Origin of the sequence: Pseudomonas sp. CMR5c (genome assembly GCF_003850545.1) — a bacterium.
GTDB lineage: Bacteria > Pseudomonadota > Gammaproteobacteria > Pseudomonadales > Pseudomonadaceae > Aquipseudomonas > Aquipseudomonas piscis.
Window position 1 is genome coordinate 6,214,935 of record NZ_CP027705.1, and the last position, 449,995, is coordinate 6,664,929.

Sequence of the window (449,995 nt, forward strand, 5' to 3'; positions counted from 1 at the left end):
AACGTTCTGCTCCATGCCCCACTCGGCGATGAAACCGTGGCCACCGTAGATCTGCACGCCGTGGTTGGCGGATTCGAAGCCGACCTCGGTCATGAAGGCCTTGGCGATCGGGGTCATGAACGCCAGCAGTGCGTCGGCCTTCTTCTTCTCTTCTTCATCCACACCGTACTTGACGATGTCCACCTGCTTGGCGGTGAAGTAGACCATGGCGCGGTTGCCTTCGGCGAACGCCTTCATGGTCAGCAGCATGCGACGCACGTCCGGGTGCACGATGATCGGGTCGGCAGCCTTGTCTGGCGCTTTCGGGCCAGTCAGCGAGCGCATTTGCAGGCGGTCGCGAGCGTATTTCAGGCCACCCTGGAAACCGATCTCGGCGTGGGCCAGGCCTTGCAGCGCGGTACCCAGGCGAGCGGTGTTCATGAAGGTGAACATGCAGTTCAGGCCCTTGTTCGCCGGGCCGATCAGGAAACCGGTGGCCGCGTCGAAGTTCATCACGCAGGTGGCATTGCCGTGGATACCCATCTTGTGCTCGAGGGAACCGCAGCTCACCGCGTTGCGCTGGCCGACAGAGCCATCGGCGTTGGGCAGGAACTTGGGCACGATGAACAGCGAGATACCCTTGGTGCCGGCCGGGGCGTCCGGCAGGCGGGCCAGCACGATGTGGACGATGTTGTCGGCCATGTCGTGTTCACCGGCGGAGATGAAGATCTTGGTGCCGGTGACTTTGTAGGAACCGTCGGCCTGAGGCTCGGCCTTGGTGCGCAGCATGCCCAGGTCGGTGCCGCAATGTGGCTCGGTCAGGCACATGGTGCCGGTCCACTCGCCAGTCACCAGCTTGGTCAGGTAGGCATCTTGCTGCTCAGGCGTACCGTGGGCGGAAATGGTGTTCATCGCGCCATGGGACAGGCCTGGGTACATGCCCCACGACCAGTTGGCCTCGCCGACCATTTCGCTGACAGCCAGGCCCAGCGACTCAGGCAGGCCCTGACCGCCGTGCTCGACATCGTGGGCCAGGCTTGGCCAGCCGCCTTCGACGAACTGCTTGTAGGCTTCCTTGAAGCCGGTTGGGGTCTTAACGCCGGATTCACTCCAGGTGCAACCTTCCAGGTCGCCTACACGGTTCAGCGGCGCCAGCACCTGCTCACAAAACTTCGCACCTTCCTCGAGAATGGCGTCAACCATGTCCGGAGTGGCGTCCTGGCAAGCCGGGAGGCTCTGATAGTGCGCCTCATAACCAAGCAGCTCGTCACGAACGAAGCGAATATCACGCAAGGGGGCCTTGTAGTCAGGCATAGCGATAAACCTCTGCTGATGTAACCGGGAATGAACAACCGCGTTGAGTTTTTATAGCGGTCAAACAGTTGTTTGAAACATACGTTTACGCCCAAATCTTGTCAAGCGTCGGACAAATACCTTTCGTCATCGGCATGTAACACCCGCGCAGGCCAAGGCCCACGGCACTGCCATGAAGTGTAGAAGCCGGGTCGCCGGCAATCAGTCAGCGAGGGAAATCAGCCGAGGAAATGGCATAAAGGCAGGCATGAAAAAGCCCGGCCCCCGAAAACGGGGGCCGGGCTTCAACGAAAAGACGATCAGGCGTAGGTGTCGATCAGCGTACCCAGGGCTTCATCCGAGGCCTTGGCGACCTTGACGCCCAGTTCGACCTGGAACTTGCCGGCGGACATTTCCACCACGCTGCTGGCCACGTCCGACTCCTGGCTGCGGTCCACGCCCCGCAGGCGATTGACCTGGAGCTCCGACGACTGGCTGCTGGCGGAACGCTCGACGGCCGTGCTGGCAATCTGGCCAGCGGCTTGATCGACCCGGTTCTGCCCGGTCTGAATCGCGTTCAGCCCGGCGTAGTAAGCGCTGTTCCCGGAAATTTCCATGGGATGACTCGACCTGGAAAATGAATGACGCTGCCAATTGAAGCAGACCCGTCAAGAAAACACCCGTCAAAAACACTAATGGCCATCTGCCCTGTCATAGGCAAAATCTAGTCCAGCAAGTCCAGTTGCAGGTGTTCGGCCACCGCCGCGGCCCCAGCCAGACTGAGCCGGGGCACCCTGCCCAGGCACGGCGCGGGAAGGCGCTCGGCCAGGGTCGCCAGGTTCTCTTCCAGACGAGAGGTCTGCGGATCGACGATGTTGGCCACCCAACCGGCCAGTTGCAGACCGTCCCGGGCAATGGCTTCGGCAGTCAGCAAGGCATGGTTGATGCACCCCAGCCGCACGCCCACCACCAGGATCACCGGCAGCCCCAGGGCCATGGCCAGGTCCGAGAGATTATCCTGGCCCGCCAGGGGCACGCGCCAGCCACCCGCGCCTTCGATCAGGGTGAAATCCGCCCCCTTGGCCAGGACGTGGCGCATGGGCAGCAACAGCGACTGCACCGTCAGTGCCACGCCCGCCTCGCGTGCGGCCAGGTGTGGAGCGATCGCCGGCTCGAAGGCGAGCGGATTGACCTCTTCATAACTCAGTGGCAACGACGCCTGCGCTTGCAACGCCAAGGCATCGGCGTTGCGCAAGCCCTTGGCCGTCAGCTCGCAACCGGACGCCACCGGCTTGCCCGCCGCCGTACTCAGCCCGGCCAGTCGCGCGGCATGCAGCAAGCCGGCAGCGATGGTGGTCTTGCCCACCTCGGTGTCGGTGCCGGTGATGAAATAGGCAGGACTCATAGTGGTTTCTCCAATACGGCATGGACTACCTGGTAAGTCGCCGGCAGCCCCTTGGCCTGGCGAAAGCCCTCGTAGGCGGCGATCAATCCGGCGATGCGCGCCCGTCCGGTCAAACCACCAGGACGGCCAGGGTTGAGGTTGTGCGCCCCCAGGGCCTTGAGTTCGTGGGTCAGGCTGCGCACATCCGGGTAATGCAGGACATGGGGCACCCGCTCCAGGCTACGCACCCGCAAGCCACTGGCATCGCACAACTGGCCATAGCGCTCGAAAGCACGGAAGCGGTTGACGTGCACCTGCCCGTCCACCTGCCCCCAGCTGTCGCGCAGCTCCTGCAGGGTCCCCACGCACAAGCTGGCGAACGCCAGGACGCCGCCAGGCTTGAGCACCCGCCGGGCCTCGCTGAGCACTGCGGCAAAATCGGCGCACCACTGCACCGCCAGGCTGGAGAAGATCAACTCGCAACTGGCCGCCTGCAATGGCAGGCGCTCGGCGTCCCCGGCAATGAAGTACTCGGCCCCACCCAGGGGCCGTGCGTGCTGGAGCATGCCTTCGGCGATATCCACGGCCAGGCCCTGGCTACCCGCGAACCGCTCCCCCAGCGCCCGGCTGAAATGCCCGGTGCCGCAGCCCAGGTCGAGCCAGCGCCCGGGGGTCCAGTCAGCAGGCAGGCGGCTCAGCAACTGCTGGCCAACCGCCCGCTGCAACTCGGCCACGCTGTCATAGCTGGCCGCCGCGCGGGAAAACGAAGCCGCCACCTGGCGCTTGTCAGGCAAGCCGGTGGCCAGCACAGGAATAGACAGATCAGTCATCACCGGACTCATGCAAGAACGCCTGGATCGCACCCGCCACTCCATGGGGGTCCTCCAGAAGAAAACCGTGGCTGGCCTGTTCGATCAGGCCAACTTCCACATCCGGCAACAACGCCAGCAACTCGGCGGCCGTTTCAGCCGGTACCAGGCCATCGAGCCCGGCGAACAGGTGCAACTGCGGCCCACGAAAACCTTGCAAGGCCTCGCGGGTGTCGAGCCGCGCCAACAATTCAAGACCCGCCAGCAACACCTGTGGCCGGGACACCGGCGCGCCCCCCGACAACGCCCGGGACAAGCCGCGATGGTCGAGGGCGCCCTGGGCACAGAGCAACGAGAAACGCTTGAGGGTGCCTTGCGGGTCGGCGGCACAGCCCGCCAGGAAGGCGGCGAAGGTGTCTTGGGCCATGGCGCTCGGCCACTGCGCATGGGCGACGAAGCTGGGATTGCTGGCCAGGGTCAGCAGCCCGCAGCACCGTTCACCACGACGGGCCGCCAGCGCCGAGGCCAGCATCCCGCCCAGGGACCAGCCACCCAGCCAGGCATCGTCCGGCAGCGCGTCGTCCAGTTCATCCAGCCAGTCGCCCGGGTCGCTGGACATCAGTTCCGGCAACGGCTGGACCTGTACCCGCAGGTGCTGGTCCAGCCCCTGCAACGCTGCAGCCAGGGGCTCCAGGGGCGACACGCCCAGCCCCCAGCCGGGCAACAGGATCAGTCGATCACGCATGGCTCGGCTCCACTTGCAGTTCACCGTGACAATCAGCCAATGCGTCTAACAATAGCTGCACCTGGCTCTCGCTGTGGGCGGCAGACAGCGTCACCCGCAAACGGGCACTGCCGGCCGGCACCGTCGGCGGGCGAATGGCGGTGACCAGGATCCCGCGCTCGCGCAGTTTCTGCGACAGTGCCATGGCTCGCGCACTGTCGCCGACCAGGATCGGCTGGATCGGGGTGAAGCTGTCCATCAGCTCCAGGCCGATCTGCTCGGCGCCCCGGCGGAACTGGCGGACCAGGCTCGCCAGGTGCTCGCGCCGCCAGTGCTCGCTGCGCAGCAGCTCCAGGCTTTTCAAGGTGGCACAGGCCAACGCCGGTGGCTGGCTGGTGGTGTAGATATAGGGCCTTGCGAACTGGATCAGGCTCTCGATCAACTCCTCGCTGCCAGCGACGAAGGCGCCAGCCGTACCGAAAGCCTTGCCCAGGGTACCCACCAGCACCGGTACTTCATCCAGGCCCAGGCCGAAATGCTCCACCAACCCTGCGCCATTGGCACCCAAGGGGCCGAAGCCGTGGGCGTCGTCGACCATCAACCAGGCGCCTCGGGCCTTGGTTTCATGGGCCAGGGCCGGCAGGTCGGCCACATCGCCATCCATGCTGAATACGCCGTCGGTGACCACCAGGGTATTGCCGGTAGCCTTCTCCAGGCGCTTGGCCAGGCTGGCCGCATCGTTGTGCAGATAGCGGTTGAAGCGCGCGCCACTGAGCAGGCCGGCATCCAGCAGCGAAGCATGGTTGAGACGGTCTTCCAGCACCGTATCGCCCTGCCCCACCAGAGCCGTGACCGCCCCGAGGTTGGCCATGTAGCCGGTGCTGAACAACAAGGCCCGAGGCCTTCCAGTGAGTTCGGCCAGGGCCTCCTCCAGAGCATGGTGCGGACCGCTATGGCCCACCACCAGGTGCGAGGCGCCACCGCCCACGCCCCAGCGGCTGGCACCGGCCCGCCAGGCTTCGATCACCTGTGGATGATTGGCCAGGCCCAGGTAGTCGTTGTTGCAGAACGCCAGCAGCGGCTGACCGTCGACCACCACTTGCGGCCCCTGGGGGCTGTCGAGCAAGGGGCGCTGGCGATACAGATGCTCGGCACGGCGGGCCGCGAGGCGCGCGGAAAGATCAAAAGACATGCTGGCCTCGATGATCGGGAAGAAATCCAACATCGCAGGCGACCGGGCGCCGAAGTCCCTGCGGGATCCTCAGCGGCCCTGGAGTCGCCCGCGGCGGCGGGGATGACGTCAGCCTGGGGTCAGACGGCGGCGTTGTAGAACTGCTCGCTGCTCTTGTGCTCCACCAGGGCCTGCTCGATGGCCGCCTGGTGCACTTCGTCGGCGTGCTCTTCACGCGCTTCGGGCTGGATCCCCAGGCGGGCGAACAGCTGCATGTCCTTGTCGGCCTGCGGGTTGGCGGTGGTCAGCAGTTTTTCGCCGTAGAAGATCGAGTTGGCGCCGGCGAAGAACGCCAGGGCCTGCATCTGCTCGTTCATCGCCTCACGACCGGCGGACAGCCGCACATGGGACTGGGGCATGAGGATCCGCGCCACGGCCAGCATGCGAATGAAGTCGAACGGATCCACCTCTTCGGCATTCTCCAGCGGCGTACCGGCCACCTTCACCAGCATGTTGATCGGCACCGACTCCGGATGCTCCGGCAGGTTGGCCAGCTGGATCAGCAGGCCGGCACGATCGTCCAGGGACTCGCCCATGCCCAGGATGCCGCCGGAGCAGATCTTCATCCCGGCATCGCGTACATAGGCCAGGGTCTGCAGGCGCTCGCTGTAGGTGCGGGTGGTGATGATGTTGCCGTAGAACTCCGGCGAGGTATCGAGGTTGTGGTTGTAGTAGTCCAGGCCGGCCAGGGCCAGGGCCTCGGTCTGCTCCTGGTCGAGGCGGCCCAGGGTCATGCAGGTCTCCAGGCCCATGGCCTTGACCCCTTTGACCATCTCCAGCACGTAGGGCATGTCCTTGGCGGACGGATGCTTCCAGGCCGCGCCCATGCAGAAACGCGTGGAGCCGATGGCCTTGGCCCGGGCGGCCTCTTCCAGGACCTTCTGCACTTCCAGAAGCTTTTCCTTTTCCAGGCCGGTGTTGTAGTGACCGGACTGCGGACAATATTTGCAATCTTCCGGGCAGGCGCCGGTCTTGATCGACAGCAAGGTGGAAACCTGGACCCGGTTGGCGTCGAAATGCGCGCGGTGCACCGTCTGCGCCTGGAACAGCAGGTCGTTGAACGGCTGGGTGAACAGGGCTTTGACTTCAGCCAAAGTCCAGTCATGACGCAGGGTGGCGGTGGTGCTGGCGCTCATGGGCGGTTCCTTGATTATGCTTGGCAGGCGGTGCGGGACAGGGAAAGTCCACAGCCGCAACACGGATGTTCGGCATATTTAAGGAAGCCGCCATGAGCTGTCAACCAGAAAGAAAACCTCAGGTTTACATCTGGCTAAAAAACAAACAAACCTGTTTGCTCTGTGACGAACCCAGCGATTCGCCCCAGGCGCTCTGCGCACCTTGCCTGGACGAACTGCCCTGGCTCGGCAGCCAATGCCCCATTTGCGCCCTGCCACTGCCGGCTCCCGGCCCGGCTTGCGGTCAATGCCTGCAACGGCCACCGGCATTCGAACGGGTCATAGCGCCCTGGCGCTACGAGTTCCCGGTGGACAGCCTGATCAGCCGCTTCAAGCACCATGAGAAATGGCCTTTTGGCCGACTGATGGCCGAACTTTTCGTGCAGTTCCTGCTTTATCGCTTCGATGAAGACCTGCCCAGCCCGGATGCCCTGGTGCCAGTGCCTTTATCCCGTCGGCGCTTGCGCCAGCGGGGGTTCAACCAGGCCGGGATGCTCGCCCACTGGCTTGGACAACACCTGAAGCTGCCGGTGGAAGCGCGGTTGCTGCTGCGCACCCTGGACACTCCCGCGCAACAAGGACTGGATGCCCGGGCCCGCCAGCGCAACCTGCGCGGCGCCTTCAGCCTGGCCCCCGATGCCCGGATCGCCGGCCGCCACCTGGCGCTGGTGGACGACGTGCTGACCACGGGCGCCACCGCCCAGGCCCTGGCCCGGTTGCTGGTCGCTGCCGGAGCCAGGCGGGTGGACGTCTACTGCCTGGCCCGCACTCCCAGGCCCGAGGCCTGACTTGACTCTCGCGGCTCAAGCCGCAAACTTCCTGTCCATCTTCCGTGCCCGAAGCGCTCTTGCCATGTCCCTGCCCAGTTTGTTGACCCAGCACATCGTCCGCCGCCCGCAACGCATCGCGCTGCTGCAACACATCGCCGAGCAGGGTTCCATCACCCGTGCGGCGAAAAGCGCCGGGCTGAGCTACAAGGCGGCCTGGGACGCCATCGACGAGCTGAACAACCTGGCCCAGAACCCACTGGTGGAACGCAGCGTCGGCGGCAAGGGCGGCGGTGGCGCCAGGCTGTCCGCCGAGGGCGAGCGGATCTTGCGTCTCTACCAGCGCCTGCAGGTGCTGCAGGCCCAGGTACTGGAGGCCGCTGAAGACGCCAGCGATCTCGACTTGCTGGGACGCCTGATGCTGCGCACCAGCGCACGCAACCAGCTGCACGGCAAGGTCCACGGGATCGAACCCCATGGCTGCAACGACCTGGTCAGCCTGGAACTGCCCGAGGGGGTGCGGCTCAAGGCCCGGATCACCCACGACAGCACCCAGCGCCTGGAGCTGGCGCCCGGCACCCAGGTGGTGGCGCTGATCAAGGCCGGCTGGTTGGATGTGCAAGCCGTCGGCGACCCAGTAACAACTGGACACAATTACCTGACCGGTATCATCGAGCGGATCCTCGATGCCGAGGATGGCCCCTGCGAAGTCCGCATCGCCCTGCCCAATGGCCAGGTCCTCTGCGCCCTGGCCGAACCGCTGCTGCTGAAAACCCTGGACCTGGCGCAGGAGCGGCCGGTCCAGGTGCAGTTCTCGCCGTCCCATGTGCTGCTGGGCACCCCGCTCTGACCCTGGCCCCCAGCTCCCGTACGCCCTGATCCTGGGGCTCGGCACTGCAACAAATTCGTCATCGGTGCTCATTAAGGTGGCTGCAAAAACCCGCAGGGAGCCTGATATGAGCCTGTTATTAGAAGAAGACCAACCCACCGACCTGGAACAGATCGTCGGCCTCAGCCGCCGCGGCTTCATCGGTGCCGGCGCCCTGTGCGGCGCGGCCCTGTTCCTGGGCGGCAACCTGCTGAGCCGCAGCGCCCTGGCCGCTGGAGTCAGCGCCGGCAACGGCCAGCTGCTGGGCTTTGCCAGCATCCCCAGCGCCACCAGCGACACCATCACCCTGCCACCGGGCTACAAGTCCTCGGCGCTGATCAGCTGGGGCCAGCCACTGCACAAGAACGGCCCGGCCTTCGACCCCAGCGGCAACGGCACCGCCCTGGCCCAGGAAGTGCAGTTCGGCGACAACAACGACGGCATGAGCCTGTTCGCCTTCCCGGATGACCGGCATCGGGCGCTGATGGCGATCAACAACGAGTACACCAACTACCGCTACCTCTATCCCCATGGCGGCCTGCCGCAGTCGGCCGAAGACGTGCACAAGGCCCAGGCCAGCGAAGGCGTGTCGGTGATCGAGGTGCAACGCAAGAATGGCCAGTGGCAGTTCGTCCAGGGCTCGCGCTACAACCGGCGCATCCACGGCAACACGCCGATCCGCCTCAGCGGCCCGGCCGCCGGCCACCCGTTGCTCAAGACCAGCGCCGACCCCAAGGGCAAGAAAGTCCTGGGCACGTTCCAGAACTGCGCCAACGGCAAGACCCCATGGGGCACCTACCTGACCTGCGAAGAAAACTTCACCGACTGCTTCGGCAGCAGCAACGCCGAGCACAAGTTCGACGCGGCCCAGAAGCGCTACGGCGCCTCGGTGGCCAGCCGCGACATCAACTGGCACCAGCACGACCCGCGCTTCGACCTGGCCAAGAACCCCAACGAACTCAACCGCCACGGCTGGGTGGTGGAGATCGACCCTTTCGATCCGCAATCGACCCCGACCAAGCGCACCGCCCTGGGCCGCTTCAAGCATGAGAACGCCGCCCTGGCGCAAACCCGCGATGGCCGCGCAGTGGTCTACATGGGCGACGATGAACGCGGCGAGTTCATCTACAAGTTCATCAGCCGCGATCGCATCAACCACCGTAACCCCAAGGCCAACCGTGAGCTGCTGGACCACGGCACGCTGTATGTGGCGCGCTTCGACGCCGGCGACGGCAACCCGGACCGGCCCAAGGGCCAGGGCCAGTGGATCGAGCTGACCCACGGCAAGAACGGCATCGACGCCAGCAGCGGCTTCGCCGACCAGGCCCAGGTGCTGATCCAGGCCCGCCTCGCCGCCAGCGTGGTCCAGGCCACGCGCATGGACCGCCCGGAATGGATCGTGGTCAGCCCCAAGGATGGCCAGGTCTATTGCACCCTGACCAACAACTCCAAGCGTGGTGAGGATGGCATGCCGGTGGGCGGCCCCAACCCGCGGGAGAAAAACGTCTATGGGCAGATCCTGCGCTGGCGCACCGGTGGCGACGACCATGGCTCGCTGAACTTTTCCTGGGACCTGTTCGTGGTCGCCGGCAACCCTAGCGTGCACGCCGACAAGCCCAAGGGCGGTTCCGCCAACATCACCCCGCAGAACATGTTCAACAGCCCCGATGGCCTGGGTTTCGACAAGGCCGGGCGCCTGTGGATCCTCACCGACGGCGACTACAGCAACAGCGGCGACTTCGCCGGCATGGGCAACAACCAGATGCTCTGCGCCGATCCCGACAGCGGCGAGATCCGCCGTTTCATGGTCGGGCCGGTGGGCTGCGAAGTCACCGGAATCGCCTTCGCCCCGGACTACAAGACGCTGTTCGTGGGCATCCAGCACCCCGGGGAAAATGGCGGCTCGACCTTCCCCGAGCACTTGCCCAACGGCAAGCCGCGCTCTTCGGTGATGGCCATTACCCGGGAAGACGGCGGCATCATCGGCGCCTGATCCAACCCCGTGCCGAACCCGCGCCTGCCCCTGGCCAAGGCAGGCGCCACAGCGCCCTCCACCGGCCTGCCCGTCTGCGTTACCATGCTGGGCCGGACGCGGCAGCCTGCTGCGCGCAGGAGTAAGCATGTCGCACCCGTTTGATACCCTCACCCCCGACCTGGTCCTGGACGCCGTGGAAAGCATCGGCTTTCTCAGCGACGCCCGGGTCCTGGCCCTCAACAGCTACGAGAACCGCGTCTACCAGGTCGGCATCGACCAGGGCGAGCCGCTGGTGGCCAAGTTCTACCGGCCCCAACGCTGGAGCGACGAGGCGATCCTCGAAGAACACAGCTTCACCTTCGAACTGGCCGAATGCGAAGTGCCGGTGGTGGCGCCGATCGTCCACGAGGGCCGCAGCCTGTTCGAGCATGCGGGGTTTCGTTTCGCCCTGTTCCCGCGGCGTGGCGGCCGCGCCCCGGAGCCGGGCAACCTCGACCAGCTCTACCGCCTCGGGCAACTTCTGGGTCGCCTGCACGCCGTCGGCGCCAACCGGCCGTTCAGCCACCGCGAGGCCCTGGGGGTGCAGAACTTCGGCCACGACTCCCTGGCGGCCTTGCTGCAAGGCGGTTTCATACCCAAGAGCCTGTTGCCGGCCTATGAGTCCGTCGCCCGTGACTTGCTCAAGCGTGTGGAAACCCTCTACCAGGCCACCCCGCACCAGAACATCCGCCTGCATGGCGATTGCCACCCGGGCAACCTGATGTGCCGCGACGAGGTGTTCCATATCGTCGACCTCGACGACTGTCGCATGGGCCCTGCGGTGCAGGACCTGTGGATGATGCTCGCCGGCGATCGCCAGGAGCGCCTCGGCCAGCTGTCCGAACTGATGGACGGCTACAGCGAATTCCACGATTTCAACCCACGGGAACTGGCCCTGGTCGAACCGCTGCGGGCCCTGCGCCTGATGCACTACAGCGCCTGGCTGGCGCGGCGCTGGGACGACCCGGCGTTCCCTCGCAGCTTCCCCTGGTTCGGCAGCGAACGTTACTGGGGCGACCAGGTACTGGCCTTGCGCGAGCAACTGGCGGCGCTCGACGAGGAACCGCTGCGGCTGTTCTGAAGGGCGCGATGGCCACGGCACGGGCGCGGGAAAAGTCAGGACAGGTCTAGACATTTGTCCTTACAATCGCGCCTTTGTTAGTTGCCTAAGCAAGGATTCTCCATGCAAGCCGCCAACCTGCGCCGCGGGTACATACTGGGCCTGACCGCCTACATCATCTGGGGCCTGTTTCCGCTCTATTTCAAAGCCATCGCCAGCGTGCCCGCCGTGGAAATCATCGTCCACCGGGTGCTCTGGTCAGCGCTGTTCGGCGGCCTTTTGCTGATGGTCTGGAAGCATCCCGGCTGGTGGCGCGAACTACGGGACAACCCCCGGCGCCTGGCGATCCTGGCCCTGAGCGGCACCCTGATCGCCGCCAACTGGCTGACCTACGTCTGGTCGGTGAACAACGGGCGCATGGTCGAGGCCAGCCTCGGCTACTACATCAACCCCTTGATCAACGTGCTGCTGGGCATGTTGATCCTCGGTGAGCGCCTACGCCGCCTGCAATGGCTGGCGGTGCTGCTGGCGGCGGTCGGGGTGGCGCAGCAGGTATGGCAACTGGGCAGCCTGCCCTGGGTGTCGCTGGCGCTGGCGCTGAGCTTCGGTTTCTACGGCCTGATCCGCAAGCAGGCGCCGGTCAAGGCCCTGCCCGGGCTGGTGGTGGAGACCTGGATGCTGGTGCCCATCGCGTTGGCCTGGCTGCTGCTGCACCCCGATGCCAGCAGCGCCCATGCCGCGTTCTGGGCCAGTTCCCAGGCCTGGTGGCTGGTGGCAGCCGGCCCGGTGACCCTGATCCCGCTGGTGTGCTTCAACGCCGCGGCCCGGGACCTGCCCTACACCACCCTGGGTTTCCTGCAGTACCTGGCCCCGACCCTGGTGCTGCTGCAGGCGGTACTGCTGTTCGGCGAGCAACTGTCCTCCAGCACCCTGGTGGCCTTCATGTTCATCTGGGCAGGCCTGGCGGTGTACAGCGTCGATGCCTGGCTGAGCCTGCGCGGACGCAGCTGATCAATAAACGATCAATCATCTGCAGGCCACGTCCCCTGTGGCCTGCGGCGGTTCTTCCCAAGCTTATCCACAGCCTGGTCCCCGCCATTTGTGCACAAGCCCTTGAAATTGCCGGTTTTTTGATCAATTCATGCAAAGCCGCGATACCACTGGGCCAGCGCCCGCTCTCTACAGGTTATCCACAGGCGCATGCACGCTTTATCGGGATAACCCAGCCAACCGCCTTCAGCCTTCGCTGCGCAGCACCAGTTCCACCATCAGGTCGTCGGCCAGGCTCTCCAGGCGCGCCTGCAAGACTTCCAGCGACAGGGTCAAGGGTACTGCCAGGATGGCCTCGGCGTGGAACAGCGGCTCGCTGCTCATGGGCGCCGGCCGCACCTCGGTCACCAACCGCTCCAGGTTGACCCCCTGCTCCGCCAGCAGGCGGGTGATATCCCGGACAATCCCCGGGCGGTCGTTGCCCACCAGCTCCATGGCGATGGGTTTCCAGGTGCATGATTGCTCGATGCCGCTTTCGGCGATCAGCACGCGGATGCCTTGGGCCGAGAGCCCCTGCAAGGCATCCACCAGCTCATCGTAGGCTTCGGCCGGCACCGCCACCCGGAGGATTCCGGCGAATTGCCCGGCCATCCGCGACAGGCGGCTTTCCAGCCAGTTGCCACCGTGGGCGGCGATGCACTGGGCAATGCGTTCGACCTGGCCGGCCTTGTCCGCAGCGAATACCGTGAGAACCAGATGGTCCATGGCGCAGCCCTCTTTTTGGGGGTGGAAGAGCAATTATAGGCAGGCTTGCAGGCCGCACCCGGCGCCTCCGGTCGAGGCCCGGAAAAGGGGCCGGTAGACCAGGAATGCAAATCGTGTACAACTTTTTGTATTTATGTGGAACAATCCTTCGGTTTTTTGCGAACACCAAGCTTCCCAGCGTGACCGCATTGCACTGGCGAGTCGCGAAACGACGTATTTAGTCTAATTTTCACAACCGCAATTCATCATGTAGTATGCCGCAGCGCGCACTACATAATGTTGGAACGATGTCTGCCAAGGCTTGATCACAACCCCCGCGATCCCCGTCAGCAAGGCTCCGCCGTTGATTGGAAGCACCCAGCCGCCAGCGATGGCATGTACTGGTGAACAAGGTTGTGTTTTAAATGGCCGCCGGCTTCATTGTTAATTTGAAGAGCTGAAAAGCGAAATAGCTGAGCAGAGTGAGGCAAGCAATGACTGAACACGTTCAAGTCGGTGGCCTGCAGGTCGCCAGAGTCCTGTTCGACTTCGTGAACAACGAAGCCATTCCCGGTACCGGCCTCACCGCCGACGCATTCTGGGCAGGTGCCGACAAGGTCATCCACGACCTGGCGCCCAAGAACAAAGCCCTACTCGCCAAACGCGATGATTTCCAGGCGCGGATCGATGCCTGGCACCAGTCCCGTGCCGGCCAGGCCCATGACGCCGTAGCCTATAAAGCCTTCCTGCAAGACATCGGCTACCTGCTGCCGGAAGCGGCGGACTTCCAGGCCACTACCCAGAACGTCGATGAAGAAATCGCCCGCATGGCCGGCCCGCAGCTGGTGGTGCCGGTGATGAACGCCCGCTTCGCCCTCAACGCCTCCAACGCTCGCTGGGGCTCGCTGTACGACGCGCTGTACGGCACCGACGCCATCAGCGAAGCCGATGGCGCGCAAAAGGGCAAAGGCTACAACAAGGTCCGCGGTGACAAGGTCATCGCCTTCGCCCGCGCCTTCCTCGATGAATCCGCGCCCCTGGCCGCCGGCTCCCACGTCGACTCGGTGAACTACAAGATCGCCGGCGGCAAGCTGGTGGTGACCCTCAAGGGCGGCAGCAGCAGCGGCCTGCGCGACGACGCCCAACTGGTCGGCTACCAGGGCGATGCCGCGGCGCCGACCGCGATCCTGCTCAAGCACAACGGCCTGCACTTCGAGATCCAGATCGACGCCGCAAGCCCCGTCGGCCAGACCGACGCCGCCGGGGTCAAGGACCTGCTGATGGAAGCGGCCCTGACCACCATCATGGACTGCGAAGACTCGGTCGCCGCGGTCGATGCCGACGACAAGGTAGTGATCTACCGCAACTGGCTGGGCCTGATGAAAGGCGACCTGGCCGAGGAAGTGGCCAAGGGCGGCAACACCTTCACCCGCACCATGAACGCCGACCGCGAATACACCGGCGTCGACGGCTCGTCGTTGAAGCTGCATGGTCGCTCGCTGCTGTTCGTGCGTAACGTCGGCCACCTGATGACCATCGACGCGGTCCTCGACCAGCACGGCAACGAAGTGCCGGAAGGCATCCTCGACGGTCTGGTCACCAGCCTGGCGGCGATCCACAACCTCAACGGCAATACCTCGCGCAAGAACAGCCGTACCGGCTCGGTGTACATCGTCAAGCCGAAGATGCACGGCCCCGAAGAAGCCGCGTTCACCAATGAACTGTTCGGCCGCATCGAAGACGTCCTGGCCCTGCCGCGCAATACCCTGAAGGTCGGGATCATGGACGAGGAGCGCCGTACCACGGTCAACCTCAAGGCCTGCATCAAGGCTGCCAGCGAGCGCGTGGTGTTCATCAACACCGGCTTCCTCGACCGTACCGGCGACGAGATCCACACCTCCATGGAAGCCGGCGCCATGGTGCGCAAGGCCGACATGAAGGCCGAGAAATGGATCGGCGCCTACGAGAACTGGAACGTCGACATCGGCCTGTCCACCGGCCTGCAAGGCCGCGCGCAGATCGGCAAGGGCATGTGGGCCATGCCCGACCTGATGGCCGCCATGCTCGAACAGAAGATCGCCCACCCGCTGGCCGGCGCCAACACCGCCTGGGTGCCATCGCCGACCGCCGCCGCGCTGCACGCGCTGCACTACCACAAGGTCGACGTGTTCGCCCGCCAGGCCGAACTGGCCAAGCGCGCCCGCGCTTCGGTGGACGACATCCTGAGCATTCCCCTGGCTCCCGACACCAACTGGACCGCGGAACAGATCAAGAACGAACTGGACAACAACGCCCAGGGCATCCTTGGTTACGTGGTGCGCTGGATCGACCAGGGCGTGGGCTGCTCCAAGGTGCCGGACATCAACGATGTCGGCCTGATGGAAGACCGCGCCACCCTGCGCATCTCCAGCCAGCACATCGCCAACTGGCTGCGCCACGGCGTGGTGACCCGCGAACAGGTGATCGAAAGCCTCAAGCGCATGGCCCCGGTGGTCGACCGGCAGAACGCCGCCGACCCGCTGTACCGTCCACTGGCCCCGAACTTCGACAGCAATATCGCCTTCCAGGCCGCCCTGGAACTGGTGATCGAAGGCACCAAGCAGCCAAACGGCTACACCGAGCCGGTCCTGCATCGTCGCCGTCGTGAGTTCAAGGCCAAGAACGGCCTGTAACAACGCAGCGCCAGCGGTAAAGCAAAGCCCCGGTCCATGACCGGGGCTTTTTCATGCCTGCTCGTCGTGCTGGTGGCGCTACAGCACCACGCCCAGCTCATGCTTGACCAGCGCCAGCAGCTTGCTGGTATCGATGGGCTTGAGCAGGAAGTCCACCACGCTCAGGTGCATGGCGGCGATGGCGTCGCGCACATCGGCGTCGCCGGAAATGATGATGATCGGCAGGGCCGCCCGTTCCGATTCGCGCACCTGGCGAATCAGGTCCAGGCCACTACAGGGCGCCATGCGCAGGTCGGTGATCAGCAAGCCGATGGATTTGTTCGACTCGAGCATCTCCAACGCCGCCTTGCCACTGGCCGCGGTCATGCAGCGAATGCCATCGAGACCGAGTATTTCCGAAAGCAGCTCGCGGGCATCCTTGTCGTCATCGGCAATCAGCACCCGCTGCGGCGGCAGGTCGGGTTCCAGCATGACGGCACTCAGCGCCTCGCGCTCGGCATCGCTCAAGATATCGTGGTCGGACATACAGTTCTCTACAGGATCGAATCACCTAGCACAGTGGTCAGACATCGCCAGGCAGGCCTCCAATGTGCACTTCGTCGGAAAAATTTCCAAGCGTCTTGATCAGAGCTTTTTTGCATCGATCGCCAGCGGCTCAAAGCCAAATGTCCGGCCCCCGTGAACGCTGACCGCCACCACCTGCAACACAGCCCGCGCCAGACGCCCGCGCGGCATGTCGCACCTAGACTTACGTCCAATGGGCGCTGGCGGGCACCTGGGCCGACTATTACCGGGATCCGAACACAACAAATCCAAGAAGATTGCGGTAATCGTCATGAGTAAAACGGACGCCTTCACCCAGGCCGGGAAGACCGCGGTACTACAGAACATCCAGGGCACGGTGCAGTTCCTGCAACGCTTCCCGCCCTTCAACCAGATGGAAAACCTGCACCTGGCCTACCTGGTGGAACAATGCCAGCTGCGCTTCTACGGCCCCGGCGACAGCATCATCAAGCCGGCCGACGGCCCGGTGGAGCACTTCTATATCGTCAAGCAGGGGCGGGTGGTGGGCGAACGTACCCACGCCGCCAAGGGCAGCACTGAGACCACCTTCGAGATCACCACCGGCGAATGCTTTCCCCTGGCCGCGCTGCTGGGCGAGCGAGCCACCCGTACCGAACACCGGGCCGCCGAAGACACCTTCTGCCTGCAACTGAACAAGGGCGCCTTCATCAAGCTGTTCGCCCTGTCGGCGGAGTTCCGCGATTTCGCCCTGCGTGGGGTCAGCAGCCTGCTCGACCAGGTCAACCAGCAGGTCAAGCGCAAGGCGGTGGAAACCCTCGGCACCCAATACTCGCTGAACACCCGCCTCGGCGAATTGGCCATGCGCCATCCCGTGACCTGCTCGCCGGCCACGCCACTGCGCGAAGCCGTGGCGCAGATGCATGAACAGCAGGTGGGCAGCATCGTGGTGGTGGACGAGCACAAGGCGCCCCTGGGGATCTTCACCCTGCGCGATCTGCGCCAGGTGGTGGCCGACGGCAGCCAGGATCTCAACCAGCCCATCGACCGCCACATGACCCAGGCGCCGTTCTTCCTCAGCCCGGACCACAGCGCCTTCGACGCGGCCATCGCCATGACCGAGCGCCACATCGCCCACGTCTGCCTGGTCAAGGAACAGCGCCTGTGCGGCGTGGTGTCCGAGCGCGATCTGTTCTCCCTGCAACGGGTCGATCTGGTGCACCTGGCGCGGACCATCCGCAATGCGCCACGGGTGGAGCACCTGGTGGCCCTGCGCGGCGAGATCGGCCAACTGGTGGAACGCATGCTGGCCCACGGCGCCTCGTCGACCCAGATCACCCACATCATCACCCTGCTCAACGATCACACCGTGTGCCGGGTGATCGAGCTGACCCTGGCCGACAAGGGCGACCCGGGCGTGCCCTTCAGCTGGCTGTGCTTCGGCAGCGAAGGCCGGCGCGAACAGACCCTGCACACCGACCAGGACAACGGCATCCTGTTCGAGGCCCGGGATGCGGCCCACGCGGCCGAGATCCGCGGCAAGCTGCTGCCCATCGCCCAGCAGATCAACCACAGCCTGGCCCAGTGCGGTTTCACCCTGTGCAAGGGCAACATCATGGCCGGCAACCCCGAGCTGTGCCTGTCCCGCGCCGAGTGGGCCCGGCGCTTTGCGGCGTTCATCCGCGAGGCGACCCCGGAGAACCTGCTGGGCTCGAGCATCTATTTCGACCTGCGGGTGGTCTGGGGCGACGAACAAGGCGCCGAACAACTGCGCCGCGGGATCCTCGACCAAGTGGCCGACAATCGCCTGTTCCAGCGCATGCTGGCGGAGAACGCCCTGCGCCAGCGGCCACCGGTGGGGCGCTTTCGCGAATTCGTGCTGGCCAAGAAGAACGGCGAGAAAGCCACCCTCGACCTCAAGGTCCAGGGCCTCACGCCCTTCGTCGACGGCGCCCGGCTGCTGGCCCTGGCCAACGGCATCGGCGCCATCAACACCCTGGAACGCCTGCGCCAGCTGGTGTCCAAGCAAGTCATCGAGCCACTCGATGGCGCCGCCTATGAAGAGGCCTACCACTTCATCCAGCAGACCCGCATGCAGCAGCACCAGCGCCAGACCCGGGACAACCAGCCCTACTCCAACCGGCTCGACCCGGACAGCCTCAACCACCTGGACCGGCGCATCCTCCGTGAGTCCCTGCGCCAGGCCCAGCGCCTGCAAAGCAGCCTGGCCCTGCGGTACCAGCTATGAGCCTGTTCAACTGGTTCCGCCCGGCGGCCAGCGTCTTGAACGGCGAACAGCAGTTGCGCCGCGAGCGCCTGCCAGCCTTCGCCCCACTGGGCGAAGGCAGCCTGCGCGAACAGCGCTGGGTGGTGGTGGACGTGGAGACCAGCGGCCTGAACCTCAATCGCGACCAGGTCCTGTCCATTGGCGCGGTGGCGATCGAGGACGGCGCCATCGACTTCCGCCAGCAATTCGAGCGCACCTTGCAGCGCGAGGGCCACAAGCTCAGCCCCAGCGTGCTGATCCATGGCCTGGGTCCCAGCGCCATCGCGGCCGGCAGCGATCCGATCGAGGCCCTGCTGGATTTCATGGAGTTCGTCGGCGACAGCCCGCTACTGGCGTTCCATGCACCCTTCGACCAGCACATGCTCGCTCGGGCACTGAAGGACAGCCTGGGCTACCGCCTGCAGCACGACTTTCTCGACGTGGCGGACATGGCGCCCCTGCTGTGTCCGGAGTTCCATACCCGCGACGCCGGCCTGGACGATTGGGTCAACGGCTTCAAGCTCCAGGTGGTGGAGCGTCACCACGCCGCGGCCGACGCCCTGGCCACCGCCGAGCTGGCGCTGATCCTGTTTCACCGCGCACGCCAGCAACAGATCCACAGCCCCTTGAACCTGCAACAGCGCCTCAGCCAGTGGAAGCGCCGGCAGCAGGCCCCCTCGTTCTGATCCACCCTACTGTGGCGAGGGAGCGTGCTCGCGCTCGGTCGCGAAGCGGTCGTAGCACCTGAGTCCCGGGGCTAGCTGGCACAACGCCTTGGGCGTGCTTGCGCCCTCGCCACAACAAGAACCTTGCCTAGGGCACCCGCTATCCGCAGCGACAAGACAGCCGACCAGCGTGAATTGCGCCACTGTTTCGCCTCTGCCACAATCGCGAATAATTCTCGTTATTTGAAACTTCTCCCTGGGTGATTCCCGTTGTCGTCAGTCCCAAGCCCCCGCAATGAGTTGGTTGGTGCGCTATACCGCGACCATCGTGGTTGGCTGCTGGCCTGGCTGCGACGCAACGTGGCCTGCGCCCAACGCGCCGAGGACCTGAGCCAGGACACCTTCGTGCGCCTGCTGGGCCGCGAAGAACTCAAGCCCCCCCGCGAGCCCCGGGCCTTCCTGGTAGCGGTGGCCAAGGGCCTGTTGTTCGATCACTTCCGCCGCGCCGCCCTGGAGCAGGCCTATCTCAACGAGCTGTTGCTGATCCCCGAGCCCGAACAGCCCTCGCCGGAAGAACAGCAGATGATCCTCGAAGACCTCAAGACTATCGACCGCCTGCTCGATAAACTGTCGAGCAAGGCCCGCGCGGCCTTTCTCTACAACCGCCTCGATGGCCTGGGCCACGCCGAGATCGCCACCCGTCTCGGGGTCTCGGTGCCCCGGGTCCGCCAGTATCTGGCCCAGGGCATCCGCCAATGCTATATCGCCCTCTACGGGGAGCCGACATGACCCCCATCAGTTCCAAACCGGTGTCCGCCCGAGTGCTGGACGCCGCCATCGCCTGGCAGCTGTCGCTGGACGGCGGCGGCAGTGCCCTGGAGCACGAAGAGTTCGCCAAATGGCACTGCGCCCATGAAGAACACGCCCGCGCCTGGCGCCAACTGGGCATGCTCGATCAACGCTTCAACCTGGCTCCTGGCCCGGCGCGCAATGCCCTGGCGCAATCGCGCGAAGGCCTGCGCCGGCGCGTGCGCAAGCTTGGCCGCGGGATCGCCAGCGTGGTGCTGGTGGGAGGCCTGGCGCTGTTCCTCGAGCAGCACTACCTGCCGCTGGACTACTGGCTGGCCGACCAGCGCACCGGGACCGGCGAGCAGCTCATGCTGCGCCTGTCCGACGGCACCCTGGTCAACCTCAATACCCACAGCGCGCTGGACGTGCGGTTCGATGACAAGCAGCGGCGCATCATCCTGCAGGAAGGCGAGGTCCTGATCGAAACCGGGCACGGCGACAGTCGCCCGTTCATCGTCGAAACCCGCGACGGCCGGCTACGGGCCCTGGGCACCCGGTTCCTGGTCAAGCGCGAAGACCAGGGCACGCGCCTGGGCGTGCTGCAATCGGCGGTGGCCGCACGGCCCCAGGACGGCCAGGACGAAAAAGTCTTCAAGGAAGGCCAGCAGGTACTGATGCAGCGCGATGGCCTGCAAGCACCACAGGCCCTGGCCCTGGGCGCCGATGCCTGGAGCCGGGGCATGCTGGTGGTGGACAACGCCCGCCTGGGCGACCTGATCCAGGAGCTGGGCCGTTATCGCCACGGCTACCTGGGCGTCGCCCCCGAAGTGGCCGACCTGCGCATCACCGGCAGCTTCCCGCTGCACAACACCGACCTGGCGCTCGACGCCCTGCTGCCGACCCTGCCGGTACAGATCGAGCGGCGCACCGACTGGTGGGTCAACGTCGTCGCCAAGGCCGATCTCAAGCCCTGACACCTCCTTTGCCCGCCGACTCCAACCTGCCTTGGAGCCGGTGGGTGACTGCCCTTCTTTCGCAAATCTAAATTATTTTCAATTCGCCCTATCACTTTTCGAATCTCGTCCGGCTCATAGGCAATTGCGAAACATTTCCATCCAGGAGCCGCCGTATGTCCCGCCCCCTAGACACCCTGTTGCGCCCCAGCCTGCTGGCCATTGCCATTGCCCTGAGCGCCCCCCTGGCCAGCCCGTTGCTGATGGCGGCCGAGCAGTCCTCCAGCGTGCGCGCCTACAACCTGCCGGCGGCGCCCCTGGCCAGCACCCTGAACCAGATCGCCAGCCAGGCCGGCCTGGCCCTGAGCCTGAATCCGTCCCTGGCGGCCGGCAAGACCTCGGCCCCGGTCCAGGGCCAGTTCGACGCCGCCGGCGCCCTGCGCGAAGCCTTGCGCGGCACTGGCCTGCAACTGCAGCACAGCAGCGCCGGCACCTACAGCCTGGTGGCCGCACCGGACGGCGTCGTGGCCCTGCCGGAAACCAATATCAGTGGCCAGCAGGCCTATGAAAGTGCGTGGGGGCCGGTGGAAGGCTACGTCGCCACCCGTACCGCTGCTGGCACCAAGACCGATACCTCGCTGGTGGAGGCGCCGCGCTCGATTTCCGTCGCCACCCGCCAGCAGATGGAAGATCGCAACGTCCAGAACCTCGACGACGCGGTGCGCTACATGCCCGGCATCGTCTCCGCCAGCTACGGCAGTGACACCCGTTACGACTGGATGCTGGTGCGCGGCTTCGAGCCCACCCAGTTCCTCGACGGCCTGCCACTGCCACGGGGCGTATATGCCAACCCGAAAGCCGAAACCTGGAACCTCGACCGCCTGGCGTTGCTGCGCGGCCCGGCATCCTCGGTCTATGGCCAGACGCCTCCGGGCGGTTTGCTGGACATGGTCAGTCGGCGCCCCAGTGCCGAAGCCAGCCACTCCATCCAGTTGCAATACGGCAGCGACAACTATCGCCAGCTCAACTTCGCCAGCACCGGCAAGATCGATGACGAAGGCCGGTTCCTATATGGACTCAGCGGTGTAGTCCGCGATGCCGGGACCCAGGTCGACCACATCGATAACAAGCGCTACAACATCGCTCCCAGCCTGACCTGGAACATCGACACCGACACCAAGCTGACCCTGCTGTCACAGTTCACCCGCGACGATACCGGCACCACCAGCCAGTTCATGCCGATCCAGGGCACCAAGATCAAGTCACCGCTGGGCAAGGTCTCCCACCACAAGAACCTGGGCGATCCGGACTACGAGTTCTACGACCGTACCTACTACGCCTTGGGCTACGCCTTCGAGCATCGCATCAACGATGTCTGGCAGTTCCGCCAGAACCTGCGCTACACCAAGTCGGAGCTGTCCTTCCAGCAACTGACCGTGGGCTCCTACGCCTACTCGCCAGCCGACGCGGCGGGCAACATCAGCCGGACCTCGACCAACGTCAACGAGGACATCGGCCAGTTCGCCGTGGATAACAACTTCCAGGCCGACTTCACCACCGGTGATATCAGCCACACCGTCCTGCTCGGGCTGGACCACCAGCGCTCCGACACCTCCTATCTGTCGATCTACGGCGACGGCGGCAAAACCAACATCTTCAACCCGATCTACGGCCAGCCGATCGTGCGCCCGGCGCGCTCCGGCGCCTATTACGACTACAACCAGAAAACCGTCCAGACCGGCCTCTACGTGCAGGACCAGATGGCCCTGGACAACTGGCGCCTGAGCCTCGGGGGGCGTGAAGACTGGGTTCACCAGGGCACCACCTACTTCAACAAGAAAGACGTGACCAACACGGATCGCAGCAAGAACTTCAGCGGCAACGCGGCGCTCAGTTATGTATTCGATTCAGGTTTCGTGCCGTACCTGTCCTATGCCGAATCCTTCCAGCCGGCGAGCAATGCCAGCGCCGACCCGCTCGAGTCGTACAAACCTACCGAAGGCAAGCAGTGGGAGCTGGGCATCAAGTATCAGCCGCCAGGCTCGAACACCCTGCTGAGCGCAGCGGTCTATGACCTGACCCAGAAGAACGTCCAGGTAACCAGCATCGGGGCAGGTGGCGAGTCGATCACCAGCCAGACCGGCGAAGTGAAGGTCAAGGGCCTGGAGCTGGAAGCAGTTTCCGACGTGACCGACAACCTCAAGGTCATTGCCGCCTATAGCCTGGCCAAGTCCGAGATACAAAAAGGCATCTACAAGGGCAACCGCCTGCAACGGATGCCGAACCAGCAAGCCTCGCTGTGGGCCGACTACACCTGGCATGACGGCGTGCTGGATGGCTTCGGCATCGGTGCCGGCGCGCGCTATACCGGCAATACCTACGGCGACCAGGAAAACACCTGGCTGGGCAAGGCCAACGCCTACACCGTGTTCGATGCCGCCGTGCACTATGATCTCGGCCGCCTGGACAAGAGCCTGAAAGGGGCCTCGCTGAAACTCAACGCCACCAACCTGTTCGACAAGGACTACATCTCCACTTGCGATGGGTCGTACTGCTACTTCGGCGATCAGCGCAGCGTGGTCGCTAGCGCCACCTACCAGTGGTAACCCGCTGAGTTAACGACCGGGCCGTCCACCAGGACGGCCTTCGCGTGTCTGAAGGCTAATGAATGAAAAGCACAACCATCCGCCGCTGGTCCTTCATCCACACCTGGACCAGCCTGATCTGTACGGTGTTCCTGCTGATGCTGGCGCTCACCGGGCTGCCGCTGATCTTCCACCACGAGATCGACCACCTGCTGGGCAACGCCCCCGAGTTGCGGGAGATGCCTGCCGATACACCGCGCCTGGACTTGCAGCAACTGGTCAAGGCCGCCGAGGCCCATCGGCCGGGCGAGGTCCTGCAGTACTTCGGCTGGGACGAAGACGAGCCCAACGGCGTGACCACCATCATGGCCAAGACCGCCGGCACCGATCCCAACCTCTCCTATACCTTCATGCTCGACGCCCGTACCGGCGAGGCACTGGAGACGCCCTCGGCCAATGACGGCCTGATGATGTTCATCCTGCGCCTGCACGTGGACATGCTCGCCGAGTTGCCGGGCAAGTTGCTGCTGGCCTTCATGGGCGTGCTGTTCGTGCTGGCGATCATCTCCGGCACCGTGCTCTACCTGCCGTTCATGCGCCGCCTGAAGTTCGCCACCGTGCGCCAGGACAAGTCCCGCCGCCTGCGCTGGCTCGACCTGCACAACCTGATCGGCGTGGTGACCCTGACCTGGGCCCTGGTGGTGGGGGTGACGGGGGTGATCAGCGCCTGCGCCGACCTGATCATCGCCGCCTGGCGCAACGACAGCCTCGCGGCAATGGTCGCGCCCTACCGCGATGCGCCGCCGCTGCAAACGCTGGCGCCGGCCAGTCGCTTGCTGGACATCGCCCGGGAGGCGGCTCCGGGCATGCAACCGGACTTCATCGCCTTCCCCGGCACGCGCTTCTCCAGCGAGCATCACTATGCGGTGTTCCTCAAGGGCGACAGCCACCTCACCTCGCACCTGCTGACTCCGGTGCTGATCGACGCCAGCACCCTGGAAGTCACCGCCGTGGCCGGCCGCCCCTGGTACATGGATGCCATGGGCATGTCGCAACCGCTGCATTTCGGTGACTACGGCGGCATGCCGATGAAGGTGCTGTGGGCCGTGATGGACGTGCTGACCATCATCGTCCTGGGCAGCGGCCTGTACCTGTGGGTCGTCCGCCGTCGAGCCGCCAAGCCGTCAGCGGAGGTGCGCCCATGAAACGCCGTCAAGCGAGCTTCTGGAAGGTCTTCGCCGCGCCCCTGGCCATCGGCCTGCTCAGCGCCGCCGGGCTGTTCGCGGCATTGCTGGGCGACGGCCTGTGGGACAGCCTCAGCTGGATCGGCCTGGGCCTGCCGGCGCTGATCGCCCTGCGCGGCCTGTTCAAGCGCCAGGGCGCGGCTTGACCCCGGCGGGAGGAAAACCGCGCCACAGGTACATGGACAGCACCAGGCCGACCAGCATCACCGGGATGAACCCACGGTTTTCCAGCAGCGCCTCGATGGCCACCAGCACGCTGAACAGCGCCAGCCCCAGCAGCGGTACGTAGCTGGCGGCCAGCGCCCAGCGCCAGGGACGGGTCACCCGGGCCGGACCGCGCAGGCCCAGCAGGGCACAGCCCAGGGCCGGCAGCGCCAGCGCCGGCAGGGCCCAGTACCAGGCCATGTAGGCGAACGCCATGATCAGCTCCGGCTCGCCCTCGCCCTTGCGGCGAAACTCGTACTGCAAGGCCAGGTACACCATCAGGGCCCCCAGCAAGGTCAGGGCCAGGCTGATCAGCCCATGCCGAAGATAAGAACTGCGCATCCACTACTCCTGGTCCATATCCATGCGCAACTGTGGCCTGTGCCACCGGCTGCGCTAAGATTCTCGGGCGAGAGCTGTCGCTCCCCTTATCCGAGGAATATTCATGTCCATCCCCAGCATGACGCTGTTCCACAACCCGGCATCACCTTATGTGCGCAAAGTCATGGTGCTCCTGCACGAAACCGGGCAGCTGGATCGAGTCGCCCTGCATGACTGCCAGCTGACCCCGATCAAGCCCGATGCCGCGCTGAACCAGGACAACCCCCTGGGCAAGATCCCCGCCCTGCGCCTGGCCAACGGCCAAGTGCTGTACGACAGCCGGGTGATCCTCGAGTACCTCGACCAGCAGCACGTCGGCAACCCGCTGATCCCCCGCGAGGGCTCGGCCCGCTGGCGGCGCCTGACCCTCGCGGCCCTGGCCGACGGCATCATGGATGCCTCGGTGCTGGTGCGCTACGAACAGACCCTGCGCACCCCCGAAACCCAATCGCAAGCGTGGCTCGAAGGCCAGCGCGACAAGATCCGCCGTGCCCTGGCGGAACTGGAAGCCGAAGCCATCGCCGAACTGGCCAGCCACTTCGACATCGCCGCCATCAGTGTCGCCTGCGCCCTGGGCTACCTGGATTTTCGCCACCCGGACCTGCAATGGCGCCAGGCCCAGCCCCGGCTCGCCGACTGGTATGCCGAGGCCAGCCAGCGCGCCTCGTTGCTGGCGACCCAGCCGCCGGTCTAGTCGGTCAACCGGTCGGGCCCGGGGCGCCGCGCCGTGTTTGGCCCGAGCGGTTTTCCGGGACCGGCCGGCTGGCGCAGCAACCACCAGGCATCGGCTGGAAACAAGCCGGCAATCCGCAGCGCCAGGTTCTCTCGCTGGCGCTGATCCTCACGCAACCCCAACGACCTACTCACGGATCACCCCCAGGTCGAAGTTAAGCGGTTGCGTCTCCTTGCGCTGGCCAACGCCGTACCAGTCCAGCTTGCGGGTCAGCACCATGAACACGCCCAACAGGCCGAACAGCAGCAACGAGCCCATCAGCAGCGCGTAGTCCTCGGCGCTCAACAGGCCGTAGAGCAGGCCATACAAGGCAGCCAGGGCGCCTGCGAACATCGCGCCGTTGCGCCAACTGCGCAGCACATGGCTGACATAGAAACCGATCAACCCCACACAGGCCGTGGCCGACACGCCATAGGCCAACTCGAAGCCCAGGTGCTCGGACAACGACAGCAGCAACAGGTAGAAGAACGCCAGCGCCACGCCCACCAGGCCGTACTGTATCGGGTGAACCGCCAGGCTCTTGAGCACTTCGAAGAGGAAGAAGCCGGCGAAGGTGAGGCCGATGAACAGCAAGGCGTATTTGATCGCCCGGTCGCTCTTGAGGTACTGGTCCACCGGATCGATGAAACTCACGCCGAAGCTGCGGCTGTTGAAGCCCTGGCATTGGCTGCCGAATGCGCAACGCTCCATGGCATGTTCCAGGTTGGTGGAGAAGAACGAGGTCTGCCAGATGGCCGAGAAGCCTTTCTCGGTGACTTCCCGACGTACCGGCAGGTAGTTGCCGATGAAGCTCGGGTGTGGCCAGTTGGCCGTCAGCAGGACCTTGCTGGTCTTGCCCACCGGCAGCACCGCCAACTGGCCGGTGCCCTGCAGGCGCAGGTCGAAGGCGAAGTCCAGGCGACTGGCCTTTCTCAGGTCCAGGGGTGGCAACGTCACATGCACCCCTTCATCCAGCCAGCTGACGAAAGTGCCCGGGGCAAAATCCAGGACCTGGCCGTTGAGCTGCAGTTGCAGGGCATTCTCGATCCCACGGATATCACTGATACCCACGGCCAGGAATGGCTGGTCGAACTTGTAGTCGGCAAAATCCTCCTTGATCCCGTATTGCTCGGGCACCACGAACTGGCCACTGATGTGGTTGTCGGCGTGGAACAGCCGCGCCTCGTAGATACCCCGGGCGCGCAGCTCGGTCTGCACCTTGCCGTCCAGCTCGAACTGCTCCGGCAGGAAGAACATGCGCCCCTGCTCTTCGCCCACCTCCTGATAGCGCTTCTTGGTCTTTTGGTCGGTTTTCCAGGTGCGCACGGTCTTGCGGTAATCCACCACCAGCACCGGGCCGCGAAGCTGCTGCTGGGTGCTGGAACTGCGGGCGATATCCTCGAGCACGCCATCGCGCAGTTGCTGGCGCTCGCCGATCAGGCCGCTGATCAGCAGCAGCGGGATCATCAACAAGATGATCAACAGGGCAATGGCCCCGAGCTTGAAGGACAGATTTCGGTTCATGGGGCTCTCCCTGTGTGAATGCAGGAGAGTCTGGGGCGCCGCCATGGGGGTTTTATGGAGCCCGTGTGGAGACTCTGTGGAGAATCCCCAAGGCCTTTGTGGCAAGAGAGCTTGCTCCCTCGCCACATCCGCAGGTCAAGGCAGGCGCAACGTCACCTGGACGCCGCCGGGCACGTTGTCGATCCGCAGTTGGCCGCCATGCAACTGCACCACCTCATCGACGAAGTTCAGCCCCAGGCCAGTGCTCTTGCGCCCGCTGTCCGGGCGCGGCAGGGAATAAAAGCGCTCGCACAGGCGTGGCAGGGCGTAATCAGGAATCGGCTCGCCCCGATTGAACAGCTCCAGCTCCACGCCGCCTTCCGTCTGCCGGGCAGAGAATCGCAGCGAGCCCTGGGACGGGCTGAAGTCCAGGGCATTGGCCAGCAGGTTGCCCAGGGCCTGGCGCAGCAGGAAGGGCTCGCCGGACCAGGCCAGGTCCGCCGGCACCTGTTGCTCCACCTGCAACTGCTTGCCTTCGATACGCCCGTGCTGGCTGTCGAGCAAGTCCTGGACCAGGGGCGCCAGCGGCACCTTGACCCGCTCCTCCAGGCCCTGGCGTTGTTCCACCTGGGCCAGGTTCAGCAGGCGCTCGATCAGCTGCTGCATGCGTGCGCTTTCACTGTCGATATTGCCGACGAAGCGCTGGCGCTGGGCCTGGGGCATGTCTTCCTGGAGCAGTTCCGCCGCGCCACGGATCGCCGCCAGCGGGCTTTTCAGCTCATGGGTCAGGGTATGCACGTAGCGCTCGACATAGGCCTTGCCCTCCAGCTGGGTGCGCATACGCTCCACCGCCGTGGCCAGTTGCTCCATCTCGCCGCCGCGATAATGCGGCAACTCGGCCCGCCGCCCTTCGCTCACCGCCAGCGCATAACCGGTCATGCGCCGCAGCGCGGCACTCAACCACCACGACAGCAAAGCGCCGAACAACAAGCCCATGGCGATCAGCCCGGCGCCGTACCACAGCAAGCGCCGCTCGGTGCGGTCGACATAGGGCTGCAACGAACTGTTGGGCTTGGCCACCGTCACCACGCCGATGATCTGGCCGTTGTCGCGAATCGGCGCGCCCACGTGCATCACCGAAGAATTCGGGTCATCGGCCACCGCCCGTGACGAACGCGCGCCGTACTGCCCGCGCAGGGTCAGGTAGACGTCGTTCCAGCGCGAGTAGTCCTGGCCCACCGCCAGCCCGCTGGAGTCCAGGACCACGATGCCCCGGGCGTCGGTCACGTAGATCCGGTGGTTGACCTGGTTCTTCGGCAGGCCCCAGATGGTCGCGGCCGGCTGGCGCTCGCCGTAGGCCCGCAGCAATTGCGGCCAGCGGTTCTCGCTGAGGGTGCCGGCCTTGAAGTCGTCGCGCAGGATCTCCGCCAGCAGGTTGGCGGTGTCCACCAGGGTTTCCTCGGTGGACTGGCGCACCCCGGGGCGGATCTCCTTCATCACCGTGCTCAGCACGAAATAACCGGTGAAGCTGATGAACAGCAGGTAGACCAGGAAGATCCGCAGGCCCAGGGTCATCAGGCGTGACTCGGGCTGTAGCTGTAGCCCAGGCCGCGATGGGTTTGGATCGGTTCGGCCTGGGCCGCCACCAGGCGCAGCTTGGCCCGCAGGCTCTTCACATGGCTGTCGATGTTGCGCTCGTAACCCACGTCCGCCATCACCCCGAGGGCATCGAGCAACTGCTCGCGACTGAACACCCGCTCGGGTTGCTCCAGCAGGCATTGCAACAGGCGGAACTCATGCCGGGTCAGGCTCAGGGCCTGGCCGCGATAGCTGATCTGCACCCGCTCGGGATCGATGGTGAACAACGCCGCCGCTTCCGGCTCCGGTGCCGGGCGCGGGACCATGCGCTTGAGGATGGCCTTGACCCGGGCCGCGACCTCCCGCGGGCTGAAGGGCTTGACCACGTAGTCGTCGGCGCCGATCTCCAGGCCCACCACCCGGTCGATCTCGCCGTCCCGGGCACTGAGGAACATCACCGGCACCTCGCTGAAGCGCCGCAGTTGCTTGCAGGTTTCGAAACCGCTGATATCCGGCAGGCCGATATCGAGGATGACCAGGTCCGCCGGGGTCGCCTGCTGGTACTCCAGGGCCGCGCGTCCCAGGCTCAGCCAGGTGGTGCTGAAGCCTTCGCCCTGCAGGGCAAAAACCAGGGTGTCGGCAATCGCCGCTTCGTCTTCGACAATCAGGATATGGGGCATGGCATCCAGGCACGTAAATTCAATGGGCGAACGGTGCCGGATGCCTTATGGACAGTCAATCGGAGCTTGCACCACCGCCTGCGCCGCGCGGCAGCCCAATCAGCAGTCAGGCTTGTCGGCGGTGTAGCGCCGTGCCGGGTTCACTGCCGCGCCGAATTCGCGCAGGGCCTTGGCGCCGATCAGCAGCGGATAGTTGAAGCTGCTGCGGTCGGTGAGGTTGACCTCCACCGTACGCTTGACGTTGCCCAGGCACATTTCCAACTCCACCACCGGGCGCTTGGCCGCCTGGGGCTCCTCACGCTCGTCGTCTTCGTCGGAGCGGCTCTTGATCTTGCTGATCCGCGCCACCTTGTGTTCGTAGACCTTGTCGCCGGCATCCTTGGTGGCCAGGCGGAAGCGCACCCAGTTCTCGCCATCGCGGGTGAAGGTCTGGATGTCCCTGGCCGACAGCGACGCAGTCAGGGCCCCGGTATCCATCTTGGCCTGCAAGGTTTCGCCGATCTCCGGCAAACGGATGTTTTCGTAGCGACCGTACAGGGTCGGTTCGGCGGCCAGGACCGGCAACGCCACCAGAGACAGCAGAGCAAGGACGGATTTCACGACGATGGATTCCTCGAGGAAAGGGGCTGCGGGATTTTAGACCGCCGCCGGGCGATTGGTTCGGACGCTGTCGCAACCAGTCTGCAGGACACTTGTAAAAAGCTTGTCACAGCGCAGGTGAAACATTCGTCAGCACACTAGAATTTGGCCTGCTCGCCGAAGCTGCTTATCATTGCGCGCCCCGAAAAATCTGAAGAGTGCCCTATGCGCCGACTGCTCACCGGCTGTCTCGTCACCCTGCTGCTTCTGCTCAACACCCTGGTGCTGTTCGGGCCCCTGATGGTGTTCGCCCTGCTCAAGTTGGTCCTGCCGGGCCGCCTGCGGGACTATGCCTCCGGCGCGGTGATGTGGATCGCCGAGACCTGGGCCGAGATCGACAAGCTGATCTTCGCCACCTGCATCCCCACCCGCTGGGACATTCGCGGTGGCGAAGGCCTGCGTGAAGACACCTCGTACCTGGTGGTCAGCAACCACCAGTCCTGGGTCGACATCCCGGCCCTGATCCAGACCCTCAACCGGCGCACGCCGTTCTTCAAGTTCTTCCTCAAGAAGGAACTGATCTGGGTGCCGTTCCTGGGCCTGGCCTGGTGGGCGCTGGACTACCCCTTCATGAAGCGCTACAGCAAGGCCTTCCTGGCCAAGCACCCGGAACTGCAAGGCAAGGACCTGGAGATCACCAAGGCCGCCTGCGAGCTGTTCAAGCGCCAGCCGGTGACCGTGGTCAACTACCTGGAAGGCACCCGCTTCACCCAGGCCAAGCGCGAGCAGCAAGCCTCGCCCTTGCGCCACCTGCTCAAGCCCAAGGCTGGCGGCGTGGCCTTCGTCCTGGCCGCCATGGGCGAACAGCTGGACGCCATGCTGGACGTCACCGTGGTCTACCCCCAGGAGCGCATTCCCGGCTTCTGGGACTTGATCAGCGGCAACGTGCCCAAGGTGATCATCGATATCCGCACCCGCGAGCTGGACCCGGCCCTGTGGCACGGCGACTACGAGAACGACCCGGCGTTCCGCCAGCAGGTCCAGGACTGGGTCAACCAGCTGTGGACCGATAAGGACCAGCGTATCGACGCGCTGCTGGCCGGGGCCGACTGAGCCCCATCCCGCTACCCTGGGGGCGCCGCCCCTAGGGCTTGAGCACCTGCCCGAGGATCAGCAGCCCGGGAATCCAGCCGGTACCGATCGCGCAGGCCAGGGTCAACAACGCCACCTGGCGCTGGATCTTGCGCGACAGCCCCAGCAGCAGGAAGAAGGTGAACCACAGCAGGGTCCAGGCCAGCCAGTTGAGCGCGTTCCACACCCCGAAAGCCCCGCCCAGATCGCCCAGCGCCTGGATCGCCACCGTGGCCGCGGTGAGGCTGACGAACAGGCAGAACCAGCCCAGCCCCCGACCGTCGTTGCCCAGCCACTGGTTGGCCGCCACCCACAGGTAGGTGAACGCGAACAGCAGGGTCAGCGCCCCGCCCCGCACCTCGCCGGCGAGAAAGATCATGTACAGGGCCACCAGCAGGCTCAGGCTGCCGACCAGGGCATTGATCACCGCGACCTCCCTGCCACTGATGCGCTCCATCAGCCAGATGCCGTTGACGAACAGCACGGCGCCCACATACAGCAGAATCAATCCAAGCAGCATGACGATACCCTCGCGTTATTGTTGTTCTTGGCTCATTTGTCCGGGTGCTGGCGCAGCAAGTCCTGGGCGACCTTGAGAATCGGCTCCCGGCTCTTCATCGCCTCCTGGCAGAGGAACCCATGGGCCTGGCCTTCCTCCCAGCCATGCAGTTGCATCAACAGCACCTTGGCCCGGTTGATATCCACCTGGCTGGCCAGGCGTTCCTGCAACTGCGCGTGCTTCTGCTTGAGCTTGAACAGCTCTTCGCTGACCCGGCGCGCGGCGACCAGCGCCGGCAGGATCTTGTGCGCGTCCAACAGCTGGAGGATCACCCCGTGGCACTCCAGCTCGATGATCTGCGACAGCACCGCCGGGCTCTCGTACTCCACCAGGGCCACCACGGTGGTGCGCGGCGAGCCGCTGCCGACCAGCGCACTGATCTGCTCGTGATGATGGTTCTGGAAGATGCCGGTGAAGATCACGTCCACCGGCACATCGAAGTGCTTGGGTGGCGGCCAGATCTGGCGCACCGAACAACCGATACGGATCAGCTGCAACACCAGGGCATCGCTCAAGGCCCCGGGCGGGTTCAGCACCATCACCTGCAGCTCGCGCAGGGAACCGAGGATCGAGTTGGCGCTCATCGGTGCGAGCCCTCGCCCATGCTGGCGGACCAGTCGTCCAGGTTGTGCACCACCACGTAGGGGTCCGGCCGGATGGGCTCGGGGGATTGCCAGCGCACCTGGAACGTGCCACGCGAATCGATCTCGGCGATGCGCGAGGTCAAGTGGCTGTGGTTGTTCTGCTGTTCCACCCAGATCGGTCCCTGGGGGGCGTCCAGGCGCTGGCGGTAAAGCTCGGGCTGCACCTGCTCCACCCGCCAGCCCTGGGCCGCCTGCATGGCCCGGCCGAGCATCAGGGTCTGGCAGTAGGCCGCCTCGGTCCACGCGGTGATGCTGACGTCCTCGGGAAAGAAGGCATTGCAGGCGCGGACGAACTCGCGGCTGGCCGGGGTATCGATGCTGGAGAAATACGGCGCGACCACCACATGCCCCTCGGCCACCTCGCTGCCCATCTTGGCGATCTCCGCCTCGCTGGTGGTCAGGCTGGCGATCCGGGGCCGGGGCGCGTCGCCATAGCGCCGGGCAATGGCCCGGTACAGCTCGGCGGTGCCGGTGCCCACCACGGTGGAGAACACCACATCGGCCTGGGCCTTGACGATCAGGTCCACGGCTCGCGCCAGGTCCTCGTCCGAGGGATACAGCGGGATGTAGATCTCCTCCAGCACCGTGCCGCCGTGCTGGCGGTAGAGGTGGCGCATCACATGGTTGCTCTCCCGGGGGTAGATGTAGTCCGAGCCGATGAACACCACCCGTTCCCCGTAGTGACGGATCAGGTAGGCCGCCAGCGGCGCGCTGTTCTGGTTCGGGGCCGGGCCGCCGTAGATGATGTTCGGCGAATACTCGAAGCCCTCGTAGGGCGTCGGGTAGCAGAGCAGCGCGTCGGTGCGCTCCACCACCGGCATCACCGCCTTGCGCGTGTGGGACATGTAGCAGCCCACCAGCAGGCGTATCCCGTGGTTGCGGATGAACTCATCGGCGTACAGCCGATAGCGATCCGGGTCGCCGCCGGGGTCCCGCGCCAGTGCCTGGATCGGCAGGCCGGCCACGCCGCCCTGGCGGTTCAGTTGCTCGATGGCCAGCAAGGCGCCGTAGCGCTGCGAACGCTCGATGTCGGCGGTGACGCCGGTCTCGGAAAACAGCAGCCCGATCTGGGGCTGGTCCGGATGTGAAACCATGAATGACTGCTCCTTGTTCGACGCGGCCTACTGGCGACTGAACCCGATCCTGCCCTGCGCCACGTGCGCCGCATAGACCACCGGTGGCTCGCCCATGACCGGAGCGTGGTACTCCAGGAGGAATTCGGCCAGGGGCACTTCCAGATGCTGGCGCACGCTGCGGCGCAACGCACGGGCGCCGAACTGCCGGTCGAAACCGGCACGGGCCACATGGGCCAGCACCTGGGGCGTGGCCACCAGGCTGCAGCGATGCTTCTCCAGGCGCCGGTTGAGCCGCTGCACCTCAAGCGCCACCAACTGCTCCACCAGGCCACGCTCGATCCAGTTGAAGGTAATGATGTTGTCGATACGGTTGACGAACTCCGGGGCGAAGGCCTTGAGCAAGCGGGCCCTGACCAGCTTCTCCACCGCCCGATGCCGTGAAGCCGCGGTGGAGGGCAGCAACCAGCCCAGCCAGCCCTTGCGCCGCTGGTCGTAGCCCTGGATCTCCCGGGCCGCGAGGTTGCTGGTCATGAAGATCAGGCTGTTGCGAAAACTGTAGCTGCGCTCGCCCGAGGCCACCGTGAGCATGCCGTTGTCCAGCACGTTGAGCAGCGCCTGGACCACCTGAGGGCTGGCCTTTTCCAGCTCGTCGAAGAGCACGATGCCGGGGCGCCCGAGGCTGCCGTCGAGCTTGTCCTGGTCGAACAGGGTATTACCCTCCTTCGCCCCCACGTAGCCGGGCGGCGCGCCAGTGAGCGCGGCGGCATAGTGCTCCTGGGACAGGGTGTTCATGTCGATGCGGCAAAAAGCATCGGCATCGCCATGCAGGGCCCTGGCCAGGGCCCGCACGATCTCGGTCTTGCCCACCCCGGTGGGCCCCAGGAACAACGCGGTGTAGAGCGGGCGGCGTGGATCGGTGATGTCCGCGCGCACCACCCGGAGCATGTCCTGGACACTGTGCAAGGCCTGGTCCTGGCCGAGGATCTCGGCGCGCAGGCTGGCCATGATGGCCTCGATATCGAAACGGTAACGGCTGTGCAGCGCCGCCTGGCTGGCCAGGTGGGCCTGGACCAGCGGCGCATCGGCGCGGTTCTCGCTGGCCAGGGCCTGGTCCTGGGCCTGGCGACGCTGCGACTGCTCCAGCATGTCGGTCAGGAAGGGCATGGGAATGACTCCATCTTGCGCAGGGAAGAAAAAGGACGCGGGCCGCCTGGCTGCGGCAGCCCGCCGTTCAACCTGCAGTGCAGGTCAGGCCTCTTTCTCCATACCCTCGTAGGGCAGCCGCCCCACCGGGCACTGCGCAACGCCCGAGGTCGAGCGAGTGATCTTCTCGACGTTTTCCCGGGCCTTCTCGGCGTCGGTCACCCAGGTCTTGTAGAACTCGAAGGGGCACTCGGCCAGGCCACGGTCGCCCTCGCCGGAGTTGTTCAAGCCGGTGTAGCCGCGATGGAGAATCTTGTACAGGTGGTTCTGCGACTGGTCGTTGGCCCGGGCATCGCGGATCTGCGAGATCGACAGCTGGGCGTACTGGATGCCCATTTCCTCCTCGCCGCATTCACCGAGGGTACGGCCATCGAAGCCGATGATCGCCGAGTGGCCGAAGTAGGAATAGACGCCATCGAAGCCCGCGGCATTGGCCACCGCCACGTAGGTGTTGTTGGCCCAGGCCATGGCCTTGGCCATCAGCACCTGCTGCTCCTTGGCCGGGTACATGTAGCCCTGGCAGCGCACGATCAGTTCGGCGCCCTTCATCGCGCAATCGCGCCAGATCTCCGGATAGTTGCCGTCATCGCAGATGATCATGCTGATCTGCATGCCCTTGGGCCCTGTGCTGACGAAAGTCTGGCCCCCGGGGTACCAGCCCTCGATCGGGCACCAGGGGATGATCTTGCGGTACTTCTGGACCACCTCGCCCTTGTTGTCGATCAACACCAGGGTGTTGTACGGCGCCTTGTTTGGGTGTTCTTCGTGGCGCTCGCCGGTCAACGAGAACACGCCCCAGACGTTGGCCTTGCGACAAGCGCGGGCCAGCAGTTCAGTCTCGTCGCCAGGAATGGCAACCGCTGTTTCCATCATTTCCGCGGGGTCGTACATGATCCCCTGGAGGCTGTACTCGGGGAAGATCACCAGGTCCATGCCCGGCAGCCCCTGCTTCATGCCGACCACCATGTCGGCGATCTTCTGCGCGTTGGCCAGGACCTCGGCGCGGGTGTGCAGGCGTGGCATCTTGTAGTTCACCACTGCGACGCCAACGGTATCGTTGCTACTGGAAATATCGCCATGACGCATATCTGATACCTCTTTTTTTATTTTTTGCGGACGAAAAAAAGCCCTCCCGGGGATAACCCCGGGAGAGCTCATTTGCTCTTTGGCATGTACGACCTGGGTGGATCGGCGACATCGACGCTGATGCGCTTTTCCTGATGGGGCTTATCTAAGCGCCGCGCCAGAAACCTTGTCAAGCACCGCGCAACCCCCGGCGCGCCAGCAGGATCGGCCCATGCCAAAAAGAACCCTCTAGCCCGGCACTTGCAGCGCCAGGCTCAGCGGGGATTTTTTTGTAAACGACGACACGCCCCCTGCGAGGCGGTATCGGACAGGGTTCAGTCGAGGATCACATGGGGCAGGAAACGGCTGCTGTCCTTGGTGATCGGCGAATTGTCCTCGCGAATGCCGATCCCCGCTGGCCGGTCGCCGATCACCCAGCTACCGATCACAGTGTGGTTGCCGGCGAAGTTCGGCAACGGCTGGAACTGCTGGCGAATGCTCGGGCCAGCGCCGTAGGGCCCCGCCTCGCTCAACCGTTCGCCAGCGTTTGTGCGGATCTGCACATTGGCGCCCTCCCGGGAAAAGAACGGCTTGCGTACCCAGCCCGGTTGCAGGTCGCCGGCCGGCTGCTCGTCGATGAACGCCGGCAGCAGGTTCGGATGCCCCGGATGACGCTCCCAGAGCAGGGCCATGGCGCCCTTGTTGGAGAGGATCGCCTTCCATGGCGGCTCGACGAAGCCGGTGCGGCTAGCGGCGATGGCCCGGCCATAGTCTTCGTTGAACATCTGCTCCCATGGATAGAGCTTGAACAGATTGTCGATGGGCGTGCCCTGCAGGTCGACGAAACGCCCGCCAGCATCGAGGCCGATGTCCTCGATATCGATCATCCGCGTGCGCAGGCCGGCCTGGCGGGCGATGTCGCGCAGGTATTCTACGGTGCCCCGGTCTTCCACCGAGCCACGGACCGAGGAGAAGTACAATGGCGAGCCGAAACCGCCCTGCACGAAGGCTTGCAGCAGCTTGTCCTCGATGCTGTTGAACTGGTCGCACCCCGCCGGCAGCTGGCCACGCTGCATCTGCTGTTCGAGCCAGACGTACTGGAAGAAGCTGGCCTCGTACAACGAGGTCGGGGTGTCGTAGTTGGTCTCCAGCAGCTTGGCCGGGCCGTGGCCGTCGTAGCACAGGTCCATGCGGCCATAGAGGTGTGGGTCGCGGCGCTTCCACGAGCTGCGGACCAGCTCGTGGAACGCCTCGGGAATGGCCAGGCGCTGCAGCAGCTCCTCGCTCTCCACCACCTCGGCCACCAGCTCCATGCACAACTCATGCAGCGCCTGGGTCGGGTCCTCCAGGTGCTCCTCGATCTGCCGCAGGCTGAACTGGTAGTAGGCCGACTCGTCCCAATAGGGCTCGCCATCGAAGGTGTGGAAGGCGAACCCCAGTCGCTGCGCCGTGGCCTGCCAGTCCGGGCGCGGCGTGCTGTGGACCCGCTTCAAGAACCGAACCCCCAGCTGCTGTGGCCCGAGCTGGAGCTGGAGCCGAAACCGCCGCGACTGACCACCTCATGGGCACCGGAGAAGGAACTGCCCGTGCTGGTGAAGTGCTCGGGGCTGGAGATAGCGAAACGGCCGCTGCTGGCGCCGGGGAAGCTCTTGCCGCCCTCGACCTGCTGGCCGAGGGTGCTCAAGCGTTCACCGCCCTGAGCATCACGCTCCTTGTACAGCCCCTCGGTGAAGTAGCGTGGCTCAGGCGTCGAGTCCAGGCCGATCCAGCGCCAGAAACTCGAACCCGAAGAGCTCGAACTGTGACCACCACCACCACCACCACCACCACCACCACCACCACCACCACTGACCGAGCTGCTGCCGCTACTGGAGCCAGTGCCACTGGAACTGCCGCTGCTGGCACTATCGGTCGCCGCCTGCTGCTCGTCCTCTGGAGTAACCGGCACCGTGCGATCAGTGGTCAGGGCGAACCCATAGAACATCGGCACATAGGCCCGGCCATCGCTGGAGATGGTGCAAGCACCCGGCAGGAAATCCGCCTCACAACGCTTCAGGTCCCAATAACGCGGCCCCTCCTCCTGGCCATATGCCCAGGCATCGTGACGGGCGTCCAGGCAGATATCCATGGGAACCTGCGCCTGGGCGCACTCCTCTGGGGTGCTGAAATGCTGGACCTGGCGCACGACCCGGGTCGCCTGGGGCTGGCCATCACAGGCCGCCAGGGCGAACGGCACGCTGCCCAGCAGTACCAGGCGCACGCTTCTACTGCGTTTCATCGCTGCGCCCTCAGGTCGATGGAGTCATGCAGGCCGCATTCAGCAGGCCGACACCGACGGAAACCGCAGCCACCAGGATCGCCGCGGCGTTCTCCTGGTCGACGATGCGCCGGGACAAGCCCTTGAGCGTCAGGCTCACGGCCAACAGCGCCAGCAACTGCACCACGGCGGCAATCGCCGCCCAGAGCAGGAAGTCGATGATCGAGATGGAGTGGGAAATGGCACTGGCCACCGGGATCGCGAAGCCCAGCAAGGCACCGGCCAGGGCGATGGCCGCCGCACTGTTGCCCTGGCGGATCAGGGCGAATTCGTTATGGGGCGTCAGGCGGGTGTAGATGAAAGCGTAGAGGGCGAAAACCAGGGCCGCGCCCAGCATGTAGAGGGTAAAACCAAGCACCGCATTGGCGGGCAGAGACATCTTCAGTGCATCCATGAACATCGCGTTCGGGCTTCCTTGGAAAACGGGGCGCGAGATATATCACAGGCCCGATTCGCCGAACACTGGAGGATTGGCCCCGGCGCCATGGCACCGGGGCCCTCGCCTTACTTGGCCACGCCCCAGATGCTGCTCAGGCTTTGCAGCAGCGAGCCGCCCACCCCTTGCTGGCCCAGGTACTGCAGGATCACCGGGGCGAATTGCCCGACCATGCCGCTGTCCATGCCCAGGGCGCCGAACGCATTGTTCAGGTCACTGGTGTTCTTGACATTACCCAGGGCGTTGTCCAGCCCGGCGTTCTGGCCCGACGACTGGCCGAGCAGGCCGCCCAAGGCACCGAGGCTGCCCAGGGCATTGCTGCCCGACAGCTTGTCCAGGCCCGGCACGCTCTTGCTCAGTTGCGAGTAGTCCGAGCCGCTCAGTTGGTTCTTCGCCAGGCCGAGCATGGCGCCGGTGCCGCCGATGGCTTGTTGGGGGGTGACATTGAGCTGCGAACCCAGGGCGCCGAGCAGGCCGGCGGTCTGCGAGGTCGGTGCCGCAGCGGCAGCCTTGTCGCCACCCTGCATGCCGGAAATGGCATTGGCCGCATCGTTCAGGCTGAAACCGCCGGCCAGGGCCGAACCGGCTGCCAGGGTCATCAGGGTAGCCAGGGCGAAACCGCGTGGAATATTCATCGAAACAACCTCATGGGGCGAGAAACCACCCGGAATCGAGTGGCGGGAAAACAGTCGTTGGACTCATGGCGCAGACGAATGTTCCGAGGGACCGCAAGATCCCCGGTTGCTTGAAATCTAGTCGATAAGCGGCGCCGCCAATGGCTGGGGCGATGAATGACGGCAGGACGCCATGGGGCGGGCCGCCCCAGGTCGACAGCGCTGGCAAAGACCTGCATTCTTCGGCGCAACACATCGATCGAGCCCCCATGAAACCTGTTCTTTACTGCTGCACGGTGCTGGCCCTGGTGGCATGCGTGGCCATCTGGCGCATCGGCACCCCGGTCGATAGCGCCTCCTGCCCGGGGTCGCCCGTGGCCTCCGGCCCCTTGAGCGAATTCATCGACCAGTATGTCAACGACAGCCAGGGCGCCGACTGGCGAGACAACGGCGGGCCCCTGGGTATTCTTCAAGACCCGGCGGCCCAGGCGATCGTCCAACGGCCCGAGGCCCACTACTGCGAAGCGCTGGCGCTGCTGGCCGACCCGCAGCGCAGCGAGACGCAAAAGGTGCATGCCACGGCCTTGATGCTCGCGCTGCCCATCGATCACTACCTGGGCTGGATGGACGCCACCCACGGGCTGTACCAGCGTGGCGCCATCGGCCAGGCCGTCATGCAGCTGGTGGTGTTCCCAAGGAGTACGGCGCTCGACTATTGGTGGCTGCCGCAATGGCGTTCGCGTTTCCAGCGCGATGCACCGGGCTTGTATGACCCGGCTTTCGTCAGCCAGGTGCTCAACGGACAGCACTGGTTCAGCTATCCCGGCCAAGGCTATTGATCCTGTGGCCGGAATGAACTGGCGACAACCTCGCTTCGTGTAGCCGCTGCCGCAGGCCGCGCACGGCACGGGCCGCCAGGCCGGGAGTCCAGGGTGTGACTGATGCAACGCGTGGGCGGTTGGCGGGCGCTGCGCCCCCGTACGCAGCCTCGCTGGTGCTCGACAGCGGCTACAGGGTTCGGCAACGACAAAGAGCGACCGTGGGTCGCCCTTTGTCGCTATCGCAGGGTTCAGGCGGCGCTGAACAGCTTGTGCGGGTCGATGACGAATTTCTTCGGCACGCCGGCATCGAACTCGCCGTAGCCACGTGGCGCGTCGTCGAGGCTGATGACCTGCACGCCCACCACTTCGGCGATGTTGATCCGGTCCCACATGATGGCTTGCATCAACTGGCGGTTGTACTTCATCACCGGGGTCTGGCCGGTATGGAAGCTATGGGACTTGGCCCAGCCCAGGCCGAAGCGAATGCTCAGGCTGCCCAGCTTGGCGGCGGCATCCACCGCGCCCGGATCTTCGGTAACGTACAGCCCGGGAATACCGATCTTGCCCGCCACCCGCACCACGCCCATCAGCGAGTTGAGCACGGTGGCCGGAGCCTCGTGCTGGGCACCGGCATGACCATGGCCACGGGCTTCGAAGCCCACCGCATCCACCGCACAATCCACTTCCGGCTCGCCCAGCAAGGCGGCGATCTGCTCGTGCAGCGGGGTGTCCTTGGACAGGTCGGCGATCTCGAAGCCCTGGGCCTTGGCATGGGCCAGGCGCACCGGGTTGACGTCACCGACGATCACCACCGCCGCCCCCAGCAGGCGCGCGGAAGCCGCCGCCGCCAGGCCAACCGGGCCAGCACCGGCCACATACACAGTGCTACCGGGACCGACACCGGCGGTCACCGCGCCGTGGTAGCCGGTAGGCAGGATGTCGGACAGGCAGGTCAGGTCGCGGATCTTCTCCATGGCCTTGTCGCGATCCGGCAGCTTCAGCAGGTTGAAGTCGGCGTAGGGCACCAGTACGTACTCGGCCTGGCCACCGGTCCAGTCGCCCATGTCGACGTAGCCATAGGCACCGCCGGCGCGGGCCGGGTTGACGGTCAGGCAGACCCCGGTGTGCTGCTCCTTGCAGGAACGGCAGCGCCCGCAAGCCACGTTGAACGGCACCGAGACCAGGTCGCCGATCTTCAGGTTCTCGACGTCGCTGCCCTTCTCGATCACCTCGCCGGTGATCTCATGGCCCAGCACCAGGCCGACCTGGGCGGTGGTACGGCCACGGACCATGTGCTGGTCCGAACCGCAGATGTTGGTGGAAACCACGCGCAGGATGACACCGTGCTCGATCTTCCTGCCGCGTGGGTCCTGCATTTTCGGATAGTCGATCTTCTGTACCTCGACCTTGCCGCTGCCCAGATACACCACACCACGATTACCAGACATGCTTGTCACCTCTGTAGTTGTTGTTGTGACGAAAGTGGAGCCAGCTTCAAGCGGCAAGCTTCGAGCCGCAAGAAGAGTACACACCGCGTTCTTGCGGCTTGGAGCGTGTCGCTTTTTTGCTAATCGCCTCTCGCTTGCAGCTTGAGGCTTGTCGCTTGCTTCAAAGCACTACCGTGCGGTTGCCGTTGAGGAACACCCGGCGCTCGATGTGGTAACCCACCGCCCGGGCGAGGGTCAGGCATTCGATATCGCGGCCCTTGGCGATCAGGTCCTCGGGGTAGTAGCTGTGGTCCACCACTTCCACGCCCTGGGCGATGATCGGGCCCTCGTCCAGGTCGTTGTTGATGTAGTGGGCGGTGGCCCCCACCAGCTTCACGCCCTTGTTGTAGGCCTGGTGATAGGGCTTGGCACCCTTGAACCCCGGCAACAGCGAGTGGTGGATGTTGATCGCCTTGCCGTCGAGCTTGCGACACAGGTCCGGCGACAGCACCTGCATGTAGCGGGCGAGGATCACCAATTCGGCGCCGGACGCCTCGATCACCTGCCACACCTGGCGCTCCTGGCCCGGCTTGTCGTTGGGGTCGAGGGGGAAATGGTGGTAGGGAATCTGGTGCCAGTCGGCCAGGGGCTTGAGGTCCGGGTGGTTGGACACCACCGCCACCACGTCCATGGGCAACTGGCCGATGCGCTGGCGATAGAGCAGGTCGTTGAGGCAGTGATCGGCCTTGGAGACCATGATCACCACCTTTGGCCGGTAATGCGGGGCCGTCAGCTCGAAGTTCATCTCAAAGGCCCTGGCGCGCTCGGCCAGGCCCTCGCGAAAGCCCTGCTCGTCGAGGCCATCGGGCTGGCGGAACTCCACGCGAATGAAGAACCGCCCCGAGAGCCGGTCGTCGAAGGAGTGGTGCTCGGTGACGTAGCAGCCCTGCTCGAACAGGAAGCGGGTCACCGCGTCCACCGTGCCGAGCACGCTGGGGCAGTCGGCGGTCAAGATCCATGTGTCGGGGGCGCGGCTCATGCTGGACAACTCCTGTTCTTGATAGGCAACCGCTACGCGGTCGAATCGCGGGCAGCCTCGCTCCTACAATCCCGCCGCAGGCGCGAGGCGTGCTGGCGACAAGGGTTCAGGCCTGAACGCTGAGGCCGTATTCGGCCGCGGCATCCTGCAACCACAGCCACCAGTAGTCTGAGAAGCTACGGCGCACCAGCAGTTCCCAGGTGTCCTCACCGGTGCGGCGGATCACCAGCTGCGACTTGGCGAACACCGTGCCCACCGCCTTGCCCACCGGGAAGTTGCTGGGGTGCACGTCGTAGCTGGTGGACTTCATCAGCACCCGGCGCACATCTGGGCCGGACAGCTCGAGGATCTGCTGGCCACCGCTGACGTTGACGATCTGGATATGCAACTCGCCCAGGGCCTCGCGCAGCTTCTGCTCGGCGGCGAACTCCTCGCCACCGGGCACGATCAACAGCCACTCGTCCGGTCCCAGCCATTGCAGGCTGGTCTCGCCCTTGCTCACCAGGGTCAAGGCGGCCGGCAGTTCCAGGCCCAGGGCCTTGTGCACCCCCGTGGCGAAGGCCGGGTCATGGCCATCGCCACGCAGGGTCAGGTGGCCGAGGAATTTCTTCTCGCGCAGGATCACCCCGGCGTTCTTGCGGCCCTTGCCCACCAGACCCGGCAGGTCGGCGTGGTGCAATGGCGATTGGGCCTTGGCTTCGTCGTTCGGGCGCTGTTGGTAAACGTTGACTGCGGTCATAGAGCACCTATCTGCAAATTCTTGCATCACACCCGTAGGAGCGGAGCTTGCCGGCGATGAGCACATCGCGCTCTGGCTGAGGCACCGCGCTTACCTTTTCGCGGGCAAGCCTCGCTCCTACGGGATCTGGTTAGACGTTCTGCCGATCGCCCTTGGGATCGAAGAACACCGAAGAAACGATTTCCGCCTCGATCACCCGGCCATCGGCCAGGGGCGCGAAGACCCGCTCGCCCATGCGCTTGAGGCCACCCTTGACCACCGCCAGGGCGAAGGAATACCCCAGGGAGTTGTGGGCGTAGCTGGAAGTCACGTGACCGACCATGCTCATGGGGATCGCCTGCTTGGGGTTGAACACCAGCTGCGCGCCCTCGGGCAGCCACTGGGTCGGGTCCAGCGGCTTGAGGCCCACCAGTTGCTTGCGTTCCTCGCGCACGCAGTCCTCGCGGTTCATCCCGCGCCAGCCGATCCACGAGAACGGTTTGGTACGGCCCACGCACCAGCCCATGTTCAGGTCGTCAGGGGTCATGGAGCCGTCGGTGTCCTGGCCGACGATGATGAAGCCCTTCTCGGCCCGCAGCACGTGCATGGTCTCGGTGCCGTAAGGGGTCAGGTTGTATTTCTTGCCCGCCTCGACGATCTGCTCCAGCACGCCCATGGCGTAGTTGGCCTGGACGTTGACCTCATAGGACAGCTCGCCGGTGAACGAAATCCGGAACACCCGGGCCGGCACGCCGCCCACCAGGCCTTCCTTCCAGGTCATGAACGGGAAGCCGTCCTTGTCCAGGTCGATGTCGGTCACTTCGCTGAGCAGCTTGCGGCTATTGGGGCCCGACAGGGTCAGGGTGGCCCAGTGGTCGGTGACCGAGGTGAAGTACACCTTCAGGTCCGGCCATTCGGTCTGCTGGTAGATCTCCAGCCATTGCAGCACGCGGGCCGCGCCACCGGTGGTGGTGGTCATCAGGAAGTGGTTGTCGGCCAGGCAGGCGGTGACGCCGTCGTCGAAGACCATGCCGTCTTCCTTGCACATCAGGCCGTAGCGGGCCTTGCCCACGTCGAGCTTGGTCCAGGCGTTGGTGTAGATGCGGTTGAGGAATTCACGGGCATCCGGCCCCTGGATATCGATCTTGCCCAGGGTCGAGGCGTCCAGCAGGCCGACGCTGTCGCGCACCGCCTGGCATTCGCGCTTGACCGCGGCATGCAGGTCTTCGCCGTTCTTCGGGAAGTACCAGGGCCGCTTCCACTGGCCGACGTCCTCGAACTTGGCGCCATTCTGCACATGCCAGGCATGCAGCGCGGTAAAGCGCACCGGCTCGAAGATATGCCCGCAATGACGCCCGGCCACGGCGCCGAAGGTGATCGGCGTGTAGTTCGGGCGGAACATGGTGGTGCCCATCTGCGGGATGCTGACGTTCAGCGAACGGGCGGCGATGGCCAGGCCGTTGACGTTGCCCAGCTTGCCCTGGTCGGTGCCGAAGCCCAGGGCGGTGTAGCGCTTGACGTGCTCCACCGACTCGAAGCCCTCGCGGGTCGCCAGTTCGATGGCGGCGGCGGTGACGTCGTTCTGCAGGTCGACGAACTGCTTGGGCGCCCGTGCGGTGCCTTTTTCATGGGGCACCTGGAATAGCGCCAGGGTGGGTTCTTCATGCCGGGCCAGGGCCTTGGGCAACACACCCTCGACTACCTGGAACCCAGCCTCGCTGGCCGCACGCACGCCGCCTTCGAAACCATCGGCCAGGGAGTCGCCCAGGCTGTAGACACCATTGATGCCGCCCACGCACACGCGCTTCTGCGGCGCTTCGCCCGGCACGAAACCGAGGATGTCTTCGCGCCATACCGGCTTGCCGCCCAGGTGCGAAGCCAGGTGCACCACCGGGCTGTAGCCGCCGGAGCTGGCGATCAGGTCGCAGTCGAGCCACTCGCCGGGGCTGGTGACCTTGTGCGCCTTGACGTCGATGGCCGCCACCCGGGCGCCGGTCACGTGCTTGCTGCCGCGCGCCTCGATCACCGCGCTGGACGTCAGGATGCGAATGCCCTTGGCCCGCGCTTCCTCCACCAGGGCGCCACGGGGGTTGTGCCGGGCATCGGCGATGGCCACCACTTGCAGGCTGGCGTCGAGCCAGTCCAGGGCCACGCGATAGGCATGGTCGTTGTTGGTGGACAGCACCAGCTTCTTGCCCGGGGCCACGCCGTAGCGACGCACGTAGGTGGAAACCGCGCCCGCGAGCATGTTGCCCGGCACGTCGTTGTTGCCGTACACCAGCGGCCGCTCGTGGGCGCCGGTGGCCAGCACCACACGCTTGGCCCGCACCCGGTGGATGCGCTGGCGCACCTGGCCGATGGGCGCACGGTCTCCCAGGTGGTCGGTGAGGCGTTCGTGAATGGTCAGGAAGTTGTGGTCGTGATAGCCGTTGACCGTGGCCCGTGGCAGCAGGATCACTTCCGGCAGGGCCTTGAGCTCGGCCAGGGCGCTGGCCACCCACTCGGCGGCAGGCTTGCCGTCCAGGCTCTCGCGGCTGTCCAGCAGGCTGCCGCCGAACTCTTCCTGCTCATCGGCGAGGATCACCCGCGCACCGCTGCGAGCGGCGGCCAGGGCGGCGGCCAGGCCCGCAGGCCCGGCACCGACCACCAGCACGTCGCAGTGGTGGTTCATGTTGTCATAGCTGTCCGGATCGTTCTCGGTGGGCGAGCGGCCCAGGCCTGCGGCCTTGCGGATGTACTTCTCGTAGGTCATCCAGAACGACTGCGGATACATGAAGGTCTTGTAGTAGAAGCCCGGCGGCATCAGCTTGCCGCCGACCTTGCCGAGAATCCCCATCATGTCGTTGTTGACGCTGGGCCAGCCGTTGGTGCTGGTGGCCACCAGGCCCTGGTACAGCGCCTGCTGGGTGGCCCGCACGTTGGGGACCTGGGTCGCTTCGGTGGCGCCGATCTGCAGCACCGCGTTGGGCTCCTCGCAACCGGCGGCGAAGATGCCCCGGGGCCGCGAGTACTTGAAGCTGCGGCCGATGATATCGACCCCGTTGGCCAGCAGCGCCGAGGCCAGGGTGTCGCCCTCGAAGCCCTTGTAGCTCTGGCCGTTGAAGGTGAAGGTCAGGACCTTGTTGCGGTCGATGCGTCCGCCGTTGGACAGGCGATTGGTCTGGCTCATACCTTCTCTCCCGCGGCCTTGGCGGTGAATTGCGGCTTGGTACCGATCTTGTAGGTTTCGAGGATTTCGTAGGTCACGGTGTCGCGGGTGGCGTTGAAGTACTGGCGGCACCCGGCGGCATGGATCCACAGCTCGTGGTGCAGGCCACGGGGGTTGTCACGGAAGAACATGTAGTCGCCCCACTGCTCGTCGGTGCAGGCATTGGGGTCCAGCGGCCGAGGGATATGGGCCTGGCCGGACGAATGGAATTCCTCTTCGGAGCGCAGCTCGCCGCAGTGAGGACAGAAGATGTGCAACATGGGGTTTCTCCTCTAAAGCGCCGTGAAAACGTAGCGAGCGAAGGCAAGGCAAAAACAGGGGAGAAAGCGGAGCTTAGTTTACTAAGTGAGCATTTCGAGCCTGTTTTTAACGCGGTATTGCCGAGCGCAGTAGTTTTCACGGGGCCTTTAGTTAGTGGGCGACGGCCGCAGCGCCATGTTCGTCAATGAGGGCGCCGTTGTGGAAACGGTCGATGGAGAACGGCGCGGCCAGCGGATGCATCTCGCCCTTGGCCAGGCTGGCGGCGAACACGTTGCCCGAGCCCGGGGTGGCCTTGAAGCCGCCGGTACCCCAGCCACAGTTGAAGAACATGTTCGGCACCGGGGTCTTGGAAATGATCGGGCAGGCGTCCGGGCTGGTATCGACGATGCCGCCCCACTGGCGGTTCATGCGCACCCGGGAAAGGATCGGGAACATCTCGACGATGGCCTGGATGGTGTGCTCGATCACCGGATAGGAACCGCGCTGGCCATAACCGACCCAGCCGTCGATGCCGGCGCCGATCACCAGGTCGCCCTTGTCGGACTGACTGATGTAGCCGTGCACCGCGTTGGACATGATCACGCTGTCGATGATCGGCTTGATCGGCTCCGATACCAGCGCTTGCAGCGGGTGCGACTCGATCGGCAGGCGAAAGCCCGCCAGCTTGGCCATGTGCCCGGAGTTACCGGCGGTGACCACGCCCACGCGCTTGGCCCCGATGAAGCCCTTGGTGGTCTCGACGCCGATGCAGGCGCCGTTTTCCTTGCGAAAGCCGATCACTTCGGTCTGCTGGATCAGGTCCACGCCCAGGGCATCGGCGGCCCGGGCGAAACCCCAGGCCACGGCATCGTGCCGGGCCACGCCGCCACGGCGCTGGACGGTAGCGCCGAGGATCGGATAACGGGTGTTCTTCGAGCAGTCCAGGTAGGGAATCTCGTCCGCCACCTGCTGGGTGTTGAGCAGCTCGCCATCGATGCCGTTGAGGCGGTTGGCGCTGACCCGGCGCTCGGAGTCACGGATGTCCTGCAGGGTGTGGCACAGGTTGTAGACCCCGCGCTGGGAGAACATCACGTTGTAGTTCAGGTCCTGGGACAGGCCTTCCCAGAGCTTCATCGCATGCTCGTAGAGCTGCGCCGACTCATCCCACAGGTAGTTGGAACGCACGATGGTGGTATTGCGCGCGGTGTTGCCGCCGCCCAGCCAGCCCTTCTCCACCACCGCGACGTTGGTGATGCCGTGTTCCTTGGCCAGGTAATAGGCCGTGGCCAGACCATGACCGCCACCGCCGACGATGACCACGTCGTAGACCTTCTTCGGGGTCGGCGTGCGCCACATGCGCTGCCAGTTTTCATGGTGGCTGAGAGAGTGCTTGAAGAGGCCGAAGCCCGAGTAGCGTTGCATAGTCATTGCTCCAATGGCGGCTCTCAGCGGTAGACCGGGAAATCGGCGCACAGGGTCGCCACCTGGCGGGCGACATTGGCCTCGACATCGGCATCGCCGAGGTGATCGAGGATGTCGCAGATCCAGCCGGCCAGCTCGGTGCACTGGGCGACCTTGAAGCCACGGGTGGTGACCGCCGGGGTACCGATGCGCAGGCCGGAGGTGACGAACGGCGACTGCGGGTCGTTGGGCACGGCGTTCTTGTTCACAGTGATATGGGCGCGGCCCAGGGCGGCATCGGCATCCTTGCCGGTCAGGCCCTGGCGGATCAGGCTGACCAGGAACAGATGGTTATCGGTGCCGCCGGACACTACATCGTAGCCACGTTTGACGAACACGCCGGCCATGGCCTGGGCATTGTCGATCACCTGCTTCTGGTAGGCCTTGAAGCCAGGCTCCAGGGCCTCCTTGAAGCACACCGCCTTGGCCGCGATCACATGCATCAGCGGGCCGCCCTGGGCGCCGGGGAACACCGCGGCGTTGAGCTTCTTCTCGATCTCCTCGTTGGCCCTGGCCAGGATCAGCCCGCCACGGGGACCGCGCAGGGTCTTGTGGGTGGTGGTGGTGACCACGTCGGCGAACGGGATCGGGTTGGGGTACAAGCCGGCCGCCACCAGCCCGGCAACGTGGGCCATGTCGACGAACAGCAGCGCCCCGACCTTGTCGGCGATCTGCCGGAAGCGCGGGAAATCCAGGGTCTTGGAATAGGCCGAGAAGCCGGCGACGATCATCTTCGGCTGGTGCTCCACGGCCAGGCGCTCGACCTCGTCGTAGTCGATCAGCCCGGTGTTGGTGTCGATCCCGTATTGCACCGCGTTGTACAGCTTGCCCGAGGACGACACCTTGGCCCCGTGGGTCAAGTGCCCGCCGTGGGCCAGGCTCATGCCGAGGATGGTGTCGCCAGCCTGCAGCAAGGCCAGGTACACGGCGCTGTTGGCCGACGAACCGGAATGCGGCTGGACGTTGGCGTAGTCGGCGCCGAACAACTGCTTGGCCCGCTCGATGGCCAGGGCCTCGACCTTGTCCACATGCTCGCAACCGCCGTAGTAGCGCTTGCCCGGGTACCCTTCGGCGTACTTGTTGGTCAAGCCGCTGCCCTGGGCCTGCATCACTCGCTTGCTGGTGTAGTTCTCCGACGCAATCAGCTCGATGTGGTCTTCCTGGCGCTGCTCCTCGGCATTGATCGCCGCCAGCAGTGCATCGTCGTAGCCCTGGATCTGGTCTTGCTTGCTGAACATCACGTCTCTCCCAGCGGCGGCGCTGCGCCTTTCGTCTCGGTGAGGCCAGCCCTGAAGCTGCGCCCTTTGGATGCGATGGTATGACCGCCACGCAGAGCCCAGATGCCTATGGACGCCACGCAAAGATGCGTTTACGACATACCCCGGCGCCCACAGACAAATGCACCGGACAAAGGCTCTAGCCCCAGCCTCCCACCCCCACGCCCCACGGCCGCTACGCGCCCGTACGCAGCCTTTGGCAGCGGCTACACGAAGCGCACCACACCCCGCGATGCGCCGCCCGGTAGGGCGCGCCGTACGCTTGTGATCTTGACCCACCCGCCCCCTGGGGAGGCCGAGTGCAGGTGCTTATCAGGGGAATGGCGCGCAGCGCCCCTCGACGCAGTCGAGGACATCGCAGGAAGCGATGCCCCCTGAGAAGTACCGGAACGAGGGAACCCGAGCGCAGCGAGCGGCCGGACGTGGGGGCAAGCGTTTTTGGTTACTTTTTTGGCGTTTGAAAAAAGTGACCCGCCGTAAGGGCGGAACCATAAGCAAGCCACCCCACCGCCAACGGATATGTACTCCATCCCCAGGGCACCTGGCCGGCTACCAGGCCGCCAAGCCCCAAGGCCGATCCTACAAAACTTGCAGAACCGTCTGGCTTGCCGCCCACACCCCCTCCCCCCATGCTCCCCATTCGCCCAAACGGCGACCGGGTTTGGCGACCTGGAACTCAGCTAAGAGCAGACACGCTTGCACCGCTTACCGTCGAGCCTCTATGGTCGCGGCGATGTGTTATGGCGGCTGTACGCGGGAGATCTCCGGATCTGCCGATCCTACTGCTCGTAGCTGAGTCGGTTCGCCAACCCGCGTACAGCTGCCACCTTTTCGTTTGAAGACGACTGGGCAGCTCCTCTTATCTACGACGGAGCCTTCGCCATGACTCATCAATACATCCCCATCACCGGCATCGACTGCACCATCCCCTGCCTGTTCATCGACAAAACCGCCCCACTGGACGTCCTCCACGCCAACGGCACCACCCGCCTGCTGGCCATCACCCAGCTGTTCGAAAGCCTCTCGCGCACCGAGCTGAAACACGCCGACCACACCGACCTGCAACACATCGCCCACGTCGCCGCTATCCTCCTGCGCGACAGTTGCGACCTGCTAGGCGTGATGGGCTGGCGGCTCCAGGCCTGAACCGAATACGCTCCGCCCCCGACAGGGTGCGGAGCATCCTCATGGCGCAACGCCCTCCAACACCTGCCTCACCCCCAACAACAAAAAAAAATGCCCCGGATACAACAAATAGGCCCACCGCCGCATCGCCGGCACCCACCCTCCACCACGCATCCCCCGCAATAGCCACATCCCCAGCCCCGGCGCCAGCAGGCAAGCGACCAACCCCCAACCCGCCAGCGGATTACCCAGACGCACCGCCGCAAACAGCACCTCCCACTGATTGCCCGCCAGGCACAACACCCCCGGCAGCACTGCGAAATACCAGGGCCGACGCAGCACCAACAGCAAGGCCAATGGCAGCAGCACCCCGAACGCACCGAACATCAGCCACCGCGAAAACCCCACCGCCAGCCCCAGGGCCACCACCCCCAAAACCAGGTCAAGACCGCTACGCCGCTGCCAGCCCCGCGCCACCAGCAACCCCAGGGCCAGGGTCGGCAGCACGTTCAGGGTGTCGGGCTCGGGAACGAACAACCGGTAGGGAATTTCACTGAGCCCGCTGAAGGCCAGCAGCCAACCCAGGTAGCTCCACTGCCCGGGCCGCCGCGCAGCGCCGACGCGCCAAAGATTGGCCGCCATCGCCAGGCAGAACCAGGGAAACGCCAGGCGTCCGGGCACATACAGCCAGTCCAGTTCCAGGCCCACATAGCGCAAGTGGTCCAGGACCATGCTCAACAGCGCCAGCCACTTCAACGCATCCAGTGCACCGTCGCGCTGCAAGGGAGCGGGCGTCAACATCGCGTCACGCATAAATCCTCATGTGCCATGCATTATTACCCGCTAACAGAGCGTGTGCGGGGCCGTTATTCTTGGGTAAAGTGCGCACCATAATCGACCACGGAACCCTCTCATACGGAAGCCGGCCATGACCGACAAGAGCCAACAATTCGCCAGCGACAACTACTCCGGTATCTGCCCCGAGGCCTGGGCCGCCATGGAACAGGCCAACCACGGCCACGACCGCGCCTACGGCGACGACCAGTGGACCGCCCGCGCGGCGGATCATTTCCGCCGCCTGTTCGAAACCGACTGCGAAGTGTTCTTCGCCTTCAACGGCACCGCCGCCAACTCCCTGGCCCTGTCGTCGCTGTGCCAGAGCTATCACAGCGTGATCTGCTCGGAAACCGCCCACGTCGAGACCGACGAATGCGGCGCCCCGGAATTTTTCTCCAACGGCTCCAAGCTGCTGATCGCCGGCACCGAGAACGGCAAGATCACCCCGGCCTCGATCCGCGAAGTGGCCCTCAAGCGCCAGGACATCCACTACCCCAAGCCCCGGGTCGTGACCCTGACCCAGGCCACCGAGGTCGGCAGCGTCTACACCCCGCAAGAAGTGCGCGCCATCAGCGACACCTGCAAGGAACTGGGCCTGAACCTGCACATGGACGGCGCGCGGTTCTCCAACGCCTGCGCCTTCCTCGGCTGCTCGCCGGCGGACCTGACCTGGAAGGCCGGGGTCGACGTGCTGTGCTTCGGCGGCACCAAGAACGGCATGGCGGTGGGTGAGGCGATCCTGTTCTTCAACCACAAGCTGGCCGAAGACTTCGACTACCGCTGCAAGCAGGCTGGCCAGCTGGCCTCGAAGATGCGCTTCCTCTCGGCGCCCTGGGTCGGCCTGCTGGAAAACGATGCCTGGCTCAAGTACGGCCACCACGCCAACCACTGCGCGCAACTGCTGGCCAAGCTGGTGGAAGATATCCCCGGCGTGGAACTGATGTTCCCGGTGCAGGCCAACGGCGTGTTCCTGCAACTTTCGGAACCGGCCATTGCGGCGCTGACCGCCCGGGGCTGGCGCTTCTACACCTTCATCGGCAAGGGCGGCGCGCGCTTCATGTGCTCCTGGGACACCGAGGAAGAGCGCGTGCGCGAGCTGGCGGCGGACATCCGCACCGTGATGAGCGCCTGACCCACGCGCCTCGCTCAAAAGCCGGCCCCTGCGCGGGGCCGGTCATCAGTTCACAAATTCCTGAACTGATTATTTGCCTTCACTGATTCAACATCCGCGTCCTATATCAGAGACTCCGGGGTCGTCCTATAAAAACAAAGGCACCGCCCCATGACGACCACCTCCTGCGCTACCGCGAAAGCCCCGCCTGCGTCCCTCAAGATCGAAACCCGCTCCATCGACTATGTGCCGCGCAACGAGCGCCACGGCAAGGTCTGGCACCAGGGCCCGTTCTGGTTCACCGGCAACTTCGTGCTCACCACCATGGTCACCGGCTTCACCGGCGCGGCCCTGGGCCTGGCCCTGCAATACGCGATCCTGGCCATCGTCATCGGCGTCTGCCTGGGCACCTTCTGCATGGCCTTCCATGCCAACCAGGGGCCACGCATGGGCCTGCCGCAGATGATCCAGTCCCGCGCCCAGTTCGGCCTGCGCGGCGCCATCGTGCCCTTCACCGCCGTGGTGTTCGTCTACATCGGCTTCAACGTGTTCAACGTGATCCTGGCCACCGACGCCATCAACACCGTGATCCCCGGCGCCCGGGCGCCCTGGTACTCGCTGATGATCGCCATCGCGGTGCTGATCGCGGTGGTCGGCCACGACCTGCTGCACAGCGTGCAGCGCTGGCTGACCTACGTGATGATCAGCGTGTTCGCGGTGCTCACCGTCAGCGCCCTGATGACCCTGCAAGCCGACTCGGCGGTGGCCGATGCGCACTTTTCCTGGTCGGCGTTCCTGATCCAGCTGTCGGCCGCCGCCGGCTACCAGATCAGCTATTCGGTGTACGTCTCCGACTACTCGCGCTACCTGCCGCACCAGACGCCGTCGCGCCAGGTGATCTTCTGGACCTACCTGGGCGCCGCCGGCTCGGCCCTGTGGCTGATGTCCCTGGGCGCGTTCCTGGCCTCGGCCCTGCCATCGCCGGACGCCATCGCCAGCGTGCGCGACGTCGGCAACCGGTTGATCCCGGGCTTCGGCACCTTCACCGTGCTGATCGCGGTGCCGGCGCTGGTGGGCATCATGGCGGTCAACTGCTACGGCGCCATGCTCACCGGCATCAGCGCCATCGACGGCTTCAAGTCGATCAAGCCCGACCTCAAGAGCCGGGTCGCCGGGATCCTGCTGGTGGCGGCGGTGATCTTCCTGATCGCCCTGAACATTCCCGAGAGCTACCTGGGCAGCTTCAACACCTTCGTGCTGCTGATGCTGTACTTCCTGGTGCCCTGGACCGCCGTGAACCTGGCGGACTTCTACCTGGTACGCAAAGGCCACTACGCCATCAGCGACATCTTCAACCCCGCCGGCATCTATGGCCGCTGGTCCGCCGCCGGGCTCACCGCGTACTTCCTCGGCCTGCTGGCGATGGTGCCGTTCATGTCCCTGAGCTTCTACCAGGGCCCACTGTCCCTGGCCCTGGGCGGCGCCGACATCGCCTTCGTGATCGGCCTGGCGGTGGCCGGGCTGGTCTACTGGGCCCTGACCCGCAACCTGGACCTGGCCGCTGAAGAACGCGCCATCCAGGCCAGCGAACGAACCCTGGAAGGAGCGGCCCGATGAATACCCCGAGCACCTTGAAAGTAGCCTGCCAGCAACTGGCGCCACGCATCGGCGAGCTGGACTACAACCGCGAGCTCGGCGCCACGGCGATCCGCCAAGCCGCCGCCCGGGGCGCCCAGGTGGTGGTGCTGCCGGAGCTGGTGCAGAGCGGCTACCTGTTCCATGACCGGCAGGAGGCCCTGGCCCTCTCGGAGCCCCTGGACGGCCCCACCCTTAGCCTGTGGAAGGCGTTGGCCGCAGAGCTGCAGGTGGTCATCGTCGGTGGCTTCTGCGAGCGCCTGGAGCAAGGCCAGGTGGCCAACAGCGCGGCCCTGGTCGAGCCGGAAGGAACGCTGACCCTGTACCGCAAGGCCCACCTGTGGGATGGCGAGAACCTGATCTTCACCCCCGGCAACGAGCCACCGCCGGTGGTGGCCACGCGCTTTGGGCCGATCGCCGTGATGATCTGCTACGACCTGGAGTTTCCCGAGTGGGTGCGCCTGCCGGCCCTGGCCGGGGCGGCGCTGCTGTGCGCGCCGGTGAACTGGCCCAATGGGCCGCGACCGGCCGACGAACGCCCGGCGGAGATGGTCCGGGTGCAGGCCAATGCGGCGGTCAACCGGATGTTCATCGCCGCCTGCGACCGCTGCGGCGAGGAACGTGGAGTGGACTGGGTCGGCGGCTCGACCATCGTCGACGCCGATGGCTATCCGCTGGCCGGCCGCGAGCGCCAAGCCGGCGCACAGTTGCTGCTGGCGGAGCTGGACCTGGGCCAGGCCTGGCACAAGTCCATCAGTGAACATAACCATGTGCACCTGGACCGCCGCCCGGCGTTGTATTGAGCCCAAGGCCCGGTTGCGAGAGCGAGCCGCCTGTGGCGAGGCAGTTTGCTCCCTCGCCACAGAAACCGATCAGAACTCCACGCGCACATCGCCCTTGGGCACGCTGCAGCACGACAGGATGTAGCCTTCGGCTTCGTCTTCCTCGGTGATCCCGCCGTTGTGTTCCATCTCCACCTCGCCCCCCAGCTTGAGTACCTTGCAAGTGCCGCAGATGCCCATGCCGCAGGCCTTGGGGATCATCAGGCCAAGCTTGGCAGCCGCCGCATGCACGGTCTCCCCCGGGGCCACGCGAATGCTCTTGCCCGAGGCGGTGAACTCCACCTGGTGCAGGTCGGCGGCATCCACCTCCGGTGCCTCAGCGGCCTGCTCGGCCTGCTCCACCGCATCGGCCCGGGCATCGGCCGGCGTCGCGCCGAACGACTCCTCGTGGTAGCGGGTCATGTCGAAGCCGGCGGCCTCCAGCAGGCGCTTGACCGCATGCATGTAGGGCGTGGGGCCGCAGCAGAACACCTCCCGCTCGAGGAAGTCCGGCGCCATCAGCTCCAGCATCTTGTGGTTGAGATAGCCGCGATAACCGGCCCAGGGCTCGCCCAGGCCATGGCGCTCGCAGATCAGGTGCAGGCTGAAGTTGTCGATCCGCGAGGCCATGTGCTCCAGCTCGCGGTGGTAGATGATGTCCTTGGGCGAGCGGGCGCTGTGGATGAACACCATGTCGACATTGGCGTTGGTGTCGTAGAACCAGCGCGCCATGGACATCACCGGAGTGATGCCGACCCCGCCGCTGAGGTAGAGGATCTTCGGGTTGGGGAAGTCGATGGCGTTGAACAACCCCACCGGCCCGTGTACCGCCAGCTCCTGGCCCTCGTGCAGGGTGTCGTGCAGGTGGTTGGAGACCTTGCCGCCGGGCACGCGCTTGATAGTCACCGAGAAGCTGTAGGGCACCGACGGCGAACTGGAGATGGTGTAGGAGCGCATCACCGGCTGGCCTTCGATCTCCAGCTCCAGGGTGACGAACTGCCCCGGCTTGAAGAAGAACATGATCGGCTGGTCGGCCATGAAGCAGAAGGTCCGTACGTCCCAGGTTTCCTGGATGACTTTGACGCAACGGACGATGTGACGACCATTGGCCCAGGTCTGGGTGGTTACCGGGTTGAGGAAGGTGTTGGACATGCTGTTCTCCACGGCCGACTGTCGGCGTCTTGCCAGCGATTCTGCGTAAGGCGCCCAGGGCCTGTTTACCTATCCGCGACATTCACATGCTTATCGCGACCAGGCCCCGGCTACAGGGCCTACGGCGTCGGGAACAGATTGGGCCATGTCGCCCATGGATAAGGTTCGCGGCGCCTGCGGACCCACACTCGGCCCCACGACAACAGCTGCTTTTTCGTGACTTGCGTAGCACCGACCGTAGCCACTCCCTAATACGCCGGCCGCACCGAACGGCCATGAGGACCTGAACGATGGACGTCACCACCCTGAGCCTGGGCGATCCACTGGAACCCGCACGCAAGGCCACCGCACAGATGCTGCAGGAACGCGAGCGGACCTTCTCCCTGCCGCAACCCTTCTACTGCGACCAAAGGCTGTTCGAAATCGACATGCAGGAGATCTTCCACAAGGAATGGCTGATCGCCGGCATGACCTCGGAGATTCCCACCAAGGGCAACTTCATCACCCTGCAGATCGGCAAGAACCCGATCATCGTCATCCGCGGCGCCGACGGCGTGGTCCACGCCTTCCACAACGTCTGCCGGCACCGTGGCTCGCGCTTGTGCACCAGCGACAAGGGCAAGGTGGCCAAGCTGGTCTGCCCCTACCACCAGTGGACCTACGAAGTGGACGGCCGCCTGCTGTTCGCCGGCACCGAGATGGGCGCCGACTTCGACATGAAGCAGTACAGCCTCAAGCCGGTGCAGGTGAAGACCGCCGGCGGCTACATCTTCATCTCGCTGGCCGAGAATCCGCCGGCCATCGATGACTTCCTGGCGACCCTGGCCCACTACATGGAGCCCTACGACATGGAGAACACCAAGGTGGCGATCACCACCACCTTGATGGAAAAGGCCAACTGGAAACTGGTGCTGGAGAACAACCGCGAGTGCTACCACTGCAATGCCTCGCACCCGGAACTGCTCAAAACCCTGCTGGAATGGGACGACGTCACCGACCCACGGGCCGATCAGGCCTTCAAGGACCACGTAGCCGCCTCCGCCGCTGCCTGGGAAGCCGAGAAGATCCCCTACGCCCACGCCAGCTTCGGTCTGCGCAACCGTATCGTGCGCATGCCGCTGCTCAAGGGCACCGTGTCCATGACCCTGGACGGCAAGCAGGGCTGCAAGAAACTCATGGGCCGGATCAAGAACCCGGACCTGGGTTCGATGCGCATCCTGCACCTGCCCCATTCGTGGAACCACTGCATGGGCGACCACATCATCGTGTTCACGGTGTGGCCGATCAGCGCCCAGGAAACCATGGTCACCACCAAGTGGCTGGTGCACAAGGACGCCGTGGAAGGCGTGGACTACGACGTGGAGCGCATGCGCCAGGTGTGGGACGCCACCAACGACCAGGACCGGCGCCTGGCCGAGGAGAACCAGCGCGGCATCAACTCCACCGCCTACCAGCCCGGGCCCTACTCCAAGACCTACGAGTTCGGCGTGGTCAACTTCATCGACTGGTACAGCGAGCGCCTGCTCAACAACCTCGGCGCCGAACCGGCGCCCTACCTCAAGGGCGTACCGGTCACCGGCTGAACTGCGCCCGCCCGCAGACCCTGACAGCCTGGCAAGCTCGGCAGCGGCTACAGATTCACCTCTGTAGCCGCCACACCCGTGGTATCAGACCAGGGGCCAGCGCACCGTGCCTTTCTCGCTGACGAACTGCTCGGTGATCTGCGCTCCCTGCAGTTTCACCCGGGCATAACCGTTGAGCACCCGCAGCGGGTAGTTGGCATCGCCGGCTTTCTGGGTTTCCGACCACAACACCCCAGGCGCGCCATCCAGCTCGCTGGCATCGCCATAGGGAATCGCCCCGTGGCCGACGCAACGCCCATTCATCACCCCCATGCCCTGGGGATCGGTCCTGGATGCGTAGAAAATGCCGTTGTGCAGGTGCCCCCAGTACCAATAGTCCGGCGCGCGATTGCCCAGGGCCTTGCACACCTGGCCGTACAGCGCGGTCGGGGTCTTGCCGGTGATGTCCAGACCCTGGTGATGGCTGAGCAGGATGATCTTGCGGCCCTGGCCGTGGCTGGCCATCAAATCGCTGAGCCATTGCTCCTGGACGGCATTGAGGTTGCCGTCCATGTACAGCTGCATCTCATCGGAGGCGTAGGCGCTGTCCAGGCCGATGACCAGCCAGTGGGTATTGAACAGGGCGAAGTAGCTGGTGTCCTGCTGGTCCGGGAACAGCGTCTGGATCTCATCGAAGTAACCATGGGCACCGCTGTACATCTCATGGTTGGAGTTGAGGCTGAACGAGGCCTTGCTGCCCATGGGCCAGGACGCCAGGTTGTTCTTTTCATCGCTGTCGGTGCCGGCGTAGTACACATCCCCCAGGTGGATGGTCACCTGCGGCTGGTCCGCTGTGATCAGGTCGGCCACCCGCTGCGCCGCCGACTGGGGCTCGAAGTAGCCGGTGCCCCAATCCCCGGCCAGGTCCAGCAGGACCTCATCGGGGATTTCCAGCAGCGCCGGGGTGGTGCCGAAGGTGGCGTGGTCGCGCAGGTTCTCGATCCAGGCCACCAGGGCTTCGCTCCACTTCAGGTCCAGCAGTTCCCACTTGCGACAGCCCAGCAGGCTGCCGTCCTTGAGCACCTGGGTCGCCAACTGGTCCACCGATTGCGGCAGGGGCTGGGCCGCCCCCAGGTGCAACACCGACATGCCATGGGCCAGCTCCCAGGGCACCGGCGGCTGGCCCGGCGGCAAGTCACCGTGGGCGATGGCGTATTGCGCCTGGTCGTGGGCGCGCTGTACCAGGTCGAGGATGGCTTGCAGCTCCTTGGGCTCGAGCTGGTTGCGCAGTTTTTTCCAGGCCAGGTCGAACCGAGCGACCAGGCCATCGACCTGGGCTTTCACCCGGTCGAATTCATGTTCCAGACTACTTGCCAGTGACATAGCGGTATCCCTCCTGATAGTCCTGCGGCGGCACGGGTTGCTCGCCTCACAGGGTCTTCATGTATTCGATCAACTGCCATTTCTGCTGCTCGGAAAGCTGCGTGCCGTACAGGTGGCCGCCATTGCCGTTGCCTTCCAGGCGGGTGTCGTACTTGAAGTAGGCCGGCCCTTTCGGCGCCGGACCGCTGGTGATGAACCCGACCTTCTGCGGGTCGTAGATATCCGAGCCGGTGTAGAACACCTGGGGCCGTTGCTCCGGCGCCTGCAGCAGGTCCCACAGGCTGGGTACCGAGCCGTTGTGCAGGTAGGGCGCGCGCAGCCAGATGCCATCGGTGGGCGTGTTGCTGTAGCTCTGGGTCTTGCGATAGGCGCCAAAGTCGAAGGGCGGTTTCTTGAAGCCGTGGAAGGCCTGGACCAACCCGGTGGTGAAGGAATCCAGGCGATGCGGGTCGGTACCCAATACCTGGATATCGGTGGTCACCTGGCCGGTGTCGGCCTTGCCGAAATCATGGCAACCGGCGCAATTGGCCTCCCACAGCGGTTTGCCCTGGGCCACCTTGGCCTGGTCGATGGCGAACGGCCAGGCCGGCGGCTTGTGCCCCAGCAGCCAGTTGGTGACCCGATTGAAGCTTGCCGGCAACACCGACTCCGGCGTCGCCCCCACGGCCATCGCCGCGGCGTAGTTGCGCTCGCGGATCTGGTTGTTGTTGCCATCCCAGTGCAGGTACATCGACTCCCGGGGCTTCTGGTTCCAGATCTGCGGCAGATCGACGGTGCCGATGGTGGAGTCGTCGGGGAAACCGAACACCACCATCTTGGTCGGGTTGAAGGTGTCGGTGCGCCCCGGCCCCTGCGCCGGCCGCAGTTTCTGCCAGGCATAGGCCTGTTTCTGCTTGAGCAGCGCGCTCTTGGCCATGGGCATGATCAGGTAGCGGTTGTACAGGCGCTCGACCAGGCCCAGCTGGAACTTGGCGTTGATCGCGTTCATCAGCGCATCGATGGTGAATTTCGGATCGCTGGCGCAATCGTAGGCGAACCACTGGAAGGCCTGGAGCTGCATCAGGTTGGCCGGGGCGGTAGGCACCACCTGGGACACATCGCCGGCACTGGCCCGGTAGGCCCCGGTATGGCACAGGGCGCAGTTGGGCTCCACCGTCGGGTAGCCCAGTTGCCGCTTGGCCATGCCCACCGGCAGGTCGCGGCCATTTTCATAGAGGAAGCCGAAGACCTCGTAGCCACCGGCCCGGGGCATTTTCTCCGGGCACAGCTGCGGCAGCACGGCGAACAAGTAGTAGGGAATCCGCGCCTCGATCCCCAGGCCGATGGCCGCGTACTTGAAGTGATCCTCGTCGGAGGCTTCCGGCGGTTGCGGCACCTCGCGCAGCATGTTGACCCAGGTTGCATAACCCACCAGCCCCAGGACCAGCAGTACCAGCAGGGTCGCCACGCGAAAGCCCTGCCGCCGCCACCGACTCTCCCAGCCCTGGCACCCGGCGCGCAGTCCGGCCTTGAGCAGGGCCCAGGGCCGATTGGCCGGGGCACTGCCCAGGTACAGCAAGATGCCCAGTACCAGGAACATGCCCAGGTCGCCCATGAGCATGGGCACGAACACCTGGGACTGATTGCTGGTGTCGATCAGGTAGATCCAGAACACCACCGCCACCAGCCGCGACAGCACGCAGAGCCAGGAATGCACCACGTAGCGCGGCGCATTGAAGCCCGAGGGCATGTAGAACAGGCTGATGCCCACCAGCAGCATGCCGGCGTTCTCCAGCCAGGGATCGGACAGCACCGGCGGCAGGCCGACCACGGCGGTCAGCAGGGCCGGGGCGAACAACGCCGGCAGGGCGAACACCATGTTCATGGCGATGCCCAGCCAGATGAAGCGTTGGAACCAGCGGATATATGCGTTCATCCCTTTCACCCTCGCCTGGATATCCCTGAAGCCGCGGTTGCCGAGCGTACCGGGACGCTCAACCCAGGGCGGTCTTCTCCAGGTGCGCGAGGATCAGCGGGTACACATCCACCACCGCGTTCTGGCCGAAGATGCAGTCGATATGCCCGTAGCCTGGCACCACATGCCGGCTGAACAACTCGGGGCCATGCAACTGGCACAGGCGCTCGTAGGTCTTCTGGGTGCTCAGCGGCAGGTAGCACTGGTTGTCGGCGCCGCTGATGAAGCAGATCGGCAGCTTCAGCCGATCGAAATGCGGCATGTAGACGTCATGTCCCTTGAAGTCCACCAGGTGGCCCTTGCGGCAGATCAGCGCCAGGTGCTCGAAGGTCTGGATGTTGGACTCGCCGAACAGCTCGTGCAGGTTGTCGTGCAGGTTCTGGTTGAGGGTGTCGTGGCGATACAGCGAGGCGTACATGAAGGTGATGCGATGGCACACCGGGTTGGTGCAATAGCCCTGGGCCTCGATCCGCGCATAACCGTTGAGCGCCTTGTCGTAGAGCTTGTTGAACCAGCTTTCCTTGCTGTCGGCATAGGCCGTCAGCGACTTGATGCCGATGGCGTCGAGCATGCCCGGCAAGTGCAGCCCGGCCTTGATCCCGGTGGCGGTGGCCACCACGGTGTCGGCGGCGATCTGCGAGCAGACCACCGAACGCACATGCTCCAGGCCCGCCAGCAGCGACATGAAGAAGGTGGTGGCGCCATAGCAGTGCACCACGCATTGCACGTCCCGGGCGCCGGTGGCCTCGCGGACCTGGGCGATGGCGGCCTTGAAGTCGTAGGCGGCGATCTGGTCGCCGTTGCATTCCTGCTTGCTGGCCGGCAACAGGATGCTGACCCGGAAATCCAGGAGCCAGACGTCATAGCCGTACTTGCACAGGTACTCCAGCAGGTTGGTCTGGATGGTGTCGGTGGAGAAGATGTTGGAACCCACGCCCAGGCCATGGACCAGCATCACCGGGCCCTTGCCTCCGGCCCGGTAGCGGGTCAGGCGCAGTTGCACGCGGTCTTCGGTCTCGAAGAACTGCACGCTCGGCGCCGGCGCGGCCAACGGCCGCTTGACCCGTGGCGGAGCGTCGGGATTGAAGTAGATATCGCCGGCGAACACCCCGCCGTAGCTTTCCCAGAGGATCCCGGCAAAGAACTTGCCGAAACGCGCCAGGGCCTCGATGCGCTCACGCTCGTTGCGGGCGTTGAGCACCTTCATGGTGGTCATCTGCCGGGCGAAATCCGCAGGCTGGATGTGCATCACTCCCGAGCCCAGTACCGGCCCGCTCTTGTCCTGGCCCCGGTACAGGGTCACGTAGAGGGTGCTGGTATCGGGCCAGATGTTCAGCACGCCGTGGTCCTCGGGCACGGTCTTAAAGGCGCTGAAGTAATAGTCGCTGCCATCCTCGGCACAAAGGCGCATGTCGTAGTTCATGTGCCGCACGCCCACCTGCTGCTGGTATTGCTCGAACAGGTTGAACACCCCATGGCTGGCCACCAGGGGCTGAGGCGACAGCATCGGCGCGTCCAGGGTGCCCACCAGGGTCGCGGCGTGCTCGGGCTCCTTGATCATCCGGTTGAGGTCGGCGGCGGTGATGGTCAGGGTGAACTCGATGGGCGAGTTCTGCTCTTCGCCGCGCTTGGCCGCTGCTTGATAGAGCGCCAGGTCGGTGCCCTGGGGCTGGGTAAAGGCCGTGGAGAAGAAACCCTTCATGGTCTCGGTGAACTGCACGCCCAGGGTCGGCGCCGCAGCCGGCTTGCCAGGGGCCGAGGGCAGGCGGTAGTCGATCTTCCAGCCGCGGTCCTCGGCCAGCAGTTGCATGGTGCGCTCGCTCACCGCCGAGATGGTCAGCAGTGGATTGACCGCCAGGGAGGTAGGGATCACCGCGCCATCGGCCACATAGAGCCCGGGATAGACATCGGTGCCCTGGGTGCCGCTGAACACCTGCCCCTTGTGGTTGACCACGCCCTGGCCCGCGTCCTCGCCCATCACGCAGCCGCCCAGGGGGTGGACCGAGACGATGCTGTGCTTGAGCAGCTTGGTCCAGATCGGGTTCTCCACCCAGACCCCGCCCAGGGCCCGGGTGCTCTGGTGCAGGCGCTCGTTGCCCAGCACCACGTTGGGTTGCTCGCCCACCCCCGGCCAGTCGATGCGCAACTGGTCCTGGGCGTCCAGCAGCATGCGCCCGCGACCGTTGTCGTGGCTCATGATCAGGTAGGTCTGCATGTTGTGCAGGGCGCCATGGTAGGGCCCGCGCAAAAAGCTTTCGGCCTCGCGCTCCTTGTAGCCCAGCTTGCCGCTCAAGCTGTTGTCGGTGGCCTGGCCCAGGGTACTGGCGAACAGCGCCATGCTCGGCACCATGGCCTGGCCGAGGGCGCCAGGGATCGAGCCCTCCTCGATGACCATGCGGCTGGTGCGGTCGCCCTCGGTGCGCATGTCGATCACCGAGGTGATGCATGGGCCCACGGGTTTCAACTCGCTGGCCGGGTGAGTGCCGAAGCCGATGCCGTTGATCGGTTGCTCGCAGTTGTGGCCGAAACCGAGGATGTCGCCGTTGCCGCTCATGTGTTCGCCCAACTGGGCCGAAGTGGCCAGGCCCTTGGCCCGCGAGCGCAGGAGGATCTCGGTGGAGCCCAGGGTGCCGGCGGACAGCACGACGATATCGGCCTTGACGAACAGGGTCGGCGCCGAGAACTTCTCGCGACCGCTGTCCAGGTACTGGAAGTGCACGATCCATCCGTCGCCGTCGCGCTCCAGGTGGCGCACCTGGGCCTGGCAGAAAATCTCGGCGCCATGGTTACAGGCGTCGGGCAGATAGTTCATCAAGGTGGTGTTCTTGGCCTTGTTGTTACAGCCCGAGACGCAGTCGCCGCATTGGTTGCAGGGCAGTTGCTCGACCCCGACATGGTTGAGGTTGTTGGGCAGCTTGTTGAAGGTCACGTTGATCGGCGGCTTGTAGAAATGCGCGCCCTGCTTGAGGTAGTCCGCAGACTTGCGGTGCGCCTTGAGCTTGTCCAGGGCCGGCGCCGAATCGGGATAGGGATTGGGTTTGAGCATCTCCCGGGCCAGGGCGAAGCCTTGCTTGAGCAAGGTATCGCGGTGGTCGCGCACCGCCTGGGGCCAGCGTGGGTCGTCGAATACCCCGGGCTCGGGTTCCAGGGCGACGTTGGCGTTGATCAACGAAGTGCCGCCCAGGCCACAACCCACCACCACGTTCTGCTGGGCGTTGACATGCAGGTCGAACAAGCCGGTGCGCGAACCGATATGCCCATCGGGATCGTGCACCTGCAATTCCTCGGTGGCGCTGACCAGGGTGTTGGGAAACTCCCCGGGGCGAATCTCCCGCCCACGCTCCAGCAGGCACACCCGGCGCCCGGCCCGGGACAATCGCGAAGCGGCGATGCCGCCGCCATAGCCGGAGCCGATGACGACGACGTCGTAGTGTTCCTGGATCTCGCTGATGGGGGTGGCGATCCGAGTCATGGCGGGGTTCCTCTCAGGCAGATGGGGCGACTCTCATGGCCGCTTCCTTCAGGTGAAACCGATCACGCAGGCAGCCGCACGGACCGGCCGCTGCGCCAGAAACGCAAACCGTGGAAAATCAGGGTCGGGATCGAACAGCCGCTGGGGCTATAGACGTGCGCGCTGGTTGGCGGCACGGCGGCGGGTGCGCCGGGGGAAGGTCCCGCTGCAGGAAGCCTGTGATGAACGACAATCCATTGCCTGCGCTCCCTGGACCGGATGTGGATAAGTGACGAACCGGTCCCAGTGGCATCAGTCAAGTCAGGCCGCTTGCCACTGTCAAGGCGGGCATTAGAACTGTATGAAATTTGATCTATTGCCGTACACGCTATGAATTACAAGGCCCGTAGCGGTTGGCGAACAACTTATCCACACCTTGGCCCACAGCAATTGTGGGCAAGTGCACCGGGGATGGGGATATTTCCTTGGGGATTCCCAGGAAAATCCATGGGTTAGGCAAAAACAAGCGTTTGACACGCTATTGATCATTTTTTGAACAAAACCCTGTAAGCCTTGCTGTACATGGCCTACAGCGCGAGGCGAACACCTTATCCACAGATCGGCCAACAGACTTTGGGGGCAACTACAGCCGCTGCCCGCGATTTCTGTGGAAAAGCCCTCCAGGCCAGGAAAATTCCGCCTTGCAAGCGCCAGGACAGGGCCAGGATCACGATTTGGGTGTTTTTTGATCAGTTCGCGCCAAGCCTTGTCCTGCAAGGGCTACAGCCCTGAGCGAACATCTTATCCACAAAAGCGCCAACAGACTTTGGGGGCAACTGCTGTGCACAACTGTCCCCTGATGAGTCCGACACCGCGGAAAAAAGCCAGGAAAAACCACAAGTTAGCCTGATCAAATTTCGTACAGATGGCTGCGGGGCTTGTTCTGCATGGGCTGGAGCAAGGCGCGAACATCTTATCCACAGAGCCGCGCACAGGGATTGTGAGTAACCGTGCAAACTGGACTGCAAGCCAGGCCCCCGCAGGAGCAGCCGGTCGACGCTCGATTGCTCGCAATAGCGCTAGTACAACCGGTGCAGCCCTAGCGGAGCACCCCTTCCTCCAGCAACAACTTGAAGATGGCCTCGGCCCCGGCTTGCGCGCTGACGTCCTTGAGTACCTGGCCGGTACCGCCGCTGGCCTTGGCCGTGGCGGCCTTCATGCGGTCGGCGCCGCTCTTGGCCTTGATCACCTTCAAGCGCTTGGGCCTTGGCCTGGCCGGCTGCAGGCTGGCGCCGGTGAACAACTCGTCCTCCACCACCATGACCTGGTCGGCGCGCAACATCCCGCGCCGTGCCGGGCCATAGGCACTCTGGCGAGGCTTGGGCGCGGCGTTATCCACAGTGGCGAGGAACGGCAGGCGCACCTTGAGCCGGCGCCGCTGGCCCCGGGGCAAGGCTTGCAGTACATGAGCCACGCCATCTTCCAGGGATTCCACCTCGGCCAGCCCCACCACCAGCGGCCAGCCCAGGTTCTCGGCCAGCAGGAACGGCAGCATGCCCGAGCCTTCACCGGTTTCCGCCTGGCTGCCGGTCAACACCACCTGGGCCCCGGCATGGCGCAGGTACTGGGCCAAGGCTGGCAAGGCATCGGCGCCGGCCGGCTGCTCCAATACATGCAATTGCTCCAGGCCCATGCCCAGGTAGGCGCGCAAGGCCGGCTCGGCGGCGTCGCCGGCGTGCAGCACCTGCAGTTGTCCACCGGCCAGTTGCAGGCCCAGTTCCACGGCCCGGGCATCCTGTTCGGCACGCCGTGGCCGACCGGAGGTCGGATGCGCGCCGATGGAGACCAGGCTGATCACGTTGCTGTTCATAAGGGTTCCCTCAAGCCGCATCGCGCTTGGCGGCGCTGCGGTAGGCTTCGACGGCGGCGATCAGCGCCTCGAGGATCGCGGCGCTGTCGCCGATCACCGCCAGGTCGGCGCGCTTGATCATGTCGCAGCCCGGGTCCATGTTGATCGCCACCACCTTGTCGCAAGCGCCGATGCCCTGCAGGTGCTGGATCGCCCCGGAGATCCCCACCGCCACGTAGACCCGCGCGGTCACCCAGGTACCGGTGGCCCCCACCTGGCGGTCGCGGGGCATGAAGCCGTCGTCCACCGCCACCCGCGAGGCGCCCTCGGTGGCCCCCAGGGCCTGGGCCGCGCGATGGAACAGTGCCCAGTCCTTGACCCCGTTGCCCCCGGACAGGATGAATTCGGCCTCGGCCATGGGAATCGCCGCCGGGTCCACCGCCACTGCGCCCAGATCCTCGATTCGTGCCAGGCTGCGGGCCACGCTTGTGGATAACTCCACCGGCAAGGCTTCGTGACGGGTTTCGCTGACCGGCTCGGCACATTCGGCCGCCGCCAGTATCAGCCGTGGTAGAGGTCGTGCCAGATCCTCCAGGCCCGCACCGGCGCGGCCGATGCATTGCCCTTCCTTGACCTGCCAGACCCGGGTCGCCGGGCGTTCGCCCAGGGCCGCGGCAAAACGCCGGCCCAATTCGCCACCGCCACTGCGGCTGTCGGGCAGCAGCCAATGGCGCGGGTTGAACTGGTTATCCACAGCGCGCAGGCCCTGGACCCGTTGCTCCGGTGCATAACCGTCGAACTCGCTACCCGGCAGCACCAGCAGGCGGTCGACCCCGGCCGTGGCGAAATTCGACTCCTTGTGCTCGCCGAACACCACCGCCAGCACCGCGCCGTCCTGGCCAGCCAGTTGCCGGGCCAGGCCCAGCAAGTCGCGGTCGTGGCTGCTCAGGCGGCCGCCGACCATGTCCGGCACCACGTTGATGTAGAACGCTGGCTGCGCCAGCTGGTGCAGCGGCAATTGCACCTCGACCGCCGCCGTGCGCTTGTGGCTGCTGCCACCTTGCTGGGCGCCGCTGCGATCGATGCGCTTGAGCCCGTTGGGGCCGACAAAACCCATGTCGTGGGGGTTCTTGCGCACCAGGCCATTGGGCCCCATCCAGCTGTGCTGCGCCGGTTGCATGGCCGCATGCAGCGGGTGCAGGCGGTTGCGGGCGATCCATTCGGCGCGGGGATCGCGGCGGATAATCTCGCTCATCAGTGCACCTCCGCAGGTTCGGCTTTCACCACTGGCGCCTTGCTCGGGGTCGCGCTTTCCAGCAGGGCCTCGGCCACCAGTTCGGCGATGTCCTTGATCATCGGCCGGGGCTCCACCACCCCTTCGAGCATTGCCGTGCATTGCGGACAACCCACCGCCACCAGCTCGGCGCCGGTCTCGCGGATGTCTTCCATGCGCATGTCGGGAATCCGCTGCTTGCCGGGAATGTCGGTGATCGGCGCGCCACCGCCACCGCCACAGCAGCGGGAGCGGAAACCTGCGCGCTGCATTTCCTTGACCTCGATCCCCAGGGCGCGCAGCACCTGGCGCGGGGCTTCGTACTCACCGTTGTAGCGGCCCAGGTAGCAGGGGTCGTGATAGGTCACGCTGCCACCCTTGTGCCGGCCAAGATCGAGTTGGCCGGCGGCGATCAGCTCGGCGATGTAGGTGCTGTGGTGCTGTACCTGGTAGTCACCGCCCAGGGCGCCGTATTCGTTTTTCAGCACATGGAAGCTGTGGGGATCGCAGGTGACGATGCGCTGGAACTGGTACTTGGCCAGGGTCTGGATATTGCGCCGAGCCAGTTGCTGGAAGGTCGCCTCGTCGCCCAGGCGCCGGGCCACGTCGCCACTGTCGCGTTCTTCCAGGCCCAGCACGGCGAAATCCACGCCCGCGGCCTTCAGCACCTTGACGAAGGCCCGCAGGGTACGCTGGTTGCGCATGTCGAAGGCGCCGTCGCCGACCCAGAACAGCACCTCGGTGCTCTTCACTTCAGGCAGCAGCTTGAGGTTGAGGTCGGCCGCCCAGTTCATCCGCCCCCCGGGGTTGAAACCGCCCGGGTTGTCGGTGGCGATCAGGTTCTCCAGCACCTCGGCGCCCTTGTTCGGCGTGGCGCCTTTTTCCAGGGTCAGGTGGCGGCGCATGTCGACGATGGCATCGACGTGCTCGATCATCATCGGGCATTCCTCGACGCAGGCCCGGCAGGTGGTGCACGACCACAGAGTCTCGGCATCCACCAGGGCCTTGCCCTGCAGCGCGACGATCGGCAGGTGCGGGCCACCGTGGTGTTCGCCCAGCGGCTGGCCGCGACCGTCGAGGGACGGATAGGGGCTGCCGGCGAAGTGGGCATCGCTGCCACCGGCCAGGCCGACGACCATGTCCTGGATCAGCTTCTTGGGGTTCAGCGGCTGGCCGGCGGCGAAGGCCGGGCAAGCCGCCTCGCACTTGCCGCACTGCACGCAGGCATCGAAGCCCAGCAGCTGGTTCCAGGTGAAGTCCACGGGTTTCTCCACGCCCAGGGGCGCGCTGGGGTCTTCCAGGTCCAGCGGCTTGAGGCCGGTGGAGCGACCGCCGCCGAAGCGTTCGGCACGCCGGTGCCAGGCCAGGTGCAGGGCACCGGCGAAGGCGTGTTTCATCGGCCCGCCCCAGGTCATGCCGAGGAACAGCTCCGACACGCCCCAAAGCACGCCCAGCGCGAGGATCGCCGCCAGCAGCCAGCCACCGAACTGCTCCGGGAGGATCCCGGCCACCGGCAGGGTCACCAGGAAGAAGCTCGCGGAAAACGCCAGCAGGCTCTTGGGCAGGCGCATCCACGGGCCCTTGGACAAGCGCGACGGCGGGTTGCGCCGGCGCCGGTAGACGAAGATCGCCCCCACGAACATCAGCGCCGACATCAGCAGCAAGGCATAGGCCAGCACGCGGTTGTGCAGGCCGAAGCCGTGCACCAGCAGCGCCAGGACGATGGAAGCCACCGCGCCACCGGCGGTGGCCACGTGGGTGTTGGCGATGTACTTGTCGCGGGCCACCACATGGTGCAGGTCCACCATGTAGCGCCGGGGCATGGCCAGCAGGCCGCCGACCAGGTCGACCTTGGAGGCTCGCCCCCGGCGCCACATGGCCGCGCGCCGCAACGCGCCGAGGACCGCCAGGCCCAGGGCAGCGAACAGCAGGATGGGAAGAAGGGTATTCAACATCACAGTCACCTTAAGGTCAGCTGCAAGCGGCTAGCTTCAAGCGGCAAGAAAACACAAGGCTGAGCATTCGCTCTGGCTGGCCGCTCAAAACCTGCAACGGCGGCTAAAAGTCCTTACAGAACGCCAGGGGCAAGCGACAAGCAAAAGCACTGCCGAACACCTGCTTCAACTTGCCGCTTGCAGCTTGAAACTTGTCGCTGCCGTCAAAAGTCCTTGCACAGGCGCAGGGCGTCGTAGATCGCGGCATGGGTGTTGCGCTGGGACACGCAATCGCCGATGCGGAACAGCAGGTAGCCGTCGCCCGCTTCGCCCAGGCAAGGCTGCGGCTTGATCGCGAACAGCGCCTCGACGTCGATCTGGCCCTTGTTGCGCGAGCCGTCCTTGAGCCCGTAGTACAGCGCCTCGTCGGGGCGCACGCCGTTCTCCACCACCACCTGGTCCACCACCCGCTCCTCGCGGGCGCCGGTGTATTCGTTCTCCAGTACCGCCACCAGCTTGTCGCCCTCGCGGTAGACCTTCTCCAGGGTCAGGTCCCCGGTCATGATCACTTCCTTGGGGTACAGGCTGCGGTAGTAGGTGGGGAACGAGGTGCCGCCGATGGCGATGCCGGGCTTGATGTCATCGGTGACGATCTCCACCTGCGAGCCCTTGTCGGCCAGGTAGTCGGCGACCGACATCCCGGTGAATTCGCAGATGGTGTCGTACACCAGCACGTTCTTGCCCGGGGCGACCCGGCCATCGAGGATGTCCCAGCTGCTGACCACCAGCCCTGCGGCGGCGCCCCAGTGTTCGTTCTGCTCGATGAACGGATGGCCACCCACCGCCAGCACCACCACGTCGGGGCGCAGGTCGAGGATGGTCGCCGCGTCCGCCGCGGTGCCCAGGCGCAGGTCGACCTTCAGCCGCGCCAGCTCCAGTTGGTACCAGCGGGTGATGCCGGCGATCTGGTCGCGCTGCGGAGCCTTGGAGGCGGTGGTGATCTGTCCGCCGATCGCCTCTTTCTTCTCGAACAGGGTCACGTCGTGGCCACGCTCGGCCGCCACCCGGGCCGCTTCCATGCCCGCAGGGCCGGCGCCGACCACCACCACCTTGCGCTTGGCGCCGGTGGTCTTCTCGATGATGTGCGGCACGCCCATGTATTCACGGGAAGTGGCGGCGTTCTGGATGCACAGCACGTCCAGGCCCTGGTACTGGCGGTCGATGCAGTAGTTGGCACCCACGCACTGCTTGATCTGGTCGATCTGGCCCATCTTGATCTTGGCGATCAGGTGCGGGTCGGCCATGTGTGCGCGGGTCATGCCGACCATGTCGACGTAGCCGCCCTCGAGGATGCGCGTGGCCTGGTTCGGGTCCTTGATGTTCTGCGCGTGCAGCACCGGGACCTTGACCACTTCCTTGATGCCCGCCGCCAGGTGCAGGAACGGCTCCGGCGGGAAGCTCATGTTGGGGATGACGTTGGCCAGGGTGTTGTGGGTGTCGCAACCGGAACCGACCACGCCGAGGAAGTCGAGCATGCCGGTGTCGTCGTAGTACTTGGCGATCTGCTTCATGTCCTCGTGGGACAGGCCGTCGGGGTGGAATTCGTCGCCGCAGATGCGCATGCCGACGCAGAAATCGTCGCCGACCTCGGCGCGCACCGCCTTGAGCACCTCCAGGCCGAAGCGCATGCGCTTCTCGAAGGTGCCGCCCCATTCGTCGGTCCGCTTGTTGACCCGCGGGCTCCAGAACTGGTCGATCATGTGCTGGTGCACCGCCGACAGCTCCACGCCGTCCAGGCCACCTTCCTTGGCGCGACGGGCGGCTTGGGCGTAGTTGCCGATCACCCGCCAGATTTCTTCCACCTCGATGGTCTTGCAGGTGGCGCGGTGCACCGGCTCACGGACCCCGGACGGCGACATCAGGGTCGGCCAGTTGAAGCCGTCCCAGCGCGAGCGCCGGCCCATGTGGGTAATCTGGATCATGATCTTGGCGCCGTGCTTGTGCATGGCGTCGGAGAGGTTCTGGAAGTGCGGGATGATGCGGTCGGTGGACAGGTTCACCGAGCTCCACCATTCCTGGGGGCTGTCGATGGCCACCACCGAGGAGCCACCGCAGATCGCCAGGCCGATGCCGCCCTTGGCCTTTTCCTCGTAGTACTTCACGTAGCGCTCGGTGGTCATGCCGCCGTCGGTGGCGTAGACCTCGGCGTGGGCGGTACTGAGCACGCGGTTGCGGATGGTCAGTTTGCCGATCTGGATCGGCTGGAACATCGCTTCGAAAGCCATTGTCTTGAACTCCGCTTACAACGCTTTGACGACGAACAGGCCGTCGTCGTGCCCTTCTTCGGAACCACCGTAGACTTGCTCTGCCACGGTGCGGATCTTGCTGCCACGGGCCGCCAGGATCTGGTCCATGGCGCCGGCGAACCAGCCGGTGAACATGTAGTCCACCTTGCGCCCGCACTTGCCGTAGACGTAGACGAAGGCCGAGTGCTCGAGCTTGACGCTGGCGGTACCCTGGTCGAGGTCGATGTCCTGGATCTTGAACAGGCCCCAGCCGCGCTGGGAGAGACGCTTCATGTAGTGCTCGAACACCGCCACGCCTTCCAGGCCATGGCATTGGGCTTCTTTCTCGCACCAGTGCCAGGCGGACTTGTAGCCGGCCTTGTAGAGGATCTCGGCATAGGCGTCGGCACCCAGCACTTCCTCGATGCCCATGTGGTTGTTGACGAAGAAATGCCGCGGCACGTACAGCATCGGCAGGGCATCGGACGTCCAGACGCCGGTCTCGCTGTCGACTTCGATGGGCAGTTGCGGGGCGATCTTGGCCATGGAAACTTGACTCCAGAAATTCATTCTTGGCTTGGCAAAGCCTTGGCTTTGCATGGAAAAAATTCGCGTGAATACCGCTGGAGCCGTCGTGAGCACACCGAGAGCAAGGAGTCCCGCAGCGACAGGCGAGGGCAGTACGCATGTACGGCGAGCCTGTCGCGAGGACGCGACGCTGCTATCGGTGGGCGCAGCAAGCTCCGAGGGTGTTCATCACTCGCCCCAGACGTCCTTGAGTACATTCACCCAGTTCTCGCCCATGATCTTGCGCACCACGCGCTCGGAGTGGCCGCGCTTGAGCAGGGTCTGGGTGAGGTTGGGGAATTCGCCCACGGTACGGATGCCCAGCGGGTTGATGATCTTGCCGAAGTTGGTCAGGCGCCGGGCGTAGCCCTTGTCGTGGGTCAGGTACTCGAAGAAGTCCTGGCCGTGGCCCTGGGTGAAGTCGGTGCCGATGCCGATGGCGTCTTCACCGACGATGTTCATGGTGTACTCGATGGCCTCGGCATAGTCGTCGATGGTCGAGTCGATGCCCTTGGCCAGGAATGGCGCGAACATGGTCACGCCGACGAAGCCGCCGTGGTCGGCGATGAACTTCAGTTCGGCATCGGACTTGTTGCGCGGGTGTTCTTTCAGGCCCGAAGGCAGGCAATGGGAGTAGCAGACCGGCTTCTTCGATTCGAGGATGACTTCCTCGCTGGTCTTGGAGCCGACGTGGGACAGGTCGCACATGATGCCGACGCGGTTCATCTCGGCGACGATCTCGCGGCCGAAACCCGACAGCCCGCCGTCGCGCTCGTAGCAGCCGGTGCCCACCAGGTTCTGGGTGTTGTAGCACATCTGCACGATGCCCACGCCCAACTGCTTGAACACGTCCACGTAGGCGATCTGGTCCTCGAAGGCGTGGGCGTTCTGGAAGCCGAAGAGGATGCCGGTCTTGCCCAGTTCCTTGGCCTTGCGGATGTCGGCGGTGGTGCGCACCGGCATCACCAGGTCGCTGTTGTCGCGGATCAGCTTCTGGCTGGCGGCGATCTGGTCGACGGTGGCCTTGAAGCCCTCCCAGACCGACACCGTGCAGTTGGCTGCGGTCAGGCCGCCCTTGCGCATGTCCTCGAACAGTTCGCGGTTCCATTTGGCGATGATCAATCCGTCGATAACGATGCTGTCGGCGTGCAGTTCGGCTGGGCTCATCAGGCTGTCCCCTTTTATCTGGCGATTCCTGCGCCGAATCGTCTGCCGGCGCTTTGGGGCCAGCATATGCCTGAGGACCAGGGCGCCCCGGTGCAAAAACGACAGGGGGTTTGCCGAAAGCGTCAAGCGCCGACGAAGCGCCATGCCAGGCTCCGCGAAAACCGCGCCAGAGCAGACACGAACAGGCGCGAAAGCACAGCCCAGGGGCCTGGATGGGCATTGCCTGCTGGGCCTGGGCGGGAGTTTTCACGCGGCCCGGGGCAGGCTCTGTTCTTTGCTCGAACCTTGGGCCAGAATTCGCCGCTTCAACCAAGGCTTCACCGGATTAGAGGCAGCGCTGCAATGAAGAAACCGATCTTCCTGGCCCTGATACTGCTGGCGAGCGGCGCCCAGGCTGCCGAAGAGGCCGACGGCTCGCCCTGCGACGGCGTGGAAAACGACGTGCAGACCCTGGAGTGCGCGACCTATAACAGGACCACCGCCGAGCAACTGCTCAATGACAACGTGCAGAGCCTGCTGGAACGCCTGGGCACTTTGTATGGCAACGACAAGGCCCAGTTGGGCGACATCACCGCCAAGGTCAAGAACGCCCAGCAGCTGTGGCAGAAGCAGCGCGACGCCGACTGCGCCGTGGAATCCTTCCCGGCCAAGCCCGGCAGCAAGGCCTACAACATCGCCAGCAACGATTGCCTGGCGCGCATGAGCGACGAGCGTTCGGAGTTCATCGAGTCCATCGCCCAGGAGTGATCCCCTGGCGCCGATCCGGGGACGCGCCAGCGTCCCCGCCCCTTCGCGAGCCGCAAGGCTGTGCTTGAATACCCTGTAAAACCTGGACTGCCAGCCTGTTCAACGCAGGGCCAGGGGCTCTTGCCCAGGGATTGGGGGACACCATGGATTTTTCACTGGATCAGCTGCGGATGTTCGTCCAGGCCGCCCGCACCGGCTCGTTCTCGGCCGCCGCGCGCCAGCTGGGCAAGACCCAGTCCACCGTCAGCCTGGCCATCGCCAACCTGGAGGACGACCTGAGGGTGGAGCTGTTCGACCGCAGCACTCGCAGCCCGGCGTTGACCGCCACTGGTCGGAAAATCCTGCTGCAGGCCGAGGCGGTGCTGGAACGCTGCCAGGACCTGCAAGCCAGCGCCGATGGCTTGTCCCAGGAGCCGGAGCCGCAACTGACGCTGGCGATCCAGGCCCCTTGCGGCCCACTGCTGCCGCTGCTGCGCGAGTTCGAGCAGGCTTTCCCCCAGGTTGACCTGCTGCTGCGCCAGCCTCACTCCAGCAGTGCCAGTGAACTGGTAGCCCGGGGTGAGGCAGCACTCGGCCTGGCCCCCTCAGCGCCTGGTTATCCCCAGGCGCTGGAGTTCCAGCAAGTGGGCCGCTTGCACCTGGTGCATGCCTGCCGCCCGGATCATCCCCTGGCGCAGCGCAACCCTCTGAGCGCCGACGACTTGCAGCAGCACCGGCGCCTGTGCGCCTCCAGCCTGCCCAGCCAGCAGCCCCCCAGCAGCGAGTACCTGCGTTGCCTCCAGCTGTGGCAGGTACAAGACCAACACGCACTGCTGGACATGCTGCGTGCCGGGCTCGGCTGGGCCGCCCTGCCCCGGCAACTGGTCCAGCGCGAGCTGGCCAGGGGCGAACTGGTGGAACTGCACCTGGCCGACCCGCTCCATGGCGACTGGCAGGTAGGCGTCGATCTGCTCTGGGCACGCCAAAGCCCCCTGGGCCAGGCCGGTACCTGGCTCAAGGAGCGCCTGCTGCACAGCCGGGTGTACGAAGTGGACCGTCGCGGACCGCCACCCGCCCGCTAGAGAGAGGGGCAACAAAGGGACAAGCTTCTGTCGTGGAGGAAATACAAGTCTCGGCCGCGCCGCGGCATTCGGCATTCGGCATTCGGCATTCGGCATTCGGCATTCGCGCCGACCAGCTGGAGCTGTAAGCTGCGCGCCAGCCAACGACTTTCACAAGGATTCCCCATGAGCATTTGCGGTATCGAGATCAAGGGCAGCGAAGCCATCTTCGCCCTCGCCTCCCTGCAAGGCGGCACGCTTGAACACCAGGCCATCGCCGTGAAGAAGATCGCCCTGGAAGACGACGATGAAGCGGCCAACGTGCGCACCTTCGCCGCCCAGGTGCGGGATTTTGTCCGCGAGCAGGGCATCACCCGGATCGCCATCAAGAAGCGCAGCAAGAAAGGCGAGTTCGCCGGTGGCCCCACCACCTTCAAGATCGAGGGCGTGTTCCAGTTGCTGGAGAATTGCGAGGTGACCCTGCTGTCGCCCCAGACCCTCACCGCCCAGCACAAAAAGCACGGCTACGAGCTGCCGGCGAGCCTCAACAAGTACCAGCACGAGGCCTACAAGGCGGCCTGCGCGGCGCTGCTGAAGAAGTAGTCCGCGTATCTGTAGGAGCGAGCGGGCGGCGATCCGACTGGCCCGCGATGGCGTACGGCCTGACCCTATGGGTTGCCTGCATCACGCGCCCGCTTCGCGCCCACCAATAGGGCAGCTCAGAGCCTGCTCACGGTCTAGCGAGCGACGTTCAGGCCAGGCAAAAATGCCTGAGAAAGCGCAATTCAGGGTCCTGATTGAGCATTTCAAAGCCTTTTTTAACACCCCATGGGCTAAGCGCAGCAGATCGTGGACAGGCTCTCAGGCCTTCTGGCTGTGTTGTCGGTCCTCCCGGGGGCAACGAGTGAACCGCGCGCGGTAGCTGCGGGTGAAGTAGGACGGCGATTCGAAACCGCAGGCGATGCTCACTTCCAGCACGCTCAGGTCGCTCTGGCGCAATAACTGGCGGGCCTTGTCCAGGCGCAGCCCGAGGTAGAAATTGCTCGGCGTGTCGTTGAGGTGCAGGCGGAACAGGCGCTCCAACTGGCGCCGGGTGATTTTCACCGACTCGGCCAGGGCCAGGGTGCTCAGGGGCGGCTCGCTGTGCTGCTCCATCTCGCCGATCACCTGCACCAGTTTCTTGTTGTTGATGCCGTAGCGGCTGGCGACCTCCATGCGCTGGTGGTCCTTGCGCGGACGGATGCGCCCCAGCACGAACTGCTCGCTGACCTGGATCGCCAGCTGCGGGCCGTGGGCCTGGCCGATCAGGTCGAGCATCATGTCGATGGACGCCGTGCCGCCAGCCGAGCTGATGCGCCGGCGGTCGATCTCGAACAGTTCCTGGGTGACGCTCAGCTGTGGATAAGACTCCTTGAAGGCGTCGATCGCTTCCCAGTGCAGGGCCACCCGGTGCCCTTCCAGCAGCCCGGCCTCGGCCAGCACCACGCTACCGGTGTCGATCCCGCCCAGGGTCACCCCTTCCCCATCCAGGCGCCGCAGCCAGTGCTCCAGGGCCGCGCCGAAGGACCGCAGCGGCTCGAACCCGGCCACCACCAGCAAGGTAGCGCCCTTCTTCAACGGCTCCAGCGCGGCATCGGCGTTGACCGACATGCCGTTGCTGGCCAGCACCGCCCCGCCATCCACACTCAACACATGCCAGCGATACAGCCCGCCGCGAAAGCGGTTGGCCACCCGCAAAGGCTCGATGGCCGAGATGAAGCCGATGGCCGAGAACCCCGGCAACAGCAAGAAGTAGAAATCCTGGGACATGGGACGCACTCGGAGGACGGGCGGCGTGGCCATTGTGATACGCCGTTTCCCGGGTGGCTTCAAGACGCGAGGTCGCTGCAGTGCAAGAGCCGGTCGCCGCTGTGCGTTTTCGCAACCCGCCAGCTGCGTAACGTGGCATCACCGGCGCACGAAGACGCCGGGCCCACAATAACGACCTGCCGAGGAAACCCTCATGAAACGACTGATCAGCCGTTGCGTCCTGGCTCTTAGCGGTACCCTCCTGTTCAGCTCCGGAACCATGGCCGCCGATGCCGCCAGTTGCCAGAACGTGCGCCTGGGCGTGGTCAACTGGACCGACGTGATCGCCACCAGCGCCATGGCCCAGGTCCTGCTCGACGGCCTCGGCTACAAGACCAAGCAGACCAGCGCCTCGCAGCAGATCATCTTCGCCGGCATCCGCGACCAGCGCCTGGACCTGTTCCTGGGCTACTGGAACCCGCTGATGACCCAGACCATCACCCCGTTCGTCGAGGCCGGCCAGGTCAAGGTCCTCGACCAGCCCAGCCTGAAAGACGCCCGCGCCACCCTCGCCGTCCCCACTTACCTGGCGGACAAAGGCCTGAAGAGCTTCGCCGACATCGTCCGCTTCGAGAAGGAACTGGGCGGCAAGATCTACGGCATCGAGCCCGGTTCCGGTGCCAATACCCAGATCAAGGCGATGATCGCCAAGAACCAGTTCGGCCTCGGCAAGTTCCAGCTGGTGGAGTCCAGCGAGGCCGGCATGCTCGCCGCGGTGGACCGCGCGGTACGGCGCAAGGAGGCGGTGGTGTTCTTCGGTTGGGCGCCGCACCCGATGAACGTCAACGTGCAGATGACCTACCTCTCCGGCAGCGACAACGCCCTGGGGCCCGATGAAGGCCGGGCCACGGTCTGGACGGTCACGGCCCCCAGCTACGCCCAGCAGTGCCCCAATGTCAGCCGGCTGCTGGCCAACCTGACCTTCAGCGCCGAGGACGAGAGCCGCATGATGCAGCCGCTGCTGGACCACAAGGACGCCCTGGAGTCCGCCAGGCAGTGGCTCAAGGATCACCCGCAAGACCAGCAGCGCTGGCTCGACGGGGTGACCACCTTCGACGGCAAGCCGGCCATCGAGCACCTGCAACTGACCCGCCAATGACCTGAAGACCTGTGCCGTCGCGCCGCCCGCCAGGGCCGCGTACGGCAGCGCCACGCCCCCAGCAAACACGCCTGTAAGGAATTGCACCATGAACCACGACGTCATCATCACTTGCGCACTCACCGGGGCCGGCGATACCACCGCCAAGAGTCCCCATGTACCCATCACCCCCAAGCAGATCGCCGCCGCCGCGGTAGAAGCCGCCAAGGCCGGGGCCACCGTGGTCCACTGCCACGTCCGCGATCCGCAGACCGGCAAGTTCAGCCGCGATGTGGCGCTGTACCGCGAAGTCATGGAGCGCATCCGCGAGGCCGACATCGACATCATCGTCAACCTCACCGCCGGCATGGGCGGCGACCTGGAAATCGGCCCGGGGGAACGCCCCACCGAGTTCGGCCCCAATACCGACCTGGTCGGCCCGTTGGCACGCCTGGCCCACGTCGAGGCGCTGCTGCCGGAGATCTGCACCCTGGACTGCGGCACCCTGAATTTCGGCGACGGCGACACCATCTACGTCTCGACCCCGGCCCAGCTGCGGGCCGGGGCCCGGCGCATCCAGGAACTGGGGGTGAAGGCCGAGCTGGAGATCTTCGATACCGGCCACCTGTGGTTCGCCAAGCAGATGATCAAGGAAGGCCTGCTGGACGACCCGCTGTTCCAGCTGTGCCTGGGCATTCCCTGGGGCGCCCCGGCCGATACCACCACCATGAAGGCCATGGTCGACAACCTGCCGCCGGACGTGGTCTGGGCCGGCTTCGGCATCGGCCGCATGCAGATGCCGATGGCCGCCCAGGCTGTGTTGCTCGGCGGCAACGTGCGAGTCGGCCTGGAAGACAACCTGTGGCTGGACAAGGGCGTGCTGGCGACCAACGGCCAGTTGGTGGAGCGCGCCAGCGAGATCCTCAGCCGTCTGGGAGCACGGGTCCTGACTCCGGCCGAGGGCCGCCGGAAGATGGGCCTGAATAAGCGCGGATAACCACACCGGCCTTGTACAAGGCTGCGCACGGCGGCAACGCAGCCGCCACGACAGCAACCATGGGTTACCTGGCGCACCGCGCCGTCCGCCTTCACGACGGCTACGTCGCCGGACGCAGCCTCGCAGGCTCGGCAGCGGCTACAGATACCTCCATTTTTTGACCATCAGGACATTGCCATGCGTTTTATCACCGACATCAAGACCTTCGCTGCCCTGGGCAGTGGCGTGATCGGCAGCGGCTGGGTAGCCCGCGCCCTGGCCCATGGCCTGGACGTAGTGGCCTGGGACCCGGCTCCAGGCGCCGAGGCAGCGTTGCGCCAGCGGGTGGCCAATGCCTGGGGCGCACTGCAGAAGAACGGCTTGGCGCCCGGTGCCTCCCAGGACCGCCTGCGTTTCGTGGCGAGCATCGAGGAATGCGTGCGTGACGCGGACTTCATCCAGGAAAGCGCCCCGGAACGCCTGGAACTCAAGCTGGAGCTGCACAGCAAGATCAGTGCGGCGGCCAAGCCCGATGCGCTGATCGGTTCCAGCACCTCGGGGCTGCTGCCCAGCGAATTCTACGAAGGCTCGACCCACCCGGAACGCTGCGTGGTGGGCCACCCATTCAACCCGGTGTACCTGCTGCCGCTGGTGGAGGTGGTGGGCGGCAAGCGCACCGCGCCAGAGGCCGTGCAAGCGGCGATCCAGGTCTACCAATCCCTGGGCATGCGCCCGTTGCACGTGCGCAAGGAGGTCCCGGGGTTCATCGCCGACCGCCTGCTCGAGGCCCTGTGGCGCGAAGCCCTGCACCTGGTCAACGACGGGGTGGCAAGCACCGGCGAGATCGACGATGCGATCCGCTTCGGCGCCGGCCTGCGCTGGTCATTCATGGGCACCTTTCTCACCTACACCCTGGCGGGCGGGGATGCCGGCATGCGCCACTTCATGGCCCAGTTCGGCCCGGCGCTGCAACTGCCCTGGACCTACCTGCCGGCCCCGGAGCTGACCGACAAGCTGATCGACGACGTGGTCGAAGGCACTGCCGAGCAGTTGGGCACGCACAGCATCGCCGCCCTGGAGCGCTATCGCGACGACTGCCTGCTGGCGGTGCTGGAGGCGGTGAAGGACACCAAGACCAGGCACGGCATGAGTTTCAGCGAATAACGCCTCCTGCAAGCCACTGCCGGGCGCCTTGGAGCCTTCGGCAGCGGCCCCGGGATTCCACTGCCCCTGCCCGAGCCCCTGCCATGCCTGCACTGACTACCTACAACACCCGCATCAGCGCCGACTGGGTCGACTACAACGGCCACTTGCGCGACGCCTTCTACCTGCTGATTTTCAGCTACGCCACCGATGCCCTGATGGACTGCCTGGGGCTGGACAGCGACAACCGCGAAGCCAGCGGTCACTCGCTGTTCACCCTGGAGCTGCACCTGAATTACCTGCACGAGGTGAAGCTCGACACCGAGGTGCAAGTACGCACCCAGATCATCGGCCACGACCACAAGCGCCTGCACCTGTACCACAGCCTGCACCAGGTCGGTGATGCCCGGGAGCTGGCCGGCAACGAACAGATGCTGCTCCACGTCGACCTCGCCGGGCCGCATTCGGCGCCGTTCACCGACGCCGTGCGGCAACGGCTTGCGGCCCTGCAAGCCGCACAGGCGGACCTGCCACCTCCGGCCTGGATCGGCCGGGTGATCGGCCTGCCCGCGCAGAAGTAACCCCCAACCCGAAAAGGAGATCGCCGTGCACACCGCCGCCTTTGCCGACTACCGCAGCTATCCGTTGATCAGCCCGCTGGCCACCGTCCAGGCCTTGCCGGACCAGGTCCTGGTGCAGTGGGCCGACGGTCGCTGGAGCCCCTTCCACCACCCCTGGCTGCGGGACAACTGCTCCTGCCCCCAATGCGTCTATCCGGTGACCCGCGAGCAGGTGCTGGAGATCCTCGATGTGCCCGAGGACCTGGCGTGCTCCAGCGCGCAAATCGACCACCAGGGTTGCCTGCAAGTGATCTGGCAGGACGGCCACCAGAGCCGTTTCGACCCAGGCTGGTTGCGGGCCCACGCCTATGACCCGCAGTCGCGGGAGGAGCGCCGCGTGGCCAGGGCCCACAGCCGGTTATGGGACAACAGCCTGCAACTGCCGGTCTTCGAATACCAGGCGGTGATGGACGATCCCCAGGCGTTGTTGCAATGGCTGTTGGCGGTGCGCGATATCGGCCTGACCCAGGTCCGGGGAGCACCGACCGAACCCGGGGCGCTGGCAGCGATCGCCCGGCGGATCTCGTTCATCCGTGAAAGCAACTTCGGCGTGCTGTTCAACGTGCAATCCAAGGCCGATGCCGACAGCAATGCCTACACCGCCTTCAACCTGCCGCTGCACAGCGACCTGCCCACTCGTGAGCTGCAACCGGGCTTGCAGTTCCTGCACTGCCTGGTGAACGACGCGGCGGGCGGCGAGAGCATCTTCGTCGACGGTTTCGCCATCGCCGATGCCCTGCGCCGGGAAGACCCCGAGGCGTTTCGCACCCTGTGCGAAATCCCCGTGGAATTTCGCAACAAGGATCGCCACAGCGACTATCGCTGCCTGGCGCCGATCATCGCCCTGGACGCCCTGGGCCAGGTGGCGGAGATCCGCATGGCCAACTTCCTGCGCGGCCCCTTCGATGCAGCGCCAGAACAGATGCCCCGCCTGTACCACGCCTATCGAAGCCTGATCGCCCTGACCCGCCAGGCGCGCTTTCGCCTGGTGCGGCGCCTGGAACCGGGGCAGCTGTGGTGCTTCGACAATCGACGCACCCTGCATGCGCGCAATGCTTTCGACCCGGCCAGTGGCGCTCGGCACTTCCAGGGCTGCTACATCGACCGTGACGAACTGCTGTCCAGGATCCTGGTGCTGCAACGCTGAGCGGCCAACGCTCAGGGACGGTCGATCAGTTCGACCTTGGCGACCTTCTGCAACTTGTCCTGGAGCAACTCGACGTACTTGGGGTTCACCTCCTCATCCACGAGCTGGTAAAGCTCGGCGCCCACGCCGGTGAAGTTGATGAAGGCCAGGGTCGACTTGTTCTTCAACACTTCAACCCGCAGGGACTTCGAGTAGAGGTCGAAATCCAGCACGGTGGCCGCTGGCAGATCGGAAATGCACAGTTCCTTGGCATGGATCAGGCCCAGTGCCTGGAGTGCGAGCCGGTCTGTAAGGGGAATGCCACAGCGGTGCAATTCCAGGTCTTGAAAATCGATGTCTGCCAGGGCATTGAACCAGCGCAGCTTGCGTCGGCCATTGACCAGGACCACCGGGGCACTGCCCTTGCCCAGCTTGCTGGCGATCGCGCACAACTTGCGAAAAGCGTTCGCTTCGGCGGCGGTCATGCTCTTGAGAACGTCCATCGCACGCACGGAAAAACTGCCCGGATTGCCCACTTCCAGGGACAGGATCCTGGCCCACAGCGCCTGCATCTGCTGCGAGGAGATCTTCTGCGCACGCTCGACGAAGTCGGTCAGCCAATCCTGGTCGACACTTTGCTCGTCCGCCGACTCGGGAGGGTTTTCCAGGGCCTGGGCAAAGATCCGCTCGAGGTTTTCCTGCTTCAACAGCTCCTGGTGCAACCTGCGCTTGGCGCTGCGCCGGGCCAGCTCTTCCTCATGCTGGAGCATCACCGAACGGCGCTGGTGGTCCGCCGCCAGCAACGCCTCTTCACGCTGGATTTCCGCTTCGGTCCTGGCCTGGCCCAGCTTCAGCACGCTATAGGCCTGGGCATCGGCATCACGACGCAGGCCGATGGGCCGGTACAGGTGGCCGCAGCCGTTGGAAATCGTCTCGATCAGTTTGTTCAGTACCTTGTCCGACACTGGCGCTTCCTCATCCATGGGCAATCTCGCGAAAGTTGAACCAGGCGCACTATCGCATAACCGCCAAGCGCATAAAAAAGCCCCGATCAAGCCGTGACAGGATCGAGGCAGGGACTACTGCTGAGGAGCTGCGGTGAGAAGGTGACCAAACCGTTCTGCCGTTAGCTGGCTCCAGTCTGCCCACTCTGCCCGGGCGCCGATTAGCCGAATGCGACCTGCCCATAGGTAAAAGGGCCATCGCGGACGCTTCAAGGCCCCTCGGTGTACAGCACTACCCTCACATGGAAGTAACCGATCTTGTCCCAGTCTTCCCGGCGGTTATAGGGCGTTTCTTCGGAACCCATGCCCAGCTCGTAGCGGCGGCCGCTGGCCAGGCTCCGATAGGAGCTGGAGCCCTGGGTCTCCCAGCCACAGCAGACGAACTTCAAGTCGCTCATGTCCCCGGTGAGGCGCTGCAGGTAACGCTCCACTGCGTGGGCATGCCGGCCTTCGACTCGGTAGGCGGCGATCAACGGCGCGCCCTGCTCCTGGGGCACGGACTCACAACCGACAAACTCGAGGACCTTAGGAGGATCGGCGTCGGCCCGCAGAAAGTCGGCACACTCTGGGCCCGCCCAGGCCCCACTGGAAAACCCCCATGCCAGGGCCCCTGCTAGCAGCACTTTCATCGATTCCTGCTCCATGGTTTGCGGATCGGCGGCCACCCGTCGGCCGCTGGTGCAGGATACCTGTGGTCGACGTTTGCAGTGACGGTTTCTGCGACCTGGCGGCGAGGCATTCAGGCAAGTCCACGGGGCCGACTTAGCCGAAAACGACCTGTTCATAGGTAAACGGGCCATCGCGACAATCTACCCTTGCCGCCACCCGGACGCCCTACCAGAATCGGCTGGCGACCCCACTCCCTGAACAAGGACAAGCGCCATGATGCATGCGGATTTGATTGACCAGGACGACCTGCTGGGGCAACTCCGGGCCCTGGGTTTCGAGATGCCCGCAGGCGCCAGTGCCGAGCAGGCCTGCGAATGTGCGGTTCGGGGGCTGAGCGATGCCCGGGCCAAGGCCCTCAAGGGCATGGTCGAGCAGATGCTCACCGGCAACGCGACCATTCTTCCTGCCGTGCGCCAGGCCATCGATCGCCAGTTGCTGCCGGCCCTGGCCGAGTACCAACAGCAAAAACGCGCCTGAATCGCCCCGGGGCCGTGGGCCGGTTGCTAGAGTACGCACCTCTTTGTACTGCACAGGCAACCGCCCATGATCCGTATCCTGCCCGGCCAAGCCGCCGATCCCGGCCATTGGCTGCAATTGCGCCTGGGCCTGTGGCCCCATTGCCCACCCGAGGAACACCGGGAAGAAATCCGCCAGATGCTCGCCGAGCCCGCACGCTACGGCTGCTGGCTGGCCCAGGCCGCCGACGGTGAAACGCTGGGCCTGGCCGAGGCGTCGTTGCGCCACGACTACGTCAATGGCACCGACAGCTCGCCGGTGGTGTTTCTGGAAGGTATCTACGTCGCTCCCGAGCATCGGCGCCAGGGCACGGCCCAGCGCCTGATCGAACAGGTCAGTCAATGGGGACGGCAGCAGGGCTGCGTGGAAATCGCCTCGGACGCCAGCCTGGACAACCTGGTCAGCCACGCCCTGCACCGCGCGCTCGGCTTCGAGGAAACCGAGCGCGTGGTGTATTTCAAGAAGGCGCTGTGACCGGGGCGGCCTGCGACCGCGCCTAGAGACGCACGCTGGCGAAGGTCGACTCGTTGCGCGCCTGGCTCAGGGCCGACAGTGGCCCGGACAGTGGCGCCAGGACCATGGCCTGGGGCAGCGGCATCATCGCCACCTGCTGGGTGGTGTTGGAGCCGATGCGCTCGTCCCGTGGCGGAATGCCGAAATACTCGCGGTAGCACTTGGAGAAGTGCGGGGTGGAGACGAAACCACAGACCGAGGCCACTTCGATGATCGACATCGGCGTCTGCTTGAGCAGTTGCCGGGCGCGGATCAAGCGCAGCTTGAGGTAGTAGCGCGATGGCGAGCAGTGCAGGTACTTCTGGAACAGGCGCTCCAGTTGCCGGCGCGATACCGCGACGTACACCGCCAGTTCGTCGAGGTCGATCGGCTCCTCCAAGTTGGCTTCCATCAGCGCGACGATTTCCTGCAGCTTGGGCTGGTTGGTGCCGAGCATGTGCTTGAGCGGCACGCGCTGGTGGTCCTGCTCGTTGCGGATGCGCTCGTAGACGAACATCTCCGAGATCGCCGCCGACAGCTCGCGGCCGTGGTCGCGGCTGATCAGGTGCAGCATCATGTCCAGCGGCGCGGTGCCGCCGGAGCTGGTGAAGCGGTTGCGATCGAGGGTGAACAGGCGGGTGCTCATGGCCACCCGGGGGAAGGCTTCCTGCATCGCCGCCAGGCATTCCCAGTGCACGCTGCAATCGAAGCCGTCCAGCAGGCCGGCGCAGGCCAGGGCCCAGCTGCCGGTGCACACCGCGCCGAGGCGCCGGGACTGGCGGGCCTGGCTCTGCAGCCAGGACACATGTTCGCGAGTGACGGTGCGCTGGATGCCGATGCCGCCGCAGACGATCACGGTATCCAGGCTGGGAGCCTTGTGCATGGAGGCGTCGGGAGTGATTTGCAGGCCATCACTGGCCCAGACCTGGCCGCCATCGACGCTGAGGGTGGTCCAGCGATACAGCTCGCGACCGGACAGTTGGTTGGCCATGCGCAGTGGTTCGACTGCGGAGGCCAGGGAAATCAGCGTGAAATTATCCAGCAGCAAGAAACCGATGGATTGAGGCGCACGGTTCTGGGGTTGGGCCCCGGAGTTGAACGACGTCATCGCGATATCTCCTCACACAAAGCGGGTGATGGCCTCAGGCGGAGGCTCTTTTTATTGGTGCCCGTCCCTCGATGGAAACCGGCTTGGTCATCACAGAGCAATTGCCATGCCTAAAGTTGAATGGGCATTCAATAACTCCTGAAAACGACGTCGCGACGCGTCTATATAGCCCTTGTCTAAGTGCGGATAAGCAGTGCGCGGGGGAAGGCCGGCGGATGCCGACCGAGGACGGTGAGCAGTTAGGTAGCACTCGTAGAGCCGTCGCGCGTGCAGGCCACAGCCGAGTGTCACTCAAAGCGCAACGGGCCGACGAACGGGAATGTCCGCCGGCGCCATGGGCCACTTGTCTAATCACGACGCGCTAAAAGGTGGCGTCCTCCCGCGCCGATGGGCCGTTTGCGCGCAGCGGCTGGCGGCTCAGCACTCCACGGCGCTGACCGCCAGGCCGCCGCGGGAGGTTTCCTTGTACTTGTCGTGCATGTCGGCGCCGGTATCGCGCATGGTGCGGATCACCCGGTCCAGGGAAATGAAGTGCTGGCCATCGCCCCGCAGGGCCATCTGCGCGGCATTGATCGCCTTCACCGCGGCGATCGCGTTGCGCTCGATGCAGGGCACCTGCACCAGCCCGCCCACCGGGTCGCAGGTCAGGCCGAGGTTGTGCTCCAGGCCGATCTCGGCGGCGTTGCACAACTGCTCGGGGCTGGCGCCGAGAATCTCCGCCAGGCCTGCCGCCGCCATGGCACAGGCTGAGCCGACCTCGCCCTGGCAACCGACCTCGGCACCGGAGATGGAGGCGTTCTTCTTGCACAGGATGCCGATGGCCGCCGCACCGAGGAAGAAGTCCACCACGTTGGCGTCGGTCACCTCCTCGCTGAACTTCATGAAGTAGTGCAGCACCGCCGGGATGATCCCCGCCGCACCATTGGTGGGCGCAGTGACCATGCGTCCGCCGGCGGCGTTCTCTTCGTTGACCGCCAGGGCATAGAGGTTGACCCACTCCATGGCGCTCAGGGTCGAGCCGATCACATTGGGCTTGTTCAACTCCTGCAGGCTGCGGTGCAGCTTGGCCGCCCGGCGCCGTACATTGAGTCCGCCCGGCAACGTGCCTTCGTGCTTGAGGCCTTGTTCCACGCAGTCCTGCATGGCCCGCCAGAGCGCCATCAACCCGCTGCGGATTTCTTCCTCCGAGCGCCAGGTCTTCTCGTTGGCCAGCATCAGCTCGGCCACCCGCAGGTTGTGCCTGCGGCACAGTTCGAGCAGCTCTACCGCGCTGGAGAAATCATAGGGCAGTTCGCTGCGGTCCAGGTCCGCCACACCGCTGTCGGCCTGGGCCTGGTCGACGACGAAACCGCCGCCCACCGAATAATAAGTGTCGCGATGCAGTTCCCCGCCCTCGCCTTCGGCCACCAGGGTCATGGCATTGGGATGGAACGGCAGGTTCTGCTCCAGCAGGAGCATGTCCCGGGACCAGACGAACGGCAGCGGCAGGCGCCCGTCCAGCAGCAAGGTGGACGTTTCCCGCAGCAAGTCGATGCGGGTGCCGATCAGCGACGGGTCGATTGCGTCCGGCCATTCGCCCATCAGGCCCATGATCACCGCGTTATCGCTGCCATGGCCGATGCCGGTGGCCGACAACGACCCGTACAGCCGTACCTCGATCCGCCGCACCTGCTCCAGCTGCTGCCGTTGGCCCAGGGCCTGGACGAACAGCGCGGCGGCGCGCATGGGGCCGACGGTATGGGAACTGGACGGGCCGATACCGATTTTGAACAGGTCGAACACACTGATAGCCATGCCTGGATAACTCCTCGATGAGCACAGTCCGGGCGCCGAAAACGCCCACTGACGGAGCTGCTACGCTCAAGCTGCAATCCGCCGAGAAGGGCGCATCATCGGGCTTTTGCCGGGTTTGCCGACGTCTGACACCGACTCGCTCATGCCCACCAACGCCGCCAGGCGCCAGGGTCGGATTCGGGCGTTTTTGCCGCCCGGACGCAGGAAAAACTGCGCAAAAACGCTGGATGCGACCTCACCGACACTGGATGCGACCCTCCCTGTACTGGATACGACGCACCCGGTAGGCGACAGATTTTCACTGGTACATGATCAGTCTCGACTCGATTGCAAGGCACGGTGGTAGAGCTGTTCCCGACACACCAACCGCCACACTCAATAAGCGCGGTCCGAACGCCGCCAAGAAGAACATCCAGGAGTCCCCCCTCTATGAAAGGTTCCCCCTCGTTGTTGCTGGCCGCCATGCTGAGTCTGCCGTTCCTGGCACAGGCCGCAGAACCGGCGCAATGCAGTACCGTGAACTTCTCCGATGTCGGCTGGACCGATATCACCGTGACCACCGCCACCACCAGCGTCGTGCTCAACGCCCTGGGCTACAAGACCAAGACCACGATGATTTCCGTGCCGGTGACCTACAAGTCCCTGGCCGACGGCAAGAACATGGACGTATTCCTCGGCAACTGGATGCCGACCATGGAAAACGACATCAAGCAGTATCGCGATGCCGGCACCGTGGAGACCGTGCGCGCCAACCTGGAGAACGCCAAGTACACCCTGGCGGTGCCCCAGGCGCTGTATGACAAGGGCCTCAAGGACTTCGCCGACATCGCCAAGTTCAAGACCGAGCTGGACGGCAAGATCTACGGCATCGAGCCGGGTAACGACGGCAACCGCACCATCCAGAGCATGATCGACAAGAACGCCTTCGGCCTGAAGGACGCCGGCTTCAAGGTGGTCGAGTCCAGCGAGGCGGGCATGCTGAGCCAGGTCGAGCGCGCCCAGCGCCGCGATACCGCGGTGGTGTTCCTGGGCTGGGAACCGCACCCGATGAACACCCGCTTCAAGATGAAATACCTGACCGGTGGCGATGAGTTCTTCGGTCCCAACTTCGGCCAGGCGACCATCTACACCAACACCCGCAAGGGCTATGTCCAGGAGTGCAGCAATGTCGGGCAACTGCTGAAGAACCTGTCGTTCACCCTGAACATGGAAAGCACCCTGATGGGCAACGTGCTGGACGACAAGATGAAGCCTGACGCGGCCGCCAAGGCCTGGCTCAAGAAAAACCCCGAGGTACTCGACACCTGGCTCGCCGGCGTGACCACCATCGATGGCAAACCAGGCCTGGAGGCCGTCAAAGCCAAGCTTGCCCAGTAAGTCGCTGACGCCGGGCGGGCTGGCCCGCCCGGGCTGTTTTTCCATTGCATGCGGACGTTCATTACCATGCTCACTGATCAGAAAATCCCCCTGGGCCAGTACATCGCGGCCTTCGTCGAGTGGCTGACGAAACACGGCGCCAGCATCTTCGATGCGATCGCCACCACCCTTGAGGCCATGATTCACGGCGTGACCTTCGCGCTGACCTGGTTCAACCCCCTGGCCCTGATCGGCCTGATTGCCCTGCTGGCGCACATGATCCAGCGCAAATGGGGCCTGACCGTATTCGTCGTGCTGTCCTTCCTGCTGATCCTCAACCTGGGGTACTGGCAAGAAACCATGGAGACCCTGGCCCAGGTGACTTTCGCCACCCTGGTCTGCGTGGTCATCGGCGTGCCGCTGGGCATCCTCGCCGCGCACAAGCCGATGTTCTACACCGCCATGCGCCCGGTGCTGGACCTGATGCAAACCGTGCCGACCTTCGTCTACCTGATCCCGACCCTGACCCTGTTCGGCCTGGGCGTGGTCCCGGGGCTGATTTCCACCGTGGTGTTCGCCATCGCCGCGCCGATCCGCCTCACCTACCTGGGCATCTGCGACGTGCCGCAAGAGCTGCTGGATGCCGGCAAGGCCTTTGGCTGTTCGCGGCGCCAGTTGCTGACCCGGATCGAACTGCCCCACGCGATGCCGAGCATCGCCGCCGGCGTGACCCAGTGCATCATGCTGTCGTTGTCGATGGTGGTGATCGCGGCCCTGGTGGGCGCCGACGGCCTGGGCAAACCCGTGGTCAACGCACTGAACACCGCCGATATCTCCCTGGGCTTCGAAGCGGGCCTGGCGATCGTGTTGCTGGCAATCATGCTCGACCGTATCTGCAAGCAGCCGGAACTGCCGGCAAGGGGTGAGGCATGAGCATCATTCGTTTCGAAGACGTCGACGTCATCTTCTCCAACAAGCCGCGCGAGGCCCTGGCACTACTGGACAAGGGCCAGACCCGCGAGCAGATCCTCAAGCAGACCGGCCTGGTGGTCGGCGTGGAAAAGGCCAACCTGGACATCAACAAGGGCGAGATCTGCGTGCTGATGGGCCTGTCCGGCTCGGGCAAGTCGAGCCTGCTGCGCTGCATCAACGGCCTCAATACCGTGAGCCGCGGCAAATTGTTCGTCGAACACGAAGGCAAGCACATCGATATCGCCCACTGCACTCCGGCGGAATTGAAGATGATGCGCACCAAGCGCATCGCCATGGTGTTCCAGAAGTTCGCCCTGATGCCCTGGCTGACGGTGCGCGAGAACATCAGCTTCGGCCTGGAGATGCAGGGCCGCCCCGAGAAGGAGCGGCGCAAGCTGGTGGACGAGAAGCTGGAGCTGGTGGGCCTGACCCAGTGGCGCAACAAGAAGCCGGACGAGCTGTCCGGTGGCATGCAGCAGCGCGTGGGCCTGGCCCGTGCCCTGGCCATGGACGCCGACATCCTGCTGATGGACGAGCCCTTCTCGGCCCTCGACCCGCTGATTCGCCAGGGCCTGCAGGACGAGTTGCTGGAGCTGCAGCGCAAGCTGAACAAGACCATCGTGTTCGTCAGCCACGACCTGGACGAAGCCCTGAAACTGGGCAGCCGCATCGCCATCATGAAGGACGGGCGGATCATCCAGTACAGCAAGCCCGAAGAGATCGTGCTCAACCCGGCAGATGACTACGTGCGCACCTTCGTCGCCCATACCAACCCGTTGAACGTACTGTGCGGGCGCAGCCTGATGCGCAGCCTGGACAACTGCAAGCGGGTCAACGGCTCGGTGTGCCTGGACCCGGGTGGCGACTCCTGGCTGGACCTGGCCGAGGGCAACACCATCAAGGGCGCCCGGCGCAACGGCTCGCAACTGGACCTGCAGAACTGGGTGCCGGGGCAATCGGTGGAAGAGCTGGGCCGGCGCCCGACCCTGGTGGATTCCAGTATCGGCATGCGCGAGGCCCTGCAGATCCGCTACCAGACCGGCAACAAGCTGGTGCTCCACGATAACCACAAGGTGGTGGGGATCCTCGGCGACAGCGAGCTCTACCACGCGCTGCTCGGCAAGAACCTGGGCTGATGGCCGCAAACGAAAACGCCGCGACTCAGGTCGCGGCGTTGTCGTTTGAGCGGGAATAGAGGGTGTGGCTTGCACCTGTTGCAGGAGCGGATGTAGCGGTGCGCCACACATCGCTTCGCGGGCGACGCGGTACCCGGTGAGCCCGGGCCCGCGTCTACTTCAGGACTTAGCTGTAGACCCGGCCCAGGAGTTGCCGATGGCTTTCGAACTGATCGAGCACGTCACGGGTGATCTGCTCCTGGGTGAAACCCATCAGGTCGTACTCCTGGCTGCCGTTGTGCAGGTAGACCTCGGCACGGTAGTAGCGTGCACGCTCTTCCGGCGCATCGGCCGATTCGCTCGGCGCCGCCAGGTAACCGTCCAGGCTCACCTCATAGACGAAAGGGTTGCCCTCTTCCATCTCGATCCGTACACCCATGCAGCGCTTGGACTTGCCCAGCAGGGTCTGCACATCCAGCCCCTGGTTGCGCAACTGGGTCGCGGCCTCTTCCAGCGCCGGGGTCACGTGCTTGTCCATGAAGCGCTGGACCACTGCCTGGGTCGGCTGCAGGTCCAGTTGGGTCAGGCGCTCGCTGAAACCGCGACGGCCGCGGGCCGCCAGTTCCGCTTGTTCCTGCTCGACCCGGGTGTCCTGGGCCATGGCCTTGTACAGGCCGAACATGAAGCACACCAGCACCACCGAGAACGGCAGGCCAGCCAGCACCACCATGGTCTGCATGGCCTGGAAGTTACCGGCGAACAGCAGGCCGACGGTCACCAGGGTGATCACGACCGACCAGAAGATCCGCAGCCAGTGCGGGGCGTCTTCGTCGACGTTGCCGCCCTTGCAGGACAGGTTGGCCATCATCACCGCGCCGGAGTCGGCCGGGGTCAGGAACAACACGAAGCCCACGAAGATCGACACACCGATGACGATCTTCGACGCCGGGTAATGCTCGAGCAACTGGTAGATGGCCATGGACGGCTGTTCCAGGGCGGTCTTGCCCAGTTCCACCGCGCCCTGGTTGAGCACCAGGTCCAGGGCCGAGTTGCCGAAGATCGACAGCCAGGCCAGGGTGAAGCCCAGCGGGATCAGCAGTACGCCAGCCACCAGCTCGCGCACGGTGCGGCCACGGGAAATACGAGCGATGAACATGCCCACGAAAGGTGCCCAGGAAATCCACCAGGCCCAGTAGAACAGGGTCCACAGGCCCAGCCAGCGATCGGACTTGGCGCTGTCGCCTTCATACACATAGAGGTCGAACGTCTTGAGCACCACGCCGTTGAGGTAGTCGCCGATGTTCTGCACGAAGCCGTTGAGCAGGTGCAGGGTCGGGCCGAACAGCAGGACGAAGATCAGCAAGCCGCTGAACAGCACGATGTTCAGGTTGGACAGGCGGCGAATGCCGTTCTCCACCCCGGACACTGCGGCGATGGTGGCCACCGTGCTCATGACGATGATCACGATCAGCAGGTTGGTGTTGCTGTGCTCCATGCCGAACAGGTTTTCCAGGCCGGACGATACCTGCATCGAGCCGATGCCCAGGTTGGTCACCAGGCCCAGCAGGGTCACGAACATGCCGAAACCGTCCACCGCGTGGCCGGCCGCGCCCTTGACCCAGCGCTCGCCCACCAGCGGGTACAGCGCCGAACGCAGGGCCAGTGGCTGGTTATGCCGGTAGGCGAAGTACGCCACCGCCAGGCCCACCAGGGCATAGATCGCCCAGCCGTGCAGGCCCCAGTGCAGGAACGTCAGTTGCAGCGCCTGGCGCGCGGCCTGGTTGCTGGCTGGCACGCCTTCGGGCGGATTGAAGTAGTGGTCCAGGGGCTCGGACGCACCGAAGTACAGCAGCGAGATGCCGATGCCGGACGAGAACAGCATCCCGGCCCAGGCGCCATAGCTGAAGTCCGGGGTGTCTTGCTTGGTCCCCAGCTTGAGCTTGCCGTAGGAAGAGAACGCCAGGCCCACCACGAACACCAGGTAGGCGGCGATCACCAGCATGTAGTACCAGCCGAAACTGCGGGACAACCATGCCTGGGCAACGTCCAGCATTTTGCCGGCCTCTTGCGGGGCGATGATCAGGATCGCAGTCAACAACAGGATCAGCGCGGTCGAGGTGTAGAACACCCAACCGTTGACCCGCACCTTTTCCGGCGGGGTCTTTATAAGAGAGGCAGAACTCATTGCACAGATGCTCCAGGCAGTGCGAGAGAAGGACACAAGGCAACACGGCACCCGACCAATCGGTTAGTTGGCAGCCGATCGTCGGGTGATATAAAGACACCCCGAAAAAAGCCCGGACCCACGGCGGCTGCGTTGCGAACCAGCGTCCCCGGCCTCGACTCGAACCGCTGGTTCGGCGTCAGGCCTGAAGCGTCTTGCCCATTCAACACGTCCGTCCTTACCGGTTCACGCCATGCCATCCCTGGGGTGCGGTCTTTTTCGGAGGTCGTTTTCCGCCGTCTACATGCGGGAAGAATCCGTAGGCAGCGACGATTTGTCGCAGATCTTATTCTTTGTTGATTGAACGTTCAATCAAAACAAAATAGACTGGCCCGCAAGCCGACAGCCGTCATGCGTCTGCCGGCGGGCCTAAGGAGAGGTAGCAGATGCCCAAGGTCGGTATGCAACCCATACGCCGCCAGCAGTTGATCGAAGCCACGCTACAAGCGGTCGATCAGGTCGGGATGGGGGACGCCAGCATTGCGCTGATCGCCCGTTTGGCCGGAGTGTCGAACGGCATCATCAGTCACTACTTTCGGGACAAGAACGGCCTGATCGCAGCGACGATGGGTTACATCATGAGCATGCTCAACGAAGGCGTCAGAGCACGCCGCCAGGCCCTGACGGACGACAGTCCGCGCGCTCATCTGAAGGTGATCATCGAGGGCAACTTCGATGCCAGCCAGGTGAACGGCCCGGCAATGAAAACCTGGTTGGCCTTCTGGGCTTCCAGCATGCACCAGCCCGATTTGCACAGGTTGCAGCGGATCAACGACCACCGCTTGTATTCCAACCTGTGCTGCCAGTTCCGCCGCGTCCTGCCGCTCTACCATGCGCGCAAGGCAGCCCGCGGCCTGGCGGCCTTGATCGACGGCTTGTGGCTGCGTGGCGCCCTGTCGGGTGATGCATTCGACACCGACCAGGCGATACGGATTGCTTACGAATACATGGATCTACAACTGGCTAAGCAGGAGCGCTAGAGCACAACCAAGACGCTCGGCCTCTGCACGCCACTGATCAGCGCGCCCGAATCCAAGGGCACGCTCGGTGGCCAAGCCCATAACTCAATGCACTTGCGAGGACACTATGGCCCGTTTTGAACTGCAAAAACTCTACATCGACGGCGGCTACACCGATGCCGGCAGCGACGCCACCTTCGATGCCATCAACCCGGCCAACGGTGAAGTTCTCGCACAAGTGCAACGTGCGACCAAGGAAGACGTGGAACGCGCCGTGGTCAGCGCCGAAAAAGGTCAGAAGATCTGGGCCGCCATGACCGCCATGGAGCGTTCGCGCATCCTGCGTCGCGCCGTGGACATCCTGCGTGAGCGCAACGACGAGCTGGCCGCCCTGGAAACCCTGGATACCGGCAAGGCCTACTCCGAAACCAAGTACGTCGACATCGTCACCGGCGCCGACGTGCTGGAATACTACGCAGGCCTGGTACCGGCCATCGAAGGCGAGCAGATCCCGCTGCGCGACACTTCCTTCGTCTACACCCGCCGCGAGCCACTGGGCGTGGTCGCCGGTATCGGCGCCTGGAACTACCCGATCCAGATCGCCCTGTGGAAATCCGCCCCGGCCCTGGCCGCTGGCAACGCGATGATCTTCAAGCCCAGCGAAGTGACTTCGCTGACCACCCTGAAACTGGCCGAGATCTACACCGAGGCTGGCGTACCGGCTGGCGTGTTCAACGTCCTGACCGGCAGCGGCCGTGAAGTCGGCACCTGGCTGACCGAGCACCCGCGCATCGAGAAAGTCTCCTTCACCGGCGGCACCGACACCGGCAAGAAAGTCATGGCCAGCGCTTCGAGCTCCTCGCTCAAGGAAGTGACCATGGAACTGGGCGGCAAGTCGCCGCTGATCATCTGCGACGACGCCGACCTGGATCGCGCCGCCGACACCGCGATGATGGCCAACTTCTACAGCTCGGGCCAGGTTTGCACCAACGGCACTCGCGTGTTCGTACCGAGCCATCTGAAGGCTGCTTTCGAAGCCAAGATCGCCGAACGCGTTGCCCGCATCCGCGTCGGTAACCCAGAGAACGAGAACACCAACTTCGGTCCGCTGGTGAGCTTCGCCCACATGGAGAACGTGCTGGGCTACATCGCCAAGGGCAAGGAAGAAGGTGCCCGCGTACTGTGCGGCGGCGAGCGCCTGACCGATGGCGAATTCGCCAAGGGCGCCTTCGTGGCACCAACCGTGTTCACCGACTGCACCGACGACATGACCATCGTCCGTGAAGAAATCTTCGGCCCAGTGATGAGCATCCTCACCTACGAGACCGAAGAAGAAGTGATCCGTCGTGCCAACGACACCGACTTCGGCCTGGCCGCCGGTATCGTCACCCGCGATCTGAACCGCGCCCACCGCATCATCCACCAGCTCGAAGCCGGTATCTGCTGGATCAACGCCTGGGGCGAGTCCGACGCCAAGATGCCAGTCGGCGGCTACAAGCAGTCGGGTGTGGGCCGTGAGAACGGCATCAGCTCGCTGAACAACTTCACCCGCATCAAGTCGGTGCAGGTCGAGCTGGGCGACTACAGCTCAGTATTCTGAGCAGCGGCAAGTAGCTAGCTATCAGCGGCAAGCCAAGGCATTAGCCCGGCTTGCCGCCTGCCCCTCATTCAATGCCAAGCCCGCTTCGCTGCCTTTTCTCGCAGCTTGAAGCTTGAGGCTTGCAGCTCTCCACGGAGGCTCCAATGGCCCAAGAATACGACTACATCATCGTTGGTGCCGGCTCTGCCGGTAACACCCTGGCGACCCGTCTGACCGAAGACGAAGGCGTCACCGTCCTGCTGCTGGAAGCCGGCGGCCCGGACTATCGTTTCGATTTCCGTACCCAGATGCCTGCGGCACTGGCGTTCCCCCTGCAAGGCCGTCGCTACAACTGGGCCTATGAGACCGATCCAGAGCCGCACATGGACGGCCGCCGCATGGAATGTGGCCGTGGCAAGGGCCTGGGCGGCTCCTCGCTGATCAACGGCATGTGCTACATCCGTGGCAACGCCATGGATTACGACGGCTGGGCCAAGCTGCCAGGCCTGGAAGACTGGTCGTACCTGGACTGCCTGCCGTACTTCCGCAAGGCCGAAACCCGCGACATCGGCCCTAACGACTACCACGGTGGCGAAGGCCCGGTGCGAGTGACCACGCCCAAGGCTGGCAACAACCCGCTGTTCCACGCCATGGTCGAGGCCGGCGTACAGGCCGGTTACCCGCGTACCGAAGACCTCAACGGCTACCAGCAGGAAGGCTTCGGTCCGATGGACCGCACCGTGACCCCTGAAGGCCGTCGCTCCAGCACCGCCCGCGGTTACCTGGACGTGTCCAAGAAGCGCTCCACCCTGACCATCGTCACCCACGCCCTGACCGACAAGGTCCTGTTCGAAGGCAAGCGCGCCGTAGGCGTGAGCTACCTGCAAGGCAGCACCGAAGAGCGCGTGGAAGCCCGTGCGCGCAAGGAAGTCATCGTCAGCTCCGGCGCCATCGCTTCGCCACAGCTGCTGCAACGCTCCGGCGTCGGCCCGCGTGCCCTGCTGGAAAGCCTGGACATCCCGGTGGTCCACGACCTGCCAGGCGTCGGTGAGAACCTGCAGGACCACCTGGAGCTGTACCTGCAATACGCGTGCACCCAGCCGGTATCGCTGTACCCATCGCTGCTGTGGTGGAACCAACCGGCCATCGGCGCGCAGTGGCTGTTCAAGGGCACCGGCATCGGCGCCAGCAACCAGTTCGAAGCCGGTGGTTTCATCCGTACTCGCGAAGAGTTCGAATGGCCGAACATCCAGTACCACTTCCTGCCGGTAGCGATTAACTACAACGGCTCCAACGGCGTGAAGGAACACGGCTTCCAGGCCCACATGGGCTCCATGCGCTCGCCGAGCCGTGGCCGCGTGCAGGCCAAGTCGAAAGACCCGCGCCAGCACCCGAGCATCCTGTTCAACTACATGGCCACCGAGCAGGACTGGCAGGAATTCCGCGACGGCATCCGCCTGACCCGCGAAATCATGCAGCAGCCGGCACTGGACGCCTACCGCGGCCGCGAGATCAGCCCCGGCATCGAAGTGCAGACCGATGAACAGCTGGACACATTCATCCGCGAGCACGCCGAGACCGCGTTCCACCCATCCTGCTCGTGCAAGATGGGTACTGACGACATGGCCGTGGTCGATGGCCAGGGTCGCGTGCACGGCATGCAGGGCCTGCGTGTGGTGGATGCCTCGATCATGCCGATCATCACCACCGGCAACCTCAACGCGCCGACGATCATGATGGCCGAGAAAATCGCCGACAAGATCCGTGGCCGCCAGCCGCTGCCGCGCAGCAAGGCTGCCTACTACGTGGCCGGCGAAGCCCCGGTACGTGGCAAGCCTGTACGCGACGTAGCCGCGAACGCGCAGTAAGCACGATTGGCGCCGGCCGCAATGGCCGGCGCCATTTCCTTGGATTTCCCGCCCTCTCCCCTTCTGTTCATTGCACGGCCTGCGTCCTTGATCGCAGCCACAGGCAACCGCTACAGTCTGCCCATCCGCTGCACCCCCTGCGTTCCACGGACTTTATCCCGAGCCCTGCGCGACCTATACCTGTAGGAGCCGGCCCGCCGTCGATAAGACCCGCAAGCCCCTGCTCTTCACAAGGAGGTCATCCATGTTCGACTTTCACCCCCAGCTCAAGCAGCGCTTCGCTGCCTTGCGCACGGGCGCCGAGTTCTTTTCCCTGCGCTACGTGCGCGAATCAGACCAGTACCTGTCGGTACGCAAGAATGTCGCCGAACCGCCCAGGCTGGGCCGCGACGAAGGCGCGATGCTGACCGTGCGAGTCGCTGGGGTAGAGGCCTATGCCGCCACCAACGACCTGTCGCCAGGCGGCTTGCAGGCGGCCCTGGACCGCGCCGAACGGCAAGCCCGGGTGATCGCCGCCCACGCCCTGCTGGACCTGCGCGAACAACCGGTCTCCAGCCACCGCGCCGATTATTTCTCGCCCAATCTCGAGCAGCCCTTCCCGTCCCTGAGCGATTGCTACCAACTGCTGGGCGACGAATCGGCTTCGGTTCCCAAGGACGAGCGCCTGGTGAACTGGCAGGTAGGGATCGGCGTGACCCAGGTCGAGCAGATCTACCTCAACAGCGCCGGAGCCGAGTTGCGCCAGGCCCAGCGTTTCGTCTACCCGGGCCTGGACGTCACCGCCTACGACGGCAACGACAGCCAGACCCGCAGCCTGGGCCGGGAGAATTTCGGCCAGCAGGGCGCCGGCGACGTGATCAGCCGCTGCGGCCTGCTGGGCGCCGCGCCCCGGGTCGCCGAGCAGGCCCTGCAACTGCTGCTGGCTCCCAACACGCCCCAAGGCCCGCGGGACCTGCTGCTGATGCCGGACCAGATGATGCTGCAGATCCACGAGTCCATCGGCCATCCCCTGGAGCTGGACCGCATCCTTGGCGATGAGCGCAACTACGCCGGCACCAGCTTCGTCAAGCAGGCGGACTTCGGCCACCTGCAATACGGCTCGCGGCTGCTCAACGTGACCTTCGACCCGGACATCCCCGAGGAGCTGGCCAGCTATGGCCATGACGACGAAGGCACCGCCGCCAGCAAGCAGTTCCTGATCCGCGAAGGGTTGCTGGTACGCCCCCTGGGCGGCGCCCTGTCGCAGTACCGCAGCGGCCTGGACGGCGTTGCCAACAGCCGCGCCAGCAGCTGGAACCGCGCGCCCATCGACCGCATGGCCAACCTCAACATCGAGCCTGGCGAGCAGTCCCTGGAACAGCTGATCGGCGGGATCGAGCACGGCATCCTGATGTCCACCAACCGCTCCTGGTCCATCGACGACGCGCGCAACAAGTTCCAGTTCGGCTGCGAATGGGGCCAGTTGATCGAGAATGGCGAACTCAAGGGCGTGGTGAAGAACCCCAACTACCGGGGCATTTCCGCGCAGTTCTGGCGCAACCTCAGCGCCGTCGGCAACCGTGGCACCTTCCAGGTCCTGGGCACGCCCAACTGCGGCAAGGGCGAACCCAACCAGGTGATCCGCGTTGGCCACGCCTCCCCAGCCTGTGTATTCAGCAAGATCGACGTATTCGGAGGAGATGCCTGATGACCAGCGCGACCAATCAGGCCCAGCAGTTCAAGACGCTGGTGCAATGGCTCAAGGACGAGATCCGCGGGTCGGAACAATTCACCCTGAGCTACGCTGCCGAAGCCTCGGAGTTCATCCGCTTCAACCATGCCAAGGTACGCCAGGCCGGGCAGGTGCAGCAGGCCAGCCTGACCTTCAAGCTGATCGACGATGGCCGCCACGCCGACCTCGACATCACCCTGGCCAACGATCCCGAGGTGGACCGCCAGCGCCTGGCCGAGGGCCTGCAACAACTGCGTGAAACCCTCCCGCTGCTGCCGGCCGACCCTTACCTGATGCTCAACCACACCCACTGGCAGTCCCAGCATGAGCAAAGCCGTCCGCTGCCAGGCAGCGAGCAGGTGGTGGAGGAAATCGGTCGCGCCGCCGCGGGCCTGGATCTGGTCGGCATCTATGCCGCCGGCCCCATCAGCCGTGGTTTCGCCAGCTCCAGCGGGGCCTTCGGTTGGCACCAGGCCAACAGCTTCAACTTCGACTTCAGCCTGTTCCACGACAATGGCGAGGCGGTGAAGGCCAGCTACGCCGGACACGCCTGGAACAGCGACGCCTTCGCCCAGCGCTTCGACCAGGCCCGCCAGCAACTGGAGTTCCTCGGCCGGCCGCTGCGGACCCTGGCCCCCGGTCAATACCGCGCCTACCTGGCCCCGGCGGCCCTGGAGGAGATCATGGGCATGCTGGCCTGGGGCAGCTTCTCGGCCCAGTCCATCGCCAGCAAACACAGCGCCCTGCAGAAACTCTATGCCGGTGACGCGAACCTGAGCCCGCTGGTATCGGTACGCGAGCAGGTCAGCGGCTCCCTGAGCCCGGCGTTTTCCGACGAGGGCTACCCGCGCAGCGACCTGGCGCTGATCGCCAGTGGCGCCGCCGAGGCGCGCCTGATCAACTCGCGCAGCGCCGCCGAATATGGCCTGACCGCCAACGGCGCCGGCAGCGGCGAATACCCCAGCGCCCTGGACATGGCCGCCGGCCAGTTGGCCCAGCAGGACATCCTCAGGCAATTGGGCACCGGGCTGTACATCAGCAACCTGTGGTACCTGAACTACTCGGACCTGCCTGCGGCGCGACTGACCGGCATGACCCGCTTCGCCACCTTCTGGGTGGAGAACGGCGAGATCCAGGCGCCAGTGAGCACCATGCGTTTCGACGACAGCGTCTACAGTCTGCTGGGCTCGCAGCTCGAGGCGCTCACCGAGCAACGCGAGCTGCTGCTCTCGGCCAGCACCTATGGCCAGCGCCAGACCGCGTCGATGCATCTGCCCGGGGCACTGGTCAGCCGCCTGACGCTAACCTTGTAAAATCGGCCTAGAGTTGCAAGCCACAAGCTTGCAACTCGAAGCTTGCAACCTACCTCTGTCGTTGTTGAGGTCCCATGCCCGAACGTCCGCCACTCGATGCCACTACTATCCGCTGGCTGCCGTGGGTAGTGGCCATCGCCTTCTTCATGCAGTCCCTGGACGGCACCATCCTCAATACCGCGCTGCCGGCCATGGCCAGGGACCTGGCCGAAGACCCGTTGCGCATGCAGGGCGTGGTCATCGCCTACATGCTCACCGTGGCGCTGCTGATCCCGGCCTCGGGCTGGATCGCCGATCGCTTCGGCACCCGCAACATCTTCTTCGGCGCGATCTTGCTGTTCAGCGTCGGCTCGTTGCTATGCGCCCTTTCCGGTTCCCTGGGCATGCTGGTGGCGGCCCGGGTGATCCAGGGCCTGGGCGGCGCGCTGATGCTGCCGGTGGGGCGGCTGGTGGTGTTGCGCGCCTATCCGCGTTCGGAACTGGTGCGGATCATGGGTTTCATCACCATTCCCGGGCTGCTGGGCCCGCTGATCGGCCCGACCATGGGCGGCTGGATGGTGCAGTACCTGACCTGGCACTGGATCTTCCTGATCAACCTGCCGGTGGGCGCCATCGGCTGCTACGCGGTGTGGCGCTTCATCCCCGACCTGCGCGGCAGCGAGCGCACCCGCTTCGACGGCCTGGGCTTCTTGCTGTTCGGCGCGGCGATGGTACTGATCACCATCGCCATGGAAGGCCTGGGCGAACTGCACCTGCCGCACCTGCGGGTGATGTTGCTGCTGTTCGCCGGCCTGGCTTGCCTGGCGGCCTACTGGTTGCGTGCCGGGCATATCGCCGATCCGCTGTTCGCCCCGTCGCTGTTCAAGGTGCGGACCTTCGCCGTGGGCATCCTCGGCAACCTGTTCGCCCGCCTGGGCAGCGGCGCCCTGCCGTTCCTGGTGCCCTTGCTGCTGCAAGTGGCCCTGGGCTACTCACCGTCCCAGGCCGGCATGAGCATGCTGCCCCTGGCGGCCGCGGCGATGCTGGCCAAGTCCATTGCCCGACCGCTGATCGAGCGCCTGGGCTATCGCCTGGTGCTCACCGGCAACACCCTGGCCCTGGGCCTGATGCTGGCGAGCATGGGCCTGGTCAGCGAGCAGACACCCTACCCGCTGCTGCTGGGCATGCTGGCGGTGCTGGGGGCGATCAACTCGCTGCAGTTCACGGCGATGAACACCGTGACCCTGATCGACCTCGACGATGCCGCCGCCAGCAGTGGCAACAGCCTGCTGTCGGTGGTGGCGCAACTGTCCCTGAGCCTGGGGGTGGCCTGCGCCGGGGCGCTGCTGGGCGGCTTCACCGCATCCATGGACAGCGATGGCGGCGACACGGTGCTCGGCGCCTTCCAGCTGACCTTCCTCACCGTGGGCCTCATGGCCATGCTGGCGGCGGCGATCTTCCTCCAGTTGTCGCCCAACGATGGCCGCAGGACGCGCAAGGTCCAGGAGCATATCGAGCACTGATTGACCATCTCCCCGTAAGAGCCATGGAAAGTCCTGGCTACTTTTCGTCCAGAAATTGCAGGAAGGGGGAGAGGGGCTGATACACTGCGCGACATTTTGTTTTGCAGGCCCGTCCCGTGACCACCATCACCACCGCTTTCAATACCTTGCCCCTGTCTGCCGCCATGCTGGCCAACCTCGACTCCCTCGGGTATGCCCAGATGACGCCGATCCAGGCGCAAAGCTTGCCGGTGATCCTCAAGGGCCTGGACCTGATCGCCCAGGCCAAGACCGGCAGCGGCAAGACCGCGGCCTTCGGCATCGGCCTGCTGAACCCGATCAACTCGCGCTACTTCGGCTGCCAGGCCCTGGTGATGTGCCCGACCCGCGAGCTGGCCGACCAGGTCGCCAAGGAGCTGCGCCGCCTGGCCCGCGCCGAGGACAACATCAAGGTCCTGACCCTCTGCGGCGGCGTGCCCTTCGGCCCGCAGATCGCTTCACTGGAGCATGGCGCCCACATCATCGTCGGCACCCCGGGGCGCATTTCCCAGCACCTGGACAAGGGCACGCTGAAACTCGACGGCCTCAACACCCTGGTGCTCGACGAAGCCGACCGCATGCTGGACATGGGCTTCTACGATGCCATCGAAGCCATCATCGGCCAGACCCCGGCACGCCGGCAGACCCTGCTGTTCTCCGCCACCTACCCGGTGGGCATCAAGCAGCTGGCGTCGAAGTTCATGCGTGATCCGCAACAGGTAAAAGTCGAGACGCTGCACAGCGACAGCCAGATCGAACAGCACTTCTACGAAATCTCCCCGGAAGATCGCATGGATGCGGTGGTCAAGGTGCTCAACCACTTCCGCCCGCAGTCTTGCGTGGCCTTCTGCTTCACCAAGCAGCAAGTGCAGGAAACCGTCGACCACCTGACCGCCAAGGGCATGTCTGCAGTGGGCCTGCACGGTGACCTGGAACAGCGCGACCGCGACCAGGTGCTGGCGATGTTCGCCAACCGCAGTACCTCGGTACTGGTAGCCACCGATGTCGCCGCCCGGGGCCTGGATATCGACGCCCTGGACATGGTGATCAACGTCGAGCTGGCGCGGGATTCGGAAATCCACATCCACCGGGTCGGCCGTACCGGTCGCGCCGGCGAGAAAGGCATCGCCATCAGCCTGGTGTCGCCGTCCGAGGCCCACCGTGCCCAGGCCATCGAACAGTTGCAGAAGGCGCCGCTGAACTGGGAGCAGATCGACGGCCTGAAGAGCCAGGGCGGCGGCCCGCTGCTGCCGGCCATGAGCACCCTGTGCATCGCCGCCGGGCGCAAGGACAAGGTACGCCCGGGCGATATCCTCGGCGCGCTGACCGGCGAGGCCGGCATCCCCGGCGCCCAGGTCGGCAAGATCGCGATCTTCGACTTCCAGGCCTACGTGGCCGTGGAGCGCGGCATCGCCAAGCAGGCCCTGCAACGCCTCAATAGCGGCAAGATCAAGGGCCGTTCGCTGCGCGTACGCATCCTGTAACCCACCCGCTCGACCTGTAGCCGCTGCCGCAGGCTGCGAACGTCTCCGAAGGAGGCGCCGCTGTTGAGGCCGTGGAGCCCCTGCGGGGCTTGTCGCAGCCTTCGGCAGCGGCTACAGGTTCATTTGCCTGCACTCTCGAGGACACCGTTTTGCGCTCTACCGAAGTCGTGATCATCGGCGCCGGCGCCGCCGGTTTGATGTGCGCCCTGACCGCCGCTGGCCGTGGGCGCCAGGTGCTGTTGCTGGACCATGCCAACAAGGCCGGGAAGAAGATCCTGATGTCCGGTGGCGGGCGCTGCAACTTCACCAACATGTACACCGAGCCGGCCAACTTCCTGTCGCAGAACCCGCACTTCTGCAAGTCGGCCCTGGCCCGCTACACCCAGTGGGATTTCATCGGCCTGGTGGCCAAGCATGGCGTGCCCTACCACGAGAAGAAGCTCGGCCAGCTGTTTTGCGACAACAAGTCCAGCGACATCCTCGCCATGCTCCTGGCCGAATGCGACCAGGCCGGGGTCGAGCTGCGCCTGGACACCTCGATCCAGCAGATCGAGAAACTGGAGTCGGGCTACCTGCTGCAGACCACCCTGGGCCAGGTGCGCTGCCAGTCCCTGGTGATCGCCACCGGCGGCCTGTCGATCCCGACCCTGGGGGCCACCGGCTTCGGCTACCAGGTGGCCAGGCAGTTCGGCCATGAGCTGCTGCCGACCCGTGCCGGGCTGGTGCCCTTCACCATCACCGACCAGCTCAAGGAGCTGTGCGGCGAGCTGTCCGGAACCTCGGTGGACTGCCTGGTGAGCTGCAACGGCCAGAGCTTTCGCGAGAACATCCTGTTCACCCACCGTGGCCTCAGCGGCCCGGCGATCCTGCAGATTTCCTCGTACTGGCAGCCTGGCGACAGCATCGAGATCAACCTGCTGCCGGACCACGATGCCCTGGGCTGGCTGCAACAGCAGCAGGCCGAGCGCCCCAACAGCGAACTCAAGACCCTGCTGGGGGAGATCTTCACCAAGAAGATGGCCGGCCTGCTGGCCGATCACTGGTTCGCCTCCAAGCCGATGAAGCAGTACACCCCCGCCGAGCTGGCGGAGGTCGCCGACAAGCTCGGCAACTGGCAGCTGGTACCGGCGGGCACCGAAGGCTACCGCACCGCCGAAGTGACCCTGGGCGGGGTCGACACCCGCGAAGTCTCGTCCAAGACCATGGAATCGCTGAAGAGCCCGGGGCTGTATTTCATTGGCGAAGTGCTGGATGTCAGCGGCCACCTGGGCGGTTTCAACTTCCAGTGGGCCTGGGCCTCGGGCTACGCGGCGGCGCAGTACGCCTGAAGCCGCGCCGGCCCTTGGCGCCGGCAGGGGCCGAGGAGCATCGCCGGGAACAGAATTTGCTGGCGGATGTGACGGCGGCATTGCGCCGTCGTCAATACTGGCTCAATTTAGCGGCATCGCCCGGAAGGCTCCTCCCAATCCATGTCATCGACTTCTTTTCGCCAATCCCTGCGCCGCCTCTGGGCGCTGGATAAATTCAGCTACAGCGTGCGGGTATTCATCGCCCTGACCGGCAGCATGGCGCTGTGCTGGTACCAGGACGAGATGAGCTTGCTGATCCCGCTGTTCCTCGGCGTCATCGCCAGCGCCCTGGCGGAAACCGACGACAGCTGGCAAGGCCGCCTCAATGCCCTGGCGGTGACCCTGGTGTGCTTCAGCATCGCCGCGCTGTCGGTGGAATTGCTGTTCCCCTACCCCTGGATCTTCGCCATCGCCCTGGCCCTGGCCGGCTTCGGCCTGACCATGCTCGGCGCGCTGGGCGAGCGCTATGGCGCCATCGCCTCGGCGACCCTGATCCTCTCGGTCTACACCATGATCGGCGTCGACCAGCGCGGCGGCGCGGTGATCGACTTCTGGCACGAGCCGGTGCTGCTGGTGGCCGGCGCCGCCTGGTACGGCCTGCTCTCGGTGCTGTGGCAGGCGATGTTTTCCAACCAGCCGGTACAGCAGAGCCTGGCCCGGCTGTTTCGCGAGCTGGGCTACTACCTCAAGCTCAAGTCGTCGCTGTTCGAGCCGATTCGCCAGCTGGACGTGGAAGCCCGGCGCCTGGAGCTGGCGCGGCAGAACGGCAAGGTGGTGGCCGCGCTCAACAGTGCCAAGGAAATCATCCTGCACCGGGTCGGCAACGGCCGCCCGGGGTCGAAGGTCAGCCGCTACCTGAAGCTGTACTTCCTGGCCCAGGACATCCATGAACGCGCCAGCTCCTCGCACTACCCCTACAACGCCCTGGCCGACGCCTTCTTCCACAGCGATGTGCTGTTCCGCTGCCAACGCCTGCTGCGCCAGCAGGGCAAGGCCTGCCGGGCCCTGGCGGAATCGATCCAGATGCGCCAGCCGTTCGTCTACGACTCCGGCTTCGCCGAAGCCCTGAGCGACCTGCAAGCCTCGCTGGAACACCTGCGCATCCAGAGCAACCCGGCCTGGCGCGGGCTGCTACGCTCGCTGCGGGCCCTGGCCGCCAACCTCGGCACCCTCGACCGCCTGCTCAGCGATGCCAGCAACCCCGATGCCCTGGCCGATGCCACCGACAGCAGCCTGCTGGATCGCTCGCCGCGCAACCTCAAGGACGTCTGGACCCGCCTGCGCACCCAGCTGACACCCACTTCGCTGCTGTTCCGCCATGCCCTGCGCCTGCCCCTGGCGCTGAGTATCGGCTACGGCATGGTGCACCTGATCCACCCGTCCCAGGGCTACTGGATCATCCTCACCACGCTGTTCGTCTGCCAACCCAACTACGGCGCCACCCGACGCAAGCTGGGCCAGCGGATCATCGGCACGGCCATCGGCCTGACCATCGCCTGGGCGCTGTTCGACCTGTTCCCCAACCCGCTGGTGCAGTCGCTGTTCGCCATTGCCGCCGGCGTGGTGTTCTTCGCCAACCGCACCACCCGCTACACCCTGGCCACCGCCGCCATCACCCTGATGGTGCTGTTCTGCTTCAACCAGGTGGGCGACGGTTATGGGCTGTTCCTGCCACGGCTGTTCGATACCCTGCTGGGCAGCCTGATCGCCGGGCTGGCGGTGTTCCTGTTCCTGCCGGACTGGCAGGGTCGGCGCCTGAACCAGGTACTGGCCAACACCCTGGCGTGCAACAGCATCTACCTGCGCCAGATCATGCAGCAGTACGCCGTCGGCAAGAGCGACGACCTGGCCTACCGCCTGGCCCGACGCAACGCCCACAACGCCGATGCGGCGCTGTCCACCACCCTGGCCAACATGCTCATGGAGCCCGGGCACTTTCGCAAAGAGGCAGACGTGGGCTTCCGCTTCCTGGTGCTGTCCCACACCCTGCTCAGCTACCTCTCGGGCCTGGGCGCGCACCGTGGCACCCAACTGCCGGAGGAAGTCCGCGAGCACCTGATCGGCGGTGCCGGCAGCAGCCTGGCGGCCAGTATCGACGAGATCGCCCAGGGCCTGGCCAGCAGGACCCCAATCGCCATCCAGAGCGACGCCGAGGAAGCCCTGGCCAACGAGCTGGAACAGATGCCGGATGAAATCGATGAAGAGCAGCGCCTGGTACAGACCCAGCTGGGATTGATCTGCCGCCAGCTGGGCCCGCTGCGGACCCTGGCGGCCCACCTGATCAAAGGCACAGAGCAAGCGCCGGCGTGAAACCGCGAGCGCCAAGGGAACGGCTCCGGCGGTCCCGGGAAGCTTGCCGGCGCTTTTAGCAGGCCGTTGAAAAACGTAGGCGAGGCAGTCAGCTCCAGGCAAAAACAGGCGAAAAAGCGCAGTTTACGAGTGGTAAATGAGCATTTTCAGCTTGTTTTCAACGCAGCGATGGCAACCGGCCTGCTACATGCCGTGCTGGCGAAGCAACCGGGCGTAGCTACCGTCGGCCTTCATGGCGGCGATCTCGCGATCGAACTTGGCGACGATCTGCGCATGCTCGGGGTTCTTCAGGCTCACCAGGATATGCAGGCTGTTCTCGCTCAAGGGCTTGGGCAGGAACTCCACCGCATTGCGCACCCGGGGCGATTCCCGGGCCAGGTAGTAACGGGCGACGTATTCATCTTCCAGGGTCAGCTTGACCCGGTCCGCCGCCAGCATGCGCACGGCCATGGCGAAGTTGTGCACCGGCACTTTCTGCAAGTCCGAATCGTTGTCGAATTCAGAGGAGTAGGCGTAGCCGCGCACCACGGCGATCGGGTACTCGTGCAACTGCTTGAGGTTGAGGTACTCCAGGGGAGCGTCCTTGCGCTTGAGGAAGCGGATGCGGTTGACCAGGTACTCTGCGGAGAACTGCCCCAGGCGGGTGCGTTCGTCGTTGTACCAGGCATTGACCAGGACGTCGTAGCGGCCCTCGCCGATCCCCAGCAGCGCCCGGGCCCAGGGCACCTGCTCGAACTCGCTGGCATAACCCGCGCGGGCCAACGCGGTACTGACGATATCGGTGGCCACCCCGCCATTGACCAGGGTCGAGTCGGTAAACGGAGGCCAGGCATCAGCGACCAGCCGCAACTTCTCTGCAGAAGCGCCCTGGCCCAGCAACAGCAATCCGATCAAAGCCAAAGCCCGATGCAATCGCAGCATGCTTGAAGATCCTTAGCGGGCACAGGGCCCAGCGCGTTCCAGCCTACACTCGAGGGCCCATGCAGCGACCACCCAGGTCCTAACATTAGCTCATCACAGCCAATGCACAGGACTTGCAAAACAGATTACACAAAGAAGGGAAAAACCAGTGAACGGAGTAATGGCATTTTGACCCATCTCACAGAAACAAACTCCATACACCTGTCGACAAGACATCCGTTGACGATGTGCTTAGTATTTCGCGCAGCTCTTTTCACAGGATAAGAAAATGACCATCGAATGGGTCTGCAAACACCACACCGATCTGGGCAAGGAACAGCTCTACGCCATCTTGCAACTGCGTACCGAAGTCTTCGTCGTGGAACAGAAATGCCCCTACCAGGAAGTCGACGGCCGTGACCTGGAAGGCGACACCTGCCACCTGATGGCCTGGGACGGTGACCGCCTGGTGGCCTACCTGCGCCTGCTGGACCCGATCTCCCAGGGCGGCGACGTGGTGATCGGCCGCGTGGTGATCGCCGAGCAGGCCCGAGGCCAGGGCCTGGGGCATACGCTGATGGAGCAGGCCCTGAAACAGGCGCAGCGGCACTGGCCCGAGACACCGATCTATCTCTCGGCCCAGGCCCACCTGCAGGCCTACTACGGCCGCTATGGGTTCAGCGTGGTGGGCGAGGAGTATCTGGAAGACGATATCCCGCACATCGGCATGCGCCGTAGCTGAGGCTCAGGGATAATCCAGCACGGCCTTGATCTGGCCCAGGTTGGGTTCGATCCAGGCCTTGTCGATGGCCCCCCAGCTGTGGATCCGGTAATGCCCGGCGTGGTTGCGGGCGCCGTCCTGCTGTTCGAACTGGCAGACGATGTCCAGGTCGGCCAGGGCGGCGATGGTGTCCTGGGCGGTGCGCCGGGGCATGCCCGTGAGTTCGGTCAAGGCCGGCACGCTGCTGGCCAGGCCACTGTCGATCAAGTACGCCACGTACAGCCGGCGGTAGAAACTGCTCTTGGTCTTGCTCACATCCATCGCCCACTCCTTGCTAGTGCGGCGCGCCCGCCTTGGCTTGCAGGTCGCGCCAGGTGAGGTAGACCCGCAGGTCGAACTCCAGCTGGTGATAGCCCGGCAGCATGTGCTCGCAGAGCTTGTAGAACGCCTTGTTGTGGTCCGATTCCTTGAAGTGCGCCAACTCGTGGACCACGATCATGCGCAGGAACTCGGGCGCCGCCTCCTTGAACAGCGAGGCGATGCGAATCTCTTTCTTGGCCTTGAGCTTGCCTCCCTGCACCCGCGACACCGTGGTGTGCAGGCCCAGGGCGCGATGGGTCAGGTCCAGGCGGTTGTCGAACAGCACCTTGTCGATGGCCGGCGCGTTGCGCAGGTATTCCTGCTTCAGCTCCAGGGCATAGCTGTACAGGGCCTTGTCGCTCTGCACACCGTGCTTGTGTGGATAACGCCGCTCCAGGTACTCGCCCAGGCGGTCTTCGTCGATCAGCTGGCGCACCTGTTCTTGCAGGGCGACTGGATAGGCCTGGAGGTATTTCAATACGGTCATGGGCAACAGCGACGCCAGGGGCAAGGGTCGCCAGTTTAGCGAATTCAGGCCTGTAGCGCGCTCCAGTCGAAGGGCTGGACGAACTGGCTGGCGCTGCCGGAGGTCAAGGGTCGCGCCACCAGGAAGCCCTGGACGTATTCGCAACCGTTGTCCTTGAGCCAATGGTATTGCTCGAGAGTCTCCACGCCTTCGGCGATCACCAGCAGCCCGAATTGCTTGCACAGGTCGATCACGCAGCGGGCGATCGCAGCGTCCCGCGGTGAAGTCAGCAACCGGGCGATCAGGTGCCGGTCGAGCTTGAGGGTATCCAGTTGCAGGTCACGCAAGAAGGCCAGGCAGCAACTGCCCGAGCCGAAGTCGTCGAGGGCCACGCGCACGCCCAGCTGGTGCAATTGCTGCAATTGCTTGCGGGTCTCTCCCAGGTTCTGGGTCAGCGCCGCCTCGGTGACCTCGACCTCCAGCTGACGCGGTTGCAGGCCGTTGCGCAGCAGCACCTGGCGCAGTTCGGCCGAAAGGTTGGGCATGCTGAACTGGGTCGCGCTGAGACTGACGCTCAGCACCAGCTCGGGGCTGAACACCTGCTCCCAATCCTTGCGCTGCGCAGCGCCCTGCTGGTAGATCCAGCTACCCAGGAGACTGATCAGCCGCGCCTCTTCCAGCAGCGGCAGGAACAGCCCCGGCGGCACATCGCCGACACTGGGATGGCGCCAGCGCAGCAGGGCTTCGAAACCACGCAGGCGACCATCGGCGATGGCCACCTGGGGCTGGTACACCATGGTGAATTCCTTGCGCTCCACCGCACTGCGCACGCTTTCCTCGAGCATCAACCGGGACCGCGCGCGACCGTTCATCTCGTGGTCGTAATAGCGATACTGCTGGCGGCCGGCACGCTTGGCCTCGTACATGGCAATGTCCGCGGCCCGCAGCAGGCCATCCAGGTTGGAACCGCAGTCGGGATAGATGGCGATACCGATGCTGGCCCCCAGGACCACGTCCATGCCATCGATCTGCTGGGTGATGGACAAGCGCTCGATCAACCGTTCGGCGACTTTCGCCGCCTGCTCGGGAAATCCCAGCTCCAGCAAGGCGGTGAACTCGTCGCCCCCCATGCGCCCGATGATGTCGAACGAGTGCAGGCCCTCCTTCAGCTGTTCCGAGACCCAGCGCAGTATCCGGTCGCCGGCGTCATGGCCGAGGGAGTCGTTGACCCGCTTGAAGCCGTCCAGATCCAGGTACAGCAGGACCAGGGACTTTCCCGAGCGGTCACTGCGCAACAGGATGCTCTCCACTGTCTGGTAGAAACCCCGGCGATTGAGCAGCCCGGTCAAGGGATCGGTGACCGCCTGGTATTCCAGCTGCTGATGCAGGTGCCGCACCTCGGACATGTCCAGCAGGGTCACCACCATGGCCTTCTGCTCGCTGGGCAGCGGGGCGCAGGACAACGCTACGCTGATCTGCTGGCCGGGGACGGTGCGCAGCAGGGCGTCATGCAGGCGGAAGGTCTCGCCCCGGCGATAACTGGCGTACAACTCGGACACGTGCCAGTCCGGGACATGGGGGTTCTGCAGGTAATCGAGGAAGGCCGAGCCCACCAACTCCTTCACCTGGGCATTGAGCAAGCGCGACACCGCGGGGTTGGCGAAGCGTATCCGCCCCTCCTCGTCCACCACCAGGATGCCCTCGGCGGCGTTGTCCAGCACCGAGGCATTGAAGGCCCGGGCCTGCTCCAGGTCATGACTCAGGTGCTGCAGGGCCCGGCGGTTGCGCTGGTGTTCCAGCAACGCCTGGACCTTGGGCTTGAGGATCTGCGGATCGAAGGGCTTGAACAGGTAGTCCACCGCACCGTTGGCATACCCCTTGATCACGGCATCCTGGGATTGCTCGTTGGCGGTGAGGAAGATGATCGGGGTCAGGCGCGTGCGCTGGCTGCCGCGCATCAGGCGGGCCACTTCAAAACCATCCATGCCCGGCATCTGCACGTCGAGCAGGACCAGGTCCACCTCATGCTCCAGCAACAGACTGAGGGCCTCGACACCCGAGGCGGCGGTCATTACCCGCCAATCCTGGCGCTGCAACAGCGCGCGCATGCTCAGGAGGTTCTCGGGGTAGTCATCGACGATCAGAAGAGTGGAGTGGCCCTCGGCTGTCTCCGGTTGCACGCATTCCATGCTGCTTCTCTTGTCTGTAATAAGACTGAACTGGTGAGAAAACCTGACAAAAACTGAGGTTTCACTCTAGCCCCGGATATTCAAAAGCAGAAGCTGTCATGGAGCCATCACTCCGCCAATGGCCCCTGCTCCCGACTAACGGTCACAGTTCTGCCGCATTGCAATCCATGAATATGGCACCTGGACACTTCACTGGCGTCATTTTTCCGCCGTACGGCCCTTGCTGGAACATCCTTGCGAGGGCTAAAAAACACCCGAGAAGCGCGGTCTGGAGCCTTCGCCCAGCTGCGCCCGGTACACTTTTGCGGAACCTTCCCCATGATCGACCTGGCAACCTGGAACCTCAGCGTTCCCGTCGGCAGCCCGCCGGCCACAATCGATACCCCGACCCTGGTCAAAGGCTTCAAGAACCAATACTTCCATGCCGATTCCGGCACCTTGTTCTTCTGGTCGCCAGTCACCGGCTCGAAGACCGAGAACGCCATCTATCCACGCACCGAGCTGCGCGAGACCTATGCCAACGGCACCTTGCGCAACTGGACCTACCCCGAGGCCGACAACCTGCTGCAGGCCACCCTGGCAGTGAACCAGGTGCCCTCCTCGGGCAAGATCGTCATCGGCCAGATCCATGCGTACAACAGCACCCGGCCGCTGGTGAAGCTGGAATACCAGTACAAGGCCAGTCAGGGGCGCGGCAACATCGTGGCCAAGGTGCGCATGCGCCCGGACGACACCCGGTCCCGGGTCATCGGCATCGCCAAGAACGTGCCCATGGACCGGAGGTTTTCCTACCTGATCCATCTGAGCCCGGGCGGTGTTCTGGGCATCAGCGCCGCCGGCTACCGCTGGGACGCCCGGCTGGGCGCGGCCTGGCGTGACAAACCGCTGTACTTCAAGGCCGGGGTCTATGTGCAGGACAACAGCGGCTACACCAGCGAAGGTGGCAAGGTGACCTTCTCCAAGCTGGACATCGACCACAACAAGAGCTGAGCCGGCACGCAGGCACAAAAAAGCCCGCATCGCTGCGGGCTTTTTCGTAGACGACCGAGGCTTAGTTGACCTTGGCGTTCAGCTCACCCTTGAGGTAACGCTGGAACATGCCTTCCAGGGAGATCGGCTTGATCTTCGAGGCATTACCGGCGGTGCCGAAGGCTTCGTAGCGAGCGATGCACACGTCGCGCATGGCAGTCACGGTGGCGCCGAAGAACTTGCGTGGGTCGAACTCGCTCGGGTTGGTGGCCATCAGGCGGCGCATGGCACCGGTGGATGCCAGGCGCAGGTCGGTGTCGATGTTGACCTTGCGCACGCCGTGCTTGATGCCTTCGACGATCTCCTCGACCGGCACGCCGTAGGTTTCCTTGATGTCGCCACCGTACTGGTTGATGATCGCCAGCCACTCTTGCGGTACCGAGGACGAACCGTGCATCACCAGGTGGGTGTTGGGGATGCGCTTGTGGATTTCCTTGATGCGGTCGATGGCCAGCACGTCGCCGGTAGGCGGCTTGGTGAACTTGTAGGCACCGTGGCTGGTACCGATGGCGATGGCCAGGGCGTCGACCTGGGTCTTCTTGACGAAGTCGGCGGCCTCTTCCGGATCGGTCAGCATCTGGCTGTGGTCCAGCACGCCTTCGGCGCCGATACCGTCTTCTTCACCGGCCATGCCGGTTTCCAGGGAACCCAGGCAGCCCAGCTCGCCCTCTACCGACACGCCACAGGCGTGGGCCATGGCCACGGTCTGCTGGGTCACGCGGACGTTGTACTCGTAGTCGGTCGGGGTCTTGCCGTCTTCACCCAGGGAACCGTCCATCATCACCGAGCTGAAGCCCAGCTGGATCGAGCGCTGGCAGACGTCAGGGCTGGTGCCGTGGTCCTGGTGCATGCACACCGGAATGTGCGGGAACTCTTCGATGGCGGCCAGGATCAGGTGGCGCAGGAACGGGGCGCCGGCGTATTTGCGGGCACCGGCGGAAGCCTGGACGATCACCGGGGAGTCAGTCTTGTCAGCGGCTTCCATGATGGCGCGCATCTGCTCAAGGTTGTTGACGTTGAAGGCTGGAACGCCATAGCCGAACTCGGCTGCGTGGTCCAGCATCTGGCGCATGCTGATGAGTGCCATTGTGTGTGTCTCTCCCGGTCGAGGGTCGTTAATCGTGCAAGCCTGCCGTAGCGGCGACTGCTATTCAAGTGATTGCAGATCGGGGGTCAGCCCGGCCTGCGGATTCGTTACTTCATCAATTTCAAGAGCCCTGCGTCCCCGCAGGAACGAGGCTTGCCCGCGATGGCGGTCGGCCTGGCGACATCCATGATCAATGTCCGGGTAGCACCGCGATCAAGCTTCGCTCCTACAGGTTCAGCATCGGTTCCCGGCCTACGGCGCTTTACAGCCGCGACCAATCAGGTCGTTGGTGGCGACCCAGTAGACCAGGCCTTCCTCACCCTTGACGTGAAACGCCAGCATGTCGTCGCTGTACAACGACCCCGAACCGCTAGGCTCGAGTTTCAAGCGGCGTACCTGGTCGTCGCCTCCCAGGCGCACGTCGACGGCCTTGCGGCTGTCGTCGGTGTAGCGCCAGAGCACCTGGGCCTGGCTGTCGCAGACCCAGGTGGTCCAGTTGTCGGTGCTCGGCGACTTGAGCAAGTGCAAGTCGGCGCAACCGCCAAGCAGCCCCAGCATCGCCACGGCGAACAAAGCTTTCATCGATGTTCCTCGGCCGGACCCCGGGGCCCGGCGCGTCGCGTTATCCAATCTGACCCGTCAAGGGCAACCCTGTTCCCGGGTCCTTGTCGGAGTCTCGTATTTCTCCAAGCCTTCAGGCCCCAGGCGCTTGTTGATCACCGGTGCCGTCTCGGCCTGCCAGTCGGCCTGGTAGCAACCTTGCCCTGGCCTCTGGGCCGCATCCGCGGGCTGGCCCGGCGAAGTGCCGGAGCACCCCGCGAGCCAGGCTGCGGCAAGCAGCAATGGCAATGTCTTGACCATCAGAACACTCCTTTGCCCGGCCAATGGCAGTCTCAGGCCTTGGCCCGGGCTTCCAGGACTTCGACCGCCGGCAGCACCTTGCCCTCGACGAATTCGAGGAAGGCGCCACCACCGGTAGAAATGTAGGAGATCTGCTGGGCCACGCCATACTTGTCGATGGCCGCCAGGGTGTCGCCACCGCCAGCGATGGAGAACGCCGTGCTATCGGCGATCGCCTGGGCCAGGACCTTGGTGCCATTGCCGAACTGGTCGAACTCGAACACACCCACCGGACCGTTCCAGAGGATGGTCTTGGACGACTTGAGCAGTTGCGCGAATTGCGCAGCGGTTTGCGGGCCGATGTCCAGGATCATGTCGTCGGCCGCCACGTCGGCGATCGCCTTGACCGTGGCCGCGGCGCTCTCGGCGAACTCCTTGGCCACCACCACGTCCACTGGCAGTGGCACGCTGACCTTGGCGGCGATGGCACGGGCGGTGTCCAGCAGGTCCGGCTCGTACAGCGACTTGCCCACCGGATGGCCGGCAGCGGCCAGGAAGGTATTGGCGATACCGCCACCGACGATCAGCTGGTCGCAGACCTCGCTCAGGCTGTTGAGCACGTCCAGCTTGGTGGACACCTTGGAACCGGCGACGATCGCCGCCATCGGCTTGGCCGGGGTATCCAGGGCCTTGCCCAGGGCATCCAGCTCGGCCGCCAGCAACGGGCCTGCCGCCGCCACCTTGGCGAACTTGGCCACGCCGTGGGTCGAACCCTCGGCCCGGTGGGCGGTACCGAAGGCATCCATCACGAACACGTCGCACAGGGCGGCGTATTGCTGGGCCAGCTCATCGGCGTTCTTTTTCTCGCCCTTGTTGAAACGTACGTTCTCGAACAGCACGACGTCGCCGGCCTTGACCTCGACACCACCCAGGTAGTCGGCCACCAGCGGCACTTCGCGGCCCAGGGCACGGCTCAGGTAGTCGGCCACCGGCTTGAGGCTGTTCTCAGCCGAGAACTCGCCTTCGGTCGGACGGCCCAGGTGCGAGCAAACCATCACCGCCGCGCCTTTCTCCAGGGCCAGCTTGATGGTCGGCAGCGAAGCCAGGATCCGCGCGTCGCTGGTGACTACACCGTCCTTGACTGGGACGTTGAGGTCTTCGCGGATCAGCACGCGCTTACCTTGCAGATCGAGGTCGGTCATCTTCAACACGGTCATGGGTCGCAATTCCTGGGTTACTGAATATTAGAAGCAGAGAGTGGAGCGGCTGTTTGCAGGTAATGGCCCGCAACGTCCAGCATCCGGTTGGCAAAACCCCATTCGTTGTCGAACCAGGCCAGGATGTTCACCAGCCGGGGGCCGGAAACGCGGGTCTGACTGGCATCGACGATCGCCGAATGGGGGTCATGGTTGAAATCGCAGCTGGCGTGCGGCAATTCGGTATAGGCCAGCAGGCCCTTGAGCGGACCGCTGGTGGCGGCCTCGCGCAGGATCCGGTTGACCTCGGCGGCATCGGTGTCGCTGACCGTCTGCATGGTGATATCCAGGCAGGACACGTTGACCGTCGGTACCCGTACCGCTTTGGCCTGGATTCGCCCGGCAAGTTCCGGCAGCAGGCGCTCGATGCCCCGGGCCAGGCCAGTGGACACCGGGATCACCGACTGGAACGCCGAGCGGGTGCGGCGCAGGTCCTCGTGGTGATAGGCATCGATCACCGGCTGATCGTTCATCGCCGAGTGGATAGTGGTGATGGACACGTACTCCAGGCCGACGGCCTGGTCCAGCAGGCGCAGCAAGGGCACGCCGCAGTTGGTGGTGCAAGACGCGTTGGACACCAGCAGCTCATCGCCGCTCAGGCAATCCTGGTTCACTCCGTAGACGATGGTGGCGTCGACATCCGCCTCGCTGGCCATCGGCTGGGAGAACAACACCCGCGGCGCGCCGGCAGCAAGGAAGCGCTGGCCGTCCTCACGGGTGTGGTAGGCACCGGAGCATTCCAGCACCAGGTCGATGTCCAGGGCTGCCCAGTCGATGCCTTCGGGAGTGGCACTGCGTAACACCTTCACGCAGTTGCCATTGATATGCAGACAATCGCCATCGACGGTCACCTCGCCGGGAAACCGGCCATGGGTGGAGTCGAAGCGTGTCAGGTATTCGACGCTGGCCATGTCGGCCAGGTCGTTGATGGCCACGATCTCGAACCCGGCCGCAGCCCCTCGCTCGAACAGAGCACGCAAGACGCAACGACCAATCCGGCCGTAGCCGTTGAGTGCAACTTTATAAGGACGCGGTTGGGACATGGGGTTCTCGATCAGGCACGGCAGACGAACTTGTTATACGCACTCGCAAGCGGGGGCCGGTAAACCAGCCCCCGCTTGCGACTGTGGTGGACAGGCCACCACGTGCTTTTCTCAGTCTTCCAGCAGCTCTTCGGCCTGGCCCAGGATGTTGTCCAGGGTGAAGCCGAACTCTTCGAAAAGTGCAGGCGCAGGCGCCGACTCACCGTAGGTGGTCATGCCGATCACGCGGCCTTCCAGGCCCACGTACTTGTACCAGAAGTCGGCATGGGCGGCTTCGATGGCGATCCGCGCACCGACCTGCAGCGGCAGGACCGACTGCTTGTAGCCTGCATCCTGGGCATCGAACACGCTGGTGCACGGCATGGATACCACACGCACCTTGCGGCCCTGCTCGGTCAGCTTGTCGAAAGCCTGCACCGCAAGGCCCACCTCCGAACCGGTGGCGATCAGGATCAGATCTGGCTCGCCTGCGCAGTCCTTCAACACATAACCACCGCGGCTGATATCGGCGATCTGACCGGCATCACGGGTTTGGTGCTGCAGGTTCTGGCGGGAGAAGATCAAAGCCGAAGGACCGTCCTTGCGCTCCAGCGCGTGCTTCCAGGACACCGCCGACTCCACGGCGTCGGCTGGACGCCAGGTGTCGAGGTTCGGCGTGCTGCGCAGGCTGGTCAGTTGCTCGATAGGCTGGTGGGTCGGGCCGTCTTCGCCCAGGCCGATGGAGTCGTGGGTGTAGACGTGGATCACCCGCTGCTTCATCAGTGCCGACATGCGCACCGCGTTGCGGGCGTACTCCATGAACATCAGGAAGGTCGCGCCGTAAGGCACCAGGCCACCGTGCAGGGCAACGCCGTTCATGATGGCGGTCATGCCGAACTCGCGTACGCCGTAGTACATGTAGTTGCCGCTGGCATCCTCGGCACTGACGCCCTTGCAGCCTTTCCACAGGGTCAGGTTGGAGCCGGCCAGGTCCGCCGAACCGCCGAGGAACTCAGGCAGCAATGGACCGAAGGCGTTCAGGGTGTTCTGGCTGGCCTTGCGGCTGGCGATGGTCTCGCCCTTGGCCGCCACTTCGGCGATGTAGGCGTCGGCCTTGGCGGCGAAGTCCGCCGGCAGGTCACCGGCCAGGCGCCGTACCAGTTCGTTGGCCTCGGTCGGGAAGGCTGCGGAGTAAGCGGCGAAACGCTGGTCCCACTCGGCTTCGACAGCGCGACCGGCTTCCTTGGCATCCCACTCGGCATAGATGTCGGCAGGGATTTCGAACGGACCGTGGTTCCACTTCAGGGCTTCGCGGGTCAGGGCGATTTCCTCGGCGCCCAGTGGCGCGCCGTGGCAGTCTTCCTTGCCCTGCTTGTTCGGCGAACCGAAACCGATGGTGGTCTTGCAGCAGATCAGGGTTGGCAGCGGGCTCTTGCGCGCGGTCTCGATGGCGGTCTTGATCTCTTCCGGATCGTGGCCGTCGACGTTGCGGATCACTTGCCAGTTGTAGGCTTCGAAGCGCTTGGGCGTGTCGTCGGTGAACCAGCCTTCGACCTCGCCGTCGATGGAAATGCCGTTGTCATCGTAGAAGGCGATCAGCTTGCCCAGGCCCAGGGTGCCGGCCAGGGACGCGACTTCGTGGGAAATGCCTTCCATCATGCAGCCATCACCCAGGAACACATAGGTGTGGTGATCCACGATGTTGTGACCGGGACGGTTGAACTGCGCCGCCAGGACTTTTTCCGCCAGGGCAAAGCCCACGGCATTGGCCAGGCCCTGACCCAGGGGGCCAGTGGTGGTCTCCACACCCGGGGTGTAGCCGAATTCCGGGTGGCCCGGGGTACGGCTGTGCAGTTGGCGGAAATTCTTCAGGTCGTCGATCGAAAGATCGTAGCCGGTCAGGTGCAGCAGCGAGTAGATCAGCATCGAGCCATGACCGTTGGACAGCACGAAGCGGTCACGGTCGGCGAAGGACGGATTGCTCGGGTTGTGCTTGAGGTAGTCACGCCAAAGTACTTCGGCGATATCCGCCATACCCATGGGGGCACCCGGATGGCCGCTGTTGGCTTTTTGCACGGCATCCATGCTGAGGGCACGAATGGCGTTGGCACGCTCACGACGGCTTGGCATCGCTGATCTCCTGAAGATTGGACAAAACAAAACGGAAAAAAGGCCTGCATTTTCCCTCAGGCGTCTGGCGGGGGCAATGACAGATAGTTACTCAAGCACGTTTTTCCTACGGCTAACCACTCAATCGACCAGGCAAACCCCGACACCGTTCCCCATCCTGGCTGGCGACAGCCCTGGATCGCCCTCGCACAGCTCAATATCAAAACTTTTTGATATTGGCCTTGCGGGCTGTTTCGGGCGCCACTAGACTGCGCTCCCATGAACCTGCATGTATCCAACATTCGCCATGACGATTGCGACGATCTGGCCGCCCTGTGCAAGGCCGGCGGCGATCCGTTACGGCTGAACGTATTGCGTGCCCTGAGCAACGATTCCTTCGGCGTGCTGGAGTTGGCGCAGATCTTCGCCATCGGCCAGTCGGGCATGAGCCATCACCTGAAGGTCCTGGCCCAGGCCGGGCTGGTGGCCACCCGCCGCGAAGGCAATGCGATCTTCTACCGCCGCGCCTTGCCCCACACCGAACTGCTGGGTGGCAAGTTGCATGCGGCGCTGCTGGATGAAGTCGACCAATTGCCCTTGCCGGTCGAAGTCCAGTCGCGGATCGGCCTGGTTCACGGGCAACGGGCCGCTGCCAGCGAAGACTTCTTTTCCCGGGTGGCGGAGAAATTCCGCGCCCAACAGGACCTGATCGCAGGACTGACGCAGTACCGCGAAAGCGTCTTGGCGCTATTGGACAAATTGAGCTTCAAGCCAGAAGCCACAGCCATCGAGGTCGGTCCCGGCGACGGCGGATTCCTCCCCGAGCTGGCCCGGCGCTTTGCCCAGGTAACCGCCCTGGACAACAGCCCGGCGATGCTGGAGCTGGCACGCCAGTTGTGCGAGCGCGAAGCGCTGGCTAACGTCAGCCTGCAATTGGCCGATGCATTGAAAGGCATGCCACTCAAGGCCGACTGCGTGGTGCTGAACATGGTCCTGCACCATTTCGCGGCGCCAGCCGAAGCACTCAAGCAGATGGCGCAATTGCTGCAAGCAGGCGGTAGCCTGCTGGTGACAGACTTGTGCAGCCATAACCAGAGCTGGGCCAAGGAAGCCTGTGGCGATCTCTGGCTAGGGTTCGAACAAGATGATCTGGCCCGTTGGGCCACCGCTGCGGGACTGACTCCCGGGGAAAGCCTCTATGTAGGCTTACGTAATGGTTTCCAGATCCAGGTCCGCCATTTTCAGCGACCGGCTGGCGACACTCACCATCGGTAAATTTAGGAAACCGTCGAGATGAGCGAATACTCCCTTTTCACCTCCGAGTCCGTGTCCGAAGGGCATCCGGATAAAATCGCTGACCAGATTTCCGATGCGGTGCTGGACGCTATCATCGCCCAAGACAAGCACGCCCGCGTAGCGGTTGAAACCCTGGTCAAGACTGGTGTCGCCATCGTTGCCGGCGAAGTGACCACCAGCGCCTGGGTCGACCTGGAGCAGATCGTCCGCGACGTCATCTGCGAAATCGGCTACACCAGCTCCGACGTCGGCTTCGACGGCGCCACCTGCGGCGTGATGAACATCATCGGCAAGCAGTCCCCTGACATCAACCAGGGCGTCGACCGCGCCAAGCCTGAAGACCAGGGCGCCGGCGACCAGGGCCTGATGTTCGGCTACGCCAGCAACGAAACCTCGGCACTGATGCCGGCCCCGATCGCGTTCTCCCACCAGCTGGTGCAGCGCCAGGCCGAGGCCCGCAAATCGGGCCTGCTGCCATGGCTGCGCCCGGATGCCAAGTCCCAGGTCACCTGCCGCTATGAAAACGGCATCGTGGTCGGCATCGATGCGGTGGTGCTGTCGACCCAGCACAACCCGGAAGTCTCCTACAACGACCTGCGCGAAGGCGTGATGGAACTGATCGTCAAGCACGTGCTGCCAGCCGAGCTGCTGCACAAGGACACCCAGTTCCACATCAACCCGACCGGCCAGTTCATCATCGGCGGCCCAGTGGGCGACTGCGGCCTGACCGGCCGCAAGATCATCGTCGACAGCTACGGCGGCATGGCTCGCCACGGCGGTGGCGCGTTCTCCGGCAAGGACCCATCCAAGGTCGACCGTTCGGCAGCCTACGCCGGTCGCTATGTGGCCAAGAACATCGTCGCCGCCGGCCTGGCCGAGCGTTGCGAGATCCAGGTGTCCTACGCCATCGGCGTCGCCCAGCCGACTTCGATCTCGCTGAACACCTTCGGCACCGGCAAGATCAGCGATGACAAGATCATCAAGCTGGTACGCGAGCACTTTGACCTGCGTCCTTACGCGATCACCACCATGCTCGACCTGCTGCACCCGATGTACCAGGAAACCGCAGCCTACGGCCACTTCGGCCGCGCTCCGGAAACCAAGACTGTGGGCGAAGACACCTTCTCCACCTTCACCTGGGAAAAAACCGACCGCGCCGAGGCCCTGCGCGCCGCCGCCGGCCTGTAAGCCTTCCCGCGTCACCAAGGCCCCGCCCGGCTATGCCGGCGGGGCTTTTTTGTACCCAAGGATTTCTCCCTCCTGCCTCCATATTCTCTGCCTTACAACCAAAGTCGCCGTCCGGACCACCTGCCGGACCGACCGGGACACAACCGGCAAACACCTGCCACGCCCGCCCCGCATCACCGCACCTAACCTTTGAGCATGACCTTTCCGGGCAAGGACGCTCGCCATGCTGCCAAGACTGCTCCTGCTGACGATCTTCATCCCGCTGTCGACCCAGGCCCATTGCCCGGACTGGCCGACAACCCGGGCCGGCGTGGAAATCGCCACCCTGCACCAACAGCTCCAGCGCTGGGATACCAGCTATCACCGGGACGGCCAGGCGCTGGTTGCCGATGAACTCTACGATCAGGCCCGCCAGCGCCTGGATACGCTGCAAGGCTGCTTCCCCCTCGTGCCCCAGGCCAGATCCCGCCCGCTGGCCACTGCCCGCGGCAATATCGCTCACCCGGTGGCCCATACCGGAGTGGAAAAGCTCCCGGGCGCCGACGCCGTGCGACTCTGGTTGCGCAACCGTCGGGAAGTCTGGGTGCAGCCCAAGATCGACGGCGTGGCCGTGAGCCTGATCTACCGCAAGGGCCGCTTGCACCAGGCACTGAGTCGGGGCGATGGTCAGCAGGGCCACGACTGGAGCAGCGTGGCCCGGCAGATCCCGGCCATTCCCCAACAATTACCGCAGCCCGTGGACCTGTTGCTCCAGGGTGAGCTGTACCAGCGCCTGGAGGGCCACGTGCAGGCCCGGGCCGGCAGCCGCAATGCCCGTAGCCGAGTGGCGGGCTGGATGGCCCGCAAACACCTGGAGCCCGATGCCGCGGCACAAATCGGCTTGTTCGTCTGGGATTGGCCACAAGGGCCACAAGCGATGGATGAACGCCTGGAGCAGTTGGCCAAGCTGGGTTTTACCGAAGGCCGCGAATACAGCCGCAGGATCGCCAACTTCGACGCGGCCCAGCATTGGCGCGAACACTGGTACCGCTCGGCGCTGCCGTTCGCCAGCGACGGAATCATCCTGCGCCTGGGCCGACGCCCCGCGGCCGAACGATGGCAGGCCCGGAATCCGCACTGGATCGCCGCCTGGAAGTACCCCTACATCCAGGCCTTGGCCGATGTCCGCGAGGTAGAGTTTCGCGTCGGTCGCACCGGACGCATCACGCCACTTCTGCACATCGAACCGGTCACGTTCGACGATCGGCAGATCCGCCGGGTCAGCGTCGGCTCGCTACGCCGCTGGCGCGAGCTGGACATCCTCCCCGGCGACCAGGTGGCCGTCAGTCTCGCCGGTCTGACCATTCCCCGCCTGGATGGCGTGGTCCTCAGGGCACCACAGCGTCCACCGCTCCAGGCTCCGGCGCAGAGCGACTTCCACGCGCAGAGCTGCTGGCAACCCTCCCCCGGATGCGAGAGCCAGTTCCTGGCACGCCTGGCCTGGCTCAGTGGCAAGCAGGCCCTGGACCTGGAGCATGTCGGCGAGCAGACCTGGGTACGACTGGTCCAAGCGGGGCGAATCAAGAGCCTGCTGGATTGGTTGACCCTCGACCAGGCAGAGCTTGTTAACATGGCCGGCTTCGGCGAACGCAGCAGCGCACGCCTGCTCGAAAGCCTGCACAACGCCAGGCGGCGACCCTTCGCGCTTTGGCTGAAGGCCCTGGGCTTGCCGCCCAGTGGCGCTGCCGACCTGGGCGGCCCATGGCAGGCGCTGGCACTCAAGAGCAGCCTGGACTGGCAGCAAGAAGCCGAGGTTGGGGTGGAGCGCGCGGAGCGACTGGCAGCGTTCTTTCGCGACCCGCAGGTGCTGGCCTTGCGTGCCACCCTGAATGCCGCCGGCGTCGAAGGTTTTTAGTCGCTCACCTGGGTCGGGTATTGAACCACCTGGTCCGAAATGGGCTCCAACAGCCCATTCCGGCACGCCCCAGCATTACTTCATTGGTTATTTTTTGATCTTTTTCACCTGGAGCCGTCAATGAACATCTTTCCTTCGCTCGCAGCCCTGACCCTATGCGGCTTGATGAGCGCGCCACTGTTGGCCAACGAGCAAACACCCGAACTGACCGGCTGCGCCGCCAAGCGCCAGGCCATCACGACCCAGATCGAACAAGCCAAGGCCCACGGCAACAGCGATCAGCAGGCCGGCCTGGAACGCGCCCTGAATGAAGTCACCACCCATTGCACCGACGCCTCGCTGAAGAAAGAGCGGGAAAACAAGGTGCTCGACGCCAAGCACGAAGTCAGCCGCCGCCAGGCCGACCTGGAAAAGGCCATGAAGAAGGGCGACTCGGAGAAGATCAACAAGCGCAAGGACAAGCTCGCCGAATCCCGCAAGGAACTGCAGCAAGCTCTGGACGATCTGGACAAGTAAGCCGGGCACTGCCCCCGACATGACGAGGAGCTCCGGCATCCCTGCCAGGGCTTTGCCCGGCCGGGATCAGTGATTACGAAACTCTTTGTGGCAGGCGCTACAGGCGTCCTCGACCTTCTGCACCGCCGGGCCAAGGTTGCTGGCCTTGTAGGGCTGGACCTGGCTGGCGACCACCAGTTCACCGGTGGCTGCCTCCAGGACCCGGGCCAGCTCCTGGAAGCGTGCCTGCCGGCGCCAGACATCATCGGTGGCGCTGGTGTGGTCTTCTTCCTTGACCGCAGGGAAGTGCTTCCAGGGCTCGCGGGACAGGTTGTCGAGCTTCACTGCGCCCTCGGCGAAACGCGCACCGTCGAACGGGATGCGTCCGCGGAGCATGCCTCCCAGGTCTTCGCCGGTCTTGAGCATCTGTTTGAAGATCGCCTTGCGCTGGCCCAGGGGAGAATTGGGATCGACCCCACCGCAGGCGGAAAGCGTCAGGCAGGCCAGCAATACAACAGAGAGTCTTTTTAACGTCATGGTGGCTTCAGGTCAGGTCACGGAAAACGGCGGCCAGTATCCTCGCCTCCCGGACAAAGACCAATAGCCCTATTAATAATATGGGTTGTCCTCCGCCATGAATGCGGGACGTCCCCCCAAGGAAACACAGCATGAACCCGAGTTTTCCCCGCTGGTGCCGCCACTGGTTCTGGACCGTCCCGGCCCTGGCGCTGCTCGCCGGTTGCAACGGCGGCGACACTGAACAGCCCCCCTCTCAGCCACAGACCCACGCCCTGGCCACCTACAACAGCGCCCCCTGGGAGGCGCTGCCCGCAGTAGCCGACAATGACCTGCTGGCTGGCTTCGGCTCCTGGCGCAGCGCCTGCACCCGGCTCAAGGCCGATCCGGTGTGGGGCGCCACCTGCGCCGCCGCGGCCAACGTGCCCCAGAGCCCCGAGGCGATCCGTGGTTTTCTCAAGGAACGCCTGCAGGTCTACGGCCTGCGCTCGGGCAGCGGCAGCACCACGGGCCTGATCACGGGCTACTACGAGCCGGTGTATCCCGGCAGCCTGGCCCAGACCAAGGCGGCCAACGTACCGGTGTATGGCGTGCCGGACGACATGATCGTGGTCGCCCTGGACAGCCTCTACCCCGAACTCAAGGGCAAGCGCCTGCGGGGACGGCTCGAAGGTCGGGTGCTCAAGCCCTACGACGATGCCGCGACCATCGAGGCCCAGAGCGTCAAGGCGCCGGTGATCGCCTGGCTGACCGACCCCATGGACCTGCAATTCCTGCAGATCCAGGGTTCGGGCAGGATCCAGCTGGACGATGGTCGCCAACTGCGTATCGGTTATGCCGACCAGAACGGCCACCCGTACCGGCCTATCGGTCGCTGGCTGGTGGAGCAAGGCGAACTGAAGAAGGAAGAAGTGACCATGGGCACCATCGCTGCCTGGGCCAAGGCCCACCCGGCGCGGATTCCCGAGCTGCTGGGCAGCAACCCGAGCTATGTGTTCTTCAACCGCAACCCGGACAGCAACGAAGGGCCGCGCGGCTCGCTGAACGTCCCCCTGACCTCGGGCTACAGCGTCGCCGTGGACCGCAAGGTGATTCCCCTGGGCAGCCTGCTGTGGCTATCCACCACCCGCCCCGACGGCAGCAGCCTGGTACGCCCGGTTGCGGCCCAGGACACCGGCGGCGCGATCACCGGGGAAGTGCGCGCCGACCTGTTCTGGGGAACTGGCGATGCAGCCGGGCAACTGGCCGGCGACATGAAGCAACCAGGCCAGATCTGGATGCTCTGGCCCAAGGACATGCCGCTGCCCCAGGTGCCGCAAGTCGCCAATACCCCGTAACGCCTCCAGCCGGAACCGGCTTGTCGACCAGGACGTCGACAAGCCCGGCCAGCCTCAGATCGAGACGAAGAAGAAGCTGGCGATCAGCCCCATGCCCACGAACCACACCAAAGAACGCAGCACCGCCCAATCCGCCAGGTAGCAGATCATGTACAGCAGGCGGCTGGTGATGAACAGCACCGCCAGCACGTTGATGGTCACCAGCTCGGCGTTGCCCGCCACATGGGCAATGATCACTGCGGCGGCGAAGGCCGGAGTCACCTCGAAGCCATTGAGCTGTGCGCAATGCGCACGCTTTGGCAGACCCTCCAGGGTACTCAGGAAGCCCCGTGGATCATGGTTGTGCCGGAGCCCGTAGTTGCCAGCGCCCTTGGCGATGGCGGTGCACAGGTATGGCAGGGCGATTGCGATCAATACACACCAGAACGCGACAGTCATAACGTAAATCCTTTTTTAGAGTTTTAGGGAGTGCTCACAGCTTCATCACCAACATGCCGATCAGCACCAGGCCACAGGCCATCAGCCTTGGCCGGCCGAAGGGTTCCTTCAGGTAGCGCATGCCGAACAGCACCACCAAAATCACACTGATTTCACGCAAGGCCGCCGCTTCGGCGATAGAGCCCAACTGCATGGCCCAAAGCACCAGAGCGTAGCTGAACAGCACGCAGAAGCCGACGCTCAGCCCCAGGCGCCATTGTTCACGCCAGAACAGAGCGAAGGCCGGGCGCTTCCAGACCACCGCCACCAGGGGAAAAGGCCAGGCGCTGAGCAGCGTGCCCCAGGTCAGGTAGTCCAACGGGTGTGCCCAGCGGCGCAGGGCCTGGCCGTCGATGAAGGTGTAGCAACCGATGCACAGGCCGATCAGGGCCACTACCGGCAGCATGCTCCAGGGCAGGCGCGCCCCGCCTCCGCCCTGCCAAAGCAGGCACAGCATGCCGAAGGGGATCAGCAAGATGCCGAGGATCTGCTGGTTGCTCAGGGCTTCGCCACCGAACCCCAGGGTCAATGCCAGCACCACCAGGGGCGAAAGGCCACGCATCAGCGGGTAGACCAATCCCAGGTCCCCCACTCGGTAAGCCTGGATCAACAGGTAGCGATACAAGAGTTCGAAAGCCGCGGAAGCGAAGATCCAGGGCCAGAGTTCCTGGGGCGGCCATTGCAGGAAGAACAGCATGCCGGCCACGAACAGCAAGGCCACGCTGTCCATGCAGGCCACCACCAGCAGCCGCTCGCCACTGAACTTGATCAGCGTGTTCCATGCCGCATGCAACAGCGCCGCCATCAGAACCAGAGTTGTCGCCAGCACCTCGCCTCCCTGCCTGAACATCATCGCGAAGCGGCGATCCTCGCATGCCGCCCGCCTCGGTTGCACGGAGCATCGGCACTTTTGGCCGGGTAGGCGGCGAGTTCGTCCGCATGGACATGGGGCCGAGTTTGTCCCCGGGACTGCAACATCGCCGCTTCGACGTGGTCAATGTGTCGATTACCGCCATGCCTGATGGCAACTTGCCTCGTCGGCCACTGTGCCCCTGGACGGCACCGGGACATCAAACCCTTGGCCTGAACGACTTCAGGCTGTTTTCCACGATCATCCAAAGGAGTCCGGATGCTTGAACTTGTCGCTGCCTTTATCTGCCTGACGACCCTGCTGACCTACGTCAATTTCCGTTTCATCGGCCTGCCACCGACCATTGGCGTGATGGTCACCGCCCTGCTGTTCTCCCTGCTGCTGCAGGGGCTGACCTACCTGGGCTACCCCGGCCTGGAAGAGCATGTCGAAGAACTGATCGGCAAGATCGACTTCGGCGACCTGCTGATGAACTGGATGCTGTCGTTCCTGCTGTTCGCCGGCGCCCTGCACGTCAACCTCAACGACCTGCGCAGCTATCGCTGGCCCATAGGCCTGCTGGCGACGGTCGGAGTGCTGATCGCCACCTTCGTCATCGGCAGCCTGGCCTACTGGATCTTCGGCCTGTTCGGCTGGCACGTGAGCTTCCTCTACTGCCTGCTGTTCGGCGCGCTGATCTCGCCAACCGATCCGATCGCGGTGCTGGGCGTGCTGCGTACCGCCAATGCCTCCAAGCCGTTGAAGACCACCATCGTCGGCGAATCGCTGTTCAACGACGGCACGGCGGTCGTGGTGTTCACCGTACTGCTGGGCATCGCGCAACTGGGCGAAACCCCCACCGTAGGCGCCACTGCCTGGCTGTTCGTGCATGAGGCCATTGGCGGCGTGCTGTTCGGCGGCCTGATCGGCTACCTGGTGTACCTGATGATCAAGAGCATCGAGCAGCACCAGATCGAAGTGATGCTGACCCTGGCCCTGGTGATCGGTGGGTCGGCCATGGCCAGCGAGATCCATGTCTCGGCACCCATCGCGATGGTGGTGGCGGGCCTGATCATCGGCAACCTGGGACGCAACCTGGCGATGAACGACATGACCCGGCGCTACCTGGATGGTTTCTGGGAATTGCTCGACGACATGCTCAACGCGCTGCTGTTCGCCCTGATCGGCCTGGAGCTGTTGCTGTTGCCATTCAACTGGCTGCACCTGGCGGCGGCCAGCCTTTTGGCGTTGGCCATCGTGGCCTCGCGCCTGCTTACCGTGGCCCCGGCGATCCTGCTGTTGCGCCGCTGGCGCAGCGTGCCCCGGGGCACCATCCGCGTGCTGACCTGGGGCGGCCTGCGCGGCGGTGTCTCGGTGGCGCTGGCCCTGGCCCTGCCCCTGGGGCCGGAGCGGGACCTGGTGCTGAGCATCACCTACATCGTGGTGTTGTCGTCGATCCTGCTGCAGGGCCTGACCATCGGCAAGCTGGTGCGCCACGTCACCAACGAGGTGCCGGCAGGCAAGGCCGAAGCCCACTGATCCACGGGCCGTCGCACGCGGCAGGCCAATCTGCCTGCCGCGTACGCCCGAGCCGGCTCAGGCGCCAGGCTCGTCGTCCTTGAACTGATCCTTGACGTACTTGATCTCGGTGCGACCGTGGGGGGCCGGCAAGCCGTCCTCTCCCAGGTTGACGAAGACCATTTTCTCCACCGTGAGGATCGACTTGCGGGTGATCTTGTTGCGCACTTCGCAAGTCAGGGTAATGGAGGTACGCCCGAACTCGGTGGCGGTGATGCCCAGTTCGATGATGTCGCCCTGGCGCGAGGCGCTGACGAAGTTGATTTCCGAAATGTACTTGGTGACCACGCGCTGGTTGCCCAACTGGACGATGGCGTAGATCGCCGCTTCTTCGTCGATCCAGCGCAGCAGGCTGCCGCCGAACAGCGTGCCATTGGGGTTGAGGTCTTCGGGTTTTACCCACTTGCGGGTGTGGAAATTCATGTTCACTCCTGACCGTCCTGCCATTTGATGCCCGGCATGATCGCAGACCAGGCCACCTCGCTCTATATAACCTCGACTATGGTCTCGATTGAGGAACTTCATCCAAGCGACAGAAACACTTTGGGAAGTCTGGCTCAGGTCGCTATAATCGCCACCGTTTCGAAACGGTCATCGACCCTTGATACCGTTTTCCCGCCACCTGTCCGAGGGGCGCTGCAGCAGGCTCGGCCTGTCAGGCTCGGATGGGGCGTTGTCGGTACGGGACTTCCCATACGGACACTAAACGCACAACGGCGCCCATTCGCACATTACGAATGGAGGCTCTTCATGAGCGCTGTCAACACGCCTGCAGATTTTACCGATTACAAAGTCGCCGACATTTCCCTGGCTGCCTGGGGCCGCCGCGAAACCATCATCGCTGAATCGGAAATGCCAGCCCTGATGGGTCTGCGTCGCAAGTACCTGGCCGAACAACCGCTCAAGGGCGCGAAGATCCTCGGCTGCATCCACATGACCATCCAGACCGCCGTGCTGATCGAGACCCTGGTTGCCCTGGGCGCCGAGGTTCGCTGGTCGTCCTGCAACATCTTCTCCACCCAGGACCAGGCCGCTGCATCCATCGCCGCCGCCGGCATCCCGGTCTTCGCCTGGAAAGGCGAGACCGAGCAAGAATACGAGTGGTGCCTGGAGCAAACCATCCTCAAGGACGGCAAGCCTTGGGACGCCAACATGATCCTCGACGACGGCGGCGACCTGACCGAACTGCTGCACAAGAAGTACCCGGCTGTTCTGGAGCGCGTCCACGGCGTGACCGAAGAAACCACCACTGGCGTGCATCGCCTGCTGGACATGCTGGCCAAGGGCGAGCTGAAGGTTCCTGCGATCAACGTCAACGACTCGGTGACCAAGAGCAAGAACGACAACAAGTACGGCTGCCGTCACAGCCTGAACGACGCTATCAAGCGTGGTACCGACCACCTGCTGTCCGGCAAGCAAGCCCTGGTGATCGGCTACGGTGACGTGGGCAAGGGCTCGGCCCAGTCGCTGCGCCAGGAAGGCATGATCGTCAAGGTCACCGAAGTCGACCCGATCTGCGCCATGCAGGCCTGCATGGACGGTTTCGAGCTGGTCTCGCCGTTCATCGATGGTATCAACGACGGTACCGAAGCGAGCATCAACAAGGACCTGCTGGGCAAGATCGACCTGATCGTGACCACCACCGGCAACGTCAATGTTTGCGACGCCAACATGCTCAAGGCCCTGAAAAAGCGCGCCGTGGTCTGCAACATCGGTCACTTCGACAACGAAATCGACACCGCCTTCATGCGTAAGAACTGGGCATGGGAAGAAGTGAAGCCCCAGGTACACAAGATCCACCGTACCGGCCACGGCGATTTCGACCCACAGAACGACGACTACCTGATCCTGCTGGCCGAAGGCCGCCTGGTGAACCTGGGTAACGCCACCGGTCACCCAAGCCGCATCATGGACGGTTCGTTCGCCAACCAGGTCCTGGCCCAGATCTTCCTGTTCGGCCAGAAGTACGCCGACCTGTCGCCAGCCCAGAAAGCCGAGCGCCTGACCGTTGAAGTGCTGCCCAAGAAACTCGACGAAGAAGTGGCCCTGGAAATGGTCCGCGGCTTCGGTGGCGTGGTCACTCAACTGACCAAGCAACAGGCCGACTACATCGGCGTGACCGTCGAAGGCCCGTTCAAGCCGGACGCTTACCGGTACTAAGAGCAACTGCAAGCCTTGAGCTTCAAGCGGCAAGTAAAGGCCAAAAGCCGACCTTGCCGCACGAAGCCCACGGCTTCGCCCCAATTTGCCAAAACAGTGTCAGGCTCCAGGCTCCAGGCACAAGAGACGAGCGCACCTCCGCTTTTCTTGCAGCTTGCAAGCTTGCGGCTTGTAGCTGGAGGTCCCCTCCATGTCCCAAGACCGTCGCTACAGCTTCGAGTTCTTCCCCACCAAGACCGATGCTGGGCATGAAAAACTGCTCGCCACTGCTCGTCAGCTGGCCAGCTGCAATCCCGATTTCTTCTCCTGCACCTACGGCGCCGGCGGCTCGACCCGTGATCGTACGGTCAACACCGTGCTGCAGCTGGAGAGCGAAGTGAAAGTTCCTTCGGCACCGCACCTGTCCTGCGTTGGCGACAGCAAGGACGACCTGCGCGGCCTGCTGCAGCAATACCAGGCAGCCGGCATCAAGCGTATCGTCGCCCTGCGCGGCGACCTGCCTTCGGGCATGGGCATGGCCAGCGGCGAACTGCGTCACGCCAATGACCTGGTGAACTTCATTCGTGAAGAAACCGGCAGTCATTTCCACATCGAAGTCGCCGCCTACCCGGAAATGCACCCGCAAGCGCACAACTTCGAGGACGACCTGCAGAACTTCGTACGCAAGGCCAACGCCGGTGCCGACAGCGCGATCACCCAATACTTCTTCAACGCCGACAGCTACTTCTACTTCGTCGAGCGCGTGCAGAAACTGGGCGTGAACATCCCGATCGTGCCGGGCATCATGCCGATCACCAACTACAGCAAGCTGGCACGCTTCTCCGACGCCTGTGGCGCCGAGATCCCGCGCTGGATCCGCAAGCAACTGGAAGCCTATGGTGACGACAGCGCCAGCATCCAGGCCTTCGGTACACAGGTCATCAGCGAGATGTGCGAACGCCTGCTGCAAGGCGGCGCCCCAGGGTTGCACTTCTACACCCTGAACCAGGCGGAGCCGAGCCTGGCGATCTGGAACAACCTGAAGCTGCCGCGCTGACCGGCAAGGCAACACCGGCCCCGGTGCCAACCGGGGCCTTCCTACCCGCGCCAGGCCTGATCTAGAGCGCCTGGAACTGCCCCTAGCATTTGCATGATCTCTCGGCGTACTCTCCAGCAATGTCCGTCATTGCCCGGTTGCTGACAGCCCTTCTCTGCGCTTGCCTGAGCCTCGCCGCCCATGGCGAGACGCTGCGCATCGTCACCGAACCCTGGGCCCCCTATGTCTACGAGGAAAACGGCAAGTCTCTGGGGCTGGACTACGAGGCCACCGCCATCGTCTTCCAACGCCTGGGCATCGAGGTGCAGTGGCAATTCCTGCCCTGGAAGCGCTGCCTGGCGATGCTGGAAACCGGCCAGGCCGACGGCGCCCTGGATATCTTCCACAGCGACGAGCGCGACAGCACCCTGCTTTACCCCAGCGAGGCGCTATCGGAAGTCGAGTTCGTGATGTTCTACGCCAACCGCCGGCCCCATCCGTTCAAGCACCTGGACGAGCTCAAGGGCCTGACCATCGGCACCTCCCCTGGCTACCTGTACAGCGAAGACTTCAGCAACTCCACGCTGTTCAACCGCGAACCCGCCCCCACCCACGAGGCCAACTTCGGCAAATTGCTGCTGGGCCGGATCGACCTGCTGATCACCGACAAGCGGGTCGGCCAGCATCTGCTGGACACCCTCGGCATCCGCGACCAGATCAGCCAGAACCCCCTGGTCATCAGCCGCCAGCAGCAATACCTGGCAGTACGCCGCCAGGCTGGCATGGACCTGCTGGTGCAGCGCTTCGCCGCCGAACTCAAGCGTTTCAAGCGCGAACCGGCCTATGCCGCGCTGAGCGCCAGGTATGGGGCGGAACCCACCCTGCCGCCTGTCAGGTCGTCTTCGACCCGTGAATCAGAAAAAACCGTTGAGCAGCAGGAAAGCAGCGCACACTGAATGCTCTGTTATACTCCGGCCTCCCGCCAGGCTCACGCCCGGACGCTGGACCCTGTTCAAGGCACCTCCACCCCGCTACGGCGCAGCCGACCGGCCCGCGCGAGCCCTTGGTGGATGTTTTCCCAGGCCAGCAGGACCGGACGGGATTGCGTCCTCTTGAACGCCATTCGCGCCCGGCAAGATCATCCCTTTGGGCCAAGCCCTCACTAAAACAGGATTACTCATGTCCTTTGCTTCCCTCGGTCTCTCCGAGGCTTTAGTCGGCGCCATCGAAGCAGCCGGCTATACCCAGCCTACTCCGGTGCAACAGCGGGCCATTCCCGCCGTGTTGCAAGGTCGCGATCTGATGGTCGCGGCACAGACAGGTACTGGTAAAACCGGCGGTTTCGCCCTCCCGATCCTGGAGCGGCTGTTTCCCAATGGTCATCCGGACAAATCCCAGCGTCACGGCCCGCGCCAGCCTCGCGTCCTGGTCCTGACCCCGACTCGCGAACTGGCCGCGCAGGTGCACGACAGCTTCAAGCTGTACGCCCGCGACCTGAAGTTCGTCAGCGCCTGCATCTTCGGCGGCGTCGGCATGAACCCGCAGGTCCAGGCCATGGCCCGTGGCGTCGACGTGCTGGTGGCCTGCCCCGGCCGCCTGCTGGACCTGGCCGGCCAGGGCAGCATCGACCTGTCCCACGTGGAAATCCTGGTCCTGGACGAAGCCGACCGCATGCTCGACATGGGCTTCGTCCATGACGTCAAGAAGGTCCTCGCCCGCCTCCCGGCCAAGCGCCAGAACCTGCTGTTCTCCGCGACCTTCTCCAAGGACATCACGGACCTGGCCAGCAAGCTGCTGCACGACCCCGAGCGTATCGAGGTCACCCCGCCGAACACCACGGTGGAGCGGATCGAGCAGCGGGTCTTCCGCCTGCCGGCCAGCCACAAGCGCGCGCTGCTGGCGCACCTGATCACCGCTGGCGCCTGGGAACAGGTCCTGGTGTTCACCCGCACCAAGCACGGTGCCAACCGCCTGGCCGAATACCTGGACAAACATGGCCTGAGCGCCATGGCGATCCACGGCAACAAGAGCCAGAACGCCCGTACCAAGGCCCTGGCCGACTTCAAGGCCGGCGAAGTACGGATCCTGGTGGCGACCGACATCGCCGCCCGTGGCCTGGACATCGACCAACTGCCCCATGTGGTCAACTTCGAACTGCCCAACGTCGATGAAGACTACGTGCACCGTATCGGCCGTACTGGCCGGGCCGGTCGTTCGGGCGAGGCCATCTCCCTGGTGGCCCCCGACGAAGAGAAGCTGCTCAAGAGCATCGAGCGCATGACCAAGCAGAAGATCGCCGACGGCGACCTGATGGGCTTCGATGCCAGCGCGGTGGAAGCCGAGAAACCGGAAGTGCGCGAGCGTCCGGACACCCGCAACTCGCGCAACGCCCGCGCGCCCCGTGGCGACAACCCCAACGGCGGCGGTGGCGGCGGTGGTCGCAAGGACAAGGGCAAGGACAAGGGCGGCAAGGACAAGCCGGCCCGTGGCGAACGCCAGGCTCGCGAGCAGAAGCCTCGCGAGAACGCCGCGCCGCGTGAACAGCGTCAACCTGCCCCACGCCCAGAACGGGCGCCGGACGAGTTCCTCGATGACGACGTGGACAACTTCGGCAACCGCGCCGACTACGTCAGCCCATACCAGAACAAGGGCAACCAGCAAGGTCGCGGCCGCCGCCCCGGAACCCCGGGCCAGGGCCAAGGCACTGCTGGCAGTGGGCAGCGCAACGGCGGCCAGGGTCGCAATGGCAACCCGCGCAGTGGTGGCGGAGCCAGCAACAGCAACGGTGGCACGCCGGCCAAACGCAACGGCCAGCGCAGTGGTGCTTCCCGTGATGGCCAGGGTCGTCGCGACGAGTCGCGCAATCGCCGTCCGGGCCGTGACGATCAAGGCCGCCAGGAACCCGCAGTGCAGAATCCACGGAGCAACCAGCCGAAGATCATGCACAAGGAGTCCAAGGTCGATCGTTTCCCGACGCCTGAGCAACTGGAGCAGTTGCCAAGCCGCCCACGGGGCGAAAAACCGGCCCTGCTGACGCGCAACCGCTAAGCGAGCTGTAATGCAAAACGCCCCGGATCCTGAGATCCGGGGCGTTTTTGCTGGTGTCCGGGAAACTGCGGCCAACCATAAGAAAACGCCCCTGGTTCTTGGGCCAGGGGCGTTTTCTTGTGCGTGCCATGGGTGCGGTCGCGCCCATGGCGGCGGCAGCTACAGGCGAAGCATTACTTGGCCTTCACACCTTCGAAGGTGATGTACAGGTCGACGTTGTTGGACGCCGGGCCCAGGTCCATCATCTTGCCGAAGTCCTGGCGATTGATGCTGGTGGTGCCTTCGAAGCCAGCGCGGTAGCCGCCCCATGGATCCTTGCCTTCACCCAGGAAGGTGGCCTTGACTACTACAGGCTTGGTCACGCCGTGCAGGGTCAGGTCGCCGGCCACGTCAGCGGTCAGCTTGCCATCGGCGTTCTTGCCGGTTGGCTTGACGCTGGTGGAGACGAACTTGGCGTCGGCAAACTTGCCAGCGTCCAGGAAGTCCTTGCTGGTAATGTGCTTGTCACGCTCGGCGTGGTTGGTGAACACGCTGGCGGTGCGCACGTTGACTTCGATCTTGGCGTCTTCCGGCTTGGCCGCATCGAAGCTGAACTTGCCGTCCAGATCCTTGAAGGTACCGGTGATGAAGCTGTAGCCCAGGTGGCTGATCTTGAAGTCGACGAAGGCGTGCTGGCCTTCCTTGTCGATCACGTAGTCCGCTGCCATTACCTGACCGGCCGCCAATACAGCAGATCCGATTGCCAGAGCGGCGAGAGTCTTTTTCAACATGCTTTCTATTCCTTTCGAGTCAAGGTTGAACATCAGGCTTTGCGGCCCAGCATACGGGTGAGGGTCGCATCACGATCGATAAAGTGGTGCTTCAATGCAGCCAGTCCATGGATGCCGGCAAAGACTACCAGCACCCAGGCCAGGTACAAATGCACCACACCTGCCACATCTGCCTGGTCCGGCAGTCCGGATACCAGGGCAGGAACTTCGAACAAGCCGAATACCGGGATACCCACGCCATCTGCGGTGGAGATCAGGTAACCGGCGATCATCACCGCGAACAGGCCCAGGTAGAGGAACGCATGCCCCAGCTTGGCGCCCAGTCGGGTCAGGCGGCCATGATTGGCCGGGGCCGGCGGCGGTGGGCTGACGAACCGCCACAGCACCCGCAGCAGCATGATCGCAAACAGCGTCAGGCCAATGCTCTTGTGCAGGTCCGGCGCGTCTTTGCGCCAGGTACTGTAGTAGTCCAGGCCGACCATCCACAGGCCCAGGGCAAACAGTCCGAATACCGCCAGGGCCACGCCCCAGTGCAGAACAATGCTTACCCAGCCGTAGCGCGAAGAAGAATTACGTAACTGCATTGTGTTGCATCCTGTAAGAAACGCTGGCCAAGACTATCGATTTACCTATCGAATTAAAGCGGAAATTTTCGCTTTGAAATATCGAGAAATACGATCGATAGTCTGTACCGAGCGAGTTAAGTAAAGATTAAGTCCCTCGAGTTCCTCTGCGGGCCGGTCCCCCGTTCCAGTGCCTTGACCTCCTTCACCGGCGTCTTTGCCCAGGGTGCGCCACACCTGCGGCGCCACCTCGCACAATAGGTTGTCCCACGGCCATGCATTGCATAGGCTTGCCCGATCGTTTGCCCGCGCCTTTTTGCGAGCACCTCCAGGAGACTTTACATGGGCCTGAATAACCAGTGGATGCAACGCGATCTCGCGGTGTTGTGGCATCCCTGCACCCAGATGAAAGACCACGAACAACTGCCGTTGATCCCGATCCGGCGGGGTGAAGGTGTCTGGCTGGAAGATTTCGAGGGCAAGCGCTACCTGGATGCGGTCAGTTCCTGGTGGGTCAACGTGTTCGGCCACGCCAACCCGCGCATCAACCAGCGCATCAAGGACCAGGTCGACCAGCTGGAGCATGTGATCCTGGCCGGCTTCAGCCACCAGCCGGCGATCGAGCTGTCCGAACGCCTGGTGGCCATGACCCCCGCCGGGCTGGACCGGGTGTTCTACGCCGACAACGGCTCGTCGTGCATCGAAGTGGCGCTGAAGATGAGCTTCCACTACTGGCAGAACACCGGCAAACCGGCGAAGAAGCGCTTCGTCACCCTGACCAACAGCTACCACGGCGAGACCATCGCCGCCATGTCGGTGGGCGACGTGCCGCTGTTCACCGAGACCTACAAGGCGCTGCTGCTGGACACCATCAAGGTGCCCAGCCCCGACTGCTACCACCGCCCTGAAGGCATGGGCTGGGAAGAGCATTCGCGCAACATGTTCGCCGCCATGGAACAGACCCTGGCCGAACACCACGAGACGATCTCGGCGGTGATCGTCGAGCCGCTGATCCAGGGCGCTGGCGGCATGCGCATGTACCACCCGGTGTACCTCAAACTGCTGCGCGAGGCTTGCGATCGCTACGACGTGCACCTGATCCACGACGAGATCGCCGTGGGCTTCGGCCGCACCGGCACCATGTTCGCCTGCGAGCAAGCCGGCATCCGCCCGGACTTCCTGTGCCTGTCCAAGGCCCTGACCGGCGGCTACCTGCCCCTGGCCGCCTGCCTGACCACCGACAAGGTGTACCAGGCGTTCTACGACGACTACCCGACCCTGCGGGCCTTCCTCCACTCCCATAGCTACACCGGCAACCCGCTGGCCTGTGCCGCGGCGCTGGCGACCCTGGATATCTTCGAACAGGACAACGTGATCCAGGCCAACCAGGCCCTGGCCGCGCGCATGGCCAGCGCCACCGCGCACCTGGCCGACCACGCCCACGTCGCCGAGATCCGCCAGACCGGCATGGCGCTGGCCATCGAGATGGTCCAGGACAAGGCCAGCAAGGCCGCCTACCCCTGGCAGGAACGCCGTGGCCTGAAGGTCTTCGAGCACGCCCTGAGCCGTGGCGCCCTGCTGCGTCCGCTGGGCAGTGTGGTGTATTTCCTGCCGCCCTATGTGATCACCCCGGAGCAGATCGACTTCCTCGCCGAAGTGGCCAGCGAAGGCATCGACATCGCCACCCGGGACAGCGTCAGCATGGCGGTGCCCAAGGACTTCCACCCGGATTTTCGCGATCCGGGCTGAGGCCCGCCCGAGCGTGGCCGCACAGGCCACGCACCCGCACACCCCATCGATCCGACTTCAACAGAGACCGCAGATGAGATTGTCCCGCTTCTTTATCGACCCCCCCTGAGCCTTGGCGAGCACGAGCTGCCCGAAGCCCAGGCCCACTACATCGCACGGGTGCTGCGCATGGCCGAGGGCGATGCGTTGCAGGTGTTCGACGGTTCGGGGCAGGAGTTTCGCGGCACCCTGGTGGAGGTGGGCAAGAAGCGCGTGCGGATCAGCCTCGACGAGAGCTTCGCCGGCCAGCCCGAGTCGCCGCTGCGCATCCACCTGGGCCAGGGCCTGTCCCGTGGCGAGCGCATGGATTGGGCGATCCAGAAAGCCACCGAGCTGGGTGTCGACCAGATCACCCCGATCTTCAGCGAGCGCTGCGAGGTGCGCCTCAAGGATGAACGGGCCGACAAGCGCCTGCTGCATTGGCGCCAGGTGGCCATCAGCGCCTGCGAGCAGTGCGGGCGCTCCAAGGTCCCGGTGATCCACCCGCCGCTGTTGCTGGCGGACTGGCTCAAGCGGACCGCTGCCGACCTCAAGCTGGTGCTGCACCCGGTGGCCCAGCCACTGGAAAGCCACGCCCGCCCGGAGACCCTGGCCTTCCTGATCGGCCCCGAGGGCGGCCTGTCCGACGCCGAGGTCGAACAGGCCCAGGGCGCCGGTTTCCTGCCGGCGCGCCTGGGTCCACGGGTACTGCGTACGGAAACCGCGCCGGTGGTGGCCCTGGCCGTGGCCCAGCAGCTCTGGGGCGACTTCTAGCCCGTTCCCGCCGTTGCCTGACACACCGACGCCCATCGCCGGCAAGCCTGGCTCCTACAACAAGCCGACCAGCAGCAACCCCGATCCCGGTGCGGCGTTTACTGCACCGGATCGCTGGTGGGCTTGGCGATGATCGCCTTCAGCTCGCTGGTCATGGGGAATTCCAGGTTCAGCCCCTTGGGCGGGATCGGCTGCTCGAACCAGCGCTGGTAGATCCCGTTGATCTCGCCGGAGCGATACAGGTCCGCCAGGGCAGTGTTGACCAGGGCCAGGAACTGCGGGTCGTCCTTGCGCACCATGCAGCTGTAGATCTCCCGCGACTGCTCCTCGCCCACCACGATCCAGTTGTGCGGATCACGGGCCTTGGCCCGCTCGCCATAAAGTAGCGCATCGTCCATGTAGAACGCCGCCGCGCGCCCCGACTGGAGCATCTGGAAGGCTTCGCCGTGGTCCTTGGCGCTGATCACGAACATGTCGATCTTGTGCTCGACGTTGTAGCTCTTGAGAAAGCGCTCGTTAGTGGTGCCGGCGGTGGTCACCACGTTCTTGCCCCGCAGGTCGGCGAAGCTCTTGATCCCGCTGTCCTTGGCGGTCAGCAACTGGCCCTTGACGTAGATGAAGCCATAGGAGAAGGCCACCTGCTTCTGGCGCTCGGCCGTCACCCCGGTGGAGCCGCACTCCAGGTCCACGGTGCCGTTCTGCACCAGCGGGATGCGGGTCTGGGAGGTCACCAGGTTGTACTTCACCGTCAGCTTGGGCAGCTGCAGCTGCTGCTGGATGCGCTCCACCACCTTGCCCGCCAGCTCCACGGAATAACCCATGGGCTTGCCGCTGTTGTCCCCCACGTAGGAAAACGGCACCGAGGCATCGCGATAACCCAAGGTAATACTGGCGCTGTTGGCGATCTTGGCCAGGGTTCCCTCCAGGGGTGCCTCATTGGCCTGGGCCATGGCGCTGAACAGCAGGCCCAGGGTGCAGCCGAGCAACGTGATCTTGTGCATTGTTATTCTCCGTTGGGGTTGAAGGCGCTTCAGCGACGGGTGGCGATGATACTGATTTCGACGAGGATTTCCGGGCGCGCCAGGGCCGCCTGCAAAGTGGTGCGCGCCGGTGCCTGTCCGGGGGACAGCCAGGCCGACCACACCTCGTTCATGCCGGCGAAATCCGCCTGGATGTCCTTGAGGTAGATGGTGGCGTTGAGCACGTGGTCCTTGTCGCTGCCGACCTCGGCCAGCAGTGCATCGATCTTCTCCAGGACCTCGCGGGTCTGCCCGGCGATGTCCTGGCTGGCCCCCGGCACCTGGCCGGAAAGGAACACCAGTTCGGCGAAGGTCACGGCGCCACTCAGGCGGTTGTTGCTATGCAGACGCTGGATACTCATTGGAAACACTCCTGGTGATGACTCAGGCGGCGCGTGGCGCCAGGCCCTGCATGTCGATACTGGTGGGACGCTGGCCGATCAGTTCGCCCAGCAACTGGCCGCTGCCACAGGCCAGGGTGAAGCCCAGCGCGCCATGGCCGAGGTTGAGCCACAGGTTGCGGTAGGCGGTGCCCCCCACCAGCGGCACGCCGCTGGGGGTCGCCGGGCGCATGCCGGCCCATTCCACGGCGGCCTGGTAATCGCCGGCATGGGCGAAGGTCTGCGCCGCCTGGCGCCGCAGCAGGCCCAGGCGCCCGGGGTCCGGGGCCGGGTCGAAGCCGACGATATCGACCATGGCCGCCACCCGTAGCTGTTGGCCGATCCGCGCGTAGACGATCTTGCGGTTGTAGTCGGTGATGCTGATTTCCGGCGCTCGGTGCTGCGGGCCGATGGGCGCGCTGAGGCTGTAGCCCTTGAGCGGGTACAGCGGCAACTTGAGCCCGGGCAGCTGCAACTCGGGGCTGCGGTGCCCGGCAGCCAGCACCAGGTGGTCCACCGCCAGCTGGCGCTCGCCCAGGTCGATGGCCTGCACCTGGTCGCCCTGGTGCCGGATGCCGCGCACTCGCTGCCCGAGAAGGATCTCGCAGCGTCCGGACGCCTGCAGGCGCGCCGCCAGCTGCTGGCAGAAGGCATGACAGTCGGCCACCTCTTCGTCCGGGGTATAGATGCCACCGATGAAGGGCGCGTCGCCCAGGGCCGGCTCCAGGCTGGCGCATTCGGCCCCCGTCAGCACCTGCTGCTGGCGCGGGTCGGACAGGTTGTGCCGGGCGTGCTCGAAACTGCCGGCGTCACGGAAGGTCACCAGCTTGCCGTTGCGCCGCCAGTCGAAGTCCGTCAGGCCGTCGGCTTCGCGCCAGGTCTTGAGGGTCTCCTGGCTGAGCAGTGCCAGGCGCAGCAAATGGGCGCCATTGCGCTGGTTCACCGAGTGCCGGCAAGCCCCCAGGAACCCCGCCAGCCAGCGCCACTGCGCCGGGTCCAGGCGTGGCCGCAGGCGCAGCGGCGAATCGCCCTTGAGCATCCAGCCCAGGGCCTGCCAGGGCACGCCGGCATCGGCCAGCGGCGCCACGTAGCGATAGGAGAGCTGGCCGCCGTTGGCGAAGCTGGTCTGGCTGCCCAGGCTGTCCTGGGCTTCCACCAGGGTCACCTCCAGGCCCTGGCGGACCAGGGCATAGGCGCTGGCCAGGCCGATGACGCCACCACCGATGATGCAAACCCGCTGACCCATGACTGCCCTCTTAGCTGATGTTCGATGGCCCAAGGTTAGGGGCAGGTGACAGGCGCCGGACAATGAATAAAGATGGACCACCCATAAACAAAGGTTATGGACTTGCCATGCGCCTTCGCCATATCGAGATTTTCCAGGCCATCCGCCAGACCGGCTCCATCAGCGGTGCCGCGCAACTGCTGCACGTCTCGCAGCCGGCGGTGACCAAGGTATTGCAGCACGCCGAGCTGCAGCTGGGTTTCCCGCTGTTCCTGCGGGTACGCGGCAAGCTGCAACCGACCCCGGAAGCCCTGGAGCTGGAACGGGAAGTGGACAAGGTCAGCGAGAGCCTGCAGGGCGTGCGGCGCCTGGCCCAGAACCTGCGCCGGGCGCCGGGCCACAGCCTGCGCATCGGCGCCACCCCGGCCCTGGCCCTGGCCTTGCTGCCGCCGGCCATCAGCGAATGGACCCGGCGCTACCCGGACAGCCTCTGCGAGCTGTCCAGCGCCCACAGCCGCGAACTGGTGCAGAACCTGCTGATGCGCGAAATCGATGTGGCCCTGACCCTGCAACGGCCGGATCACCCCGGCCTGAACGGCCAGGCCCTGGCCCAGGGCGTGCTGGTGGCCCTGGCCCCACGCGGCTATTGGCCCGATGGCAGCCTGGGCCAGCCCCTGGCGCTGCAAGAGCTGGCAGACGCACCGCTGATCGGCCTGAGCAGCGCCGACCCGCTGTCGGCCCGGCTCGATGGTTATCTCAAGGCCGTGGAACCACCGCCACGGGTGAGCATCGCGGTGCAGACCTATTCCCTGGCCCGGGCCATGGTGGAGTCCGGCGCCGGCCTGGCGCTGATCGATCCCTTCACCGCCCTGGGCGCCTCCTCGGCCAGCACCGCGATCCGCCCCCTGAGCCCGTCGCTGCCCATCACCCTGTATGCCGTGAGCCGGGCCGCCGAACCGCCGCCCCATACCTTGAGCAGCTTGCTGGAGATCTTTGGCGGGCAGGCCCAGGAGCAACTGGATCGGTTGATGGCCGCCGATTGAGGCGACCGGTCAGGACCTCATCGCGAGCAAGCTGCGCTCCCACACAGGGATCACCGTACCTGCAGGAACAAGGCTACCCGCGCGGAACGATGAGGCGTGCCGATCACAACACATAGAACAGGATGGCGACGAAGTGCAGCAGGCTGCCGGCGATGACGAACAGGTGCCAGATGCCGTGGGCGTGGCGCAGGCGGTTGTCGAGGGCGAAGAAGATGATCCCCACGGTGTACAGCACCCCGCCCGCCGCCAGCCAGGTGAAACCCGCCGGTCCCAGGGCCGCCAGCAGCGGCTTGACCGCCACCAGCACGATCCAGCCCATCACCGCGTAGATCACGATGGACAGGACCCGCGCTTCGGAGCGCGGCTTGATCTCCTGCAGGATGCCGATCAAGGCCAGGCCCCAGACGATGCCGAACAGGGTCCAGCCCCAGGGCCCGCGCAAGGTCACCAGGCAGAACGGTGTATAGCTGCCGGCGATCAGCAGGTAGATCGAGAAGTGATCGACCTTCTGCATGATGTTCTTCGCCCGTCCACGCACGCTGTGGTAGACCGTGGACACGCTATAGAGCACCAGTAAGGTGAAGGCATAGATCGCCACCCCGACGATCTTCCACGGGCTGCCGTCGAGGCTGGCCAGCACCACCAGCCAGATACCGCCGATAAACGCCGCGACCGCCCCCAAGAGGTGGGTCCAGGCGTTGAGTCTTTCTCCGTGATACATCGATCAGCCACCCTGAAAACATCCACAACCATCCCAGCAGACCCTCTGCGGGCCGCTGCGTTCGACCGCAAGGCCAGCGACGGGCCCGCGCCTGCAGTGTGCAAGCGCAATATGTCCATTGGGGCGCGCCGCTGAAAAAACCAGCGGTCACATGACGACTCATCGGGCATCATCGGACCCTCGCCACCAGAGTCCGGACCATGCTCATCGACGAAGAGTTGACCCTCAAGAAACTCGAAGTGTTTCTGGCCTTCATGCGCACCGGCAACCTGGCTCGCGCCGCCAGCGAACTGCAAACCAGCAATGTCAGCGTGCACCGGGCCATCCACTCCCTGGAAAACGCCCTGCGCTGCCCGCTGTTCAAGCACGAGGGACGCAACCTGACTCCGCTGGAAAGCGCCTATGTGCTGGAAGAGCGAGCGCAGAAGCTGGTGCAGGATGTGGTCGAGAGCGTGCGCCTGACCCGGGAAGCCGCTGGTTTCTCGGCAGAACGTTTCAAGCTCGGCGCACTTTACTCCCTGACCGTGAAAACCGTGCCGCAACTGATCATGGGCCTGAAGCTGCGGCGCAGCGAGCTGAATATCGACCTGATCCTGGGCTCCAACATCGACCTGTTGTACAAGCTCAAGAACATGGAAGTGGATGCGATCCTGGTATCCCTGGACGACAGCGTCAGCGATCCGGACTGCGAACAGCTGCCGTTGTTCTCCGACGATATCTTCCTCGCCACCCCGGCCGACTCGCCCTTCGCCCAAGAGCGCGAAGTGGATCTGGCGGCTGTACGCGACGCTACGTTCATCACCCTCACCCAGGGTTTCGCCACCCACCAGGACGGCGTGCGGGTGTTCAAGCAGGCGGGGTTCGAGCCGAAGGTGGCGATGCAGGTCAACGATATCTTCACCCTGCTGAGCATGGTCAGCTCAGGGGTGGGTTATGCGCTGCTGCCGGGCAGGATCGCCGCGGTCTACGAGAACCGCGTGAAGCTGATACCGCTGCAGGCGCGCTACCGCCTGCAACAACATATCGGCGTGGTGTTCCTCAGGGCCAAGGAGCGCGACCCGAACCTGCTGGCGCTGCTGGCCGAGTGCCGGATGTACTCGCGGGGGTCATAAGACGCAATCGCGGGCACGCGGCGATCCAACTTGCCCGCGATGACCTCAGGTCGGATCAGCCCACCAGCCCGCGCACGATGAAAAACAGCAGCGACGGTCCCAGCAGGCACCCCAACCCGGTGTGGAAGGTCGCCGTCAGCGCCCCATAGGGCACCAGGCGCCGATCGGTGGCCGCAAGCCCGGCGGTGACCCCACTGACGGTCCCGGCCAAGCCACCGAACACCATGGCCGAACGCGGGTTGTCCAGGCCCATCCAGCGGGCCGCCATGGGCGTACCCACCATCACCAGGATCGCCTTGATCAGGCCGGTGGCGATCGACAGCGCCACCACATCGGAGCTGGCGCCGATGGCCGCGCCGGTCACCGGGCCGACGATGTAGGTCACGGCGCCGGCACCGATGGTGGTCATGCTCACCGCATCGCGATAGCCAAAGCTCCAGGCGATGCTCGCCCCGACGATGAACGGCAGCACCGTGCCCAGCAGCAGCGCCACGGCGCCGATCAACCCGGCCTTGCGGGCCTCGGTGGCCTGGACTTCGAAAGCCGTGGCGACGATGGCGAAATCCCGCAGCATGGCGCCGCCCATCAGGCCGATGCCGGAAAACAGCGCCAGGTCCGCCAGGCCTTTCTGGCCGCCGGTCAGGGTGCCGCCGACCCAGGCCAGGGCCAGGCCGATGACGATGGCGATGGCCGATCCATGCACGCGACCGAAGGTCAGGTGCCGGGACAGCAGCACCGAGACCCACATGATCACGCCAACGAAGGCGAAGGCGGTGACCAGGCCGTTGTGCTCCAGGCCTTTCTCGATCAAGTCCCACATTTCAGCGCCCTCCCGCCGGTGCGGCTTCGATGCCCGGCTCCTGCGGTAGCGGATCGCCCTTGTGGGTCCGGCTGATCAGGGCGATGGTGCAGCCGCACACCAGCACCGAGCCGATGGCCGCCAGCACCGCCACCGGTCCGCCATGCAGCGCGGTGACCACGTTCTGCTGGGCGGCCATGGCCACCACCACCGGGATGTACAGGGCGCCCCAGAAGCCGACGCCCATTTCACAGTCCTTGGTCATGCCGCCATGGCGCTGCATCCACAAGCGCGCGCAGATCAGCAGGATCATGGCGATGCCGACCCCGCCGACGTTGGACTTCACCCCCAGCAACACGCCGAGCATGTCGCCGATAATCACTCCCGCCAGCGTGCAGATCGCCAGCAATGCCACACCATAGATAATCATTGTCGTTGTCCTCGCAGTGCATCGTCGAAGTTGTTGTTCTTGTGCTTCGCCAGCCTGGGTCGCGGTTCTATCGGTCGCGGCGGCCCTCCTCGCGCAATAGCGCCTGCAAGGTGTCCGGGCGGGCGCCATCGAAGGCGATCACCGAGCCCTGCTCGAACACCCGGCGCGCCAAGCCGCTGAGCACCGCCCCGGGCGGCAATTCGATCTGCAACCGTACGCCGCGCTCATAGGCGCCCTGCACGGTGCCGCGCCAATCCACCAGCCGGCACATGTTGAAGGCCAGGTCGTCGCGCAATTGCTCCACCGTGCGCAATGGCCGCGCGCGGCTACCGCTCAGGTACCCCAGCCGGGGCGGCTCCATCGGCACCCTGGCGAATGCCTCGGCCAGCCGTTGGGCCGGCTGCTCCAGCAATGGGCAATGGGACGGCACGCTGACCGCCAGGCGCCTGGCCACCCCGGCGCCACATGCCCGGGCCAGTTCGGCCACGGCCTGCATCGCCGCCTCGCTGCCGGCGATCACCACCTGGGTGTCGGCATTGATATTGGCCAGGTACACCGGCCTTTGCGGGCTGTGGACCCGGGCCAGCAACGCCTCCACCGTGCCCAGGTCCAGGCCCATCAGCGCGGTCATGCCGTAGCCCTGTGGATAAGCCTGCTGCATCAGCTCCCCGCGCAAGCTCACCAGGCGCAGGGCATCGGCGAAATCCAGGGCCCCGGCCACCACCGCCGCCGGATAGGCGCCGATGGACAGGCCCGCTACGTAGTCCACCGGGCAATCCGCGTGCAGCAGGGTCCGGGCACAGGCCACCCCGGCAATCAGCAGGCACAGCTGCACCGCCCGGGTCCCGGCCAGGGCCTGGGGTGAGTCCAGGCCCAGCACGTCCTGCCCCAGCACATCGCTGGCCTCGCGCAGGCAGGCCACGACTTCCGGCCGCTCGGGCAGTCGCTGGAGCATCCCCGGCTGCTGCGCCCCCTGGCCCGGGAACACCAGCAAGCTGCTCATGCCGCCAACTCCCCTGGGCACCAGGGATCGCGTACCAGCCGCGCTCCGCTGGCGCTCTTGAGCAGTACCCGCGAGGCGCTCCCGGCCCACTCACGCAAGGCCAGGCCCCCGGCCGGCAGTTGCAATTGCAGGTCGACTCGGCACACGGCGCCATCGAGCAGTGCCAGCAGCTCCCGGGCCCAGACCCGGGACAGCGGCTCAGGCGCCCGGAGGATCAAATCCAGGTCGCTGCCTTGGTGCAATGCACCAACTCCGCTGGCCAGCTCGAAGCCGGCGCTGCCGCCCACGCCCCAGGCCAGCCCCAGGGCGTCCAGCGGGCCACGCAACTGGTCCAGGGCCTGGAGCGCCGGCCAGGCACGGCTCCACGGCACGTGACGCAACGCCTCCGGGCTGGTTCCGCGCTGCACCGCGTCCAGCGCCAGCAACGCCGGGTAGCGCTGCTCCCGGGACGGGCCACGCAGCCCCACGGCGATCGAACCGGCAGCGCTCACTGCCCGGCGCACCACCACCGGCTGCCCCTGCTCCAGCACCTGCCGCGCCCACTCCGGCGCATCGGCCGCCAGTTGCCCGGGCTCCATGCCCCACAGCAGGTCATGGGGCAGCCAGGGGGAGCAAGCGCTCACCATTGCTCCCGCAGCAGTTGGCGGACCCGGCTCGAAGCCTCACGGTTCGCTGCCCCCAGGCGCCCCTCGAGCCCAACGCCAGCGGCCCGTACATCGGCAATGGCTTGTAGCAGGCACCCGCTGACCTGGTCCAGGTCCTGGGGGGTCGGTTGTTCGATGCGCTCCACCGGCAGGGTTTTCCACAAGAGGCCCAGGCCGGCATAGCTGTCGATGTCGTAGGCCATGGGCGGCACGCTGGCAGCCAGGGCTTCCAGTTCCTCGACGCTGCGCAGGGTGACCCGCGCCGCCGAGGCCTTGCCCATGGCGTGCACCATCACGCCCGGGTCGCGCAGGGCGATCAGCCGGTTGGCCTGGTAGCCGTGGGCCAGGAACGCCCCGGACATGGCCTTGCCCACCAGCAAGCCGATCACCGGATGCCCCGCCAGGCGGGCCCGGGCGTAGCTGTCGGCAGCGCCAGCCAGGGCCTGGTGGATGCCCAGGGCTTCTTCGCGCCGGCCATAGGCCTGGCTCGGTACATCGACAATGGCAATCAGTGCTCGCTTGTGGGGCTGATCGCGGTCGGCGTCGATCACTTCATCCACCGCTTTGGCCAGGCCCCAGCCCTCCAGCAGGCCGACCTCGCCCTGGCGGGCGCGGGGAAAACGATTCTCCGGGTCGGCCACCACAGCGATAAAACGAGCCGACTGCCCCGCCAGTTCACCATCGGCCACCCGCAGCGACGGCGGCAGGCCGGCCACCGAAGCGGCGCCGCCAACCAGGGCGTTGAACCAGTTCTGGCCCCGCAAAGAACTTGCACTCATGAGCGGTCTCCTTGATACAGATCGCGAACCGTCGCCGCATCGATTTGCGCCGTCGCGTCCAGGCGGGCCAGGCATTGCAGATAGTGTTCGGCCTGGTGGCTGCGTTGCCGCTCGGGCAGGCCGAGGGCCAGCAATTCGCGAACCTGGGCCTGGATCTGCGCCACGTCATCGGCCACATAGCGATCCACCAGGCCGCTGGCGAAACGCTGCTCGCCACCGGTCAGGCTCCAGATGAAAGGCCGGTCGCGGGCGTCGTACTCCTCGATCCCGGCTTCCTGCTCGATCACCTGCGGCCCGTTCAGGCCCAGCCGCGCTTCTTGGGTCACCAGCAGGTAGCTGCACAGGCCGGCGGCGATCGACATGCCACCGAAGCAGCCAACGCTGCCAGCCACTAAGCCGATCACCGGTTGGTATTGGCGCAGGTCGACGATCGCGGCATGGATATCGGCGATCGCCGCCAACCCCAGGTTGGCCTCCTGCAACCGCACACCGCCGGTTTCCAGCAGCAACACGGCGCGGGTGGCGATGCCCTGGCGGTTGTCCTCGGCCGCCAGCTCAAGGGCGCCGGCGATCTTCGCCCCGCCCACCTCGCCGAGGCTGCCGCCCTGGAATGCGCCTTCGATGGCGGCGATCACCACCGGCAACCCGGCGATGCGGCCCTTGGCGATCACCACCCCATCATCGGCCTGGGGCACCACGCCCTGGCGCGGCAGCCAGGGCGACATGACGCGCTGGAAAGGATCGAGCAGTTCGCGAAAGGTGCCGGCGTCCAGCAACGCCCGCGCCCGCTGCCGGGCTCCCAGTTCGACGAAGCTGTGCAGGTCGAGCAAGCGTGCGCTGTCAGTCATGGGCGATTTCCTCCAGGCCCTGTTCAAGGCGTAGGCGCACCACCCCCGGGGTGGCGCCGAAGTCATGGATGTCGATCAGCAGCGCCGGTGGCGTCTGCCCGGCGAACATGCGTTGGAACAGGTGCTGCCAGCGTGCGGCGCTGCCGTTGACCGAGGTCTGGACCTGGATCTTCAAGGTGCCGGCCGGCGCCGGTTCCAGCAGTACTTCCAGATCACCGGAGCCGACACAGCCCACCAGCGCACGGCCGCAGCCGGAAGGGCCGGCGGGAAATTCAAAGGACAAGGTTTCCATCAGTTCGCTCCCTGGTCGGCGGCGGCCTCGATCCGGTCGAGCAGCAAGCAGGCGGCCAACAGGTCGGCGGCGCCACCGGGCGAGGCATTCAAGGTCAGAAGTTGCAGGTCCAGCTGGTGCAGGCGCCGGCGTCCGGCGAGGCTGGCGCTGCCACCGGCCTCCAGCACCGCCCGGGCGCCGTCCTGCATAGCCTGCAGGCCCGCTTCGCCCGCGCGGTAGAGCACGCAGGTGTCGGCCAGCCGGGTCATGATCGCCAGCAGTGCATCGAGCCGGGCGTTCTGTTCGCCATGGCCCCGGGCACGACTGCGCCGCAGCTGCGGCAGGCCCCATTGCAGCACCGCAGGAAAGCCCTGCTGGGCCTCTTCCCGGGCGCCGCCTACGCCGTAGCGCTGCGCCACCTGGGCGCCATGGCTCAAGGGCCGTGGCGCATGCCGGTCTTCCAGCAGCGCCAGGCGCGCGGCGCGCCAGGCGACGTTGCCGGCCGCCCTGGAGTCGGGTTCCAGGGCAGCGGCGGCCACCAGCAGGCCCAGGGCCCAGATCGCCCCACGATGGGTGTTGACCCCGCCGGTGGTGGCCAGCATCGCCCGCTCGCCTTCGCGACCGCTGCGCCCCAAGGCTTCGCGCAGCGGCAAGTCGATACGGGCGAGTTGTTGCGCGGCCTCGGCCATGTCCTTGAAGGCCGGCCACAGGCTCAAGGCCGAGGCGTGCATCAGGCCCAGGTGCAGGTCACTGTGAGCGCCATTGCCACGGCGGTCCACCAGGGCCGGCTTGGGCGAGAGGTCGGCCTCGTCGATCAGCGCGTCCACCGCCAGGTCCGCCAGGCGCTCGGCCAGCCCCAGGGGCCGGGATTGCAGGTCGAATGCGTGCATTACCAGCTCCTGAACTTGGCAGGTGGGTGATACAGGCCGCCGGACCACTGCACCAGGTCAGCGATGCTCTTGGCCGCCAGCAACTCGCGGCTGGCGTCGGTGCGGCGAATGCCCAGGTCCTCGGGCAAGGCAACCAGGCCCTCGCGGCGCATGCGCTGGGTATCCCTGGGGTCATGCCGCAGGCCGATGGCGGTGACTCCGGCCACAGCGGCGATCATCGCCCGGCGCTCTTCCAGGGTGCGGGCCTTGTACAGGTAGGCGATGCCTTCTTCGGTGAGCAGGTGGGTGACGTCGTCGCCATAGATCATGATCGGCGCCAGGGGCATGCCGCTTTTCTTCGCCACGTCCACCGCGTCCAGGGTGTCGACGAAGGTCGGTTTGCCGCCCTCCTGGAAGGTCTCGACCATCTGCACCACCAGCTTCTTGCCCCGCTCCAGCAGGGCCTGCGGCGCCGCCCCCTGGTCCAGGCGCATGTCCAGCCAGGCCGGGGTGCCATGGCGCCGGCCGCGAGGATCGTGGCCCATGTTCGGCGCCCCACCGAAACCGGCCAGGCGGCCACGGGTCACGGTGGAGGAATGGCCGTCGCCATCCACCTGCAAGGTGGCGCCGATGAACAGGTCCACCGCGTATTGCCCGGCCAGCTGGCAGAACATCCGGTTGGAGCGCAGGGAGCCGTCGCGGCCGGTGAAGAACACATCGGGACGGGCGGCGATGTAGTTTTCCATGCCCAGTTCGGTGCCGAAGCAGTGCACGCTTTCCACCCAGCCGCTTTCGATGGCCGGGATCAGGGTGGGATGGGGATTGAGGGTCCAGTTGCGGCAGATTTTGCCCTTGAGCCCCAGGGATTCGCCGTAGGTGGGCAGGATCAGCTCGATGGCCGCGGTATTGAAGCCGATGCCGTGGTTCAGCGATTGCACGTTGTGCTTCTCGTAGATGCCACGGATCGCCATCATCGCCATCAGCACGTGCACCGGCTTGATGTGCCGGGGATCGCGGGTGAACAGCGGCTCGATATAGAACGGCTGGTCGGCCACCACCACGAAGTCCACCCAGGAGGCCGGGATATCCACCCGGGGCAACTCGCTGACGTCGTCCACCAGCTGGTTGACCTGGACGATGACGATGCCATCGCTGAAGGCCGCTGGTTCCACCAGCGCCGGGGTGTCCTCGGTGCTCGGGCCGGTGTAGATGTTGCCGGCGCGATCGGCCATGAAACCGGCGCACAGCACCACGTTGGGCGTCAGGTCCACCACCAGCCGGGCATAGAGTTCGATGTAGGTATGGATGGCGCCGACCTCCAGCAGCCCGTCTTCGAGCAACTGACTGATGCGCAGGCTCTGGGTGCCGGCGAAGGAAAAGTCGAGCTTGCGGGCGATACCGCGTTCGAACAGGTCCAGGTGCTCGGCGCGGCCGACGCTGGGCATGATCATGTGCAGGTCGTGGAGCCTGGCCGGATCGACCTTGGCCAGGGACCGGGAAAGAAAGTCCGCCTGCTTCTGGTTGTTGCCCTCCAGCACCACCCGGTCGCCGGGCAGGATCAGCGCCTCCAGCGCCGCGACGATCTTGTCGGTCGGCAACACCACGCCATCGGCGATGGCCCGCACCTGCTCGAGGCGGCGCTGCTTCTCGCTGCGCCGCCGCGACCAGCGCGGGTCGGGAGATATTGTCGTTGTCATGCTCGCTCCACAGGTTCGCTGTCGTGGCAGCCACCATAGGAGCGAAGCCCGGCGGGCATCAATCAAGCTCGGAGTGGGAAAGTTACGCCAAGCGTAACGATTCGCCGGCCGGTTCCGGTCCGGCGCATTACTGGCGCGACTTAACAATCTTCATACCACCCGGCGATGGCATCCCTCCCGGCACCCGGTACACAATGCCCGTCGGATTGGCCGCTCAATGGCCGGAACACATGATGAGAGTCAGCATGGACACACCGATTCGCTCCAACCAGGACTTGCTGGAGCAACTACAACGCGGCCTCAAGCCCGACTACCTGATGTTCTGGGGCCACCAGCCGCCCCGGGACGGACGGGTTTCCCAGAGCTGCTTCAGCCAGTGGTTCGACGCCGGCTTCGAGGTCGAAGGCGTCCACTACCCCACCGCCGAACACTTCATGATGGCCGGCAAGGCGCTGCTGTTCGAAGATCACGAAACCCATGCCCGCATCCTCCAGGCCGGCCCTCCCGCCTATGCCAAGCACCTGGGCCGTGAAGTGCGCGATTTCGACGACGCCCGCTGGCAGGCCGCCCGCTTCGACATCGTGGTCCAGGGCAACCTGGCCAAGTTCAGCCAGCACCCCGAGCTGGGGCACTTCCTGCGGTGCACCCGCCACAAGGTGCTGGTGGAAGCCAGCCCGGTGGACCGGGTCTGGGGCATCGGCTTGGCAGCCGACGACGCCAAGGCCGAGCGCCCGGAACAGTGGCGCGGGCTCAACCTGCTGGGTTATGCCCTGATGGAAGTTCGCGACCGCCTGCTGGCGGCCGAGGCCTAAGGCGCCAGCCCGGCCTCCACCAGCAGTTCCTCAAGGGCCGGCAGGTCCGGCACCCTGGCCACCTGCTCGGCGACCTGCACCGCGGCTTTCTCCAGGGAGGCCAGGGGCACGTCGACATAGCTCAGCTGGCTGTCGAGCTTGCAGGAGCGCGGGATGCCCTGCACCAGCAAGGCGATGAACTTCAGCTCCGGGCGCCCGCCCAGGGCATTGAGCACGACGATTCGCGCTCGCTCGCCGATCACCGTGGGGTTGCCACAGGCCGCCTCGAAGCTGACCAGCGCGATCTGCCGGTCGCGCCACAGCACTCGCCCCAGGTACCAGGGTGGCGAATCCAGGTCGAAGCGTCCCTGCTGGTAGTCGATCAGCTCGGCCACCGCCACGTTGGGCAGGATCAGGGTGCGGTCGGCCAGGGGCAGCAACAACCCGGTGAGGGTGCTGGCGCGATGGTCAAGCATGGTTCTTGCTCCACAGGGCGATGCTTTCCAGCAGCACCGACTCTTGATAGGGTTTGCCGAGGTAGTCGTTGACGCCGATGGCCATGGCCCGGTCGCGGTGTTTCTGGCCGGTGCGCGAGGTGATCATGATGATCGGCAAGTGCTGCAGGCGCGGGTCGTTGCGCACCTGGATCGCCACTTCGAAGCCATCCATGCGCGGCATCTCGATATCCAGCAGCATCAGGTCCGGGGTGTGCTCGGCCAGCAAGGCCATGGCGTCGACCCCGTCCTTGGCGGTCAGCACGCTCATGCCATGGCGCTCCAGCAGGCGGCTGGTGACCTTGCGCACGGTCACCGAGTCGTCCACCACCAGCACCAGCATCGGCCGGGGCGGCTGCGCATCGCCGGCACCGTCACCGCCAGACACCCGGGGCTGCGGCGGCTGGTCCTGGCGGGCGCGGATATGGGCCAGCAGGTCGAGGATCAGCACCACCCGGCCATCGCCGAGGATAGTCGCCCCGGACAGCCCCTGGACCGCGGCGAACTGCGGCCCCAGGCTCTTGACCACGATTTCCCGGGTACCGAAGGTGGCATCCACCTGCACCGCGATCAGCTGTTCGTTGCATTGCACCAGCAACACCGGCAGCGCCTGGACCTGGCCCAGCAGCTTGGGCCGCGGCACGGTGTGCAGCAGTTCGCCCAGGTAGCACAGCTGGTAGCACTGGCCGGCGTATTCGTAGCGCGGCGGGTCGAGCTGGTAATAGGCGTCCAGTTCTCCCGGCATGACCCGCACGATGCCGTCCACGGTGTTGAGCGGGATCGCGTATTGCTCCTCGCCGCACTGGACCATCAGCGCCCGGTTGACCGAAACGGTGAACGGCAGGCGGATGCGAAAGTGCACGCCCTTGCCGGCTATCGAGTCGATGCTCATGCTGCCGCCCAGCTGGCGCACCTCCTCGTGGACCACGTCCATGCCCACGCCACGCCCGGAAATCTGGGTGATCTTCTCGGCGGTGGAAAACCCCGGCTGCATGATGAACTGCAGCACCTCGCGGTCGCTGACCTGCGCCTGCGGGTCCAGCAGGCCACGCTTGATGGCCTTCTTGCGCACGGCCTCCAGGGGTACGCCGGCGCCGTCGTCACGCATGTCGAAGACGATATCGCCGCCCTCGCGGGACAGGTCCAGGGTGATCCGCCCCTGTTCCGGCTTGCCCGCCGCGCGCCGCGCCTGGGCGGACTCCAGGCCGTGGTCGACGGCGTTGCGCAGCATGTGCTCGAGGGGCGCGACCATGCGCTCCAGGACATTGCGATCCATTTCGCCTTCGGCGTTGCCGACCACGAACTCCACATCCTTGCCCAGCTCTTCGGCCACCTGGCGCACGATACGCCGCAAGCGCGGCACCATGCGCTCGAACGGCACCATGCGGGTACGCATCAGGCCTTCTTGCAACTCGGTGTTGATGCGTCCCTGTTGTTGCAGCAGGTCGGCAGCATCATGGTTGCGCCGGTCGAGGGTGTCCTTGAGGTCCAGCAGGTCCGAGGCCGACTCGAACAAGGCCCGGGATAGCTGTTGCAGCTGGGAATGGCGGTCCATCTCCAGCGGGTCGAATTCTTCGTAGCCCAGGCGCTCGGCCTCCACCTGCTGGCGGCTGAGGATCCGGCCCTGGGTCTCGGTATCCAGGCGGCGCAACTGATCGCGGATCCGCTCGATGGTGGTTTCCATCTCGGTCAGCGCCACCCGGGCGTCGTTGACCTGTTGTTCGATGCGGCCGCGAAAGATCGAGGTCTCCCCGGCCAGGTTCACCAGGTCATCCAGCAGCTCCGCCGAGACCTTGACCATGTCGGCCCCGGCCGCCACCTCCGGCTGCGGTGCGACCGGCTCGGGTTTGCCGGGCGGCGCGGCCAGCTCCGGGGTCGAGGTCGCCGGCACCCGGGGATGGCTCAGGTCGTGGATGGCATCGATGAGCTTGCGAGCGGCCTCGATCGGTTGCCCGGCCCGGGCGGCGTCGAGCATCTGGGCCAAGCGGTCGTGGCTCTTCTGCAACAGGGTGAAGAGTACCGGGCTGGGTTGCAGCAAACCGGCAGACAAGCCTTCGAAGAGAAACTCCAGCTCGTGGGCCAGGTCGCCGATGGCGCTGATCTCCACCATCCGCGCGCCGCCCTTGAGGGTGTGCAGGTCGCGCAGCAGGGTCTCCACCTCCTGGCGGGACTGGGGGTCGGCCTGCCAGCGGCTCAGGGCGGCGGCGGAACTGTCGATGATGTCGAAGCCTTCCTCGAGGAAGATTTCCAGCAGCTCCGGGTCCTGGGCCGAGTGATCCGCCTCCTCGCTCTCGGCCACGCTCTCGCCAGGGCCACTGGCCTGCTGCCGATAGCTGCGCAGCGCCTCGACCTGGGCCCGGGAGTCGTCCAGCGGTCGCTGGCCCTGCAACTGCTGGAGCAGTACCGCCAGTTGCTCATGGCTGCCACGCAGCAGCAGGCCCAGGGGCTGGCCATGGCTGTAGCGACGATCCACCAAGCCTTCATACAGCGACTCCAGTTCCTGGGCCAGTTCCGCCACCGGCGCCACCTCGGCCATCCGCGCACCGCCCTTGAGGGTGTGCATGTCCCGTTGCAGGGAGGACAGCGGCGCGCCGTTTTCCGGATCGGACAGCCAGCGTTGCAGGGCCTGGTCGGCGCTGTCGAGGATGTCCACCGCTTCCTCGAGGAAGATTTCCACCAGCTCGTCATCGGCTTCCTGCGGCGCCTGTTGCGCAAGGCCCGCGGTAGCAGCGCCCAGCTCGCTGATGCTCAGGGCCCGGCTGCCATCGCTCTTGACCAAGCCGGTGGCGGACGGATCCAGACTTTCGTCCAGCAGCGCACGCAAGGCCCGGAGCCGCTCGGGCTGCGGGCTGATTTCCTGGCCCGCGGCCAGTTCGTCGAGCATGTTGATCAGCGCCTCATGGGCGCCCTGGGCCTCGTGGAAAAAGCGCTCGCTGACCGCCAGGCTGCTTTCTTCCACCGCGCCGTACAGGTCGAGCAAGGCTTCGCACAGCTCATCCACCGGCTGCAGGTCGGCCAAGTGCGCGCCTTCGCCCAGGGTGGTCAGCTCATCCAGCAGGTCATTGAGTTCCTGGCGCTCGCCGGGATGTTGCTGCCAGCGCAACAACAGGGTTTCGGCATCCAGCAGGATGTCCATGCCCTGGGCCAGGAAGTCATTGATCAGTTGCGGGTCGCGCTTGGCCCGCAGCGCGCTGTCCGGAGCATCGAGCAGGGCTTCCAGGCGTTCGCCGAGCAGGGCCAGGGCCCGTCCGGCCAGGGCCCGGGCGCCGTCGATGGGTGCCAGCGGCGTGCTGTCCAGTTGGCGCAGGCCCTTGCGCAGCAAGCCCTCGGCCTCCAGCAGCAGCTCTACCTCGTCCAGGTCCAGGGGTATCAGGTGGGCTCGATACTCCCGCGCCAGCTGGTCGAAAGGGCCGGCCAGCTCGGCGATCGGCCACACGCCGGCCATTGAGGCGCTGCCCTTGAGGGTGTGCAAGGCCCGCTGCAGGGCATCGCTGGCCTGCAACGGCAATTGTTCGGCGGCCTGGTCGAGGAAACGGTTGACGCTGTCCAGGTGGGTCTGGGCCTCGGCACGGAAGATCTCCAGCAACTGCGGGTCCAGGGCATCGTCGCGCGGCGCCGTGGGCGTGGCGCCGCTGGCCAGGGCGTGGGCCCGGGCCGCCAGGCGGTCGACATCGTCACGCTGGCGTTGGGCATGGGCGGCGTACTCGGTAATCAGCTCCGGCAGCAGGCCCAGGGTATCGCCCACCAGCTGGCGCACCTGGACACTGGGTTCCACGCTGTGCTCCAGCACCCGGTTGAGCAGATTCTCCACCGCCCAGGCCAGCTCACCCAGCACCAGGGCCCGGACCATCCGCCCGCTGCCCTTGAGGGTATGGAAGGCCCGGCGCAACTCGCTCAGGGCGGACCGGCCCTGGGGATCGGCCTCCCAGCGCGGCAGGTACTCGCGGAGCATCTCCAGCACTTCCTCGGTTTCCTCGAGGAAGACTTCGCGCAGCTCGTCGTCCACCGGCGCCTCGCCCACCGGCGGCGGCAGCAGGCTGCCCGGGGTGCTCAGGGCCGGCGGATTGAGAAGCGAAACCGGCGCGGCCAGGGCGTCGGCCAGGGACTGCGCGACCTGGGGATCGTCCGCCAGCGTCAGCGCCTGCTCTTCGTGCGCCGGCAGCGGTGCCTGGACCTGCGGCGCATACCCCAGGGCCAAGAGCCCCTGTTGGGCGATGTCGAGGATCTTTTCTCCCGGTGCCTCGGGGTCTTCGTTCAAGCGTTCCAGGTAGTAGTCCAGGCTGGCGATCACGTCCGCCAGGTGATCCAACTGCTGCCAGTCCGGCAGGGCCCTGGCCGTCAGCAGCCGCTCGCCGATAAAAGCATTGCAGGCCTGCAGCAGCCCTGCCGCCCGGGGCAAGGGGATCATCGCCAGGGCTCCGCGCACCTGGGTCAGTAGCTCGGGCAGGGCCAACAACGGCTCATGCTCCCAATCGGCCTCGATGGACTCGAGCAACAGCTCCTTGGCCTGTTGCAGGCAGGCCCGCGACTCCTTGATCACCAGTTGGTGGATCTGGGTCAGGTCGGTGGTGGGCAGGCGGCTTTCCTCGCGGCTCTCCGGCTCCACGGTGCCGGCCATGCCTGCCAGGGTAGCCTCGACGTACAGCAGCGCCCCGGCCACGTCCATCAGCACCGCGTCGTCGGGGGCGCGCTGGCCCTGGGCCAGGCTCTGGATCACCGCCAACTGGTCGATGATCACCTTGCGCGGCTGGCCGAAACCCAGCACTGCCAGGGTGTCGGCGATCTGCCGCAGGGGCGCGAGCAGGCCATCCAGGTCATCGGCATGCTGGCGGTCGCTGCGCACGAACAGGTCCAGGCGTTCCTTGACCCGCACCAGGCCGTCGCACACCGCGGTCAGCACCGAGCGCAGGGCATCGCGGTCGGGGCCGGCCATGCGCGCCCGCTCTTCATCGACCACTGCGCTGTCGGGCAATGCATCGTCCAGTCCGTAACGTTCTTTCATGGTCAGCATCAATGGGGTGGGATGGCGCGCCTTGGCGATATAGAACAGCAGGCTCTTGAGCAGCTCCTCGGGGGCGGCCCGGTTGATCCCGGGCATGCCCTGCTCTTGCAGGCGCTTGAGTTCCTTGTCGGCATCCTTGAGCAGGCTGCGCACCGCCGGGCTGTTGGCAACCACGCCCTGGCGCATGCCTTCCACCAGCGCCGAGGCGATATGCCACAAGGGGGCCAGCGGCGCATCCTGGCACAGGGCTTCCAGGCGTTCGAAGACCTTGGCCATGTGCCCGAGGCTGATTTCGTCATCCTGCTCGCGCAGCAGGTCCACCAGGGCGGTTTGCAGCATATGCCGCAACTTGCGCAACTGGGTCGCCAGTTCCTGGGGCTCCAGCGCCGCCAGGGCCTTGTCGCTCAGCGGCGGCAGGCTGGGCAACTGCGGGCTGAACAGGCTGGTTTCCGAGAGCAAGCTCTCGCCACGGGCACTGCGCAGGTCGTTGAGCAATGGCAGCACCACCAGTGGCAGGTCGCGACGCGCGCTCTGCACCCGGTCCAGGTACTGCGGCAACTGGCCAATGGCCTGGCGCAACAGGCGCAGGGCTTCGTCGCGCTGGGCCACGCGCTCCTGCTGCAGTGCCAGGGCGAGCTTTTCCATCTCTTCGGCCAGCAGCGCCGCGCCGTAGAACTCCGCCATCTGCAAGCTGCCGTGGACCTGATGGATGCCTTCCAGGCATTGCTCGAGAGCATCTGGCGCCCGGGGATCCTCGGCCAGATGCTCCAGCGCCTGATACGCCAGCTTCAGGGTTTCGGCAATTGCGCCCTTGACCCATTCCAGGGCCACGTAGTCGTGCCGATCAACCATAACCACTCCAGTCAAAGCCTTGTTTCAGTCAGCGGTTGTCATTGGAGGCAGGCGCCCGGGTCGCCGGCAGGGTGAAGCCGGAAACCGAGCGGCGCAGCTGGCTGGCCATCTTCGCCAGGTTGCCGATGCTTTCGGCGGTCGCCGTGGAGCCGGACGAGGTCTGCGAGGTGATCTGCTGGATCACGTTCATGGTCAGGGAAATCTGCCCGGCCGAAGAAGTCTGCTGCTGGGCCGCGTTGGAGATGCTCTGGATCAGCGCCGCCAGGGTCTTGGATACGCCTTCGATCTCCTCCAGCGCCACTCCGGCATCCTGCGCCAGGCGTGCCCCGCGCACCACTTCGGTGGTGGTCTGCTCCATGGAGATCACCGCTTCGTTGGTGTCGGTCTGGATCGCCCGGACCAGGGTCTCGATCTGCCGGGTCGCCGCCGAGGAACGTTCCGCCAGCCGCTGTACCTCGTCGGCCACCACGGCAAAACCGCGACCGGCATCACCGGCCATGGACGCCTGGATGGCAGCATTCAAGGCCAGGATGTTGGTCTGATCGGCAATATCGTCGATCAGGCTGACGATATCGCCGATCTCCTGGGAAGACTCGCCAAGACGCTTGATCCGCTTGGCGGTGTCCTGGATCTGCTCGCGGATGTTGTCCATGCCGTGGATGGTGTTGTGCACCACCTCGTTGCCTTTGTTGGCGATCTCCACCGAACGCTCGGCCACCGCCGAGGACTCGGCGGCGTTGGCCGATACCTGGTCGATGGATTGGGCCATTTCGTTGATCGCCGTGGAGGCTTCGGAAATCTGCTGCGCCTGGTGCTCGGAGGCTTCGGCCAACTGCATGGCGGTGGTCTGGGTTTCCTGCACCGCGCCCGCCACCTGGCCGGCGGTGAGGTTGATGGTGGCCACCAGGTCGCGCAGCTGGTCGACGGAATAGTTGATGGAGTCGGCGATGGTCCCGGTGAAGTCCTCGGTCACCGAGGCGGTCACCGTCAGGTCGCCATCGGCCAGGTCCTCGATCTCGTCCAGCAGGCGCATGATCGCGTTCTGGTTGCGCTCGTTCTTCTCTGCGGTCTCGCGCAGCTGGCGGTTGGTCTCGCGAACCATCACCAGGCCGATGAGGATGACCGAGGCCAGGGCCAGCAGGCCCAGGACATAACCGCCGATAGTGTCCAGCTTGCGGCTGCCGGCCAGGTTCTCGAAACCGATGGCCAGGCGCGAGGCTTCGTCCAGCAGGGTCTGGGACAGGCTGAAGATATTGCTCGCCGACTCACGCACCTGGAACAGCTCGGGGGAGGTCTCGAGGATTTCGTCCACGGAGCCGGAGACGAACTCGAACAGCTCGGAAATCTCCGTCAGCCGCGCCCTGGCATCAGGGTCCTCGACCTGGCTGATCTTCAATCCCGGGTTGCCTTGCAGCATGCCGTTGAGCACCTGGCCGAAGCGGGCGGCGTCGCGGCCGAAGGCATCGGCGGCCTGCACGGCATTCTCGTCCCCGGCCAGCACGGTGTTGACCGCACCGAGGATCCGCTCGGCCAGCAACGACTGGCGCTGGGCCATGGCCACCTGGCTGGCCGGGGCGCCGCGCTGGAGGAGGATCTCCACCACCTTCTCGTATTCCACCTGCAACTGCGGCACGGTCTCGGCCAGGGTCGCGGCCACCTGGTGCAGCGACAGCACCGTCTGCTCGCTGGCGAGGATCGCGTCGGCGTTCTTCAGCAGTTTTTCCCAGTCCAACTGCACCGCGTGCATCTCCTGGCGCAGCGCCACCGGAGCGCCCGGCAGGCCGGTGGCCGGGTCACCCTTCTTCAGGTAACCCCAGCGCTGGGCAAAATCATTGCGTGCATCGCCCAGCAGCTTGAACGCGGCCGCCTTGCCGGCCGCGGCCTCGGTGGCGTTCTTGGCGATGCGCTGGGACAGCACCCGCAGCTCGCCGGCATGGCCGATGTACTGCTTGTCGTAGGTGGCCTGGGTATTGAGGTAGGCGAAGTTGGCGAACAGCAACATGATGAACACGATCAGCGCGATGAACAGCACGATGATCTGCGAGCGGCTGCGGGAGCCTTCCTGGGGCTTGCCGGGTTTGGCTTTGGTCATCGGTCAGGCCTGTGGCGAGCGGGTGTTCCCGCATTGGGTCGCCCGGGACAGCCAGGCGGCGTGGATTGATCCAGGAAGGCCTGGGCCTGCCGTGGTACTGCGAACGGGTAATGCAGGCGCCGGGGCGCCGTTCACGCCGCCACCTCCAGGAAGCCCGGCGAGCGAGCCAGGGCGAAGGGGCTGAACACTTGCCAGATCTGTTCGCGGCGAAACTGCCCCTGCAGGTAGGGATTGATCGCGGTGTCGGCAAAATCGCCGACGCCAGGCTCCAGGGTGTCCTGGGCGAAATGCTTGAGACCCGCCACTTCATCCACCAGAAGGCCGACGAACAGTTCCTTGTATTCCACCACCAGCACCCGCCGCTGCAGGCGCAAGGGCGACAGCTCGTGGCCGAGGAATGCGCACAGGTCCATGATCGGCAGCAGCCGCCCGCGCAGGTTGGCCACGCCCCGGACCCAGGGCTTGACCCCCGGCAACAGGGTATGGCGCGGCTCGTGCAGGACTTCGCTGACCTCGCCCATGGCCGCCACGTACCAGCGGCTGCCCAGGCGAAAACCGATGCCGCTCCAGCTGTGCTGGCGGGTTTCCTGGGATGGCAGGTCGGCGGCCAGCAGGCGGCAGCGCTGGTCGATCTCCAGCAGCAGCTCGAAGGCGGTCCGGGATTCGCTCATGGCGCGGGCGATCAGCCGGCCAGGACGTTGTTCAGGGTCTTGATCAGGGTCTCTTCTTCCACCGGCTTGGTCAGGTAGTCCCTGGCGCCCTGGCGGGTGCCCCAGACCTTGTCGGTTTCCTGATCCTTGGTGGTGATGATGATCACCGGGATGTGGCTGGTCTCGGCATCCTTGGTCAACTGGCGGGTGGCCTGGAAGCCGTTGAGGCCAGGCATGACGATGTCCATCAGCACTGCATCGGGCTTCTCTTGCCGGGCCAGGGCCACGCCGTCGGCGCCATTCTCGGCCTTGAGCACTTCGTGGCCGTGCTTCTCCAGCATGCCGGTGAGTTTGTACATTTCGGTCGGCGAGTCATCGACGATCAGGATACGAGCCATGGTCTTCCCCATACGGTATAGGCGCGCGGTCCACTGACCGGGCGCCGCTGTGCGTGTCTACTGTGGCGCAAGCGCGACGAAGTCCGGGACATGGGCCCTGATCGCGCTGAGCAGTTCTTCCTTGCTGAAGGGTTTGGTCAAAAACTGGTCGGAGCCGACGATGCGGCCCTTGGCCTTGTCGAACAGCCCGTCCTTGGAGGACAGCATGATCACGGGAGTGGACTTGAACGCGCTGTTGTTCTTGACCAGCGCACAGGTCTGATAACCGTCGAGGCGCGGCATCATGATGTCGACGAAGATGATCCCGGGGTGGTGGTCGACGATCTTGGCCAGGGCTTCGAAGCCATCCACCGCGGTGATGACCTCGCAGCCGACGTTCTTCAGCAGCATCTCGGCCGTGCGGCGAATCGTCTTCGAGTCGTCGATCACCATCACCTTCAAGGCGTTGGATTGCTGTTCCATGTCTGCTCTACCGTCGCCCCAGCGAATCGATTTGATCGGGTACCGCTGGCCAATGCCCCAAACCCTTGAACTTCAGGGCCCCGGCCCGGCATGCGAGCCTTTTTAGCACACTCTCCCCCCTGCAATCCATGGACTACGCAGGGCTGTGGTTTTTCCTTGACCCAGGTCTCTGTCAGCGCCACTCTGACGCCACTTTCAGGAGCTGTTCCCGTTTGCCCGGCAACGCCGGCCCGTCACCGGACAGCGACCGACCCCAGCCTGCTTCCACCCATTTGATTGAAGGAATCCGCCCCATGAGCGTTCGCGTCGGGATTGTCATGGACCCTATCGCCAGCATCTCCTATAAAAAGGACAGCTCGCTGGCCATGTTGCTGGCCGCCCAGGAACGCGGCTGGAGCCTCTTCTATATGGAGCAGCGCGATCTCTACCAGGGCGCCGGCGTGGCCCGGGCCCGCATGCGCCCACTGCAGGTCTTCGCCGACCCACAGAAATGGTTCGCGCTGGAAGACGAGATCGACAGCCCGCTGAGCGATCTGGACGTGATCCTGATGCGCAAGGATCCGCCCTTCGACATGGAGTTCGTCTACTCCACCTACCTGCTGGAGCAGGCCGAGAGCGCCGGCGTGCTGGTGGTCAACAAGCCCCAGAGCCTGCGCGACTGCAATGAAAAGCTGTTCGCCACGCTGTTCCCGCAGTGCACCCCGCCCACGGTGGTCAGCCGCCGCGCCGACGTCCTACGCGAGTTCGCCGCCCAGCATGGCGACGTGATCCTCAAGCCCCTGGACGGCATGGGCGGCACCTCGATCTTCCGCCACCGCGCGGGCGACCCGAACCTGTCGGTGATCCTGGAGACCCTGACCGTGCTGGGCAGCCAGCAAATCATGGCCCAGGCCTACCTGCCAGCGATCAAGGACGGCGACAAGCGCATCCTGATGATCGACGGCGAGCCGGTACCCTATTGCCTGGCGCGGATTCCGGCTGCCGGCGAAACCCGGGGCAACCTGGCCGCCGGCGGTCGTGGCGAAGCCCGCCCGCTGAGCGACAAGGATCGCTGGATCGCCGCCCAGGTCGGCCCGACCCTGCGGGCCAAGGGCTTGCTGTTCGTCGGCCTCGACGTGATCGGCGAGCACCTGACGGAAATCAACGTCACCAGCCCGACCTGCATCCGCGAAATCGACAACGCCTTCGGCACCAACATCGGCGCGATGCTGATGGATGCCATCGAGCAGAAACTGCAAGCCGCAAGCAACAAGCCACAAGCTTGACGTACGTCACATGCAGCTTGTCGCTTGAAGCTTGAGGCTTACAGCTTGAAACCAACATTGCGTTATCATGCGCCGCCTGTGAAACCGTGATGTTGGTTGTGCAATGCCTGCTGTGATGTCGAACTGCCAATGAGCCTTACGTCCGACCTGCCACCCGAGCTGGCCCATGGTGGCGTCCGCGCGGCCGATCGCCTGGGATTCACCCTGTTCCTCGCGGCGCTCCTGCACCTGGTGCTGATCCTCGGCCTGAGCTTTTCCTTCGCCGAGCCCCAGCAGATCAGCAAGACCCTGGAAATCACCCTGGCCACCTTCAAGAGCGAGACCAAGCCCAAGAAGGCCGACTTCCTGGCCCAGGACCACCAGCAGGGCAGCGGCACCCTGGACAAGAAGGCCATTCCCAAGACCACCGAAGTAGCGCCCTTCCAGGACAACTCGGTGAAAAAGGTCGTGCCGCCACCGTCGGTCAAGCCGCAGGTCAAGGAGGCCGCGACCAAGGCGGCCGTGGCCACCACCGCGCCCAAGCCGAAGAAGACCGCGACCCAACGCGAAGAGGTCAAGCGCGAACCGACGCCCAAGGCCGACGTGCCATCGTTCGACAGCTCGCAGCTGTCCAGCGAGATCTCCAGCCTGGAGGCCGAACTGGCCAACGAACAGCAGCTGTATGCCAAGCGCCCACGGATCCACCGCCTGAGCGCGGCCTCGACCATGCGTGACAAGGGCGCCTGGTACAAGGACGAATGGCGCAAGAAGGTCGAGCGCATCGGCAACCTCAACTACCCCGAGGAAGCCCGGCGCAAACAGATCTACGGCAACCTGCGGTTGATGGTGTCGATCAACCGCGACGGTTCGCTGTATGAAGTGCTGGTACTGGAGTCTTCCGGCCAGCCACTGCTGGACCAGGCCGCCCAGCGCATCGTGCGCCTGGCCGCGCCATTCGCCCCCTTCACCGGCGACCTGTCGGATATCGACCGCCTGGAAATCATCCGCACCTGGCGCTTCGCCCGGGGCGACAAGCTGTCCAGCAACTGACCGTCCGGCCAGCGCCACGCCCCTGCTTGCGGGCGCATCGCCAGCTTGTCAGCCGGGCCCGCCGCCGCCACACTAGCGCTCATGAAAAACGTCAGCCCCAGCTACCTCAAGCATCATTTCCTGATCGCCATGCCGCACATGGCCGACCCGAACTTTGCCCAGACCTTGACCTACATCGTCGAGCACAACGCCAATGGCGCCATGGGGCTGGTGATCAACCGCCCGCAGGACCTGAGCCTGGCCGATATCCTGGAGCAACTGCGCCCTGACGAAGACCCGTCGCTGCTGTGCCAGCACGTGCCGATCTTCAGCGGTGGGCCGGTGCAGACCGATCGCGGCTTCGTCCTGCACCCCAGCGGCCCGATCTACCAGGCCACGGTGGAGCTCGATGGCGTCTCGCTGTCGACCTCCCAGGATGTCTTGTTCGCCATCGCCGACGGCGTGGGTCCGAGCAAGAGCCTGATCGCCCTGGGCTACGCCGGCTGGGAAGCCGGGCAACTGGAAGCCGAGCTGGCCGATAACGCCTGGCTGACCTGCCCGTTCGACGCCGACATCCTGTTCAACACCAGCAGCGAACTGCGTCTGGAAGCGGCCGCCCGTCACCTGGGGGTCAACCTCAGCCTGCTCACCAGCCAGGCGGGCCACGCCTGATGGCCTTGCGACTGATCCTGGGCTTCGACTACGGCACCCGGCAAATCGGCGTTGCCGTGGGCCAGGCCATCACTGGCCAGGCCCGCGAGCTGTGCACCTTGAAGGCCCAGAATGGCGTGCCGGACTGGAACCAGGTCGAGGCCCTGTTCAAGGAATGGCAACCCGATGCGGTGGTGGTGGGCCTGCCCCTGAACATGGACGGCACCCCGAGCGAGATGTGCCAGCGCGCCGAGAAGTTCGCCCGGCGCCTGAACGGCCGCTTCAACGTGCCCTTCTATACCCACGACGAACGCCTGACCACCTTCGAGGCCAAGGGCGAACGCCTGGCCCGGGGCGGCCAGAAAGGCAGCTACCGCGACAACCCGGTGGACGCCATTGCCGCCGCCCTGCTGCTGCAGGGCTGGCTTGACGAGAACGCCACGCTGCTGAATACCTAGCAACCCCGAATCCTGAGGATGCGCGGCCTGCGGCTGCGCGCCTCCTGGCCCGACACCAGCCACAAGAACCTGCCAACGATCCAGCGAGCGATGCTCGGGTGAGTCAGGAATGGCGCAGAAAGCGGAGTTTAGGCACCTAAATGAGCATTTCGAAGCCACTTGCAACGCCCCATGAGCCAAGCGCAGCAGATCCCGGGCAGGTTCCAAGTCACCGCGCCCCGCTATCGGACAACAAGGCGCGAGCCCACGAAGGAGCCACCATGAGCCTGCCCAATCCCGCCGCCCTGATCAGCCAGATGGCCATCGATCTCAAAGCCCACCTGGCCCAGCGCGCCATCAACGAGCCTCGCTTCATCGGTATCCGTACCGGCGGTGTCTGGGTCGCCCAGGCGCTGCTGGAAGCCCTGGGCAGCGACGCGCCCCTGGGCACCCTGGACGTTTCCTTCTACCGCGATGACTTCAGCCAGAACGGCCTGCATCCTCAAGTGCGCCCGTCCGAGCTGCCGTTCGAGATCGAAGGCCAGCACCTGGTGCTGATCGATGACGTACTGATGAGCGGCCGGACCATCCGCGCCGCCCTCAACGAGCTGTTCGACTACGGCCGCCCGGCCAGCGTGACCCTGGTCTGCCTGCTGGACCTGAACGCCGCCGAACTGCCGATCCGGCCGAATGTGGTGGGTGCGACCCTGTCGCTGGCGACCCACGAGCGGGTAAAATTGTCCGGTCCTGCGCCGCTTCAACTCGAGCTCCAAGACCTCGCCCTCTAAACCTGCCCTTTTAAAGAGTCCATTGCGATGACGCCTCTAGACGCCAAGCGCCCGCTGCAGCTCAACGATCAGGGCCAGCTGCGCCACTTCCTCTCCCTCGACGGCCTGAACCGCGAGCTGCTGACGGAAATCCTCGACACCGCCGACTCCTTCCTCGAAGTCGGCGCCCGGGCGGTGAAGAAAGTCCCGCTGCTACGCGGCAAGACCGTGTGCAACGTGTTCTTCGAGAACTCCACCCGCACCCGCACCACCTTCGAACTGGCTGCCCAGCGACTGTCGGCGGACGTGATCACCCTGAACGTGTCCACCTCCTCGGCGAGCAAGGGCGAGACCCTGCTCGACACCCTGCGCAATCTCGAGGCCATGGCCGCCGACATGTTCGTGGTGCGCCACGGCGATTCCGGCGCCGCGCACTTCATCGCCGAACACGTGTGCCCGCAGGTGGCGATCATCAACGGCGGCGACGGCCGCCACGCCCACCCGACCCAAGGCATGCTCGACATGCTGACCATCCGCCGGCACAAGGGCGGCTTCGAGAACCTCTCGGTGGCCATCGTCGGCGACATCCTGCACTCGCGGGTCGCTCGTTCGAACATGCTGGCGCTCAAGACCCTGGGCTGCCCGGATATCCGCGTGATCGCGCCCAAGACCTTGCTGCCCATCGGCATCGAGCAGTACGGGGTGAAGGTCTACACCGACATGGCCGAAGGCCTGAAAGACGTCGATGTGGTGATCATGCTGCGCCTGCAGCGCGAGCGCATGCAGGGCGGCCTGCTGCCCAGCGAGGGCGAGTTCTACCGCCTGTTCGGCCTGACCACCGCGCGCCTGGCCGGCGCCAAGCCCGACGCCATCGTCATGCACCCGGGCCCGATCAACCGTGGCGTGGAGATCGAGTCGGCGGTGGCCGACGGTCCCCACTCGGTGATCCTCAACCAAGTGACCTACGGCATCGCAGTGCGCATGGCCGTACTGTCCATGGCCATGAGCGGGCAGACCGCCCAGCGACAATTCGAGCAGGAGGACGCCCAGTGAAGCTCAGCATTCTCGGCGCCCGCGTCATCGATCCAAGCAGCGGCCTGGATCAAGTTACCGATCTGCATCTGGAAGCCGGCAAGATCGCCGCCATCGGCGCCGCCCCGGAAGGTTTCAACGCCGTCACCGTGATCGACGGCAAGGGCCTGGTGGCCACCCCCGGCCTGGTGGACCTGAACGTCGCCCTGCGCGAGCCGGGCTACAGCCGCAAGGGCAGCATCGCCAGCGAAACCCGCGCCGCCGCTGCCGGTGGCGTCACCAGCCTGTGCTGCCCGCCACGCACCAAGCCGGTGCTGGACACCTCGGCGGTGGCCGAGTTGATCCTCGACCGCGCGCGCGAAGCCGGCAACAGCAAGGTGTTCCCGATCGGCGCCCTGAGCAAGGGCCTGGACGGCGAGCAACTGGCCGAGCTGATCGCCCTGCGCGATGCCGGTTGCGTGGCCTTCGGCAACGGCCTGGAGGGTTTTCGCAGCACCCGCACCCTGTGCCGCGCCCTGGAATACGCCGCCACCTTCGACCTGACGGTGATCTTCCATTCCCAGGACCGCGACCTGGCCGAAGGCGGCCTGGCCCATGAAGGCGCCACCGCCAGCTTCCTCGGCCTGCCGGGGATTCCCGAAAGCGCCGAGACCGTGGCCCTGGCCCGGGATCTGCTGCTGGTGGAACAAAGCGGGGTGCGCGCGCACTTCAGCCAGCTGACCAGCGCCCGCGGCGTGGAACTGATCGCCCAGGCCCAGGCCCGCGGCCTGCCGGTCACCGCCGATGTCGCCCTGTATCAGCTGATCCTGACCGATGAGGCGCTGATCGACTTCTCCAGCCTGTATCACGTCCAGCCGCCCCTGCGTTCGCACGCCGACCGCGAGGCCCTGCGCGCCGCAGTTAAATCCGGTGTGGTGCAGGCCATCGCCAGCCATCACCAGCCCCATGAGCGCGATGCCAAGCTGGCTCCGTTCGGCGCTACCGAGCCAGGTATCAGCAGCGTCGAGCTGCTGCTGCCGCTGGCCCTGACCCTGGTGCAGGACGGCCTGCTGGACCTGCCGACCCTGATGGCCCGCCTGAGCGCCGGCCCGGCCGACGCCCTGCGCCTGCCGGCCGGCAAACTGACGGTGGGTGGCCCGGCCGACCTGGTGCTGTTCGACCCGGCTAGCTCCACCGTGGCCGGCGAGCGCTGGCTGTCCCGAGGCGAGAACTGCCCCTTCCTTGGCCACAGCCTGCCGGGCGCAGTGCGCTACACCCTGGTGGATGGCCATATCAGCCACCAGGGCTGATTGATCCTGTAGCCGCTGGCGCAGGCTGCGAACGGCTCCGAAGGGACCGCCCGCATTGCGCCAGGCGCTACATCAGCCATCACCGCCGGCGCCGATGACGGGATCAACGGCGCTTGGCGTTCTCCAGGGAGACCTGGTCGTTCAGGGTCCAGAAGTCATACAGCACCCCGATGAAGAACAAGCCACCGGTGAACAGGTAGAGCACCCCGCTCAGCCATTTGCCCTGGTACATGCGGTGCACGCCGAACACCCCGAGGAAGGTCAGGAGTATCCAGGCCACGCTGTATTCCAATGGACCGGCGGTAAACCGCAGGTCCGCCTCCCGATCCATGGAAGGAATCAGGAACAGGTCGATCAGCCAGCCAATACCCAGCAGGCCGAAGGTGAAGAACCAGAGGGTCCCGGTCACCGGCTTGCCGTAATAGAAGCGGTGGGCACCGGTAAAACCGAATATCCAGAGCAGGTAGCCGATCACCTTGCTGTGGGTGTCGTGGGTCGCGGAATCCTGACGATAGCTGTTCATCAAATGCCTCTTGGCGGGTGATAGATAAATTTTCTCAAAAACTTTGTGACTTTTTTACAGGCGCTCGACGTGTGGTCGATGCTACCTTCTCTTCCGCCAAAGCCTTGTGTTGCCTGACTTCTGACGGTTTTCTGCGTCAAGTTGCCGCCTCTTTGCCGAAGTTGACCCCAAGGTCTAGTCGACAAACGGCCTCGGAAGTGACCTGAAAGCTGTTATAAAGTTGCGCGCTAATCAATAAGAGCCTTGCCTAATGCGTCCATTTATCAAGACATGGCTGACCATTTGCCTATTAATGCCACTGGCCGCCCACGCCACCAACCGTGAGCAACGACTTCCCAACATCAACGGCTACACCCCGAAATCCCATGTTTCGACGGTCTCGGCCAAGCATAAGACCACGAGCCGGCACTCCACCCAACTGGCCAAGGTCGACAGCAAGCTGGTACCCCAGATGGGCGCCAAGCAAAGCAGCAACGTCCTCAGCCGCGCCGTCAACGCCCTGGGCACGCCTTATCGCTGGGGCGGCAGCAGCCCGAGCAAGGGTTTCGACTGCAGCGGCCTGGTGAAATACGCCTTCAATGACGTCGCCGCCGTGGATCTGCCACGCACTTCCAACGCCATGGCCAGCGGCCATGGGCAGAAGGTCGAGCGCAAGGATCTCAAACCGGGCGACCTGCTGTTCTTCAACATCAAGAGCCGCAAGGTCAACCATGTAGCCATCTACCTGGGCAACGATCGTTTCATCCACGCTCCGCGGCGCGGCAAGTCGGTCACCATCGACACCTTGAAGAAACCCTACTGGGACAATCACTACGTGGTTGCCAAGCGGGTCCTGCCCAAGGAACAGAAGACCCTGCGGGTCGTCCAGCGCTGATCCCGCTTGGCCGCCAGGCCAGCCTGGCGGCGCTTGCCCTCCCCTCACAGGCTCTGGGGCATTCGTGCCTTTTCCCGCGCCTGTTCGCGACTGATCAAGCCCTTTGCCAGCAATGCCTTCAGGCTCATGTCCAGGGTCTGCATGCCCTGGGCCCCGCCAGTCTGGATCGCCGAATACATCTGCGCCACCTTGTCCTCGCGGATCAGGTTACGGATCGCCGCGGTGCCCAGCATGATCTCGTGGGCCGCCACCCTTCCACCCCCGATGCGCTTGAGCAGTACCTGGGCGATCACCGCCTGCAATGACTCGGCCAGCATCGAGCGCACCAGGGCCTTCTCCTCTCCCGGAAACACATCCACCAAGCGATCGATGGTCTTGGCCGCCGACGAGGTGTGCAGGGTGGCGAGCACCAGGTGCCCGGTTTCCGCAGCGGTGAGCGCCAGGCGGATGGTCTCCAGGTCCCGCAGCTCGCCCAGCAGGATCACATCCGGGTCCTCGCGCAGGGCCGCGCGCAAGGCCGTGGCGAAGCTCTGGGTATCGCGGGCCACTTCACGCTGGTGCACCAGGCAGCCTTGCGGCGGGTGGATGAATTCGATGGGGTCCTCGATGGTCAGGATGTGCTGGCGGCGGGTCCGGTTCAGGTGGTCGACCATCGCCGCCAGGGTGGTGGACTTGCCGCTGCCGGTGGGGCCGGTCACCAGCACCAGCCCACGGGGCAACTCGCTGACCTGCCGGAATACCGACCCCAGCCCGAGCTCTTCCAGGCTCTGCACCCGCGCAGGAATCAACCGCAGCACCGCTCCCGCACCACGGGCATGCCGGAACGCATTGACGCGAAACCTGGCCACCCCGGGCAGCTCATGGGCGAAATCCAGGTCCTGCTGGCTGGCGAAGGCCTTGCGCTGCGACTCGCTCATCAGTTCATGGATCAACGCCAGCACCTGGGACGCATCCAGTACCGGCCCATCCAGAGGACAGATATCGCCATCGATGCGTAGCAACGGCGCCAGCCCAGCGGACAGATGCAGGTCGGAAGCCCCGCGCGAGACGCTCGACAGCAGCAATTCGGTGATGTCCATAGTGCCCCCCAATTCCAGTAGAATGCCGCGAGCTTCAGACCCGTGCGCAGCCAGCAGCCCGGCTGCCTGGTGCCGGACAATGCCCGGCGCGGCCCAGGAGCGTGGCTCGGGCCGATCGGCAGGCAGGGACTGGTGGATTCACGCGGCAGGTGGCGGCCCGGTTCGCAGGCGCCCGACCGCAGATACTTTTGAGACGGAATCGAATGTCCACGATAGCAGACAACATCGCCCAGGTAGCCGAGCGCATCCGCAGCGCCTGCCAGGCCGCACAGCGGGCCCCGGACAGCGTCCAGTTGCTGGCCGTGAGCAAGACCAAGCCCGCCGCCGCGTTGCGCGAGGCCCATGCCGCCGGTTTGCGCGATTTCGGCGAGAACTACCTGCAAGAAGCCCTGGGCAAGCAACAGGAACTGGCCGACCTGCCCTTGAGTTGGCACTTCATCGGCCCCATTCAGTCGAACAAGACTCGCGCCATCGCCGAACACTTTGACTGGGTGCATTCCGTGGACCGCCTGAAAATCGCTCAACGCCTCTCCGAGCAACGCCCGGCCGAACTGCCGCCACTGAACATCTGCCTCCAGGTCAATGTCAGTGGCGAAGCCAGCAAGTCCGGCTGCACGCCCGCCGAGTTGCCGGAGCTGGCCCGCGCCATCGCTGCCTTGCCACGCCTGCGCCTGCGCGGGCTGATGGCGATTCCCGAACCCACCGAGGATCCTGCGGCCCAACACGCTGCGTTTGCTGCGGTACAGAACCTGAACAACCACCTGCGGGACAGTCTCGAACTGCCCGTGGACACTCTATCCATGGGCATGAGCCACGATCTCGAAGCGGCCATTGCCCAAGGCGCCACCTGGGTGCGGATCGGTACCGCGCTGTTTGGCGCCCGCGACTACAGCCAGTCCTGAGGGACTGGCACTGACCCCTGATAAGGACCTGTCATGAACACGACTCGTATCGCTTTTATCGGTGCCGGCAACATGGCGGCCAGTCTCATCGGCGGCCTGCGGGCCAAGGGCCTGGACGCCTCGCAGATCCGCGCCAGTGACCCTGGCGCCGAAACCCGGGCCAAGGTGGCCGCCGAACACGGCATCCAGGTTTTTGCCGACAACGCCGAAGCCATTGCCGGGGTCGATGTGATCGTCCTGGCGGTCAAGCCCCAGGCGATGAAGGCGGTGTGCGAGACCCTGCGTCCGAGCCTGCAACCCGGGCAACTGGTGGTCTCCATCGCCGCCGGCATCACCTGCTCGAGCATGGGCGCCTGGCTGGGCGAGCAGCCGATCGTGCGCTGCATGCCCAATACCCCGGCCTTGCTGCGCCAGGGCGTCAGCGGCCTGTATGCCACCGACCGGGTGAGCGCCGAGCAGCGCCGCCAGGCCGAAGAACTGCTGTCCGCCGTGGGCACCGCCCTGTGGCTGGAACAGGAGCAGCAACTGGATGCGGTAACCGCGGTCTCCGGTAGCGGCCCCGCGTACTTCTTCCTGCTGATCGAGGCCATGACCGCCGCCGGCGAGAAACTCGGCCTGCCACGGGAAACCGCCGCCCAACTGACCTTGCAGACCGCCCTGGGCGCTGCCCACATGGCGGTTTCCAGCGACGTCGACGCCGCCGAGCTGCGCCGTCGCGTGACCTCGCCGGCCGGCACCACGGAAGCGGCGATCAAGTCGTTCCAGGCCGACGGGTTCGAGGCCCTGGTGGAAAAAGCATTGGGTGCCGCCGCGCACCGTTCGGCGGAAATGGCCGAACAACTCGGCCGCTAATTCGCCCCTACAAAGGAATCGATATGTTCGGACTCAACGACGCTGCCATCCTGGTGATCCAGACCCTGGGCAGCCTGTACCTGCTGGTCGTCCTGCTGCGCTTCATGCTGCAAGCGGTGCGGGCCAACTTCTACAACCCCATCAGCCAGTTCATCGTGCGGGCCACCCAGCCGCTGCTCAAGCCGCTACGCCGGGTGATCCCCAGCATGTTCGGCCTGGACATGTCCTCGCTGGTGCTGGCCCTGGTGGTGCAGATGGTGCTGTTCGCCATCGTCCTGACCCTCTACGGCATCCCCTTCAACGTGCTGGGGCTGCTGATCTGGGCGCCGATCGGCATCTTCGCGCTGTTCCTCAAGATCTGGTTCTTCGCCATGATCATCAGCGTGATCCTGTCCTGGGTCGCGCCTGGCAGCCAGAGCCCCGGCGCCGAGCTGGCCTACCAATTGAGCGAGCCGCTGCTGGCGCCGTTCCGCCGCATCGTGCCGAACCTGGGTGGCCTGGACATCTCGCCGATCCTGGCGTTCCTGGTGATCCAGCTGCTGCAACAGGGGCTGATCCCGCGCCTGGCGTACTACGCCTTCATGCCCCGCGAGCTGTTCGGGCTGATCTGATGAGCTACTTCCGCTGGGACGGCGACGACCTGTTGCTCGATTGCCACCTGCAGCCCAAGGCCAGCAGCGATGAGTTCGCTGGCCTGCATGGCGATCGGCTGAAGATCCGCCTCACCGCCCCGCCCGTCGAAGGCAAGGCCAACGCGCACCTGATGGCGTTCCTGGCCAAGGCCTTCGGCATCCCCAAGAGCCATGTCAGCCTGGTCAGCGGTGAGTTGAACCGGCAGAAGCGGGTGCGCCTGCTAGCGCCGAAGAAACTCCCCGAGCTACCGGGCCTGGCACGTCCGGCCTGATTCGCAGGCCTTCCTTTCCAGCAGCCAAATCCAGGCCCGGGCTTTGCTTGCCGCTGGACACAGCGGTCTTTAGACTTACGCCTCATTTGAATGAGAGCAGGGTCGATGCCAACTGCCTTTCCCGCCGATTCCGTTGGTCTGGTCACACCTCAGGTTGCGCACTTCAACGAGCCCCTGGCCCTGGCCTGCGGCCGCTCGCTACCGGCCTACGACCTGATCTACGAAACCTACGGCCAGCTCAATGCCAGCGCCAGCAACGCGGTGCTGATCTGCCATGCCTTGTCGGGCCACCACCATGCGGCCGGCTACCACAGCCCAGAAGACCGCAAGCCCGGCTGGTGGGACAGCTGCATCGGCCCGGGCAAGCCGATCGACACCAACAAGTTCTTCGTGGTCAGCCTCAACAACCTCGGTGGTTGCAACGGCTCCACCGGCCCCAGCAGCATCAACCCGGAGACCGGCCGGCCGTTCGGCGCCGATTTCCCGGTACTGACCGTGGAAGACTGGGTGCACAGCCAGGCCCGCCTGGCCGACCGCCTGGGCATCGCCCAGTGGGCCGCGGTGATCGGCGGCAGCCTCGGCGGCATGCAGGCGCTGCAATGGACCATCACCTACCCGGACCGGGTCCGGCATTGCCTGGCCATCGCCTCGGCACCCAAGCTGTCGGCGCAGAACATCGCCTTCAACGAAGTGGCGCGCCAGGCGATCCTCACCGATCCGGAGTTCCACGGCGGCTCCTTCCAGGAACACCAGGTAGTCCCCAAGCGAGGGCTGATGCTGGCGCGGATGGTGGGGCACATCACCTACCTGTCCGACGACTCCATGGGCGAGAAATTCGGCCGCGGGCTCAAGAGCGAGAAGCTCAACTACGACTTCCACAGCGTGGAATTCCAGGTGGAAAGCTACCTGCGCTACCAGGGCGAGGAGTTCTCCGGGCGTTTCGACGCCAACACCTACCTGCTGATGACCAAGGCCCTGGACTACTTCGACCCGGCAGCCAACTGCGACGACGACCTGGCCAGGACCTTCGCCAACGCCACTGCCAAGTTCTGCGTGATGTCCTTCACCACCGACTGGCGCTTCTCCCCGGCCCGCTCGCGGGAACTGGTGGACGCGCTGATGGCCGCGCGCAAGGACGTCTGCTACCTGGAGATCGACGCACCCCAGGGCCACGACGCCTTCCTGATCCCGATCCCGCGCTACCTGCAGGCATTCGGTCACTACATGAACCGCATCACGCTGTGAGGACACGATGAGAGCCGATCTGGAAATCATCCAGGAATGGATCCCCGCCGGCAGCCGCGTCCTCGACCTGGGCTGTGGTAATGGCGAACTGCTGAGCTGGTTGCAGCAACACAAGCAAGTCACCGGCTACGGCCTGGAGAACGATGCCGACAACATCGCCCAGTGCGTGGCCAAGGGCATCAATGTCATCGAGCAGGACCTGGACAAGGGCCTGGGCAATTTCGCCAGCAACAGCTTCGACGTCGTGGTCATGACCCAGGCCCTGCAAGCCGTGCACTACCCCGACCAGTTGCTGGACGAGATGCTGCGGGTCGGCCGCCAGTGCATCATCACCTTCCCCAACTTCGGCCACTGGCGCTGCCGCTGGTACCTGGCCAGCAAGGGCCGGATGCCTGTGTCGGAATTCATGCCGTACACCTGGTACAACACGCCGAACATCCACTTCTGCACCTTCGAGGACTTCGAGGAACTGTGCCGCGAGCGCCAGGCCCGGGTGATCAATCGCCTTGCGGTCGATCAACAACACCGCCATGGGTGGGCCAGTAAGCTATGGCCTAATCTGTTGGGAGAGATCGGCATCTACCGCCTCAGCAGTCCCGGCCTGCAGGATCACAAGGTCGCGGTTTGACCCACATCGCATCGAGGAGAAAGATCATGGGACGTCTGGTCACTTTTCTATTGTCTGCCTGCCTGAGCCTCTCGGCCCTCGCGGCGGACCCGATCAAGGGCGAGCGCCAGGAAGTGTTCGGCGACATCACCGTGCACTACAACACCTTCAACTCCACCTACTTGCAACCTGACATCGCCAGGGCCGCAGAGCTGGTTCGCAGCAAAAACCAGGGGGTGATCAACGTTTCGCTGATCAAGGATGGCAAGCCATTGGTCGGCCAGGTCAGCGGCACGGTCAAGGACCTGACCAGCAAGAGCATTCCCCTGAAGTTCCGCCAGATCACCGAACAGGGCGCGATCTACTACATCGCCCAGTTCCCGGTGGAACAACAGGAAAACCGCACCTTCACCATCAGCGTGCAAGCTGGTGGCGATACCAACAGCTTCAGCTTCAACCAAGAGCTATTCCCGGGCGAATGATGAACCTCACGCAACTCGTACTGGCCAGCCACAACGCCGGCAAACTCAAAGAACTCCAGGCCATGCTCGGCGCCTCGGTGCAACTGCGCTCGATCGGCGAATTCAGCAGCATCGAGCCCGAGGAAACCGGACTCTCGTTCGTCGAGAACGCCATCCTCAAGGCCCGCAACGCCGCGCGCATCTCCGGTCTGCCGGCCCTGGCGGACGATTCCGGCCTGGCGGTGGACTTCCTCGGCGGTGCCCCGGGCATCTATTCGGCGCGCTACGCCGATGGCCAGGGCGACGCGGCCAACAACGCCAAGCTGCTGGAAGCCCTCAAGGACGTACCCGAGGACCAGCGCGGTGCGCAGTTCGTCTGCGTCCTGGCCCTGGTACGCCACGCCGACGACCCGCTGCCGATCCTCTGCGAAGGCCTGTGGCACGGGCGCATCCTCACCGCCGCCAGCGGCGCACACGGCTTCGGCTACGACCCGCTGTTCTGGGTGCCGGAGCGCAATTGCTCCAGCGCCGAACTGGACCCGGTGGAAAAAAACCAGCTCAGCCACCGCGCCCGCGCCATGGCCATCCTGCGGCAACGCCTGGGCCTGCAATGAACCGTGATCCCGCCGCGTCGCCGCTGATCCTTGGCGGCGCGCAAGCGCCCCGGCCGGCCCTGCCCCAATTGCCGCCCCTGGCGCTGTACATCCACATCCCGTGGTGTGTACGCAAATGCCCCTATTGCGACTTCAACTCCCACGCCGCCAGCCCGACGCTGCCGGAAGAGGAGTACGTGGACGCCCTGCTGGCCGACCTCGACCAGGACCTGCCTGCCGCCCATGGCCGGGAACTGAGCTCGATCTTCTTCGGCGGCGGCACCCCGAGCCTGTTCAGCGCCCAGGCCCTGGGCCGGCTGCTTGCCGGGGTACAGCAACGCATCCCGTTCGCCAGCGATATCGAGATCACCCTGGAAGCCAACCCCGGGACCTTCGAGCAGGAGAAGTTCACCGCCTACCGCGCCCTGGGGATCAACCGCCTGTCCATCGGCATCCAGAGCTTCCAGGAGCAGAAGCTCGAAGCCCTGGGTCGTATCCACAGCGGTGCCGAAGCCGTGCGTGCCGCCGACATGGCGCGCCAGGCCGGGTTCGACAACTTCAACCTGGACCTGATGCACGGTCTGCCGGACCAGTCCCTGGAAGATGCCCTGGGCGACCTGCGCCAAGCCATCGCCATGAAGCCGACCCACCTGTCCTGGTACCAGCTGACCCTGGAGCCCAACACGGTGTTCTGGAGCCAGCCGCCGACCCTGCCGGAAGACGACATCCTGTGGGACATCCAGGAAGCCGGCCAGGCACTGCTGGCCGAGCATGGCTACGCCCAGTACGAGGTCTCGGCCTATGCCCAGCCCGGCCGTGCGGCGCGACACAACCTGAACTACTGGAGCTTCGGCGACTTCATCGGCATCGGCGCCGGGGCCCACGGCAAGCTCAGTCACCCGGACGGGCGCATCCTGCGTACCTGGAAAACCCGCCTGCCCAAGGACTACCTGAACCCGGCCAAGCCGTTCAAGGCCGGCGAAAAGAGCCTGGACAACGATGAGCTGCCGTTCGAGTTCCTGATGAACGCCCTGCGCCTCACCGATGGCGTGGATGCGGCGCTGTTCGCCCAGCGCACCGGCCTGGAGCTGGCCAGCCTCGCCGAAGGCCGGCGCCAGGCCGAACAAAGCGGCTTGTTGCAGGTCGAACCGTCACGCCTGGCGGCCACGCCCCGTGGGCAACTGTTCCTCAACGACCTGCTGCAATACTTTCTGATCTAAGGAAATCACATGGATCTGGTACTCGACCTGCTTGCCACCGTGTCCCGCTGGAGCCGCAGCAACCTCTCGGAAATCTCCCTGGCGCTGGTGGGCTGCCTGCTGGTGCTGTTCGGCGCCGACATCAAGGGTTGGGTCGAGGCGCGCCTGGGCGGCCTCGCCGGCGCTCTGCGGGTACCATTGATGGCCCTGCTGTGCATGATCGGCAGCGGCCTGGCGCTGATCTATGCCACGCCGTGGATCGTCCGCGGCCTGAGCCAGTTCAACAACTACAGCCTGGCGCCCGTGCTGCTGGTGGTGCTGGTGCTGATCGGCGTGGTCGCCGATCGCCGCTGATGCGGATCCCCGACTGAACAAGGATGCATATGAGCAAGGGCCTCATGGAGACCACCAGCAAGTTCCTCAGCTATGTGCTGCGCCATGAGCCCCAGGCCATCGGCCTGGAGCTGGACAGTGAAGGCTGGGGCGAGATCGACGCGCTGATCGCCGGCGCGGCCAGCGAGGGCCGGCCACTGACTCGGGAACTGATCGAGCAGGTAGTCCGCGACAACGACAAAAAACGCTTCACCCTGTCGGCCGACGGCCAGCGCATTCGCGCCGCCCAGGGCCACTCCAGCAAGGCCGTGCAGCTGCAACTGGAAGAACGCCAACCGCCCGCGGTGCTCTATCACGGCACTGCCACGCGCTTCATGGATTCAATCAACCGGAAGGGCCTGATTCCGGGCTCGCGCCATCACGTGCACCTGTCCCAGGACCCTGATACTGCCCGTTCGGTGGGCCAGCGCTACGGCCAGGTGGTGCTGCTGCAGATCGATACCCAGGCCATGCAGGCCCGGGGCTGCAAGTTCTACCAGGCGGAGAATGGCGTGTGGCTGACCGACCAGGTGCCGGCCAGCTGCATCACCGAGGTTTAGCGACCGGGCCATTGCAGGGCCCGGCAAGAGCCACTCGGGAAGAGGGGCGGCAGGTCAGTCGAGCTTCTCGAACTTCAGGTCCCAGACGCCATGGCCCAGGCGTTCGCCGCGGCGCTCGAACTTGGTGATCGGACGCTCGGCCGGACGCGGCACGCACTTGCCGTCCTCGGCCAGGTTGCGGTAGCCCGGGGCGACGTTCATCACTTCCAGCATGTACTCGGCATAGGGCTCCCAGTCGGTGGCCATGTGCAGGATACCGCCGACCTTGAGCTTGCTGCGCACCAGCTCGGCGAAGGACGCCTGGACGATACGACGCTTGTGGTGCCGGCTCTTGTGCCAGGGATCGGGGAAGAACAGCATCAGGCGATCGAGGCTGTTATCGGCCACACAGCGGTTGAGCACTTCGATGGCGTCGCAGTCGTAGACCCGCAGGTTGGTCAGCCCCTGGGTCAGCACGCCATTGAGCAGCGCGCCGACGCCCGGACGGTGGACCTCCACGCCGATGAAATCCTGCTCCGGGGCTGCCGCGGCCATCTCCAGCAGCGAGTGGCCCATGCCGAAGCCGATTTCCAGGGAGCGCGGCGCCGAACGGCCGAACACCTGGTCGTAATCCACCGGGGCATCGGCCAGGGGCAGCACATACAGCGGGGCGCCCTGATCCAGGCCGCGTTGCTGGCCTTCGGTCATGCGTCCGGCGCGCATCACGAAGCTCTTGATACGGCGGTGCTGGCGTTCGTCGCCAGTTTCCGGCTGGATTGGCGTGTCGTTTGATTCAGTCATCAATGGCTCTTACTTGATCAGACCATCCAGCGGCGAGGATGCGCTGGCATAGAGTTTCTTCGGCATGCGACCGGCGAGGTACGCCAGGCGGCCCGCAACAATCGCGTGTTTCATGGCTTCGGCCATCAGTACCGGCTGCTGTGCATGGGCAATGGCCGAGTTCATCAGCACCGCCTCGCAACCCAGCTCCATGGCGATGGTGGCATCGGAAGCGGTGCCGACACCGGCATCCACCAGTACCGGAACCTTGGCTTCTTCGAGGATGATCTGCAGGTTGTAGGGGTTGCAGATTCCCAGCCCGGTGCCGATCAGGCCAGCCAGGGGCATGACCGCGATGCAGCCCATTTCCGCCAACTGGCGAGCGATGATCGGGTCGTCGCTGGTGTAGACCATCACGTCGAAACCTTCCTTGACCAGCACTTCGGCGGCCTTGAGGGTTTCCAGTACGTTGGGGAACAGGGTCTTCTGGTCGGCCAGGACTTCCAGCTTCACCAGGTTGTGGCCATCGAGCAGCTCGCGGGCCAGGCGGCAGGTACGCACGGCCTCCACCGCGTCATAGCAACCGGCGGTGTTGGGCAAGATGGTGTAGCGGTCCGGCGGCAGGACATCCAGCAGGTTCGGTTCGCCCGGATTCTGGCCGATGTTGGTCCGGCGCACGGCGACGGTCACGATCTCGGCTCCGGAGGCCTCGATGGCCAGGCGGGTTTCTTCCAGGTCGCGGTACTTGCCGGTACCTACCAGCAAACGCGACTGGTACGTCCGACCGGCCAGGACGAAAGGCTTGTCACTACGAACGTTGCTCATCGGAAATCCTCTGTTGGGGTGAGGTTCTTGCAGAATTCTTTGGTAGACCGAACGCTACGGGCAGGTAGCGCGCAGGAAAGGCAGAACAGGCGCCAATGCAAGGCCAGCCGACTGGCTGGGCATTGTGGGCGGCTTCAGCGCGGCGCCGCCTGGCGCGGCAGTTGCTGGCTAGCCGCCGCCGATGGCGTGGACCACTTCCACCTGGTCACCCTCGTTGAGGGACGTTTCAGCGTGCTGGCTGCGCGGAACGATATCCATGTTGAGCTCTACCGCGATCCGCCGCCCGGTCAGGTCCAGGCGCGTCAGCAGGGCCGCGACGGTCGAGCCATCGGGCAATTCAAAGGATTCACCGTTCAACTGAATGCGCATGCTCGAGGCCGCCATCACTTTTTAGGGGCCAGCATTCTAGCCCGATCATGACCTAAAGGTCAGCTACAAGCGTCAGGCCGCCGCCTGCAGGCGCCAGGCGGCAAGCCCCAGCAGCAACCAGCCGGCAAGGAAGGCTACGCCGCCAAGCGGAGTGATGATGCCCAGCTTGCCGATACCGGTCAGGGTCAGCAGGTACAGGCTGCCGGAAAACAACAGGATGCCCAGGGTGAAGGCCGCTCCCGCCCACGTCACCAGGCGCCCCGGCACCTGGGTGGCCAGCAGCGCCACACCGAACAAGGCCAGGCAGTGCACCAGCTGGTAAGTGACTCCCGTGTGAAAAATGGCCAGGTACTCGGCGCTGAGGCGATTCTTCAGGCCGTGGGCGGCGAAAGCACCCAGGCCCACCCCGGTGAAACCGAAGAAAGCAGCCAGCATCAGGAAGCCACGCAACATGGGGAACTCCAGTCAGATTCCGCGCAAAGGGTCTGTATAATGGCGCGCTCAAACGGTTCGGCCAAGCCATCTCTATGCTGCGTTATCTGTTTCGTCGTCTGGTAAAAGCCTTGAAGTGGTTCGTCGTCGGCAGTATCGCGCTGGTGCTGCTGTTGCGTTTCATACCGCCACCAGGCACGGCCTTGATGGTGGAGCGCAAGATCGAATCCTGGGTCGACGGCGACCCCATTGACCTGCAGCGCAGCTGGAAACCCTGGGACGAGATCTCCGATAACCTCAAAGTCGCGGTGATCGCCAGCGAAGACCAGAAATTCCCCGAGCACTGGGGTTTCGACTTCGACGCCATCCAGGCAGCCCTGGCCTACAACGAACGCGGCGGCAAGATCCGCGGCGCCAGCACCTTGAGCCAGCAAGTGTCGAAGAATCTGTTCTTGTGGTCCGGCCGCAGTTACTTGCGCAAGGGCCTGGAAGCCTGGTTCACCGCCCTGATCGAGGTGCTCTGGCCGAAGCAGCGGATTCTCGAGATCTATCTCAACAGTGCGGAGTGGGATGAAGGCGTGTTCGGCGCCGAAGCCGCCGCACGCCATCACTTCGGCGTCAGCGCCGCCAATCTCAGTCGCCAGCAAGCCAGCCTGCTGGCGGCGGTCCTGCCCAACCCCCGGGTCTGGAGCGCAGCTCGCCCCAGTACCTACGTGCTCCAGCGTGCCGGTTGGATCCGGCGGCAGATGAGCCAACTGGGCGGGGCCGACTACCTCAATCGCCTGGACGAATCACGCCGGGCGCCCTGGGCCGAGTAAAACATCAAGGCACAAACAAAAACGCCCCGATCATCTCGGGGCGTTTGGCTTGTGGCCTGGCTGGCGCTTAGGCGGCAATGGACAGCTTCAGCTTGTTCATTGCGCTCTTTTCCAGCTGGCGGATCCGCTCGGCGGAAACGTTGTACTTCTGCGCCAGGTCATGCAGCGTTGCCTTCTCTTCAGCCAGCCAGCGCTGATAGAGGATGTCGCGGCTACGCTCGTCCAGCACTTGCAACGCTTCATGCAGGTTGCTGGTGGAGTTGTCGCTCCAGTCAGCGTCTTCCAGCTGCAACGCCGGATCGTAGCGGTGATCTTCCAGGTAGTTGGCCGGCGACTGGAAAGCGCTGTCGTCATCGGCTTCGGCAGCCGGATCGAAGGCCATGTCCTGGCCGGTCAGGCGGCTTTCCATCTCCCGCACTTCACGCGGCTCCACGCCAAGGCTTTCCGCCACGCGATGGACTTCCTCGTTGTTCAGCCAGGCCAGGCGTTTCTTCTGGCTGCGCAGGTTGAAGAACAGCTTGCGCTGGGCCTTGGTGGTCGCGACCTTGACGATCCGCCAGTTGCGCAGGATGAACTCGTGGATTTCCGCCTTGATCCAGTGCACGGCAAAGGACACCAGACGCACGCCCATCTCGGGATTGAAGCGCTTCACGGCTTTCATCAGGCCAACGTTGCCTTCCTGGATCAGGTCGGCCTGGGCCAGCCCGTAGCCGGAATAGCTGCGGGCGATATGTACGACAAAACGCAGGTGGGCAAGCACCATCTGCCGAGCTGCCTCAAGATCCTGCTCATAGTAGAGACTCTCGGCCAGTTCACGCTCCTGCTCCGGCGTCAGCAATGGAATGCTGTTCACCGTGTGCACATAGGCCTCCAGGTTTGCGCCTGGAACCAATGCGTAAGCAGGTTGCAAAGAAGTGGTCATACGAAAAAACCTCCGACTCACATAACTCGTGCAGTTCAGCACTGCGAAAATTGACCGGAAACCGCTAAACAAGTTCCCATGAACGCTGAAAGGTCAATACAAGCAAAAAGACACTACTTCGGTGCCAGCTCCCTCAGGTGGCGGGCCACCGCAATCCACGCACCGATATAACCCAACAGCACCGCCCCTAGCAAGAGCGACAGACCGTCGGCGACAGGTACCCCCGCCAGGGCGAAATCGCTGCCGTAGAGGCCTGCCAGGCCCACTACCGCATCGTTCAACCAGTCCAGGCCGAAGGCCAGGACACCCCAGGACAAGATCCCCGCACCGAAGCCATACAGCGCGCCCATGTATAGGAAAGGACGTCGCACATAGCTGTCTGTGCCGCCGACGAGTTTAATCACTTCGATCTCCGTGCGGCGGTTTTCAATATGAAGACGAATGGTATTGCCTATCACCAAAAGTAATGCGGAAACCAGCAGCACCGTCAGGCCGAAGACAAAACGATCGCCAAGCTTGAGGATCGCCGCCAATCGCTCGACCCAGACCAGGTCCAGCTGGGCCAATTGCACCTTGGGCATTTCCGCCAGGCGCTGGCGCAGGGCCTCCAGGGTGGTCTTGTCCACTTCCTGCGGCGTGACCAGGACCACGCCCGGCAGCGGGTTATGCGGCAGCTCGCGCAAGGCTTCGCCCAGCCCGGACTGCTGCTGGAACTCTTCCAGGGCTTTTTCCTTGCTGATGAATTCGGCATCCGCCACGCCCGGCAGGCCCTTGATCTGCTCGCTGAGGCTCTCGCCCTCGCTGGCCGATGCCCCCAGATCCAGGTACAGCGAGATCTGCGCTGCCCGCTGCCAGGAGCCGCCCAGGCGCTCGATGTTGTTGAGCAGCAGCGACAGGCCCATGGGCAGGCTCAAGGCCACGGCCATCACCAGGCAGGTGAAGAAGCTGCCGATCGGCTGCTTGCCCAGGCGCCGCAGGCTGTCCAGCAGGCTGGCGCGATGGCTTTCGATCCAGGCGTGCAGCAAGGTACCGAAGTCGGGACCATCGTCTTCGTCACGTTTTTTCTTCGGCGGCGGTGCCTCGGAGGCCTTGGGCGCCACGCGCTCCGCCACTTTAGGGGTACGGGTGGCACTCATACGCCGGCCTCCCCATCGCCGATCAGGCGGCCACGTTGCAGGGTCAGCATGCGATGGCGCATGCGGGCAATCAGGGCCAGGTCGTGGCTGGCGATCAGCACGCTGGTGCCCAGACGGTTGATATCTTCGAATACGCCCATGATTTCCGCCGCAAGACGCGGGTCGAGGTTACCGGTGGGCTCATCCGCCAGCAGCAAGGCCGGACGGTGGACGATGGCGCGAGCGATGCCGACCCGTTGCTGCTGGCCGGTGGACAGGTCGCCGGGGTAGAGCTCGGCCTTGTCCGACAGGGCCACGCGTTCCAGGGCCGAGTCTACGCGCTTGGCGATCTCGGCCTTGGACAGGCCGAGGATCTGCAGCGGCAGGGCCACGTTGTTGAAGACCGTGCGATCGAACAGCAGCTGGTGGTTCTGGAACACCACGCCGATCTGCCGGCGCAGGAACGGGATCTGCGCATTGCTGATCTGCCCCAGGTCCTGGCCGGCCAGCAGCAGCTTGCCCGAAGTCGGGCGCTCCATGGCCAGCAACAGGCGCAGCAGGGTGCTTTTGCCGGCGCCGGAATGGCCGGTGACGAACAGGAATTCGCCGCGCCGGACGCGAAAGCTCAGCTCATGCAGGCCAACGTGACCATTGGGATAGCGCTTACCGACCTGTTCGAAACGAATCATGAACGCTCCCGCTCGGCAAACAGTGCCTGGACAAAGGGTTCTGCTTCAAAGGTGCGCAAGTCGTCGATGCCTTCGCCGACGCCGATGTAACGGATCGGCAGGCCGAACTGCTTGGCCAGGGCGAAGATCACGCCGCCCTTGGCGGTGCCATCGAGCTTGGTCAGAGCCAGGCCGGTCAGCTCCACGGTCTGGTTGAACTGCTTGGCCTGGTTGATGGCGTTCTGGCCGGTACCGGCGTCCAGCACCAGCAGCACCTCATGGGGCGCGTCGGCATCCAGCTTGCCGATAACCCGACGAACCTTCTTCAGTTCTTCCATCAGGTTGTCCTTGGTGTGCAGGCGCCCCGCCGTGTCGGCGATCAGCACGTCGATGCCGCGGGCCTTGGCGGCCTGCACGGCGTCGAAGATCACCGAGGCCGAGTCGGCCCCGGTGTGCTGGGCGATCACCGGGATCTTGTTGCGCTCGCCCCAGACCTGCAGTTGCTCCACCGCCGCGGCGCGGAAGGTGTCGCCAGCGGCCAGCATGACCTTCTTGCCTTCCAGTTGGAGTTTCTTGGCCAGCTTGCCGATGGTGGTGGTCTTGCCGGCGCCGTTGACGCCGACCACCAGGATCACGAATGGCTTGTTCTGCGCCACGATTTTCAGCGGCTGCTCCACCGGCTTGAGCATGCCGGCCAGCTCGGCTTGCAGCGAGGCGTACAGCGCGTCGGAGTCGGTGAGCTGCTTGCGCGCCACCTTCTGGGTCAAGTTCTGGATGATCACCGAAGTGGCCTCGACCCCGACGTCGGCGGTCAGCAGGCGGGTCTCCAGGTCCTCGAGCAGTTCGTCGTCGATGGCTTTCTTGCCCAGGAACAGGCTGGCCATGCCCTCGCCGATGCTGGCGCTGGTCTTGGACAGGCCTTGCTTGAGGCGGGCGAAGAAACCGACCTTGCTCTCCTCGCCGGAACGAACCGGCTCGACCGCCGGCTCCGGTTCGACGGCCGCTACCGGCTCCGCGACAGGAGCAGGAGCAGGAGCAGGAGCAGGAGCAGGAGCAGGAGCAGGAGCAGGAGCAGGAGCAGGAGCAGGAGCAGGAGCAGGAGCAGGAGCAGGAGCAGGAGCAACAGGCTCGGGGGCGACGAACACCGGGGCAACAGGCGCCTCTTCAGCCACAGCAGCGACTACCGGGGCCTCGGCCACTGGCTCAGGTGCCGGAGCCACGGCCGGAATCGCCGGCGTCACATGCTCGGCCTGGACGTCCTCCACCAGCGCCACGGGCTCCTCGGCCACCGGCAAGGTCAGCCAGGGTTTGTGCTCTGGGTTCGGCGTCAGGGGCAGATCGGGGGCGACCGGCGCGGACGAATGGGGCTGGGCCTGGGGTTGCGCCAGCGGTTCGGCGAGCGGCGCGGCCATAGGCTCGACCGGGGCGACACTCGGCGCCGGCTCGATGACTGGAGCCGCTACCGGCTCGGCCGGCACTGGTGGCACTGGTGGCTGCTGGACGACGGGTTCCTGCGGCTTCTTGCGCAGCCACCCGAACAGGCCTTTCTTCTCGCCAGCCGCGGCTGGAGTCTTTTTGTCGTCGTTGGAACCAAACATGGAGACGGCTATCTCAAGGTAGCGATGCGCCAGCAGGCGCCTCGGTAAATAAATATTCGATGCAGAACAGACTATGTTTCATCCAGCTTGTTCACGCGCAACATGTTGTCGAAATGCCCGGAAGCATCTCAAGGATCGATTTTACTAAAGGACTGGAGCGGCAAAATCGGCGAAACGTCGAATTTTAGCTGATAAATCAAGGATTATTGCCGGTAACTCATACAACCCGATCAAGTTATTGCTGACCCGCGAGAACCTGATAGGCGTGGCCGCCAGTAAAACGGATCAGTATCCTAGGGCGTGTCACCCCTCATTACCAGTACCGCGTGGCCACCCGCAAGGCCCGGCCTGGCAATGAATGGCGACACGCCCCAACCTCTCGCCCGCAGGCCCATACCCAGCGGGCAGCCCAACAGGTTTAAAAACGAATGAATGCCCTAGCCCGCCGCGCCGCAGGCCTGCTGCTCAGCACAGTTTGTCTGCCTCTTGCAGCCCTGGCTGCCGATCCGCAACCCACCCACGAATTCACCCTCGACAACGGCCTGAAGGTCGTGGTCCGCGAAGACCATCGCGCCCCGGTGGTGGTCTCCCAGGTCTGGTACAAGGTCGGCTCCAGCTACGAAACCCCGGGCCAGACCGGCCTGTCCCACGCCCTGGAACACATGATGTTCAAGGGCAGCGAGAAGGTCGGCCCCGGCGAAGCCTCGTTGATCCTGCGGGACCTGGGCGCCGAGGAGAACGCCTTCACCAGCGACGACTTCACCGCCTACTACCAGGTTCTGGCCCGTGACCGCCTGGGCGTGGCCCTGGAGCTGGAGGCCGATCGCATGGCCAGCCTGCGCCTGCCGGCCGACGAGTTCAGCCGCGAGATCGAGGTGATCAAGGAAGAGCGCCGCCTGCGCACCGACGACAAGCCCATGTCCAAGGCCTACGAGCGCTTCAAGGCCATGGCCTACCCTGCCAGCGGCTACCACACACCGACCATCGGCTGGATGGCCGACCTGAACCGGATGAAGGTCGAGGAACTGCGTCACTGGTACCAGTCCTGGTATGTGCCCAACAACGCCACCCTGGTAGTGGTCGGCGACGTCACCCCGGACGAGGTCAAGGCCCTGGCCCAGCGCTACTTCGGCGCGATTCCCAAGCGTGACGTACCGCCAGCGAAGATCCCCATGGAACTGGCCGAGCCAGGCGAGCGCCTGATCACCCTGCACGTGAAGACCCAACTGCCAAGCCTGATGCTGGCCTTCAACGTGCCAAGCATCGCCACCGCCGAAGACAAGCGCGCGGTCAACGCCCTGCGCCTGGCCTCAGCCTTGCTGGACGGCGGCTACAGCGCGCGCATCCCGACTCAGCTGGAGCGCGGCGAAGAGCTGCTGTCCGGCGGTTCCTCCAATTACGACGCCTACACCCGCGGCGACAGTCTGTTCATGCTGTCGGCCACCCCCAACAGCCAGAAGAAGAAAACCATCGCCCAGGCCGAAGCCGGGTTGTGGCGTCTGCTGGACCAGTTGAAGACCACCCCGCCTTCCGCCGAGGAACTGGAGCGCGTGCGCGCCCAAGTGATCGCCGGCCTGGTCTACGAACGCGACTCGATCACCAGCCAGGCCACCGCCATCGGTCAGCTGGAAACCGTCGGTCTGTCGTGGAAGCTGATGGACACCGAGCTTGCCGAGCTGCAAAGCGTGACCCCGGAAGATATCCAGAAGGCTGCACGCACCTATTTCACCCGGGAACGTATGAGCGTGGCCCACGTACTGCCTGAGGAATCCGCTCATGACTAAGCGCAAGAATGCTTCGCCGATCCTGCTGGGCGCCGCGCTGGTGGCGCTGATCACCGCCGGCGGCCTGTACCTGTCGCGCTCCGGCGAAAGCAACGCCAGCCAGGCCCTGGACAACGCCAAGAGCAGCCAGAAGCTGCAGTCCCTGGCCGAACTGGACGGCAAGGCTCCCAGCCATCGCAATCTCAATGTGCAGACCTGGAACACCGCCGAAGGCGCCAAGGTATTGTTCGTCGAAGCCCGTGAATTGCCGATGTTCGACATGCGCCTGATCTTTTCCGCCGGCAGCAGCCAGGACGGCGACGCCCCGGGTCTGGCCCTGCTGACCAACGCCATGCTCAACGAAGGCGTGGCCGGCAAGGACGTCGGCGCCATCGCCCGTGGCTTCGAAGGCCTGGGCGCGGACTTCGGCAACGGTGCCTACAAGGACATGGCCGTGGCTTCGCTGCGCAGCCTGAGCGCCACCGACAAGCGTGAACCGGCCCTCAAGCTGTTCGCCGAGGTGGTGGGCAAGCCGACCTTCCCGGCCGACTCCCTGGCACGGATCAAGAACCAGATGCTCGCCGGCTTCGAGTACCAGAAGCAGAACCCCGGCAAGCTGGCCAGCCTGGAACTGATGAAGCGCCTGTACGGGGCCCACCCCTATGGCCACGCCAGCGACGGCAATGCCCAGAGCATTCCGGCCATCAGCCTGACCCAGCTCAAGGCCTTCCATGCCAAGGCCTACGCCGCCGGCAACGTGGTGATCGCGCTGGTCGGCGACCTCTCGCGCAGCGATGCCGAGGCGATTGCCACCCAGGTCTCCGCCGCCCTGCCCAAGGGCCCGGCCCTGGCCAAGATCGCCCAACCCAGCGAACCCAAGGCCAGCATCGGCCATATCGAGTTCCCTTCGACCCAGACCAACCTGCTGCTGGCGCAACTGGGGATCGACCGTGACGACCCGGACTACGCTGCGGTCTCCCTGGGCAACCAGATCCTTGGCGGCGGTGGTTTCGGTACCCGGCTGATGAGCGAAGTCCGCGAGAAGCGCGGCCTGACCTACGGCGTCTACTCCGGCTTCACCCCGATGCAGGTTCGTGGCCCGTTCATGATCAACCTGCAGACCCGCGCCGAGATGAGCGAAGGCACCCTCAAGCTGGTGCAAGACGTATTCGCCGACTACCTGAAGAACGGCCCGACCCAGAAAGAACTGGACGACGCCAAACGTGAACTGGCCGGCAGCTTCCCGCTATCTACCGCCAGCAACGCCGATATCGTCGGCCAGCTGGGCGCCATGGGCTTCTACAATCTGCCGTTGAGCTACCTGGAAGACTTCATGCGCCAATCCCAGGCGCTGACCGTGGAGCAGGTCAAGGCCGCCATGAACAAACACTTGAGCGTCGACAAGATGGTGATCGTCAGCGCCGGTCCGACCGTCGCCCAGAAGCCGTTGCCGCCCCCTACTGACAAACCCGCCGAGCAGCCGCTCGGGGTTCCGGAGCACTGATGGCCCGTCCAGCCCGTCCCACCAAGAAACCCGCCCACAACCCACACAACGGCGTGGGCCAGCTGCGCATCATTGGCGGCGAGTGGCGCAGCCGCAAGCTGAGCTTCCCCGACCTGCCGGGATTGCGCCCGACCCCGGACCGGGTGCGCGAGACCCTGTTCAACTGGCTCGCGCCCTACGTGCCCGGAGCCAAGGTGATCGACCTGTTCGCCGGCAGCGGCGCGGTATTCCTCGAGGCCCTGTCCCGTGGCGCCGCCAGTGGCCTGGCCCTGGACAACAGCAGCGTCGCGGTATCCAGCCTGCGCGAGCACCTGGGCACCCTGCGCTGCACCGTCGCTCAAGTGCAGACCGCCGACGCCCTGCGCTACCTGGAGACCCAGCCGGCGAACGCCTTCGACCTGGCGTTCCTCGACCCGCCATTCCACCAGGACCTGCTGCCCGCCGCCTGCGCCCTGCTGGAAGAGCGCGGCTGGCTGGCGGACGACGCCTGGATCTACACCGAAAGCGAGGCCGCCCCTTCCTCCCTGAGCCTGCCGATGCGCTGGCGCCTGCACCGTGAACAAAAATCCGGGCAGGTGTATTACTCCTTGTGGCAACGTATGGCAGACAACGCCGGCTAACGCCGGCCGGAACAAGGTGCGCGGCCCGGCCGGGCCGCGCACCGCTGCATCGAGATACTCCCCGTGCCCGACTCGCCAGATCGCTTCATCCCCGCCTTCGGCCTAGGCAATCCGCACCTGCAGACCCTGTGGGGCCCGCTGTGGCGTCCGGCCACCGCGCTACAGCACCAGCGCGAGCGCCTGTGGCTGGACGATGGCGACTTCCTCGACCTGGACTGGCACGGCCCCCATAGCGCCGAGGCACCGCTGGTGCTGGTGTTGCATGGCCTGACCGGCTCCTCCAGCTCGCACTATGTGGCCGGCCTGCAGCAAGCCCTGGCGGCCCAGGGCTGGGCCAGTGCCGCACTGAACTGGCGTGGCTGCTCCGGCGAGCCCAACCTGTTGCCACGCAGCTATCACTCCGGCGCCAGCGAAGACCTGGCCGCAGCCATCGCCCACCTGCGGGCCAAGCGCCCCCAGGCGCCGCTGTATGCGGTGGGTTACTCCCTGGGTGGCAACGTGCTGCTCAAGTACCTGGGGGAAACCGGTAGCGCCAGTTTCCTGCAAGGCGCCACCGCAGTGTCGGTGCCATTTCGCCTGGACCAGTGTGCCGATCGCATCGGCCAGGGGTTTTCGCGGATCTACCAGGCGCACTTCATGCGCGAGATGCTGGCCTACATCAAGGACAAGCAGCGCCAGTTCCAGCACGACGGCCGCCATGAAGGCCTGGCGACCCTGGCGCAGTTGGGCCCGCTGACGCGGATGCGCACCTTCTGGGACTTCGATGGCCGGGTCACCGCGCCGCTGCATGGCTTTGCCGATGCCCAGGACTATTACCGGCGTGCCTCCAGCCGCTATTTCCTCGGGGAAATCCGCACGCCGACCCTGATCATCCAGGCCGCCGACGACCCATTCGTGTTCCCCCACAGCCTGCCCGAAGCCAGCGAACTGTCGGCCAGCACCCGCTTCGAGCTGCAGGCCAAGGGCGGCCACGTGGGTTTCGTCGACGGCACCCTCAAGCAGCCCGGCTACTATCTGGAGCGCCGGATTCCCCAATGGCTGGCAGGCCTGGGTCGCCATGGATAAGTCGTCCCGGGAGTCGATCCGCTTCTGGCAGACCGCGCCCCTGACCGGGGTCGAGTTGCTGTCCGCGCGCTACATCGAGCACCGTTTCGTACCCCATGTGCATGACGGCTTCGTGATCGGCATGATCATGGCCGGCGCCCAGCGCTACCGCTATCGGGGCGCCGAACACCTGGCAGGCAGCGGCACCCTGGTGCTGATCAACCCCGATGAACTGCACACCGGGGCCAAGGGCACCGAGGACGGCTGGTTGTACCGGGCCTTCTACCCGGACAACCGGCAGGTACTGGGGCTGCTGGATGAACTGGAGCTACCCAGCGGCACCTTGCCGGCCTTCGGCGCGACGCTGTACCGCGACCCGGACCTGGTCAAGGGCTTCGTGCACCTGCATCACTTGCTGGAAAGCCCGGCCACCGCCCTGCAGCAACAGACCCTGTGGCGGGAAATGCTGCTCCTGCTGCTGCAACGCCATGCCAGGGTCAAGGCGCCCCGCGAACCGGGGCAGGAACATCGGGCCATAGTGCAAGCCAAGGAACTGCTGCGCACCCAGCTGGCTGAACCGCCATCGCTGGAAGAGCTGGCGGCGGCGGTGAACCTGTCGCCATTTCACTTTGCCCGGGTATTCCGCCGCGCTACCGGGATTCCGCCCCACACCTGGCTGATGCAGCAGCGCATCGCCAAGGCCCGGGCCCTGCTGCGCGACGGCTGCCTGCCGCTGGAGGTGGCGACCCAACTGGGGTTTGCCGACCAGAGCCATCTGAATCGGCAGTTCAAGCAGGTCTATGGCGTCGCCCCGGCGGCCTACCGCAGCGCCTTGCAGGCACCCTGAACCCGGCTTGGGCCCGGTTGAAGTGACGCGCGGCCCGGGGCTGCCAGGCCCGCAACGACGGGCTCAGTCGCCCTTGGCCACAGGCCGCCGGGAGTCGGTGATCCACTCGCTCCAGGAGCCGGCATACAAGCGGGCCAGCGGGTACCCGGCCAGGCACAGGGCGAACAGGTTGTGGCAGGCCGTCACCCCCGAACCGCAATAGGCCACCAGTTGCTCCGGCGAACGCCCGGCGAGTTTTTCGGCAAAGCGCTGCTTGAGCTGCTCCACCGGCAGGAAACGCCCATCACTGCCCAGGTTGTCGGTGAACGCCGCGCACTGCGCGCCGGGAATGTGCCCGGCCACCGGATCGATAGGCTCCACGTCGCCACGAAAACGCGGCAGGGCCCGGGCGTCCAGCAGGGTCAGGTCCGATTGGCCCAGGCGCTGTTGCAAGTGCGCCGCGTCCAGCAGCAGGTGCGAGTCCGGCTGGCCGCTGAAGTGACCTTGGACGGCAGGCGGCGGATCCAGGCTCAGGGGCAGACCCGCGGCGTGCCAGGCCTTGAGGCCGCCATCGAGGATGAACACCCCATCACGCTTGCCCAGCCAGGCCAGCAGCCACCAGGCGCGGGCGGCATAAGCGCCGGGGCCATCGTCATACAGCACGATCTCGCTGTCGTTATCGATCCCCCAGGCTTGCAGGCGCTCCACCAGCCGGGCCGGGTCCGGCAGCGGGTGCCGGCCGGTCGCGCCCTTGACCACAGGTCCGCTCAGGTCCCGGTTCAAGTCGGCGAAATGCGCCCCGGCCAGGTGCCCCTCGGCATAGCTGCGTTGCCCGTAGTCCGGGTCTTCCAGGGCAAAGCGACAATCCAGGATCACCAGGCCGGGCTGCTGTCTCTTCTGGTCCAGGGCTAGCGGGCTGATCAATTGCGCGAGGGGCATAGCGGGCTCCTGTGAATAAGTGTCGAAGGCTTGATCCTACTGCACTTCTTCCAAGGCTTGGGCCAGGGGCACGTAAAACTCTTCGAACAGTTTGTTGACCTCGCCCCGCGCCTGCTCGGTGACGAAACCGGCCTCCAGGACCAGCACCTGGTAGACACCACGCTTGATCGCTTCTTCACTCAGGTGGGTGGAGTTCTCGCGGGTGGTGCACAGGAACCGCACCCAGGAGGTGAGGATGATCCAGGCATTGAGGGTCAGGGATTCGATCTGCACCCTGTCCATGGCGATGATCCCGGCGTCGACGAAACGCCCGTAGATGGCCATGCCCTGGATCAGGCAGCGCTGGGAGAAGCGCCGGTAACGCGCCGCCAGGTCGGGATCGCTGTCCAGCAGGTGCTCCAGGTCGCGGTGCAGGAAGCGGTAGCGCCACATGGCCGCCAGCAGGGCCTGCAGGTAGTAGCGCTTGTCCTCCACGGTGGCGGCACGCCCGGGCGGTGGACGCAGGAAGCTGTCCACCAGGCTTTCGTATTCGGCGAAGAGCACGGCGATGATCGCCTGCTTGTTGGGGAAGTGGTAGTACAGGTTGCCCGGGGAGATCTCCATATGCGCCGCAATATGGTTGGTGCTGACGTTGCGTTCGCCCTGCTGGTTGAAGAGCTCGAGGCTGAACTGGACGATGCGCTCGCGGGTTTTTATACGTGGGGCCATGGATACGGGCTTTATTCGGAAGACTGGGGACATTTTACGACCTATCCCCCTGGGGATAAATCGACACCGGCACGGGAGGAGCAATTGACAATCTAGAGTATAAGCTCTAAAAAACTAGCCACCTCACAAAATTCGGAGCCCGATCATGTCCGCCGAGATCGCCTACCTTCAGGATTCCCTCCAGCAACAGGACGGGCTGCTCGAGCTGTTCGAAGCTCAGCGCCGGGCCTATGCCGCCCATCCGATGCCGCCAGCCGCCCAGCGCGACCAATGGCTCAAGGCCTTGCAGGACTTGCTCAACACCGAACGCCAGGCGCTGATCGACGCCATCAGCCAGGACTTCAGCAACCGCAGCGCCGATGAAACCCTGCTGGCGGAAATCATGCCCAGCCTGCATGGCATCCACTATGCCCGCAAGCACCTCAAGCGCTGGATGAAACCCTCCCGCCGCGCCGTCGGCATGGCCTTCCAGCCAGCCTCGGCCAAGGTGATCTACCAGCCCCTGGGCGTTGTGGGCATCATCGTGCCCTGGAACTACCCGCTGTTCCTGTGCATGGGACCGCTGACCGGCGCCCTGGCCGCCGGCAACCGGGTCATGCTCAAGCTCAGCGAGTCGACCCCCGCCACCGGCCTGCTGCTCAAGCAACTGCTGGCGCGGATCTTCCCCGAAGACCTGGTCTGCGTGGTCCTGGGCGAGGCGGAAGTGGGCATGGCCTTCTCCAAGCTGCGCTTCGATCACCTGTTGTTCACCGGCGCCACCAGCATCGGCAAGCATGTGATGCGCGCCGCGGCGGAGAACCTGACCCCGGTGACCCTGGAGCTGGGCGGCAAGTCCCCGGCCATCGTCTCCCATACCGTGCCACTCAAGGACGCCGCCGAGCGCATTGCCTTCGGCAAGACCATGAACGCCGGCCAGACCTGCGTCGCCCCGGACTACGTGCTGGTACCGGAGGACCGTGTGGAGGCCTTCGTCGACACTTATCGCCAGGTGGTGCGTGGGTTCTTCCCGACCCTGGTGGACAACCCCGACTACACCGCGATCATCAACCAGCGCCAGCTCTCGCGGCTCAACGGCTACCTGAGCGACGCCACCAGCAAAGGCGCGCAGTTGGTGCCGCTGTTCGACCAGGGGCAGGAACGCCGCCTGCCCCATAGCCTGCTGCTCAATGTCAACGACGACATGACGGTGATGCAGGACGAGATCTTCGGTCCGATCCTGCCCATCGTGCCCTACAAGACCCTGGACCAGGCCCTGGCCTATGTCACCGAGCGGCCACGGCCCCTGGCGCTGTACTACTTCGGCTACGACAAGGCCGAACAGCAGCGAGTCCTCACCGAGACCCACTCCGGCGGCGCCTGCATGAACGACACGTTGCTGCACGTGACCCAGGATGACCTGCCTTTCGGTGGCATCGGCCCTTCCGGCATGGGTCACTATCACGGCCACGAGGGCTTCCTGACCTTCAGCAAGGCCAAGGGGGTGTTCATCAAACAGCGCTTCAACGCCGCCCGCCTGATCTACCCACCCTACGGCAAGTCGATCCAGAAACTGATCCAGAAGCTGTTCATCCGCTAGGAGCCTTGAAACCGCAGCGATTGCCAGCGCAGTCGCTGCTCGAGATTTTTCAACCAGTCGATCGCAGGGTAATAACAACAATGACCCCTAGCCTGTCTGAAACACCCGCGCTGTCGCGGCGCGGCCTGCTGAAAATCGGCCTCTGCGCCAGTGCCTTCCTGGCCACCGCCGGCCTTGGCGCCAGCCTTAGCGGTTGCTCCGCCAGCACACCGGCCAACGGCTATGCCATTTTGCGCAGCAATGAATTGCCGTTTCTGAGGGCGTTGATCCCAGTGATGCTCGAAGGTGCCGTGGCAGTGGACAGGATGTCCGCTGCCGTCGACGGCGCCCTGGTAAACCTGGACAACGCCCTCAACCATTTATCTCCGGAGATGCTCAAGCTGACCCAGCAACTGTTCGACGTACTGGGCATGGCCGTGACCCGTGGACCACTGACGGGAATCTGGGGCAGTTGGGAGAACGCCAGCGCCGAGGACATCCGCAACTTCCTCAGTCGCTGGGAAAACAGCTACCTGTCGCTGCTGCGCATGGGCCACGCCTCGCTGCTGCAACTGGTGATGATGGCCTGGTATACCCGCCCAGAGTCCTGGGCCCACTGCGGCTACCCCGGGCCACCCAAGGTCTGACCCAGCCAGCCGTTGGCACTGACCGCGCCCGGGAGAGACGCGGCTACCGTGCCGTTGCGCCACGACATCGATAATAAGAGAGCACCCGATATGCCTGTACCTGATCTGTTTCGCGAAGGCCTGACTCGTGGCTGGAAAACCTACAACGGCTCGCAACTGGAGCAGGACCTGACCCTGGAGGCCGATGTCGCCATCGTCGGCAGTGGTGCCGGGGGCGGTACCACGGCCGAGATCCTCAGTGCCGCGGGCTACAAGGTGCTGCTGATCGAAGAAGGCCCGCTCAAGACCAGCGACGATTTCAAGATGCTCGAGGACCAGGCCTACACCAGCCTGTACCAGGAAGGTATCGGGCGCATGAGCAAGGACGGCGCCATCACCATCCTCCAGGGGCGCGCCGTGGGCGGCACCACCCTGATCAACTGGACCTCGAGCTTCCGCACCCCCGACCCGACCCTCGAGCACTGGGCCCGAGAGCATGGCGTGGTGGGTCACAGCTCGGCCGAAATGGCCCCCTGGTTCGAGAAGATGGAGCAGCGCCTGGGAGTCGCGCCCTGGGTCATGCCACCCAACGCCAACAACGACGTGATCCGCAAGGGCTGCGAAGCCCTGGGCTACAGCTGGCACGTGATCCCGCGCAACGTGCGTGGCTGCTGGAACCTGGGCTACTGCGGCCTGGGCTGCCCGACCAACGCTAAGCAGTCGATGCTGGTGACCACTATCCCGGCGACCCTGGAGAAAGGCGGCGAACTGCTGTACCTGGCCCAGGCCGACCGCCTGCAACTCGATGGCGACCGGGTCACCGGCCTGCAATGCCTGGCCATGGACGCTCGCTGCGTGGCACCCACCGGCCGCAAGATCATGGTCAAGGCCAAGCACTACGTACTGTCCGGCGGCGGCATCAACAGCCCGGCCCTGCTGCTGCGCTCCGATGCCCCGGACCCGCATTCGCGCCTGGGCAAGCGTACGTTCCTGCACCTGGTGAACTTCTCCGCCGGACAGTTCGACGAGGTGATCAACCCTTTCTACGGCGCTCCGCAATCGATCTATTCCGACCATTTCCAATGGCAGGACGGCACCACCGGCAAGATGGCCTACAAACTCGAGGTACCGCCGCTGCAACCCGCCCTGGCCAGCACCCTGCTGGGCGGTTTCGGCCCCCAGAGCGGCCTGACCATGGAGCAACTGCCCCATACCCACGCCATGCTGGCCCTGCTGCGGGACGGCTTTCATCCCGATAGCACCGGCGGCAACGTCGAACTGCGCGGCGACGGCAGCCCGGTGCTCGACTACCAGGTCTCGCCCTATGCCTGGGACGGCCTGCGCCGGGCCTTCCACAGCATGGCCGAGATCCAGTTCGCCGGCGGCGCCAAGGCGGTCAAGCCGCTGCACAGCGATGCACGGTTCGCCAAGACCCTGGCCGAGGTCCGCAGCCAGATCGACGGCCTGGAACTGGCCCTGTACCGTACCCGCCTGGGCAGCGCCCACGTGATGGGCGGCTGCGCCATGGGCCAGGACCCGAAGGTCGCCGTAGCCGACAGCCTTGGCCGCCACCACCAGTTGCGTAACCTGTCGATCCATGACGGCTCGCTGTTCCCCACCAGCATCGGCGCCAACCCGCAGCTGTCGGTGTACGGCTTGACCGCACAGCTGGCCACGGCCCTGGCCGAGCGCTTGAAAACCGCGTGATGAGGCTCGGTATCGATGATGTCCGCAGGGACTTGTACTCCAAAAGGCGACTTGGCCGACCGGAAAGGCTGCGATACCATCCGATTCCCCAACGGATTCCCGCCAGGACGACGCGATGAACCGAGTGCTGTACCCAGGAACCTTCGACCCGATTACCAAGGGCCACGGCGATCTGGTCGAACGCGCCTCGCGGCTGTTCGACCACGTGATCATCGCCGTCGCCGCCAGCCCCAAGAAAAACCCGCTCTTCCCCCTGGAACAGCGCGTGGAGCTGGCGCGAGAGGTGACCAAGCACCTGCCCAACGTTGAAGTCGTGGGCTTTTCGACGCTATTGGCGCATTTCGCCAAGGAGCAGAACGCCAATGTCTTCCTGCGCGGTCTGCGGGCCGTTTCGGATTTCGAATACGAATTCCAACTGGCCAACATGAACCGCCAACTGGCTCCGGACGTGGAAAGCCTGTTCCTCACCCCGTCCGAGCGCTATTCGTTCATTTCCTCGACGCTGGTCCGGGAAATCGCGGCCCTGGGGGGCGATATCACCAAGTTCGTCCATCCGGCGGTCGCCGAGGCCTTGACCCTGCGCTTCAAGAAATAAGCCATCTGGCCCCCGCCAAGGGGGCCAGCGCCCGGTGTCAGCCATCGCGCCCGCGTGCACTGCGGGCGTCAATACGGCACAATTGCGCGCATTCGTTTCTACATGCCCGGGCCCGCCGCCCAGGCCGGAGTACCCCATGTCCCTGATCATCACCGACGATTGCATCAACTGCGACGTCTGCGAACCCGAGTGCCCCAACGCGGCCATTTCCCAAGGCGAAGAGATCTACGTCATCGATCCGAACCTGTGCACCCAGTGCGTCGGCCACTACGACGAGCCGCAGTGCCAGCAGGTGTGCCCGGTGGATTGCATTCCCCTGGACGAGAACCGTCCGGAAACCGAAGAAGAGCTGATGGCCAAGTATCGCAAGATCACCGGCAAGGCCTGATCCGCCAGAAGCCCTGGCGGCCCCGGCGCTTGCCAGGGCGCGACAGGATGGATGCTGGCCGCGCCGCCAGTAACGCCGGGATCAGCTCTGGCAGCGTGGGCAGTAGACGCTGGCGCGTTGGCCCAGCTTGATTTCGCGCAATCCCGTGCCGCAGACCTTGCAGTGCTCCCCGCCTCGCCCGTAGACGAACAGTTCCTGCTGGAAGTAGCCGGGCTGGCCATCGCCGCCGATGAAGTCGCGCAAGGTGGTGCCACCCTGCAAGATGGCCGCCGCCAGAATCCGCTTGATCTCGATCGCCAGCCTCAAATAGCGCGCCCGGGAAATGCCCTTGGCCTCGCGACGTGGGTCGATGCCCGCGGCGAACAAGGCTTCTGTGGCGTAGATGTTGCCCACCCCCACCACCACCGCGTTGTCCATGATGAACGGCTTGACCGCCATGGAACGCCCGCGGGACATCTGGAACAGGCGCTCGCCGTCGAACAAATCGGTCAGTGGCTCAGGACCCAGCCGCGAAAGCAACTCATGGTTCAACGGGTCAAGGCTCCAGAGCATGGCGCCAAAGCGCCGTGGATCGGTGTAGCGCAGGGCCAGCCCCGACTCCAGTTCGATATCCACATGCTCATGCTTGGCCGCCGGCAGGCCGACTTCCACCAACCGCAGGTTGCCCGACATGCCCAAGTGGCTGATCAGGGTGCCGACTTCGGCATTGATCAGCAGGTACTTGGCCCGGCGGTCGACCTGGACGATCCGCTGCCCGGACAGGCGTATGTCCAGGTCCTCGGGGATCGGCCAGCGCAGGCGCCGGTCACGGACGATCACCCGGCTGACCTTCTGGCCTTCCAGGTGCGGCGCTATCCCGCGCCGAGTGGTTTCGACCTCGGGGAGTTCAGGCATCAGTGGGCGCCCAGTTCGCGCACGGTTTCCTTGAGGTTCTCGAAGTCGTAGTCCGACAGGCCGACATAATCGAGGACCAGGTGGCCGATGCTGTTCCATTCATGGTCTACGACCTGGTTGCCCAGTACCCGGTACGAGGAGCAGATGTGCTCGGCCATCTTCAGGATCGCCAGCAGGTTCTTCAGCTGGCTGTTACGCGAGGACTCGTCGCTGAAGATCGCCAGGGCGTTGTGATGGTTGGCGATGGCGATGGTCACGTGCTCCGGCAGGCGCCAGGACTTGGCCGTGTAGTAGCCGACCACCGCATGGTTGGTGTTGAAGACCCGGTTCTCGGTATCCACTACCCGCTGTTCGGGCCCGGCACTGCCATAGGCTTCTTCCAGCACGGTCATGTAGTCAGGAAAGCGCTTGAGCATCAGCGGCACGCCGCAGTCATGGAACAGGCCCAGCGCATAGGCCTCGTCCACGGCCTGGGCGCCGGTGCGCTTGGCCAGGGTCAGGCAGGTCATGGCCACGTCCTGGGCGGTGTCCCAGAAGCGGTTGAGAGTGACGATGGTCTCGTCGCTCATCTCGCCCTTGATCGACTGTGCGTTGATCAGGTTGATGATCGAGCGGCTGCCCAGGAGGTTCACCGCACGTTGGATCGAAGCGATCTTGTTGCTCAGCCCGTAATAGGGCGAGTTGACGATCTTCAGCAGCGCGCCAGACAGGCCAGGATCCTGGGAGATCAGCTTGGCGATCACCTCGAGGTCGGGATCGGGCATGTACTGCTCCATCTGCAGATCCACCATGATCTGCGGCTGGGGCGGAACACTGATGCCTTGCAGGGCCTGTTGAATCTGTTCGGCGGATAGCTCTTGGGACATAAGTACACACTCTGGGTCAGGCGGCGATTCTACCCCCTATCTCGGCAATGTTGGGCAAACCGACAGGAACTTTACCTTGCGCATTTAGCCGCAGGTCCAATGGCCATCACCGAACGCCTACGAAGGGGTATAATCGCGCCCTTTTTTCCGGAGCGACGTCATGTCCCTGCCAAGCCTGCGCCTCAAAGCCAACGCCGACCGCCGCCTGCGCGCCGGCCACCTGTGGGTCTACAGCAACGAGATCGATGTAGCCGCCACACCCCTGCACGGCTTCAAGGCAGGCGACCAGGCGCTGCTGGAAGCTGCCGGCGGCAAGCCCCTGGGCATCGTCGCCATGAGCCCCAACAACCTGATCTGCGCTCGCCTGCTGTCGCGCGATGCCAAGCTGGCCCTGGACAAGTCGCTGCTGGTGCACCGCCTGAACGTGGCCCTATCCCTGCGCGAGCGGCTGTTCGACAAGCCCTTCTACCGCCTGGTGTACGGCGACTCCGACCTGCTGCCAGGCCTGGTGGTGGATCGTTTCGGCGACATCCTGGTGGTGCAGCTGGCCTCGGCCACCATGGAACGCCACAAGGACGACGTGATCGCCGCCCTGGTCCAGGTGCTCAAGCCCAGCGGCATCCTGTTCAAGAACGACTCCGCCGCCCGTGACGCCGAAGGCCTGGAGCGCTACGTCGACACGGTGTTCGGCGTGGTGCCGGAGTGGGTCGCCCTGGAAGAGAACGGCGTGAAGTTCGAAGCCCCGGTGATGGAAGGCCAGAAGACCGGCTGGTTCTACGACCACCGCATGAACCGCGCGCGCCTGGCGCCCTACGTCAAGGGCAAGCGCGTGCTGGACCTGTTCAGCTATATCGGTGGTTGGGGCGTGCAGGCCGGTGCGTTCGGCGCCAGCGAAGTGTTCTGCGTCGACGCTTCGGGCTTCGCCCTCGATGGCGTGGAGCGCAACGCCGCGCTGAACGGCATCGCCGACAAACTCACCTGCATCGAAGGCGATGTATTCGAGGCCCTCAAGGAACTCAAGGCCGCCGAAGAGCGCTTCGACGTGATCGTTGCCGACCCGCCCGCCTTCATCAAGCGCAAGAAGGACCTGAAGAACGGCGAAGGCGCCTACCGCCGCCTCAACGAGCAGGCCATGCGCCTGCTGACCAAGGACGGCATCCTGGTCAGCGCCTCGTGCTCGATGCACCTGCCCGAGGACGACCTGCAGAACATCCTGCTGACCAGCGCCCGCCACCTGGATCGCAACATCCAACTGCTCGAGCGCGGCGGCCAGGGCCCGGATCACCCGGTGCACCCGGCCATCCCGGAAACCCGCTACATCAAGAGCATTACCTGCCGCCTGCTGCCCAACAGCTGAGGCCGGCCGGCTGGCCATTGCCGTCGACGACGGGAATGGCCAGCGCCATCCATTGACTTTGCCGGGCCACGACTCGATCCTCGGGACCACCTCAAGGACCGAGCCCCCCGCATCATGGACCAAGCATCCAACGCCACGCAGAAGACCTCGGCCATCATCCTGTTGATGACCATGACCCTGCTGGGAGTCTTTCCGCTGGATGTCATCCTGCCCTCCTTCCCTGCCCTGGCCGAACGCTTCCAGACGTCGAGCGCCGACATCGCGCTGTCCGTCAGCCTGTTCGCCATCGGCCTGTCCTTTTCCCTGATGCTGGTTGGCCCGCTATCGGACTCCCTGGGCCGCAAGAAGCTGTTGCTGGGGGGCATGAGCGTGGCCCTGGTCGGCGCGGTCGGCTGCGTCGTCGCCAGCCAATACTCGTGGTTCCTGTTCTTCCGCGTGGTCCAGGCCATGGGTTGCGGTTGCTTCGTTCTATCCCAGGCCCTGGTCCAGGACCTGTTCGAAGGCAAGGAACAGGAACGCCTGCGCATCGCCATGGTCACCGCCAGCGGGATCTTCATTTCCCTGTCCCCGCTGTTCGGCACCTGGCTGCAGGAACGACTCGGCTGGCAGGGCAGCTTCGAGGTGTTCGCGGCCATCGGCCTGCTAGTGATCCTCATGGCCTGGCTGCTGCTGGAAAATACCCCGGGCACGGCCAAGGGCCGCCAGCGCAATATCTTCGCCGCCTACCGGCTGGTCTGCGCGGAGCCGCGCTTCGTGGGCTACTGGCTGATCTCGGCGCTGGCCTTTGCCTGCCATTTCTCGTTCATCGTCACCTCGCCGATCATCTTCATGGAGCAGTTGCAGCTCTCGCCCTACCAGTATTCCCTAGTGCTCCTGCTATACGGCGCGGCCTATATCCTGGGCGGGTTCGCCGCCGGAGCGATGAACCGGCACCTGCGGGCCAGCACCCAGATCATCGCCGGCTTGTTGCTGATCGCCCTGTCCGGGCTGCTGATGCTGTTTCTCCAGCGCTTCGAACCGAGCGCCAGCGGCGTACTGCTACCGATGATCGTCTGCACCGCAGGCACGACTATCACTCGGCCGGTCGCCACGTCCCGGGCCATGGGCCTGTTTCCGCAGAACGCAGGGACCTCGGCCTCGGCCGGCAACATGATCATCTTCACCTGTGGCGGCCTGATAAGCGGCTTCATCAACCTGGCCAGCGATAACCTGGCCATGGCCCTGGGCCTGTGCTTCCTGGTGCTCGGCACCAGCGCCCTGGGCCTGAACAGCCTGGTCAACCGGCACAATCAACGGGCTTGCGCCTGAGCCCCCTGGCGCGCCATGACTGGCCGAGAAACAGTGCAACCGAGAACGCCAGGGGCGGGCCGGCAAAGAAGGCCAGCGCCAGCACCTCGCTCTTGAAGGGGTCCAGGTGCCGATAGGCAAGCCAGAGCTTGAACAGCTTCTGCGCCAGCCAGGGCCACGGCAACGCCAGCAGCAGCCACAGGCCGTTTTCCAGCAGGCGTCGCCCCAACCGGGGGCCATCCTGGGCCAAGGTGGCGCCCACTAACGCGATCACCAACAGCGCAGCAGCGATGCCACCCACCACCAGCAGGGTCCCGGGCAGCACCTGGCATGCCAGCGCCAGCGTTGCCGAGAACAGCCCAACGAGCAGCACGGCGACCCAACTGCGCAACCGCCGCCACTGCTCGCCCTGCAATTGCAAGGTGGTGCCGCCCGCCAGCACGGCAGCAGCCAGCACTGCCATGGCACCGGAGTTCCAGCCGCTATGGAGCAGCAACCACATCAGCACGATGCCCTGCACCGCGCCAACCACCAGGTACAACCTCAAGGAGCGAAAAGAAGCGAGCATTCCAGTTCCATTGGCATTTGATCCAAAGGCCGCGAGTCTAAAGCAAGGGCCGGGCTGCGGTCGCGTGCAGAACGATCGAAACCCAGAGCGGCCACGGCATTCCTTCCTGGCGCCAGCGGTGTAGAATCGGGCGTATTCATCGCCAGTCATCCCCGGCGGGTTTATGAGCTCAGGCTGAGTCTCGCGGCGATCCCGCGAGGTCATCGGCAGCTTCGGACACACGGCCATTTCTGAGTGTTCCCGAGGTCAGTAGAAGCTCACTCCCCATTTGTCACCTGATTAGCCGCCTGGAGTGCTTCATGCCTGATTACCGTTCGAAAACGTCCACCCACGGCCGCAACATGGCCGGTGCCCGCGCCCTGTGGCGCGCCACGGGGATGAAAGATGCCGACTTCAAGAAGCCGATCATCGCCGTTGCCAACTCCTTCACCCAGTTCGTCCCGGGCCATGTGCACCTGAAGGACCTGGGCCAGCTGGTCGCCCGCGAAATCGAACGCGCCGGCGGCGTGGCCAAGGAATTCAACACCATCGCCGTGGACGACGGCATCGCCATGGGCCACGACGGCATGCTGTATTCGCTGCCCAGCCGCGAGATCATCGCCGACTCCGTGGAATACATGGTCAACGCCCACTGCGCCGACGCCATCGTCTGCATCTCCAACTGCGACAAGATCACCCCCGGCATGCTGATGGCCGCCCTGCGCCTGAACATCCCGGTGATCTTCGTCTCCGGCGGGCCGATGGAAGCCGGCAAGACCAAGCTCGCCTCCCACGGCCTGGACCTGGTGGACGCCATGGTCATCGCCGCCGACTCCAGCGCTTCTGACGAGAAGGTCGCGGAGTACGAGCGCAGCGCCTGCCCGACCTGCGGTTCGTGCTCCGGCATGTTCACCGCCAACTCCATGAACTGCCTGACCGAAGCCCTGGGCCTCGCCCTGCCGGGCAACGGTTCGACCCTGGCCACCCACGCCGACCGCGAACAGCTGTTCCTGCAGGCCGGCCGCACCATCGTCGAGCTGTGCCAGCGCTACTACGGCGAGAACGACGAGTCCGTGCTGCCGCGCAGCATCGCCAACTTCAAGGCGTTCGAGAACGCGATGATGCTGGACATCGCCATGGGCGGCTCGACCAACACCATCCTGCACCTGCTGGCCGCCGCCCAGGAGGGCGAAGTCGAGTTCGACCTGCGCGACATCGATCGCCTGTCGCGCAAGGTGCCGCAGCTGTGCAAGGTGGCGCCGAACATCCAGAAGTACCACATGGAAGACGTGCACCGCGCCGGCGGCATCTTCAGCATCCTCGGTTCGCTGGCCCGTGGCGGCCTGCTGCACACCGACCTGCCGACCGTGCACAGCGCCAGCATGGAGGAAGCCATCGCCAAGTGGGACATCACCCAGACCGATGACGAGGCCGTGCACACCTTCTTCAAGGCCGGCCCGGCCGGGATCCCGACCCAGACCGCCTTCAGCCAGTCGACCCGCTGGGAAACCCTGGACGACGACCGCGAGAACGGTTGCATCCGCAGCGTCGAGCACGCCTATTCCCAAGAAGGCGGCCTGGCCGTGCTGTACGGCAACATCGCCCTGGACGGCTGCGTGGTGAAGACCGCCGGTGTCGACGAGTCGATCCACGTGTTCGAAGGCAACGCCAAGATCTTCGAAAGCCAGGACAGCGCGGTACGCGGCATCCTCGCCGACGAGGTGAAGGAAGGCGACATCGTGATCATCCGCTACGAAGGCCCCAAGGGCGGCCCGGGCATGCAGGAAATGCTGTACCCGACCTCGTACCTGAAGTCCAAGGGCCTGGGCAAGGCCTGCGCCCTGCTCACCGACGGCCGCTTCTCCGGCGGCACCTCGGGCCTGTCCATCGGACATGCTTCACCGGAAGCCGCCGCCGGCGGTGCCATCGGCCTGGTCAAGGATGGCGACAAGGTGCTGATCGACATCCCCAACCGCTCGATCAACCTGCTGGTCAGCGACGAGGAACTGGCGGCCCGCCGAATCGAGCAGGACAAGAAGGGCTGGAAGCCGGCGGAGGTGCGTCCACGCAAGGTGACCACCGCCCTGAAGGCCTATGCCCTGCTGGCCACCAGCGCCGACAAGGGCGCGGTCCGCAACAAGGCCCTGCTCGACAGCCTGTGATCGCCACCGGCAAATGAAAATGCCCCGCCATGTGCGGGGCATTTTTTTGCCTTGCGCCAGTGCAGGCTCAGGGCATGCGTTCGCCCAACTGCCCACGCAGGAAGCGGTACAAGCCGTCGGCACTCTTGCGATAGCCATCGGCGGTCAGGTGGATCAGGTCGTTGCGCGCCAGGTCGCTGGCCTGCCACTGGCTGATGGAGCAATCGCCGCCCATGAACGCCTGCCAGTCCCAGAACAGCGTGCGGCTGGTCTTGGCCACGTCCTTCTGGATCTGGATGATCTGGCGCAGCGGCTGCGGCTGCGAGGCAGCGCAACTGCCGGCATTGCGCCGCTTGATCGAATCCGGCGGCCCCACCAGCAGGATCACCGTCTTGGGCAGGTTCTTGCGCAGCAGCACGACCTTCTCCTGCAACTGGCTGCGATACAACTGCAGATCGATATCGTCGTCGAAAGCCTCGTTGGTGCCGTAGGCCAGCACCACCATGTCCGGACGCAAGGCCTTGAGGGCCTCCAGCCAGCCGGGCTGCCACTTGTCCAGCACATCCAGGCGCGCGCCGTTGATGCCCAGGGCGGAATAGATCACCCCGGCGCTCTTCTGCCCGAGGATGTTCCAACCGCCCAGGGCCAGGCCCTGGCTGTTGGCCACGCTCAAGTCCAAAGGCAGGGTCAGGTTGTTGAACGGCGGGCTCAGGCGCCATTGCCCGCCAGTGGCGGCCAGCATGCGGCTGCCCTTGTTGAGGTTGTCCCGCGCGGTCAGGGTGCTGTTGCTGGACGCCTGGTACAAGGCCGAGATGCGGTATTGCTGGTTGCTCGGCTGGCGCTCGGCGATGTGCACCCGGGCTCCCGGGGTCTGCGGCAGCGACAGGTAGCCACCCAGGGGAAACTGCGTGCTCTGCTGGTTGCGCGCCGACACCAGCGACCACTGGCGCTTGGCCGAACTGAGGATCACTCGCTCGTAGCGCGTGCCGGGCACCGGGGTCGCCGCCACGAAGCCGATGCCACCATCACCGTACTGCGCCTGCAGCAGGCGGCGCAGTTCGCCGCTGAACAGGTCGGCCGCGGTATGCGAGTCGCCCAGTTGCACGATGTTGATCGGCGTACGGTTGGAAGTACTGAACTTGCGTGCCAGCAGCGCCAGGTTCGGATCGCTGCCGGGGGTGACCAACTTCTTCTGGCCCGCACCAGGCCTGGCCAGTGCCGAGGCAGGAGTGGCCTGGACCTCGGTGGTCGGGCTGCAACTGCTCAGCAAGGTGATGCCCAGCAACAGCGCAATACCTTGCAAACGCCCCATCTCAATGCTCCGTCAATTGTTGGCTGGGGAAGTTGATCATCGAGATCACGCGCTCGGCGATGAGCTTCTGCCCAGTAGTGGTGAAGTGGATACCGTCATCGACCCGGGTCTTGATCTTCTGCCCGTCGCCATTGATGCGGTAGTAGGAAAACTCGTCGTGGCGGTAGCCGAGAATCTCGTTGGCCGACACGAAGTGCTGGTGATACTGCTCGATCTGGCCCTTGTACAGCTCGCTCAGGTAGGCCATGGCCGTAGACAGCTTGGCCTTCTCCATGTTCGGCGGCCCGACCCAGATCACTTGCACATTGTGCGCCTGGGCGGTGTCGAGGATCGAATCGACACGCCGGCGATAGGCCTCCTCCCAGTCCGGGGTCTTGAAGCGCAGGAACGGCTTGCCCTTGACCTCGGGCATGTCCCAAGGGTCGTTGGGGCCGAGGAAGATCACCATCAGGCGGATGTTGGGGTTGCTGGCCAGGGTGCTTTCGACGGTCTTGGGCCAGTTGAAGAAGCTCGGGTAGGCAAGGCCGGTACTCTGCTTGCTCAGGTTCAGGCTCTTGACGTTGTAGCGCTTGCGCAAGGTGTTGGCCATGTGTGGCGCCACGCCCTGCATCAACGAGTCACCGACGAAAAACACCTCGTCGCCAGTGCCCAGGCTGACCATCAGCGGCGCGATGCTTCCCTGCGCGACCTTGGGCGGCTGACTGGCCACAGGCGCCACGGCCACCGCTGGCGGCGCAGCGACCGGCGCCTGATGCGCGACCGGATGGGCGTTGGCTGCCGGAGCCTGGTGCGCCGCTGCCGGCTGCTTGGCCTGCGGCGCTGGTGCGGCAGGTTCCGGCTCAGGCGCCGCCTGGACCTCGGCCACCAGGTTCAGCTCGGCCTGGCCAACGAAGCTGTCGACGAAGGCCACCCGGGCGTTTTCCAGGGCCTGGTTGAGCTGCGCGCCGAAACGCCACTGCGGGTTCTGCGCCAGGCCGGGGATCTCGCAGCTCTCGTGGTACTTCTGCTGGCAATACAGGCGGATCGACTGCTGGTTGAACCACACCAGCAACAGGCTGGTCACCAGCAACGCATAGAACACCTTGGCCGCGCTGCCCAGGCTGATCGACAAGGGTGAAGGCTTAGAAACTGGCATAGATGAACCCCGGCACGCCCGATGGAGAGGCAAAGATGACCACGCAGATGAACAGGCCCAGCGGCACTGGATACAGCAGCCACGGCAAGCCGGTGGCAGCCTCGAACAAGCGGCGCAGCAACGCCACGATCCGTGGGTAGAACGCCACGAACAACAGGCAGCCCAGCAGCGACAGGGCACTGCCGGCCAACCCGGCCAGGGACAGCCCGCCCAGGCCGCCGAGCATGTCCAGGGCATCGGACAGGGTCGCGCAGCGGAAGAAGATCCAGGCCAGCGCCACGTAGTGGAAGGTCAGCAAACGCGCCACCAGGTCGGAGCCGATCCAGCGCGGTCCGCGGGCCAGCAGCGGGCTGCACAGCTTGTACAGCGCCAGGCCGACGCCGTGCAGCGCGCCCCAGATGATGAAGTTGGCACTGGCGCCGTGCCACAGGCCGGAGATCAGCATCGCCAGCAGCATGTTCAGGTTGCCGCGCCAGACCGGCCCCCGGTTGCCTCCCAGGGGGATGTACACGTAGTCGCGGATGAAGGTCGACAGGCTGATGTGCCAACGGCCCCAGAACTCCTTGAGGTTGCGCGCCGCATAGGGGTAGTTGAAGTTCTCCGGCAGGCGGAAACCCAGCAGCAGGGCAATGCCGGTCACCAGGTCGGTGTAGCCGCTGAAGTTGAAATAGATCAGGAACGAATAACCGTAGACCGCCCGCAAGATCTGCTCGGCGGAATAGGCCACCGGGCTGTCGAAGACCGGGTCGACCCACTCGTTGGCCAGCCACGAGCTGAGGAAGAACAGCTTGACCACCGCCACCGCGATCAGCCCCAGCGCCCGTTGCGGCTCCAGCACCTGGCGCAGTTGCGGCGGGTTGATCTGCCCGAGCATCGGCACCGCCCGGTTCACCGGTCCGGCGATCAGGCTGGGGAAGAACGCCAGGTACAGCGCCAGGTCGAACGGCGAGCCGGCCGTCAGCTCGCGCCGGTGGATCGACACCAGGTAGCTGACCGAATGGAACGCATAGAACGACAGCCCCACCGGCAGCAGCACTTCCAGCAGCGGCAGCGACACTTCCACGCCGAACTGGGCAAAGGCGTTCTGTACGCTGCTGGTGAAGAAGTCCTGGTACTTGAACAGGTAGAACGCCCCCAGCACCAGCAACAGCATCAGCCCGTTGACCCAGCCACGTCCGGGATACCGCTGGCTGAGCAGGCCCAGCAAGTACACCAGGGTGGTATAGCCCAGCAGGATATAGAGGAAGTTCAGGCTGAAGCTGGCCAGGATGGCGTAGCTGGCGGCCAGTAGCAGGACGTTCTGCAAGCGCAGGCTGAAGCCCAGGCCCCAATACAGGACGAAGAACAGGATGAAGCAGAAGCCGAATTCGATCGAGAGATAGCTCACAACGTAGTCCATTACGTGCAGACGGGGCATGGCCCGGCACAGGGAGAGCAGGCGGGAGGAGTGGAAACGGGCGCGATTATGGCAGAGGGGCTTTGACTGTCACAAGTTGAAACATTCCCCCGGCCAAGGCCTGCGGGGCCCTGGCAGGCGTCCTTGCCCCCAGTGGCACAAACACCCCGGGCGGGGCCGTGCCACTGGGCGCAGGCTGGCTTACTGGATGTCTTCGGGCTTGACGATCACCCAGTTCTTGTCGGCGGTCACCGCCAGCCCTTCCTTGGCCTGGGCCGCGGCGTGCTTGGCGATCATGCCGTTGAGCTGGTTCATGTACTTGTCCTTGCGGTTGATCCACAGGTGGATGCCGCCCTTGGCCACGTCCACATCGTGGAACAGCATGTAGCCATCGCTGGTGGGAGTGTCGCCACCCACCAGCACCGGCTTCTTCCACTCATCGATATAGGTCAGGATCGCCGCGTGCTTGCCAGCCATCCAGGTGGCCGGAGTCCACAGGTAGGGCGTCAGCTCCAGGCCAAGGTTGGCCTGCTGGTCATACTTGCCTTCGGCGATCTGCTTGCGGGCGGTGGTCAGGGCCCCGGTCTTGCGGTCCTTGAGCAGGGTGGTGACGCCAATGACGTTCTGCGGCTTGACGTTGTAGCCGTACTTGGGGTCCGCGGCGACCATGCGCACCAGCTCCTCGGAGGCGGCGGTCATCACGTAGACCTCGATGCCGTTCTCCATCAGCTTGTTGTACAGCTCGGCCTGGCCGGTGAAGACCTTGGGCGGGTTGACCTCGATGGTCTTCACCGCATCGCCGTCGTAGTAGGTGCTCGATACCGGCTTGCCGGAAGCCATCAGCTCGTCCACATGGCCCTTGAGCTCCTTGAGGGTGAAGCCCGCGAACACCTGGGCGACCCAGGGGTAGCAGACCATGTCGTCGATCTCGCAGAGCCGGTAGTAGTAGCTGAACAGGCTCTCCTTGTGCTCGGCGGTGTCCTTGAACGGGATCAGCTTCAGCGATGGGTCGAGCTTGTCGCGGGTAATCAGGCCCTTGTTCTCCAGGTAAGGCAGCAGGGCTTCTTCCAGGTCGTAGCGGTAGCTGGTGTTGTCCATGTCGAACACCGCGTAGTTACCCTTGTTGGCGTTGGCCGCGATCATCGCCTCCAGCTGCTTGGCCTGTTCTTGCGGCCAGTGCTTCAACTCGGTGGCGAAAACCTGGCTGGCGAGGCCCAGGCAAAGGGCGGCGGCGAGCAGTTTGGGTGCGAATTTCATCGGCGATTTCTCCCTGGGTGAAAGTCATCGACGCTAACAAATCCTTGTGACAGTTCTCGTCTGTACGCGACTTTTCGCGTCCCATCAGCGCCAACCACATGCGCTATAGCGCCACCGGCTTATTCCAAAAACGACGGTCGCCATGCGATATCGTTATTAATTCAATAGATTTCAAGCTGTTAGGCTTACCGGTTCGCAATCGCCCCGAGCCGCGATTGGCACACGTTTACCGGAGCCCCAATGAATCTGCCGCTGATCCTCAACCTGCTGGTGTTCCTGGCCCTGCTGCTGGGCCTGGCACAAACCCGCCACACCACCTGGAGCCTGGCCAAGAAGGTCCTGCTGGCACTGGTGCTGGGCGTGGTGTTCGGTATCGCCCTGCACAGCATCTACGGTGCCGGCAACCCGGTCCTCAAGGCCTCCATCGGCTGGTTCGACCTGGTGGGCAACGGTTATGTGCAACTGCTGCAAATGATCGTGATCCCGCTGGTGTTCGCCTCGATCCTCAGCGCCGTGGCCCGCCTGCACAACGCCTCGTCCCTGGGCAAGATCAGCTTCCTGACCATCGGCACCTTGCTGTTCACCACGGCCATCGCGGCCCTGATCGGCATCGGCCTGACCAATCTGTTCGGCCTGAGTGCCGAAGGGCTGGTGGCCGGTACCCAGGAACTGGCTCGCCTGCAAGTGATCCAGAGCGACTACGCCGGCAAGGTCGCCGACCTCAACGTGCCGCAGTTGCTGCTGTCGTTCATCCCGCAGAACCCCTTCGCCGACCTGGCCCGAGCCAAGCCGACCTCGATCATCAGCGTGGTGATCTTCGCCGCGTTCCTGGGCGTTGCAGCATTGCAACTGTTCAAGGACGACGCCGATAAAGGCCAGAAGGTGCTCAATGCCATCGACACCCTGCAAGCCTGGGTGATGCGCCTGGTGCGCCTGGTGATGAAGCTCACGCCCTACGGCGTGCTGGCCTTGATGACCAAGGTAGTGGCGGGCTCCAACCTGCAGGACATCATCAAGCTGGGCAGCTTCGTGGTGGTGTCCTATATCGGCCTGGGCCTGATGTTCGTGGTCCACGGCCTGCTGGTCGCCCTGGCCGGGATCAACCCGCTGCGCTTCTTCCGCAAGGTCTGGCCAGTGCTGACCTTCGCCTTCACCAGCCGCTCCAGCGCCGCGAGCATTCCCCTGAGCATCGAGGCGCAGACCCGGCGCCTGGGCATCCCGCAGTCCATCGCCAGCTTCGCCGCCTCGTTCGGCGCCACCATCGGCCAGAACGGCTGCGCCGGCCTGTACCCGGCCATGCTGGCGGTGATGGTCGCCCCGACCGTAGGCATCAACCCGCTGGACCCGCTGTGGATCGCCACCCTGGTGGCCATCGTGACCTTGAGTTCGGCCGGTGTCGCCGGCGTCGGCGGCGGCGCTACCTTCGCCGCGCTGATCGTGCTGCCGGCCATGGGCCTGCCGGTGTCCCTGGTGGCCCTGCTGATCTCGGTGGAGCCACTGATCGACATGGGACGCACCGCGCTGAACGTCAGCGGTTCGATGACCGCCGGCGCCATCACCAGCCAGGCGATGGGACAGACCGACAAGGCCCTGCTGGACGCCGACGAGCACGAAGACCTGGCCCACGCCTGAGCCAGGGTTCAGGGTAGCCGCTGCCGCAGGCTGCGCATGGCCCGCATGGCCCGCATGGGCCGCAGGGCCGCAGGGCCGCAGGGCCGCAGGGCATCGGAATCGCCGAAGGTCCTGCGGACCTTTACGCAGCCTCGCAGGCTCGGCAGCGGCTACACCTCAGGCTCTTTCCCAGACTTCGAAGCTGTAGGCCGGCTTGTCGCCTTGCGCCGGGTTGGGCTGGTCGGACACCAGCTTCCAGCGCTGTTCATCGAACTCTGGGAACCACGCATCCCCTTCCGGGCTCAAGGCCACCCGCGTCAAGTACAGCCGATCCGCCTGTTCCAGGCCCTGGGTATAGAGCTGCGCGCCACCAATCAGCATCAGCTCGCTCGCACCCTGCTCCAGGGCCCATTGCTCGGCGCGCACCACTGCGGCTTCCAGCGACGGGTACACCTCGGCACCTTCGAGCGCCAGATCGGTCTGACGACTGACCACGATGTTCAACCGCCCGGGCAACGGCCGGCCAAGAGAGTCCCAGGTCTTGCGCCCCATGATGATCGGCTTGCCCAGGGTCGTGGCCTTGAAGTACTTGAAATCCCCCGGCAGGTGCCAGGGCATGCTGTTGTCGATGCCGATCACGCGGTTTTCAGCGAGTGCCGCGATCAGGCTCAGAGGGAGTGATTTTTTCATGCCGGCGAGCATACCAGAGGCCCGGGGATCTGTTCCCGCCCCACGGCGAATCCCCGCTATCCAACCCGACCAACGCTGCAGCAGTTATGCTCAGCGCACTCTTGAGCGATGGAATGACGCGTGACTGCAATGACTCCCCTGCAACGACTGTGGCTGACCGAAACCGTGCGCCTGCGCGAGGAACACGCCGGCCCCCTGGATGACCAGGAAGCCAACCGCGTGGCCCGGCAACACGGTGGCGACCTGGCCAGCCGGATCCAGGCCCGGGCCCTGTGGCTGGCCCGGCGCGACGGCTTGGACAGCGCGCTGCTGCACTGGTGGCAAGGGGCACGCCTGGCCTTCCTGGTCCTGGCGGTGCTGGCGGTCCTCAGTGGTGCCGGCCTGGCTTTCAGCGCCCTGGGCGACACCCACGAGCCGGTGAATGTGTTCTGGGCCCTGGGCAGCCTGCTGGGGATCAACCTGCTCCTGCTGTTGGGCTGGCTAGCCGGGTTGCTGCTGTTCGGCGGCCACGATTCCGGGCTGGGCCGCCTGTGGCTGTGGCTCAGTGAAAAGTGCTCGCGCGATGCCAAGGCCGCCCAGTTGCCGCCGGCGCTGCTGCTCCTGCTGCAACGCCACAAGCTCAACCGCTGGGCCCTGGGCACCCTGGTCCACGGCCTGTGGCTGCTGGCCCTGCTCAGCGCCATGAGCATGCTGCTGGCGCAACTGATCACCCATCGCTACGACTTCGTCTGGGAGAGCACCCTGCTGGGGGCCGACGCCTTCGTCTCGATCACCAACTTCCTGAGTGCCGGCCCGCGGGCCCTGGGCTTCGGCGTGCCGACCGTGGAAATGATCCAGGCCAGTACCCGGGACGTCTACAACACCGAGCTGGTGCGCCAATCCTGGGCGGTGTGGCTGGTGGCATCGCTGGTGATCTACGGCGTGCTGCCGCGCTTGGTGCTGATGCTGCTTTGCCGCTGGCGCTGGGTCCACGGCCGGGCCCGCCTGCAACTGGACCTCAAGCTGCCCGGCTACGCCCAGCTGCGCGAGCGCCTGATGCCCAGCAGCGAGCGCCTGGGGGTCAACGACCTGGCGCCAGAACACCTGCATCAGATCGCAGGCGGCAGCAGCAGCCTGGACAGCAGCGGCGCCTTGCTGGTGGCCATCGAGCTGGACGACCAACGCACCTGGCCGCCGCAGTTGCCCGAAGCGGTCCAGGACGCCGGGATCCTCGACAACCGCGAATCGCGCCACCGCCTGCTGGAGCAGATGAGCCGCTTCCCCCCGGCCCGCCTGCTGATCGCCTGCGACCCTCGGCGCTCGCCCGACCGCGGTAGCCTGGGGTTGATCGCCGAACTGGCCCGCAATGCCGGCGCCACCCGCATCTGGTTGCTGCAGGCCCCCGCCGGCCAGGCCCTGGACGCCGAGCGCCTGGGCGACTGGCATGCTGCCCTGGAGCGACTGCAACTGCCGTTCGCCGACTGCGCGCCCTTCAACTGGCTGGAGACCGGCCATGACTGATACCCGCACCCGGCCGCTGACGCTGGCGGTGGTCGGCCACACCAACGTCGGCAAGACCTCGCTGCTGCGCACCCTGACCCGGGATGTGGAGTTTGGCGAGGTATCCCATCGCCCCAGCACCACCCGCCACGTGGAAGGCGCGCGGCTGTCGGTGGATGGCCAGCCGCTGCTGGAACTCTATGACACCCCGGGCCTGGAAGACGCCATCGCCCTGCTGGACTACCTGGAACGCCTGGAGCGTCCCGGCGAGCGCCTGGATGGCCCGGCGCGCCTGGCTCGCTTTCTCGATGGCAGCGAGGCGCGCCAGCGCTTCGAGCAGGAAGCCAAGGTCCTGCGCCAGCTGCTGGCCTCGGACGCCGGGCTGTACGTGATCGATGCCCGGGAACCGGTCCTGGCCAAGTACCGCGACGAACTGGAAGTGCTGGCCGGCTGCGGCAAACCGCTGTTGCCGGTGCTGAACTTCGTCAGCAGCGCCACCCAGCGCGAGGGCGACTGGCGCGAAGCCCTGGCCCGCCTGGGGCTGCACGCCTTGGTGCGGTTCGACAGCGTGGCCCCGCCGGAGGACGGCGAACGGCGCCTGTACGAAAGCCTCGGGCTGTTGCTCGAACAGGCCCGCCCGGCGCTGCAGCGCTTGACCGACGACCAGCAGGCCCAGCGCCTGGCACGCCGCCACAGCGCGGCCCGACTGATCGCCGAGTTGCTGGTGGATTGCGCGGCTTGCCGGCGCGGCGTGGCCAGCGACGCCGAGCAGGAGCGCCAGGCCGTCGCCAGCCTGCGCCAGGACGTACGCCAGCGTGAGCAACGCTGCGTCGAGGCCTTGCTCAAGCTGTACGCCTTCCGGCCCCAGGACGCCTGCGCCAGCGACCTGCCATTGCTGGACGGGCGTTGGGGCGATGATCTGTTCAACCCTGAAACCCTCAAGCAGCTCGGAGTCCGGGTCGGGAGTGGGATCGCCGCTGGCGCGGCGGCCGGGGCCGGGGTGGACCTGCTGGTGGGTGGCCTGACCCTGGGCGCGGCGGCCATCGCCGGGGCCATCGCCGGTGGCGCCCTGCAGACCGCCCGCAGCTATGGCAACCGCCTGTTGGGCAAGCTCAAGGGCCAGCGCGAGCTGACCCTGGACGACAGCGTGCTGCGCCTGCTGGCCCTGCGTCAGAAGCAGCTGGTGCAGGCCCTGGACCTGCGCGGGCACGCAGCGCTGGAGAGCATCCAGCTGGCCACCCCCGAGGATAAAAGCTGGCGCGAGGGCAAGCTGCCGCAAGCCCTGGGCAAGGCCCGGGCCCACCCGCAGTGGTCATCCCTCAACCCCGGCAAACGCCAGGAGCAGGCCGAACGCCAGGAGCAGATCGAAATCCTGGCCCAGGACCTGTAATCCTCCGTGTAACCGCTGCCGCAGTCTGCGCATGAGCCGCAGGGCCCCGGTAGCCGCAAGATCGCTGCAGGCCTGGCGGCCTTGTCGCAGCCTCGCACGCTCGGCAGCGGCTACAAGGGCTGGAGCAGGGCTACGGCCTTGTCCTTGAGGATCTGCAGGTCCATCACCGGCACCCACTCCTGCTTGGCCTGCTCGTCCCACTGGCGCAGGCGCAAGCTCAGCGCACACAGCGGGTCCTGCTCGAATGCCGCGGCTTCCTCGGCCGTCATCACCCCGCCCTGGTACTCCAGGGTGCGGCGACTGGCCTCGCTCAGGCGCTGGAAATACCCCGGCTCCTTGAAGGTCAGGTAGCGCTTGGCCTGCACGTGGTACTCCACCAGCTTCGCCATACGCTCGCCGAAACCGGCCCGGCGCAGGTAGTCGGCCCCCAACCGCTCATGGCTGACCACGCCAAAACCACCCATGTTCTCGGCATCCTGCTGGCAGATATGCCCGATATCGTGGAAGAACGCCGCCAGCACCACTTCATCGTCATGCCCTTCGGCCAGAGCCAGCTGCGCGGCCTGGGACATATGCTCGATCTGCGAGATCGGCTCGCCGATGTAGTCATGGTCGCCAAAACGCTCGTACAGGCCGAAAACCTCGGCGATCGCCCGCTCGCGGTCCATCAGGCTTCCTCCAGCAACTGGGCGATGTTGCGCTCGGCCAGCGCCGGGCCGACGCTCATGCCGACGCCGGTGTGCATCAACGCCGCATGCACCCCGGGCATCGCTTGCAGGAATGAAAACGGCCCCGGCCCACGGGCGCCATAGACACCCTGCCAACGCTCCACCACCTGGACCTTGCAGCCCAGGGTCTGCTCGGCCAGCTCCAGCAGCCAGCTGTCCACCTGCTCGCTGTTGAAAGGCGACGGATCGCTGCCGTAATCGTGGGAATCGCCGATGATCAGCTCGCCATAAGGCGTCGGGCTGATCAGCAGGTGGATACCGTGCTCATGCAGATGCGCAGCCTCGCGCAGGATCTGCGCCTGTACCGCCTTCGCCTCGGGCAGGTCGGCGAAGGCGCCGTAGTGCACGCAACTCAGGCCGGTGAGCAGGGCATGCTGCAGGTTCAGGTTGAGCTGGGGCCGGGCGCGCAACATTTGCAGACGGCAGATCTGCGGCTGCAGGGCGGCGATCTGCTCGGCCAGCAGGGTCTGGTAGTCGTGTCCCGAGCACAGCAGGATGCGCGGTGCCTGGAAGGTCCCGGCGGTGCTGCGCAGCAGGCCTGGCTCGATATCGCGCACCAGGGTCGAAAAGTGGAACTGCACGCCCAGGTCCCGGCGCAGGTAGTCGATCAGCATCGGCAGCGCTTCGCGCGAATACAGCTGCTGGTCGTCCAGGCCATGCAGGGCCGCGCGGTGATGACGGAACTGGCCGCCGTACAGGTCGTTGAGCGCCGCCCCCTGCAACAGTTCGACCCGATAGCCATGCTCCCGCGCACGCCCGGCGCAGAAGGCCTCCAGCAGTTGCTCCTCGGCCTCCGTGCGGGCGAACAGGTAAGAACCATTGCGCTTGAGCTGCAGCCCGGCCAGTTGCTGCCAGTCGGCCCAGATCTCCCGGCTGGCCCTGGCCAGCTCGAGCATGGTGCCCGGCGGCTGGCCGGTCACCAGGGCCTGGCCGAAGTTGCGCACCGACGCCCCTTGGGGGGTCGCGCTGCGCTCGAATACTCGCACCCGCAAACCGCGCTTGGCCGCCGCATAGGCGTGGGACAGGCCCAGGATGCCGGCGCCGACGATCAGCAGATCGCTGTGGTTGGTCATGTTCATGTCTCGTTGGTTATGGCGAGGGAGCAGGCTCCCCCGCCATGGCAAGTACCTGGCGTTATTGCGCGGCGACCTTCTCCGACTTGCCGTCGTAGCGCTTGCGCCACTCGGCGAGGATCTCGTCGCGGTTCTTCGAAGCCCAGGCGAAGTCGTTCTTGATCAGGCGTTGCTCGTAGTCCGCTGGCAGCTCGGTCTGTGGCTTGGCGATCCCCGGCTGGGCCAGCACGGCAAAGTTTTCCTTGTACAGTTCCATGGCTGCCGGGCTGGCGGAGAAGTCGGCGAGCTTCTTGGCCGCGTCCTCATGGGCGGTGCCCTTGATCACCGCAGTTGCCTCGATTTCCCAGCCCAGACCTTCCTTGGGCAACACGATGTCCAGCGGCGCGCCCTTGCGCTTGAGCTGCACGGCCGGGTATTCGAAGGAAATGCCGATGGGGAACTCGCCGGCGGCGGCCAGCTTGCACGGCTTGGAGCCGGAATGGACGTACTGACCGATGTTCTGGTGCAAGTCGTCCATGTACTTCCAGCCCTGCTTCTCGCCGAAGGTCTGCAGCCAGGCGCTGACATCGAGGAAACCGGTGCCCGAGGAGGCCGGGTTAGGCATGACGATCTTGCCCTTGTACTCGGGCTTGGTCAGGTCTTGCCAGCTCACCGGCTTGCTCAGCCCCTGCTTCTGGGCTTCCACGGTGTTGAAGCAGATGGTGGCGGCCCACACGTCCATGCCGACCCAGGCCGGCGGGTTGGCGGCGTCGCGGTAGTTGCCGCCGATCTTGCCCAGGTCCTTGGGCGCATAGTTCTGCAGCATGCCTTGCTGGTCGAGGATCGCCAGGCTGGAAGCCGCCAGGCCCCAGACCGCATCGGCCTGCGGGCGATCCTTCTCGGCCAGCAGCTTGGCGGTGATGATCCCGGTGGAATCACGTACCCACTTGATCTCGATATCCGGGTTGGCCTGCTCGAAGGCCTGCTTGTAGGACTTCAGTTGCTCGGCTTCGAGGGCGGTGTAGACCGTCAGCTCGGTCTTCGCAGCAAAGGCGTTCAGGCTGACAGCGCAGAGGACAGAAGCGGCAAGAGCCAGAGGCTTGAACATGGTGCGGTTCCTTGGTGAGTACGGATCGTGGGTGGTTGGGTGAATTCAGTGGCCGGGCGCGGTCTGGCGCCAGGCCTGGGAGCGACGCAGCAGGCCGCGCGAAGCAGCGGCCAGGAGCAGCGACACGCCGATCGAGGTGAACAGGATCAGGGTCGACATCGCCGCGGCGCCGCCGACGTTGCCGGCGTCGTCCATGTTCAGCACGGCCACGGCGGCCAGGATGGTGTCGGGGCTGTAGAGGAAGATCGCCGCCGAAACCGTGGTCATGGCCGAAACGAACAGATAGCGCACGATGTCCAGCAGCGCCGGCAGGCAGATCGGCACCGTGACCCGCAGGTAATGGCGGTACAGCGGCGCCTTGAGCGACAGCGCCGCCGCCTCGAACTCCGCATCCAGCTGGCGCAGGGCGGTGGTGGCGGTCATCTGCGCGGTGGTCAGGTAGTGGGCGATGGTGCACACCACCAGCAGCGCCATGCTGCCGTAGAACACATGCAGCGGGTTGCCGTTGAGATTGAAGAAGAAGACGTAGCCCAGGCCCAGCACCAGCCCGGGCACTGCCATGGGCACGAAGCTGAGCATGCGCAGGGCCAGGTTCAAGCTGCGCTGGCCGCTGGTCTTCTCCATCAGGTAGGCGCCGGTGAAGATCACCACGCTGCCGATCAGTGCCGTGCACAGGGCCATGGTCAGGCTGTTGCGATAGGCCAGCCAGCCGCCGCCGGCGGTTTCGTCGAACTGGTAGTGGTTCAGCGACAGCGACAGGTTATAGGGCCAGAACTTCACCAGCGATGAGTACACCGCCATGCCGAACACCAGCAGCAGCGCCGCGCAGATCAGCAGCACGATGGCCAGGTAGCAGCCATCACGCAGCCGCGAGGGCGCCGGCTTGAACACCTGGGCCCGGCCGCTCATGGAGTCGCCATGGCGCCGGCGCAACCAGGCATCGACGCCGAAACTCAACAGGGCCGGTACCAGCAGCACCATGCCGATCAGGGCACCACGGCCGAACTGTTGCTGCCCCACCACGGCCTTGTAGGCCTCCAGGGCCAGCACCTGGTAGTCGCCGCCCACTACTACCGGCACCCCGAAATCGGTGATGGTCAGGGTGAACACCAGGCAGAACGCGGCGAATACCGCTTGCCGGGTGGCCGGCCAGGTGATGCTGCGAAACGCCTTGGCCGGGCTCGCGCCCATGCTCGAGGCGGCATCGAACAGCCGCGCATCGGCCAGGGACAGCGCCGACAGCAGGATCATCAGGGCATGGGGAAAGGTGTAGATCACCTCGCCCAGGACGATGCCCCAGAAGCCGTAGATGTTGTCGGCGAACAACCCGCGCAGCAGGCCCTGGTTGCCGAACAGGTAGACCAGGGCGATGCCCGGCAGCATCGACGGCGCCATCAAGGGCAGCAGCGACAGGCCGCGCCAGATGCCCTTGCCGGGGATCAAGGTACGTTGCAGGGCGTAGGCGAACAGGTAGGCCAGAGGCACGACGATGGCGGCCACGCTCAGGGAGACTTTCAGGCTGTTGCCCAGCAGCCAGTGGAAGTTGGCGCTGGTGACCAGTTCGCGGGCGGCCAGCCAGCCACCGCCCTGCCCGGCCTCGGCACTGAAACCGCGCCAGAAGATCGCCAGCAGCGGCAGCAGCACCGCTACCCCCAGCAACACCAGCAGCAAAACCTTGCCGCCGATGACGAACACTCGATCGCCGATCTCGGCACGGGAAACCTGGCGCGCCCGTTTGGCGGGTAGCGGCAGGGACATTTCGACGGCCATCTCAGGCAAACACCTGCAGGCTGCGCGGTGGCAGGGCCACCCAGATGTCCTGGGCTCCCAGGCGCGGCATGGCCTCCGGTGCCAGCTCCGCCAGCAACGGATGCCCCGGCAACTGGTTGAGTTCGAAACTCATGCGGCAGCGGTTGCCGAGGAAGGTGATCTCGCGGACCTTGGCCGGGAACAGGTTTTCCTCATGCACCGGCGGGTTCACGCTGATGGCCTCCGGACGGCAGAACAGGCGCCCCGAGGCGGCCTTGGCCGAGTCGTCGGCCAGGCGCAGGTTCATCCCGCCCACCTGGGCATGGCTGTCGCTGCTGCGACTGAAGGGCAGCCAGTTGCCCTGGCCGACGAACTCGGCGACAAACGGCGTGGCCGGACGGTCGTAGATTTCCTGGGGCGTGGCGTACTGCTCGACCTTGCCGTTGTTCATCACGGCGATGCGGTCGGCCATCAACATGGCCTCGTCCTGGTTGTGGGTCACCATCAGGGTGGTGATGCCCAAGCGCCGCTGCAGCTGGCGCAGTTCGGTGCACAGGTGCTCGCGCACGCGGGCGTCGAGGGCCGACATCGGCTCGTCCAGCAACAACAGCGACGGCGAAGGGGCCAGGGCCCGAGCCAGGGCCACGCGCTGCTGCTGGCCGCCGGACAACTGGCCGGGGTATTTCTTCTCGCTGCCGGTCAGGCCCACCAGTTCGAGCATCTGCGCCACGCGCTTGCGGGCTTCGTCACGGCCATTGCCGGCCAGGCCATAGGCGATGTTGGCCTCCACCGTGAGGTTGGGGAACAGCGCATAGGACTGGAACAGGATGCCGTAGTCCCGAGCCTGCGGCGCCAGGTTCGAGACGTCACGCTGGCCCAGGTACAACTCGCCCGCATCCTGGCGCTCCAGGCCGGCGATGCAGCGCAACAAGGTGGTCTTGCCGCAGCCCGACGGCCCCAGCAGGCACACCAGCTCACCAGCGGCCACGTCCAGGGATACGTTGTCCAGGGCAGTGAAGGCACCGAAGCGCTTCTGGATGCCGCGCACCTTCATCGGCGCGCCAGGGTTGCTCAGGGCGGTTGCGGGGGAGTTGTTCATGGACGGACCTCATCTGGCAGATGCAGGCCATCCTAGGGAACGAATGCGTAGGTCTTATGGCAATCAGGTAAAAGTTGCCGATAGAGGTATTGGCAGATTTGGGTTGGTGCTCGGCCCCGACTCAGAACCTCATGTTCGAGGATTGCTCCAGGCGCATGCTCAGGGAGTGCTTGGTGGACCCCACCATGGCTCGTAGCCGCTGCAGCTCGCCCTGGCCCGAGGTACTGCGCAATCGGGCAGCCAGTCCTTGCCAGTGCTGTTCCAGGCACGGCTCCAGCTCGGCCAGCGCCATGCCCCGGTGCTTGATCAGCCAATGCATGACCAGATACAGGTGTCCATGCAGCATCGCGTGGACCAGCCGTCCCTGGCCAATCGGGGTATCCGGCATGTGGGCCCAGGTATCGGGCGCCAGCGGTACACGCAGCTCCTGACAGATGGGGCGCACCCGGGCCGGGTCCATGATCGTGTTGTCCAGGTCACGCAGTAACAGCCGCACCGGCTTGCCATCGCGCAGGACGATGTAGCTGTTCTGCATATGCGGTTCGAGGCAGATGCCCCATTGCACGCAAAGCTGCAACGGGCCGGTCATCAGCACCTCGGCGTAGCGCCAAAAGCTATCGAGGCGGTCGCGGTGGCTGTCCAGCTTCAGCAGGGGCGCGGCCTGTCCGGTCGGGTTCCAGAGGTTCAGGGCCGGCACCACCACCTCGCCAGCTCCTGCCAGGCAAGGCCCCCTGACGATGGCGCTCAGATGTTCGCTGACCAAGGCATCGTCCCAGCACAGGGAGGCGACGTCGTATTGGAAGCCGATGCTGGCGATCTCGCTGCGCCGATGGACCTCACGGACGATGCTGGAAACGAAGGGCGCGTTGTAGCTATTGAGGCGGTACAACAAGCGACGTTCCCCGGTCAGGGTGGCATCCAGCGCCAGCTTGACGTCGTACCCTGTCGCCAGCACCCGGCAAGTGCGCTGGGAAGCCAGGGGCACCACCTGCAGTTGGGTCGGCGCGAGGGAGATCAGGTCCCTGCGCAGCAGCTCGCGGACGACCGGAGACAGTCGCAATTGCCAGGGATGGACAGGCAACAGGCCCTCCTGGCCGGCCATATCCGGTCCGCCCCAATGCTGCGCGCAAGACTGCGGGTCCGCATAGTCGCTGGAGTGGAACCTGAAACCGGCGGCATTCACCAGGAACAGCAAGACCGGCTCTGGCGACAGGTTCGAGGCATCTACCACGTCCTGGATGCAGGGGCCGATCCGCAGCGCCGGAAACGGGTAATAGCCATGGCCCCGGCACACCGGTTCGATGGCACACCCGGGTTGCCCGGCACGCCGACCCAGCGCCAGGTTGAGGATCAGATTGCAGAAGCTGTTGCGGTAGTCGTGCGCCAACGCCGGCAAGTGCTTGCCATAGGGCGTTCCTGCAAGCACCTGGCCCAGGGCACGCAAGAAGGGCCCGGACCAGGCCAGCTCGCGGCACTGGCCTGCGTCGTCCAGCATGGGGTTGGTGAACAACTCGAAATACACCTGTGGAGCATCGCCCACCAACTGCATCCGCAACCTTGGCCCCAGCCCCAGGTACAAGCGCAGGCCGCCCTCGCCTGCCGCGTGGGTTATCCGCTCATCGCATAGATGCTCGAGAAACACGTAGTGCAACAGGCGCGCCATGCAGATGAGGTGGGCTTCCCGGTAGATCGCGCGCAGGCCCTGCCTGTCCAGGCCATTGCACAGGCACCAGTGCCTGACCGTCGCCAGGGATACCGTCGCTGGAGGGCGCATGTCCTTCATCCTGAGGTTGAACCGCTCATTCGAAGACCCGCAGCTCAAGTTCATGGCGGGTAATGGCATCGAAGTCATCCATGCGCTCGAGCATCAGCGCCTTGGCCTGTGCCGCCTCGCCCTGGGTGCAGAATCCTTCGATGAGCCGTGCGGTGTAGGCCACATGTCGGGTTTCATCGAGCAGCAGGCGATCGAGGATCCGCGCCAACCGAGGCCTGCTATCCACCGGGCAGAACTGCAGCAGGATCGGCCGCTGCATCAAGTGATGCACGCGAGTGCGGATCTCGGCGATGTTCATCTGGATCAGGTCGTCCAGGGTAATGGGGTGGGCAAAGGCCGAGCCGGGCACCGCCACCGGCGCTTGTTGCCGGGAATAGCCGGGAGACAGCGTCAGCAACTGGGCGTGGAGCTTGCGGTCCACCGCCCCGGGAAAAGCGATGTCCAGCATCTGTACATAGGCCCGTGCATGGTGGGACTCATCGATGGCGTGCTGGCGTATCTGCGCGGCCAGCCCGGCGTCGGGCGTACTGGCCGCAAGGCTCCACAAACGAGTGGCGCCATCCCCTTCACGCTCGGCATTGGTGATCAGGGAGATCGCCAGCCATTGCGGATCGCACGCGGCCTCATGGTAGATATCGGCATAAGTGGTCTCACCGAACAATGGCGGACTTTTCTGGCAGGCATTACAGAGCAGGTCGTCGTAATGAAACAGCTGCGGCACATTCTGTTGGCGCAATGCCTGAAGGGTTGAATGGGCAATGTCGCTCATGACGCACTCTCCTGCGTGGAAGTGAAGCAAGAGCCAGGAGTTGCACGGCGTTGTTACAGGCAACCCGGACCTGGAAAGATCAACCAGCAGCAACTACCGAAGTCTGTGCGATGAACAACCGAAAGAACTGGGGCAGCGAATATCTCCGACATACCCCAGTCACTCCAGCGTACAGAGTTTCAATAGTCATGCTTCGGACATATCGGCTAGTGCGTTCTGAACGGGGCGTTTACCGCCACGAAAGACAAGTTGGCCTGTGGGTGCGTCCTGTTCAGTTCGGCCAGGGATTCAGGATCGATCTCCAGCTTGCCGTTCTTGATCGAGCCGACGATTTTCACCGTATGCCCGTCGTCCGCCAGCTTCTTGAGCGACTCCGACAACCGCCCTGGTTTTTTTGCCGTACCTGTTTCGTCCTTCTTCATGATTCCATCCTCGTTGCGTTCAGTGACCCCCACGCGCAACGTTAGTGCATGGTTCTTATACATCTGGCCCAAGCGGACGGACGGCCAGATATAAAACGCGATTAGTATTCGAGAATTATGAGAATTCACTATTAGCCGAGCTTTACAGTCCATAACGACTAATTAAAAACATGTAAGCCGATGTTCTGGACAAATAAAACTGCGGACTGCTGATGCAACTAACTGCAATAGGATGAATGAACTTTGGATATACCCTGGAGTTCAGGGCAAAACCGGGGCCATTTCCTGGGCCAGGCCGAGGAAGGCTGCCGGCAGGCGGGCATTCTTGCGCTCCTTGAGGCAGTACAGGTATTCGGCGATCTGCGGCGCATGCTCGATGGTCAGCACCTTGAGCTGCGGGTCGTGGGGCACTTCCTGGCGGGCGATGATGCTGATACCGATATTGCGCAGCACCGCCTCGCGGATCGATTCACGACTGCCGATCTCCAGCAGCGGGCCAAACCCGACGTTGGCGCTCTTGAGCAGCTCTTCAGTGAGGCTGCGGGTGGTGGAACCCGGCTCGCGCATCAGCAGGGTATGGCCGGCCAGGGCGCTGAGCGGCACATGTTCCAGGGCCGCCAGGGGGTGATTGCGATGCACCGCCAGCACCAGCGGGTCGCTGCCCAGCACCCGGCGCACCAGGCGCGAGTCCTCCAGCAATTGGGAAGAGGCCGCCACATCGACCCGGTATTCCTCCAGGGCCTCCAGCACCTGCTGGGAGTTGCCGATTTCCACCGCCACCTCCACTTGGGGCAGGTGCTGGCGGAAGGTCTTCACCAGGTCGAGGATGTAGTACGGCGCCGTGGCGGCAATGCGCAACGTACCCTGGACCTGCCCGCTGTTACGCAGGAAGAACTCGATATCGGCCTCCTTCTGCAACAGCTCCTTGACCATCGGCAGCAGGCGCGCGCCCTCGTCGCTCAGGCTCAGGCGCCGGCCACCACGGTAGAACAGCTCCACCGAGTACTGGCTTTCCAGGTTGCGGATCTGGGTGGTCACCGTGGGCTGGCTGAGGCCGAGCTTCTTCGCCGCCTGGGTGATGCTGCCCAGGCGGGCGACCATGTAGAAGGCCTTCAGCTCGGCACTCAGCATGACGGCTTACCGCAGCTGCAAGCTTTCAGCGGCAAGCCGCAAGCTGAAGCCGGTGCGCGTGAGTTCATCACTCTGATTCCCCCTCAGTTGCTTGCAGCTACGGTGTCCTATTTGCGCAACAGGCGCAAACCGTTGAACACCACCAACAGGCTGACCCCCATGTCGGCGAACACGGCCATCCACATGGTGGCCAACCCGGCAAAGGTTACCCCAAGAAAGATCGCCTTGATGACCAGGGCCAGGGCGATATTTTGCTTGAGCACTGCCGAGGTCTGGCGCGACAGGCGGATGAAAGCCGGGATCTTGCGCAGATCGTCGTCCATCAGCGCGACATCCGCAGTCTCGATGGCGGTATCCGTGCCGGCGGCCGCCATGGCGAAGCCGATCTCCGCCCGGGCCAGGGCCGGGGCATCGTTGATGCCGTCGCCCACCATGCCCACCCGGTGCCCCTGGGCATACAGGTCCTCGATGGCTTGCAGCTTGTCGGTGGGCAACAGGTCGCCCCGGGCCTGGTCGATACCCACCTGCGCGGCGATGGCCTTGGCGGTGTGGGGGTTGTCGCCGGTGAGCATCAGGGTCTTGATGCCCAGCTCGTGCAACTGCTGAATCGCCTCGCGACTGGACTCCTTGACCGTATCGGCCACCGCGAACAGCGCCAGCGGCCCTTTGTTGTCCAGCAGCAGGACCACGGTCTTGCCTTGCTTCTCCAGGGCGAAGAGCTTTTCTTCCAAGGCTGGCGAGCACAGGCCCAGCTCCTCCACCAGGCGGTGGTTGCCCAGGTGGTACAACTGGCCGTCGATTTCACCGCGTACGCCACGGCCGGCCAGGGCCGCGAAGTTATCCACAGGGTGCATGGCCAGCTGTTTATCCACAGCCGCCTGGGCGATGGCCAGGGACACCGGGTGATCGGAACGGCCAGCCAGGCTGGCGGCCAGGGCCGGGGCGCTGTCGTTGGCCAGCGGGTCCAGGGGCAGGAAGTCGGTCTGCACCGGCTTGCCATGGGTAATGGTGCCGGTCTTGTCCAGGGCCAGGTAATCCAGCTTGTAGCCACCTTCCAGATAGACCCCGCCCTTGACCAGGATGCCCTTGCGCGCCGCGGCGGCCAGGCCGCTGACGATGCTCACCGGGGTCGAGATCACCAGGGCGCACGGGCAGGCCACCACCAGCAGCACCAGGGCGCGGTAGATCCAATCGAACCACAGGCCGCCCATGAACAGCGGGGGAATCAGCGCCACCGCCAGGGCGAAGGCGAACACCGCCGGGGTATAGATCTTCGAGAAGCTGTCAACGAAGCGCTGGGTCGGCGCCCGTGCTCCCTGGGCCTGTTCCACGGCGTGGATGATCCGCGCCAGGGTCGAGTTGTTGGCCGCAGCGGTGACCCGGTATTCCAGGGCGCCGGCCTGGTTGATGGTGCCGGCGAACACCTTGTCGCCCACGGTCTTTTCCACCGGCAGGCTTTCACCGGTGATCGGTGCCTGGTCGATAGTGGAGCTGCCACTGGTCACCTCGCCGTCCAGGCCGATGCGCTCACCCGGGCGCACCCGCACCAACGCGCCAAGCTCGACGCTTTTCGCCTCCTGTTCGCTCCAGCTACCGTCGGCTTGTTGCACCGTGACCTGCTCCGGAGTCATCTGCATCAGGCCACTGATGGCATTGCGCGCGCGGTCCAGGGAACGAGCCTCGATCAACTCGGCCACGGTGAACAGGAACATCACCATGGCCGCCTCTGGCCACTGGCCGATCAGCACCGCGCCGGTCACGGCGATGCTCATCAGCGCATTGATATTGAGGTTGCGGTTCTTCAGGGCGATCCAGCCCTTCTTGTAGGTGCCCAACCCGCCGCTGAGGATCGAGACCAGGGCCACCAGCGCCACCAGCCAATCCGGCCCGGTGCTGGTGAAGTGAATGACTTCGGCGGCCAGCGCCCCGACGCCGGACAGCGCCAGGGGCCACCAGGGTTTCTTCACCGGCTGCGCACTGGCAGGCTGGCTATCGCTCCCTGCCTCAAGGGGTTCGGCATGCATGCCGAGGGACTTGATGGCCTCGACGATCGGCGCAGTGTTCGGCAGGTCGTGGGTCACGCCCAGTACCCGGTTGATCAGGTTGAACTCCAAAGCCTGGATCCCGGCCAGCTTGCCCAGCTTGTTCTGGATCAGGGTCTGTTCGGTGGGGCAATCCATGGCCTCGATGCGAAAGCTGCTCGAACGCGCACCGGCGCCCGACGCCTCGCCCAGGACCACCCGGGATGGTGCGACAGCCGCAGAACCACAGCAGGAACCGCCATGGCTGGCATGCTCGTGGGGCTTGAGCGGTTGCAGCTTGCCCACGGCGGCAGGGGCATGGCTGTGATCGTGATCGTGATCGTGATCGTGATCGTGATCGTGATCGTGATCGTGGCCAGCATGGGCTTGCTGGGCTTCGGGCTTGCGTGGGTTATGGAGAGAATCGCTCATCGGGTCGCTTCCATATGAAAAGGTGCTTGTTGCCAAGTGAACACCCTGTAGCCACTATAGGGTCAAGCACCCAATGGGAGACGACGGCGATGAAGATTGGCGAATTGGCGAAACTCACCGACTGCCAGGTCGAGACCATCCGTTACTACGAGCGCGAGGGCCTGCTACCGGAACCGGCCCGCAGTGAGGGCAACTACCGCCTCTACACCCAGGCCCATGGCGAGCGGCTGACCTTCATCCGCAACTGCCGCAGCCTGGACATGACCCTCGAGGAGATCCGCAGCCTGCTGAACCTGCGGGACAGCCCCCAGGACCAGTGCGCCAGCGTCAACGCCCTGATCGATGAGCACATCCACCACGTCAAGGCGCGGATCGATGGCCTGCTGGCCCTGCAGGAACAACTGGTGGACCTGCGCCAGCGCTGCGGCGAGGAGCCGGACCTTGAGCCTTGCGGCATCCTCCAGCGCCTGGAGGTCAGTGGCTCGGTGGTTCCCAGCGAAACCGAGCCATCCCACGTTGGCCGCAGCCACGGTCATTGAGCCTGCCCGCCAGGCGCGCGGCTCTCAGGAGCCGTGGCGCCGCGGCAACAAGCGCAGGTAGATCCCTTCCAGCAGCGCCAGCAGGCGCTGGTCCAAATGCCGCCACACGCTGTACCGGCGCACCAGCCAGGCACTCCCCAGCCCCACCAGGCAACCACCGAGGATATCCAGCGGGAAGTGCACTCCGAGGTAGATCCTCGCCCAGCCCACCAGCACCGCCAGGGCCAGCATCACCAGGCCGGTCTTGCGCAGGGACGCCAGCAGCAGCGCGAAGCCCATGGCGAACATGCCGCTGGCGTGATCGCTGGGGAAGGACGCGCCGGGGGCATGGGCCAGGAAGTTCTGCCCCAGCTCCAGCATGAACGGCCGCGGGTGGAACCACAGGCCGCGGATCACCAGGTTGCTGGCCAAGGCCAGAACAATGCTCAGGGTCGCCAGCAGGACGATCATCCGTTGGCGCCGGTCGCCGAAAACCCAGAACAGCAACAGCAGCAATGGCACGGCCAGGACCAGCCATTGCGCCATGAACAGCGCCAGGTCGCGCATGGGCAGCGATGCTTCGGCACTGGCATTGATGACCAGGAACAGGCTGCGGTTGAGTTCTTCCATTCGGTGGCTCGCGTTCAGAAGGCAAAGAGAGCGCCGGTTCCAGGAGCATAGTCGCCCACCAGGCACGGCGATGCCCGGAGCAAATTCCGGGCAGGCTCGATGAAGACAACAGGGAAAAGCGACAGGGCCGGGCGATATCCAGCCCACGGCCCCAGGTGACGCGGGGGACGATCAGACCGCCATGGGCGCGGTCATCGGCGCATGGTGCTCATAGCCTTCCAGGGAGAAGTCGCTCGGCTCGATCAGTTCCAGCCACTCCGGCTGGTACACGCCAGTCTTGGCGAACTCCGGTACCCGGTCGGAGATCACCAGCTTGGGCATCGGGAACGGCTCGCGCTTGAGCTGTTCGTTGAGCATGTCCAGGTGGTTCTCGTAGACGTGGGCATCACCGATGAAATAGGTGAACCAACGTGGGGTGTAGCCGGTCAGGCGGCCGATCAGGCTCAGCAGCGCCGCGCCCTCGGTGAGGTTGAACGGCGTACCCAGGCCCAGGTCGTTGGAGCGGATGTAGAGGGTCAGGGAAATTTCCCGGGTCTCGACATTCGGATGGAACTGGTACAGCAGGTGGCATGGCGGCAGGGCCATTTCATCCAGTTGCGCGCAGTTCCAGCCATGGAACAAGATCCGCCGGCTGCCCGGGTCGTTGATGATGGTGTCGACGCACTGGCGCACCTGGTCGATGGCCTTGTACAGCACCACGTAGGCCTCGCCCTCTTCCTCTCCCGCGGCGATCTGCCGGTAGCCCTGGCTCAACGCCAACTCGATGGCAGCCTGGTTGGCGACCTTGATCTGCTTGTAGGCCGGCCATTTGCGCCACTGCACGCCGTAGATCTCGCCGAGGTCGTCCTCGCCCTGGCGGAACGGGTTGGCCAGCCACTGGGCGTTTTCGTTGGCGTTCTGGTCCCAGACCTTGCAGCCCAGGGCACGGAACTCGGCGGCGTTGTTCACACCGCGCAGGAAGCCGACCATTTCGCCGATGGCCGACTTGAACGCCATCTTGCGCGTGGTGATGGCCGGGAAGCCTTCCTTGAGGTCGTAACGCAGCATCGCCCCGGGGAAGCTGATGGTGTTCACACCCGTGCGGTTGGCCTGCTTGGTGCCGTTGTTGATGACGTGGGCCACCAGATCAAGATATTGCTTCATGAGTTACCTGCATCCTTGAACCCGGGACCTGCGTCCCGGGATTCGAATTTATTGCGCGGCGCTCTTGGCCGGAGCGCGATGATAAGCCAGCCAGATCAGTCCGAGGCCACCGAGGATCATCGGCACGCACAGAATCTGACCCATGGTCAGCCAGTTCCATGCCAGGTAGCCCAGCTGGGCATCCGGCACCCGCACGAATTCGACGATGAACCGGAAGATCCCATAGAACAGCGCGAACATCCCGGAGACCGCCATGGTCGGGCGCGGCTTGCGCGAGAACAACCAGAGGATCAGGAACAGCGCCACGCCTTCCAGGGCGAACTGGTACAGCTGCGACGGATGGCGCGGCAACTGGGCCGGGTCGCTGAAGGGCGGGAACACCATGGCCCAGGGCAGGTCGGTGGCCTTGCCCCACAGCTCGGCGTTGATGAAGTTGCCGATGCGCCCAGCGCCCAGGCCGATCGGCACCATGGGTGCGACGAAGTCCATCAGTTCGAAGAAGGTCTTGTTGTTGCGCTTGCCGAACCACCAGGCCGCCAGCATCACCCCGATGAAACCGCCGTGGAACGACATGCCGCCCTTCCATACTTCGAAGATCAGGGTCGGGTTGGCCAAGTAGGCACTCAGGTCGTAGAACAGCACGTAGCCCAGGCGCCCGCCGACGATCACGCCCATGGACAGCCAGAACACCAGGTCCGAGAGCTTTTCCTTGGTCCAGGTCGGATCGAAGCGGTTCAGCCGGCGCGATGCCAGCAACCAGGCACCGCCGATGCCGATCAGGTACATCAGGCCGTACCAGTGGATTTTCAGCGGACCGATGGCCACGGCCACCGGATCAATCTGCGGGTAAGGCAGCATTACGACTCCTCGTAAGGGTTGGGACTTCGGTTCCCGGGCGAAACTGTCACGCCAGGATTAAGCCAGGATTGCGTCACGACTCAGAACAGGAAGCTGACCCCGACGCAAAACAGCAGCGCGGCGAACATCCGCTTCAACAGTCGCGGTGACAATTTGTGGGCCAGGCGCGCGCCGATACGGGCGAACACCATGCTGGTCAGGGCGATGCCCAGCAACGCAGGCAGGTAGACGAAACCCAGACTATGAGCCGGCAACAGGGGATCATGCCAGCCCAGAATCATGAAACTTAATGCACTGGCCAGGGCGATGGGCAAACCGCAGGCCGAGGACGTGGCCACCGCCTGCTGCATCGGCACGCTGCGCCAAGTGAGAAACGGCACCGTCAGCGAGCCGCCACCGATGCCGAAGATCGCCGAGGCCCAGCCGATCACGCCACCGGCGGCGGTCAGGCCGAACTTGCCGGGAACCTCGCGACTGGCCTTGGGCTTGAGCTCCAGGGCCATTTGCATGGCGATCACCAGGGCGAACACACCGATGATCTTCTGCAGGTGCGGGCCGGAAATCGCTTCCGCCGTCAGCGCCCCGAAACCGGCGCCCATGAGGATGCCCAGGGTCATCCAGGCGAATATCGGCCAGCGCACAGCGCCCCGGCGATGGTGTTCGCGGACCGAGTTGATGGAGGTGAAGATGATGCTGGCCAGGGAGGTGCCCACCGCCAGGTGGGTCAGCACCGAGGCATCGAAACCTTGCAGGGTGAAGCTGAACACCAGCACCGGAACGATGATGATTCCGCCGCCGACGCCGAACAGCCCGGCCAGCACGCCCGCACAGGCGCCCAAGAGCAGATAGAGCAGAAATTCCATGGGAGCATCCAAAAATGAGTCCGGCATGGTAACGGATGCACGGCCCGGGACTCCACCAGCTGACGATGGATACCCGCCGGTTCTGTGCGTAAAGTGGGCAGAAACACACAGGGGGCCACCTTCATGTGCTTGATTGTCTTTGCCTGGCGGCCGGGTCATGCCCAGCCACTGATCGTCGCGGCCAACCGCGACGAGTTCTATGCCCGGCCCAGCCTGCCCCTGGCGCAATGGCCGGAATTACCGCAGATCCACGCCGGGCGCGATCTTGAAGCCGGCGGCACCTGGCTCGGGGTCGGCGCCGACGGGCGCTTCGCCGCCCTGACCAATATCCGCAACCCGCACCAGCCTCCAGCACGTCGCTCCCGCGGGGAACTGGTGGCGCGCTTCCTGGCCGGCACCATCGACCTGGACGAATACCTGCGCGACGTAGTGGGCCGCTCCCTGGAGTACGCTGGTTTCAACCTGTTGCTGGGCACCGCAGAGCAGCTCTGGCACTACAACGCCCAGGATGCGGAGCCGCGCCAGTTGGAGGCCGGTGTCTATGGCCTGTCCAACGCTGGCCTCGACACCCCCTGGCCCAAGCTGCTCAAGGCCAAGGCGGCGCTCCGGGAAGTCCTGCACGACCCGCAGCCCCAAGCGCTGCTGGCGTTACTGGGCGATCCGCAGACCGCGCCTTTCGCTGACTTGCCGGACACCGGCGTGGGCCTGGCCACCGAGAGCCTGCTGTCGAGCGTCTTCATTGCCAGCCCCAGCTACGGTACCCGCGCCAGCACCGCGCTGATCGTCCACGCCGACGGTTCCCGGCATCTGGTCGAGCGCAGTTTCGGCCCCTATGGCGGGCACCTGGGAGAGATAGAACTGAAGATTTGAGGCGCGGCCGGCGACCGGTCCCGAGGGACCGGCGCGCCCACTAGAGGGTCTTGTTCGACGCGGGGTTGATCATGCGCGCCAGGCCGAGCTTCTTCAGCGCCAGCTGCAGCGAACTGTGGATAACTTGCGGGTTGTCGATGGTCATCATCTCATCCAGCAGTTCCCTGGCCTTGGTCATGCTGATCTGGCGCAGCATCCACTTCACCTTCGGCAGGTTGGTGGCGTTCATCGACAGGCTGTCGAAACCCATGGCCATCAGCAGCACCGCAGCGGCCGGGTCGCCGGCCATTTCGCCACAGATGCTCACCGGCTTGCCTTCGGCGTGGGCATCGCGGACCACGGTCTGCAACGCCTGCAATACCGCCGGGTGCAGGTAGTCGTAGAGGTCGGCCACCCGCGGGTTGTTGCGGTCCACCGCCAGCAGGTACTGGGTCAGGTCGTTGGAGCCCACCGACAGGAAGTCCACCTGGCGCGCCAGCTCCTTGGTCTGGTAGACCGCCGCGGGAATTTCGATCATCACTCCCACCGGCGGCATCGGCACGTCAGTACCTTCGTCGCGCACCTCGCCCCAGGCCCGGTGGATCAGGTGCAAGGCTTCTTCCAGCTCGTGGATGCCGGAGATCATCGGCAGCAGGATGCGCAGGTTGTTCAGGCCCTCGCTGGCCTTGAGCATGGCCCGGGCCTGCACCAGGAAGATCTCCGGATGGTCGAGGGTCACGCGGATGCCGCGCCAACCCAGGAACGGGTTGTCTTCCTTGATCGGGAAATAGGACAGCGATTTATCGCCGCCGATGTCCAGGCTACGCATGGTCACCGGTTGCGGATGGAAGGACGCCAGCTGCTCGCGATAGATCGCCAGCTGTTCCTTTTCGCTGGGGAAGCGCTGGTTGATCATGAACGGCACTTCGGTGCGGTACAGACCCACGCCCTCGGCGCCACGCTTCTGCGCCCGGGCCACGTCGGCCAGCAGGCCGGTGTTGACCCACAACGGCATGCGGTGGCCATCAGGGGTCACGCATGGCTGGTCGCGCAGCGCATCCAGGCCCTGGGCCAGCTGCCGCTCCTCTTCCACCACATCGGCGAACTGCTTGCGCAGCACATCGCTGGGGTTGGTGTAGACCTCGCCATGGTAGCCGTCGACGATCATCTGGATGCCGTCGACCTTGGAATAAGGCAGGTCGACCAGGCCCATCACCGTCGGGATGCCCATGGCCCGGGCCAGGATCGCCACGTGGGAGTTGCCCGACCCCAGCACCGAGACCAGGCCCACCAGCTTGCCCTCGGGTACTTCGCCGAGCATGGCCGGGGTCAGCTCTTCGCTGACCAGGATGGTGTTGTCGGGGTAGACCAGGGTCTGCTGGCGCTCCTCCTGGAGGTAGGCCAGGAGCCGCCGGCCCAGGTCCTTGACGTCCGATGCGCGCTCACGCAGGTAGGCGTCGTCCATCAGTTCGAAGCGGTTGACGTGATCGCTGACCACCTGGCGCAGCGCGCCCTGGGCCCATTGCCCGGTGCGGATCACCGCCTTGACCTCGCTGCCCAGCGAAGCGTCGTCGAGCATCATCAGGTAGACGTCGAACAGCGCCCGCTCTTCGGGGCGCAGCTGGGTAGCGAGTTTTTCCGACAGCGCCCGCATGTCGGCGCGCACCCCTTCCAGGGCGCTCTTGAACAGCGTCAGCTCGGCGTCGATATCGGTGATGTGCTTGTCCGGCACCACGTCCAGGTCGGCCGGCGGCAACATCACCACCGCACTGCCCACCGCGGCCCCGGGGGAACCCGGCACACCGACGAACTTGGCCTCCTGAATGCCCTTGCCCTGGCGTCCCAGGCCACGGATCGAGCCGGTGGCCTCGGCATGGGCGATAACCCCGGCCAGCTGGGCGCTCATGGTCACCAGGAAGGCTTCTTCGCCCTCGTCGAACTGGCGGCGCTCCTTCTGTTGGATGACCAGGACCCCGACCACCCGCCGGTGGTGGATGATCGGCGCCCCGAGGAAGGAAGCGTAGCGCTCCTCGCCAGTCTCGGCGAAGTAGCGATAGCGGGGGTGATCGGCGGCGTTTTCCAGGTTGAGGGGTTCTTCCCGGGTGCCTACCAGGCCCACCAGGCCTTCGTTGGGAGCCATGCTGACCTTGCCGATGGAACGCTTGTTCAGGCCTTCGGTGGCCATCAGCACGAAACGGTTGGTTTCCGGGTCCAGCAGGTAGACCGAGCAGACCTGGCTGCCCATGGCCTCTTTGACGCGCAAGACAATGATCCCCAACGCCGTCTTGAGATCCTTGGCGGAGTTAACTTCCTGGACGATCTTGCGCAGCGTATTGAGCATGGCTCGGGGTCGAACTCCGTCGTCAGTCGCGCACTAGAAGGCGCGGGGCAAGCTCTTTGAGAGCGCGGCGATACACTTCGCGCTTGAATGTCACCACCTGGCCCAACGGGTACCAATAACTGACCCAACGCCAGCCATCGAATTCCGGTTTACCGGTCAAATCCATCCGCACCCGCTGCTCGTTGGAGATCAGGCGCAAGAGAAACCACTTCTGCTTTTGGCCGATGCACAGCGGTTGGCTGTGGGTCCTTACCAGGCGCTGCGGCAAACGATAGCGCAACCAGCCACGGGTGCAGGCGAGAATTTGCACATCTTCGCGCTCCAGGCCCACTTCTTCGTTCAACTCGCGATAAAGAGCGTCTTCCGGCGTCTCGTCGGGGTTGATGCCGCCTTGGGGAAACTGCCAGGCATCTTGATTGATACGGCGAGCCCATAGCACCTGGCCGGCATCATTCGTCAGAATGATCCCGACATTGGGGCGAAAACCATCGGGGTCGATCACGGCTACAACCTCGCAAACGCATGTCGCCGCATTGTTCCATAAAGCTTGGGAATGCAGCAACGAGGCTGCCAAGCTTATGTGCACTCTTGTGAAAAGACCGTATTCTGGGGACCTTTTCCAAGACTTTTCAGTGAGTAACCGCAATGCGTCTGGCTTTATTCGACTTGGACAACACCCTCCTGGGCGGCGACAGCGATCACGCCTGGGGCGACTATCTGTGCGAAAAGGGCCACCTCGATCCGGTGGCCTACAAGACCCGCAACGACGAGTTCTACCAGGACTACCTGGCCGGCAAGCTCGACAACGCCGCCTACCTGAACTTCTGCCTGGAAATCCTCGGCCGCACCGAAATGGACGTGCTCGCCCAATGGCATCGCGACTACATGCGCGACTGCATCGAGCCGATCCTGCTGCCCAAGGCCCTGGCCCTGCTGGCCCGGCACCGCGAGGCCGGCGACAAGCTGGTGATCATCACCGCCACCAACCGCTTCGTCACCGCCCCGATCGCCGAGCGCCTGGGCGTGGAAACCCTGATCGCCACCGAGTGCGAGATGCAGGACGGTCGCTACACCGGCCGCAGCACCGACGTCCCGTGCTTTCGCGAGGGCAAGGTGACCCGCCTGCAGCGCTGGCTGGAGGAAACCGGTCACGACCTGCAAGACAGCTATTTCTACAGCGACTCGATGAACGACCTGCCGCTGCTGGAACAGGTGACCACCCCGGTGGCCGTCGACCCTGACCCCAACCTGCGCGCCGAAGCCCAGCAACGCGGCTGGCAGGTGATCAGCCTGCGCGACTGAAGCGGCGCCCCGGGCCGCACTGCGGTCCGGGGCCTCTCATGGGGTTCAGGCCGGCTTGGCCACCATCAGGTAGAAGATCGCCATGAAGGCCAGGAAAGCCGGCCAGCCCAGGGCGAACCACCAGCGCATATAGAGGGTGGCGCGCATCGGCATCGGCGTCCCATCGCGCAAGGCTTGTTCAGCCATCTTGTGTACCCGGATCTGCAGCCAGACCACCGGCAGCCAGCACACCCCCGCCAGTACATAGAGCCCCAGGCTCCACATCAGCCAGGACTGCTGGATCGACCACCCCGCCAAGTGGATCAAACCCAGCCCGCTCAGCGGCTGGAACACCGCGGTGGTCGCGGTGAAGGCCCAGTCGGCGAACACCAGGTGCTTGAAGGTCACGGCGATCACCTGCACCTGGCCACTGCGCCAGGCCCGCAAGGCGTAGTAGGCCGACCCGGCACCTAGGCCGAAGAGCACGGTGGAAGACAGGATATGCAGGGTTTTCAGCAGCAGGTAAGCGCTCATCGACGAGGTTCGGTCCACAACAGCCAAAGGGTCGCCACCATCAGCACCAGGTTCTTGGCGACGGCGGCATAAGGGTCAAACCAGAAATGCGGCAGGATCAGGCTGATGATCAGCGTGTAGCCGAGCATCAGCAGCAACTGCGCCTGCATGGCCCGTCGGCGCCAGCGGCGCAGCAGCAGGCCGACGCCCAGCACCGCGTCGCAGAGCGAACCGCCGATCACCGCCAGCACCGCCCAGGCGCCCTGCACCCCGGCCTCGGCCATGATCCGCAGGCCCCAGTCGTAGCCGGGGCCGATGCACACCACCGCCGTGCCCAGCCAGATCAACACCATCACCGCCAACAACAACGGCCGCAGCACCCACTGGGTGGTCTGTCCGGCCTGGGGCCAATCCTGCAAGCGCGTCGCCAACGGCGCGGCGTGATAACCACAGACCGATGCCAGCACCTCGGGGTCCGCCAGGTTGTCCTGCCGCGCCATGCTCAAGCTTTGCCGACTCAAGGCCCGCCAACCCAGGCGCTCGCCCAGCAGCGCGGCCACGCTCAGGAGCGCTCCCGGCAGTTGCAGGTAACGGGCTGGCGCCCAGCCCTGGGCTGCCCGCAGGCGATCGAGCAATTGCCCCATGGTCATCCGCTCCGGGCCGACCAGCGGCAAGACCATGGACTCTTGCGGCCAGTGCCGCAGCAGCGCCAGCACCGCGGCGCTCAAGTCATCCACATGCAGGGGTTGCATCCGCGCCTGGGAGGACAGCAGCGGAATCAGCGGCCAGGGCGACAAGCGCGCCAGCCAGCCACTGCTGGCGCCCCCGGCACCGAGCACCAATGACGGGCGCAGCACTACTGCCGGAATATTAAGGCCCAGCAGATAATCGTCCGCCATGGCCTTGCTCGCCAGGAACGGCACCCTGGGCTGGGTGCCGGCGCCCAACGCGGAAATCTGTAGCACCCGGGCGCCGCGGGCCGCAGCCAGGTCGAACAGCGCCCGCGTGCCCAGGTCCTGGGTCAGGCTCAGGGCCTGGGGATCATTGCTCAGCAACCCGGCGGCATTGATCAGCAGGTCGGTATCAGCCGGCAGCTCGAACGAACCGGGCTCACGACCGAGGCGATCCAGATCCAGTTGCAGCCACTGCACCCCGGGCAAACCCCGAGGTTGTGGCTGGCGACTGGTAGCGATCAATTGATGACCGGCGGCGTGCAACGCTGCCAGCAGATGACGGCCGACGAACCCCGTGGCCCCCACCAGAACGACCTTCATGGCGATCCTTAAAGCCGGGTCAGACCGGCTTGGCCCCCATGAGGCCGGCAATGGTGACGAAGCACAAGGCGCTGAAGACCGCCAGGACCAGGGTAAAGGCCAGGCCACTGGCGGCCTTGGCCACGCGCAGGCGATTGAGGCGCACCATCAGCCATAGCCAGGCCAGCGCCCCGAGGGTGTAGAGCACACTGGAGCCCAGGACCCAGGTCTGCCCCAGCGGCCAGCCCACCAGGTGCACCAGCCACCAACCGGTGAACGGCAGGGTCACCAGGCCCAGGGCCAGCAGCAGCCAGCCGAACAGGCCCGGACGGTGCAGCACCCGGCTATAGACGGTCGCGTCACCCTGGCGACGCAGGCGCCAGACCCAGATCGCCAGGCCCAGCGCACTGCCCAGCAGCAGCACCGTGGCCAGTACATGAAGTGTCTTGAGCGTGGTCAGCGTTTCCATATTCTCGCGTCCTTAAGGCCTCGATCCTCAGCGTAGCCGCTCAGCCGAGGAACAGCTGGTAGGCGGGGTTGTCGCTTTCGTCCCAGTACGGATAACCGATCTGCTCCAGGGCCGCCGGCACCAGGTGGCGCTCCTCGGCCGGCACCTGCAGGCCGGCGACCACGCGCCCATCTGCCGCGCCGTGGTTGCGGTAGTGGAACATGGAAATGTTCCAGCGCCCGCCCAGTTTGTTGAGGAAGTTGAACAAGGCACCCGGACGCTCCGGGAACTCGAAGCGCAGCACCAGCTCATCGCTGACCTTCTCCGCCCGGCCGCCGACCATGTAGCGGATATGCAGCTTGGCCAGCTCGTTGTCGGTCAGGTCGATCACCGGGAAGCCCTGCTCGCTCAGGTTGGCGATCAGGGCACTGCGCGGATCGCTTTCCGGGTGGGTCTGCACGCCAACGAAGATATGCGCCTCGCTGCCGGTGTTGTAGCGGTAGTTGAATTCGGTGATCTGGCGCTTGCCCACCGCCTCGCAGAACGCCTTGAAGCTGCCGGGCTGCTCGGGAATGGTCACGGCGATGATGGCTTCGCGCCCCTCACCCAGCTCGGCGCGCTCGGCCACGTGGCGCAGACGGTCGAAGTTGACGTTGGCGCCGGAATCGATGGCCACCAGGGTCTGCCCGGTGATGCCGCGCTGCTCGACGTACTTCTTGATCCCCGCCACGCCGAGTGCACCGGCAGGCTCGGTGATCGAGCGGGTATCGTCGTAGATATCCTTGATTGCCGCACAGATCTCGTCGGTGCTGACGGTGATCACCTCGTCGACGTGATCCTTGCAGATATCGAAGGTGTGCTGGCCGATCTGCGCCACGGCCACGCCATCGGCGAAGATGCCCACGGTCGGCAACACCACCCGCTCGCCGGCGGCCATGGCCATTTGCAGGCAGTTGGAATCGTCCGGCTCGACACCGATGACCCGGATCTCCGGGCGCAGGTACTTCACGTACGCGGCGATGCCGGCGATCAAGCCGCCGCCACCGACCGGTACGAAGATCGCATCCAGCGGGCCGGGATGCTGGCGCAGGATCTCCATCGCCACCGTGCCCTGCCCGGCAATGGTGTGGGGATCGTCATAAGGATGGATGTAGACGTAGCCCTTCTCGTCCACCAGCTTCAGCGAATAGGCCAGCGCCTCGGGGAAGGTATCGCCATGCAGCACTACCTTGCCGCCACGGGAACGCACGCCTTCGACCTTGATCTCGGGAGTGGTCTTGGGCATCACGATGGTGGCCTTGACCCCCAGCACCTTGGCAGCCAGGGCCAGGCCCTGGGCATGGTTGCCCGCCGATGCGGTGACCACGCCACGGGCGCGCTCGGCGTCGGTGAGCTGGGTGAGCTTGTTGTAGGCGCCACGGATCTTGAACGAGAACACCGGCTGCAAGTCTTCGCGCTTGAGCCAGACCTGGTTGCCCAGCCGCTCGGAGAGCTGGCGGGCGGTCTGCAATGGGGTTTCCACGGCAACGTCATAAACGCGCGAGGTGAGGATCTTCTTTACGTACTGTTCGAGCATCGGAAAGCATCACTGAGCGGGTTGGGCAGGGCCAAGGAGTCTAACCCAGCGTTTGCCCGGGCGACCACACGAATCCAGAGGTTTTAGCCTGCCTGCGGGCCCTGTGGGCAACGCCGCCGGGCGAGTGGCCAGACGGGCAATGACCTGGCCGGCGCCGACGCCTATAATGCCGGGCTTTGTGCCCCCCTGCCCGCTTCGGAGACCGCATGACCCAGGATCAACTCAAACAGGCCGTCGCCCAGGCCGCCGTCGACCTCATCCTGCCGAAACTCGACGACAAGAGCATCGTCGGGGTCGGCACCGGCTCCACCGCCAACTGCTTCATCGACGCCCTGGCCCGGCACAAGGGCGCCTTCGATGGCGCCGTGGCCAGTTCCGAAGCCACCGCCGCGCGCCTCAAGGGCCACGGCATCCCGGTGTATGAACTCAACACCGTCAGCGAGCTGGAGTTCTACATCGACGGCGCCGACGAAAGCGATGCGCACCTGAACCTGATCAAGGGCGGCGGCGCGGCCCTGACCCGCGAGAAGATCGTCGCGGCCGTGGCCAAGACCTTCATCTGCATCGCCGATGCCAGCAAGCTGGTCTCGGTGCTGGGCGCCTTCCCGCTGCCGGTGGAAGTGATCCCGATGGCCCGCAGCCACGTGGCTCGCGAACTGGTGAAGCTGGGCGGCGATCCGGTGTACCGCGAAGGCGTGATCACCGACAACGGCAACATCATCCTCGACGTGCACAACATGCAGATCAGCAACCCGGTGGAGCTGGAAAGCCAGATCAACGCCATCGTCGGCGTGGTCACCAACGGCCTGTTCGCCGCCCGGCCCGCCGACGTGCTGCTGCTGGGCACCGCCGAAGGCGTGCAGACCCTCAAGGCCTGATCACGCTCCCCCCTGTCGGATTGGCCGCTGTGGCGAGCCAATCCCGGCAACGCCCGAACTAGCGCGCGGGTTTCTTGAAGACGTAGAACAGGTTCGGTTCGCTGACCAGGTACAACGTGCCTTCATCGTCCATGGCGATACCCTCGGCCTGGGGCACCGCCCGGTCCAGGCCCTGGCGGCCCTTGCCCAGCGCCAGGGTGCTCAGGGGGCGCCCCTGGGCGTCCAGCTCCAGCACCAGGCGCGACTCATCCGACAACGCCAGCAGATGGCCGCTGCGCTCATCGTATTGCAGGCTGGAAAGATCACGCACGAACAGCGCGGCATCCCGCTTGGGATTGTTCATCACGTGCATGCCATAGGGCGTATCCGGCTCGCTGTCGGGAAACCCCTGCACTTCGTAGATCAGCATCGGATCACGCTCCTTGGCGACGAACAGGCGCTTGCCCCGGGAGTCGTAGGCCAAACCCTCGAATCCCTTGTTGCTGCTCAGGTGCACACCGAGGGTCACCTGCTCGGACTGTGCCGCATCCACTACCTGGGTGTCGTCCTGCAGATGGATCTTGATCAACCGCTGCTGGCGCTCGTCGCTGATCACATAGGTACCGGCACTGATGTACTCCACCGCCTCAGGATCGGCGAACCCCACCAGGGCGATGCGTCGCAGCACCTGCCCATCCAGGGACAGCTCGATCAGCTCGGGTTGCTTGTTGGTCACGGTGAACAGGCTGTTGCGCAGCGGGTCGTAGGTCAGCGCCGAAACATCGTCCAGGCCCTCGATGGGCTGGGCCTCGCGCACCACCCGGTAGTCGCCCAGCCCCAGTGAATGCGGATCAGTCACTTGCCAATAGGCCTGCCAGTCGAACCAGGCGCGCTGCCACAGCCGATGGTTGTGGGCGAATGCCGCCAGCAACACGACTACAAGACCAAGGAAAAGATAGAGGGGATGGACACGACTCAGGCGATACATGGCAGGCAAGCTCGAATACAGGACGGCCCCATGAATATCACCGACGCCTGAACTCAAGCTTAATCGGCACGACCCGGACAAGGTCCGGGCCCAGTGTTCAGCGCTTCTCGAAGCGGTAGAACAGGTTGGACTCGCTGACCATGTACAGGTTGCCCGCCTCGTCCATGGCCACGCCTTCGGCGCGGGGGATGGTGTTCTTCAGGCCGTTGAAACCACCAAGCAGGGTCATGAAGCTGACTTGCTCGCCCTGCTCGTCCAGCTCCAGCAGCAAATGCGACTCGGCCGACAGCACCAGGGTGTGACCGGTACGCGGATCGATACCCAGGGCCGACAAGTTGCGCAGGTCGAGCTCGTCGCTAGGCAGCCTTTGCTTGTCGCCCTTGAGCACACGACCGTCGCTGCTCCAGGTGAACAGCGCCGGCGGCCGCTCCTCGCCCAGCAATAGCTGCTGCTTGCGTGGATCCCAGGCCACGGCTTCGAAAGCCTTGTTCTGGTCTTCCGAAGGGCCCAGGTCGTATTTGGGGAAATCGGCGATGTTCAACTGGCTGGTGGAGCCATCGACCTTGACGATCACCAGCGAGTGGTCGCGCTCATCGACGATGGCCATCAAGCCATCCTCCATGACCGTCACCCCTTCCGGATTGCTCCAGCCCACCAGCGGAATCTTGCGCAGCACGTCGCCCTGCAGGCTCAGTTCCACCAGGAACGGGTGCTTGCCCATTACCGAGAACAGCGTCTTGGTCCCGGGGTTGTAGGACAGGTCGGAAGCTTCGTCGCGCTCCAGGCCAGGCATCAATTTGGCGTCGATCACCGCCCGATAGGCCGGTAGCCAGATACTGGCGCTGCGCTCTGCAGGAGTGACGAAGCCTTCCTGCAGCCAGAGCACGCCGCGGTCGTCCCAGTGCATGATGCTGGCCAGGCCATAGCTGATCACCCCGGCCAGCAGCAGCCAGGAATACCAGCGCATGCGCAGTCGCAAACGCCGGGGAGTGTGGATTTTGGTCAGAGGTTGGGCATCCATTTCACAGATTCCAAGAAGCTCGGCCACAGGTGATAGCACGCAAATTTGAGCGCTGCGAACCATGAACCCGAGAATTATCCGGGGCAAATGTGAAAAAACGGTAAAAGCGCGGAGGGCTTTCTGCGAGATGTCCGGTTTTTTGGTGCTCTCGCAGAAAATTTCCGATCAACGGACGGTGCTGGTGAAACGGCTGGCGCCCGGCAGTTCCAGGATCAGTTCGTCACCGACATTCAGCGGGCCGACACCCACCGGAGTACCTGTGAGGATCACGTCGCCGGCCTGCAGGGAAAAGCAGCCGGCCATGTACTGGATCATCGGCACTATGGGGTTGAGCATGATGCTGCTGTTGCCATCCTGGCGTACCTCGCCATTGATGGTCAGGCGAATGCCGATGTCGGTCAGGTCGGCGAATGTGCTGCCCACCACGAAAGGCGCGATCACCGCCGCGCCGTCGAACGACTTGGCGATTTCCCAGGGCAGGCCCTTGGACTTAAGCTCGGCCTGCTTGTCGCGCAGGGTCAGGTCCAGGGCCGGGGCGAAGCCGGAAATGGCATCCAGCACCTCTTCACGGCTGGGCTTGGGGGACAGCGGCTTGCCGATCAATACCGCGATCTCGGCTTCGTAATGCACCGAGCCACGCTCGGTGGGAATGGCGAAACCACCCTCCAGGGGCACGACGCAGCTGCCCGGCTTGATGAACAGCAGCGGCTCGGTGGGAACCGGGTTGTCCAGTTCCTTGGCGTGCTCGGCGTAGTTGCGACCGATGCATACCACCTTGCCCAGGGGAAAATGAATCCGGGTACCGTCGACATACTGGTGCTGATAGCTCATTACCGACTCCTGTTCGTACGCGTGTTCAGGGCTGCCCGGACTCAAGCAGCGAAGATCTTGCCCGGGTTCATGATGCCGTTCGGGTCGAAGACCGCCTTGACGGCCTTCATGTACTCGATTTCCACCGGCGAGCGGCTGTAGGTCAGGTAGTCGCGCTTGGTCATGCCCACGCCGTGCTCGGCGGAAATCGAACCATTGTGCTTCTCGACGGTTTCGAACACCCACTTGTTGACCGTGGCGCACTTGGCGAAGAACTCGTCCTTGCTCAGGTTTTCCGGCTTGAGGATGTTCAGGTGCAGGTTGCCGTCGCCGATGTGGCCGAACCAGACGATCTCGAAGTCCGGATAGTGCTTGCCGACGATGGCGTCGATTTCCTGGAGGAATGCCGGCACCTTGGACACAGTGACCGAGATGTCGTTCTTGTACGGGGTCCAGTGGGAGATGGTCTCGGAGATGTACTCGCGCAGCTTCCACAGGTTCTGCAGCTGGGTTTCGCTCTGGCTCATCACGCCATCCAGGACCCAGCCCTGCTCGACGCAATGCTCGAAGGTCTCCAGGGCCTGGTTGGCCACTTCCTCGGTGGTGGCCTCGAACTCCAGCAGCGCATAGAACGGGCATTGCGATTCGAATGGCGCCGGGACGTCGCCGCGGGCCAGGACCTTGGCCAGCGCCTTGTCGGAGAAGAATTCGAAAGCCGTCAGGTCGACCTTGCCCTGGAATGCATGCAGCACTGGCATGATCGAGTCGAAGTCAGGCGTGCCCAGGACCATGGCAGTGAGGTTCTTCGGCGCCCGGTCCAGGCGCATGGTGGCCTCGACCACGAAACCCAGGGTGCCCTCGGCGCCGATGAACAGCTGGCGCAGGTCATAGCCGGTGGCGTTCTTGATCAGGTCGCGGTTCAGTTCCAGCAGGTCGCCCTTGCCGGTGACCACCTTCATGCCAGCCACCCAGTTACGGGTCATGCCGTAGCGAATGACCTTGATTCCGCCGGCATTGGTGCCGATGTTGCCGCCAATTTGGCTGGATCCTGCCGATGCGAAGTCCACCGGATAGTACAGGCCGTTGTCTTGCGCCAGGTTCTGCAGTTGCTCGGTGACCACGCCTGGCTGGCATACCGCGGTGCGGTCGGTCAGGTTCAGGTCGAGAATCTGGTTCATGTAGTCGAAGGACACCACCACTTCGCCGTTGGCGGCTACCGCTGCCGCCGAAAGCCCGGTACGACCACCCGAAGGCACCAGCGCCACCTTGTGCTGATTGGCCCAGCGGACGATGGCCTGGACCTGTTCGATGGTCTTGGGGAACACGATGGCGGTCGGGGCGGGGGCGAAGTGCTTGGTCCAATCCTTGCCGTAGGCATTCAGCGAGTCAGCGTCGGTCAGCACCTTGCCGGGCTCAACCAGGGTCTTCAGCTCATCAATCAGGGCAGGATTGGTCATCGACAGAACTCTCGAACAATTCATGGTCATCCTGAGAACGCTTCACGTCGCAGGAATGAGTGTTTAGCGGGGCGCGTATGCTAGCATACCGCCCCCGCAGAAGAGTGCCCAAGGGCCTTCTGCGGTGTCGGCCGCGCGCCGCCCAGGTCAGCTCAAGCTGTCCACTTCCCTGCCATTTTTCTCCGGGACACAGGTTTACGCAGATGAGCAAGACTTCTCTCGATAAGAGCAAGATCAAGTTCCTTCTCCTCGAAGGCGTCCACCAATCCGCTGTCGACGTGCTCAAGGCCGCCGGCTACACCAGCATCGAGTACCTCACCAGTTCTCTGCCGGAAGCCCAGCTCAAGGAAAAGATCGCCGATGCGCACTTCATCGGTATTCGCTCCCGCACCCAACTGACCGAAGAGATCTTCGACCACGCGAAGAAACTGGTCGCGGTGGGCTGCTTCTGCATCGGCACCAACCAGGTTGACCTGTCCGCGGCCCGCGAGCGCGGCATCGCGGTGTTCAACGCGCCTTACTCCAACACCCGCTCGGTCGCCGAGCTGGTACTGGCCGAGGCCATCCTGCTGTTGCGCGGTATCCCCGAGAAAAACGCCTCCTGCCACCGCGGCGGCTGGATCAAGAGCGCAGCCAACTCCTTCGAGATCCGCGGCAAGAAGCTGGGCATCGTCGGTTATGGCTCCATTGGTACCCAACTGTCGGTCCTGGCCGAGGGCCTGGGCATGCAGGTGTTCTTCTATGACACCGTGACCAAGCTGCCACTGGGTAACGCGACCCAGGTCGGCAACCTGCACGAGCTGCTGGGCATGTCCGATATCGTCACCCTGCACGTGCCGGAAACCGCGGCGACCCAGTGGATGATCGGCGAGAAGGAAATCCGCGCCATCAAGAAGGGCGGCATCCTGATCAACGCTGCACGCGGCACCGTGGTCGAGCTGGACGCCCTGGCGGACGCGATCAAGGACAAGCACCTGATCGGCGCGGCCATCGACGTATTCCCGGTCGAGCCACGTTCCAACGACGAAGAGTTCGAAAGCCCGCTGCGTGGCCTGGACAACGTGATCCTGACCCCGCACATCGGTGGTTCCACCGCCGAGGCCCAGGCCAACATCGGCCTGGAAGTGGCCGAGAAGCTGGTCAAGTACAGCGACAACGGCACCTCGGTGTCCTCGGTCAACTTCCCGGAAGTGGCCCTGCCTGCCCACCCTGGCAAGCACCGCCTGTTGCACATCCACGAGAACATCCCGGGCGTGATGAGCGAGATCAACAAGGTCTTCGCGGAAAATGGCATCAACATCTCCGGCCAGTTCCTGCAGACCAACGAAAAGGTCGGCTACGTGGTGATCGACGTCGACGCCGAGTACTCGGACCTGGCGCAAGAGAAGCTGCAACACATCAACGGCACCATCCGCTGCCGCGTGCTGTTCTGACAGCAGCTGCAAGCGGCAAGTCTCAAGCGGCAAGCAAGGGCCCGCCCTGGTTTGTAGCTGCAGCCTTGTAGTTAGCCGTACAAAAAAGGGAGCCTTGATGGGCTCCCTTTTTTTGTGCGGCGTTTACGCTTATTTCACGGTCACTGTGATCTTCTTCGAAACGATCACCGGGTCGAACGGCACGTGGTTCTTGTCCCCCAGCTCCAGTTGCAGGGTGTGCTTGCCCGGGGCCAGGGTCACTTCGGTCTCGGTCTGGGCCTTGCCGAAGTGCAGGTGGTTGGCATCCATCGGAATCGGCATGTTCTCGGCCGGCAGCTGGTCGACGTCGATCAGCAGGTGGTGATGGCCTGTGTTGGCGGTCTGATCGCCTGCTGGCGCCAGTGCGATGCCCTCGACCCCGAACTTGACCTTGAAGGTCTTGTCCACGGTTGCTCCGTCAGCCGGGGAAACAATGGACACCTTGGCACCGGCAGGTGCCTGCGTACGAGGAATTTCAGCTGCGCCGGCGAGCATCGAGGCTCCCAGCAACAAACCCGCCAGGGCCGCGCAAGACATATACTTTTTCATTATCTTCTCCAGTTTTTCCGCAATTCTTTTACGGTTATGACAACTTTGTGGCTGTTCGTTGTCGAAGGCACTCAACACCTTAGCAAAGCGAGCCTGAACAGCGCATCGCTCACATGAATTCAAGGAGTGACCATGCGTTTCATGCCTGGCCTGATACTTTTGCTGCCCCTGGCGAGCACCTGCGTCCACGCCGAGTTGATGGATGACATCAATGACCGCGGGGAACTGCGTATTGCCCTTGAAGCCGATACCCCGCCCTTCAATTTCAAGGATGACGGCAAGCTCAGCGGCTTCGAAGTCGAACTGGGGCAGTTGCTGGCCAGCGAACTGGACGTGCGCGCGGACTTCGTGGTGACCGACACCGACGAGTTGCTGCCCGGCGTCGAAAGCGGCAGGTTCGACGTGGCCATCAACCACATAGCAGTGACACCGGAGCTCAAGGATCGTTTCGACTTCAGCGAGCCCTATAGCTACTCCAGCGCCCAACTGATCGTACGCAAGGAGGAGCAACGCCCGCTGTTCTCCCTGCAATCCCTGCGCGGCCGGGCCCTGGGCGTGGCCCAGGGCAGCCAGTTCGTCGACCAGGCACGGACCGTCGAAGGCATCAACCTGCGTAGCTATGCCGATGCCCAACAGCCGATCAAGGATGTGGCGGACAAGCAGATCGACGCCGCCATCAGCGACCGCCTGCTGATCCCCTATGCGATTCGCGACAGTCGCCTGCCGGTGAAGGAGGGCGCCAAGGTGGGACCGACCCTGAGCCTGGCGATTCCTTTCCAGAAAGGCAATCCGGCGTTCCGCGCCAGCCTGGATAGCGCCTTGCAGCGGATCAAGGCGGATGGGCGGCTGATGGCCCTGTCGGAGAAATGGTTCGGCATGGACGCCAGCAAGCCGCCCAAGGGCGACGCCGAGCAATAGACCTCACCTGTAGTCACCGCCATCGCCTCGCTAAAGCTCGACAGCGGCTACGAGGACAATGCAGCGAGGGCGCTGGCGGCCTCGAGCAGTTGCAGTTCGCTGAAGACCTGCACCCCGTGCTGCTTGAGCAAGGCGGCGGTGACCCCCTCACCCGGGACCTTGGCCCCGCTGAACGTGCCGTCATAGGTCCAGAGGTTGCCGCAGGACGGGCTGTTGGCCTTGAGCACGGCAATACGGATACCGTGTTTTTCCACCAGGGCCAAAGCCTGCCGGGCCCCGGAGAGGAACTCGGCGCTGACGTCGTCACCAGCCGTGGTCATCACCGGCGCCCGTCCCTCCAGCACATCGATGCCCTGGCCACCCGGGATCTCCGCCGCGGCCCGTGGTGTCGGCAAGCCGCCAGCCACTTCCGGGCACAGGGCCACCACCCGCCCCTCCTGCTGCCAGGCCGCCAATTGATCGAAAGGGCCACTGGCGCCGCCGTCGTAGCGTACGCGGTGGCCCAAAAGGCAGCGGCTGACCAGGATCTTGTGCATCCTCAGAACGGCTCGTTGCCACGGCGCCGGAACCAGCCGGTCAGGGACAGGCGCTCCCGGGTCGCGGGCAGGACTTCATGGGGCAATTCGCCGGAGAGGAACACCACCAGCCGGCCGCCGAGCGGGTCGACATCGTGCTGCTCATGGTCCTGCAGGTACATGCGCAATTGCCCGCCATGCTCGGGCAGCCATTGCGAGTTGAGGTAGATCACCGCCGACACCATGCGCCGGTCGTCGTCGCGAAAGCGGTCCACATGGCGCTTGTAGAAAGCACCCGGCGGATACATCGCGAAATGGCACTCGAAATCCTCCAGGCCAAGAAACAGGCCACGGTTCAAGGCTTCGCGCAGGCTATCCATGAGCGCCAGGTAGGCGTCGCTGGCCTCGGCCTGGCCGGGCTCGAGCCATTGGATATGGTCGCCGCGGATACCCTCGCGGATTTCCTGGGCAACCCCGCGCCCGACCGCCGCTGGAGCCAGTTCGCCTTCGGCGGCGCGTTTACGGCACTCGGCAGCCAGGTCGAGGGTCAGAGCCTCAGGCAGGAAAATATCCTGCTGCGACCAGCCACGGGCGGCCAGGTCGTCGACGATGCTCAACAACAGCGGATGATCAGAGGGTATGTGCATGGCGCGCATAGTATCCAGCCGCAGATAAATCTGACAGAGCCGCAGGGCGGCGGATTCAGCTTTTTTTCCAAGGTGCCTGGAACCATGACTTCATCTGATACGAATTCTCGACAACTACCGCCTTGGCCCGGAGAATAGTCGCCTGCTGACAGGAGTCCTTATGCGTCGTTTGCTTTTCTCACTGTTGATGTTCTGCACCTTGCCTGCCTGGGCAGACAGCCACGACCAGTTGTACAAGGTCGCCGGTTGGGCAGAGCAGCGCGCGCATTTCAGCGATGCCCTCAACGCCGCCCAGCAGCGCTACCAGAACAGCCTGCCGCCAGCGGTCTACCAGGCCCTGGTGGATAACAGCAACCAGCGCTTCGCGCCCCAGTCGGTGGATCGCCGCGCCGAGGAGCAATTGCGCCAGAACCTGGCCGACCCCGCTCCGGCCCTGGCCTTTTTCCAGTCGCCCCTGGGCCGCAAGATCGTCGCCGCCGAGCTGCTGGCCACCCGTCGCGACCAGTTGGCCAAGAACGCCCAGGGCTTGCCGAAGATGCAGGCCAGCGACAATCGCCAATTGATCATCGGCCACCTGGCCCAGGCCCTGCCCGCCCGCGAAGCCGGTGCGGAAGTCAGCCTGGCCATTGCCGGAGTCGCCGCCGACAGCCTGAGCCAGATGATTCCCGGCTTGCTGGGCAACGGCCAGGCCCAGGGCATGCTCAATGGCCAGCGCCAGCGCCTGATGCAGCAGATCGGCAATGACCTGAACAACACCCTGCTGTACGTCTACCGGGACCTGTCCGATACGGAACTGGAAGAGTTCGCCACTTTTGCCGAATCAGCCGAAGGCAAGGCCTATTACCAGGCGGCCCTGGCCGCGATCCGCGCCGGCCTGGCGGTGGGCCAGAGCACCTCCAGCCTGGCTCCCTGACCCGGCCACCCACCTGTAGCCGCTACCAAGCCTGCCGGGCTGCGCAAAGAGCCGCAGGACCTTGCCAGGCAATCATCCGCCAAACCTCCAGCGATCTTGAGAACCCTGCGGCCCTTCGGGGCGTTCGCAGCCTATGCCCGCGCCTGCGCCACTCCAAGGCAGGTTCACTCCCGGGACTCAAACATGCCGGGTCAGGAAGGCGAAATACTGGTCGCGGTACAGCGGCACCTCGTTGGCCAGGTGGTGCCGCGCTTCCGGCAGCATCAGCACCTCGGGTGCGCTGAACTTGCTGCGGATCACTTGCAGGTTGTGCTGCCAATCCACAGTCATGTCCGCCTGCCCCTGCACGATCACCGGCTGCCGGTCGCTGCGCGGGGCCGCCTCCAGCCGCTTGATCCAGCGCGCCAGCGCACCGACCCAGGCCGTCGGCAGGCGCTGGGGCTGCAAGGGGTCGGCCTGGAGGAAGGCGAGGAAGTCGTGGTCGTTGGAGTTCTCGCTGAAACGCCGGGCAATGCCGCTGACGAAGGGCCGCAACAGGTAGTAGCTGAGCAGCGACCAGCCCCAGGCCCGTGGCCGCACCAGCGGCGAAAGCAAGATCACCTGGCCCTGGGCCGGGCTCTGGGCGCCCTGGTGCAGCAGGTGGTCGATGACGATCGCCCCGCCGGTGCTCTGCCCGAACAGGTGCCAGGGCTGGGGCAATTCCAGGGTCCGCGCCTGCTCGAACAGGCCCTGCAATACCCGCTGGTACACCGCGAAATCGTCGATGCTGGCGCGCTCGCCGCTGGACAGTCCATGCCCCGGCAGGTCGCAGGAAATCACCACGAAGTCGCGCTGCAGTGCCCACTCGATCACATGCCGGTACAAGCCCATGTGATCGTAGAAGCCATGGAACAGGAACAGCGTCGCCCGAGGTCGCTCCGGCCACCAGGCCTGGGCGACCACCTCATAGCCATCCACCTGGAAGCGCCCCAGGCGACTGCGCGGCACCCGGGCGCGGCCGGCGAAATCCAGCCCGTAGAAGCGCTGGTAGGCCTGGCCCTGGGCCGACAGCGGCTGGCCAGCCGCCAGGGGTTGCAGGCTGGCACGCAGGAGGTCGGGGTCGAAGGTCGTAGGCATGGAGGTTTGCAAAACAGGGACACCAGGGCAAAACGGGCTTTATGGGCCTGCGATATTCATCTGTCGCGGCAAGCATGGCAAGCTACGCGACCTTCGAGGACCTATCTCCATGCGCCAGCCCTACCGCACATCCCTGCTCGCCAGCCTGCTCGCCCTGATCTGCGCCGTGGTGCTGTGGAGTGCCTACGACTGGTTCCAGGGTCGCTACCTGCGGGCCTTCAGCGAGCACACGGCGATGTTCTCCGGCGATCCATTGCAACTGCCTGCCGAACTCGCCGGACCGGGGGCGATCCGCCTGGTGCACTTCTGGGACCCGGCCTGCCCTTGCAACGTCGGCAACCAGCAGCACCTGGCCGAACTGATCGAAACCTACGGCCCACGGGGCGTGGAGTTCTATTCGGTGCGCAAGTCCGGCAGCCACGGCCAGTTGCCGGTCACCCTGGAGCGCCTCAAGTCCCTGGAGCACCTGCCCGGCGCCGAGCAGGTCCCCGCCAGCCCCGCCGTGGCGATCTGGGACCGCAACGGCAAACTGGCCTACTTCGGCCCCTACAGCGAAGGCTTGACCTGCAACTCCAGCAACAGCTTCATCGAGCCCATCCTCCAGGCCTTGCAAGAAGAGCGCACGGTCAGCGCCACCCATACCCTGGCGGTCGGCTGCTATTGCCCATGGGCCAACGGCGCCGAGCAAGGCATTCGCGACTAATCGAGGACTGCCTCCTGCGCACCGCAGGCCAGATGTGTTACATGTCTGCTGCCCGACCAGGGCGGCACCGAACATAACAACGCAGCAAGGAGCCCGCATGAAACGCAGCCTCACCGTCGTCGCCGTGTTGATCCTCGCCCTGTTGCTGGGCCTCGGCGGCTACCTGTACAGCAAGCAGCCGGTGCGTCAGGGCCAGGTGGAGCTCAGCGGCCTGCAGGGCTCGGCCACGGTGCGCTACGACGAGCGCGGCGTACCGCATATCCGCGCGGAGAACGAAACCGACCTCTACCGCACCCTGGGCTACGTGCATGCCCAGGACCGGCTGTTCCAGATGGAAGTGCTGCGCCGCCTGTCCCGTGGCGAGCTGGCCGAGGTTCTCGGGCCCAAGCTGCTGGACACCGACAAGCTGTTTCGCAGCCTGCGCATCCGCGAGCGAGCCGACAGCTACGTGGCCGGGCTCGACCGCCAGTCTCCCGCCTGGCAAGCCCTGCAAGCCTACCTGGACGGTATCAACCAGTATCAGGACAGCCACCCAAGGCCCATGGAGTTCGACATCCTGGGCATCCAGAAGCGGCCCTTCACCGCCGAAGACACCGTCAGCGTCGCCGGTTTCATGGCCTACAGCTTCGCCATGGCGTTTCGTACCGAACCGCTGATGACCTATATCCGTGACCAGCTGGGCAACGACTACCTGAAGGTGTTCGACCTGGAGTGGCAGCCCAAGGGCGTCCTGGCCAATGGCAAGACCCCAGCCACGCCGCACCTGGCCGCCATCGACTGGCAGGACCTGGCGAAAATCGGCCACCTGAGCCAGCAGGCCCTGGCCGACGCCGGCCTGCCGCAATTCGAAGGCAGCAACGCCTGGGCCGTGTCCGGCAGCCGGACCAAGAGCGGCCGCCCGCTGCTGGCCGGCGACCCGCATATCCGCTACTCGCTGCCATCGGTGTGGTACGAAGCCCAGCTCTGGGCCCCGGGCTTCGAGCTCTACGGCCACTACCAGGCGCTGGTGCCGTTTGCCTTCCTGGGCCACAACCTGGACTTCGGCTGGAGCCTGACCATGTTCCAGAACGACGATCTCGACCTGATCGCCGAGAAGGTCAACCCGGAGAACCCCAACCAGGTCTGGTTCCATGACCAATGGGTGGACCTGATCAGCAGCGAGCAGCAGATCGCCGTCAAGGGCCAGGCGCCGGTGACCCTGACCCTGCGCCAGTCGCCCCATGGCCCGATCATCAACGACATGCTCGGCAGCACCGTGGGCAAGGCCCCGATCGCCATGTGGTGGGGATTCCTGGAGACGCCCAACCCGATCCTCGACGGCTTCTACCAGCTCAATCGCGCCGACACCCTGCCCAAGGTCCGGGCGGCCGCGGCCAAGGTCCATGCGCCGGGACTGAACATCGTCTGGGCCAATGCCAAGGGCGATATCGGCTGGTGGGCCGCCGCCCTGCTGCCCAAGCGCCCGGCCGGAGCCAAGCCGACCTTCATCCTCGATGGCAGCACCGCCCTGGCGGACAAGGACGGCTTCTACCCCTTCAGCGCCAACCCCCAGGAAGAAAACCCGGCCCGGGGCTACATCGTCTCGGCCAACTTCCAGCCGACCTCCCCCACCGGCATGGAGATTCCCGGCTACTACAACCTGCCCGACCGGGGCCAGCAGCTGGATCGCCAGCTCAGCGACAAGACGCTGAAATGGGATCTGGAGAACACCCAGAAGCTGCAACTGGGCACCACCACCGCCTACGGTCCGCGCTTGTTGGCGCCTTTGCTGCCAGTGCTGCGCGAAGTGGTCGTAGCCCCCGAGGAACTCAAGCTGGTGGAGCAACTGGCGCAATGGCAGGGTGACTATCCGCTGGAATCCACCAGCGCCACCCTGTTCAACCAGTTCCTGTTCGAACTGGCCCGGGCGACTTTCCATGAGAAGCTCGGCGATGCCTATTTCGACGCCCTGATCCAGGCCCGGGTGGTGGACGCCGCCCTGCCGCGCCTGGCGGCAGACCCCGACTCGCCCTGGTGGGACGACCGCACCACAGCGCAGCGGGAAAGCCGTGCCGATACGGTGAAGCAAGCCTGGCGCGCGAGCATCGACCACCTCAAGCGCACCCTCGGGCCAAACCCGGCGCAATGGCGCTGGGGCAGTGCCCACACCCTGACCCATGGCCACCCTCTGGGCATGCAGAAGCCCCTGGACCGCGTGTTCAACGTCGGGCCGCTGGAGGCTCCCGGCAGCCATGAGGTACCGAACAACCTCACCAGCAAGATCGGCCCGGCACCCTGGGCGGTGGTCTACGGTCCTTCGACCCGGCGCATCATCGACTTCGCCGACCCGGCCCATAGCCTGACCATCAATCCGGTCGGCCAGAGCGGTGTGCTGTTCGACAAGCACTATGACGATCAGGCCGAAGCCTATATCGAAGGGGTTTACCAGCAGGCGCACTTCAGCGAAGAGGAAGTCACCGCCAACACCCGCAGCACCCTGAAACTGCTACCGGCCCGCCGCCCCTGAACCAGGCGCCCTGGTAGCCGCCGCTGGCTACCAGGACGGCGGGGCGAAGTTCGCCCGGAACTGCTGCGGGGTCAGCCCCAGGCGGCGCTTGAACACACGGAGCAGGTGCTGGGCATCGCGAAACCCGCAGCGATAGGCCAGGGTCTTGAGCGGCGCCGACGAGCGCTCCAGCAGCGCCCGAGCGGCATCGACCCGCGCCCGCTCGACAAACTCTGCAGGGGTTATTCCAGCTTCACGGACAAAGACCCGGGAAAAGTTGCGTGGGCTCATGTGCGTCGCACGCGCCAGCTCGCCGATGCTCAGGTTGTCCTGCAGGTGATCCAGCACATGTTGCTGGACCTGGGCCACGACGGAAGTGGCTGTAGCCTGGGGCAGCAGGAACGGGCTGAACTGCGACTGGCCTCCGGCGCGCTGGGTGAACACCACCAGGCGCTTGGCCACGTTCAAGGCCACCTCGGCGCCCCGATCCTTGGCCAGCAGATACAACGACAGGTCGATGCCGGCGGTGACCCCCGCCGAGGTGAACAACCTGTCGTCCTCGACATACAGGCGGTCGACCTCGACCCGGGTCGAGGGATACAAGGTCGCGAGCGCCAGCGCATCGCTCCAGTGGGTGGTCACCGTGCGTCCCTCCAGCAGGCCCGCCCGAGCCAGGATGAACGCGCCGTTGCAGATCGAACCGAAGCCCGCGGCCCGGGCACAAGCCCCGCGCAGCCAGGCGTCGAAGACCGGGCCGAAGTCGCTGCCGGGGACTTGCGGCCCACCCGCCACCAGCAACAGGTCGAAGGCTTCCACAGCCTCTTCGAAGGAGCGCCGGGCCTGCAGCACCAGGCCGTTGGAGCAAACCTGCGCGCCGGCCTGGAGCCCGATCACCTCCAGGCGGTAATGGTCTTCGACCGGCAAGAACCGATTGGCCTCGCAAAATACGTCCATGGGGCCCGTCACATCGAGGGCCTGGACACCGGGAAACACCAGGATGGCAACGGATCTGGCCATGGCACGCACCTTCTTCTATGGGCCGGGCAGGCGGGCCCGACGCTGGATTGTCGCAACCAGGCCCCCGAGGCGACAGCCCATGGCCGTAAATGCCCCCAGGTTGGCCCGGATCGCAGCCCCGGATCGATTGTCCCCATGCCTGGCCAGGCACAGACTCTGGGCTCCAGCGCCAGCACGGCGCCCGCCACGAGGACCGCCCCATGAGCTCCACCATCGCCGGGATCAAGATTCCCGACAGCGCCCTGGCCCGGGCCACCACCGACTACATTCGCGATATCGAATCCGATTTGCTCTACCACCACTCGCGCCGGGTATTCCTGTTCGGCGCCCTGAGCGGCGAACGCCGCCAGCTGCAATACGACCCACAGCTGCTGTACGTCGGCGCGATGTTCCACGACCTGGGCCTGGTGCCCGGCCACCGCAGCGACGACCAGCGCTTCGAAGTCGACGGTGCCAATGCCGCCCGGGACTTCCTCAAGCCCTACGGGCTGAGCGACGACGATATCGAGCAAGTCTGGCTGTCCATCGCCCTGCATACCACTCCCGGCATCCCCCAGTACCTGCGCCCCACCGTGGCCCTGGTCACAGCCGGGGTCGAGATGGACGTCCTGGGCATCGACTACACGGCCTTCCCCAGCGCCCAGCGCGAGGCGGTGGTGCATGCCCATCCCCGGGGCGAAGGTTTCAAGGAGTGCATCATCTGCGCATTCGCCGACGGCCTGCGCCATCGGCCGCAGACCACCTTCGGCAACGTCAAGACCGATGTCCTGGCCGACCAGCAGCCTGGGTTCCAGCCGACGAACTTCGTCGAAGTGATTCGCCGCTCGCCCTGGGTTTCCTGAGCCAGGACACGAGGCCAGAAACCACAACGCCCCTGGAAAGGGGCGTTGTGCTATTGCAACAGGCTCAAGCGGCTTGCGGCGCCTTGGGCCGGCGCACGTCCGGCTGTTTCCAGGAATCGGCGGCGCTCTCTTCGATGGCTTGCTGGATCGCCCGCTTGCGGGCCTCCTCGGCGCGCCGACTGAAGAACCAGACCAGGAAGGTCACCAGCGATACCGCCAGCAGGATCAGGCTGGCCACCGCGTTGATCTCCGGCTTGACCCCCAGGCGCACCGCCGAGAAGACTTCCATCGGCAAGGTGGTGGAGCCCGGTCCGGACACGAAGCTGGCCAGCACCAGGTCGTCCAGCGACAGGGCGAAGGACATCATGCCGCCCGCCGCCAGGGACGGCGCGATCATCGGGATGGTGATCAGGAAGAACACCTTGAACGGCCGCGCGCCCAGGTCCATGGCCGCTTCCTCGATGGACAGGTCCAGCTCGCGCAGGCGCGCCGACACCACCACCGCCACGTAGGCGGCACAGAAGGTGGTATGGGCGATCCAGATGGTGGCGATGCCACGTTCCTGGGGCCAGCCGATGGCCTGGGCCATGGCCACGAACAGCAGCAACAGCGACAGGCCGGTGATCACCTCGGGCATCACCAGTGGCGCGGTGACCAGGCCGCCGAACAGGGTACGCCCCTTGAAGCGGCTGATCCGGGTCATGACGAACGCCGCCAGGGTGCCCAGGGCCACTGCCGCCACGGCGGTGTAGCAGGCGATTTCCAGGGAGCGCAGCACCGAGCCCATCAGCTGGGTGTTGTCCAGCAGGCCGACATACCAGCTGACCGACCAGCCACCCCACACCGTCACCAGCCGCGAGGCGTTGAACGAGTAGATCACCAGGATCAGCATCGGCAGGTAGATGAACAGCAGGCCCAGGACCAGCATCAAGTTGGAGAAACTGAAGCGCTTCATTCCTTGGCCTCCATTTCTTTGGCCTGGCTACGGTTGAACAGGATGATCGGCACGATCAGGATCGCCAGCATCACCACCGCCAGGGCCGAGGCCACCGGCCAGTCGCGGTTGTTGAAGAACTCCTGCCACAGCACCTTGCCGATCATCAGGGTCTCCGGACCGCCGAGCAACTCAGGAATCACGAACTCGCCCACCACCGGGATGAACACCAGCATGCAGCCGGCGATGATGCCGTTCTTGGACAGCGGTACGGTGATCCTCCAGAAACTGTTGAAAGTCCCCGACCCCAGGTCGGCGGCGGCTTCCAGCAGGCTCGGGTCGTGCTTGACCAGGTTGGCGTACAGCGGCAGCACCATGAACGGCAGGTAGGAATAGACCACGCCGATGTACACCGCGGTGTTGGTGTTGAGGATCTGCAGCGGCTCGCTGATCCAGCCCATGGACATCAGGAAACCGTTGAGCAGGCCGTTGTTGCTGAGGATGCCCATCCAGGCATAGACGCGGATCAGGATCGCGGTCCAGGTCGGCATCATGATCAGCAGCACCAGTACGGTCTGCATTTCCTTACGGGCACTGGCGATGGCATAGGCCATCGGGTAGCCGATCAGCAGGCAAAGGATGGTGCTGATGAATGCCATCTTCAGCGAGCCGAGGTAGGCGGCGATGTACAGCTCGTCGTCCCCGAGCATCGCGTAGTTGCCCAGGTTCAGCAGGATCTGCAGCTTCTGGTCGACGTAGCTGTAGATCTCGGTGTACGGCGGGATGGCCACGTCCGCTTCGGCGAAGCTGATCTTCAGGACGATGAAGAACGGCAGCATGAAGAACAGGAACAGCCAGATGAACGGGATCCCGATGACCAGCTGGCGGCCTCCGGGAATTATTCGGTCGAGTCGGCGCTTGAGCTTTCGCATGTTCATGAGCGCAGTACCACGCCGCTGTCGTCTTCCCACCACACGTAGACCTGGTCACCCCAGGTCGGCCGCGCCCCGCGGCGCTCGGCGTTGGCGACGAAGGATTGCACCAGCTTGCCGCTCGGCAGCTCGACGTAGAACACCGAGTGGCCGCCCAGGTAGGCGATGTCGTGGACCTTGCCACTGGACCAGTTGTACTCGCAGGTCGGCATCTCGGCGGTCACCAGGAGTTTTTCCGGGCGGATGGCGTAAGTCACCGACTTGTCCTGGACCGAGGTGCTGATGCCGTGGCCGACGTAGATGTTGCGGTCCACGTCCTTGCAAGTGATCAAGGCATGGCCTTCGGCATCGTCCACCACTTCGCCCTCGAAGATGTTGACGTTGCCGATGAACTCGCAGACCAGGCGGCTGACCGGGGTCTCGTAGATATCGATCGGGCTGCCGATCTGGGCGATCCAGCCCAGGTGCATGATGGCGATGCGCTCGGCCATGGTCATGGCCTCTTCCTGGTCGTGGGTCACCATCACGCAGGTCACGCCCACGCGCTCGATGATCTCCACCAGCTCCAGTTGCATCTGCGAGCGCAGCTTCTTGTCCAGGGCGCCCATGGGCTCGTCGAGCAGCAGCAGCTTGGGTCGCTTGGCCAGGGAGCGGGCCAGGGCCACGCGCTGGCGCTGGCCACCGGACAATTGGTGCGGCTTGCGCTTGGCGTACTGGCTCATTTGCACCAGTTTGAGCATCTCCGCCACCCGGGCGTCGATCTCCGCCGAAGGGATCTTGTCCTGCTTGAGGCCGAAGGCGATGTTCTGGGCCACGGTCATGTGCGGGAACAGCGCATAGGACTGGAACATCATGTTGATCGGCCGCTCGTAGGGCGGCATGTCGGTGATGTCCACGCCATCGAGGAAGATCCGGCCCTCGGTAGGCCGCTCGAAGCCGGCCAGCATGCGCAACAAGGTGGACTTGCCCGAACCGGAGCCGCCCAGCAGGGCGAAGATCTCGCCTTTCTTGATCTCCAGGGACACATCGTCCACGGCCACCGTCTCGTCGAACTTCTTCGTGACCCGGTCGATCTTGACCAGCACCTGCTTGGGTGTCTGGTCGCCCTCGAGGGCTTTCTTATAGGCGCCGGAGGCAACTGCCATTTGCGAAACTCCCAACAAAATTTTCAGCCCGCCCCTGGTGGACGGGTCCCGGATAGTTTGAGCCTGTAGAACTATTTACCCGTCTTGACCTTGGTCCAGCTGCGGTTCATCAAGCGTTGGATACTGGCTGGCAACTCTATGGACACGTAAGTCTTGTCGAGCACGGCCTGCGGTGGATAAACCGCTTCATCGGTGCGGATGGACTGGTCCATCAACTTGTCCGACCCGGGGTTGGGGTTGGCATAACCGACATAGTCACTGACCTGGGCGATCACCTCAGGTTGCAGCAAATAGTTGATGAAGGCGTGAGCCTCCTTGACGTTGCTCGAGTCCTTGGGGATGGCCAGCATGTCGAACCACAGGGCGCCGCCTTCCTTGGGAATGGTGTAGGCGATGTTCACGCCCTTGCCGGCATCGGCTGCCCGGGCCCGGGCCTGGAACACGTCGCCGGAAAAGCCGACGGCCACGCAGATATTGCCGTTGGCCAGGTCCGAGATGTACTTGGACGAGTGGAAGTAGGTCACGTAGGGACGTACCGCCAGGAGCTTGGCCTCGGCCTTCTTGTAGTCCTGGGGGTTGGTGCTGTTGGGGTCCAGGCCCATGTAGTTGAGCACCGTGAGCATCATTTCGTCGGCGGAATCGAGGAAGGCCACGCCGCAGCTGCTGAGTTTCTTGATGTTCTCCGGCTCGAACAGAACGCTCCAGGAGTCGATCTTCTCCACCCCCAGGGCGGCCTTCACTTTATCGACGTTGTAGCCGATGCCGTTGGTGCCCCACAGGTAGGGCACTGCGTACTGGTTGCCCGGATCGTTGACCTCGAGGCGCTTGAGCAACTTCGGGTCGAGGTTGGCGTAATTGGGCAACAGGCTCTTGTCGAGCTTCTGGAACGCCCCGGCCTTGATCTGCTTGCCCAGGAAGTGGTTGGACGGCACTACCACGTCGTAGCCGGTGCGACCGGCCAGCAACTTGCCTTCCAGGGTTTCATTGGAATCGAATACGTCATACAGCGGCTTGATACCCGTGGTCTTTTCAAACTCAGACAGGGTGTTCTGACCGATGTAGTCGGACCAGTTATAAATATGCACGGTCGATGCCGCCTGGGCGCTTGCCACCAGCGTCAGGCTGGCGGCGGCCAGCATGGCTTTGCGAAATAAAGTAGTAGGCAAGTGGAGGTCCTCTTGAATAGTTGGGCCAAAGTTGCCCCGCGCTACCTGACAGCCCCCAAGCTGCCCAGCAACAAAACCGGCGCGCAACTTACCCTCGATAAACCAATCCAGCAAAACTTTCTGTCATTTAATTGTTTCCTGTTACCGCCCTCGCCATGACGACGGCAACAGGTATCGCTGCAAATCGGCTTATTTACCGGATTTGATCTTGGTCCAGCTGCGGGTCAGGATGCGCTGGGTCGCGGCCGGCAGGTCGGCGATCGCGTACAGCTTGGCCTGGACATCGGCAGGTGGGTAGACGCCCGGGTCGCTGGTGATGTCTTTATCGACCAGAGGGGTCGCGGCCGCGTTACCGTTGGGGAAACGCACGGCGTTGGTGATCTCGGCCATGATTTCCGGCTTCTGCAGGAAGGTCATGAACTTGTAGGCACCCTCGACGTTTTCCGCATCCTTGGGAATGGCGACCATGTCGTAGAAGCTGCCAGCACCTTCCTTGGGAATGTTGTAGCTGACCTTGACCTTGTCACCGGCCTCGGCGGCGCGGGCCTTGGCCTGGTAGATGTCACCCGAGTAGCCGACGGCCACGCAGATGTTGCCGTTGGCCAGGTCCGAGATGTACTTGGAAGAGTGGAAATAGCCGATCGAAGGACGGATCTTGAGGAACAGCTTCTCGGCCTCGTCCAGTTGCTTCTTGTCCTGGCTGTCAGTCGGATAGCCCAGGTAATGCAGCGCCACCGGGATCATCTCGGTCGGCGAATCGAGGAAGCTGATGCCGCAAGACTTCAGCTTCTCGGCGTTTTCCGGCTTGAACAGCAGGTCCCAGGAGTTGGTCGGAGCGTCGGCACCCAGTGCGGCCTTGACCTTCTCGGCGTTGAAGCCGATGCCGATCGAGCCCCACATGTAAGGGAAGGCATGCTTGTTGCCCGGGTCGCTCACCGATACCGCCTTGAGCAGCGATTCGTTGAGGTTCTTCCAGTTCGGCAACTTGGATTTATCCAGTTCCTGGTACACACCAGCCTTGATCTGCTTGGCCAGGAAGTTGTTGGAAGGCACTACCACGTCGTAGCCGGACTTGCCGGCCAGCAACTTGGCTTCCAGGGTTTCGTTGCTGTCGAACACGTCATAGACCACTTTGATGCCGGATTCGGCTTCAAACTTCTTGATGGTGTCTGGCGCGATGTAGTCGGACCAGTTGTAGACGTGCAGCACTTTATCGTCCGCTTGTGCCGCCGTCGCCATCACGCCCATCAGGGACATGGCGAGGAGGGTCTTGCCAGCTAACTTCATACCTAATGCCTTCATGCGTAATGCTCCAATTGTTCTTTTTAAGCACATTCTCGGTGACCCGCTGCCGGGTGCCACTGTCCGGGACCACTGAAAACGGCGGCTAGTCTGGCAAGATCCAAGGCCGGCTTTCAAGGCACGTTCCGGCCTTTATATCCGCTTCGCGCGCAGTGCCCGCAAGCACTGCGCTCAAAGCCTAGCACTCAGCCCTGCAGCGCACTCAAGGTCAGGTCCAGGCACTTGCGCGCCTTGGCCACCAGCTCGTCGATTTCCGCCTCGCTGATCACCAGCGACGGGGCGATGATCATGGTGTCGCCCACGGCACGCATGATCAGGCCGTTGTCGAAGCAGAACTGCCGGCAGATCATGCCCACGCCCCGACCTTCGTAACGCGCCCGGGTAGCCTTGTCCTTGACCAGCTCGATAGCCCCCAGCATCCCCAGGCCGCGAACTTCGCCCACCAGCGGGTGGTCGCTGAGCTCGCGCAAACGCTTCTGCAAATACGGTGCCGTCTGCTCATGCACCTTCTCGACGATTTTCTCTTCGCGCAGGATGCGGATGTTTTCCAGGCCCACCGCCGCTGCCACCGGGTGGCCGGAATAGGTGAAGCCGTGGTTGAAATCACCGCCCTCGCTGAGCACCTTGGCCACGGTGTCACGCACGACCACACCGCCCATGGGGATGTAACCGGAGGTCAGGCCCTTGGCGATGGTCATGAGGTCAGGTGCAAGGTCGTAGTAGTCGGAGCCGAACCACTGGCCGGTACGGCCGAAACCACAGATCACTTCGTCGGCGACGAAGAGGATTTCGTACTTGGCGAGGATTTCCTTGATCTTCGGCCAGTAGGTTTCCGGCGGGATGATCACACCGCCCGCGCCCTGGATCGGCTCGGCGATGAAGGCCGCGACGTTGTCTTCGCCGACTTCGAGGATTTTCTTCTCCAGTTGCTCGGCAGCCCACACACCGAACTCATCCGGCGTCATGTCGCCGCCTTCGCCAAACCAGTATGGCTGCGGGATATGCACGATACCCGGGATCGGCAAGCCGCCCTGCTCGTGCATGCCGCTCATGCCGCCCAGGCTGGCGCCGGCCACCGTGGAGCCGTGGTAGCCGTTGATACGGCCGATGATGGTCTGCTTCTTCGGCTTGCCCTTGAGCGCCCAGTAGTGACGGACCATGCGCAGCACGGTGTCGTTGCCCTCGGAGCCGGAGCCGGTGAAGAACACGTGGCTCATGCCTTTGGGCGCGACGTCGATGATCGCCTTGGCCAGCTCCAGCGCCGGCGGGTGGGCGGTCTGGAAGAACAGGTTGTAGTACGGCAGTTCGCGCATCTGCTTGCTGGCCACTTCGGCCAGTTCATCACGGCCGTAACCTACGGCCACGCACCACAGGCCGGCCATGCCGTCGAGGATCTGGTTGCCTTCACTGTCCCACAGGTACACACCCTTGGCATGGGTGATGATCCGCGGCCCCTTCTCCTTCAACTGGTTGAAGTCGCTGAAGGGTGCCAGGTGGTGATCACTGCTGAGGGTTTGCCACTCGCGGGTTTGCGGGTTTTTATGAGTCATCAATGTCTCCTTGGTATCAGTGAAGGCGCCACCGACGGGCAGCGGCGCCTGGCGTGTCAGACGGCGAACAACAGGAACTCCCTCTCCCAGGAACTGATCACGCGCTTGAAGTTTTCATGCTCGGCTCGCTTGACCGCGACGTAGCCGGTGATGAACTTGTGGCCCAGGTACTTCTCGATGGTCTTGCTGTTTTCCATGCGTTCCAGGGCGTCCTCGATGGTCAGCGGCAGGCGCAAGTTGCGGCGCTCGTAACCACGGCCCACCACTGGCGCGCTCGGATTGTGCCCTTCGACCATGCCGATGAAGCCGCACAACAGGCTGGCGGCAATGGCCAGGTAGGGGTTGGCATCGGCACCCGGCAGGCGGTTTTCCACCCGGCGGTTCTGCGGCCCGGCATCTGGCACCCGCAGGCCCACGGTGCGGTTTTCCTCGCCCCACTCGACGTTCACCGGCGCCGAGGTATCGGGCAGGAAGCGGCGGAACGAGTTGACGTTGGGGGCGAACAGCGGCAGCAACTCGGGGATGAACTTCTGCAAGCCGCCGATATGGTTGAGGAACAACTGGCTCATGGTCCCGTCGTCGTTGGAGAAGACGTTCTTGCCGGTGCTGATGTCGACGATGCTCTGGTGCAGGTGCATGGCGCTGCCCGGCTCGCCGGTCATGGGCTTGGCCATGAAGGTGGCGGCCACATCATGCTTGAGCGCCGCTTCGCGCATGGTGCGCTTGAACACCAGGATCTGGTCGGCCAGGGACAGCGCGTCGCCGTGACGGAAGTTGATCTCCATCTGCGCCGTGCCGTCCTCGTGGATCAGGGTGTCGAGATCCAGCTCCTGCAACTCGCACCAGTCGTAGACGTCCTCGAACAGCGGGTCGAATTCGTTGGCGGCCTCGATGGAGAACGACTGGCGCCCGGTTTCCGGACGCCCGGAGCGGCCCACCGGCGGCTGCAGCGGGTAGTCGGGGTCGTCGCTGCGCTTGGTCAGGTAGAACTCCATTTCCGGCGCCACGATCGGCTGCCAGCCATGGTCGGCATAGAGTTTGAGGACCTTCTTGAGCACGTTGCGTGGCGACAGCTCGATGGGGTTGCCTTGCTTGTCGTAGGTGTCGTGGATCACCTGGGCGGTGGGCTCGATGGCCCAGGGCACCAGGTACACCGCGTTATGGTCCGGGCGGCAGATCATGTCGATGTCCGCCGGGTCCAGCAGTTCGTAATAGATGTCGTCTTCGACATAGTCGCCGGTCACGGTCTGCAGCAGCACGCTCTCGGGCAGGCGCATGCCTTTTTCGGCGATGAACTTGTTGGTCGGCGAGATCTTGCCCCGGGTGATGCCGGTCAAGTCGCCGATCAAGCATTCGACTTCTGTGATCTTGTGGTCTTTCAACCAATCGGTGAGCTGGTCGAGGTTGGTACTCATAAATGCCTCTAGGCTGAGTTTCCTGACTCTCTATTAAGTCAGGCGTTGTGTGACGCTTCGGCGTCGCGCTGTTTTGCCCGCTCGCGGCAGGCATCACCAAAAGCCTGGAAGATGGCCAGGTAGTGAGGATTGCAGCTTACCTGCCATTCGGGGTGCCATTGCACCCCCAAAGCAAAAGCCTTGCTCCTATCGACGGAAATCGCCTCGACCAGCCCGTCCGGAGCACGCGCCTCGACCCGCAAGCCCGGAGCCAGACGCTCCACGCCCTGGGCATGGATGGAATTGACCTGCAGGGTTTGCGGCAGGCCCAGGTCGGCCAACACGCCACCAGCCTCGACATGCAGTTCATGGGCCGGGGCGTACCAGTCATCCAGGGGCTGGCCGGGTTCATCCCCATGGCGGTGGTCCATGAACGGCGGCACCTGGTGCACGTTCTGGTGCAGGCTGCCGCCCAGGGCGACGTTCATTTCCTGGAATCCGCGGCAGATGCCCAGCACCGGGACCCCGGCCTCGACGGCGGCCTGGAGCAGCGGCAAGGTGGCGGCGTCCCGTGCAGAATCATGAGCAGTGCCCGGCGCGCTGGCCTGGCCCTGATAATGGAAAGGTTCGATATTGGAAGGGGAGCCGGTAAAGAGGATACCGTCCAGTCCGTCCAGAATATCGGACGGTGCCAACAATGGAGCCAGGGATGGGAGGATCACCGGCAGGCCCTGGGCCGCGGTGGCCACTGCCTGGACATACTCGTCGCCACTGATGTGGTAAGCGTGCAGACCGATCTGCCTGGAGCAGGCGGTGACGCCGATTAACGGCCGGCGAGACATGAAACACCCCGGTATTATTGATGTTATGGGTTTGAGCCGAGCTTAGCCTTGTTCATTTTTTTACACAACACCCCTGTAAAAGATACAACACAGCTCACTCAAGCCTGGGGCAGGCAGGGTGCCAGAGCCCATAAAAGCGCCCTGTTTTACTGCAAAAATGCCCCGCCAGCCCTTTATTAGGGCAAAAAAGGCCTCGCTTGACTTCGGCATGCCGTTCGGGTTGACTGAAACCAGAAAAGATCAATGATTGATATTTTTAACAACAAAGGTGTTGCATCATGTCGGTACCCCCGCGTGCCGTTCAGCTTAACGAAGCGAACGCGTTCCTTAAGGAACATCCTGAGGTTCTGTACGTCGACCTTCTGATTGCGGATATGAATGGTGTGGTGCGCGGCAAGCGCATCGAACGCACCAGCCTCCACAAGGTTTACGAAAAAGGCATCAACCTCCCGGCTTCCCTCTTTGCTCTGGATATCAACGGCTCCACGGTGGAAAGCACCGGCCTGGGCCTGGATATCGGTGACGCCGACCGGATCTGCTATCCGATCCCCGACACGCTCTCCAACGAACCCTGGCAGAAGCGCCCCACCGCACAGCTGCTGATGACCATGCACGAGCTGGAAGGCGAGCCGTTCTTCGCCGACCCCCGTGAAGTGCTGCGCCAGGTAGTGAGCAAGTTCGACGAACTGGGCCTGACCATCTGCGCCGCGTTCGAACTGGAGTTCTACCTGATCGACCAGGAGAACGTGAACGGCCGTCCACAGCCTCCACGCTCGCCGATCTCCGGCAAGCGCCCGCAATCGACCCAGGTCTACCTGATCGACGACCTCGACGAATATGTCGATTGCCTGCAGGACATCCTCGAAGGCGCCAAGGAACAAGGCATCCCGGCCGACGCCATCGTCAAGGAAAGCGCCCCGGCGCAGTTCGAAGTCAACCTGCACCACGTCGCCGACCCGCTCAAGGCCTGCGATTACGCAGTACTGCTCAAGCGCCTGATCAAGAACATCGCCTACGACCATGAAATGGACACCACATTCATGGCCAAGCCTTATCCAGGCCAGGCGGGCAATGGTCTGCACGTCCATATCTCGGTGCTGGACAAGGATGGCAAGAACATCTTCACCAGCGAGGATCCCGAGCAGAACGCCGCGCTGCGTCACGCGATCGGCGGTGTGCTCGAGACCCTGCCAGCGTCGATGGCGTTCCTGTGCCCGAACGTCAACTCGTACCGGCGTTTCGGCGCCCAGTTCTACGTGCCGAACGCGCCGAGCTGGGGCCTGGACAACCGTACCGTAGCGCTGCGCGTACCGACTGGTGCACCAGACGCGGTACGTATCGAGCACCGGGTAGCCGGTGCCGATGCCAACCCCTACCTGCTGATGGCTGCCGTCCTGGCGGGCGTGCACCACGGCCTGACCAACAAGGTCGAGCCAAGCACGCCAATCGAGGGTAACGCCTACGAACAGGTTGAGCAGAGCCTGCCGAACAACCTGCGCGATGCCCTGCGCGAGCTGGACGACAGCGAGATCCTCAACAAGTACATCGATCCGAAGTACATCGACATCTTCGTCGCGTGCAAGGAAAGCGAGCTGGAAGAGTTCGAACACTCCATCTCCGACCTCGAGTACAACTGGTACCTGCACACCGTCTGAACGGTCGGCAGCCAAGAACGCCGCGTAGCCCAAGGCTCGCGGCGTTTTTTTATGCCCGTGATACGTGATCGTGGCTCATGCCTGCCGCTACAGGAAACAGAGCCCTGGCGTACAATGCCGGCTGTCCAACAGGAGACCCCGATGACCCGCACCGCCCCCCTTCGCAAGCCCCAGGCTCGCAGCCAGGCCCGGATCGACTCGATACTCGACGCCGCCCGCACCCTGCTGGCCGCCGAGGGCGTGGCCAGCCTGTCGATCTACAGCGTGGCCGAAAGGGCGCAGATTCCACCCTCATCGGTCTATCACTTCTTCGCCAGCGTCCCGGCCCTGCTGGAAGCCCTCACCGCCGATGTCCACGCTGCGTTCCGCGCCTGCCTCCAGGCCCCCATCGACCACGGCCAGCTCACCAGCTGGCGGGATCTGTCACGCCTGGTGGAGCAGCGCATGCTGGCCATCTACGACGAAGACGCCGCGGCCCGCCAGTTGATCCTGGCGCAACACGGCCTCACCGAGGTGACCCAGGCCGACCGCCAGCATGACCTGGAGCTGGGTGAGCTGATGCTCCAGCTGTTCGACCGGCACTTCGAACTACCTGCACTGCCCCGGGATGTGGACGTGTTCGCCCTGGCCATGGAGCTGGGCGATCGGGTCTACGCACGCTCGGTGCAGCAGCACGGGCAAATCACTGCCCGCATGGCCGAGGAAGGCATGCGGGTGTTCGACGCCTACCTGGGCCTGTACCTGCCGCCCTACCTGCCCAAGCGCTCTACGCAGCCCTGAAGCCGGACCTGAACTTCAGACCTGGCGCAGCAGCAGCTTGTCGATGTGGTGGTCCACGGTCTTGTGGATGATCAGGTTGGCCCGCTCCCGGGTGGGCAGGATGTTCTCGACGAGGTTCTTCAGGTTCACCCGGTCCCAGGTATCGGACGCCATGGCCAGGGCCTCGGGGTCGGAGAGCCCCTTGAACTTGTTGAAGTAGGAATCCGCCGACTGGAACGCGGTGTTCTTCAGGTACACGAAGCGCTCCAGGTACCAGGTCTTGATGGCTTGCGGCGCGGCGTCGACATAGATCGAGAAGTCGATGAAGTCCAGGGCATGCAGGCCCTGCCCTTGCGCGCCCTGCAGGACATTCAGGCCTTCGAGGATGACGATGTCCGGCGCCTCCACCGACTGCGTTTCATCGGCCAGGATGTCGTAGCGGACATGGGAGTAGATGGGAATCTGCGCAGTCTCGCCGCGCCGGCACACCGCCTGCAGGAACTCCAGGAACAGCGGTTCGTCGTAGGACTCGGGAAACCCCTTGCGGTGCAGGATGTTCTTTTCCTGCAGGGTGGCCAGGGGAAAAAGGAACGAATCGGTGGTCACCAAGTGCACATTGGGCTTGCCTGGCCAGTAGGCCAGCAATGCTGCCAGGACCCGGGCAAAGCTGCTCTTGCCCACCGCGACACTACCGGACACGCCGATCACATAGGGCACCCTGGCCCCGGCCTGCGGCGCCTTCAATGCTTGCACCCGGGTTGCGTGCAAATGCAGCAGGCGCGACAAAGGAAGCAGGATCTGCCTCACCTCCTCGGGCGCCATGGGCTGGGTCGGGCTGGTCAGCGTCTCCATCTCGGACGGTGCCAGGCTCATGGGTTCCCCGGCCCGGAGAGCGGCCCAACGGTCGCGATCGAACTCCAGGTACCCTGCGTTTGGACCCTGCTTTGTTGTCATGTCTGTACTGTTCAGGCCGTGCGAAAGCAGGGAAAGTATCAAATCTGACCGGTATTTACAGCGTCCATGAAAAAAGCCCCGCAGGGCTCGTACCCTCCGGGGCTGTCTACGGCGGCATTCACAACTTGGCGATCGAGACCTCGGTGGACTTCACGAAGGCGATCACTTCACTGCCGATGGACAGTTCCAACTCCTTGACCGAGCGCGTGGTGATCACCGAAGTGACAATGCCGGAAGCGGTCTGCACGTCGATTTCCGACAGTACATCACCCTCGACGATCTCCTTGATGGTGCCCTTGAACTGGTTGCGAACGTTGATGGCTTTGATGGTCATGGTATTTCTCCTGGGGTCGAAAAACAGAACTGCAAGTTTCAAGCGGTCAGCTGCAAGCCCAAGCACGACACTCTTGCTTGCCGCTGCTCTAGAGCGCCCAACGCAACTGCGTGGGCAAAGGTGAAACGGGTTCCGGCTCGGGCGGCGACCCGGGCAATGACAACACGCGATTGAGCACTTCGGTCTCCAGCGCCGCCAGGCGATGGGAACCTCGCACTCGCGGGCGCGGCAGCTCGACGTGCAGGTCCAGGCCGACCTCGCCGTCTTCGATCAGGATCACCCGATCGGCGATCGCCACCGCTTCGCTGACATCGTGGGTCACCAGCAGCACGGTGAAGCCATGCTGCTGCCACAAGCGCTCGATCAACTGCTGCATCTCGATCCGGGTCAGGGCATCCAGGGCCCCCAGCGGCTCATCCAGCAGCAACAGCCGTGGTTGATGGATCAGCGCCCGGGCCAGGGCGACGCGCTGCTTCTGGCCACCGGACAAGGCCGCCGGCCATTCATTGGCCCGATCCGCCAGGCCCACCGCCTCCAGGGCCTCCAGGGCCTGGGGCCGCCAGTTGCCCTTGAGTCCGAGCCCGACGTTGTCGATCACCTTCTTCCAGGGCAGCAGGCGCGCGTCCTGGAACATCAACCGGGTGTCCTCGCGAGCCTCGGCCAGCGGCGCGGCGCCAGCCAGCAACTGGCCAGCGCTGGGCTGGTCGAGGCCGGCCAGCAAGCGCAGCAAGGTGCTCTTGCCACAGCCGCTGCGCCCCACCACCGCGACGAACTGGCCAGCGGGAATGTGCAAGTCGATTTCCCGCAGCACCTGCCGCGAGCCGAAGGTCTTCTGCAGCTTGCGCACCGCCAACGGGATGCCCCGCAGCAGCCGCGGCGGTTGCTGGGCAGTCATTGCGCACCTCCCCTGGCGACCTGGTAGGCCGGGTGCCAACGCAGCCAGACCCGCTCCAGGCCACGCGCGGCAAGGTCAGCGAGTTTGCCCAGCACGGCGTACATGACGATGGCCAGCACCACCACGTCGGTCTGCAGGAACTCCCGGGCATTCATCGCCAGGTAGCCGATACCGGAACTGGCGGAAATGGTCTCGGCGACGATCAAGGTCAGCCACATGAAACCCAGGGCGAAGCGCACCCCCACCAGGATCGAAGGCAAGGCACCGGGCAGGATCACCTGGCGAAACAGGGCGAAGCCCGACAGCCCATAGCTGCGGGACATTTCCACCAGTGCCGGATCGACGTTGCGGATGCCGTGGTAAGTGTTGAGGTAGATCGGGAACAAGGTCCCCAGGGCGACCAGGAAGATCTTTGCCGACTCATCGATGCCGAACCACAGGATCACCAACGGGATCAGCGCCAGGTGCGGCACGTTGCGGATCATCTGCACCGAGCTGTCCAGCAGGCGCTCGCCCCATTTCGACAGGCCGGTGATGAAGCCCAGCGCCAGGCCGATGCCGCCACCGATCAGGAAGCCCAGCCCGGCGCGCCAGCCGCTGATGGCCAGGTGGGTCCAGATATCGCCGCTGCGGATCAGGTTGGCCCCGGCCTCGATCACCGCGCTGGGTGCCGGCAGGATGCGCGTCGACAGCCAGCCGGCCGAAACCGCCAGCTGCCACACCGCGAGCAACAGCAGCGGCAGCACCCAAGGCGCCAACCGTTGCACTATGCGTTCTCTGCTCATGGCCGCACCTCAGCTCTGGGACGCGGCTTTGGGGATGATGTCGTTGGCCACCATCTCGCCGAACGGGCTGACATAACCGGCAGCCTCCGGCAGCTTGGGCCGCTCGATGTCCAGGTGCGGGAACAGCAGTTCGGCCACCCGATAGGACTCTTCCAGATGCGGATAACCGGAGAAGATGAAGGTATCGATCCCCAGGTCCGCGTACTCCTGCATCCGCGCCGCCACCGTAGGCCCATCGCCTACCAGGGCGGTGCCAGCGCCACCGCGCACCAGGCCGACTCCGGCCCAGAGGTTGGGGCTGACTTCCAGCTTGTCGCGACGACCGCCGTGCAGGGCCGCCATGCGCTGCTGCCCCACGGAATCGAAGCGCGCCAGGGACGCCTGGGCCCGGGCGATGGTCTCGTCATCCAGGTGGGAGATGAGTTTTTCCGCGGCTTTCCAGGCTTCTTCGTTGGTTTCCCGCACGATCACGTGCAGGCGAATGCCGAAGCGTACGCTGCGCCCTTGCCGAGCGGCCTTTTCCCGTACTTGGCGGATCTTCTCGGCCACGGCGGCGGGCGGCTCGCCCCAGGTCAGCACCATGTCCACCTGTTCGGCGGCCAGGTCCTGGGCCGCCTCCGAAGATCCACCGAAATACAGCGGCGGACGCGGTTGCTGCAAGGGTGGATAGAGCAGCTTGGCGCCCTTCACACTGATGTGCTGGCCGTCGTAGTCGACGGTCTCGCCTTCCAGTACCCGACGCCAGATCCGGGTGAACTCCACCGAAGCCTGGTAGCGCTCTTCATGGTCGAGGAACAAGCCATCGCCGGCCAGCTCGTCGGGGTCGCCACCCGTCACCAGGTTGAACAGCGCCCGTCCGCCGGACAGTCGGTCCAGGGTCGCTGCCTGGCGCGCCGCCACCGTCGGGGAAATGATCCCGGGGCGCAGGGCCACCAGGAACTTCAGGCGCTGGGTCACTGGAATCAGCGAGGCCGCCACCAGCCAGGAATCCTCGCAGGAGCGCCCGGTAGGGATCAGCACCCCACCGAAACCCAGGCGGTCGGCGGCCTGGGCGATCTGCTGCAGGTAACCATGATCGACGGCGCGGGCGCCTTCGGCGGTGCCAAGGTAATGGCCATCGCCGTGGGTGGGCAGGAACCAGAAGATATTGAGGCTCATGGAGTGGTCTCCTAAGGGGTCGGGTTACGGCGCTTTGGCCACGGCGGCGCCGGGCGTCCAGATCACGTCTTTGATGTTCAGGGGCTTGGGAATCAGCTTGAGCTGGTAGAAGCTGTCGGCGATTTTCTGTTGTGCGGCGATCACTTCCGGGGTCAGGAAGCCTGCGCCGTAGCCCTGGCGCTTGACCGAGGTCAGGGTGATCTCGGGGGACAGGCCCAGCAGCGGCGCCACCTGTTGGGTGACCTCCTGCGGGTTGGCCCTGGACCATTCGCCCACCGCCCGCACTTCCTCTACCAGGGTCTTGATCACCTCAGGGTGCTGTTGCGCATAGGGCTTGGTGGCCAGGTAGAACTGGTGGTTGTCGACGATGCCGCTGCCATCACGCAGGGTTCGCGCTTGCAGCTGCTGTTCGGCGGCGGCCTGGTATGGGTCCCAGATCACCCAGGCATCGACGCTGCCACGCTCGAAAGCGGCGCGGGCATCGGCCGGAGGCAAGAACACAGTCTGGATGTCGCTGTACTTCAGGCCGGCATCTTCCAGGGCGCGGACCAGCAAGTAATGGACGTTGGAGCCTTTGTTCAGCACCACTTTCTTGCCCTTGAGCTCCTGCACCGAGCGGATCGGCGAGTCCTTGGGCACCAGGATCGCTTCGCTCAGGGGCGCCGGCGGCTCATAGGCCACGTAGAGCAGGTCGGCGCCAGCAGCCTGGGCGAACACTGGCGGGGTCTCGCCGGTCACGCCGAAGTCGATGGAGCCGACGTTCAGCCCCTCCAGCAGTTGCGGACCACCGGGAAACTCGGTCCATTGCACGTCGACACCTTGCTGGGCCAGGCGCTTCTCCAGGGAGCCCTTGGCCTTGAGCAGGACCAGGGTGCCGTACTTCTGATAACCGATACGCAGGGTCTCGGCCTGGGCTTGGACAATGGCACCGAAGGACACAGCCGCAGCAAACAGAGCGACCAGACCACGGCGCAAAATGACAGGGCGCATGGCGCTCTCCTTTTGGCTCTTGGGTTATGGCTGCACCTGCTTGCCCGTTGGCGGGCGAGTAAGGCCAGTGATGCAAATCAGGGGTGTGGCTCAGATACTCCAGCGAGCACTGAGCAGGCGTTCGTTCAGCAGGCCCGGGTCCAGCGGCCTGGGTCGGCGCGCCAGGGCGCTGTGGAACTGCTCCAGGGCTTCGCGCAGGCGCTGCTCCAGGGCCTCGGCCAATTGTGGCTGGGCGCTGCCTTCGCCATAGGCGATCTGACTGTCCTCGGCAAAGATGCCCTGCAGCATTTCCTGGGCCTTGAGCGCCGACAGCACCGGTTTCAAGGCGTAATCCACCGCCAGCATATGGGCGATGCTGCCGCCGGTGGCCATGGGCAGCACCACCTTGTGGTGCAAGGCGCGCTCGGGCAGCAGGTCGAGCAGGGTCTTGAGCGCTCCGGAGAAAGACGCCTTGTACACCGGGGTAGCGATCAACAAACCATCGGCCTGTTCGATCTGCTGCAGCAGGTCGATGATCCTGGGGCTGTCGAAGCGGGCATGGAGCAGGTCTTCGGCGGGGAAATCCCGCACCTGGTAGCTGACCACCTCCACGCCCTGCTGCTGCAACCAGCGCCTGGCCAACTCCAGCAGCACCCCGGAACGGGAGCGTTGGCTGGGACTGCCACCGAGAGAGACCACCAGCATGCAGGGATTCCTTGAGCGATTGGGGCGATTCGCGGGATGCGATCTCACCGGACTGAACAGACCTTAACAGTCTATTTTTATATCCATAAATCTTATTTTTTCATTTGTTTATTCCTTATATGAATATAAGGAACGCCGTTTCGCAGGCCAAAAAAAAAGGCCGTCGAAACGGCCTGAAAACCCCTGCTTTGTGGATCTGTCATGCGCCTCAACGGTTGGGTTGTGGAGTCAGCCGCAGGTAGGGCTTCACCGCGCGATAGCCTTTGGGAAAACGCCGCTTGATTTCCTCTTCGTCCTTGAGGGACGGCACGATCACCACTTCGTCACCGTCCTGCCAGTTGGCCGGGGTGGCCACCTTGTAGTTGTCGGTGAGTTGCAGCGAGTCGATCACCCGCAGGATCTCGTGGAAATTGCGTCCGGTGCTGGCCGGGTAGGTGATGGTCAGGCGGATTTTCTTGTTCGGGTCGATGATGAACAGCGAGCGCACGGTCAGGGTGTCGCTGGCATTGGGATGGATCAGGTCGTAGAGGTCCGAGACCTTGCGGTCGGCGTCGGCCAGGATCGGGAAGTTGACCCGGGTGTCCTGGGTCTCGTTGATGTCCTCGATCCAGCGGTGATGGGAATCCACCGGGTCCACCGACAGGGCAATCGCCTTGACCCCGCGCTGGGCGAATTCGTCCTTGAGCTTGGCGGTAAAACCCAGCTCGGTGGTGCAAACCGGGGTGAAGTCCGCCGGATGGGAAAACAGCACGCCCCAGCGATCGCCCAGCCACTCGTGGAAACGAATCTTGCCGGCACTGGAATCCTGTTCGAAGTCGGGGGCGATGTCGCCCAGTCTGAGGCTCATGGGTGCTGCTCCTGTGAGTGCGTGATGACGCTACTCTGCCTGGGGCGCAGTTTATTTAAAAAGAATAAATATCGATTTATTAAGATCGAAAATGAATATTAAAAATCTCTTCACTGGACTCGCGAACAGGCCGGGCACACTCTTGGCCACAAGGTTCGAGAAGGCCTTGAGTAGCTGCAAGAAAGAGGGGAATTCAGGAAGGGCTCACGGGGGTGGGCCTGACTTGGAACGAAGCCTCGCCCGGCATTGCGCCGGGCGAGGTTTTTTATTGCCGATTACAGCAGCGGGATCGAGTAGCTGACGATCAGGCGGTTTTCGTCCTGGGAACGAGTATTGGCCAGGTCGGTACGCCACATGGCGTTTTTCCAGGCAAAGCCCAGGTTCTTCAGCGGGCCTTCCGGAATGACATAGGCAACGGTCAGGTCGCGCTCCCACTCGGTCTTGCTGCCCAAGGCGGTATCGATGTTGTTGCCACGCAGGTAGACCGCGTTGGCGGTCAGGCCTGGCAGGCCGACCTTGGCGAAGTCATAACCGTAGCGAACTTGCCAGGTACGCTCGCCAGCGCGGGCGAACTTCTGGATCTGCATGTCGGTGATGGTGCTGTTGGACGAGCCATCGCCCTGGTTCAGCCAAGGGAAGTCGCTGTCGCCCTTGGTGTACTGGTAGCCGGCACCGAAGGTATGGCCTTCGATCGAGTACAGGGCCAGGTAGCTATACAGGTCGTTGTCGACCTTGCCCTTGGTGACCTTGTTGCCGTAGTAACCAGTGGTGTAGTAACTGGAGGTATCGCCATTGCGGCCATCGTCGCGGCTGCGGTAGTAGCGCAGGTCGCTCTTCAGGACGCCCGGGCCGATTGCCCAGTTATGCACCAGGCCGAGGAAGTTCTGGTTGTAGAAGTTCTTCAGTTCGCCGTAGTAGTACGAAGCGGTCAGATCCTTGGTGATCTTGTAGTCGGCACCGGCGTAGTAGAACTTGTTGCTGAACTCGCCTTTCGGGTAGTTCGAGCCAGCGTTGGCGCCCGCGATGGACAGGCCTTCGTTGTTGCTCGAGTTACGACCCTTGGCGCGCTCGACCTGGCCTGCGGTCAGGGTCAGGTCCTTGATTTCGTTGGAGGTGATCTGGCCGCCCTGGAAGGTTTGTGGCAGCAGGCGACCGTCGTTGTACTTGATCACCGGGTTGTTCGGCAGCAGGGTACCGACCTTCAGCTCTGTCTGGGAAACCTTGACCTTACCGGTCAGGCCCAGGCTGGCGAAGTCATGAACAGCCTTGTTGCCATCGCTCGGGAAGATGGTGCCGCCAGAAGCGGTACCAGAAGAGTTACCGCTCGTGGCCGGCGAGGAATCCAGGCGCAGGCCATACAGCGCAATGGCATCGACGCCGAACTGGACAGTGCCCTGGGTGTAACCCGAGGTGAAACGCAGATCGAAGCCTTGGCCCCACTCTTCGTTCTTGTTCGGGCCAGTACCGTCACGGTTATCGGTGTTGATGTAGAAGTTACGCAGCCCCAGGGTGGCCTTGCTGTCCTCGATGAAACCAGCGGCGCCTGCCTGCTGCGCCAAAACCCCTACGGCCACAGCCAGGGCCAAGGTGGACTTGTTCATGTATCGCTCCTCTCGTTTTCTAATTCTTGTGGTTCCTGGCCCCAGATCGATACGCCCGGGTGCCACAGATGCGCGATTAGCGCCAGACCGTGACTGATAAGTCAATCGTAACGATCTGTGTCTTCGACCAATGTCTAATCGCAGTTATTTGGTCCATGCAGGTTAATGAATAACTCATAAACCCAAAAAGAATTATTCCATTCTTTCTCATACCCTTCAGGAATAAAGCTCGCCATCCGTCAGCCAAAAGCTCCAGCGTAGACGCCTGCGAGCCCATTCCTGAAAAATATTTTCCCGCCGCTATTTCTTCCAGGCCCTCGGCCAGATCAATGAATAACGTCATAAGGGATCAAAAAAGCGACGCAATCATGGCTAAGAGCCTATCCTCCCGTCAATTTGTTACAGTTTTAGTATCGAAATGAAATTATTCTGAAATACACAGCGCCGCGATCCGATCCCATGATCGAACCGCGGCGCTGGTGTAGCAGAAGGAAGGATTTCAGAGGGCTTTTTCGAAGATCTTCGAATTGCGCTGGTAGTTGTACAGCGAGGCCCGCGCCGATGGCAGGCGCTCCACACTGCTGGGCGCGAAGCCCCGCTCACGGAACCAGTGGGCCGTGCGCGTGGTGAGCACGAACAGGGTCTTGAGTCCCTGGGCCCGGGCCCGGGCCTCGATCCTTTCCAACAGTTCATCACCACGCTTGCCGTGCCGATACTCCGGGCTCACCGCCAGGCAGGCCAGCTCGCCAGCGTCGGAATCGGCGATCTGGTACAACGCGGCGCAGGCGATGATCATGCCCTCGCGCTCAACCACGCTGAACTGCTCGATCTCCCGCTCCAGCACCTCGCGGGAACGGCGCACCAGGATGCCCTGCTCTTCCAGCGGGCTGATCAGGTCCAGCAGGCCGCCGACATCCTCGATCGCCGCTTCGCGCACACGCTCGAACTGCTCCTGGGCTACCAGGGTGCCACCGCCATCGCGGGTGAACAGTTCGGTCAGCAAGGCGCCATCTTCGGCATAGCTGACGATATGGCTGCGCCCTACCCCACCCCGGCAAGCCTCGGCCGCCGCATCCAGCAGCTCGGCCTGGTAGTTCGCGCCCAGGCGCTGCAAATGAGCCGGAACCTGCTGCGGACGCAGCTCACGCACCAGCTTGCCGCTCTCGTCCAGCAGGCCCGGATCCGCCCCGAACAACAACAGTTTGTCGGCGCCCAGGTCGATGGCCGCGCGAGTGGCGACATCTTCACAGGCCAGGTTGAAGGTTTCCCCGGTGGGCGAATAGCCCAGGGGCGACAACAGGACGATGGAACGCTCGTCCAGCAGGCGGTTGATACCCTTGCGATCGACCCGGCGCACCTCGCCGGTGTGGTGGTAGTCGACGCCTTCGAGCACGCCGATCGGCCGCGCGGTCACCAGGTTGCCGCTGGCGACCCGCAGCCGCGAGCCCTGCATCGGCGAGGAGGCCATGTCCATGGACAGGCGCGCTTCGATGGCGATGCGCAGCTGGCCCACGGCGTCGATCACGCACTCCAGGGTGGCGGCATCGGTGATCCGCATCCCGTGGTGGTAATGCGGAGTCAGGCCGCGGGCGGCAAGGCGTGATTCGATCTGCGGACGGGAACCATGCACCAGCACCAGGCGCACTCCCAGGCTGTGCAGCAGCACCAGGTCGTGGACGATATTGCCGAAGTTGGGATGTTCAACACCGTCGCCGGGCAGCATGACCACGAAGGTGCAGTCGCGGTGGGCATTGATGTAGGGAGACGCGTGGCGGAGCCAATTGACGTATTCGGGCATGAACCTGAGCCTGTAAATAAAAAGCAGCCTATGGAAGGACGAAACGGAAAACGCACAGCGGGCTGATGGTTATCGTCGGAACAGGCTTGGCGACACGCTTACTCTCCTCATGGGTACGGACAGGGACGACGGCAATTTACTGAAATTGGGCCGGCTTCAGGCAGTAATGTTCAATCAATTCCCGTAATAGATGCACGGTAGGCTGCAAGCGTGACATTTCCAGGTACTCCCCCGGCTGGTGGGCACAGGCGATATCCCCCGGGCCAAGGACCAGGGTCTGGCAACCAAGGCGCTGAAGATAAGGCGCTTCGGTGCCGAACGCCACTGCTTCGGCACGATGCCCGGTCAAGCGCTCCGCCACTCGCACCAGCTCGGCGTCCTCGGGCTGCTCGAACGGTGGAACGGCAGGAAACAGCGGCGCATAGTCGATCTGCACTTCGTGCCGTTCGGCCACAGGCCTGAGCTTCTGCCGGATCGCCTCACGCAGGGCTTGCGGGTCCATGCCCGGCAGGGGCCGCAGGTCGAACTCCAGCGAACACTGGCCACAGATACGGTTGGGGTTGTCGCCACCGTGGATGCAGCCGAAGTTCAGGGTCGGCTGTGGCACGCCAAATTGCGGATTGCGAAACTCACGCTGCCACTGCAGGCGCAGGCCACGCAGTTCGCCGATGGCATCGTGCATGGCCTCCAGGGCACTGCGCCCCAGGCTCGGATCCGACGAATGGCCGCTGCGCCCGAGGATGTCGATACGCTCCATCATCACCCCCTTGTGCAGGCGGATCGGCTTGAGCCCGGTGGGCTCGCCGATCACCGCCGCGCGCCCCAGGGGCCGTCCGGCATCCGCCAGGGCCCGGGCTCCGGCCATGGAGCTTTCCTCATCGCAGGTGGCCAGGATCAGCAACGGCTGCTTGAACGGTTGTTCGAGCAACGGCCGCACCGCCTCGATGGCCAGGGCGAAGAAGCCCTTCATGTCGCAGCTGCCAAGACCGACCCAGCGCCCGTCGACCTCGGTCAGCTTCAGTGGGTCGGTCTGCCACAGCGCGGCGTCGAACGGCACGGTGTCGCTGTGTCCGGACAGCACCAGGCCGCCAGGACCACTGCCGAAGCTGGCCAGCAGGTTGAACTTGCCGGGGCTGACCTGCTGGATGTCGCAGGCAAAACCCAGGTCGCCGAGCCAAGCGGCGAGCAGGTCGATGACTGGCCGATTGGACTGGTCCAGAGCCGCCTGGGTGCAGCTCACCGAAGGGGCGGCGATCAACGCGGCGAATTGATCCTTCATCGATGGCAATGGCATGGGCGGGCTCCGGAATGTCCAAGACGAGACCCATCATAGGGGCTGTTGCCCCGCCGAAGGAACCGCGGCGGCACCTGTCGACGCCTTGTCCTGTACACTGCACGACCTTGGCAGCCAACTCTTCCCCGGCTGCGCTCCCGATCCTGGATTGTCCGGCCATGCAGAAAGAAACCGAAATCAAACTCCGCGCCAGCCGCGAGACCCTCGCCGCCCTGCGCGAGCACCCGCTGCTGAAGAAACGCAACAAAAGTGGCTGGGAACGCCGTGAACTGATGAACCAGTACTTCGACAGCCCGGACCGCGACCTGGCCCAGGCCAAGGTGGCCCTGCGCCTGCGCCGCGATGGCGACGTGGTGATCCAGACCCTCAAGACTCGTGGCCAGAGCATCGCCGGCCTGTCCGTACGCAACGAGTACGACTGGCAGCTACCCAAGGCCAAGCTCGACCTGAAGAAGCTCGACGATCAATGTTGGCCCGAAGCCCTGGCCGAGCTGGACAAGAAGACCCTCAAGCCGATGTTCACCACCGATTTCGTCCGCGAGCGCGCGGAAATCGCCTGGGGTCGCGGCAAGGCCAAGGTGGTGATCGAAGCGGCCCTGGACCTGGGCCAGGTGGTCGCCGGCAAGCACAAGGAAGAGATCTGCGAGCTGGAGCTGGAACTGCGCGAAGGCGAACCGGCCGCCCTGCTGGAACTGGCCTCGGAACTGGCCATGACCCTGCCGCTGATGCCCTGCGATATCAGCAAGGCCGAGCGCGGCTACCGCCTGTTCGATGCCGGCAGCTACACCCTGAGCCTGCCGGCTCCGCAACTGACTGCCGAAACATCGCTGGACGAAGCCTTCGCTGCCCTGGCCTGGCACCTGCTGGGCAGCAGCCAGCGCCTGGCCGAACAGTACCGCTTCAACGGCCACTGGCGCCTGCTGCAGGATTGGGTGGAAAACCTCGCCGAGTTGCGCGCCCTGGCCAGCAGCCTGGGCCAGGCGGCGCCACGCCAGTCCACCGCCGAACTGCGCAGCGCCCTGGACGCGCTGCTCGAAGACTGGCGTCCGCTGGTACAAGCCGGCCTCGATGACGAAGACGTGCGCAAGGCCGCTCCGGAACAGTTCATCGAAGAACTGCAAGACGTGCGCTGGGGCCTGTTCTCGCTGAATACCTCGCGCTGGCTGCTGGCCCGGGCCTGGACCGCCGAGCGCAACACCCGGGGCAATCGCCAGGGTGCCGCGCGCCTGGACAGCTGGCTGCCACGCCTGCTGGCCGAAGAAGCCACTTCCCTGCAATTGCCGCGCTACCAGCAGCAACCCGAGGACCTGGCCGAGCAACTGCCGCGCATCGAGCGCATCCAGGCCTGGCTGCACCACGCCCGCGGCGTGCTGGAGATCCCCGAGCTGGACCGCCTCTATGGTGAGCTGAACAAGCTGGCGCAGCTGGCCAACGAACCTATCAGCGACGAAGCCCTGGCGGCACGCAAGCAGCAAGCCATCGCGGTCTTTCAGAACCGTGCCTGGAAGACCCTGCTGCGCATGTGATCAGCGCTGCAGCGGCAGGCTGGTGGTGGACTTGATCTCCGACAGGGCAACGATCGAGTTCACCTCCTGGATACCCGGCACCATGGACAGCTTCTCGAAGAAGAAGCGCTCGTAGGCCTCGATATCTGCCGCCACCACCCGCAGCAAGAAGTCCACTGCTCCCATCAGCACGTAGCACTCCAGCACTTCCGGGAAACCACGGATCGCCTCGGTGAACTCGGTGAAGTTGGAGCGACCGTGGGCATTGAGCTTGATCTCGGCGAAGATCTGCGTGTTCAGCCCGATCTTCTTGCGATCCAGCAAGGTCACCTGGCCGCGAATCACCCCTTCCTCCTTCAAACGCTGGATCCGCCGCCAGCATGGTGACTGCGACAATCCCACCTGCTCGGCGATCTGCGCGCTGGATAGCGAGGCATCTTCCTGCAAGAGGGCGAGAATCCGGCGGTCATAGGCGTCCAGCTCGCTATGCATGAATAATCTCCAAATCAGTTAAATAGCGAATATTTCAATTCAATAAATTTGAATAATGATCAATCTTAGATAAGAAATACCCGAAACCGAATGTAAAAATTTCTCCATTGAATTGGAGACCACCATGCCCTCGCTCGACACCACCTTTGGCCCCTCGCCCCGTCCTGATGCCTGGAGCCCTAGCCAGGCCCATTGCCGCGTGCAGTACCAGTTGGCAGCCGACGCCGATGCCGATGTGCTGTGCCGGGTCCTCAACCATTTCGCCTTGCAGTTCCTGGTGCCACAACGGATCTCGATGCAACAGCAGGACGATATGCTGCACATGGAAGTGGAGCTTGCAGGCTTGAGCTGGCATCGCGCCGGAGTGATCGCCGAAAAACTGCGCAACCTGGTGTGCGTCTGCTCGGTCGAGCTGCAGCAACTGGAACCCATGCGCCTGCAAGCCGCTGGCTGAAGCCGGCAAAGTCCTGCAACCCTTGGTTGGCCGCCCCGGCGCTACCCGAAGGCTACCCTTGGCTGTTCCGGTCGGCTCTCGACCACGAGCAGGGAGAACCCCATGGGTGCCAACCATCTGCCCCGGGATCGCAAGCTGGAGCTGGGCAAGCTGCTGCGCGACTTGCAGGCGCAGGGGCGGATCAGCCAGGAAGCCGCCGGGCAGGTCATGGCGGCAAGGCAACATGACATCGGAGAACCCCGGCACCCGCTGGAAAACATCGCCGAACAGCAGTTGCCAGACCTGCATCAGCCGGGCCGCCAGCTGGACCTGGACAGCCTCACCGCCTGGCTCGCCCAGGAGGCCGGCCAGCCCTATCTACGCCTCGACCCACTGCAGATCGATGCAGCCGCCATCACCCCGCTGATGTCCCGGGCGTTCGCCCAGCGACACGGGATCCTCGCCATCGCCGTGGATACCCTGAGCGTGACCGTGGCCAGCGCCCAGCCCTATGTCAGCGCCTGGGAAGCCGACCTGGCCCATGCCCTGAAGCGCTCCGTGCGGCGGGTGCTGGCCAGCCCGGCGCAGATCCGTCACCTGACCCTGGAGTTCTATCGCCTTGCCAGGTCGGTCAGCGGCGCCAGCAACGAACATCGGGGCCGCGGCCCCGGCAACTTCGAGCAATTGCTCAAACCAGGCAACAGCGGCCAGGCGCCGGATGCCGACGACGCCCACATCGTCAATATCGTCGACTGGCTGCTGCAATACGCCTTCGCACAGCGAGCCAGCGATATCCATATCGAACCTCGGCGTGAACAGGGCAACCTGCGCTTGCGCATCGACGGCCTGCTGCACGAGGTCTACGCCTTCGAACCCCACGTGACCCAGGCCATCGTCAGCCGCCTCAAGAGCCTGGGCCGGATGAACGTCGCGGAACGTCGCAAGCCCCAGGATGGCCGGATCAAGACCCTCACTCCCGAGGGCAACGCCGTCGAGCTGCGGCTCTCGACCCTGCCCACCGCTTTCGGCGAGAAACTGGTGATGCGCATCTTCGATCCCCAGGTCCTGCTCAGGGACTTCGACCAGCTGGGTTTCGCCGCCGAGGACCTGGCGTGCTGGCAGGCCATGACCGCCCAGGCCCACGGCATCATCCTGGTCACCGGCCCCACCGGCTCGGGCAAGACCAGCACCCTCTACGCCACCCTGAAGAAGCTGGCCACGCCCCAGGTCAACCTGTGCACCATCGAGGACCCGATCGAGATGATCGAGCCGTCCTTCAACCAGATGCAGGTCCAGCACAACATCGACCTGGGCTTCTCCAGCGGTGTGCGTGCGCTGCTGCGCCAGGATCCGGACATCATCATGATCGGCGAGATCCGCGACCTGGAAACCGCCGAGATGGCCATCCAGGCCGCCCTCACCGGGCACCTGGTGCTGTCCACCCTGCATACCAACGATGCCCCGGGCGCCATCAGCCGCCTGCTGGAACTGGGCGTGCCGCACTACTTGATCAAGGCCACGCTACTCGGGGTCATGGCCCAGCGCCTGGTGCGCACCCTGTGCCGGCACTGCAAGCAACCGGTGGTTCTCGACGCGGATCAATGGCGCAGCCTGGCTCCGGCCGAACGACTGCCGGCGTCCCTGCACGCCCACCGCGCCATTGGCTGCGCCGAGTGCCGGGGCACCGGCTACCGCGGACGGGTCGGGATCTACGAAATCATGCGCTTGAACGATGTCTTGAGGCCCCTGATCCAGCCGGACCTCGACCTGGCCGGGCTGCGCCGCCTAGCCGCTGCCGACGGCATGCGCAGCCTGCGCCTGGCAGCCGCACAGAAGGTGACGCAAGGGCTGACCAGCCTGGAGGAAGCCCTGCGGGTCACGCCCTGTAACGAGTCCTGATAGTGCCACGAGGGCGCGCCCCAAGGGCTGGACTACGCTTTAGGCACAGCCGAAACGTGCAGGGAGCCGGGCATGAACATCCGCCACAACATGATCACTTCAGGGGCCATCAGCCTACTGGCTATCGCCCTGGTGGCCGGTATCGGCCTCTGGGGCCAGTCACGCCTGGCCAGCGCCCTGCATGACAACGAACTCAATGCCAGCGCCCTGCGCAACCACCTGGAAGCCGACATGATGCATGACGCCCTGCGGGCCGATGTGCTGCAAGCGCTGAGCAGCCAGCCTGGTGACGAGGCGGCGGGCAACGAGGTGCGCGACAGCCTGCGCGAGCACGGCGACTGGTTCCGCAAGTCCCTGGCCGAGAATGCCCGGCTGCCCCTGGCGCCGGATATCCGCCAGGCCATCGCCGAACTGCAGCCGGTGCTGGAGAACTACATCCGGGCCGCCCAGGACATTGCCGGGCTGGCCCTCAAGGATCCCCAGGCCGCACGCCTGCAGATGGCGGAGTTCTCCCAGCGCTTCACGGAAGTGGAAACCCGCAACGAGGCACTGAGCAGCAAGATCGAAGCCAGCAGCGCGCAAACCCGCGACCGTAGCGAAACGGCCGTGCGCCAGGCCGCCGGCTGGCTGATCGGTGGCAGCCTGTGCGCCGCCCTGGCCCTGTGCCTGCTGACCCGGCAACTGCTCAACCGCGTGCTCAAGCCCCTGGAGAAGTCAGTGGCCACGGCCCGGGCCATTGCCCAGGGCGACCTGACCCGCAGCATCAGCGTCGACAGCCACGACGAAGCCGGCCAGCTGCAACAGGCCCTGGGCGAAATGCAGGACAACCTGCGGCGGATGATCACCACCATCCGCCATGAAAGCGAGGAACTGCGTGGCCGCTCCCACAGCCTCAGCGGTACCTCGTCGAACATCGCCGACGGCGCCAGCGAGCAGGCCGATGGCGCCACCAACATGGCGGCGGCCATGGAGCAGATGATCAGCAACATCGCCCAGGTCGCCGAACATGCGCGTAATGCCCAGAGCATCTCGGCCCAGTCCGAATCCCTGGCCGGCAGCGGCGGCCAAGTGATACTCGGGGTGGTGGACGGCATGAGCCAGATTGCCGAGGCGGTCAACCAGTCCTCTGAAAGCATCACCGCCCTGGGCCAGTCCTCCGAAGAAATCCACTCGATCATCCAGGTGATCAACAGCATCGCCGAACAAACCAACCTGTTGGCGCTCAACGCCGCCATCGAGGCCGCCAGGGCCGGCGAGGCCGGACGCGGCTTCGCCGTGGTCGCCGACGAGGTCCGTAACCTGGCGGCACGTACCGCGCAATCGACCCAGGAGATCACCGGCATGATCCAGCGCATCCGGGAAACCACCGAGCAAGCGGTCAGCAGCATGCAGACCGGAGTCAGCCGGGTGAACGACGGGGTGAACATGGCCCAGCAGGCCGGCACCTCGATCAACGAGATTCGCCAGGGCGCCCAGCGCTCGGCGTTGATGGTCCAGGAGATCTCCCACACCATTGGCGAACAATCCAAGGCCAGCAGCGAAGTCGCCCAGCGGGTGGAAATGATCAGTGAAGTGGCCCGGCGCAACAGCCAGGCCATGCGTGACCTGAGCCTCACCGTGGAACAGATGGAGAGTTCGGTGGCCACCCTGCAGACCTCGGTCACGCGTTTCCAGTTGTGATGCCGAGGCCAACCCCATGAACCAACAGTTGAACAGGTGAGACTGATGCAGATCACAAGCGTGCTGCTACTTTTCGTGGGCCTGGCCGTGGCCTTGGTGTTCATGGGCTTCAAGGTGGTGCCCCAGGGCTACCAGTGGACCGTGGAGCGTTTCGGCCGCTACACCACCACCCTCAAGCCAGGGCTGAACATCATCATCCCGGTGATGGACCGTATCGGGCGCAAGCTCAACGTCATGGAGAATGTCCTGGACATCCCGCCCCAGGAGGTCATCACATCCGACAACGCCACGGTGCAGATCGACGCGGTGTGCTTCTTCCAGGTGGTCAACACCGCCCAGGCCGCCTATGAGGTCAACAACCTCGAGCATGCCGTGCGCAACCTGTTGCAGACCAACATCCGCACCGTGCTGGGCTCCATGGAGCTGGACGCGATGCTCAGCCAACGTGACGCGATCAACGAGAAACTGCTGAAGACCGTGGACGAAGCCACCGCGCCCTGGGGGATCAAGATCACCCGTATCGAGATCAAGGACATCAGCCCGCCGGCCGACCTGATGGCCGCCATGTCCGGGCAGATGAAGGCCGAACGAGTCAAGCGTGCGCAAATCCTCGAGGCCGAGGGCCTGCGGGCGGCGGCCATCCTTACCGCCGAGGGCAAGAAGCAGGCGCAGATCCTGGAGGCAGAGGGCGAGCGCCAGGCGGCTTTCCTCGAGTCCGAAGCCCGGGAGCGCCAGGCCGAGGCCGAGGCCCGGGCGACCCAGGTGGTGTCCGCAGCCATCGCCAGCGGCAACGTCCAGGCGATCAACTACTTCGTGGCGCAGAAATACGTCGATACCCTGGGCAAGCTGGCCTCGGCCAACAACAGCAAGGTGATCCTGATGCCGCTGGAGGCCAGCCAGGTAATCGGCGCCGTGGGCGGCATCAGCGAGATCGTCAAGGCCACCTTCGACGGCAAGAAGACCTGAGGCAAGCGTCATGTCGGCATTCCTGCAAGCACTGTCGTTCTGGGACTGGCTGGCCCTGGGCACCGTCCTGTTGATCTTCGAGGTGTTCGGCGCCGGCGGCTACCTGCTATGGATCGGCCTCGCGGCGATTTGCGTGGGGGTCCTGGCGTTCTTGGTCCCGAGCCTGGCGTGGGAAGTTCAATTGCTGCTATTCGGCCTGCTATCGCTGCTGACGGCCCTGTACTGGTGGCGACGCCAGCGCAGCGTGATCCGCGCCAGCGACCAGCCGAACCTCAACCTGCGGGGCCGCGAGCTGATCGGCAAGACCTTCGTGGTGCATCAGGCAATCGTCAACGGCCGGGGCCGGATCAAGGTTGCCGATGGCGTCTGGATCGCCAAGGGTGCCGACGCCCCGGAAGGCGCGCGGGTCCTGGTGGTGGGCCAGGAAGGGGCGATCCTGCTGGTCGAAAATCTCGACTGAACAGTCACGGAACTCGACCAGGGAAACTAGAATCAAACCCTGTAGTTCCCCCTAGTCGGAGTCACCCATCATGCGTCTGAAAACAGCTGTCGTCACAATTGCCCTGCTGTCGCTCCCCGTAGGTTCGGCAATGGCCGACACCTTCTGGCGTAACGTCATTTCCTCCGGTGCGACCACAGGCTCCACCTACCTGACCTTCAAGGACCACAAGCTGATCGTCGCCGCCCAGGACGACGCTGGCAGCTTCGTCGCCAGCCAGGGCAGCATTCGCGGCCCGTACCTGGAGGCCGCGATCCAGAAGGTCCGCGCCGAGAACCCTGGCCTGCAGGCCAGCGACATGGAATTGGCCAACGCCATCCTGGCGAAGAACGCCGTCGCCCAGGAGTAAGGATCGTCCCAGGGATGGCCGACAGCAAACGCCGACCACAGGGTCGGCGTTTTTTTGCCAGGCCAATTCCTAGCCGGTCTTGGCAGTCCGGGACACCGCCTGCAAACCGGCCAGCGCGTAGCTCATCATGTGTTCGATCAACTCGGGCGGATCGAGCTGCAAGCCGGGCAGCACATTGCGCTGTAACTGGCCATGGGCGATCAGCAAGAACAGGCAGGGCGCGAATACGTTGACCGCACAGCGCAAGGTGGCTGGATCGTCCGGCGAGCGCTGCATGATCTGACCAAGGATAGTGCGCACGATCAGCGCCTTCGGGAAGGCCTGCTCCTCGAGCACCTCGGGCAGGACCGAAGAGGGCGACAGCAGCTCGCGGGTCAGCACCTTCAAGGCCCAGCCCTGGCGCGCGCTCCCAAGGCCCTCGATCAGCATGGTGATGATCGCCCGCAGCTTGTCTTCAGGGCTTTGCTGGCTCTCGCTCAGGCTGATCATGGTTTCTATTCCAACCAGGCGGTCATGGGCTTCGCGCAACACCGCCCGATACAGGCCGTCCTTGTTCTCGAAGTGATAATTGACCGACGCATTGTTGGCCCTGGAACTCTCGCAGATCTGCTTGCTGGTGGTATTGGCATACCCCAGTTCGGCAAACAGTTGGCCGGCCATCTCCAGAATCTGCTGGCGAGTCGCCTGGCCATCCTGGCGCGGTGCACGAACTACAGCTGCCTGCGGGGAAACGGGAACGACCATGAGCTCCTCACTAAGTTAAATTCAAATTTGACTTTTGTTTATGGACTGCTTAGCTACAAAGCGCCAGTTTCTCGTTCAACCAGGATCCAAGGTTGCTGTGAAGTGGCGGCTACTCGTCTATTCAGCCAAAGGATATCAGCATGGAAGCACGCGTCATGACCCCCTTCACCTACTTCTCCCTGCCCATGCAGAAGCTGTTCCTGCACAACCAGGCGGAGGTCAGGAACAAGCCCTATGCCAAGTACTTTCGCGGGGACATGCAGGTGCCGCTGTCCGCGGTGCGCAAGATCCAGCAAGGCCCCATGCCCCTGAAGGACACCCTCACCCCGAGCATCGAGGACATCAACCGCCTGCTCGATCCGGACTTCGTCAGCGAGGAGTCCGGCTATGCCCTGCTGCCGGGGCCGATGGCCTATGTGCAAAGCCGCAAGTTCTTTCCCAACTGCACAGCCGACATGTTCAAGTGGTGGTTCATGTGGCACCCGTTGGAGTCGGAGCGCTACACCCTGTGGTTCCCCTACGCCCATGTAAGCAACCCCTGCGTGAACCATCAGCGCCTGTGCGACGAATCGTTGAGCTTCGAAGAGCGGCTATATGGCAACACCTTCTGCGCTTCCGAGTATGTCGGCGACCGCCTGATGCACCTGCATATCGACTTCCAGGAGCCAGGCAAGCTGGGCCTGGACCCCGATCTTTATCGCGAAGCGAAGATCGACGGCAGCGTCAGCGCCCTGATGAGCCTGGCCGATCATCCACAGGTTCCGGTGTCATTGATGGTGCACTTGTTCAAGGAAGTGCCGGGCGGCATGTACCTGACCAGTCGCTACTGGATCGGTGCGCATCCTTCGATGGCCCGTTTTCCCGGGGCAGACAAGGCGGCGGCCATCCTGGAGGAAAACGGCCTGGGTGCCACCGAGCTGGAAACCCTGGCCTATGAATTCGCCGTACACGACATGTGCGAGTTCAACCACCTGGCCAGCTTTCTTCCGGACCTGTATCGGGAGTTCGCGAAACCTTCAGCTTGAAGCACTAAACCAATGAGCCCGCGATATTCGCGGGCTCATTGGTTGGAATGAATCAACGTTGTACACCAGGGCAAACACCGTTGATCAACATGGAAGTGAACTCCTCGATGTCCTGCTCCATCGTCAACTGCTCGGTCAGCAGTCGATACCAGCAAAAACCGAAGATCATATCGAGCAACAATTCACGATTGGTGTCCTTGGGCAACTCACCATTGCTGATGGCATTTTCCACCAGCTTTCTTGGCAACTCCCTCCTGCGCTCCATGAACTGATCCTTGAGCTGGATCAATGTTGCTGGATCCAGTTGCGCTTCAGCTATCACGCAACGGAAAGCCTCCCCGCAAATGGTTTCTCTCCAGACTTTCCAGAGATTGTGCAGCAAAAAATCGAGATCTTTCTTGAACGAGCCGAGATCAGGAGTCTTTCTGACTTGTTCGCTCTCGTTTTCGTAGACTTCTGCGATCAACGCCGCCTTGTTCGTCCACCAGCGGTAAATCGTCGGTTTGCTGGCACCGGCTCGACGAGCCACAGACTCGATACTGAGCCCGGAATAGCCGCATTCCTTGAGGATTTCGATGGTGGAAGTGAGGATGGCTTTATGAGTATGAGGACTTCGCAAAGAGCCGATGGAGCTGCGAGATGGTGTACGAGCCACGATAAAAAAATCTCCAGGCAGGGCGCTTGACAAACGCAACGCAGGGTATAGGATTCCCCCGAATCGAAATGAAACGGTCCGTTTCGTTTCATTCTAAAGAGATCTACGAATTTCTTGTACCGATCCATCTAGATTTTTTAATTATTGCCTAATAGCCAATTAATACGGGGCTTTAGGCAAATACAGCTTCGAATTCAAGGCTTCGATCTTTTGCTTTCAAGAGCCGAGACCGTCCTAGATTCTTATTAAACGAAACGTTCCGTATTATAACATAACGAGGTGAAAAAAAAACTGCTTTCGTATGGCTTTCTTCTATAGAGGAACCGCTCTACTTCGCGGGTTTGCATGACGCCGGCCAGCTGAAGGCAGCAAAACAGTTTTCCGTATGTTTCAAGACTGCTCCTGAAGCAGGCACGCCCCAGTTTTCTGAAGAGAATGGAATCAAGAGGAAAATGAACGTGAAAAAAGTAGGCATAGTCAGCTATGGCGCGGGCATTCCGGTCTGCCGCCTCAAAGTGCAGGAAGTCATCAACGTCTGGAAGAACACCGACCTGAAGCTGGTCGAGGAGAACCTGGGCGTCACCGAAAGAGCCGTGCTGCAGCCGGATGAAGATGTCATCACCCTCGGCGTACTGGCAGCGCAGCGGGCCCTGGACAAAGTCCCCGGCCATGAACTCCAGGCCCTGTACCTGGGAACCTGCACCAACCCCTATGACTCGCGGGCCTCGGCCTCGATCATCCTGGAAATGCTTGGCAGCGGCTACGACGCCTATTGCGCCGACATCCAGTTCGCTGGCAAATCCGGTACCTCCGCCCTGCAGATCTGCCAGGCCCTGGTGGCCTCGGGCATGACCGGCAGCGCCCTGGCCATTGGCGCCGACACCATCAACCGCAACACCGCTCCCGGCGACCTGACCGAATCCTATGCCGGCGCCGGCGCCGCCGCGCTGCTGGTCGGCACCGAGAATGTCATCGCCGAATTCGATGGCAGCTTCTCTTGCGCCGCCGACATCGCCGACAACATCCGCCCCCAGGGTGATCGCTACATTCGTTCCGGGATGGGCCTGGGTTCGGACAAGAACAGCATCGGCCTGGAAGACCAGACCCGCCGCGCCGCCGAAGGGCTGATGGCCAAGCTGCACACCAGCGCCGCCGACTACGACTACGTGGTGTTCCAGCAGAACCTGGTGTCCACGCCCTACTCCCTGGGCAAGCACCTGGGCTTCAACGCCAAGCAGATCGAACCGGGCATCTACGCCGGCAGCGTCGGTGACACCGGGGCAGCCAGCCCGCTGCTGGGCCTGATCAACGTCCTGGACCAGGCCCGTCCGGGGCAGAAGATCCTCATGGTGTCCTACGGTTTCGGCGCCGGCAGCGACGCCATCGCCCTGACCGTCACCGACGCCATCGGGCAGTACCAGAAGCGCAACAAGCCGCTGCGCCAACTGCTCGAGGACAAGACCTATGTCGATTACGGCACGTCCATCAAGTACGAGTTCAAGTACCTGCGGGCTGACTACGCCCTGACCGCCTATCTCTGATTACGCCTGTCTACGCAAGGAGCATGTACATGTGCGCACGTCGTGTTGCAATAGTTTCGGCTGCCTATACGCCGAAGCCCGGTAGTTCACGAGTTCGGCAGACGTTCAAGGAAATGATCGTCGAGTCCGCCTACAAGGCCATCAAGGATGCCAAGATGCATCCCCGCGAAATCCAGGGCGTTGCCTATGGTTATCACGGTGAAGGCATCTCCGAATATGGCGGCCTGGGCCCGACCATTTCCGACGCCCTGGGGATCAGCCCGGCGCCGACCTTCATGAGCACCGCCAACTGCACCAGCAGCTCGGTATCCTTCCAGATGGGCCATCAGATGGTGGCTTCCGGGGAGTACGACATCGTCCTGTGCGGCGGTTTCGAGAAGATGACCGACCACTTCAACTATGCCGAATACATCGGTTCCAGTACCGAGTGCGAGTACGACTACTTCCTCGGCATCTCCCACACCGACGCTTTCGCCCTGGCGACCGCCGAGTACTTCCAGAAGTTCGGCTATGCCGGCCGCGAAGCCGACGTCCTGGCCACCTTTGGCCGGCAGATGCGCATCTATGCGCACAACACCCCTACCGCCACCCGCTATGGCCAGGCGATCCCGACCCTCGAAGCGCTGAAGAACAGCGAAGCCTGCGGCTCGATGCTGGCCTGGGGCGAAGCCAGTGGCTGCGCGATCCTGGTCGCCGAACACCTGGCCCACAAGTACACCGACAAACCGGTGTTCGTGCGGGGTTGCGCCTATACCGGGGTTTCCCACTACTTCGGTACCCGCTTCCACAACCCGACCCTGCACCACCCGGGCCTGCCCAAGGACGTGGGCATGGCCGTCTCGGCCAACTCCATCGCTTGCGCGGAGATTGCCTATAAGAAAGCCGGGATCACTCCCAAGGACATCGACGTCGCCCAGGTCTACGACCTGCTCGGCGCCGGCCTGATCCAGATGGAATCCATGGGCGTCTGCGGCAAGGGCCAGGCTGGCGACTTCGTTCTCGAAGGCGGCATCGCCCTGGACGGCCAGCTGCCACTGAACACCGACGGCGGCAACATCGGCCGCGGCCATGCGTCCGGCTGCGACGGCATCCTGCACATCACCGAGCTGTTCCGGCAGCTGAGGGGTGAAGCCGACAACCAGGTCAAGGGCGCGCGCATCGGCGTGTCGCAGAACCTTGGCGGTTATGCGGCGCACAACTCGGTGATTGTCCTCTCGAACGACTAAGGAGCCCGGACCATGTCCATGTACCCAGAACAGATCCATAGAATGACCACCGCCAGCATGCTCCGCGAATGGCGCGAGCATGGTGGCAAGTACCGCCTCGAAGGCAGCCAGTGCGAAGAGTGCAACGAGATCTTCTTCCCCCGGCGCACGGTCTGCGGCGCTTGCAACTCCATGAGCGTGAAACCCTATCGTTGCGCCCGCACCGGCAAGATCGAGGTCATGGCCCACGCCGACAACCCGATCCTGGCGGCCATGGGTTACGGCGAGACCGTACCGCGCTGCATGGCCATGGTCCGCCTGGACGACGGCCTGGTGATCGCCTCGGAAATCGTCGATGTCTGCGATGCCCAGCAACTGAAGGTCGGCGCGCCAGTGCGCATGGTGGTGCGTAAGCACGTGCGCGAAAGCAACCTGGCCTGGCAGTACGCCTACAAGTTCGTTCTGGATAAATAACTTGTTGTTCAAGGTGCCTTGCCAAAAGGCACCTTGAAGTAAGCCATAAAAATAAAATCCAACTTAAAAGTTACATCAGCGGCAACTTCAGTTCTGGAAGTTGCCCTTGGGCCCCGGTTTTCTTGGGCTCTATGAATTCTATTGCCTATTAACGGGGACACTCCCCAACACTTACTTATTGGCCTGAATACAGCCAAGGATTGGTCATGTCTACTCTTTGCCTCCCACACGTAATGTTTCCGAAACACAAGATCACCCAGCAGCAGATGGTCGATCACCTGGAAGGCCTGCACGCCGACCACCCACGCATGGCCCTGGCCAAGCGCATGATCGCCAACACCGAGGTCAACGAGCGCCACCTGGTGCTGCCGATCGACGAACTGGCGGTGCACACCGGCTTCACCCACCGCAGCATCGTCTACGAGCGTGAAGCACGGCAGATGTCGTCGGCCGCCGCGCGCCAGGCCATCGAGAATGCCGGGCTGCAGATCAGCGACATCCGCATGGTGATCGTCACTTCCTGCACCGGCTTCATGATGCCGTCGCTGACCGCGCACCTGATCAACGACCTGGGCCTGCCCACCTCCACCGTGCAACTGCCGATCGCCCAGCTGGGCTGCGTGGCCGGTGCCGCGGCGATCAACCGGGCCAACGATTTCGCCAGCCTCGATGCGCGCAACCACGTGCTGATCGTGTCCCTGGAGTTCTCCTCGCTGTGCTACCAGCCGGACGACACCAAGCTGCACGCCTTCATCTCGGCGGCGCTGTTCGGCGATGCGGTATCGGCCTGCGTGCTGCGCGCCGACGACCAGGCCGGCGGCTTCAAGATCAAGAAGACCGAGTCGTACTTCCTGCCCAAGAGCGAGCACTACATCAAGTACGACGTGAAGGACACCGGCTTCCACTTCACCCTCGACAAGGCGGTGATGAACTCCATCAAGGACGTGGCACCGGTCATGGAGCGCCTCAACTACGAGAGCTTCGAGCAGAACTGCGCGCACAACGACTTCTTCATCTTCCACACCGGCGGCCGCAAGATCCTCGACGAACTGGTGATGCACCTGGACCTGGCGTCGAACCGCGTCTCGCAATCGCGCAGCAGCCTGTCCGAGGCCGGCAACATTGCCAGCGTGGTGGTGTTCGACGTCCTCAAGCGCCAGTTCGATTCCAACCTGAACAAGGGCGATATCGGCCTGCTGGCGGCCTTCGGCCCAGGCTTCACCGCGGAGATGGCGGTCGGCCAGTGGACCGCCTGATGTGACACCCCGCGTCTGTGCGACCTGACGCTGCCGGGCTACAAGGCAGCGCCAGGCCGTACCCTCCACGGCGCCTCGCGCCGAGTTCATGGTTTGCCAAGGAAGCTGAGCGATGAACACTGGAATGCCAATCACGGCGGCCAACAGCCGCTACGAAAGATCCATGGTGCTATTGCTGTCATTGAGCTTCGGGCTGGTGGGGCTGGATCGCTTCATCATCCTGCCGCTGTTCCCGGTGATCATGCATGACCTGCACCTTGACTATCAGGACCTGGGCTACCTGTCCGCCGCGCTGGCCTTCACCTGGGGCCTGTCGGCCCTGGGCATGGGCAGCGTGATCGAGCGCCTGGGCACCCGCCGCGTGCTGGTGGTGTCCATCACCGTCCTGTCCTTGCTGTCCGGTTTTTCCGCGCTGGCCACCGGCGTGCTGGGGCTGGTGATCCTGCGTGGGCTGATGGGCATCTGCGAAGGTGCCTTCACGCCCACCAGCATCATCGTCACCAACGAAGTATCGCGTCCCGGTCGACGCGGGCTGAACCTGGGGATCCAGCAAGCGCTGTTTCCGATTCTCGGCCTGTGCCTGGGCCCGCTGATCGCCGCCAGCCTGCTGCAGATGACCGGTTCCTGGCGCGCCGTATTCGCCATCATCTCGCTGCCGGGCCTGGTGCTGGCCGCCTACCTGTGGAAGGTCTACCGGCCACAGCCGGCACCCACCGCCGAACAAGCCTGCGGCCATGCCGGGACGCGCTGGCTGGCAGCCTTCAAGAGCGGCAACGTGAGCCTGAACATCCTGATCATGTTCTGCATCCTCACCTGCCAGTTCGTGCTCTGCGCCATGCTGCCCAGCTACCTGACCGACTACCTGCACCTGGAAACCCTGTCCATGGCCTTCATCATCTCGGCCATCGGCCTGGGCGGTTTCATCGGCCAGCTGATCATCCCCGGGATGTCCGATCGCCTGGGGCGCAAGCCGGTGGTCTCGGTGTGCTTCATGACCAGCAGCACCCTGGTCGGCCTGCTGATCGTCAGCCCGGCCATTCCCTGGTTGCTGTTCCTGCTGCTGTTCCTGCTGTCGTTCTTCAACTTCAGCCTGATCTGCATGACCGTCGGCCCGCTGACCAGCGAGTCGGTGCCCGCTGCCCTGCTGCCCACCGCGACCGGGATAGTCGTGGGCTTCGGCGAGATTCTCGGTGGCGGGCTGTCGCCGGCGGTGGCCGGGTTCGCCGCCACCCATTTCGGCCTGCCGTCGATCCTGTATGTCGCCCTGAGCGGTAGCCTGGCCGGCCTGCTGCTGTCGTTGCTGCTCAAGGAAAGCGCCCTCGAGCCCGGCCGCACGCCAAGCCTCGAGCCACGCCCCTTGCCTTCCCGCCCCCTTGCCGATTGAGGACTAGAGAATCATGGATGATTACCTGCTGTTGCTGGATGTCTGCCACAAGGACCAGCGCGCCATCGGGCTGTTCGATTTGCACAATGGCCGCAGTGTGCGGGCGCTCTCCGAACATGGCGGGCTGTACGAGACCCTGCAGTTCTGCGCCCGGCGGCACCTGGGCTGGAGCGAGCACCTGCGCAGCCTGCCGGCCCATCCTCAACTCGCCGCCGACGGGCGCCAGGAAGGCCCGTTGCGCCCGCCCCTCAAGCCCAGCGACAGCCTGCTGGCCCAGGTCAGCGAAGTCACCCTCAATACCCAGCACACCCACCAGGGCTGGTTCTACAAGGGCAACGGCAGCCTGCTCAAGACCGACGGCGAGCCACTGGCGGTTCCCTATCACGCCCTGAGCATCGCCAGCCAACCCGGGGTGGTCTGCGTGTACCTGGTGGATCATTTCGGCCAGCTGCGGTTCGTAGGCTTCAGCCTCGGCCATGACATCCGCGACCCGCTGCTGAGCCGCCAGGATGCCAGCTCCTGTGCGCAGTCGCGCCTGCGCCACTGCGCGATCACCCCGGCGCTGATCCTCGGCGAGCTGCAGGGCAGCCTGTCGCTCAACGTCCGGGTCGAGCGCCAGGGCGCGCAGCTGTCCTACCTCAGCTACCGCCTCGACCAGCAGGCCTGGGGGGCGATTCGCAAGTACTCCCAGACCTTCCTCGAACAGCACGAACAGTTCCTGCAGCCGGGCATGGTCCACTATGTGTTCCACAGCGCCAGCCGACGCGAGAGCGAACTGCAACTGCAACATGGCGACTGGCTGGACCTGGATTGCCCGGAACTGGAGCTGGGCCTGAGCAACCAGGTCGTCGAGGAAGAACTGCTGCACCTGTACCCTCTCGACGCCCAGCCGCGTCGGACCCGCGCCCAGGCTGCCCGGTCGGCCTGGCAACCGGCTCAGCGGTAGGCGTCCACCGGTACGCAGGCGCAGAAGAGATTGCGGTCGCCGTAGACATTGTCCACCCGGTTCACCGCCGGCCAGTACTTGTGGGCCCGCACATGGGCGCTGGGCAAGACCGCCTGCTCGATGCCGTAGGCCCGCGTCCAGGCGCCAGTGATATCGGCCAGGGTATGGGGCGCGCCCTTGAGCGGATTGTCCTCGGCCGGCCACTGGCCCTCCTGGACCTGGGCGATCTCGGCGCGAATGCTCAGCATGGCTTCGACAAACCGGTCCAGCTCGACCTTGGACTCACTCTCCGTGGGCTCGACCATCAGCGTGCCCGGCACCGGGAACGACATGGTCGGCGCATGGAAGCCGTAATCCATCAGGCGCTTGGCCACGTCCTCCTCGGTAATCCCGGTCAACGCCTTCAAGGGCCGCAGGTCGAGGATGCACTCATGGGCCACCCGCCCGTTGCGCCCGCTGTAGAGCACCGGGAAGGCGCCGCTGAGCTGGGTGGCCAGGTAGTTGGCGGCGAGGATCGCCACCTCGCTGGCATCGGCCAGCTGCGGTCCCATCATGGCGATGTACATCCAGCTGATGGGCAGGATGCTCGCGCTGCCCCAGGGCGCGGCGCTGACCGCGTCGTTCTGGGGCAACGGGCCATCGATCGGCACCACCGGGTGGTTGGCGACGAAGGGCGCCAGGTGCGCGCGCACGCCAATCGGCCCCATGCCCGGGCCACCGCCGCCGTGGGGAATGCAGAAGGTCTTGTGCAGGTTCATGTGCGAGACGTCGGCGCCGATATCCGCGGGCCGGGCCAGGCCCACCTGGGCATTGAGGTTGGCGCCGTCCATGTATACCTGGCCGCCATGGCTGTGGACGACTTCGCAGATCTGGCGGATGCCTTCTTCATAGACCCCATGGGTCGAGGGATAGGTCGCCATCAGGCAGGACAAGCGCTCGCCGGCTTGCGCAGCCTTGGCCGCCAGGTCCGCCAGATCGACGTTGCCGGCCTCGTCGCACTCGACGATCACCACCTGCATCCCCGCCATCTGCGCCGAGGCCGGGTTGGTGCCGTGGGCCGAGGCCGGGATCAGGCAGATGTGCCGTTGTCCCTGGTGCCGGCTCTCGTGATAGCGGCGGATGGCCAAAAGCCCGGCATATTCGCCCTGGGCCCCGGAGTTGGGCTGCATGCAGATGGCATCGAAACCGGTGATCGCGCACAGCCAGCGCTCCAGTTCGTCGATCATCAAGCTGTAGCCGGCGGCCTGCTCCCGGGGCGCGAAGGGATGCAGGTCGGCGAACTCCGGCCAGGTGATGGGGATCATCTCGCTGCTGGCGTTGAGCTTCATGGTGCAGGAGCCCAGGGGAATCATCGACTGGTTGAGCGCCAGGTCCTTGTTTTCCAGCTGCTTGAGGTAACGCAGCATCCGCGTCTCGCTGTGATGGGCACTGAACACCGGATGCCCCAGCACCGGGCTGCGGCGCAGCAGCTCATCGGGCACGCCGGACTCCAGCTCCTCGGCATCCAGCACGGCTACGTCCAGGCCATGGTCGGCGCCCAGGAACACATCCCATAGCCGGGCGACGGTGGTTTCGTCGCAGGTCTCGTCGAGGCTCAGGCCCAGCCGGCCACGGCCGAGGATCCGCAAGTTGATCCGCTGGGCCCTGGCGCTCTCGATGATCGCGGTCTGGCTGCCGCCCACCTCCAGGGTCAGGGTATCGAAGAAGTGCCGGTTGACCCGGACGATGCCATGGCGCTCCAGCCCCGCAGCGAGAATGCAGGTCAGCCGATGCACCCGCTGGGCGATGCGCTTGAGCCCCTTGGGGCCGTGGTACACCGCATAGAAAGCAGCGATGTTGGCCAGCAATACCTGGGCGGTACAGATGTTGGAGTTGGCCTTCTCGCGGCGGATGTGCTGCTCGCGGGTCTGCAACGCCATGCGCAGGGCCACCTGGCCCCGGGCATCGCGGGACACGCCGATGATGCGCCCGGGCATGGCCCGCTTGTACTCGTCGCGGCAGGCGAAGAACGCCGCGTGGGGGCCACCGTAGCCCATGGGCACGCCAAAGCGCTGGGACGAGCCCAGCACCACGTCCGCGCCCAGCTCGCCAGGCGGGGCCAGCAGCAACAAGCTGAGCAGGTCGGTGGCGACGCAAACCAGGGCTTGGCGGGCATGCAATTGATCGATCAGCGGCCGCAGGTCGCGGATCTCGCCGTGAGTATCCGGGTACTGCAACAAGGCGCCGAAGACCTCGTGCTCGGAAAGCTTGTCGAGACTATCGACCACCAGCTCGAAGCCGAAGCCCTCGGCCCGGGTCCGCACCACCGAGATGGTCTGCGGATGGCAATGTTCGTCGACGAAGAACCGCTTGCTCCCGGACTTGGCCACACGACTGGCCATGGTCATGGCCTCGGCCGCGGCAGTGGCTTCGTCCAGCAGCGAGGCATTGGCCAGGTCGAGGCCGGTGAGGTCGATGGTCATCTGCTGGAAATTCAGCAGCGCCTCGAGCCGACCCTGGGCGATCTCCGGCTGGTAAGGGGTATAGGCGGTATACCAGCCGGGGTTTTCCAGCACGTTGCGCAGGATCACGTTGGGCGTGCGGGTGCCGTGGTAACCCATGCCGATCAGGCTGGTCCAGACCTGGTTCTGCGCCGCATAGCCCTTGAGCCGCGCCAGGGCCGCCGTCTCGTCGAGGGCCGGCGGCAGGTCCAGGGCACGATTGAAGCGAATGGCTGGCGGTACCGTCTGCTCGATCAGCTCGACCCGGCTGCCGAGCCCGAGGCTGGCAAGCATGGCTTGCTGCTCCTGGGAATCGGGTCCCAGGTGCCGGTCGAGAAATGCATTGGGCTCACGTAGCTGGGTCAGGGATGGCATGGCAGTCTCTCTCCGATGAACGGCGCTCAGCGTCGATGCGACAGGGTGCCAAGCAGCATAGCAGCCGATTTTGCCCCTCGGCGCTCTGGCGCCCCGAGGCATTCGGGACCATCATGCTGGGCGTCAGCGCGCGCCCCGGCGCGCCTCAATCCATGTTCCCAGCGTCCGCTTATCGGGTGTCCCATCGTCATGAGCCAACTGCCCTTCCTGCCGTTCTCCAAACCCACCATCGATGAACCCACCATCGCCGCCGTCGGCGAGGTGCTGCGCTCGGGCTGGATCACCAGCGGTCCCAAGGTCCAGGCCTTCGAGACGCAGCTTTCGCAGTTCTTCGGCGGCCGCACCGTGCGGACCTTCAACTCCGGCACCTGCACCATGGAGATCGCCCTGCGCATCGCCGGCATCGGCCCGGGCGACGAAGTGATCACCACGCCGATCTCCTGGGTCGCCACCGCCAACGTGATTCTCGAAGTGGGCGCCACGCCGGTGTTCGCCGACATCGACCCGGTGACCCGCAACCTCGACCTGGACCAGGTCGAGGCCGCCATCACCCCGCGCACCAAGGCCATCATCCCGGTGTACCTGGCCGGCCTGCCGCTGGACATGGACCGCCTCTACGCCCTGGCCAACAAGCATGGCCTGCGGGTGGTGGAGGACGCCGCCCAGGCCCTGGGCTCCAGCTGGAACGGCCAGCGCATCGGCGCCGGCGGCGACTTCGTGTCGTTCAGCTTCCAGGCCAACAAGAACGTCACCTGCTCCGAAGGTGGCTGCCTGGTGCTCAATACCCCGGAAGAAGTGCGCCTGGCCGAGAAGTACCGCCTGCAAGGGGTGACCCGCAGCGGCCACGACGGCCTGGACGTGGATGTGCTGGGCGGCAAGTTCAACATGACCGACGTCGCCGCGGCCATCGGCCTCGGGCAGTTCGCCCATATCGAGGCGATCACCACCCACCGTCGCGAGCTGGCCCGGCACTATTTCGAATGCTTTGGCAGCGATTTCCAGGAGCGCTACGGCGCCCAGCTGCCACCGGCGGACTTCAGCAACAGCAACTGGCACCTGTTCCAGCTGGTCTTGCCCGAGCGCCAGGATGGCCAGCCGGCCCGCGCCACGTTCATGGAGCAGATGCAGCAACGGGGTATCGGCATCGGCTATCACTATCCGCCGATTCACCTGTTGAGCCTGTACCGCGAGCGCGGCTTCAAGGAAGGAATGTTCCCGGTAGCGGAACGGGTGGGACGCCTGATCGTGTCGTTGCCGATGTTCACGGCGATGGACAAGAGCGATGTGGAGCGCGCGGTAGCCGCGGTCAAAGAGGTGTTGCAGAGGTAAGGGGCTCGCGGCCGGCCCGCTCGGGGACCGGCCGCGTATGCCTTATTCGCCGATGGAGGCCTTGTAGCCTGCGGCGTCCAGCAGTTTTTCCAGGTCCGCCGGGTTGGCCGGCTTGAGCTTGAAGATCCAGGCGTCGTAGGGCTCGCTGTTGAGCAACTCGGGGCTGGCACTCAGCTCCTCGTTGACTTCGATCACTTCACCGGCCACCGGGGCGTAGATGTCCGAAGCGGCCTTGACCGACTCCACCACGCCGGCCTGGTCCCCTGCGCCGAACACCTGGCCAACTTCGGTCAGCTCGACGAATACCACATCGCCCAGGGCTTGCTGGGCGTGGTCGCTAATACCCACGGTCACGCTGCCGTCGGCTTCCAGGCGGGCCCACTCGTGGCTTTCGGCAAAACGCAGGTGGGCAGGGATATCGCTCATGTTCTGTGTCCTCAAGAAGAAATGAACAGCGGCGCAATGCCGGCTGCAAAAATGTTAGATCAAGGTTTTGCCATGGCGCACGAAGGTCGGTTTGACTACCCGCACCGGGTACCACTTGCCACGGATTTCCACTTCGGCCCGATCGCCGGTGGCCATCGGCACTCGCGCCAGGGCAATCGACTTGCTCAGCGTAGGGGAGAAACTACCACTGGTGATCTCACCTTCGCCAACATCGGCGATGCGTACCACCTGGTGCGCCCGCAAGACGCCACGTTCCTCGAGCACCAGGCCCACCAGCTTGTGCTGTATTCCGCCCGCCCGCTCGGCTTCCAGGGCGGCACGCCCGATGAACTGGCGCGTTGCCGGCTCCCAGGCGATGCTCCAGGCCATGTTCGCCGCCAGGGGTGAAACCTGCTGGTGGATATCCTGGCCATAGAGGTTCATGCCGGCCTCCAGGCGCAGGGTGTCACGGGCGCCAAGGCCGATGGGCGAGATGCCCGCGCCCACCAGGTCGTTGAAAAAGGCCGGCGACTGTTCGGCGGGCAGGACGATCTCCAGGCCATCTTCGCCGGTGTAGCCGGTGCGGGCGATGAACCAGTCACCGTCGACACGGCCCTCGAAAGGCTTGAGTTGCTGGATCAGGGTGGCCCGGGGCTGGCTCACCAGTTCGGCGATGCGCTGGCGCGCCTGGGGTCCCTGGATCGCCAGCATGGCCAGTTCCGCCCGCTCGCGCAGCCGGACCTGGAAGTCTCCCAGTCGGGACTGCATCCAGGCCAGGTCTTGCTGGCGGGTCGCGGCGTTGACCACCAGGCGATAACTGTCTTGGAGACGGTAGACGATCATGTCGTCGACGATGCCGCCCTGCTCGTTGAGCATGGCGCTGTACAAGGCCTGGCCGGGGCTTTGCAGGCGTTCGACGTCATTGGCCAGCAAGTGCTGGAGCCAGGCCTTGGCCTGGTCGCCGTCGACATCGATCACGGTCATGTGGGATACATCGAACACTCCACAATCCCGGCGCACCTGATGGTGTTCCTCGACTTGCGAGCCGTAATGCAAGGGCATATCCCAACCGCCAAAATCGACCATTTTCGCGCCGAGGGCGAGATGCAGGTCATACAGAGGCGTACGCTGTCCCATGGGTTTCTCCTTCCGGGCGTGGCGAGGGTGCGGCCTGGCGCTGCAAAGGTGAAAGCCTTGGAATACATGGCTCCCAGCCGGTTCCAGCGTCCCGGCCAAACAACAGACCGCACCGAATGCCGCGCATTGTAGCCGCAAGGTGGCGGGCTGACACCTAACCCATTCGATGGGCCGAGCGACGGATCAGGCCGATCACCGGCAACAGTCCCACCAGCACCAGGGTCAGGGCCGGCAACGAGGCCCGCGCCCACTCTCCCTCACTGGTCATTTCGAAGATCCGCACCGCCAGGGTGTCCCAGCCGAACGGGCGCATCAGCAAGGTGGCGGGCATTTCCTTGAGCACATCGACGAACACCAGCAGGGCGGCGCTCAAGGTCCCGGGTAGCAGCAGCGGCAGATACACTTTGAAAAACAGTCGCGGGCCACCGACTCCCAGGCTGCGGGCGGCTTCCGGCAGTGACGGACGGATGCGCTCCAGGCTGGTTTCCAGGGGGCCGTAGGCCACGGCGATGAAACGCACCAGGTAGGCCAGCAACAAGGCGCAGAGGCTGCCCAGCAACAAGGGCTTGCCCGCTCCGCCCAGCCAGCCGGACAGCGGGATCACCAGTTCGCGGTCCAGGTAGCTGAAGGCCAACATGATCGACACCGCCAGCACCGACCCCGGCAAGGCGTAGCCCAGGTTGGCCAGGCTGACACCCGCCTGGATGCCCCGGGTCGGCGCCAGGCGCCGGGCGAAGGCCAGCAGCAAGGCCACGCTGACCGTGATCAGCGCCGCCATGCCTCCCAGGTACAAGGTGTGGACGATCAGGCCGGCGTAGCGCTCGTCCAGGTCGAAGCGCCCGCGCTGCCAGAACCAGGCCAGCAGTTGCAGCAGCGGAATCACGAAGGCGCAAGCGAACACCAGCAGGCACCAGCCGCTGGCCGCCAGCGCCTTGAATCCCCGCAGCTGATACAGGGCCTTGCCCCGAGGACGCTCGTTGCTGGTACGGCTGGCGCCCCGGGCACGCCGCTCGCCGTACAGCACCAGCATCACCGCCAGCAGCAACAGGCTGGCCAGCTGCGCGGCGCTGGACAGGCTGAAGAAGCCGTACCAGGTCTTGTAGATGGCAGTGGTGAAGGTATCGAAGTTGAACACCGCCACCGCGCCGAAGTCCGCCAGGGTCTCCATCAACGCCAGGGCCACGCCGGCGCCGATGGCCGGTCGGGCCATGGGCAGGGCCACGCGCCAGAAGGCCTGCCAGGGCGATTGCCCGAGCACCCGCGCGGCCTCCATCAAGCCCTTGCCCTGGGCCAGGAAGGCACTGCGCGCCAGCAGGTAGACGTAGGGGTAGAACACCAGCACCAGCACCAGGATGACCCCGCCGGTGGAGCGCACCCTGGGCAGCCTCAGGCCACTGCCGAACCACTCCCGCAACAGGCTTTGCACCGGCCCGGAAAAGTCCAGCAGGCCGACGAAGACGAAGGCCAGCACATAGGCCGGGATCGCGAACGGCAGCATCAGCGCCCAGTCCAGCCAGCGCCGCCCCGGGAACTCGCAGAGGCTGGTGAGCCAGGCCAGGCTCACCCCCAGCAACGTGACTCCGACGCCGACCCCGAGCACTAGGGTCAGGGTATTGCCGAGCAGGCGCGGCATCTGGGTCTCCCACAGGTGGGACCAGATCTGTTGGTCGACCGCCTGCCAGGAAAACAGCAGTACGCTCAGCGGCAGCAGGACCAGGGCCGCGACGGCAAAGACCAGGGGATACCAACGACGTTGGGCGGGATGGGCCACAAAAAACTCTCAGGCAGATTGAGCAGACAAAAATACTTGTGCAAGACACGCATGGCGAGGGAGCTTGCTCCCGCTGGCGACTTGGCCGCCCCAAGGGCTGCAAACCCGTTCCGACAGTTGAATCACGAAATCAGGCTTTGCCGGCGCTGCGCACTGAAGCGCAAGCAAGCTCCCTCGCCACAAAAAGCCCAGCCGCTAAAGAAAACGCCCCGCAAAAGCGGGGCGCAGTATAACGGCAGGCTCAGTTCCAGCCCGCGCGGTCCATCAGGCGGATGGCCTCGGCCTGGCGCTTGCCGGCGATTTCCACCGGCAGGGTATCGGCCACGAACTTGCCCCAGCTGGCGACTTCGGCAGACGGCGCCACCGCCGGGTTGGCCGGGAACTCCTGGTTGACGTCGGCGAAGATCTTCTGCGCTTCAGGAGTGGTCATCCATTCCACCAGCGCCTTGGCGGCCTCCGGATGCGGTGCATGCTTGGTCAGGCCGATTCCCGACAGGTTGACGTGCACTCCGCGATCGCCCTGGTTCGGCCAGAACAGCTTCACCGCCAGGTTCGGTTTCTGCTTGTGCAGGCGGCCGTAGTAGTAGGTGTTGACGATACCCACGTCGCACTGGCCGGCATTGATCGCTTCCAGCACGGCGATGTCGTCGGAGAACACATCGGTGGACAGGTTGTTGACCCAGCCCTTGAGGATTTCCTCGGTCTTGTCCGCGCCGTGGGTCTCGATCAGCGTGGCAGTCAGCGACTGGTTGTAGACCTTCTTCGCGGTGCGCAGGCACAGGCGGCCTTCCCACTGCTTGCCGGCCAGGGCCTCGTAGGTGGTCAGCTCGCCCGGTTTGACCCGCTCGGTGGAGTAGGCCAGGGTCCGCGCCCGCAGGCTCAGGCCGGTCCAGGCGTGGCTGGAAGAGCGGTATTGCAGGGGAATGTTGCTGTCGATGACCTTGGAGGTGAAGGGCTGCAGGATGCCCATCTGCTCGGCCTGCCAGAGGTTGCCGGCGTCCACGGTCAGCAGCAGGTCGGCGGTGGCGTTCTCGCCCTCGGCCTTGATGCGCTGCATCAGCGGCGCTTCCTTGTCGGTGATGAACTTGATCTTCACCCCGGTCTTCTGGGTGTAGGCATCGAACACCGGCTTGATCAGCTCGTCGATACGGGAGGAGTAGACCACCACTTCGTCGGCGGCCTGGGCGGTGCCGGCGATGAGGGTGAGTGCCAGGGCGGTCAGTAGACGCTTCGGTGCCAACATGGGAGCAGTCTCTCGTATGCAAAGTGAGGCGAAATGATAAGGACTCCCATTTGCTGGCTCAACCGAACCCGGAGCCGAGGAGTAACCAGATGTTGCGCGGAAAGCCTTGCCCTGTGCGGCGGCGCCTGCTCGTCATCGGCAGGCACCTCCCTGGCCCCAGATCACTCGGCCCGGGCCAACTCCGGCAAGTCGCCACTCAAGCCCAGTGCCTGGCGCACGAACAGGGCCTTGGCCTCGGGCATCTGGTCGACCACCTTCAGCCCGGTGTTGCGCAGCCAGCGCAGCGGCAACGGATCGGCCTGGAACAACCGCTCGAAGCCCTCCATGGCGGCCATCAGCGCCAGGTTGTGGGGCATGCGCTTGCGCTCGAAACGGCTCAGCACCTTGACCTCGGCCAGGCGCTCGCCACGTCCGGCGGCCTCCAGCAACACCTGGGCCAGTACCGCCGCATCGAGGAACCCCAGGTTGACCCCCTGCCCCGCCAGCGGATGGATGGTGTGGGCCGCATCGCCGATCAGCGCCAAGCCCTCGGCCACGTAGCGCTTGGCATGGCGCTGGCGCAGCGGCACGCAAAGCCGTGGATCGGCGCCAAGCACCTGGCCCAGGCGCCCCTCGAAAGCCCGTTCCAGCTCGGCGCAGAAGCTTGCGTCGTCCAGGGCCATCAGGCGTTCGGCCTCGGTGGGCGTGGTGGACCAGACGATGGAGCACCAGTCGTGCTGCCCATCCCGCACCAGGGGTAAAAAGGCCAGCGGGCCGGTGTCGGTGAAGCGTTGCCAGGCCGTCAGCTGGTGGGGCTGGCTGCTGCGCACGCTGGTGACGATGGCGTGGTGCAGGTAATCCCACTCCCGCGTAGCGCAACCGGTGAGGCGGCGCACCGCCGAGTTGGCACCGTCGGCGGCCACCACCAGCGGCGCCCGCAGGCTCCGGCCGTCGGCCAGGGTCAGCAGCCAGTCGTCGCCGGAACGGCGCATCTGTTCCAGCCGGGCATCGGCCAGCAAACCGATATCGCACTCATGCAGGCGTTCGAGCAAGGCATCCTGGACCACTCGGTTCTCGACGATATGCCCCAATACCTCGGCATGCACGCTGGCCGCCGAGAAGTGGATCTGGCCGGTGCCGCTGCCATCCCAGACCTGCATGTCGCGGTAGGGACTGCTACGGCGCCGGGCAATGCCGTCCCAGGCGCCGAGGCGCTGCAGGATCCGCTGGCTGGCCGCCGACAGCGCACTGACCCGGGGCTCGAACGGCGCCTGCTGGTCGAAAGGTTTGACACTCAGGGAACCACCGTCGAGCAGCAGCACTTCCAGGCCGCTGCCCTGCAACGCCAGGGCCAGGGCACTGCCGACCATGCCGGCTCCGACAATCAGCACATCTGCGCGCATTTCCATGCTTTAGGCCTGTCTCGCTTGCGGCTTGAGCCGCACATAAAGGGTTTTGTCGACCCGCGCCACCAGGGTGCCGGAGCCATCGTGAATCTCGACCTGCAACTGCGGCAGGTACTTTTCTCCGGCAGCGGTGTGCTGGCGGATCTGGTCGATCAGGGCCTGGTCGATGCTGAACCGGGCGAACACCGGGCCCTTGCCCGGTGCGATGAAGTCGATGGCCGCGGCCTTGTCCCAGACGATGTAGTCGCGTCCCAGGTTTTCCATCAGCATCAACATGAAGAACGGGTCCACCATCGAATACAGGCTGCCGCCGAACTGGGTGCCGACATAGTTGCGGTTGTACCAGCCCAGGCCCATGGACACCCGAGCCTCGCGAAAGTCCGCGGCGATGTGGCGAATCCGTACTCCTGCGCCGAAGTAGGGTGGGTACAGATTCAACACCCAACGCAACAGGCGTGCCTTGCCGACACGCCGGGCCAACCAGTCACGCATCCGGGCGAACACCCAGGCCCATGGCCTGGCGGGCGAACCAGCGCTTGGCCGGCGGTAGCAGATCCAGGCCCAGCAAGCCGAGGTTGCGCCCTACCGACAGTAGCGGCAGCTTGCTGCCGAACAGCCGCGTGACCTGGTCGGAAAAGCCCACGGTCAGGTCCTGGTCCAGGCGCTGGCGCTCGCGATAGGCCTGCAGCACCGAGAAATCACCCGGCGTGCGTTCGCTGCCGAGCAGGGCATCGGCCAGGGCCTGGGCGTCGCGCAGGGACAGGTTGAATCCCTGGCCGGCGATCGGGTGCAGGCTGTGGGCGGCGTTGCCCAGCACCACCAGGTGCGGGCGCACTTGCTCCTCGGCCTCCACCAGGGAGAGCGGGTACAGGTGCCGGGCGCCCACTTGCTTGAGAGTGCCCAGGCGATAACCGAACACTCCCTGCAATTCGCTGAGGAAGCTGCGTTCGTCCAGCTCGGCCAGGCGCTGCGCATCCATGCCCTGGCGGGTCCAGACCAGCGCGCAGCGGTTTTCCGGCAGCGGCAACAAGGCCATGGGCCCGTCGTCGGTGAAGCGCTCGAAGGCCATGCCGCCATGGGCTTCGCTGGGGGTGATGTTGGCGATCAGCGCACTCTGGTTGTAAGGGCGCTTGCGAACCCCGATGCCCAGCTGCTCGCGCAGGCTGGAACGACCGCCATCGGCCAGCACCGCAAGGTCGCACTCCAGGGTGGTCTCGTCATCCAGGGTCAGGCGGTAGCCGCCTTCCAGGGGCTCCAGGCGGGTGACTTCCGCCGGGCAGCGCCAGCTGATCACGTCCTGGTCCAGCCCCTGCCACAGGCACTGGCCGAGCCAGGCGTTCTCCACTACGTAACCCAGGGCCGGGACGCCCTCTTCCATGGCCGACAGCCGCGCAGTGGAGAAACGGCCACGGTCGGACACATGGATCTGCTTGATCGGCTCGGCGCGCCGGGAAATTGCCTGCCACAGGTCCAGGCGCTGGTAGATCTGCCGCGCGCCGAAGGACAGCGCCGAGGAGCGTGCGTCATAGCTGGGCTGGAAACTGTCGCCAGGAGCGAAGGGTTCGATCAGCACGATCTTCCAGCCCCGGGCCTTGGCGCCCGCTTGCAGGGCCAGGGCCAGGCTGGCGCCGACCAGGCCGCCACCGATGATGGCGAGATTGACCCGACTCATGACGCCTGGCCCCGGGCCGCGGCCATCAGCGCCTCGATCTCGGCGACGCTCTTGGGCACGCCGCCTGTCAGAATTTCACAGCCCTGCTTGGTCACTACCACGTCGTCCTCGATGCGCACGCCAATGCCGCGCCACTTCTTCGCCACTTGCTGGTTGTCCGGGGAAATATAGATCCCCGGCTCTACGGTCAGCGCCATGCCGACCTCCAGCACCCGCCACTCGCCGCCGACCTTGTATTCGCCGACATCGTGTACATCCATGCCCAGCCAGTGCCCGGCGCGGTGCATGTAGAACGCCTTGTAGGCTTCGCTGGCGATCAAGTCGTCGACAGCGCCCTCCAGCAGGCCCAACTCCACCAGGCCAGCGGTGATCACCCGGACCGTTGCTTCGTGGGCCTGGTTCCAGTGCTTGTCCGGGGCGATCTCGACGAAGGCAGCCTCCTGGGCGGCCAGCACCAGCTCGTAGATCGCCTTCTGCTCCGGCGAGAACCGGCCATTGACCGGCCAGGTGCGGGTGATGTCGCTGGCATAGCAGTCGATTTCACAGCCGGCGTCGATCAGCACCAGGTCGCCGTCCTTGAGCACGGCATCATTCTGCTGGTAGTGCAGGATGCAACCGTTGCGTCCAGCCGCGACGATGGACCCGTAGGCCGGCATCTTCGCCCCGCCCTTGCGGAACTCGTAGTCCAGCTCGGCCTCCAGGCTGTATTCGTGCAGGCCGGCACGGCTGGCCTGCATCGCACGGATATGCGCCTGGGCGGAGATCCGCGCGGCCTCGCGCATCACCTTCACTTCCGCCGCCGATTTATACAGGCGCATGTCGTGCAGCAGATGATCCAGGGCAACGAATTCGTTCGGTGGCTGGGCACCCAGGTGGGCCTTGGAACGGATCACGTTGATCCACTCCATCAGGTGCCGGTCGAACTCGGGGTTGCTGCCCATGGCCGAATAGACCCGGTCGCGCCCCTCGATCAGCCCCGGGAGGATGTCGTCGATATCGGTGATGGGAAAGGCATCGTCCGCGCCATAGTCGCGGATCGCCCCCTCCTGGCCGGCCCTCAGGCCATCCCAGAGCTCGCGCTCGGCATTGCGCTCGCGGCAGAACAGCACGTACTCGCCATGCTCGCGACCGGGCATCAGCACGATCACCGCCTGTGGCTCGGGAAAGCCGCTGAGGTACTGGAAGTCGCTGTCCTGGCGGTAGACGTGCTCCACGTCGCGATTGCGAATGGCCACGGCCGCCGCCGGCAGGATCGCGATGCTGTTGGGCTCCATCTGCGCCATGAGCGCCTTGCGGCGCCGGCTGTATTCAGCTTTCGGGATATGGATCATGGGCAGGCCCGGGTCCCTGTCAGGTCAATGCAGAGAAGGCTTGGCAGCCGGTGCGCCGGCCTTGTTGGTTTCGGTGAACAGCAGAAGTGGCGCGACCCGCAGGTACTCCATCACTTCCATGTAGTCGTTCTCACCGTCGTCGGATTCTTCCAGCGCGTCCTGGACCTGGGCGATGGCTGCAAGGTCCTGCAACACTTCCGTACCTTCGGTGCTCAGGGCGCTGCTGTCGCGGAAGTTGAGGCCGAAACCGGAGAGGAAACCCTGGCACCACTGGCCAAGGGCGGTGGCGCGCTGGGCCAGCGGAGCATCGTCGCTGGGCAGCAGCAGGACCACGGTCATGTCGTCGCTGGTGAGCTCGCCCTTGACCATTTCCTGCAGGCCGATCAAGGCGTTGCGTACGTTTTCCTGAGGTTCGCCTTCGAGCAGCTCGGCAGCGTCCACCAGCCAGCCGTCGACTTCAAAGCCGGCGCCGGCGCAACTGCGCCCCAGCAACAGGCCGTGCAGTTCGGCGGGAGAAACAGAATGACCGCTGCTGCTGAGCAGGGTGGCGAAGGCATCGTAAGGGGAGTTCTGAATGGGCATGGGCAGCTAGGCGCCAAGCGGCGCAATGTCTAGAATGAAGGCCTTGTATCGTAGGGCGTGTCATCACTCATTGCTAGCGTCGCGTTGTGCCTTGCGCCCTGTCACAACGGTGCGCGGGGCCTTGGGCGACGGACAGTTCGCCGAGCGGACAGCACCGGATGCGCCGGCTGCTGTCCTGCCAGTTGCCACTCATCAGATCAAATTCAGTGGGACACAATGGAAGACACCGACCTGCACGCACTGATGGCCAGACTCGAACTGCTGATTACCCGGGTCGAGCAACTAAAGAGTCAAAACGCACTCTTACTAGCTCAGGAAAAGACCTGGCGCGAGGAACGCGCGCACCTCATTGAAAAAAACGAAATCGCCCGGCGTAAGGTCGAATCGATGATTTCGCGCCTCAAGGCCCTGGAGCAAGACTCATGAGTTCAAGCAATAGCGTTACCGTGCAGATCCTCGACAAAGAATATTCGATCATCTGCCCCCAGGAAGAACGCAGCAATCTGGTGAGCGCCGCCCGCTACCTGGACGGCAAGATGCGCGAGATCCGCAGCAGCGGCAAGGTTATCGGCGCCGACCGGATTGCAGTCATGGCCGCCCTGAACATTACCCACGACCTGCTGCATCGCCAGGAACGCCCGGACGTGCAGACCAGCACGACCACCCGCGAACAGGTACGCGACCTGCTGGAGCGGGTCGACCTGGTCCTGGCGACAGAATCGGACGCAAGCAAGGCTGATTCCTGACAGCGGTTGCGTTATACTCCCGCCACTCCCTGGGGTGCTTGCCAGTTGGCGATGTCCCTGAGCCGATTTGCACTACCCTGGAAGTTGCACGTTGGGCTGGTGTGCATGTCCGCTAGACGGAAAGCCTTAAAGCCTGCTGCATCTCCCGCCTTGAACTCTCGGGTTCAAGGGCTAAGTCGACAGCGGTTCGCCTGGGGAGCCTGAATCATCGATCAATGCCAGTTATCCATGCTGGCATTGGTTTTTCCGGGTAGGCTGTCCTGCCATCCCGACTTGCAAAGCCTCCTCCATGACCGCACCTGCGCCGCCTTCCCGCCCGCAACTTCGCCGCATGCTGCGCAAAGCCCGTCGCGCCCTGACACCCGCCCAGCAGCGCCAGGCCGCCCGTGGCTTGTATCGACAGCTGGCGCAGGATCCGGTATTTCGCCGCGCGCGACATCTATCGCTGTACCTGCCCACCGACGGTGAAATCGACCCGCGCCTGCTGTTGCGCGCCGCCCAGCGCCGGGGCAAGGCCACCTACCTGCCGGTCCTCAGCGCCTGGCCACGTACCAAGATGGTCTTCCAGCGCCTTCGTCCGGGCGAGCAGCTGCGGCCCAATCGCTTTCGCATTCTCGAACCCAAAATCAATGTCGCCCGCCAGCGCAAGGTCTGGGCCCTGGACCTGGTGCTGTTGCCGTTGGTGGGGTTCGATGAAGAGGGCGGACGCCTGGGGATGGGCGGTGGATTCTACGACCGCAGCCTGGCCTATCTGGCGCGCCGGAAAACATGGCGCAAGCCGAAGCTGCTGGGGCTGGCCCATGAATGCCAGAAAGTCGGAAAACTGGATCAGGCCAGCTGGGATGTGCCGCTGCAGGGCACGGTGACCGATCGGGGATGGTACGGCGCCCGCTAGGCGCCGCATTCTATCGACGCTGACTCAGCGCTTGAGAGGTTGCTGCTGTTGTGCGATCTCGACCGGAGCATCGGTCTTGCTGGCCCATAGGCTCTGTGCATAACCGGTGGTCACAACGCCCAAACCGAACAAAATAACCAAAATCCATAGCAAATCCGGTTGGCGTTTCATCGATTGCCCCCCCTCAGGCAAATCACACACGCTGGCGGCACGGCATCCATAACAAGCCATGCGGCAGCGTCAAGCTTAAAATCCCGGCATTTTGCGATAACGTGAACCGACACGCAAATGCTGGCGTCAACCGACCGTCGGTTTGTCATAAAATTGCCAGATCACCCGTTCACCCACCTTGTCGGAGGGCAAGCATATGGCCTATTGGCTGATGAAATCCGAGCCAGACGAGCTCTCCATCGAAGGCCTGCAGGCACTCGGCCAGGCGCGCTGGGATGGCGTGCGCAACTACCAGGCACGCAACTTCCTGCGGGCCATGGCCGAGGGCGACGAGTTCTTCTTCTACCATTCCAGCTGCCCCGAGCCGGGCATCGCCGGGATTGGCCGGATCGTCAAGGCTGCCTACCCGGACTCCACCGCCCTGGAGCCGGACAGCGTCTATTTCGATCCCAAGTCCAGCGCCGAGAAGAACGCCTGGAGCGCCATCGACGTGGCCCATGTGCAGACCTTCGGCAAGGTCCTGCGCCTGGACTACCTCAAGCAGCAGGCAGCCCTTGCCGAGATGCCCCTGGTGCACAAAGGCAGCCGCCTCTCGGTGATGCCCGTAACCGCCGAGCAGTGGGCGGCGGTGCTCGCGCTGCGCTGATCCCCGCGCACGCCATGGCCATGCAAGCCATGGCAGCGTTGCCGGTTTTTTGTCACGTCCATCATGCAGCCTGCAAACATTGAGGTTAGGCTAGCGCCCTTTACATTTGACGAGCATCAAGCGGCCCAGGCTTGAGGTTCGTCAGACTAGGACGCTATAGCCGCAGGACGCAGACCCCATGTCGAAGAACCGCCGTTCCTCCCGTGTTTTCGCTGTTTCCCTCTTGATCCTATTGCTCGCTGCCGGTGGTTTCGGCTACTGGAAGTCCCTCCAGGACCGCCTGCCCGAAGGCTTGAGCATGGGCAACGGCCGCCTGGAGGCCACCGAGGTGCAGATCGCCAGCAAGATCCCGGGGCGCCTGGCCGAAGTGCGAGTCCATGAGGGCGACAAGGTGCTCCAGGGCCAACTGCTGGCACGCATGGATACCCGGACCCTGGAAGCCCAGCGCGCCCAGGCCGAGGCCGAAGTGGCCAGGGCCCGGGAAAACCTCTCTGCCGCCGAAGCCAATGTGCAACTGCGCCAGAGCGAACTGCTACTGGCCAACCAGGAACTCAAGCGCTCCCAGGAACTGTTCCGTCGCGGCTTCGCCAGCCAGCAGATCATCGACCAGCAGCAAGCCCGCCTGAGCACCGGCAACGCGGCAGTGTTGGCGGCCCAGGCCCAGGTCGCCTCGGTCAAGGCCGCCATCGGCGCCGCCCAGGCCCAGGTGGCCCAGCTCATCAGCGAAATCGACGACAGCAGCCTGCGCGCGCCCATCGACGGCATCATCCAACTGCGCCTGGCCGAACCCGGCGAGGTCCTGGGCGCGGGTGGCCGGGTGCTGCTGCTGATCGATCCCAACGACCAGTACATGAACCTCTACCTGCCCGCCTCCGTCGCCGGGCGCCTGACCGTGGGCGATGAAGCACGCCTGCTGCTCGACGGCCTGCCCAACCAGCCACTACCGGCGAAGATCAACTTCGTCGCGGCCAAGTCCCAGTTCACCCCCAAGGAAGTGGAGACCCGCGACGAACGCCAGAAACTGGTGTTCCGGGTCAAGGTGCGCCTGACCCAACCCGCCGCCGTGCCACAAGCCAAGCCGGGCATGCCCGGTGCCGGTTACGTGCGCACCGCCCCCGTGGACTGGCCGGCTAACCTGCAATGAGCGGCCTGGCGCTGCAAGCGACCGGCATCGCTCATCGCTATGGTCCGCAACAGGCCCTGGTCGATATCGCCTTCAGCCTGCCGGCAGGTACCCGTTGCGGCCTGATCGGCCCGGACGGCGCCGGCAAGTCGAGCCTGCTGGGGCTGATCGCCGGGGTCAAGAAACTCCAGCAGGGCCAGCTCCAGGTACTTGGGGGCGACATCACCCAGCGGCGCCACCGCAGCAGCCTCTATCCGCGCATCGCCTTCATGCCCCAGGGCCTGGGCGGCAACCTGTACCCCGAGCTGTCCATCAGCGAGAACATCCGCTTCTTCGCCACCCTGTTCGGCTTGCCCGCCAAGGAATGCGCGCAGCGCATGCACAGCCTGCTGCTGGCCACCGACCTGCTGCGCTTCGCCGAGCGCCCGGCCGGCAAGCTGTCAGGCGGGATGAAACAGAAGCTCGGCCTGTGTTGCGCACTGATCCACGAGCCGGACCTTTTGATCCTCGACGAACCGACCACCGGCGTCGACCCGCTCTCGCGCCGACGCTTCTGGGAACTAGTGGAGGACGTGCGCCAGCAACGACCACAACTGACGCTGCTGGTGGCCACCGCCTACATGGAGGAAGCCGAGCAGTTCGAGCATTGCCTGATGCTCGATCGCGGCCGGCTGATCGCCCAGGGCCTGAGCCAGGAGCTGGCCAAGGTCACCGCTAGCGGCAAGCTGGACGACGCCTTCACCCACTTCCAGGGCGACGGCGGCCAGGACAATCCGCCGCTGGTGATCCCGCCCCGCTCCAGCGCCAACCAGGACATCGCCATCGAGGCCCATGAACTGACCCTGCGCTTCGGCGACTTCACCGCCGTGAACAAGGTCAGCTTCGCCATCGGCCGCGGGGAGATCTTCGGCTTCCTGGGCTCCAACGGCTGCGGCAAGACCACCACCATGAAGGTTCTCACCGGGCTGATGCCGGCCACCGAGGGCAGCGCCAAGCTGCTGGGTAACCCGGTGAATGCCAAGGACCTGGCCACCCGCAAGCGGGTCGGCTTCATGTCCCAGAGCTTCTCGCTGTACGGCGAGCTCAGCGTGCGCCAGAACCTGGAGCTGCACGCCCGCCTGTTCGACTTGCCCAAGGACCAGAGCGGCCCGCGCATCGAGGAACTGATCCAGCGCTTCGACCTGGGCGCAATCGCCGAGCAGCAGTCCGGCGCCCTGCCCCTGGGTTTGCGCCAGCGCCTGTCGCTGGCGGTGGCGGTGCTGCACCGGCCGGAAGTGCTGATCCTCGACGAACCCACGTCCGGGGTCGACCCGGCGGCCCGCGACGATTTCTGGCGCCTGCTGGTGGAGCTGTCCCGGGAACAGGGCGTGACCATCTTCCTGTCCACCCACTTCATGAACGAAGCCCAGCGCTGCGACCGCATTTCCCTGATGCACGCCGGCAAGGTACTGGCCTGCGATACCCCAGAGGCGCTGCAGCGCCAGTACGCCGGTGAGACCCTGGAAGCGGCCTTCGTGCGCTGCCTGGAAGACGCCCAGGGCGCCCCGGACATTCCACCTCCCTCCCAGCCGGAACCAGCAGCCCCGGCTGCGGCCAGCGCCCCCGTGCACTCGGGCCTGAGCCTGGCGCGGTTGCTGGCGGTGGCCACCCGCGAAGGCAAGGAACTGCTGCGCGACCGGGTGCGCCTGGGGTTCGCCCTGCTCGGAGCGATCTTCATGATGGTGATCTTCGGCTACGGTATTTCCCTGGATGTGGAGAAGCTCGCCTTCGCCGTCTACGACCAGGACCAGACCCCGCAAAGCCGCGCCTACCTGGAAGCCTTCCGCAGCTCACGCTACTTCGAGGAAAAACCGACGATCCGCAACTCCGCCGAGCTGCACCGGCGCTTGCAACGCTCGGAGATCAAGCTGGCCCTGGAAATTCCTCCCGGCTTCGGCCGCGACCTCTATGCCGGGCGCCAGCCCGTGGTCGCCGCCTGGCTCGACGGTGGCATGCCATTTCGCGCGGAGACCAGCCGCAACTATGTCGAGGCCGTGCACCAGGGCAACCTGGAACTGCTGGCGGAGCACAGCAGCCTGCCGCGCAACTCACGACCTGCGGCCAAGCTGGAAACCCGCTTCCGCTACAACCAGGACGTGGTCAGCGTGAACGCCATCGGCCCCGGCGTCATGGCGCTGATCCTGGCGTTCATCCCGGCCATGCTCACCGCCTTGGGCATCGTCCGCGAGAAGGAGCTGGGTTCGATCACCAACTTCTACGCCACACCACTGACGCGCCTGGAGTTCCTCCTGGGCAAGCAGGCGCCATACCTGGCCGTCAGCCTGATCAACCTGGGGCTGCTGGTGGCCATGAACCGCTGGCTGTTCGGTGTACCGTTCAAGGGCAGCGGCCTGACCCTGGCCCTGGGCGGGGTGCTGTACGTGCTGGCCACCACCAGCATGGGCCTGCTGATCTCGGCCTTCACCCGCACCCAGATCGCGGCGATCCTGGGCACCATGATCATCACCAGCCTGCCGACCATCCAGTTCTCCGGGCTGATCGTGCCGCGCTCGTCCCTGGACGGTTCGGCGGCGATCATGGGCCAGCTGTTCCCCGCGGGCTACTTCCTCGACATCGCGGTCGGTACCTTCACCAAGGCCCTGGACGTGCGTGAACTCTGGCCCCAGTGCCTGGCGCTGGTGGGGTTCTTCCTCGGCTTCACCGGGCTGAGCCTGGTCATGTTGAAAAAGCAGGAGGTCTGATGAACCGGCTTGCCCATATCCTGCGCCTGGGCCTCAAGGAACTCACCAGCCTGCGCCATGACAGCGTGCTGTTGCTGTTCCTGATGTACGCCTTCACCGTGGCCATCTACCTGCCAGCCGCCGGCTCGGTGATAGGCGTGCACAACGCCAGCGTGGCCCTGGTGGACGAGGACCACAGCGCACTGTCGCGCCTGCTGGGGGAGTCCCTGCAACCGCCGGAATTCCAGGCCCCGGCAACCCTGCCCTACGACCGGCTGGACGCAGTGCTGGACAGCGGCCAGTACACCTTCGTGATCAACGTCCCGGCCAACTTCCAGAACGACCTGCTGGCCGGGCGCCAGCCGGCGGTACAGGTCAACGTCGACGCCACCGCCATGAGCCAGGCCTTCATGGGGGCGGGCTACATCGGCCGGATCTTCCAGCGCGAGCTGCTCGACTACGCCGGCCAGGGAGACACACCCGCCAAGGCCCCGGCCCTGCTGACCACCCGCGCGCTGTTCAACACCAACCTGCAGGGCGGCTGGTTCCTGGCGGTGATCCAGATCGTCAACAACATCACCATCCTGGCCATCGTGCTCACCGGCACCGCGCTGCTGCGCGAACGCGAGCACGGTACTCTCGATCACTTGCTGGTGCTGCCGCTCACAGCCCTGGAGATCATGCTGGCGAAAATCTGGAGCAACATGCTGGTGGTGGTGCTGTGCACCTGGATATCGCTGGAAGTGGTCGTCAAAGGGTTGCTGGGCGTGCCGCTGGCCGGCTCCCTGGGCTTGTTCCTGATGGTCACCGCGCTCTATCTGTTCGCCAGCACGGCCCTGGGCATCTTCCTCGCCACTTTGGCCCGCTCGACTCCGCAGTTCGGCCTGCTGGCGATCCCGGTGATCATTCCGATGCTGTTGTTATCCGGCGGCAGTACACCGCTGGACAGCATGCCGCAGTGGTTGCAATGGGTGATGCAGGGTTCGCCATCGACGCATTTCGTCAGCTTGAGCGCGGCGATCCTGTTCCGCGACGCCGGCGTCAGCGTGGTCTGGCCCGACCTGCTGGCCCTGGGTGCGATTGGCCTGGCGTTCTTCACCATCGCCCTGGCGCGGTTTCGCAAGAGCCTGGCGTCCTGAGGTTGCCTCGGGACGCCGACATGCAGGAGCGAAGCTTGCTCGCGATCAGCCTTAAGGCTGGAATCTGGCGGGGGTCGCGATATCGCTATCGCGGGCAAGCCTCGCGCCTACGGGTCCAGCATTACTGGATGATCAGGTTGTTGAACAGCAGGTCCTCGACCACCGGCTTGCCGGTCTCGTCGTTCATCACCTGTTGCACCTGCTTGAGGGCTTCCTGGCGCAGTTTTTCCTTGGCCTCGACATTGTTCATGGTCTCGGCGGTCTGCTGGGCGAACAGCGCCACCAGCTGGTTGCGGATCAGCGGCTCATTGGCCTTGACCGCCTGGGCCGCCGGGTCGCCGGTCACCCGCAGGGCCACGTCGGCCTTGTAGACCTTGAGCTTGGGGCCGCCATCCAGGCCGTAGTTGCCCACGAAGGGCGGGGTCAGGCTGATGTAGCTGACTTTCGGCGCTTCGCCTTCTTTAGCCTCTTCGGCCATCGCTGCCACAGGCAGGGAGAGGGCCAGCAGCAACATGATCCACGCTTTCACAATTCGCTCCTTAATCCGGTTTGCGGCCTAGCATAAAGGCCCGCCAGCCTGAGCCCAAGCACAAGCTTATGGCTGGTTATCAGGGCCGGGCATGCTCGTTGACCACCTGGTTCACACTCCTACACTTATCGGCCACCACTCCCAAAGGAATAGCCCTGATGAAAGCCGTGCTGTGCAAAGTCTTCGGCCCTGCCGAAACGCTGGTGCTGGAAGAGGTCGCAAGCCCTGTGCCGAAGAAGAACGAGATCCTGCTGGACGTGCATGCCGCCGGGGTCAACTTCCCGGACACCCTGATCATCGAGGGCAAGTACCAGTTCAAGCCACCGTTCCCCTTCTCTCCGGGTGGTGAGGCGGCCGGCGTGGTCAGTGCAGTGGGCGAGAAGGTCAGCCATCTCAAGGCCGGTGACCGGGTCATGGCCCTGACCGGCTGGGGCAGCTTCGCCGAACAGGTGGCGGTGCCCGGCTATAACGTGCTGCCGATTCCCCTGGCCATGGACTTCAACACCGCCGCGGCCTTCAGCATGACCTACGGCACCTCGATGCATGCCCTCAAGCAACGGGGCAACCTGCAGCCCGGCGAAACCCTGCTGGTGCTCGGCGCTTCAGGTGGCGTGGGCCTGGCAGCGGTGGAGATCGGCAAGGCCATGGGGGCCCGGGTGATCGCCGCCGCCAGCAGCGCCGAGAAACTCGCCGTGGCCAAGGCCGCCGGTGCCGACGAATTGATCAACTACAACGAGGCCAGCCTCAAGGACGAGATCAAGCGCCTGACAGGCGGCAATGGCGCCGATGTGATCTACGACCCGGTGGGCGGCGACCTGTTCGACCAGGCCATCCGTTCCATCGCCTGGAACGGCCGGCTGCTGGTGGTGGGATTCGCCAGCGGGCGCATCCCCGATCTGCCGGTGAACCTGGCCCTGCTCAAGGGTGCTGCGGTGGTAGGCGTGTTCTGGGGCTCCTTCGCCCAGCGCCAGCCCCAAGACAACGCGGCGAACTTCCAGCAACTGTTCGCCTGGCACGCCGAAGGCAAGCTCAAGCCCTTGGTGTCGCAAGTCTATCCCCTGGCCGAGGCGGCCCGGGCCATCGACGACCTCGGCCAGCGCAAGGCCGTGGGCAAGGTGGTGGTGCAGGTGCGCTGAGCCGACAGGAGCTACGCCCTCAGCAGGCCTTGCAACGCTTGAGCCGCGCCTCCAGATTGCGATCCGGCATGGCGTGGCTGCGCAGGGCATGGACCGTCTGCTCGACATAGTCGCGGGTGGTGCCGTAGCGCCCGCAGGCGCTCTCGAACACCTGGTTCAGCACGTGGTCCGGCAGGTTGCCGGCGTAGCTGGGCAGGTGCCGCTCCAGCACGAACCCCAGCGCCTGGACCTGGTTGCCGTCTTCGAGGCGGCAGTTGAGCCAGTGCGGGCGGTAGGAGGGATAAGGCATTTCCCGCTGCCACAGCGCATACAACGAATCTTCCAGGCACTCTTCCGACAATCGGTAGGCGAAACCGCTGCAGGAGCCGCCACGGTCCAGGCCGAAGACCAGGCCCGGCAGCTCGGGCGTCCCCCGGTGCTCGTGGGACCACAAATACAGGCCCCGGTGATAACCATGTACCCGCCCGCGTACCCGTTCGACCGCCGAGCACTCCGGACGCCAGATCAGCGAACCGTAGGCGAACAACCAGACCGGCCCGCCCTGATGGCGGGCCATGGTGGCTTGCATGGAGCTGCGAAGTTGTTCGTGGGTCAGCTGCGGCCCGAGATCGAGACGCGGAGGGTAAGCCAGGTTCAGGTAGCTGGATTCAAGGGCGGTCATGGCGAATAGCGTTCAGCTCCCCGCGAGAAAGAAGTTACTTAATAGAACGCCCGGCAGTAACTACAAGACACATAAGTTACAAGGCAAGTTAAGTAAAAATAACCAAGGCTACTTAACTTGAAGGACAGGTATATAACCTACCGATATTTATCAAATTAGATAAATATCGATGGGCTATATAGCAAGTTATAACGCGCGGTACAGGGTCGGCAGGATCAGGACCGCGGAGCGTAGGCGAACACGTCCGCACGCATCTGGTGGGCGTCCATGCCGGCGCTCACCAGGGCGTCGAGGGTGGCGTAGATCATCGCCGGCGAACCGCTGGCATAGACATGCACCGACGACAGGTCGTCGATGTCCTCGCTCACGGCCTCATGCAGCATGCCGCAGCGCCCTTCCCAGCCACACAGGTCGCTGACCACCTTGTGCAGGTAGAGATTGGGCAGTTGCTGCCACTGGTCCCAGTGCTCCAGTTGGTAGAAGTCCTCGGGCCGGCGTACACCCCAATACAGGTGCACCGGGTGCTTGAAACCCTTGGCCCGGCAATGCTCGATCAAGCTGTGCATCTGCGCCATGCCGGTGCCAGCGGCGATCAACACCAGCGGACCATCGGGCAGCTCGGCCAGGTGGGTGTCGCCAAACGGCAACTCGACCCGGGCCATGCCGTTGCGCTGCAGTTGTTCCATCAGGCTTTGCGCGCTGTTTTCCCGGGCCAGCACATGCAGCTCCAGGTCACGCCCGCAGTGAGGCGCCGAGGCCAGGGAAAACGCCGACTTCTCGCCGTTGTCCCGCTCCAGCAGCAAATATTGGCCGGCGTGGTAGCGCGGCGGCTTGCCCGCCGGCGCCCGCAGCCGGACCCGCCAGACATCACCGCCGACTTCCAGGCATTCAACGAGCTGACACGACAGGCTGCGCACCGGCAACTCTCCCAGCGCAAGGACGCCGTCCCACAACACGATGCAGTCTTGCAGCGGCTCCGCGATACAAGTGTAGAACTCGCCGTGGTCACGCACATCGCCGGCCTGCCGCACGCTGCCTTCCACCAACAGGGCAGCACAGACGTGACAGTTGCCATTGCGGCAGCTCTGGGGGCAGTCATAGCCCAGGCGCCTCGCCGCATCGAGAATACGCTCGCCGGGCAGTGTCTCTAGCACCGCTCCGGAGGGCTGCAAGGTTACACGCATCAATCTATTCCTAATTGATTCCAGATGGCATCGATCCGGCGGGTGACCGCCTCATCCTTGACGATGACCCGTCCCCACTCTCTGGTGGTTTCTCCGGGCCACTTGTGAGTGGCGTCCAACCCCATCTTCGAACCCAGGCCGGATACCGGCGAGGCGAAGTCGAGGTAGTCGATCGGGGTGTTGTCGATCATCACCGTGTCGCGCTTGGGGTCCATGCGCGTGGTAATGGCCCAGATCACGTCGTTCCAGTCCCTGGCGTTGATATCGTCGTCGGTGACGATAACGAACTTGGTGTACATGAACTGTCGCAGGAACGACCACACGCCGAGCATTACGCGCTTGGCGTGGCCCGGGTACTGCTTCTTCATGGTCACCACCGCCATGCGGTACGAGCAGCCCTCGGGCGGTAGATAAAAGTCGGTGATCTCCGGGAATTGCTTCTGCAGGATCGGCACGAACACTTCGTTGAGCGCCACGCCGAGGATCGCCGGCTCATCCGGCGGACGCCCGGTGTAGGTGCTGTGGTAGATCGGCTTGGTGCGATGGGTGATGCGTTCCACGGTGAACACCGGGAAGCTGTCCACTTCGTTGTAGTAGCCGGTGTGGTCGCCATAGGGGCCTTCCGGGGCCATTTCGCCCGGATGGATCACGCCCTCGAGGATGATCTCGGCGGTAGCTGGGACCTGCAGGTCATTGCCCCGGCACTTCACCAGTTCGGTGCGGTTACCTCGCAGCAGGCCGGCGAAGGCATATTCGGACAGGGTGTCCGGCACCGGGGTCACGGCACCGAGGATGGTGGCCGGGTCGGCCCCCAGGGCCACGGAAACCGGGAATGGCTGGCCCGGGTGCTTTTCGCACCACTCGCGGTAATCCAGCGCGCCGCCACGGTGGCTCAACCAGCGCATGATCACCTTGTTGCGCCCAATCACCTGTTGCCGATAGATGCCCAGGTTTTGTCGGTCCTTGTTCGGTCCGCGGGTCACCGTCAGGCCCCAAGTGATCAGCGGCGCCACGTCGCCCGGCCAGCAATGCTGGATCGGCAACTGCGAAAGGTCGACATCGTCGCCCTCGACCACCACTTCCTGGCACACCGCGTCCTTGACCACCTTCGGCGCCATCGACACGACCTTCTTGAAGATCGGCAGCTTGGACCAGGCATCCTTCAGGCCCTTGGGCGGCTCGGGCTCCTTGAGGAAGGCCAGCAGCTTGCCGATCTCGCGCAATTCGTCGGTGGACTCGGCGCCCATGCCCATGGCCACCCGCTCGGGGGTGCCGAACAGGTTGCCCAGCACCGGGATGTCGAAACCCGTGGGTTTTTCGAACAGCAGCGCCGGGCCCTTGGCGCGCAGGGTGCGGTCGCAGACTTCGGTCATTTCCAGGACAGGAGAGATGGGAACCTGGATGCGCTTGAGTTCACCGCGCTGTTCCAGGCCACGAATGAAGTCGCGCAAATCGCGATACTGCATGCAAGAGCCTCGTGTTGGCCGTATCGGTCGGGGTGCAGAGTGTAGCGCCGTTCAGGCCGCAATGGCCAAAGTGCAGACAGCAAAAAGCCGGGTTGCCCCGGCTTTCGCTCGACCCGCTGATGTTACTTGCGCTTCATCGACAGGAAGAATTCATCGTTGGTCTTGGTCTGCTTCAGCTTGTCGACCAGGAACTCGATGGCGGCGACTTCATCCATCGGATGCAGCAGCTTGCGCAGGATCCACATGCGCTGCAGCTCGTCGTCGGCCGTCAGCAGCTCTTCGCGGCGGGTACCGGACTTGTTGATGTTGATGGCCGGGAATACGCGCTTCTCGGCGATACGACGGTCCAGGGGCAGTTCCATGTTGCCGGTACCCTTGAACTCTTCGTAGATCACTTCGTCCATCTTCGAGCCGGTCTCGACCAGCGCGGTAGCGATGATGGTCAGCGAGCCGCCTTCCTCGATGTTCCGCGCGGCGCCGAAGAAACGCTTGGGTTTCTCCAGGGCGTGGGCATCGACACCACCGGTCAGGACCTTGCCGGAGCTCGGGATCACGGTGTTGTAGGCACGGGCCAGGCGGGTGATGGAGTCCAGCAGGATCACCACGTCCTTCTTGTGCTCGACCAGGCGCTTGGCCTTCTCGATCACCATCTCGGCCACTTGCACGTGGCGGGTTGGCGGCTCGTCGAAGGTGGAGGCGACCACTTCGCCACGCACGGTGCGCTGCATCTCGGTCACTTCTTCCGGACGTTCGTCGATCAGCAGGACGATCAGGTGGCACTCGGGGTTGTTGCGGGTGATGTTGGCCGCAATGTTCTGCAGCATGATCGTTTTACCCGCTTTCGGCGGAGCGACGATCAGGCCACGCTGGCCCTTGCCGATCGGGGCGCACAGGTCGATGACACGGCCGGTGAGGTCTTCGGTGGAACCGTTGCCGGCTTCCATCTTCAGGCGATCGTTGGGGAACAGCGGGGTCAAGTTCTCGAACAGGATCTTGTTCTTGGCGTTCTCGGGACGGTCGTAGTTGATGGTATCGACCTTGAGCAGCGCGAAGTAACGCTCGCCTTCCTTCGGAGGGCGGATCTTGCCAACGATGGTGTCACCGGTGCGCAAGTTGAAGCGACGGATCTGGCTTGGCGACACGTAGATATCGTCCGGCCCGGCCAGGTAGGAGGCATCGGAGGAGCGAAGGAAGCCGAAGCCGTCCTGGAGGATCTCCAGCACGCCATCACCGGAGATTTCCTCACCGCTTTTCGCGTGCTTTTTCAGCAGGGAGAAAATCACGTCCTGCTTGCGCGAACGGGCCATATTTTCTATGCCCATCTGTTCGGCCAATTCGAGCAGTTCGGTAATCGGCTTTTGCTTGAGTTCAGTCAGATTCATATAGGAATGACGTAATCATTTATAGAGGGGGAAATTAAGCTTTTGGCTTAATGAGGCCGCGCCGCGGAGAAGGCGACAGGATCGCGTACTTATTTGAAAAGGAGAGCGTCGGCGACGGCTTGCAGGGGGCACTGGAGAAACCAGTGCGGGGCCGAATGTAACACCTGAGTTTCGGAGCGTCTAGCCCTCAATTACGAAAAAGCCCCGCATTTTGCGGGGCCTTTTCTAACATGCTGAAACCGAGGTTCAGATGTTGGCGTCGAGGAAAGCCGCCAGTTGCGACTTCGACAGCGCACCGACCTTGGTGGCTTCAACGTTACCGTTCTTGAACAGCATCAGGGTCGGGATACCACGTACGCCATGCTTGGCCGGGGTTTCCTGGTTCTCGTCGATGTTCAGTTTGGCAACGGTGAGCTTGCCCTTGTAAGTCTCGGCAATTTCGTCCAGAACCGGAGCGATCATTTTGCATGGGCCGCACCACTCAGCCCAGTAGTCGACCAGTACAGCGCCTTCGGCCTTGAGTACATCGGCCTCGAAGCTGGCGTCGCTGACGTGTTTGATGAGATCGCTGCTCATGGAATTCTCCAGGTTGTAAGCAAAAAAACGTGGCCCATCATATCTGCCCTTCCTGCGTTCAGGAAGCCGCAGGTGATTGACTCTCACTATGGTGCCCCTTGAGTTTGGGTATAGCTCAGCCCGGCGCAAAGCGAGAATTCCACCGATGCCTATAAAAGCCGGGACAACTTCGTGCGGCATCTCCTATTAATGTCGTCGAGGCCGCTACATGTGCCTTTGCACGCGGCCCAGGCGCCCTTCGGGCAATCCTGCGCACGGAAATCGACCGGATGAGCGGTAGCACCAGCGCTCTCAAGTCCCTCATGGCACATCTGGGAATGCCGGCTGGCGCAAGGTTTGATGCGATGAATCAACGCATTGGCCACTGCGCGTTGGCGCGAGCCGTTGATCGTGGCAGGATGGCGAGGTTATCGACCGAGACCCCCAGCCATGCCCCAATCCCAAGCCAAGAATCTGTCCCTGATCGCCGCGATCGATCTGGGCTCCAACAGCTTTCACATGGTCGTGGCCAAGGCCCGGAACGGTGAAATCCGCATTCTCGAGCGGTTGGGTGAAAAGGTTCAGCTGGCTGCCGGCATCAATGAAGAGCGCCAGCTCAACGAAGAATCCATGCAACGCGGGCTCGACTGCCTCAAGCGTTTCGCCCAGCTGATCAACGGCATGCCCCAGGGCACCGTGCGCATCGTCGGCACCAACGCCCTGCGCGAAGCCCGCAACCGCGGCGAATTCATCCGCCGGGCCGAAGAGATCCTCGGCCACCCGGTGGAAGTCATCTCCGGACGTGAAGAAGCGCGCCTGATCTACCTCGGGGTTTCCCATACCCTCGCTGACACCCCCGGCAAGCGCCTGGTGGCCGACATCGGCGGCGGCAGCACCGAGTTCATCATTGGCCAGCGCTTCGAGCCCCTGCTGCGCGAAAGCCTGCAGATGGGCTGCGTGAGCTTCACCCAACGCTATTTCCGCGACGGCAAGATCACCCCGGCCCGCTACGCCCAGGCCTATACCGCCGCACGCCTGGAAATCATGAGCATCGAACATGCGCTGCATCGCCTGACCTGGGATGAAGCCATCGGCTCCTCCGGCACCATTCGCGCCATCGGCCTGGCCCTCAAGGCCGGCGGCCAGGGCAGCGGCGAGATCAACGTCGAAGGCCTGGCCTGGCTCAAGCGCAAGCTGTTCAAGCTCGGCGACGTCGACAAGATCGACTTCGAAGGTATCAAGCCCGACCGCCGGGCCATCTTCCCTGCTGGCCTGGCGATCCTCGAGGCGATCTTCGATGCCCTGGAATTGCAGCGCATGGATCACTGCGAAGGCGCCCTGCGCGAAGGCGTGCTCTACGACCTGCTGGGCCGTCATCACCATGAAGACGTCCGCGAGCGCACCTTGGGCTCGCTGATGGAGCGCTACCACGTGGACCTGGAACAGGCTTCGCGGGTCGAAGGCAAGGCCCTGCGCTCCTTCGACCAGGTGGCGGCCGACTGGGACCTGGAAGACGGCATCTGGCGCGAACTGCTGGGCTGGGCCGCCAAGGTGCATGAAGTGGGCCTGGATATCGCCCACTATCACTACCACAAGCACGGCGCCTACCTGATCGAACACTCGGACCTGGCTGGCTTCTCCCGTGAGGACCAGCAAATGCTGGCCCTGCTGGTACGCGGTCACCGCCGCAATATTCCCAAGGAGAAGTTCGCCGAGTTCGGCGACGACGGCATCAAGCTGATCCGTCTCTGCGTGCTGCTGCGCTTCGCCATCCTGTTCCACCACATCCGCGGTACCCAGCAGATGCCCCAGGTGCAGCTCAGCGCCAACGGCGACCAGCTGGACGTGAAGTTCCCGGCCAACTGGCTGGATGAAAACCAGCTGACCCAGGCGGACTTCGCCCTCGAGGCCGAATGGCTGACCCGGGTCGGCATCGTACTCAACGTCAGCTGAGCCCGGCACCGGGCAAACAAAAAGGCCAGCCCGATCACTCGGGCTGGCCTTTTTCATTGGCGCCGGCTGAACCTAGCGCACCGGCAAGACCGGGCTGCCAAGGCGCTCCAGCAAGGTAGCCTGGGCACTGCGCGGGTTCTGGTTGCCGGTCGGCGTGTTGCGCACATAGCGCCCGTCGGACTGCAGGCTCCAGCTGTGGGTGTTATCGGTGAGATAACTCTCCAGCTCCTTCTTGACCCGCAGGATCAGCTTCTTGCCCTCCACCGGGAAGCAGGTCTCGACCCGCTTGTCGAGGTTGCGCTCCATCCAGTCGGCACTGGACAGGAACATCTGCTCTTCGCCGCCGTTGAGGAAGTAGAACACCCGGGTGTGCTCCAGGAAGCGCCCGATGATCGAGCGCACGTGGATGTTGTGCGACACCCCGGCGATCCCCGGGCGCAGGCAGCACATGCCACGCACCACCAGGTCGATGCGCACGCCGGACTGGCTGGCCTTGTACAGCGCGCGGATGATCTTCGGATCGGTCAGCGAGTTGAACTTGGCGATGATGTGCGCCGGCTTGCCGTCCAGGGCGAACTGGGTCTCCCGGGCGATCATGTCGAGCATGCCCTTCTTCAGGGTGAACGGCGCATGCAAGAGCTTCTTCATGCGCAGGGTCTTGCCCATGCCGATCAGCTGGCTGAACAGCTTGCCGACGTCCTCGCACAAGGCGTCGTCAGAGGTGAGCAGGCTGTAGTCGGTGTAAAGGCGGGCATTGGCCGCGTGGTAGTTACCCGTGCCCAGGTGCGCATAACGCACGATCTCGCCCTGCTCGCGCCGCAGGATCAGCATCATCTTGGCGTGGGTCTTGAAGCCCACCACGCCGTAGATCACCACCGCGCCGGCCGCTTGCAGGCGGCTGGCCATCTGCAGGTTGGACTCCTCGTCGAAGCGCGCGCGCAGTTCGATCACCGCGGTGACCTCCTTGCCGTTGCGCGCCGCATCCACCAGGGCGTCGACGATCTCCGAGTTGGCCCCGGAGCGGTACAGGGTCTGGCGCACCGCCAGCACGTGGGGATCCTTGGCGGCCTGGCGCAGCAGGTCGATCACCGGGGTGAAGGACTCGAAGGGATGCAGCAGCAGGATGTCCTGCTTGCTAATGACGCTGAAGATGTTCTCGCTGTTCTGCAGCAGCTTGGGAATCTGCGGGGTGAACGGCGGGTGCTGCAGCTCCGGATGGCTGTCCAGGCCAGTGATGCTGAACAGGCGCGTGAGGTTCACCGGGCCATTGACCTGGTAGAGCTCGGTCTCGTGCAGGTTGAACTGCTTGAGCAGGTAGTCCGACAGGTGCTTGGGGCAGGTATCGGCCACTTCCAGGCGCACCGCGTCGCCGTAGCGGCGGGAGAACAGCTCGCCGCGCAGGGCACGGGCCAGGTCCTCGACATCCTCGGAATCCAGTGCCAGGTCGGCGTTTCGAGTCAGGCGGAACTGATAGCAGCCTTTTACCTTCATGCCCTGGAACAGGTCATCGGCATGGGCATGGATCATCGACGACAGGAACACATAGTTGTCGCCAGGGCCGCCCACCTCTTCCGGCACCCGGATGATCCGCGGCAACAGGCGCGGGGCCGGGATGATCGCAAGGCCCGAGTCGCGGCCGAAGGCGTCGATGCCTTCCAGCTCGACGATGAAGTTCAGGCTCTTGTTCACCAGCAGCGGGAAGGGGTGCGTCGGGTCCAGGCCGATGGGGGTGATGATCGGCGCGATCTCGTCGCGAAAGTAGCGACGGACCCAGGTCTTGAGCTTGGCGGTCCAGTAGCGACGACGGATGAAGCGGATCTGGTGCTTCTCCAGCTCCGGCAACAGGATGTCGTTGAGGATCGCGTACTGACGATCCACATGACCGTGCACCAGGTCGCTGATGCGTGCCAGCGCCTGGTGCGGTTGCAGGCCGTCGGCGCCAGCCTGTTCACGGGCGAAGGTGATCTGCTTCTTCAGGCCGGCGACCCGGATCTCGAAGAACTCGTCCAGGTTGCTGGAGAAGATCAGCAGGAACTTCAGGCGCTCCAGCAGTGGATAGGACTCGTCCAGCGCCTGCTCCAGCACGCGGATGTTGAACTGCAGTTGCGACAGCTCGCGGTGGATGTACAGGCTGCTGTCGTCCAGGTTGGGGATGACGATGGCCGGCACCGGTTGCGCCTCGGTGGCCGGGGCCGCGGGAACGGGCTCCAGCTCCGGCGGGGTCTCGGCTACTTGTTCGACCACTGGCTGGGCTTCTTTTACGGCAACTTCTGTGAGTCCTTCGGTATTCATCGCGTGTTCCTGGGAGGGCTATTTTTGCTCTCGTAACAATTGAGCAGCACGAACGGCAAAGTAAGTCAGGATGCCATCGGCACCTGCACGTTTAAAAGCAGTCAGGGACTCGAGAACGACCCCCTCGGCCAACCATCCATTCTGGATCGCCGCCATGTGCATGGCGTACTCGCCGCTGACCTGGTAGACGAAGGTCGGCACCTTGAAGGCGTCCTTGACCCGCCAGAGGATGTCCAGATAAAGCATTCCCGGCTTGACCATGACCATGTCCGCGCCTTCGGCCAGGTCCGCCGCCACTTCATGCAGGGCTTCCTCGGCATTGGCCGGGTCCATCTGGTACGAGGCCTTGTCGGCCTTGCCCAGGTTCAGCGCCGACCCCACTGCATCGCGGAAAGGCCCGTAGTAGGCGCTGGCGTACTTGGCCGAATAGGCCATGATCCGCACGTTGACATGACCCGCCAGCTCCAGCGCTTCGCGGATCGCCTGGACACGACCATCCATCATGTCCGAGGGTGCCACCACCTGGGCGCCAGCTTCGGCGTGGGACAAGGCCTGGCGCACCAGGGCATCTACCGTGACGTCGTTCTGCACGTAGCCCTGTGCGTCGAGAATGCCGTCCTGGCCGTGGGTGGTGAACGGGTCCAGGGCGACGTCGGTGATCACCCCGAGGTGCGGGAAGCGTTCGCGCAAGGCACGGGTGGCACGCTGGGCGATGCCATCCGAGTTCCAGGCTTCGGCAGCGTCCAGGGACTTGAGTTCCCCGGGCGTCACCGGGAACAGGGCCAGGGCGGGAATCCCCAGCTCGACCCAGTGCGCCGCCTCTTCCAGCAGCAGGTCGACGCTGAGGCGCTCGACACCCGGCATCGAGGCCACCGCCTCACGGCGATTCTCGCCGTCGAGCACGAACACCGGCAGGATCAGGTCGTCCACGCTCAAGCGATTCTCGCGCACCAGACGTCGGGAAAAGTCATCGCGACGGTTACGCCGCAGACGAGTGGCCGGAAACAGACGATTGGCGGGAGTAAAGCTCACGACGGACTCCATGGCCCGCGCTGGCGGGCGAGCGTGACAGTTATAAGCGGGCATTATGACGAACAGATGACAGTTATGCTCAAGCTGTTGACCGACAGCAACACACATTGTCATTGAGGGGAAATGTTCACGTCGAGACACATTTCGATACTTTCCCCAACGCCGTCGAAGGGGTAGGCTGCGCGTTCATTTCGCCAGCATCCAGACAATGCTCCAACAATTTCTTCAGGATTTCGGCTACTTCGCCCTCTTTCTCGGCACGTTCTTCGAAGGCGAGACCATTCTGGTTCTAGCCGGGTTTCTCGCGTTCCGTGGATACATGGATATCAACCTGGTGATGGTGGTTGCCTTCTTCGGCAGCTATGCCGGTGACCAGCTGTGGTACTTCCTGGGGCGCAAGCATGGCCGCAAGTTGCTGGCGCGCAGGCCGCGCTGGCAGATGATGGGCGACCGGGCACTGGAGCATATTCGCAAGCACCCGGACATCTGGGTGTTGAGCTTCCGCTTCGTCTACGGCCTGCGTACCGTGATGCCGGTGGCCATTGGCCTGTCCGGCTATCCGCCGGGACGCTACCTGCTGCTCAACGGCATTGGCGCGGCGATCTGGGCGGTGGCCCTGGCGCAGGCAGCCTTCCACTTCGGCGCCGTCATGGAAGGCATGCTCGGCAGCATCAAGAAGTACGAGCTGTGGGTCCTGGGCGCCCTGCTGGTCCTGGGCTTCTGCCTGTGGCTGCGGCGGCGTTTCAAGAATGCCCGCCTGGCCAAGCAGATCTACGAAGCCGAACAAGCCGAGCAGCACAACAAGCCGGCCGAGTAAGCGGCCCCTACGCGGCGCCTGGACATGGGCGCCGCGACTCTCGATTCCTCGAACCGCCCTACTCCTCGAACTCCTGAACTCGCGCACCCAACGGTTTTCCAAGACGGTATGGCCGCTGCTCGACGCGCCCGGAAAAATCCCGGCCCGATCGTGATACCCCTCTGCGGCGACTGGTGACAAACTGCCGGACATTTAGCGCGATGAACCTGGAGAAAACCCATGAGCAAAAAAGTTGCAGTGATCCTTTCCGGTTGCGGAGTCTTCGACGGCGCCGAGATCCATGAAAGCGTGATCACCCTGCTGCGCCTCGACCAGCGTGGTGCCCAGGTGCAGTGCTTCGCCCCGGACATCCCGCAGATGCACGTACTCAACCACCTGACCGGGGACACCATGCCCGAGACCCGCAACGTCCTGGTGGAGTCGGCGCGCATCGCCCGCGGCGAGGTCAAGGACCTGCGCGAGGCCAAGGTCGAGGACTTCGACGCGCTGATCGTTCCCGGGGGCTTCGGTGCCGCCAAGAACCTCTCCAGCTTCGCCACCGAAGGCGCGGCCTGCTCGGTCCAGGCCGATGTCCTGGCCCTGGCCGAAGCCTTCGCCGAAGCCGGCAAGCCGGTGGGCCTGATGTGCATCGCCCCGGCCATGGCCGCGAAGATCTATGGCCCCGGCGTGACGTGCACCATCGGCAACGATGTCGACACCGCCGCCGCCCTGGGCAAGATGGGCGCCAACCATGCCGAGTGCGCGGTGGACGAGATCATCGAGGACAAGGCCCGCAAGCTGGTGACCACTCCGGCCTACATGCTGGCGCAGTCCATCAGCCAGGCCGCCGCCGGCATCAACAAGCTGGTGGACCGGGTACTGGAACTGACCCACGAAGGCCAGCAGTAACAACTACGCCAACGGCCGGGGAGCGCATGCTCCCCCGCCGCATCAGCCCTGGCGCGCCAGCCTGGTCAGGATCCGGTCCAGGGCATTGGCGAACGCCTGCTTCTCCCGATCCCCATAGGGCGCTTGCCCACCGCTGACCTGGCCCTGCTCCCGCAAGTCGGTGAACAGGTTGCGTACCGCCAGGCGCTCGCCCATGTTCTGCGCATCGAACTCCTTGCCTCGTGGGTCGAGGGCCGCCACGCCCTTTTTCACCAGCCGGTCGGCCAAGGGCACGTCGCTGCAGATCACCAGCTCGCCGGGCACCGCGTGCTCCACCAGGTAGTCGTCCGCGGCATCCGGACCACTGGGCACCACGATGAGCTTGACGCAGGCGAACGGCGGCTTGATCTGCGGCTGCCCCGCCACCAGCAGCACCTCGAACTGGCGCTTGAGGGCAAAGCGCACCACTTGCTCCTTGGCCGCCTTGGGACAAGCGTCGGCATCGATCCAGACACGCATCGAATCTTCTCCTTACACAATGCAAAACGGGCAAGCCGCTGTAGGAGCGACTTGCCCGCGAGGGTCAGGCCTCGGTTCAGGAGGCCTGCAGGCGGCGCTTCTCGCTCATCCGGCTGCGGCTGTAGAGTACCGCGATCGCCACGATCGCCACGGCCTGGGCCCCCAGCGAGTAGGCGTCGGCATGGATGCCCAGCCAGTCGAAGTCGAAGAACGGCACCGGCCGGGTACCGAAGATCCCTGCTTCCTGCAGCGCCTTGACGCCATGACCGGCGAAGACCACCGACAAGGCGCACAGCAATGCGGCGTTGATGCTGAAGAACAGCGCCAGGGGCAGCTTGGCCGAACCCCGCAGGATCACCCAGGCCAGGCCCACCAGCAGCACCAGGGCGGTGCCGCCACCGGCCAGCACCGCGTTGTGCCCGGCTGGACCGGCCTGCAGCCACAGGGTTTCGTAGAACAGGATCACTTCGAACAGCTCGCGGTAGACCGAGAAGAACGCCAGCACGGCGAACCCGAAGCGACCGCCGCCGCCCACCAGGCTGCTCTTGATGTAGTCCTGCCAGGCCGCAGCGTGCCGGCGGTCGTGCATCCACACCCCGAGCCACAACACCATCACGCTGGCGAACAGCGCGGTGGCGCCTTCCAGCAACTCGCGCTGGGAACCGCTGACATCGATCACATAGGCCGCCAGGGCCCAGGTTCCCAGGCCGGCCAACAGGGCCAGGCCCCAGCCGACGTTGACGCTGCGTACCGCCGACTGCTGGCCGGTGTTGCGCAGGAAGGCGAGGATCGCCGCCAGCACCAGGATGGCTTCCAGACCCTCGCGCAGCAGGATCAGCAAGCCGGAGATGAAGCTCAGGGACCAGCTCAGGCTGTCGCCGCCCAGCAGTTCCGCGGACTCCTTGAGCTTGGCCTTGGCTGCGTCCAGGCGCTGCTCGGCCTGTTCCACCGCCAGCCCATCCTGCAGCGACTGACGGTAGGCCATCAGGGCTTTCTCGGTGTCCTTGCGCACGGCGGCGTCGACGTTGTCCAGGGAGCTTTCCACCAGCTCGAACCCTTCCAGATACGCTGCCACCGAAAGATCGTAGGCCTGCTCACGATCGCCGTTGCGATAGGCCGCGAGGCTCTTGTCCAGGGTCGACGCGGTGTAGTCCAGCAATTGCCCCGGACCGCGCTTGACCTGCGGTGGCTGGGCCCGCTGGGCCCGGAATGTCGCCGCGGCCCGTGCCCCCTGGGCGGCCAGGACCTCGCCCGGGGTCTGCCGGGCCAGGTCCGCCAGATTGAAGTCCTGCTCGCCCTTGGCCGCTGCCGGATCGGCGCTGAAGCCGGCAATGTAGGTCGCCAGGTCCCAACGCTGGCGGTCATCCAGCTGATCGGCGAAGGACGGCATGTCGGTGCCCTCCACTCCCAGTCCCAAGGTGTTGTAGATGGCGTACAGGCTCAGGCGATCCAGGCGCTCGGTATCCCGCAGGTTGGCCGGCGGCGGCGTCATGCCCAGGCCCGCCGGGCCGTCACCGACCCCTTGCTGGCCATGGCATACCGAACAGTGCTGGGCGTACAACGGCGCTCCACGGGAAGGATCCGGGGTGATGACCGGGGCCTGGCTGACCTCGTAGGCCACCGCCAGCCGAGCGCCCATCTGCCGCGCCTGATGCGCGACCTGGCCGCCTTCCACACGGTCGGCGACCGCCTTGCGCAAGCTGGTGATGCCCTGCTCCAACTCGGCCTTCTCCGGCTTGGCCGGCAAGTCGGCGATCAACCCCTGCAAGACCCCGAGAAACTCCACCTGCTCACGGTACTCGGACTCATCGATGACCTTGCCGTCCGCCACCGTGGCCGGGTAGTCCGCGCCGATGTAGTCCAGCAAATGCAAGGCCTTGGGCGCGCCATCGACGGTATCGGCCAGGAGGTTGGAGCTGCAGAACACCAGTACCGGCAGTACCAGCAGCGCCAGTAAACGGGAAGGGGCAGTCATGAATGATTCTCAAAGGGAAATACGAAGTAACATATTGTTCCCTTCCAATCGGTTTCACTCAAGGTTTATCGGCCTTCTGAAACATCTTCAGCCCGCAAGCACTAGCCCTGCGGTTCCTCCTCCGCTGTTGCTTGCGCAGCCTCGCGGCCAGGCCGACGGCACCGGCACAGGTACTCAGCGGGTTAACGCAAATTGTCGGCATCTATTGCCGATCAAGCGTTTCAGCATCGACAAGCTCACGCTTCCTTTGCACTGCCTGCCGCAACAGCCCGCAACTGCGCGTCGAAGATCTCCGCAAGTCGTTGCCCAATACTGGCAATCACCAATCAAGACAACGTTAAAAAGCCATTACAGCGCCAGGTCCGATGTCTATAATGCCGCGCCCTCGTTATCGCGAGTCGCTATTTAAGCTCCTCTTTTAATGAGGAATTGGCAGGTGTCCAGCTTTCCTGCCAGAGGGTTCGTCCAGCCCGACCCGCAGCCAGGCTGTTTCATTCAGGGAAGAAGAAGTACCCATGGCATCCCGCGCCCTCACCACGGTTGCGCTCGGCGCAATCACTTTGCTTGCCGGCTGTTCGGTCTTTCGCAGCTACGACAGCGAACTCCAGGAAACCAACCAGCAGCTGCGCGCCGGCAACCTCGATGCCGCCCTGACCCTGCTGGAAAAGAACAACCAGGGTGAAGACAAGGACCTGCTCTACTACTTCGAAAAGGGTGAACTGCTGCGCGCCAAGGGCGACCTGGCCGGCAGCCAGGCAGCCTGGGGCCACGCCGACCAAGTGGTGGGCAACTGGGAAGACTCGGTCAAGTTCGACAGCGAGAAATACCTGGCCCAGTTCGGTAGTTTCCTGATCAACGACAAGGTCCGCCGCTACGAAGGCTACGACTACGAAAAAGTCATGCTGACCACCCAGATGGCCATGAACCTGCTGGCCAGCAACGACTTCGACGGCGCCCGCATGGCGATCAAGAAGACCCACGAACGCGAGGCGGTGATCGCCGAACTGCGGGACAAGGAATACCTCAAGCGCGAGGACGAAGCCGAGAAGCAAGGAATCAAGACCCAGTACAAGGACCTCCAGGGCTACCCGGTGGCCGCCCTCGACGCCCCGGAAGTGACCAACCTGAAGAACAGCTACCAGAGCGCCTTCAGCCACTACCTGGCGGGCTTCGTCTACGAGGCCCTGGGCGAGAAGGACCTGGCGGCCCCCGGTTACCGCAAGGCCGCCGAGTTGCGCCCCAACACACCGCTGCTGGAACAGGCCCTGCTGAACCTGGACGCCCCGGTGGAGCCGGTACAGGTCGAGGCTCCAGCCAAGGCTTCGGGCAAGAACAAACGCAAGGTCGCGGCCAAGACCCCGGTCCGCCCACCGGCGCCAGCGGCCCTGGCAGAGGATGAAAGCGAAGTGCTGATCGTGGTGCAGAGCGGCCTGGCCCCGGCCCGCGACTCGGTGCGCATCCCCCTGCCCATCCCGATCCACGACAAACTGGTGATCACCCCGCTGTCGTTCCCGGTGATCAAGGCCGACACCTCGACCCAGGCCTTCGCCCAGATCGGCATCGACGGCCGGCAGCAGGACCTGACCCTGCTCAACAGCACCACTGCCATGTCCCGCCGCGCCCTGCGTGACGACATGCCGGGCATCATCCTGCGCACCACCGTGCGCGCCGTGACCCGTGGCGTCGCGCAAAAGAACCTGAACGAGGCCAACCCCCTGGCCGGCCTCGCCGTGGGCCTGGCCTCGGCCATCACCGAAGGTGCCGACACCCGCACCTGGCGCACCCTGCCGGACGCCACCCAGGTGACACGCCTGCGCCTCAAGCAGGGCGAGCACAGGCTCAGCCTGCCCAGCGCCCTGGGCGGTACCCAGGTGCAGGTCAAGGTCGACCAGCGCTACCAGGTGATCGCCCTGCGCGTGGTCGGCAACCAGGTGTTCAGCAGCGGCCTGGCCGCCCACGTCATCCCGAACAACGTCGGCCAGAACATGGCCAGCAACCAACGTCCCTGAGCGGAGCATCCCATGCGCTTGAAACTTCTCGCCGTCGCTGCCCTGGCCCTCCTGGCCGGCTGCGCCACCCCACCACCTCCCGCCCCCGGCAGCGCCGCCAGCAAGGTGGTGGTGATGGGCAAGTTCGACGACATCACCGTCGGTGCGATGCGGGTCGCCCGTGAGAACGGCTTCCTGACGGTCAAGGTGGCGCTGAACAACACCAGCCGCAGCAACAAGGCCATGTACTACCGCTTTGCCTGGCTGGGCGACGACGGCTTCCCGGTCGCCGATGAAGAAAGCTGGAAAGTCTTCAACCTGTACGGCTCCCAGGCCAGCTTCCTGCCGGCCATCGCCCCGGTACCCAAGGCCACCGACTTCCGCCTGGAAGTCAAAACCCAATAAGTCGTCCCTGAACCCGATCAAGAGAGCACTTCCATGTTTGCACGCTTTTCCTTCCTCGCCGTGGCCGCCCTGCTGGCCAGCGGCTGCGCCAACAACTCCCCGGTCCTGGGCGGCAAGAACATCAGCTACGGCGACAGCAAGGCCGTGGAACTGGTGACCAACGAGTTCGGCTCCACCGACCTGCAGATGATCGCCGAATCCATGACCCGCTCCCTGGCCCAGTCCGGCATCCTCCAGGGTCGCCCAGTGGTGCAGGTCTACGACGTGAAGAACAAGACCAGCGAGTACATCGACACCCGCGAGATCACCACGTCGATCAAGACCCAGCTGATGAAGTCCGGCACTGCCCGCTTCGCCAGCGACAACAACGCCATGCAGAGCCAGGTCGACCAGCTCAAGCTGCAGAACCAGAGCGGCCTGTACAAGAAGTCCAGTGTGGCCAAGACCGGCAACATGATCGCCGCCAAGTACCGCCTCGAGGGCTCCATCAGTTCCATCGTCAAGCGCAGCAGCGACTACAAGGACGTCTTCTACAAATTCAGCCTGCAACTGATCGACGTCGAAAGCGGTCTGGCTGAATGGATGGACGAAAAAGAGATCCGCAAGACCACGGAGCGCTAAGCAATGCGTGCATGGATCGGCATCCTGGCCCTGGCCTGCGCATTCGGTGCGCAGGCGGCCCCCAAAGTCGCAGTCATGGACCTGGCCTACCAGGAACGTGTGCAGGAATACATCCACGTGGTCTCGGCCCAGCAGAACTACCGCGAGGGCTACTACAGCGCCAGTGGCTCATCCAGCTACAACGAGCTGGAAGCCAGCACCAGCTACATCGAGGAAGGCGAGCTGCGCAAGTTCACCGGTGACATCAAGGGCGGGATCCTCAAGTCCGGGATGTTCCAGCTGGTGCAGGGCTCGCCCCACACCGAGGCGTCCAAGGCCAACGTCTACGACGTGATCAAGCGCATCAAGGCCGGTAACTTCAAGGGCGCCGACTACGTGCTGTTCGGCACAGTGTCGGATATCGACTTCACCCAGGACATCAACGAGATCGCTGAAACCAACAGCTACTCGGCGATCCTGGGTCTGACCCTGGTGGCGGATTTCAGCCTGATCAACACCCGTACCTTCGAGATCACCTCGGCGTTCACCGCCATGGGCGAAGGCCAGGACACCAAGCTGGTGAACAGCCGCGACATTCGTGTCTCGCTGAACCGTCCACGGGTGGTGCGCGAAGTCTCCAAGGCCCTGGGCGAGGACGTCACCCGGCAGATGGCCGAGCAACTGGGCCGCGGCGGCTACGCGCCCCAGGGCCAGGCGCCGACCCGCAACAACCTGCCGGCAGACACCGCTCCGGTGATCCTGCGCTGAGCAAGCAGGCAATGAAAAAGGCGACCCGCAGGTCGCCTTTTTTATGGCCGGGGCAGCTAGACCGCAGCCTTGCGGATAGTCGCCAACAAGCCCGCCGCGCCCAGGAACAGGCCGGCGAAGGTACGGTTCATGCGCCGCTGCTGGACCGGGGTGCGCAACAGGCGCAGGACCTTGGAAGCCAGCCCGGTATAGCCGGCCATGACGATCAGGTCGACGACGATCATGGTGGCGCCGAGGATCAGGTACTGCTTGAGCAAGGGGGCGTGGGGGTCGATGAACTGCGGCAGTACCGCCAGCATGAACACCAGCGCCTTGGGGTTGCTGATGTTCACCAGGAACCCGCGGAACACCAGGGCCAGGGGCTTGCCGATCGGCCGGATGGCCGCGTCGTCGCTAAGATCGCTGGGTACGGAGCGCCATTGCTTGACCGCCAGGTACACCAGGTAGGCCACGCCGAACCACTTGATGGCATAGAAGGCCGTGGCGGAAGCCGCCAGGATCGCGCCAACACCCGCGGCGACGATGGCGATCTGCATGGCCAGGCCCAGTTGCAGTCCCAGGGCGTTCCAGTAACCACGCCAGAAGCCGTATTGCAGGCCGCAGGACATCGACGCGATCGCGCCGGCTCCCGGAGAAAGACTGATTACCCAACTGGCGGCGAAGAACGCCAGCCATGTCTCAAGCACCATCGCACACCTCGGATCGAATTGGACGTGACTGCCTAAGCTAATCCTCCGATCCGTGGCTGACCATGTTTTTTTATCGGGAAGTGATGCGGGCCTGGCCAAGGGCCGCTGCTGCTCGCGGACTTCGGCAACGGCCACAGCGAACGGGCTATGGCCGGCTACGTCTCGTCGAGCCCCACAGGCAGCACATCAGTGCCACGCCAACGGCGCACCGAGCGCTGGAAGAACAGGCTGTTGGGCACCTGCACCATGGCGCTGCCGGTACCGGCCTCCTCGGGCTCGATCAGGGTGGTGTAGAGCAGGTTGATGGCCACCACCCGGCCCTTGATTCCCGGCTTGTCGAGGGTATCCACCAGCTCCACCACATCGCCCAGGCGAAACGGGCCGACGGTGAAGATCAAAATCGCGCACAGCAGGTTGGAGAGCACGCTCCACATGGCGAAGAACGCCACGGCCGCCACCGCGACGAAACCGGACAGGGCGGTCCACAATACCGTGGCCGATACGCCCAGACGCTCCAGCACGAAGATCACCGCGCTGCCCATGATCAGCCAGCGCAGCCCTCCACGCAGGGGCATCAGCAACTGCGGCGGGAATGGATAGCGCTGGCCCAGGCGGGTCAGGCCACGGGCCACGAAACGTTGGGCCAGGTAGCCCGCCAGGAGGATCAGCAGGATCTGCACGCCAAGCCACAACGGGCCGATCCACTGCGCCGGCAACGGCAGTTGCAGGGTTTCCATCAGGACAACGCCTCCAGCTCCGCCTGCATGCTCTCCAGCAGTTCCAGGGCTTCCATCCAGGCTTCTTCCAGCTCGGATTCGCGGATCTTGAGCTTGGCCTGCTCGGCCAGCAGGTCGCGCAGCTCATCCTTGCGGGCCGCCTCATACAGCTCGCTGTCGCCAAGGCTGGCCTCGATCTGCGCCAGGCGAGCATGGACCTTGCCCAGCTCGGCCTCGAGCTTCTCGGCCTCGCGCTTGTGCGGTGCCAGTTGCTGGCGCAGGGCCGCTGCGGCCTGGCGCTGGGCCTTCTTGTCGGTCTTGTCGGCGTTCACCGGAGCACTGCTGACTGGCGCGCTGCGCAGGCGGTAGTCCACCAGCCAGCGGGCGTAGTCATCCAGGTCGCCGTCGAACTCCTCGACCTTGCCGTCGGCCACCAGCAGGAAATTGTCGGTGGTGCTCTTGAGCAGGTGGCGATCGTGGGAGACCACCAGTACCGCACCGCTGAACTCTTGCAGGGCCATGGTCAGGGCCAGGCGCATCTCCAGGTCCAGGTGGTTGGTCGGTTCGTCGAGCAGCAGCAGGTTGGGGCGATCCCAGGCGATCAGCGCCAGGGCCAGCCGGGCCTTTTCGCCACCGGAGAAATTCAGCACCGGCTCGTCGATACGTGCCCCCCGGAAGTCGAACCCGCCGAGGAAGTCGCGCAGGGTCTGCTCACGCTCGGTGGGTGCCAGGCGCTGCAGGTGCAGCAGCGGGCTGGCCTTAGAATCCAGGGAGTCCAGCTGGTGCTGGGCGAAATAGCCGACCACGGTGTTCTCGCCCCGGGTCAGGCGCCCGGCCAACGGCGCCAGCTCGCCGGAGAGGTTCTTGATCAGGGTCGACTTGCCAGCACCATTGGGGCCCAGCAGGCCGATCCGCGCTCCCGGAGTGAGCTGCAGCTTGACCTTCTCCAACACCGTCTTGTCGCCATAGCCCAGACGAGCATCGGACAGGTCGAGCAGTGGGCTGGAGATCTTCTGCGACTCACGGAACACGAAGTCGAAAGGCGAATCGACGTGGGCCGCCGACAGCTCCTCCATGCGTTCCAGGGCCTTGATCCGGCTCTGGGCCTGGCGGGCCTTGGTGGCCTGGGCCTTGAAGCGGGCGATGTACTTCTCCATGTGCGCACGCTGCGCCTGCTGCTTCTCGTAGGCTTGCTGCTGCTGGGCCAGGCGCTCGGCCCGGGCACGCTCGAAGGCACTGTAGCCACCGCGATAGAGGGTGAGCTTGCGCTGCTCGACATGGGCCACATGGTCGACCACGGCATCGAGGAAATCGCGGTCGTGGGAAATCAGCAGCAAGGTACCGGGATACCCCTTGAGCCAGTCTTCCAGCCAGAGGATCGCGTCCAGGTCCAGGTGGTTGGTGGGCTCGTCGAGCAGCAACAGATCCGATGGGCACATCAGGGCCTGGGCCAGGTTCAGGCGCATCCGCCAGCCCCCGGAGAAATCGCCGACCTGGCGATCCATCTGCTCGTTGGTGAACCCCAGCCCGGCCAGCAGCTTGCGCGCCCGGGCATCGGCGGTATAGCCATCGGCGCTGTCGAGTTCGGCGTGCAGGCGGGCCTGGGCGGCACCGTCCTGGGCCGCTTCGGCGGCGGCCAGGTCGCGCTGCACCTCTCGCAGGCGCAGGTCGCCATCGAGCACATAGTCCACGGCCAGGCGCTCGAGGGTATCGACCTCCTGGCGCATGTGGGCGATGCGCCAATCGGCGGGCAGGAAGCAGTCACCCGAATCCGGATGCAGCTCACCGCGCAGCAAGGCGAACAGGCTGGATTTGCCGGCACCATTGGCACCGATCAGGCCGGCTTTCTGGCCGGCGTGCAGGGTCAGCTCGGCGTCTTCTAGCAGACGTTGCGGACCACGCTGTAAAGTCAGGTTCTGAAGTCGAATCATAATGGCGGCGGAGTCTACCAGCTTCGCTCGCAACTGGCGCGAGTAGCACTATGTCCTCGGACCTGTGGAGTTTTTCCCTCAAGACCTATGCCCTGCCCGGCGTGCAGGAAGCCTGCCTGCGCTTGCAGGACGACGGCGCCGATGTCTGCCTGCTGCTCTGCGGCGCCTGGCTTGGCTGGCGCGGCGTGAAGTGCGATGGCCAGCGCCTGGCGCGGCTCATGGCGCTGGCCGGGCCATGGCAGCGAGACGTGATCCGACCACTGCGGGCGTTGCGCATTGATTGGCGCACGGCGGCAACCACCGATACCGACCTGGGCACACTGCGCGAACAGCTCAAGTCACTGGAACTGGAAGCCGAGCGCCGGTTGCTGTTGCGCTTGCAGGAGCAGGTACGGGACTGGCCCGCAGACCAGGCCGGGAGCCTGGACGACTGGCTGGAAGGACTGGCGGCCGGAGCCACCGACCGCGGCGCACTGCAGGTGCTGAGCGCCGCGGTGGCTAGCGCTTAGGAAGCGCTGGAGGGGGTGCTGGCGGCCGGGGTCGCTGGAGCAGCAGCCGGAGCGCTTGGCGCGGCGGGAGCCGGCGAAGCCGCTGGGGTTGGAGCTGCCGCGGCAGGCTTGGCGGCTGGTGCAGCGGGTTTGGCGGCGGCTGGCTTGGTAGCTGGCTTGGCGGCCGCAGGTTTGGCGGCTGGCTTCTTCGCTGCGGGCTTGGCCGCAGGTTTGGCGGCAGCAGGCTTGGCTGCCGAAGATGCAGCAGGCTTGGCCGCAGCAGTTGGCTTGGCTGCCGGTTTGGCCGCAGCCTTCACTGGCGCCTTGGCCGCAGCAGGTTTGGTAGCGGGCTTGGCTGCAGCTGGCTTGGCAGCGGCAGTCCTGGCCGGTGCGGGCTTGGCTGCCGGTTTGGCAGCGGGCTTGACGGCTGGTTTCGCGGCGGCCTTGGCAGCTGGTTTAGCCGCTGGCTTGGCTGCAGCAGGCTTGGCGGCGACAGGCTTGGCTGCTGGCTTCGCAGCAGGTTTGGCTGCGGCAGTCTTGGCCGATGCTGGTTTGGCAGCGGGTTTTGCTGCCGGCTTGGCGGCAGTTTTCGCAGCAGCCTTGGCAGCCGGTGTGGCTGCTGGTTTCGCGGCGGCCTTGGCGGCAGGTTTAGCCGCTGGCTTGGCGGCAGGCTTTTTCGCGGCGACCACAACTGGCTTGGCATCACGAGTGGTCAGCGCCTTGGCGGCGGCTTCCTTCACCTTGCCAACGCCCTGGGCCAGCTTCAGGCTTTCCTGGGCATCGCGCTTGAGTTGCAGGATGTAGCTGCGGGTTTGTGCCTGACGCTCTTTCAGTGCGTCCAGCAACTCTTCGAGTTCTTGCGCTGCGGCCTTGGCCTTGGCTTGTGCCTTGGCTTTGCCAGCTGCAGCGGCGTCTTGCAGTTTGGTGCGCGACTTGTGCAGTTTTTCCTGGGCCTTGCCTCGTTGTTTCTCCAGCTTGGCGAGCAGTTTTTCAGCATCGGCCAGGGCTTGGGAACAAGCGTTTTCCAAGTGTTCGAGCAAGCTGCCCGACAGCTGTTGGAGCAAGTGCAACGGAGTATTTACAGGCTTCTTATTGGCCGACATGGTTTACCTCCTGGCTGACGTGAGTTGCGGCTCATACTAGACCTCTGCTGTTACCGCCGCTAGGCCATGTTGACAGTATCGAAAGCCGCGCGTTGCAGCCGATCGAAAATGTTCTTCGCCGCCCTGGAAGTTGCCCACCAACGAGCGCTTCGTCGCTGGCATAATCCACCGCTACTCAGGCCGGAGAGTGCCCATGTCGCGTTACCTGTTTTTGTCCTTGAGCCTGTTCTTGCCGTTGGCCCACGCCACCGCCGAACCGCCGCCCGACGACGCCCACGATCTTGCCTACAGCCTCGGTGCGAGCCTCGGCGAACGGCTGCGCGACGAAGTTCCGGACCTGCAGATCCAGGCCCTGGTGGAGGGTTTGAAAGCCGCGTATCGCGGCAAGCCGCTGGCGCTCAAGAACGAGCGCATCGAGCAGATCCTCGCCCAGCACGACGCGCAGATCAGCGAGCAATCGGCCAAGTCGCAGATCGAAGCCGCACTGGAAAACGAACGACGTTTTCTCGACGGGGAAAAGGCCAGGCCCGGGGTTCGCCAGCTGGCGGACGGCATCCTGCTTACTGAGCTGGCTCCCGGCAATGGTACAAAACCCAACCCCAACGGCTCGGTCCAGGTGCGCTACACCGGCCGCCTGCCCGATGGCACCGTGTTCGACGAAGCCCGGCAGCCGCAGTGGTTCCGCCTGGACAGCGTGATCGCCGGCTGGCGCAGCGCCCTGGCGCAGATGCCTACCGGCGCCCGCTGGCGCCTGGTGATTCCATCCAGCCAGGCCTATGGCACCGAAGGCGCCGGCGACCTGATCGCGCCCTACACGCCACTGGTGTTCGAGATCGAGTTGCTGGCTGTCGCCGGCTGAAACCCGGAAACGAAAACGGCACGCCTTGGCGTGCCGCTTCATGTACCGGCGGACCGGCTCTCAGGCCTGGGCCACCGTCTCCTGCTTGTGAGCGTTGTGCAGTACTTCGATCAGGCAATCTTCAAGCTCGAAGCGCTCGTGCAGCAGGCCACCCAGCTCCTTGAATTTTTGCGCCACGCACTGTCCGGCGTCGCACAGGTCGTTGAAGGCCAGGAGCTTCTCGGTGATCACGTCGATGCGCGGGTAGAGGGTGTCGGCCAGCTCCAGACCGCGCTTATCACCAAAGGCCTTGGCTTCGCTGGTCAGCTGTTCGTAGATTTCAAAATGTCCGGCGGAGACATAATCCACCAGGATTCCGCAGAACTCTTGCAGGGGTTTCTTGCTCTTGCTCAGCGCCTCGGGTTCGGCGCCCAGCACATCATAGGCTCGAACCAGTTCATGACGCGCCTGCAACCAGCGGTCGATCAGCAGATGAACTCCACCCCAACGTTCCTGAGCATTCTGACAACTTTCGAGCATGGTGATCTCTCTTCCCTCAAGGGTCATGCCATTGACCGCCGTCCCCCATGGAGACCCTGGATCAGGTCAGGCGCAACAGCATCGAGCAAGCGAATTAGAGTGACAGGTGCGGGCCAGATTATGCCCGCACGACAACAGCTTCAAGGTACGCAGGAGATAAAGTTCATACAAGCGTTTAATCCGCTGTCCCCCGCCAAACACTGACTCAGGGCAACGCCGCAGCCTGGCGCGCGGCCCGTAGCGAGCGTTGCAGGCGATAACCGCTCAAGGTCAGGACCAGCAGGAAAAACAGCAGGCTCCACTCCGGCAGGCTCATGTCGAGCAGGGTCCAGGAAACCTCTGCGCAGTCCGCGGTCCCCATGAAGACCAATTGCAGCGCTTGCCACCAAGATAGGTGGCGCAGCATGAATGGCATATCCGGCAGACACGCCAGCAATTGCTCGGAAGGAATATTCTGCAGCAGTACATGGCGCCCTGCGGTGATCACCCCCAACACTCCCAGCAGCAGGTTCAGCCCCCAGTACAAAGGGCGCCCCCAACGCATGGGCCCCTGCAGCGCAGCCAGCAGGTTGGTGCCAGCGAGCAGCAGCATCAGCCCGCGCTGCACGCCCCACAGCGGGCACGACTCCAGGCCACCTCCGGCTTGCAGGTTGAAGGCCGCCCACGAGGCAAAAGCCCCCACCAGAAACACCAGGGAGAACAGCGAGCGAGAGCCGGCCAGCGACATGGGATATCCGCAACGGAAGAAACAGGCAGCCACGGTAGAGAAAGCGCTCGCTCCTTTCAAGGAGCGCCAAGCCATGTCCGCTCGAAGACCGATCGGCTGTGGCTGGGCAAGCGGGGTGTAAAAAGGCCGGTTGCCCGCGACAGGCAACCGGCCCAAGTTGCATCAGGCCCGTGCCGGGACCGGCAAGGGAGCGGCCAACAGGCGCTCGTCCAGTAATCCCAGGCCCTCCTGGAACAGCTGGTTGCTGCGCTCGGTATCTCCCAGCTGTGCCAGCAGGCGGGCGAGTTCGGCGCAGGCTTCGGGATTGCGCTCCAGGCGCAGGCTGCTCTCCAGGTAGTCGCGGGCCTTGCCCCAGAGGCTGTTCTGCAAGCTCAGGCGGCCCAGGGTCAGCAGCAGCCCCGGATCATCCGCATGTTCCTTGAGCCAGTGCTCGGCCGTTTGCAACTGACGCGCAGGATCGCTGCCACGCACCAGGCCATACAGCCGCGCCAGGTGGCTTTCATACTTGCGCTTGATCGCCGTGCGCAGCGTCTCCTCGGCTTCGGCCCCGGCACCCAGCTGGCGCAACTGTTCGGCATAGGCCAACACCAGTTGTGGCTCCTGACGTTGGGCGGCGGTCAATTGCTGCCAGGAGCGGTTGAGCGACTGCAAGGACGTGGCCTGGTCTTCTTCACGGCGCGCGGCCAGTCCCAGGTTCTCGCCCCAGGCGCGGCGCTCCAGCTCCTGCAACTCGCTGGCCGGCAAGGCCTTGCCTTTGCGCAGCTCCGGCAACAGGCGGATCAGCGCCGGCCAGTCGCCACGCTGTTGGTGCAGGCGCTGCAGTTGACGCAAGACCTGGACGCTATGGGGATGGCGCTCATGCATGGCTTGCAGGGTGGTCAGCGCACCTTCGGTGTCGCCCCGGTCGGTCTGCAATTGGGCGTGGCTCAGGGCAACGGCCAATTCAGCCTGGGGCTGGCGGGTGAGCGCCCGCTCCAGCAGGCTATCGCACTCTTCGTAGTGGCCTTGCTCGTTGGCCGCCCGGGCCGCGCCGAGGTAATACAACAGCGGTTGGCGCTCGGCCTCTGCGGCACGGTGCAGGTGCTTCTGGGCGCTGGCCCAGCGTCCTTCGGCAAGGTCCATCTGGCCTTGCTCGATGGCGATCTGCACCCGGCGGCTGCGATTGCGGCGCGACCAGGGGTTGACCACACCGCCGGAAACCATCACCAGCTCAACCAGCAGCTTGATGCCCCAGATCACCAGCCACACCAACGCCACCAGGGCCAGGGTCGCCCACAAGCTCGATTCATAGCGGAAGTTGCTGTAGGCGATCAGCACGTAGCCCGGGTGTTCGGCAATGGCCAATCCCAGCAGGCCGATCGCGGCGATCAGCAGCAGGACGATCACATAGGCGCGCTTCATGGGCTGGTCTCCCGGGCGGTGTTCGCCGCAGGCTTGGCCAGGGGCTTGACCGACTCCTCGACGCTGAGGCTACGCCGTTCCAGGTAGGCCTGGACCGTGCTCAGGGTCTTGGCCAGGTCCGGGGTGACCACGGTCACCGGCTGTTTGCCCAGTTCGGCCAGGCGCTCGAGCATGATCTTGCTCTGCGGATTGTCCTGGTTGAAGTTGCCGGTCAGCACGTCACGAGCTTCGGTCAGGGCCTGGGTGTAGACCGCCGCCTGGCCGTTGAGCGCCGCCCATTGCGCCTGCTCCAGCGCGAGGCTGAGGGCCAGGCGTACCTGGGTCAGGCCCTGGCCGGCCAGCAGCGGACGGATGTTCTTGTCGGCATTGAAATCGATGCGGAAGTAGCGGGAAACCTGGTCCCACCACTGCGCCCAACGGCTGGCGCCGTCGCCGTCGGCGGTGAGTCCCAACAGCGAATCGCCCCGGTCCTTGTATTCCGGCGCCACGGCGCTGAGTTCCAGTACCTGGTCACGCAGGGCGCCCAATTGCAGGAACAGGCCCGTACGATCCGGCTGCTCGGTGCTGCGCAAGGCTGCCAGGCTCTTGGCCAGTTGCTCGCGAGCGGCGAAGGCGCCCGGGTCGTTCTGCTCGCGCAGGATATCGTCGGCACCCTGGACCAGGGCCTGGGCACTGCTGATGTCCTGCAGGGCCGACAAGCGCAGGCTGGCCAGGCGCAACAGGTGCTCGGCCTCGGCCAGGCGCCAGTCCTTGCGACTGGCGCCGAGCACTGTCTCCAGGCGCTGGCTCAGGCGCTGCTGGTCGCCTTGCAATTGCGTTACCAGGCGACGGCGGTCTTCCAGCTCATCGGCCGCGGGCAGTTGTTCCAGTCGCGAGCTCAGGCGCTGCTCACTGAGCTTGAAGCTCTGGGCCTGGTCGCCCAGTGCCTGCAATTGGCTCAACTGTTGTTGGTTGTTGGTCTGCAGGTTGCGCACCTGCCAGACTCCCCAGCCACCAACAGCGACCCCTGCCGCCCCCAGCAGCAGGGCCAGTATCGCCAACCCGTTGCCACGACGCTCAACGGTTGGGGTCGTGGGTTGCGCCGGCGTCTCGGGCACCGGCTGGAGTTCATCTTTAGGCAAGGCTGTTTCGCTCACGTATCCATCCTTTGCGTTTAGAGAACGGGCACGGGATGCTCCCGTAACGCCGTTAGCAAAGCCGCGGCACTGGCGCCGCGGCAATCCACAACTATTTCCGCCCCGGCGGCGCGCGCCATCTCGGCGACCCGAGGGCTTGGAACAAACAACGGCATCTTCGCCAACTGCGGCCAGGCCTGGCCAGCCAACTGCTGCAGGTGACTGAAACCCTGTCCACTGCTGACCACCAGCCCGTTCAAGCGTTCCCCCTGGATCCGCCGCAGCAGCACATCCTCGGCATAGTGCGGCAGGCAACGGCGGTAGAGTTCCAGATAATCGACACTAGCACCTTGACTGCGCAAGCGCTCGGAGAGCAGTTCGCGACCACCCTCGCCCCGCACGATCAACACCCTGGATTCTGGCTGGCCGATAGCCTCGCGCAACTGGGGAAGTTCAAGCAAGGCCTCGCTGTCGTCACCGGCCTGGGGATAGAACACCGGCAGCCCGGCATCCGCGAGGATCTGGCCGGTGCCGGCCCCCACGCAGAACCAGCCCTGGGCCGGAGGCTGCGGCCAATACTGGCGCAGCAGCTCAAGACCGAGGTTGGCTGCCGGCTTGCTGACCACGATCACCGCGCAGTAACGATCCAGCTCGAGCAGGATCGAACGCTGTGCCTGGGTCACGGGCAAGGGCTGGATCTCCAGCAACGGCAGGCTGGCGCTGGCCACTCCGGCCTCGGCCAAGATCGCCGCCAGTGCAGCGCAATCCTCGGCCGGCCGGGTCAGCAGCAGGCGCCAACCGGTCACTCCTGGCCCGCCTCGCCATAGACCGCGCGCAGGATATCGCCAGCGCCCTGGGCCAGCAGGTCGTCAGCCACTTGCACACCCAACTCGGCCGCACTGGCTCGCGGAGCCCGGGCCTCGGCGCTGAGCAACACACCACCGCTGGGCTCGCCCACCAGGCCACGCAGCCAGAGCTGGTCGCCTTCGAGCACGGCGTAGCAGGCGATCGGCACCTGGCAGCCACCATTCAAGTGCTTATTCAACGCCCGCTCGGCGGTCACCCGGCTGGCGGTGTCGGCATGGTGCAGGGGCGCCAGCAGCGCATGGATCTCGCTGTCGGCGCTACGGCACTCGATACCGACCGCGCCCTGGCCACCGGCGGGCAGGCTGTCTTCGACGCTGATGGAGGAACGGATACGGTCTTCGAAGCCCAGGCGGATCAGGCCCGCAGCGGCCAGGATGATCGCGTCGTACTCGCCGGCATCCAGCTTGGCCAGACGGGTATTGACGTTGCCCCGCAGGAAGCGGATCTGCAGGTCAGGGCGACGGGCCAGCAACTGGGCCTGGCGGCGCAGGCTGGAAGTACCGACCACGCTGCCGGCCGGCAACTGCTCGAGGCTGGCGTAGGTATTGGAGACGAATGCATCGCGCGGGTCTTCACGTTCGCAGATGCAGAACAGGCCCAGGCCTTCGGGAAAGTCCATGGGCACGTCTTTCATCGAGTGCACGGCGATATCGGCCTGGTTCTCCAGCAGGGCGGTCTCCAGCTCCTTGACGAACAGGCCCTTGCCGCCGATTTTCGACAGTGGCGAGTCCAGCAGCTTGTCGCCACGGCTGACCATGGGCACCAGGGTCACGACAAGACCTGGATGGGTCTCCTGCAGGCGGGCTTTGACGTATTCGGCCTGCCACAAGGCCAAGGCACTTTTGCGGGTAGCGATGCGGATTTCGCGAGAGGACATGGATCAATCCGTACTGAATAAATACGGCAGATGATAACAGCTCAGCCAAAGCAGCTTTGACTTGTATCAGGAACCTGGTGCCCTCTCGCTGCCAAGCTTCCTTGCTGGCAGGCTCCGTCCACCGCCCTAGAGCTGTTGCATCATCTTGCGCACGCCAGCCACATGACGCCGGCTGACGATCAGCGCATCACCATTGAGCCCCTTGAGGTACAGCTGGAAGTGCCCCAAGGGCGTTCGTTGCAAGCGTTCGATACGCTCGCGGGCCACCAGGGCATTGCGGTGGATACGCACGAAGCGCTCGCCGAACTCGTCTTCAAGGGCCTTGAGCGGTTCATCCAGCAACACTTCGCCGCTCTCGTGGCGCAAGGTCACGTACTTGTGGTCAGCAATGAAATACACCACCTGGCCCAGGGGAATCAGCTCGATGCCCTTGCGGGTACGGGCGCTGATATGGCTTCGCGGGCCGCTGCCGGTTTCCGCTGCAGGCCGGGTCAGGGCAGCCAGCTGCACGCGGGTGGGTTTCTCGGCCTTCTTCAAGGCTTCCAGCAACAGCTCGGGGCGCACCGGCTTGACCAGGTGGACCACGCTGCTGTCATTGAAAGCCTCGAGGGCGAATTCATCCGGAGCCGCGCAGAACACCAGCGCCGGAGGCGTTTCGCGCTCGCACAACTTGCCGGCGACCTGCAGGCCGTCCAGGCCTGGCATCCGCACATCGAGCAGGACGATATCCGGCTTCAGGCTGTCGATCAGGCTCAATGCCTCTTCGCCATTGGTGGCGCTGGGCTCCAGGACACTGTATCCCTCGAGCTCGCCGACCATACGGCTCAGGCGCTCGCGGGCTTGGGGTTCGTCATCAACGATCAGGACATTCATATTGCGCTGGATTCCTGCGTGAGTCTCGCACAAGGATAGCGTAGACAGGTGGAGTGACGTCCGTCACGGCGATCCACGCTAAGACTAGTGCGAAGGCCAAAAAGTGCCGCAAGTCGGGCACCAATATTTACCCGTACCTGCCCGATGCCGCGTCGGGCCGCTGGATGCGCGACAAGGTCGCAGGGAATGCTGGAACTCAACACTAAGCCCCCCTCGTTTATGGCCGGCGCCCAACCTGGCCGCACTCGTCTCGTTTCGTGGACGGGTTGCATGGCCCTGCGCGGTTATGAACTCGATGGCCGGCCACCGCGGCGCCCCACAGGGATGCCAGACGATTGCGCCGTGCCTCTTGTCCAACTGTAGACGGTTGCCAAGACGATATTGCTCAATCGATAAATATCGTTTGATCGATATCACCTTCGGCACTCAGGCAACCGACCTCGTCCAGGCGCGCCGGTTCCAGTCTCCGCACCGCCCGGGCCGGCGGCAAGCGGTCCCGGGGTCGCAGGTAAAAAGCTGCCGACCAGTGCCAGCGACAGCCCGGGCAACCCTGCTATCATCGGCGCCTGTTTTTTATGCCATCTTCCTTCAGCAGATCACGAGCGAATTCATGAGCACTGACAAGACCAATCAGTCCTGGGGCGGCCGCTTCAGTGAACCCGTCGACGCCTTCGTCGCCCGCTTCACCGCCTCTGTCAATTTCGACCAGCGCCTGTATCGCCACGACATCATGGGCTCGATCGCCCACGCCACGATGCTGGCCAAGGTCGGCGTGCTCACCGACGCCGAGCGCGACAGCATCATCGACGGGCTGAAGACCATCCAGGGCGAGATCGAGGCCGGCAGCTTCGACTGGCGCGTGGACCTGGAAGACGTGCACATGAACATCGAGGCGCGCCTGACCGACCGCATCGGCATCACCGGCAAGAAGCTGCACACCGGCCGTAGCCGCAACGACCAGGTGGCCACCGATATCCGCCTGTGGCTGCGCGACGAGATCGACCTGATCCTGGGCGAGATCACCCGCCTGCAGAAAGGCCTGCTGGAGCTGGCCGAGCGCGAAGCCGACAGCATCATGCCCGGCTTCACCCACCTGCAGACCGCCCAGCCGGTGACCTTCGGCCACCACATGCTGGCCTGGTTCGAAATGCTCAGCCGTGACTACGAGCGCCTGGTGGACTGCCGCAAGCGCACCAACCGCATGCCCCTGGGCAGCGCCGCGCTGGCTGGCACCACCTACCCGATCGATCGCGAGCTGACCTGCCAGTTGCTGGGCTTCGAGGCCGTGGGCGGCAACTCCCTGGACAGCGTGTCGGACCGTGACTTCGCCATCGAATTCTGCGCCGCCGCCAGCGTGGCAATGATGCACCTGTCGCGCTTCTCCGAGGAGCTGGTGTTGTGGACCAGCGCCCAGTTCCAGTTCATCGACCTGCCCGATCGCTTCTGCACCGGCAGCTCGATCATGCCGCAGAAGAAGAACCCCGACGTGCCGGAACTGGTGCGCGGCAAGAGCGGCCGGGTGTTCGGCGCGCTGATGGGCCTGCTGACCCTGATGAAGGGCCAGCCCCTGGCCTACAACAAGGACAACCAGGAAGACAAGGAACCGCTGTTCGACGCCGCCGACACCCTGCGCGACTCGCTGCGGGCCTTCGCCGACATGATCCCGGCCATCAAGCCCAAGCACGCCATCATGCGCGAAGCGGCGCTGCGTGGTTTCTCCACCGCCACCGACCTCGCCGACTACCTGGTGCGTCGTGGCCTGCCGTTCCGTGACTGCCACGAAATCGTCGGCCATGCGGTGAAATACGGCGTGGACACCGGCAAGGACCTGGCCGAGATGAGCCTGGAGGAACTGCGCCAGTTCAGCGACCAGATCGACCAGGACGTGTTCGCCGTGCTGACCCTGGAAGGCTCGGTCAACGCCCGCAACCACATCGGCGGCACCGCACCGGCCCAGGTCCGCGCCGCCGTGGCTCGCGGCCAGGCCCTGCTGGGCAGCCGCTAAGCCCCACCCGTGCCGCCCTGGCCAGCGCCCGGGCGGGCACGCCTTCAGCCTCTTCGCGCGGTCATCAGCGCAGCCTTGTCGGCGGCGATGCGCCGAGCGTGGGGGCGTTGCTCAAGGCGCTGCAACAGCGCCCTGGCCTCGGGCATCCGGGCCAGGAAATCGATCCCGAACAGCTTGTCCCCAACCACCAGGGCAAGGCTCACGCTGTACTGGAAATACAGATCGGCGATGCTCAAGTCGCTGCCCGCCACGTAAGGATCGAACCGGGCATGGCGCTGTAACGCGGCGAACCCCTGCAGCAGCTCGATCCCGGCCTTCTCCTTGATCGCCTCGGGCACGCTCACGCCAAAGAACGCTTCGGGAAAACAGGCGCGGGCCGGCAATTCGATGTACAGCTCGATTTCCCGGGCCAGCGAAAGCACCCTGGCCCGCTCGAAAGGCTCCTTCGGCACCAGCGCAGGTTCGGGCCTGACCTGCTCCAGATAATCGAGGATCACGCTGGTCTCGCTGATGAAACCCTGCTCCACCTCCAGCACCGGCACCTTGCCCCGGGGGCTGATGGCCAGGGCCTCGGGACTCTGTCCGGCGTAGAACAGCACCTCTTCGAAGGGCAGGCCCTTTTCCAGCAGCGCCAACTTGACCATGTTGTAGTAGTTGCTGATGGCGAACCCATAAAGCTTGAACATTCCATTGCCTCCAGGCCGCGCGGGGTCGGCTGTTTCATAGAAGCTTAACCCTCCGGCCGCCAAGCACCCGGCCCCGGAATCCGGGTAGACTGGCGCCTTTCCTTGAGGAGCCTGCTATGAGCGAGCCAACCGATATCGACAACGACGAAGAAGAGTTCGCCGAAAACACCCTGATCGAGGCGATCGAGAACCAGATCGCCAGCGACAACCCGCCAGCGGCCAAGGCCACGTTCAACAAGCTGACCCTGGTGGGCTACGAGCGGGAAGAAATCCTCAACCTGATGGCTCATGTCCTGGCGATCGAGATCGATGCAATCCTCGAAGAAGACCGCCCCTTCGACACCCAGTGGTACGAAACCGCCCTGCGGGCCCTGCCGCAGCTGCCTCCCGAGAAGCAGTGACCCTCGCTTGCCGGGGCGCCACCTCATGCGGTGCCCCACCAACCTTCCAGCCGCTAGCTACACTGCAACCACCCTGCGGCCAAACACCGCTGTCCCGGGCCGCAAAAGAACTCAGCGAACGCTGGACACACCGCCGCCGTGCGGTCACCTTAAGAACGCTGACCTTTCATTCCTAGAAAGTCTGGAGTCCTTATGTCGTATACCCCTGAGTTGGTTGCCGAACTGGAAATCCTCGCACTGTTCAACCTGGACAGCTCCCAGGAAGGCCTGAAGATCCATCAGACCGCCGCCCCTTCCGCCATCGCTGCCGCCCAGCGCCTGTACACCAAGGAGCTGATCACCCAGCCCGATGGCGGCTACCTCACCAGCCTTGGCCGCGACGCCGCCGAGCATGCCCAGGGCCTGCTGACCATCCTCACCGTCGCTGAAACCGCCTGAAGTCTTCCCGGGCCTGCGGGACTCCCGTCTGTCGGGATTCCGTAGGCCGTCTCGCGCCAATGCGTTAGAAATCCGGCGTCAAAAAATAAAATCAGCTTAAGGCTCAGCCCCGTCTGCCGGTAAACTGCCCCCGACCCTGAACCTCGCCACGTTCGAGCCCCGCTTGAAATGCCCCATACCCATGAAATCCGTCCCGACCTGGATGAAGGAATCGACCGCAAGGTTCTCAGCCAACTTCGCGCGCGCTTTCTGACCCTCAACGAAGGACGCATGGCCCGGGCGATGGAGGGGCTGTCGGCGCGCCAGCAACTGGTCCTCAACCTGCTGCCGCTGTTCTTCCACGTCAATCACCCGCTGCTGCCCGGCTACGTCTCCGGGGCGACGCCAGCGGGCTTGTCCAACTACGAACCCGATCCCCAGGTACTGGCCGAAGCCCAGCGCCTGACTCGCTCCTTTTCCTACAAGGCCCGCCACGGCAACCCGCCGCGACCGATCCATGGACTGTTCCTGATGGGCAGCCTGGGCACCCTGGCCCAGGCCGACCAGAGCGACATGGACGTCTGGGTCTGCCATGCCCCGGACCTGGACGAGAACGAACTGGCCGAACTACAGAAGAAGTGCCAACTGCTGGAGGCCTGGGCCGAAGGCCAGGGCGCCGAAGCGCATTTCTTCCTCATCGATCCGAGCCGCTTCGTCCGCGGCGAACGCGACACCCAGCTGAGCTCTGACGACTGCGGCACCACCCAGCACTACCTGCTGCTGGACGAGTTCTATCGCACCGCAATCTGGCTCGCCGGACGTACGCCGCTCTGGTGGCTGGTGCCGGTGTACGAGGAATCGCGCTACGAGCAGTACATCCATACGCTGTTGTCCAAGCGCTTCGTGCCCGCCGAGGAAAACCTCGACCTGGGGCACATGGCGCGCATTCCCCCGGGGGAATTCATCGGCGCGGGGCTCTGGCAGCTGTTCAAGGGCATCGAGTCGCCCTACAAGTCGGTGCTCAAGCTGCTGCTGATCGAGGTCTACGCCAGCGAGCACCCTCGGGTCCAGTGCCTGAGCCTGCGCTTCAAGCAGGCGGTGTTCGCCAACCGCCTGGACCTGGATGAGCTGGACCCCTACATCGTGGTCTACCGGCGTATCGAGGAATACCTCAAGGCCCGCGGCGAACCCGAGCGCCTGGAGCTGGTGCGCCGCAGCCTGTATCTCAAGGTCAACCGCAAGCTGACTACCGGCAACGGCGCCCGCAATACGAGCTGGCAGCGGGCACTGCTGGAGCGCCTGGCCGAGGAATGGGGATGGGACCAGCGCCAGCTGGCCCTGCTCGACAGCCGCAGCCAGTGGAAGGTGCGCCAGGTCGGTGCCGAGCGGCGCTCCCTGGTCAACGAACTGAACTACAGCTATCGCTTCCTGACCCAGTTCGCCCGTACCGAACAGGCCGCCAGCCTGATCAATAAGCGCGACCTGAACGTGCTGGGACGGCGCCTGTACGCGGCCTTCGAACGCAAGGCCGGAAAAATCGAATTCATCAACCCGGGCATCGCCCCGGACCTGGCCGAAGACACCCTGACCCTGGTGCAGTCGCCGAACCGCAAGGAGCCCGGCCAAACCCACTGGGGCCTGTACAACGGCAACCTGACGGCCCTGGAGTGGGAGCACTTCGCGCCGATCAAGCGCAGTCGCGAGCTGGTGGAGTTGCTCACCTGGTGCCATCGCAACGGCGTCATCGACAGCAGCACCCGCCTGGCCCTGCACCCCGGCAGCAGCGACCTCAGCGAGTTCGAGCTGTTCAACCTGCTGGGCAGCCTGCAACAGACCGTGGCCCTGCCGCTGAACACTGTTAGCGAGGACCAGTTGCTGCATGCCAGCATCCCCAGCGAGGTGCTGGTGCTGGTGAACGTCGCAGTGGACCCGCTCAAGCACCATCGCGAGCTGAACATCCACATGACCACCGAGCGCACCGACTCACTGAGCTATGCCGGGGTGCGCGAGAACCTGGTGCTGACCCTGGACCAGGTCACACTCAACAGCTGGAACGAGGTCATGGTGGGCCGCCACGATGGCGAACATGCGCTGCTCGAGTGCCTGCGCGACTACCTCAACAACCTGCCGTCGGGGCCTCAGCCACGGTTGCGGGTCCGCTGTTTCTGCCACAACCGCGCGCAGTTCATCGCACGCCGGGTGGAGGAATTGTTCGAGACCGCGCAAGACCTGCTGCTCAGCCAGCTCAACTACCGCTACCTGATCCAGGTGCAGCAGCACTATCACGTCCTCGAACTGCTGCCTGGGCAAGTCCGGCACCGGGCCATGGCCACCCCCGCGGCGCTGCTGGAGTACCTGGGGCAGGAGCAAACCCGCTACAGCCCGCTGCACCTGGACCCCATGGCCCTGGAGGAGCACGACCTGGCGCTGGTCCTGCCCATGGGCCAGCCGGACTGCATCCAGGTGTTCTACCGGATCGTCGAGAACCAGGCCGAGCTGTATGTCCTGGATGAGCACAACGCCCTATGGCAACAGACCCTGCCTTACCACGACGAACAGAGCTTGCTGGTGCCACTGCAGCGCTTCTTGCAATCGATCCTCTACCGCCGCGAGGCCCTGTTGCCCATGGACAACAGCCCCGGCGAGAAACCTCTGGATACACTCTATTTCCAGATACTGCCGTCAGGCACTGGCCGGGCGCGCCGGGTAGAGGCTCGCCCCGCCCCGCTGACCCCGATTGACAAGGGGTTCTACGACGTACAGGCGATCATCGGCAAGGCCGCACCGGGGCAGGTGCAAGTCTCGCTGTACTGCAATCAACGGGAGTTTTCCGAACTGGAATATGGCGACCAGCTGTTCAGTGCGGTGGTCCAGGAAATCGTCGAGCAACGTCGCGAACCGGAACGCTACCGTTGCTACATCACCGACCTGGACCTGTCCGGCCTGCTCGGTGATGGGCAAAGCTCGAGCATTCTCTACCTGCGTTACAAGGCCAGCCTGGAGCGGGCCCTGAACGAGGCGCTGGAGCAGGTCTAGGCGGGTATCAGAGGTGGAAGTCGCCTGCGGCTTCCGGCTGGTATTCGACCTCCAGCAAGGTCAGCTTCAGGGTCTTGCCGCCCGGGGCCGGCCAGTCGATGTATTGACCAACCTGCAAGCCCAGCAGCGCACTGCCCACCGGCGCCAGGATGGAGATCTTGCCTTCGTCGGCATTGGCATCCTGTGGATAGACCAGGGTCAGGTGATAGTCCTTGCCACTGCTTTCTTCACGGCAGTGCACTCGCGAGTTCATGGTGACGACACCGGCCGGAACCTCATCGTGACCCACCAGCGTTTCGGCGCGATCCAGCTCGGCTTGCAAGGCAATGACGCCTGGCAGCGAGTCGTCCAGACTATCGATCAGGCGCTCCAGACGCTGTACGTCAAGGCGGGTAAGGATGATGGATGGTGCAGTACTCATGATCCTGGCTGACTCCTGTTTTTTCTGCACAAAAAAGCAAAACCCCGCCAAATAAGACGGGGTTCTCACCGGCCTCGAGGTAGCGAGGCGAAGTCGGACACTATCACAGCATTCGCAATAAACAAACCGTGCGGATATACGCTACAGGTCCCCCGGTGCAGCGGCCTGTTTGCGCTGCAGTGCCTGGGCGCAGATCACCCGGCGACGCTCGTCGTCGGCCGAGCGCCATTCGCGGATGTCCTCCACATGCCGGAAACAGCCGCGACAGACCTTTTCCTCATCGAGGCGGCACAGGCTGATGCACGGCGAACCCACGGCGGGGCTGACGTTGCTGTAGAGCGGCTTGGGCGGACGAACCGCGGGGCTCTGGCTCACGACTCAGAGCCCGTCGAACTCGAGCTTGATGTCGGCCTGCTCGAAGACGATGCGCTCGAGCATCTCGCCCAGTTGCTCGGCACTCTTGTCGCACACCCAGCGTTCGCTTTCTTCGTCGTAGTCGAAGTGGAAACCACCGGAGCGCGCGGCCAGCCATAACTGGCGCAGGGGCTCCTGGCGACTGAAGATCACCTGGCTGGCGTTGTCGAACTTGACGGTGAGCACGCCGGCCGAGCTTTCCAGGTCGATGTCCAGGTCGCTCTCATCGAAAATATCCTCCAGCGCCTGCTGGGTGGCGTCCACCAGGTCGTGGAAACGGGCTTCGGTCAAACTCATTGCGGGAACCTCGAAAAGTGTCTAGTCACGCTCAAGCGCCGCAAGATACGGGCGCCTCCCGGTGAATGCAAAGGATACAGAACCTGCAGCCACCCGGGGCGACCAATCCTCCGGCAGGCCCCGCAGCCGTTGACGAAGGCTCCCCCGGCGAGATTTGCCTTGCATAGGCAAGCTGCCGGGTGGCCGGTATACTCGGGCGCAATTTACGCATTCTCAAGGATTTCGCCATGAAGCGCCTGATCTCCGCCCTTGCTGCGCTCGTCGCGGTTGCCTGCCTTGTAACCGCCTGCGGCCAGAAAGGCCCGCTGTACCTGCCTGACGACAGCAAATCCCCTGAAGAGCAGTCCAAGGCGCACAAGCACGACACCTACGACACCTACTAAGGGCCCGCCATGGACGCTTTCAACTACCGCGACGGCGAGCTGTTCGCGGAAGGCGTAGCCCTGTCCGCCATTGCCGAGCGTTTCGGTACGCCCACCTACGTCTATTCCCGGGCGCATATCGAAGCCCAGTACCAGGCCTATGCCGACGCTCTTGCCGGCATGCCGCACCTGGTCTGCTTCGCAGTGAAAGCCAACTCCAACCTGGGTGTGCTCAATGTCCTGGCGCGCCTGGGCGCCGGCTTCGACATCGTCTCCGGTGGCGAACTGGAACGAGTGCTGGCTGCCGGCGGCCAGGCCGACAAGGTCGTCTTTTCCGGCGTCGGCAAGACCCGTGATGACATGCGCCGCGCCCTGGAAGTGGGCGTCCACTGCTTCAACGTCGAATCCGCCGAGGAACTGGAGCGCCTGCAACAGGTGGCCGCCGAGCTGGGCGTGCGCGCCCCGGTGTCGCTGCGGGTCAACCCCGATGTCGATGCCGGCACCCATCCGTACATTTCCACCGGCCTCAAGGAAAACAAGTTCGGCATCGCCATCGCCGCCGCCGAGGATGTGTACATCCGCGCGGCACAGCTGCCCAACCTGGAGATCGTCGGGGTCGACTGCCACATCGGTTCGCAACTGACCACCCTGGCGCCCTTCATCGATGCCCTGGACCGCCTGCTGGACCTGGTGGATCGCCTCGCCGAATGCGGTATCTACCTGCGCCACATCGACCTCGGTGGCGGCCTGGGCGTGCGTTATCGCGACGAAGAGCCGCCGTTGGCCGCCGATTACGTCAAGGCGGTACGCGAGCGCCTGGCCGGGCGCGACCTGGCCCTGGTGTTCGAGCCGGGCCGCTTCATCGTCGCCAACGCCGGCGTGCTGCTGACCCGCGTGGAATACCTCAAGCACACCGAACATAAGGACTTCGCCATCGTCGACGGCGCCATGAACGACCTGATCCGCCCGGCGCTGTACCAGGCCTGGATGGATGTCAGCGCCGTCCGGCCCCGGGATGCCGAACCCCGTACCTACGACATCGTCGGCCCGATCTGCGAAACCGGCGATTTCCTCGCCAAGGAACGTTCGCTGGCCCTGGCCGAAGGTGACCTGCTGGCCGTGCATTCCGCCGGCGCCTATGGTTTCGTCATGAGCTCTAACTACAACACCCGCGGCCGTGCCGCCGAAGTACTGGTCGATGGCGACCAGGCTGTGCAAGTGCGTCGCCGCGAAACGGTGGCCGAGTTATTCGCTGGCGAAAGCCTGCTGCCGGAGTAAGACCATGCTGCTGCGTTTTACCAAGATGCACGGCCTGGGCAATGACTTCATGGTTCTCGACCTGGTCAGCCAGCACGCGCACATCCAACCCAAGCACGCCAAGCAATGGGGGGATCGCAATACCGGGATCGGTTTCGACCAGTTGTTGATCGTCGAGGCCCCGACCAACCCGGATGTGGATTTCCGCTATCGGATCTTCAATTCCGATGGTTCCGAGGTGGAGCAATGCGGCAACGGTGCGCGCTGCTTCGCCCGGTTCGTACTGGACAAGCGCCTGACCACCAAGCGCCGGATCCGCGTGGAGACCAAGAGCGGCGTGATCGAGCTCGACGTGCGCAACGACGGCCAGATCAGCGTCGACATGGGCCCGCCACGCCTGGTGCCGGCCGATATCCCGTTCCAGGCGCCAGCCCAGGCCACCAGCTATGCCCTGGAGGTCGACGGACGCCAGGTCGAGCTGGCCGCCGTCTCCATGGGCAACCCCCATGCGGTGCTGCGGGTCGATGACATCAACAGCGCACCGGTCCACGAGCTGGGCCCGAAGATCGAGCACCACCCGCGCTTCCCGGCCCGGGTCAATGTCGGTTTTCTCCAGGTCCTGGATCGCCAGCGCGCGCAATTGCGGGTGTGGGAACGTGGCGCCGGGGAAACCCAGGCCTGCGGGACCGGCGCCTGCGCAGCCGCAGTGGCCGCGATCAGCCAGGGGTGGATGGATTCGCCGCTATTGATCGACCTGCCGGGCGGACGCCTGTCCATCGAATGGGCAGGCCCTGGCCAACCGGTGCTGATGACCGGCCCGGCAGTACGCGTATACGAAGGACAGGTGCGTCTATGAGTGAGCGAAATCCATGACCGACCAGCCGCAGGTTCCCAGCACAACGCCCGACGAATCCCCCGCGCAGAACCTGGAAGCGGCGGCCGTCGCCGCCTACCTGGAGGCGCACCCGGACTTCTTCGTCGCCCACGAAGAACTGCTTCCGGCCTTGCGCATTCCCCACCAGCGCGGCGATACCGTCTCGCTGGTGGAGCGGCAGATGAAGATTCTCCGCGAGCGCAACATCGAGATGCGCCATCGCCTGTCGCAACTGATGGACGTGGCCCGGGACAACGACCGGCTATTCGACAAGACCCGGCGCCTGATCCTCGCGCTCCTGGACGCCACCAGCCTCGAAGAAGTGGTGATGAGCGTCGAGGACAGCCTGCGCCAGGAGTTCCAGGTGCCTTTCGTCAGCCTGATCCTGTTCAGCGACAACCCCATGCCGGTGGGCCGCTGGGTATCGGCAGCCGAGGCCCAGGGCGCCATCGGCGGCTTGTTGTCCGAAGGCAAGAGCGTCAGCGGCAGCCTGCGCGAGCATGAGCTGGACTTCCTGTTCGGCGAAGAACAGCGCAAGCAGATCGGCTCCACTGCAGTGGTGGCCCTGGCGCACCAGGGCATGCACGGCGTACTGGCCATCGCCAGCCGCGATCCACAGCACTACAAGAGTTCGGTGGGCACCCTGTTCCTCAACTACATCGCCGAAGTCACCGGTCGCGTGCTGCCGCGCTTCACCCACTCCTTGCGCTCGGTCCGCTGAGCATGCAAGGACAACTGGACGCCTACTGCGCGCACCTGCGCAGTGAGCGCCAGGTGTCGCCCTACACCCTGGAGGCCTACCGCCGTGATCTTGGCAAGGTGCTGGGGTTCTGCGAGAAGCAGCAGATACGCAGCTGGGTCGACCTGGATATCCAGGGCCTGCGCAGCCTGATCGTACGCCTGCACCAGCAGGGGCAGTCCTCCCGCAGCCTGGCCCGGCTGTTGTCCGCGGTACGCGGGCTGTATCACTACCTGAATCGCGAAGGGTTGTGCGAGCACGACCCGGCCAACGGCCTGGCGCCGCCCAAGGGCGAGCGGCGGCTGCCCAAGACCCTGGATACCGACCGGGCCCTGCAACTGCTCGATGGCGCGGTGGAAGACGACTTCCTGGCCCACCGCGACCAGGCGATCCTGGAGCTGTTCTATTCCTGCGGATTGCGCCTGTCCGAGCTGACCAGCCTGGATCTTGCGCAGTTGGACCTGGCCGACGGCCTGGTGCAGGTCCACGGCAAGGGCAGCAAGACCCGGGTCCTGCCGGTGGGCCGCAAAGCCCGCGAGGCCTTGGCGCTATGGCTGCCACTGCGGGCCTTGAGCAACCCGCCGGACGGCGCCCTGTTCGTCAGCCAGAAAGGCCGGCGTCTCGGCCCCCGGGCCATCCAGCTGCGGGTCAAGGCCGCGGGCGAGCGCGAACTGGGGCAGAACCTGCACCCGCATATGTTGCGCCACTCCTTTGCCAGCCACCTGCTGGAGTCCTCCCAGGACTTGCGTGCCGTGCAGGAGTTGCTGGGCCATTCGGACATCAAGACCACGCAGATCTATACCCACCTGGACTTCCAGCACCTGGCCGCGGTCTACGACAGTGCCCATCCACGGGCCAAACGCAACAAAGGCGGTGAACAATGACCATCAAGCTGATCACCTTCGACCTCGACGACACCTTGTGGGACACCGCTCCGGTGATCGTCAGCGCCGAGGCCACCCTGCGCCAGTGGCTGGCCGAACATGCCCCGGACCTGGGCGGCGTGCCGGTGGAGCACTTGTGGGCTATCCGTGCGCAAGTGCTGGAGCGCGAGCCCGAGCTCAAGCACCGGATCAGCGCCTTGCGTCGGCGCGTGCTGTTCCATGCACTGGAGGAAGCGGGGTATGAACAGGCTGAGGCCAGCCGGCTGGCCGCAGAGGGCTTCGAAGTGTTCCTGCACGCCCGGCACCAGCTGGACATCTTCCCCGAGGTGCAACCGACCCTGGAGGCCCTGGCCAATCACTTCGCCCTGGGAGTGGTCACCAACGGCAATGCCGACGTGCGTCGCCTGGGCCTGGCGGACTATTTCCAGTTCGCCCTGTGCGCCGAGGACATCGGCATCGCCAAACCCGATGCCCGGCTGTTCCAGGAGGCCTTGCAACGCGGCGGCGCCAGTGCCGACACCGCGGTGCATATCGGTGACCACCCGGGCGACGACATTGCCGGCGCCCAGCAGGCCGGCTTGCGCGCCATCTGGTTCAACCCGGGCGGCAAGGCCTGGGAAGCCGAACGCGCACCCGATGCGCAGATCCGCAGCCTGACCGAACTACCCGCGCTGCTGGGACGCTGGAAATCCCTCTAGACGCTCGCCCGCTTTTTACACCGGCATGAAAAAACCCGCAGCGACGGCGGGTTTTTTCAGCAAGCAAGTAGCAAGGCTCAGATAGGCCGGCTGCCGTACTTGTTATCAGGCTTCTTGGGCGGGTCGGCGACCACGTTGGCCTCGACTTCCTGCACTTTACCGCCACGGGCCAGGAATTCTTCCATGGCACGCGCCAGTGCATCGCGCTCCTTGTTCTTGGCTTCGACACTCGGCAGCTCGTCTACCGAGACAGCGGCCTTGGACTTGCCTTTGGCGGTCGGAGCGGGAGCATCACCGCCATCGTCTTCCGCCACATCTTCGGCGGCCGCTTCAAGACCTTCTTCGGTATCGTCTTCGTCACCTACTTCGAGGTCGTCGTTTTCCAGATCATCGTCGCTCATGTTCTACCTCATGACTTGCGAAAAGCAGATTAGTTATAGCCCAGCTCGGCCATCTGTCGAAGGCTGCCGGAAAAAATCAACATCCACTGATACTCAGCGGCTTATGCCTTATCACCCTGCAAGGTGACAAGGACTTTACGAGCACCGCCGTGATCACGGTGCTCGCCCAGGTAAACACCTTGCCAGGTGCCCAACGCCAGCCGGCCCGCCGAGATCGGCAAAGTCAGCTGACAGCCTAGCAAACTGGCCTTGAAGTGGGCCGGGAGGTCGTCCGCGCCTTCGTCGTTGTGTTCGTACCCGCTCATGCCTTGGGGCACCAGGGTATTGAAGAAACGTTCGAAGTCGCGCCGGACCGCCGGGTCGGCATTCTCGTTGACGGTCAACGAGGCCGAGGTATGTTGCAGCAACAAGTGCAGCAGTCCGACTCGATATGCCTTCAACTCAGGCAAGCCGGCGAGCAACTCGTCCGTTACCAGGTGAAAGCCCCGGGGCCTGGCCCGCAGGGTAATCAGGGTCTGTTGCCACATACCTATCTCCACGCTTCGGCGCGCATTCTAGCGCGCTCAGGAAAAAAACAAAGCGCCGAATAATCCTGCTTTAGTGTAAGCATTTGCCCTACTAAAAATCGTCTGGCAAACCTGCCAAGGCTCATCATAAAAACCTTTCAGCCTTCCTCAATGACAAGCACCAGGCAAAAAAATGCCCGGCCGAAGCCGGGCTTTTTCGAGCAGGGTGCTTACAGGTTGTAACCGCGCTCATTGTGCTGGGCCAGGTCGAGGCCAACAGCCTCTTCTTCCTCGGTCACCCGCAGGCCGATGATCGCATCCAGCACCTTGAGGATGATGAAGGTCGCCACGGCGGTGTAGATCACGGTCAGGCCCACGCCCTTGGCCTGGACCCAGACCTGCGCGGCAACGTCGGTCACGGTGCCGAAGCCACCCAGGGCCGGGGCGGCGAAGACCCCGGTCAGGATCGCTCCGAGAATGCCGCCAATGCCATGCACGCCGAAGGCATCCAGGGAGTCGTCATACCCCAGCTTGCGCTTGAGGCTGGTCGCGCAGAAGAAGCACACCACACCCGCCGCCAGGCCGATGACCAGGGCCCCCATCGGGCCGACGGTACCGGCCGCCGGAGTGATCGCCACCAGGCCTGCCACCACGCCCGAGGCGATCCCCAGGGCGCTGGGTTTACCGTGGGTGAGCCACTCGGCAAACATCCAGCCCAGGGCCGCGGCAGCGGTAGCGATCTGGGTCACCAGCATGGCCATGCCGGCAGTGCCATTGGCCGCTGCAGCGGAACCGGCGTTGAAACCGAACCAGCCGATCCACAGCATCGCCGCGCCCATCAGGGTGTAGCCGAGGTTGTGCGGGGCCATCGGCGTGGTCGGGAAGCCCTTGCGCTTGCCCAGCACCAGGCAGCAGACCAGGCCGGCGATACCGGCGTTGATATGGACTACGGTGCCGCCGGCGAAATCCAGCACGCCCCAGTCGCCCATCAGCGAACCCGGACCGCTCCAGACCATGTGCGCAATGGGCGCATAGACCACGGTGAACCAGATGCCCATGAAGATCAGCATCGCCGAGAACTTCATCCGCTCGGCGAAGGCACCGACGATCAGCGCCGGAGTGATGATGGCGAAGGTCATCTGGAAGGTGACGAACACCGCTTCGGGGAACAGCGCTGCCGGACCGGTCACGCTGGCCGGGGTGATACCGGCGAGGAAGGCCTTGGACAGGCCGCCGACGAAGGAATTGAGGTTGACCACGCCAGCTTCCATCCCGCTGGTGTCGAACGCGATGCTGTAGCCATAGATGAACCACAGGACAGTCACCAGGCCAGTGATGGCGAAGCACTGCATCATCACCGAAAGAATGTTCTTGGACCGCACCATGCCGCCGTAGAACAGCGCCAGCCCGGGGATGGTCATGAACAGTACCAGGGCGGTGGAGGTGAGCATCCAGGCGGTGTCGCCGGAATTGAGGACTGGAGCAGCCGCTTCGTCTGCCGCCATGGCCAAGCCAGGCATTACGAGGGGCAAAAGGGCTCCTAGCCCTGCGAATTTACGCAGAGTCATGTTGTTTTCTCCTGGGGCGTTGGGTTTGGGGCGGCTTAGATTGCGTCGGTATCGGTTTCGCCGGTACGGATGCGAATAGCCTGTTCCAGATTGACCACGAAGATCTTGCCGTCACCGATCTTGCCGGTGTTGGCAGCCTTGGTGATGGCCTCGATGACCCGGTCCAGATCCTTGTCGTCGATGGCGACATCGATCTTCACCTTGGGCAGGAAATCGACCACGTATTCCGCGCCGCGGTACAGCTCGGTATGGCCCTTCTGCCGACCGAAGCCCTTGACCTCGGTGACGGTAATGCCCTGCACGCCGATTTCGGACAGCGACTCGCGCACGTCGTCCAACTTGAACGGCTTGATGATGGCGGTGACTAGCTTCATGAAACTCTCTCCCGAATTGGTGGACTTGCCCCAGGAAAACAAACCCGACTCAAGTCTAAGCGCAGTGCCTGGCTTTGTAACGCATCGTCGGCCCTCCTCAGCCGGACCGACGCTAGCCGCCCTGACGAAACACTCCCCGTTTCGTCGGTCGCACTGCATTCGTCACAGCGACTGCATCAGTGCATGGGTCACCAGGGTCTAAGCAGAAAGCTTGCCAGGTCGGGAAACACCAGCGATTTCATGAAGTTGCCCGCGGCCCGCGGCCAGGGGCGGGAAAACCCGCCACCGATACGCACGATAACGGTGCGCGCGGTTGCGGCCCGATGCGCAAAAAACGTGCAGGCCGGGCGGCGCCAAGCCCTCGGTTCGTGCGTGATACACTGCGGCCCATCAGCTATTCAGGACATTCCCATGCTCGCCCCCAAAGATCTCCTCGACGCCCTGAGCGGTCATGCCTCGCGCTTGTTCAGCGGCGAAACTCCCCTGCCGCGCAACGAAATCGAAAGCCAGTTCAAGGCCCTGCTGCAAAGCGGCTTCAGCAAGCTGGACCTGGTCAGCCGGGAAGAATTCGACAGCCAGATGGTGGTCCTGGCGCGCACCCGGGCCCGCCTGGAAAGCCTGGAAGCCAAGGTCGCCGAGCTGGAAGCCAGGCTTGAGCCGAAGGATCAATGAGCTGACACCCTCCTCGCCGGCCGCGCGCCTTCATCAAGGCTGAAGGACAGGCCGGCGACACATCCTGTCTGCATTGCCCAGCGCTCGCGCTGCCCCCCTCGCCTATCCTTGCAACACCGCAGGATGCGGTTCCCGCCGCTGCAAGGAAGAACGTCGCATGTCCCTGGCCATCATCCACAGCCGCGCCCAGATGGGCGTACAGGCTCCGGCCGTCAGTGTCGAAGTGCACCTGGCCAACGGCCTGCCGAGCCTGACCCTGGTGGGGCTGCCCGAAACCGCGGTCAAGGAAAGCAAGGACCGGGTCCGCAGCGCGATCCTCAACGCCGGCTTCGACTTCCCCGCCCGGCGCATCACCCTCAACCTGGCTCCCGCCGACCTGCCCAAGGACGGTGGACGCTTCGACCTGGCGATCGCCCTGGGCATCCTCGCGGCCAGCCAGCAACTACCGGCCACGGCGCTGGACCGCGTCGAGTGCCTGGGCGAGTTGGCGTTGTCCGGGGCCGTGCGCCCGGTGCGCGGCGTGCTGCCGGCGGCCCTGGCAGCACGGGATGCCGGCCATGCCTTGCTGGTGCCCCGGGCCAATGCCGAGGAAGCCTGCCTGGCCTCGGGCCTGAGCGTGATCGCGGTCGACCATTTGCTGGAGGCGGCGGCCCATCTCAACGGGCAGGCGCCGATCCCGGCCTGCGTCAGCCAGGGCCTGCCCCATGACCGCGCGCCCTACCCCGACCTGCGCGACGTCCAGGGCCAGCTGGCCGCCAAGCGGGCCCTGCTGGTGGCTGCGGCCGGGGCCCACAACCTGCTGTTCTGCGGCCCGCCCGGCACCGGCAAGACCCTGTTGGCCAGCCGCCTGCCCGGCCTGCTGCCACCGCTGCAAGAACACGAGGCCCTTGAGGTAGCAGCCATCCAGTCGGTGAGCAGCCCCGCCCCGCTGGACCACTGGCCACAGCGTCCGTTCCGCCAACCCCATCACTCGGCGTCGAGCGCGGCTCTGGTGGGCGGTGGCTCGAAACCGCAGCCCGGGGAAATCACCCTGGCCCACCATGGCGTGCTGTTTCTCGACGAGCTACCGGAGTTCGACCGCAAGGTCCTGGAGGTTCTACGCGAGCCCATGGAATCCGGGCAGATCGTTATCGCCCGGGCCCGCGAGCGGGTGCAGTTTCCGGCACGCTTCCAGTTGGTGGCGGCGATGAACCCCTGCCCCTGTGGATACCTGGGCGAACCCAGTGGCCGCTGCCGTTGCACGCCGGAGCAGATCCAGCGCTATCGCAACAAGCTCTCCGGCCCGCTGCTGGATCGCATCGACCTGCACCTGACCGTCGCCCGCGAGGCCACGGCCCTGAACCCCGCGCCGCAACCGGGTAACGACAGTGCCAGCGCCGCCGACCTGGTGGCCTGTGCGCGCGACCTGCAACTGCGGCGCCAGGGCTGCACCAACGCCCTGCTCGACCTGCCCGGCCTGGCGCGCCATTGCAGGTTATCCACAACCGACGAGCGCTGGCTGGAAGCAGCCTGCGAGAACCTCGGCCTGTCGCTGCGCGCGGCCCACCGCCTGCTCAAGGTGGCCCGGACCCTGGCCGACCTGGAACAGGCCACCGCCATCGGCCGCGAGCACCTGGCGGAGGCACTGCACTATCGCCACGGCAGCGGTTGAAGGTTCAGTCATCCAAACCCAGCAGCAACCCGGCAACCTCCATGACCTCCGCCAACGCGGCCTGTTGCGCCGCAGCTGAAGCCTGCAGCAGCAGATCGTCGGTGTAGCCCATGGCCAGGGCGAAGATCTGCCGCGCCGCCCGCCCGGCATCCGCGCAGCGAAACACCCGGGCCTGGACGCCAGCGGCGATGATCGATGCCAGCAACGCCTGCCACTGGCCATTGATTCGCAGGTAGACCTCGGCCAGCTCGGCGTCGTGCATGGCTTCATCCCAGGCATCGAGCCACAGCCCCCAACCGACGGAGTTGGAGTCCGTCAGGCAATCGAGGAGAAATATTCGCAGGGCCTCGGCCGGTTGCGCATCGCGCACCAGGCCCTCCACCGCCGCCAACTGGCCATCGGCGAAACGCACGAAGGCCTCGCGGCGCAGTTCCTTGAAGTCGCTGAAGTAGTGGTAGATGTGGCTACGGGACAGGCCGGCATGCTCGGCCAGGTCACGGGTGGAAACCTCGGCGAAACCCTTGCTGTGAAACAGTTCCAGGGCTGCGCCGATGATCTGGTCCTTTCGGTCGTTACGGGACATCGGTAATCGAACCTCTTGCTGCCGGGATGACCGGCACTTGCATTTTGAGCGATCGCTCAAGGATAATTGAGCACTCGCTCAATATTAACCGTTATCTCATTCGTGGTGCAGTCATGTCTGTCGTCACTCGCCCCGCCATCGCGGATCCCACCCAGAAACTCGGCCAGCAGTCCGCCGGCCAGACCCTCAAGGCCATCGCTCGCGCCTATCCAGGCAAGCTGTTCGTCACCTTGTCGCTGGTGGCCCTGGAGAACGCCCTGCTGCTGGCCTACCCGCTGTTCGCCGGGTTCGCGGTGGACTCGATCCTGCGTGGCGATACCACCCACGCCCTGGTCTACGCCATGGTGGTGTTGGGTTTCTGGATCGTCGGCGCGGCGCGGCGGGCCGTGGATACCCGGACCTTCACCCGCATCTATGCGGACCTGGCCGTACCGGTGATCCTCAACCAGCGCCAGCAACAGCAGAACACCTCGACCGCGGCGGCGCGGGTGGTGCTGGCCCGGGAGTTCGTCGACTTCTTCGAGAAGCACGTGCCGATCATCGCCACCGCCCTGGTCTCGATCATCGGTGCGGCGGTGATGCTACTGGCCATCGAACCCTGGATCGGCCTGGCCTGCCTGGTGGCGCTGGTGCTGTGCGTGGTGTTGCTGCCGCGTTTCGCCCGGCGCAACCAGCAGTTGCACGAGCGCCTGAACAACCGCCTGGAAAAGGAAATCGGCCTGGTGGCCAGGGTCGGTGCCCAATCCCTGCAGCGCCACTACCGCCTGCTGTCGCGGCTGCGGATCTGGCTCTCGGACCGGGAAGCCACGGCCTACCTGTTCCTCGGCGTGGTGGCGGCAGTGCTGTTCGTGATCGCCATCACCCAGCTGTCGCTATCACCCGAGGTCAAGGCCGGCCATGTGTACGCAGTCATGACCTACCTGTGGACCTTCGTCAGCAGCATCGACGAAGCGCCGAGCATGGTCGACCAGTTGGCGCGCCTGCGGGATATCGGCAAGCGCGTGGATCCGGGGCTCGGCGACTCCACCGAACCCCAATAAGGCTCAGAACGGCCGGATGCGCACTCCACCGTCCCCCTGGTCGGCGAACTTGTAGTACGCCGACAGGTTGACCTGCTCGGCGATGTGCTGGGCGAAGGACACCCCGTCGTCACCCCAGACCCGACCGATATGGCTGTAGGCAAAGGCCTGGGCCGCCCACTTCTTGTCGCCCTTGCCCATGTTGTTCATGGCCACGTAGCCCGATGACTGGTCGGACATGCCACTGACCTTGCCGCTGACATCGTTCTGGCCATTGGTGACCGGGGAGATGAACACCTTGGCACTGGAGGTCCGGGCCTCGGCGTACTGCGAGAGCTTCTGGTTCTCGGAGTGGTTGAGCACCAGCAAAACCTTGCCCTGCAACTGGCTAGCGGTGGGCCAGTCCTTGCCCTTGAGGTTCTTCTGCAAGGCCCCGGCACTGCTGCCGATGGAGCTCGCCAGGTCCTGAGGGGTATAGAGCTTGCCCTGGAAGATCCGGCTCACCAGATCGTCGAAATCCTGCGGCGTGCGCCCGGAACTGGCTTTTGACCAGCCCTGCTTCTTGTCCAGGATCACGGTGATGGGGAAATGCCCCGGATGGCCGTCGCTCCAGTTCTTGATGTCGTTCAGGCAGGCTTCCAGGTCGTTCTTGCCGGTGCCATCGCCCGTGCAGTTATTGTCGTTGCCGGACTGGAACAGGGTGCCCGGGTTATGCCGCACGAACCAATGCCGTGGCGAGCCTCCGGTGGCCGCGTCGCGCTGGTCCCAGAAGTCCAGCTCCAGGGTACGTACACTGTCGAGCACACTGCTGAAGGTGCCTGCGTACTGCTTTTCATAGCAGTTGTGGCAGGCCACCTGGGCAATGCGGTTGAACGGCGTGTTCCAGGCTGCCGGAGCGATGAACGCCGGGCTTTCCTGGCCGAAGGCTGCGTGGCCGAGCAAAAGCGTCGACACAGCCAATAGAGGGGGAACGAAACGGGATAGACGAGTCATGCTTGCTCCTGCTGAAAGGTAAGTCCTTGAAGGGCAATCAACCGCTCATCTGTTTTAGTCCAATCATGCGTCATTGCAACCAGCGCCCTCCAACGCCAGGCCGGAGGGCAGGTGCCGTCAACGGAAGCGATCGACCTCGTGGCGCAGGTCGGCGGCCAGGGCCTCCAGCTCGCGTGCGGTAACCGCCAGGTTGGACACCACCTCACGCTGTTCGCTGTTGGCCTGGGCGATGCTCTGCAGGTTGCGGCTCAGGACCGTGGCCGTGCTGCTCTGCTCCTGGGTCGCGGTGGTGATGGCGGCGAATTGCTCGCCGGCACTCTGGCTCTGCTCGTCGATCAAGGCCAGCGCAGCGGCCACTCCGGCGTTGCGTGACAAACCTTCCTGCATCAGGCGGTTGCCCTGCTCCATGGTCTGGATGGCATTGCCGGTTTCCTGCTGGATGCTGCTGATCATCTGCGAGATTTGCGCGGTGGCCTCGCGGGTACGCGAAGCCAGGTTGCGTACCTCGTCGGCCACCACCGCGAAGCCCCGCCCCTGCTCCCCGGCACGGGCCGCCTCGATGGCTGCGTTGAGGGCCAGCAGGTTGGTCTGGTCGGCGATGGCGGTGATGACCCCGACGATCCCGCCGATTTCCTCGGAGCGCTGGCCCAGGGTGTCGATCACCGCCGCGGTGCTGCCCAGGGCCCCGGCGATCTGTTCCAGGGACGACGAAGCCTGCTCCATGGACTCGCGGCCGATATGGGTCTGCTCGGCGTTCTCCTCGGCCAGGCGCTGGGTGCTGCCCATGTTGTCGGCGATGTTCAGCGACGTGGCGCTGAACTGCTCCACGGCCCCGGCCATGCTGGTGATTTCCCCGGACTGCTGCTCCATGCCTTCGTAGGCACCGCTGGACAGCCCGGACAGCGCCTGGGCCCGGCCACTGACCTCGGTGGCGGAGCGGCGGATGTGCTCGACCATGGTCGACAAGGCCTCGCCCATCTGGTTGAAGCTGCGGGCCAGTTGGCCGATCTCATCGTGGCTGGAAACATTCAGCCGCGCGCTCAGGTCACCACCGCCCAGGGGCGCCAGCTTGCTACGCAGCAACCACACCGTGGCGCCCACCGCCAGCAGCATCGCCAAAAGGCTGCCGATCACCAGGCGCAGCCCCACGCTCCAGGTCACCTGGCGGATCTCGGACTTGGGCATGCTCGCCACCACCGACCAGGGGCCATCGGCGAAAGGCATCGCCAGGCTGTAGAAGTCCTCGCCACCATCGCTCCAGAAACGCCCCTTGCCCGGCTCCTTCGCCGCGTCTACCAGGACCTGCGCTGCCTGGTCCAGGGCCTGCACGCCGGCCGGCGGCACCAGCCACTTGTGCTGTTCGTCGAGCAGGGCCAGGGAGCCGCTCTGGCCAATGCGGAAGCGCTTGAGATTGGCGAACTGCGCGTTCTGCGCGTCGGTGTAGTCGAAACCCACGAACAACACAGCGATCACTCGGCCACTGCGGTCCGTCACCGGGGTGTACTGGGTCATGTAGAAGCGCTCGAACAGCAGCGCCCGGCCAACATAGCCCTGCCCGGCCATGAGCTTCTGGTAGGCCGGATGGGCGTGGTCGAGCAGGGTGCCGATGGCGCGGCTGCCATCCTGCTTGCTCAGGGAGGTGCTGACACGGATGAAATCGTCGCCGCTGCGCACGAACAGGGTCGCGACCCCGGCGGTCATCTGCTTGAACCCATCCACTTCATCGAAGTTGTTGTTCAGCACCACATTGCCCAGGTGCAAGCCAGGAGTCTGCACCCCGGCGACGCTCACCGGCTCGTCGGGATGCACGCTCAGGCCACTGCGAAAGCGGTTCTCGAACAAGCCGCTCAGGCGCTGGGTGCTCTCGCGCAGGCTGCCATGGAAGGTGTTGAGTTGGTCGGCCAGCAGGCGTGCTTCGCTGGCCAGGTGTTCTTCGCGGGTATCGAGGTTCGCCGAATCCAGCGAACGCAAGGCAAACAGGGTGCTGCCGCTGATCACCAGGGCGAGTACCAGGGCAAGGGCTAGCCCTAGCTGGGAGGCTATCCGGGCACGGGGTTGGGACATGATGGCTCCTGGCCGAGAAGGCGGATCATCCTGATCAAGTGGCACGCTCGGCAGCAATAATTCCAAGTTTTTCTAGTGAGTTAGGACCTTCCTGAACGCTGGTTCCATATCCCAGGATTCGGCGGCGCCCGGCAATACTTGAGCGGCTTGCAAGGATATATCTCCAGCCCCGCCAACCGGGTGCTTCAACGTTTCAGCCCAGGCGCTCCACCTGGGGCAGCTGCATGGCCGCGACCTCCCCTTGCAGGAAGTCGCTCAGGCGCCGCAGGCGCTCGCCGCCGGGCCGGGTCCTGGGCCATACCAGATAGTAGTCCAGGCCACTGGCCACCGCCGTCGGCCAGGGCAGGCTCAAGCGCCCCTGGGCCACGTCCTCGGCCACCATCAGCAGATCGCCCATGGACACACCGTAGCCCCGTGCCGCAGCGATCATCCCAAGCTCCAGGGTGTCGAACACCTGTCCGCCCTTGAGCGAAACCCGGTCGGCCAGCCCCATCTGTTCGAGCCAACTGCGCCAGTCGCGACGGTCCGGGGTCGGGTGCAGCAACTCCGCGCTCGCCAGGCGCGCCGCATCCCAGGGCTGGTCGTTGAGCAGGTTCGGCGCGCCCACCGGGATCAGTAGTTCCGGGAACAGGCAGCTGGACTCCCAGTCGGCGGGAAAGTGGCCGTTGCTCAGCAGTACCGCGCAGTCGAAAGGCTCCTGGTTGAAATCCACCGAGTCCACATCCATCCAGGCACTGGTGAGCTGCACTTCGTTGCCCGGCTGCAAGTGGCGGAAACGACTGAGCCGCGCCAGCAGCCAGCGCATGGTCAGGGTCGACGGCGCCTTCATGCGCAGGATGCCGTCTTCGCCGTGCAGGATGCTGCACGCCCGCTCCAGGGCTGCGAACCCTTCACGCACGCCCGGCAACAGCAGGCGGGCCGCTTCGGTCAACAGCAGGTTGCGTCCGCTACGCTGGAACAATCGGCAGGCGAAGTGTTCTTCCAGGGTACGGATGTGCCGGCTGACGGCGCTCTGGGTGATCGACAGCTCTTCGGCGGCCCGGGTGAACGAACTGTGCCGGGCGGCGGTCTCGAAGGCCCGCAAGGCGTAGAGAGGGGGTAGACGGCGGGACATGCTCGGGCTCCGGCAGCGCAATGACGCCACGCTACCAGAAAGCGCTTCGCATGAGTTTTTATCATGCGAGCAAGTATATTTATCGCTTTGTGCAACGGGCCAAGAGCGCCGAGAATCAGCGCCTCTACCGATATCCACCTGATCGAGCCTGATGACCATGCAGCATCCTGCACGTACCGAACTCTGGGCCATCCTGCGGCTGGCGGGGCCGTTGATCGCCTCGCAGCTGGCGCACATGCTGATGGTCCTCACCGACACCCTGATGATGGCTCGCCTGAGCCCCGAGGCCCTGGCCGGCGGCAGCCTGGGGGCGGCCAGCTATTCCTTCGTCTCGATCTTCTGCATCGGGGTGATCGCCGCGGTGGGTACCCTGGTGGCGATCCGGCATGGCGCTGGCGACATCGAGGGCGCCACGCGCCTGACCCAGGCCGGCGTGTGGCTGGCCTGGCTGATGGCCCTGGTGGCCGGCCTGCTGCTGTGGAACCTCAAGCCAGTGCTGTTGCTGTTCGGCCAGACCGAAAGTAACGTCCAGGCCGCCGGCCAGTTCCTGCTGATCCTGCCCTTCGCCCTGCCCGGCTACCTGAGCTTCATGGCCTTGCGCGGCTTCACCAGCGCCATCGGCCGGGCCACGCCAGTGATGGTCATCAGCCTGTGCGGCACGGTGGCCAACTTCCTGCTCAACTACGCGCTGATCACCGGCATGTTCGGCCTGCCCAAGCTCGGGCTGGTGGGCATCGGCCTGGTCACCGCCATCGTCGCCAACTGCATGGCCGTGGCCCTGGCCTGGCACATCAAGCGTCACCCGGCCTATGCCGCCTACCCGCTACGCCAGGGGCTGTCGCGAATCAACACCCGCTACCTGCAGGAGCTATGGCGCCTGGGCCTGCCCATCGGTGGCACCTATGCCGTGGAAGTCGGGTTGTTCGCCTTCGCCGCGCTGTGCATGGGCACCATGGGGAGCACCCAGCTGGCGGCCCACCAGATCGCCCTGCAGATCGTCTCGGTGGCGTTCATGGTCCCGGCGGGAGTCTCGTACGCCATCACCATGCGCATCGGCCAGCACTACGGGGCCGGGCAATTGCTGGACGCGCGCCTGGCAGGCAGGGTCGGCATCGCTTTCGGCGCAGTGGTGATGCTGGGATTCGCAGCGGTGTTCTGGCTGCTGCCGAACCAGTTGATCGGATTGTTCCTGGATCACAACGACCCGGCCTTCGCCCCGGTGATCCATCTGGCGGTGAGCCTGCTGGCGGTGGCGGCCTGGTTCGAGCTGTTCGATGGCACCCAGACCATCGCCATGGGAGCGATCCGCGGCCTCAAGGATGCCAAGACCACCTTCCTGGTGGGCCTGGGCTGCTACTGGCTGATTGGCGCGCCTTCGGCCTGGCTGATGGCCTTCACCCTGGGCTGGGGGCCGACCGGCGTCTGGTGGGGCCTGGCCCTGGGCCTGGCTTGCGCCGCCATCAGCCTGACCCTGGCGTTCGAGTGGCGGATGCGGCGCATGATCAAGCGCGAGGGGGCGACGCCGGCCATGGACCTGCAGCCCGAGTGAGCCCCTGGCTCAGACCACTTCTTCGTGGAGCGCGCGCTGGCTGTTGCCGAAGGTCAGGTACTCCACCAACTCGGCCAGCGGCAGCGGCTTGCTGATCAGGTAGCCCTGGGCCTGGTCGCAGCCGAAGTCGCGCAACAGCGCCAGTTGCTCGGCGGTCTCCACGCCTTCGGCCACCACCTCCAGGTTGAGGTTGTGCGCCAGGTTGATCATGGCGTGGACCAGCTTGCGGTTTTCCTCGCGCTGCTCCATGCCGCCGACGAAGCTCTTGTCCACCTTGAGCAGGGCGATCGGCAGGCTATTGAGGTGCACGAACGAAGAGAAACCGGTACCGAAGTCGTCCAGGGAAAAGCGCACGCCCAGCCGCCCCAGGGCGTCCATGGTCTGCTTCACCAGGTCGCTGCGGCGCATCACGGCGGTTTCGGTCAGCTCGAACTCCAGCCACTGCGCTTGCACCCCATGCTCGGCGATCAAGCGCCCCAGCGTCGACAGCAGCTGGCTGTCCTGGAACTGGCGAAACGACAAGTTGACCGCCATGTGCAGCGGCTCCAGCCCGCGCTCGCGCAGGGCTTGCATATCCCGCAGGGCGCGAGAAATGACCCAGTAGCCCAGGGGCACGATCAGTCCGCTCTGCTCGGCCAGGGGCACGAACTCGCTGGGCGGTAACAGGCCGCGTTCGCCATGGCGCCAGCGCACCAGGGCCTCGAGGCCGACGATCTTGCCATCATGCAGGTTCAGCCGCGGCTGGTAGTGCAGCTCCAGCTCATCACGGCGCAGGGCCCGGCGCAGCTCGCTTTCCAGGTCGGCCAGGCTACGCGCGTTGCGGTTGATCCGCTCGTTGAAGATATGAAAGGTGCAGCCCTGGGTGCTCTTGGCCTGCTGCATGGCGATGTGCGCATGCCACATCAGCGGGTCGGCACCGGCGTTGGCGCGAGCGTGGGCGATCCCCAGGCTGCAGCCGATCAACAGGCTTTCACCATCGATCCAATAGGGTTCGGCCATGGCTTCGGTGATGCGTTCGGCCATCCATTCGGCGCGCTGTGGAGCGCGGCGGGTATCGATCAGCAAGGCGAACTCATCGCTGCCCAGGCGCGCCAGCTGGTCACCGGCCTCCAGCTGGCTCTTGAGCCGCGAGACCACCTGCAGGATCAGCCGGTCACCGGCCTGATGGCCCAGGGCATCGTTGGCGTGGCGAAAGTTGTCCAGGTCCAGGTGACCCAGGGCCAGGCCGCGCCCGTCGTTTTCCGCCAGGCGCGCCGCCAGCAGCGTCTGGAAACCCTGGCGGTTGGCGATGCCGGTCAAGGGGTCCTGCTCGGCCAGGCGCTGCAAGGTGTTCTCCAGCACTCCGCGCTCGCGCACATGGCGCAGGCAACGACGCAAGGCGTCGGTGCTCAGGCTCGAACCCACCAGCCAGTCGCTGGCCCCCACCGGCGTCACCGTGGGCTCCTGGTCCAGCAACAGGATCGTGGGCAGGCTGCAACGCCCGGGTCCGGGCTGCAGTTGTGGAATGGTCAACAGGACCGCGTTGCGATCATCTTCGAACAGTCGGCTGACCGACTCCCAACTGGGAGCGTTGATCAATACCACCGAGTCTCCCAACGGAGCGACACACTCGCGCAACAACGCTGTCCATACCGGCTCGAGGGCCAGTAGCAGCACACGCAAGGGTTCGACAGGCTTGGACAAGCTAGCTCCCTAGACTCTGCAAAAAAGTTGGCGGCGGGCATTATGGCGCGCAAAAGGACAATATCAATTGATATTGATTATCATACGCAATTTCTTGTACCGCTCTAATTCGAACATTAGACGCATATTTAGCGCGCATCCTGCGGGAAAGTATCAAAACCGGCAAATTTAGATAGCGTTATGCGTCACAAGTCGGAGAGACGCAGCAGAATCCGTTCATCCTGTTAAAATGCCCGCCCTTTTCGCAACCGATCCCTTTTTACCGTCATGTCCCGACTCAATCCCCGGCAGCAAGAAGCCGTGAACTACGTCGGCGGCCCTCTTTTGGTGCTCGCCGGTGCAGGCTCCGGCAAGACCAGCGTGATCACCCGCAAGATCGCCCACCTGATCCAGAACTGCGGGATCCGCGCCCAGTACATCGTCGCCATGACCTTCACCAACAAGGCGGCACGGGAAATGAAGGAGCGGGTCGGCACCCTGCTGCGTAGCGGTGAGGGTCGCGGCCTGACCGTGTCGACCTTCCACAACCTGGGCCTGAACATCATCCGCAAGGAGCATGTGCGGCTGGGCTACAAGCCGGGCTTCTCGATCTTCGACGAGACCGACGTCAAGGCCCTGATGACCGACATCATGCAGAAGGAGTATTCCGGGGACGACGGCGTCGACGAGATCAAGAACATGATCGGCGCCTGGAAGAACGACCTGATCCTGCCCGCCCAGGCCCTGGAAAACGCGCGCAACCCCAAGGAACAGACCGCGGCCATCGTCTACACCCACTACCAGCGCACGCTCAAGGCGTTCAACGCAGTGGACTTCGACGACCTGATCCTGCTGCCGGTGAAGCTGTTCGAGGAGCACGCCGACATCCTCGAGAAGTGGCAGAACAAGGTGCGCTACCTGCTGGTGGACGAATACCAGGACACCAACGCCAGCCAGTACCTGCTGGTGAAGATGCTCATCGGCACGCGCAACCAGTTCACCGTGGTAGGCGACGACGACCAGTCGATCTATGCCTGGCGCGGCGCGCGCCCGGAAAACCTGATGCTGCTCAAGGACGACTACCCGTCTTTGAAAGTGGTGATGCTGGAGCAGAACTACCGCTCCACCAGCCGCATCCTGCGCTGCGCCAACGTGCTGATCTCCAACAACCCCCACGAATTCGAAAAGCAGCTGTGGAGCGAGATGGGCCACGGCGACGAGATCCGCGTGATTCGCTGCAAGAACGAGGACGCCGAGGCCGAGCGGGTGGCCATGGAAATCCTCACCCTGCACTTGCGCACCAACCGTCCCTACAGCGATTTCGCGATCCTCTACCGGGGCAACTACCAGGCCAAGCTGATCGAGCTGAAGCTGCAGCACCACCAGGTGCCTTATCGCCTGTCCGGCGGCAACAGCTTCTTCGGCCGCCAGGAAGTGAAGGACCTGATGGCCTACTTCCGCCTGATCGTGAACCCCGATGACGACAACGCCTTCCTGCGGGTGATCAACGTGCCGCGCCGGGAAATCGGCTCCACGACCCTGGAGAAACTCGGCAACTACGCCACCGGACGCGGTATCTCCATGTACGCCGCCACCGAGGAAATCGGCCTGGGCGAGCACCTGGACAGCCGCTTCACCGACCGCCTGGCACGCTTCAAGCGCTTCATGGACCGGGTCCGCGAACAATGCGCCGGCGAGGATCCGATCGGCGCCCTGCGCAGCATGATCATGGACATCGACTATGAGAACTGGCTGCGCACCAACAGCTCCAGCGACAAGGCCGCCGACTACCGGATGGGCAACGTCTGGTTCCTTGTCGAGGCCCTGAAGAACACCCTGGAAAAAGACGAAGACGGCGAGATGACCGTCGAGGACGCCATCGGCAAGCTGGTCCTGCGAGACATGCTGGAACGCCAGCAGGAAGAGGAAGACGGCGCCGAAGGAGTACAGATGATGACCCTGCACGCCTCCAAGGGCCTGGAGTTTCCCTACGTGTTCATCATGGGCATGGAAGAGGAAATCCTCCCCCATCGCTCCAGTATCGAAGCCGATACCATCGAGGAGGAGCGACGCCTGGCCTACGTGGGCATCACCCGCGCGCGCCAGACCCTGGCCTTCACCTTCGCGGCCAAGCGCAAGCAGTACGGCGAAATCATCGACTGCGCGCCAAGCCGCTTTCTCGACGAACTGCCTCCGGACGACCTGGCCTGGGAAGGCAACGACGACACGCCGACCGAGGTCAAGGCCGTTCGCGGCAACAACGCTTTGGCCGATATACGCGCGATGCTAAAGCGGTAAAATCGACTATTTTTCAACAGACCCTTGGCCCCAAAGCGGCCATCAGAGGAAGCTCCGTGGAAGCACTGCACCAGAAAATTCGCGAAGAAGGCATCGTGCTTTCCGATCAAGTACTGAAAGTCGACGCCTTTCTGAACCATCAGATCGATCCGCAGTTGATGAAATTGATCGGCGACGAATTCGCCAGGCTGTTCAAGGACTCGGGCATCACCAAGATCGTGACCATCGAGGCCTCCGGCATCGCTCCTGCGGTCATGACCGGCCTGAACCTGGGTGTACCGGTGATCTTCGCCCGCAAGCACCAGTCCCTGACCCTGACCGAGAACCTGCTCTCGGCCACCGTCTACTCCTTCACCAAGCAAGTGGAAAGCACCGTGGCCATCTCGCCACGGCACCTGACCAGCAGCGACCGCGTGCTGGTCATCGACGACTTCCTGGCCAACGGCAAGGCCTCCCAGGCCCTGATCTCGATCATCAAGCAGGCCGGCGCCACCGTGGCCGGCCTGGGCATCGTGATCGAGAAATCCTTCCAGGGCGGCCGCGCCGAACTGGACTCCCAGGGCTACCGCGTGGAATCCCTGGCGCGGGTCAAATCCCTGGCCGGCGGCGTGGTCACTTTCATCGAGTGACCCGGCGCCAGGCTCACGGCTGACGAGTGGCCTGCAGGCCGGCCAGCAACAAGCGCTGGTACAGGTCTTCACGCAGGCCCTCCGGCTGCTCCAGCCCCATGCGCTCCAGGTGCTCGGGAAATGCCTCGGGCTCCGGCGCGTCGAAGGCTGCCTTGCCCAGCTCGAGGATCTCGCTGAGCTTGAACTTGCTCTTGAGCCAGTTCAGCGCCCGCAGCAAGTCGCGCTCCTGGGCGGTGAAATCACTGCCCAGCGGATACTCTGGAAACAGGTGGCGGTGGCGCGCCTGTATGTCCAGCAAGCGCTGCGGACTGTTATCGGCAAAGCGCGGATCCAGGCGGAAGTCCCTGGGCAGCTTGCCGGCCTTCTGTGCCTGTTCCATCAGCCCGGGCTGGAAACGTGAATCGCTGATGTTGAGCAACGCCTCGATTACCTTCGCATCGGACTTGCCCCGCAGATCGGCGATCCCGTACTCGGTGATGACGATGTCCCGCAGGTGCCGCGGGATGGTGCAATGGCCGTACTCCCAGACGATGTTGGAACTGACCTCCCCTGCCGACTCCCGCCAACTGCGCAGGATCAGCACCGAACGGGCATCCGCCAGGGCATGGCCCTGGACCACGAAGTTGTACTGCCCGCCCACGCCGCTCAACACCCGCCCGCCCTGTAACTGGTCGGACACCGCGGCGCCCAGCAGGGTCATGGTGAACGCGCTGTTGATGAAGCGCGCATCGCGACGTTGCAGGCGCTTGAGCTCCTCGTGGCCATACAGCTCGTTGATGTAGCTGATGGCGCTCATGTTGAACTCCGCGAGCCGCTCCTTGGGCAGCTCGCGCAGGCGCTGGTAGAAGCTGCGCGGCCCGAGGAAGAAGCCGCCATGGATCGCAACCCCGCCCGGCGTGGACGGGTCCAGGGCTCCGGCATTGGCCTGTTCCTGCAGCTCCTGGCTCGGGTAGACCTTGCGCCGCACGATCCCGGCATCGGTCAGGGCCAGCAAGCCGTTGACGAACATCTCGCTGCAACCATAGAGCCCCTGGGCAAACGGCTCGACGCCGCCCTCGCGATCGATCAGCGGCTGCCAATGAGCCACCTGCAAGTCCGCCAGCAAGGCACGGTAGCCCTGGTTGTCCGCCTGGCGTGCCAGCAAGGCGGCGGTCAGCGCATCGCCCATGGAGCCGATGCCGATCTGCAGGGTACCGCCATCGCGCACCAGGGTACTGGCGTGCAGGCCGATGCAATGGTCTTGCACGCCCACCGGCATGTTCGGCGTGGAAAACAGCGTGCTGCGCTCTTCTTCGTCGATCAGCAGGTCGAAGTCCCTCGCCTGGACTTCAGCGTCGCCCGGCATGTAGGGCAGGTCCGCATGGACCTGGCCGAGGATCAGGATGGTCTCCCCGGCGGCGCGGCGCTTGGCGATCAGCGGCAGCATGTCCAGGGTGATGTCCGGGTTGCAGCTCAGGCTCAGCTGGCCAGGCCGCTGCGGATCGCGGGCCACCAGTTGGGCCACCAGGTTCAGGCCTGCGGCATTGATGTCCCGGGCCGCATGGCTGTAGTTGCTGCTGACGTAGTCCTGTTGCGCCGCCGCGCTGTGCAGCAGGCTGCCGGGCTGCATGAAGAACTGCTCGACGCGGATGTTGGCCGGCAGGCTGTCGCGGTGCAGGTCGGCGAGGAAGTCCAGCTCGGGATAGTCGCCGAACACCCGCTCGACGAAGGGTTCGAGAAACCGCCGCTGCAAGCCGTCACCCAGGGCCGGACGCCCCAGGCTCAGGGCGGTGTAGATGGTCAGTTGGCGCTCGGGCAACTGGGCGATGCGCCGGTACAGGGCATTGGCGAACCGATTGGGTTTGCCCAGCCCCAGGGGCATGCCCATGTGGATGTGTTGCGGCAAGCGGGCGAGTACTTCATCCACCGCCTGCTCGATGGAACAGGATTGCAGCATCTGACCCTCCAGGAACCGTCCGTGAATTGGGGTTGGACCGAGCTTGCCGGGAGTTTGCTGCATTGAACAGGGCGCAGGTCAAATCGCGCCCACAAAAAAGCCGCTCGCAAGCGGCTTTTTCGCTGCAGATGACCGCTTATTTCAGGCCGGACATCTTCTGGATCGCGCCCTTGAGCTCCTCATCGGAGCAGTCGGCGCAGGTGCCTTTAGGAGGCATGGCATTGATGCCGGTAATCGCCTTGGCCAGGATGCCATCGAGGCCGCCCTGGTGATCGGCACGCTCTTTCCAGGCAGCGGTATCGCCGATCTTCGGTGCGCCCAGCAGGCCGCTGCCGTGGCAAGCGTTGCAGTGCTTGGCGATCACGTCGTCCGGCGACTTGGCGCCACCGCCACCGCCTGCGGAGGCAGCGACTTCCATCCCCTTGCATTCCTGACCCTGGACACAGACCTGGCCAACGGGCTCGAGGCGCTTGGCGATATCGTCATTGGTCGCAGCTTGAGCGCTGACTGCCCAAAGGGCCAATACGGTTGCTGGTGCGGCCAGCATTTTCATAATTAGGTTCACGCGTACACCCTCAATGGTGGCTAGTCACGCCTGCGGCCACGGTTTCGCAGGCGGGCGAAAGTATAACGGTTAGCCCGCCACACTGAAACAACCCCAAAGTCGAAGGGGTCTTGATCGCGGCGAAATGTCGCTGGGGCCTCGCTGCAAGCCTTGCAGGACGCCTCTTGGTCTAGAAATTCGCTGGTGTGGCTGCGCTGATTAGTCGCGCCGGCGCATCGAACGGATTACGGAAACGATGGGGCTTGGTGCTTTCGAAATAGTAGCTGTCACCGGCCTCGAGGATGAAGGTTTCCAGTCCTACCACCAGTTCCAGGCGACCTTCGAGCAGGATCCCGGTTTCTTCGCCGTCATGGGTGAGCATCTCCTCACCGGTGTCGGCGCCCGGCGGGTAGATCTCGTTGAGAAAGGCAATGGCGCGGCTCGGGCGTGCGCGCCCCACCAGCTTCATGGTCACGGCGCCATCGGAGATGTCGATCAGTTCGTGGGCTTTATAGACGATCTGCGAAGGAGTCTCCTGGAGAACTTCCTCGGAAAAGAACTCCACCATGGACATGGGGATGCCGCCCAGCACCTTGCGCAACGAGCTGATCGAAGGACTGACGCTGTTCTTCTCGATCATTGAAATGGTGCTGTTGGTGACGCCCGCGCGCTTGGCGAGTTCACGCTGGGACAAACCCTTCAGTTTACGGATGGATTGCAGTCGTTCACCGACGTCCAATACGGCAGTCTCCTAGGCGGGAATCAGGCGTTGTTGTAATCGAGCGTTATCATGGCGACAGCGTTCAGTATTTACAACACTTGCCCCGGATTCCCCCAGGATAGGCGACTTTCGGTGCAGGCCCCGGAAACTCAGCCCTCGCTGTACACCAGCGGCACCCGCCGCAGGTTGCAGAAGAACTGGTAGGGGATGGTATCGGCCGCCAGGGCGACCTCGCTGGCCAGGATGTTCTTGCCCCACAGTTCCACGGTCGAGCCCAGGCCGGCCTCGGGCACGTCCGTCAAATCGACACACAGCATGTCCATGGAAACCCTGCCCAGCAGGCGGCTGCGCTGGCCGGCCACCAGTACCGGGGTACCGGTGGGCGCATGGCGCGGATAGCCGTCGGCGTAACCCATGGCGACCACGCCGATCCGCATCGGCTTGTCGGTGATGAACTTGGCGCCGTAGCCGATGGGCTCGCCGGCAGGCAGCTCACGCACGCAGATGACCTTGGACTCCAGGGTCATCACCGGTTGCAGGCGCTCGGCCAGCGAGTTGGCTTCCTCGAACGGCGTCGCCCCGTAGAGCATGATGCCCGGGCGCACCCAGTCGCTGGGCGCACTCGGCCAACCCATCAGCGCCGGCGAGTTGCGCAGGCTGACCTCGGCCCCAAGGCCCTGGCGGGCCGCTTCGAATACCGCGATCTGCTCGGTGCTGCTGGTGCAATGCAATTCGTCGGCACGGGCGAAGTGGCTCATCAGCACGATCTTCTCGACCTTGCCGCTGGCCTGCAGTCGCTGGTAGGCGTCCTGATAGTCCTTGGGGTGCAGGCCGACCCGGTGCATGCCCGAGTCCAGCTTGAGCCAGACCGTCAGCGGCTTGGCCAGGCTCGCTTGCTCGATGGCCTCCAGCTGCCACAGCGAGTGCACCACGCACCAGAAATCATGCTCGATGATCAGCGCCAGCTCCGACGCCTCGAAGAACCCCTCCAGCAACAACACCGGCGCGCCAATGCCCGCGGCGCGCAGCTCCAGGGCTTCCTCGATGCAGGCCACGGCAAAACCGTCGGCGCAATCCTCCAGGGCCTGGGCGCAGCGCACCGCGCCATGGCCATAGGCATCGGCCTTGATCACCGCGAGGGCACGGGCACCCGAGACTTCGCGGGCCAGTTGATAGTTGTGACGCAGGGCTTGGAGATCGATCAGGGCACGGGCAGGACGCATGGCGGCAGACTTCTAGGCGGTCATGGGAATAAAAACCGGTGCTGGATGGCGCAGAACCGCCACCGGCACCGGGAGAGGGATCTTTTCGTTTAAGGCAGGGCGGCCACTACCGACAGCTCGACGAGGATTTCCGGCTCGCAGAGCTTGGCCTCGACGGTGGCCCGGGCCGGTGCCACGCCCTTGGGCAGCCACTGGTCCCAGACACTGTTCATGCCTTCGAAATGGGCATCGATGTCCTTCAGGTAGATGGTCACCGACAGCAGCCGGGTCTTGTCGGTGCCGGCCAGGTCCAGCAAGCGCTCGATGCTGGCCAGGGTTTCCCGGGTCTGTTGCTCAATCCCGGCCTGCAGGTTGTCCCCGACCTGTCCGGCCAGGTAGACGGTACCGCCGTGAACAACGATCTGGCTCATGCGCTCATTGGTGAGCTGGCGCTGGATTGACATGTTTAGCTGACTCCTGAGGGTTGCCATAACGGGAAATGTCGAGGCCTTCGGCACTGATCTGCGGCTTCTTCTTGGCCATCAGGTCCGCCAGCAGGCGGCCCGAACCGCAGGCCATGGTCCAGCCGAGCGTACCGTGGCCGGTGTTCAAGAACAGGTTGCGATACGGCGTGGCGCCGACAATCGGCGTGCCATCCGGGGTGGTGGGACGCAGCCCGGTCCAGAAGCTGGCCTGGGACAGGTCGCCGCCCTGAGGATAGAGGTCGTTGACGATCATCTCCAGCGTTTCACGCCGGCGCGGGTTCAACGACAAGTCGAAACCGGCGATCTCGGCCATGCCGCCGACCCGGATACGGTTGTCGAAACGGGTGATCGCGACCTTGTAGGTTTCGTCCAGGATGGTGGATGTCGGGGCCATCGCCGAGTTGGTGATCGGCACGGTCAGGGAGTAGCCCTTGAGCGGATACACCGGCGCCTTGATGCCCAGCGGCTTGAGCAATTGCGGCGAGTAGCTGCCCAGGGCCAGCACGTAGCGATCGGCGGTTTCCAGCTTGCCGTCGATCCACACGCCGTTGAGCCGGTCGCCGGCGAAGTCCAGGCGCTGGATGTCCTGGCCGAAGCGGAACTCGACGCCCAGCTTGACGGCCATTTCCGCCAGGCGGGTGGTGAACATCTGGCAGTCGCCGGTCTGGTCGTTGGGCAGGCGCAGGGCACCGGCGAGGATGTTGGTGACGCTGGCCAGGGCCGGCTCGACCCGGGCGATGCCGTCGCGGTCCAGCAGTTCGAAAGGCACGCCGGACTCCTTGAGCACGGCGATGTCCTTGGCCGCACCGTCCAGTTGCGCCTGGGTACGGAACAGCTGGGTGGTGCCCAGGCTGCGACCTTCGTAGGCGATGCCGGTTTCCGCCCGCAGTTCGTCGAGGCAGTCGCGGCTGTATTCGGACAGGCGCACCATGCGCTCTTTGTTCACGGCATAGCGGCTGGCGGTGCAGTTACGCAGCATCTGCGCCATCCACAGGTATTGATCGACGTTGGCGGTGGCCTTGATCGCCAGCGGGGCGTGGCGTTGCAGCAGCCACTTGATGGCCTTGAGCGGAACGCCCGGGGCGGCCCATGGCGAGGCATAGCCAGGCGATACCTGGCCGGCGTTGGCGAAGCTGGTTTCCATGGCAACGGCAGGCTGACGGTCCACCACGGTCACTTCGAATCCGGCTTGAGCCAGATAATAGGCACTGGTGGTTCCGATAACGCCACTGCCCAAGACCAGAACGCGCATTTTCATATCCTCATCGCGGCTGACCGCCGCCGGTTGTTATTCGAAGCAAAGATGCGCGCAGTGTAAGAAACATCAGGCAGTGATTTTCACTATATAACCGCCTATATTTGGCGAGAATTCTCGGCAATATCGCTTTTCACGGAGGGGCATCCCCTATGAGAACCAACCACCAGACCCGCCGCGCCCTGGACAAGATCGACCGCAACATCTTGCGCATCCTGCAGGCCGACGGACGCATTTCCTTCACCGAGCTGGGGGAACGGGTCGGCCTCTCCACCACCCCCTGCACCGAGCGGGTACGGCGCCTGGAACGCGAAGGGATCATCATGGGCTACAACGCCCGCCTCAACCCGCAGCATCTGAAGGGCAGCCTGCTGGTCTTCGTCGAGATCAGCCTGGACTACAAGTCCGGCGACACCTTCGAAGAGTTCCGCCGGGCGGTGCTCAAGCTGCCCCACGTGCTGGAGTGCCACCTGGTCTCCGGCGACTTCGACTACCTGGTCAAGGCACGGATCTCGGAGATGGCCTCGTATCGCAAGCTGCTGGGCGACATCCTGCTCAAGCTGCCCCACGTGCGCGAATCCAAGAGCTACATCGTGATGGAGGAAGTGAAGGAAAGCCTGAGCCTGCCGATTCCCGACTGAAGGCTAGCAGGCCGTTGAAAAACGTAGGCGAGACAGCTAGCGCAAGGCAAAAAAGCGCGGTTTACGAGTGGTAAGTGAGCATTTTGACCGGGCTGGCGCACCAGCCTGTTTTCAACGCAGCGATGGCAACGCAGGTAGATTTTCAACGGCCTGCTAGACCAGCACCTGGCGCTGGCTGGCCATGTAGTCGTGGATCTGCTTCTCGACCTGCGGATGGATCAGCTCCACCGGGCGCCGGCCATTGGGGCACGGCAGGCTCGACGTGGTGCCGAAGAGGCGGCAGATCAGCGGTCGCTCGTCATACACCGTGCATCCCTCGGGGCCCAGGTGCACACAGTCCAGCGCCGCCATGGCCGCGTCCTGCTCGGCGGCGGTCTTGCGTGGCAGGCGGGACATCTCCTCCGGCGACGTGGTGACCGGGCCGCAGCAGTCGTGGCAGCCAGGCACGCACTCGAAGGAGGGAATCTGCTGGCGCAGGCTACGGACGATCTGGCGGTTACAGCTCATTAAAAGGCCTACAGGCACGTGGACGGCCGTGGATTCTGCCTCAAATCCACCCGCCAGGTCAGCGCCGACCGCCCTGCGGTTGCCCCGCCGGAAAGGCGCGGATTATCCTCCGTGCATTTTCCAGACCCGATCAGGACGACGCCCTTCATGCCCGCCAGCCTCCAGCACGCCGCCAGCGACCGGCACCCCGCTTCCTATTACGCCGCCAGCAGCCTGCCACAACCGGACTATCCGGCCCTGGCCGGCGAGCAGGTCGCGGACGTATGCGTGGTCGGCGGCGGCTTCTCGGGGCTCAACACCGCGCTGGAACTGGCCGAGCGCGGCCTCAGCGTGGTTCTGCTGGAAGCCCGGCGAATCGGCTGGGGCGCCAGTGGGCGCAATGGCGGGCAATTGATTCGCGGCGTCGGCCACGGCCTGGAGCAGTTCACCAAGGTGATCGGCAGCGAAGGCGTGCGGCAGATGAAACTCATGGGCCTGGAGGCGGTGGAGATCGTCCGCCAGCGCATCGAGCGTTTCCAGATCCCTTGCGACCTGACCTGGGGTTACTGCGACCTAGCCAACAAACCCGCCGAGCTCAAAGGCTTTGCCGAAGAAGCCGAGGAACTGCGCAGCCTTGGCTATCGCCACGAGACCCGTCTGCTGCAGGCCAGCGAAATGCACAGCGTGGTGGGCTCCAAGCGCTACGTCGGAGGCCTGGTCGACATGGGCTCCGGCCACCTGCACCCGCTGAACCTGGCCCTGGGCGAGGCCCAGGCCGCCCAACGGCTGGGGGTGCGCCTGTTCGAACATTCGTGCGTGACCCGCATCGACTACGGGGCCGAGGTCAAGGTGCATGCGGCCCGCGGCACGGTACGCGCCAAGACCCTGGTGCTGGGCTGCAACGCCTATCTCAACGACCTCAATCCGCAACTGGGTGGCAAGGTCCTGCCGGCCGGCAGCTACATCATCGCCACCGAGCCCCTGAGCCCGGACCAGGCCCAAGAGCTGTTGCCACAGAACATGGCCGTCTGCGACCAGCGAGTGGCCCTGGACTACTACCGGCTCTCGGCCGACCGGCGCCTGCTGTTCGGTGGCGCCTGCCACTACTCCGGGCGCGACCCCAAGGATATCGCCGCCTACATGCGACCGAAGATGCTGGACGTGTTCCCGCAGCTGTCCGCCGTGAAGATCGACTACCAGTGGGGCGGGATGATCGGCATCGGCGCCAACCGCCTGCCGCAGATCGGCCGGCTCAAGGACCAGCCCAATGTGTATTACGCCCAGGCCTACTCGGGCCATGGAGTGAATGCCACGCACCTGGCGGGCAAGCTGTTGGGCGAAGCCATCAGCGGCCAGCACGGTGGGGGGTTCGACCTGTTCGACAAGGTGCCGCACATCACCTTTCCCGGCGGCAAGCACCTGCGTTCGCCACTGCTGGCCCTGGGCATGCTCTGGCATCGCCTGAAAGAACTGGCCTGAACACCAGGAACCTTCCCCGCTGCCAGGGCCAAGGGCCCCTGGCAGGCAAGCGCCGCTACCGCCGCCAGAAGGGCTTGAGCCCTTCTTCCCGGGCTTCGTCAGGGCTCAGGCCGATATCCCGCAACTGCTCGGCCGGCATCTCCAGCAGGGCCCTGCGCGTGCTCAGCCGATGCCAGTACAAGCCCCAGCGGCCAAGGCCGGAAGGCGCGGAACGGGACGATGCTCGCTCCACTGCCTGTTCCTGCTCCGCCACCAGTTCCTGACTGTGTAACGACAGCCGCACATCGCTCAAGCCGCTCATCTGCATCGCTCCTGTTGCTCAAGTTGCCATGAGCCGACATGATGAGTGGCAAGCAAAAACCGATACAGAGCCAAAGCATCTGTATTAACTCCATACAGATTTAGCCAGAATCCTGCTGAATCCTGGATTTTTTGCCGATCTGTACCGGTCCTCACGCCCACCACTACGAGGCAACAGCATGACCCTCTATGTGAATCTCGCCGAACTCCTGGGCACCCGCATCGAACAGGGGTTCTACCGACCCGGCGACCGGCTGCCGTCGGTGCGTGCCTTGAGCCTCGAGCATGGAGTCAGCCTGAGCACGGTGCAGCAGGCCTATCGCCTGCTCGAGGACAACGGCCTGGCGATGCCCAAGCCCAAGTCGGGGTATTTCGTGCCGCCCAGCCGCGAGCTGCCGGCCCTGCCCGCAGTGGGCCGCCCGGCCCAGCGGCCGGTGGAGATTTCCCAGTGGGACCAGGTACTGGAGCTGGTTCGCGCGGTGCCGCGCAAAGATGTGGTACAGCTGGGACGCGGCATGCCGGATATCACCACGCCGACCATGAAGCCGCTGCTGCGGGCCCTGGCCCGGCTCAGCCGCCGCCAGGACATGCCCGGCCTGCATTACGACAACATCTACGGCGTGCTGGAGCTGCGCGAGCAGGTCGCGCGGTTGATGCTGGATTCAGGCTGCCAGGTGGGAGCCAACGACCTGGTGATCACCACCGGTTGCCATGAAGCGCTGTCCACCAGCATCCGCGCCATCTGCCAGCCCGGGGATATCGTCGCCGTGGACTCGCCAAGCTTCCACGGCGCCATGCAGACCCTCAAGGGCCTGGGCATGAAGGCCCTGGAGATCCCCACCGACCCGGTCAGCGGCATCAGCCTGGAAGCCCTGGAGCTGGCCCTGGAGCAGTGGCCGATCAAGGCCATACAGTTGACCCCGAACTGCAACAACCCCCTGGGCTACATCATGCCCGAGCAGCGCAAGCGCGCCTTGCTGACCCTGGCCCAGCGCTTCGACGTGGCGATCATCGAGGACGATGTGTATGGCGAACTGGCCTACACCTACCCGCGCCCACGGACCATCAAGTCCTTCGACGATGATGGCCGCGTGCTGCTGTGCAGTTCGTTCTCGAAAACCCTGGCGCCGGGCCTGCGCATCGGCTGGGTAGCCCCCGGGCGCTACCTGGAACGAGTGCTGCACATGAAGTACATCAGCACCGGCTCCACGGCTCCGCAACCCCAGGTGGCCATCGCCGAGTTCCTCAAGGGCGGCCATTTCGAGCCCCACCTGCGCAAGATGCGCAACCAGTACCAGCGCAACCGCGACCTGATGCTGGACTGGGTCAGCCGCTACTTTCCCGCCGGCACCCGCGCCAGCCGCCCGCAAGGCAGCTTCCTGCTGTGGATCGAACTTCCCGAGCGCTTCGACTCTCTGAAGCTCAACCGCATCCTGCTGGACCAGGGGGTGCAGATCGCCGTGGGCAGCATCTTTTCCGCCTCGGGCAAATACCGCAATTGCCTGCGGATGAACTACGCTGCCAAGCCAACCCCGCAGATCGAGGACGCGGTACGCAAGGTCGGCGCCGCGGCCAGCCAGCTACTCAGCGACATCCAGGACTGACGCCTGCCCCTTTCGTCCCAAGCCAGGCATGTACCCCGTGCAGTGATACGAGATGACCCGACTTGAGCCGTAAACAGGCGTTCTCCTTGCTTCTGTTGCTGGGCCTCGGGCTCGGCGGCTGCGCCACTCCTCAAACGCCACCCCGGCCCAGCCAGGCCCTGGCCGCCACTGACTCGGCGTTCGCCCAATCGATCAGGGCGCAGGCCGCTCCCTACCAAGGGCGCTCGGGCTTCCGCCTGCTGCCCAACAGCACCGAGGCATTCATGGCCCGCGCCGAATTGATTCGCCGGGCGCAAAGCAGCCTCGACCTGCAGTACTACATCGTCCACGACGGCATCAGCACACGAATGCTGGTGGACGAACTGCTCAAGGCCGCCGATCGCGGCGTGCGGGTGCGCATCTTGCTGGACGACACCACCAGCGACGGCCTGGACCAGATCATCGCCACCCTGGCGGCCCACCCGCAGATCCAGATCCGCCTGTTCAACCCCCTGCACCTGGGGCGCAGCACCGTCCTCACCCGCTCCATGGGCCGCCTGTTCAACCTTTCGCAGCAACATCGGCGGATGCACAACAAGCTGTGGCTGGCCGACAACAGCGTGGCCATCGTCGGTGGGCGCAACCTGGGGGATGAGTACTTCGATGCCGAGCCCAACCTGAACTTCACCGACATCGACATGCTCAGCGTCGGCCCGGTGGCCGAGCAGTTGGGCCACAGCTTCGACCAATACTGGAACAGCGCCCTGAGCAAGCCGGTGGATGAGTTCCTGTCCCGGGCCCCGTCGGCCAACGACCTGGACAACACCCGGCTACGCCTGGAGCAATCGCTGCAGGACAGTCGCCGGCAGAACCAGGCGCTGTATCGACAGCTGATGGCCTACCAGACCCAGCCGCGCATGGAGCTCTGGCGCAGGGAATTGATCTGGGCCTGGAACCAGGCCCTGTGGGACGCGCCGGCCAAGGTCCTGGCCAAGGGCGACCCCGATCCGCAACTGTTGCTGACCACCCAGCTGGCACCGGAACTACGGCGCGTGAGCCAGGAGCTGATCATGGTCTCGGCCTACTTCGTCCCCGGCCAGTCCGGCCTGGTGTACCTGACGGGCCGCGCCGATGCCGGGGTCGCGGTGAGCTTGCTGACCAACTCCCTGGAAGCCACCGATGTCCCGGTGGTGCATGGCGGCTACGCACCCTATCGCAAGGCACTGCTGGAGCACGGGGTCAAGCTCTACGAGCTGCGACGCCAGCCTGGAGAGCGCGGCGGCAGCGGGCCCAGGCTGTTTCACGGTGGCTCCATCCATGGCTCGGACTCCAGCCTGCACAGCAAGGCGATGATCTTCGACCAGCGCAAGAGCTTCATCGGCTCGTTCAATTTCGACCCGCGCTCGGTGCTGTGGAACACCGAGGTCGGGGTGCTGGTGGACAGTCCGGAGCTGGCCTGGCACGTACGCGAGCTGGCCCGGCAGGGGATGGCCCCGGCCCTGAGCTACGAGGTCAGGCTGGAGGACGGCAAGCTGACCTGGGTCACCGAGGACCAGGGCCGGCTGCACAGCCTGGATCACGAGCCTGGCAGCTGGTGGCGCCGGATCAACGCCTGGCTGAGCACCCGCATCGGCCTGGAACGCATGCTCTAGCCACTACGAGGGCTGGGCCTGGGGGCTACCGAAGGCGCCTGGGCGCAGCAGCAGGAGCAGCAACCCGAAGGCACCGGCCGCCACCAGCAGCAACATGGCATGGCCGCTGACCCACTGGCTGCCCGCTCCCGCCACCAGGGGACCGACCAGGCAGCCGATCCCCCAGAGCTGCGCCACATGGGCATTGGCCCGCACCAGTGCATCGTCGCGATAGCGCTCGCCGATCAGGATCAGCGACAGGGTGAACAAGCCACCGGCGCTGGCGCCGAACAGCACCCACAGCGGCCAGATCAGCCAGCGATTATCCAGCAGCAGCGGAATGGCCAGGCTGGAACACAGCAGGATCACCGCGCAGCCGGTGAACAACCCACGGCGCGATATCCGGTCGGCCAGGGCGCCGATCGGCAGTTGCAGCAGGGCATCGCCCACCACCACGGTACTGACCATTGCCAGGGCGATGTCCTCGCTGAAACCCTGGCTCAGGCAATACACCGGCAACAGGGTGAGGATCAGCGCCTCGAAGGTGGCGAACAGCGCCACCGCCCAGCCAATCGCCGGCAATGCCTTGCAGAAGCGCCAGAGGCCCCCCAGGGTCACGCTGCACGACTCGGTGGCCGGGGCGCCGCTGCGGCCCAGCAGGAACAAGGGCGCCACCACCAACAGGCCGACCGACACCCAGAAGCCGTAGTCATGCTCGGTGCCCAACACTCCCAGCAGCAAGGGTCCGGCCAGCTGGCTCAGGGCGTAGCCGCTGCCATACAGCGCCACCAGGCGCCCGCGCCACTGCTCCACAACCAGCTGGTTGATCCAGCTTTCCCCGAGCACGAAGATGATGGTCAGCACCATGCCCAGGATCAGCCGCAGCACCAGCCACACCGGGTAGCTGGGCAACAGCGCCAGCAAGCCGATGGACACCGCCCCCGCCCACAGGCACAGGCGCATCAGGCTGGCGGTGCCAAGGCGGGCCGCCAGCCGATTGGAAATCTTCGCCCCAAGCAATACACCGATAGCCGGCATCGCCGCGACCACGCCGATGGCAAAGGGCCCGTAGCCCCAGCCTTCGAGGCGGAAGGACACCAGCGGCATGGTCATGCCCAGGGCCAGGCCCACGCTCAGGACAGCGGACAAAACGGCGAAATAGGTCGCCCAACGCATTTCCACGCTCCTGTGGATCATTGTTCTGCAAGGCACAGACAACACAGCCGGACTTCCCATGCGGAAAGCCCGGCTGCGCTACGATCGCCCGCCCCTTCAGGGACGGGCTGGACACAAGGGACTCAGAGCTTGATCCAGGTCGCCTTCAGCTCGGTGTACTTGTCGAATGCGTGCAACGACTTGTCACGGCCGTTGCCCGATTGCTTGAAGCCACCGAACGGCGCGGTCATGTCGCCACCGTCGTACTGGTTGACCCAAACACTGCCGGCGCGCAAGGCCCGGGCAGCCTGGTGGGCCTTGGAGATGTTCGCGGTCCACACCGCTGCCGCCAGCCCGTAAGGGGTATCGTTGGCGATCTGGATCGCTTCTTCCGCAGTGTCGAAGGTGATGACCGACAGCACCGGGCCGAAGATCTCTTCCTGGGCGATCTTCATGGCGTTGCTGACGCCGTCGAAGATCGTCGGCTCGACGTAGGTGCCGCCGGTTTCCTCAAGGATGCGCTTGCCGCCGACCAGCAGCTTGGCGCCGTCGGCGTGACCAGCCTCGATGTAGGACAGCACGGTGTTCATCTGCTGGCTATCCACCAGGGCTCCGACATTGATGGCCGGGTCCAGCGGGTTGCCCGGTTTCCAGGCCTTGAGGGCCTCCAGCACCATGGGCAGGAACTTGTCCTTGATGGAGCGCTCCACCAGCAGGCGGGAGCCGGCGGTGCAGACTTCGCCCTGGTTGAAGGCGATGGCACTGGCCGCGGATTCGGCGGCGGCCTGCAGGTCGGGGGCATCGGCGAACACGATGTTCGGACTCTTGCCGCCGGCCTCGAGCCAGACGCGCTTCATGTTCGACTCGCCGGAGTACACCAGCAATTGCTTGGCGATCTTGGTGGAACCGGTGAACACCAGGGTGTCCACGTCCATGTGCAGGGCCAGAGCCTTGCCGACGGTATGGCCGTAGCCTGGCAGCACGTTGAACACACCGGCGGGAATGCCGGCTTCAACCGCCAGGGCAGCGATACGAATCGCGGTCAGTGGCGATTTCTCCGACGGCTTGAGGATTATCGAGTTGCCGGTGGACAACGCAGGCCCCAGCTTCCAGCAGGCCATCATCAGCGGGAAGTTCCACGGCACGATGGCCGCGACCACGCCCACTGGCTCACGGGTGACCAGGCCCAGCTGGTCATGGGGAGTGGCGGCGACTTCGTCGTAGATCTTGTCGATGGCCTCGCCGCTCCAACTCAGGGCCTGCGCGGCGCCGGGAACGTCGATCTCCAGGGAGTCGGTGATGGGCTTGCCCATATCCAGGGTTTCCAGGAGGGCCAGCTCCTGGGCGTGCTGCTTGAGCAGGCCGGCGAAACGGATCATCACCGACTTGCGCTTGGCCGGGGCCAGGCGCGACCAGGCACCGGAGTTGAAGGTGGCGCGGGCATTTTCCACCGCGCGCTGGGCGTCTGCCGCATCGCAGCTGGCGATGGTGGCCAGCACACGACCGTCTACCGGGCTGATGCATTCGAAGGTTTGATTGGAAACCGAAGCGGTGTATTCACCGTTGATATAGGCGCGGCCTTCGATCTTCAGTTCCCGGGCGCGTTGTTCCCAGTCGGCACGAGTCAGGGTGGTCATGCGAGTAGCCTCCTCTTGTTGTGGATGCAAGCGCCACGCGAACGACGCTGGCACTCTTGAAGAATTCTGCCCGGCCAGCCTGTATTCGGCCCGAGGCACTCGCCACCCTAAACCAGCGGGACCGGTACTTTCAATATATTTGACAGAGCCCGGGCAAACCGGATTGCTATGTGCATTTTAATAAACATAGACTCTGCCCTTCATAGCCACTCGCGCCGTAATCACGGGGGAATCCAGCAATGAGCATCCACAACGTCGTCGACTTCAGCCAGGCCGCCACCGAGGTCGAACGCTATCGGCCCGCCGCAGAAAAGATCCTCAAGGGCGACCCCGAGCAAGCGGTGCTCAACCACTACGCCAGCCCCTGCGGCCAACTCAATGCCGGGATCTGGGAAGGCGCCGTAGGCCAGTGGACGGTGAACTTCACCGAGCATGAATACTGCGAGATCCTGCAGGGCGTGTCGGTCCTGCGCGACAACGACGGCAACGCCAAGACCCTGCGCGCGGGCGACCGTTTCGTGATCCCGGCCGGCTTCAGGGGCACCTGGGAAGTGCTGGAACCCTGCCGCAAGGTCTACGTGGCCTTCGAACAGAAAGCCTGAATCGCAGGCACAAAAAAACCCGCTTGAAGGCGGGTTTTTTGTCAGAAGAAAAATCAATTACTTGATTTTGCCTTCTTTGTAGATCACGTGCTTACGAACAACCGGATCGTATTTCTTGATCTCGATTTTGTCCGGAGTAGTACGCTTGTTCTTGTCGGTAGTGTAGAAGTGACCAGTACCGGCGCTCGAGATCAAACGAATCAATTCACGCATGATTAGCTCCCTTAAACCTTGCCGCCATCGCGACGGATGTCGACCAGAACGGCGTCGATACCGCGCTTGTCGATGATACGCATGCCTTTGGCAGATACGCGCAGACGCACGAAACGTTTCTCGGACTCAACCCAGAAGCGGTGATGCTGCAGGTTCGGCAGGAAACGACGACGGGTTTTGTTGTTTGCGTGGGAAATGTTATTCCCAGTCACCGGACCCTTACCGGTAACTTGACAGACTCTAGACATGCCTCAGCCCTCTAAAACCACATGCCCAACCCGGCATGGGTTGGCCGCTTAATCTCTCAGTCATTTGGCGCCAGGCGCCGCGTTTCTTTAGGGTCTTACCGGCTACGCCTGCAGGTGCAAGGAACCGGGCCCCTAGAAAAGAGCGCTGCTTTATACCAGAAAGACCCCATAGCAACAACAGCCGCTGCGCTCGGGATGATGAAAAGTGCTGATTTTCTTGCGCCGGACGCCTGCGGCAAAGGCTACCGCAGAAAATGACCACTCGTCGCTGAATACTTTCCAGACGCCGCCAACACTGCAGGGCAACCCTCCAGCAGGCCCACAGGCAGCCTCCAGGTGGCAGCTGGACGGTACGAAAGGGATAGTCATTTTCCCACGAGGTCACTAGGGTAAGGCAATTCCAGACTGCACTCGCAGATGGGCTTTCGATCTGCACAAGGAACCCGACCATGCGTCTTGCCGCCCTCCCGCTCCTGCTCGCCCCCCTCCTGAGCCCATTGGCCCAGGCCGCCGCGCTGAGCGTCTGCACCGAAGCCAGCCCGGAAGGCTTCGACGTGGTGCAATACAACTCGCTGACCACCACCAACGCTTCCGCCGATGTATTGATGAATCGCCTGGTGGAGTTCGATGCCAGTAGCGGCAAGGTGGTCCCCAGCCTGGCCGACAGCTGGGAGATTTCGTCCGATGGGCTGACCTATGTGTTCAAGCTGCATCCGAAGGTGAAATTCCACCGCACCGAATACTTCAGCCCCAGCCGCGAGATGACCGCCGAGGACGTCAAGTTCAGCTTCGAACGCATGCTCGACCCGGCCAACCCCTGGCACCAGGTGGCCCAGAGCGGCTTCCCCCACGCCCAGTCCCTGCAGCTTCCCGGCCTGATCAGGAAGATCGACGCCCTGGACCCGCTGACCGTGCGCTTCACCCTGGACCATGCCGACTCCACCTTCCTCGCCACCTTGAGCATGGGTTTCGCCTCGATCTATTCAGCGGAATACGCCGACCAGCTGCTCAAGGCCGGCACCCCGGAAAAGCTCAACAGCCAACCGATCGGCAGCGGGCCGTTCATCTTCGGCCGCTTCCAGAAGGACGCCGCGATCCGCTACAAGGCCAACCGCGACTACTTCGCCGGCAAGCCGGCGGTGGACACGCTGATCTTCGCCATCACTCCGGATGCCAACGTGCGCCTGCAGAAACTGCGGCGCAACGAATGCCAGATCGCCTTGTCGCCCAAGCCCCTGGATGTCCAGACCGCCAGCACCGACCCAGCCCTGAAGGTCGAGCACACCGCGGCCTTCATGACCGCCTTCGTCGCCATCAACAGCCAGCACCCGCCACTGGATAAACCCGAGGTGCGCCAGGCGATCAACCTGGCATTCGACAAGGCCAACTACCTCAAGGCGGTCTTCGAAGGCACTGCCGAAGCGGCCAATGGCCCCTACCCGCCCAACACCTGGAGCTACGCCAAGGAACTGCCGGGCTACGCCTTCGATCCTGAAAAAGCCCGCCAGCTCCTGGCCAAGGCCGGGCTCAAGAGCGGCTTCCAGACCACCATCTGGACCCGCCCTTCCGGCAGCCTGCTCAACCCCAACCCGAGCCTGGGCGCGCAAATGCTCCAGTCGGACCTGGCCCAGGTGGGGATCCAGGCGGAGATCCGCGTGATCGAATGGGGCGAACTGATCCGCCGGGCCAAGGCTGGCGAGCACGACCTGCTGTTCATGGGCTGGGCCGGCGACAACGGCGACCCGGATAACTTCCTCTCGCCACAGTTCACCTGCGCGGCGGTCAAGTCCGGGACCAACTTCGCCCGCTATTGCGACCAGAACCTGGACAAGCTGATCACCGCGGGCAAGACCACCAGCGAGCAAGGCGTGCGCAGCAAGCTGTACCAGCAGGCCCAGACCCAGATCCAGCAGCAGGCGCTATGGCTGCCCCTGGCCCACCCGACCGCCTTCGCCCTGGCTCGCAAGCAGGTCCAGGGCTACCAGGTAAGCCCCTTCGGCCGCCAGGACTACTCCAAGGTCAGCCTCCGCTAGCCTCCCCCTACTCACCATGGCAAGCCCCGGGATAGCGGGCTTGCCTCGGGTTCAGAGCCAGCCGTACTCGGCCATCGACAGCGGATCGCCCTCGCCGATGATGAAGTGATCCAGCACCCTGACATCGATCAGCTCCAATGCCTGCTGCAAGCGCCGGGTGACCACCCGGTCCGCAGGGCTGGGATCGGAAATGCCCGACGGGTGGTTGTGGCAGAGGATCACCGCCGCGGCGTTGTGGGCCAGGGTGCGCTTGATCACCTGGCGCGGATGCACCGTGGTGCTATCGATCGAGCCATGGAACAGGATCTCGAACGCCAGGACCCGATGCTTGGTGTCCAGGAACAGGCAGCCGAACACCTCATGGGGTTCGTGCCGCAGCATCGACTTCAGGTAATCGCGCACCACCAGTGGGTTTTCCAACGCGGAGTGCCGATGCAGCTCCTGCGCGAGGTTGCGCCGGGCCATTTCCAGCACGGCCTGCAACTGCGCATATTTGGCCGGTCCCAACCCCGGCTGGCGGGTAAAGGTCAGCTGGTCCGCCTCCAACAGGCTGCGCAAGCTGCCAAAACGCTGCAACAGCAGCCGGGCCAGGTCGACCGCGCTCCTGCCGGCGATACCGGTACGCAGGAAGATCGCCAGCAACTCGGCATCGGAAAGGCTGAGCGCGCCCTGCTCCAGAAGCCGTTCCCGCGGGCGCTCCGCCGCGGGCCAATCACGAATGCTCATCACACCTCCCTGTGCATGGCGCCGCTGTTCCATGGCGGACGCTGTGCTATCTTAGCCCCCTCTTTTTTGCGTGGTATTTCACCTGGGGAGGGGAACTCCACGCAGTAATCTCTGAACGGAAAGACAGGCCTATGCAGCGGCTGTATCGCAAACGCATCGTGCTCGGCGTCGGTGGCGGCATTGCCGCCTACAAGAGCGCGGAGCTGGTTCGCCGACTCCTCGACCAGGGCGCCGAAGTGCGCGTGGTCATGACCCGGGGCGGCTGTGAATTCATAACCCCGCTGACCCTCCAGGCCCTCTCCGGGCATCCGGTCCACCTCGACCTGCTGGACCCGGCGGCCGAAGCCGCCATGGGCCATATCGAGCTGGCCAAGTGGGCCGACTTGGTGCTGATCGCCCCGGCCACGGCCGACCTGATCGCCCGCCTGGCCCAAGGCATCGCCGATGACCTGCTGACCACCCTGGTCCTGGCCACCGACGCCACCGTGGCCATCGCCCCGGCCATGAACCAGGCCATGTGGCGCGATCCTGCCACCCAAGCCAACACCCAGCTCCTGCAGAGCCGCGGCCTGCGAGTATTCGGCCCGGCCTCCGGCAGCCAGGCCTGCGGCGATGTCGGCCTGGGCCGCATGCTCGAAGCCAACGACCTGGCACTGTGCGCCGCCGACTGCTTCCAGCACCAGGCCCTGACCGGCAAGCATGTACTGATCACCGCCGGGCCGACCCAGGAAAACATCGACCCGGTGCGCTACATCACCAACCATAGCTCAGGGAAAATGGGCTTCGCCCTGGCCGAGGCCGCCGTCGAAGCCGGCGCCCGGGTCACCCTGATCACCGGACCGGTGCACCTGCCAACCCCCGACCGAGTCACGCGGATCGACGTCGTCAGCGCTCGCGACATGCTCGCGGCCTGCGAGGCGGCCATTCCATGCGACATTTTCATCGCCTCTGCGGCGGTCGCGGATTACCGCCCGGAAGTCGTTGCCCCACAGAAATTAAAGAAAGACCCTACGAACGGTGACGGCCTGCTGCTGCAAATGGTGCGCAACCCGGACATCCTGGCCACCATCGCCACCCGTCCTGACCGCCCATTCAGCGTCGGCTTCGCCGCCGAGACCGAACACCTGCTCGACTACGCTGCACGCAAACTGAAGGACAAGAACCTCGACCTGATCGTCGCCAACGACGTGGCCAACCCGAGCATTGGCTTCAACAGCGAGGAAAACGCCTGCAGCGTGATTGACCGAGAGTTGCACGCAACCCTCTTCGCCCAGACCAGCAAGGGCAAGATTGCCCGCCAGCTGATCTCCTTCATCGCCGAACGGCTGAACCAGGTTTAACTCGCATGCACGCTTTACAAGCCAAGATCCTCGACCCACGCATCGGTAGCGAATTCCCCCTGCCGCAGTACGCCACGCCAGGCTCCGCCGGCCTCGACCTGCGCGCCATGCTCAAGGAAGACACCGTGCTGGAACCGGGCCAGACCTTGCTGATCCCTACTGGCCTGTCGGTCTACATCGGCGACCCGGGCCTGGCCGCCCTGATCCTGCCCCGCTCCGGCCTGGGCCACAAACACGGCATCGTGCTGGGTAACCTCGTGGGCCTGATCGACTCGGACTACCAGGGCGAACTGATGGTGTCCTGCTGGAACCGCGGCCAGAGTGCCTTCAACATCGCTGTCGGCGAGCGTATCGCCCAGCTGGTGCTGGTACCTGTGGTCCAGGCCCACTTCGAGGTGGTCGAGGCGTTCGATGAGAGCCAGCGCGGTGCTGGCGGTTTCGGCCACTCCGGCAGCCATTGAGGCTGGCTGCGGGCCGGGCGCCCTGCCCGGCCCGTTCACCTCACCTGGGAAATTTCAGGATGAACGATCGTCGGTCATCGCCGGCGAATCCGCCCCAACCGCCCCGGCTTCAGGCTGATGGCACACCAGCCATAGCCCCCGGATGGCACTTTCGCAGTACGAACTCTATGCTGAAAACGCCGTCATACCCTTCAGTTTGAGCCTGCCGGCCTGTCATTCCACGGCCGTACCGCACCCCCTTCAGATGGAGCACCCTCAGTGATGAGCACCGCAGCCAAAGTCGCCCCGAAACTTCCCGACAGCATCTTCCGCGCCTACGACATCCGTGGCGTTGTACCGGAAACCCTGAACGCCGAAACCGCCTACTGGATCGGCCGCGCCATCGGCTCCCAGAGCCTGGCCCAGGGCGAACCCAACGTTTGCGTGGGCCGTGACGGCCGCCTGTCCGGGCCAGAATTGGTGGCCCAGCTGATCCAGGGCCTGCATGACAGCGGCTGCCACGTCAGCGATGTCGGCCTGGTTCCGACCCCGGCCTTGTACTACGCAGCCAACGTACTGGCTGGCAAATCCGGGGTGATGCTCACCGGCAGCCACAACCCGTCGAACTACAACGGCTTCAAGATCGTCATCGCTGGCGACACCCTGGCCAACGAACAGATCCAGGCCCTGCACGAGCGCCTCAAGAGCAACAACCTGAGCAGCGCCCAGGGCAGTGTCACCAAGGTCGATATCCTGCCGCGCTATCTCGAGGAGATCACCCGGGACGTGAAGCTGGCCCGTCGCATGAAGGTGGTGGTCGATTGCGGCAACGGCGCCGCCGGAGTCATTGCCCCGCAACTGATCGAGGCCCTGAACTGCGAAGTCATCCCGCTGTTCTGCGAGGTGGATGGCAACTTCCCCAACCACCACCCGGACCCGGGCAAACCCGAGAACCTCGAGGACCTGATCGCCAAGGTCAAGGAAACCGGGGCCGACCTGGGCCTGGCCTTCGACGGCGATGGCGATCGGGTCGGGGTAGTGACCAACACCGGCAGCATCGTCTTCCCCGATCGCCTGCTGATGCTCTTCGCCAAGGATGTGGTGGCGCGCAACCCGGATGCGGAAATCATCTTCGACGTCAAATGCACCCGGCGCCTGGTTCCACTGATCAAGGAATATGGCGGCCGTCCGCTAATGTGGAAAACCGGTCACTCGTTGATCAAGAAGAAAATGAAGCAGACCGGCGCCCTGCTGGCTGGCGAGATGAGCGGCCATGTGTTCTTCAAGGAGCGCTGGTTCGGTTTCGATGACGGCATCTACAGCGCGGCACGCCTGCTGGAGATCCTCAGCAAGGAAAAAACCACTTCGGAAGAGTTGTTCGCCACCTTCCCGAACGATATTTCCACGCCGGAAATCAATATCCATGTGACCGAAGAGAGCAAATTCAGCATCATTGATGCCTTGCACGACGCACAGTGGGGCGAGGGTGCCAACCTGACCACCATTGACGGGGTGCGAGTCGACTATGCCAAGGGCTGGGGACTGGTTCGCGCCTCCAATACCACCCCAGTGCTGGTGCTGCGCTTCGAGGCTGACAATGCAGCCGAACTGCAGCGGATTAAGGACGTGTTCCATGTCCAACTGAAACGTGTTGCACCTGATCTCCAACTACCGTTTTGATTGTTTGAAGCACCGGAGCCCTGAATGACCATCGAACGCGACGCCGCCGCCAATACCGCCAAGGTCCTATCCGAAGCGCTGCCTTATATCCGCCGTTATGTCGGCAAGACCCTGGTGATCAAGTACGGCGGCAACGCGATGGAAAGCGAGGAGCTGAAAACCGGCTTCGCCCGCGACATCGTGTTGATGAAGGCTGTAGGGATAAATCCGGTGGTAGTACACGGCGGTGGACCGCAAATCGGCGACCTGCTCAAGCGCCTGTCGATCGAAAGCCACTTCGTCGATGGCATGCGCGTGACCGATGCGCAGACCATGGACGTGGTGGAGATGGTCCTCGGTGGCCAGGTGAACAAGGACATCGTCAACCTGATCAACCGCCATGGCGGCAGCGCCATCGGCCTGACCGGCAAGGATGCCGAGCTGATCCGGGCCAAGAAGCTCACCGTGACCCGCCAGACGCCGGACATGACCACTCCGGAAATCATCGACATCGGCCATGTGGGCGAAGTGGAAGGGATCAATACCGACCTGCTGAACCTGCTGGTCAAGGGTGACTTCATCCCGGTGATCGCACCGATCGGCGTGGGCGCCAATGGCGAGTCCTACAACATCAACGCCGACCTGGTGGCTGGCAAGGTGGCCGAGGCCCTGAAAGCCGAGAAGCTGATGCTGCTGACCAACATCGCCGGCCTGATGGACAAGTCGGGCAAGGTCTTGACCGGCCTGAGCACCCAGCAAGTGGACGAGCTGATCGCCGACGGCACTATCTACGGCGGCATGCTGCCGAAGATCCGCTGCGCCCTGGAAGCGGTACAGGGCGGCGTGGGCAGCTCGCTGATCATCGATGGTCGCGTGCCCAACGCGATCCTGCTGGAGATCTTCACCGACACCGGCGTGGGCACCCTGATCAGCAATCGCAAGCGCCCTTAAAGCAGCAATGAAAAAGACCCCGCCGGGCTTGGCCTGGCGGGGTCTTTTTTTGCGTCTTCTGCAGGAGCCGAGCTTGTCCGCGATATCGGCGCACCAGGCAGGCCGCTATCACGGGCAGGCCTCGCAGCAATACTCAGACGCCAAATTGCGCGCGGTAGGCTTCCACCGCCGGAAGGTGCTGCTTGAGCTGCGGATCGTCCGCCAGGAACTCCAGGACCTGGTTCAGCGAGACGATGCTTACCACCGGGATGCCAAAGTCGCGCTCGACTTCCTGGATCGCCGACAGCTCGCCGTTACCGCGCTCCTGGCGGTTCAGGGCGATCAGTACGCCGGCCGCCCTGGCGCCGTCCTGGGAGCCGATGATCTGCATGACTTCACGAATGGCCGTACCGGCAGTGATCACGTCATCGATAATCAGCACATCGCCGGTCAACGGCGCGCCCACCAGGCTACCACCCTCGCCATGGGCCTTGGCTTCCTTGCGGTTGAAGCACCAGGGCAGGTCGCGCTGGTGATGCTCGGCCAGGGCGACTGCGGTCGCCGCCGCCAGGGGAATGCCCTTGTAGGCCGGCCCGAACAGCACATCGAAGGAAATGCCGCTGTCGACGATCGCCGCAGCATAGAAACGCCCCAACTGGGCCAGGGCCGTGCCGCTGTTGAACAGGCCGGCATTGAAGAAGTAGGGGCTGGTACGCCCGGACTTCAGGGTGAACTCACCGAAGCGCAAAACCCCGCGATCGATGGCAAAACGAATGAAATCGCGCTGATACGCCTGCATGAAAAAACCCCAGATACCACGGATTTAGCTAATTAGGTAGAGCTCGGGTATCATACACGCACGTGATTTTTGGGGCCATTTATGCGGATCATCAGTGTGAACGTCAATGGTATTCAGGCTGCAGTCGAGCGCGGTTTGCTCAGTTGGCTGCAGGCACAGAATGCCGACGTCATCTGCCTGCAGGACACCCGCGCCTCCGCCTTTGAACTGGACGACCCAGCCTTCCAACTGGATGGCTACTTCCTTTATGCCTGCGATGCCGAAGTTCCCGCCCAAGGTGGCGTGGCTTTGTACTCGCGGTTGCAGCCGAAGGCGGTCATCAGCGGCCTCGGCTTTGAAACAGCCGATCGTTACGGGCGCTACCTGCAAGCCGATTTCGACAAGGTCAGCATCGCGACCTTGCTGCTTCCATCAGGGCAGAACGGCGATGAAGACTTGAACCAGAAGTTCAAGTTAATGGACGACTTCGCCCGCTACCTGGACAAGCAGCGGCGCAAGCGGCGCGAGTACATCTACTGTGGTTCGTTGTACGTGGCGCAACAGAAGCTGGACATCAAGAACTGGCGCGACAGCCAGCAGTCTCCGGGCTTCCTGGCGCCCGAACGCGCCTGGATGGACGAGATCATCGGCAACATGGGTTATGTCGACGCCCTGCGCGAAGTCAGCCGTGAAGGCGACCAGTACAGCTGGTGGCCGGACAACGAGCAGGCCGAGATGCTCAACCTGGGCTGGCGCTTCGACTACCAGCTGCTGACTCCCGGCCTGCGGCGCTTCGTACGGAGCGCGCGCCTGCCGCGCCAGCCACGCTTCTCGCAGCACGCACCGCTGATCGTGGACTATGACTGGACGCTGACCATCTAAGCGTCCTTGCATACCCCCACAAAAAAGCCGACATCAGTGTCGGCTTTTTTGTGCTCGCTCGATCTACTTGACCAGCCGCCAGGTGAAGGGATACCGATAAGGCACGCCCTCCCCGGCCTTGACGCCGCCGATGATGGTCAGCACCAGGGCGCCCAACGCCAGCAGGCCGAACAGGACGAAGCCGACCAGCACGAACATCAGCAGGAAGCACACCGCCGAGGCAATGGCGACCGTCAACTGGAAGTTCAACGCCTCCTTGCCCTGGGCGTCGATGAAGGGATCGGTCTCGCGCTTCATCTGCCAGAGGATCAGCGGCCCGATCAGCGTACCGAACGGAATCCACAGTCCCAGCAAGGCAGACAGGTGACAGAACATCGCCCATTGCCGAACCTCATGGCTCGGCGTAGGCAGCGGAAGTTGCTCATCACTCATAACGCTCTCCTTGCCATGGCCGCCTGGATCAATCGGCGAGGGCGGCCTGTTGCAGTTGGAAGATCTCGGTCATGCCCTGCTGGGCCAAGGCCAGCATCGCATTCAGTTCGGCCGGCTGGAACGGCGCGCCTTCGGCAGTGCCCTGGACCTCGATGAAACCACCGGTGCTGGTCATCACCACGTTGAGGTCGGTCTCAGCCGCAGAATCTTCAAGATAGTCCAGGTCCAGCACCGGCTCGCCCTGGTACATGCCCACCGAGACCGCGGCGATCATCTGCTTGAGCGGGTCACCGCCCTTGAGGCCGCCACGCTTCTTGATCACTTTCAGGGCGTCCACCAGGGCCACCATCGCGCCAGTGATGGATGCGGTACGGGTGCCGCCATCGGCCTGGATCACATCGCAATCGACATACAAGGTGATGTCGCCAAGCTTGGACATATCCAGCGCAGCACGCAGCGAACGGCCGATCAGGCGCTGGATCTCCAGGGTCCGGCCGCCCTGCTTGCCACGGCTGGCTTCGCGCTGGTTACGCTCACCGGTGGAGCGCGGCAGCATGCCATATTCGGCGGTCAGCCAACCCTGGCCCTGGCCCTTGAGGAAGCGCGGCACGCCGTTCTCGACGCTGACCGTGCAGATCACTTTGGTATCGCCAAACTCGACCAGTACGGATCCCTCGGCGTGTTTGGTGTAGTTGCGGGTGATGCGGATCGAGCGAAGCTGATCGGCAGCGCGACCACTTGGACGTTTCATAGAGGAACACCTGTACGAGGACGGAAAACTGCCGAACATTATAAGGCCCGCGACCGCGCCAGGGCAGATCAAAAACCGCCAAAGGTCAATTTGCCCCGGCAAAGCCCTGTCACTATGAGCCCACGCCAGGGTTTGGGGGCTCCCACCGCACTGCGCTACAATCCTGCGCCTTCGCAGCCTGTCGGCTTTAATTCATCACTATCAGCCCACCCAATCCATTCATGGTTGGCGCCGGCGCTGAATCGGAGGGACCTCCATGGTGCACAGCATGACCGCCTTCGCCCGGGTAGAACGGGCCGGCACCCAAGGCACCCTGAGCTGGGAATTGCGCTCGGTCAACAGTCGCTACCTGGAACCGCACCTGCGCCTGCCTGAAGCCTTTCGCGACCTGGAAGGCGCGGTCCGCGAGGCCCTGCGCCAGGGCTTGTCGCGAGGCAAGGTCGAATGCACCCTGCGCTTCACCGAGGAAACCACCGGCAAGCCGCTGCAGGTCGACCGCGAGCGCGCAGCGCAGCTGGTGGCCGCCGCCGAGTCCGTTGCCGGCCTGATCAAGCAACCGGCCGCGCTCAACCCCCTGGAAGTCCTGGCCTGGCCCGGGGTCCTGGTCGCGGATGCCAACGACCCGCAGGCCCTGAACAACGACGCCCTGGCGCTGTTCAACCAAGGCCTGAAGGAATTGAAGAATGGCCGCGAGCGCGAAGGCGCCGAGCTGGCCCGACTGATCAACGAGCGCCTGTTCTCTATAGAAGAAGACGTGGCGACCCTGCGCGAACTGGTTCCACAGATGCTCGCGACGCAGCGGCAGAAGATCCTCGATCGCTTCGCCGACATGCAAGCCGAGCTGGACCCGACCCGTCTCGAGCAGGAGATGGTCCTGCTGGCGCAGAAGAGCGACGTCGCCGAAGAACTGGATCGCCTGAGCACCCACATCATCGAAGTTCGCCGTGTACTCAAGTCCGGCGGCGCCGCCGGCCGGCGCCTGGACTTCCTGATGCAGGAGCTCAATCGCGAAGCCAACACACTGGGCTCCAAGGCCTTCGACCCGCGCAGCACCCAGGCTGCGGTCAACCTCAAGGTGTTGATCGAGCAGATGCGCGAACAAGTGCAGAACATTGAGTAAGGCAACTGACATGACCCACAGCACCGGCACCCTGTACATCATTTCCGCCCCCTCGGGCGCGGGCAAGACCAGCCTGGTCAAGGCCCTGATCGACGCCGATGCCAGCATCCGCGTCTCGATCTCCCACACTACCCGCGCCATGCGCCCGGGCGAGACCAACGGGGTGAACTACCACTTCGTCGAGCGCGAAGAGTTCGTGCGGATGATCGAGCACGGCGACTTCCTCGAGCGCGCCGAGGTCTTCGGTAACCTCTACGGGACCTCCCAGAGCCATCTGCAGCAAACCCTGGACGAAGGCCACGACCTGATCCTGGAAATCGACTGGCAAGGCGCCGAGCAGGTGCGCAAGCTGATGCCCCAGGCCCGCTCGATCTTCATCCTGCCGCCATCCCAGCAAGCCTTGCGCCAGCGCCTGACCAATCGCGGCCAGGACAGCGACGAGATCATCGAAGGCCGGATGCGTGAAGCGGTCAGCGAGATGAGCCACTACGTCGACTACGACTACCTGATCATCAACGACGACTTCGCCCATGCCCTGGACGACCTGAAAGCGATTTTCCGCACCAACCAGCTGCAGCAGAAGCGCCAGCAACAGCGTTTCGGCAAATTGCTGGCTGAATTGCTGGGTTGAAAACAGCACTTCCCAAAACCGCTGCAAGCGCTTTACATTGGTGCTTGCAGCGCGTTGAAGGGCTTGGTCAAAAAATCAGCGCTTCCCTAAACGCTGGTGATTTTTTAAACTGTTGAGTCCGCTCGCCCATCCGGGCACCGCGCTTATTGCATTTGCTACGAGGAAGACCATGGCCCGCGTAACCGTTGAAGACTGCCTAGAACACGTGGATAACCGCTTTGAGCTGGTCATGCTCTCTACCAAGCGTGCCCGCCAGTTGGCCACCGGCGGCAAAGAGCCGAAAGTAGCATGGGAAAACGACAAGCCTACCGTTGTCGCCCTGCGCGAAATCGCTGAAGGCCTGATCGACTATGCAGCCATCGCCGAAGCCGAGATCGTCGAAGACGAGCCGCTTTTCGCTGCTTTCGAGGACGAGTCCAACGAGGCCGTCTGAGCCTATGCCTGGTCGACGTAGCACGGCGCGGGATCACAGCCTACGGCAGGAGACATCATGCCGAGCATAGACGCCCTCGCCGATCGCTTATCGACCTATCTCGGCACGGACCAGGTGAACCTGGTCCGCCGAGCATATTTCTACGCCGAACAAGCCCATGACGGTCAACGCCGTCGCAGCGGCGAAGCGTACGTCACGCACCCACTGGCGGTAGCGAACATTCTTGCCGACATGCACATGGACCATCAGAGCCTGATGGCCGCGATGCTGCATGACGTGATCGAAGACACCGGCATCGCCAAGGAAGCGCTCAGCGCCCAGTTCGGCGAGACCGTGGCCGAATTGGTCGACGGGGTCAGCAAACTGACCCAGATGAACTTCGAGACCAAGGCCGAAGCCCAGGCCGAGAACTTCCAGAAGATGGCCATGGCCATGGCTCGCGATATCCGCGTGATCCTGGTCAAGCTGGCCGACCGCCTGCACAACATGCGCACCCTGGAAGTGCTGTCCGGCGAGAAACGCCGGCGGATCGCCAAGGAAACCCTGGAAATCTACGCACCCATTGCCAACCGCCTGGGCATGCATACCGTGCGCATTGAGTTCGAGGACCTGGGCTTCAAGGCCATGCACCCGATGCGTTCCGCGCGGATCTACCAGGCGGTCAAGCGCGCCCGGGGCAACCGCAAGGAAATCGTCAACAAGATCGAAGAGTCCCTGGGCCACTGCCTGGCCATCGACGGCATCCAGGGCGAAGTCAGCGGCCGCCAGAAGCACCTCTACGGTATCTACAAGAAGATGCGCGGCAAGCGCCGGGCCTTCAACGAGATCATGGATGTCTACGCGTTCCGGATCATCGTCGACAAGGTCGATACCTGCTATCGCGTGCTCGGCGCCGTGCACAACCTGTACAAGCCGCTGCCCGGGCGCTTCAAGGACTACATCGCGATTCCCAAGGCCAACGGCTACCAGTCGCTGCATACCACGCTGTTCGGCATGCACGGGGTTCCGATCGAGATCCAGATCCGCACCCGCGAAATGGAAGAGATGGCCAACAACGGCATCGCCGCCCACTGGCTGTACAAGTCCAGCGGCGACGAGCAGCCCAAGGGCACCCACGCCCGCGCCCGCCAATGGGTCAAGGGCGTCCTGGAGATGCAGCAACGGGCCGGCAACTCCCTGGAATTCATCGAAAGCGTGAAGATCGACCTGTTCCCGGACGAGGTCTACGTCTTCACGCCCAAGGGCCGGATCATGGAGCTGCCCAAGGGCTCCACGGCGGTCGACTTCGCCTACGCGGTGCACACCGACGTGGGCAACAGCTGCATCGCCTGCCGCATCAATCGCCGCCTGGCGCCACTGTCCGAACCGCTGCAAAGTGGCTCGACCGTGGAAATCGTCAGCGCCCCGGGAGCCCGGCCGAACCCCGCCTGGCTCAACTTCGTGGTCACCGGCAAGGCCCGCACCCACATCCGCCATGCCCTCAAGCTGCAACGTCGCTCCGAGTCCATCAGCCTCGGTGAGCGCCTGCTGAACAAGGTGCTCAACGGCTTCGACAGCGCCCTGGAGAAAATCCCGGCCGAGCGGATCCAGGCGATCCTCCACGAATACCGCCTGGAACTGATCGAAGACCTGCTGGAAGACATCGGCCTGGGCAACCGCATGGCCTACGTCGTGGCCCGCCGTCTGCTGGGCGAGGGCGAACAGCTGCCGAGCCCAGAGGGCCCACTGGCCATCCGTGGCACCGAAGGCCTGGTGCTGAGCTATGCCAAATGCTGCACACCGATCCCGGGCGACCCCATCGTCGGCCACCTGTCGGCCGGCAAGGGCATGGTGGTGCACCTGGAAAACTGCCGCAACATCAGTGAAATCCGCCACAACCCGGAAAAATGCATCCAGCTTTCCTGGGCCAAGGATGTCACCGGCGAGTTCAACGTCGAACTGCGCGTCGAGCTGGAGCACCAGCGTGGCCTGATCGCCCTGCTAGCCAGCAGCGTCAACGCCGCCGACGGCAACATCGAGAAAATCAGCATGGACGAACGCGATGGCCGCATCAGCGTGGTCCAACTGGTGGTCAGCGTGCACGATCGCGTGCACCTGGCCCGCGTGATCAAGAAACTGCGCGCCCTGATCGGAGTCATCCGCATCACCCGCATGCGTGCCTAACCCGCCTCAAAGCCCGCCCATTACAAGGAGTCATTCATGACCAAGACCGTTATTACCAGCGACAAGGCCCCGGCCGCCATCGGCACCTACTCCCAGGCGATCAAGGCTGGCAACACCGTCTACATGTCGGGCCAGATCCCGCTGGATCCAAAGACCATGGAACTGGTCGAAGGCTTCGAAGCCCAGACCGTCCAGGTGTTCGAGAACCTCAAGTCGGTCGCCGAGGCTGCTGGTGGCTCGTTCAAGGACATCGTCAAGCTGAACATCTTCCTCACCGACCTGAGCCACTTCGCCAAGGTCAACGAGATCATGGGCAAGTACTTCGAACAGCCCTACCCAGCTCGCGCCGCCATCGGCGTGGCCGCCCTGCCAAAGGGCGCGCAGGTCGAAATGGATGCCATTCTGGTCATCGAGTGACACCCTCGGCGCGGCCGTCCAGGCCGCGCCGTTTTCGTTCTGAAAGGATTTCATCATGCGCAAAGCGCTAGCTGTTTCGCTGCTCGCCGCAATGCTCGGCGGCTGTGCCAGCGACCCCGCCAAACACGATGTCGGCGGCATCTGGATCAATCAGGTAGCGATCGACGCCGCCTCCAAGGGCGGACCTTTGCGTGAAGCCCTCCAGGCCAATGGCCCGACCCTGGAGTGGGAGATCAACACCAAGGCTGGCCAGGCCCGCTACACCAATGGCTTCGAGACCGTCGAAGGCAAACTGCCCAGCGAAAGCACCGACTCCGCCAAGATCGAGGTCTACGGCAGCACCCCTACCGAACTCAAGCGCAACGGCAAGCGCCTGCTCCAGGTCGCCAACGACAACGAACCCGAGCAAGTCTTCGACCGCCCCAAGGAGCCAGCCCCCGAAGGCGCACCCCTGGGCGCCAACTTCGAGCGCGCCCTGTACTCGGCGTACCTGGGCGGCAAATGGAAGATCGTCAACGGACCTGGCCTAGGCAACGGCGTGGAGTTCCAGGCCGACGGCGCAGTACAAGGCCTGCCGGGCGTGGACCGCTATGCCCTGTGCCTGGCCGGCGACTGCGCCTCGATGAGCGGCGGCAACGACAGCATCTGGCTGCAACTCAATGGCCGTGGCAACTCCTGGATCTTCGTGCGCAAGGATCAACAACTGGAGATCTTCCAGGCGGTCAATACCGCCCTGGCGGACGAGGTTCCATCGCTGACCCCGGGCAACCAGCAGTGGCTGCTGGAGAAGCAGTAATTCGCCGGTGAACGCTGCCGCAGTCGGTGACAAGGCCCGCAAGGCCTTGCGCCTTAGCGGTAGCGGCTCCCCTCGGGAGCCGGCCCCGGCCTTGGCACAGGCGACAAGCCAGAAACCTCAGTCCTGCCCTTCAAGAATCGCCGCATACCCCTCGCGATAGCTGGGATAGCGTGGCACCCAACCCAGGGCCTTCGCCCGGGCGTTGCTGCAACGTTTGCTCCCGGTGCGCCGGACGCTGGAGTCCGCCGCCCATTCCGTCACTCCCAGGTACTCGCGCAGCCAGCCGACCACCTCTGCCAGCGGCGCAGGCGCATCGTCCACGCCAATGTAGCAATCCTCCAGCACCACCCCCGCGTGATCGGCCTTGAGCAGGCAGGCCAGCAAGCCGGCGGCATCGTCGGCGTGGATACGGTTTCCATACAACGGCGGCTCCACCGCTACTCGATAGCCCCGACGCACCTGGGTCAACAGCCACTCACGCCCAGGCCCATAGATGCCGGTCAGGCGCACCCGGCTGGCGGGAATTCCACTATCCAAGGCCACTTGCTCCGCCTCCAGCATCAGGCGCCCGGAGTAGGCATTGGCCTCGGCGGGAGAGCTTTCATCGATCCACTCGCCATCCTTCTGTTCGTAGACGCTGCTGCTGGACACGAACAACAGGCGCTTGGGGCGCTGGCCGTGCTGATTGAGCCAGCCCAGCACGTGCTGCAACCCCTCGACGTAGGCGGCGCGATACCCAGCCTCATCATGCTCGGTGGCCGCGGCGCAATACACCAGGTAGTCCAGGGGTTCCCGGGGCCAGTCCGTCGGGCACTGCTCGCTGAACAAATCGCCGGCGACGCCAAGTACCCCCTGGGGCAAATGCGACACCGTACGACGCAAGCCATGGACTCGCCATTGCTCGGCCAACAGTTGAGTCGCCAGGCGACTTCCGACATCGCCGCAACCGGCGATCAGAATAGAGGGGGCAGACATCAGAAAACTCCTTGCACAAAGGTCAAGCCTAGCTTTCGCAGTGGACGAACGGCTAGCAATCGAAGAAAAAAAGATACTCTATTACTTCTGTTAACAAGAATTACTTGCAATAATGACCACCCATTTTGTTCTCGGCCCTGCGAGGCCTAGAAGGACATTCACCCTATTCTCCTCTCAGGTCCGGCCAGCATGACAAGCAACCCATTCTCCGTCTCGCCAACCACACGCCCAAGCCCGCTGCGCACCATGGGCGCAGCCGCCGCGCTGCTGTGCAGCCTGCTGCTGGCCCCGACCGCAGCCTGGGCCGACCAGCACGCACCAGCCACGGCTCCAGCCGCCTCTGCGCCGGTCGCCGAGCACCCAGCCACCGATCCGGCAGCACCTGCCACGGCTCCCGCCGCAGCTGCGGCAAACGACGAACAAGCTCCGGTCGATGGCCAGCCAGTAGCCGCCCAGGACCTCCCCGAAGTCCTGGAAGCCGACAACACCCTGGGCATGGCCCACGACCTGTCGCCCTGGGGCATGTACCAAAACGCCGATATCATCGTGAAACTGGTGATGATCGGCCTGGCCATCGCCTCGATCATCACCTGGACCATCTGGATCGCCAAAGGCTTCGAGCTGATGGGCGCCAAGCGCCGCCTGCGCCATGAAATCGCTGCCCTGAAGAAGGCCACCAACCTCAAGGAAGCCAGTGCCAGCGCAACCAAGCAAGGCACGCTGACCAACCTGCTGGTTCACGACGCCCTGGAAGAAATGCGCCTGTCGGCCAATAGCCGTGAGAAAGAAGGCATCAAGGAGCGCGTAAGCTTCCGTCTGGAGCGTCTGGTAGCCGCCTGCGGCCGCAACATGAGCAGCGGCACCGGCGTGCTGGCCACCATCGGCTCCACCGCCCCCTTCGTCGGCCTGTTCGGTACCGTGTGGGGCATCATGAACAGCTTCATCGGCATCGCCAAAACCCAGACCACCAACCTCGCCGTGGTTGCCCCGGGCATCGCCGAAGCCTTGCTGGCCACCGCCCTGGGTCTGGTCGCCGCGATTCCGGCAGTGGTGATCTACAACGTCTTCGCCCGCTCCATCACCGGCTACAAGGCCCAGGTGACCGACGCTTCGGCTGAAGTCCTGCTGCTGGTCAGCCGCGACCTGGACCACCAGCCAGGCGAGCGTTCCGCACAACCGCACATGGTGAAAGTGGGGTAATCGGCCATGGGCTTGCATTTGAAGGAAGGGGCAGGCGACGACCTGGCCGAAAACCACGAGATCAACGTCACGCCGTTCATCGACGTGATGCTGGTGTTGCTGATCATCTTCATGGTGGCCGCTCCCCTGGCCACCGTAGACATCAAGGTCGACCTCCCCGCCACCAGCGCCAAGCCGGCGCCGCGCCCAGAGAAACCAGTATTCCTCAGCGTCAAGGCCGATCAGCGTCTGTTCCTCGGCGACGACGAGATCAAGGCCGAGACCCTGGGCGCCGCCCTCGACGCCAAGACCCAGGGCAAGAAGGACACCACGATCTTCTTCCAGGCCGACAAGGGCGTTGACTACGGCGACCTGATGAGCGTGATGGACAACCTGCGTGCGGCCGGCTACCTGAAGGTCGGCCTGGTCGGACTCGAGACGGCAGCCAAGAAATGATCACGACGCGCCAAAGACTGACGCGTTACAGCGGTAGCCTGGCCGTGGTGCTGGGCGTCCACGCGGCGGCGATCGCACTCGCCCTCAACTGGTCCAAGCCACAGCCGATGCCCATTCCACCCCAAGCCATGGTGGTCGAATTGGCGCCTGCCCCTGTGCCGCCTCCTCCGGCACCACCGAAAGTGGTGACCCCGCCACAACCACCGGCGCCGGTGGAAGAGCTGCCGCTGCCCAAACTCGCCGAAGCGCCCAAGCCCACCATCTCGGTGCCCAAGCCGGCCAAGCAGAAGCCCAAGCCACAGCCGCCCAAGCCCGTAGTCAAGCCTGAGCCGCCGAAGGAAAAACCTTCCGACGAAAAGCCCAGCGACGCTCCGGTGACGCCGGCAACGTCGAGCAACCCGGCACCGGCGACCCCAGGTCCATCGCCAGCCCAGGCGGCCGCCAAGGCCAACTGGCAGGGCGAGCTGCAGGCGCACCTGGCCAAGTACAAGCGCTACCCGAGCGAAGCCCAGCGACGCGGCAAGGAAGGCACCAACTCCCTGCGCTTCGTGGTGGATGCCGAAGGCAAGGTACTGTCCTACGAGCTGGTCGGGCGCTCAGGCAATGCCGACCTGGATCGCGCCACCCTGGACATGATCCGTCGCGCCCAACCGCTGCCCAAGCCACCCGCCGACATGCTCAACAACGGCAGCGTGGAAATCACCGCCTCGTACAACTACGAGATCGACCGCAGCCGCGGCCGCCGCTGATCCAAGGCAAGGGCACCGCAGGGTGCCCTTCGCATTCAACCCGTCAGACACAGGCATTGGCGGGTGTCGCACTCCTCCCTCAGTCTGATAACGTGCGTCTATCGATTGCAGCCGTTATGCTTGGCCGCAACCTCACGGACGCCCGCTATGACCCTTACAGAACTGCGCTACATCGTTACCCTTGCCCAGGAGCAGCATTTCGGCCATGCCGCCGAGCGTTGCCACGTCAGCCAGCCCACCCTCTCGGTCGGCGTGAAGAAGCTCGAGGACGAACTCGGCGTGCTGATCTTCGAGCGCAGCAAGAGCGCCGTGCGCCTGACACCGGTAGGCGAAACCATCGTCGCCCAGGCGCAGAAGGTCCTGGAGCAGGCCCAGGGCATCCGTGAACTGGCCCAGGCCGGCAAGAACCAGCTGACCGCCCCCCTCAAGGTCGGCGCCATCTATACCGTCGGCCCGTACCTGTTCCCCCACCTGATTCCACAGCTGCACCGGGTCGCCCCGCAGATGCCGCTGTACATCGAGGAAAACTTCACCCACGTGCTGCGCGACAAGCTGCGCAACGGCGAGCTGGACGCGATCATCATCGCCCTGCCGTTCAACGAAGCCGATGTGCTGACCCTGCCGCTGTACGACGAACCCTTCTATGTGCTGATGCCCAGCGACCACTCCTGGACCCGCAAGGAAACCATCGACGCCAGCCTGCTCAACGACAAGAGCCTGTTGCTGCTGGGTGAAGGCCACTGCTTCCGCGACCAGGTCCTGGAAGCCTGCCCGACCCTGACCAAGGGCAACGACGGCGCCAAGCACACCACCGTGGAGTCCAGCTCGCTGGAAACCATCCGCCACATGGTCGCCTCGGGCCTGGGCGTCTCGATCCTGCCGCTGTCGGCGGTGGACAGTCACCACTACGCCCCCGGGGTCATCGAGGTCCGTCCGCTGACCCCGCCGGCACCATTTCGCACCGTGGCCATCGCCTGGCGCGCGAGCTTCCCGCGGCCCAAGGCCATCGAGATCCTCGCCGACTCGATCCGCCTGTGCTCCGTGGCCAAGCCGCCCGTCGCCAGTTAAGCCGTCACCATGACCGAGTTGTCGAAGGTGCCGGTGACGGCGCTCAAGGGCGTCGGCGAAGCCATGGCCGAGAAGCTGGCCAAGGTCGGCCTGGAAAACCTCCAGGACGTGCTGTTCCACCTGCCCCTGCGCTATCAGGACCGTACCCGCGTGGTCCCCATCGGCGCCCTGCGCCCGGGCCAGGATGCGGTGGTCGAGGGTACCGTCAGCGGCGCCGACGTGGTCATGGGCAAGCGCCGCAGCCTGCTGGTGCGCCTGCAGGACGGTACCGGCGGCCTGAGCCTGCGCTTCTACCACTTCAGCAACGCCCAGAAGGAAGGCCTCAAGCGTGGCACCCGGGTACGTTGCTACGGCGAGGCCCGCCCGGGCGCCTCGGGGCTGGAGATCTACCACCCTGAATACCGCGCCATCAGCGGCGACGAACCACCGCCGGTGGACCAGACCCTGACCCCCATCTACCCGCTCACCGAAGGCCTGACCCAACAGCGCCTGCGCATGCTCTGCCAGCAGAGCCTGGCCATGCTCGGCCCCCGCAGCCTGCCGGACTGGCTGCCCGAGGAGCTGGCCCGGGACTATCAGTTGGCGCCCCTGGACGACGCGATCCGCTACCTGCACCACCCACCGGCCGACGCCGATGTCGATGAGCTGGCCCTGGGTCATCACTGGGCCCAGCACCGCCTGGCCTTCGAAGAGCTGCTGACCCACCAGTTGTCCCAGCAGCGCCTGCGCGACAGCCAGCGCTCCCAACGCGCGCCGGTGCTGCCAGTGGCCAAGAAGCTGCCGGCCCGCTACCTGAAGAACCTGGGCTTCGCTCCCACCGGCGCCCAGCAGCGAGTAGGCAACGAGATCGCCTACGACCTGAGCCAGCCCGAACCCATGCTGAGGCTGATCCAGGGTGACGTCGGCGCCGGCAAGACCGTGGTCGCCGCCCTGGCGGCCCTGCAAGCGCTGGAGGCCGGCTACCAGGTGGCGCTGATGGCGCCCACCGAGATCCTCGCCGAACAGCACTTCATCACCTTCAAGCGCTGGCTGGAGCCGCTGCGCCTGGAAGTCGCCTGGCTGGCCGGCAAGCTCAAGGGCAAGAGCCGCAGCGCCGCCCTGGAACAGATCGCCGCTGGCGCGCCCATGGTGGTGGGTACCCACGCACTGTTCCAGGACGAAGTGCAATTCAAGAACCTGGCCCTGGTGATCATCGACGAGCAACACCGCTTCGGCGTCCAGCAGCGCCTGGCCTTGCGCCAGAAAGGCGTGGGCGGCCGGCTTTGCCCGCACCAGTTGATCATGACCGCCACGCCCATTCCCCGGACCCTGGCCATGAGCGCCTATGCCGACCTGGACACCTCGATCCTCGACGAATTGCCGCCGGGGCGTACTCCGGTGAACACCGTGCTGGTGACCGACAGCCGGCGCATCGAGGTGATCGAGCGAGTGCGCGCCGCCTGTGCCGAGGGACGCCAGGCCTATTGGGTCTGCACCCTGATCGAGGAGTCCGAGGAACTCACCTGCCAGGCCGCCGAGACCACCTACGAGGACCTCTCCAGCGCCCTCGGCGAACTGCGGGTGGGGCTGATCCACGGCCGCATGAAGGCGCCGGAAAAAGCCGCGGTCATGGCCGAATTCAAGGCCGGCAACCTGCAACTGCTGGTGGCCACCACGGTGATCGAGGTCGGGGTCGACGTGCCCAATGCCAGCCTGATGATCATCGAGAACCCGGAACGCCTGGGCCTGGCGCAACTGCACCAGTTGCGCGGCCGGGTCGGCCGTGGCAGCGCCGCCAGCCACTGCGTACTGCTCTACCATCCACCGCTTTCACAAATCGGTCGTCAACGCCTGGGCATCATGCGTGAAACCAACGACGGCTTCGTCATCGCCGAAAAGGATCTGGAATTGCGCGGCCCGGGGGAAATGCTCGGCACCCGGCAGACCGGCCTGCTGCAGTTCAAGGTCGCCGACCTGATGCGCGATGCCGACTTGCTGCCCGCCGTGCGCGACGCCGCCCAGGCACTGCTGGAGCGCTGGCCGACCCACGTCAGCCCACTGCTGGAGCGCTGGTTGCGCCACGGCCAGCAATACGGTCAAGTGTGAACCAAGCCTCAGTTAGTGAACCATTGGAATGACCAAGCTGGTTATACTGGTCACATTGTAGAAAAACGGATACCACGCCATGACAGAAGTTGCCCTCGCCACTGCAACCCCGCACGCGCCATCTGTCATCCGGTTGCTGCTCGGCAAGCTGGCCATCGGCTATAACGAAGTCATCGACCGCCCCGAACTGCCCGCCTCGCGCAAAGTCCAGGCGGTGTTGCTCGATGACGCCGTCGGCGCCCTGATGGTGCTGTTCCCACAGAGCCAGTTGCTGGACCTGAACCGCCTCGCCGAGCTCACCGGCCGACGCTTGCGCTCGGTCTCCACCGAACGCCTGGAGCGCATGCTCGGCAAGCACAGCCTGAGCCTGCTGCCTGGCCTGCCGGCCCTGACCAGCTCGCCCTGCCTGTACGAAGAAAGCCTGCTGCACGAGCCCAGCCTGCTGATCCATTCGGGCGAGCCGGGCGTGCTGCTGGAAATCACTCGCGAAGACTTCAAGGGCATGCTCAGCAAGGCCAGCGCCGGTACCTTCGGCGAGTCCCTGAGCAGCATCCGGCCCAACCTCGACCGCCCGGACGATGACCGCGAGGAAATCTCCCAGGCGATGCAGGCCTTCACCGCCCGGCGCATCCAGCAGCGCCTGGAAGCCACCATCGAGATCCCGCCCCTGGCGGAAACCGCACAGAAGATCATCAAGCTGCGGGTCGACCCCAACGCCACCATCGACGACATCACCGGGGTAGTGGAAACCGACCCGGCACTGGCCGCGCAGGTGGTGAGCTGGGCGGCATCGCCCTACTACGCCTCGCCGGGCAAGATCCGCTCGGTGGAAGACGCCATCGTCCGCGTGCTCGGTTTCGACCTGGTGATCAACCTCGCCCTGGGCCTGGCCCTGGGCAAGACCCTGAGCCTGCCCAAGGACCAGCCGCAGCACGCCACGCCGTACTGGCAGCAGTCGATCTACACCGCCGCGGTGATCGAGGGCCTGACCCGCGCCATGCCCCGGGCCCAGCGCCCCGAAGCCGGCCTGACCTACCTCGCCGGCCTGCTGCACAACTTCGGCTACCTGCTGCTGGCCCATGTGTTCCCGCCGCACTTCTCGCTGATCTGCCGGCACCTGGAGGTCAACCCGCACCTGTGCCACAGCTACATCGAGCAGCACCTGCTGGGCATCAGTCGCGAGCAGATCGGCTCCTGGCTGATGCGCTACTGGGACATGCCGGACGAGTTGTGCACCGCCCTGCGCTTCCAGCACGACCCGAGCTACGACGGCGCCTATGCCGAGTACCCGAACCTGGTCTGCCTGGCAGTGCGCCTGCTGCGTAGCCGAGGCATCGGCTCCGGCCCCCGCGAAGAGATTCCCGAGGCCCTGTTCGAACGCCTGGGGCTCAGTCGCGACAAAGCCGAGGATGTGGTGAGCAAGGTGCTTGAAGCCGAGGTATTGCTGCGCGAACTGGCCTCGCAATTCAGCCAGGCCTGAGTCTTTCTGCAGGCCCTTACGGCCTGCAGAATCCCTTCCGGATCATCTCCTGCGACCGGTCGCGGCCCTGCCGCCGACTGTCGCGTCGAACGCCTCAAGCCTTGGGCTTGGACTTCTTGGGCTTCAGGTACTTGGTCAGCCCCTGGAACCAGATCACCAGCGCCGGATTGCCCTTGATCTGGATCGACTTGTCCTGGATCCCGGTCATGAATGCCAGTTGCTTGTTCTTCGCCTGCATGGTGGCAAAGCCGTACGCCGCGTCCTTGAAGGCGATGGCGAACGCCGGCTCGGGATAGAACCCCGAACGACTGGTGACACGCTGGTCCTTGACGAAGAAATGCCGAGCAACCTTGCCATCGAGCGTCTGCAACTGGAAAACCAGCTCCTTGTCGCCCAACTGTTGCTGGAAAGCGGGATTGTTGCGACTGGCTTTGCCCATCAACAGGCCAAGCACCCAGAGGAGAAAACGAAATTTCATGCGCGGCGCCTCAGTGGAATTATTGGATGGCCGGCGCAGTGTAACCTGTAACTCGCCGAGCGCCAGCCGATCCGTTCGATTACTCGAAGATCGCCTGGCGTTCAGCGCTTATCGCTACATCTTGTCAGACAATCACTGACTCAGACGTTCGGGCAAGGTACCGGTGCCCAGTCGCCCAGGTCCGGGTTCTTGCACATGCTGTTGACCTGGGTCTGGCCGGTGGTGGCCACCTTATTGCTCTCGGCCTGCTTGGTCTTGGCCTGCTGCATCGACTTCTCGGTGCTCACCGCTTCCTTGGGCACCACTGGCAGCTTCGCCTTCGGAGGGGTCTTGCCTTTGCCCTTGCCTTTGCCGGTGCTGGTCACTGGAGTGGTGTCGGCGGTGGCGACCTTGACCACGTCGGTGCGCTGCACGCCCACCTGCTGCAGGTCTTGCTCATAGGCCTGGTTGTACTTGCTCAGGTCCTCGCTGGCACGACCGTTCACCGCGGTGATCAGGTCGTTGGACTCCTTCAGCCCGCTGACGATTTCCGCCAGGCGCTTGCGCCCTTCCACGTCATTGATGCTGTTGGCCTTGCGCGCGCTGATCAGGCTGTCGAAGGCGCGCTGGTAGCACGTCTGCGAAGCACGGGCATAAGCGGTGCTGCGGTCGATGTCGGCCACGCTCTTGTTGACGTCAGTGGCGTAGGACGCGATGCGCTGGTTGTCATCGGCAATCTGCTTCTGGCGCTCGGTGTAATAGCCGGCAGCACCGCCAGCCAGGGCACCACCGGCGGCGCCGATGGCCGCGTTGCGACCGCGATTCTCACCACCGGCAAGAACCCCGAGCAAGGCACCGCCAGCAGCGCCCAGGGCAGCGCCGGTGACGACCGACTTGGTCATGTCCGAATCAGTGGTACGCAGGTGCTGCACCGGCTCGTAGCAGCTCGGGTAGTACTCGACCTTGGTGGTGGAGGCCACCTTGGACACCGGAGAGGTCGCGCAACCGGTCAATACGGTGCTGAACCCGGCGGCAACCAACAGCAGGTGACGCTTGGACGTTGAAGCAAATGGGTTGCGGGAAAAAAGCATGTTCGTGATCTCGATTAAGTTTGACCAACTCGGCGCGACTCAAGGTCGTCCGAGATCCTCCAGGCTCGACAGACAGCGGCCGGTCACGACTTCTGACCGGTCGATGCGAGCAGTTCCTTCAAAATCGTCGCCGGGTCGGCCCGCTGTTTCTGGCGGTAGTCCCCGACATGGCGAACGAATAACGTAGCGCGCGTCACCAGGCTCTTGCCGAGCACCGGCTTGCGATTGAGCTCTTCCTTGATCCGTTGAAATTGCGCCTGGATCACCGCGTCGGTGTAACGGGTGCCCGTGGCCAGGTTGTCGATATAGATCGCCACCGCCCCGTCCAGGGCGCTGCGGCCGTTGTCGATGGCTTCGGCGAACAGCTTGGCGCTGGGCTCGTCCTTGGCATCGAGGGCTTGCTGCTGGCTCTTTTTCAGGTTGGTCAGGCGAATGTTGTAGTTGTTGATCGTCTCGGCCACCAGCGCCGAGGACTGGATCAGGTTGCCCGCCGCTTCCTCGCGCTGTTGGGCGATCAGCGAAACGTTGCGCTTGAGCTCTTCGTTGACCAGCCCCAGCTCGGCCTGTAGCCGTGGGTCGACGCTGGCGGCGATGATGCTGTCCAGGCGCTTGGTCGGGTCCTGGGCGTCGTCGATGGCGTCGGTCAGGGACGCCAGGCGCCCTTCCTTCTGCCATTGGGCGAACAGTTCCTTGTAGCGCGAGCGCGGCGCCGACAGCGCCCCGATGGCCACCCGGAAGCCGGTGGTCTCGTTGCTCTGCTCGGTGCCGTCGGCGGCGAACAACGGATATTCGCGACGCATGCCGGTGAACAACGTGCCCTCGCCCTCCAGGTAGTTGCCGCCCTTGACCACGAAACCACCATAGGTGCCCTGGCGCCGGCCGGCGTGCACCAGCTGGAAGGACTCCTGGACCATCTCCGCGGCGTTGCCGATCACGTCGAACAGGCCGATGGGGTTGGGCAGCTTGGTGCCGATGGGCATCAGTCGTGCCGCCTGGCCGGTACCGCCAGCCACCTGGTTGAACACCGCCCAATCGCCCAGCGGGCCATCACTCTCGCTGCCCTCCACGCGCCGTGGGAACAGCCGGCCTTCCAGCTCCTGGCGGCTCACCGCCTGGCCGCCACGGGCAGCGTATTCCCACTCCACTTCGGTGGGCAGGCGCACGAAGCCCAGGCCGCCGTCCTCGGCGGAGCCGCCACGCCCGCTGACCGGCAGCAGATCGCGATGGTTCTTCATCAGCCAGGCGCTGTACACAGCGGCGAAGCGCTCGGCCTCGAAGCGCGACAGCTTGACCTTGGGCAGGCGCCCCTGCATGCCCTCCGGCGCCTCGCAGGCCGGAGCCGGCTCGCCACTGGCCAGGGACTGGGCCTGGGCCATCACCTGGGCGTACTGGCGAGCCGTGACCTCGTACTTGCCGATGAAGTACATCATCGGCTTGAGCGGCACCCCGGTGCCGGCCTTGGGCAGCAGCGGGCCGATGGTCTTGGCCCAGGGGCCCGGCAAGTCCTTGAGGGTGAACTGGCCGTTGATGTAGTCCCGCCGGTAGCCGGAAATGAACGACTGCTGGTAGCCGCTCTCGCCCTCGGCGAAGGGATAGCCGAGGTTGATCTCGCGGTCATCCAGGGTGCCCTGGGCCAGCACGTAGACGTAGCGGAACACCATCTCGCCATCGCATGGCAACGGCAGGCTGACATCGCCGGCCAGGGGCTTGGGGTTATCCATCTTGTTGCCGGGTTCATCGGCCCACGCGCCCCCGGCCAGGGTCATGGCCAGCACGGCGCTGATCAACTTATACATCGCGAATTCCTTCACAGGCTTCAATGCGCGCCACCCGCCAGCCGCCCAGCGCGGCGGCCAGGGTGCTGACGCCCAGCGTCGCCAACAGGGCCAGGCCGAAGTGGCCCGGCAGCAGATGGCTGGCGTACTCGCCCGGCACCTGCATGAACAAATGATTCAGCCCGGCCTGGGCCAAGGCATACAACACGCCACTCAGCACGGCGGCGAAAGCGGCGCTGTACAGCGCCTGGGCCACCACGAACAGCAACAGCGCCCCGGTGGAAAAACCCAGCAGGCGCAGCACCGACAGCTCCCGGCGCTTGCGCTCCACCGCCGCCAGGGCGCCCGCGAAGATCGCCGCGAAAGCCCCGGCCAGGGCCAGCCCGGCGATGATCCAGAACACGATCGACAAGTTGCGGCTCAACGACTGCACCTGGGCGATGGTCTGGGCCTGGGTCGACACCAGCAGGCCGCGCTCGGCGAAATAGCGGCGCAGCGGCTCGACATCGTCGAGGCTGCGTGCATACAGGCGAAACGCCGGGTACACCCGCTGCCCGGCCTGGGTCGGGGCGCCACCGGCCCAGCCCATGGCCAGCACCGCACGGCCGTCGCGATAGTCCTCGGCGGCCTCCAGCAACTCCAGCGGCGCCAGCAAGGCATCGCGGGCAAAAGCCTCCAGGGGCAACACGCCCTCGACCTGGACCCGGGTCCGCTGCACCTCGCTGCGCCCGGCCACCTGGCGGCCGAAACTGGCCTGCAGCCAATCCCCAGGCCGGGCCCCGAGTTTCTCGGCGGCGGTACGGCTGAGCACCACCCCGTTCATGCCTTGCAATGCCGGCAACGACCCCAGCAAGGGGTCGGTAGGCGCGGTAGGCAGCATTTCCACGGTCAGGCCAACATCCTCCTCGCCTCGCGCCAACTCCGCCGTGGCGGCGATCTGCCGGGTCCTGGGCAAGGCGAACGCCACGTCCGGGCGCTGGCGCAGTTCGGCAATGAACGCGGCATTGAAGCGACCACCACCCAAGGGGATGACCTCGCGCACCGCCGGGTCCTTCTCCAGGCGCTCGGTCAGGCTGCTGACCAGGCCGAACTTGAGTCCGAACAGCACCAGCAACGGCGCGATCACCGCCACCAGGGCCAGCACCGAGCAGGCCGAAAGCCAGGTATCGGCCCGGTAGTCCTGCCAGGCCAGCGCCGCGATCAGGGCTGCACGCATCAGCACGCCTCCCCGAGGGTCGCGGTCACGCCGCCATCGACATCGCGCTGGCAGGCGATACGCCGGATCTGCAAGCCATTGGCCCGCGCCAGCGGTTCATCGTGGGTGGCGACCACGCAGCACAGCTGCTGGTCCCGCGCCTGTTGCACCAGCAGTTGCATCACCCGCTGGGCATTCAACGGGTCCAGGGCCGCGGTCGGTTCGTCCGCCAGCAGCACCTGCGGACCATGGGCCAGGGCCCGGGCGCAACTGACCCGCTGGCGCTGGCCCACCGAGAGGTCGGCGGGTTTCTTGTGGAGCTGGTCGACGATCTCCAGGCGCTCGGCCAGGCGCCGGGGAATGCCTTCGTCGGCCAGGCCCAGCATCTTGCGCGGCAGGCTGATGTTGCCCCGCACATCGAGAAACCCCAGCAAGCCGCCGGTCTGCAGCACATAACCCAGGTGTCGGCTACGCAGCTCGGCCAGGGCGCTGTGCCCGGCCTGCTTCCAGATCCCGGCGATATCGAGGGTTTCCCGGTCCGGGGCGAAATCGAAGCGCCGGCTCGAATCCGGGGCCAGCACCAGCGCCAGCAGGTCGAGCAAGGTGCTCTTGCCGCAGCCGCTGGGGCCCACCACCGCCAACTGGTCGCCCGCGCGCAATTGCAGCCTGGGGATCACCAGGCTGTAGCGTTGGCGTCCCTCGCCGCGGCTCTTGCGCACATCCAGAAGGTTCAGCATCAGGGCAGGGTCGACAAAGGAACGCGGTACAGGGCATCACCCGGCTCGGCATCGCCGAAGCGCACCCAGTTGGCCAGGTCGTTGTGGAAGGTCTCGTAGAGACGGATCTTCGAATCCAGTTCGTCGATGAAGTCTTCCTGTTCGGCCACGCTCAACGACAACCACAGGTCCTGGGTCATGTTCAGCGACTTGCTGCGATACGGCAGGCCTTCCAGGTATTCCCCCAGCACGCCGCCATCGGCGAGATTGCCGCCCTTGCGCAGGGCTGCCGGGTCGCGGCTCATGTAGGCACTGGCGCTGGCGATTTCCTGGAAGAAATCCTTGGGCGAGGTCTGGGTCTTGCGCGCCGCGTCGACGATCAATTTCAGCGACTGCTGCAAGTCGTTGAGCTGCAGCTTGGTGAGCATCACGCAGACCTGGAACGCCGGCAGCGCCGGGTTGGTCAGGTCGCGGTCGGCGGTCCAGGCGCTGACCAGTTGCGGCGCCTGGCTGGCGGATTTGTGCCCGAGGAAATCCATGTGCATGGCGTAGCCGATGGCCGCCGACTTCTCGGCGATGCTCGGGCTCGCCGCCAGCAGCGGGACGGCCTGCTCCTGGTTGCTGCGCACCTGATGCACCAGGTCGGCGAACACCGTGCCGATCTCGTCGACCCGCTCGCCGAACTTGCCCACGTCGCCACCGGGTACCGGGATGTACAGGTCGCCGATCTTCGGGTTGGCGTCGGCGGTCAGCACCCGGTATTGGGTCTCGGCCTGGGCGTGGTTCTTCTTGCCGGCATCGGAGCGCAGGTGCAGGGCATAGATCTTGATCTGCTTGCCCAGGGCCGCCTGGCGCACTTCGGCCTCGTTCATCTGGGTCCGGCTGTAGGGATCGTTCTTGCGCAGGGCGCCGGCATCGCTGACCAGCAGGATCAGGCGGCCACCGTAGCCCTTCCAGTCCATGCCCTCCACTGCCTGCATGATCCCGGCGAAGGCATCTTCGTTGAACGAGTGGCTGGACACGCTGGTGGCCTTGACCTGGCTCACCAGCTCCTGGAACCGCTGGGGATCGCGGCCCTGGTCCAGGGGCACCAGGGTCTTGGCGACATACTCAAGGCCCGGGGTCTTCTTGATGTTGTTGCGAAAGCCCACCAGGCCGAAGCTGACGCTGTCCAGCTCGCCGCGCGCGGCCAGCTTGCCTTGCAGCTCATGCACCACATCGCGGACCCGGTCGATGTAGGGCTGCATCGACACCGAGGTATCCACCACCAGCACCACGGCGGTGCGGAACGCGTCACCGGCGGCTGGCGCGGTATTCACCGGCAGGCGCTTGCCGGCGCTGTCGCTGATGCTCTGTGGGCTGTTGCCCGGGTCGATGGAAGCGACATTGAGCAACTGCACCGGCTGGCCGTTCTCGTCGAAGCTCTCCTTGGCGTCGAAGATCGGCAGCAGGTAGAACTGGTCCTGGGGCACCGCGCTGGCATTGGGCTCCAGGGCCAGCACCTGCTGGTCGTCCTGGGGATTCTTCTGCGCATTGAGCAGCAGGTTCTTGGCCGCCGCAGGATCGGCCAGCAGGCGTTCCAACTGGCTGGCCTGGCGCACGAACATCACCGGCGCACGCCCGGAGCGCTCGGTGAACTTGAGCACCAGGCTCTGCTTCCAGTCGCTGACCTGGTCCTCAGGCAGCCAACCGGCGCTGCGACCATCGCTGGCCGCGCCCAGGCGCAACCAGGTGCGGCCGTCGAGGCTCTTGCGCTGGTACACGTACAGCACCGAGAACGCCGGCACCGCCGCGCCCGGGGCAGCTCCGGGCTCGCTGGAGAAACTCGCCCCAGGCTTGCTCAGCACTCGCTGGAACAGGGTCTTCTTGCCCGCCATCAGCAACGGCCGCTGGCCGCCATCGGCATCGCTCGCCACCGGCTGGTTCACCGGCGGCGCCACGCTGGGCGTGCTGCCGCTACCGGAGGCCGGGGTGCCGGCCACGGTCTTGGACGCTGGCTGCGGGCTGTCCCCGGACAACCACCAATAGCCACCACCAGCCACGGCCAGGGCTACCGCCACGGCCACGCCGGCCAGGGCCAGCACCGGGCCACGCCGCTGCCCGGTCGGCTCGGCGCCCTGGGGCGGCAGGCTGGAGACGCGCTGCGGCTGCGCCACAGGTTCCGGACGCGGCTCCTGGCGCGGGGCCGGTTGCGGGGCCTGCCGGGGAATTTCGATGGAGACCGGGGTCAGCCCGGCCAGGTCGTTGCCCGCGGGCACCTCCAGGGGTGGCAAGGGCAACGGCTGGATCAGCGTCGCCTCGACCTCCGGGGCCGCCGCCGGCAGGTTGTCCAGGGCCGCCAGCAAGGCTGCGGCATCCGGGTAGCGCTCCGCCGGGTCCTTGGCCAGCAGCTTGCCCAGGATGTGCTGGTAGCGGCCGTGGTGCACCGGTAGCTCGGGCAACGGTTCGGTGAGGTGGGCCAGGGCCGTGGACAAGGCATCGGTGCCGTTGTACGGCAGCTTGCCGACGAGGATTTCGTACAGCACTACGCCCAGGGCATAGAGGTCGGCGCGGCCGTCGATGTCCTGGCCACGGGCCTGCTCGGGGCTCATGTAGCTCGGAGTGCCGACGGCGAAGCCGGCCTGGGTGAACTGGGTGCGATCATCCAGGGACTTGGCGATGCCGAAGTCCGAGAGTACCGCCGTGCCATCAGCGCGGAACAGGATGTTGGCCGGCTTGACGTCACGGTGCACCAACCCCTGGGCGTGAGCATAACCCAGGGCCGAAGCGATCTGACGGATGTAGGTCAGGCCCTGCTCCGGGGTCAGCCCGGCGGCGATGCGCTCCTTGAGCGTGCCGTTGGGCAGGTACTCCATGGCCATGTAGTACAGCTCGCCGACATTGCCGATGTCGTGGATGGTCACGGTGTGCGGGTGGGACAGCCGCGCCAGGGTCTTGCCCTCGCGCAGGAAGCGCTCACAGAAGCTCGGGTCGGCGGCCAGCGAGGCAGCCATGACCTTGAGCGCCACCTTGCGCTCCAGGGAGCGCTGGGTCGCCAGGTACACGCTGGCCATGGCGCCTTCGCCAATCTCGCCCTGGATATCGAAGCCGGGAATCAGAATGTCCATGGTCAGTGTCCTGCGGCCTTGATCACGATCGCGGTGATGTTGTCCGGCGCACCCCGGGTCAGGCCCAGGTGGATCAGGCTGCGCACCACATCATTGGGCTCGTTGTGACTGAGCACGTCGCGCAGCTCGAAGTCCTCGGCGGTCTTGTTCAGGCCATCGCTGCACAGCAGGAAGGTATCGCCGGCCTGCACTTGCAGGTCGACCTGGGACAACTCCAGCTGGGCCTCGACACCAATGGCACGGGTGACGATGTTGGCCCGCGGATGAACCCGCGCCTCGGCCTCGCTGAGCAGGCCGCTGTCCTGCAGGTCCTGGACGTAGCTGTGATCCCGGGAGATGCCCTCCAGTTGCTCGTCACGCAGCCGGTACAGGCGGCTGTCGCCAGCCCACAGGCACACCGCCTGGTCGCCGCGTACCGCCAGCAGCACCACGGTGCTGCCCATCATGGTCACGCCACGGTTGGCGGTTTCCTCGCGCACCGCGGCATTCACCGCCGCCAGGGCATTGCGCAACGCCGCGACGTAGTGTTCCAGGCTGTCGCCGCCCGGCACCGCGCGCAGGCTATCGACGATCAGGCTGCTGACGTAGTCGCCGGCGGCGTGCCCGCCCATGCCGTCGGCCACCAGCCAGAGGCCGGTTTCCGGGGCTTCGAGCCAGGCGTCTTCATTGATTTTCCGCACCATGCCGACATGGCTGTAGCTGGCGGACTGATAGGACAGTTGTGGCGCTGAACGCATTTAGACGGCACCCTCTTGCCCGAGCAGAAATTGCCCAAAATCACTGGCTGGCGGCAGCCCCTGGCAACGCAGCAGCATCGGACTGATGTACTGCGAGCCACGTCCCCACCAGACACTCGACCCGTCCAGGGCCAGGGCGGCCAGTACCGTCCCCCGGGCCTGCGGATCATTGACATAGAACCGTTGCAGGCCGGCGTAATGGCTGCCCTCGGCACGCGCTGACGCCAGCGGCGCCCCCAGGCCCTGCAAGCCTTCTTCCAGAGCCTCGAAACTGGCGCCCTCGTCGAGGGTTGCCAGCAACAGCTCCTCCACCTGTTCGAACCACTGGTCCGGGCCGCTCACCAGCGAGGCCAGGTCTTCGCCGGGCTCCAGCAGCGCGGCGACCGTCAGGGGGAAATAGCGCCCGACCCGGTCGATGCTCGGCATCACCACCCCGACCGCCGCCTGGGGCCCGCACAGGCCCGGGGCCAGGGCGAAACGCCACAACGGGCTGACCAGGTAGGCGTTGAGCCAGTGCTCGCCCATGGCGTTCTGGCTGGCCAGCAAACCCGCCGCCAGCCAGCTGTCCCAGGGGCCGATGAAGCTCTGCGGCAGGCCACGGCTGACGAAGTCGCCACGGCTGGCCAGCTTGCCGTACAGGCCGGGCGCCGTCATAGCCGCTCCGGCAGGCTGAAGCCGCTGAGCACCCGGCTCTTGAACGGGTTGAAGGCGCTGCTGGCACGCAGCTCATAGGAAATGCTCGCGCCATCGACCCGCAACCGCAGGTTGAAGCGGTCCGGCGAGTTGGTGGCGGAAAGGTCCGATTGCTCCAGCAGGCGGAACCAGGCCCAAGGGCCGTCCAGGGTGATCCCCGAACGCCCGCTGGCCGACGGCGGCATGATCGACAGGCGCACCACGCCGATGCTTCCCGGGTTCGGCCACTGCATGGCCACCGGCCGGCTCGGGCCGTGGTCGTAGCTCAGTTGCTGGCCATCCAGGTCGAGCAGGAACTGGCTGATATTGGCGTCCATCTCCACCGGCTTGAGCTCGAAGCGCACGGCCGGCTGGGTGCCGCCGCTGGAGCGGAAGAACGCATCGCGGATGTTCGAAGCACGCTGGAACGTCTGCAACACCCCGGGGGAAATCCCCAACTTCTGCGCCGCTCCCGGCTGCCAGCTCCAGGTGGCAGTGGAGGTGTTGACGTAGGGCTGCAGGTACTTGCGGAAGTAGCTGTCCATCACCCCGCCCGCACCGAAGAACTGGCCGAAGTCCTCCAGGGTCGCATCCCGCGAACTGCCCGGCGACATCGGGTAGCGCCCGCTCAGGGACTGGCGGTAGACATTCACCACCTCGCTGACCCAGGCCGCGTTCAACTGGTTGCGCACCCCGCCCATCATGGTGTTGGTGGTGGAACCGACCACCGACTTGACCAATCCCTGGACCACTGGCGGCTGGCGCGCGGCGGTCAGGCTGACCCGGGCCGCGGCGGCGCTGGCCTGGTTCTTGGCTTCGCCCAGCAGCGCATCGCCGCTGGCGCCGACCATGGCGCTGACCTGCACGTACAGGGCGTTCATGTCCGCCAGCAGGCCATCGATGGCCGCCGGCTCACCCTCGCCCTTGCTCACCAGGCTGATCAGGTCGGCGAAGTGCAGGCTCACCGGGTCTTCGCTGGCCACGGCCGCCGGACCCGCTGCCTGCTCCTGGCCCAGGAGCGAACCCAGGCGCTGCTTGAGCTGGTCGACCCCGCCCTCGACCTTCTGGCCCTGGGCCGCCAGCAGGCGTTCTTCCTGTTGCAGGTCGGTTTCCCTGGATACCGCCACCAGCAGTTTTTTCAACGGCGAGGTGGGACCGGAGATGATCCGCAGCACGTCGGCGGCCTGGGCCACGCTGGTGATCGGCACGAAGTCGATGTCGGCCAGCAGCGCGTCCCACTGGCGCAGGTAGTCCTGGAAATACAGGCGGCGCACATCGGCGGCCAGGCTGGCGACGTTCTGCTGCTCGGCCTGGTCGCGGCCCAGCACCCACTGCTCCTCGGCCAGGGTGCCGGCCTGGTTGACGCTGGCCAGCAGGAAGCCCTCGCGATAACCCTTGGCGGTGAACAGCCCGCTCAGGGGTTCGCTCAATGGCTTGCCGCTCTTGCGCGTGAACACCAGCGCCGCATCGCGGCCACCGGCTTCGCTCAGGCGAAAGTCCGGCACGCCGGCCGGCAGCTTGGCGCGCTTGACCCGGTCGTAGACCCGCTGGGCCACCGGCAACTGCTGCAGCTGGCGACGCAGGTCGTCGATCAGGCGCTGGTCCAGGCGGGCATTGGGCGGATGCTTCTCGAACAACGCCTGCAAGTGCCCGGTCAGGGCCTGGCGCTGGTCGGGCGGCAGCTCGCGGGACAGGGTCTGGTCCCAGTCCAGGGTGATCCAGGCCTTGATGAAGTCGGCATCGTAATGCTCGTTGTCAGCCAGCATCAGGTAGGCCTTGAGCCCCTCGTAGAGGAAGTCCGAGTTGCCGCCGCTGTGCAGTTGTTCTTCGATGCGGGTCATCAACCGTGGGGCGAACACCGCCACCAACAGCTTGCGATAGACGCTGGCGGACTCGGCCTCGAGCATATCGCCCTGGTACAGGCCAAGACCCTCGGCCCAGCCCGGGGCATCGCCGGCCAGGTTGCGGGTCGCGTTGAGCAGCGGCAGCACCGCCAGCACATCGCGCTGGGCCGGGCTGAGGTTCTGCACGCCCTGGCGCACCGGCGCCACGCGCTGGTCGACCTGGGCGATATAGCTCTGGTTGGCCCGGTAACTGACGATCCACAGGGTGCCGACCACCAGCACCAGGGCCACGCTGGCGGCCAGGGCGCCACGGGCGATCCATTTGCGCCGACGCTCGACCTTGGGGTTGACCCCCACCAGCCCGCGCTCGGCGAAAGCCACGGCACTGAACAGCTTCTCGATGAAGTAGCTGCGGCCGGTGCCGGTCTGGCGCGCCAGGTGCTGGCGGTCCAGGTTCATGCTCTGGGCCATGGCGCCGATCAGGCGGTCGATGGGGCTGCCTTCTTGGGTGCCACTGGTGAAGTACACCCCGCGCAGCAGCACCCGCTCTTCGAAGGCATTGGGCTTGAACACGCCTTCGAGGAAGCCCTGCAAGGACTCCTTGAGCGCCGCGAACTGCTGCGGGAAGCCGTAGATCAGGTCGCGCCGCGCCGGGTCGCGCTCCTGTTGCAGGCGCTCCACCAGGCGTTCGTTGAGGCGCTGCTCCAGGGCCGCCAGCTCCGCCGGCAGGTGCGCCAGGGGGCTGTCGCTGCCCTTGCCATCGTCCAGGGCGAAGGTCATGCCCCAGACCTGGGCTCGCTCTTCCTTGCTCAGGGAGTCGAAGAACTCCATGAAGCCCGGCACCAGGTCGAGCTTGGTCAGCATCAGGTAGATCGGGAAGCGCACGCCCAGCTGGGTGTACAGCTCCTGGATCCGCAGGCGGATCGCCGCCGCATGGGCCGCTCGCTCGGCTTCACTGCCCAGCAGCAGGTCGGACAGGCTGATGGCCACGAAGGCGCCATCGATCGGCCGCCGCGAACGCTGGGTCTTGAGCAGGTCGAGAAAGCCCAGCCAGGCCGCCTTGTCGACGTTGGCATGGCTGTCCTGGGTGGTGTAGCGGCCGGCGGTGTCCAGCAGCACGGCCTGGTCGGTGAACCACCAATCGCAATTGCGCGTCCCGCCGACACCACGCACGGCGCCGGCACCCAATTGTGCCGCCAGGGGGAAATGCAGGCCGGAGTTGACCAGCGCGGTGGTCTTGCCCGAGCCGGGCGGACCGATGATCACGTACCACGGCAGTTCGTAGAGGTTGCGCCTCTCGTCACCGCCGAGCTTGGCCTTCTTCAGCAGCACCAGGGCCTCGTCCATGCGCTGGCGCAGGGCCGCCAGCTCCTCGGCGGTGGCCAGGCTGTCCGGGTCCGGTGGCGTGTCGGCCGCCAGGCTCTGCAAGACCTTGGCCGCATGCCGGCGGGCCTGGATGATGCGAAACACCCGGTAGGCGATCCACACCGCGAAAATGAAGATGATCAGCGCCCAGCGCCGGCCTTCCGGCACCAGGAACTCCAGCAGCGGGCCGATGAACCAGATGATCAGGCTCAGGGCGATCAGGCCCAGCAGCGGGATCACCCAGCGAATCACAAAACTGAAAAACGCCTTCACTCGACCCCCTCCGCCAATACGCTGATTTCTACCCGACGATTACGCGCCCGCCCTTCGGCAGTGGCATTGGTGGCCAGCGGTTCGGTATCGCTGCGGCCTTCGGCGCTGAAGCGTGCCGGTTGCCCGGTCTTCGCCACGAGGATCTCCTGCACCGATTCGGCGCGGGCCTGGGACAGCTTCCAGTTGGAGGGGAAGCGCAGGGTGGCGATCGGCCGATTGTCGCTATGGCCGGTGATCCGTACCTGGCCCTTGACCTTGCGCACGGCATCGGCGATGCGCAGCATCAACGGCTGGTACTCGTCGCGGATGCTGGCGCTGGCGGAAGCGAACAGCTCGTCGCCACGGATGGTCACCACCGAGCGGTCGGCGGTGTCTTCCACCGCCACGCGCCCGGCACGGATATCGTCGGCCAGGAACCCGGAAAGGCGCGGACGCTCCACCACCTTGGGCTGGATCACCGGACGGTCCAGGGTCTGCACCGGGATCTCGCCCAGGGCATGGATATTCTTGAACACCGGCTCGGCATCCGCCGCCAGCTTCAGGCGCAGGCCGAACAGCAAGGCCAGCAGCAACGCCACACCGATGGCGATGCCGACCCAGGGCGGCATGAACTGGGCCAGGCGGTCCCGGGCCACGGTCACTCCGCGCCAGTGGGGCGACAGCTCGCGCTCATGTTCGCCACGGGCGCTGCGAATGGTCGCCGCAGTACGCTCGCGCAGGGCCTCGAGCTGGCTGCGACCGTCGATCATCACCCGATAGCGGCCTTCGAAACCCAGGCACATGCACAGGTACAAAAGCTCCAGCAGGTACAAACGCTCGCGCGGGCTCTGCAGGCAGTGCTCCAACAGCTGGAACACCTTCTCGCCGCCCCAGGCCTCGTTGTGCACGGTGATCAACAGGCTCTGCTTGCCCCAGTCGCTGGTGCTGCCCCAAGGCGTGCTCAGCACCGCCTCGTCCAGGGCGGTACACAGCGCATAGCGGGCCAGCAACACATCGTTGCGCGGTACGCCAGCGGCCTCGGCGCGCTCCTCGAACTGGCGCAGGTAGGCCAGCAGTTGCGCCCTCAGGCTGGCCGGCGCCGGATGCGCCAGGGTGCTGCGCAGGCGGGTGAGCAATGCCAGCAACGGGCCAGCAGCGCTCTCCAGGGGGTTCAGGCCCTGGGCCTGGCCGGAAGCCAGCGGCGCCGCCGGCATCGCCAGCGAGGGCGCCGGAGCGGCTGCCGGGCGTCCGGGCTCGGGCGCGCGACCACCGGGGCGCGGCATGAATTGGGTGCGGTCGTTGGCCGGGGACGGCTGCCCTGCCGAATCGTCGAACGGATGCATCGCGACTTATCCTCGAATGGCCCAGAAGGCCAGGTTCAACCCCGGGAATTCCCCAGCGACGTGGAAGGCGAAACCACCGGAATGGGCCAGCTGCTTCCAGTGCTCGCTGCCGCGATCGAGTTCGTAGTAGGTCGAACCCGCGTGATACGGCAACTGGCGTGGCGCCACCGGCAGCGGCAGCAGGCCGATGCCCGGCAGTTGCAGGTTGACCAGGTCGCGGATGTGCTCCACCGAACCGACCTTGCTCTGCTGGGCGAAACGCCCGCGCAGGGTCTCGCCGGGCACGTCGGCGCGCACCACCAGGATGAAGCTGGCGTTGTCCAGCAAGGTCCGGTCGGCCAGCATCGCCACGTGCACGCCGTAGGCCTTCTCGACGATCGGGATCGGCGTGGCCTTGCTGTCGATCAGCATCGACAGGGCCTCGCGCAGCGCCTGCATGACCGGGGCGTAGCTCAGCGCCAGCTCGTCATGCTGGTACTGCGGGAAATCCAAGGGGCGTCGGCTGCTGCTGGAAAAGGTCGAGAACTCGCCGGCCAGGCCCACCAGTTCGCTATAAAAGCGCTCCGGATGCAGCGGGCTGATCTGGTTCAGGTGGCTGATCAACGGCTGTGCGCGGTTGACCAGTTGCAGCAGCATGAAGTCGGCGATTTCCGAAGCGCCACCGGCCCCCGAGGCCACCACGCGTCCGGCCAGGGCCTCGCCACGCTGGTGCAGCAGCCCCAGCAGTTCGCTGCGAAAGGCGCTCAACGGCTTGGAAGCCGCCACATCCAGCAACGGCGGGATGTAGCTGTCGTCCAGCACCAGGGCGCGGTCGGCACGCTTTTCCTTGATCCGCACCACGCCGACGGCGGCGTAGTCGCTCAAGCCGTCCTGGGCCGTGAGCAGGCGCAGGGCCCGTGACCCCACGGCCACCGGCGCGCGGTTTTCGAAGGCGGCGTTATCGTCACGCACCTCGCGCACCTGGCTCAGGTAGCGCGCCCCGCCCAGCTCCTCGCCTTCGTCCACGGTGTCCCGGGCGCCCGCGCGCTTGAGCGGCAGGGCCAGGTACACCAGGCCATCGCGCAGGTTGTCGTCGATGCTCAGCGGGCTCGGCGCCAGGTCGTCATGAGGAATGTTGAACGGCGTGCCGTCGGGCAACAGGCCACGGGCGCTGATGATCGCCAGCTTGCCCTGGGCCAGCAGGCCCTGGTCGATACGCAGCTCGGAAAACCCCCAGGCGCCGGTCGCCAGCGGACGGCTGCGAGCGTCGATGAGGTTCTCCAGGTAACGGTCGTGCTGCTGGAAGTGCTGGGTTCCAATGAACATGCCTTCCGACCAGACCACTCGATTGTTCCAGGACATGGTTGCTCCGATTGCCTATTGGGCGGGGCTGGATGGGGACGCCGCGAGTTCGGCGCTGACCGCGCGCAGGTCGAGGCTGATCTGATATGCGTTGTTCAGGTGTGCCGCGGTATTGACGCTGACCCGCCACTGGGCCCGGTCGATCTCGCGAAAGCCCACCAGCAAGCCGACCTGGCGGGTGGCCGGGTCCAGGGTGCGCTTGAGGGTGAACTGATCGCCCGGCTGCACCAGCACTTCATCCTGGTCGATCAGGTCGGGGCCGAGGGTTGCCGGGGCGCGTTCCGCCAGGGCGAAGTAATCGGCACGCATGAAGGCCGCCGGGTTCTTCAGTTCGAAGATCCGTACCCGCACCGGCGTGCTGCTGCCGTCAGGGCTGGGATTGAGCCCGGGCGTGGCCTGGAAATGCAGCTCCACCGAAGTGGCGCCGGGACCGTCCTTGGCCGGATCGGCCGCTGGTGGCGGGGTGTCCTTGGCACAAGCCGCCAGTACCAGCATGGCGACCAATGTCAGTAATCGTTGAATCATCCTGCGTCCTCAATGACGTGTCAGCTGTCCGTGTATCCGTGTCTGGGGGTTTCCAGGGGCGCTCAGGAGCGGCGCAACCGGTGGGTGTGTTCTTCGTAGGCGCGACTGAACTCGCGACCGAAGAGGTCCTGGAAATCATCCTGGGCCTCCTGGGAAATCTGCTTGTAGAGCGCGGTGAACTGCTGCCAGTTCTGCGCCTGGCGCGAACCGCCGAAGAGGTTGCCCAGGCCGCCGGGCTTGCTCATGCGGGCTTCCAGTTCGCTGGGCTCGAAACGCCCGAGCAGGTGCTTGATGGCCGCTTCCACGCCGGCCATGACCGCCAGCTGGTGGGCGCGCAAATCGTCGAAGCTGTCCTGCACCGCCTGGTCCGGGGCCATGAACGCCTGGCTGCTGTGACGCAGCAGCAAAAGCATCGCCTCATCGACATTCGGCGCGAATTTCAGCGGGTTGTTCTCCACTGGGCGGATCATCGTCTGCTGCATGCGAAATTCGCCCTTGAGGCTACTGCGGGCACGCAACACGTCGATCAGCCCCTCGACCATCAGCCGATAACTGCGGCCCAGGCTTTCCATCTGCGCCGCGGCCTGTTGCGGATCGATACGCAAATGCTCCAGGCCAGCGCCACGCAGGAACGCTTGCAGCAGGTCGGTTTGCGGCACCGGCTCGCTGGCTGGCGCGATGGCCGGCGAAGCGACCGGGGCGGCAACAGGTGCAACAGGTGCAACAGGTGCAACAGGTGCGACTGGCGCAACGGCCACGGGTTGCGGTTGCGGTTGCGGCTCCTCGAATGGCGTGGCGAACTCGCCGATATCAGGGAACGGCGTCGCCGCCGGCGGCACTGGCAGGACGGCCTCGGGCAGCGGTACCGGCACCGGCCTGGACGGCGTCTCGGCGAACAGGTCCCAGTCTTCCGGGATCATCCCCACCCCTTGGGGCGCTGGCGCCACCGGCGGCACCTGGGGCAGCGGCTGGGGAATGGCGGTAGGCGTCGGCGGCCGGAAGTCGTGCTGCTCGGCAGGGACATGGTCGGGCTGGGTCGCCGGCGGGGTCGCGCCCGGGGCCAGGAAGTCGAACAGATCGGGAAAGGTGTCCTGGGCCGAAGCGCCCTGGAAGTGCGCCACCGGCGCCATGGAGATCGGCTCGATCGGCGTCGGCGGCGCCGCCTGGCGGCCCATCAGCGCCTCGAAGCTGTTGGCGTTGTTCCCGGCGAAAGCCTCGGCCTGGGACCGGCTCATGCTGAAATCGATTCGCGCGCTGATCTCGTAATCGCCGATCCGAATGACTTCGCCATCTTCCAGTAGCTCGCTGGCGCCTCGACGCATGCGGATACCGGCGCGGACTAACTCCACACCATTAGTACTGTTATCGGTCAAATAATAGCGACCATCCTTGTATTGGATGACGCAATGTCGCGCAGAGACTAAGCGCTCGGGATCGGGAAGTACCCAGTCGTTATCAGAACTACGGCCAATTGCCATCACTCCCTGGTCCATTAGTTTCTCAGGGCATTGACCGGGGGTAATCTTATGATAACTAGTGATAGTCAAACACAGCGACATCGCGCCTCCTTGCTGTACTTCCGCGTGCGAACCGGCGTTGGGTAAAAAGTTCCGTAAAAAGATGAAAAACCCGCAAAAATCCCTTAAATCGCGCAGTTCACAGCACGTCCGCTCAACTTAACCGACACAGATGACAAAAGCCTTTCTTCCCGCCAAAGTCTGACCCACCGGTCAAGGGGTCAATAAAGGCGACATAACACTGTCATGCAGGCCGAATAGCTTACCTTGACAAGGCACAACTACTACACCAAAAATGCACAACTTCTTGAACACGGATGATGGCTCACTAGTATCAACGAGTCTATATAAACCAAGAAATGTGCGCGAGTTCACAATTAACTAGCGCATTAACTGCCTGACTGTCCTGCAGGCTGATAGGGAGATCGAACCAGGTGGATGTACCGATGTTGCTCGCTGCGATTTCAGCAACTTCGCCTTGTGGCGAAGACCTGGAATACGACGCGGATTTCTTGCATCTGGAGCGGTCCGCCCAGGGCCAGCCCGAGCGCAGCATGGGCGACTCGATCCTTCCGGCCGAACCGCCGGAGTGGCGCGGCATCCAGCAGCAGAGCCTGGACTTGCTGTCTCGCAGCAAGGACCTGCGCATCACCCATTTCCTACTCCAGAGCACCCTGGCCCTCGAAGGCCTGCCGGGCCTGGCCACCAGCCTCGAGCTGATCGACGGCCTGTTGCGCGACTACTGGGAGCAACTGCATCCACGCCTGGACGCCGACGACGACAACGACCCTACCGTCCGTATCAACGCCCTCGCCGGCCTGGCTTCCGATACCACCATCGGCCTGCTGCGCGACGCCATCCTCACCCGTTCCCGGACCTTCGGCCCGGTCAGCGTGCGGGCCGCCCTGAATGCGGCCGGCTTGCAGCACTTTTCCGGTGAGAGCCTGGGCTCCGACCATCTGGCCGGCGCGCTGCAAGACAGCGACCCGGAGCACCTGGATGCCATTCGCCACGCCTTGAGCAGCGCTCGCTCGGCGGTCGAGTCCATCGAAAAGCAGGTCAGCGAACAGGTCGGCTCCGCCAGTGGCGTGGACCTCAGCGCCCTCAAGCAACCGCTGCGCCTGGCGTTGCAGGTGCTGGGCCAGCACGCTCCGCAGGCGGCCGACAGCCCCGCCGAAGCCGAGGTCGAGCCAGCACCCGGCCAAGAGCCCAGCGCCCCCACGGCGCCGGCCCAGCCCCGGGTTTCGGGGGAGATCAACAGCCGCGACGACGTGCTGCGCAGCCTCGACCGGCTGCTGGCCTACTACAGCCGCCACGAGCCTTCGAGCCCGTTGCCGGTGTTGCTCAACCGGGCCAAGAACCTGGTCAACGCCGACTTCGCGGCCATCGTGCGCAATCTGATCCCCGACGGCATGTCCCAATTTGAAAACCTGCGCGGTCCCGAATCCGACTAATCGCGGACGGACCGAACAGTAACGTCAACGGCAATCACCGACCGACGCCAACACCGTCGCAGCAGCGACCAGGAGCACAACGTGGCGAAGCAAAGTTCTCAGAAGTTCATCGCGCGCAACCGCGCGCCCCGGGTACAGATCGAATACGACGTCGAACTCTACGGCGCCGAGAAAAAGGTCCAGCTGCCCTTCGTCATGGGTGTCATGGCCGATCTGGCGGGCAAGCCGGCCGAGCCCCTGGCCGCCGTGGCCGACCGCAAGTTCCTGGAAATCGACGTCGACAACTTCGACTCGCGCCTCAAGGCGATGAAGCCACGGGTGGCGTTCCACGTGCCCAACGAGCTGACCGGCGAAGGCAACCTGAGCCTGGACATCACCTTCGAGAGCATGGACGACTTCAGCCCTGCGGCGGTGGCGCGCAAGGTCGACTCGCTGAACCAGCTGCTGGAAGCCCGTACCCAGCTGGCCAACCTGCTGACCTACATGGACGGCAAGACCGGCGCCGAAGAAATCATCATGAAAGCCATCAAGGATCCGGCGTTGCTCCAGGCCCTGGCGAGTGCGCCAAAGCCTGTGGACTCCGAGCCTAACGCTTAATCAGGACCAACGATCATGACCGAATTGATGCGTGACAATCAGGCCCAACCCGGCGCCACCGAACAGGCCAGCGAATTCGCCTCGCTGCTGCTGCAAGAGTTCAAGCCCAAGACCGAACGCGCTCGCGAAGCCGTGGAAACCGCGGTCCGCACCCTGGCCGAACAGGCCCTGGCGCAGACCGACCTGGTGTCCAACGACGCGATCAAGTCGATCGAGTCGATCATCGCGGCCATCGACGCCAAGCTCACCGCCCAGGTCAACCAGGTGATCCATCACCCGGAATTCCAGCAGCTGGAAAGCGCCTGGCGCGGCCTGCACTACCTGGTCAACAACACCGAGACCGACGAGCAACTGAAGATCCGCGTGCTCAACATCTCCAAGCCGGAGCTGCACAAGACCCTGAAGAAATTCAAGGGCACGGCCTGGGACCAGAGCCCGATGTTCAAGAAGATGTACGAAGAGGAATACGGCCAGTTCGGCGGCGAGCCCTACGGCTGCCTGGTGGGCGACTACTACTTCGACCAGTCGCCACCGGATGTCGAGCTGCTGGGCGAGCTGTCCAAGGTCTGCGCGGCCATGCACGCGCCGTTCATCTCCGCGGCTTCGCCGACCGTGATGGGCATGGGCTCGTGGCAGGAACTGTCCAACCCACGGGACCTGACCAAGATCTTCACCACCCCGGAATACGCCGGCTGGCGCTCCCTGCGTGAATCGGAAGACTCGCGCTACATCGGCCTGACCATGCCGCGCTTCCTGGCACGCCTGCCTTACGGCGCCAAGACCGACCCGGTGGAAGCCTTCGCCTTCGAAGAAAACACCGACGGCGCCGACAGCTCCAAGTACACCTGGGCCAACGCGGCCTACGCCATGGCGGTGAACATCAACCGTTCGTTCAAGCATTTCGGCTGGTGCTCGCGGATCCGCGGCGTGGAGTCCGGCGGCGAGGTAGAGAACCTGCCGGCGCACACCTTCCCCACCGACGACGGTGGCGTGGACATGAAGTGCCCGACCGAGATCGCCATCTCCGACCGGCGCGAGGCGGAACTGGCCAAGAACGGCTTCATGCCGCTGCTGCACAAGAAGAACACCGACTTTGCGGCCTTCATCGGCGCCCAGTCGCTGCAGAAACCGGCCGAGTACGACGATCCGGACGCCACCGCCAACGCCAACCTGGCCGCGCGCCTGCCGTACCTGTTCGCCACCTGCCGCTTCGCCCACTACCTCAAGTGCATCGTGCGCGACAAGATCGGCTCCTTCAAAGAGAAGGACGAGATGCAGCGCTGGTTGCAGGACTGGATCCTCAACTACGTCGATGGCGACCCGGCGCACTCCACCGAGACCACCAAGGCCCAGCACCCGCTGGCCGCGGCGGAAGTGGTGGTCGAGGAAGTCGAAGGCAACCCGGGCTACTACAACTCCAAGTTCTTCCTGCGCCCGCACTACCAGCTCGAAGGACTGACCGTTTCGCTGCGCCTGGTTTCCAAGCTGCCATCGGCAAAAGGCGCCTGACACCCCAACTAGCGGCCACTGCCCGAACGCCGGCAGCGGCCGCCAAGCTGAACAAACATCGTGGCAAGGGCCACACAGGGAGAAAACATGGCTGTTGATATTTTCATCAAGATCGGTGACATCAAGGGCGAGTCCATGGACAAAGCCCACAAGGACGAAATCGACGTGCTGAACTGGAGCTGGGGCATGTCCCAGTCCGGCAACATGCACGTAGGCGGTGGCGGCGGCGCGGGCAAGGTCAACATCCAGGACCTGTCGCTGACCAAGTACGTCGACAAGGCTTCGCCGAACCTGATGATGCATTGCTCCAGCGGCAAGCACATCGACAAGGTGCGCCTGACCGTGCGCAAGGCCGGCGGTGAAAGCCAGGTCGAGTACATGATCATCGACCTGGAAGAAGTGCTGATCACTTCCCTGAGCACCGGCGGTTCGGGCAGCGATGATCGCCTGACCGAAAACATCACCCTGAACTTCGCCCAGGTGGCGGTCGAGTACCAGCCGCAGAAAGCCGACGGCACCAAGGACGGCGGCCCGATCAAGTACGGCTGGAACATCCGCTCGAACACCAAGCGCTGATCCACTGCGGCCGCATCGCAGGCAACCGGCCCGGGCAACGTCCCGGGTCTCGTGGCCTGCGACAGCGGCTACAGGTTGGCGCGTTTTGAGGCTGCATTCATTTTCCTGACGTCCTGCCTGCGCAATCCGATCCTGGAGCGAACCCCGTGGTAACCGACATCGCCGCCCGCGATCGCTTGCAACCTTCCCTGCTGGATCGTCTGACCGACGACGAACCCGGCAACCTGAAAGAAAGCCCGGACAAGCGCGTCCTGTCCCTGAGCCAGCTCAAGGCCTCGGTCCTGCGCGATCTCGCCTGGCTGCTCAACACCACCTCATTGCTCGAAGCCGACGCCACCCTGCACACCCCCGCCGGCACCTCGGTGGTCAACTACGGCCTGCCGGCCCTGGCCGGGTACAGCGCGTCGAGCATCGATATACCGGCCCTGGAGAACCTGATCCACCAGGCCATCGCCACCTTCGAACCGCGGATCCTGCGCAACACCTTGCGGGTCCGTGCGCGCACCGCGCCTGGCGAGATGAACCACAATGCCCTGAGTTTCGAGATCGAAGGCGACCTGTGGGCGCAGCCGATGCCCCTGCGCCTGTTGCTGCAAACCGACATGGACCTGGAATCCGGACATGTCCGGGTGGTCCAGGGCGACTCCCGGAGGCGCTCATGAACCCGCGCCTGCTGGACCTGTACAACCAGGAACTGCACCACGTGCGCGAGAGCGCCGCGGAGTTCGCCAAGGAATACCCGAAGATCGCCAGCCGCCTGACCCTGTCAGGCATGGACTGCGCCGACCCGTATGTCGAGCGCCTGCTGGAAGGCTTCGCCTACCTGGCGGCACGGGTGCAACTCAAGCTCGATGCCGAATACCCGACCTTCACCCATAACCTGCTGGAGATCGCCTACCCGCACTACCTGGCGCCGACCCCGTCGATGACCGTGGTGCAACTGCAGGCCGATCCCGATGAAGGCAGCCTGGGCAGCGGCTTTACCCTGGAGCGTGGCACCAGCCTGCGCGCGGCCCTGGGTCGCGACACCCAGACCTGCTGCGAATACCGCACCGCCCACCCGGTGACCCTGTGGCCGCTGCAGGTGAGCCAGGCCGAATACTTCGGCAACCCCTCGGCGGTGCTCGGGCGCCTGGCCGCCAGCGAACCCAAGGCCAAGGCCGGGCTGCGCCTGACCCTGCGCACCGGCGCCGAGCTGCCATTTTGCAGCCTGGCCCTGGACGAGCTGCCGCTGTACCTGAACGGCAACGACGAGCTGCCGTTCCGTCTCTACGAACAACTGCTGGGCAACGCTTGCGCGATCTTCGCCCGGGCTCCGGGTGGCGACTGGGTCGAACGCCTGCCCCAGGACGCCCTGCGCTCGCGGGGTTTCGACGACCGCGACGCGGCGCTGCCGGTGGTGCCCCAGGCGTTCCAGGGCTATCGCCTGCTGCAGGAATACTTCGCCCTGCCCAACCGCTTCCTGTTCGTCGAGTTCGCCCAGCTGGGCCGCGCGGTACAGCGTTGCACCGGCCAGGAGCTGGAGCTGATCGTGCTGTTCGAGCGCTTCGAACAGAGCCTGGAAGGCAGCGTCGGCAGCAACCAGTTCGTGCCCTTCTGCACCCCGGCGATCAACCTGTTTCCCAAGCGCCTGGACCGTATCCACTTGTCCGACCGGGTCAACGAGCACCATGTGATCGCCGACCGTACCCGGCCGATGGACTATGAAGTGCACTCGCTGAGCACCCTCAGCGGCCACGGCACCGGCCCGGAGCAGCCGTTCCTGCCGTTCTATGCGGTGCGCGACCCGTCACGCTACGGCCGCGACCAGGCCTACTACATCCTGCGGCGCGAGCCCCGGGTGCTGTCCAGCGACCAACGCCGCAACGGCCCGCGCTCGACCTACATCGGCAGCGAATCCTTCGTCAGCCTGGTGGACAGCCAGCAGGCACCCTATCGCCATGACCTGCGCCAGCTCGGGGTCAGCGCCCTGTGCACCAACCGCGACCTGCCGCTGTTCATGAACGTGGGCAGCGGCAAGACCGACTTCACCCTGGCCGACAGCGCCCCGGTGCAGGCCATCCGCTGCCTGGCCGGACCGAGCCGGCCACGTCCCAGCCACGCCCATGACGGCAAGGCCTGGCGCCTGATCAGCCAGTTGTCGCTGAACTACCTGTCGCTGAGCGAGCAGGGCCAGGGCGCGGCGGCCCTGCGCGAATTGCTGCGCTTGTATGGCGACAGCAACGACGCGGCCCTGCAACTGCAGATCGAAGGCCTGCGCGAAGTCAGCAGCAAGGCGGTGACCCGGCGCCTGCCGATGCCCGGGCCGATCGTCTTCGGACGGGGCCTGGAGATCACCCTGGAATTCGATGAAAACGCGTTTCGCGGCACCGGAGTGTTCCTGCTCGGGGCAGTGTTCGAACGCTTCCTGGCACGCTACGTGTCGATCAACAGTTTTACCGAAACGGTGATCCGTACCACCGAACGCGGCGAGATCATGCGATGGAAAGCCAAGCCCGGACGTCGTCCGACTCTTTGAATACGCTGGCGGCGATGCACGCCGAGCCCTGGGAGTACGACTTCTTCCAGGCCCTGCGGCGTATCGAATGCCTGTCGCCGCAACTGCCGCGCTTCGGTCACTCCCTGCGCCTGGCGGACGATCCGCTGCGCCTGGGCCAGCAGGCCGATTGCACCTTCGCCCCGGCGACCCTGGCTTCGGTCACCCCCGGCAACGATGGCGCCAGCACCCGCCTGGAGCAGTTCTTCTTCGGCCTGGGCGGGCCCAACGGGCCGATGCCGCTGCACTTCACCGAATACGTGCGCGAGCGCCAGCGCAACAACGCCGACAGCACCAGCAAGCGCTTCCTGGACGTGTTCCACCATCGCCTGTTGAGCCTGTTCTATCGCGCCTGGGCCGAAGCCCGGCCAACGGTCAGCCACGACCGCCCGGACGACGACTACTGGTCGGCGCGCCTGGCGGCCTTGAGTGGCCGTGGCATGCAAAGCCTGCTCAAGCAGGGGCTGATCGCCGACACCGCCAAGCTGCACTACAGCGGCCACCTCTCGGCCCAGACCCGCTACCCCGATGGCCTGCGGGCGATCATCGGCGAGTATTTCGGCCTGCCGGTGGCGATCGAGGAATACGTCGGCCAGTGGCTGGAGTTGCCCGAGCGCAGCCGGGTCGGGGTCCAGGCCCACCAGTTGGGAGTGGACTTCTGCCTGGGCAGCCATGTCTGGGATCGCCAGCACAAATTCCGCATCCGCCTCGGCCCGCTGAAGCTGGACGACTACCTGGGGATGCTCCCCGACGGCCAGCAGTTCAAGGAACTGGTGGCCTGGGTCGCCGAATACCTGGGCCACGAACTGGACTGGGACCTGAACCTGGTCCTGCGCAAGGACGAGGTCCCCAAACTGCAACTCGACGGCCGCCAGCGCCTGGGTTTCAACACCTGGCTCGGGCGCCCCGGCAGCGATGCCGAAGACCTCATTCTGGCCCGGCACTACGCCGATCAGGCCACTTCCTCACAAACACCAAGGAGCACAGAGCATGGGTGAAATCAGTCGCGCGGCGCTGTTCGGCAAACTCAACAGCGTTGCCTACAAAGCCATCGAAGCCGCCACGGTCTTCTGCAAGTTGCGGGGCAACCCCTATGTGGAGCTGGCCCACTGGTTCCACCAGTTGCTGCAGCTGCAGGACTCGGACCTGCACCGCATCATCCGCCAGTTCAACCTGGAGCCGGCGCGCCTGGCCAAGGACCTGACCGAGGCCCTGGACCGCCTGCCCCGAGGCTCGACCTCGATCACCGACCTCTCGTCCCACGTCGAGGAAGCGGTGGAGCGCGGTTGGGTCTACGGCAGCCTGATGTTCGGCGAAAGCCAGGTGCGCACCGGCTACCTGGTGATCGGCATCCTCAAGACCCCAAGCCTGCGCCATGCGTTGCTGGGGCTGTCCAAGGAGTTCGACAAGATCAAGGTCGAGACCCTGGCCGAACGCTTCGACGAATACATCGGCGACTCGCCGGAAAACGCCCTGGCCGCCAGCGACGGCTTCAATGCCGGCGCGGTGCCCGGCGAAGCCAGCGGCGCCATGGCCCCCAGCGCCCTGGGCAAGCAGGAAGCCCTCAAGCGCTTCACCGTGGACCTGACCGAACAGGCCCGCAGCGGCAAGCTCGACCCCATCGTCGGCCGTGACGAAGAGATCCGCCAGCTGGTGGACATCCTCATGCGCCGCCGGCAGAACAACCCGATCCTCACCGGCGAGGCCGGGGTGGGCAAGACCGCCGTGGTCGAGGGTTTCGCCCTGCGCATCGTCGCCGGCGACGTGCCACCGGCGCTCAAGGACGTCGAACTGCGTAGCCTCGATGTCGGCCTGCTGCAGGCTGGCGCCAGCATGAAGGGCGAGTTCGAACAGCGCCTGCGCCAGGTCATCGAGGACGTCCAGGCTTCGCCCAAGCCGATCATCCTGTTCATCGACGAAGCCCACACCCTGGTCGGTGCCGGTGGCGCCGCCGGCACCGGTGACGCGGCCAACCTGCTCAAGCCGGCCCTGGCCCGCGGCACCCTGCGCACCGTGGCCGCCACCACCTGGGCCGAGTACAAGAAGCACATCGAGAAGGACCCGGCCCTGACCCGGCGCTTCCAGGTGGTGCAAGTGGCCGAGCCGTCGGAAGACAAGGCGCTGTTGATGATGCGCGGCGTGGCCTCGACCATGGAACAGCACCACCAGGTGCAGATCCTCGACGAAGCCCTGGAGGCGGCGGTCAAGCTGTCCCATCGCTACATCCCGGCGCGCCAGTTGCCGGACAAGTCGGTGAGCCTGCTGGACACCGCCTGCGCCCGGGTCGCCATCAGCCTGCATGCGGTGCCGGCCGAAGTGGACGACAGCCGCCGGCGCATCGAGGCCCTGGAAACCGAGCTGCAGATCATCGCCCGGGAACAGGCGATCGGCGTCGCCATCGGCCAGCGCCAGGTCAACAGCGAGAACCTGCTGGCCGCCGAGCGTGAGCGCCTGGCCGAGCTGGAAAGCCGCTGGAGCGAAGAAAAGACCCTGGTGGACGAGTTGCTGGCCACCCGTGCCCAACTGCGCGAGAACGTCGGCCTGGTGGACAGCGATGCGGGCGATGAAGGCCATGGCCTGCGCGAGAAGCTGGTGGACCTGCAACAACGCCTCAGCGCCCTGCAGGGCGAGAACCCACTGATCCTGCCGACCGTGGACTACCAGGCGGTGGCCTCGGTGGTGGCCGACTGGACCGGGATTCCTGTGGGTCGCATGGCCCGCAACGAAATCGAGACCGTGCTCAACCTCGACCAGCACCTGAAGAAGCGCATCATCGGCCAGGACCACGCCCTGCAGATGATCGCCAAGCGTATCCAGACGTCCCGCGCAGGCCTGGACAACCCCAACAAGCCGATCGGCGTGTTCATGCTCGCCGGCACCTCCGGGGTGGGCAAGACCGAGACCGCCCTGGCCCTGGCCGAGGCCATGTACGGCGGCGAGCAAAACGTCATCACCATCAACATGAGCGAGTTCCAGGAAGCCCACACCGTGTCCACCCTCAAGGGTGCCCCGCCCGGCTACGTCGGCTACGGCGAAGGCGGCGTGCTGACCGAAGCGGTGCGGCGCAAGCCCTACAGCGTGGTGCTGCTGGATGAAGTGGAAAAAGCCCACCCGGACGTGCACGAGATGTTCTTCCAGGTATTCGACAAAGGCGTCATGGAGGACGGCGAAGGCCGCATGATCGACTTCAAGAACACCCTGATCCTGCTCACCACCAACGCGGGTACCGAGCTGATCGCCGATGTCTGCAAGAACCCGCAGGACGTGCCGGAGCCGGAAGAGATCGCCAAGGCCCTGCGCCAGCCGCTGCTGGAGATCTTCCCGCCGGCGCTGCTGGGCCGCCTGGTGACCATCCCCTATTACCCGCTGAGCGACGAGATGCTCAAGGCCATCACCCGCCTGCAACTGGGGCGGATCAAGAAGCGCGTGGAGAGCACCCACAAGGTGGGCTTCGACTTCGACGATGCCGTCATCGATCTGATTGTCTCGCGCTGCACCGAGACCGAAAGCGGTGGCCGCATGATCGACGCCATCCTGACCAACAGCCTGCTGCCGGACATGAGCCGCGAGTTCCTCACGCGCATGCTCGAAGGCAAGGCCCTGGCCGGAGTGCGCATCAGCCAGCGGGACAACGAACTGCACTACGACTTCAGCGAGCCAAACTAAGCATCAGCGGCAGGCTTGTAGCCAGCAACTTGCAGCTTGCCGCTGCTTTCCCCCTCAACGAGACTGACGATGCTATTTCAGCAATCCACACGACTGGCGCAGGTCAACTGCCCCCTGGGCCCGGATGTCCTGCTGCTCAAGAGCATGGGCGGCGGCGAGGAGCTGGGGCGCCTGTTCGACTACCAGCTGCAGCTGACTTCCAGCGACGCGGCCATCGACCTCAACCAGCTGCTGGGCAAGCCCATGGGCTTGAGCGTGCAACTGGACGGCGGCGGCCAGCGGCATTTCCACGGCATCGTGGCGCGTTGCAGCCAGAACGTCGACACCGGCCAGTTCGCCAGCTACCAGGTGACGCTGCGACCCTGGCTGTGGTTGCTCAGCCGCACCTCCGACTGCCGGATTTTCCAGAACCTGAGCATTCCGCAGATCATCAAGCAGGTGTTCCGCGACCTGGGTTTCTCGGATTTCGAAGACGCCCTGAGCCGTCCCTACCGCGAGTGGGAATACTGCGTGCAGTACCGCGAGACCAGCTTCGATTTCGTCAGCCGGTTGATGGAGCAGGAAGGCATCTACTACTTCTTCCGCCACGAGAAGGACCGCCATGTGCTGGTGCTCGCCGACGCCTACGGCGCCCACGGCAGCGTGCCCGGCTACGCCTCGGTGCCCTACTACCCGCGTGATGAACAGCAGCGCGAGCGCGACCACATCTTCGACTGGCACCTGGCCCAGGAAGTCCAGCCCGGCTCCCTGGAGCTCAACGACTACGACTTCCAGCGGCCCAGCGCGCGAATCGACGTACGCTCGGCCATGCCGCGTCCGCACACCGCCGGCGACTACCCGCTGTACGACTATCCCGGCACCTACGTGCAGAGCAGCGACGGCGAGCACTATGCGCAGACCCGCATCGAGGCCCTGCAAAGCCTGCACGAGCGCATCGAGCTCAGCGGCAACGCCCGTGGCCTGGGAGTGGGCAACCTGTTCAGCCTCACCGGCTTCAGCCGCCAGGACCAGAACCGCGAGTACCTGATCGTCGGCATCCGCTACTACGTGGTCCAGGAAAGCCTGGAAAGCGGTGGCGGCGGCGGTGGCGCGCAGTTCGAAAGCCACCTGACCTGCATCGACTCCCAGCAGAGCTTCCGGCCCCTTTCCAGCACCCACAAACCGCTGGTTCAGGGCCCGCAGACCGCACGGGTGGTGGGCCCTTCCGGCGAGGAGATCTGGACCGACCAGTACGGCCGGGTCAAGGTGCACTTCCACTGGGATCGCCATGACCAGTCCAACGAAAACAGCTCCTGCTGGATCCGCGTGTCCCAGGCCTGGGCCGGCAAGAACTGGGGCTCGATGCAGATCCCGCGCATCGGCCAGGAAGTCATCGTCAGTTTCCTCGAGGGTGACCCCGACCGGCCGATCATCACCGGCCGCGTATACAACGCCGA

The 449,995-nt window shown here is 64.6% G+C and carries 414 protein-coding genes, 1 other RNA gene, 5 pseudogenes and 1 riboswitch (2 of these 421 only partly in view); of the genes and pseudogenes, 190 read left to right on the top strand and 230 right to left on the bottom strand.

Going from position 1 to position 449,995, the window contains the following annotated elements; genetic code table 11:
* From C4K40_RS28730 to bioB, 7 genes are all read right to left on the bottom strand, one after another.
* Positions 1–1,293, bottom strand: the 5' portion of a protein-coding gene (locus C4K40_RS28730; RefSeq protein ID WP_053137672.1) for a phenylacyl-CoA dehydrogenase. Its footprint begins 513 nt before the window's first position; only the first 1,293 of its 1,806 coding nucleotides appear in the window; it begins with the start codon at positions 1,291–1,293; its stop codon lies off the left edge, out of view.
* A gap of 299 nt (positions 1,294–1,592) precedes the next feature.
* The gene (locus C4K40_RS28735) at positions 1,593–1,889 is read right to left on the bottom strand and encodes a hypothetical protein (RefSeq protein ID WP_053137675.1); all 297 of its coding nucleotides are present in this window, start codon (positions 1,887–1,889) and stop codon (positions 1,593–1,595) included.
* Positions 1,890–1,996: 107 nt separating this feature from the next.
* Positions 1,997–2,677, bottom strand: coding sequence for a dethiobiotin synthase (gene bioD / locus C4K40_RS28740; protein WP_053137678.1), 681 nt, complete (start codon positions 2,675–2,677; stop codon positions 1,997–1,999).
* Positions 2,674–3,486, bottom strand: coding sequence for a malonyl-ACP O-methyltransferase BioC (gene bioC / locus C4K40_RS28745; RefSeq protein ID WP_022641461.1), 813 nt, complete (start codon positions 3,484–3,486; stop codon positions 2,674–2,676). The genes bioD and bioC overlap by 4 nt, the downstream gene beginning before the upstream one ends.
* Positions 3,479–4,210: an alpha/beta fold hydrolase gene (locus C4K40_RS28750; protein ID WP_022641462.1), complete on the bottom strand. Its 732-nt coding sequence runs from the start codon at positions 4,208–4,210 to the stop codon at positions 3,479–3,481. Before C4K40_RS28750 ends, bioC begins: the two co-directional genes overlap by 8 nt.
* Complete coding sequence (gene bioF, locus C4K40_RS28755) at positions 4,203–5,381, bottom strand: 8-amino-7-oxononanoate synthase (RefSeq protein WP_053137725.1); 1,179 nt, start codon at positions 5,379–5,381, stop codon at positions 4,203–4,205. The genes C4K40_RS28750 and bioF overlap by 8 nt, the downstream gene beginning before the upstream one ends.
* Before the next feature lie 119 nt (positions 5,382–5,500).
* Positions 5,501–6,556 carry a biotin synthase BioB gene (gene bioB / locus C4K40_RS28760; RefSeq protein WP_022641463.1) on the bottom strand — a complete coding sequence of 352 codons (1,056 nt, stop codon included), beginning with the start codon at positions 6,554–6,556 and terminating at the stop codon, positions 5,501–5,503.
* Positions 6,557–6,648: 92 nt separating this feature from the next.
* Between bioB and C4K40_RS28765 the strand changes: the two genes are divergently transcribed.
* The 5 genes from C4K40_RS28765 (at position 6,649) to rarD (ending at position 12,315) form a co-directional block, all read left to right on the top strand.
* Positions 6,649–7,383 carry a ComF family protein gene (locus C4K40_RS28765; RefSeq protein ID WP_053137681.1) on the top strand — a complete coding sequence of 245 codons (735 nt, stop codon included), beginning with the start codon at positions 6,649–6,651 and terminating at the stop codon, positions 7,381–7,383.
* Between the two features lie 64 nt (positions 7,384–7,447).
* On the top strand, positions 7,448–8,212 hold the full coding sequence (locus tag C4K40_RS28770) for a TOBE domain-containing protein (RefSeq protein WP_053137685.1): 765 nt from the start codon (positions 7,448–7,450) through the stop codon (positions 8,210–8,212).
* Between the two features lie 106 nt (positions 8,213–8,318).
* The gene (locus C4K40_RS28775; RefSeq protein WP_053137688.1) at positions 8,319–10,223 is read left to right on the top strand and encodes a PhoX family phosphatase; all 1,905 of its coding nucleotides are present in this window, start codon (positions 8,319–8,321) and stop codon (positions 10,221–10,223) included.
* A 127-nt stretch (positions 10,224–10,350) separates the two neighbouring features.
* Positions 10,351–11,325, top strand: a complete 975-nt coding sequence (locus C4K40_RS28780) for a serine/threonine protein kinase (RefSeq protein ID WP_022641466.1) — start codon at positions 10,351–10,353, stop codon at positions 11,323–11,325.
* Positions 11,326–11,427: 102 nt separating this feature from the next.
* Positions 11,428–12,315, top strand: coding sequence for an EamA family transporter RarD (rarD, locus tag C4K40_RS28785; RefSeq protein WP_022641467.1), 888 nt, complete (start codon positions 11,428–11,430; stop codon positions 12,313–12,315).
* A gap of 225 nt (positions 12,316–12,540) precedes the next feature.
* Here the strand turns inward: rarD and C4K40_RS28790 are convergent, their stop codons facing one another.
* The gene (locus tag C4K40_RS28790; protein ID WP_022641468.1) at positions 12,541–13,059 is read right to left on the bottom strand and encodes a glycine cleavage system protein R; all 519 of its coding nucleotides are present in this window, start codon (positions 13,057–13,059) and stop codon (positions 12,541–12,543) included.
* Positions 13,060–13,532: 473 nt separating this feature from the next.
* Between C4K40_RS28790 and C4K40_RS28795 the strand changes: the two genes are divergently transcribed.
* Entirely contained in the window at positions 13,533–15,710 is a 2,178-nt protein-coding gene (locus C4K40_RS28795; RefSeq protein ID WP_053137691.1) for a malate synthase G, read from the top strand.
* 78 nt (positions 15,711–15,788) lie between these two features.
* Here C4K40_RS28795 and C4K40_RS28800 read toward each other — a convergent pair whose 3' ends face one another.
* Positions 15,789–16,235 carry a response regulator gene (locus tag C4K40_RS28800; protein ID WP_022641470.1) on the bottom strand — a complete coding sequence of 149 codons (447 nt, stop codon included), beginning with the start codon at positions 16,233–16,235 and terminating at the stop codon, positions 15,789–15,791.
* Between the two features lie 310 nt (positions 16,236–16,545).
* Here C4K40_RS28800 and C4K40_RS28805 point away from each other — a divergent pair, with 310 nt between their 5' ends.
* The 7 genes from C4K40_RS28805 (at position 16,546) to C4K40_RS28835 (ending at position 24,880) form a co-directional block, all read left to right on the top strand.
* The gene (locus C4K40_RS28805) at positions 16,546–18,480 is read left to right on the top strand and encodes a putative nucleotidyltransferase substrate binding domain-containing protein (protein ID WP_083457000.1); all 1,935 of its coding nucleotides are present in this window, start codon (positions 16,546–16,548) and stop codon (positions 18,478–18,480) included.
* Entirely contained in the window at positions 18,477–19,184 is a 708-nt protein-coding gene (locus C4K40_RS28810; RefSeq protein WP_022641472.1) for a PolC-type DNA polymerase III, read from the top strand. Before C4K40_RS28805 ends, C4K40_RS28810 begins: the two co-directional genes overlap by 4 nt.
* A 249-nt stretch (positions 19,185–19,433) precedes the next feature.
* Complete coding sequence (locus C4K40_RS28815; protein WP_031320641.1) at positions 19,434–19,952, top strand: RNA polymerase sigma factor; 519 nt, start codon at positions 19,434–19,436, stop codon at positions 19,950–19,952.
* On the top strand, positions 19,949–20,926 hold the full coding sequence (locus tag C4K40_RS28820) for a FecR family protein (protein WP_022641474.1): 978 nt from the start codon (positions 19,949–19,951) through the stop codon (positions 20,924–20,926). Before C4K40_RS28815 ends, C4K40_RS28820 begins: the two co-directional genes overlap by 4 nt.
* A 155-nt stretch (positions 20,927–21,081) precedes the next feature.
* Positions 21,082–23,511, top strand: coding sequence for a TonB-dependent siderophore receptor (locus C4K40_RS28825; RefSeq protein WP_053137695.1), 2,430 nt, complete (start codon positions 21,082–21,084; stop codon positions 23,509–23,511).
* A gap of 62 nt (positions 23,512–23,573) precedes the next feature.
* Positions 23,574–24,695 (top strand): PepSY domain-containing protein, encoded by a 1,122-nt coding sequence (locus tag C4K40_RS28830; protein WP_053137700.1) that lies wholly within the window; start codon positions 23,574–23,576, stop codon positions 24,693–24,695.
* Positions 24,692–24,880: a hypothetical protein gene (locus C4K40_RS28835; RefSeq protein WP_022641477.1), complete on the top strand. Its 189-nt coding sequence runs from the start codon at positions 24,692–24,694 to the stop codon at positions 24,878–24,880. The genes C4K40_RS28830 and C4K40_RS28835 overlap by 4 nt, the downstream gene beginning before the upstream one ends.
* Here C4K40_RS28835 and C4K40_RS28840 read toward each other — a convergent pair.
* On the bottom strand, positions 24,858–25,280 hold the full coding sequence (locus tag C4K40_RS28840; protein WP_053137703.1) for a hypothetical protein: 423 nt from the start codon (positions 25,278–25,280) through the stop codon (positions 24,858–24,860). The two genes, C4K40_RS28835 and C4K40_RS28840, sit on opposite strands and share 23 nt — an antisense overlap.
* A 103-nt stretch (positions 25,281–25,383) precedes the next feature.
* On the opposite strand from C4K40_RS28840, the gene C4K40_RS28845 reads away from it, so the two are divergent.
* A complete protein-coding gene (locus C4K40_RS28845; RefSeq protein WP_053137706.1) occupies positions 25,384–26,013 on the top strand; it encodes a glutathione S-transferase in 630 nt (209 codons plus the stop codon).
* Between the two features lie 165 nt (positions 26,014–26,178).
* On the opposite strand, the gene creD is transcribed toward C4K40_RS28845, so the two are convergent.
* The 4 genes from creD to C4K40_RS28865 form a co-directional block, all read right to left on the bottom strand.
* On the bottom strand, positions 26,179–27,555 hold the full coding sequence (creD, locus tag C4K40_RS28850) for a cell envelope integrity protein CreD (protein WP_053137709.1): 1,377 nt from the start codon (positions 27,553–27,555) through the stop codon (positions 26,179–26,181).
* Between the two features lie 135 nt (positions 27,556–27,690).
* Positions 27,691–29,109 (bottom strand): two-component system sensor histidine kinase CreC, encoded by a 1,419-nt coding sequence (gene creC, locus C4K40_RS28855; RefSeq protein ID WP_053137713.1) that lies wholly within the window; start codon positions 29,107–29,109, stop codon positions 27,691–27,693.
* Positions 29,109–29,792, bottom strand: a complete 684-nt coding sequence (gene creB, locus C4K40_RS28860; RefSeq protein ID WP_022641483.1) for a two-component system response regulator CreB — start codon at positions 29,790–29,792, stop codon at positions 29,109–29,111. Before creB ends, creC begins: the two co-directional genes overlap by 1 nt.
* A gap of 99 nt (positions 29,793–29,891) precedes the next feature.
* Entirely contained in the window at positions 29,892–30,392 is a 501-nt protein-coding gene (locus C4K40_RS28865; RefSeq protein WP_022641484.1) for an ATP-dependent zinc protease, read from the bottom strand.
* Between the two features lie 204 nt (positions 30,393–30,596).
* On the opposite strand from C4K40_RS28865, the gene C4K40_RS28870 reads away from it, so the two are divergent.
* Positions 30,597–31,484 (top strand): acyltransferase, encoded by an 888-nt coding sequence (locus C4K40_RS28870; RefSeq protein WP_022641485.1) that lies wholly within the window; start codon positions 30,597–30,599, stop codon positions 31,482–31,484.
* Between the two features lie 31 nt (positions 31,485–31,515).
* Here the strand turns inward: C4K40_RS28870 and C4K40_RS28875 are convergent, their stop codons facing one another.
* The 9 genes from C4K40_RS28875 to C4K40_RS28915 all read right to left on the bottom strand — a co-directional run bounded on the left by C4K40_RS28875 (position 31,516) and on the right by C4K40_RS28915 (position 39,437).
* A complete protein-coding gene (locus C4K40_RS28875; RefSeq protein WP_022641486.1) occupies positions 31,516–32,022 on the bottom strand; it encodes an AmiS/UreI family transporter in 507 nt (168 codons plus the stop codon).
* Positions 32,023–32,054: 32 nt separating this feature from the next.
* Positions 32,055–32,645 (bottom strand): ANTAR domain-containing response regulator, encoded by a 591-nt coding sequence (locus C4K40_RS28880; RefSeq protein ID WP_022641487.1) that lies wholly within the window; start codon positions 32,643–32,645, stop codon positions 32,055–32,057.
* The gene (gene amiC / locus C4K40_RS28885) at positions 32,642–33,799 is read right to left on the bottom strand and encodes an aliphatic amidase expression-regulating protein AmiC (protein ID WP_053137716.1); all 1,158 of its coding nucleotides are present in this window, start codon (positions 33,797–33,799) and stop codon (positions 32,642–32,644) included. Before amiC ends, C4K40_RS28880 begins: the two co-directional genes overlap by 4 nt.
* 27 nt (positions 33,800–33,826) lie before the next feature.
* Positions 33,827–34,945: an AAA family ATPase gene (locus C4K40_RS28890; protein ID WP_053137719.1), complete on the bottom strand. Its 1,119-nt coding sequence runs from the start codon at positions 34,943–34,945 to the stop codon at positions 33,827–33,829.
* 84 nt (positions 34,946–35,029) lie between these two features.
* Complete coding sequence (locus tag C4K40_RS28895; protein ID WP_053137724.1) at positions 35,030–36,070, bottom strand: aliphatic amidase; 1,041 nt, start codon at positions 36,068–36,070, stop codon at positions 35,030–35,032.
* Positions 36,071–36,384: 314 nt separating this feature from the next.
* A complete protein-coding gene (locus C4K40_RS28900; RefSeq protein WP_124421369.1) occupies positions 36,385–37,542 on the bottom strand; it encodes a glutathionylspermidine synthase family protein in 1,158 nt (385 codons plus the stop codon).
* Positions 37,539–38,327 carry a DUF1190 domain-containing protein gene (locus C4K40_RS28905; RefSeq protein WP_124421370.1) on the bottom strand — a complete coding sequence of 263 codons (789 nt, stop codon included), beginning with the start codon at positions 38,325–38,327 and terminating at the stop codon, positions 37,539–37,541. Before C4K40_RS28905 ends, C4K40_RS28900 begins: the two co-directional genes overlap by 4 nt.
* Positions 38,328–38,337: 10 nt before the next feature.
* Complete coding sequence (locus C4K40_RS28910) at positions 38,338–38,766, bottom strand: DUF350 domain-containing protein (RefSeq protein WP_022641493.1); 429 nt, start codon at positions 38,764–38,766, stop codon at positions 38,338–38,340.
* Positions 38,767–38,870: 104 nt separating this feature from the next.
* The gene (locus C4K40_RS28915; protein WP_022641494.1) at positions 38,871–39,437 is read right to left on the bottom strand and encodes a DUF2780 domain-containing protein; all 567 of its coding nucleotides are present in this window, start codon (positions 39,435–39,437) and stop codon (positions 38,871–38,873) included.
* Between the two features lie 248 nt (positions 39,438–39,685).
* Between C4K40_RS28915 and C4K40_RS28920 the strand changes: the two genes are divergently transcribed.
* Positions 39,686–40,255, top strand: a complete 570-nt coding sequence (locus tag C4K40_RS28920; RefSeq protein ID WP_172681659.1) for a hypothetical protein — start codon at positions 39,686–39,688, stop codon at positions 40,253–40,255.
* A 230-nt stretch (positions 40,256–40,485) separates the two neighbouring features.
* On the opposite strand, the gene fdhA is transcribed toward C4K40_RS28920, so the two are convergent.
* The 7 genes from fdhA to C4K40_RS28960 form a co-directional block, all read right to left on the bottom strand.
* Positions 40,486–41,685 (bottom strand): formaldehyde dehydrogenase, glutathione-independent, encoded by a 1,200-nt coding sequence (gene fdhA, locus C4K40_RS28925; protein WP_031320644.1) that lies wholly within the window; start codon positions 41,683–41,685, stop codon positions 40,486–40,488.
* Positions 41,686–41,845: 160 nt separating this feature from the next.
* Positions 41,846–42,703, bottom strand: a complete 858-nt coding sequence (purU, locus tag C4K40_RS28930; protein ID WP_053134093.1) for a formyltetrahydrofolate deformylase — start codon at positions 42,701–42,703, stop codon at positions 41,846–41,848.
* 106 nt (positions 42,704–42,809) lie between these two features.
* Positions 42,810–43,442 (bottom strand): sarcosine oxidase subunit gamma, encoded by a 633-nt coding sequence (locus C4K40_RS28935; protein ID WP_053134089.1) that lies wholly within the window; start codon positions 43,440–43,442, stop codon positions 42,810–42,812.
* A 130-nt stretch (positions 43,443–43,572) separates the two neighbouring features.
* Complete coding sequence (locus C4K40_RS28940) at positions 43,573–46,590, bottom strand: sarcosine oxidase subunit alpha (protein WP_053134086.1); 3,018 nt, start codon at positions 46,588–46,590, stop codon at positions 43,573–43,575.
* Positions 46,587–46,889 carry a sarcosine oxidase subunit delta gene (locus tag C4K40_RS28945; protein WP_022641500.1) on the bottom strand — a complete coding sequence of 101 codons (303 nt, stop codon included), beginning with the start codon at positions 46,887–46,889 and terminating at the stop codon, positions 46,587–46,589. The genes C4K40_RS28940 and C4K40_RS28945 overlap by 4 nt, the downstream gene beginning before the upstream one ends.
* Positions 46,890–47,040: 151 nt before the next feature.
* Entirely contained in the window at positions 47,041–48,291 is a 1,251-nt protein-coding gene (locus C4K40_RS28955) for a sarcosine oxidase subunit beta (protein WP_022641501.1), read from the bottom strand.
* A gap of 23 nt (positions 48,292–48,314) precedes the next feature.
* On the bottom strand, positions 48,315–49,568 hold the full coding sequence (locus tag C4K40_RS28960) for a serine hydroxymethyltransferase (protein WP_022641502.1): 1,254 nt from the start codon (positions 49,566–49,568) through the stop codon (positions 48,315–48,317).
* 921 nt (positions 49,569–50,489) lie between these two features.
* Here C4K40_RS28960 and C4K40_RS28965 point away from each other — a divergent pair.
* Entirely contained in the window at positions 50,490–50,753 is a 264-nt protein-coding gene (locus C4K40_RS28965; RefSeq protein WP_053134083.1) for a hypothetical protein, read from the top strand.
* 39 nt (positions 50,754–50,792) lie between these two features.
* Here C4K40_RS28965 and C4K40_RS28970 read toward each other — a convergent pair whose 3' ends face one another.
* Entirely contained in the window at positions 50,793–51,545 is a 753-nt protein-coding gene (locus C4K40_RS28970; protein WP_053134080.1) for a TraX family protein, read from the bottom strand.
* Between the two features lie 115 nt (positions 51,546–51,660).
* Between C4K40_RS28970 and C4K40_RS28975 the strand changes: the two genes are divergently transcribed.
* The 3 genes from C4K40_RS28975 (at position 51,661) to C4K40_RS28985 (ending at position 55,118) form a co-directional block, all read left to right on the top strand.
* Complete coding sequence (locus tag C4K40_RS28975; RefSeq protein ID WP_022641505.1) at positions 51,661–52,701, top strand: low specificity L-threonine aldolase; 1,041 nt, start codon at positions 51,661–51,663, stop codon at positions 52,699–52,701.
* A 150-nt stretch (positions 52,702–52,851) separates the two neighbouring features.
* A complete protein-coding gene (locus tag C4K40_RS28980) occupies positions 52,852–54,297 on the top strand; it encodes a cytosine permease (RefSeq protein WP_053134078.1) in 1,446 nt (481 codons plus the stop codon).
* Complete coding sequence (locus tag C4K40_RS28985) at positions 54,294–55,118, top strand: nitrilase-related carbon-nitrogen hydrolase (protein WP_053134075.1); 825 nt, start codon at positions 54,294–54,296, stop codon at positions 55,116–55,118. The genes C4K40_RS28980 and C4K40_RS28985 overlap by 4 nt, the downstream gene beginning before the upstream one ends.
* A 69-nt stretch (positions 55,119–55,187) precedes the next feature.
* Here the strand turns inward: C4K40_RS28985 and gbcB are convergent, their stop codons facing one another.
* Positions 55,188–56,288 (bottom strand): glycine-betaine demethylase subunit GbcB, encoded by a 1,101-nt coding sequence (gene gbcB, locus C4K40_RS28990; protein WP_022641507.1) that lies wholly within the window; start codon positions 56,286–56,288, stop codon positions 55,188–55,190.
* A 290-nt stretch (positions 56,289–56,578) separates the two neighbouring features.
* Between gbcB and gbcA the strand changes: the two genes are divergently transcribed.
* Entirely contained in the window at positions 56,579–57,871 is a 1,293-nt protein-coding gene (gene gbcA, locus C4K40_RS29000; protein ID WP_022641508.1) for a glycine-betaine demethylase subunit GbcA, read from the top strand.
* An 84-nt stretch (positions 57,872–57,955) separates the two neighbouring features.
* Here the strand turns inward: gbcA and C4K40_RS29005 are convergent, their stop codons facing one another.
* From C4K40_RS29005 to C4K40_RS29045, 9 genes are all read right to left on the bottom strand, one after another.
* The gene (locus C4K40_RS29005) at positions 57,956–59,233 is read right to left on the bottom strand and encodes a metallophosphoesterase (protein ID WP_022641509.1); all 1,278 of its coding nucleotides are present in this window, start codon (positions 59,231–59,233) and stop codon (positions 57,956–57,958) included.
* A 46-nt stretch (positions 59,234–59,279) separates the two neighbouring features.
* Positions 59,280–61,148 carry a c-type cytochrome gene (locus C4K40_RS29010; RefSeq protein ID WP_053134072.1) on the bottom strand — a complete coding sequence of 623 codons (1,869 nt, stop codon included), beginning with the start codon at positions 61,146–61,148 and terminating at the stop codon, positions 59,280–59,282.
* A 58-nt stretch (positions 61,149–61,206) separates the two neighbouring features.
* A complete protein-coding gene (locus tag C4K40_RS29015; RefSeq protein WP_053134069.1) occupies positions 61,207–64,659 on the bottom strand; it encodes an alpha/beta fold hydrolase in 3,453 nt (1,150 codons plus the stop codon).
* A 1,078-nt stretch (positions 64,660–65,737) separates the two neighbouring features.
* Entirely contained in the window at positions 65,738–66,508 is a 771-nt protein-coding gene (locus C4K40_RS29020; protein WP_022641512.1) for an electron transfer flavoprotein subunit beta, read from the bottom strand.
* A 10-nt stretch (positions 66,509–66,518) separates the two neighbouring features.
* The gene (locus C4K40_RS29025) at positions 66,519–67,742 is read right to left on the bottom strand and encodes an electron transfer flavoprotein subunit alpha/FixB family protein (RefSeq protein ID WP_053134066.1); all 1,224 of its coding nucleotides are present in this window, start codon (positions 67,740–67,742) and stop codon (positions 66,519–66,521) included.
* Entirely contained in the window at positions 67,742–69,715 is a 1,974-nt protein-coding gene (gene dgcB, locus C4K40_RS29030) for a dimethylglycine demethylation protein DgcB (RefSeq protein ID WP_053134063.1), read from the bottom strand. Before dgcB ends, C4K40_RS29025 begins: the two co-directional genes overlap by 1 nt.
* Before the next feature lie 203 nt (positions 69,716–69,918).
* A complete protein-coding gene (dgcA, locus tag C4K40_RS29035; RefSeq protein ID WP_053134061.1) occupies positions 69,919–71,979 on the bottom strand; it encodes a dimethylglycine demethylation protein DgcA in 2,061 nt (686 codons plus the stop codon).
* Between the two features lie 15 nt (positions 71,980–71,994).
* Positions 71,995–72,525, bottom strand: a complete 531-nt coding sequence (locus C4K40_RS29040; RefSeq protein ID WP_022641515.1) for a DUF5943 domain-containing protein — start codon at positions 72,523–72,525, stop codon at positions 71,995–71,997.
* A 210-nt stretch (positions 72,526–72,735) separates the two neighbouring features.
* A complete protein-coding gene (locus C4K40_RS29045) occupies positions 72,736–73,713 on the bottom strand; it encodes a dipeptidase (protein ID WP_022641516.1) in 978 nt (325 codons plus the stop codon).
* A gap of 342 nt (positions 73,714–74,055) precedes the next feature.
* On the opposite strand from C4K40_RS29045, the gene C4K40_RS29055 reads away from it, so the two are divergent.
* The 3 genes from C4K40_RS29055 to C4K40_RS29065 all read left to right on the top strand — a co-directional run bounded on the left by C4K40_RS29055 (position 74,056) and on the right by C4K40_RS29065 (position 76,103).
* The gene (locus tag C4K40_RS29055) at positions 74,056–74,460 is read left to right on the top strand and encodes a lysozyme inhibitor LprI family protein (protein WP_022641517.1); all 405 of its coding nucleotides are present in this window, start codon (positions 74,056–74,058) and stop codon (positions 74,458–74,460) included.
* Positions 74,461–74,603: 143 nt separating this feature from the next.
* Positions 74,604–75,521 (top strand): LysR family transcriptional regulator, encoded by a 918-nt coding sequence (locus C4K40_RS29060; RefSeq protein ID WP_053134058.1) that lies wholly within the window; start codon positions 74,604–74,606, stop codon positions 75,519–75,521.
* Positions 75,522–75,686: 165 nt separating this feature from the next.
* Positions 75,687–76,103, top strand: a complete 417-nt coding sequence (locus C4K40_RS29065; protein WP_022641519.1) for a DUF3010 family protein — start codon at positions 75,687–75,689, stop codon at positions 76,101–76,103.
* Positions 76,104–76,361: 258 nt separating this feature from the next.
* Here C4K40_RS29065 and C4K40_RS29070 read toward each other — a convergent pair whose 3' ends face one another.
* A complete protein-coding gene (locus C4K40_RS29070) occupies positions 76,362–77,309 on the bottom strand; it encodes a GlxA family transcriptional regulator (RefSeq protein WP_022641520.1) in 948 nt (315 codons plus the stop codon).
* A 193-nt stretch (positions 77,310–77,502) separates the two neighbouring features.
* On the opposite strand from C4K40_RS29070, the gene C4K40_RS29075 reads away from it, so the two are divergent.
* The 5 genes from C4K40_RS29075 (at position 77,503) to C4K40_RS29095 (ending at position 82,312) form a co-directional block, all read left to right on the top strand.
* Positions 77,503–78,447, top strand: a complete 945-nt coding sequence (locus C4K40_RS29075; RefSeq protein ID WP_053134055.1) for a choline ABC transporter substrate-binding protein — start codon at positions 77,503–77,505, stop codon at positions 78,445–78,447.
* Positions 78,448–78,535: 88 nt separating this feature from the next.
* The gene (locus C4K40_RS29080; protein WP_022641521.1) at positions 78,536–79,423 is read left to right on the top strand and encodes a 3-keto-5-aminohexanoate cleavage protein; all 888 of its coding nucleotides are present in this window, start codon (positions 78,536–78,538) and stop codon (positions 79,421–79,423) included.
* A 177-nt stretch (positions 79,424–79,600) separates the two neighbouring features.
* Positions 79,601–80,566: an L-carnitine dehydrogenase gene (locus tag C4K40_RS29085; protein ID WP_053134052.1), complete on the top strand. Its 966-nt coding sequence runs from the start codon at positions 79,601–79,603 to the stop codon at positions 80,564–80,566.
* 83 nt (positions 80,567–80,649) lie between these two features.
* Entirely contained in the window at positions 80,650–81,126 is a 477-nt protein-coding gene (locus C4K40_RS29090) for a thioesterase family protein (protein ID WP_053134048.1), read from the top strand.
* A 25-nt stretch (positions 81,127–81,151) separates the two neighbouring features.
* Entirely contained in the window at positions 81,152–82,312 is a 1,161-nt protein-coding gene (locus tag C4K40_RS29095; RefSeq protein ID WP_053134045.1) for a gamma-butyrobetaine dioxygenase, read from the top strand.
* 11 nt (positions 82,313–82,323) lie between these two features.
* On the opposite strand, the gene C4K40_RS29100 is transcribed toward C4K40_RS29095, so the two are convergent.
* Both C4K40_RS29100 and C4K40_RS29105 read right to left on the bottom strand, forming a co-directional pair.
* Positions 82,324–83,274 carry a TIGR03899 family protein gene (locus C4K40_RS29100; RefSeq protein WP_083456932.1) on the bottom strand — a complete coding sequence of 317 codons (951 nt, stop codon included), beginning with the start codon at positions 83,272–83,274 and terminating at the stop codon, positions 82,324–82,326.
* 230 nt (positions 83,275–83,504) lie between these two features.
* Positions 83,505–83,924, bottom strand: coding sequence for a DUF4952 domain-containing protein (locus tag C4K40_RS29105; protein ID WP_053134042.1), 420 nt, complete (start codon positions 83,922–83,924; stop codon positions 83,505–83,507).
* Positions 83,925–84,177: 253 nt separating this feature from the next.
* On the opposite strand from C4K40_RS29105, the gene C4K40_RS29110 reads away from it, so the two are divergent.
* Together C4K40_RS29110 and aac(6') are read left to right on the top strand one after the other, a co-directional pair.
* On the top strand, positions 84,178–84,441 hold the full coding sequence (locus C4K40_RS29110) for a hypothetical protein (protein WP_015637320.1): 264 nt from the start codon (positions 84,178–84,180) through the stop codon (positions 84,439–84,441).
* A gap of 66 nt (positions 84,442–84,507) precedes the next feature.
* Positions 84,508–84,954, top strand: a complete 447-nt coding sequence (aac(6'), locus tag C4K40_RS29115; protein WP_022641527.1) for an aminoglycoside 6'-N-acetyltransferase — start codon at positions 84,508–84,510, stop codon at positions 84,952–84,954.
* A gap of 22 nt (positions 84,955–84,976) precedes the next feature.
* On the opposite strand, the gene C4K40_RS29120 is transcribed toward aac(6'), so the two are convergent.
* Together C4K40_RS29120 and C4K40_RS29125 are read right to left on the bottom strand one after the other, a co-directional pair.
* Positions 84,977–86,080: a GlxA family transcriptional regulator gene (locus C4K40_RS29120; protein ID WP_022641528.1), complete on the bottom strand. Its 1,104-nt coding sequence runs from the start codon at positions 86,078–86,080 to the stop codon at positions 84,977–84,979.
* 417 nt (positions 86,081–86,497) lie between these two features.
* Complete coding sequence (locus C4K40_RS29125; RefSeq protein ID WP_053134039.1) at positions 86,498–87,874, bottom strand: L-serine ammonia-lyase; 1,377 nt, start codon at positions 87,872–87,874, stop codon at positions 86,498–86,500.
* Between the two features lie 429 nt (positions 87,875–88,303).
* On the opposite strand from C4K40_RS29125, the gene C4K40_RS29130 reads away from it, so the two are divergent.
* From C4K40_RS29130 to choV, 3 genes are all read left to right on the top strand, one after another.
* Entirely contained in the window at positions 88,304–89,251 is a 948-nt protein-coding gene (locus C4K40_RS29130) for a choline ABC transporter substrate-binding protein (protein ID WP_022641531.1), read from the top strand.
* Between the two features lie 66 nt (positions 89,252–89,317).
* Entirely contained in the window at positions 89,318–90,163 is an 846-nt protein-coding gene (gene choW, locus C4K40_RS29135) for a choline ABC transporter permease subunit (protein WP_022641532.1), read from the top strand.
* Positions 90,160–91,338: a choline ABC transporter ATP-binding protein gene (choV, locus tag C4K40_RS29140; RefSeq protein ID WP_053134036.1), complete on the top strand. Its 1,179-nt coding sequence runs from the start codon at positions 90,160–90,162 to the stop codon at positions 91,336–91,338. The genes choW and choV overlap by 4 nt, the downstream gene beginning before the upstream one ends.
* A 166-nt stretch (positions 91,339–91,504) precedes the next feature.
* On the opposite strand, the gene betT is transcribed toward choV, so the two are convergent.
* Entirely contained in the window at positions 91,505–93,502 is a 1,998-nt protein-coding gene (gene betT / locus C4K40_RS29145; RefSeq protein ID WP_031320648.1) for a choline BCCT transporter BetT, read from the bottom strand.
* Positions 93,503–93,927: 425 nt separating this feature from the next.
* Here betT and betI point away from each other — a divergent pair, with 425 nt between their 5' ends.
* From betI to yccS, 9 genes are all read left to right on the top strand, one after another.
* Positions 93,928–94,521, top strand: a complete 594-nt coding sequence (betI, locus tag C4K40_RS29155; protein WP_022641535.1) for a transcriptional regulator BetI — start codon at positions 93,928–93,930, stop codon at positions 94,519–94,521.
* A gap of 106 nt (positions 94,522–94,627) precedes the next feature.
* The gene (gene betB, locus C4K40_RS29160) at positions 94,628–96,100 is read left to right on the top strand and encodes a betaine-aldehyde dehydrogenase (protein WP_022641536.1); all 1,473 of its coding nucleotides are present in this window, start codon (positions 94,628–94,630) and stop codon (positions 96,098–96,100) included.
* A gap of 143 nt (positions 96,101–96,243) precedes the next feature.
* The gene (gene betA / locus C4K40_RS29165; protein ID WP_022641537.1) at positions 96,244–97,947 is read left to right on the top strand and encodes a choline dehydrogenase; all 1,704 of its coding nucleotides are present in this window, start codon (positions 96,244–96,246) and stop codon (positions 97,945–97,947) included.
* Positions 97,948–98,191: 244 nt separating this feature from the next.
* Positions 98,192–99,634 carry a TldD/PmbA family protein gene (locus tag C4K40_RS29170; protein WP_053134032.1) on the top strand — a complete coding sequence of 481 codons (1,443 nt, stop codon included), beginning with the start codon at positions 98,192–98,194 and terminating at the stop codon, positions 99,632–99,634.
* On the top strand, positions 99,634–100,971 hold the full coding sequence (locus C4K40_RS29175) for a TldD/PmbA family protein (protein WP_053134029.1): 1,338 nt from the start codon (positions 99,634–99,636) through the stop codon (positions 100,969–100,971). Before C4K40_RS29170 ends, C4K40_RS29175 begins: the two co-directional genes overlap by 1 nt.
* A gap of 74 nt (positions 100,972–101,045) precedes the next feature.
* The gene (gene mdtD, locus C4K40_RS29180) at positions 101,046–102,473 is read left to right on the top strand and encodes a multidrug transporter subunit MdtD (RefSeq protein ID WP_022641541.1); all 1,428 of its coding nucleotides are present in this window, start codon (positions 101,046–101,048) and stop codon (positions 102,471–102,473) included.
* A gap of 164 nt (positions 102,474–102,637) precedes the next feature.
* Positions 102,638–103,975: an ATP-dependent RNA helicase DbpA gene (gene dbpA, locus C4K40_RS29185; RefSeq protein ID WP_371263469.1), complete on the top strand. Its 1,338-nt coding sequence runs from the start codon at positions 102,638–102,640 to the stop codon at positions 103,973–103,975.
* Between the two features lie 149 nt (positions 103,976–104,124).
* Positions 104,125–105,303, top strand: coding sequence for an NAD(P)/FAD-dependent oxidoreductase (locus C4K40_RS29190; RefSeq protein WP_053134023.1), 1,179 nt, complete (start codon positions 104,125–104,127; stop codon positions 105,301–105,303).
* A gap of 141 nt (positions 105,304–105,444) precedes the next feature.
* A complete protein-coding gene (gene yccS, locus C4K40_RS29195; protein ID WP_053134020.1) occupies positions 105,445–107,634 on the top strand; it encodes a YccS family putative transporter in 2,190 nt (729 codons plus the stop codon).
* A 183-nt stretch (positions 107,635–107,817) separates the two neighbouring features.
* Here the strand turns inward: yccS and C4K40_RS29200 are convergent, their stop codons facing one another.
* Entirely contained in the window at positions 107,818–108,555 is a 738-nt protein-coding gene (locus C4K40_RS29200) for an ABC transporter substrate-binding protein (protein WP_022641544.1), read from the bottom strand.
* 268 nt (positions 108,556–108,823) lie between these two features.
* Between C4K40_RS29200 and C4K40_RS29205 the strand changes: the two genes are divergently transcribed.
* Positions 108,824–109,276: a GNAT family N-acetyltransferase gene (locus C4K40_RS29205; protein ID WP_022641545.1), complete on the top strand. Its 453-nt coding sequence runs from the start codon at positions 108,824–108,826 to the stop codon at positions 109,274–109,276.
* Between the two features lie 3 nt (positions 109,277–109,279).
* Here C4K40_RS29205 and C4K40_RS29210 read toward each other — a convergent pair whose 3' ends face one another.
* The 3 genes from C4K40_RS29210 to C4K40_RS29220 are packed head-to-tail and all read right to left on the bottom strand — an operon-like array spanning position 109,280 to position 112,270.
* Positions 109,280–109,576, bottom strand: coding sequence for a helix-turn-helix domain-containing protein (locus tag C4K40_RS29210; RefSeq protein ID WP_053134018.1), 297 nt, complete (start codon positions 109,574–109,576; stop codon positions 109,280–109,282).
* Positions 109,577–109,589: 13 nt separating this feature from the next.
* Positions 109,590–110,102 (bottom strand): M48 family metallopeptidase, encoded by a 513-nt coding sequence (locus C4K40_RS29215; RefSeq protein WP_053134110.1) that lies wholly within the window; start codon positions 110,100–110,102, stop codon positions 109,590–109,592.
* A gap of 44 nt (positions 110,103–110,146) precedes the next feature.
* Positions 110,147–112,270, bottom strand: coding sequence for a bifunctional diguanylate cyclase/phosphodiesterase (locus tag C4K40_RS29220; protein ID WP_022641548.1), 2,124 nt, complete (start codon positions 112,268–112,270; stop codon positions 110,147–110,149).
* 318 nt (positions 112,271–112,588) lie between these two features.
* Here C4K40_RS29220 and C4K40_RS29225 point away from each other — a divergent pair, with 318 nt between their 5' ends.
* Positions 112,589–113,260: a polysaccharide lyase family 7 protein gene (locus tag C4K40_RS29225; protein ID WP_022641549.1), complete on the top strand. Its 672-nt coding sequence runs from the start codon at positions 112,589–112,591 to the stop codon at positions 113,258–113,260.
* Between the two features lie 61 nt (positions 113,261–113,321).
* Here C4K40_RS29225 and fba read toward each other — a convergent pair whose 3' ends face one another.
* The 6 genes from fba to tkt all read right to left on the bottom strand — a co-directional run bounded on the left by fba (position 113,322) and on the right by tkt (position 119,634).
* Entirely contained in the window at positions 113,322–114,386 is a 1,065-nt protein-coding gene (gene fba / locus C4K40_RS29230) for a class II fructose-bisphosphate aldolase (protein WP_022641550.1), read from the bottom strand.
* 252 nt (positions 114,387–114,638) lie between these two features.
* On the bottom strand, positions 114,639–114,968 hold the full coding sequence (locus C4K40_RS29235; protein ID WP_022641551.1) for an MliC family protein: 330 nt from the start codon (positions 114,966–114,968) through the stop codon (positions 114,639–114,641).
* A gap of 57 nt (positions 114,969–115,025) precedes the next feature.
* The gene (locus tag C4K40_RS29240) at positions 115,026–115,247 is read right to left on the bottom strand and encodes a hypothetical protein (protein ID WP_022641552.1); all 222 of its coding nucleotides are present in this window, start codon (positions 115,245–115,247) and stop codon (positions 115,026–115,028) included.
* Between the two features lie 32 nt (positions 115,248–115,279).
* The gene (locus C4K40_RS29245) at positions 115,280–116,443 is read right to left on the bottom strand and encodes a phosphoglycerate kinase (protein ID WP_022641553.1); all 1,164 of its coding nucleotides are present in this window, start codon (positions 116,441–116,443) and stop codon (positions 115,280–115,282) included.
* A gap of 17 nt (positions 116,444–116,460) precedes the next feature.
* Positions 116,461–117,525, bottom strand: coding sequence for an erythrose-4-phosphate dehydrogenase (gene epd, locus C4K40_RS29250; RefSeq protein WP_053134015.1), 1,065 nt, complete (start codon positions 117,523–117,525; stop codon positions 116,461–116,463).
* A gap of 111 nt (positions 117,526–117,636) precedes the next feature.
* Positions 117,637–119,634, bottom strand: coding sequence for a transketolase (gene tkt / locus C4K40_RS29255; RefSeq protein ID WP_053134012.1), 1,998 nt, complete (start codon positions 119,632–119,634; stop codon positions 117,637–117,639).
* A 258-nt stretch (positions 119,635–119,892) separates the two neighbouring features.
* On the opposite strand from tkt, the gene C4K40_RS29260 reads away from it, so the two are divergent.
* The 4 genes from C4K40_RS29260 (at position 119,893) to C4K40_RS29275 (ending at position 124,507) form a co-directional block, all read left to right on the top strand.
* Positions 119,893–120,888: a metalloregulator ArsR/SmtB family transcription factor gene (locus tag C4K40_RS29260; protein ID WP_053134009.1), complete on the top strand. Its 996-nt coding sequence runs from the start codon at positions 119,893–119,895 to the stop codon at positions 120,886–120,888.
* An 18-nt stretch (positions 120,889–120,906) separates the two neighbouring features.
* Positions 120,907–122,097 (top strand): methionine adenosyltransferase, encoded by a 1,191-nt coding sequence (metK, locus tag C4K40_RS29265; protein ID WP_053134007.1) that lies wholly within the window; start codon positions 120,907–120,909, stop codon positions 122,095–122,097.
* Between the two features lie 223 nt (positions 122,098–122,320).
* Entirely contained in the window at positions 122,321–123,991 is a 1,671-nt protein-coding gene (gene ligB, locus C4K40_RS29270) for an NAD-dependent DNA ligase LigB (RefSeq protein ID WP_053134003.1), read from the top strand.
* A gap of 120 nt (positions 123,992–124,111) precedes the next feature.
* Positions 124,112–124,507, top strand: coding sequence for a DUF1090 domain-containing protein (locus C4K40_RS29275; protein ID WP_022641576.1), 396 nt, complete (start codon positions 124,112–124,114; stop codon positions 124,505–124,507).
* Positions 124,508–124,573: 66 nt separating this feature from the next.
* Here the strand turns inward: C4K40_RS29275 and C4K40_RS29280 are convergent, their stop codons facing one another.
* The gene (locus tag C4K40_RS29280; protein WP_053134000.1) at positions 124,574–125,023 is read right to left on the bottom strand and encodes a cytochrome c; all 450 of its coding nucleotides are present in this window, start codon (positions 125,021–125,023) and stop codon (positions 124,574–124,576) included.
* Between the two features lie 131 nt (positions 125,024–125,154).
* Between C4K40_RS29280 and C4K40_RS29285 the strand changes: the two genes are divergently transcribed.
* On the top strand, positions 125,155–126,339 hold the full coding sequence (locus C4K40_RS29285) for a murein transglycosylase A (RefSeq protein WP_053133998.1): 1,185 nt from the start codon (positions 125,155–125,157) through the stop codon (positions 126,337–126,339).
* 54 nt (positions 126,340–126,393) lie between these two features.
* Here the strand turns inward: C4K40_RS29285 and C4K40_RS29290 are convergent, their stop codons facing one another.
* On the bottom strand, positions 126,394–126,777 hold the full coding sequence (locus C4K40_RS29290) for an MAPEG family protein (RefSeq protein WP_053133995.1): 384 nt from the start codon (positions 126,775–126,777) through the stop codon (positions 126,394–126,396).
* 34 nt (positions 126,778–126,811) lie between these two features.
* A complete protein-coding gene (locus tag C4K40_RS29295) occupies positions 126,812–127,645 on the bottom strand; it encodes an EamA family transporter (RefSeq protein WP_053134108.1) in 834 nt (277 codons plus the stop codon).
* 300 nt (positions 127,646–127,945) lie between these two features.
* On the opposite strand from C4K40_RS29295, the gene C4K40_RS29300 reads away from it, so the two are divergent.
* Positions 127,946–129,205, top strand: coding sequence for a sodium:proton antiporter (locus C4K40_RS29300; protein ID WP_022641581.1), 1,260 nt, complete (start codon positions 127,946–127,948; stop codon positions 129,203–129,205).
* Between the two features lie 57 nt (positions 129,206–129,262).
* Here C4K40_RS29300 and C4K40_RS29305 read toward each other — a convergent pair whose 3' ends face one another.
* On the bottom strand, positions 129,263–129,667 hold the full coding sequence (locus tag C4K40_RS29305; RefSeq protein WP_022641582.1) for an acyl-CoA thioesterase: 405 nt from the start codon (positions 129,665–129,667) through the stop codon (positions 129,263–129,265).
* A gap of 199 nt (positions 129,668–129,866) precedes the next feature.
* Positions 129,867–129,973: riboswitch (S-adenosyl-L-homocysteine riboswitch) on the top strand.
* A 21-nt stretch (positions 129,974–129,994) separates the two neighbouring features.
* Here C4K40_RS29305 and ahcY point away from each other — a divergent pair.
* The 4 genes from ahcY to C4K40_RS29325 all read left to right on the top strand — a co-directional run bounded on the left by ahcY (position 129,995) and on the right by C4K40_RS29325 (position 135,467).
* Positions 129,995–131,404: an adenosylhomocysteinase gene (ahcY, locus tag C4K40_RS29310; protein WP_022641583.1), complete on the top strand. Its 1,410-nt coding sequence runs from the start codon at positions 129,995–129,997 to the stop codon at positions 131,402–131,404.
* Between the two features lie 190 nt (positions 131,405–131,594).
* On the top strand, positions 131,595–132,440 hold the full coding sequence (metF, locus tag C4K40_RS29315) for a methylenetetrahydrofolate reductase [NAD(P)H] (protein ID WP_022641584.1): 846 nt from the start codon (positions 131,595–131,597) through the stop codon (positions 132,438–132,440).
* A gap of 119 nt (positions 132,441–132,559) precedes the next feature.
* Complete coding sequence (locus C4K40_RS29320) at positions 132,560–133,375, top strand: ABC transporter substrate-binding protein (RefSeq protein ID WP_022641585.1); 816 nt, start codon at positions 132,560–132,562, stop codon at positions 133,373–133,375.
* A 223-nt stretch (positions 133,376–133,598) separates the two neighbouring features.
* On the top strand, positions 133,599–135,467 hold the full coding sequence (locus C4K40_RS29325; protein ID WP_022641586.1) for a DEAD/DEAH box helicase: 1,869 nt from the start codon (positions 133,599–133,601) through the stop codon (positions 135,465–135,467).
* Between the two features lie 173 nt (positions 135,468–135,640).
* On the opposite strand, the gene C4K40_RS29330 is transcribed toward C4K40_RS29325, so the two are convergent.
* A complete protein-coding gene (locus C4K40_RS29330; protein ID WP_031320659.1) occupies positions 135,641–136,237 on the bottom strand; it encodes a YceI family protein in 597 nt (198 codons plus the stop codon).
* 32 nt (positions 136,238–136,269) lie between these two features.
* Positions 136,270–136,821 carry a cytochrome b gene (locus C4K40_RS29335; RefSeq protein ID WP_022641588.1) on the bottom strand — a complete coding sequence of 184 codons (552 nt, stop codon included), beginning with the start codon at positions 136,819–136,821 and terminating at the stop codon, positions 136,270–136,272.
* Positions 136,822–137,142: 321 nt separating this feature from the next.
* Here C4K40_RS29335 and C4K40_RS29340 point away from each other — a divergent pair, with 321 nt between their 5' ends.
* Positions 137,143–138,549 (top strand): adenosylmethionine--8-amino-7-oxononanoate transaminase, encoded by a 1,407-nt coding sequence (locus tag C4K40_RS29340; protein WP_053133992.1) that lies wholly within the window; start codon positions 137,143–137,145, stop codon positions 138,547–138,549.
* Between the two features lie 73 nt (positions 138,550–138,622).
* Positions 138,623–139,341: pseudogene (locus C4K40_RS29345) on the top strand (16S rRNA (uracil(1498)-N(3))-methyltransferase).
* Positions 139,342–139,439: 98 nt separating this feature from the next.
* Here C4K40_RS29345 and C4K40_RS29350 read toward each other — a convergent pair.
* Genes C4K40_RS29350 through C4K40_RS29360 form a run of 3 tightly spaced genes read right to left on the bottom strand, consistent with a single transcriptional unit; the run spans position 139,440 to position 142,031 of the window.
* Entirely contained in the window at positions 139,440–140,342 is a 903-nt protein-coding gene (locus C4K40_RS29350; RefSeq protein WP_022641590.1) for a transporter substrate-binding domain-containing protein, read from the bottom strand.
* Positions 140,343–140,371: 29 nt separating this feature from the next.
* Complete coding sequence (locus C4K40_RS29355) at positions 140,372–140,722, bottom strand: RidA family protein (RefSeq protein WP_022641591.1); 351 nt, start codon at positions 140,720–140,722, stop codon at positions 140,372–140,374.
* A 22-nt stretch (positions 140,723–140,744) separates the two neighbouring features.
* Positions 140,745–142,031: a D-amino acid dehydrogenase gene (locus tag C4K40_RS29360; protein ID WP_124421394.1), complete on the bottom strand. Its 1,287-nt coding sequence runs from the start codon at positions 142,029–142,031 to the stop codon at positions 140,745–140,747.
* 62 nt (positions 142,032–142,093) lie between these two features.
* Between C4K40_RS29360 and C4K40_RS29365 the strand changes: the two genes are divergently transcribed.
* Positions 142,094–143,008, top strand: coding sequence for a LysR family transcriptional regulator (locus C4K40_RS29365; protein WP_022641593.1), 915 nt, complete (start codon positions 142,094–142,096; stop codon positions 143,006–143,008).
* A 103-nt stretch (positions 143,009–143,111) separates the two neighbouring features.
* Here C4K40_RS29365 and C4K40_RS29370 read toward each other — a convergent pair whose 3' ends face one another.
* Entirely contained in the window at positions 143,112–143,729 is a 618-nt protein-coding gene (locus tag C4K40_RS29370) for a hemolysin III family protein (protein WP_031320660.1), read from the bottom strand.
* Positions 143,730–143,929: 200 nt separating this feature from the next.
* Here C4K40_RS29370 and C4K40_RS29375 point away from each other — a divergent pair, with 200 nt between their 5' ends.
* Positions 143,930–144,841: a LysR substrate-binding domain-containing protein gene (locus C4K40_RS29375; protein WP_022641595.1), complete on the top strand. Its 912-nt coding sequence runs from the start codon at positions 143,930–143,932 to the stop codon at positions 144,839–144,841.
* Between the two features lie 55 nt (positions 144,842–144,896).
* Here the strand turns inward: C4K40_RS29375 and madM are convergent, their stop codons facing one another.
* The 9 genes from madM to mdcA all read right to left on the bottom strand — a co-directional run bounded on the left by madM (position 144,897) and on the right by mdcA (position 152,181).
* Positions 144,897–145,661, bottom strand: a complete 765-nt coding sequence (madM, locus tag C4K40_RS29380) for a malonate transporter subunit MadM (protein ID WP_022641596.1) — start codon at positions 145,659–145,661, stop codon at positions 144,897–144,899.
* A 1-nt stretch (position 145,662) separates the two neighbouring features.
* Positions 145,663–146,070, bottom strand: coding sequence for a malonate transporter subunit MadL (madL, locus tag C4K40_RS29385; RefSeq protein WP_022641597.1), 408 nt, complete (start codon positions 146,068–146,070; stop codon positions 145,663–145,665).
* A gap of 67 nt (positions 146,071–146,137) precedes the next feature.
* The gene (mdcH, locus tag C4K40_RS29390; RefSeq protein ID WP_053133986.1) at positions 146,138–147,073 is read right to left on the bottom strand and encodes a malonate decarboxylase subunit epsilon; all 936 of its coding nucleotides are present in this window, start codon (positions 147,071–147,073) and stop codon (positions 146,138–146,140) included.
* On the bottom strand, positions 147,070–147,696 hold the full coding sequence (locus C4K40_RS29395; protein ID WP_053134105.1) for a malonate decarboxylase holo-ACP synthase: 627 nt from the start codon (positions 147,694–147,696) through the stop codon (positions 147,070–147,072). Before C4K40_RS29395 ends, mdcH begins: the two co-directional genes overlap by 4 nt.
* Entirely contained in the window at positions 147,693–148,496 is an 804-nt protein-coding gene (mdcE, locus tag C4K40_RS29400; RefSeq protein ID WP_022641601.1) for a biotin-independent malonate decarboxylase subunit gamma, read from the bottom strand. The genes C4K40_RS29395 and mdcE overlap by 4 nt, the downstream gene beginning before the upstream one ends.
* Positions 148,493–149,344, bottom strand: a complete 852-nt coding sequence (locus C4K40_RS29405) for a biotin-independent malonate decarboxylase subunit beta (RefSeq protein ID WP_022641602.1) — start codon at positions 149,342–149,344, stop codon at positions 148,493–148,495. The genes mdcE and C4K40_RS29405 overlap by 4 nt, the downstream gene beginning before the upstream one ends.
* The gene (locus tag C4K40_RS29410; RefSeq protein WP_053133984.1) at positions 149,337–149,636 is read right to left on the bottom strand and encodes a malonate decarboxylase subunit delta; all 300 of its coding nucleotides are present in this window, start codon (positions 149,634–149,636) and stop codon (positions 149,337–149,339) included. The genes C4K40_RS29405 and C4K40_RS29410 overlap by 8 nt, the downstream gene beginning before the upstream one ends.
* Complete coding sequence (locus C4K40_RS29415; RefSeq protein WP_053133981.1) at positions 149,636–150,505, bottom strand: triphosphoribosyl-dephospho-CoA synthase; 870 nt, start codon at positions 150,503–150,505, stop codon at positions 149,636–149,638. Before C4K40_RS29415 ends, C4K40_RS29410 begins: the two co-directional genes overlap by 1 nt.
* On the bottom strand, positions 150,505–152,181 hold the full coding sequence (gene mdcA / locus C4K40_RS29420; protein ID WP_053133977.1) for a malonate decarboxylase subunit alpha: 1,677 nt from the start codon (positions 152,179–152,181) through the stop codon (positions 150,505–150,507). The genes C4K40_RS29415 and mdcA overlap by 1 nt, the downstream gene beginning before the upstream one ends.
* 245 nt (positions 152,182–152,426) lie before the next feature.
* Here mdcA and C4K40_RS29425 point away from each other — a divergent pair, with 245 nt between their 5' ends.
* On the top strand, positions 152,427–152,993 hold the full coding sequence (locus C4K40_RS29425; RefSeq protein WP_053133974.1) for an NADAR family protein: 567 nt from the start codon (positions 152,427–152,429) through the stop codon (positions 152,991–152,993).
* Here C4K40_RS29425 and C4K40_RS29430 read toward each other — a convergent pair.
* From C4K40_RS29430 to pilG, 6 genes are all read right to left on the bottom strand, one after another.
* Positions 152,990–153,448, bottom strand: a complete 459-nt coding sequence (locus tag C4K40_RS29430) for a chemotaxis protein CheW (RefSeq protein WP_022641607.1) — start codon at positions 153,446–153,448, stop codon at positions 152,990–152,992. The two genes, C4K40_RS29425 and C4K40_RS29430, sit on opposite strands and share 4 nt — an antisense overlap.
* On the bottom strand, positions 153,441–159,320 hold the full coding sequence (locus tag C4K40_RS29435) for an Hpt domain-containing protein (protein WP_053133972.1): 5,880 nt from the start codon (positions 159,318–159,320) through the stop codon (positions 153,441–153,443). Before C4K40_RS29435 ends, C4K40_RS29430 begins: the two co-directional genes overlap by 8 nt.
* A gap of 28 nt (positions 159,321–159,348) precedes the next feature.
* Entirely contained in the window at positions 159,349–161,412 is a 2,064-nt protein-coding gene (locus tag C4K40_RS29440) for a methyl-accepting chemotaxis protein (protein ID WP_053133969.1), read from the bottom strand.
* A 131-nt stretch (positions 161,413–161,543) separates the two neighbouring features.
* Complete coding sequence (locus C4K40_RS29445; protein ID WP_022641610.1) at positions 161,544–162,083, bottom strand: chemotaxis protein CheW; 540 nt, start codon at positions 162,081–162,083, stop codon at positions 161,544–161,546.
* 11 nt (positions 162,084–162,094) lie between these two features.
* Positions 162,095–162,460: a twitching motility response regulator PilH gene (gene pilH, locus C4K40_RS29450; protein WP_053134101.1), complete on the bottom strand. Its 366-nt coding sequence runs from the start codon at positions 162,458–162,460 to the stop codon at positions 162,095–162,097.
* 57 nt (positions 162,461–162,517) lie between these two features.
* Entirely contained in the window at positions 162,518–162,922 is a 405-nt protein-coding gene (pilG, locus tag C4K40_RS29455) for a twitching motility response regulator PilG (protein WP_022641612.1), read from the bottom strand.
* A gap of 293 nt (positions 162,923–163,215) precedes the next feature.
* On the opposite strand from pilG, the gene gshB reads away from it, so the two are divergent.
* The 7 genes from gshB (at position 163,216) to C4K40_RS29490 (ending at position 169,371) form a co-directional block, all read left to right on the top strand.
* On the top strand, positions 163,216–164,187 hold the full coding sequence (gene gshB / locus C4K40_RS29460) for a glutathione synthase (RefSeq protein ID WP_053133966.1): 972 nt from the start codon (positions 163,216–163,218) through the stop codon (positions 164,185–164,187).
* 129 nt (positions 164,188–164,316) lie between these two features.
* Complete coding sequence (locus C4K40_RS29465; protein ID WP_053133962.1) at positions 164,317–165,216, top strand: energy transducer TonB; 900 nt, start codon at positions 164,317–164,319, stop codon at positions 165,214–165,216.
* Positions 165,217–165,297: 81 nt separating this feature from the next.
* On the top strand, positions 165,298–165,867 hold the full coding sequence (locus C4K40_RS29470) for a YqgE/AlgH family protein (RefSeq protein WP_022641614.1): 570 nt from the start codon (positions 165,298–165,300) through the stop codon (positions 165,865–165,867).
* Positions 165,867–166,304, top strand: a complete 438-nt coding sequence (gene ruvX, locus C4K40_RS29475) for a Holliday junction resolvase RuvX (RefSeq protein ID WP_022641615.1) — start codon at positions 165,867–165,869, stop codon at positions 166,302–166,304. Before C4K40_RS29470 ends, ruvX begins: the two co-directional genes overlap by 1 nt.
* A 260-nt stretch (positions 166,305–166,564) precedes the next feature.
* Positions 166,565–167,071 (top strand): bifunctional pyr operon transcriptional regulator/uracil phosphoribosyltransferase PyrR, encoded by a 507-nt coding sequence (pyrR, locus tag C4K40_RS29480; RefSeq protein ID WP_053133958.1) that lies wholly within the window; start codon positions 166,565–166,567, stop codon positions 167,069–167,071.
* Between the two features lie 27 nt (positions 167,072–167,098).
* Positions 167,099–168,103: an aspartate carbamoyltransferase catalytic subunit gene (locus tag C4K40_RS29485; protein ID WP_053133955.1), complete on the top strand. Its 1,005-nt coding sequence runs from the start codon at positions 167,099–167,101 to the stop codon at positions 168,101–168,103.
* Positions 168,100–169,371, top strand: a complete 1,272-nt coding sequence (locus tag C4K40_RS29490) for a dihydroorotase (protein WP_053133953.1) — start codon at positions 168,100–168,102, stop codon at positions 169,369–169,371. Before C4K40_RS29485 ends, C4K40_RS29490 begins: the two co-directional genes overlap by 4 nt.
* Positions 169,372–169,474: 103 nt before the next feature.
* Here the strand turns inward: C4K40_RS29490 and C4K40_RS29495 are convergent, their stop codons facing one another.
* Positions 169,475–169,894 (bottom strand): TM2 domain-containing protein, encoded by a 420-nt coding sequence (locus C4K40_RS29495; RefSeq protein WP_022641619.1) that lies wholly within the window; start codon positions 169,892–169,894, stop codon positions 169,475–169,477.
* Positions 169,895–170,144: 250 nt separating this feature from the next.
* On the opposite strand from C4K40_RS29495, the gene C4K40_RS29500 reads away from it, so the two are divergent.
* Complete coding sequence (locus tag C4K40_RS29500; protein ID WP_031320664.1) at positions 170,145–170,768, top strand: C40 family peptidase; 624 nt, start codon at positions 170,145–170,147, stop codon at positions 170,766–170,768.
* Positions 170,769–170,812: 44 nt separating this feature from the next.
* Here the strand turns inward: C4K40_RS29500 and C4K40_RS29505 are convergent, their stop codons facing one another.
* Positions 170,813–171,847 (bottom strand): type IV pilus twitching motility protein PilT, encoded by a 1,035-nt coding sequence (locus C4K40_RS29505; RefSeq protein WP_022641621.1) that lies wholly within the window; start codon positions 171,845–171,847, stop codon positions 170,813–170,815.
* Between the two features lie 203 nt (positions 171,848–172,050).
* Between C4K40_RS29505 and C4K40_RS29510 the strand changes: the two genes are divergently transcribed.
* The 11 genes from C4K40_RS29510 (at position 172,051) to C4K40_RS29560 (ending at position 179,542) form a co-directional block, all read left to right on the top strand.
* Positions 172,051–172,749, top strand: coding sequence for a YggS family pyridoxal phosphate-dependent enzyme (locus C4K40_RS29510; protein WP_053133950.1), 699 nt, complete (start codon positions 172,051–172,053; stop codon positions 172,747–172,749).
* Positions 172,750–172,782: 33 nt separating this feature from the next.
* A complete protein-coding gene (gene proC / locus C4K40_RS29515) occupies positions 172,783–173,601 on the top strand; it encodes a pyrroline-5-carboxylate reductase (RefSeq protein ID WP_022641622.1) in 819 nt (272 codons plus the stop codon).
* A gap of 23 nt (positions 173,602–173,624) precedes the next feature.
* Entirely contained in the window at positions 173,625–174,212 is a 588-nt protein-coding gene (locus C4K40_RS29520) for a YggT family protein (protein WP_022641623.1), read from the top strand.
* Positions 174,212–174,505 (top strand): DUF167 domain-containing protein, encoded by a 294-nt coding sequence (locus C4K40_RS29525; RefSeq protein ID WP_022641624.1) that lies wholly within the window; start codon positions 174,212–174,214, stop codon positions 174,503–174,505. Before C4K40_RS29520 ends, C4K40_RS29525 begins: the two co-directional genes overlap by 1 nt.
* A gap of 105 nt (positions 174,506–174,610) precedes the next feature.
* Positions 174,611–175,750 (top strand): homoserine O-acetyltransferase, encoded by a 1,140-nt coding sequence (locus C4K40_RS29530; protein ID WP_053133947.1) that lies wholly within the window; start codon positions 174,611–174,613, stop codon positions 175,748–175,750.
* A gap of 7 nt (positions 175,751–175,757) precedes the next feature.
* Entirely contained in the window at positions 175,758–176,378 is a 621-nt protein-coding gene (gene metW / locus C4K40_RS29535; protein ID WP_022641625.1) for a methionine biosynthesis protein MetW, read from the top strand.
* A 26-nt stretch (positions 176,379–176,404) separates the two neighbouring features.
* Entirely contained in the window at positions 176,405–176,839 is a 435-nt protein-coding gene (locus C4K40_RS29540; protein ID WP_031320665.1) for a DUF4426 domain-containing protein, read from the top strand.
* The gene (rdgB, locus tag C4K40_RS29545; protein ID WP_053133944.1) at positions 176,836–177,432 is read left to right on the top strand and encodes an RdgB/HAM1 family non-canonical purine NTP pyrophosphatase; all 597 of its coding nucleotides are present in this window, start codon (positions 176,836–176,838) and stop codon (positions 177,430–177,432) included. The genes C4K40_RS29540 and rdgB overlap by 4 nt, the downstream gene beginning before the upstream one ends.
* Positions 177,429–178,631, top strand: a complete 1,203-nt coding sequence (gene hemW / locus C4K40_RS29550; RefSeq protein WP_053133941.1) for a radical SAM family heme chaperone HemW — start codon at positions 177,429–177,431, stop codon at positions 178,629–178,631. Before rdgB ends, hemW begins: the two co-directional genes overlap by 4 nt.
* 9 nt (positions 178,632–178,640) lie before the next feature.
* Positions 178,641–178,964 (top strand): DUF3392 domain-containing protein, encoded by a 324-nt coding sequence (locus C4K40_RS29555; RefSeq protein WP_022641629.1) that lies wholly within the window; start codon positions 178,641–178,643, stop codon positions 178,962–178,964.
* A 29-nt stretch (positions 178,965–178,993) separates the two neighbouring features.
* On the top strand, positions 178,994–179,542 hold the full coding sequence (locus tag C4K40_RS29560; RefSeq protein WP_053133938.1) for an RNA 2'-phosphotransferase: 549 nt from the start codon (positions 178,994–178,996) through the stop codon (positions 179,540–179,542).
* Between the two features lie 54 nt (positions 179,543–179,596).
* Here C4K40_RS29560 and trmB read toward each other — a convergent pair whose 3' ends face one another.
* The 4 genes from trmB to C4K40_RS29580 all read right to left on the bottom strand — a co-directional run bounded on the left by trmB (position 179,597) and on the right by C4K40_RS29580 (position 181,948).
* Positions 179,597–180,322: a tRNA (guanosine(46)-N7)-methyltransferase TrmB gene (gene trmB, locus C4K40_RS29565; RefSeq protein WP_053133935.1), complete on the bottom strand. Its 726-nt coding sequence runs from the start codon at positions 180,320–180,322 to the stop codon at positions 179,597–179,599.
* 9 nt (positions 180,323–180,331) lie between these two features.
* Entirely contained in the window at positions 180,332–181,126 is a 795-nt protein-coding gene (locus tag C4K40_RS29570) for a thiazole synthase (protein ID WP_022641632.1), read from the bottom strand.
* 168 nt (positions 181,127–181,294) lie between these two features.
* A complete protein-coding gene (gene thiS / locus C4K40_RS29575) occupies positions 181,295–181,495 on the bottom strand; it encodes a sulfur carrier protein ThiS (protein ID WP_083456935.1) in 201 nt (66 codons plus the stop codon).
* A gap of 72 nt (positions 181,496–181,567) precedes the next feature.
* Positions 181,568–181,948, bottom strand: coding sequence for a DUF423 domain-containing protein (locus C4K40_RS29580; RefSeq protein ID WP_022641634.1), 381 nt, complete (start codon positions 181,946–181,948; stop codon positions 181,568–181,570).
* Positions 181,949–182,022: 74 nt separating this feature from the next.
* On the opposite strand from C4K40_RS29580, the gene mtgA reads away from it, so the two are divergent.
* Positions 182,023–182,745 carry a monofunctional biosynthetic peptidoglycan transglycosylase gene (gene mtgA / locus C4K40_RS29585; RefSeq protein WP_022641635.1) on the top strand — a complete coding sequence of 241 codons (723 nt, stop codon included), beginning with the start codon at positions 182,023–182,025 and terminating at the stop codon, positions 182,743–182,745.
* Between the two features lie 67 nt (positions 182,746–182,812).
* Here the strand turns inward: mtgA and rpoH are convergent, their stop codons facing one another.
* From rpoH to ftsY, 4 genes are all read right to left on the bottom strand, one after another.
* Positions 182,813–183,667: an RNA polymerase sigma factor RpoH gene (gene rpoH / locus C4K40_RS29590; RefSeq protein WP_031320666.1), complete on the bottom strand. Its 855-nt coding sequence runs from the start codon at positions 183,665–183,667 to the stop codon at positions 182,813–182,815.
* Positions 183,668–183,780: 113 nt separating this feature from the next.
* Positions 183,781–184,803 carry a permease-like cell division protein FtsX gene (gene ftsX / locus C4K40_RS29595; protein WP_053133934.1) on the bottom strand — a complete coding sequence of 341 codons (1,023 nt, stop codon included), beginning with the start codon at positions 184,801–184,803 and terminating at the stop codon, positions 183,781–183,783.
* Positions 184,800–185,471 (bottom strand): cell division ATP-binding protein FtsE, encoded by a 672-nt coding sequence (ftsE, locus tag C4K40_RS29600; protein WP_022641638.1) that lies wholly within the window; start codon positions 185,469–185,471, stop codon positions 184,800–184,802. Before ftsE ends, ftsX begins: the two co-directional genes overlap by 4 nt.
* Entirely contained in the window at positions 185,468–187,048 is a 1,581-nt protein-coding gene (gene ftsY, locus C4K40_RS29605) for a signal recognition particle-docking protein FtsY (protein ID WP_124421374.1), read from the bottom strand. The genes ftsE and ftsY overlap by 4 nt, the downstream gene beginning before the upstream one ends.
* Positions 187,049–187,476: 428 nt before the next feature.
* On the opposite strand from ftsY, the gene C4K40_RS29610 reads away from it, so the two are divergent.
* From C4K40_RS29610 to C4K40_RS29630, 5 genes are all read left to right on the top strand, one after another.
* A complete protein-coding gene (locus C4K40_RS29610) occupies positions 187,477–188,832 on the top strand; it encodes a pitrilysin family protein (protein ID WP_022641640.1) in 1,356 nt (451 codons plus the stop codon).
* Entirely contained in the window at positions 188,825–190,315 is a 1,491-nt protein-coding gene (locus tag C4K40_RS29615) for a pitrilysin family protein (RefSeq protein ID WP_022641641.1), read from the top strand. Before C4K40_RS29610 ends, C4K40_RS29615 begins: the two co-directional genes overlap by 8 nt.
* Positions 190,315–190,935 carry a 16S rRNA (guanine(966)-N(2))-methyltransferase RsmD gene (gene rsmD, locus C4K40_RS29620; RefSeq protein WP_053133928.1) on the top strand — a complete coding sequence of 207 codons (621 nt, stop codon included), beginning with the start codon at positions 190,315–190,317 and terminating at the stop codon, positions 190,933–190,935. The genes C4K40_RS29615 and rsmD overlap by 1 nt, the downstream gene beginning before the upstream one ends.
* 63 nt (positions 190,936–190,998) lie before the next feature.
* Positions 190,999–192,000, top strand: coding sequence for a hydrolase (locus C4K40_RS29625; protein ID WP_053133925.1), 1,002 nt, complete (start codon positions 190,999–191,001; stop codon positions 191,998–192,000).
* Positions 191,993–192,826, top strand: coding sequence for an AraC family transcriptional regulator (locus C4K40_RS29630; RefSeq protein WP_053133922.1), 834 nt, complete (start codon positions 191,993–191,995; stop codon positions 192,824–192,826). Before C4K40_RS29625 ends, C4K40_RS29630 begins: the two co-directional genes overlap by 8 nt.
* 63 nt (positions 192,827–192,889) lie before the next feature.
* Here the strand turns inward: C4K40_RS29630 and C4K40_RS29635 are convergent, their stop codons facing one another.
* Complete coding sequence (locus C4K40_RS29635; protein WP_053133920.1) at positions 192,890–193,744, bottom strand: sulfurtransferase; 855 nt, start codon at positions 193,742–193,744, stop codon at positions 192,890–192,892.
* A gap of 36 nt (positions 193,745–193,780) precedes the next feature.
* Positions 193,781–194,452 carry a TetR/AcrR family transcriptional regulator gene (locus C4K40_RS29640; protein WP_022641646.1) on the bottom strand — a complete coding sequence of 224 codons (672 nt, stop codon included), beginning with the start codon at positions 194,450–194,452 and terminating at the stop codon, positions 193,781–193,783.
* A gap of 145 nt (positions 194,453–194,597) precedes the next feature.
* On the opposite strand from C4K40_RS29640, the gene C4K40_RS29645 reads away from it, so the two are divergent.
* From C4K40_RS29645 to C4K40_RS29665, 5 genes are all read left to right on the top strand, one after another.
* The gene (locus C4K40_RS29645) at positions 194,598–196,028 is read left to right on the top strand and encodes a coniferyl aldehyde dehydrogenase (protein WP_022641647.1); all 1,431 of its coding nucleotides are present in this window, start codon (positions 194,598–194,600) and stop codon (positions 196,026–196,028) included.
* Between the two features lie 80 nt (positions 196,029–196,108).
* Positions 196,109–196,654 (top strand): hypothetical protein, encoded by a 546-nt coding sequence (locus C4K40_RS29650; RefSeq protein ID WP_053133918.1) that lies wholly within the window; start codon positions 196,109–196,111, stop codon positions 196,652–196,654.
* Positions 196,655–196,744: 90 nt separating this feature from the next.
* Entirely contained in the window at positions 196,745–198,340 is a 1,596-nt protein-coding gene (locus C4K40_RS29655) for a GMC family oxidoreductase (protein WP_053133915.1), read from the top strand.
* Positions 198,341–198,455: 115 nt separating this feature from the next.
* On the top strand, positions 198,456–198,935 hold the full coding sequence (gene coaD / locus C4K40_RS29660; protein ID WP_022641651.1) for a pantetheine-phosphate adenylyltransferase: 480 nt from the start codon (positions 198,456–198,458) through the stop codon (positions 198,933–198,935).
* 136 nt (positions 198,936–199,071) lie between these two features.
* Complete coding sequence (locus C4K40_RS29665) at positions 199,072–199,323, top strand: YfhL family 4Fe-4S dicluster ferredoxin (protein WP_016963552.1); 252 nt, start codon at positions 199,072–199,074, stop codon at positions 199,321–199,323.
* A gap of 81 nt (positions 199,324–199,404) precedes the next feature.
* Here C4K40_RS29665 and mutM read toward each other — a convergent pair whose 3' ends face one another.
* Complete coding sequence (gene mutM, locus C4K40_RS29670) at positions 199,405–200,217, bottom strand: bifunctional DNA-formamidopyrimidine glycosylase/DNA-(apurinic or apyrimidinic site) lyase (RefSeq protein WP_022641652.1); 813 nt, start codon at positions 200,215–200,217, stop codon at positions 199,405–199,407.
* Positions 200,217–201,083, bottom strand: a complete 867-nt coding sequence (locus tag C4K40_RS29675; protein WP_022641653.1) for an HDOD domain-containing protein — start codon at positions 201,081–201,083, stop codon at positions 200,217–200,219. The genes mutM and C4K40_RS29675 overlap by 1 nt, the downstream gene beginning before the upstream one ends.
* Before the next feature lie 160 nt (positions 201,084–201,243).
* On the opposite strand from C4K40_RS29675, the gene C4K40_RS29680 reads away from it, so the two are divergent.
* Positions 201,244–202,440, top strand: coding sequence for a class I SAM-dependent rRNA methyltransferase (locus tag C4K40_RS29680; protein ID WP_022641654.1), 1,197 nt, complete (start codon positions 201,244–201,246; stop codon positions 202,438–202,440).
* 51 nt (positions 202,441–202,491) lie between these two features.
* Positions 202,492–203,748, top strand: coding sequence for a multidrug effflux MFS transporter (locus tag C4K40_RS29685; RefSeq protein WP_256224134.1), 1,257 nt, complete (start codon positions 202,492–202,494; stop codon positions 203,746–203,748).
* Here the strand turns inward: C4K40_RS29685 and C4K40_RS29690 are convergent.
* On the bottom strand, positions 203,717–204,295 hold the full coding sequence (locus tag C4K40_RS29690) for a hypothetical protein (protein WP_053133909.1): 579 nt from the start codon (positions 204,293–204,295) through the stop codon (positions 203,717–203,719). The two genes, C4K40_RS29685 and C4K40_RS29690, sit on opposite strands and share 32 nt — an antisense overlap.
* 299 nt (positions 204,296–204,594) lie before the next feature.
* Here C4K40_RS29690 and ilvD point away from each other — a divergent pair, with 299 nt between their 5' ends.
* Positions 204,595–206,436 carry a dihydroxy-acid dehydratase gene (gene ilvD / locus C4K40_RS29695; RefSeq protein WP_022641657.1) on the top strand — a complete coding sequence of 614 codons (1,842 nt, stop codon included), beginning with the start codon at positions 204,595–204,597 and terminating at the stop codon, positions 206,434–206,436.
* A gap of 67 nt (positions 206,437–206,503) precedes the next feature.
* Here ilvD and C4K40_RS29700 read toward each other — a convergent pair whose 3' ends face one another.
* The 4 genes from C4K40_RS29700 to C4K40_RS29715 all read right to left on the bottom strand — a co-directional run bounded on the left by C4K40_RS29700 (position 206,504) and on the right by C4K40_RS29715 (position 211,515).
* Entirely contained in the window at positions 206,504–207,727 is a 1,224-nt protein-coding gene (locus C4K40_RS29700; protein WP_053133906.1) for an SGNH/GDSL hydrolase family protein, read from the bottom strand.
* 1 nt (position 207,728) lies between these two features.
* Positions 207,729–208,862: an SGNH family hydrolase gene (locus tag C4K40_RS29705; protein ID WP_053133903.1), complete on the bottom strand. Its 1,134-nt coding sequence runs from the start codon at positions 208,860–208,862 to the stop codon at positions 207,729–207,731.
* On the bottom strand, positions 208,849–210,249 hold the full coding sequence (locus C4K40_RS29710) for an MBOAT family protein (RefSeq protein ID WP_256224122.1): 1,401 nt from the start codon (positions 210,247–210,249) through the stop codon (positions 208,849–208,851). The genes C4K40_RS29705 and C4K40_RS29710 overlap by 14 nt, the downstream gene beginning before the upstream one ends.
* A 210-nt stretch (positions 210,250–210,459) precedes the next feature.
* The gene (locus C4K40_RS29715; protein ID WP_053133896.1) at positions 210,460–211,515 is read right to left on the bottom strand and encodes a hypothetical protein; all 1,056 of its coding nucleotides are present in this window, start codon (positions 211,513–211,515) and stop codon (positions 210,460–210,462) included.
* 240 nt (positions 211,516–211,755) lie between these two features.
* Between C4K40_RS29715 and C4K40_RS29720 the strand changes: the two genes are divergently transcribed.
* Positions 211,756–213,147 (top strand): L-cystine transporter, encoded by a 1,392-nt coding sequence (locus C4K40_RS29720; RefSeq protein WP_022641662.1) that lies wholly within the window; start codon positions 211,756–211,758, stop codon positions 213,145–213,147.
* Positions 213,148–213,303: 156 nt separating this feature from the next.
* Here C4K40_RS29720 and C4K40_RS29725 read toward each other — a convergent pair whose 3' ends face one another.
* Entirely contained in the window at positions 213,304–213,816 is a 513-nt protein-coding gene (locus tag C4K40_RS29725) for a dihydrofolate reductase (RefSeq protein WP_053134098.1), read from the bottom strand.
* 120 nt (positions 213,817–213,936) lie between these two features.
* Here C4K40_RS29725 and C4K40_RS29730 point away from each other — a divergent pair, with 120 nt between their 5' ends.
* On the top strand, positions 213,937–215,316 hold the full coding sequence (locus tag C4K40_RS29730; protein ID WP_053133893.1) for a DUF2868 domain-containing protein: 1,380 nt from the start codon (positions 213,937–213,939) through the stop codon (positions 215,314–215,316).
* On the top strand, positions 215,309–216,685 hold the full coding sequence (locus C4K40_RS29735) for a GTPase/DUF3482 domain-containing protein (protein ID WP_053133889.1): 1,377 nt from the start codon (positions 215,309–215,311) through the stop codon (positions 216,683–216,685). The genes C4K40_RS29730 and C4K40_RS29735 overlap by 8 nt, the downstream gene beginning before the upstream one ends.
* 110 nt (positions 216,686–216,795) lie before the next feature.
* On the opposite strand, the gene C4K40_RS29740 is transcribed toward C4K40_RS29735, so the two are convergent.
* From C4K40_RS29740 to C4K40_RS29785, 10 genes are all read right to left on the bottom strand, one after another.
* The gene (locus C4K40_RS29740; RefSeq protein WP_053133886.1) at positions 216,796–217,353 is read right to left on the bottom strand and encodes a phosphonate degradation HD-domain oxygenase; all 558 of its coding nucleotides are present in this window, start codon (positions 217,351–217,353) and stop codon (positions 216,796–216,798) included.
* The gene (locus tag C4K40_RS29745) at positions 217,353–218,486 is read right to left on the bottom strand and encodes a TIGR03364 family FAD-dependent oxidoreductase (RefSeq protein ID WP_053133883.1); all 1,134 of its coding nucleotides are present in this window, start codon (positions 218,484–218,486) and stop codon (positions 217,353–217,355) included. The genes C4K40_RS29740 and C4K40_RS29745 overlap by 1 nt, the downstream gene beginning before the upstream one ends.
* Positions 218,487–218,547: 61 nt before the next feature.
* Positions 218,548–219,573: a putative 2-aminoethylphosphonate ABC transporter substrate-binding protein gene (locus tag C4K40_RS29750; RefSeq protein WP_022641667.1), complete on the bottom strand. Its 1,026-nt coding sequence runs from the start codon at positions 219,571–219,573 to the stop codon at positions 218,548–218,550.
* 45 nt (positions 219,574–219,618) lie between these two features.
* A complete protein-coding gene (locus C4K40_RS29755; protein WP_053133880.1) occupies positions 219,619–221,343 on the bottom strand; it encodes a putative 2-aminoethylphosphonate ABC transporter permease subunit in 1,725 nt (574 codons plus the stop codon).
* Between the two features lies 1 nt (position 221,344).
* Positions 221,345–222,421, bottom strand: a complete 1,077-nt coding sequence (locus C4K40_RS29760) for a putative 2-aminoethylphosphonate ABC transporter ATP-binding protein (protein ID WP_022641669.1) — start codon at positions 222,419–222,421, stop codon at positions 221,345–221,347.
* 121 nt (positions 222,422–222,542) lie between these two features.
* Entirely contained in the window at positions 222,543–224,195 is a 1,653-nt protein-coding gene (locus C4K40_RS29765; protein ID WP_053133877.1) for an IucA/IucC family protein, read from the bottom strand.
* A gap of 25 nt (positions 224,196–224,220) precedes the next feature.
* On the bottom strand, positions 224,221–224,964 hold the full coding sequence (locus C4K40_RS29770) for a hypothetical protein (protein ID WP_053133875.1): 744 nt from the start codon (positions 224,962–224,964) through the stop codon (positions 224,221–224,223).
* 206 nt (positions 224,965–225,170) lie between these two features.
* Complete coding sequence (locus C4K40_RS29775; RefSeq protein ID WP_053133871.1) at positions 225,171–225,386, bottom strand: hypothetical protein; 216 nt, start codon at positions 225,384–225,386, stop codon at positions 225,171–225,173.
* Positions 225,387–225,647: 261 nt separating this feature from the next.
* A complete protein-coding gene (locus tag C4K40_RS29780; protein ID WP_053133868.1) occupies positions 225,648–226,517 on the bottom strand; it encodes a LysR family transcriptional regulator in 870 nt (289 codons plus the stop codon).
* A gap of 107 nt (positions 226,518–226,624) precedes the next feature.
* On the bottom strand, positions 226,625–228,970 hold the full coding sequence (locus C4K40_RS29785; protein WP_053133865.1) for a heavy metal translocating P-type ATPase: 2,346 nt from the start codon (positions 228,968–228,970) through the stop codon (positions 226,625–226,627).
* An 89-nt stretch (positions 228,971–229,059) separates the two neighbouring features.
* Here C4K40_RS29785 and cadR point away from each other — a divergent pair, with 89 nt between their 5' ends.
* Entirely contained in the window at positions 229,060–229,509 is a 450-nt protein-coding gene (cadR, locus tag C4K40_RS29790) for a Cd(II)/Pb(II)-responsive transcriptional regulator (protein WP_053133863.1), read from the top strand.
* A 24-nt stretch (positions 229,510–229,533) separates the two neighbouring features.
* Here the strand turns inward: cadR and C4K40_RS29795 are convergent, their stop codons facing one another.
* The 4 genes from C4K40_RS29795 to C4K40_RS29810 form a co-directional block, all read right to left on the bottom strand.
* The gene (locus C4K40_RS29795; RefSeq protein WP_022641673.1) at positions 229,534–230,118 is read right to left on the bottom strand and encodes an undecaprenyl-diphosphatase; all 585 of its coding nucleotides are present in this window, start codon (positions 230,116–230,118) and stop codon (positions 229,534–229,536) included.
* A gap of 171 nt (positions 230,119–230,289) precedes the next feature.
* Positions 230,290–231,261 carry a thymidylate synthase gene (locus tag C4K40_RS29800; RefSeq protein ID WP_022641674.1) on the bottom strand — a complete coding sequence of 324 codons (972 nt, stop codon included), beginning with the start codon at positions 231,259–231,261 and terminating at the stop codon, positions 230,290–230,292.
* Between the two features lie 48 nt (positions 231,262–231,309).
* Positions 231,310–232,119, bottom strand: a complete 810-nt coding sequence (lgt, locus tag C4K40_RS29805) for a prolipoprotein diacylglyceryl transferase (protein WP_022641675.1) — start codon at positions 232,117–232,119, stop codon at positions 231,310–231,312.
* Between the two features lie 80 nt (positions 232,120–232,199).
* A complete protein-coding gene (locus tag C4K40_RS29810) occupies positions 232,200–232,982 on the bottom strand; it encodes a sulfite exporter TauE/SafE family protein (protein ID WP_022641676.1) in 783 nt (260 codons plus the stop codon).
* Positions 232,983–233,105: 123 nt separating this feature from the next.
* On the opposite strand from C4K40_RS29810, the gene C4K40_RS29815 reads away from it, so the two are divergent.
* On the top strand, positions 233,106–233,852 hold the full coding sequence (locus tag C4K40_RS29815) for an NRDE family protein (RefSeq protein WP_053133860.1): 747 nt from the start codon (positions 233,106–233,108) through the stop codon (positions 233,850–233,852).
* Positions 233,853–233,892: 40 nt separating this feature from the next.
* Here C4K40_RS29815 and ptsP read toward each other — a convergent pair whose 3' ends face one another.
* Entirely contained in the window at positions 233,893–236,172 is a 2,280-nt protein-coding gene (ptsP, locus tag C4K40_RS29820) for a phosphoenolpyruvate--protein phosphotransferase (protein ID WP_022641678.1), read from the bottom strand.
* Positions 236,173–236,194: 22 nt separating this feature from the next.
* Entirely contained in the window at positions 236,195–236,674 is a 480-nt protein-coding gene (locus C4K40_RS29825) for an RNA pyrophosphohydrolase (protein WP_011064073.1), read from the bottom strand.
* 143 nt (positions 236,675–236,817) lie between these two features.
* On the opposite strand from C4K40_RS29825, the gene C4K40_RS29830 reads away from it, so the two are divergent.
* Complete coding sequence (locus C4K40_RS29830; protein WP_022641680.1) at positions 236,818–237,474, top strand: HAD family phosphatase; 657 nt, start codon at positions 236,818–236,820, stop codon at positions 237,472–237,474.
* Between the two features lie 45 nt (positions 237,475–237,519).
* On the opposite strand, the gene C4K40_RS29835 is transcribed toward C4K40_RS29830, so the two are convergent.
* From C4K40_RS29835 to ilvA, 4 genes are read right to left on the bottom strand one after another with little or no spacing between them, the layout of a single operon-like run.
* Positions 237,520–237,987, bottom strand: a complete 468-nt coding sequence (locus C4K40_RS29835) for a DUF2269 domain-containing protein (RefSeq protein WP_022641681.1) — start codon at positions 237,985–237,987, stop codon at positions 237,520–237,522.
* Positions 237,984–239,240 carry an SDR family oxidoreductase gene (locus C4K40_RS29840; RefSeq protein ID WP_053133857.1) on the bottom strand — a complete coding sequence of 419 codons (1,257 nt, stop codon included), beginning with the start codon at positions 239,238–239,240 and terminating at the stop codon, positions 237,984–237,986. The genes C4K40_RS29835 and C4K40_RS29840 overlap by 4 nt, the downstream gene beginning before the upstream one ends.
* A 19-nt stretch (positions 239,241–239,259) precedes the next feature.
* On the bottom strand, positions 239,260–239,688 hold the full coding sequence (locus tag C4K40_RS29845) for a DUF2269 family protein (RefSeq protein WP_022641683.1): 429 nt from the start codon (positions 239,686–239,688) through the stop codon (positions 239,260–239,262).
* Positions 239,689–239,728: 40 nt separating this feature from the next.
* A complete protein-coding gene (ilvA, locus tag C4K40_RS29850) occupies positions 239,729–241,243 on the bottom strand; it encodes a threonine ammonia-lyase, biosynthetic (protein WP_022641684.1) in 1,515 nt (504 codons plus the stop codon).
* A gap of 206 nt (positions 241,244–241,449) precedes the next feature.
* Here ilvA and rpiA point away from each other — a divergent pair, with 206 nt between their 5' ends.
* Positions 241,450–242,121: a ribose-5-phosphate isomerase RpiA gene (gene rpiA / locus C4K40_RS29855; RefSeq protein ID WP_022641685.1), complete on the top strand. Its 672-nt coding sequence runs from the start codon at positions 241,450–241,452 to the stop codon at positions 242,119–242,121.
* A gap of 58 nt (positions 242,122–242,179) precedes the next feature.
* Here the strand turns inward: rpiA and C4K40_RS29860 are convergent, their stop codons facing one another.
* The 4 genes from C4K40_RS29860 to C4K40_RS29875 form a co-directional block, all read right to left on the bottom strand.
* Positions 242,180–243,088 (bottom strand): SdiA-regulated domain-containing protein, encoded by a 909-nt coding sequence (locus C4K40_RS29860; protein ID WP_053133853.1) that lies wholly within the window; start codon positions 243,086–243,088, stop codon positions 242,180–242,182.
* A gap of 97 nt (positions 243,089–243,185) precedes the next feature.
* Positions 243,186–244,109 carry an SdiA-regulated domain-containing protein gene (locus C4K40_RS29865; RefSeq protein ID WP_053133849.1) on the bottom strand — a complete coding sequence of 308 codons (924 nt, stop codon included), beginning with the start codon at positions 244,107–244,109 and terminating at the stop codon, positions 243,186–243,188.
* Positions 244,110–244,274: 165 nt separating this feature from the next.
* The gene (locus C4K40_RS29870; protein ID WP_053133846.1) at positions 244,275–244,940 is read right to left on the bottom strand and encodes a fumarylacetoacetate hydrolase family protein; all 666 of its coding nucleotides are present in this window, start codon (positions 244,938–244,940) and stop codon (positions 244,275–244,277) included.
* 41 nt (positions 244,941–244,981) lie between these two features.
* On the bottom strand, positions 244,982–246,376 hold the full coding sequence (locus tag C4K40_RS29875) for an FAD-binding oxidoreductase (protein ID WP_022641689.1): 1,395 nt from the start codon (positions 246,374–246,376) through the stop codon (positions 244,982–244,984).
* Positions 246,377–246,579: 203 nt separating this feature from the next.
* On the opposite strand from C4K40_RS29875, the gene serA reads away from it, so the two are divergent.
* Entirely contained in the window at positions 246,580–247,809 is a 1,230-nt protein-coding gene (serA, locus tag C4K40_RS29885; RefSeq protein ID WP_022641690.1) for a phosphoglycerate dehydrogenase, read from the top strand.
* Positions 247,810–247,938: 129 nt separating this feature from the next.
* Here serA and C4K40_RS29890 read toward each other — a convergent pair whose 3' ends face one another.
* Positions 247,939–248,376, bottom strand: coding sequence for a DUF4399 domain-containing protein (locus tag C4K40_RS29890; protein WP_022641691.1), 438 nt, complete (start codon positions 248,374–248,376; stop codon positions 247,939–247,941).
* A gap of 132 nt (positions 248,377–248,508) precedes the next feature.
* Here C4K40_RS29890 and C4K40_RS29895 point away from each other — a divergent pair, with 132 nt between their 5' ends.
* Complete coding sequence (locus C4K40_RS29895) at positions 248,509–249,294, top strand: transporter substrate-binding domain-containing protein (RefSeq protein ID WP_053133843.1); 786 nt, start codon at positions 248,509–248,511, stop codon at positions 249,292–249,294.
* Positions 249,295–249,341: 47 nt separating this feature from the next.
* Here C4K40_RS29895 and C4K40_RS29900 read toward each other — a convergent pair whose 3' ends face one another.
* Positions 249,342–249,830, bottom strand: a complete 489-nt coding sequence (locus C4K40_RS29900; RefSeq protein WP_022641693.1) for a DUF523 domain-containing protein — start codon at positions 249,828–249,830, stop codon at positions 249,342–249,344.
* A gap of 2 nt (positions 249,831–249,832) precedes the next feature.
* Entirely contained in the window at positions 249,833–250,465 is a 633-nt protein-coding gene (locus C4K40_RS29905) for a 2OG-Fe(II) oxygenase (protein WP_053133840.1), read from the bottom strand.
* Positions 250,466–250,616: 151 nt separating this feature from the next.
* Between C4K40_RS29905 and C4K40_RS29910 the strand changes: the two genes are divergently transcribed.
* Positions 250,617–251,369, top strand: coding sequence for a DUF2059 domain-containing protein (locus C4K40_RS29910; protein WP_022641695.1), 753 nt, complete (start codon positions 250,617–250,619; stop codon positions 251,367–251,369).
* A 177-nt stretch (positions 251,370–251,546) separates the two neighbouring features.
* On the opposite strand, the gene C4K40_RS29915 is transcribed toward C4K40_RS29910, so the two are convergent.
* Positions 251,547–252,485, bottom strand: a complete 939-nt coding sequence (locus C4K40_RS29915) for an alpha/beta hydrolase (RefSeq protein ID WP_031320672.1) — start codon at positions 252,483–252,485, stop codon at positions 251,547–251,549.
* Positions 252,486–252,594: 109 nt separating this feature from the next.
* On the opposite strand from C4K40_RS29915, the gene C4K40_RS29920 reads away from it, so the two are divergent.
* Entirely contained in the window at positions 252,595–253,188 is a 594-nt protein-coding gene (locus C4K40_RS29920; RefSeq protein WP_053133837.1) for a DUF6436 domain-containing protein, read from the top strand.
* A gap of 97 nt (positions 253,189–253,285) precedes the next feature.
* Complete coding sequence (locus C4K40_RS29925; RefSeq protein WP_053133834.1) at positions 253,286–255,694, top strand: penicillin acylase family protein; 2,409 nt, start codon at positions 253,286–253,288, stop codon at positions 255,692–255,694.
* 27 nt (positions 255,695–255,721) lie between these two features.
* Here the strand turns inward: C4K40_RS29925 and C4K40_RS29930 are convergent, their stop codons facing one another.
* The gene (locus C4K40_RS29930; RefSeq protein ID WP_022641699.1) at positions 255,722–256,690 is read right to left on the bottom strand and encodes a GlxA family transcriptional regulator; all 969 of its coding nucleotides are present in this window, start codon (positions 256,688–256,690) and stop codon (positions 255,722–255,724) included.
* Positions 256,691–256,890: 200 nt separating this feature from the next.
* Between C4K40_RS29930 and C4K40_RS29935 the strand changes: the two genes are divergently transcribed.
* Positions 256,891–257,532 (top strand): HD domain-containing protein, encoded by a 642-nt coding sequence (locus C4K40_RS29935; protein ID WP_022641700.1) that lies wholly within the window; start codon positions 256,891–256,893, stop codon positions 257,530–257,532.
* Positions 257,533–257,596: 64 nt separating this feature from the next.
* Here the strand turns inward: C4K40_RS29935 and C4K40_RS29940 are convergent, their stop codons facing one another.
* The 8 genes from C4K40_RS29940 to C4K40_RS29975 form a co-directional block, all read right to left on the bottom strand.
* Positions 257,597–258,487, bottom strand: a complete 891-nt coding sequence (locus C4K40_RS29940) for an ABC transporter permease subunit (protein ID WP_022641701.1) — start codon at positions 258,485–258,487, stop codon at positions 257,597–257,599.
* Positions 258,484–259,404 (bottom strand): ABC transporter permease subunit, encoded by a 921-nt coding sequence (locus C4K40_RS29945; RefSeq protein WP_022641702.1) that lies wholly within the window; start codon positions 259,402–259,404, stop codon positions 258,484–258,486. Before C4K40_RS29945 ends, C4K40_RS29940 begins: the two co-directional genes overlap by 4 nt.
* Positions 259,401–260,543, bottom strand: a complete 1,143-nt coding sequence (locus C4K40_RS29950; RefSeq protein ID WP_053133831.1) for an ABC transporter ATP-binding protein — start codon at positions 260,541–260,543, stop codon at positions 259,401–259,403. The genes C4K40_RS29945 and C4K40_RS29950 overlap by 4 nt, the downstream gene beginning before the upstream one ends.
* Positions 260,544–260,614: 71 nt before the next feature.
* Positions 260,615–261,709, bottom strand: a complete 1,095-nt coding sequence (locus C4K40_RS29955) for a polyamine ABC transporter substrate-binding protein (protein WP_031320673.1) — start codon at positions 261,707–261,709, stop codon at positions 260,615–260,617.
* A gap of 189 nt (positions 261,710–261,898) precedes the next feature.
* Positions 261,899–262,996, bottom strand: coding sequence for a polyamine ABC transporter substrate-binding protein (locus C4K40_RS29960; RefSeq protein ID WP_022641705.1), 1,098 nt, complete (start codon positions 262,994–262,996; stop codon positions 261,899–261,901).
* A gap of 200 nt (positions 262,997–263,196) precedes the next feature.
* Positions 263,197–264,561, bottom strand: coding sequence for an aspartate aminotransferase family protein (locus tag C4K40_RS29965; RefSeq protein ID WP_022641706.1), 1,365 nt, complete (start codon positions 264,559–264,561; stop codon positions 263,197–263,199).
* Positions 264,562–264,617: 56 nt separating this feature from the next.
* The gene (locus tag C4K40_RS29970) at positions 264,618–265,976 is read right to left on the bottom strand and encodes a glutamine synthetase family protein (protein WP_022641707.1); all 1,359 of its coding nucleotides are present in this window, start codon (positions 265,974–265,976) and stop codon (positions 264,618–264,620) included.
* A 38-nt stretch (positions 265,977–266,014) separates the two neighbouring features.
* Positions 266,015–266,797 (bottom strand): gamma-glutamyl-gamma-aminobutyrate hydrolase family protein, encoded by a 783-nt coding sequence (locus tag C4K40_RS29975; RefSeq protein ID WP_053133828.1) that lies wholly within the window; start codon positions 266,795–266,797, stop codon positions 266,015–266,017.
* Between the two features lie 278 nt (positions 266,798–267,075).
* Here C4K40_RS29975 and C4K40_RS29980 point away from each other — a divergent pair, with 278 nt between their 5' ends.
* A complete protein-coding gene (locus tag C4K40_RS29980) occupies positions 267,076–268,452 on the top strand; it encodes a glutamine synthetase family protein (protein ID WP_053133826.1) in 1,377 nt (458 codons plus the stop codon).
* 141 nt (positions 268,453–268,593) lie between these two features.
* Positions 268,594–269,232 (top strand): TetR/AcrR family transcriptional regulator, encoded by a 639-nt coding sequence (locus tag C4K40_RS29985; protein WP_053133823.1) that lies wholly within the window; start codon positions 268,594–268,596, stop codon positions 269,230–269,232.
* Between the two features lie 15 nt (positions 269,233–269,247).
* Here the strand turns inward: C4K40_RS29985 and coaA are convergent, their stop codons facing one another.
* From coaA to argE, 11 genes are all read right to left on the bottom strand, one after another.
* Entirely contained in the window at positions 269,248–270,165 is a 918-nt protein-coding gene (gene coaA, locus C4K40_RS29990) for a type I pantothenate kinase (RefSeq protein WP_053133820.1), read from the bottom strand.
* Between the two features lie 118 nt (positions 270,166–270,283).
* Positions 270,284–270,499, bottom strand: a complete 216-nt coding sequence (locus C4K40_RS29995) for a molybdopterin-binding protein (protein ID WP_011064106.1) — start codon at positions 270,497–270,499, stop codon at positions 270,284–270,286.
* An 88-nt stretch (positions 270,500–270,587) separates the two neighbouring features.
* Positions 270,588–271,394: an aliphatic sulfonates ABC transporter ATP-binding protein gene (gene ssuB / locus C4K40_RS30000; protein ID WP_022641710.1), complete on the bottom strand. Its 807-nt coding sequence runs from the start codon at positions 271,392–271,394 to the stop codon at positions 270,588–270,590.
* Positions 271,391–272,179, bottom strand: coding sequence for an aliphatic sulfonate ABC transporter permease SsuC (gene ssuC / locus C4K40_RS30005; protein WP_031320674.1), 789 nt, complete (start codon positions 272,177–272,179; stop codon positions 271,391–271,393). Before ssuC ends, ssuB begins: the two co-directional genes overlap by 4 nt.
* Before the next feature lie 9 nt (positions 272,180–272,188).
* The gene (gene ssuD / locus C4K40_RS30010) at positions 272,189–273,337 is read right to left on the bottom strand and encodes an FMNH2-dependent alkanesulfonate monooxygenase (protein WP_022641712.1); all 1,149 of its coding nucleotides are present in this window, start codon (positions 273,335–273,337) and stop codon (positions 272,189–272,191) included.
* A gap of 24 nt (positions 273,338–273,361) precedes the next feature.
* Positions 273,362–274,327: a sulfonate ABC transporter substrate-binding protein gene (locus C4K40_RS30015; protein ID WP_053133817.1), complete on the bottom strand. Its 966-nt coding sequence runs from the start codon at positions 274,325–274,327 to the stop codon at positions 273,362–273,364.
* A gap of 90 nt (positions 274,328–274,417) precedes the next feature.
* Positions 274,418–275,011: an NADPH-dependent FMN reductase gene (gene ssuE, locus C4K40_RS30020; RefSeq protein ID WP_022641714.1), complete on the bottom strand. Its 594-nt coding sequence runs from the start codon at positions 275,009–275,011 to the stop codon at positions 274,418–274,420.
* Positions 275,012–275,219: 208 nt separating this feature from the next.
* The gene (locus C4K40_RS30025) at positions 275,220–275,858 is read right to left on the bottom strand and encodes a peroxiredoxin (RefSeq protein ID WP_053133814.1); all 639 of its coding nucleotides are present in this window, start codon (positions 275,856–275,858) and stop codon (positions 275,220–275,222) included.
* Between the two features lie 275 nt (positions 275,859–276,133).
* Positions 276,134–277,459 carry an OprD family porin gene (locus C4K40_RS30030; protein ID WP_022641716.1) on the bottom strand — a complete coding sequence of 442 codons (1,326 nt, stop codon included), beginning with the start codon at positions 277,457–277,459 and terminating at the stop codon, positions 276,134–276,136.
* Between the two features lie 499 nt (positions 277,460–277,958).
* Positions 277,959–279,257, bottom strand: coding sequence for an amino-acid N-acetyltransferase (argA, locus tag C4K40_RS30035; RefSeq protein WP_053133808.1), 1,299 nt, complete (start codon positions 279,255–279,257; stop codon positions 277,959–277,961).
* Between the two features lie 136 nt (positions 279,258–279,393).
* The gene (gene argE, locus C4K40_RS30040) at positions 279,394–280,551 is read right to left on the bottom strand and encodes an acetylornithine deacetylase (RefSeq protein ID WP_022641719.1); all 1,158 of its coding nucleotides are present in this window, start codon (positions 280,549–280,551) and stop codon (positions 279,394–279,396) included.
* Between the two features lie 158 nt (positions 280,552–280,709).
* Between argE and C4K40_RS30045 the strand changes: the two genes are divergently transcribed.
* Positions 280,710–282,077, top strand: coding sequence for an inorganic triphosphatase (locus C4K40_RS30045; protein WP_053133805.1), 1,368 nt, complete (start codon positions 280,710–280,712; stop codon positions 282,075–282,077).
* Here the strand turns inward: C4K40_RS30045 and C4K40_RS30050 are convergent, their stop codons facing one another.
* Positions 282,078–282,548, bottom strand: coding sequence for an Lrp/AsnC family transcriptional regulator (locus C4K40_RS30050; RefSeq protein ID WP_022641721.1), 471 nt, complete (start codon positions 282,546–282,548; stop codon positions 282,078–282,080).
* A 124-nt stretch (positions 282,549–282,672) separates the two neighbouring features.
* Here C4K40_RS30050 and C4K40_RS30055 point away from each other — a divergent pair, with 124 nt between their 5' ends.
* From C4K40_RS30055 to C4K40_RS30080, 7 genes and pseudogenes are all read left to right on the top strand, one after another.
* Entirely contained in the window at positions 282,673–283,002 is a 330-nt protein-coding gene (locus C4K40_RS30055) for a hypothetical protein (protein ID WP_053133802.1), read from the top strand.
* 102 nt (positions 283,003–283,104) lie between these two features.
* Complete coding sequence (locus tag C4K40_RS30060) at positions 283,105–284,880, top strand: GspE/PulE family protein (protein ID WP_053133799.1); 1,776 nt, start codon at positions 283,105–283,107, stop codon at positions 284,878–284,880.
* Between the two features lie 498 nt (positions 284,881–285,378).
* A pseudogene (locus C4K40_RS32335) lies at positions 285,379–285,705 on the top strand (HAMP domain-containing protein); the annotation flags it as partial.
* 141 nt (positions 285,706–285,846) lie between these two features.
* The gene (locus C4K40_RS32340; protein WP_372238141.1) at positions 285,847–286,560 is read left to right on the top strand and encodes a methyl-accepting chemotaxis protein; all 714 of its coding nucleotides are present in this window, start codon (positions 285,847–285,849) and stop codon (positions 286,558–286,560) included.
* 45 nt (positions 286,561–286,605) lie between these two features.
* Positions 286,606–287,526 (top strand): SPFH domain-containing protein, encoded by a 921-nt coding sequence (locus C4K40_RS30070; protein ID WP_022641726.1) that lies wholly within the window; start codon positions 286,606–286,608, stop codon positions 287,524–287,526.
* A 10-nt stretch (positions 287,527–287,536) separates the two neighbouring features.
* Complete coding sequence (locus tag C4K40_RS30075; RefSeq protein WP_053133793.1) at positions 287,537–287,986, top strand: NfeD family protein; 450 nt, start codon at positions 287,537–287,539, stop codon at positions 287,984–287,986.
* Positions 287,987–288,056: 70 nt separating this feature from the next.
* The gene (locus C4K40_RS30080) at positions 288,057–288,374 is read left to right on the top strand and encodes a DUF2388 domain-containing protein (RefSeq protein ID WP_031320675.1); all 318 of its coding nucleotides are present in this window, start codon (positions 288,057–288,059) and stop codon (positions 288,372–288,374) included.
* Positions 288,375–288,443: 69 nt separating this feature from the next.
* Here C4K40_RS30080 and C4K40_RS30085 read toward each other — a convergent pair whose 3' ends face one another.
* Positions 288,444–289,118, bottom strand: coding sequence for a TetR/AcrR family transcriptional regulator (locus C4K40_RS30085; protein WP_053133790.1), 675 nt, complete (start codon positions 289,116–289,118; stop codon positions 288,444–288,446).
* A 140-nt stretch (positions 289,119–289,258) separates the two neighbouring features.
* Between C4K40_RS30085 and C4K40_RS30090 the strand changes: the two genes are divergently transcribed.
* On the top strand, positions 289,259–290,143 hold the full coding sequence (locus tag C4K40_RS30090) for a DAPG hydrolase family protein (RefSeq protein ID WP_053133787.1): 885 nt from the start codon (positions 289,259–289,261) through the stop codon (positions 290,141–290,143).
* A gap of 52 nt (positions 290,144–290,195) precedes the next feature.
* Here the strand turns inward: C4K40_RS30090 and C4K40_RS30095 are convergent, their stop codons facing one another.
* The gene (locus C4K40_RS30095) at positions 290,196–290,798 is read right to left on the bottom strand and encodes a TetR/AcrR family transcriptional regulator (protein WP_053133785.1); all 603 of its coding nucleotides are present in this window, start codon (positions 290,796–290,798) and stop codon (positions 290,196–290,198) included.
* Between the two features lie 452 nt (positions 290,799–291,250).
* Here C4K40_RS30095 and C4K40_RS30100 point away from each other — a divergent pair, with 452 nt between their 5' ends.
* The 6 genes from C4K40_RS30100 to C4K40_RS30125 all read left to right on the top strand — a co-directional run bounded on the left by C4K40_RS30100 (position 291,251) and on the right by C4K40_RS30125 (position 297,604).
* Positions 291,251–292,339, top strand: coding sequence for a hydroxymethylglutaryl-CoA synthase (locus tag C4K40_RS30100; protein ID WP_053133777.1), 1,089 nt, complete (start codon positions 291,251–291,253; stop codon positions 292,337–292,339).
* A gap of 29 nt (positions 292,340–292,368) precedes the next feature.
* Entirely contained in the window at positions 292,369–293,565 is a 1,197-nt protein-coding gene (locus C4K40_RS30105; protein ID WP_031320678.1) for a thiolase family protein, read from the top strand.
* Between the two features lie 12 nt (positions 293,566–293,577).
* Positions 293,578–294,018 carry a Zn-ribbon domain-containing OB-fold protein gene (locus C4K40_RS30110; RefSeq protein WP_053133774.1) on the top strand — a complete coding sequence of 147 codons (441 nt, stop codon included), beginning with the start codon at positions 293,578–293,580 and terminating at the stop codon, positions 294,016–294,018.
* A 206-nt stretch (positions 294,019–294,224) separates the two neighbouring features.
* The gene (locus tag C4K40_RS30115; protein ID WP_031320680.1) at positions 294,225–295,274 is read left to right on the top strand and encodes a type III polyketide synthase; all 1,050 of its coding nucleotides are present in this window, start codon (positions 294,225–294,227) and stop codon (positions 295,272–295,274) included.
* A 112-nt stretch (positions 295,275–295,386) separates the two neighbouring features.
* Complete coding sequence (locus tag C4K40_RS30120) at positions 295,387–296,658, top strand: MFS transporter (protein WP_022641738.1); 1,272 nt, start codon at positions 295,387–295,389, stop codon at positions 296,656–296,658.
* A gap of 13 nt (positions 296,659–296,671) precedes the next feature.
* On the top strand, positions 296,672–297,604 hold the full coding sequence (locus C4K40_RS30125; RefSeq protein WP_053133771.1) for a fumarylacetoacetate hydrolase: 933 nt from the start codon (positions 296,672–296,674) through the stop codon (positions 297,602–297,604).
* Here the strand turns inward: C4K40_RS30125 and gcvP are convergent.
* Complete coding sequence (gene gcvP, locus C4K40_RS30130) at positions 297,595–300,459, bottom strand: aminomethyl-transferring glycine dehydrogenase (RefSeq protein WP_053133768.1); 2,865 nt, start codon at positions 300,457–300,459, stop codon at positions 297,595–297,597. The genes C4K40_RS30125 and gcvP overlap by 10 nt on opposite strands.
* 189 nt (positions 300,460–300,648) lie before the next feature.
* Between gcvP and C4K40_RS30135 the strand changes: the two genes are divergently transcribed.
* Positions 300,649–301,788, top strand: coding sequence for a DegT/DnrJ/EryC1/StrS aminotransferase family protein (locus C4K40_RS30135; protein WP_053133765.1), 1,140 nt, complete (start codon positions 300,649–300,651; stop codon positions 301,786–301,788).
* A gap of 42 nt (positions 301,789–301,830) precedes the next feature.
* Here the strand turns inward: C4K40_RS30135 and gcvH are convergent, their stop codons facing one another.
* From gcvH to C4K40_RS30180, 9 genes are all read right to left on the bottom strand, one after another.
* Positions 301,831–302,214, bottom strand: a complete 384-nt coding sequence (gene gcvH, locus C4K40_RS30140; protein ID WP_022641742.1) for a glycine cleavage system protein GcvH — start codon at positions 302,212–302,214, stop codon at positions 301,831–301,833.
* A gap of 54 nt (positions 302,215–302,268) precedes the next feature.
* Positions 302,269–303,351, bottom strand: coding sequence for a glycine cleavage system aminomethyltransferase GcvT (gene gcvT / locus C4K40_RS30145; RefSeq protein ID WP_053133762.1), 1,083 nt, complete (start codon positions 303,349–303,351; stop codon positions 302,269–302,271).
* A 154-nt stretch (positions 303,352–303,505) separates the two neighbouring features.
* Complete coding sequence (locus tag C4K40_RS30150; protein WP_053133759.1) at positions 303,506–305,122, bottom strand: iron ABC transporter permease; 1,617 nt, start codon at positions 305,120–305,122, stop codon at positions 303,506–303,508.
* Between the two features lie 241 nt (positions 305,123–305,363).
* Positions 305,364–306,365 carry an extracellular solute-binding protein gene (locus C4K40_RS30155; RefSeq protein WP_053133756.1) on the bottom strand — a complete coding sequence of 334 codons (1,002 nt, stop codon included), beginning with the start codon at positions 306,363–306,365 and terminating at the stop codon, positions 305,364–305,366.
* Positions 306,366–306,526: 161 nt separating this feature from the next.
* Positions 306,527–307,747, bottom strand: a complete 1,221-nt coding sequence (locus C4K40_RS30160) for a 2-octaprenyl-3-methyl-6-methoxy-1,4-benzoquinol hydroxylase (protein ID WP_164485069.1) — start codon at positions 307,745–307,747, stop codon at positions 306,527–306,529.
* A gap of 9 nt (positions 307,748–307,756) precedes the next feature.
* Complete coding sequence (locus C4K40_RS30165; RefSeq protein ID WP_031320682.1) at positions 307,757–308,242, bottom strand: DUF4442 domain-containing protein; 486 nt, start codon at positions 308,240–308,242, stop codon at positions 307,757–307,759.
* Complete coding sequence (ubiH, locus tag C4K40_RS30170; protein WP_022641748.1) at positions 308,235–309,422, bottom strand: 2-octaprenyl-6-methoxyphenyl hydroxylase; 1,188 nt, start codon at positions 309,420–309,422, stop codon at positions 308,235–308,237. Before ubiH ends, C4K40_RS30165 begins: the two co-directional genes overlap by 8 nt.
* On the bottom strand, positions 309,419–310,753 hold the full coding sequence (gene pepP / locus C4K40_RS30175; RefSeq protein ID WP_053133753.1) for a Xaa-Pro aminopeptidase: 1,335 nt from the start codon (positions 310,751–310,753) through the stop codon (positions 309,419–309,421). The genes ubiH and pepP overlap by 4 nt, the downstream gene beginning before the upstream one ends.
* A 24-nt stretch (positions 310,754–310,777) precedes the next feature.
* Positions 310,778–311,335: a YecA family protein gene (locus C4K40_RS30180; protein ID WP_022641750.1), complete on the bottom strand. Its 558-nt coding sequence runs from the start codon at positions 311,333–311,335 to the stop codon at positions 310,778–310,780.
* 216 nt (positions 311,336–311,551) lie between these two features.
* On the opposite strand from C4K40_RS30180, the gene C4K40_RS30185 reads away from it, so the two are divergent.
* The 4 genes from C4K40_RS30185 (at position 311,552) to C4K40_RS30200 (ending at position 312,976) form a co-directional block, all read left to right on the top strand.
* A complete protein-coding gene (locus tag C4K40_RS30185) occupies positions 311,552–311,761 on the top strand; it encodes a TIGR02449 family protein (protein WP_011064144.1) in 210 nt (69 codons plus the stop codon).
* Positions 311,758–312,081 carry a cell division protein ZapA gene (locus tag C4K40_RS30190; protein WP_053133750.1) on the top strand — a complete coding sequence of 108 codons (324 nt, stop codon included), beginning with the start codon at positions 311,758–311,760 and terminating at the stop codon, positions 312,079–312,081. Before C4K40_RS30185 ends, C4K40_RS30190 begins: the two co-directional genes overlap by 4 nt.
* Positions 312,082–312,104: 23 nt before the next feature.
* Positions 312,105–312,283: non-coding RNA, 6S RNA (gene ssrS, locus C4K40_RS30195), on the top strand.
* A gap of 87 nt (positions 312,284–312,370) precedes the next feature.
* Positions 312,371–312,976: a 5-formyltetrahydrofolate cyclo-ligase gene (locus tag C4K40_RS30200; RefSeq protein ID WP_053133747.1), complete on the top strand. Its 606-nt coding sequence runs from the start codon at positions 312,371–312,373 to the stop codon at positions 312,974–312,976.
* Between the two features lie 24 nt (positions 312,977–313,000).
* On the opposite strand, the gene C4K40_RS31680 is transcribed toward C4K40_RS30200, so the two are convergent.
* Positions 313,001–313,147, bottom strand: a complete 147-nt coding sequence (locus C4K40_RS31680; RefSeq protein ID WP_164485043.1) for a hypothetical protein — start codon at positions 313,145–313,147, stop codon at positions 313,001–313,003.
* A gap of 196 nt (positions 313,148–313,343) precedes the next feature.
* Here C4K40_RS31680 and C4K40_RS30205 point away from each other — a divergent pair, with 196 nt between their 5' ends.
* From C4K40_RS30205 to C4K40_RS30220, 4 genes are all read left to right on the top strand, one after another.
* Positions 313,344–313,793: an EVE domain-containing protein gene (locus C4K40_RS30205; RefSeq protein ID WP_053133745.1), complete on the top strand. Its 450-nt coding sequence runs from the start codon at positions 313,344–313,346 to the stop codon at positions 313,791–313,793.
* 178 nt (positions 313,794–313,971) lie between these two features.
* The gene (locus tag C4K40_RS30210; RefSeq protein ID WP_022641756.1) at positions 313,972–314,937 is read left to right on the top strand and encodes an HlyD family secretion protein; all 966 of its coding nucleotides are present in this window, start codon (positions 313,972–313,974) and stop codon (positions 314,935–314,937) included.
* Complete coding sequence (gene rbbA / locus C4K40_RS30215) at positions 314,934–317,657, top strand: ribosome-associated ATPase/putative transporter RbbA (protein WP_053133742.1); 2,724 nt, start codon at positions 314,934–314,936, stop codon at positions 317,655–317,657. Before C4K40_RS30210 ends, rbbA begins: the two co-directional genes overlap by 4 nt.
* Positions 317,657–318,775 carry an ABC transporter permease gene (locus C4K40_RS30220; protein WP_053133739.1) on the top strand — a complete coding sequence of 373 codons (1,119 nt, stop codon included), beginning with the start codon at positions 317,657–317,659 and terminating at the stop codon, positions 318,773–318,775. The genes rbbA and C4K40_RS30220 overlap by 1 nt, the downstream gene beginning before the upstream one ends.
* 121 nt (positions 318,776–318,896) lie before the next feature.
* Here the strand turns inward: C4K40_RS30220 and C4K40_RS30225 are convergent, their stop codons facing one another.
* A complete protein-coding gene (locus C4K40_RS30225; protein WP_022641759.1) occupies positions 318,897–319,304 on the bottom strand; it encodes a flagellar basal body-associated protein FliL in 408 nt (135 codons plus the stop codon).
* A gap of 158 nt (positions 319,305–319,462) precedes the next feature.
* Between C4K40_RS30225 and C4K40_RS30230 the strand changes: the two genes are divergently transcribed.
* A complete protein-coding gene (locus C4K40_RS30230) occupies positions 319,463–320,440 on the top strand; it encodes an NADPH:quinone oxidoreductase family protein (protein WP_053133737.1) in 978 nt (325 codons plus the stop codon).
* Positions 320,441–320,459: 19 nt separating this feature from the next.
* On the opposite strand, the gene C4K40_RS30235 is transcribed toward C4K40_RS30230, so the two are convergent.
* The 5 genes from C4K40_RS30235 to trxA form a co-directional block, all read right to left on the bottom strand.
* Complete coding sequence (locus C4K40_RS30235) at positions 320,460–321,101, bottom strand: gamma-glutamylcyclotransferase (RefSeq protein ID WP_022641761.1); 642 nt, start codon at positions 321,099–321,101, stop codon at positions 320,460–320,462.
* A gap of 215 nt (positions 321,102–321,316) precedes the next feature.
* Entirely contained in the window at positions 321,317–322,285 is a 969-nt protein-coding gene (locus tag C4K40_RS30240) for a CDP-6-deoxy-delta-3,4-glucoseen reductase (RefSeq protein WP_022641762.1), read from the bottom strand.
* A complete protein-coding gene (gene ubiD / locus C4K40_RS30245) occupies positions 322,285–323,751 on the bottom strand; it encodes a 4-hydroxy-3-polyprenylbenzoate decarboxylase (protein ID WP_022641763.1) in 1,467 nt (488 codons plus the stop codon). Before ubiD ends, C4K40_RS30240 begins: the two co-directional genes overlap by 1 nt.
* Before the next feature lie 122 nt (positions 323,752–323,873).
* Positions 323,874–325,133: a transcription termination factor Rho gene (rho, locus tag C4K40_RS30250; RefSeq protein WP_022641764.1), complete on the bottom strand. Its 1,260-nt coding sequence runs from the start codon at positions 325,131–325,133 to the stop codon at positions 323,874–323,876.
* 246 nt (positions 325,134–325,379) lie between these two features.
* Positions 325,380–325,709, bottom strand: coding sequence for a thioredoxin TrxA (gene trxA, locus C4K40_RS30255; RefSeq protein WP_003206727.1), 330 nt, complete (start codon positions 325,707–325,709; stop codon positions 325,380–325,382).
* Positions 325,710–326,138: 429 nt separating this feature from the next.
* Here trxA and ppx point away from each other — a divergent pair, with 429 nt between their 5' ends.
* Complete coding sequence (ppx, locus tag C4K40_RS30260) at positions 326,139–327,641, top strand: exopolyphosphatase (protein ID WP_053133736.1); 1,503 nt, start codon at positions 326,139–326,141, stop codon at positions 327,639–327,641.
* Between the two features lie 72 nt (positions 327,642–327,713).
* On the opposite strand, the gene ppk1 is transcribed toward ppx, so the two are convergent.
* A complete protein-coding gene (ppk1, locus tag C4K40_RS30265) occupies positions 327,714–329,933 on the bottom strand; it encodes a polyphosphate kinase 1 (protein WP_053133733.1) in 2,220 nt (739 codons plus the stop codon).
* Between the two features lie 18 nt (positions 329,934–329,951).
* Positions 329,952–330,965: a porphobilinogen synthase gene (gene hemB / locus C4K40_RS30270; RefSeq protein WP_053133730.1), complete on the bottom strand. Its 1,014-nt coding sequence runs from the start codon at positions 330,963–330,965 to the stop codon at positions 329,952–329,954.
* A 208-nt stretch (positions 330,966–331,173) separates the two neighbouring features.
* On the opposite strand from hemB, the gene C4K40_RS30275 reads away from it, so the two are divergent.
* Positions 331,174–331,782, top strand: a complete 609-nt coding sequence (locus C4K40_RS30275; RefSeq protein WP_053133727.1) for a DedA family protein — start codon at positions 331,174–331,176, stop codon at positions 331,780–331,782.
* 219 nt (positions 331,783–332,001) lie between these two features.
* On the top strand, positions 332,002–332,670 hold the full coding sequence (gene elbB / locus C4K40_RS30280) for an isoprenoid biosynthesis glyoxalase ElbB (RefSeq protein WP_022641770.1): 669 nt from the start codon (positions 332,002–332,004) through the stop codon (positions 332,668–332,670).
* A gap of 42 nt (positions 332,671–332,712) precedes the next feature.
* Here elbB and C4K40_RS30285 read toward each other — a convergent pair whose 3' ends face one another.
* Positions 332,713–333,168 (bottom strand): YaiI/YqxD family protein, encoded by a 456-nt coding sequence (locus C4K40_RS30285; RefSeq protein WP_022641771.1) that lies wholly within the window; start codon positions 333,166–333,168, stop codon positions 332,713–332,715.
* Between the two features lie 76 nt (positions 333,169–333,244).
* Positions 333,245–335,143: an FTR1 family protein gene (locus tag C4K40_RS30290; protein ID WP_053133724.1), complete on the bottom strand. Its 1,899-nt coding sequence runs from the start codon at positions 335,141–335,143 to the stop codon at positions 333,245–333,247.
* A gap of 515 nt (positions 335,144–335,658) precedes the next feature.
* Here C4K40_RS30290 and C4K40_RS30295 point away from each other — a divergent pair.
* From C4K40_RS30295 to C4K40_RS30310, 4 genes are read left to right on the top strand one after another with little or no spacing between them, the layout of a single operon-like run.
* Positions 335,659–337,152 (top strand): COG3014 family protein, encoded by a 1,494-nt coding sequence (locus C4K40_RS30295; RefSeq protein ID WP_053133721.1) that lies wholly within the window; start codon positions 335,659–335,661, stop codon positions 337,150–337,152.
* Between the two features lie 12 nt (positions 337,153–337,164).
* Positions 337,165–337,536 carry a YcfL family protein gene (locus C4K40_RS30300; RefSeq protein ID WP_022641773.1) on the top strand — a complete coding sequence of 124 codons (372 nt, stop codon included), beginning with the start codon at positions 337,165–337,167 and terminating at the stop codon, positions 337,534–337,536.
* A 33-nt stretch (positions 337,537–337,569) separates the two neighbouring features.
* Entirely contained in the window at positions 337,570–338,157 is a 588-nt protein-coding gene (lpoB, locus tag C4K40_RS30305) for a penicillin-binding protein activator LpoB (RefSeq protein ID WP_022641774.1), read from the top strand.
* 3 nt (positions 338,158–338,160) lie between these two features.
* On the top strand, positions 338,161–338,904 hold the full coding sequence (locus C4K40_RS30310) for a hypothetical protein (protein WP_022641775.1): 744 nt from the start codon (positions 338,161–338,163) through the stop codon (positions 338,902–338,904).
* A 56-nt stretch (positions 338,905–338,960) separates the two neighbouring features.
* Here the strand turns inward: C4K40_RS30310 and C4K40_RS30315 are convergent, their stop codons facing one another.
* From C4K40_RS30315 to C4K40_RS30325, 3 genes are all read right to left on the bottom strand, one after another.
* A complete protein-coding gene (locus tag C4K40_RS30315; protein WP_031320684.1) occupies positions 338,961–339,593 on the bottom strand; it encodes a LysE family transporter in 633 nt (210 codons plus the stop codon).
* A 155-nt stretch (positions 339,594–339,748) separates the two neighbouring features.
* Positions 339,749–340,330: a mechanosensitive ion channel family protein gene (locus C4K40_RS30320; protein ID WP_022641777.1), complete on the bottom strand. Its 582-nt coding sequence runs from the start codon at positions 340,328–340,330 to the stop codon at positions 339,749–339,751.
* Positions 340,330–342,240, bottom strand: coding sequence for an ATP-binding cassette domain-containing protein (locus tag C4K40_RS30325; protein WP_022641778.1), 1,911 nt, complete (start codon positions 342,238–342,240; stop codon positions 340,330–340,332). Before C4K40_RS30325 ends, C4K40_RS30320 begins: the two co-directional genes overlap by 1 nt.
* 50 nt (positions 342,241–342,290) lie before the next feature.
* On the opposite strand from C4K40_RS30325, the gene C4K40_RS30330 reads away from it, so the two are divergent.
* Complete coding sequence (locus C4K40_RS30330) at positions 342,291–342,749, top strand: TIGR02444 family protein (protein WP_022641779.1); 459 nt, start codon at positions 342,291–342,293, stop codon at positions 342,747–342,749.
* On the opposite strand, the gene C4K40_RS30335 is transcribed toward C4K40_RS30330, so the two are convergent.
* Positions 342,746–343,831 (bottom strand): AlgP family protein, encoded by a 1,086-nt coding sequence (locus C4K40_RS30335; protein WP_053133718.1) that lies wholly within the window; start codon positions 343,829–343,831, stop codon positions 342,746–342,748. The two genes, C4K40_RS30330 and C4K40_RS30335, sit on opposite strands and share 4 nt — an antisense overlap.
* Positions 343,832–344,024: 193 nt before the next feature.
* Here C4K40_RS30335 and C4K40_RS30340 point away from each other — a divergent pair, with 193 nt between their 5' ends.
* Entirely contained in the window at positions 344,025–344,690 is a 666-nt protein-coding gene (locus C4K40_RS30340; RefSeq protein WP_022641781.1) for an FKBP-type peptidyl-prolyl cis-trans isomerase, read from the top strand.
* Positions 344,691–344,750: 60 nt separating this feature from the next.
* Here C4K40_RS30340 and C4K40_RS30345 read toward each other — a convergent pair whose 3' ends face one another.
* The 8 genes and pseudogenes from C4K40_RS30345 to C4K40_RS32345 all read right to left on the bottom strand — a co-directional run.
* Positions 344,751–345,209, bottom strand: coding sequence for an Rsd/AlgQ family anti-sigma factor (locus C4K40_RS30345; RefSeq protein ID WP_022641784.1), 459 nt, complete (start codon positions 345,207–345,209; stop codon positions 344,751–344,753).
* Between the two features lie 205 nt (positions 345,210–345,414).
* Positions 345,415–345,936, bottom strand: coding sequence for a disulfide bond formation protein B (locus C4K40_RS30350; protein WP_022641785.1), 522 nt, complete (start codon positions 345,934–345,936; stop codon positions 345,415–345,417).
* 162 nt (positions 345,937–346,098) lie between these two features.
* Complete coding sequence (locus tag C4K40_RS30355; protein ID WP_053133715.1) at positions 346,099–347,337, bottom strand: heme biosynthesis protein HemY; 1,239 nt, start codon at positions 347,335–347,337, stop codon at positions 346,099–346,101.
* Complete coding sequence (locus tag C4K40_RS30360; protein ID WP_031320685.1) at positions 347,334–348,473, bottom strand: uroporphyrinogen-III C-methyltransferase; 1,140 nt, start codon at positions 348,471–348,473, stop codon at positions 347,334–347,336. Before C4K40_RS30360 ends, C4K40_RS30355 begins: the two co-directional genes overlap by 4 nt.
* A gap of 17 nt (positions 348,474–348,490) precedes the next feature.
* The gene (locus C4K40_RS30365; protein ID WP_053133712.1) at positions 348,491–349,258 is read right to left on the bottom strand and encodes a uroporphyrinogen-III synthase; all 768 of its coding nucleotides are present in this window, start codon (positions 349,256–349,258) and stop codon (positions 348,491–348,493) included.
* Positions 349,255–350,196 carry a hydroxymethylbilane synthase gene (gene hemC, locus C4K40_RS30370; protein ID WP_053133711.1) on the bottom strand — a complete coding sequence of 314 codons (942 nt, stop codon included), beginning with the start codon at positions 350,194–350,196 and terminating at the stop codon, positions 349,255–349,257. The genes C4K40_RS30365 and hemC overlap by 4 nt, the downstream gene beginning before the upstream one ends.
* Before the next feature lie 126 nt (positions 350,197–350,322).
* Positions 350,323–351,069, bottom strand: coding sequence for a LytTR family DNA-binding domain-containing protein (locus tag C4K40_RS30375; RefSeq protein WP_053133708.1), 747 nt, complete (start codon positions 351,067–351,069; stop codon positions 350,323–350,325).
* Positions 351,066–351,474 (bottom strand): annotated as a pseudogene (locus tag C4K40_RS32345) (sensor histidine kinase); the annotation flags it as partial. The gene C4K40_RS30375 and the pseudogene C4K40_RS32345, both read right to left, overlap by 4 nt.
* Positions 351,475–351,679: 205 nt before the next feature.
* Here C4K40_RS32345 and argH point away from each other — a divergent pair.
* On the top strand, positions 351,680–353,074 hold the full coding sequence (argH, locus tag C4K40_RS30390) for an argininosuccinate lyase (RefSeq protein WP_053133705.1): 1,395 nt from the start codon (positions 351,680–351,682) through the stop codon (positions 353,072–353,074).
* Between the two features lie 44 nt (positions 353,075–353,118).
* On the opposite strand, the gene C4K40_RS30395 is transcribed toward argH, so the two are convergent.
* Entirely contained in the window at positions 353,119–353,760 is a 642-nt protein-coding gene (locus C4K40_RS30395; protein WP_022641789.1) for a glutathione S-transferase family protein, read from the bottom strand.
* A gap of 116 nt (positions 353,761–353,876) precedes the next feature.
* Here C4K40_RS30395 and C4K40_RS30400 point away from each other — a divergent pair, with 116 nt between their 5' ends.
* The 3 genes from C4K40_RS30400 (at position 353,877) to C4K40_RS30410 (ending at position 357,614) form a co-directional block, all read left to right on the top strand.
* The gene (locus C4K40_RS30400; protein WP_022641790.1) at positions 353,877–354,161 is read left to right on the top strand and encodes a hypothetical protein; all 285 of its coding nucleotides are present in this window, start codon (positions 353,877–353,879) and stop codon (positions 354,159–354,161) included.
* A gap of 192 nt (positions 354,162–354,353) precedes the next feature.
* Positions 354,354–354,599 (top strand): TIGR02647 family protein, encoded by a 246-nt coding sequence (locus tag C4K40_RS30405; RefSeq protein WP_022641791.1) that lies wholly within the window; start codon positions 354,354–354,356, stop codon positions 354,597–354,599.
* Between the two features lie 168 nt (positions 354,600–354,767).
* Positions 354,768–357,614: a class I adenylate cyclase gene (locus tag C4K40_RS30410; RefSeq protein ID WP_022641792.1), complete on the top strand. Its 2,847-nt coding sequence runs from the start codon at positions 354,768–354,770 to the stop codon at positions 357,612–357,614.
* A gap of 7 nt (positions 357,615–357,621) precedes the next feature.
* Here the strand turns inward: C4K40_RS30410 and rnk are convergent, their stop codons facing one another.
* From rnk to cyaY, 3 genes are all read right to left on the bottom strand, one after another.
* A complete protein-coding gene (gene rnk, locus C4K40_RS30415) occupies positions 357,622–358,035 on the bottom strand; it encodes a nucleoside diphosphate kinase regulator (RefSeq protein ID WP_022641793.1) in 414 nt (137 codons plus the stop codon).
* Between the two features lie 141 nt (positions 358,036–358,176).
* Positions 358,177–358,410: a DUF1289 domain-containing protein gene (locus tag C4K40_RS30420; protein WP_022641794.1), complete on the bottom strand. Its 234-nt coding sequence runs from the start codon at positions 358,408–358,410 to the stop codon at positions 358,177–358,179.
* 3 nt (positions 358,411–358,413) lie between these two features.
* Positions 358,414–358,746: an iron donor protein CyaY gene (cyaY, locus tag C4K40_RS30425; protein ID WP_053133702.1), complete on the bottom strand. Its 333-nt coding sequence runs from the start codon at positions 358,744–358,746 to the stop codon at positions 358,414–358,416.
* Positions 358,747–358,973: 227 nt separating this feature from the next.
* On the opposite strand from cyaY, the gene C4K40_RS30430 reads away from it, so the two are divergent.
* From C4K40_RS30430 to C4K40_RS30455, 6 genes are read left to right on the top strand one after another with little or no spacing between them, the layout of a single operon-like run.
* Entirely contained in the window at positions 358,974–359,129 is a 156-nt protein-coding gene (locus tag C4K40_RS30430; RefSeq protein ID WP_022641796.1) for a lipoprotein, read from the top strand.
* Positions 359,130–359,138: 9 nt separating this feature from the next.
* On the top strand, positions 359,139–360,386 hold the full coding sequence (gene lysA, locus C4K40_RS30435) for a diaminopimelate decarboxylase (RefSeq protein WP_053133699.1): 1,248 nt from the start codon (positions 359,139–359,141) through the stop codon (positions 360,384–360,386).
* 4 nt (positions 360,387–360,390) lie between these two features.
* Entirely contained in the window at positions 360,391–361,221 is an 831-nt protein-coding gene (gene dapF / locus C4K40_RS30440) for a diaminopimelate epimerase (protein ID WP_022641798.1), read from the top strand.
* 13 nt (positions 361,222–361,234) lie between these two features.
* Entirely contained in the window at positions 361,235–361,960 is a 726-nt protein-coding gene (locus C4K40_RS30445; RefSeq protein ID WP_022641799.1) for a DUF484 family protein, read from the top strand.
* 2 nt (positions 361,961–361,962) lie between these two features.
* Entirely contained in the window at positions 361,963–362,862 is a 900-nt protein-coding gene (gene xerC, locus C4K40_RS30450) for a tyrosine recombinase XerC (RefSeq protein ID WP_053133696.1), read from the top strand.
* Entirely contained in the window at positions 362,859–363,560 is a 702-nt protein-coding gene (locus tag C4K40_RS30455) for an HAD family hydrolase (RefSeq protein ID WP_053133693.1), read from the top strand. The genes xerC and C4K40_RS30455 overlap by 4 nt, the downstream gene beginning before the upstream one ends.
* A gap of 77 nt (positions 363,561–363,637) precedes the next feature.
* On the opposite strand, the gene sutA is transcribed toward C4K40_RS30455, so the two are convergent.
* The 4 genes from sutA to glnK all read right to left on the bottom strand — a co-directional run bounded on the left by sutA (position 363,638) and on the right by glnK (position 366,409).
* Complete coding sequence (gene sutA / locus C4K40_RS30460; protein ID WP_022641802.1) at positions 363,638–363,961, bottom strand: transcriptional regulator SutA; 324 nt, start codon at positions 363,959–363,961, stop codon at positions 363,638–363,640.
* 101 nt (positions 363,962–364,062) lie between these two features.
* Complete coding sequence (locus tag C4K40_RS30465; RefSeq protein ID WP_022641803.1) at positions 364,063–364,488, bottom strand: secondary thiamine-phosphate synthase enzyme YjbQ; 426 nt, start codon at positions 364,486–364,488, stop codon at positions 364,063–364,065.
* 209 nt (positions 364,489–364,697) lie between these two features.
* Positions 364,698–366,035 carry an ammonium transporter gene (locus C4K40_RS30470; RefSeq protein ID WP_031320686.1) on the bottom strand — a complete coding sequence of 446 codons (1,338 nt, stop codon included), beginning with the start codon at positions 366,033–366,035 and terminating at the stop codon, positions 364,698–364,700.
* A 35-nt stretch (positions 366,036–366,070) separates the two neighbouring features.
* Complete coding sequence (gene glnK / locus C4K40_RS30475) at positions 366,071–366,409, bottom strand: P-II family nitrogen regulator (RefSeq protein WP_002555808.1); 339 nt, start codon at positions 366,407–366,409, stop codon at positions 366,071–366,073.
* Between the two features lie 411 nt (positions 366,410–366,820).
* Between glnK and C4K40_RS30480 the strand changes: the two genes are divergently transcribed.
* Both C4K40_RS30480 and C4K40_RS30485 read left to right on the top strand, forming a co-directional pair.
* The gene (locus tag C4K40_RS30480) at positions 366,821–367,081 is read left to right on the top strand and encodes an accessory factor UbiK family protein (RefSeq protein ID WP_022641805.1); all 261 of its coding nucleotides are present in this window, start codon (positions 366,821–366,823) and stop codon (positions 367,079–367,081) included.
* Positions 367,082–367,238: 157 nt separating this feature from the next.
* Positions 367,239–368,732 (top strand): YifB family Mg chelatase-like AAA ATPase, encoded by a 1,494-nt coding sequence (locus C4K40_RS30485; RefSeq protein ID WP_053133690.1) that lies wholly within the window; start codon positions 367,239–367,241, stop codon positions 368,730–368,732.
* A gap of 4 nt (positions 368,733–368,736) precedes the next feature.
* Here C4K40_RS30485 and C4K40_RS30490 read toward each other — a convergent pair whose 3' ends face one another.
* On the bottom strand, positions 368,737–369,315 hold the full coding sequence (locus tag C4K40_RS30490; protein ID WP_022641812.1) for a TetR/AcrR family transcriptional regulator: 579 nt from the start codon (positions 369,313–369,315) through the stop codon (positions 368,737–368,739).
* Positions 369,316–369,341: 26 nt separating this feature from the next.
* Between C4K40_RS30490 and C4K40_RS30495 the strand changes: the two genes are divergently transcribed.
* Entirely contained in the window at positions 369,342–370,355 is a 1,014-nt protein-coding gene (locus tag C4K40_RS30495) for an ABC transporter six-transmembrane domain-containing protein (RefSeq protein WP_031320688.1), read from the top strand.
* 3 nt (positions 370,356–370,358) lie between these two features.
* Here the strand turns inward: C4K40_RS30495 and C4K40_RS30500 are convergent, their stop codons facing one another.
* The 4 genes and pseudogenes from C4K40_RS30500 to C4K40_RS30510 form a co-directional block, all read right to left on the bottom strand.
* A complete protein-coding gene (locus C4K40_RS30500) occupies positions 370,359–371,327 on the bottom strand; it encodes a Ca2+-dependent phosphoinositide-specific phospholipase C (protein WP_031320689.1) in 969 nt (322 codons plus the stop codon).
* Between the two features lie 117 nt (positions 371,328–371,444).
* Positions 371,445–372,305, bottom strand: coding sequence for a methyl-accepting chemotaxis protein (locus C4K40_RS32350; RefSeq protein ID WP_372238142.1), 861 nt, complete (start codon positions 372,303–372,305; stop codon positions 371,445–371,447).
* Positions 372,306–372,332: 27 nt separating this feature from the next.
* Positions 372,333–373,391 (bottom strand): annotated as a pseudogene (locus tag C4K40_RS32355) (Cache 3/Cache 2 fusion domain-containing protein); the annotation flags it as partial.
* A 193-nt stretch (positions 373,392–373,584) separates the two neighbouring features.
* Positions 373,585–374,505 (bottom strand): LysR substrate-binding domain-containing protein, encoded by a 921-nt coding sequence (locus tag C4K40_RS30510; RefSeq protein ID WP_053133684.1) that lies wholly within the window; start codon positions 374,503–374,505, stop codon positions 373,585–373,587.
* A 157-nt stretch (positions 374,506–374,662) separates the two neighbouring features.
* Here C4K40_RS30510 and C4K40_RS30515 point away from each other — a divergent pair, with 157 nt between their 5' ends.
* Entirely contained in the window at positions 374,663–376,054 is a 1,392-nt protein-coding gene (locus C4K40_RS30515) for a NorM family multidrug efflux MATE transporter (protein ID WP_172681657.1), read from the top strand.
* Between the two features lie 9 nt (positions 376,055–376,063).
* Here C4K40_RS30515 and C4K40_RS30520 read toward each other — a convergent pair whose 3' ends face one another.
* Positions 376,064–377,737, bottom strand: coding sequence for a bifunctional diguanylate cyclase/phosphodiesterase (locus C4K40_RS30520; protein ID WP_053133681.1), 1,674 nt, complete (start codon positions 377,735–377,737; stop codon positions 376,064–376,066).
* A 267-nt stretch (positions 377,738–378,004) separates the two neighbouring features.
* Between C4K40_RS30520 and rep the strand changes: the two genes are divergently transcribed.
* On the top strand, positions 378,005–380,014 hold the full coding sequence (rep, locus tag C4K40_RS30525) for a DNA helicase Rep (RefSeq protein ID WP_031320690.1): 2,010 nt from the start codon (positions 378,005–378,007) through the stop codon (positions 380,012–380,014).
* Positions 380,015–380,070: 56 nt separating this feature from the next.
* Entirely contained in the window at positions 380,071–380,643 is a 573-nt protein-coding gene (locus tag C4K40_RS30530; protein ID WP_022641819.1) for a xanthine phosphoribosyltransferase, read from the top strand.
* 13 nt (positions 380,644–380,656) lie between these two features.
* On the opposite strand, the gene C4K40_RS30535 is transcribed toward C4K40_RS30530, so the two are convergent.
* From C4K40_RS30535 to dadA, 6 genes are all read right to left on the bottom strand, one after another.
* Complete coding sequence (locus C4K40_RS30535; protein WP_053133678.1) at positions 380,657–382,579, bottom strand: acetyl-CoA hydrolase/transferase C-terminal domain-containing protein; 1,923 nt, start codon at positions 382,577–382,579, stop codon at positions 380,657–380,659.
* A 136-nt stretch (positions 382,580–382,715) separates the two neighbouring features.
* A complete protein-coding gene (locus C4K40_RS30540; RefSeq protein WP_031320691.1) occupies positions 382,716–383,132 on the bottom strand; it encodes a cytochrome c5 family protein in 417 nt (138 codons plus the stop codon).
* A 181-nt stretch (positions 383,133–383,313) separates the two neighbouring features.
* Positions 383,314–383,862, bottom strand: a complete 549-nt coding sequence (locus tag C4K40_RS30545; protein WP_053133672.1) for a cupin domain-containing protein — start codon at positions 383,860–383,862, stop codon at positions 383,314–383,316.
* Positions 383,863–383,993: 131 nt separating this feature from the next.
* Positions 383,994–385,067 carry an alanine racemase gene (gene alr, locus C4K40_RS30550; protein ID WP_053133668.1) on the bottom strand — a complete coding sequence of 358 codons (1,074 nt, stop codon included), beginning with the start codon at positions 385,065–385,067 and terminating at the stop codon, positions 383,994–383,996.
* Positions 385,068–385,156: 89 nt separating this feature from the next.
* Positions 385,157–385,510, bottom strand: a complete 354-nt coding sequence (locus tag C4K40_RS30555) for a RidA family protein (protein WP_022641824.1) — start codon at positions 385,508–385,510, stop codon at positions 385,157–385,159.
* Positions 385,482–386,783, bottom strand: a complete 1,302-nt coding sequence (dadA, locus tag C4K40_RS30560) for a D-amino acid dehydrogenase (protein ID WP_053133665.1) — start codon at positions 386,781–386,783, stop codon at positions 385,482–385,484. Before dadA ends, C4K40_RS30555 begins: the two co-directional genes overlap by 29 nt.
* Before the next feature lie 155 nt (positions 386,784–386,938).
* Here dadA and C4K40_RS30565 point away from each other — a divergent pair, with 155 nt between their 5' ends.
* The gene (locus C4K40_RS30565; RefSeq protein ID WP_011064210.1) at positions 386,939–387,427 is read left to right on the top strand and encodes an Lrp/AsnC ligand binding domain-containing protein; all 489 of its coding nucleotides are present in this window, start codon (positions 386,939–386,941) and stop codon (positions 387,425–387,427) included.
* A 153-nt stretch (positions 387,428–387,580) separates the two neighbouring features.
* Here C4K40_RS30565 and C4K40_RS30570 read toward each other — a convergent pair whose 3' ends face one another.
* Complete coding sequence (locus C4K40_RS30570; RefSeq protein ID WP_022641826.1) at positions 387,581–387,934, bottom strand: YkgJ family cysteine cluster protein; 354 nt, start codon at positions 387,932–387,934, stop codon at positions 387,581–387,583.
* Positions 387,935–388,081: 147 nt separating this feature from the next.
* On the opposite strand from C4K40_RS30570, the gene C4K40_RS30575 reads away from it, so the two are divergent.
* Entirely contained in the window at positions 388,082–389,392 is a 1,311-nt protein-coding gene (locus tag C4K40_RS30575; protein ID WP_053133662.1) for an FAD-binding oxidoreductase, read from the top strand.
* Between the two features lie 55 nt (positions 389,393–389,447).
* Here the strand turns inward: C4K40_RS30575 and C4K40_RS30580 are convergent, their stop codons facing one another.
* Positions 389,448–389,693: a DUF1127 domain-containing protein gene (locus C4K40_RS30580; protein WP_053133659.1), complete on the bottom strand. Its 246-nt coding sequence runs from the start codon at positions 389,691–389,693 to the stop codon at positions 389,448–389,450.
* A 178-nt stretch (positions 389,694–389,871) separates the two neighbouring features.
* On the opposite strand from C4K40_RS30580, the gene C4K40_RS30585 reads away from it, so the two are divergent.
* Positions 389,872–391,296, top strand: a complete 1,425-nt coding sequence (locus C4K40_RS30585) for a PLP-dependent aminotransferase family protein (RefSeq protein WP_022641828.1) — start codon at positions 389,872–389,874, stop codon at positions 391,294–391,296.
* Positions 391,297–391,358: 62 nt separating this feature from the next.
* Positions 391,359–392,927 (top strand): phospholipase D family protein, encoded by a 1,569-nt coding sequence (locus C4K40_RS30590; RefSeq protein ID WP_031320694.1) that lies wholly within the window; start codon positions 391,359–391,361, stop codon positions 392,925–392,927.
* A gap of 3 nt (positions 392,928–392,930) precedes the next feature.
* On the opposite strand, the gene C4K40_RS30595 is transcribed toward C4K40_RS30590, so the two are convergent.
* A complete protein-coding gene (locus tag C4K40_RS30595; RefSeq protein ID WP_053133655.1) occupies positions 392,931–394,082 on the bottom strand; it encodes an MFS transporter in 1,152 nt (383 codons plus the stop codon).
* A 122-nt stretch (positions 394,083–394,204) separates the two neighbouring features.
* Complete coding sequence (locus tag C4K40_RS30600) at positions 394,205–395,698, bottom strand: aldehyde dehydrogenase (RefSeq protein WP_053133652.1); 1,494 nt, start codon at positions 395,696–395,698, stop codon at positions 394,205–394,207.
* A gap of 239 nt (positions 395,699–395,937) precedes the next feature.
* On the opposite strand from C4K40_RS30600, the gene C4K40_RS30605 reads away from it, so the two are divergent.
* Complete coding sequence (locus C4K40_RS30605; RefSeq protein ID WP_022641832.1) at positions 395,938–396,300, top strand: cupin domain-containing protein; 363 nt, start codon at positions 395,938–395,940, stop codon at positions 396,298–396,300.
* A gap of 57 nt (positions 396,301–396,357) precedes the next feature.
* On the opposite strand, the gene rpmG is transcribed toward C4K40_RS30605, so the two are convergent.
* On the bottom strand, positions 396,358–396,513 hold the full coding sequence (rpmG, locus tag C4K40_RS30610; protein ID WP_003177274.1) for a 50S ribosomal protein L33: 156 nt from the start codon (positions 396,511–396,513) through the stop codon (positions 396,358–396,360).
* Positions 396,514–396,524: 11 nt separating this feature from the next.
* On the bottom strand, positions 396,525–396,761 hold the full coding sequence (gene rpmB / locus C4K40_RS30615; protein WP_031320695.1) for a 50S ribosomal protein L28: 237 nt from the start codon (positions 396,759–396,761) through the stop codon (positions 396,525–396,527).
* A 449-nt stretch (positions 396,762–397,210) separates the two neighbouring features.
* Between rpmB and C4K40_RS30620 the strand changes: the two genes are divergently transcribed.
* Positions 397,211–398,794: an ABC transporter substrate-binding protein gene (locus tag C4K40_RS30620; RefSeq protein WP_053133648.1), complete on the top strand. Its 1,584-nt coding sequence runs from the start codon at positions 397,211–397,213 to the stop codon at positions 398,792–398,794.
* Positions 398,795–398,845: 51 nt separating this feature from the next.
* Here C4K40_RS30620 and radC read toward each other — a convergent pair whose 3' ends face one another.
* Positions 398,846–399,520, bottom strand: coding sequence for a DNA repair protein RadC (gene radC, locus C4K40_RS30625; RefSeq protein ID WP_053133645.1), 675 nt, complete (start codon positions 399,518–399,520; stop codon positions 398,846–398,848).
* A gap of 131 nt (positions 399,521–399,651) precedes the next feature.
* Here radC and coaBC point away from each other — a divergent pair, with 131 nt between their 5' ends.
* The 4 genes and pseudogenes from coaBC to argB all read left to right on the top strand — a co-directional run bounded on the left by coaBC (position 399,652) and on the right by argB (position 403,910).
* Positions 399,652–400,860 carry a bifunctional phosphopantothenoylcysteine decarboxylase/phosphopantothenate--cysteine ligase CoaBC gene (gene coaBC / locus C4K40_RS30630; RefSeq protein WP_022641836.1) on the top strand — a complete coding sequence of 403 codons (1,209 nt, stop codon included), beginning with the start codon at positions 399,652–399,654 and terminating at the stop codon, positions 400,858–400,860.
* A 5-nt stretch (positions 400,861–400,865) separates the two neighbouring features.
* Entirely contained in the window at positions 400,866–401,321 is a 456-nt protein-coding gene (dut, locus tag C4K40_RS30635) for a dUTP diphosphatase (RefSeq protein WP_022641837.1), read from the top strand.
* Positions 401,322–401,579: 258 nt separating this feature from the next.
* Positions 401,580–402,980: pseudogene (locus tag C4K40_RS30640) on the top strand (phosphomannomutase/phosphoglucomutase); the annotation flags it as partial.
* 24 nt (positions 402,981–403,004) lie between these two features.
* Positions 403,005–403,910: an acetylglutamate kinase gene (gene argB / locus C4K40_RS30645; protein ID WP_053133639.1), complete on the top strand. Its 906-nt coding sequence runs from the start codon at positions 403,005–403,007 to the stop codon at positions 403,908–403,910.
* A gap of 133 nt (positions 403,911–404,043) precedes the next feature.
* Here the strand turns inward: argB and pyrE are convergent, their stop codons facing one another.
* Entirely contained in the window at positions 404,044–404,688 is a 645-nt protein-coding gene (gene pyrE / locus C4K40_RS30650; RefSeq protein ID WP_022641841.1) for an orotate phosphoribosyltransferase, read from the bottom strand.
* An 81-nt stretch (positions 404,689–404,769) separates the two neighbouring features.
* Here pyrE and C4K40_RS30655 point away from each other — a divergent pair, with 81 nt between their 5' ends.
* Positions 404,770–405,549, top strand: a complete 780-nt coding sequence (locus C4K40_RS30655; protein WP_011064227.1) for an exodeoxyribonuclease III — start codon at positions 404,770–404,772, stop codon at positions 405,547–405,549.
* A gap of 63 nt (positions 405,550–405,612) precedes the next feature.
* Here C4K40_RS30655 and C4K40_RS30660 read toward each other — a convergent pair whose 3' ends face one another.
* Together C4K40_RS30660 and rph are read right to left on the bottom strand one after the other, a co-directional pair.
* A complete protein-coding gene (locus C4K40_RS30660; protein ID WP_053133636.1) occupies positions 405,613–405,981 on the bottom strand; it encodes a DUF4870 domain-containing protein in 369 nt (122 codons plus the stop codon).
* Between the two features lie 28 nt (positions 405,982–406,009).
* Entirely contained in the window at positions 406,010–406,732 is a 723-nt protein-coding gene (gene rph / locus C4K40_RS30665) for a ribonuclease PH (protein ID WP_022641842.1), read from the bottom strand.
* A 256-nt stretch (positions 406,733–406,988) separates the two neighbouring features.
* Here rph and C4K40_RS30670 point away from each other — a divergent pair, with 256 nt between their 5' ends.
* The 6 genes from C4K40_RS30670 to C4K40_RS30695 all read left to right on the top strand — a co-directional run bounded on the left by C4K40_RS30670 (position 406,989) and on the right by C4K40_RS30695 (position 412,292).
* On the top strand, positions 406,989–407,852 hold the full coding sequence (locus C4K40_RS30670; RefSeq protein WP_053133627.1) for a YicC/YloC family endoribonuclease: 864 nt from the start codon (positions 406,989–406,991) through the stop codon (positions 407,850–407,852).
* A gap of 10 nt (positions 407,853–407,862) precedes the next feature.
* Complete coding sequence (gmk, locus tag C4K40_RS30675; RefSeq protein WP_022641844.1) at positions 407,863–408,483, top strand: guanylate kinase; 621 nt, start codon at positions 407,863–407,865, stop codon at positions 408,481–408,483.
* Between the two features lie 169 nt (positions 408,484–408,652).
* On the top strand, positions 408,653–408,916 hold the full coding sequence (rpoZ, locus tag C4K40_RS30680; protein WP_007921129.1) for a DNA-directed RNA polymerase subunit omega: 264 nt from the start codon (positions 408,653–408,655) through the stop codon (positions 408,914–408,916).
* Between the two features lie 57 nt (positions 408,917–408,973).
* Positions 408,974–411,079, top strand: a complete 2,106-nt coding sequence (spoT, locus tag C4K40_RS30685) for a bifunctional GTP diphosphokinase/guanosine-3',5'-bis pyrophosphate 3'-pyrophosphohydrolase (RefSeq protein ID WP_022641846.1) — start codon at positions 408,974–408,976, stop codon at positions 411,077–411,079.
* 36 nt (positions 411,080–411,115) lie between these two features.
* On the top strand, positions 411,116–411,496 hold the full coding sequence (locus tag C4K40_RS30690; protein ID WP_003176922.1) for a RidA family protein: 381 nt from the start codon (positions 411,116–411,118) through the stop codon (positions 411,494–411,496).
* Between the two features lie 55 nt (positions 411,497–411,551).
* On the top strand, positions 411,552–412,292 hold the full coding sequence (locus C4K40_RS30695) for a hypothetical protein (protein WP_022641847.1): 741 nt from the start codon (positions 411,552–411,554) through the stop codon (positions 412,290–412,292).
* Between the two features lie 117 nt (positions 412,293–412,409).
* On the opposite strand, the gene C4K40_RS30700 is transcribed toward C4K40_RS30695, so the two are convergent.
* Positions 412,410–413,267 (bottom strand): NAD-dependent epimerase/dehydratase family protein, encoded by an 858-nt coding sequence (locus C4K40_RS30700; protein WP_022641849.1) that lies wholly within the window; start codon positions 413,265–413,267, stop codon positions 412,410–412,412.
* Positions 413,268–413,456: 189 nt separating this feature from the next.
* Between C4K40_RS30700 and exbB the strand changes: the two genes are divergently transcribed.
* From exbB to C4K40_RS30730, 6 genes are all read left to right on the top strand, one after another.
* Positions 413,457–414,467 carry a tonB-system energizer ExbB gene (gene exbB, locus C4K40_RS30705; RefSeq protein WP_031320699.1) on the top strand — a complete coding sequence of 337 codons (1,011 nt, stop codon included), beginning with the start codon at positions 413,457–413,459 and terminating at the stop codon, positions 414,465–414,467.
* 6 nt (positions 414,468–414,473) lie between these two features.
* Positions 414,474–414,902 (top strand): TonB system transport protein ExbD, encoded by a 429-nt coding sequence (gene exbD, locus C4K40_RS30710; RefSeq protein WP_022641851.1) that lies wholly within the window; start codon positions 414,474–414,476, stop codon positions 414,900–414,902.
* Complete coding sequence (locus C4K40_RS30715; protein WP_022641852.1) at positions 414,899–415,651, top strand: energy transducer TonB; 753 nt, start codon at positions 414,899–414,901, stop codon at positions 415,649–415,651. Before exbD ends, C4K40_RS30715 begins: the two co-directional genes overlap by 4 nt.
* Positions 415,652–415,798: 147 nt before the next feature.
* The gene (locus C4K40_RS30720; protein WP_022641853.1) at positions 415,799–416,719 is read left to right on the top strand and encodes a hydrogen peroxide-inducible genes activator; all 921 of its coding nucleotides are present in this window, start codon (positions 415,799–415,801) and stop codon (positions 416,717–416,719) included.
* A 9-nt stretch (positions 416,720–416,728) separates the two neighbouring features.
* On the top strand, positions 416,729–418,804 hold the full coding sequence (gene recG / locus C4K40_RS30725) for an ATP-dependent DNA helicase RecG (protein WP_053133625.1): 2,076 nt from the start codon (positions 416,729–416,731) through the stop codon (positions 418,802–418,804).
* A gap of 79 nt (positions 418,805–418,883) precedes the next feature.
* On the top strand, positions 418,884–420,284 hold the full coding sequence (locus C4K40_RS30730; RefSeq protein WP_053133622.1) for an aminoacyl-tRNA deacylase and HDOD domain-containing protein: 1,401 nt from the start codon (positions 418,884–418,886) through the stop codon (positions 420,282–420,284).
* A gap of 94 nt (positions 420,285–420,378) precedes the next feature.
* Here the strand turns inward: C4K40_RS30730 and C4K40_RS30735 are convergent, their stop codons facing one another.
* The 13 genes from C4K40_RS30735 to tagH form a co-directional block, all read right to left on the bottom strand.
* Positions 420,379–420,762: a hypothetical protein gene (locus C4K40_RS30735; protein WP_022641855.1), complete on the bottom strand. Its 384-nt coding sequence runs from the start codon at positions 420,760–420,762 to the stop codon at positions 420,379–420,381.
* Between the two features lie 140 nt (positions 420,763–420,902).
* Positions 420,903–421,832: a type VI secretion system-associated lipoprotein TagQ gene (tagQ, locus tag C4K40_RS30740; RefSeq protein ID WP_053133619.1), complete on the bottom strand. Its 930-nt coding sequence runs from the start codon at positions 421,830–421,832 to the stop codon at positions 420,903–420,905.
* 83 nt (positions 421,833–421,915) lie between these two features.
* A complete protein-coding gene (locus tag C4K40_RS30745) occupies positions 421,916–423,628 on the bottom strand; it encodes an SUMF1/EgtB/PvdO family nonheme iron enzyme (protein ID WP_053133616.1) in 1,713 nt (570 codons plus the stop codon).
* Complete coding sequence (locus C4K40_RS30750; RefSeq protein ID WP_053133613.1) at positions 423,621–424,823, bottom strand: ABC transporter permease; 1,203 nt, start codon at positions 424,821–424,823, stop codon at positions 423,621–423,623. The genes C4K40_RS30745 and C4K40_RS30750 overlap by 8 nt, the downstream gene beginning before the upstream one ends.
* On the bottom strand, positions 424,823–425,539 hold the full coding sequence (locus C4K40_RS30755) for an ABC transporter ATP-binding protein (RefSeq protein ID WP_053133610.1): 717 nt from the start codon (positions 425,537–425,539) through the stop codon (positions 424,823–424,825). The genes C4K40_RS30750 and C4K40_RS30755 overlap by 1 nt, the downstream gene beginning before the upstream one ends.
* On the bottom strand, positions 425,539–428,625 hold the full coding sequence (locus tag C4K40_RS30760) for a serine/threonine-protein kinase (protein WP_053133607.1): 3,087 nt from the start codon (positions 428,623–428,625) through the stop codon (positions 425,539–425,541). Before C4K40_RS30760 ends, C4K40_RS30755 begins: the two co-directional genes overlap by 1 nt.
* Positions 428,626–428,627: 2 nt before the next feature.
* The gene (locus tag C4K40_RS30765; RefSeq protein WP_022641861.1) at positions 428,628–429,362 is read right to left on the bottom strand and encodes a PP2C family serine/threonine-protein phosphatase; all 735 of its coding nucleotides are present in this window, start codon (positions 429,360–429,362) and stop codon (positions 428,628–428,630) included.
* Entirely contained in the window at positions 429,363–430,016 is a 654-nt protein-coding gene (tagF, locus tag C4K40_RS30770; protein WP_022641862.1) for a type VI secretion system-associated protein TagF, read from the bottom strand. It lies immediately after the preceding gene.
* Positions 430,013–433,516, bottom strand: coding sequence for a type VI secretion system membrane subunit TssM (gene tssM, locus C4K40_RS30775; RefSeq protein WP_053133605.1), 3,504 nt, complete (start codon positions 433,514–433,516; stop codon positions 430,013–430,015). The genes tagF and tssM overlap by 4 nt, the downstream gene beginning before the upstream one ends.
* Entirely contained in the window at positions 433,513–434,838 is a 1,326-nt protein-coding gene (locus C4K40_RS30780; RefSeq protein ID WP_053133602.1) for a DotU family type VI secretion system protein, read from the bottom strand. The genes tssM and C4K40_RS30780 overlap by 4 nt, the downstream gene beginning before the upstream one ends.
* Before the next feature lie 6 nt (positions 434,839–434,844).
* On the bottom strand, positions 434,845–436,179 hold the full coding sequence (gene tssK, locus C4K40_RS30785; RefSeq protein ID WP_031320708.1) for a type VI secretion system baseplate subunit TssK: 1,335 nt from the start codon (positions 436,177–436,179) through the stop codon (positions 434,845–434,847).
* A 15-nt stretch (positions 436,180–436,194) separates the two neighbouring features.
* Positions 436,195–436,704, bottom strand: a complete 510-nt coding sequence (gene tssJ / locus C4K40_RS30790; protein ID WP_031320709.1) for a type VI secretion system lipoprotein TssJ — start codon at positions 436,702–436,704, stop codon at positions 436,195–436,197.
* Positions 436,705–436,766: 62 nt separating this feature from the next.
* Positions 436,767–438,263, bottom strand: a complete 1,497-nt coding sequence (gene tagH / locus C4K40_RS30795) for a type VI secretion system-associated FHA domain protein TagH (protein ID WP_053133599.1) — start codon at positions 438,261–438,263, stop codon at positions 436,767–436,769.
* Positions 438,264–438,655: 392 nt separating this feature from the next.
* Between tagH and tssA the strand changes: the two genes are divergently transcribed.
* From tssA to C4K40_RS30840, 9 genes are all read left to right on the top strand, one after another.
* Positions 438,656–439,675, top strand: a complete 1,020-nt coding sequence (gene tssA, locus C4K40_RS30800; RefSeq protein ID WP_053133595.1) for a type VI secretion system protein TssA — start codon at positions 438,656–438,658, stop codon at positions 439,673–439,675.
* An 81-nt stretch (positions 439,676–439,756) separates the two neighbouring features.
* Positions 439,757–440,272 (top strand): type VI secretion system contractile sheath small subunit, encoded by a 516-nt coding sequence (gene tssB / locus C4K40_RS30805; RefSeq protein WP_022641868.1) that lies wholly within the window; start codon positions 439,757–439,759, stop codon positions 440,270–440,272.
* A gap of 15 nt (positions 440,273–440,287) precedes the next feature.
* Entirely contained in the window at positions 440,288–441,781 is a 1,494-nt protein-coding gene (tssC, locus tag C4K40_RS30810; RefSeq protein WP_022641869.1) for a type VI secretion system contractile sheath large subunit, read from the top strand.
* An 87-nt stretch (positions 441,782–441,868) separates the two neighbouring features.
* Complete coding sequence (locus tag C4K40_RS30815) at positions 441,869–442,357, top strand: type VI secretion system tube protein Hcp (protein WP_022641870.1); 489 nt, start codon at positions 441,869–441,871, stop codon at positions 442,355–442,357.
* A gap of 146 nt (positions 442,358–442,503) precedes the next feature.
* Positions 442,504–443,019, top strand: coding sequence for a type VI secretion system baseplate subunit TssE (gene tssE / locus C4K40_RS30820; protein ID WP_022641871.1), 516 nt, complete (start codon positions 442,504–442,506; stop codon positions 443,017–443,019).
* Positions 443,016–444,875 carry a type VI secretion system baseplate subunit TssF gene (tssF, locus tag C4K40_RS30825; RefSeq protein ID WP_022641872.1) on the top strand — a complete coding sequence of 620 codons (1,860 nt, stop codon included), beginning with the start codon at positions 443,016–443,018 and terminating at the stop codon, positions 444,873–444,875. The genes tssE and tssF overlap by 4 nt, the downstream gene beginning before the upstream one ends.
* Entirely contained in the window at positions 444,839–445,891 is a 1,053-nt protein-coding gene (gene tssG / locus C4K40_RS30830) for a type VI secretion system baseplate subunit TssG (protein WP_031320714.1), read from the top strand. Before tssF ends, tssG begins: the two co-directional genes overlap by 37 nt.
* Positions 445,884–448,559: a type VI secretion system ATPase TssH gene (tssH, locus tag C4K40_RS30835; RefSeq protein WP_053133593.1), complete on the top strand. Its 2,676-nt coding sequence runs from the start codon at positions 445,884–445,886 to the stop codon at positions 448,557–448,559. The genes tssG and tssH overlap by 8 nt, the downstream gene beginning before the upstream one ends.
* Before the next feature lie 69 nt (positions 448,560–448,628).
* Positions 448,629–449,995: the 5' portion of a type VI secretion system tip protein VgrG gene (locus C4K40_RS30840; RefSeq protein WP_053133590.1), read on the top strand. Its footprint extends 571 nt past the window's final position; only the first 1,367 of its 1,938 coding nucleotides appear in the window; its start codon is at positions 448,629–448,631; the stop codon falls past the right edge of the window.

What these genes read in the sequence shown, in the direction of transcription:
- C4K40_RS29355 (WP_022641591.1), bottom strand. Translation starts at nt 140,722, where the DNA reads ATGAGTATCCAGCGTCTGCATAGCAACAACCGCCTGAGTGGCGCCGTG.
- C4K40_RS30540 (WP_031320691.1), bottom strand. Translation starts at nt 383,132, where the DNA reads ATGAAAATGCTGGCCGCACCAGCAACCGTATTGGCCCTTTGGGCAGTC.
- C4K40_RS30745 (WP_053133616.1), bottom strand. Translation starts at nt 423,628, where the DNA reads ATGTATAAGTTGATCAGCGCCGTGCTGGCCATGACCCTGGCCGGGGGC.
- C4K40_RS29715 (WP_053133896.1), bottom strand. Translation starts at nt 211,515, where the DNA reads ATGAAATTCGCACCCAAACTGCTCGCCGCCGCCCTTTGCCTGGGCCTC.
- C4K40_RS30495 (WP_031320688.1), top strand. Translation starts at nt 369,342, where the DNA reads ATGACCGGCACTTGCATTTTGAGCGATCGCTCAAGGATAATTGAGCAC.
- exbD (WP_022641851.1), top strand. Translation starts at nt 414,474, where the DNA reads ATGGGCTTGCATTTGAAGGAAGGGGCAGGCGACGACCTGGCCGAAAAC.
- C4K40_RS29765 (WP_053133877.1), bottom strand. Translation starts at nt 224,195, where the DNA reads ATGCGCCCTCCAGCGACGGTATCCCTGGCGACGGTCAGGCACTGGTGC.
- C4K40_RS29410 (WP_053133984.1), bottom strand. Translation starts at nt 149,636, where the DNA reads ATGGAAACCTTGTCCTTTGAATTTCCCGCCGGCCCTTCCGGCTGCGGC.
- hemC (WP_053133711.1), bottom strand. Translation starts at nt 350,196, where the DNA reads ATGTCCTCTCGCGAAATCCGCATCGCTACCCGCAAAAGTGCCTTGGCC.
- C4K40_RS29975 (WP_053133828.1), bottom strand. Translation starts at nt 266,797, where the DNA reads ATGTCTCGCCGGCCGTTAATCGGCGTCACCGCCTGCTCCAGGCAGATC.
- mdtD (WP_022641541.1), top strand. Translation starts at nt 101,046, where the DNA reads ATGCCCGAACGTCCGCCACTCGATGCCACTACTATCCGCTGGCTGCCG.
- C4K40_RS28980 (WP_053134078.1), top strand. Translation starts at nt 52,852, where the DNA reads ATGACGACCACCTCCTGCGCTACCGCGAAAGCCCCGCCTGCGTCCCTC.
- C4K40_RS29285 (WP_053133998.1), top strand. Translation starts at nt 125,155, where the DNA reads ATGAACCCGAGTTTTCCCCGCTGGTGCCGCCACTGGTTCTGGACCGTC.
- exbB (WP_031320699.1), top strand. Translation starts at nt 413,457, where the DNA reads ATGACAAGCAACCCATTCTCCGTCTCGCCAACCACACGCCCAAGCCCG.
- C4K40_RS30405 (WP_022641791.1), top strand. Translation starts at nt 354,354, where the DNA reads ATGTCGTATACCCCTGAGTTGGTTGCCGAACTGGAAATCCTCGCACTG.
- C4K40_RS30400 (WP_022641790.1), top strand. Translation starts at nt 353,877, where the DNA reads ATGAGCGAGCCAACCGATATCGACAACGACGAAGAAGAGTTCGCCGAA.
- C4K40_RS30570 (WP_022641826.1), bottom strand. Translation starts at nt 387,934, where the DNA reads ATGAGCTGTAACCGCCAGATCGTCCGTAGCCTGCGCCAGCAGATTCCC.
- trmB (WP_053133935.1), bottom strand. Translation starts at nt 180,322, where the DNA reads ATGACTGAATCAAACGACACGCCAATCCAGCCGGAAACTGGCGACGAA.
- C4K40_RS29350 (WP_022641590.1), bottom strand. Translation starts at nt 140,342, where the DNA reads ATGCACAAGATCACGTTGCTCGGCTGCACCCTGGGCCTGCTGTTCAGC.
- C4K40_RS30310 (WP_022641775.1), top strand. Translation starts at nt 338,161, where the DNA reads ATGCGTGCATGGATCGGCATCCTGGCCCTGGCCTGCGCATTCGGTGCG.
- C4K40_RS28770 (WP_053137685.1), top strand. Translation starts at nt 7,448, where the DNA reads ATGTCCCTGCCCAGTTTGTTGACCCAGCACATCGTCCGCCGCCCGCAA.
- betB (WP_022641536.1), top strand. Translation starts at nt 94,628, where the DNA reads ATGGCCCGTTTTGAACTGCAAAAACTCTACATCGACGGCGGCTACACC.
- C4K40_RS29970 (WP_022641707.1), bottom strand. Translation starts at nt 265,976, where the DNA reads ATGAGTACCAACCTCGACCAGCTCACCGATTGGTTGAAAGACCACAAG.
- C4K40_RS29725 (WP_053134098.1), bottom strand. Translation starts at nt 213,816, where the DNA reads ATGAAAAAATCACTCCCTCTGAGCCTGATCGCGGCACTCGCTGAAAAC.
- bioD (WP_053137678.1), bottom strand. Translation starts at nt 2,677, where the DNA reads ATGAGTCCTGCCTATTTCATCACCGGCACCGACACCGAGGTGGGCAAG.
- C4K40_RS29635 (WP_053133920.1), bottom strand. Translation starts at nt 193,744, where the DNA reads ATGCCCCTCGCGCAATTGATCAGCCCGCTAGCCCTGGACCAGAAGAGA.
- ahcY (WP_022641583.1), top strand. Translation starts at nt 129,995, where the DNA reads ATGAGCGCTGTCAACACGCCTGCAGATTTTACCGATTACAAAGTCGCC.
- choV (WP_053134036.1), top strand. Translation starts at nt 90,160, where the DNA reads ATGAGCATCATTCGTTTCGAAGACGTCGACGTCATCTTCTCCAACAAG.
- C4K40_RS32350 (WP_372238142.1), bottom strand. Translation starts at nt 372,305, where the DNA reads ATGGGCGAGGCCTTGTCGACCATGGTCGAGCACATCCGCCGCTCCGCC.
- C4K40_RS29305 (WP_022641582.1), bottom strand. Translation starts at nt 129,667, where the DNA reads ATGAATTTCCACACCCGCAAGTGGGTAAAACCCGAAGACCTCAACCCC.
- C4K40_RS30340 (WP_022641781.1), top strand. Translation starts at nt 344,025, where the DNA reads ATGTCGCGTTACCTGTTTTTGTCCTTGAGCCTGTTCTTGCCGTTGGCC.
- argH (WP_053133705.1), top strand. Translation starts at nt 351,680, where the DNA reads ATGAGCACTGACAAGACCAATCAGTCCTGGGGCGGCCGCTTCAGTGAA.
- C4K40_RS28965 (WP_053134083.1), top strand. Translation starts at nt 50,490, where the DNA reads ATGACTCATCAATACATCCCCATCACCGGCATCGACTGCACCATCCCC.
- C4K40_RS29065 (WP_022641519.1), top strand. Translation starts at nt 75,687, where the DNA reads ATGAGCATTTGCGGTATCGAGATCAAGGGCAGCGAAGCCATCTTCGCC.
- C4K40_RS29325 (WP_022641586.1), top strand. Translation starts at nt 133,599, where the DNA reads ATGTCCTTTGCTTCCCTCGGTCTCTCCGAGGCTTTAGTCGGCGCCATC.
- dadA (WP_053133665.1), bottom strand. Translation starts at nt 386,783, where the DNA reads ATGCGCGTTCTGGTCTTGGGCAGTGGCGTTATCGGAACCACCAGTGCC.
- ppk1 (WP_053133733.1), bottom strand. Translation starts at nt 329,933, where the DNA reads ATGAATACCGAAGGACTCACAGAAGTTGCCGTAAAAGAAGCCCAGCCA.
- ptsP (WP_022641678.1), bottom strand. Translation starts at nt 236,172, where the DNA reads ATGCTCAATACGCTGCGCAAGATCGTCCAGGAAGTTAACTCCGCCAAG.
- C4K40_RS29555 (WP_022641629.1), top strand. Translation starts at nt 178,641, where the DNA reads ATGGATCTGGTACTCGACCTGCTTGCCACCGTGTCCCGCTGGAGCCGC.
- C4K40_RS29995 (WP_011064106.1), bottom strand. Translation starts at nt 270,499, where the DNA reads ATGACCATCAAAGCCATCAACGTTCGCAACCAGTTCAAGGGCACCATC.
- mdcE (WP_022641601.1), bottom strand. Translation starts at nt 148,496, where the DNA reads ATGAGTGCAAGTTCTTTGCGGGGCCAGAACTGGTTCAACGCCCTGGTT.
- C4K40_RS30050 (WP_022641721.1), bottom strand. Translation starts at nt 282,548, where the DNA reads ATGCATAGCGAGCTGGACGCCTATGACCGCCGGATTCTCGCCCTCTTG.
- C4K40_RS29210 (WP_053134018.1), bottom strand. Translation starts at nt 109,576, where the DNA reads ATGGATGTGAGCAAGACCAAGAGCAGTTTCTACCGCCGGCTGTACGTG.
- ruvX (WP_022641615.1), top strand. Translation starts at nt 165,867, where the DNA reads ATGGCCTTGCGACTGATCCTGGGCTTCGACTACGGCACCCGGCAAATC.
- C4K40_RS29215 (WP_053134110.1), bottom strand. Translation starts at nt 110,102, where the DNA reads ATGACCGTATTGAAATACCTCCAGGCCTATCCAGTCGCCCTGCAAGAA.
- C4K40_RS30230 (WP_053133737.1), top strand. Translation starts at nt 319,463, where the DNA reads ATGAAAGCCGTGCTGTGCAAAGTCTTCGGCCCTGCCGAAACGCTGGTG.
- C4K40_RS29940 (WP_022641701.1), bottom strand. Translation starts at nt 258,487, where the DNA reads ATGAAGCGCTTCAGTTTCTCCAACTTGATGCTGGTCCTGGGCCTGCTG.
- C4K40_RS30345 (WP_022641784.1), bottom strand. Translation starts at nt 345,209, where the DNA reads ATGCTCGAAAGTTGTCAGAATGCTCAGGAACGTTGGGGTGGAGTTCAT.
- yccS (WP_053134020.1), top strand. Translation starts at nt 105,445, where the DNA reads ATGTCATCGACTTCTTTTCGCCAATCCCTGCGCCGCCTCTGGGCGCTG.
- C4K40_RS30565 (WP_011064210.1), top strand. Translation starts at nt 386,939, where the DNA reads ATGAGAACCAACCACCAGACCCGCCGCGCCCTGGACAAGATCGACCGC.
- serA (WP_022641690.1), top strand. Translation starts at nt 246,580, where the DNA reads ATGAGCAAGACTTCTCTCGATAAGAGCAAGATCAAGTTCCTTCTCCTC.
- ubiH (WP_022641748.1), bottom strand. Translation starts at nt 309,422, where the DNA reads ATGAGTCGGGTCAATCTCGCCATCATCGGTGGCGGCCTGGTCGGCGCC.
- C4K40_RS30300 (WP_022641773.1), top strand. Translation starts at nt 337,165, where the DNA reads ATGCGCTTGAAACTTCTCGCCGTCGCTGCCCTGGCCCTCCTGGCCGGC.
- C4K40_RS30025 (WP_053133814.1), bottom strand. Translation starts at nt 275,858, where the DNA reads ATGAGCCTCAGACTGGGCGACATCGCCCCCGACTTCGAACAGGATTCC.
- C4K40_RS30605 (WP_022641832.1), top strand. Translation starts at nt 395,938, where the DNA reads ATGAGCATCCACAACGTCGTCGACTTCAGCCAGGCCGCCACCGAGGTC.
- C4K40_RS29920 (WP_053133837.1), top strand. Translation starts at nt 252,595, where the DNA reads ATGCGCCAGCCCTACCGCACATCCCTGCTCGCCAGCCTGCTCGCCCTG.
- C4K40_RS30760 (WP_053133607.1), bottom strand. Translation starts at nt 428,625, where the DNA reads ATGGACATTCTGATTCCCGGCTTCGATATCCAGGGCGAGATTGGCGAA.
- C4K40_RS29830 (WP_022641680.1), top strand. Translation starts at nt 236,818, where the DNA reads ATGCGTCTGGCTTTATTCGACTTGGACAACACCCTCCTGGGCGGCGAC.
- C4K40_RS29640 (WP_022641646.1), bottom strand. Translation starts at nt 194,452, where the DNA reads ATGGCCCCACGTATAAAAACCCGCGAGCGCATCGTCCAGTTCAGCCTC.
- C4K40_RS29960 (WP_022641705.1), bottom strand. Translation starts at nt 262,996, where the DNA reads ATGAAGTTAGCTGGCAAGACCCTCCTCGCCATGTCCCTGATGGGCGTG.
- hemW (WP_053133941.1), top strand. Translation starts at nt 177,429, where the DNA reads ATGAACCGTGATCCCGCCGCGTCGCCGCTGATCCTTGGCGGCGCGCAA.
- tagH (WP_053133599.1), bottom strand. Translation starts at nt 438,263, where the DNA reads ATGTCGCTGTGTTTGACTATCACTAGTTATCATAAGATTACCCCCGGT.
- C4K40_RS29840 (WP_053133857.1), bottom strand. Translation starts at nt 239,240, where the DNA reads ATGAAGGTCGTTCTGGTGGGGGCCACGGGGTTCGTCGGCCGTCATCTG.
- C4K40_RS30690 (WP_003176922.1), top strand. Translation starts at nt 411,116, where the DNA reads ATGACCAAGACCGTTATTACCAGCGACAAGGCCCCGGCCGCCATCGGC.
- C4K40_RS28875 (WP_022641486.1), bottom strand. Translation starts at nt 32,022, where the DNA reads ATGCTGCTTGGATTGATTCTGCTGTATGTGGGCGCCGTGCTGTTCGTC.
- C4K40_RS30185 (WP_011064144.1), top strand. Translation starts at nt 311,552, where the DNA reads ATGGAAGACACCGACCTGCACGCACTGATGGCCAGACTCGAACTGCTG.
- C4K40_RS30045 (WP_053133805.1), top strand. Translation starts at nt 280,710, where the DNA reads ATGCAGAAAGAAACCGAAATCAAACTCCGCGCCAGCCGCGAGACCCTC.
- C4K40_RS30715 (WP_022641852.1), top strand. Translation starts at nt 414,899, where the DNA reads ATGATCACGACGCGCCAAAGACTGACGCGTTACAGCGGTAGCCTGGCC.
- C4K40_RS30210 (WP_022641756.1), top strand. Translation starts at nt 313,972, where the DNA reads ATGTCGAAGAACCGCCGTTCCTCCCGTGTTTTCGCTGTTTCCCTCTTG.
- tssC (WP_022641869.1), top strand. Translation starts at nt 440,288, where the DNA reads ATGACCGAATTGATGCGTGACAATCAGGCCCAACCCGGCGCCACCGAA.
- C4K40_RS29120 (WP_022641528.1), bottom strand. Translation starts at nt 86,080, where the DNA reads ATGACGTCGTTCAACTCCGGGGCCCAACCCCAGAACCGTGCGCCTCAA.
- ssuC (WP_031320674.1), bottom strand. Translation starts at nt 272,179, where the DNA reads ATGAGCAGAGAACGCATAGTGCAACGGTTGGCGCCTTGGGTGCTGCCG.
- C4K40_RS29875 (WP_022641689.1), bottom strand. Translation starts at nt 246,376, where the DNA reads ATGACCAATCCTGCCCTGATTGATGAGCTGAAGACCCTGGTTGAGCCC.
- C4K40_RS30080 (WP_031320675.1), top strand. Translation starts at nt 288,057, where the DNA reads ATGCGTCTGAAAACAGCTGTCGTCACAATTGCCCTGCTGTCGCTCCCC.
- C4K40_RS28985 (WP_053134075.1), top strand. Translation starts at nt 54,294, where the DNA reads ATGAATACCCCGAGCACCTTGAAAGTAGCCTGCCAGCAACTGGCGCCA.
- betT (WP_031320648.1), bottom strand. Translation starts at nt 93,502, where the DNA reads ATGAGTTCTGCCTCTCTTATAAAGACCCCGCCGGAAAAGGTGCGGGTC.
- C4K40_RS30455 (WP_053133693.1), top strand. Translation starts at nt 362,859, where the DNA reads ATGACCATCAAGCTGATCACCTTCGACCTCGACGACACCTTGTGGGAC.
- argB (WP_053133639.1), top strand. Translation starts at nt 403,005, where the DNA reads ATGACCATCGAACGCGACGCCGCCGCCAATACCGCCAAGGTCCTATCC.
- radC (WP_053133645.1), bottom strand. Translation starts at nt 399,520, where the DNA reads ATGAGCATTCGTGATTGGCCCGCGGCGGAGCGCCCGCGGGAACGGCTT.
- C4K40_RS29650 (WP_053133918.1), top strand. Translation starts at nt 196,109, where the DNA reads ATGACCCCTAGCCTGTCTGAAACACCCGCGCTGTCGCGGCGCGGCCTG.
- C4K40_RS29835 (WP_022641681.1), bottom strand. Translation starts at nt 237,987, where the DNA reads ATGAGCGCTTACCTGCTGCTGAAAACCCTGCATATCCTGTCTTCCACC.
- C4K40_RS30765 (WP_022641861.1), bottom strand. Translation starts at nt 429,362, where the DNA reads ATGCGTTCAGCGCCACAACTGTCCTATCAGTCCGCCAGCTACAGCCAT.
- betA (WP_022641537.1), top strand. Translation starts at nt 96,244, where the DNA reads ATGGCCCAAGAATACGACTACATCATCGTTGGTGCCGGCTCTGCCGGT.
- C4K40_RS30510 (WP_053133684.1), bottom strand. Translation starts at nt 374,505, where the DNA reads ATGTCCCGCCGTCTACCCCCTCTCTACGCCTTGCGGGCCTTCGAGACC.
- tkt (WP_053134012.1), bottom strand. Translation starts at nt 119,634, where the DNA reads ATGCCAAGCCGTCGTGAGCGTGCCAACGCCATTCGTGCCCTCAGCATG.
- rdgB (WP_053133944.1), top strand. Translation starts at nt 176,836, where the DNA reads ATGATGAACCTCACGCAACTCGTACTGGCCAGCCACAACGCCGGCAAA.
- C4K40_RS28890 (WP_053137719.1), bottom strand. Translation starts at nt 34,945, where the DNA reads ATGCCCTTCCTGACCGACATGCTGGAGCAGTCGCAGCGTCGCCAGGCC.
- betI (WP_022641535.1), top strand. Translation starts at nt 93,928, where the DNA reads ATGCCCAAGGTCGGTATGCAACCCATACGCCGCCAGCAGTTGATCGAA.
- C4K40_RS28835 (WP_022641477.1), top strand. Translation starts at nt 24,692, where the DNA reads ATGAAACGCCGTCAAGCGAGCTTCTGGAAGGTCTTCGCCGCGCCCCTG.
- xerC (WP_053133696.1), top strand. Translation starts at nt 361,963, where the DNA reads ATGCAAGGACAACTGGACGCCTACTGCGCGCACCTGCGCAGTGAGCGC.
- C4K40_RS30115 (WP_031320680.1), top strand. Translation starts at nt 294,225, where the DNA reads ATGTCTACTCTTTGCCTCCCACACGTAATGTTTCCGAAACACAAGATC.
- gshB (WP_053133966.1), top strand. Translation starts at nt 163,216, where the DNA reads ATGAGCGTTCGCGTCGGGATTGTCATGGACCCTATCGCCAGCATCTCC.
- argA (WP_053133808.1), bottom strand. Translation starts at nt 279,257, where the DNA reads ATGCCCGAATACGTCAATTGGCTCCGCCACGCGTCTCCCTACATCAAT.
- C4K40_RS30535 (WP_053133678.1), bottom strand. Translation starts at nt 382,579, where the DNA reads ATGCTGCAATCCTGTTCCATCGAGCAGGCGGTGGATGAAGTACTCGCC.
- ppx (WP_053133736.1), top strand. Translation starts at nt 326,139, where the DNA reads ATGCCCCAATCCCAAGCCAAGAATCTGTCCCTGATCGCCGCGATCGAT.
- C4K40_RS30100 (WP_053133777.1), top strand. Translation starts at nt 291,251, where the DNA reads ATGAACGTGAAAAAAGTAGGCATAGTCAGCTATGGCGCGGGCATTCCG.
- C4K40_RS30200 (WP_053133747.1), top strand. Translation starts at nt 312,371, where the DNA reads ATGACCGCACCTGCGCCGCCTTCCCGCCCGCAACTTCGCCGCATGCTG.
- pyrE (WP_022641841.1), bottom strand. Translation starts at nt 404,688, where the DNA reads ATGCAGGCGTATCAGCGCGATTTCATTCGTTTTGCCATCGATCGCGGG.
- C4K40_RS30580 (WP_053133659.1), bottom strand. Translation starts at nt 389,693, where the DNA reads ATGAGCGGCTTGAGCGATGTGCGGCTGTCGTTACACAGTCAGGAACTG.
- ftsY (WP_124421374.1), bottom strand. Translation starts at nt 187,048, where the DNA reads ATGTTTGGTTCCAACGACGACAAAAAGACTCCAGCCGCGGCTGGCGAG.
- C4K40_RS29510 (WP_053133950.1), top strand. Translation starts at nt 172,051, where the DNA reads ATGTCCACGATAGCAGACAACATCGCCCAGGTAGCCGAGCGCATCCGC.
- C4K40_RS29905 (WP_053133840.1), bottom strand. Translation starts at nt 250,465, where the DNA reads ATGCGCGCCATGCACATACCCTCTGATCATCCGCTGTTGTTGAGCATC.
- C4K40_RS29080 (WP_022641521.1), top strand. Translation starts at nt 78,536, where the DNA reads ATGAACCACGACGTCATCATCACTTGCGCACTCACCGGGGCCGGCGAT.
- C4K40_RS29700 (WP_053133906.1), bottom strand. Translation starts at nt 207,727, where the DNA reads ATGGGGCGTTTGCAAGGTATTGCGCTGTTGCTGGGCATCACCTTGCTG.
- tssK (WP_031320708.1), bottom strand. Translation starts at nt 436,179, where the DNA reads ATGTCCTGGAACAATCGAGTGGTCTGGTCGGAAGGCATGTTCATTGGA.
- C4K40_RS30030 (WP_022641716.1), bottom strand. Translation starts at nt 277,459, where the DNA reads ATGAACAAGTCCACCTTGGCCCTGGCTGTGGCCGTAGGGGTTTTGGCG.
- C4K40_RS30750 (WP_053133613.1), bottom strand. Translation starts at nt 424,823, where the DNA reads ATGCGTGCAGCCCTGATCGCGGCGCTGGCCTGGCAGGACTACCGGGCC.
- tssF (WP_022641872.1), top strand. Translation starts at nt 443,016, where the DNA reads ATGAACCCGCGCCTGCTGGACCTGTACAACCAGGAACTGCACCACGTG.
- coaA (WP_053133820.1), bottom strand. Translation starts at nt 270,165, where the DNA reads ATGACAACAAAGCAGGGTCCAAACGCAGGGTACCTGGAGTTCGATCGC.
- C4K40_RS29060 (WP_053134058.1), top strand. Translation starts at nt 74,604, where the DNA reads ATGGATTTTTCACTGGATCAGCTGCGGATGTTCGTCCAGGCCGCCCGC.
- C4K40_RS28795 (WP_053137691.1), top strand. Translation starts at nt 13,533, where the DNA reads ATGACTGAACACGTTCAAGTCGGTGGCCTGCAGGTCGCCAGAGTCCTG.
- C4K40_RS29745 (WP_053133883.1), bottom strand. Translation starts at nt 218,486, where the DNA reads ATGACCAACCACAGCGATCTGCTGATCGTCGGCGCCGGCATCCTGGGC.
- C4K40_RS29130 (WP_022641531.1), top strand. Translation starts at nt 88,304, where the DNA reads ATGAAAGGTTCCCCCTCGTTGTTGCTGGCCGCCATGCTGAGTCTGCCG.
- C4K40_RS29240 (WP_022641552.1), bottom strand. Translation starts at nt 115,247, where the DNA reads ATGGTCAAGACATTGCCATTGCTGCTTGCCGCAGCCTGGCTCGCGGGG.
- C4K40_RS29055 (WP_022641517.1), top strand. Translation starts at nt 74,056, where the DNA reads ATGAAGAAACCGATCTTCCTGGCCCTGATACTGCTGGCGAGCGGCGCC.
- C4K40_RS30470 (WP_031320686.1), bottom strand. Translation starts at nt 366,035, where the DNA reads ATGACTCTGCGTAAATTCGCAGGGCTAGGAGCCCTTTTGCCCCTCGTA.
- C4K40_RS29895 (WP_053133843.1), top strand. Translation starts at nt 248,509, where the DNA reads ATGCGTTTCATGCCTGGCCTGATACTTTTGCTGCCCCTGGCGAGCACC.
- bioC (WP_022641461.1), bottom strand. Translation starts at nt 3,486, where the DNA reads ATGACTGATCTGTCTATTCCTGTGCTGGCCACCGGCTTGCCTGACAAG.
- C4K40_RS29260 (WP_053134009.1), top strand. Translation starts at nt 119,893, where the DNA reads ATGAACCTGCATGTATCCAACATTCGCCATGACGATTGCGACGATCTG.
- C4K40_RS29800 (WP_022641674.1), bottom strand. Translation starts at nt 231,261, where the DNA reads ATGAAGCAATATCTTGATCTGGTGGCCCACGTCATCAACAACGGCACC.
- rbbA (WP_053133742.1), top strand. Translation starts at nt 314,934, where the DNA reads ATGAGCGGCCTGGCGCTGCAAGCGACCGGCATCGCTCATCGCTATGGT.
- C4K40_RS29755 (WP_053133880.1), bottom strand. Translation starts at nt 221,343, where the DNA reads ATGGCCGTCGAAATGTCCCTGCCGCTACCCGCCAAACGGGCGCGCCAG.
- epd (WP_053134015.1), bottom strand. Translation starts at nt 117,525, where the DNA reads ATGTCCCAACCGCGTCCTTATAAAGTTGCACTCAACGGCTACGGCCGG.
- C4K40_RS29870 (WP_053133846.1), bottom strand. Translation starts at nt 244,940, where the DNA reads ATGAGCTATCAGCACCAGTATGTCGACGGTACCCGGATTCATTTTCCC.
- C4K40_RS30275 (WP_053133727.1), top strand. Translation starts at nt 331,174, where the DNA reads ATGCTCCAACAATTTCTTCAGGATTTCGGCTACTTCGCCCTCTTTCTC.
- C4K40_RS29810 (WP_022641676.1), bottom strand. Translation starts at nt 232,982, where the DNA reads ATGGAATTTCTGCTCTATCTGCTCTTGGGCGCCTGTGCGGGCGTGCTG.
- C4K40_RS28880 (WP_022641487.1), bottom strand. Translation starts at nt 32,645, where the DNA reads ATGAGCGCCAACTCGATCCTCGGTTCCCTGCGCGAGCTGCAGGTGATG.
- C4K40_RS28935 (WP_053134089.1), bottom strand. Translation starts at nt 43,442, where the DNA reads ATGACCGCAGTCAACGTTTACCAACAGCGCCCGAACGACGAAGCCAAG.
- C4K40_RS30105 (WP_031320678.1), top strand. Translation starts at nt 292,369, where the DNA reads ATGTGCGCACGTCGTGTTGCAATAGTTTCGGCTGCCTATACGCCGAAG.
- C4K40_RS30670 (WP_053133627.1), top strand. Translation starts at nt 406,989, where the DNA reads ATGGTGCACAGCATGACCGCCTTCGCCCGGGTAGAACGGGCCGGCACC.
- C4K40_RS30780 (WP_053133602.1), bottom strand. Translation starts at nt 434,838, where the DNA reads ATGCATCCGTTCGACGATTCGGCAGGGCAGCCGTCCCCGGCCAACGAC.
- ssuE (WP_022641714.1), bottom strand. Translation starts at nt 275,011, where the DNA reads ATGCTGGTGGTCTCTCTCGGTGGCAGTCCCAGCCAACGCTCCCGTTCC.
- C4K40_RS29440 (WP_053133969.1), bottom strand. Translation starts at nt 161,412, where the DNA reads ATGACCAAAGCCAAACCCGGCAAGCCCCAGGAAGGCTCCCGCAGCCGC.
- gcvT (WP_053133762.1), bottom strand. Translation starts at nt 303,351, where the DNA reads ATGGGACAGCGTACGCCTCTGTATGACCTGCATCTCGCCCTCGGCGCG.
- C4K40_RS29330 (WP_031320659.1), bottom strand. Translation starts at nt 136,237, where the DNA reads ATGTTGAAAAAGACTCTCGCCGCTCTGGCAATCGGATCTGCTGTATTG.
- C4K40_RS29245 (WP_022641553.1), bottom strand. Translation starts at nt 116,443, where the DNA reads ATGACCGTGTTGAAGATGACCGACCTCGATCTGCAAGGTAAGCGCGTG.
- C4K40_RS29580 (WP_022641634.1), bottom strand. Translation starts at nt 181,948, where the DNA reads ATGTTGCGTGGCTTCCTGATGCTGGCTGCTTTCTTCGGTTTCACCGGG.
- C4K40_RS29945 (WP_022641702.1), bottom strand. Translation starts at nt 259,404, where the DNA reads ATGAACATGCGAAAGCTCAAGCGCCGACTCGACCGAATAATTCCCGGA.
- C4K40_RS30070 (WP_022641726.1), top strand. Translation starts at nt 286,606, where the DNA reads ATGCAGATCACAAGCGTGCTGCTACTTTTCGTGGGCCTGGCCGTGGCC.
- purU (WP_053134093.1), bottom strand. Translation starts at nt 42,703, where the DNA reads ATGAGCCGCGCCCCCGACACATGGATCTTGACCGCCGACTGCCCCAGC.
- tssJ (WP_031320709.1), bottom strand. Translation starts at nt 436,704, where the DNA reads ATGATTCAACGATTACTGACATTGGTCGCCATGCTGGTACTGGCGGCT.
- amiC (WP_053137716.1), bottom strand. Translation starts at nt 33,799, where the DNA reads ATGGTTTCACATCCGGACCAGCCCCAGATCGGGCTGCTGTTTTCCGAG.
- choW (WP_022641532.1), top strand. Translation starts at nt 89,318, where the DNA reads ATGCTCACTGATCAGAAAATCCCCCTGGGCCAGTACATCGCGGCCTTC.
- C4K40_RS29020 (WP_022641512.1), bottom strand. Translation starts at nt 66,508, where the DNA reads ATGAACAGCAACGTGATCAGCCTGGTCTCCATCGGCGCGCATCCGACC.
- C4K40_RS29105 (WP_053134042.1), bottom strand. Translation starts at nt 83,924, where the DNA reads ATGAAAGTGCTGCTAGCAGGGGCCCTGGCATGGGGGTTTTCCAGTGGG.
- C4K40_RS28940 (WP_053134086.1), bottom strand. Translation starts at nt 46,590, where the DNA reads ATGAGCCAGACCAATCGCCTGTCCAACGGCGGACGCATCGACCGCAAC.
- cadR (WP_053133863.1), top strand. Translation starts at nt 229,060, where the DNA reads ATGAAGATTGGCGAATTGGCGAAACTCACCGACTGCCAGGTCGAGACC.
- C4K40_RS29770 (WP_053133875.1), bottom strand. Translation starts at nt 224,964, where the DNA reads ATGAGCGACATTGCCCATTCAACCCTTCAGGCATTGCGCCAACAGAAT.
- C4K40_RS29865 (WP_053133849.1), bottom strand. Translation starts at nt 244,109, where the DNA reads ATGGATGCCCAACCTCTGACCAAAATCCACACTCCCCGGCGTTTGCGA.
- C4K40_RS30335 (WP_053133718.1), bottom strand. Translation starts at nt 343,831, where the DNA reads ATGTCGGCCAATAAGAAGCCTGTAAATACTCCGTTGCACTTGCTCCAA.
- C4K40_RS30480 (WP_022641805.1), top strand. Translation starts at nt 366,821, where the DNA reads ATGCTCGCCCCCAAAGATCTCCTCGACGCCCTGAGCGGTCATGCCTCG.
- C4K40_RS29170 (WP_053134032.1), top strand. Translation starts at nt 98,192, where the DNA reads ATGTTCGACTTTCACCCCCAGCTCAAGCAGCGCTTCGCTGCCTTGCGC.
- bioB (WP_022641463.1), bottom strand. Translation starts at nt 6,556, where the DNA reads ATGAGCGCCAGCACCACCGCCACCCTGCGTCATGACTGGACTTTGGCT.
- C4K40_RS29680 (WP_022641654.1), top strand. Translation starts at nt 201,244, where the DNA reads ATGTCCCTGCCAAGCCTGCGCCTCAAAGCCAACGCCGACCGCCGCCTG.
- C4K40_RS28735 (WP_053137675.1), bottom strand. Translation starts at nt 1,889, where the DNA reads ATGGAAATTTCCGGGAACAGCGCTTACTACGCCGGGCTGAACGCGATT.
- C4K40_RS30135 (WP_053133765.1), top strand. Translation starts at nt 300,649, where the DNA reads ATGAGCCAACTGCCCTTCCTGCCGTTCTCCAAACCCACCATCGATGAA.
- C4K40_RS30735 (WP_022641855.1), bottom strand. Translation starts at nt 420,762, where the DNA reads ATGAAATTTCGTTTTCTCCTCTGGGTGCTTGGCCTGTTGATGGGCAAA.
- C4K40_RS29430 (WP_022641607.1), bottom strand. Translation starts at nt 153,448, where the DNA reads ATGCTTGACCATCGCGCCAGCACCCTCACCGGGTTGTTGCTGCCCCTG.
- C4K40_RS29610 (WP_022641640.1), top strand. Translation starts at nt 187,477, where the DNA reads ATGAATGCCCTAGCCCGCCGCGCCGCAGGCCTGCTGCTCAGCACAGTT.
- C4K40_RS30320 (WP_022641777.1), bottom strand. Translation starts at nt 340,330, where the DNA reads ATGGAAACCCTGCAACTGCCGTTGCCGGCGCAGTGGATCGGCCCGTTG.
- C4K40_RS29965 (WP_022641706.1), bottom strand. Translation starts at nt 264,561, where the DNA reads ATGACTCATAAAAACCCGCAAACCCGCGAGTGGCAAACCCTCAGCAGT.
- C4K40_RS29235 (WP_022641551.1), bottom strand. Translation starts at nt 114,968, where the DNA reads ATGAAAGCTTTGTTCGCCGTGGCGATGCTGGGGCTGCTTGGCGGTTGC.
- C4K40_RS28870 (WP_022641485.1), top strand. Translation starts at nt 30,597, where the DNA reads ATGCGCCGACTGCTCACCGGCTGTCTCGTCACCCTGCTGCTTCTGCTC.
- C4K40_RS28910 (WP_022641493.1), bottom strand. Translation starts at nt 38,766, where the DNA reads ATGTTCATGGATGCACTGAAGATGTCTCTGCCCGCCAATGCGGTGCTT.
- recG (WP_053133625.1), top strand. Translation starts at nt 416,729, where the DNA reads ATGACCGAGTTGTCGAAGGTGCCGGTGACGGCGCTCAAGGGCGTCGGC.
- C4K40_RS29985 (WP_053133823.1), top strand. Translation starts at nt 268,594, where the DNA reads ATGACCCGCACCGCCCCCCTTCGCAAGCCCCAGGCTCGCAGCCAGGCC.
- C4K40_RS28905 (WP_124421370.1), bottom strand. Translation starts at nt 38,327, where the DNA reads ATGAAACGCAGTAGAAGCGTGCGCCTGGTACTGCTGGGCAGCGTGCCG.
- dgcB (WP_053134063.1), bottom strand. Translation starts at nt 69,715, where the DNA reads ATGTTGAATACCCTTCTTCCCATCCTGCTGTTCGCTGCCCTGGGCCTG.
- C4K40_RS30085 (WP_053133790.1), bottom strand. Translation starts at nt 289,118, where the DNA reads ATGGTCGTTCCCGTTTCCCCGCAGGCAGCTGTAGTTCGTGCACCGCGC.
- C4K40_RS30160 (WP_164485069.1), bottom strand. Translation starts at nt 307,747, where the DNA reads ATGCGCGCAGATGTGCTGATTGTCGGAGCCGGCATGGTCGGCAGTGCC.
- C4K40_RS30755 (WP_053133610.1), bottom strand. Translation starts at nt 425,539, where the DNA reads ATGCTGAACCTTCTGGATGTGCGCAAGAGCCGCGGCGAGGGACGCCAA.
- gbcB (WP_022641507.1), bottom strand. Translation starts at nt 56,288, where the DNA reads ATGTCCAACACCTTCCTCAACCCGGTAACCACCCAGACCTGGGCCAAT.
- rpmG (WP_003177274.1), bottom strand. Translation starts at nt 396,513, where the DNA reads ATGCGTGAATTGATTCGTTTGATCTCGAGCGCCGGTACTGGTCACTTC.
- C4K40_RS30815 (WP_022641870.1), top strand. Translation starts at nt 441,869, where the DNA reads ATGGCTGTTGATATTTTCATCAAGATCGGTGACATCAAGGGCGAGTCC.
- C4K40_RS29540 (WP_031320665.1), top strand. Translation starts at nt 176,405, where the DNA reads ATGGGACGTCTGGTCACTTTTCTATTGTCTGCCTGCCTGAGCCTCTCG.
- madL (WP_022641597.1), bottom strand. Translation starts at nt 146,070, where the DNA reads ATGATTATCTATGGTGTGGCATTGCTGGCGATCTGCACGCTGGCGGGA.
- C4K40_RS30595 (WP_053133655.1), bottom strand. Translation starts at nt 394,082, where the DNA reads ATGCGTTGGGCGACCTATTTCGCCGTTTTGTCCGCTGTCCTGAGCGTG.
- C4K40_RS30410 (WP_022641792.1), top strand. Translation starts at nt 354,768, where the DNA reads ATGCCCCATACCCATGAAATCCGTCCCGACCTGGATGAAGGAATCGAC.
- C4K40_RS30190 (WP_053133750.1), top strand. Translation starts at nt 311,758, where the DNA reads ATGAGTTCAAGCAATAGCGTTACCGTGCAGATCCTCGACAAAGAATAT.
- mdcH (WP_053133986.1), bottom strand. Translation starts at nt 147,073, where the DNA reads ATGAGCAGCTTGCTGGTGTTCCCGGGCCAGGGGGCGCAGCAGCCGGGG.
- rsmD (WP_053133928.1), top strand. Translation starts at nt 190,315, where the DNA reads ATGGCCCGTCCAGCCCGTCCCACCAAGAAACCCGCCCACAACCCACAC.
- C4K40_RS30620 (WP_053133648.1), top strand. Translation starts at nt 397,211, where the DNA reads ATGCGTCTTGCCGCCCTCCCGCTCCTGCTCGCCCCCCTCCTGAGCCCA.
- C4K40_RS30515 (WP_172681657.1), top strand. Translation starts at nt 374,663, where the DNA reads ATGCAGCATCCTGCACGTACCGAACTCTGGGCCATCCTGCGGCTGGCG.
- C4K40_RS29630 (WP_053133922.1), top strand. Translation starts at nt 191,993, where the DNA reads ATGGATAAGTCGTCCCGGGAGTCGATCCGCTTCTGGCAGACCGCGCCC.
- C4K40_RS30285 (WP_022641771.1), bottom strand. Translation starts at nt 333,168, where the DNA reads ATGCGTGTCTGGATCGATGCCGACGCTTGTCCCAAGGCGGCCAAGGAG.
- C4K40_RS30205 (WP_053133745.1), top strand. Translation starts at nt 313,344, where the DNA reads ATGGCCTATTGGCTGATGAAATCCGAGCCAGACGAGCTCTCCATCGAA.
- C4K40_RS30110 (WP_053133774.1), top strand. Translation starts at nt 293,578, where the DNA reads ATGTCCATGTACCCAGAACAGATCCATAGAATGACCACCGCCAGCATG.
- C4K40_RS29340 (WP_053133992.1), top strand. Translation starts at nt 137,143, where the DNA reads ATGGGCCTGAATAACCAGTGGATGCAACGCGATCTCGCGGTGTTGTGG.
- C4K40_RS29690 (WP_053133909.1), bottom strand. Translation starts at nt 204,295, where the DNA reads ATGCTCGCTTCTTTTCGCTCCTTGAGGTTGTACCTGGTGGTTGGCGCG.
- C4K40_RS28800 (WP_022641470.1), bottom strand. Translation starts at nt 16,235, where the DNA reads ATGTCCGACCACGATATCTTGAGCGATGCCGAGCGCGAGGCGCTGAGT.
- creB (WP_022641483.1), bottom strand. Translation starts at nt 29,792, where the DNA reads ATGCCCCATATCCTGATTGTCGAAGACGAAGCGGCGATTGCCGACACC.
- C4K40_RS29950 (WP_053133831.1), bottom strand. Translation starts at nt 260,543, where the DNA reads ATGGCAGTTGCCTCCGGCGCCTATAAGAAAGCCCTCGAGGGCGACCAG.
- C4K40_RS30350 (WP_022641785.1), bottom strand. Translation starts at nt 345,936, where the DNA reads ATGTCGCTGGCCGGCTCTCGCTCGCTGTTCTCCCTGGTGTTTCTGGTG.
- C4K40_RS29930 (WP_022641699.1), bottom strand. Translation starts at nt 256,690, where the DNA reads ATGGCCAGATCCGTTGCCATCCTGGTGTTTCCCGGTGTCCAGGCCCTC.
- C4K40_RS29935 (WP_022641700.1), top strand. Translation starts at nt 256,891, where the DNA reads ATGAGCTCCACCATCGCCGGGATCAAGATTCCCGACAGCGCCCTGGCC.
- C4K40_RS29205 (WP_022641545.1), top strand. Translation starts at nt 108,824, where the DNA reads ATGACCATCGAATGGGTCTGCAAACACCACACCGATCTGGGCAAGGAA.
- proC (WP_022641622.1), top strand. Translation starts at nt 172,783, where the DNA reads ATGAACACGACTCGTATCGCTTTTATCGGTGCCGGCAACATGGCGGCC.
- dapF (WP_022641798.1), top strand. Translation starts at nt 360,391, where the DNA reads ATGCTGCTGCGTTTTACCAAGATGCACGGCCTGGGCAATGACTTCATG.
- C4K40_RS30055 (WP_053133802.1), top strand. Translation starts at nt 282,673, where the DNA reads ATGCCCTCGCTCGACACCACCTTTGGCCCCTCGCCCCGTCCTGATGCC.
- C4K40_RS28955 (WP_022641501.1), bottom strand. Translation starts at nt 48,291, where the DNA reads ATGCAACGCTACTCGGGCTTCGGCCTCTTCAAGCACTCTCTCAGCCAC.
- C4K40_RS29915 (WP_031320672.1), bottom strand. Translation starts at nt 252,485, where the DNA reads ATGCCTACGACCTTCGACCCCGACCTCCTGCGTGCCAGCCTGCAACCC.
- rph (WP_022641842.1), bottom strand. Translation starts at nt 406,732, where the DNA reads ATGAAACGTCCAAGTGGTCGCGCTGCCGATCAGCTTCGCTCGATCCGC.
- C4K40_RS29485 (WP_053133955.1), top strand. Translation starts at nt 167,099, where the DNA reads ATGACGCCTCTAGACGCCAAGCGCCCGCTGCAGCTCAACGATCAGGGC.
- pyrR (WP_053133958.1), top strand. Translation starts at nt 166,565, where the DNA reads ATGAGCCTGCCCAATCCCGCCGCCCTGATCAGCCAGATGGCCATCGAT.
- C4K40_RS30015 (WP_053133817.1), bottom strand. Translation starts at nt 274,327, where the DNA reads ATGCGCCCTGTCATTTTGCGCCGTGGTCTGGTCGCTCTGTTTGCTGCG.
- alr (WP_053133668.1), bottom strand. Translation starts at nt 385,067, where the DNA reads ATGCGTCCTGCCCGTGCCCTGATCGATCTCCAAGCCCTGCGTCACAAC.
- C4K40_RS29445 (WP_022641610.1), bottom strand. Translation starts at nt 162,083, where the DNA reads ATGAGCGAATCCCGGACCGCCTTCGAGCTGCTGCTGGAGATCGACCAG.
- dgcA (WP_053134061.1), bottom strand. Translation starts at nt 71,979, where the DNA reads ATGGCTTTCGAAGCGATGTTCCAGCCGATCCAGATCGGCAAACTGACC.
- C4K40_RS29375 (WP_022641595.1), top strand. Translation starts at nt 143,930, where the DNA reads ATGCTCATCGACGAAGAGTTGACCCTCAAGAAACTCGAAGTGTTTCTG.
- C4K40_RS32340 (WP_372238141.1), top strand. Translation starts at nt 285,847, where the DNA reads ATGGAGCAGATGATCAGCAACATCGCCCAGGTCGCCGAACATGCGCGT.
- C4K40_RS29760 (WP_022641669.1), bottom strand. Translation starts at nt 222,421, where the DNA reads ATGAACAACTCCCCCGCAACCGCCCTGAGCAACCCTGGCGCGCCGATG.
- lpoB (WP_022641774.1), top strand. Translation starts at nt 337,570, where the DNA reads ATGTTTGCACGCTTTTCCTTCCTCGCCGTGGCCGCCCTGCTGGCCAGC.
- thiS (WP_083456935.1), bottom strand. Translation starts at nt 181,495, where the DNA reads ATGCGCATTCAGTTGAACGGTGAATCCTTTGAATTGCCCGATGGCTCG.
- coaD (WP_022641651.1), top strand. Translation starts at nt 198,456, where the DNA reads ATGAACCGAGTGCTGTACCCAGGAACCTTCGACCCGATTACCAAGGGC.
- C4K40_RS30075 (WP_053133793.1), top strand. Translation starts at nt 287,537, where the DNA reads ATGTCGGCATTCCTGCAAGCACTGTCGTTCTGGGACTGGCTGGCCCTG.
- C4K40_RS29665 (WP_016963552.1), top strand. Translation starts at nt 199,072, where the DNA reads ATGTCCCTGATCATCACCGACGATTGCATCAACTGCGACGTCTGCGAA.
- C4K40_RS29860 (WP_053133853.1), bottom strand. Translation starts at nt 243,088, where the DNA reads ATGTATCGCCTGAGTCGTGTCCATCCCCTCTATCTTTTCCTTGGTCTT.
- C4K40_RS29740 (WP_053133886.1), bottom strand. Translation starts at nt 217,353, where the DNA reads ATGGACCGCGAGCGGGCGATCGCCGAGGTTTTCGGCCTGTACGAGCGT.
- C4K40_RS30500 (WP_031320689.1), bottom strand. Translation starts at nt 371,327, where the DNA reads ATGACTCGTCTATCCCGTTTCGTTCCCCCTCTATTGGCTGTGTCGACG.
- ilvD (WP_022641657.1), top strand. Translation starts at nt 204,595, where the DNA reads ATGCCTGATTACCGTTCGAAAACGTCCACCCACGGCCGCAACATGGCC.
- C4K40_RS29015 (WP_053134069.1), bottom strand. Translation starts at nt 64,659, where the DNA reads ATGACTCGGATCGCCACCCCCATCAGCGAGATCCAGGAACACTACGAC.
- C4K40_RS29845 (WP_022641683.1), bottom strand. Translation starts at nt 239,688, where the DNA reads ATGGAAACGCTGACCACGCTCAAGACACTTCATGTACTGGCCACGGTG.
- C4K40_RS29615 (WP_022641641.1), top strand. Translation starts at nt 188,825, where the DNA reads ATGACTAAGCGCAAGAATGCTTCGCCGATCCTGCTGGGCGCCGCGCTG.
- C4K40_RS30235 (WP_022641761.1), bottom strand. Translation starts at nt 321,101, where the DNA reads ATGACCGCCCTTGAATCCAGCTACCTGAACCTGGCTTACCCTCCGCGT.
- C4K40_RS29705 (WP_053133903.1), bottom strand. Translation starts at nt 208,862, where the DNA reads ATGCCAGTTTCTAAGCCTTCACCCTTGTCGATCAGCCTGGGCAGCGCG.
- pepP (WP_053133753.1), bottom strand. Translation starts at nt 310,753, where the DNA reads ATGATCCATATCCCGAAAGCTGAATACAGCCGGCGCCGCAAGGCGCTC.
- C4K40_RS29435 (WP_053133972.1), bottom strand. Translation starts at nt 159,320, where the DNA reads ATGGTTGATCGGCACGACTACGTGGCCCTGGAATGGGTCAAGGGCGCA.
- C4K40_RS29125 (WP_053134039.1), bottom strand. Translation starts at nt 87,874, where the DNA reads ATGGCTATCAGTGTGTTCGACCTGTTCAAAATCGGTATCGGCCCGTCC.
- rarD (WP_022641467.1), top strand. Translation starts at nt 11,428, where the DNA reads ATGCAAGCCGCCAACCTGCGCCGCGGGTACATACTGGGCCTGACCGCC.
- mtgA (WP_022641635.1), top strand. Translation starts at nt 182,023, where the DNA reads ATGCTGCGTTATCTGTTTCGTCGTCTGGTAAAAGCCTTGAAGTGGTTC.
- C4K40_RS29785 (WP_053133865.1), bottom strand. Translation starts at nt 228,970, where the DNA reads ATGAGCGATTCTCTCCATAACCCACGCAAGCCCGAAGCCCAGCAAGCC.
- C4K40_RS28790 (WP_022641468.1), bottom strand. Translation starts at nt 13,059, where the DNA reads ATGGACCATCTGGTTCTCACGGTATTCGCTGCGGACAAGGCCGGCCAG.
- C4K40_RS29720 (WP_022641662.1), top strand. Translation starts at nt 211,756, where the DNA reads ATGAATCTGCCGCTGATCCTCAACCTGCTGGTGTTCCTGGCCCTGCTG.
- ftsE (WP_022641638.1), bottom strand. Translation starts at nt 185,471, where the DNA reads ATGATTCGTTTCGAACAGGTCGGTAAGCGCTATCCCAATGGTCACGTT.
- C4K40_RS30125 (WP_053133771.1), top strand. Translation starts at nt 296,672, where the DNA reads ATGGATGATTACCTGCTGTTGCTGGATGTCTGCCACAAGGACCAGCGC.
- tagF (WP_022641862.1), bottom strand. Translation starts at nt 430,016, where the DNA reads ATGACGGCGCCCGGCCTGTACGGCAAGCTGGCCAGCCGTGGCGACTTC.
- C4K40_RS29645 (WP_022641647.1), top strand. Translation starts at nt 194,598, where the DNA reads ATGTCCGCCGAGATCGCCTACCTTCAGGATTCCCTCCAGCAACAGGAC.
- C4K40_RS30355 (WP_053133715.1), bottom strand. Translation starts at nt 347,337, where the DNA reads ATGAAGCGCGCCTATGTGATCGTCCTGCTGCTGATCGCCGCGATCGGC.
- rpiA (WP_022641685.1), top strand. Translation starts at nt 241,450, where the DNA reads ATGACCCAGGATCAACTCAAACAGGCCGTCGCCCAGGCCGCCGTCGAC.
- gbcA (WP_022641508.1), top strand. Translation starts at nt 56,579, where the DNA reads ATGGACGTCACCACCCTGAGCCTGGGCGATCCACTGGAACCCGCACGC.
- C4K40_RS30485 (WP_053133690.1), top strand. Translation starts at nt 367,239, where the DNA reads ATGTCCCTGGCCATCATCCACAGCCGCGCCCAGATGGGCGTACAGGCT.
- mdcA (WP_053133977.1), bottom strand. Translation starts at nt 152,181, where the DNA reads ATGACAACGACAATATCTCCCGACCCGCGCTGGTCGCGGCGGCGCAGC.
- rpoZ (WP_007921129.1), top strand. Translation starts at nt 408,653, where the DNA reads ATGGCCCGCGTAACCGTTGAAGACTGCCTAGAACACGTGGATAACCGC.
- C4K40_RS29370 (WP_031320660.1), bottom strand. Translation starts at nt 143,729, where the DNA reads ATGTATCACGGAGAAAGACTCAACGCCTGGACCCACCTCTTGGGGGCG.
- C4K40_RS29405 (WP_022641602.1), bottom strand. Translation starts at nt 149,344, where the DNA reads ATGACTGACAGCGCACGCTTGCTCGACCTGCACAGCTTCGTCGAACTG.
- C4K40_RS29225 (WP_022641549.1), top strand. Translation starts at nt 112,589, where the DNA reads ATGATCGACCTGGCAACCTGGAACCTCAGCGTTCCCGTCGGCAGCCCG.
- fdhA (WP_031320644.1), bottom strand. Translation starts at nt 41,685, where the DNA reads ATGTCTGGTAATCGTGGTGTGGTGTATCTGGGCAGCGGCAAGGTCGAG.
- C4K40_RS30395 (WP_022641789.1), bottom strand. Translation starts at nt 353,760, where the DNA reads ATGTTCAAGCTTTATGGGTTCGCCATCAGCAACTACTACAACATGGTC.
- C4K40_RS29500 (WP_031320664.1), top strand. Translation starts at nt 170,145, where the DNA reads ATGCGTCCATTTATCAAGACATGGCTGACCATTTGCCTATTAATGCCA.
- C4K40_RS29365 (WP_022641593.1), top strand. Translation starts at nt 142,094, where the DNA reads ATGCGCCTTCGCCATATCGAGATTTTCCAGGCCATCCGCCAGACCGGC.
- C4K40_RS28960 (WP_022641502.1), bottom strand. Translation starts at nt 49,568, where the DNA reads ATGTTCAGCAAGCAAGACCAGATCCAGGGCTACGACGATGCACTGCTG.
- trxA (WP_003206727.1), bottom strand. Translation starts at nt 325,709, where the DNA reads ATGAGCAGCGATCTCATCAAACACGTCAGCGACGCCAGCTTCGAGGCC.
- C4K40_RS30295 (WP_053133721.1), top strand. Translation starts at nt 335,659, where the DNA reads ATGGCATCCCGCGCCCTCACCACGGTTGCGCTCGGCGCAATCACTTTG.
- pilH (WP_053134101.1), bottom strand. Translation starts at nt 162,460, where the DNA reads ATGGCTCGTATCCTGATCGTCGATGACTCGCCGACCGAAATGTACAAA.
- C4K40_RS29655 (WP_053133915.1), top strand. Translation starts at nt 196,745, where the DNA reads ATGCCTGTACCTGATCTGTTTCGCGAAGGCCTGACTCGTGGCTGGAAA.
- C4K40_RS30700 (WP_022641849.1), bottom strand. Translation starts at nt 413,267, where the DNA reads ATGTCTGCCCCCTCTATTCTGATCGCCGGTTGCGGCGATGTCGGAAGT.
- C4K40_RS28895 (WP_053137724.1), bottom strand. Translation starts at nt 36,070, where the DNA reads ATGCGTCATGGCGATATTTCCAGTAGCAACGATACCGTTGGCGTCGCA.
- C4K40_RS29525 (WP_022641624.1), top strand. Translation starts at nt 174,212, where the DNA reads ATGAGCTACTTCCGCTGGGACGGCGACGACCTGTTGCTCGATTGCCAC.
- C4K40_RS30375 (WP_053133708.1), bottom strand. Translation starts at nt 351,069, where the DNA reads ATGAATGTCCTGATCGTTGATGACGAACCCCAAGCCCGCGAGCGCCTG.
- C4K40_RS29070 (WP_022641520.1), bottom strand. Translation starts at nt 77,309, where the DNA reads ATGTCCCAGGATTTCTACTTCTTGCTGTTGCCGGGGTTCTCGGCCATC.
- C4K40_RS29200 (WP_022641544.1), bottom strand. Translation starts at nt 108,555, where the DNA reads ATGCTGCGATTGCATCGGGCTTTGGCTTTGATCGGATTGCTGTTGCTG.
- C4K40_RS28810 (WP_022641472.1), top strand. Translation starts at nt 18,477, where the DNA reads ATGAGCCTGTTCAACTGGTTCCGCCCGGCGGCCAGCGTCTTGAACGGC.
- C4K40_RS29075 (WP_053134055.1), top strand. Translation starts at nt 77,503, where the DNA reads ATGAAACGACTGATCAGCCGTTGCGTCCTGGCTCTTAGCGGTACCCTC.
- C4K40_RS30290 (WP_053133724.1), bottom strand. Translation starts at nt 335,143, where the DNA reads ATGACTGCCCCTTCCCGTTTACTGGCGCTGCTGGTACTGCCGGTACTG.
- bioF (WP_053137725.1), bottom strand. Translation starts at nt 5,381, where the DNA reads ATGTCTTTTGATCTTTCCGCGCGCCTCGCGGCCCGCCGTGCCGAGCAT.
- C4K40_RS29275 (WP_022641576.1), top strand. Translation starts at nt 124,112, where the DNA reads ATGAACATCTTTCCTTCGCTCGCAGCCCTGACCCTATGCGGCTTGATG.
- ftsX (WP_053133934.1), bottom strand. Translation starts at nt 184,803, where the DNA reads ATGAGTGCCACCCGTACCCCTAAAGTGGCGGAGCGCGTGGCGCCCAAG.
- gcvH (WP_022641742.1), bottom strand. Translation starts at nt 302,214, where the DNA reads ATGAGCGATATCCCTGCCCACCTGCGTTTTGCCGAAAGCCACGAGTGG.
- C4K40_RS30655 (WP_011064227.1), top strand. Translation starts at nt 404,770, where the DNA reads ATGCGGATCATCAGTGTGAACGTCAATGGTATTCAGGCTGCAGTCGAG.
- metK (WP_053134007.1), top strand. Translation starts at nt 120,907, where the DNA reads ATGAGCGAATACTCCCTTTTCACCTCCGAGTCCGTGTCCGAAGGGCAT.
- C4K40_RS29910 (WP_022641695.1), top strand. Translation starts at nt 250,617, where the DNA reads ATGCGTCGTTTGCTTTTCTCACTGTTGATGTTCTGCACCTTGCCTGCC.
- C4K40_RS30315 (WP_031320684.1), bottom strand. Translation starts at nt 339,593, where the DNA reads ATGGTGCTTGAGACATGGCTGGCGTTCTTCGCCGCCAGTTGGGTAATC.
- rho (WP_022641764.1), bottom strand. Translation starts at nt 325,133, where the DNA reads ATGAATCTGACTGAACTCAAGCAAAAGCCGATTACCGAACTGCTCGAA.
- spoT (WP_022641846.1), top strand. Translation starts at nt 408,974, where the DNA reads ATGCCGAGCATAGACGCCCTCGCCGATCGCTTATCGACCTATCTCGGC.
- C4K40_RS29780 (WP_053133868.1), bottom strand. Translation starts at nt 226,517, where the DNA reads ATGCTGAGTGCCGAGCTGAAGGCCTTCTACATGGTCGCCCGCCTGGGC.
- rpoH (WP_031320666.1), bottom strand. Translation starts at nt 183,667, where the DNA reads ATGACCACTTCTTTGCAACCTGCTTACGCATTGGTTCCAGGCGCAAAC.
- C4K40_RS28945 (WP_022641500.1), bottom strand. Translation starts at nt 46,889, where the DNA reads ATGTTGCACATCTTCTGTCCTCACTGCGGCGAGCTGCGCTCCGAAGAG.
- gmk (WP_022641844.1), top strand. Translation starts at nt 407,863, where the DNA reads ATGACCCACAGCACCGGCACCCTGTACATCATTTCCGCCCCCTCGGGC.
- C4K40_RS30695 (WP_022641847.1), top strand. Translation starts at nt 411,552, where the DNA reads ATGCGCAAAGCGCTAGCTGTTTCGCTGCTCGCCGCAATGCTCGGCGGC.
- C4K40_RS29530 (WP_053133947.1), top strand. Translation starts at nt 174,611, where the DNA reads ATGCCAACTGCCTTTCCCGCCGATTCCGTTGGTCTGGTCACACCTCAG.
- C4K40_RS29795 (WP_022641673.1), bottom strand. Translation starts at nt 230,118, where the DNA reads ATGGAAGAACTCAACCGCAGCCTGTTCCTGGTCATCAATGCCAGTGCC.
- C4K40_RS29925 (WP_053133834.1), top strand. Translation starts at nt 253,286, where the DNA reads ATGAAACGCAGCCTCACCGTCGTCGCCGTGTTGATCCTCGCCCTGTTG.
- C4K40_RS28920 (WP_172681659.1), top strand. Translation starts at nt 39,686, where the DNA reads ATGAAACCTGTTCTTTACTGCTGCACGGTGCTGGCCCTGGTGGCATGC.
- C4K40_RS29415 (WP_053133981.1), bottom strand. Translation starts at nt 150,505, where the DNA reads ATGCACGCATTCGACCTGCAATCCCGGCCCCTGGGGCTGGCCGAGCGC.
- C4K40_RS30165 (WP_031320682.1), bottom strand. Translation starts at nt 308,242, where the DNA reads ATGCGTGACTGGTTGGCCCGGCGTGTCGGCAAGGCACGCCTGTTGCGT.
- C4K40_RS29675 (WP_022641653.1), bottom strand. Translation starts at nt 201,083, where the DNA reads ATGTCCCAAGAGCTATCCGCCGAACAGATTCAACAGGCCCTGCAAGGC.
- creD (WP_053137709.1), bottom strand. Translation starts at nt 27,555, where the DNA reads ATGAACCGAAATCTGTCCTTCAAGCTCGGGGCCATTGCCCTGTTGATC.
- glnK (WP_002555808.1), bottom strand. Translation starts at nt 366,409, where the DNA reads ATGAAGCTAGTCACCGCCATCATCAAGCCGTTCAAGTTGGACGACGTG.
- C4K40_RS30060 (WP_053133799.1), top strand. Translation starts at nt 283,105, where the DNA reads ATGGGTGCCAACCATCTGCCCCGGGATCGCAAGCTGGAGCTGGGCAAG.
- argE (WP_022641719.1), bottom strand. Translation starts at nt 280,551, where the DNA reads ATGCCATTGCCATCGATGAAGGATCAATTCGCCGCGTTGATCGCCGCC.
- C4K40_RS30090 (WP_053133787.1), top strand. Translation starts at nt 289,259, where the DNA reads ATGGAAGCACGCGTCATGACCCCCTTCACCTACTTCTCCCTGCCCATG.
- C4K40_RS29010 (WP_053134072.1), bottom strand. Translation starts at nt 61,148, where the DNA reads ATGAACGCATATATCCGCTGGTTCCAACGCTTCATCTGGCTGGGCATC.
- C4K40_RS28915 (WP_022641494.1), bottom strand. Translation starts at nt 39,437, where the DNA reads ATGAATATTCCACGCGGTTTCGCCCTGGCTACCCTGATGACCCTGGCA.
- C4K40_RS28840 (WP_053137703.1), bottom strand. Translation starts at nt 25,280, where the DNA reads ATGCGCAGTTCTTATCTTCGGCATGGGCTGATCAGCCTGGCCCTGACC.
- pilG (WP_022641612.1), bottom strand. Translation starts at nt 162,922, where the DNA reads ATGGAACAGCAATCCAACGCCTTGAAGGTGATGGTGATCGACGACTCG.
- C4K40_RS29735 (WP_053133889.1), top strand. Translation starts at nt 215,309, where the DNA reads ATGACTGATACCCGCACCCGGCCGCTGACGCTGGCGGTGGTCGGCCAC.
- rpmB (WP_031320695.1), bottom strand. Translation starts at nt 396,761, where the DNA reads ATGTCTAGAGTCTGTCAAGTTACCGGTAAGGGTCCGGTGACTGGGAAT.
- C4K40_RS29300 (WP_022641581.1), top strand. Translation starts at nt 127,946, where the DNA reads ATGCTTGAACTTGTCGCTGCCTTTATCTGCCTGACGACCCTGCTGACC.
- C4K40_RS29085 (WP_053134052.1), top strand. Translation starts at nt 79,601, where the DNA reads ATGCGTTTTATCACCGACATCAAGACCTTCGCTGCCCTGGGCAGTGGC.
- C4K40_RS29090 (WP_053134048.1), top strand. Translation starts at nt 80,650, where the DNA reads ATGCCTGCACTGACTACCTACAACACCCGCATCAGCGCCGACTGGGTC.
- C4K40_RS28970 (WP_053134080.1), bottom strand. Translation starts at nt 51,545, where the DNA reads ATGCGTGACGCGATGTTGACGCCCGCTCCCTTGCAGCGCGACGGTGCA.
- C4K40_RS29175 (WP_053134029.1), top strand. Translation starts at nt 99,634, where the DNA reads ATGACCAGCGCGACCAATCAGGCCCAGCAGTTCAAGACGCTGGTGCAA.
- C4K40_RS28780 (WP_022641466.1), top strand. Translation starts at nt 10,351, where the DNA reads ATGTCGCACCCGTTTGATACCCTCACCCCCGACCTGGTCCTGGACGCC.
- sutA (WP_022641802.1), bottom strand. Translation starts at nt 363,961, where the DNA reads ATGAGCGACGATGATCTGGAAAACGACGACCTCGAAGTAGGTGACGAA.
- C4K40_RS28830 (WP_053137700.1), top strand. Translation starts at nt 23,574, where the DNA reads ATGAAAAGCACAACCATCCGCCGCTGGTCCTTCATCCACACCTGGACC.
- C4K40_RS29005 (WP_022641509.1), bottom strand. Translation starts at nt 59,233, where the DNA reads ATGTCACTGGCAAGTAGTCTGGAACATGAATTCGACCGGGTGAAAGCC.
- dbpA (WP_371263469.1), top strand. Translation starts at nt 102,638, where the DNA reads ATGCTGGCCAACCTCGACTCCCTCGGGTATGCCCAGATGACGCCGATC.
- C4K40_RS29025 (WP_053134066.1), bottom strand. Translation starts at nt 67,742, where the DNA reads ATGAGCGAGATTATCCGCCGCGATCCCCGCGCCGAATGGATCGCCCGC.
- creC (WP_053137713.1), bottom strand. Translation starts at nt 29,109, where the DNA reads ATGACCCTGGGCCTGCGGATCTTCCTGGTCTACCTGCTGTTCATCAGC.
- C4K40_RS28845 (WP_053137706.1), top strand. Translation starts at nt 25,384, where the DNA reads ATGTCCATCCCCAGCATGACGCTGTTCCACAACCCGGCATCACCTTAT.
- lysA (WP_053133699.1), top strand. Translation starts at nt 359,139, where the DNA reads ATGGACGCTTTCAACTACCGCGACGGCGAGCTGTTCGCGGAAGGCGTA.
- C4K40_RS28750 (WP_022641462.1), bottom strand. Translation starts at nt 4,210, where the DNA reads ATGCGTGATCGACTGATCCTGTTGCCCGGCTGGGGGCTGGGCGTGTCG.
- C4K40_RS28820 (WP_022641474.1), top strand. Translation starts at nt 19,949, where the DNA reads ATGACCCCCATCAGTTCCAAACCGGTGTCCGCCCGAGTGCTGGACGCC.
- metW (WP_022641625.1), top strand. Translation starts at nt 175,758, where the DNA reads ATGAGAGCCGATCTGGAAATCATCCAGGAATGGATCCCCGCCGGCAGC.
- C4K40_RS30325 (WP_022641778.1), bottom strand. Translation starts at nt 342,240, where the DNA reads ATGATTCGACTTCAGAACCTGACTTTACAGCGTGGTCCGCAACGTCTG.
- C4K40_RS29570 (WP_022641632.1), bottom strand. Translation starts at nt 181,126, where the DNA reads ATGAGCAACGTTCGTAGTGACAAGCCTTTCGTCCTGGCCGGTCGGACG.
- lgt (WP_022641675.1), bottom strand. Translation starts at nt 232,119, where the DNA reads ATGCTGCCTTACCCGCAGATTGATCCGGTGGCCGTGGCCATCGGTCCG.
- ilvA (WP_022641684.1), bottom strand. Translation starts at nt 241,243, where the DNA reads ATGCTCGAACAGTACGTAAAGAAGATCCTCACCTCGCGCGTTTATGAC.
- C4K40_RS30720 (WP_022641853.1), top strand. Translation starts at nt 415,799, where the DNA reads ATGACCCTTACAGAACTGCGCTACATCGTTACCCTTGCCCAGGAGCAG.
- C4K40_RS29470 (WP_022641614.1), top strand. Translation starts at nt 165,298, where the DNA reads ATGAAAAACGTCAGCCCCAGCTACCTCAAGCATCATTTCCTGATCGCC.
- cyaY (WP_053133702.1), bottom strand. Translation starts at nt 358,746, where the DNA reads ATGAGTTTGACCGAAGCCCGTTTCCACGACCTGGTGGACGCCACCCAG.
- C4K40_RS31680 (WP_164485043.1), bottom strand. Translation starts at nt 313,147, where the DNA reads ATGAAACGCCAACCGGATTTGCTATGGATTTTGGTTATTTTGTTCGGT.
- metF (WP_022641584.1), top strand. Translation starts at nt 131,595, where the DNA reads ATGTCCCAAGACCGTCGCTACAGCTTCGAGTTCTTCCCCACCAAGACC.
- C4K40_RS30445 (WP_022641799.1), top strand. Translation starts at nt 361,235, where the DNA reads ATGACCGACCAGCCGCAGGTTCCCAGCACAACGCCCGACGAATCCCCC.
- rnk (WP_022641793.1), bottom strand. Translation starts at nt 358,035, where the DNA reads ATGAGTACTGCACCATCCATCATCCTTACCCGCCTTGACGTACAGCGT.
- C4K40_RS29040 (WP_022641515.1), bottom strand. Translation starts at nt 72,525, where the DNA reads ATGGCCAAGATCGCCCCGCAACTGCCCATCGAAGTCGACAGCGAGACC.
- ubiD (WP_022641763.1), bottom strand. Translation starts at nt 323,751, where the DNA reads ATGCAGTATCGCGATTTGCGCGACTTCATTCGTGGCCTGGAACAGCGC.
- C4K40_RS30330 (WP_022641779.1), top strand. Translation starts at nt 342,291, where the DNA reads ATGTCCTCGGACCTGTGGAGTTTTTCCCTCAAGACCTATGCCCTGCCC.
- C4K40_RS29900 (WP_022641693.1), bottom strand. Translation starts at nt 249,830, where the DNA reads ATGCACAAGATCCTGGTCAGCCGCTGCCTTTTGGGCCACCGCGTACGC.
- ssuD (WP_022641712.1), bottom strand. Translation starts at nt 273,337, where the DNA reads ATGAGCCTCAATATCTTCTGGTTCCTGCCCACCCACGGCGATGGCCAT.
- C4K40_RS29110 (WP_015637320.1), top strand. Translation starts at nt 84,178, where the DNA reads ATGATGCATGCGGATTTGATTGACCAGGACGACCTGCTGGGGCAACTC.
- C4K40_RS29750 (WP_022641667.1), bottom strand. Translation starts at nt 219,573, where the DNA reads ATGTTCAAGCCTCTGGCTCTTGCCGCTTCTGTCCTCTGCGCTGTCAGC.
- C4K40_RS29520 (WP_022641623.1), top strand. Translation starts at nt 173,625, where the DNA reads ATGTTCGGACTCAACGACGCTGCCATCCTGGTGATCCAGACCCTGGGC.
- gcvP (WP_053133768.1), bottom strand. Translation starts at nt 300,459, where the DNA reads ATGCCATCCCTGACCCAGCTACGTGAGCCCAATGCATTTCTCGACCGG.
- C4K40_RS30155 (WP_053133756.1), bottom strand. Translation starts at nt 306,365, where the DNA reads ATGTTGGCACCGAAGCGTCTACTGACCGCCCTGGCACTCACCCTCATC.
- C4K40_RS29220 (WP_022641548.1), bottom strand. Translation starts at nt 112,270, where the DNA reads ATGGAATGCGTGCAACCGGAGACAGCCGAGGGCCACTCCACTCTTCTG.
- C4K40_RS29425 (WP_053133974.1), top strand. Translation starts at nt 152,427, where the DNA reads ATGGACACACCGATTCGCTCCAACCAGGACTTGCTGGAGCAACTACAA.
- C4K40_RS29320 (WP_022641585.1), top strand. Translation starts at nt 132,560, where the DNA reads ATGTCCGTCATTGCCCGGTTGCTGACAGCCCTTCTCTGCGCTTGCCTG.
- C4K40_RS30575 (WP_053133662.1), top strand. Translation starts at nt 388,082, where the DNA reads ATGCCCGCCAGCCTCCAGCACGCCGCCAGCGACCGGCACCCCGCTTCC.
- C4K40_RS30240 (WP_022641762.1), bottom strand. Translation starts at nt 322,285, where the DNA reads ATGCGTGTAACCTTGCAGCCCTCCGGAGCGGTGCTAGAGACACTGCCC.
- C4K40_RS30600 (WP_053133652.1), bottom strand. Translation starts at nt 395,698, where the DNA reads ATGACCACCCTGACTCGTGCCGACTGGGAACAACGCGCCCGGGAACTG.
- C4K40_RS28825 (WP_053137695.1), top strand. Translation starts at nt 21,082, where the DNA reads ATGTCCCGCCCCCTAGACACCCTGTTGCGCCCCAGCCTGCTGGCCATT.
- C4K40_RS28805 (WP_083457000.1), top strand. Translation starts at nt 16,546, where the DNA reads ATGAGTAAAACGGACGCCTTCACCCAGGCCGGGAAGACCGCGGTACTA.
- C4K40_RS30220 (WP_053133739.1), top strand. Translation starts at nt 317,657, where the DNA reads ATGAACCGGCTTGCCCATATCCTGCGCCTGGGCCTCAAGGAACTCACC.
- C4K40_RS30180 (WP_022641750.1), bottom strand. Translation starts at nt 311,335, where the DNA reads ATGCCCATTCAGAACTCCCCTTACGATGCCTTCGCCACCCTGCTCAGC.
- rep (WP_031320690.1), top strand. Translation starts at nt 378,005, where the DNA reads ATGTCCCGACTCAATCCCCGGCAGCAAGAAGCCGTGAACTACGTCGGC.
- C4K40_RS28765 (WP_053137681.1), top strand. Translation starts at nt 6,649, where the DNA reads ATGAGCTGTCAACCAGAAAGAAAACCTCAGGTTTACATCTGGCTAAAA.
- C4K40_RS30730 (WP_053133622.1), top strand. Translation starts at nt 418,884, where the DNA reads ATGACAGAAGTTGCCCTCGCCACTGCAACCCCGCACGCGCCATCTGTC.
- C4K40_RS30585 (WP_022641828.1), top strand. Translation starts at nt 389,872, where the DNA reads ATGACCCTCTATGTGAATCTCGCCGAACTCCTGGGCACCCGCATCGAA.
- madM (WP_022641596.1), bottom strand. Translation starts at nt 145,661, where the DNA reads ATGTGGGACTTGATCGAGAAAGGCCTGGAGCACAACGGCCTGGTCACC.
- C4K40_RS29815 (WP_053133860.1), top strand. Translation starts at nt 233,106, where the DNA reads ATGTGCTTGATTGTCTTTGCCTGGCGGCCGGGTCATGCCCAGCCACTG.
- C4K40_RS30465 (WP_022641803.1), bottom strand. Translation starts at nt 364,488, where the DNA reads ATGTGGCAACAGACCCTGATTACCCTGCGGGCCAGGCCCCGGGGCTTT.
- C4K40_RS29890 (WP_022641691.1), bottom strand. Translation starts at nt 248,376, where the DNA reads ATGAAAAAGTATATGTCTTGCGCGGCCCTGGCGGGTTTGTTGCTGGGA.
- coaBC (WP_022641836.1), top strand. Translation starts at nt 399,652, where the DNA reads ATGCAGCGGCTGTATCGCAAACGCATCGTGCTCGGCGTCGGTGGCGGC.
- ligB (WP_053134003.1), top strand. Translation starts at nt 122,321, where the DNA reads ATGCTGCCAAGACTGCTCCTGCTGACGATCTTCATCCCGCTGTCGACC.
- fba (WP_022641550.1), bottom strand. Translation starts at nt 114,386, where the DNA reads ATGGCACTCATCAGCATGCGCCAGATGCTGGACCACGCAGCCGAGTTC.
- C4K40_RS29980 (WP_053133826.1), top strand. Translation starts at nt 267,076, where the DNA reads ATGTCGGTACCCCCGCGTGCCGTTCAGCTTAACGAAGCGAACGCGTTC.
- C4K40_RS29100 (WP_083456932.1), bottom strand. Translation starts at nt 83,274, where the DNA reads ATGGATGAGGAAGCGCCAGTGTCGGACAAGGTACTGAACAAACTGATC.
- C4K40_RS30660 (WP_053133636.1), bottom strand. Translation starts at nt 405,981, where the DNA reads ATGAGTGATGAGCAACTTCCGCTGCCTACGCCGAGCCATGAGGTTCGG.
- C4K40_RS30555 (WP_022641824.1), bottom strand. Translation starts at nt 385,510, where the DNA reads ATGTCAATCCAGCGCCAGCTCACCAATGAGCGCATGAGCCAGATCGTT.
- tssG (WP_031320714.1), top strand. Translation starts at nt 444,839, where the DNA reads ATGGAAAGCCAAGCCCGGACGTCGTCCGACTCTTTGAATACGCTGGCG.
- C4K40_RS30120 (WP_022641738.1), top strand. Translation starts at nt 295,387, where the DNA reads ATGAACACTGGAATGCCAATCACGGCGGCCAACAGCCGCTACGAAAGA.
- C4K40_RS30490 (WP_022641812.1), bottom strand. Translation starts at nt 369,315, where the DNA reads ATGTCCCGTAACGACCGAAAGGACCAGATCATCGGCGCAGCCCTGGAA.
- C4K40_RS29045 (WP_022641516.1), bottom strand. Translation starts at nt 73,713, where the DNA reads ATGAGCCCAGCCGAACTGCACGCCGACAGCATCGTTATCGACGGATTG.
- tagQ (WP_053133619.1), bottom strand. Translation starts at nt 421,832, where the DNA reads ATGCTTTTTTCCCGCAACCCATTTGCTTCAACGTCCAAGCGTCACCTG.
- C4K40_RS29495 (WP_022641619.1), bottom strand. Translation starts at nt 169,894, where the DNA reads ATGAACAGCTATCGTCAGGATTCCGCGACCCACGACACCCACAGCAAG.
- elbB (WP_022641770.1), top strand. Translation starts at nt 332,002, where the DNA reads ATGAGCAAAAAAGTTGCAGTGATCCTTTCCGGTTGCGGAGTCTTCGAC.
- C4K40_RS29465 (WP_053133962.1), top strand. Translation starts at nt 164,317, where the DNA reads ATGAGCCTTACGTCCGACCTGCCACCCGAGCTGGCCCATGGTGGCGTC.
- C4K40_RS29280 (WP_053134000.1), bottom strand. Translation starts at nt 125,023, where the DNA reads ATGACGTTAAAAAGACTCTCTGTTGTATTGCTGGCCTGCCTGACGCTT.
- C4K40_RS28975 (WP_022641505.1), top strand. Translation starts at nt 51,661, where the DNA reads ATGACCGACAAGAGCCAACAATTCGCCAGCGACAACTACTCCGGTATC.
- C4K40_RS29775 (WP_053133871.1), bottom strand. Translation starts at nt 225,386, where the DNA reads ATGAAGAAGGACGAAACAGGTACGGCAAAAAAACCAGGGCGGTTGTCG.
- tssH (WP_053133593.1), top strand. Translation starts at nt 445,884, where the DNA reads ATGGGTGAAATCAGTCGCGCGGCGCTGTTCGGCAAACTCAACAGCGTT.
- mutM (WP_022641652.1), bottom strand. Translation starts at nt 200,217, where the DNA reads ATGCCTGAACTCCCCGAGGTCGAAACCACTCGGCGCGGGATAGCGCCG.
- dut (WP_022641837.1), top strand. Translation starts at nt 400,866, where the DNA reads ATGCACGCTTTACAAGCCAAGATCCTCGACCCACGCATCGGTAGCGAA.
- C4K40_RS30430 (WP_022641796.1), top strand. Translation starts at nt 358,974, where the DNA reads ATGAAGCGCCTGATCTCCGCCCTTGCTGCGCTCGTCGCGGTTGCCTGC.
- C4K40_RS29560 (WP_053133938.1), top strand. Translation starts at nt 178,994, where the DNA reads ATGAGCAAGGGCCTCATGGAGACCACCAGCAAGTTCCTCAGCTATGTG.
- C4K40_RS29290 (WP_053133995.1), bottom strand. Translation starts at nt 126,777, where the DNA reads ATGACTGTCGCGTTCTGGTGTGTATTGATCGCAATCGCCCTGCCATAC.
- C4K40_RS29335 (WP_022641588.1), bottom strand. Translation starts at nt 136,821, where the DNA reads ATGCAGTTACGTAATTCTTCTTCGCGCTACGGCTGGGTAAGCATTGTT.
- C4K40_RS28775 (WP_053137688.1), top strand. Translation starts at nt 8,319, where the DNA reads ATGAGCCTGTTATTAGAAGAAGACCAACCCACCGACCTGGAACAGATC.
- C4K40_RS29505 (WP_022641621.1), bottom strand. Translation starts at nt 171,847, where the DNA reads ATGGACATCACCGAATTGCTGCTGTCGAGCGTCTCGCGCGGGGCTTCC.
- ssuB (WP_022641710.1), bottom strand. Translation starts at nt 271,394, where the DNA reads ATGACTGCCCAGCAACCGCCGCGGCTGCTGCGGGGCATCCCGTTGGCG.